Genomic DNA, 373,141 nt, shown 5'->3' on the forward strand with positions numbered 1-373,141 from the left:
CAGCCGCAGCGCCTGCACGAAGTAGCGCTGCGCCATCCCGTGCACGCCCACGTCGTACGCCATCCAGCCGACCAACCGGGTCAGCGTGGCCGCCGCGCCGAACAGCGCGCTGCCGGTGCGCGAGTCGTAGGTCCCGCGCAGTATCGCGGTCACCTCGGTGTCCAGGTAGCGCACCAGCGCCTGCCGGCCGTGCCCCCCGCCGAACGAGTTGTCCAACCGGCGAAACGCCTCGCCGACCGCCCGCACCGCGGCCACGTCGCCCGGCCCGACCCGGTCCCCGTCCTGCCGCGCGGGCCGCTCGTCGCCGGCGCCGATCAGCCAGTCCCGGCTGGGCACCACCAGGGCCCCCGGCGTGAACGCGGCCTCCACCAGGGCGGATCGTTGTGCCGAGTCGGCCTGCCACATGCCGGTGACGATCTCCACCGCCTCCGGTGGCCCGGACGCGTATTCGAGCCCGGCGTAGTCCGGCCGGCATCCGGCCATGCCCAGATCCTCGGCGCTGAGCTTGCGGCCGAGCCGCTGGGTGAAGACCTCGGCAAGCAGTATCGGCACGATCCCGCGCGGATGTTGGCCACGCAGCCAGCGTGCCACGGAGGTCTTGTCGTACCGGAGATCGATGCCCTGTTCCGCACCGAGCTGGTCGACGCGTCGGGCCAGACCGGCGTGTGAGAAGCCGGCTTCCTCGACAAGCGCCGCCAGCCGGTGATTGGGGCGCCGCTCGACCCTGGCTGCCATGGAGATGAACGCCTCCCGCTGGTGCGGTGGTTCGGGGTGGGTGGGTGATCGCGCGAGAATCTAGCGATTTCTGGAGCGCTACAACCCGAACGCTCGCAACTATGACCCTTTCGAGTTACCGCCGACGGCCCGGCGACCGGGTGGCGAATCGGGCCCGATTCCGGCCTGCCCGGCCCGAGTTCGGCAGAACCTGCCGAATCGACGCGGGGAATTTATGGTGCCGTCACCAGCCGCACGCCGCTTGCGGTGCGCGGACCCGTGGTGGAACATGCGCGAGGCAGTTCACCCATAGGGGTGATCGAAATCCGCGTGGCCGAACCGCGTGGGCCGGACCTCGGGGCAGCGGCGCACGGCCCCGGCGACGGCCCCGGCTCGGCGGCGGCGAAGCGAAGGAAGCGCCGCGTGACCCGGCAGCCCGACGACACCGTGCGCGGCATCGTGATCCCCCTGATCGTGGTCGCGGTCGTCTGCGTGCTGCTCACCAGCGGGGTGTTCCTGTTCGCGTTCGCCGGCTCGGACGATGGCAAGGGCCCCGACCGCCCGGTCTCGCTGGACCTGAACGTGCCGCTGCCGGCGTCCGTACCGCCGCCCGGCACCGCCCCGGCGAGCCCGGGCGCGGTCACCGCGAGCGCGACGAAATCGGCGACCCGATCCCCGGCCGCGTCGACGAGCGCGAGCGCGAGTGCGACCGCCGGCACCACGAGCCCCTCGGCGCCGCCCCGCGCGACCACGCCGGCCGCCCCGCCCGCCACACCGCCGCCCGCCACCACCGGCCCGCAGGACATCTCCGTCGACGCCACCACGAGCAACTCCGGCTGGGGCGCCGACGGCACCGTGGTGATCACCAACCGCACCTCGCGCCCGCTGCCGACGTGGGACCTCACGCTCACCACGAGCGGCCGGGGCAACGGCTTCACCATGATGTCCGGCGACGGCGCGCGCACCTCCCTCGATCGCGGCACCGCCATCGCGCGCGGCACCGGTCCGCTCGCGCCGGGAGCGAGCGTGGTGATCGACTTCGGGCTGTACGGGCGCGTCGACACGATCGGGTGCACCTTCACCGGCGTGACCTGCCGGGTACGCGGGTCGGACGCCGGCCACTGGTGACATTTCGGCCCGTCGTACGCTGGTGGACGTGACCAGCTTCTTGCGATTCGTGCACTTGGGTATCGGCGCCGACGCCGTTCCGTACGAGGCCGCCTGGGAGGAGCAGCGCCGCGTCCACGAGCAGGTCGTCGGCGGCGAGTCGGGCGACACCTGTCTGCTGCTCGAACACCCCCCGGTCTACACGGCCGGCCGCCGGACCGATCCCTCCGAACGCCCGATGGACGGCACCCCGGTGGTGGACGTCGATCGCGGCGGCAAGATCACCTGGCACGGTCCGGGTCAGCTGGTCGGCTATCCGATCGTGCGGCTGCCCGAGCCGGTGGACGTGGTCGCGCACGTGCGGCGGATGGAGGAGGCGCTGATCCGGGTCTGCGCGGACCTGGGTCTGCAGACCACCCGGATCGAGGGCCGCAGCGGGGTGTGGGTGCTGGGCGACGCGGTGCCGTCGAGCGCCGGCCCGACCGGCGGGCTCGAGCTGCGCCTGGACAGCCGGTTGGCGGCCACGCCCGACCCGCGCCTGCACCCCGAGTTCGATCCGCGGCTGGCCGGGCCGGAGTACGCGCCCTCCAACGCGGGCCAGCGCGGCGACGACCGCAAGCTGGCGGCGATCGGCGTCCGGGTCTCGCGCAAGGTCACCATGCACGGCTTCGCGATCAACTGCGACGCGGACATGACGTACTACGACCGGATCGTGCCGTGCGGCATCAAGGACGCCGGCGTCACCTCGCTCAGCCGCGAACTCGGCCGCGAGGTCACCGTCGCCGAGGTGTTGCCGCTGGCCGAGAAGCACCTGGCCGACGTATTCGCGCAGGTGCCCGCGTGACGGCTCCGACGCGCCGCGCTTGACGTTCGACGCAACACCCGCACACCCGCGGGCCGCGCTCGCCCGCAACACCGGCGTGACGCACGCCTCGTACCGATTTTGGCGTCCGGGGAATCCACCCGGGTTCGTCCCGGTTGCCACCTGACGGGCCGTCCGGATCGCCGATTCACCCGGCGTACTCTGGACGGACCGCCCCACCAAAGGGCCCGTCCCATCCTGTCGGGCCCACCGCAGTCCGGCCCGCTCCGCCGACTGCTCCGAGCAAAGGGAGTCGCGCGTGTCCGCTGTCGCACCCGACGGCCGCAAGCTGCTTCGTCTGGAAGTCCGCAACGCCGAGACTCCCATCGAGCGCAAGCCTTCGTGGATCAAGACCCGGGCGAAGATGGGCCCCGAGTACACCGAGCTCAAGCAACTCGTGAAGCGCGAGGGGCTGCACACGGTGTGCGAGGAGGCCGGTTGTCCCAACATCTACGAGTGCTGGGAAGACCGCGAGGCGACCTTCCTGATCGGCGGCGACCAGTGCACCCGGCGCTGCGACTTCTGCCAGATCGACACCGGCAAGCCGGCCGAGCTCGACCGTGACGAGCCGCGCCGGGTGGCCGAGTCGGTCCAGGCGATGGGCCTGAAGTACGCGACCGTCACCGGCGTCGCCCGCGACGACCTGCCCGACGGCGGCGCGTGGCTCTACGCGGAGACGGTCCGGCAGATCAAGGAGCTGAACCCGGGCACCGGCGTCGAGCTGCTGATCCCGGACTTCACCGCGCAGCCCGATCAGCTGGCCGAGGTGTTCTCCTCGCGCCCCGAGGTGCTCGCGCACAACGTCGAGACGGTGCCGCGCATCTTCAAGCGGATCCGCCCGGGCTTTCGCTACGAGCGTTCGCTCGACGTGATCACCCAGGCGCGGGCCGCCGGTCTGGTCACCAAGTCCAATCTGATCCTGGGCATGGGCGAGGAACGGGCCGAGATCAGCCAGGCCATGCAGGACCTGTTCGACGCGGGCTGCGAGCTGCTGACCATCACGCAATATCTGCGGCCGAGCGTGCGGCACCACCCCGTCGAGCGCTGGGTGCGTCCCGAGGAGTTCGTCGAGCTGAACGAGGAGGCCGAGGAGATCGGCTTCGCGGGTGTCCTCTCCGGACCCCTGGTCCGCTCGTCGTACCGCGCGGGCCGGCTCTACCGCCAGGCGCTGGAAGTACGCGAGACCCGCGCCGCGGCGGGCGAAGGTGTGCAGCCTTTCACCTCGGTTTGACCCCGGTGTCATCATTTGGTAACACCTTGTTGCGAGAGTCGACCGCAGTGCGGTGAACCTTCGCACCAGGACAGGTAGGGGGACGACGTCATGGCAGACACGCGGCAGGGCAACGCCTCGGTGCTGCGGGACTCGGTACTGCGTCGGGGTTCGGCACTGCACGGTTCGGTGCTGCGCGGCGCCTTCGATCGTGGGGTCGCCGCCCGTCGGGCGACCGTCGGCCGGGTGTTCCGGGCCGTCGAGACCGTCCTGATGTTCGAGGGCGGCCAGCGCACCGCGCGCCGCAACGCGTGGGCGGCGGTCTGCGCGGACCGCAACCGGGCCCGGGCCCGGGCCGAGGCCTCCGACATCCTGGCCCGCCTGGCCCCGGTGGCCGAGCCGACGCCGGGAGCCCGCTCGCACTGACCTTCGTTCGGCCGTCCGGCGGGGCTTTCGTCGCCCGTCGGACGGTCGACGTCTCGTATCTGCGGCGGGAAGGTTCGACGAACCGCCGGCAGCCATTGTCCCCGGTGGATGGGCCGCCAGTATCCTTTTCACATGGCGAGCAAGGAACCATCCGAGAAGAGCGGCCGGCTGAAGCAGATCCGGCTCGCCTACCAGCAGACGAAGAAGGCCGACCCGTGGGTCGGCTTGATTGTGGCGGCCTGGGGCCTGGGCGTATTCGCAGTACTCCTGGCCATCGGCTTCTGGTGGGGACATCCGATCTACCTGGGCATCTTCGGTGCCCTGGTGGGTCTGCTCGCGGCGGCCTTCATCTTCGGACGACGGGCCGAGAAGTCGGTGCTCGGCCAGATGGAGGGCCAGCCCGGCGCCGCGTTGGCGGTCATGCAGTCACTCAAGCGTGGCTGGGTCGTGACCCCCACCGTGGCCATCACCCGCCAGCAGGATGTCGTACACCGCGCCGTGGGTCGCCCCGGCATCATCCTGGTGGGCGAGGGCCAGCCCGGTCGTGTGACGCGACTGCTGGCCGATGAGAAGAAGCGCATGTCCCGCCTGGCGGCGAGCACCACGGTGCACACGATCATCGTCGGCAACGACGAGGGCCAGGTCCCGCTGCGCAAGCTGCAGCGGCACATCATGAAGCTGACCCCGACCATGGCCAAGCCCGAGGTCGCGGTGGTCAACGACCGGCTGCGCGCGGTCGGCGACCTGATGAAGAACATGCCGGTGCCCAAGGGCCCGATGCCCAAGGGCGCGCGCATGCCGCGCGGCCCGCGCGGCTGAGCCCCACCCCGCCGGGCCCGAGCAACACGTACCCGAGCAATACGTACGTGGCACCATCCGTCCCCGCCCGATCAAAGAGCGGCGGCGATCCGAACCCCGGATCGCCGCCGCTCTTTTCCCGTATCGCTTCGGGCCTCGTAACGCTTTGGGTCCCGTATCGCTTCTGGTCCCGTATCGCTTCTGGTCCCGTATCGCTTCGGGTATCGCCCGGTTACATCCGCACGACCGCGGTACCCACGGCCTTGTCGTGGAACCCGCGCCCGTCCCGGTCGTAGATCGCCGCCGGGATCACCAGGCACAGCAGGAACGTGCGTACCACCACCGCGAGCGGCAGCAGCGTGTCCCGGGTGACCGACACCACCCGGATGCCCATGATCCGCTTGCCGAAGGTCCAGCCGAGCGTGCTCACCAGGAGCAGGTTCGCCGCGGCGAACACGCCGAGCGTGCCCCAGCTGGTGCCCGGGGCGTTGAGCCTGCCGCCGCCCAGGAAGGACAGCGCGATGACACAGCAGATGCCCCAGTCGATCGCCAGGGCGGCCAGGCGGCGTCCGGTCGGGGCCAGTGAGTTGGGTCCGTCCTCGGGCAGCCCGAGACGCTTGCCGCGGTAGGCGAATTCGTCGTCCGCCGTCCCGGGAGCCTGGTTCCGCGCTGCGGTCGTGTTCTCGTCCACGCCTCCAAAGTAGACGAGCCGGGCCGATTCACCCGCCCCGGGGTGTGCGTGGACGGGTGGATCACGGGCATGCAACCAGGCAAGACGGGCTAGACCGTACGGGTGGGTGCGTAACATCCCGGAAACACGAGGGACACCGACGGGAAACCGCTCGCGCCTACCTTCGAGGCCTGGTGGCCACCGGGGAGGAGGCCGCTCCCCGAGAATGCAACTACCCGCGCCTGGCGCCGGGTCGAGGAGGATTGATGTTCAACAACGCCGATGAGGTGTCGCGATACATCGCCGACAACGACGTCAAGTTCGTCGACGTTCGTTTTTGCGACCTGCCTGGTGTGATGCAGCACTTCACGGTTCCGGCGAAGACGTTCGACCCGACCGAGACGCTGGCCTTCGACGGATCCTCGATCCGCGGCTTCCAGGCGATCCACGAGTCGGACATGGCACTTCGCCCCGACCTGTCCACGGCGCGCCTCGACCCGTTCCGCAAGGACAAGACGCTCAACATCAACTTCTTCATCCACGACCCGCTGACGGATGAGGAGTACAGCCGCGACCCGCGCAACGTCGCGAAGAAGGCCGAGCGCTACCTCGCCGGCACCGGCATCGCGGACACCGCCTACTTCGGCCCCGAGGCCGAGTTCTACGTGTTCGACAGCGTGCGCTTCGCGACCGGCGCGAACGAGTCCTTCTACCACATCGACTCCGAGGCGGGTGCCTGGAACACCGGTGCGGAGGAGAACAACCGCGGCTACAAGGTCCGTTACAAGGGCGGCTACTTCCCGACCCCGCCGGTCGACCACTTCGCCGACCTGCGCGCGGAGATCTCCCTGGAGCTGGAGGCGTCCGGTCTGCAGATCGAGCGCCAGCACCACGAGGTGGGCACCGCCGGTCAGGCCGAGATCAACTACAAGTTCAACACGCTGCTGGCCGCGGCCGACGACCTGATGTTGTTCAAGTACATCGTCAAGAACGTCGCGTGGCGCAACGGCAAGACCGCAACCTTCATGCCGAAGCCGATCTTCGGCGACAACGGCTCGGGCATGCACTGCCACATGTCGCTGTGGACCGACGGCTCGCCGCTGTTCTACGACGAGCAGGGCTACGCGGGCCTGTCCGACACCGCCCGCTACTTCATCGGCGGCCTGCTCAAGCACGCCCCGTCGCTGCTGGCCTTCACCAACCCGACGGTCAACTCGTACCACCGCCTGGTCCCGGGCTTCGAGGCGCCGGTCAACCTGGTCTACTCGCAGCGCAACCGTTCGGCCTGCATCCGCATCCCGATCACGGGCAACAACCCGAAGGCCAAGCGCGTCGAGTTCCGCGTCCCGGACCCGTCGGCCAACCCGTACCTGGCCTTCGCCGCCCAGCTGATGGCGGGCCTCGACGGCATCAAGAACAAGATCGAGCCCCTCGAGCCGGTCGACAAGGACCTGTACGAACTGGCCCCCGACGAGCACCAGGCCGTCCCCCAGGTCCCCGGCACCCTCTCCGAGGTCCTCGACGCGCTCGAGGCCGACCACGAATACCTGCTCGAGGGCGGCGTCTTCACCCAGGACCTGATCGACACCTGGATCGAATACAAGCGCACCAAGGAAATCGACCCGGTCCGCCTGCGGCCCCACCCGCACGAGTTCGAGCTCTACTTCGACATCTGAGCCGACCCCGGCCGGGCGTGAGCCCTCCGAAGACAAGGCCGTCGACCGCTGCCCACGAGCGCGGTCGACGGCCTTCTTCGTGTTCGCCCGCAGCGGCCTCAGCCGGTCAAGGCTGCGGTGAGGGCCGATTCGATGGTCGGGTGGTTGAAGGTGAAGCCCGAGGCGAGGAGGGTGGCGGGGAGTACACGTTGGCCGGTGAGGAGTTCGGCGGCGAAGGGGCCGACGGCGGCGCGTAGGGCGAAGGGGGGTACGGCCAGGAATGTGGGGCGGTGCAGGGCTCGGCCCATGGCCTTCGTGGCCGCCGCGTTGGTGACCGGGTTGGGGGCGGTCAGGTTGACCGGGCCGGCCAGGTCGGGACGGTCGAGGACGTGGCGGATCGCGGCGATCTCGTCGACCAGCGAGATGAAGCTCCAGTACTGCCGCCCCGAGCCGAGTCGGCCGCCGAGGCCGGCCCTGATCAAGGGGAACATCCGGCCCAGGGCGCCGCCGGAGGGGGAGATCACCAGGCCGGTGCGCAGGTGGGCGACGCGGATGCCGGCCTCCAGGGCGGGGGCCGTGGCGGCCTCCCAATCGGTGCACAGGTCGGCCAGGAAGCCGGTGCCGGGCGGCGCGGACTCGTCCACCACACGGTCGCCGGTGTCGCCGTAGAAGCCGATTCCGGAAGCGGAGAGGAGCACCCTCGGCGCGGGCCGCAGGGCCGCCAGCGCGCGGGCCACGGTCGCGGTGCCCAGTACCCGACTCTCGCGCACCTCGCGCCGGTACGCGGCCGTCCAGCGTTTGTCCCCGATGCCCGCGCCGGCCAGGTGTACGGCCGCGTCCACCGGGCCGAGCGAGGCGGTGTCCACCGTGCCCCCGTGCGGGTCCCAGCGGACCTCGTCGGGGCGGGTCGGGGGGCGGCGAACCAGCCGGACCACCTCGTGGCCGTCGGCGGTCAGCGAACGGACGAGAGCGGAACCCACGAGGCCGGACGAACCGGTGACGGCGATACGCATGCGAACATCCTTGCCCACCCGGGCGCGGATACGCCGAAGGCGGCCCGGACGAGGGTCCGAACCGCCTTCGGCAAACGCCCGCGAAGTGTCCTTACAGGCCGAGGTCGCCCTCGAAGGCGCCTTCCTCGAGGCGGGTCTTCACCGTCTGGAGGAACCGGGCCGCGTCCGCGCCGTCCACCAGGCGGTGGTCGTAGGACAGGGCCAGGTAGACCATCGAGCGGACCGCGATGACCTCGCCGAGCGTCGGGTCGTTGACCACGACCGGGCGCTTGACGACCGCGCCCGTGCCGAGCATCGCGACCTGCGGCTGCGGGAAGATCGGCGTGTCGAACAGTGCGCCGCGCGAACCGGTGTTGGTCAGCGTGAAGGTGCCGCCGGCCAGTTCGTCCGGGCTGACCTTGTTGGTGCGCGTACGCTCCGCCAGGTCGGAGATCTTGCGCGACAGGCCCGCGATGTTCAGGTCACCCGCGTTGTGGATGACCGGGACCATCAGGCCGCGGTCGGTGTCCACCGCGATCACCAGGTGCTCGGCGTCGTGGTAGGTCACCGTGCCGGCCGCCAGGTCCATCGACGCGTTCAGGACCGGGTGGACCTTGAGCGCCTCGACGGCCGCCTTCGCGAAGAACGGCATGAACGACAGCTTGACGCCCTCGCGCGCCACGAAGTCGTTCTTGGCCCGGTCGCGCAGGCGGGCGATGTTGGTGACATCGACCTCCACGACCGTGGTCAGCTGAGCCGAGGTCTGCAGCGACTCGACCATGCGCTTGGCGATCACCGTGCGCATCCGGGAGAGCTTCTCGGTCCGACCGCGCAGCGGCGACGGCTCGATCGGCGCCGGCGCCTTGGCGGCGGGCGCGGCGGCGGCCGGAGCCGAGGCCGAGGCAGCCGCGGCGGCCTGGGCCGCCTGCTGCTTGCGGGCCGTCTCCAGGACGTCCTGCTTGCGGATACGACCACCGATACCGGTGCCCGCGATCGCGCCCAGGTCCACGTTGTGCTCGGCGGCGAGCTTGCGGACCAGCGGCGTGACGTACGCGCCGTCCGCCTCGGCCGGCGGCGCGAGCTGCGGGGCGGCGGCCGGTGCCGGAGCCGGCTTGGGCGCGGGCGGCGCCTGAACCGGGGCCGGAGCGGCGGCGACCGGGGCCGGCGCCACCGGAGCCGGCGCCACGGGGGCCTGCTGCACCGGAGCCGGCGCCGGAGCCGCCGGAGCGGGCGCCGCGGCCGGCGCCGAACCGGGCGCGCCGATGACGGCCAGCTCGGCGCCGACCTCCACCGTCTCGTCCTCGGCCACGGTGATCTTCAGCAGTACGCCGCCGATCGGCGCCGGGATCTCGGTGTCGACCTTGTCGGTCGAGACCTCCAGGAGCGGCTCGTCGGCCTGGACCGTGTCACCCTCCTGCTTGAGCCAGCGGGTGATGGTGCCTTCCTGCACGCTCTCGCCGAGCGCGGGCAGCAGCACCGGGGTGCCCTGCACGGCGCCGGCAGGCGCGGCAGCCTGGACCGGCTCCGGCGCGACGGGCGCGACCGGCGCGGCAGCCACCGGGGCGGGCGCGGCGGGCGCGACCGGAGCCGGAGCGGCCGGGGCCACCGGCGCGGCCTGCGCCGGCGCGGCGGCCGGAGCCGGCGCCGGGGCACCGGTGCCGTCGTCGATCACGGCCAGCTCGGCGCCGACGTCGACGGTGTCGTCTTCCTGGGCCTTGATGGACACCAGAATGCCGGCGGCGGGGGAGGGGATCTCGGTGTCGACCTTGTCGGTCGAGACCTCGAGCAGGGGCTCGTCCAGCTCGACGCGCTCACCCTCCTGCTTGAGCCAGCGGGTGATGGTGCCCTCCTGCACGCTCTCGCCGAGCGCGGGCAGTGTTACGGAGACCGGCATGGGTCAATGACTCCTTCTCAACGCTTCAAGGCGTGTGTCTTGGATGACGGGGCGCGGTTGTGCGGCGCGTCGTCAGTCGTGGACGTGCAGCGGCTTGCCCGCCAAGGCGAGGTGGGCCTCGCCAAGCGCCTCGGACTGCGTCGGGTGCGGGTGGATGAGCTGGGCGACCTCGGCCGGCAGGGCCTCCCAGTTGTAGATCAGCTGGGCCTCCGAGGTCAGTTCGCCCATCCGGGCACCGACCATGTGGATGCCGACGACCGGGCCGTCCTTGACCGAGACGACCTTGACCTGGCCGGTCGTCTTGAGGATCTGGCTCTTGCCGTTGCCGCCGAGGCTGTAGCTGATCGAGGCGAGCTTGTCCGAGCCGTAACGCTCGACCGCCTGCGCCTCGGTGAGGCCGACCGAGGCCACCTCCGGGTCGCAGTAGGTCACGCGCGGCACGCCCGCGTAGTCGATCGGCACCGGGTTCAGCCCGGCGATCCGCTCGGCGACCAGAATGCCCTCGCCGAAACCGACGTGGGCAAGCTGGAGAGTGGGGATGAGGTCGCCCACGGCCGAGATCGTCGGCACGTTGGTGGCGCAGTACTCGTCGACCAGGACGTAGCCGCGGTCCATCGCGACGCCGACCTCTTCGTACCCGAGGCCCGCCGAGACCGGGCCGCGACCGACGGCGACGAGCAGCAGCTCGGCGTCGATTTGCTTGCCGTTCTCCAGCGAGACCCGGACACCCGCGTCGGTGTACTCGACCCCGCTGAAGCGCGCGCCGAGTTCGAACTTGATGCCGCGCCGGCGGAACGCGCGCTCCAGGAGCTTGCTGCTCGCCTCGTCCTCCAGGGCGACCAGGTGCGGCAGCGCCTCGACGATGGTCACATCCACACCGAAGGACTTCCACGCGCTGGCGAACTCGACGCCGATCACGCCGCCGCCCAGGACCACCGCGGACTGCGGGACGCGGTCGAGCACGAGCGCGTGGTCGCTGTTGATCACCCGGTTGCCGTCGACCTCCAGGCCCGGCAGCGACTTGGGCACCGACCCGGTCGCGAGTACCACGTGTCGACCCTCGTAGCGCTGCCCGTTCACCTCGACCGCGGTCGGCGAGACGAGCTGCCCGGCGCCTTCGACGACGGTGATCTTGCGGCTGGCGATCAGTCCGGTCAGGCCCTTGAACAGACGCGAGACAACGCCGTCCTTGTAGGCGTGCACGGCGGCGATGTCGATGCCGTCGAAGGTCGACTTGACGCCGAACTGCTCGCTCTCGCGAGTCTGGTCCGCGACCTCGCCGGCGTGCAGCAGCGCCTTGGTCGGGATGCAGCCGTTGTGCAGACACGTGCCGCCGAGCTTGCCCTTTTCGATGAGGACGACCCGCATACCGAGTTCGGCCGCACGCAGGGCGCACGCATAGCCGCCGCTCCCGCCGCCGAGAATGACTACATCGAAAACGGCTCCGGCGTCGTTCGCCACGTCACGTCCTCCTGTGATTGCGATGCCCTCCCGCGCGCGGCGGGTGGCACCCCCTTCTTGTGGAAGGTCTCAAGTGCCGGTACAACATCCTCCCACTTGTCGAGAGCGACCGAGCACTCCGCCCCGGTGTTGCCTGTCCCACAAGGACGGCGCCGAATCGGCGGATCCGGGGCACAACGTGCCCTTGCGACTCGTTGTCCCGACACGATCCGCAACTTCCGCGTGTCCGAGAGGAAGGAAATCCCCGTGGGGCTGTTCCGTCGCAAACGCGGTGCGGGCGCGACCGCGCCCGATCGTAAGGATGTCGCCGCCACCACCGCGCACCTGACCGAGTTCGCGCACAGCCGCAAGGGCGTGGAGGCGTATATCGAGCCGGTCACCACGTTGAGCGGGACGACGGTGGTGTTCATCGCGGACACCGGGGAGTGGACCCGACGGCGGGTCGCCGACCCCGGGGCCGCCCGCGCGCTCGCCCGCAAGCTGAGCATCCCGGTCTACGAGGCGGCCCTGGTGGGCTACCCCAAGCGGATGCGCGAGTGGACCCGGCGGCAATCCGGCGGCGGTTCCTGACCGTTCCGCCGCGGGATCGCCGCCGGGGGCGTGCGCGCCCCACATGTCGTCGGTCCGTCGGCCCGGCCGGGGCGCCTGCGTGCCCCGGCCGGATCGGACCGGACCGAACCGGAATGGACCGGTGTCGGCTCGGCGAGCGCCGAATCAGATCTTCTCGTCCGCGACGTCCTGGGCGATCCGGAGCAGCGAACGCACCGCCACGCCGGTGCCGCCCTTGGGCCGGTAGCCACCGGCCTCGCCCTCGTGGAACGCCGGACCGGCGATGTCCAGGTGCGCCCACTTGACGCCGTCCGCGACGAACTCCTGGAGGAACAGGCCGGCGATCAGGCCGCCGCCCATCCGCGACGAACCCATGTTCTTCAGGTCCGCGATCGGCGAGTCCATCTGCTTGCGCATGTCGGCCGGCAGCGGCATCGGCCAGGACTGCTCGCCCGCGCGCGTCGCCGCGTCGTGCACGGCGTCGCGGAACGCGTCGTCGTTGGCCATGATCCCGTACATGTCGTTGCCCAGGGCGACCATCATCGCGCCGGTCAGCGTCGCGATGTCGATCAACATCTGCGGCTCTTCCTCGCACGCGCGGGTGATCGCGTCGGCGAGCACGAGGCGACCCTCGGCGTCGGTGTTGAGCACCTCGACCGTGCGCCCGCCGTACATCCGCAGCACGTCGCCGGGCCGGGTCGCGGTGCCGGAGGGCATGTTCTCGGCCAGCGCGAGCCAGCCGGTCACGTTGACCTCCAGGCCGAGGCGGGCCGCCGCGGCGACCGCGCCCAGGACGGCCGCCGCGCCGCCCATGTCCATCTTCATCGTCTCGTTGGCACCGGCCGGCTTGAGCGAGATGCCGCCCGAGTCGTAGGTGATGCCCTTGCCGACGAGCGCGATGGTGCGCTTGGCCTTGGGGTGCGTGTAGCCGAGCCGGACCAGGCGCGGCTTGCTGGCCGAGCCCTGACCGACGCCCAGGATGCCGCCGAAGCCGCCCTTGGCGAGCGCCTTGTCGTCGAGCACCTCGACCTTGAAGCCGGCGTTCTTCCCGGTGTCCACCGCGATCGCGGCGAAGTCCTTCGGGTTCAGGTCGTTCGGCGGGGTGTTGACCAGGTCGCGCGCCTGGTTGACGCTCTGCGCGGTGATCGCGGCCCGCTCGACGGCGGCCTTGGCGGCCTTGTCGCGGCCCTTGATGCCCAGCAGTACGACGTCCTTGACCGCGTCCTTGCGGCCCTCGCGCGACTTCTCCCGGTAGGTCTCGAACGAGTACGCGCCGAGCAGCACGCCCTCCCCGAACGCGCCGACCGCCTCCGCACCGGCGAGCGGCAGGGCCACGCCGGCCTTTTTCACGCCCGCCAGGGCGCGGGCCACGGTGCCGCCGGCGCGCCGCAGCGTCTCGTGCGCGAAGCCGTCGGCGGGCTGCTCGCCCAGGCCGACGACCAGCACGAGCGGGGCCTTGGCCGCGCCGAAGGTCGGCACGCGGTGTAGTTCGCCCTCGGCGCCGGTGGCGTCGAGCGCGGACAGGGTGTCGGTGAGCCGGCCGTCGAACGCCGCGGCGATGGATTCGCTGCCTGCGGCGAGGACGGCGCCGTCCTCGCCCTTGACGGCGCCGATCACGAGCACGTCGGCGCGCAGGGAAAGGGCCGCGGTGGAGCCGATACTCAGTGTGGTCACGAGTGTCCTGTCTCTCATCTCTCGAGGGTGCCGAGTGCCCGCACGATCGGTGGGGCACCGACGCGGCGATCCCTGCCGGGGACGCCGCGCCGAGCGGTGACGAGCCGTATGGAAGATACGTTCGCCGCCAGCATTTCACGCCTTCCCGGCAAGCGTCTCAGCCAGTGGACACGACCACCAGGACGACGCACCCGGTGGTCTCCACGACGGCGCCCAGCACATCGCCGGTGATGCCGCCGAATCGGCGGGTGGTATGCCGCAACAGCAGGGCGCCGGCGGCCAGTCCGGCGAGTGCCGCGCCGAGGGCGCGCGCGCCCTCGGCGGGGCCCTGGACGACCCCGTACAGCGCGGCCGCGGCGAGCAGGAGCAGGGACCACGCGAGGAGTACGCCGCGCCCGACGGTGCCCGCGACCAACGCGCCGAGGCCGTCCGGGCGCGCGGACGGTACGCCCGGGCGGCACGCGATGGACAGCGCGGCCCGGCCGGTCACCGCCGCGAACACCAGTGCGGCGGCGGCCGATCCGCTGCCCTGGTGTTGCAGCCGAAGGAGCGCGCCGGTCTCGATCAGTACCAGGAACAGCAGGCTCAGCACGCCGAACGGGCCGATGTCGGATGCCTTCATGATCCGCAGCGCGTCCGGTGCGGGCTTGGCCGAGCCGAGGCCGTCGGCGGTGTCGGCCAGGCCGTCCAGGTGCAGGCCGCGGGTGAGCAGCGCCAGGGTGGCGACCGCGAGGGCGGCGGCGGTGAGCGCGCCGGTGCCGGACCACGCGGCGAGGGCGAGTACGCCGCCGGCCAGGCCGCCCAGGACCAGGCCGACCAGGGGCGCGCAGGCCATCGCCCGGCCGGCCACCGGGCGGTCCACCCGGTCGACCCGGACCGGGATCACCGACAGGATGCCGAAGGCCAGGCGCAGGCCGGCCGAGGTGGTGCCGTTGCTCACGGGGTGGGGTGCACCCGGGCCACCAGGTCGACCGCCGCGCGCAGTACGGGCAGGGCGAGCAGCGCGCCGAGGCCCTCGCCGCCGCGGACCCGGTAGTCGAGGACCGGCTCCAGGGCGAGTCGGTCCAGCGACTTGACGTGGCCCGGCTCGGGGGTGACGTGGCCGGCCAGCCACCAGTCGGGGGCGCGGTAGGAGATCCGCTGGGCGACCAGGGCGGCGGCCGCGGTGGACACGTCGTCGAGCAGCACCGGGGTCCGGCGGATCGAACACCGGAGCAGGAAGCCGGTCATCGCCGCGAAGTCGGCGCCGCCGGAGACGCCGAGCAGGCGCATCGGGTCGCCCAGTACGGGGCGGGCCCGGCGCAGCGAGTCGCGAATCGCGGCGCACTTGCGGATCCAGGTCGCGTCGTCGATGCCGGAGCCGCGGCCGATCACCGCGGCCGCGTCCATGCCGGTCAGCGCGCCGATCAGGACCGCGGCCGGGGTGGTGGCGGCGGCGCCCACGGAGCCGAGCAGCAGGACGTCGGCGCCCGAGTCGATCTCGGCGTCGGCGGTGTCCATGCCGACCTGGAAGGCCCGTTCGGCCTCGCCGGGGGCGAGTGCGTCGGCGGTGTCGATCGCCGCGGACGCGCGGCGGATCCGGTCCCGGGAGACGTGCTCGGGGAACGCGTCGGGCTCGGCGTCGACGGCGATGTCGACGATCCGGATCGGCGCGTCCAGGGCGGCGGCGAAGGTGGCCGTGGGCGAACCGCCGTCGAGGGTGGCCCGCACCTCGCGCGCGGTCCAGCCGGCGTGCCGGACCGACACGTCGTGCGCGGCGATGCCGTGGTCGGCGGCGAACAGCACGACGCGGGGGGCGGCGATGGGGGCGATGGTGCCGGCCTTGCCGCCCTGGGTGGACGCGAACCAGATCGCGAGGTCTTCGAGTCGGCCGTAGCTGTTCGGCGCGCCGGTCAGGGCGCCGAGGTGTTCGCGCACGCGGCCGCGGGCGTCGTCGTCGGGGCGCTCCACCTGGGCGGCGAGGGAGTCGAGGTCGATGGTCACCGGGTCAGCGTACGACTTGCGCCTGCGGTCGCGTCTCGGCCCGCTCGGCCGGTGTGTGCCCGCCCGCTCCACCCGTTGCCTTCGGCGACGAGGGCTGCGGATTTACTGCGGCGGGGTGGGTCCACCCGGGGCCCTGCGGGCTGGTTCGGCGGGGCGGCGGATGTGGATCGGGGCTGTCGGTTTGTTGCGGTGAGGTGGGTCCGCCGGGGGCCCGGTGGGCTGGTTCGATGGGGTGGCGGATGCGGGCCGGGGCTGCGGGTTTGTTGCGGTGAGGTGGGTCCGCCGGGGGCCCGGTGGGCTGGTTCGGCGGGGCGGCGGATGCGGGCCGGGCTGCGCGTTTACCGCGGCGGGATGGATCCACCGGGGCCCAGCGGGCCGGTTCGGCGGGGCGGCAAATGCGGGCCGGGGCTGCGGGTTTACCGCGGTGGGTCCACCCATCGGGGTCACCCGGGTCGGTCTCGGGTGCGCTTCCGGTCAGCCGGCTGCGTGCCTGGCCTTTCGGGGGAGGGATTTGAGGGTCAGCGCCTGGGCGGCCACCACCAGGAGGACCTCGTCGGATTCGCCGGCGATCCTGGCGTTCAGCAGGCCCAGTTCGTCGCGGAAGCGGCGGCCGCTGGGGGTCGGGGGGACCACGCCGCTGCCCACCTCGTTGCTGACCGCGACCACCGGGACGCGGCAGGAGCGCCAGGCGCCGGCCAGAGTGGTGATCTCGGCGCGGACCGCCGCCCGGGCGCCGGCCGTCCAGCGGGCGTCGTCCCAGGCGTCGTGCGCGTCCATCACCGAGGTCAGCCACAACGACAGGCAGTCCACGAGCAGGGGTTGCCGCGCCTCGGCGAGCAGGCCGGTCAGGTCGGTCGTCTCGATCGTGGTCCAGGTGTCGGGGCGGCGGTCGCGATGCAGGGTGATGCGTTCGGCCCATTCGGCGTCGCCCTCGCGGGTGCCGCCGGTGGCCACGTAGAGCACGTCCGGGCAGGCCGCCAGGCGCCGTTCGGCCTCCGCCGACTTGCCCGAGCGGGCGCCGCCGAGGATCAGTGTGCGGTGCGGGCGCGGGGCCGGCGAGGGATCCGCGCCGACCCGGACCAGGCCGCCGTCCGGGACCGCCCGAGCCCCCCACGCGGCGAGCCGGCGATGCAACTCCTCGCCGGGCGGCGACTCGTGCGACAGGTGGATCGCCAGCACGTCGGTGTCCTCGGTGACCGCACCGTCCCGGCGCAGCGTGGCCAGCCGCTCCGGCCAGGACACCACGTCCAGGAGCACCACGTCGTAGTGCCCGCCCTCGCGCGTCCAGGCCCGGGTCGCCTCGGTCTCCGGCGGCAGCGTCGAGGGCGGCGCGTACAACAACCGGGTGCCGTCGGCGCCGGTCACCTCGTACGCGACCCGCCCGGGTGTCCCCCCGGGAAGCACCCGTATTCGATGGCCGTCCAGCTCGAAAACGTCGCCCTCGGCCACCCGTCGCCAACTCGGCCCGCCCGCCGCCGGCGCCGGCAGCCCGCCCGGCGGCCCGCCCGGCGCGACCACCTCGGCCAGCCCCGCGGCCGGCAGCCAGGCCAGCGGCGCGGACTCGGCCGGCCCGCTCAGCAGCAGTCGCCGCACCCCGGTGAGCGGGTGCCCGGCCCGGGCCGCCGCGTGCGCCGGTTCCGGGCCGCAGTCGAGCAGCAGCGTGCCGTCGAGCAGCACGCACGCGGGACCGCGCACCGCCGGACCGGTGCATCCCAGACAGGAGGCACAGGTGCAGAACGGCTGGGGCCAGCCCCGGGGACCGGCCGTGCCGAGCAGCGTCAGCTCCATGGGTGTCGTCGTGCTCCTGGCTATGAGGTGGGTGGCCTTGATCTACTGTGCAACATCTACCGTGCAGGTCTTTTGCCGGTCCGAGATCCCGAGGTGAGGAGCCCGACATGTCGTGGGTGTGGCGGTACGAGGACGCGGACGGTGCCTCGGTCGAGGGACCGCAGACGGAGGACTTCACGAACCAGTCGGACGCCGAGAGTTGGCTCGGCGAGACCTGGAAGGACCTGCTCGCGGCCGGCATCGAGCAGGTGAGCCTGCTCGAGGACGACGTCGTGGTCTACGAGCACATGAGCCTGCGCGCCGCCGAGGGCTGAGTCCGGGCCGAACACGCGAGGGGGCGCGGCCTCGGCCGCGCCCCCTCGTGCTCTCGGGCTACGGGCGCGTCGCCGGGCTCAGGGTGAGCGCCGGGTCGCGGGTGACCACCGGGTCCAGGATCACGTCGATCCTGGTGAGCAGGCCCTCGTCCAGCTTGACGCCGGCCGCCTTGACGTTCTCGCGCACCTGCTCCGGTCGGGACGCACCGATGATCGCGGCCGACACGTTCGGGTTCTGCAGCACCCAGGCGACCGCGAGTTGGGCGAGCGAGAGCCCGGCCTCGTCGGCCAGCGGGCGCAACTGCTGTACCCGGGTGAGCACATCGTCGGTGAGCATCCGGGAGACGAAGTCCTGGCCGCCCTTGTCGTCGGTGGCGCGCGACCCGGCCGGCGGCGGCTGCCCCGGCAGGTACTTGCCGGTGAGCACGCCCTGCGCGATCGGCGACCAGACGATCTGGCCGAGCCCGAGCTCCGCCGAGGTCGGCACCACCTCGGCCTCGATCACCCGCCAGAGCATCGAGTACTGCGGCTGGTTGGAGATCAGCGGTACCCGCAGCTCGCGGGCCAGTTCGGCGCCGGCGCGGATCTGCTCGGCGGTCCACTCGGACACGCCGATGTAGAGCGCCTTGCCCGCGCGGACCACGTCGGCGAACGCCGACATGGTCTCTTCCAGCGGAGTTTCGTAGTCGAACCGGTGGGCCTGGTAGAGGTCCACGTAATCGGTGCCGAGCCGGCTCAGCGAACCGTCGAGCGATTCGATGATGTGCTTGCGCGACAGGCCCCGGTCGTTGCGACCGGGGCCGGTGGGCCAGTAGAGCTTGGTGAAGATCTCCAGGCCCTCGCGGCGTTCACCCCTGAGCGCGCGTCCGAGTACCGACTCCGCGCGCGTCTCCGCGTACACGTCGGCGGTGTCGAACGTGGTGATCCCGCAGTCGAGCGCCGCCCGTACACACGCGAGCGCGGCGTCCTCTTCCACCTGGGAACCGTGCGTGAGCCAGTTGCCGTAGGCGATCTCGCTGATCACGAGGCCGCTGCGGCCGAGGTGTCGGAAGTCCATGTGAACACCCTATGTCGGGCACCCGCGCCGATCGGCCGCAGCACCGCCACGGTTGCCGACCGAGCCGAGCGCGACCCCGGCCCCCTAGCGCACCGTCTTCTCGCCGATCAGGTGCAGTACCGGTGCGATCAGCCGGTAGGGGTCGCGTCGGGACGCGTCCTCCTCACAGGCCAGCAGGTTGTTCCAGGCCTTCTGGCCGCGCGGCGGTTCGGCGTCGTCCGGCTGGAGGCCGCTGAAGACGCCCACGCCGTACCACGCGAGCACCGGTGCGCCCAGGTCGCCGAGTACGGTGCACAGCCCCTCGACGGTGTCCGCGCGCAACGTGCCGCCGGCCGGGTTGGGGTACGTGGTCGCCGACAGGCCCTTGAGCGTCGCGGTCCACTGCGCCGCCGCCCCCGCGCGCATCGCCAGCGAGCCGGCGTTGCGCGAGGTGACCGAGATCAGGCCGCCCTGGGTCATCATCCGGGCCAGCGCGGCGAGCATGCCGTCCGGCTCGGGCTGGGTCTCCAGCACGTCGTGGCAGATGGCCAGATCGAAGCTGCCCGGCGGGAAGTGCCGGCCCGCCTCCGCGCCGTCGCCCTCGACCAGGCGCATCCGCCCCTGCACGTCGGCCGACTCGTGGGCCAGCTCCTCGTGCAGCGTGGTGAGTACCTCGGTATCGGTGTTCACCGAGGTGACGATGTGTCCCGCGCGGGCGAGCAGAATGCCGGGGGAGGCCGGCCCGCAGCCGACGTCGAGCACCCGCAACGGACCCCGGTCGCGCAGGCTCGTCATGTGCTCGGCCAACTGACGGGCCACCAATTCGCGACGGACCTGCGTGTGCAGGTCGCCGGTCAGCCCGGTGATCGTCGTCATGCCACCTTCTCGCCTCGTTTGACCTGCGGTTTGGGCAGTCGCAGCCGACGCAGCTGGAGACAACGCATCAGCGCGTAGGGCGTGACGCCCTTGAGGTTCTCCTTGGGGAACTTCGCCCGCAGTGCCTTCTTCAGCCCCAGGTTGACCCGGAAGGCATCGAGGATGATCAGCAGGATCACCGCGATCCACAGGAACAGGGAGAAGTTCTTCACCGCCAGGCTGGGCAGGATGCTCAGGATCAGGATGAACACGGCCGAGGGCAGGAAGAACTCGCCGACCGTGTAGCGCGCGTCGACGTAGTCGCGGGCGAACCGGCGCAGCGGCCCCCGGTCGCGGGCCGGCAGGGCCCGCTCGTCACCGGTGAGCAGCGCCTGGCGCTGCGTCTCGCGCTCCTCGCGCATCCGCATCCGGGCCTGCTTGCGGGCCTGCTTGGGGTCCTTGGCGACGGACACCTTCGTCTTGCGGTTGGCCTGGGCATCGCTGCGCTTGGGCGTCGGGCGACCCTTGGGGGCCTGGGGGTCCCGGACGGCCGGCGCACCCTGGAGACGCTCCAGGGACTGCTCGGCGGTCTCGGGCTCTGCGTGGGAACGTCGTCGGAACACGGTCAAAGCCTACGTGTTCGAGGCGCACGACATTTCAAGGCTCCCCGAATCCGGCCCGGGGACGATGCGGAACTCTCCCGGGCGGGAACACGTCAAGTGAGGCAAAGCCCTGCTGCCACAAGGTCGCTTGGGCATTTAGGCTTCAGGGAGCAGCACGGGTTGCCTACGAAGGGGGCACGCGAGGCCCATGAGCGGTGTAATGAAGCGAATGGCGATGATCTTCCGCGCGAAGGCCAACAAGGCCCTCGACAAGGCCGAGGATCCGCGCGAGATGCTCGACTACTCGTACCAGAAACAACTGGAGCTGTTGCAGAAGGTCCGCAGGGGTGTGGCCGATGTGGCGACGTCCCGCAAGCGGCTCGAATTGCAGATGACCGGCCTACAGCAACAGTCGGGCAAGCTCGAGGACCAGGGCCGTAAGGCACTGGCCCTCGGTCGCGAGGATCTGGCCCGCGAGGCGCTGATGCGCCGCTCGGGTGTGCAGCAGCAGATCTCGGACCTCGGTACCCAACACCAGAACCTCCAGGCGGAGGAGGAGAAGCTGGTCCTGGCCTCGCAGCGGTTGCAGGCCAAGGTCGACGCGTTCCGCACCCGCAAGGAGACGATCAAGGCGACCTACACGGCCGCCGAGGCCCAGGCGCGGATCGGCGGCGCGGTCGCCGGCATCTCGGAGGAGATGGGCGACGTCGGGCTCGCGATCCAGCGGGCCGAGGACAAGACCGCGCAGATGCAGGCCCGGGCGGGCGCGATCGACGAGCTGCTCGCCTCGGGCGCGCTCGACGACCCGACCGGGATGGCGAAGGACGACATCACCGCCGAGCTGGAGCGTTTGTCCAGCACGTCGGATGTGGAACTGGAGCTGGAGCGGATGAAGGCCGAGCTCTCCGGGCCCACCCCGCCGCCGGCGATTGGTCCCGGTCAGCCCCGGCCGCGTTTCGACAAGCAGGGAGACGGCACATGATCGTGCGGATCGTGGGTGAGGGCCAGCTCGACGTCGCGGCGGAGCACCTCGAGGTGCTCAACCGGTTGGACGACGAGCTTCAGGTCGCGATCGAGGGCGGCGACGATGCCGGCTTCCGCGCGGGGCTGACAGCGCTCCTGTCCAAGGTCCGCGAGGTCGGCACACCGGTGCCGGATGAGGAGATCGTGCCCTCGGACCTGTTGTTGCCGGCCGAGGACGCGCATGTGGACGAGGTCAGGGAGATGCTCGGCGCGGACGGGCTGGTGCCGGGGCGTCCCGGCACCGGCTGATCCGCATCCGCTCTTCCGTGCTGCGTGTGGGCGGTGTGTCCCGGGGCTTCCCCGGGGCACACCGCCCACTCACGCGTTACGGCAGGGCCAGCATGCGGTCGAGCGCGACCTTGGCGAACTTCTCGGTCTCCGCGTCCACCCGGATCCGGTTGACCACGTTGCCCTCGACCAGCGACTCCAGCGTCCACACCAGGTGCGGCAGGTCGATCCGATTCATCGTCGAGCAGAAGCACACCGTCTTGTCCAGGAAGACGATCTGCTTGTCCGGATGCGCCGCGGCCACCCGGCGGACCAGATTCAGCTCGGTGCCGATCGCCCACGCCGAACCCGGCTCGGCCGCGTCCAGCGTGTTGATGATGTATTCGGTCGAGCCGACGTAGTCCGCCGCGTTGACCACCTCGTGCCGGCACTCCGGGTGGACGAGCACGTTGACCCCGGGGATGCGCTCGCGCACCTCCTCGACGGAGCTCACGTCGAACCGCCCGTGCACCGAGCAGTGGCCGCGCCACAGGATCATCCTGGCGTCGCGCAGCTGTTCGCGGGTCAGGCCGCCGTTCGGCTTGTGCGGGTTGTAGAGCACGCAGTCGTCGAGGGTCAGGCCCAGCTCGAGCACCGCGGTGTTGCGGCCCAGGTGCTGATCGGGCAGGAACAGCACCTTCTCGCCCTGCTCGAAGGCCCAGTCCAGGGCCCGCCTGGCGTTGGAGGACGTGCATATCGTGCCGCCGTTGCGGCCGGTGAACGCCTTGATGTCGGCCGAGGAGTTCATGTACGAGACCGGCACGGTCACGTCCGCGATGCCCGCGTCGGCGAGCACGTCCCAGCACTCCTCGACCTGCTCCGAGGTGGCCATGTCGGCCATCGAGCAGCCCGCGGCCAGGTCGGGCAGGATCACCTGCTGCTCGTCGGAGGTCAGGATGTCCGCGCTCTCGGCCATGAAGTGCACACCGCAGAAGACGATGTACGGCGCGTCCGGCCGGGCCGCCGCCTCGCGCGCGAGCTTGAACGAGTCGCCGGTCACGTCGGCGAACTCGATCACCTCGTCGCGCTGGTAGTGGTGGCCCAGGATGAACACCCGGTCGCCGAGCCGTTCCTTCGCCGCGCGGGCCCGGGCCACCAGGTCCGGGTCGGAGGGGGAGGGCAGGTCGCCCGGACACTCGACGCCCCGTTCGCTGCGCGGGTCGGCGGCACGCCCGAGCATGAGCAGGGCGAGCGGCGTCGGCTGCACCCCCGGTGGCAGGTCCAGATCGTGTGTCGCGGTCACGCGCGCACCTCTTTTCGTCTACTTGACATTAATCATCCTATCCTGTTCGTGTCAGGTTGACGAGAGTGGGGGTGTGCGACCATGAGTAAAACGCGAGGGCCCGAAGCAGGATGTGGGAATAGGGCCGAGCCACCATCGGTTGCCGACGGTGGAAGTGGCGTACGAATCACGAACCACCACGTGGGAGCTTGCAGATGACTGTCCAGGACGAGACCACCAAGACCGGTGGCATCCTCCTCAGCGATGAGGCGGCGGCCAAGGTCAAGACTCTGCTGGAGCAAGAGGGTCGCGACGATCTCGCGCTGCGCGTGGCCGTCCAGCCCGGCGGTTGTTCCGGCATGCGTTACCAGCTGTTTTTCGACGAGCGTTCGCTCGACGGTGACGTCGTCGCCGACTTCGGCGGCGTCTCGGTCGTCACGGACCGGATGAGCTCGCCTTACCTGAGCGGCGCCACGATCGACTTCGTGGACACGATCGAGAAGCAGGGCTTCACGATCGACAACCCGAACGCGGCCGGCTCCTGCGCGTGCGGCGACTCGTTCCACTGATTCGTCGCGACACACCTCGACGCCGCGTCGACCCGGAAGGGTCGGCGCGGCGTCGTCGTTTTCGCCCGGTTCGTGGTGTGGGAAGGGTCACGTTCGGGTGACCCGGGATCAGTCGCCGTATTCGGACATGCCGGCCACGAGGGTCGCGCCGCGAGCCGGGATCTCGGTGGCGGGGGCGTGCGATCCGGCGGGGGTGGCCTTGGTCGGCGTGCGCTCCGGGCCCGGCTTGGTCCACGATGCGTCGATGTGCCGGCAGTCACCACGCAGCTCGTCGAGCGTCTCGGGTTCGGCCCGGGACGGCATCACGGTCATCGGGGACATTTCACGACTCCTCGCGCTGGGGATCCCAGGGTAGATCGCGGGGAACCCGGCGGAACGTTCTACCGATCGGTAGTTTCTCGGCCGTCGTTCGAGCAGGCTGGGTTAACGTGTGCGGGTTTCGCCTTTCGTGCACAGTTCTCTCGTACCGCCCCTACTCCCCGTACTCCACAGGAGACACGCTGCCATGCGTATTGCCGTGACCGGGTCGATCGCCACCGACCATCTGATGACGTTTCCGGGTCGCTTTGCCGACCAGCTCGTCTCGGACAAGCTGCACGTGGTCTCGCTGTCCTTCCTCGTCGACAAACTGGACATCCGGCGTGGCGGGGTGGCACCGAACATCTGCTTCGGCATGGGGTGCCTCGGGCTGTCGCCGATCCTGGTGGGCGCCGCCGGGGCGGACTTCGTCGACTATCGCTCGTGGCTGGACCGGCATCGGGTGGACACCGAGTCGGTGCACATCTCGCCGACGCACCACACCGCGCGGTTCGTGTGCACCACCGATGAGGAGCACAACCAGATCGCGTCCTTCTATACGGGTGCGATGAGCGAGGCCCGGGAGATCGAACTGCGGCCGGTGGCCGACCGGGTCGGCGGGCTCGACCTGGTGGTGATCGGGGCGAACGACCCCGAGGCGATGTTGCGGCACAGCGACGAGTGCCGCGATCGGGGATATGCGTTCGCGGCCGATCCGTCGCAGCAGCTGGCTCGGATGGACGGGGAGGACATCCGTCGGCTGATCGACGGCGCGGCCTATCTGCTCACGAACGAGTACGAGAGCGGGCTGATCGTGCAGAAGACCGGGTGGTCCGAGGCCGACATCCTGAAGAAGGTCGGCGTCCGGGTGATCACCCTCGGGCCGGCCGGGGTTCGGGTGGAGCGGGAGGGCCGGGAGACCATCCTGGTGCCCTGTCCGGCGGAGGACGCGAAGGTGGATCCGACCGGGGTGGGGGACGCGTTCCGGGCCGGGTTCCTGTCCGGGATCTCGTGGGGGCTCTCGTTGGAGCGGTCGGCGCAGGTGGGGAACATGCTGGCGACTCTGGTCATCGAGACGGTCGGTACGCAGGAGTATTCGTTGCGGCGGACGTCGTTCCTGGCGCGGTTCGGTGCGGCGTATGGCGATGTCGCGGCGCTGGAGGTCTCGGCGCACCTTCCGGTGTGACGCTTTTGGCCTCACGCGCCGGCCGGGCTACTTGGCCTCAGGCGCCGGCGGGGCTGGGTGGCCTCAAACGCCGGCCGGGCTGGTTGAGTTCGGCCGGCGTTCGGCGTTGGGCGGGTTGGATTGGCCTCCAGCGCCGATCGGGCTGGATGTGTGAGGTCGGTGTTTGGTGTTGGTTGGGCCGGGTTGGACTCAAGCGCCGGCCGGGCTGGATGTGTGAGGTCGACTTTGGGCGTTGGTTGCGCTCGGTTGGCCTCGCGCGCCGGTCGGGTCGAGTGGGGTCGGTTGGGATGAATAGCCCGGCCGGCGTTTGAGGCCACTCAGCCCCGCCGGCGGTTGAGGCGACCAGCCCGGCCGGCGTTTGAGGCCGAGTAGCCCCGCCGGCGCGTGAGGCCGGTTCGGGGTGGGTCAAGTGCGGCGGCGGACCGTGTAGGCGGTGCCTTGGGCGCGGGGTTTTGTGCTTACGAACTCGTTGCCGGTCATTTCGCACCAGGCCGGGATGTCCAGCGCGGATGCCTCGTCGTCGGACAGGACGGTGACCAGCGTTCCGGGTTCGACGTCGAGGATTCGTTTGGCGAGTTCGATCACCGGGATCGGGCAGCGGCGGCCGAGGGCGTCGACCACGATGCCGGGTTCGGCCGCGACCGGTGCCGGGGTGTGTGCGACCACCGCTCGGAGCTTGGCCACCAACCCGGGGAGTAGGGCCAGGAAGCGCTCGACTTCGGCTGCCGGCACGCCGCGCGGGAGGGATACGCGGATGTTGCCCTGGGACAACACGCCCATGGCTTCCAGGACGTGGCTGGGGGTCAGGGTCGACGAGGTGCAGGAGGAGCCGGAGGAGACGGCGAAGCCGGCTTTGTCGAGTTCGGTGAGGAGCGCTTCGCCGTCGACGTAGAGGCAGGAGAAGGTGACGATGTGGGGGAGGCGGTTGGCTGGGTCGCCGACCACCTCCACATCGGGGACCGTTGCCCGGACTTGCCGGCGGATGCGGTCCACGAGGGCGGACAGGCGGTGGTCTTCGTCGGCGGACTCGGTGCTCGCCGCGCCCAGGGCCACCGCCGCGGCGACGATGGCCGGGACGTTCTCGAAGCCGGGGACCCGACGTGTCTCGCGTTCGTCGTAGGGGAGCGGTGATACATAGCGGGTGCCCTTGCGGACCACCAGGAGTCCGACGCCCGCCGGGCCGCCCCACTTGTGTGCGCTCGCGGTCAGCACCGACCAGCCGTCGGGGACGGACTGCCGGCCGACCGACTGGGCGGCGTCCACGAGCAGTGGTACGCCCGCCGCCTGACACGCCGTCACCACCTCGGCGATCGGCTGCACCGTGCCCACCTCGTGGTTGGCGCTCTGTACGCACGCGAGCGCGGTGTCCGAACGAAGCGCCGAGGCGAACGCCGACACGTCGAGCCGGCCCGTACGGTCCACCCCCGTCCGAGTGATTTCCGCGACCGTTCCGTGCTGCTCCGATCGGGCCGCGTGGGTGTCCGCGGTGTGCAGTACGGAGGAGTGTTCGGCCGCGGACAGGACCAGATGCGAGCCCACTCGACGGCGGCCGGCGAGTACGCCGAGCATGCCCAACTGGACCGCCTGTGTCCCGGATGTGGTGAATGACACTTCATCAGATCGGGTCCCCAGTACGGACGCCACCGTCTCCCGCGCGGCGTCGAGCAGCATGCGGGCCCGCCGACCGTCGTGATAGCCGCGGGCCGGATCGGCCCAGCCCTCGTCGAGGGTGCTCAGGAAGGCCGCTTTCGCGGCCGGGTGCAGTGGTTCGGTGGAGGCCGCGTCGAAATACGCCATGGGTCGGACGGTAGCCAATACCGGAATCGCGGACACGTTCGGGCCGTTCGCCCGAACGGACGCACCGTCACATCTGCCCGTCCCGCGACACCAGACCTCCGCGCGCGACCCGAATAGGGCTGGAGTAGGGTTTGGCCCGCAGAAACATCCATACCTGTCCGCGCAACGGGTCGTCAGGGAAGAAAAGTTCCCCTCCCCGACTCTCTCGCGCGGGCGAGACATTCGGGAAGGCGCTACGTGAGTCCCTACGGCTCCGACCGCTCGCCGCGGCGCTGGATGCGGCGCAGGGTGCCGCAGCTGCTGGCTCTGGGCCTCGTCATTGCGACCGCCACCGGCTGCTCCGTCGATTCCAAGGACCTGCCGAGACTCGGCCTGCCCAACCCTGTCACCGAGCAGGGTCCGCGAGTCCTGTCGCTCTGGCAGGGCGCCTGGATTGCAGCGCTGATCGTCGGGGCCGTGGTGTGGGGGCTCATCCTGTGGAGCGTCGCGTTCCACCGCCGGTCGCGCACCAAGATCGAGATCCCGCCGCAGACGCGGTACAACCTCCCCATCGAGGTTTTGTACACGGTCATCCCCGGCATCATGATCGCGGTCTTCTTCTACTTCACCGCACGTGACGAGACCAAGCTCGAGGAGCTCTCCAAGAACCCCGACAACGTGATCAACGTGGTCGGCGTGCAGTGGAGCTGGTCCTTCAACTACAAGGGCAACCCGGCCGACGGCACGGTCAACGTCTACGAGCAGGGCACGCCCGGCAAGCCGCCGACGTTGTACCTGCCCATTCGCGAGTCGGTCCGGTTCGACCTCACCTCGCCGGACGTCATCCACTCGTTCTGGGTCCCGAACTTCCTGTACAAGAAGGACATCGTCCCGGGTCGGACGAACAAGTTCGAGGTCACCCCGACGAAGAAGGGCACGTACGGCGGCAAGTGCGCCGAGCTGTGCGGCGTGGACCACTCGCGCATGCTCTTCAACGTGAAGATCGTGGACAAGGCCGACTACGTCCAGCACCTGAAGGAGCTGGCCGCGAAGGGCCAGACCGGCGAGCTGCGCAGCAAGATCAACGAGCCTGCCCCCGTTGACGCGCACGGGAAGAAGTGACGAGTGACAATCCTCAGTGAGCCACAGACCGTGGCCCCGGACGGTCCGCCCCCGGTCCGCCGCAAGGAGCCCGGGAACATCGTCATCAAGTGGATGACGACCACGGACCACAAGACGATCGGGTCGATGTACCTGATCACCTCCTTCGTCTTCTTCTGCATCGGTGGTGTGCTCGCGCTGCTCATGCGCGCGGAGCTGGCCCGCCCCGGTACGCAGTTCATGTCGAACGAGCAGTTCAACCAGTCGTTCACGATGCACGGCACGATCATGCTGCTGATGTTCGCGACGCCGCTGTTCGCCGGCTTCACGAACTGGATCATGCCGCTCCAGATCGGCGCGCCCGACGTCGCGTTCCCGCGACTGAACATGTTCGCCTACTGGCTCTACCTGTTCGGCTCGATCATCGCGGTGGCCGGCTTCATCACCCCGCAGGGCGCGGCCGACTTCGGCTGGTTCGCCTACGCCCCGCTGTCCGACGCGGTGCGCTCGCCGGGCATCGGCGGTGACATGTGGATCATGGGTCTGGCGATGTCGGGCTTCGGCACCATCCTCGGTGCCGTCAACTTCATCACCACGATCATCTGCATGCGCGCGCCGGGTCTGACCATGTTCCGCATGTCGATCTTCTGCTGGAACGTCCTGCTGACCTCGGTGCTGGTCCTGATGGCGTTCCCGGTCCTGGCGGCGGCGCTGTTCGCCCTGGAGGCCGACCGCAAGTTCGGTACACACGTCTTCGATCCGGCCAACGGCGGGCCGATCCTGTGGCAGCACCTCTTCTGGTTCTTCGGCCATCCAGAGGTGTACATCATCGCGTTGCCGTTCTTCGGCATCGTCTCGGAGATCATCCCGGTCTTCGCGCGCAAGCCGATGTTCGGTTACAAGAGCCTGATCGCCGCGACGATCTCGATCGCGGGTCTGTCGGTCACCGTGTGGGCGCACCACATGTTCCCGACCGGCGCGGTCATGCTGCCGTTCTTCTCCTTCATGACGTTCCTGATCGCCGTACCGACCGGCGTCAAGTTCTTCAACTGGATCGGCACCATGTGGCGCGGCTCGTTGTCCTTCGAGACACCGATGTTGTGGACCGTCGGCTTCCTGGTGACCTTCGCGTTCGGTGGTCTCACCGGCGTCATCCTGGCCTCGCCGCCGCTGGACTTCCACGTCTCGGACAGCTACTTCGTGGTGGCGCACTTCCACTACGTGGTGTTCGGCACCGTGGTGTTCGCGATGTTCGCGGGCTTCCACTTCTGGTGGCCCAAGTTCACCGGCAAGATGCTCGACGAGCGACTGGGCAAGATCACCTTCTGGACGCTGTTCATCGGCTTCCACACCACGTTCCTGGTGCAGCACTGGCTCGGCGCGGAGGGCATGGCCCGTCGCTACGCGGACTACCTGGACTCGGACGGCTTCACCACGCTGAACACGATCTCGACGCTGGGCTCGTTCCTGCTGGGTCTGTCGATACTGCCGTTCTTCTACAACGTCTGGAAGACGCACAAGTACGGCAAGAAGATCACCGTGGACGACCCGTGGGGCTACGGTCGTTCGCTGGAGTGGGCGACCTCGTGCCCGCCGCCCCGGCACAACTTCGTCAGCATCCCGCGGATCCGGTCCGAGGCCCCCGCGTTCGACCTCCACCACCCGGAGATCGCCGCGCTGGAGTACCTCACCGACGAGCGGGCCGAGTTGTCCACCGCCGCGGAGAAGAAGGAGGCCGGGAAGTGAAGTTCAACGGTGTCCTGTTCGCCGTCCTGGCCGTGTTCCTGCTGCCGGTGACGATCATCTACTGGGTGCTCTCCGAGGACCCGACCGGCACCACCGCGCTGTCGTTGACCTTCGGTCTGGCGCTGATGATCGGGTTCTACCTGATCTTCACCGCACGTCGGATGGACCTGCTCGCGCAGGACAACGAAGAGGGCGAGATCGCCGACGACGCCGGTGAGTTGGGCTTCTTCGCCCCGCACAGCTGGCAGCCGCTGATGCTGGCGACCGGTTCGGCGCTGCTGTTCCTGGGCGTCATCTTCGGTTGGTGGCTGGCCATGTTCGCCGCGCCGATCGTCGCGATCGGCGTCTTCGGTTGGGTCTTCGAGTTCTATCGGGGTGCGGACCAGCGCTACTAGCGCGGGAGTCGATCACCGACGCAATACGGTTCAGCCACAAGGCCGATCATCCGAAAGGGTGATCGGCCTTGTGTGATATTCACAGAGGTACTCCCCGAAGCCCCCGAATGTCACCGATGTGTGACTGTTCGCCGGTTGTAGCAACCCCGACCGGGGGTCGATGCGTCAAATGGACACAAGGGAGTACCAGGAAGAGGGAGGGACACGCGTGCCCCGGATACACGGAGCATCGCGCACGGGGGCGGCAAGCGGCGGTATACGCCTCTTCGCGGGACTCATGGTGGCGCCGCTCATATTCATCGCAGGGTGTTCGTCCGACGGCGCCAAGACCAGCCCGGGGGGCTCGACCGGGGGCAACTCCGGCGGGGCGAGCGGCGGTCCGAACAAGAAGTCCGCGGCGGCGCCCGCGACGATCGCGATCACTCCCGCCGACGGCGCCAAGAGCGTCGAGACCGACGGCGTGCTCAAGGTGGACGCGACCGGCGGCAAGCTCACCTCGGTCGTGGTCACCGACGCCAAGGGCAAGACCGTCGACGGGCAGCTCAGCTCCGACGGGATCGGCTGGAAGCCCACCGTCCCGCTGGCCAACGGCGGTGCCTACACGGTGGCGGCCAAGGCGGCCAACGCGGACGGCGCCGAGGCCACCGCGCAGAGCAAGTTCAACACCAAGGCGGCCGACGACACGTTCGTGGCCGACTTCAACGTCGAGCCGGACAGCACGTGGGGCGTCGGCGCGATCATCTCGCTCAAGTTCAACGCGCCGATCAAGGACAAGGCCGCCATCGAGCGCAATCTCAAGGTGGTCTCCGAACCCGCGGTGCCGGGTGCGTGGTCCTGGCTCAAGGACCTCGACGGCAACGACCGGATCGACTACCGCCCGGAGAAGTACTGGGCCAGTGGTACGAAGGTGAACCTGAAGGCCAACCTGACCGGCGCGAAGGCGGCGCCCGGGGTCTACGGGAAGCAGACCAAGGACATCAAGTTCACCATCGGGCGCTCGCTGGTGACGACCGCCGACCTCAAGACCAAGCACATGTCGGTCAAGAAGGACGGTGCCGAGATCGAGGATCTGCCGATCTCGGCGGGCGGGCCCAGCTTCCCGACCTGGGGCGGCACGATGGTGGTGCTGGACAAGGTCGACGGCATCACGATGGACTCCGAGACGGTCGGCCTCGGCAACGCGTACAACCAGAAGAACGTGCGGCACGCGGTGCACCTGACCGCCTCGGGCACCTACGCGCACGGCGCGCCGTGGAACGACGGCAAGTTCGGCCGGCAAAACGACAGCCACGGCTGCATCGGGTTGGGCTCTTCGGACGCGAAGACCTTCTTCGACCTGGTCATCCAGGGTGACCCGGTCGAGGTGGTGAACAGCACCGACAAGATGGTCAAGCCCGGCAACGGGCTCGGTGGCTGGGGTGTGGACTGGGCGACCTGGCTCAAGGGCAGCGCGCTCGCCGGCAACGGCGGCGCGGCCACCCAGGCCGGGTAGCGGTCGCACACCGCGGTTCGCCGCAGGGTTCGACACCGTAGCGGGCACCGCCCGATCGCGCGATCCGGCCATGGGCTGGGATCACGCGATCGGGCGGTTTGTCATATTGAATGAATGAATCAGGGCTTTCCCGGCCACTCTCGATGCAACAACCGCGCGTACTCCGCGCTCGTTGAGCACGGCTGGAGGTCTTGAGTGATGCGGGACAGAACCGTTCGTCTCCGCTGCGTCGGCTGGGCCCTCGCGTCGACCCTTCCCCTCGTGTTCGCCGCCGGGTGTGGGACGTGGGACAAGCAGCGCGACGCCGAGGTCCGCCGACCCGCCCGGGGAGTCGCCAAGGTCGCGGTCGACGTCCGCCCGGATCGGCCCGCCCAACCGGACCGCCCGATCACCGTCTCGGTGCGCGACGGCCGGCTGTACGCGGTGAACCTGGTGGGCCCCGACGGCAAACCGGTGCCCGGCGGCAACGCGGCCGGCGACACGACCTGGTCCAATTCCCAACCGCTGGCCTACGCCACCACGTACACGCTGACCGCCGCCGCGGTCGACTCGTTCGGGCTGACCTCCACCCACACCGAGTCGTTCACCACCCTCGCCCAGGACGCCGAACTGCGGGTGCACGAGGTGCTTCCCGAGGCCGACTCGACGGTGGGCGTCGGGATGCCGATCAGCGTCACCCTGGAGAAGCCGGTCACCGACCCGGCCCGGCGGGCCGAGGTGGAGAAGCGGCTCGTGGTCTCCGCCTCCACCCCCGTCGAGGGCGCGTGGGGCTGGGTGGACGACACGACGGTGCGATACCGGCCTCGGGACTACTGGCCGGTCGGTACCAAGGTCTCGGTGGCCACCAGCCTGCTCGGCGTCGACTTCGGAAACGGCGTGTTCGGCGCCGGCGGCAAGCAGATCGGCTTCGGCATCGGCGACTCGGTGCTGGCGACGGTGGACTCCGCCGCGCACACGCTGACCGTCAAGCGCAACGGCACCGACGTCAAGACCGTCCCGGTGACCACCGGCAAGTCCGGCTTCACCACCCGCGCGGGTACCAAGGTGGTGCTCGGCAAGGAGCCGCACGTGCTGATGGACGGCACCACCGTGGGCATCTCCGCGAACAGCAGTGACGCCTATCGGCTGGACGTCTACTGGGCCACCCGGGTCACCTGGAGCGGCGAGTTCCTGCACGCCGCGCCGTGGTCGGTGGGCTCGCAGGGCAACGCCAACGTCAGTCACGGCTGCGTGGGGATGAGCACGGACAACGCCAAGTGGTTCTACGACCAGGTCAAGCTCGGCGACGTGGTCATGGTGGTGAACACCGGCGACCCCAAGAGCATGGAGCCGACCGGCAACGGCTACGGCGAGTGGAACCTGTCCTGGTCGGACTGGCTGGCGAAGAGTACGACCGGCGCGGGCGCCGCCCAGCGGCTCTGACGACGGCCTGCCGGGCGCATCGCGAAGGGCCCCACCGGATGGTTCCGGTGGGGCCCTTCGGATGTTCCCGCGCGTCCTACGGGTCGTGCCGATGTGGCGTCAGCAGCCCGGCCCCGGTCGCGTCAGTGGTGACCGTGTCCGCTGGTCAGCTCCTTGTACTCCTCGGCCGTCGGCTTCTCGATCGGCTCGGAGAAGTACCAGTGCGACATCTTCGACCGCAACTTCTGCCCACGCGTGACCTTGCGGGCCACGCCGTTCTCGTCCTCGGCAGGCTCCAACGCGTACGGCTTCGGCTGCTCGTGCGCGGTGAGGGTGTGCCGCATCCCGGCGTCCAGCGGCTCGTGGATCTCCACGAACTCGCCGTGCGGGAGCTTCTTGATGACGCCGGTCTCGCGACCGTGCAGCACCTTGTCCCGGTCGCGCCGTTGCAGACCCTTGCAGATCCGCACCGTGGCCATGTAGGCCAGCACCGGCGCGATGAAGAACGCGAAGCGGCCGATCCAGGTGATCGTGTTGATCGACAGATGGAAGTGGGTGGCGATGATGTCGTTGCCACCGCAGATCCACAACACGCCGTAGGCGACGATCCAGGCCACGCCCAGGCCGGTGCGCACCGGCATGTTGCGCGGCCGGTCGAGCAGGTGGTGCTCACGCTTGTCGCCGGTGATCCAGCCTTCGATCCACGGATACATCGCCATGAACGTGAACAACACGCCGGGCACGATCAGGGACGGGATCAGCACGTTGAAGCTGAGCGTATGGCCCCAGATGTTCCATTCCCAGTTCGGCATGATGCGCAGGGATCCCTCGAGGAACCCGATGTACCAGTCCGGTTGGGAACCCGCCGTGATCTGACCCGGGTTGTATGGGCCGTAGGCCCAGATCGGGTTGATCTGCACCAGGCCGCCGAGCGCGGCGGTGATGCCGAACACGATGAAGAAGAAGCCACCGGCCTTGGCCGCGTAGACCGGCAGCAGCGGCAGGCCCACGACGTTCTTCTCGGTCTTGCCCGGGCCGGGGAACTGGGTGTGCTTCTGGTAGAAGACCAGGATCAGGTGGACGGTGACGAGACCGACCATGATCGCCGGGACCAGCAGCACGTGGATGGTGAACAGGCGCGGCACGATGTCCTCGCCCGGGAACTCCCCACCGAACAGGAAGAACTGCACGTAGGTGCCGACCAGCGGGATCGCCAGGACGACGCCTTCGGCGATGCGCAGACCGGTGCCGGAGAGCAGGTCGTCCGGGAGCGAGTAGCCGGTGAAGCCGTTGACCATGGCCAGCACGAGCAGCAGGAAGCCGAACAGCCAGTTTATTTCGCGCGGCTTGCGGAACGCCCCGGTGAAGAAGATCCGGAACATGTGCACGAACAGCGACGATACGAAGATCAGCGCCGCCCAGTGGTGGATCTGACGCATCGCCAGACCACCGCGGATGTCGAAGCTGATGTCCAGCGTCGACGCGTACGCCTGGGACATGTGGATGCCCTGCAGCGGTACGTAGGAGCCGTCGTAGACGACCTCCTGCATGCTCGGCTTGAAGAACAGCGTCAGGAAGACACCGGTCAGCAGCAGGATGATGAAGCTGTACAGCGCCACTTCACCGAGCATGAAGGACCAGTGGTCCGGAAAGACCTTGCGCAGGTTCTTCTTCGCCGCGCCGTAGATGCCCAGCCGGCTGTCCAGCGCGTCGACCGCGCGAACGGTCGCGTTGTCCGGGATCGGGGCGCTCTTGTTGGCCCCGCCCTTGGGTTGTTCGCTCGACATCAGCCACGCTCCCAGAAGCTCGCGCCGACCGGTTCGGCGAAGTCCTGCGACGCGGCGAGGTTACCCGCCTCGTTCACATGGATCTTCAACTGCGGCAGCGAGCGCGCGGCCGGGCCGAACACGACCTTGCCGTCGTCCGCCAGGTCGAAGGTGGACTGGTGGCACGGGCACAGCAGGTGGTGCGTCTGCTGCTCGTACAGGCCGATCGGGCAACCCACGTGGGTGCAGATCTTCGAGTACGCCACGATGCCCTCGTGGCCCCACGCCAGTTCCTTCTTGGACTTGATGTCCTTGGGCTCGAGCCGGACCAGCAGGATCGCGGACATGCCCGCCTTCTCCAGCCAGCCGTGCGAGAGCTCCTCCTTCTGGCCGGCCGGGCCGTACTTCTCGACCAGGCCGTCGGGCAGCGCCATGGTCAGCGAGCCCTTGACGATGTCGTCCGGCTTGATCGGCAGGCCGGTCGCCTCGTTGATCAGCTCCTTGCCCGGCTTCCACTCGGTGTGCCGCAGCTTGGTGCCGGGCAGCGGACCGAGGTCGCGAAGCAGCACGACACCGGACAGCGGGACCAGCGCCATCGCGCCGATCATCGTGCGCCGGATCAGCGGCCGACGACCGATCACCGAGTCGGCGGCACCCTGGGTGAACTCGCGGATCGCGTACTCGCGGGTCTCCGGGTCCGAGGTGAACTCGTGCCGCTCCTGGACGATCTCCTCGTCCGTCATCAGCGTGCGCGCCCAGTGGATCGCGCCGGCGCCGATGCAGAACAGCGCGAGGCCGAGGAAACCGCCGAGCGCGGCGTTCTGCGCGCCGATCTTCCCGAAGAAGAAGATGTCGATGATGCGGTCTTTGTCGATACCGACGTAAGCCCAGATGAAGCCGATCGTGGACAACATCGAGATCACGAACAGGAACGCGACCTGACGCTCGGCGCGATTGGCCGCCTTCTCGTCGATGTCGGTACGGCGCGGCTCGTGGGCCGGCAGGCCGGGGTCGGCGAACGGGTCGCCTTCCGCCGGAACATGTGCCGAGGTGTGTACCTCGGGCAGGTGCTCTTCAGGCACTTCAGACTTGTCCTGGCTACTCATTTGGTCCTGGCCTTGGGGGTCCGGGCGGCAATCCAGATCGCGCATCCGATGAGCAGACCGAGCGCGATGATCCAGCCGAACAGACCTTCGGAGACCGGGCCGAGTCGGCCGAGACCCAGGCCGCCGGGGTTCGGCTCCTTCTTGGTCGTCTCGCGGACGTAGGTGACGATGTCCTTCTTCTGCTGCTCGGGCATCGTGCTGTCCGGGAACGAAGGCATGTTCTGCGGGCCGGTGAGCATGGCCTCGTAGATGTGCTTCGGGTCCACGTTCTTCAGCGGCGGCGCGAACTTGCCCTCGGTCAGGGCGCCGCCCTCACCGGAGAAGTTGTGGCACTGCGAGCAGTTCGTGCGGAACAGTTCCGCGCCGTTGCTCATGTTGCCGTCGGGGGCGTACATGTTCGCCGTCGGGATCTTGGGCCCGACGCCGAGGGAGGCCACGTACGCGGACAGCTGCTGGATCTGCGCGGCGCTGTACACCTCGGGCTTGCGCGGCGCCTGGGCGCCGGGCTGCTGGAGGGGCATCCGGCCGGTCGACACCTGGAAGTCGACGGCGGCGGCGCCCACGCCGACCAGCGAGGGACCGTCCGAGGAGCCCTGGGCGTCGAGCCCATGGCAGGTCGAACATCCGCTCAGGTAGAGCTTCTTGCCCGCCTCGACGGCGATGGAGGCAGAGTCGTCGGCCTCCGCCTTCTTGGCAGGCGCGAACGCGGCATACAGCCCCCCCGTGGCCGCGAGCGCGAAGATGAGTACGACGATCGCCGCCAAGGGGTGGCGTCGCCGCGCGGAGAGCTTTTTCACGGATAACCCCGGTCCAATGTCGTCTGCGTAGTGAGTGTCGGAACGTCTACCTGATGACGTAGATCGTGAAGAACAGACCGATCCAGACCACGTCGACGAAGTGCCAGTAGTACGAGACGACGATTGCGGCCGTGGCCTGCTCGTGAGTGAATCGCCGGGCCGCGTAGGTGCGTCCGAGGACCAACAGGAAGGCGATCAGGCCACCTGTCACGTGCATGCCGTGGAAGCCGGTGGTCAGGTAGAAGACCGAACCGTATGCCGACGACGAAAGGGTCGTCCCGTCCTTGACCAGGGCTGTGTACTCCATCACCTGACCGCCGACGAAGACGGCGCCCATGATGAAGGTGATGATGAACCACATTCGGAGCTTCTTGACGTCACCGCGTTCGGCCGCGAAGACGCCGAGCTGGCAGGTGAGCGAGGACAGCACGAGGATCGTCGTGTTGCCCGTCGAGAACGGGATGTTCAGCTCACTGGCGTGCTCACGCCATGCGGTGTCGCCGGTGACCGACCGGATCGTGAAATACATCGCGAACAGTGCCGCGAAGAACATCAGCTCGGACGCCAACCAGACGATCGTGCCGATGCTGACCAAGTTGGGACGGTTGATAGTCCCGTGTGTCCCGTGTGAGGGGGGCCCGGTTTCTAGTGAAGTTGCTGTCGCCACGGCGGCCATTATTGCGGTCGCCGGATCTGCCCACACTTCGGGGGGCAACCTTGGTACAACGTGTCCGGGTTAGGCTCTGGTTCCGTGAGTGGCTCTGTAGGCGACGCCGGGGTGTTTCTGGCACATGCGACACCCGGGAACGTACCGCCGGAACTGACCCCCATTCGGCTCCTGACCGGGTGGGTGTTCGAGCCGATCCCGATCCTGGTCGCGATGTTCTTCGGCGGCCTCTATCTGTATGGGGTGCACAAGCTCAGGGCCCGCGGCGACTCGTGGTCGCGGTGGCGGAGCTTCTCGTTCCTGGGACTCGGCCTGGGCACCTTCCTGATCGCCACGGAGTCCGCGCTGGCCGCGTACGACACCGTGTTGTTGAGCGTGCACATGGTCCAGCACATGGTGCTGGCGATGATCACGCCGATCTTCCTGGCGCTCGGCGCCCCGATCACGCTCGCGCTGCGCACGCTGCCGGCCAAGTGGCGTAACCGGCTCAACGCGCTGCTGCACAGCAGATACGCGAAGGTGGTCACCTTCCCGGCGTTCGCGGGCTTCATCTTCGTGCTGAATCCGTTCGCCCTGTACTTCACGCCCTGGTACGAGCTGACGCTGCGGAACACCTTCATGCACGACATGAATCACGTGCACTTCGTGATGATCGGCTGCATGTGGTTCTGGCCACTGCTCGGCCTCGACCCGATGCCGCGCGCGAGCCACCCGATGCGGCTGCTCGCGGTGTTCGCGACGCTGCCGTTCCATGCCTGGCTGGGCATCGCGATCATGAGTTCGTCCAATGTCCTGGCCGGTGACTGGTACGACAACCTCGGTCGGGACTGGGGTGCGAGTCCGCTCTCCGATCAGGGCACCGCGGGCGGCATCCTGTGGGGCAGCGGCGACATCATCGGACTGCTCGTCTTCCTGGTGTTGTTCGTGCAGTGGGCCAAGGCGTCGGAGCGCGAGGCGGTACGCGAGGACCGCCGGCTCGATCGACTCGAACTGATCGAGGCCGGCCGCAAGGCGCGCGAGGAGCGGTTGGCGCGCGAGGCGGCGGAGGCCGAGGCGGCGGGTGCGGACGTGTCGGCGGGTGCGGAAACGGCCGGAAATCCCGTGCCGAAGAGCACTCTTCCGGGTGACTCTGCCCGAACGGAGGAGGCCGACTCGGCCGTCCGGGTGGCCGGTGGGCCCGAACCGAGGCCGACCGGCGCGGCCGAGTAGCGTCGCCGCATGATCCTGGAACGTTTCCTGCGCCGGCGGCGCGCCGAGCCCGAGCCGGAGCTCGTCGACGACGGGACGCTCGTGCTGGTCGGTTCCTGCTTCGATCCGGCGCGGGCCGATTCGGCGGTGGTCGCGGAGCTGCGGGCGGCCGGAGTGGCGGTGGAGATCGGGCCGTTCGTGATGCGGCACGTACTGACCCTGCCGGATCGTGCGGCGGTGGACGAGGCGGCGCGGATCCTGGCGCCGGACGGCTGGGTGGTGGCGGTGGTCGCCGCCGACGAGCGGCCGTTGCGGGTGCGGATCAGCCGACAGCAGGTACTCACCGGGCTCGAGCCGGCTCGGGAGCGGACCCGGATGGCGGGGCTTGCGCAGCGGCTGGGTGGAGATGCCGAGGGGTACGAGGTGCTCGCGCGCGGCTGAGGCGGCTGAGGGCGAGCGGGCTTTCGGCCGGCTTTCGGTGTGCCTCGTGGTCGACTTCGGGGTGCCCGGCGTTCGGCTTCGGTGTGCTTCGGGGTCGGTGGGGGCAGGACGAGGGCGTGACGAGGCACACATTCCGCGCCGGAAAAGCGCTACCATCCGGGTCGGATTCGAGTGTTGTCCGATACCTGGTGACAGGCAGCCCAGACACAGGCAGGTGGACATGACGCGCGGCGAGACCATGACCGTCCTCGTGTACAGCGACGACCGCAACACCCGTCGGAAGGTCACCCTCGCGCTCGGGCGCAGGCCCGCCGTCGATGTGCCGTTCGTCGAATACCTGGAGTGCGCCACCGAACCCGCCGTGATCGAGGCGATGGACAAGGGCGGCGTCGATCTGGTGATCCTGGACGGGGAGACCGCGCCCGCCGGTGGCATGGGCGTGTGCCGTCAGCTCAAGGACGAGATCTACAACTGCCCGCCGGTACTCACCCTGGTCGGTCGGCCGCAGGACGCGTGGCTGGCCACGTGGTGTCGTGCGGACGCCGTGGTCGCGCACCCGCTGGATCCGCGCACGCTCGCGGACGCGGCGGCGGACCTGATGCGAGGACGGTTGGCGGGGCGGCAGCCGGCCTGAGCGGGCGTCGGGTCCTCGGGCCCGATTCCGGGGTGTCGGTTCGACGGGTGGTCGGCTCGGCCGGGTCGTATTGATTCGGTGGGTCGTTCGGTCGTCGGGTCGTCGGGTCGACCGCATCCCGGATAACGGCCCGGTCGGGTGCGGGGTGATCGGTACGCTGTCGCGGACTTATCCGATGACACAGCGGGAGCGGACCATGGGCGCCTCGACCTCTACGAACAAGAGCGGCGGCAACCCGGCGGCCCGTTCCTGGCGGGACATTCTCGCCGCGCTGATGCGGGGCGACGACCTGCCGGCCGACGCGACCGCGTGGGCGATGGACCACATCATGACCGGCGAGGCGACGCCGGTGCAGGTGGCCGGATTCGTGGTCGCGCTGCGGGCCAAGGGCGAGACGGTGGACGAGGTCTCGGGTCTGGTGCGGGCGATGTACGCACACGCCGCCACCATCGAGGTGCCCGGTCGTACGGTGGACATCGTCGGCACGGGCGGCGATCTGGCCCGGACCGTGAACATCTCGACGATGTCGGCGATCGTGGTCGCGGGCGCGGGCGAGACGGTGGTCAAGCACGGCAATCGGGCCGCCTCCTCGTCGAGCGGTGCCGCCGATGTGCTCGAAGCGCTCGGCGTGGTACTGGATCTGACCCCGGATCAGGTGGCCCGGACGGCCGCGGAGGCGGGCATCACGTTGTGCTTCGCGCAGCGCTTCCATCCGTCGCTGCGGCATGCCGCGCAGGCGCGGCGCGAGTTGGGTGTGCCGACCACGTTCAACTTCCTCGGCCCGTTGACCAATCCGGCCCGGGTCCGGCATCACGCGATCGGGGTCGCGGATCTGCGGATGGCGCCGATCGTGGCCGGTGTGCTGGCCGATCGGGGGGCGACCGCGCTGGTCTTCCGGGGCGACGACGGGCTCGACGAGTTGACCGTGACCACCACGTCGCAGGTGTGGATCGTGCGGGACGGCGCGGTGCGGGAGGACCGGGTGGATCCGCGTGACCTGGGCATTCCGCTGAACGGGATCGAGACGCTGCGCGGCGGCGATGCGATGTTCAACGCGGAGGTCGCCCGGAAGTTGTTCGCGGGTGAGCGGGGCGCGGTGCGCGACGCGGTGTTGTTGAACTCGGCGGCGGCGCTGGCCGCGTTGGGCGCGGGAGAGGGGTCGCTGACCCAGCAGTTGGCGGCCGGGATCGACCGGGCCGCGGCGGCGATCGACTCGGGCGCGGCGCAGGCGGCGCTCGATCGGTGGGTGGCCACGACGCGGGTGTTCGCGCGGGAGTGATCCGGGGCCTGGGCGCCGGGTGGGTCGTGGGTGACCTGCCCGGCGTCGGGTTGTTCGGCGGGCGGGCGGGTGGCTTGGTGAGCGGGCGGTCGGGCGGTGGTCGGGCGTTTTGTCGGGTGGCCTGTAGGGCGGCTCGGCGGGCGGCTTCTCGGGCGGCGTGTCGGGCGGCTTCTCGGGTGGCCTGTTGTCCAGCATGTGGAAAAGGTGGGGTCGTCGTTGCGCGAAACGATCCGTCTGGTAATAATTCTGCGCAGGTCACGAGTGACAGTGGAAAGCCCCGGCTTGCTGTCCGGCAACCCTCGCTCCGCGGTGGGGTGCCCCGGGTGATGACACGGTCGGGCGTCGTAAGGCGTCCCGGCAAGCGCGGACCCTCTTGCATGACGGCGGGCGATTGTTCCTGCTCCAGGCGACCCGGGGGTCCTGTATCCGGGGAGCATGTGATGGCGTGAAATCTCTTTTGCGAAACGGGCGAATCGCCCGGTTTGTCTGCGCGCGCTGAGTCTTCGCGCGGCGTTTTCCGATTCCGAGACCACATTTCACCGCGGGTGCAGTCCGGCTTTCGTCATGTCGATTTGACGACATTTGGCGTGGCCCGGCTTGCTCGTGCCTGCCGAGGGGATTCGTCATGACCGTCAACACCGCCGCCGTCGCTCACGAGGGTGACGTCGCGATCGCCGCTCCGCTGCCCGTGGTCGGGCGGGACGTGCTCGTACCGCTGGTCACGGGGGGCGAGGTCGAGTACGCGGCGCTGGACTACGGGGCCAGTGCGCCGTGTCTGCAGCGGGTGTGGGACGACGTGTCCGGCTATCTGCCGTACTACGGCAGCGTGCATCGTGGGGCCGGGTATCTGTCGCAGTTGTCGACGGACCTCTACGAGCAGAGTCGGGCCACGGTCGCCGAATTTCTCGGGCTGCGGGGGGACGACACGTTGTTGTTCACGCGCGGTACGACGGACTCGTTGAACCTGCTGGCGTCCGTACTGCCGCGCGGTACGCGGGTGTTCGTGTTCGAGACCGAGCACCACGCGGCGTTGTTGCCGTGGCGGCGGCGGGCCGGGGTCACCCAGTTGGCGGCGCCGTCCTCGCCGGCGCAGGCGGTCGCGGCGCTTGACGCGGCGCTCGCCGGGTCGGGGGACGGGCCGCGTCTGGTGTGCGTGACGGGTGCCTCGAACGTGACCGGCGAGCTGTTCCCGGTCGCCGAACTGGCCGAGGTGGCGCATCGATACGGGGCGCGGATCGTGCTGGACGCCGCGCAACTGGCGCCGCATCACCCGGTGTCGGTCGCGGACCTGGACGTGGACTGGATCGCACTGTCCGCGCACAAGCTGTACGCGCCGTTCGGCTCGGGGGTGTTGGCCGGGCGCGGCGACTGGTTCGACGCGGCGGAGCCGTATCTGGCGGGTGGCGGGGCGACCAAGGCGGTCTCGCGCGACCACGTGGAGTGGCACCGGGGTGCGGCGCGGCACGAGGCGGGGTCGCCGAACGTGATCGGGGCCTATGCGTTGGCTTCGGCGTGTCGGGCGATCACCGAGGCGGGGCCGGCGGCGCTGGTCGCCCGCGAGGAGGCGCTGTTGGCGCGGTTGCGGGGGCGGTTGGCGGAGATTCCCGAGGTGCGGACGCTGGAGCTGTTCGGGCCCGAGTCGGCGCGGGTGGGGGTGCTCTCGTTCGTGGTCGAGGGGTGGAACAGCTCGCGGTTCGCGGCGGTGTTGTCGGCGGAGTACGGGATCGGGGTGCGGGACGGGTTGTTCTGCGCACATCCGCTGGTGCGGCACCTGTTGGGCGGGCGGGCCGATCAGCCGACCGAGTGTGGGTCCCCGGACGCGCCGGAGGGGGAGCAGAGCCTGAACGCGATCCGGGTCAGCTTCGGGCTGGGCACGCCGGTGGAGCACCTGGACCGGTTCGCGGCGGCGGTGGGGGAGTTGGTTCGGCGGGGCGCGCGGTGGAGCTACACAGTCGACGGGGGCCGGTGCGTTCCGGACGCGGACCCGAGGGTGGCCTCCGGCGGGTTGCGGCGGGGCGCGCGGGGTGGGCGGGCTGAACTCGGCTCCGCGGGCGGGTAGTTGGCTGCGGTGTCGCGTTGGCGGCCTGGCCGGGTTGTCCTCAAGCGCCGGACGGGCTGGGATTGGGTCGCCTGGGTGCGCTTGGTTGCGGTGTCGCGTAGGCAGCCTGGTTGGGTTGTCCTCAGGCGCCGGACGGGCTGGATTTGGGTTGCCCGGGTGTGTTTGGTTGCGGTGTGTTTGGGCCGGCGGTGTCGCGCGGTGGCGTGGCCGGGTTGTCCTCAAGCGCCGGACGGGCTGGGATTGGGTCGCCTGGGTGCGCTTGGTTGGTGTCGCGTAGGCAGCCTGGTTGGGTTGTCCTCAGGCGCCGGACGGGCTGGATTTGGGTTGCCCGGGTGTGTTCGGTTGCGGTGTGTTTGGGCCGGCGGTGTCGCGCGGTGGCGTGGCCGGGTTGTCCTCAAGCGCCGGACGGGCTGGGTTTGCGTTGCCCGGGTGTGTTTGGTTGCGGTGTGTTTGGGCTGGCGGTGTCGCGTCGGTGGCGTGGCCGGGTTGTCCTCAGGCGCCGGACGGGCTGGGTTTGCGTTGCCCGGGTGTGGTTGGTCGCGGCGTGGTCGGTTGCCTGAGTGTGTTTGGGCCGGCGGTGTCGCGTCGGTGGCGTGGCCGGGTTGTTCTCAAGCGCCGGACGGGCTGGGTTTGCGTTGCCCGGGTGTGGTTGGTCGCGGCGTGGTCGGTTGCCTGAGTGCGCTTGGGTTGCGGTGTCGCGTTGGCGGCCTGGCTGGGCTGTTCTCAGGCGCCGGACGGGCTGGGTTTCGGTTGCCCGGGTGTGGTTGGTTGCGGTGTGTTTTGGGCCGGCGGTGTGTTGCCGACGGTGTCGTGATGGTGGCCTGGCCGGGGTGTGCTCAGGTGTCGGATGGGCTCGGTTTGGGGCGCCCGGGTGTGGTGTGGGTGGGGCCGGACGGGCTTGGGGCTCGTCCGGCTTGGGGTTATTCGAGGCCGATGGCGAAGGCGGCTTCGAGGTCGTGTTGGGAGTATGTGCGGAAGGCGATGTGGGTGGTGGTGGCCTCCACGCCGGGGACCTTGTTGAGGCGGCCCGGGATGACGTCGGCCAGGTCGTCGTGGGCGCGGACGCGCACCATGGCGATCAGGTCGAATTCACCGGTCACCGAGTAGACCTCGCTCACGCCCTCGATCGCGGCGATCGCCTCGGCGATTTCCGGGGTCTGGTCCACACGCGTCTTGACCTGCACGATCGCGGTGATCACGGGTAGTCCTCCGGCTCTCGACGACAAGATGCCCGAGCTTAGTCGGCGCGGGTCCTCCGGGAGGCGTCGGTGGCGCAACCACGTGTCCCCGAATTCGGTCCGCCACCGGCCGACACGCCCGGGGGTCAGCCGATGGGCGTGGGTTGGCGTGGGGCCTGGGTCGGGGGGCGGCCCAGGGTCAGCAGGTCGGCCACCTCGTGGCGGCCGGATTCGTGCATTCGAGCGATGAAGGCGCGGAGTATGTGGGCTGTTGCCCGCGCGTCGGCCAGGGCGCGGTGGGTCGGGTCGGTGGGCGCCTCGAAGTAGCGGGCGAGGGTGCCCAGGCGCAGGTTCGGTACGGTCCCCGGCGGGAGCAGCGCGCGGGCCAGGGCGAGGGTGTCCACCACCGGGAGATCCGGCCACGGCCGATCGCACGCGACGCCGGCCGCGCGCAGAAAGCCCACGTCGAAGGGGGCGTTGTGGGCGACCAGGATGGCGTCCTCGGCGAACCGGGTGAACGCGGGCAGCACCAGGCACAGCGGCGGCGCGTCGGCCACCAGGTCGTCGGATATCCCGGTCAGGTCGGTGATGAATTCCGGGATCGGTACGCCGGGCGCGACCAGGGTCGCGAACTCGCCCAGGCGGTCCGCGCCGCGCAGTCGTACCGCGGCGATCTCGGTGATCCGCGCCTCCGCCGGATCCAGCCCGGTGGTCTCCAGGTCGACCACCGTGAACACCTGCCGCTCGACCTCGGCACGGGTGCCTCGCGAACCGCTCATGGTTCGCAACTCGTGGCCCGGGGCGATACTGTCCGGCGGGCGGGAAAGCCGCGGCGGGTCGGCCGCCGGCAAGCCCTGACCCGCCGAACCTCGTGACCGGCAATCCCGGTGCGCGGTGCTGCTCATGTACCGGACGGTACGTTTCCGGCCCGACACGGCCGCGCCCAGGTACCTCTCGCCGCCCGGCATCATGGGTGTACACGAACCGCTCGCGAACCGCGCGCGAACCGGAAATGGCTCGCAGACGCAGACAGAAAGGGAACACGCATGTCGATCCAGGCCCCCACCGAGGACACCCGGTGGCGTTGCTCGCTGTGCGGCAACCTGACCCGGTTCGACGTGACGCGGACCACCAAGGCCGTCGAGTTCACCCACCTCGACCTCGCGGGCGTCGCGCGCGTGGAGGAGCGCGAGATCGTTTCCGACGAGATCGAGTCGGTGCGCTGCCGCTGGTGCAACGCGACCGATTCCGTCGAGCTGGTGGCCCGACCCGACGCGAGCTGAGCGCCGAGACCGTGCGGCGACAATGGGACTGTGCATCGTTTCGGCATCGGGGCGGCCCGGCGCGGCCGTCCGCGGTCCGGGACACGCCATGATCAAGGCGTCGGCGTCCCGGCAGCGGTGACGCGGGGAGGGGCCTCAAGGGAACGGGAAGGACCGGAGGAGCAGTGAGCGGACCGGATACCCGCGCGGACGAGGTCACGCCTGCGCACGCCGCCGACACCGCCGAGGCGGTGGCGGCAGCCGAGCCCGACCTCGACGCGCAGTCCGGGACCGCGGCGGAGACCGACGTGGAGCCCGTCGAACGGGTGGCGCCCGGGTCGGCTTCGGCGACCGCGCCATCGATGGCCCCCGAGACCGACGCGGAGCCCGATGGCCCGGTCGACCACGAGGTGGACCCGGAGCCGGGCGGCCCCGCCGACCCCGTGGGCAACGCACACCCGGCCGGGGACGTGGCGGCCGGGCCGGCGCGGGAGGCCGCGACGGCCGGGCCGGGGGCGGAGCACGGCGACGTGGTGCGGACCGGGCCGATGCCTGTGGAGCCGACCGACGCAGGCTTCGACGCCGAACCGGAGCCGGATGGTGAGCCCGGAAGCGACGGGCCAGGGAGCGATGGGCTCGGGAGCGACGGGTTCGGGTTCGGGCCCGAGGTTGGTGCGGTGCCCGATGCCGATGCCGAGGTTGGGTCCGGTGGTGGGTCGTGGGCCGATGGTGCGTCCCGTGCCGCGGCGGAGACCGGGGCCGGGGTGCGGGTCGCATCGGAGGTCGATGCTCCCGACGGCGGTGACGCCGCGGCCGAGGTCGGAGCGCAGGGGGTCGAGCCCGAGGCGTTGGCCGGGCCGTTGCCGGAGGCGGTTCGGGTTCGGGTGATCTCGGTGGCGGCCGATGCGCTCGGGACGATGACCGCGGACGAGGTGCCGGGGCCGCTGCGGCGGTTCGCCCGGTTCACCCATCAGCGGCGGGCGAAGTTCGCCGCGACGCCCTTGGCCGCCGCGCTGGAGAACGATCCGGTGTTTCGGCAGCGCATAGCTGAGCGCTTTCGCAAGGGGCTCCCGGAGATCTCCGAGGCGCTGGAGGCCGGCAAGGTGCCCGCCGCGGCCGATCCGCTCGATGTGGCCGCCGCCGCGTATCTGCTCCGTCCGCGCGGCTGGGTGCGGCTGATCGAGACCGCCGGCGACGCGGCCAAGGAGGCCGCCGCCGATCGGGCCGAGGCCGAGGCCGCCGAGACGTTGTCCCGCCTGGAGCAGGAGGTCGGCGTACTGCGCGCGGCCTCCAAGACCGAACACGAACGGCTGCGCGCCGAGCTGGAGACGGCCCGCAAGGAGGCCGACCACCTGCGCCGCCAGGTACGCGGCCTGCAGGGCAGCGCCAAGCACGAGGAGAAGGAGGCCCGCCGGGCCCGCTCCGAGCTGGACGCGGTGCGGATCGAGGCGCAGGCCGCAGTGGCCGCCGCGGAGAAGGAGGCCCGCCGGCTGCGCGGGCGGGTCGCCGAGGTCGAATCGGCCCTGGAGGCGAGCCGCCGGGCCGCCCGCGAGGGACGCAGCATGGAGGACACCCGGGTCCGGCTGCTCCTGGACACCGTCCTGGAGGCCGCCCAGGGGCTGCGCCGCGAACTCGCACTGCCCCCGGTGGGCATCCGGCCCGCCGACATGGTGGACGCGGTCGTACCGGGCGCGTCCGGGATAAAGGACATCGCCCAGCGGGCGCTCCAGGGCGACGACCCGGCGCTGCTCGACCAGTTGCTCGCGCTGCCCCAGGCGCATCTGGTGATCGACGGCTACAACGTGACCAAGACCGGCTATCCCACACTTGCCCTGAACAAGCAGCGGGACCGGCTGGTCGGTGGCCTGACCGGGCTCGCCGCGCAGACCGGCTGCGAGGTGACCTGCGTGTTCGACGGCGCGCAACTGGACGCGCCGGTGCTGCTCGCCCCCGCGCGCGGGGTGCGGGTGATGTTCAGCAAGCCGGGCGAGACGGCCGACGAGCTGATCCGCCGCCTGGTTCGGGCCGAGCCGCCGGGCCGGCCGGTCGTGGTGGTCTCCACGGACCGCGAGGTGGCCGAGGGTGTGCGCAAGGCGGGGGCCCGTCCGGTGCCCTCCACGATGTTGCTGCGCAGGCTCACCCGCGGCTGAGCGCACCGGGTGTAGCGGGATTCGGGCGCCCGGCCGACGCCGGTGCGCGGTCGTTGCCCGGGCGTGCCGGGATTTCGTCGCACACCGGGTGTCGGTGTCGCTCCCTACCGTTGACCGGGAAAAGTCGACGAAAGGGGAGAAGCCACATGCGCATCGCCTGTCGTACGCACCGCGGCCGAGAGCGTGCCGGCGCCGGCTGCGCGATACCGGCGTCGATCGGGCCCGCCCTGATCGGCGCCCGGTCGATCGACGCCACCGAGGCGGATGGATCCGGTGAATTAGCCGATATCGGGCGATACGGCGACGCCGGATATGTCGAGCTGGACGAGGAGACGCTCACCGCGCTGCGCCTGTTCGCGGCCGAGGGGATGCTCGCGGCGGCGGTCGGCGCGCAACCGGTCGGGCCCGGGTCGCCGTGACCGAGGCCGACCGGGCCGGCCACACATTTGCCGCAGCCCCGGTCCGGGTTCGGGCCGGGTGTCGGGCGCGGCCACGTTACGATCGACCACGTGGATGACCCGAATCGGGCCGCGCGCCGGATCCGCAGCCTGCTGCCCGTTCTGGTCGTGGTGTGCGCGCTGGCCCAGCTCGGGGCCGTCCTGGGGGTCACCGGCTTCGTCGCGGACACGGTCACCGACGCACCCCCGCGAGCGCACTCCGGCGCATCGGGCGGTCCCGGCCAGGCGGCGGGCGACGGCGGCGAGCAACACGCGAACGCGCGCCGGATAGCGATCGGCGCACTGCTCGAGCGGCGGGCCGGCGCCTTCCTCACCCGCGACCGCGAGGCGCTCGCGAACACCCTCGACCCGCAGAACCCGGCGTTTCGTCAGGCCCAGGCCGGCGTTTTCGACAACATGGCCGAGGTGCCGTTCGCCGGGTGGGAGTACGAGATCGTCACGCCCGACGCGTTCGAACTCCCTGCCACGCGCAAGAGCGCCCTCGGCGCGCCCGTCTTCACCGCGCAGGTCGACCTGCTCTACCGGATCACCGGACACGACGCGGCCCCGGTGCGGGTGCCGCAATACCTGACCTTCGTACTGCGCTCCGGGGCGTGGTACCTGACCGCCGACTCGGACGGTGCCGCGGTCGGGATGCGTACCCCCGCACAGGTGTGGGACCTGGGCCCGGTCACCGTCGTACAGGGCGCGCACAGCACGGTGCTCGGCATCGGTACCCGGACCGCGCTGCACGACTTCGCGGATATCGCGGACAAGGCGGTACCGCAGGTCGGCGCGGTGTGGGGGGATTCCTGGCCGGGGCGGGCGGTGGTCGTGGTGCCCGGCACCGAGGCCCAGATGGCCCGGCTGCTCGGCGCCGAACCGAGCAAGTACACCAAGATCGCCGCGGTCACCACGGGCGAGCGCGGCGCCGCCGCGGACGCGGCCGCCGCCGACCGGGTGATCGTCAATCCGGACGCGTTTCACGAGCTGGGCGATCTGGAGCGGCGCGTGGTGATGGCACACGAGCTGACCCACGTGGCGAGCCGCGCGTTCACCCGGGCCTGGACGCCGACCTGGTTGTCCGAGGGCTTCGCGGACTACATCGGCTATCTGGATTCGGCGCAGACGATGCGCACGGCCGCGCCCGAGCTGCGCCGCGATGTGAAGGCGGGCAAGGTGCCGGCGCAGTTGCCGACGGACGCGAGCTTCGAGACCACGCAGGAGGACCTGCCCCAGGCGTACGAGATGGGGTGGCTGGCCTGCAAGCTGATCGCCGAGCGGTGGGGGCAGGCCGAGCTGGTCGAGCTGTACCGTACGGTCGGCGCCGAACGGCCGCCCGGGGTCGGCGCGCCCGACTCGGCGTCGGCGCTCGCGTCGGCGATGGTGTCCGTCCTGGGCGCCGCGCCGGACGCGTTCACCAAGACCTGGCTCGACTACCTGCGGACGCAGGCCGGATGACGGGGGCACGGCGGGCATGTCGGTCCAACGGCTGTTGCTGATCTGCCTGGTCTGCACGGGTGTGGTGTTGCTGGTGGCGATCGCGGTGACCACGCCGTGGCGTCCGCTGCCGACGCCGCCCGGCGGGTTCACCCACCCGGACGCGGCCCGGGACTTCACCACGGCCGAGATCGCGCGGGGACGTTCGTTGGCCCGGGCCGCGCGTCCGCCGGCGTACCTGTCCATGGCGCTGTCCCTGGTGATCTCGCTCGTGCTCGGGCTCACCCCGGTCGGCGCCCGGATCATCGAGGCGGTGGCCCGGCCGCTGGGTGGTGGGTGGGCGTGGCGGATCCTGCTCGGCGGCCTGGTCCTCGTGCTGATCGGCCGGCTGGCCACCCTGCCGTTCGCGGCGCGGCTGGAGGTGGTCCGGCGGCGGTACGGGTTGTCCGTGCAGACGTGGGGGAGTTGGTGGGCGGACCTGGCCAAGGGCTTCGCGATGTCCACCGGGTTGCTCCTTGTCGTCGTGCTCGGGTTGTACGCGCTGATCCGCGCGCTGCCGCGGGCCGGCTGGCTGCTCGCGGCGGGCGGTGGGGCGCTGCTCGTGGTGGCGATCTCGTTCCTGTATCCGCTGGTGGTCGAGCCGGCGTTCAACAGGTTCCACTCGATGCCGGACGGGCCGCTGCGCACGTCGTTGTTGCAACTGGCCGAGCGGGACGGGGTGCCGGTACAGGACGTCCTGGTCGCGGACGCGTCGCGGCGGACCACGGCGCTCAACGCGTATGTGTCCGGGTTCGGTTCGACTCGGCGGATCGTGGTCTACGACACGACCGTGCGGGACGCGGATCCGCGCGAGGTGGAGCTGATCGCGGCGCACGAGTTGGGGCATGCCAAGCGCAACGACGTACTGCACGGCACGCTGATCGGCGCGGCGGCGCTGGCGGCGGGGGTGTGCGGCCTCGGGTTGCTGATGACGTGGTCGCCGCTGCTGCGCCGGGCCGGTGCGGACGGGGCGGGCGATCCGCGCTCGCTGGCGCTGTTGTTGGCGGTGGTGGCGCTGTTCGGCACGCTCGCCGGGCCCGGCGAGATGCTGATCAGTCGGCGGTTGGAGGCCCGGGCGGACGTGCATGCGCTCGATCTGACGCGCGATCCCGATGCCTTCATCCGGATGCAACACAGTCTCGCGGTGGCCAACCGCTCCAACGTCACCCCGAACCCGATCCTCCAGGCCCTCTTCGCGTCACACCCGTCGGCACCGGAGCGGATCGCGCTTGCCCGGGACTGGGAGCGGTTGCACCCGAAGGGGTAGCGCCGGGGGGCGGTGGGCGCGTTCGGGTGGTCGGGTCGGGGGAGCGGGTGTGGAGGGTGTTGTCCAGCGGGTCGCTCTCGCGCGGGATTGGGAGCGGTTGTACCCGAAGGAGTAGGTCGTGGTGGGCACTTGTCGGGGAGACAGGATGTCCACCGCCGGCGACGAGCCGCTCGCCGGCGGTGATCCGGTGAACGGCGTTACGGGCCGGGTTGGATGCGGACGACGGTCACGAGCAACTGCCTCGCCGACACCTGGTAGACGACGAAGATGCTGCGTCCGAGCGTTGCCTCACGTCGGTCCTGCGAGTAGGTCGCGCTCGATCCGCACCCGTACGGGTTGTTGGCGATGGCCGCCATGCCGGAGTCGAGGTCGGCACGTTGCGCCGGTGTGAGCCGCGAACGGATCTTGTCGCAGTCCGGGGTGTACTCGATGCGATGGCTCATCCCGGCCCGCCTGCCTCGAACTCTCGGCGCTTCTCTTCGACGAACTCCCGTTCGCGGCGCTCCAGCATCTCGAATACGGCGCGGTCCTCCTCCTCGGCCGTGGTGGGCTTGAGTGCCCACTTCGCGAGCAGTGCGAACAGTTCGTTCGCCGGGCAGTCCTCGACCGCCTCGTTGAATTCCTTGTGCCACTCGTCGGGCAACGATTCCCGGATCGTCCGGACGGTCGCGGGCAGTTCGACGACGGCCCCGCCGATGTGTGTCTTGAACGTCGCCGCCATGGGGCGTGCCTCCGTTGTGTGTTGTCCCGGTACACGTCCCAGTGTGGTGTCGATCGCCGACTGCGCACAGGCGCGCGGTCGGCGCGTCGGGGTGCGCTGCGGGCCTGTGGTGGGCGCGTCGCGATGCCGCGCGTGGGTCCGACCGCTATTGCGGGGTGCGGATCCAGACGGCCGGGTCGGGGAGGAAGCGGATTCTCAGGGTGCCGTCGCGGAGGCCGGCGCCTTCGATGGTGCAGCGGCGCAGGGCCGAGGGGAGGGTGAGCAGGCGGCGGTTGGGGCCCACCGTGATCACCAGTTCGTCGCCTCGGCGCAGCAGGTCCAGGTCGTCGCGGTCGGTGCCGGGGAGGGGGAGGAGCAGTATCAGGCGTTCGCCGTCGCGTTCGATCGGGTGCTCGTCGGCCGGCGTGCCGGCTGTGCTCACCGGGCCGAAGTGGGCCGCCACGTCCGCGAGTTCGGCGGCGCCGAGGGGCTCGGTGGGCAGCGTGGGGATTTGTCCGAGGGGGACTCGTGGGAACAGTGCGCACAGCGCGTCCACCGTCTCCCGGGCCACCTCGGCGCGCGAACGCACCGTCGGGTCGGGCGAGTCGGCCGCGCCGACCCCGTTCACGATCACGTCCTCGATCCGGTGCCCGTACAGCGCCAGCGCCGATGCGGCCCGTCGGGTCGCCGCCAGCGCCACCGTCCCGGGCCGGACCACCACCCGGACCGTCGTGGTCGGCGCGCCCAACAGCGCGCGCAGCACCTCCAGTTCGGCGGTCACCCGGCGTGCCGTGTCGTAGACCCAGTCCTCGGGCATCGGCACCCCCGCGACCGCGGCCAGCACCGGCCGCAGCGCCCGGGCCGCCTGCCGCTCGACCGGGAGCAGCCGGCCGAGGTAGCGGGCCAGCCCCTCGGGCAGCGCGAGCATCGGCACCGCGCGTTCGGCGGCGGGCAGGTCGACCACGATCAGGTCGTGGCGCCGCGAGTCCACCGCCCGGGCCAGCACCCGCAGCGCGAGTACGTCCCCCGCGCCGGGCAACACGGTGATCTCCTCGCGGTCCAGTGGATCCACCCCGACCACCCCGAGCGCCGCCCCCAACTGGCCCTGGACCAGCAGGAATTCGCGCTCGAACTCGGATCGCACGGCGACCCGCTGCACGGTGAGCCCGGGCGAGACGTCGAACGGATCGGCGCCCACCGGCACATCGAGCACGGTGTCCACGTCGCGCGTGCCGTCGGCGGCCAGGAGCAGGGTGCGGCGCCCGGCCCGCGCGGCGGCCACCGCCGTCGCCGCCGCGACCGTGGTGCGGCCGGCCCCGGGGAGGCCGGTGACCAGCAGGACCCGGGTCACCGTCGGATCAGCCCTCGACGCGCTTCTTGAGCCCGGTCAGGGCACGGTCGATGATGACCTTCTCGGCCTTGCGCTTGAGCATGCCCAACATCGGGATCTTGACGTCGACGGTCAGCTCGTAGGTGACCTCGGTGCCACCGCCGGTGACTTGGCTCAGCGCGTAGCGCCCGTCGAGCGCCTTGAGCATCTGGCTGGTCACCAGGGTCCAGCGCACCTCGCGGTCGCCGTCCCACGTGTAGCCGAGCACGTGCTCGTCGCTGATCACGCCCGCGTCGAGCTTGAACCGCACGCGCACCGCGCGCCCGATCGTGTCGTCGACCTCGAGGACCTCGGTCTCCTTGACCTCGCCGGTCCACTCGGGATAGGCCTCGAACCCCGCGATGACGGCCATCACCTCGGCCGGCGTGGCGTCGATCGTGATGGTCGAGCTGGTCCGTTCAGCCATCGTGAGGAGTCCTCCGGAAGCTCGCGTAGCCGTGATGAACAAACATGAATACAACGCTTCGCTCGAAGGCTATCGTGCCCGACCTGCGGGTACGCGGCACCGGCTCACCAGGTGAGGACGTACGGTTTCCCGGTGGCCTGGAAATGCCCCACGTTGACGCATTCGGTGCGGCCGATCCGCATCCGGGCCCGCAGCGGCTGGTGCACGTGACCGAACAGCACCAGGTCGGGGCCGGTCTCGTGGATCGCCCGCAACACCGCCTCGCTGCCGCGCTCGAACCGGCGCGCGACCACGTCGTAGGTCAGGTCCGGCACGGCGGGCGGGATGTGGCAGCACAGCACGTCGACCCGACCGACTGCGGCCACCTTGGCCGCGTACTCCTCGTCGGAGATCTCGTACGGCGTGTGCATCGGGGTGCGCAGTCCGCCGCCGACGAAGCCGAAGGTCCGGCCGCCGATCTCGACCACCTGGCCGTCGAGCACGGTGACGCCCTCGCGCGCGTAATCCGGCCACAGGTCGGGCACGTCGACATTGCCGTAGGTGACGTAGGTGGGGGTCGGGAAGGCCGCGAACAGCGCGGCGTACTGCCGGCGGACGGCCGCCTCGATCGCCGCTCGGGCGCCGCCCGGGACCCCCGCCCACAACGAGCCGGAGAACGCCCGGGCCTCGGCGAACCGGCGGGCGTTGCGCAGTGCGAGCAGGGCCCGGGTGTTCTCCACGCCGAACAGGTCGGTGAAGATGCCCCGGTCCAGATCGTGGTAGTCCAGGAAGAGCACCAGGTCGCCCAGGCACACCAGAGCGTCGGCGCCGTCGCCCGCGCGGGCGAGTGCCTCGGCGGCGCCGTGCACGTCGCTCACCACGTGGACCCGCATGCCGGTCACTGTACTGACGGGCTCGAACCGAAACCGACGTCACCGGGGGGTTGTCTCCGTCACACCCGGGTCCACGACGAATCGATACTCTCGACATGCACGGCCGAATCGGGACGGATGTACCGCCGACGTCCGGACGGGAGCCACTCGATCCGGGCCCGGGCTTGCCCGAGGCGTGAGACGGGGCACAGGATCCTCACGACCCCTGTCCCACGGACCTACTTGCCAGTAACGTCTGCCCCCGTCGCCGCACACCGGGCGGCGGCGCCCCGGACGGCGGTCACCCCGACGGCGGACACCCGGACATCGGCGATCCGGACATCGGCAACACGGAAAAGCGGCAACACGCACGAGCGACACCACGGACCACGGCAATACCCACGACGGCAATACCGACGACGGCAATACCGACGACGGCAAGACAGACAGCGGCAAGACAGACAGCGGCAAGACAGACAACGGCAAACGGCAGCGCCGGATCCCGGCGCCGAGACCGCAACGAGGAGCATCAGTGCGCGAGTGCAGCGTCCCGGCCCTGGCCGAGGTTCCCGCCGAGGGCAACCTGACCGACCTCATCAAGCGCAACGCCGCGGAGGCGCCGGACGCCGCGGCGTTCGCCCGCAAGGTGGGCGGACGCTGGACCGATGTGACCTCGACCCGATTCCTGGCCGAGGTCTACGAGGTGGCCAAGGGCCTGATCGCGACGGGCCTGGAGCCGGGCGACCGGATCGCCCTGATGTCGCGCACCCGCTACGAGTGGACCCTGCTCGACTTCGCCATCTGGTGCGCCGGCGGCATCTCGGTGCCGGTCTACGAGACCTCCTCGGCCGAGCAGATCGAGTGGATCCTGTCCGACTCGGGCGCCCGCGCGGTGATCGTGGAGAACGCCGCGCACGAGGGCGCGGTCGACCGGGCACGCGAGCGGCTGCCCGAGCTGAAGTACGTGTGGCGGATCGACGAGGGCGAGGGCGAGGCCGCCGTGCCCGCGCTGGTCGCCGCCGGGCGCGAGGTGGCGGACACCGCAGTCGAGGAGCGCTGCGCGACGCTGCGCGCCGACTCGGTCGCCACCATCATCTACACCTCGGGCACCACCGGGCGGCCCAAGGGCTGCATCCTCACGCACGGCAACTTCCAGGCCGAACTGGGCAACGTGGTCGCGCTCCTGCACCGGCTGTTCATGCCGGAGAAGTCGAGCTGTCTGCTGTTCCTGCCGCTGGCCCACGTGCTCGGCCGAATCCTGGAGATCGGCTGCGTCATGGCGCGCGTGCGGATCGGGCACTGTCCGGACGTCAAGGACCTGACCAAGGAACTCGCGTCCTTCCAGCCGACCTTCGTGCTCGCGGTGCCTCGGGTGTTCGAGAAGGTCTACAACGGGGCCTCGGCGAAGGCGCAGGCCGACGGCAAGGGCAAGATCTTCGACCTGGCCGCGGAGACCGCGATCGCCTACAGCGAGGGCCTGGACGCGGCGAGCATCAGCCTGGGACTCAAGCTCAAGCACAAGCTGTTCGACAGGCTGGTCTACGGCAAACTGCGCGCGGCGCTGGGTGGGCAGGCCACCCACGCGATCTCCGGCGGCGCGCCGCTCGGCACCCGGCTCGGGCACTTCTTCCGCGGCGTCGGCTTCACCGTCCTGGAGGGCTACGGCCTGACCGAGACCTGCGCCGCGCACACGGTCAACCCCGACCAGGGCATCCGGATCGGCACCGTGGGTCGGCCGGTGCCGGGCTCGGCGGTACGGATCGCCGAGGACGGCGAGATCCTGGCCAAGGGCCCGAACGTGTTCACCGGCTACTGGAACAACGACGCGGCCACCGCCGACGCGTTCGAGGACGGCTGGTTCCGGACCGGCGACATCGGCGTCCTGGACGACGACGGCTTCCTGACCGTGACCGGACGCAAGAAGGAGATCCTGGTCACCGCCGGCGGCAAGAACATCGCCCCCGCGGTGATCGAGGACCGGATCCGGGCCCACCCGCTGATCAGCGAGTGCATGGTGGTCGGCGATCGCCGCCCGTTCGTCGGCGCGCTGATCACCATCGACCCGGAGGCCTTCCCGACCTGGAAGGAACAACACGGGAAGCCCGCCGACGCCACCGTGGCCGACCTGGCCGAGGACCCGGACCTGCTGGCCGCCGTCCAGGACGCGGTCGACGAGGGCAACAAGGCCGTCTCGCGCGCCGAGGGGGTGCGCAGGTTCCGGGTGTTGACCATCAACTTCACCGAGGAGAGCGGCCATGTGACGCCGTCCCTCAAGCTCAAGCGCAACCTGGTGCTCAAGGACTTCGAGCAGGACATCGAGAAGATCTACGAGAGCTGAGCGATCGACGACGATCGAGGGCGGCGGCCCGAGCGGACCGCCGCCCTCGATCGTCACCGACCGGCGGCCGGAGCCAACAGCCCGCGCAGCCGCCCCGCCAGCAGGTCCCAGCGCCACTCCCGCTCCACCCAGGCCCGCCCCGCCGCGCCCATCCGGGCGGCCAGGTCCGGATCGGCCAACACCTGCGCCACCCGGTCCGCGACCGCCGCCGGCGAACGACCGTCCACCACGTAGCCCGTCTCGCCGGGCAACACGGCGTCCGGCGCACCGCCCGAGTCGCCCGCCACCACCGGCCGGCCCACCGCGGACGCCTCCAGGTAGACGATCCCCAGGCCCTCCACGTCGAGGCCCTTGCGCCGGGTCCGGCACGGCATCGCGAACACGTCGCCCGCCTCGTGGTGCGCGGGCAACTCGGCCCACGGCACCGCGCCGGTGAACACCACCGAGTCGCGCACCCCGACCCGGTCCACCAGCGCCTCCAGCCGGTCCCGGTACGGTCCGGCGCCGACGATCAGCAGCGCCGCGTCCGGCACCCGGCGGCGGATCCGCGGCAGCGCCTCGATCAGTACGTCCTGGCCCTTGCGCGGCACCAGGCGGGACACGCACACCACCACCGGGCGATCGGCGAGCCCGTGCCGGGCCCGTACCTCGGCGCCGCCGACCCCCGGGCGGAACACCTTCTCGTCCACCCCCGGCGGCAGTTGCACCATCCGTGCGGCGGCCGCCGGGGTCAGCGCGGGGGCGATCCTGGCCCGGGTGTACTCGCCCAGGTAGGTGACGGTGTCCACGCCCTCGCCGATCCGCCGCAGCAGTTGCCGCGCCCCCGGCAGCGCCGCCCAGCCGGCCTCGTGCCCGTGCGTGGTGGCCACCAGGCGCTCGACCCCGACCGCGCGCAACCGCGGCGCCATCAGGCCGAGGGGGGCCGCCGCGCCGAACCAGGCCGTGTCGCAACCCTCGGCGCGGGCGATCTCCCGGGCCCGGCGCACCGCACCGGGCGTGGGCACCAGCATCGGAGTGCGGTCGCGGACCACCGGGAAGGGCTGCGCCGCGTCGAACGCGGCCATCTCCGCCCGGTCCTTCCAGGACGACGTGTAGACCACCACGCCGTCCGCCGGCAGCCGCAGCGCCATCGAGTGCACGAAGGACTGGATGCCGCCGGGCCGGGGCGGGAAGTCGTTGGTGACGATCAAGGTCTTCATCACGATCGAGCATCCCAGACCGGGCGGGGTGGTTTTGGCGTCCCGTGCGTGGGTGTGGTGTGGACGTGGTGTGGGTGTGCTTGGCCCCGTGCGCGTCGACGGCTGGGGGTTCAGGTGCTCGTGAGCGGCCTGCTCCGGTCCGGCAAGCCCACGGCATGGCCGCGCGGGAGCGGGTGGACGGGCTGTGGATCCGAGGCGGGCCTCCGCCGAGAGCCGCACCCCCCGGCACGTCAGCGCCCACGACCCGGCCACGCCGTACCCATGGGGCTGCTGCGCATCCGGTCGCCCGTCGGCGCGTCAGCGCCCACGACTCGATCGTGTGGTGATCGACGAGCGCAGCGAGAAGAGCGGCCGGAGGCCGCCCGGCGGCGCAGCCGCCCCCGCGCGAAGCGCGGCAACAAAGAGTGCCGCGCGGAGCGCGGCTTGGCGGAGCGCGGCTTGGCGGAGCGCGGCTATACGATCCGTCGGTGAGCCATCCGCTGTCGCAACGCCTTCGGAACCCGCTCCGCACCCCGTCCGGTGCGCTGTGGACCATCGTGCTCGGCTGGGTGCTGACCCGGATGGTGCTGTTGCTGATGGTCACCGACGTGCTGCCCGATCCGTGGCCGTACGTGACCGGCGACGCCAGGTTCATCTACCGCGAGTGGTACCACGTGTTGCGCTCCGGGACCTTCCCGGTGGACGACGTGCGCTGGCAGTATCCGCCGGGTGCGGCGGGGGTGTTGCTGCTGCCCGGGTTGTTGCCGTTCGACTACGCGACGTCGGTCTACCTGGCGATGGTCGCGTCCGACGCGATCGTGGTCTGGTTGCTGGCCCGGGGGATCCGGCGCGGCGACTCACCGTACGGCGCGGCCCTGTGGGTGCTGGCGGTGCCGCTGCTCGGGCCGATGATCCTGGCCCGCTACGACCTCGCGGTGACCGCGCCGACGGTGGCCGCGCTGGTGCTGATCGGCGGGCGGCGTACCGACCGGCACCGGCTCGCGGGTCTCCTGGCGGGGGTGGCGGCGGCGATAAAGGTGTGGCCCGTACTGATCTTCGTCGGGGTGCGCGGGTGGAGCCGGCTGGCCCGGGTCTACCTCTGGACGCTGCTCGGCGCCGCCGTCGTGGTGCTCGGCTTCGTGCTCGCGCTGCCGGGGGCGTTCGCCTTCCTCGACTATCAGCGCGAACGCGGGATCGAGGTCGAGTCGGTGTTCGCGCTGCCCTTCCATGTGGCGACCTGGTGCGGCTGGAGCGGGCACGTGCAGGAGAGCTACGGATCGCTGGAGTTCCACGGTCCGTACGTGGGCGTGGTGGGCGGGCTCAGCATGCTCGCCAGCGCGCTCGGCTTCGGATGGCTGCTGCTGTGGCGGATCCGGGTCCGGCGGTTCACCGCCGCGACGGCGTGCGACGCGGCGTTGTGCGCGGTACTGATCTTCGTGGTGACCAGCCGGGTGATCAGCCCGCAATACCTGGTCTGGCTGATCGGCCTGGCCGCGGTGTGCCTGCTGCGTCGGGACACCACCCAGCGGCCGGTGGCGCTGCTGCTGCTCTGCGCGATGCCGCTGACCCTGTGCGAATTCCCGATCTGGTTCGGCGAGGTGCTGCGCAGCCGGCCACACGCGGTGCTCGTGCTCGGGGCCCGCAACGGGCTGCTCGTGGCGGCGACGGTGCTCTCCGCGCGGCGGTTGTGGCGGGCCGGTCGGGCGATCCGGGACGTGCACCTGCCGCCGATGCCCGAGCCGGAGCCGGTGGAGGCCGGGGCGCGGCGGGCGGCCGAGCCCGCCGTATAGGGGATGCCCGGCCGCCGTCGGACCGCGGGGCGCCGGCCCGGTGCCGGGTTCGCTTCGGGCTTCGGGACCGCGCAGAATGCGTCGGATGGATCCAGACGAGCGGGACAGCGGCAAGGGCTCCGACGCGTGGGCAGCCGGTGCGGACGAGGTGCCGACGGCGGGGACGGGCACGGAGGGTGAGCGGACGGAGCGGGGCGATCCGTGGGGGCGGCTCGGCGACGAGGCCCGGCGGCTCGCCGAATCGCTCACCGGGGCCGACCGGGGGGACGACGCGCCGGCCGCGCGGTTGGCGGAGGAGGCGCGGCGGCTGGCCGAGGCGCTGGTCGAGCAGGCGGGCGCGGTGCGCGAGCAGATGGTGCGCCGGCATCCCGAGGTGGCCGCGCATCTGGCCGCCGCGGGCTCCGAGTTCGCTGCCGCCGGCTCCGAGTTGGCCGCCGCCTTCCGAGCCTTCGTCGGCGACCGGGAACGCCGATGGGCCGCCAAGCCGGCCGAGACCGAGCGGATCCGGCTCGACGACGAATAGCGCGCAGGCGGGTGCGGGCGAGCTGTCGGGCTGCTGGTCGTCGGGCGTACGGGTGGGCCGGGCTCGGGAAGGGGACCAGTACGATCCGTTGCGGGCAATGCACGCGAACGAGCTTGGGACGACATGGGACTCACGATCGGTGTCGACATCGGCGGCACCAAAATCCTCGCGGGCGTGGTCGATGCCGACGGGGTGATCCTCGATCGGCTCAAGGTCGCCACCCCCAAGGACGCCGATGGCACCGCGCAGGTGATCGCCGAGGCGGTCAACACCCTGCGGCAGAACCACGTCGTGGAGGCGGTCGGGCTCGGCGCGGCCGGTTTCATCGGGGCGGACCGCTCGACCGTGTTGTTCTCGGCCAACGTCGGCGCGTGGGTCGGTGAGCCGCTGCGGGACCGGATGGAGGCGCTGATCGGCCTCCCGGTCGTGGTCGAGAACGATGCCAACGCGGCGGCGTGGGGCGAGGTCCGGTTCGGCGCGGCGGCGGGGCACACCAACGTGATGTGCGTGACCGTGGGCACCGGGATCGGCGGCGCGATCGTATTCGGCGGTGAGCTCTACCGAGGCGGCGGCGGGATCGCGGGTGAGCCCGGACATATGCGCGCGGTCCCGGGCGGCCTCGCCTGCCCGTGCGGCAACTACGGCTGCTGGGAGCAGTACGCCAGCGGCAGTGCGCTCACCCGCTACGCGCGCGACCGCGCGGCCGGGATGCCCGAGGGGGCGGAGAAGCTGCTCGCGCTCGGCGACGGAACCCCCGACGGCGTCCAGGGTCCGCATGTGACCCAGGCCGCGCTGCTCGGCGACCCGGTCTCGCTGGCCGCCTTCCGCGAAGTGGGCACGTGGCTCGGCCAGGGGCTGGCCGATCTGTCCGCCGTATTGGATCCGGCGGCGTTCGTGATCGGCGGCGGCGTCTCGGACGCGGGCGACCTGCTGCTCGTCCCGGCCCTGGAGACCTACCGCGGCGTGTTGCGCCGCGGCCACCGACTGGGCGCCGAGGTCGTGATGGCCACGCTGGGCAGCGACGCGGGTCTGGTCGGCGCGGCCGACCTGGCCCGGCACTGAACGTACGCACTGCGACGCAGGGCGTGTCTTCCCCCATCCGCTTGGGTGGGCGAAGCCGCGCCCCGGCGCGGATCATCGCCGCCCGGGGGTCGGGTGGGCGGACAAGCAGGTCGATCGTGGTTCGGGCCGGGCGGCTCGAATCGGGCAAGGGGGTCCTGATGCCGGCCGGTACGGGTGAGATCCGGGTCATGTCGTACAACGTGCGCTCGCTGCGCGACGATCGGGACGCGCTGGTGCGGATCGTTCGGCACTGCGCGCCGGACCTGCTGTGCGTCCAAGAGGCGCCGCGGTTCCTGCGTTGGCGGCACGCGGCGGCCGAATTCGCGCGCGAGTGCGGCCTGGTGGTGATCACCGGCGGCGGCACCGCGGCGGGCCAACTGCTGCTCGGCGACCTGCGGGTGCGGGTGCGCCGGACCCACGACGTATTGCTGCCGAGGACACCGGGGCTGCGGCAGCGGGCGATGGTCGCCGCGGTGGTCGAGGTCGGCGGCGCCGAATTCGCGGTGGCCGGGACCCGGTTGGGGCTGGACGCGGCCGAGCGGGCCGGGCATGCCGAGGTGGTGCTTCGCCGGTTGGCCGAACTCGGCCCGGAACACCGGGTGTTGGCGGGGGACTTCGGCGAGCCGGCGGGGCGTCCCGGGTGGGACCGGCTGGCCGGGGAGTTGCGGGACGGGTACGTGGTCGCGCCGCAGGGCTCGGAGTTCACCGCGCCGCGCCGCGATCCGGGCCGCCGGCTCGACGGGGTGTTCGCGTCCGAGGACATCGAGGTGCTCGGCTGCGGGGTCCCGGACGATATCGGCGACGCCGACTACGCGGCCGCCGCCGAGCACCGTCCGGTGCTGGCCACCCTGCGGGTGCCGGTCGCCTGACGGCGGGTCAGGGCTGGAAGCTCGCCTTGAAGCCGGCGAGCAGGTCCTGGGTCGCCGGGTCGTTCCAGACCGCTTCGGGCGTGTCCAGGTAGAGCGAGTAGCCGCGACCCGAGGGGACCGTGAAGCCCAGGTTGAGTACGTGCCGGGTGGTCGTGCTGCCGTAGGTGAACTCCCAGGCGGCGGCCGGGTAATCGCGATAGGTGGCCTTGTCGATGCTCAGCCGCCGGTAGTTCGGGAAGCTGCCGCGCGACTGGGGCTCCAGGTCCCGCCAGTCCTGGACCGGGTCGCCGGGTGACTTGGCGATGGTGTCCACGTTGAGCTTGAGCGTGTGGTCCGCGTTGGTGAAGAACTCCTGGCTGTCCACCGTTTTGGCCTTGGTCCAGCCGGGTGGCAGGGCGAGCCGGTAGCCGGTGGTTCCGCCGGTGTACGAAGTCCAGCCGGTTGGTGGGGTGTTGGGGTCGGCCGGGGGTGTCCCGGTCTGCGGTGTGGTCTGCGCGGGGGGCGTGCCCGGGTCGCGCTGTGCCGGTGGCGTGCTCGGGGGCGGTTGGCTCGGTTCGTTTGTCGTGGGGGTGGTCGCGCCGGTCGAGGCGGTGGGCGGCGGGGGCGGCGGGTCGATGTGCGAGGTGGGGGAGTCGGTGTTGCTCGACTGCTGCGCCGTGGGGGTCTTGTCGTCGTTGGGGGCGATCAGGAAGAGGATCAGGCCGACCGCGACGCCGAAGACCACGAGGGCGGCGAGGGTGACCGGGAGGCGCAGTCGGGGGAAGGCGCGGGTCGGCTTGGTGGGTTTGGTGGGTTTGGCGGGCTTTCCGGGCTTCCCGGGCTTTCCGGGTGGGGGGACGAGCGGGGAGATCAACTCCGCGTCGTCCCGGGGTATTTCGTCTGCGGGCGGCTCGGTGGCCGGCGGTGGCAGCGGCGGCGGTGAGGTCGGCGGCTCCGCCCGGACGGCTGCCTGTTCCGCGCGGATCTCGCGCAGTGCGTCGTGCAGCATCGCCTCGGCCTCGGCGGGGTCGGGCCGCTCCTGCGGGTCCCGGGCCAACAGCGCGCGCAGTACCGGGTCGAGGGCGCCGGCGTGCTTCGCGGGGGCGGCCTCCTCGCTGACGATGGCGGTCAGCGTGGCCAGCGGGGTCGAGCGCTCGAACGGGGCCTTGCCCTCGACCGCGGCGTAGAGCGTCGCGCCGAGTGACCACAGGTCGGAGGCGGCGGTGGGGTTCAGGCCGCGAGCGCGCTCCGGGGGGATGTACGCGGGGGCGCCGAGGACGACGCCGGACTGGGTGAGGGTGACCGAGGAGTCGCCCTCGACCATCGCGATGCCGAAGTCGCTGAGCACGGCGCGGTCGTTCGGGGTGATCAGTACGTTGCCCGGTTTGACGTCGCGATGCAGGATGCCTGCGGCGTGGGCGGTGCGCAGTGCGTCGAGCATGGCCAGGCCGATCTCGGCGACTCGGTCGGCGGCCATCGGGCCGTCCTCGCGGATCACCTCGGCGAGCGAGCGGGAGGGGACCAACTCCATGACGATCCACGGCCGATCGTCCTCCTCGACCACGTCGTAGACGCGCACCACGCAGGGGTGGCTCAGCCGTGCGGCGGCCCTCGCCTCGCGGGCGGCGCGCTCGCGCAGTCGGGCTCGTTCGGCCTCGTCGGAGCCCGGTGGGGGCAACATCTCCTTCACCGCCACCTCACGCCCGAGGACCTGGTCCCGAGCGCGCCAGACCGCGCCCATGCCGCCTCGGCCGAGTCGATCGGCGAGCAGGTAGCGTCCGCCGATCAGGCGTCCCTCGTTATCCGCGTCCACGCAAGGAAGGTACCGGGCCGGTGCGTTCGGAGGTGGCGGGATGTTCCCTCGGTACCGGTCCCGAACTCGGTTCGGCCGACACGGTGTTGCCTGCGGTGTCGTGTCGGTGGCCTGGCCGGGTTGTCCTCAAGCGCCGGACGGGCTGGGTTGGTTGGCCCGGGCGGGTTTGGCTGCGGTGTCGTGTCGGTGGCCTGGCCGGGTTGTCCTCAAGCGCCGGACGGGCTGGGTTGGTTGGCCCGGGCGGGTTTGGCTGCGGTGTCGTGTCGGTGGCCTGGCCGGGTTGTCCTCAAGCGCCGGACGGGCTGGGTTTGGCCGCCCGGGCGGGTTTGGCTGCGGTGTCGTGTCGGCAGCCGGGTTGGGTTGTCCTCAAACGCCGGATCGGCTGGGTTGGTTGCCCCGGGCGGTTCGGCTGCGGCGTCGTGTCGGTGGCCTGGCCGGGTTGTCCTCAAACGCCGGACGGGCTGGGTTTGGCCGCCCCGGGCGGGTTTGGCTGCGGTGTCATGTCGGCGGCCTGGTCGGGTTGTCCTCAAGCGCCGGATCGGCTGGGTTGGTTGCCCCGGGCGGTTCGGTTGCGGTGTCGTGTCGGTGGCCTGTCCGGGTTGTCCTCAGACGCCGGACGGGCTGGGTTTGGCCGCCCCGGGCGGGTTTGGCTGCGGTGTCGTGTCGGCAGCCGGGTTGGGTTGTCCTCAAGCGCCGGACGGGCTGGGTTGGTTGCTCCGAGTGGTTCGGCTGTGGGGTCGGGCTCGGGTGGGTTGGTTGTGGTGGCCTTGTGCGCCGGCTCGGGGGCCGGCGTGGTTGGTGGGCCTGGTGGTGGGTCAGACCACTGCGCCGTCGTCGGGGTCGTCTTCGTCTCGGTCTCGGCGCATTCGGGAGACCAGGGCCACGAAGCCGCCGGTGAAGGCGGCGAAGGCGGCGAAGGAGGTCCAGGGGCCGACCGGGCGGCCGAGGAGTACCGAGACCAGGAGGTAGAGCGGGCCGCCGATCAGTGCGATCCACGCGATCTTGGTGGCCGCGTCGGTCTTGGGCAGCGGGGGCGGCGGAGGCGGTACGAAGTGTTCCTCCGGGTCCTCGGCCAACTCGTCGATCACCGGCGGGCCGGGAGGCGCGAGTGAGTAGTCGCGCGGACCCGCGGCGGCCGGCAGCCCGACCTTGAACGAGCCGTCCACCGGTCCGTCGCCCGCGCCGTCCCGGTCCGGCCGGTCGGCGCCCAGGTCCTCGGCCACCGGCCAGCGCGGTACCGGGTCGGACACCTCGTGGTCGAAGGACGCGACGATCTGCGCCCAGACCTCGTCCTCGCCCGGCTGCTCGGCCGCCGGCCGGGACTCGGTGGGCTCCGCCCGCTCGGCCGGTTCCGAGCGCGCCGGATCCACCGGCGGGATGTCGGCGGGTCCGGTCGCCGTCTCCTTGGCCCGGCTGCGCGGCGCGGACGGTTCGGTCAGCGAGCGCAGGATCGCCCGGGCCCGCGACGTCGCCGCCGCGTCCACCCACAGGCGTTCGATCTCCTCCGGCTCCTCGTTCGGATCCCGGGGCTCCAACGTCGAGACGTATGCCGCGACTCCCGCGTCCCGCAGGGCGACCAGCATCACGTCCGCCGCCTCGGGATCGAGGTCGGTCAGGGGCTTGAAGGACTCCGCGTCGAGTCCGTTGCCACGTCCGCGCACCGTTCGTTCAGTCCCTCTCGGCCGTCTCCGGGGCCCGCGCGTCCGGCGCGAGCCGGCGTACGAACTCCAGGCTGGATGCGAAGATCCGTTCCGCGTCGTGATCGAGCGTCGCCACGTGATAGCTGTCGTTGAGGAGGACGTCGGTGACGTCCGTGGACGAGATTTTGGCCAGCACGGTCTCCGAGTTGGCGGGCGAGACCACGTGGTCGTGCGGGCTGTGCAGGAGCAGTACGGGCTGGGTGACCTGCGGCAGATCGGCCGAGACCACCCGCCAGAACCGGGACAGCGAATAGGCGGCCCGGACCGGCGTGCGCGCGTAGGCCAGCTCGACCGAGCCCTCCTTGCGGATGTCGGAGGCGATCCCCGGCACCGACGGTACGACGTGCCGCAGCACCGGCAGCAGCCGCACCTTCGGGTCGTCGGCCTGCACGGACGGATTGACCAGGACGAGACCGGCCACCTCGTCGCCGTGCTGCTGGGCCAGCCGCAGGGCCAGCCCGCCGCCCATCGACAGGCCCATCACGAACACCGTGTCGCAGCGCTCGCGCAGCCGGTCGAAGGCTCGATCCACCGTCGCGTACCAGTCCTGCCACGTGGTCAGGTTCATGTCCTGCCAACTGGTCCCGTGACCGGGCAGCAGCGGCAACGACACGGTCAACCCGGCCGCGGCCAGATGTCTCGCCCACGGCCGCAACGATTGCGGAGTGCCGGTGAAGCCGTGGCACAGCAGGACGCCCACCGGACCGCCGTCGTGGTGGTCGGGCTCGGCGCCGGGCAGGATCGACACCAACGGGCTCCTTCGGGTGACGGACTGGGCGGGACGAGCCGACCGACGGGCGCCGCCTGGGCTGGCGACCGGTGGACGACGGCGGTGTACAGGTTCCATAACGGGGTCGGGAGGCGAGTGGTTCCGCCTCCTACCCCCTAACACCCGGCCGCTCCGGAATCGTCCCACGGGCGTGCGCGATGCGTACAGCGGCGCGGCCCGCCTCCGCACCGGCCCGCGAGCCCTCTCGGACAACGGTCCGGGCCGGAACGCATGCTCTAGGGTTCGTCCTGTCCCGAGGAGGAGGTCAGGGTTGTTCTACCGGCTGATGAAACTGATCGTCGGCCCCGTATTGAGGCTCTTCTTCCGCCCCTGGGTGGAGGGTCAGGAGCACATCCCGGACCGGGGCCCGGCCATTTTGGCGAGCAACCATCTCTCCTTCTCGGATTCGTTCTTCCTGCCCGTGGTGGTGCCGCGCCGGATCACCTTCCTGGCCAAGTCGGACTACTTCACCGGGCGCGGGGTCAAGGGCCGGCTGACCGCCGCGTTCTTCAAGGGCGTCGGCCAACTCCCGGTGGACCGCAGCGGCGGCCGGGCCAGCGAGGCCGCGCTCAACGCCGGGCTCAAGGTGCTGCGCGAGGACCACCTGTTCGGCATCTACCCCGAGGGCACCCGCTCGCCGGACGGCCGGCTCTACCGGGGCAAGACCGGCATCGCCCGACTCGCCCTGGAGTCGCACGCGCCGGTGATCCCGGTGGCGATGATCGACACCGAGAAGATCCAGCCGCCGGGCAAGGTGGTGCCCAAGGTGATGCGGGTGGGCATCCGGATCGGCGAGCCGCTGGACTTCTCCCGCTACGAGGGCATGGAGGACGACCGCTTCATCCTGCGCGCGATCACCGACGAGATCATGTACGCGCTGATGGAACTCTCCGGCCAGGAATACGTGGACATGTACGCGGCCGACGCCAAGAAGCGCATCGACGAGGCGCGCCGGCAGGCGGCCAAGGCGGCCGAGCAGGCGGCGAACGGCGAGTCGCCCGACGAGCCGGGCGACTTTGGTCGGCCGGCCGGCTGACCGGAGGTCGGTGTGGGGGTCGAGCAGTCGTTGTGGCGGGCGCTGACCGTCTTTCGGATACTCGCGCTGGTCTACGCGATCGCGCGCTACGCCCAGGAGGCATCCGAGTATCGCCATCCGCTCGGCGGCTGGGCGATCATGGCGCTGCTCGTCGGCTGGACGGCGGCGACCGCGTACGGCTTCCGCAACCCCGGGTTTCGCGAACCGCCGTTGCTGGTCGTCGACGTGTGTGTCGCGGTCGGTTGTGTGCTGGCCACCCGCTGGCTGGACCAGCCCGAGCGGGTCGCCCAGGGGATGATGACGCTGCCCACCGTGTGGTCCTCGGCACCGGTGCTCGCCTGCGCGATCAAGGGCGGCTGGAAGACCGGTTCGCTGGCCGCGCTGGCGATCGGCGCGGCCGACATCGCCGAACGCGGCGCGCTCACCGCCGACAACCAGCACAACATCGTGCTGTTGTTGCTCGCGGGCGGCGCGGTCGGCTACGTGGTCGAGATCGCCCGGGTCAGCGAGCAGGCGCTGGCCCGGGCGCTGCAACTGGAGGCGGCCACCCGCGAACGCGAGCGGCTGGCCCGGGACATCCACGACAGCGTGCTCCAGGTGCTCGCCCTGGTGCAGCGCCGAGGCGCGGAGATCGGCGGCGATGCGGCGGGTCTGGGCAGGTTGGCGGGCGAGCAGGAGGTGGCGCTGCGCCAGCTGATCTCGGCCACCCCCGCGCCGGTCGAGTCGGCCGATCTGCCCGGCTCCGGCGCGGACGGCGAACCGGCCCGGCAGGATCTGCGGGTGTTGCTCGGCGGATTCGCCGGCGCGCGCGTGACGGTGTCCGCGCCGGGTACGCCGGTACTGCTGCCCACCCCGGCGGCGCGCGAGGTGACCGCGGTGGTCTCGGCGGCCCTGGACAACGTACGCAGGCACGCCGGCGAGCGGGCCAACGCGTGGATCCTGGTCGAGGACGAGCCGGACGAGATCGTGGTCAGCGTTCGCGACGACGGTCCCGGGATGGCCCCCGGCCGGCTCGAAGCCGCCCGGGCCCAGGGCCGGTTGGGCGTGGCCCAGTCGATCGAGGGCCGGGTGCGCGACATGGGCGGCAGTGTGGTGTGGTCCTCGGTGGCGGGTGAGGGCACCGAGCTGGAGTTCCGGGTACCGAGGCAGCAGGGGAGCGGATGAACGACACGAGCACGGGCACCTCGACGGGCGAGCCCGCGACGCCGCTGAAGGTGCTGGTCGTGGACGACCACCCGATGTGGCGCGAGGCGGTGGCGCGCGACCTGGCCGCGGCCGGCTACCACGTGGTGGCCACCGCCGGGGACGGCCCGGAGGCGGTCCGCCGGGCCCGGGCCACCTCGCCGAACGTGGTGATCCTGGACCTGCACCTGCCGACGTTGCCCGGCGTCGAGGTGGCGCGCGAACTGGTCCGGCACGACCGGGCGGTGCGGATCCTGGTGTTGTCCGCGAGCGGTGAGCAGGAGGACGTGCTCGAGGCGGTCAAGGCGGGCGCGACCGGCTACCTGGTCAAGTCGGCGAGCCGGGAGGAACTGGTCGACGCGGTGCGCCGGACCGCGGTCGGCGATCCGGTGTTCACCCCGGGCCTGGCCGGCCTGGTGCTCGGCGAGTTCCGCCGGATGGCCGGCGACGCGCCGCGCAAGGACGCGGCCGGCGGACCGGCGGCGCCGCGGCTGACCGACCGGGAGACCGAGGTGTTGCGGATGGTCGCCAAGGGGCTGTCCTACAAGCAGATCGCCGAGCGGCTGTTCCTGTCCCACCGCACGGTGCAGAACCACGTCCAGAACACCTTGAACAAGCTGCAACTGCACAACCGGGTGGAACTGGTGCGCTACGCGATCGAGAAGGGTCTGGACGACTAGGCTCTGTCCGGCAGCTCCCAGCCCTTGGCCCGTTCGACGGCTCGGCGCCAGCGGGCGTGCGCCGCGTCGTCGCGGGTGCCGGGGGTGTAGCGCCGGTCCAGTCGCCACGTGGTGGCCAGCTCGGCGGTGGAGGACCAGACGCCGGTGCCCAGGCCGGCCAGGAACGCGGCGCCCAGGGCGGTGGTTTCGCGCACCCGGGGCCGCTCCACCGGGACACCGAGCTGATCCGCCTGGAGCGCGCAGAGCAGCCCGTTCTCCGAGGCGCCGCCGTCGACCTTGAGCACCGGCAGGGCCAATCCCGCCTCGCCGGTCATCGCGTCCACCACGTCGCGGACCTCGAACGCGATCGCCTCCAGGGTGGCCCGGACCAGGTGCGCGCGGGTGCTGCCGCGGGTCAGGCCCAGGATGGTGCCGCGCGCGGTCGGGTCCCAGTCGGGCGCGCCCAGACCGGTCAGCGCCGGGACGAACACCACGCCGCCCGAGTCGGCGACGGTGCGCGCGATCGCCTCGCTCTCCCGGGCCGCGCCGAGGATGCCCAGGCCGTCGCGCAACCACTGGACGGCCGCGCCGGTGACGAACACCGAGCCCTCCAGGGCATAGGTGAGCGAGCCGTCGGGCGCGCCCCACGCGACCGTGGTGAGCAGGCCGGCGGTGGAACGGACCGGCGTGGCGCCGGTGTTGATCAGTACGAACGACCCGGTGCCGTAGGTGCACTTGACCTCGCCGGGGGTGTGGCAGATCTGGCCGAACAGGGCCGCCTGCTGGTCGCCGGCGATTCCGGCGATCGGGATGTCCAGGCCGAGGAAGGTTGCCGGGTCGGTGCGGTCCAGGACCCCGTAGGAGGGCACCACCTCGGGCAACGCGGCCTCGGGCACGCCGAACAGCGCGCACAGCTCGGCCGACCAGCGGCCGGTGGTCAGGTCGAAGAGCAGCGTGCGGGAGGCGTTCGAGGCATCGGTGACGTGCCGGCGGCCCGAGGTCAGCCGGGCGATCAGGTAGGCGTCGACCGTGCCGAGCGCGACCCGGCCCTCGACGACCGCCCGCCAGGTGTGCGGCTCGTGCCGGGCCAGCCAGGCGAACTTGGTCGCGGTGAAGTACGGATCCAGGCGCAGGCCGGTGAGTTCACCCACGCGAGGCCCGTGTCCGGCCGTCTCGAACTCGGCGCAGATCGCCGCCGAGCGCCGGTCCTGCCACACGATCGCACGCCGGGGCGAGGCCAGCGTGCGCCGATCCCACAGACACGCGGTCTCGCGCTGATTGGTGATGCCCAGGCAACTCGGCGGCTCCGGCGCGGCCTCGATCGCCTCCCGGCAGGCCTGGAGGGTGGCCTGCCAGATCTCCTCGGGCGCGTGTTCGACCCAGCCCGGGCGCGGGAAGTGTTGCTGGAACTCCTGGTAGCCGCGCGCGAGCACGCCCCCGTCCCGACCGACCACGAGGGCGGTCACCCCGGTGGTCCCGGCATCGATCGCAAGCACGCTCATATCGCCCGACCCTATTGGCCCGCGCCCGATCCGCGGCCGCACCGGCGCGCCCGGCCGGACCGAACCCGCACGATCAACTCGGGTACCTCGAACGGGTGGTGGGAAGAGTCGAGGTGGCCGCTCGCACCGGTAGCGTGGGCCGCGAATCGTGCCGGACGGAAGAAATCGGAGATTTCGATGCGTGTCGGAGTACTGACCGGCGGCGGCGACTGCCCGGGCCTCAACGCGGTGATCCGGGCGGTGGTCCGCAAGGGCGTCCAGGACTACGGGTACGACTTCATCGGCTTTCGGGACGGCTGGCGCGGGCCGCTCGAAGGCGACACCATGCCGCTGGACATCAAGGCCGTACGGGGGATCCTGCCGCGCGGCGGAACCATCCTGGGCTCGTCCCGGACCAACCCGATCAAGATCGAGCGCGGTATCGAGCGGATCCAGGAGAACCTGAAGAAGCTGGACGTGGACGCGCTCGTGGCGATCGGCGGCGAGGACACCCTCGGCGTGGCGACCCGGCTGCACGAGCACGACGTCAAGGTGGTCGGCGTACCCAAGACCATCGACAACGACCTGAACGCGACCGACTACACGTTCGGCTTCGACACCGCGGTCAACATCGCCACCGAGGCGATCGACCGACTGCACACCACCGCCGAATCGCACCGCCGGGTGCTGATCGTCGAGGTGATGGGCCGGCACGCGGGCTGGATCGCGATCCACTCCGGGATGGCGGGCGGCGCCAATGTGATCCTGATCCCCGAGCAGAACTTCGACGTCGAACAGGTCTGCGCCTGGGTGGACAGCCGGTTCCGGACCAACTACGCGCCGATCATCGTGGTCGCCGAGGGAGCCATCCCGCTGGCCGGCCAGATGGTCGTCAAGGACCAGACGCTGGACGCGTTCGGCCACGTCAAGCTGTCCGGCATCGGCGACTGGCTGGCCTCGGAGATCGAGAAGCGCACGGGGCACGAGGCACGCACCACGGTGCTCGGCCACGTGCAACGCGGCGGCACGCCCACCGCGTTCGACCGCTGGCTGGCCACCCGATTCGGGTTCCACGCGATCGACGCGGTGAACGCGGGCGACTGGGGCAAGATGGTCGCGCTGCGCGGGACGGACGTGGTGACCGTGCCGCTGGAGGCGGCCACGCGCGAGCTGAAGACCGTGCCGCCGGCGCTCTACGAGGAGGCGAAGGTCCTGTTCGGCTGAATGGCCGAGGGCCGGCGCACCGGGCGCGGCATCGGTCAGGCGTCGGGCCCGCGCCGGGTCCCGGCGCCCTGCCGGCGGCTCTTGCGGGCGAAGTAGAACACCGTGCCGCCGAGGCCGGCGAGCGCGACCCAGATCGCCACGGTGGCGAGCGTGAACGTGTCGTTCTTATCCTCCTTGTGCTGCTCGGCCGCCGAGTCCGGCGCGGTCGGCGGCAGTTCCGGACGCAACGTCGGCGGCCGGGTCGGCGCGCCGGGGTTGGGCACGTTGAGCACCTGGAAGTCGCTGCGCGAGGCGAGATCGGGACCCACCCCGGCGGGCGCGGCGGCGCCGGCGAGCACCGCGAGGTCGCCGCCCGCCACCGGCGAGCCGGCCGGGATCGACACCCGGATCGAGACGGTCGCGAACTCGCCGGGCGGGAACTGGCGTTGGCCGTCCCACGGCTTGGGGGTCAGGTCGCCGGCGAGGTGCGCGTCGCGGCCGTTGGCCGGGTCGGTGAGCACCTTGAGCGGCACCGGGTTCCAGGCCCGGTCGTAGGAGTCGTACGCCTCGACCACCAGCTGCTGCGGCGAGATCGGCGACTGGCCGGTGGTGAACACCACTTCCGGGCGCACCCCGGGGATGATCCGACCGGTGTCGTTGCCGAAGGTCAACTTGAACTCGGCCGCACCGCCGCCGGCCCGCAGCCAGCCCGGCACACCGACCAGGTTGAAGGTGGGTCCGTCGGCGCGGCGCGCGGTGGGGAACACCTTCGCGGCGCCCCCGGACCGCTCGGGACCCGCGTCCGGCACGGACGGCGTGCGGGTCTCGCCGGAGCGCGGCGGGCGGGTGGGCATGCCGCCGTCCGGGCCGAGCAGCGCGGTCTCGCCGCCGGCGGTGCCGGCGAAGCGCTCCCCGTCCTCGGCATCCCCGGGCCGGTCGTCGTCCCCGACCAGGATCCGGACGAACTGCGCCGGGACGTTGGCCGCGATGGAGAACCGGAACCGGAACTCGACACTGGCGCCGGGCGCCAGTCGCCCCGAGGTCTCGGTGAGCGCCCCCGGCCCCGGCGGGAACGACAGCGGCGCGCCGGTCCGCGCGTCCAGGGGGGTGAGCACCCAGGTGTCGTGGGCCGGGTCGGGCACCTCCAGGCGGATCTGCTCGACCGGGACTCCGGGCCCCAGCCCGTCGATGCGCACCCGCGGGGCCAGGAGCAGCGGGGTCGCGCCGTTGTTCCGCGCCTTCGCGAGCACCTCGACGGCGCCGGCCGGCCGGATCCGGTCCGGCAACCCGGTGAGCTCGATCGTGCGGTCGACGACCGGCGCCTCGCCCGCGGGCGGGGTGGGCACCGGCGCCGCGTCCGCGATCGGCGAGCCGAACAGCACGAGGAAGGCCGTCGAGGCGAGACAGCGGCGCAGGCGCATGCGGGTACCCGTCGTAGGAATGGGATCGGTCGACCGTGGGGGCGAACGGCCGGAGCCTACCGGGCGGTACGCGCCGGCCCACACCCGATATCCCGGGGTGGGCCGACGTCGGGTCGAGGCCGCGAAGCGCCGCCGGATCGGGCCGCGGTGTCCGGCGCCGGGCAGCGCCACGACGAGCGCGGCGCGCGGCGCGGCGTCTTGCCGCGCCGCGCGGGGGCCGCCGCGCCGCGCCGAGCGCGCCGGGAGCCCGGAAGGCGGCGGCCGGGCGCGTCCGTCGCGGCGCCCGGCCGGGTCAGTCCGCGGTGCGGCGCAGTCGGATCACCGGGATGTCCCGCTCGGTCTTGCGCTGGTAGCCCTCGTAGGGTGGGAACACCTCGACCAGGTGCGGCCACACCCGCTGCTTCTCCTCGGCGGAGAGCGTCCGGGCCTCGGCGGTGAACCGCTCGGTCTCCACCCGGAGTCGGACCTGTGGATGGGCCACGAGGTTCAGGTACCACAGCGGGTGTTTGTCGGAGCCGCCGAGCGAGGCCACGATCAGGTAGTCGTCGCCGTCGCGCCCGTAGATCAGCACACTGCGGTGCCAGACGCCGCTCTTGCGGCCGAGCGTGTCCAGGAGCAGACACGGAGCGCCCTGTATGGTCGTGCCCTTGGTGCCGCCGGACTCCTCGTAGAGTCGGGCCTGGTCGGCAACGTGCTTGGTGGGACTGGGCCTTGCCTCGAGCTCGGACATCCGCACCTCCGGTGGAATCGGGTGACCCGGGTCACTCTAGTGTCGCCCGCCGGCGTGGCCGGGCAGCGCGGACGGGACACGCGCGCCGATGTGCGCCGGCCGCGCGCGCCTCGGCCAACGCGGTCAGTCGGGCGTTCCACGGCGCCGCGTCCGCCGCGCCGATACCGCGCGAGCACTGGTTGGTGGCGGCGAACACGAAGGTTTCCATCGCCTCCCGGGACACCGTCCGCCAGCAGGCGAACCGGTCCGCCCAGGAGGCCGCCTGTTCGGCGGTGTGGCCCTCGTCCATCAGTCGGCTGGCCACCAGGGTGACCTCGATCCAGGCCGGGCCCCGGGCGGGCTGGGCCCAGTCGACCAGGTAGGCCCGCGGCCCACGATCGCCGATCAGCACGTTGTGCGGATGCAGATCGGTGTGTAACAGACTCTCCCCGCGCAGCAGTTCGAGCTGACGGCCGGTGAGCAGGGGGCGCCAGCGCTCCTCGATCCGGGGCAGTGGCAGATCCCGGACGGCGACCCGGCCGAGCCGCCGCAACGCGTCCGCGACCAGCGGCAGATCCGCGGTGCCCGGGGCGAAGTCGGCGTGCCGACCCATGATGTGGTCGAAGCCGAGCAGCACCCAGTCGTCGAGTCGCACCTCCCAGCGCAGCCGCGGCGAGACCGCGCGCACGTGCGGTGCGATCTCGGCCTCCACCCGCTGCTGCGGCATCGCCGGGTGATCGCGCGGGACACCCTTGACGAAGTAGCACGATCGTTCGGTGGTCACCGCCGCGGCGAACTCGCAGTTGAAGCCCGCCCACACGGTGGCCACCGTCAGCACGCGCCCCGCACACCGTTCGACCGCGGCGCGCGCGTCCGTGGGCAACTCGTCCCAGTCGGTGCGCGGCGCGGTATGGAAGTTCGGCGGCGGGAGCGGCGGATCAGCCATCGGCTTCCGGTGGTGACGGTGGCAGCGGGCGCGGCCCGCCGAAGGTCACGCCGCACTTGCGGCAACGTTTGCGACCGCTCCAGTCGACGGGGTCGTGCGGCGGACAATCGGAGCCCACGGGAACCCCCTCCACTGGAATTTCGGTCGACGAACGGGGTCGAGGATCCTCCGTCGCACCGCGGCGAGCAACGCGATTATGGTCGCACGCCGGTACGACGACGGGGCTGCCCCGGACGGTTGCCGACCGGTTCCCGACCCCGCCGCCGACCGCGTTTCCGGGCCCGGCCTCACAGGCCGGCGAGCAGCTCCCGGACGATGCCCAGACCGTTGTGGGTGAGTACCGACTCCGGGTGGAACTGCACGCCGGCGAGCCGCATCCGGCTCGACCGCAACGCGTGCACCTGGCCGTCGTCCGGATCCGCGGCGAACTCCACGTTGGACACCCCGGCGGCCGGTCGGATCGCGGCGAACGTGTTGTAGAAGCCGACCCGCTCCGGCCGGCCGAACAGGTCGATGCCCACCTGCTTGCCCTGGTACGGGCGCGCCTTGCGGACCAGCTCCAGGCCCAGCTCGCGGGCGAGCAGCTGATGGCCCAGGCAGACCGCGAGCAGCGGCCCGCCCGCGTCGAGCCGGGTGCGCAGGAGCGCGCCCATCAACCGCATCTTGCGGTGCGCGGTGTCCCGGGGGTCGCCCGGTCCCGGGCCGAGCACGACCAACTCGGCCGTGCGTACCCGCCGGGAGGTCACATCGTCGTGGGACCTGACCTCGACCCGCAGGCCGAGCGTGCGCAGTATGTGCGCGAGCATCGCGGTGAAGGTGTCCTCGCCGTCCACCACGAGCACCTGGCGGCCGGCCAGCTCCGGGGCGCGCAGCGCGTGCTCGTCGCGCGGGCGCAGCCAGAACGGCGCGAGCGCGCCGTTGCGCGCGGCCAGCAGCGCGGCCACCTCGGGATCGGCCGCGAGCTCGGCACTCGGGCCGGGCCGCGCGGCCGGGACCACGCCGAGCGCGGCCAGCACCCCGGCCGCCTTCGCATGCGTCTCGGCGACCTCGTCGGCGGGCGTGGAGTGCCGGACCAGGGTGGCGCCGGCGGGCACCCGCAGACCGCCGTCGGGAGTGATGTACGCGGTGCGGATCAGGATCGGCGCGTCCAACGTGCGCCGCCCCGCCGCGTCGCGCCCGATCAGCGCGACCACCCCGGAGTAGTAGCCGCGTCCGGTCGGCTCGTGCCGGTGGATCACCCGGCACGCGTTCTCCAGCGGGCTGCCGGTCACGGTCGGCGCGAACATGGTGCCGCGCAACACCGTGCCCACGTCGTGCGAGGTGATCCCGCGCAGCAGGTATTCGGTATGCGTCAGGTGGCCCATCGGCTTGAGGAACGGGCCCTCGACCGCGCCGCCGAGGTCGCACACCTCGCTCATCATCTTGAGTTCCTCGTCGACGACCATGAACAGCTCGTCGATCTCCTTGGCATCGCGCAGGAAGGCCAGCAGCCCCTCGCGGGCGGGTCCCTCGGCGGGATGGCGGTACGTCCCGCTGATCGGGTTCATCACCACCTCGCCGCCCACCGAGCTGACGTGCCGCTCGGGGCTCGCGCCGACCAGGGTCAGCTCGCCGGTGTGGATCAGGTAGGTCCAGTACGCGCCGCTCTCCCGGGTCAGCAGGCGGCGCAGCAGGGTGCCCGCCGAGGCCGGCGTGTAGTCCTCGATGTGGTCGCGGTAGTCGCGCCGGATCACGAAGTTGGCGCCTTCGCCGCGGCCGATCTCCTCCTCGAGCACCCGCTTGACGATCGTGGCGTAGCTCTCGTCGTCCACGTCGAAGCCGCCGCCGCGCAGTTCGACCGGCACCTCGGGGAGCGCGGCGAGCAGCTCGTCGAGGGGCAGTTCGAGGTGTGCGGTGACCTTGAGGCAGCGCAGCGGGGTGCCGTCCTCGCGGCATTCGAAGCCGCGCTCGCGGATCTGCGCGAAGGGCACCAGGGCGAGCAGTTCGGGGCCGGGGCCGCCGTCGGCGGTGGGCAGCGGCAGCTCGGCCAGGCTCGGCGCGTCGACGATCTCGCCGGTGAGCAGTTCGACCACGGTCGAGTGCTCGCGTCGGATCAGCGCGAAGGGCGGCGGGTCGGCGGCGAACAGCGGGGACAGGGCGTCGGCGGTGTGCATCGGTGCTCCTCGGTGGGCGAGGACGCCCTCCCGACCGGGCGATCCGCCGCTCGTCTCCCGCCGCTCCGGGGTGCTGCCACCGGGTCCGGGAAAAACGAAGGCCGCCCTGCCGGGCGGCCGTCGGATCGTTGGGGGGATCGCGAAGTCAGTGGGCCGCCGCAGGGACGGGCCACCAGCAACTCCGATGGAAGCGGATCGCGATCACGGCGTCAGCCTAGCGGGCGGGCCGAGGTCGCGTCTCGCTCTCCGGGCGTTGGGCCCAATCGGGTTGCGGCTCCGCTTAGTCTTGAGCGGTGACCCTGAACGACATCGAATCCTGGCGAACCCTCCCGGCGGCCCAACAGCCCGAGTGGCCGGACAACGAGGCCCTGGGCTCCGCCCTCGCGGACCTCCGCTCCTATCCGCCGCTCGTCTTCGCCGGCGAGTGCGACCAGCTTCGTGCTCGTCTCGCGTCGGTGGCGAAGGGCGAAGCGTTCCTGCTCCAGGGCGGCGACTGTGCCGAGACCTTCGTCGGCAACACCGCCGACGCGATCAAGAACAAGCTCAAGACGCTGCTGCAGATGGCCGTGGTACTGACCTACGCGGCGTCGGTGCCGGTGGTCAAGGTCGGCCGGATGGCCGGCCAGTACTCCAAGCCGCGCTCCAGCGGCATGGAGACCCGCGACGGGGTGACCCTGCCGTCCTACCGGGGCGACGCGGTCAACGAGCTGGCCTTCACCGAGGCCGCCCGCACGCCCGACCCCGAGCGGCTCAAGCGGATGTACCACTCGTCCTCGGCGACGCTGAACCTGGTCCGCGCGTTCACCACGGGTGGCTACGCGGACCTGCGCCAGGTGCACGCCTGGAACCAGGACTTCGTCGCGCTCTCCCCGTCGGGCGAGCGCTACGAGCGGCTGGCGGCGGAGATCGACGGCGCGATGCGGTTCATGCACGCGTGCGGGACCGACCCCGAGGAATTCCGCACCGTGGAGTTCTACGCCAGCCACGAGGCGCTGATCCTGGACTACGAGGACGCGCTGACCCGGGTGGACTCGCGCACCGGTGATCTCTACGACGTGTCCGGCCACATGGTGTGGATCGGCGAGCGCACCCGGCAACTGGACGGCGCGCACGTCGAGTTCGCCTCCCGGATCCGCAACCCGATCGGCGTCAAGCTGGGCCCGACCACGTCCCCGGAGGACGCGCTCGCGCTGATCGACAAGCTGGACCCGAACCGCGACCCGGGGCGGCTGACCTTCATCGTGCGGATGGGCGCGGGCAAGGTCCGGGACAACCTCCCGGCCCTGGTGGAGAAGGTGGCCGCGACCGGCGCCCGGCCGGTGTGGGTGTCCGACCCGATGCACGGCAACACCTTCGAGGCGTCCAGCGGGCACAAGACCCGGCGCTTCGACGACGTGCTCGACGAGGTCAAGGGCTTCTTCGAGGTGCACCGCGCACTCGGCACCCACCCGGGCGGCATCCACATCGAGCTGACCGGGGACGACGTCACCGAGTGTGTGGGCGGCGGCGACGAGATCTTCGTCGACGACCTGCACCAGCGCTACGAGACGGCCTGCGACCCGCGGCTCAACCGCAGCCAGTCGCTCGACCTGGCGTTCCTGGTCGCGGAGATGTACCGCAAGAGCTGAGCGAACGTGGTGTGTCGAAGGGCGGGCCCGACCGGGTCCGCCCTTCGGCGTTCGGCGATACTGCGGCCATGAACCGGACGTACGTGGACCTGCGCAGCGACACCGTCACCAAGCCCGGCCCCGCGATGCGCGCGGCGATGGCGAACGCCGACGTGGGCGACGACGTATACGGCGAGGACCCGACGGTGCGCGCGCTAGAGGACCGGGTCGCCGAGCTCTTCGGGCACTCCTTCGCGCTGTTCGCGCCGACCGGGGTGATGGCCAATCAGATCGCGATTCGGCTCGGCGTACGCCCCGGTGGCGAACTGGTCCTGGACGCGGACGCGCACATCGTCGCGCACGAGGACGCCGCGGCCGCGTGGCACGGCGGCATCCAGACCCGGACCACGCTGAGCCCGCGCGGCCTGCTCGACCCCGCGGACCTCGCGCGGCTGATCCGGGTGGGCAACCCGTACACCGTGGGCACCGACCTGGTCGCGGTCGAGCAGACCCACAATCGCGGCGGTGGTTCGGTGTACCCGCTCGACCGACTCGTGGCGATCCGCGACCTCGTGCACGGCAGCGGCCTGCGGCTGCACTGCGACGGCGCGCGGATCTGGAACGCGCACGCGGCGACCGGGACGCCGCTGCGGGCCTACGGGGAACTGTTCGACACGCTCAGCGTGTGTCTGTCCAAGGGCCTGGGGGCGCCCGCGGGCTCCGTCGTACTGCTCCCGGCGGAGTACGAGGCGGACGCGCGGCGGATGCGGCACCGGATGGGCGGCGGGCTGCGCCAGGCGGGCATCCTCGCGGCCGGCGGCCTGTACGCGCTCGATCACCACATCGAGCGGCTGGTCGAGGACCACGAGCGGGCTCGGGAGTTGTACACCCTGCTGACCGACGCGGGGCTGACCGTGACCGAACCGGAGACCAACATCGTGCTGGTCGAGCTCGGCGCGACCGGGCCCGACACGGCCGAGGTCGTCGCGCGGTGTCATGCCGAGCGGGTATCGGTGTCGGCGTTCGGCCCTCGGCTGTTGCGGCTGGTCACCCACCTGGACGTGGACGCGGCCGGCTGCGCACGCGCCGCGGCGGCGATCGTGCGGGCGGCGAAGGACTGATCAGGCGGCGGCGGGTCGGCGCAGCGGGATGACGTTGTCCGGGGCGGCGGCGGCGACCGCGGGCATCGGCAGGTCGACCGGCTCGGGCGCGGTGGGGACGGTGCCGCAGGGGGTCGCGCAGGTGTCGGCTTCGCCGCACAGCTCGCGGCGCCGGCGCCGGGACTCGTCGCGGGGCAACATCGCGGTGATGCTCTTGACGCAGCGCCCGCAGTCGGTGCCCGCGCCGCCGCAGGACTGGGCGATCTCGCGCATGGTGCGGGCGCCGTCGGCTATCCGGTCGTTCACCTGTTTGTCGGTGACACCGAAGCACATACAGACGTACACGGAGATTTCCCCCCAGCGGCGAGGTCGGTTAGGTAAGGGTAACCTCAGCGCCCGCCGGGGGGAATACCGGGTGATCGGTGACACATGTCCCGATCGGTCGGTCTGCTCCGGATCGGCTCTCGATCAGCTCCCGCTCGGCTGCTCCAGGAGGCCCGCGATGTAGAGCTGCTCGCCCACCTCGGAGAGCAGGCCGAGCTGCGTCTCCAGGTAGTCCACGTGCTCTTCCTCGTCGGCCAGGATGTCCTCGAAGATGTTGGCCGAGGTCACGTCGCCCTTCTCGCGCATCAACGGGATGCCGCGCCGCAACCGCTCGACGGCCTCCATCTCCACCGCCAGGTCGGCGCGGAACATCTCCTCCAGGTTCTGGCCGATCCGCAGCGCGTTCAGCCGCTGGTAGTTCGGCAGCCCCTCCAACATCAGGATGCGGTCGGTCAGCCGCTCCGCGTGCTTCATCTCGTCGATCGACTCGTGGCGGGTCCACGCCGCGAGCTTGATGTAGCCCCGGTGCTCCTGCATCTTCGCGTGCAGGAAGTACTGGTTGATCGCGGTGAGTTCCGCCGTGAGCTGTTCGTTCAGGAGCTCGATGATCTGCGGGTCACTGTGCATCGCGACGCACCTTCCGGTGTGGATGGGCCGTAACAGAGGGACACGGGGGACCTCTGGCACGCATGAGGCGGGAGTGTCTCCCGAATCCTGTCACTTTTGGTAGCACTTCCGCCACGAAGGGCAGCCTTGCCTTCCAATGTCGAACTTGTCCCACCCTCGGGCCCGCCCGGGGCGGGTCGGGGGCGGTCGTGGGTCGGTCGGAGCGTCTGGGACCATGTGGGGTATGGGGCATACGGAAGCGGCACAAGGTGGGACCGAGGCTCCGGACCGCGATCCGCGACTTCCGCCGGGCCAGCGGATCCAGCGTGGCTGGCCCGTTCTGCACTATGGACCGGTCCCTCGGTTCAAGCCCGAGATCTGGGACTTTCGCGTCTTCGGCGCGACCGCCTCGGGGGACAAGCACTGCTGGAACCACGACGAGTTCTCCGCGCTGCCGCACGAGAGCGTGATCGCCGACTTCCACTGTGTGACCAAGTTCAGCATGCTCGGCAACGAGTGGACCGGGCTGACCATCGCCAAGCTCCTGGAGATCGCGCCGCCCGCGCCGGAGGTCACCCACGCGATGGTGTGGGCCGAATACGGCTTCAGCTCGAATCTGCGCATGTTGGACTTCACGAACGACCGGACGATCCTGGCCACCCACCACAACGGTGAGCCGCTGACCGCCGAACACGGCTTCCCGGTCCGGCTGATCGTGCCGCACCTCTACGCCTGGAAGGGCCCCAAGTGGGTGCGCGGGATCGAGTACATGGTGGCCGACAAGCGCGGCTTCTGGGAGGAGCGGGGCTACCACAACATCGGTGACCCGTGGCAGGAGCAGCGCTACTCCTACCAGGAGGAGAGTGGTGAGGGCCCGGCGTTGACCTGAGCCGGCCCACCCGGCGCGCGGCACCAGCCGCCCGGAACACCCGAAGGCCCCGCCCGACGCGCTGTCGCGTCGCAGCGGGGCCTTCGTACGGACCAGGCGCCTCAGAAGTTCGAGATGAAGACCTCGCTGTTGCGCTTGACCATCGAACCGGCCGCCGGGTCCTGCCGCCCGACGTTGGCCGGGATCAGCGGGATCATCCGGTTGTTCACCCGCAGCCCGGCCGCCTGCAGCGCGCGGCCCGCGTCGTCCGGGTTCATCCCGGTCACCGGCGGGACCTGGACCAGGTCCGGGCCCTTGGACAGGACCACGACGATCCGCGTCCCGAACGGGACGGTCGTGTTCGGACCCGGGGTGGTCGTCATGATCCGGCCCGCCGGCACCGTGTCGGAGAACTGCGCGGTCGGATCCGCGTCGACGATGATCCCGGTCCCGGGCTGGAACCTGGCCTTGGCATCGTCCAGGGTCAGCCCGGTCAGGTCCGGCACCGGCGTGTCCGGGCCGCGGCTGACCACCAGGGTCACCACACTGTCCCGGGTGAGCTGCTCGCCGGCGGCCGGCTGACTGCTCACCACGGTGTCCGGCGCCTTGGGACTGGCCACCGTGGTCTCGGTGCCGGGTTTGAGCGCCGCGTCGGCCAGTGCCTTCTTGGCATCCTCCAGCTTGAGGTTGGCCAGCGCCGGCACCACGTGCCGCTCCGGCCCCTTGGACAGCTTGACCTTCACCGTCGAGCCGCTCAGCACGTTCTTGCCCGGGGCCGGGTCGGTGGAGATCACCGAGTCCTTGGCGATGGTCTCGCTGAAGTCCCCGCCACCGTCGTACTCGACCTTCAGGTCGGCCGCCTTCAGCCGCTTCTCGGCGTCGGCCCGCGTCATGTTCAATACGCCGGGCACATCCGAATAGCGACCCGAGCCGTACCACCACGCACCGCCGCCGATCGCGACGGCGAGGAGCAGCACGATCCCGAGCACGATCATCCCGCGCGAGGGCCCGCGTCGGCGCCGCCGCCCGGGCAACCCGGGTTGTTGCGGATAACCGCCGCCGGGGGCGTCGGCCGGCGAGCCCGGCGCGGCCGGCACGTACGCGTGTTGCTCGGTCGGGTAGGGGTCGTCGTACGCGCCGCCGTAGCGCGCCTGTTCGTCCTCCATCGAGTCCACGCTCAGCCCCAGCGGCGCCAGATGCGGCGGCAGCAGCACCTCGCCCGCGCGGAACACGCTGGTCGCGTTGTCGTGGATCGGCTCGGGCGGCGGCGGCAGGCGCAGCGCCGCGCCGAAGTCCAACTCCCCGTCCGGCATCGTGTGTCGGGTCCGGCGGACCAGCCCGAGCAGCGCCTCGGCGTCGGCGGGCCGCTGCTCCGGATCGCGCACGGTGGCCGCGCGCACCAGCGTGTCCAGCGCGGGCGCCAGGCCCGGCACCGCGAGCGAGGGCGGCGGCACGTCGGAGTGCACGTGCTTGTAGATCACCTCGACCGCGGTCGCGCCGTGGTGCGGCTGGCGGCCGGTGAGCATCTCGTAGAGCACCACGCCCGCCGCGTACACGTCCGAGCGCGGCGTGGACTCGCCCCGCTCGACCTGTTCCGGCGCGAGGTAGGCCACCGTGCCGACCAGCACCTTGCCGGTCGCGGCGGTCGCGGTCGTGGTGGTCGCCCGGGCCAGGCCGAAGTCGCCGAGCTTGATCCCGCCGTCGTCGGAGATCAGCACGTTCTCCGGCTTGACGTCGCGGTGCACGAAGCCCGCGCGGTGCGCCGCGGACAGCGCCGCCAGCATCGGCTCCAGCACGCCGAACGCCTCACGCGGCGTCATGTTGCCCAGGTCCTGGAGCAACTCGCGCAGCGTGCGGCCCTCGACGTATTCCATCGCCAGATAGGCGATCGCGCCGTCGGTGCCCTGGTCGAAGACGTTCACCACATTGGGGTGCGACAGCCGGGCCGCGGCCTTCGCCTCCAGGATGAAGCGGCGGGTGGACTCCGGGTCCTGGGCCAACCCGGCATGCATCACCTTGAGGGCGACGGTGCGATCGAGACGGGTGTCGAGAGCCCGATACACCGTGGCCATGCCACCTGCGGCAACTCGGGCATCGACCCGGTATCGACCGTCGAGCAGCCGCCCGACGAGCGGATCGTTCAAGGTCGTGTCCATGTTCAGGAGTGTAGGGTCCACTGACTCGTGGACGCCGACGGTCTTCCCCGCGGTTCCCCGTCGTCGGGCCGGAGTACGGCTCAGAAGGCGGGGTGTTCGGGGCTCGCCTCCAGCATGCCGGCCAGGGGTGACGACGCGTACGCGTGGTGTCGCATCGGGATCCGGCCGGCCCGATACGCCAGCCGGCCACCGGCCACCGCGTGCCGCATCGCCTCCGCCATCAGCACCGGCGACTGCGCCCGGGTGACCGCGGTCGCGAGCAACACCGCGGCGCAGCCCAGTTCCATCGCGAACGCCGCGTCCGACGCGGTGCCCAGGCCCGCGTCCAGCACCACCGGGACGGTGGCCTGTTCGGTGATCAGCCGGATGTTGTGCGGATTGCGGATGCCCAGACCCGAGCCGATCGGCGAGCCGAGCGGCATCACCGCCGCACAGCCCACCTGTTCGAGCCGGTGGGCCAGCACCGGGTCGTCGTTGGTGTACGCCAGCACCCGGAACCCGTCGTCCACCAACCGCTCGGCGGCGTCCACGAGTTCCACCCCGTCCGGGAGCAAGGTGCGCTCGTCGGCCACCACTTCGAGCTTGATCCAGTCGGTCTCCAGCGCCTCGCGGGCCAGCCGCGCGGTGAGCACCGCCTCGCCCGAGGTGAAACATCCGGCGGTGTTCGGCAACACCCGGATCCCCAGTCGGCGCAGCACGTCGAGCACCGAGCCCGCGGTCCCCGGGTCCACCCGGCGCATCGCCACCGTGGTGATCTCGGTGCCCGACGCGATCAGCGCCTGCTCCAGGATCTCCAGGCTCGGCGCCCCGCCGGTCCCGGTGATCAGCCGGGAGGTGAAGACCTCGCCGGCCAGTACCAACTTGTCGTCGTCGGCCATGCCGGTCACCCTCCCTGTACCGCGGTCAGCACCTCGACGCGGCTGCCCGCGCCCAACACCGTCTCGGCCCACACACCGCGCGGCACCACCGCCTCGTCCACCGCGACCGCGACACCCTTGGCCGCGGTGGTCAGCGTGGCCACCAGTTCGGCCACCGTGGTGCCCGCGCGGATCCCGCGCCGGTCGCCGTTGACGCAGACCTCGATGGTCTCGATGTCGGTCATGCCATCACCTTCCGAGCGGCGGGCGCGAAGCGGTCGGGCCCGAAGGGCACGATCAGGTCGGGGGTGGTGCCGCCGGCCAGCACCTCGGCCACGGTGTCCGCGGTGATCGGGGTGAGCAGGATGCCGTGCCGGTAGTGGCCGGTCGCCACGACCAGGCCGGCCAGTGCGGATCGGCCCAGGATCGGCGCGTTGTCCGGGCTGCCCGGACGCAGCCCCGCGAGCGTTTCGAGCAGCGGCAGCTCGGTGATGCCGGGGACCAACTCGTGGGCGTCGCGCAGCAGTTCGTAGACGCCGCCGGCGGTGACCCGGGTGTCGTGCCCGAGTTCGTACTCGGTCGCGCCGATCACCAGTTCGCCGTCCGCGCGCGGGACCAGGTACATGCTGCCGCCCTTGACCACGCCCCGCACATTGCGGGACAGCAGCGGCAACATCGCCGGTGGCACCTTCAGCCGCAGGATCTCGCCCTTGATCGGACGCACCGCCGGCACCACCTCGGGCGGCAATCCCGGGATCAGCGCCGATCGGCAGCCGGCCGCCAACACCACCTGATCGGCGGACAACTCGCGCCCGTTCGCCAGTCGCACGCCGTGCGCGCGCTCGTCGGTGACCAGGATGCGCTCGACTCGTTCGCGCACGAGTCGCACGCCCGCCCGGTCGCAGGCGGCGAGCAGGGCCGCGACCAGTCGGCGGTTGTCGATCTGGTGGTCGTCCTCGACATGCAGGCCGCCGGTGATCGCCGGGGACAACATCGGCTCCAGGCGCCGGCACTCGCGGCTGGTCAGCCACGTCGAGTGCAGGCCGAGCCGCGTTTGGTGGGTGTGCAGGTCCTTGAGTACGGCCCGGTCGTCCGCGTCGAGCGCGACCGCGATCGTGCCGCACGCGCGGTAGCCCGAGGGCAGTCCCGCCGCGTCGGCCAGTTCGGCGGCGAACTCGGGGTAGCGGCGCGCCGATTCGATGCCGAGCCGCAGCAGGCTCTCCTCGCCGTACTGGAGTTCGGAGACGGGGGTGAGCATGCCGGCCGCGGCGTGCGAGGCGCCCCGGCCGGGGCTGGGATCGACGACGGTGACGGTCGGTCCGTAGCGCGTGCGGGCCCGCCATGCGATGGACAGGCCGATCACGCCCGCGCCGACGATCACAATGTCGGTGTTCGGTGCATAGGACATGGTGAGCGGAACTCCCTTCGCCGGTATGACCCGGATCAGGTTCGGACGGTCGGGGGCTCGCAGCCCCCCTCTCAGCCCGGTCTCACCGGGCTCCCGTGACTTCTCCACACTACGACACCGCTTTCCCCGCCTTCCGGGGCGTCCGAGAGGTCCGAAGATGTCCTTGACTGAGTCAAGACCCTGCCCTTCGATCGCCCACGCGCGCGGCATAGGGTGCCGTGCATGGACAACGTGCTCGTCGTGGGTGCCGGCATGGCCGGCCTGCAAACCGTGGTGGCGCTGCGGGACCAGGGGTACGCCGGGCGCGTCACCCTGCTCGGGGCCGAGGCGCACGCGCCGTACGACCGCCCGCCGCTGTCGAAGGAGGTGCTCGGCGGCAAGACCGACGACACCTCGTTCGAGGCGGACTGGGCCGAGTTGCACACCGAGGTGCTGTTCGGCCGGACCGCGACCGGACTGCGCCCGGGGGTCGTGGACACCGACGCGGGACCGCTCGCCTTCGACCGGCTGGTGATCGCCACCGGGTCGCGCGTGATCGAGCTGCCGGGCACGGCCGAGGTGCCCGGCGTACACGTGCTGCGCACCATCGACGACGCCCGCGCACTGCGCGCCGCGCTGGTGCCGGGAGCACACGTGGTGATCGTCGGCGCGGGCTGGATCGGCGCCGAGGTGGCCACCGCCGCCGCCGCGGCCGGCTGCCCGACCACCGTGGTCGAGGCACTGCACACCCCGCTCGCCGGGCCGTTCCCGGACGCGATCGGCGAGCGGTTCGTGCCGTGGTACGCCGAGGCGGGCGTCGAACTCCTGCTCGGCGCGCGGGTGGACCGGCTGGTGGCGGGCGCGGTACAGCTGACCGACGGCCGCCGGCTGCCCGCCGACGCGATCGTGGTCGGCATCGGGGTACGCCCCGCCACCGAGTGGCTCGCGGGCTCCGCCGTGGTCCGCAACGCGCGCGGCTTCGTCGAGGTGGACGAGCACCTGGCCACCTCGGTGCCCGGGGTCTACGCGGTCGGGGACTGCGTGGACTTCCCGTCCGCCCGATACGGCACCCGGATGAACGTCGAACACTGGGACAACGCGCTCCAGGCACCGCGCGTGCTGGTGGCCAACCTGCTCGGCGGGGACCAGGCCTACGACCCGGTCCCGTACTTCTGGTCCGACCAGTTCGGCCGCATGGTGCAGTACGTCGGGCGGCACGCGGCCGGCGACGAACTGGTCTTCCGCGGCGCGGGCGAGGACGGCAAATGGACCGCGGGCTGGTTCGCCGGCGACCGGCTCGTGGCACTGCTCGCGGTGGCCAAACCACGTGATCTGGCCCAGGGGCGCAAGCTCGTACAACTGGGCACCCCGGTCGACCGGGAGCTGTTCGCCGACCCGGAGAACCCACTCAAGTCGGTCACCCGGTGACCGCCGCCGGCGGGGCGGGCCGGGCCCGGAACCTAAACTTGGCCGGGTGAGCGAGATCGATGCCAAAACCGAAGCCCTCGTCCCCGCCTGGGTGACCCTCCCCGACATCGCCGAGATCCTCGGCGTGGACATCCTCAAGGTCCGCCAGCAGCTCAAGGAGCGCAAGTTCCTGGCGGTGCGCCGCGGCGAGCACCGGGCCCTCCAGGTGCCCGCCGACTTCTTCCAGGACGGCAACATCGTCAAGGGCCTGGTCGGCACGCTGACCCTGCTCGCCGACTCGGGCTTCACCGACGCCGAGGCGCTGGAGTGGTTGTTCACCCCGGACGACACGCTGCCGGGCACGCCGGTGCAGGCGCTGCAGGAGAACCGGATGACCGAGGTGCGGCGGCGCGCCCAGGCGCTGGCGATCTGAGGCCGGGTCGATGACGAGTCGTCAGGAACGGTTGGCGGACGCGCGCCTGTACCTGTGCACCGACGCCCGGGAGCGGCAGGGCGACCTGCCCGCGTTCCTGGACGCGGTGCTCGGCGCGGGCGTGGACATCGTGCAGTTGCGGCAGAAGGGGCTGGAGGCCCGGCCCGAGCTGGCATACCTGGAGGTGTTCGCGGACGCGTGCCGCCGACACGGCAAGCTGCTCGCGGTCAACGATCGGGCGGACGTCGCGCACACGATCGGGCCCGACGTGTTGCACCTGGGCCAGGACGACCTGCCGGTCCCGGCGGCCCGGGCGATCATCGGCGGCGATGTGCTGATCGGGCGCTCCACGCACGCCGCGGCCGAGGTGGACGCGGCGCTGGTCGAGCCGGGCGTGGACTACTTCTGCACCGGGCCGGTGTGGCCGACGCCGACCAAGCCGGGCCGCCCGGCACCGGGCCTGGACCTGGTCCGCTACACCGCCGCGCTGCGCCCGACCCGCCCGTGGTTCGCGATCGGCGGCATCGACCTCACCAACCTCGACGAGGTCCTGACGGCGGGCGCGACCCGGGTGGTGGTGGTCCGAGCCATCACGGACGCCCCGGACCCGGCCGCGGCGACGGCCGAATTCGCCGAGCGGCTCGCCCGGAGCTGACCGCCGCGACGCCGTCCGGGCCGGCCCGAGCCGACGTGTCGCGGGCGCGGTGCGTGGGGTGCGCGGTTCGGGTGCGGTTCGGGGCGGGTGGGCCGGCAGTATGCGGGGCATGTTCGGTGCTCGACGGCGCAACCTTGTCGTGGTCACGGTGCTCGCGCTCGTCGCGGTCGCCGTGTTGGTGTTCGCGCTCACCCGTGGCGGTGGCGGCGGGTCGCACTCCGGTGCCAAGTCGAGCCGGGCGCCGTCCGCTTCGGCCGCGGGCGCGCCCGCGACCGCGACCGCGGCCGGGCGGCCCGGGTGGGTGCCCACCGGGATGCGTACCGTCGCCGCCGGGCAACTGCCCGCCGAGGCCCGGGAGACGTTGCGGTTGATCGCGGCCGGTGGGCCGTATCCGTACCCGCGCGACGGCATCGTGTTCGGCAACCGGGAGAAGTTGTTGCCGGGCAAACCCAACGGCTACTACCACGAGTACACGGTCCGTACCCCCGGCGCGGGCGATCGCGGCGCGCGGCGGATCGTCACCGGCAACGGCGCCGAGCGCTTCTACAGCGACGACCACTACGCGAGCTTCGCGGCCGTACTGCCCTGACCAGCCGGCCTCGGCCGGCCCTTCGCGGTCGACCCGCCGGGATCCGCCGGGCAGGTACTAAACGCTGCGCACCGTGGCGGCGTCGGCCAGCTCCCGCAGGACCTCGCGGGCGTCCTCGGCGATCGGCGCGTCGGCGAGGGCGGCCAGGGCCCGCTCGGTCAGCTCGGTGATCATCGTCTCGACGTCGGCGAGCGCGCCGGTGTCCTCGATCACCGTGCGCAGTTCCTTGACGCCGGTGTCGCTCAGCTCGGGGTCCCCGAGCAGCGCGCCCAACACCTCGGTCTGCGCGGCGCCGGCCCGCTCGCCGGCGAGGGCCAGCAGTACGGTCCGCTTGCCCTCGCGCAGGTCGTCCCCGGCCGGCTTCCCGGTCCGCTCGGGATCACCGAAGACACCGAGGACGTCGTCCCGCAGCTGGAACGCCTCACCCAGGGGCAACCCGTAGGCGGAATAGGCGGCCAGCGCGGCGGGATCGGCACCGGCCAGCGCGGCGCCCACGTGCAGGGGGCGTTCGATCGTGTACTTGGCGGACTTGAACCGCATCACGCGCCGTGACCGCGCCACCGAGCCGCCGCCCATCGCCTGCTCCAGCACGTCCAGGTACTGACCCGCCATCACCTCGGTGCGCATCACGTCGAACAGCGGCTTCGCCGCGCGCAGCGCCCGGTCGTCCACCCCGCTCGCCCCGAACATCTCGTCGCACCAGGACAGACACAGGTCGCCGAGCAGGATCGCCGCCGCCGAACCGAAGGACTCGCCCGAGCCGACCCAGCCGCTGTCCGCGTGCAGCCCCTCGAAGCGACGATGCACGGCCGGCTTGCCCCGCCGGGTGTCGCTGCTGTCCATCAGGTCGTCGTGGATCAGCGCGCTGGCCTGGAGCAGTTCGAGCGCGCCGGCCACCCGCACGATCGCCGCGTCCTGCGCCGCCGGACCGGCGATCCCGCGCCAGCCCCAGTAGCAGAAGCCGGGCCGCAGCCGCTTGCCGCCGTCGAGCACGAAGTCGGTCAGCGCCGCGGTGACCGGGACCATGCCCTCGCCCACCTCGGCGAGCACCTCGGCCTGCCGCTGCATGAACTCGCCCAGCGCGGCATTGACACGCTGCCGCAGGCCGTCCCGGTCCAAGGGGTGTACGGGGAAGGAATCGGCAGCCATGGAGTCTTCCGTCGAGGGCGAGGAGAAAGGACGAGGAAATACGGGGCAGCCTAACTTGCGCCCGGTCCGACATCCGGGGTAGCCCGGTCGTCTCGCCACGTGGAAAGCCGTGCTCGCCCGCGCCGCCGGCCGATAACCTGCGTACATGTCTCTCGGTGCCGCGGCCACTCGAATCAATCGAACCCCCGCCATTCGCGATCTCCTCGCGAACGGCACCCGGTCCTTCTCCTTCGAGTTCATGCCACCCAGGAACGAACAGGGCACCCGCACCCTGTGGGAGGCCATCCGTCGGGTCGAGGCCCTCGCGCCGACCTTCGTGTCGGTCACCTACGGTGCGGGCGGCTCCAGCCGGGGGCTGACCGTCGACACGACCGAGCGGATCGCCACCGAGACCACGCTCACCCCCGTGGGACACCTCACCGCGGTCGGCCACTCGCGCGCCGAGCTGCGCAACATCATCGGGCAGTACGCCAACGCCGGGGTGCGCAACGTGCTCGCGCTGCGCGGCGACCCGCCGGGCGACCCGAAGGGCGAGTGGGTGGCCCACCCGGAGGGCTTCAGCTACGCCATCGAACTGGTCGAACTGCTGCGCGCGTCCGGCGACTTCTGCGTGGGCATCGCCGCGTTCCCGGAGATGCACCCGCGCTCGACGAACTGGGACGAGGACATCCGGCACTTCGTGGCCAAGTGCCGCGCGGGCGCCGACTACGCGATCACCCAGATGTTCTTCGACGTCGAGGACTACCTGCGGCTGCGCGACCGGGTCGCGGCGGCCGGGTGCGACATCCCGATCATCCCCGAGGTGATGCCGGTCACCAGCCCGACCACGCTGGTCCGGGCGGACGAGCTGAGCGGCTGCTCGGTGCCCGCCGAACTGGCGGAGGCGGTCGAGGCGGTCAAGGAGGACCGGGCGGCGGTGCGCGCGGTCGGCGTGGCATACGCGACCCGGATGTCCGAGCGGCTGCTCGCCGAGGGCGCGCCGGGCCTGCACTTCATCACGCTCAACCGGTCGACGGCGACCACCGAGATCTACCAGAACCTGGGCCTGGGCGGAGAGTCGCACCCGGCGCCGGTCCAAGCGGGGTGAGCCGGTTCGCCCCCGGCGGCTCGTTGACCCTTTAGGGTGAGGCAACGAGCCGGTAACGGAGGGAACGACGGTGCAGTTCGGCCTGGTGGTGCTCTACGTCCTGTTCGTGCCGATCGGCCTGTGGTTGCTGACCGAGGTGTTGTGGCAGCACGGTGCACCGTTTCGCTACCGCGTACTCGCGTTCGTCGGCTTCGTCGGGGTGGCCACGGGCGTCGGGATCAAGAACCCGGTCGTGGTCGGCATCGGCGTGTTCTGCTTCGCGATCGGCCAGTTCCTGACCACACGCTACGTCCGCAAGGCCTACCACCACGGCTGGACGATCAGCGGCCGCCGCCCCAAGGGCCGCCGAGCCAAGGCCCGCTGAGCCCGCGGACAGCGCCTACGCGCGCCCGATCAGCTCCGCCACCAGGGCCGCCGACATGCCGACTCGGGTCAGGCCGCCGCCGGGGTGGGCGCTTGCGCCGACCGAGAACAGGCCCGGTACGGCGGAGCGGTTCGGCACTCGGCGCGGCGCGTTGCGCGGGCCGTCGGCGCCGGCCCCCGGCACCGCGCCGCCCGGCGCGCCGGTGTGCGCCGCCAGGTCGGCGGGGGTGCGCAGCTCGGACCACAGGACCCGATCGCGCACGTCCAGGCCGCGCCGGGCCAGCAGGTCGAGCACGGTCGCGGGACAGGTGTCCCGGAGCGCGGCCGAGGCCCAGTCCAGGACACCGTGCGGCGGCACCCGCAGCTGTACCGTCCACGCGCTGTGCCCCTCGGGGGCCAGCGTCGGGTCGTCCGGGGCCAGTACGCACAACGTCGGATCGGTCGGCGGTGACGGCCGGCGGGCGAACAGCGCGTCCGGCTCGTGGCCCGGGTCGTCCGCGAACAGGTAGGTGCGGTGCGGCATGCCCTCGGTACGCCCGCGCAGCGCCAGATGCAGTTCGAGCACCGCCGACGCGGCCGGCAGCCGACCCACCCCGCCGGCCCCGGACCCGGATCCGGCCTCGGCGAGCAGCCCGGCGGCGCGCGGATCGGTGGGCAGATTGGTGATCACGATGTCGGCGTCGAGCCGGCCCCCGTCGGCGAGCCGCACCCCGGACACCCGGCCGCCCGCCCGCTCGATCGTGGCCACCTCGGTGTCGGTGCGCACCTTCACCCTGCGCTGTACGCAGCGCGCGTGCAGCGCCTCGGTCATCCGGTGCAGGCCGCCGCGCACCCACCACACCCCGAAGGTCTCCTCCAGGTAGGGCAGCGTGGCCAGCGTCGCGGGCGCCTTGCCCGGATGGCAGCCCGCCTCGGCGGCGAAGCGCTCCAGGTGGGCGCGCAGCCGGGGATCGCCCAGGTGGGTCCGGCCGAGCGAGCGCAACGAGCGCCACGGCGCGGTGGTGCGCAGATCCGCCCGGCCGCCCGCGGCGCGCAGCCGCTCGGTGCGCTCGGCGGGTTCGGCCAGGAGCGGCGCCTCGAAGAACGTCTTGCGGGTGATTCCCCACATCTCGCCGGCCCGGTGCAGCAGCCGCTGCCAGTCCGCGCCCGCGCCCGCCCCGAAACCCGCCTCGAACGCGTCGTGGGTGCCGGAGCGGGAGGCGTTGGGGATGTCGATTACGGTGCGCGGGCCGCTCGCGGCGGCGAACGACTCCCGGGTGGGCGAGGCGATCGGGACCAGGTCCACGACGTCCTCGATCGCGGCGCCGGTCTTGAGGAACAGATCGCGGTAGACGGCCGGCAGGGTGAGCAGCCCGGGGCCGGTGGTGAAGGTGAAGCCGTCCCGGACGATCGAGCCGGACGATCCGCCGGTGGTGGCCGACCGTTCGCAGATCGTCACCTCGTGGCGCAGCGTGGCCAGCCGAGCGGCCACCGCCAATCCACCCATACCTGCGCCGACAACCACGATGCGAGCCACGTCGAGACAGCGTATATGCGGGTGCGGGGGACCAGGCCCGCCCCCCGGGCCTGGTCCCCCGCACCTTCCCGCGACCGCTCCCCACGGTCTACGGGCCCACCCCCCAGTGGGTCACGATTGGTAAGACTCACGACCCGCGCCCAGGGTTGTACGCGTGCGGAAGATTTATTTTTCCGTCGGCGATCCGGTTCGGAAGCCGTGATCAACGCGGAGATGAGCGCCGATACTCGGTCCGCTTTCTGAGTACCTGTACGGATGCCCGCCGGGGTCCCCGCCCGGCAGGGTGGTCGGCACGGGGAGAGCCCAGGGAGAGCCCGGCGGGAGCCTCGGGGGGAGCGCCGTTCGAGGGGGACGGCGCGGGCGGGTGGAACGACATCGGGACCGGCGGCACGGGGCGACGGTACGGATGGGGACGACGGCCGGCACGGGGCGGCGGGTCGTTCGAGGCGGTGGCTCGGTCGTGGGGACGGCGAGCCACCGCTTCTCGTATTCGGGGAACCGACGGACACTCAGCCGGTGATCACCGCGACCAGCCGGGTGCCCGGGGCGAACGTGCCGCGTTCGGCGAGGGCGAACAGGCCGAACAACATCTTGCCGACGTAGATCGGCTCCGGCGCGAAGTCGTGGCGGTGTGCGAAGTCGGCCAGGAAGGTGTCCAGTTCGGGACTGCGGCGGGCGTAGCCGCCGTGGTGGAAGTCGGTCGCCACGTGCCAGTTGTCGGTCGGCGCGCCATAGGTGCGGCGTTGCAGGTCGGCCACCTCGGCGGTGAGGAAGTCGCCCCGCAGCGCCGCGAAGCCGAGCGCGCGCCGCCCGGGCGACAGACCCGCGGCGAGGCCGGCCAGCGTGCCGCCGGTGCCCACCGCGACGCAGACCACGTCGAAGCCGTCGCCCGGCTCGTCGCCCGTCTCGTCGTCCAGTTCGGCGGGCAACTCCGCGCAACCACGCACGGCGGCTTCGTTGCTGCCGCCCTCCGGGAGGACGTATGCGGGCCCGTGCGCCGCGAGCAGCGCGTCGAGCACCGGCGCGGTGTGCTTGGCGCGGTAGGTCGCGCGGTCCACGAACACCAGCCGCATGCCGCGCTCGACCGCGAAGGCCAGTGACGGGTTGAGCGGCCGGTCGGCGAGCTCCTCGCCGCGCACCACGCCCACCGTGGCCAGCCCGAGCGCGTGCCCGGCCGCCGCGGTGGCGCGCAGGTGGTTCGAGTAGGCGCCGCCGAACGTCAACAACGTTCGTTGCCCCTGTTCGCGGGCCGCGACCAGGTTGTACTTCAGCTTGCGCCACTTGTTGCCCGGTACTTCCGGATGGATCAGATCGTCCCGTTTGAGCCACAGCCGCAGGTCGCGGGCGGTCAGTCGGGGATCGGACAGCTCGCGCAGCGGCGAGGGCAGGCGTGGGCGCACCCCGGCAGGGTCGCACGTCGGGCCGGTCCGCTGTCGGAGCCGCCTGTCACGGTGGTTGTGCGGGGGAGTACGGCGGGATCGGCCCCGAAACCGCCGGACTCGAACGTGTTCGAACATCGCTCGAACGCGCCGGTTCGCCCGGGACTGCGGCAATGACGTTGACGTGGGTGGGGGAGCGAGCTTTACTGGCAAACGGGGTCGAACTTTTGTTCGAAGAAGATGTTCGGGAGAAGTTCGACTCGAACGGCACGGGGCAACCGGATGGGCGGCCCGGGTCGGCGGTGCGTGGGGAAGCGCATCGCCGACCCCCGGCAGAGGAGGAGTGACGTGACGCGTCTGCACACCGACCCGGTGGAGGTGCTGCGCAGCGGTGGCGACCCCGCGCGGTTCCTGTGGCACGACCGGCTCTACGTGGTCCGGGAGGTGCTCGGCCACTGGGTCGAGACCGGCGAGTGGTGGCAACACGCGCGCTCGCGGGCCGCCGCGGTCGCGACGGGGGAGCGCGAGGTGTGGCGCGTGGAGGCCGGCGCCGGCCGCAGTGCGCCGCTGGGCGTATACGACCTCAGTCTCGATGCCGGCGCCGGGACCTGGACGCTGGCCCGGACCGCCGACTGAGGAGGTGATCGTGTGACCGCGAGTGCGAGTGCGACCGCGAGTTGGAACCAGTCCGCCTACCTACCCGAGCCGCCGCCGATCCGCCGGGCGCCGGTGCGCTGGTCGTCCGCGCCGCGCGGTGCGCTCGACCTGCTGGCCCAGGCCCGGCGCGGGCTCGCCGAGGCCACCGTCAACCGGGACGCCGCGGAGCGCTACGCCACCGCCCACCTGGCCGCACTGCGAGTGGCCGCGGCCGTGCTCGCCGCCCGGGCCCGGGCCGACGAGGAGCGCCCGGGCCGGCGCCGCCGGGCCCCGCGCAGCGCATGGGAGCTGCTGCCGAAGGTGGCCCCCGAACTGACCGAGTGGGCGGCCTTCTTCGCGTCCGGCGCCCGCAAGCGGGCCGCCGCCGAGGCGGGCCTGCCCGGCGCGGTCACCGGCCGCGAGGCGGACGACCTGATTCGCGACGTGGAGACCTTCTTCCGCCTGGTGGTGCGCCTGCTCGCGCTGCCCCCGATCCCGGCCCCACCCCCTCCCGCCGATTGAACCCTCCTACCGATCGAACCGAATGCACCACCATGAACCGACCGAGCCGCTCGAACCGCCCCTTCGCCCACCTGCACGTCGCGTCGGGGCACTCGATGCGCTACGGCGCCTCGCACGTGGGCACGCTGATCGAGCGGGCGGTCGAACACGGCCTGGACACCCTCGCGCTGACCGACCGGGACGGGGTCTACGGCGCCGTCGCATTCGCCCGCGGCTGCCTGGCGGCGGGCATCCGGCCGATCCTGGGCGCCGAACTCGCGGTGTTGCCCGTCGAACCGGCCGACCCCGCGCCGGACCGGACCCGGCGCACCCCCGCGCGCGGCGGCGCGTTCACCGACCCCGGGCATCCCCGGATCACCGTGCTGGCCCGGGGCAAGCCGGGCTGGGCCGCGCTGTGCCGGCTGATCAGCGACGCGCACCGGCGCGACCGGGCCAACCCGGTGACCACGTGGGACGCGCTCGCCGCCACCGGCGGTGCGCTGGTCGTGCTGGCCGGCCCCGACTCGGAGCTCGGCCGGGCGCTCGCCGCCGACCGGCCGACCCGGGCCGAGCGGCTGCTGCGCCGGGCCCGGGCCGCACTGCCCGCCGACACCCTCCACCTGGAGGCGGTGAGCCATCTGGCGCCGCCGGGGCGGGCCGCGTCCGCCGCCCACGCGGCCCGGACGCTGATCCTCGCCGACACCCACCACGTGCCCGTCGTACTCACCAACGCGGTGCGCTACGCCGACCGCGAGGACGCGGTGGTCGCCGACGTGCTCGACTCGGCCCGGCGCCTGGTCCCGCTCGGCCGACACCACCTGACCCGGACCGGCTCCGAGGCCTACCTCAAGCCCACCCTCGACATGGTCGCCGTCGCCGCCGAGATCACCCTCCTGGCCGGCCGGGGCACCGCCGCCGCGCTGCTGCGCGACACCCGGGCGCTGGCCGACGAACTGGTCCTGGACCCGGCCCGGGACCTGGGCATCGGCGGCGTGTTCTACCCCGAGCCGGAGGTGCTCGGGGTGCCCGCGAGCCGGGCCGGCGCCGAACTGCGCGCCCGCTGCGAGGCGGGTCTGGGCCGGCGCGGCATCGCCCCCACGACCGAGGCACTGGGCCGGCTGGACGACGAACTCGCGCTGATCGGCCGACTCGGGCTGCCGTCCTACTTCCTGACCGTGGCCGGCGTGGTCGATCTGATCCGGGAACTGGGCGTGCGTTGCGCGGCCCGCGGCTCCGGCGCGGGCAGCCTGGTCAACCATCTGCTCGGGATCTCCGGCGTCGACCCGCTGCGGCACGGCCTGCTGATGGAACGCTTCGTCTCGGACCGGCGCACCGCGCTGCCCGACATCGACGTCGACGTGGAATCGGCCCGCCGCACCGACGTCTACCGGCGGATCATGGAGGTCTTCGGCCCCGAGCGCTGCGCGTGTGTGTCGATGGCCGAGACCTATCGGGCCCGGCACGCGATCCGCGACGTCGGCGCGGCGCTCGGCCTGGCCGCCGCCGAGATCGACGAACTGGCCAAGGCGTTCCCGCACATCCGCGCCCGCGACCTCGGCTCGGCCCGGCGCGACCTGCCCGAACTGCGCGCCAACCGGCTCGCCCAGGACGGCGGCTTCGACGGCCTGTTCGCGCTCGCCGCCCGGCTCGACGGCCTGCCCCGACACCTGGCCCTGCACCCGTGCGGCGTACTGCTCTCCAACCCCACCCTGCTGGATCGCACCCCCGTGGAGATCTCCGCGCAGGGCTTCCCGATGAGCCAGTTCGACAAGGAGGACGTGGAACACCTCGGCCTGCTCAAGCTGGACGTGCTCGGCGTGCGGATGCAGTCCGCGATGGCCCACGCGGTGGCCGAGATCGCACGTGTCGACGGCGCCGCCCCCGACCTGGACGCGGTCCCGCACGACGATCCCGCGACCTTCGAGCTGATCCGGTCCAAGCGCACCCTGGGCTGCTTCCAGATCGAATCGCCCGGCCAGCGCGAGCTGATCGGCAAGTTCGCCCCGGAGACGTTCGAGGACATCATCGTGGACATCTCGCTGTTTCGGCCCGGCCCGGTCAAGAGCGACATGGTCACCCCGTTCCTGGCCGCCCGGCAGGGCCGGACCGAGCCCTACTACATCCACGAGAGCCTCCGGAAAACCCTCGCCGAGACCTGCGGTGTGGTGGTCTTCCACGAACAGGTGATCCGGATCATCCACATCGTCACCGGCTGCGACTTGGCCCGGGCCGACGTGGCCCGCCGTGCGCTGGGCAACCACGAACGCAAACCCGCGGTCCGGGACTGGCTCTACGAGCGGGCCGCGCGACGCGGCTACCGGCCGGCGGTGATCGACAAGATCTGGGATGTGCTGGAGGCCTTCGCCTCGTTCGGCTTCTGCAAGGCGCACGCCGCCGCCTTCGCGCTGCCCACCTACCAGTCCGCGTGGCTCAAGACGCACCACACCGCCGCGTTTTTGGCCGGGGTGCTCACCCACGACCCCGGGATGTACCCCAAACGACTGATCCTGGACGACGCGCGCCAGTTCGGCGTGCCGATCCTGGGCGTCGACGTCAATCGTTCGGACGACGTCTACCGGGTCGAACCCGCCGCCGACGGCACCCCCGGCATCCGGATCCCGCTGGCCGAGATCAAGGGCATCGGCGCCGACGAACTCGCCCACGTGCTCGCCCACCGCCCCTACGCCTCCCTGGTCGACTTCCGGGCCCGCGCCGGCGCGTCCCGCCCGACCACCGAACGGCTGATCACCGTCGGCGCGTTCGACGCCGTGCACCCGACCCCGACCACGCGCCGCGACCTGCTGCTCCACCTCGCCGACCTGGACCGGCTCGGCCGCGCCGGCCGCAGGCAGCGCGGCGCCGCCGAACTCGACCTGGGCCTGGCCCCGGACACCCCGCCGCCCACCGGGTTGCCCGAGTTCACCGACGCCGAACGCATCCGCGCCGAGCTGGACATCCTGGGCCTGGACGCCGGGCACCACGTGCTCGACTTCTACGCGCCGTTCCTGGCCGACCTGGGCATCACCCGCGCCCGCGACCTGCTGAATCGGCGCAACCGGGCCGAACTCCTGGTGGCCGGCGTCAAGGTGGCCACCCAGACCCCGCCGATCCGGACCGGCCGCCGGGTGATCTTCCTGACCCTGGACGACGCCACCGGACCGGTGGACACCACCTTCTTCGAGGACGCCCAGGACCCGTACGCGGCCACCCTGTTCCACTCCTGGCTGCTCGTGGTGCGCGGGGTGCTGCGCCGCACCGGACCGCGCGGCGTGTCGGTACGGGCCACCGGCTGCTGGGAGCTGGGCGCGCTGCACGACGCGTGGCGCACCGGCGGGGTCGAGGCGGTGCACGCGCTGATGGCCGGGTCGCGGCCCGGCACCCCCGCGCCCGCCGCCCGCCGGGTCCTGGTGCACGCGAGCGGCTTCAAGGTCTCCCCGTACGCCGACCTGCGCCCGGCCGGCGACCCCACCAAGCAGCCCCCGCGCAAGTTGTGGCACGCCAGTCCCGGGAGCGCGGGATGACTCTCCCCAACGCCCTAAGGTGGGACCCGACCGGTTCCGGAGGAGGGTGTTCGTGTCCGACCAGACGCGCAGGCGCAGCTCGATGCGTACCGCCGTCGTGTGGCAGGTGCTGCGCGAGGCGTTGGACCGACGGGCCGAGGCGGTCGGGCGGGACGTGCTCGACGTGCTCGACACCGGCGGCGGCACCGGCAACCTCGCCGTGCCCATCGCCCGACTCGGCCACCGGGTCACCGTGGTCGACCCCAGCCCGGACGCGCTCGCCGCGTTCGAACGCCGGGCCGCCGAGGCCGGCGTCACCGACCTGGTCCGCGCCTACCAGGGCGACACGCACGGCCTGTTCGACGTGGTCGAGCCGGACGCCGCCGACGTGGTGTTGTGCCACGGCGTGCTCGAGGTGGTGGACGACCCGACGGCCGACCTCGCGCACATCGTCCGCGCGCTGCGCGCCGGCGGCACGCTCAGCCTGCTCGCGGCCAACCGCACCGGCGCGGTGCTCGCGCGCGCCCTGGCCGGCCACTTCGACCAGGCCCGCGACCTGCTCGCCGACCCCGAGGGGCGCTACGGCCCGGCCGACCCGCTGCCGCGCCGGTTCACCGTCGCCGACCTCACCGCGCTGGTCGCCAAGGCCGGCCTCGAGGCGGGCCCCGTGCACGCCATCCGGGTCTTCGCCGACCTGGTCCCGGGTGTCCTGGTCGACGACCCGGCCTCCTTCGACGCCCTCCTGGACCTGGAGCGCGCCGCCGCCGAACAGCCCGAATACCGCGCCCTGGCCACCCAGTTGCACCTGCTCGCGAGCAAGCCGGCGGCGCGCTAGGGCGTTTTTGCCGGCCCCCGTCGGATCGGGCCGCGTCGTTTGCCGCCGTGCCTCGGCGGGCCGGGGAAGCGGCCTGGTGCCACCCGGCTGTTTCCCCGGTGCGGCGAGCGCGGCGAAGAGCCCGAAGGGCGGCGGAGCGCGGCGCGGCCCCGGCGGCGCCCACGCGGCCCGGACGGGCGGTGTCCGATGAGCAGCACACCGACGAGCACCGCACCGGCCGCGCCGCGCGCGATCATGCACGTCGACATGGACGCCTTCTACGCGTCCGTGGAGATCCGCCGCAACCCGGCGCTGCGCGACACCCCCCTCGTGGTGGCCGGCCACGGCCCGCGCGGGGTGGTGCTCTCCGCCACCTACGACGTGCGCGCCCTGGGCGTACACGCCGGCCAGGCCACCTCCCGGGCCCGCCGGCTCGCCCCGCACGCACTGTTCCTGGCGCCGGACCACGACGACTACGGGCGTGTCTCCGGCGGGGTGATGGCGGTGCTGCGCTCGATCACCCCGCGCGTGGAACCGCTGTCCCTGGACGAGGCGTTCCTGGACCTCGCGGGCGTCACCCGCCGACTGGGCCCGCCGGTCGAGGTCGGCGAACTCATCCGCGCCCGGGTCCGCGACGAACAGGGCATCACCTGCTCGGTGGGCATCGCCGACAACAAGTTCACCGCCAAACTGGCCGGCGCCCTGGCCAAGCCGGACGGCCTGCGGGTGGTCCGCCCCGAAGAGGTGGTGGACTTCCTGCACCCGCTCCCGGTGGACCGGCTGTGGGGCGTCGGCGAGCGGACCGGCACGCTGCTGACCGACCTGGGCCTGACCACCATCGGTGATGTCGCCCACACTTCGGTCGAGACCTTGAGCCGCGCGCTCGGCCCGGCGGCGGGTCGCGGGTTGTACGAACTCGCCTGGGGGCGGGACGAGCGGCCGGTGATCCCGTGGGAACCCGAACGCAGCATCGGCGCCGAGGAGACTTTCCCCACGGACGTGGACGACCCGGTGGTGATTAGGCGCACCCTGCTCGACCTCGCGCACCGCACCGCGACCCGGCTGCGCCGGGCGAAGGCGGCCGGGCGGACCGTCACGATCAAGATCCGATTCGCCGACTTCACCACGCTGACCCGGGCCCGGACCCTGCCCGAGCCCACCGACGTGGGCCACGAGATCTACGGCGTGGCCTGCCTGCTGCACGGCGCGCTGGGCCTGGAACGGGCCCGGCTGCGCCTGGTGGGCATCCGGGTGGAGGGCCTGGTGGGCGGCGCCCGGCCGCGCCAACTGGCGCTGGGCGAACGGGTTCTGGGCCGGCGCGACGTGGAGCGCGCGGCCGACGCGGTGCGCGGTCGATTCGGCGATTCGGCGCTCACCGCGGCCACCCTGCTCGGCCACCGATCCAGGTCCCGACCCCGCTCCGGACCCTGACCTCGGACCCGCCCGCCGACGAGTGTGACCCACCCGGCCCGGTGCCTCCGCACGAACTCCCCCCGGCCGCATATCATCGAAGCCCTGACCGGGGGACATGAGCGTGCGCCGGACAGGGCAGGAGTGTCGAAAGGGGCGGGAACCGACGTGGTGACCCATCATCGGGATTCGGGCGGCGAGCCCGTGCCGACGGTGGCTTTCACGACAGCGATTACCTGCCTATCCTGAAAGGGCCGCAAGGTCGCGTCGCGGCCGACGAAGGAGGACGCCGTGCCGCTCTCAGAGCACGAGCAGCGCATGCTTGAGCAGATGGAGCGAGCGCTCTACGCCGAAGATCCCAAATTCGCGACAGCGCTCGAAGCAGCCGGCATGCGCCGGCATACCCGGCGACGCACCGTTCAGGCGATCCTCGGATTCCTGCTCGGCGTCGTCCTGTTGATGACCGGCATGATGGTCCAACAGATCTGGGTCAGCGTGATCGGCTTTCTGGCGATGCTCGGCGGGGCGCTCCTCGCGGTCTCCGGTTGGCGCCGGGGATCGGCGACGGCCAATGCGGGCGAAGGCGGCGGCGCTCCCGGGCGCACCCGTACCCCTCGCCGGCGCAAGGCCAAGGTGATGAACCGCATCGAGGACCGTTGGCGCCGGCGGCGCGAAGAGAACGGCTGACCGTCCGGCGCGACGCACCGCGTCGGGACGGCCGAGGCGGTCGGGGCGACCCGGCCGACACCGGCTGGATGCGGGCGGCGGATCGACGTACCAACGCCGGTGGCGGTGACTTCCGAGGAGTTCGGGAGTCACCGCCACCGGCGTTTTTGTAGGTCGGGCCCGCTCGCCCGCCCCGGCGGACCGCCGCCGCTCAGTCGAGGTCGATCGGCTTCGCCTCCGGGCGCACCGGGCGTCGGCGCGGCAGCCGGATCCGTTGGGTGAGCGCGTACCAGCGCTCCGCCGGCGTGGGCCGGCCGCGGCGGCGCAACGACGGCGGCAACAACCGCGCGCGCAGCCGGCGACCCCGACCGGCCTGGGCGAGCAGGCCCTTGCGGACCGCCCGCACGTCCGCGCCCAGGCCCACCTCGCGCACCGGCGGGGTCGCCGCGTAGAGGAGCCGTTCGGTGGCCAGCGCGAGGCGGGGCAGTGCCTCGCGGGCCGCCCGTACCGCGTCGCCGACCTCGACCGGCTCGCCGTCCGGCGCGGTTTGCTCGGCCAGTACGGCGAGCAGGCGCTCGGCCGCCTGGCGCGGGGTCTCCGCGTCGGGCGCCGGATGGCCCAGGTCGCGGGCGGTGTCCAGGACCTCGGCCCAGCCGCCGAGCACCGGACCGGCGCGGTCCTGCGGATCGACGTCCGCGGCCGTGTCCCGGGTCAGCGCCACCAGTCGGCGGCGCCGGATCCGCACCCGGACCAGCATCGGCGCCACCACGAGCAGCACCACCACCACGATCGCGGCGCCGATCAGCAACACCCGGCCGGAGAGCTTCGGGCCGCTCGCGGAGCCGCCGGCGGTGGTCGGCGCGGTGCTCGTGGAGGCCGACGGCACGGCGCTCGACGAGGTCTGTGGTTGCTTGGTGGGCGCCTCGCCCGCGCTGCCGGCGGAGGCGGAGGGCTGCACCGGCGCCACGTCCTGCTGGGCGTAGGCGGGCGAGGTGCCGCGCGAGGGGGTCGGCTCGAACCGGATCCAGCCCGCGCCCGCGAAGTAGAGCTCGGGCCACGCGTGCGCGTCGTGGCTGCTGACCTTGTAGGTGAGGTCGGTCTGCAAAGTGCCGGGGATGAAGCCGACCGCGACCCGGGCGGGGATGCCCAGCGTGCGGGCCATCACCGCCATCGCGGAGGAGAACTGCTCGCAGTAACCGACCTTCTGCTCCAGGAAGTTCTCCAGGGCGGAGGCGCCGTTGCCCTGCGGGACCTTGGTGTCGTAGCGGAACTGGTTGGACCGGGCGAACCACTCCTCCAGGTTGCGGGCCCGGTCGTAGGCCGTGCCGTTGCCGCCGATTCGCAGCGCTTGTTGGCGGATCCGGTTGACCGCGTCCGGCTGGAGCCCCGCCACCGACACATACGGGGACAGTGCGGGCGGTGGCGGACCGGCGGCCTTGAGCTGGGCGGGGGTCGGCTGGACGTCGAGGCTGGTCACCGTCCAGCCGAGGCCGCGCACGGTCTGCTTGTTGTCGCCGAGCAGCAGCCGACCCTCCGGCTCGTAGCGCCAGTTGCCCTTCACCTGGACCTGCGCCGCGGGGAAGGGCATCGGCACCGAACCCTGGTCGAAGCCGTCGTTGGCCTCGACCCGGGTGACCACCTCGGTGGTCTTGACCGCCGGGTCCAGGCCCGGCGGCTTGGGGAAGTCCTTGGGCACGTCGGTCAGCGGGCGTTCGGAGGGCTGCCAGGTGTGACCGTCGAAGCGGTCGAGGGAGGAGATCCGCAGATACACCGAGCCGGGCATCAGCGCGTTGGTGCGGTAGCGCATCAGCTCGCGGTTGTCCGCCCGGTTCAGTTCGTCGGAGAGCTTGACCACCGGGTTGATCGTGGTCAGCCGATGCGACTGTGGTCCGCTGTCGTTCTTGTCCAGGAGCCGGTTGGCGCTCAGCGGGATCAGCGCCGGGACGGCGACGGCCACCGCGAGCGCGGTCAGTCCGATCCGGCCGCCGCCGCGCGCGGGTGGGCGGTATTGGCGCACCGGCGGATAGCCGGGCGGCGCCGGCGGGGCCAGCGGTCGGCCCCAGCGCAGCAGCCGTTCGCGGCCCTCGGCGAGCAGCAGCAGTACGTAGGCGAGTGCCGCGATCAGGAAGACCGCCCAGCCCAGGCCGGACTGGGACAGCGCGGCGGGGACGCTGTAGAGCGCGAGCAGCGGCAGTCCGGCCGGTGCGGCCTGGGCGTAGGTGACCGCGATCAGGTCCACCAGTACCGCGACGCCGCCCATCACGAGCAGCAGGATCGCGACGATCCCGGCCGAGGCCGGGGCCGGGGTGCTGAACTCGCGGATGTCCCGCCCGCCGACCCGCAGCAGGTCCACGAACGCGTTGATGCTGCTCGGGGTGGGGATCGGGCCGCTGGCGTCGGGGACGCAGACCAGGAGCAGGTAGGGGATCAGCGCGGCGAGTTGGGTCAGGCCCACGATCGGGCGCGGCACCCGGATCCGCCGGGCGCCCTCGCCGACCAGGGCGACCAGCAGGATCGCGCCCAGGCCCTGGGCGATCCAACTGCCCGCGTCGACCAGCGGGAGCAGTGAGGACGAGGTCAGTGCGGTCGCGAGACCCGCGACCAGGGCCAGGCGCAGCCGACCGGTCATGCCCTTCCCCCTTCATCGGTGCCGCCGCCGACCGTGGGCGCGGCCCGAGGGCGCGGCGGCGGGGTCGAGGTGCCGGTGTTCGATCCGGGGGCCGCCGGGGCGATCGTGGTCGAGGTGCCGGCGAAGGACATCGAGCCGCCGGCGGCGGGATCGCCGATCCGGCCGGCCGAGCGCCACAGGTCGGCCAGGCGCGAGCCGGCCCGGGCGGAGAGCACCCGCCAGCCGGCCTGGCGCAGCAGGCCCACCGCGGTGTCGTGCGGGAGGGCTCCGGGGATCCGGCCCCACGTGCTCACGTCCAGGACGACCGCGACGCCGCGGCCGGAGCGGTGTCGGGCCCGGCCCAGGCGTTTCACGTCGTCCTCGGTCAGCGCGCCGAGCACGGCCACGGTCAACCCGCCGCCGTTCGGGTCGCGCAGCGCGGGTTCGGCCCGGTCGAGCGCGGCCACCGGCACGGTCTCCACCACGGCCAGCGCGTCGAGCAGAAAACCCTCCAGGTCGCCGGGCGCGGCCCGGATCCCCTCCAGGTCCCCGGCCAGCGCGTCGCCCTCGGCGTCGAGGAGGCGGGTGGTGTAGCCGCGCCGGCACAGGTGCGCGCCGATCGACGCGGCGGCCGAGACGACCCATTCGAAGGACGAGGCCGGGCCGTCGCCGACGTGCGCGCCGATGCGGGTGTCGATCAGTACGGTGGCCCGGTTCTGCCAGTTCTGTTCCTCGCGGCGCACCATCAACTCGCCGCGGCGGGCGGTGGAGCGCCAGTGCACCCGGCGCACGTCGTCGCCGTGCCGGTACTCGCGCGGGACCACGTCCTCCTCGCCGGAGGCGGACACGTTGCGGGCGTGGCTGTCGCCGTAGCCGGTCCACTCGCCGCCCAGGTCCACCGCGGGCAGCGGGTGCACGGCCGGGGTGACCACGAGCGTGTCGCGCGCGGCGAAGGAACGGGTCAGCTCGCACATCCCGAACGGGTCGGCCATCCGCAGCCGCAGCGGCCCGACCGGGAAACGTCCGCGCAGATCCGAGCGGACCCGGTAGGACACATGCCGATTGCCGTGCGGTTCGATCCGGTCCAGCACGAATCGTGGTCGCGAGCCGAGTACGTAGGGCACGTGGTCCTCGAGCATCAGCAGGCCGGTGGGGATGCGCGAGACGTTGTCCACGCGCAGCCGCACCTGGGATTCGTGGCCGGCCGCGACCCGGGGCGGCTCCAGCGCCCGGGCGCTGGTGACCAGGTGCCGGGTGCGGGCCACGATCAGCACCGACACCAGCGGCAGCGCGGTGAGCAGGAAGCCCACCCGCAGCAGGTCGCGTTGGCCCAGGACCACCGCGCAGATGCTCGCCGCGATCCCCGCCGCGAGGAACGACCGTCCCCGCGTGGTCAGGCCGGACAGTGCGGTACGCACGTCAGCGCGCCGCCCCGGTGCCCGTGCCGCCGAAGCGGCCGTCGGACGGCACCGGCGCGTAGCCCTGGTGCGCGGTGGGGGCCTGGTTCGGATAGGGCCGGCCGCCGTTGTGGTGCGGGGCACCGCCCGGGTGGGGCAGGTGCGCGGGCGGGGCGGGCGGCACGGTCAGCGGTGCGCCGACCCGGCCGGGCGGCGGGACCTGACCGGTGGGGGTGCCCGGGGCGCCGGGGACCGGGACCTGGCGGACGATGTCGAGCACGATCTGCTCGGGGGTACGTCGGGCCATCTGCGCGTCGGCGGTGGGCAGCAGCCGGTGGGCGAGCACCGCGACGGCGAGCGTCTGCAGGTCGTCGGGCAGTACGTAGTCGCGGTTGTCCAGGGCCGCCGCCGCACGCGAGGCGCGGACCAGGTGCAGCGTGGCGCGCGGGGAGGCGCCCAGGCGCAGTTCGGGCGAGCGGCGGGTGGCGTTGACCAGGTCGACCGCGTAGCGCGCGACGGCCGGGGACACATGCACCCTGCGGACCGTGTCGGCGAGGCGGATCAGGTCCTCGGCGTCGGCTACCGGGGTCAGGTCGGCCAGCGGGGAGCCGGCCGAGTGCCCGCCGATCATCCGCAACTCGGCGTCCGCGGCGGGATAGCCCATCGAGACCCGGGCCATGAACCGGTCCCGCTGCGCCTCGGGGAGGGGATACGTTCCCTCCATCTCCACCGGGTTCTGCGTCGCGATCACCATGAACGGCGCCTGCAACTCGTAGGTGGTGCCGTCGACGGTGACCTGCCGCTCGGCCATGCACTCGAGCAGCGCGGACTGGGTCTTGGGCGAGGCGCGGTTGATCTCGTCGCCGACCACGATGTTGGCGAAGATCGCGCCGGGCTTGAACTCGAACTCGCGCTTCTCCTGGTCGAACACGCTGACCCCGGTGATGTCCGACGGCAGCAGGTCGGGGGTGAACTGCACCCGACGCATCCGGCAGTCCACCGAGCGGGCGAGTGCCTTCGCCAGCATCGTCTTGCCGACTCCCGGAACGTCCTCGACCAGCAGGTGGCCCTCGGCCAGCAGCACGGTCAAGGCGAGGCGGACGATCTCGGGCTTGCCCTCGATCACGGTCTCCATGGCCCCGCGGATCCGATCGGTGGTGACCGTCAGATCCCCCAGACCGGCCTGATCGTTGAACGTCGACACCCGTGCCCCTCCCTGGAACCGCGTTGTGCACGCCCTGGGTCAGGGCCACAGGCCGATTCTCCCGGTAGCGTGCGCTGCCGTCACCCCGTTGGACGGCCCGGACAACGCGCGATGCGACTCCGGACAGTAGTCGACGCGTGGTGGGGGCGATCCGGTCGGCAGAGAAGTCTCGGCCGAGACGGGTCTCGTCTCCTCGAAGGTGGCGTGCCGAACCGGAGTTCGATGCGCGGCGATCGAAGCGACGGAGCCTAGGACTGCTCGGGGGCGTCTTCCGGTTGCACGTCGGGGAGGGGGAAAACCTCGCGCAACAGGCCGGTGGTGACGTCGTAGACGAATCCGCGCACGGTGTTCCCGTGCAGCAGGAACGGCGACCTGCGCACCCGGTTCATCGACTGGCGCACGTCGCCGTCGAGATCGACGAACGCCTCCACCGCCCACTGCGGACGCAGCCCGGTGTCGGCCTCGAGTTCGCGGCGGAAGTCCTCGGTGACGGTGAGCATGCCGCACTGGGTGTGGTGGATCAGCACGACCTGTGTGGTGCCCAGGTGTCGCTGGCTGATGGTCAGCGAGCGCACCACGTCGTCGGTGACCACGCCGCCCGCGTTGCGGATCACATGCGTGTCGCCCAGCTCCAGACCGAGCATCGCGTGCACGTCGAGACGGGCGTCCATGCAGGTGACGACCGCGGTGTGGCGGACCGGCATCGCGGACATGCCGGGGTCGCGGTACCCCTGAGCGTAGAGGCGGTTGGCAGCGACAAGACGATCGACCATGGTCAGGACGTTAGCGATCGCGGGCGGCTTGCGCTTCGTGGGGGGAGTCACACTGTCGATGTGGTGGCGACTTGTCACCATTTCGGGGCTTTGGGTGCTAATCCCGAAATGGGAGGTTCGTACCGGGGGCCCAGGGGTGGAGAGGTGGAAACCCGCGCCCGGTGTAGGGGAGTGGCGTGCGGGGGGCGCGCAATCGGGTGGTTCTTCCCGGGTACCCCTGCTGACCTGGGCTTTTGTTGCCGATGGGAACACAGTGACGCGCCCGAAAAGGGTTGACCGTGGGGTTCGGTGGAGTAGAGTGGCGCGAAATGGAGCCGGACGGCTCCTCGGCGGCCGGAGGTGCTCGATGTTCCTGGGCACCTATGAGCCCCGATTGGACGACAAGGGCCGGCTGATCCTGCCGGCGCGATTTCGGGACGAGCTGGCGGAGGGCCTTGTGATCACCAAGGGGCAGGAACGCTGCCTCTATGTGTGGCCCATCGCGGAGTTCACCCGGATCGCCGAGCAACTGGGTCGGGCGCCGGTGACCGCCAAGGCCACCCGCGACTACATGCGCGTGTTCTACGCGGGCGCCTCCGACGCGGTGCCGGACAAGCAGGGGCGCGTACTGGTGCCGCAGCCGCTGCGCGACTACGCGGGCCTGGACCGGGACAGTCGGGACTGTGTCGTCATCGGTACCAACACCCGGGTCGAGTTGTGGGCGGCGCGGACCTGGCACGACTACCTCGCGGAGCAGGAGCAGTCCTTCGCGGAGTTGTCCGAGGAGGTGCTGCCCGGCCTGAACTGACCGAGGCGGCGACGCCCTCCGGGTGCTTTACTTCCCCGAAGCTCCCGACCTTCCCGAACTCTTCCGAACGCGATCTCGCCCGCGGCGCACCTGCGGCGAGGTCTCCACCCGCTCCGAGCTTTCTGGCACTCCTTCCCCGGTGCCAGAGGTCACTTCCCCAGACGAGCGGGCGGGGACCTGGCGGCATGTTCTCCCGGGCGTTCGCACCCCAGCCTCTAGACTGCGGGTTTCCGCACGACGAAGGGCCCGGAGTGAACGCGACGATGGTGGAGGGGCCGTGACGGCGCCCGCCCACATTCCGGTCCTGCTCGAACGGTGCGTCGAACTGCTCGCCCCCGCGCTGCGGGCGCCCGGTGCGGTCGTGGTGGACGCGACGCTCGGGATGGGCGGACACAGCGAGGCGCTGTTGACCGCCTTCCCCGAGGTACGGCTGATCGGCCTGGATCGCGACCCCGAGGCGCTGGCCCGGTCCGGGGCCCGACTGGCCGGCTTCGGCGAGCGGGCGACGCTCGTGCACGCGATCTACGACGAGCTGCCCGAGGTGTTGGCGCGGCTCGGGATCGACCGGATCGACGGCATCCTGTTCGACCTCGGGGTGTCCTCGCTGCAACTGGACCGGGCCGATCGTGGCTTCGCCTACGCGCAGGACGCGCCGTTGGACATGCGGATGGACCCGACGGTGGGGATCACCGCGGCCGACATCCTGAACACCTATACGGCCGGCGATCTGGCCCGGATCCTGCGCGACTTCGGCGAGGAGCGGTTCGCCCGGCGGGTGGCCGACGCGATCGTGCGCGAGCGGGAGAAGGAGCCGTTCACGAACAGCGCCCGACTGGTGGACATCGTGCGCACGGCGATCCCGGCGGCGACGCGGCGCACCGGCGGCAATCCGGCCAAGCGCACGTTCCAGGCGTTGCGGATCGAGGTCAACGGGGAACTCGCGGTGCTGGAGCGGGCCTTGCCGGCCGCAGTGCGGGCGCTGGCGCTGCACGGGCGGATCGTGGTGATGTCCTACCACTCGCTGGAGGACCGGATGACCAAGCGGGTGCTCGCGGCGGGCGCGGAGAGCAAGGCGCCGCCGGACCTGCCGGTGGTGCCGGAGGACCTCCAGCCTCGACTGCGGTTGCTCACGCGCGGGTCGGAGAAGGCGAGCGAGCGGGAGAACGCGGACAACCCGCGCGCGGCCTCGGTGCGGCTGCGGGCGGCGGAACGGGTGCGGGAAGACCTGTGATTCGAGGCGGCGGACGGGGGAGCCGGCGATGAGCGGCGCGGCGAAGACGATGACCCGGATCCGACTGGCCGCGCACCAGGCCAAGGGGTCCACCCGGGCGTCGTTCGTGGTGCTGGTGGTCGGTCTGCTCGGCGGCGGGTTGTTGTCGCTGCTGCTGCTGAACACCGCGCTCAACCAGGGCTCGTTCGAGCTGGGCCGGCTGCAGAAGCGGCACGACCGGTTGACCGACGACCGCGAGGCGCTGCAACGCGAACTCGACGCCAAGGCGGCGCCGGGCGAACTCGCCCGGCGGGCCCAGGAGATGGGCCTGGTCCCCGGCGGCAGTCCGGTCTTCATCGACCCGGCGACGGGAAAGGTGCTGGGCGTCCCCAAGGCCGCGACGTCGAAGCCGCCGCTGGTCCCCGACGCTCCGGCCGCGCCGCCTGCGGGCGGGGCGCCCGCGGGTGCAGCACCGGCGGCGGGTGGCGGGCCGGCGGCGCCGACCCGGGCCGGGGGCGACCCGGCGGGCGGGCCGGCCGCCGCGGCAGCCGCGTCCGCGGCACCTGCGTCGGCCGCGCCGGCCGGTCCGCCGCCGGCCGCCGGCGAGGCATCGGCCGCACCGACTTCGGCGCCGCCGGACGCGGCCCGTTGATCGGATGCGCCCCGATCCGGTGCGCCCACTCCGCTTCCCGGCCCACTGGGCCGGGCGGGTGGGGCGACGGGGCTCGGCCGCACCGAACGGGCAACCGCACGCACCACCGTCCACGTCGAATTCAGGTGAAGGGACCTCGCGTTGAGCGACGGACGCCGTGAACCCCGTGATCCGCGTGATCCCGACGAGCCGCGTTCGGCCGGGCGGAGCCGGCGGGACGGGGGTGTGGACCCGGCCGCGTCCGGGGAGCGGCGGGCTCGGCCCTCGGGCCGGTCCGGGTCGGCCGATCGGGCCGGGGCCGATCCGCGCCGTGCGCGGTCGGGGGATTCGGCCGCGTCGCGGGAGTCGCGCCCGCGTGCGGCCGAGGGTGAGCGGGCCGAGCCCGGCGTGCGGGCCCCGCGTCCCGGGCGGCCGCGGCGACCGCGGGACGAGGACGTCCCGCCGGTGCGCCGGACCGCGCGACCGGCGGGCTCCGACGGGTCTCGGGCGGGTCGTTCGCGGGCCGAGGACGGTGCGCCCGGGACGTCCGACGGGCGGTCGGCGCGCCCGCGTTCGGGGGACGCGGCGGCGGGTCGGCGCCCGGTTCGACCGCGGCCCGAAGCCGGCGCGGCCGGTGACGCGGCGTCCGGTGGGCGGCCGGCCCGGTCGCGTGCCGGGGACGGGTCGGCCGGCCGGCGCCCGGTTCGGCCGCGTCCCGACGATGCCGCGTCGAGGTCGGGGCGGTCCCGTGCCGGGGACGGCTCGGCGGCGCGGCGGCCGGTTCGGCCGCGTCCGGAAGATGGTGCGGGTTCGGGGCGGTCGCGTGCCGGGGACACCTCCGCGGTGCGGCGTTCGGCTCGGTCCCGCGCGGATGATGGTGCGGGTTCGGCTCGGCCGCGTGCCGGGGACGGCTCGGCGGTGCGGCGGTCGGGTCGGCCGCGCCCCGACGCGGTGCGGGCCGGGCGGTCCCGGGACGAGCGTTCGGGGGTGCGCGGGGCTCGGATTCGGGTTCGGGACGCGCATTCCGGCCGGGCCGGCAAGGGGGTTCATCCGCCTCGGCGGCCGGCCCGGATGGGGGATCCGGGCAAACGCCTGAAGATCGGGCTGGTCGGACTCGGGGTGGTATTGACCCTGTTCGCGGGACGGTTGTTGCAGCTCCAGGCGTTGGACGCGCCCGCCTATGCCGCGCAGGCCGCCGCCAAGCGCACGCAGACGATCAACGTCCCCGCCGAGCGTGGCGCGCTCACCGATGCCACCGGGGTCGCGCTGGCCAAGTCGGTGGACGCCTTCGACGTGACCGCCGATCCGACCCAGGTGCAGAAGTACGATCCGCGCGCCACCGCCCTCGCCCTCGCGCCACTCGTGAACGGCGACCCGGTCGCGATCGAGGCGAAGTTGCGTACCCCCAAGTCGCGTTACGTGGTGCTCGCCCCCCAGGTCGATCCGGCGGTGTGGAACACCATCCGCCAGGCCCAGAAGGATCTGGGCAAGGTGCGCCGGAACGACCTGGTCGGCATCTATTCGGACAAGCACAGCAAGCGGGTCTATCCGGCCGGCCCGGTCGGCGCCAACCTGGTCGGCTTCGTCAACGCCACCGGCCACGGCGGCGGCGGCCTGGAGATGACCCTGGACGGCAAGCTGGCCGGCCAGGACGGGCGGACCACCCAGGAGATGGTCTACGGCCGCCGGGTGCCCACCTCCGACCTCACCGGGAAGCAGGCCGTGCCCGGGTCCGATGTGCAGCTGACCGTCTCCCGTGACCTCCAGTGGTACGCCGAGCAGTTGATCGCCGCCAAGGTCGCCGAGACCAAGTCCGAGTCCGGCACCGTGGTGGTCCAGGACGTACGTACCGGGCAGTTGCTCGCGATGGCCACGGCACCCGGCTACGACCCCAACCACATCGGCCCGGGCGACGTGCACAATCTGGGCAACCGGGCGGTCGAGGAGGCCTACGAACCGGGCAGCACCGGCAAGGTGATGACGATGGCCGCGGTGATCCAGGAGGGCAAGGCCACCCCCGCGACACACGTGACCGTACCGAACCGACTGGCCCGCGCCGACCAGCTGTTCAAGGACGAGCACGACCACCCCACCCAGCAGCTCACCCTGGCCGGCGTACTGGCCAAGTCCAGCAACATCGGCACCATCCTGACCTCCGAGACGCTCTCGCCCAACCGCGCCGAGGCCAACGCCAAGCTGTACGACTACCTGACCCGATTCGGCGTCGGGCAGCCCTCCGGGCTGAAGTTCCCGGGCGAGACGCCGGGCATCCTGGCCCAGCCGCAGAAGTGGGACGGCTCGCAGCAGTACACGATTCCCTTCGGCCAGGGCCTGTCGGTCAACTCGGTACAGGCCACCTCGGTCTTCCAGACCATCGCCAACGGCGGCGTGCGGATCGAGCCCAGCCTGGTCAAGGGCAGCACCGACCCGGACGGGAAGTTCAAGCCCGCCGCACCGCCCAAGTCGAACCTGGTGGTCAGCCCGGAGACCGCCCGCCAGGTCACCGACATGCTCGAGACGGTGGTCGCCGACGACGGCGGCACCGGCAAGAACGGCCGGATCCCCGGTTACCGGGTCGCGGGCAAGACCGGCACCGCCAACCGGTTCGACCCCAAGACCGGCCGCTACAACGGCTACACCACCTCCTTCATCGGCTTCGCCCCGGCGGACAACCCGCAGGTCGTGGTGTCCGTGACGCTCCAGGCGCCGGGCATCGACGGCGGCGGCGGCAGCCTGTGCGCACCGGTGTTCCAACAGGTGATGACATTTGCCCTGCAGAGCCGCCGGATCGCCCCCAGCGGCAGCGCGCCGCTCGATCTCCCGATCGAGTGGTGAGGCCGGCGGCGACGAGTCGACCGGCCAAAGCGCGGTAGCCTGCCCGCCGTGCGTTCGTCGGCTTCGCCCCGGCGGATGATCCGTGCGTGGTGGCGTCGGTGGCGCTCCGGGCGCCGGGAATCGACGACGCCGGCAGCCGGTGCGATCGTGCTCGGTGATCCGGTGGTGAGGCCGGCGGCGACGAGTCGACCGGCCAAAGCGCGGTAGCCTGCCCGCCGTGCCCAACCGTGATCTGCGCCGCCCAGCCGAGGTGCGCCCCCAACCGCTGACCGGCCTGGCCGGGTTCGTCCGTGTCCCCCTGACGGGGGCCCCGAGCGACCCGGAGGCGATGCTCACCGGCGTCACCCACGACTCGCGGGCCGTACGCCCGGGGGATCTTTACGCGGGGCTGCTCGGTGAGCACGTACACGGCGCCACGTTCGCGGCGCAGGCCGCGCGCGCGGGCGCGGTGGCGCTGCTGACCGACCCGGCGGGCGCCGAACTGGCCGCGGACAGCGGGCTGCCCACCCTCGTGGTGGACGATCCGCGCGGCCGACTGGGTGAGATCGCCGCGTGGGTCTACGGGCGGCCCGCGAGCGGGTTGTTGATGTTCGGGGTCACCGGCACCAACGGCAAGACCACCACCGCCTACCTGCTCGACGGCGGGCTGCGCGCGCACGGCGACACCACCGGGGTGATCGGCACGGTGGAGACCCGGATCGGCGAGGAGGTGGTGCCCAGCGTGCGCACCACCCCCGAGGCCACCGACGTACAGGCGCTGCTCGCCTCGATGGGCGAGAACGGGGTCACCGCGGCGGTGATGGAGGTCTCCAGCCACGCGCTCGCGCTGGGCCGGGTCGACGGCACCGTGTACGACGTCGCGCTGTTCACCAACCTGTCCCAGGACCACCTGGACTTCCATCCCTCGATGGAGGAGTACTTCGCGACCAAGGCCGACCTGTTCACCCCCGCTCGGTCGCGGGCCGGGGTGATCGACGTGGACGACGCCTACGGCCGCCGGCTGGCCGCGCTGGCGAGCGTGCCGGTGGTCACCGTGTCGGCGGCGGGCGCCGCGGACGCCGACTGGCGGGCGGAGAACGTCGACCTGGGCCCGGACGGCAGCCGGTTCACCGTGGTCGGCCCGGACGGGCTCGAGGCGGACGCGTCGGTGCGCCTGGCCGGCCCGTTCAACGTGTCCAACGCGCTCCTTGCGATCGTCGCGCTGACCGTCGGCGGCATCCCGCTCGCCGACGCGGTCGCGGGTGTGGGTCGCACCCCGGGCGTGCCCGGCCGGATGGAGCGGGTCGACGCCGGCCAGCCGTTCCTGGCCGTGGTCGACTTCGCGCACACCCCGGACGCGGTCGACACGCTGTTGCGCGCGCTGCGCCCGGTGACCACCGGCGCGCTGACCGTGGTGCTCGGCGCGGGTGGCGACCGGGACCGGGCCAAGCGCCCGCTGATGGCCGCCGCCGCGGTCGAGCTGGCCGACCGGGTGGTGCTGACCAGCGACAACCCGCGCTCGGAGGACCCGTTGGCGATCCTGGACGAGATGTTGGTCGGCACCCGCGACCGGGCCGAGCCGCACGGCGAGGTGCTGGTCGAGCCGGACCGGGTCGCGGCGATCGTGCTCGCGGTGGAGCGCGCGCGGCCCGGCGATACGGTCGTGGTCGCGGGCAAGGGCCACGAGCAGGGCCAGGAGTTCGCGAACGGCGTCAAACACCCCTTCGACGACCGGGTCGAACTGCGTACGGCGTTGACCAGAACCATGCGCGGCGGCCCGGCGTCCCCGAAGCAGTCCGACGATGCGAGGATCGTGGCTCCCGCACCATCAACGCACACCCCGACGTCCGAGACCCCGACCCCAGGCGTCCCGGCGACCGGCACCTCGCGTGCCGAGGAGACGAACCAGTGATTTCCACCACTCTTGCCGAGATCGCCAACGCTCTCGGAGGGCGATTGGCGGGCGGCGCGGATCCGGCCGCGCGCATCACCGCCGAGGTGGTCGTGGACTCCCGCAAGGTCGGCCCCGGCACGCTGTTCGCGGCCGTGCGCGGCGAGCGCGTCGACGGGCACGACTACGCGCGCGCCGCGATCGAGGCCGGCGCCGTCGCGGTGCTCGCCGAGCGCGACACCGGCACCCCGGCGATCGTGGTCGACGACGTGATCCGCGGCCTGGGCGCCCTCGCCCGGCTGATCACCGACCGACTGAGCGACACCACGGTGATCGCGCTGACCGGGTCCTGCGGCAAGACGAGCACCAAGGACCTGCTCGGCCAGGTGCTCGCCCACATGGGCCCGACGATCGCGCCGAGCGGCAACTTCAACACCGAGATCGGCCTGCCGCTGACCGTGCTCGGGGTGACCGAGGACACCCGGTACCTGGTCGCCGAGATGGGCGCACGCCACATCGGCGACATCGCCTACCTGTGCACGATCACCCCGCCCCGGATCGGCCTGGTGCTCAACGTCGGCTCCGCGCACGTGGGCGAGTTCGGCGGCCGCGAGGGCATCGCCCGGGCCAAGGGCGAACTGGTCGAGGCGCTGCCCGCGGACGGGGTGGCCGTGCTCAACCAGGACGATCCGCTGGTGCGCGCGATGGCCGAGCGCACCCGGGCCCGGGTGGTCACCTTCGGGGAGAGCGCGAAGGCCGACGTGCGGGCCGAGGACGTGACCCTCGACGCGCAGGGCCGCGCCTCGTTCACGTTGTGCGTACCGGAGGGCAGTGCGCCGGTGATCTTGCGCCTGTACGGTGAGCACCACGTGGCGAACGCTCTCGCGTGTGCCGCGGTGGCACGCGAAGTGGGCATGACCGTGGAGGACATCGCGGCGGCCCTCGGCGCGGCCGGTACGATCTCCCGCTGGCGGATGGAAGTGACCCGCAGGGACGACGGGGTGACCGTCGTCAACGACGCGTACAACGCCAACCCCGAGTCGATGCGAGCCGCCCTCAAGGCGCTCGTCGCGATGGCGGGCGGCAAGCGGACGTTCGCCGTGCTGGGTGAGATGCGGGAGTTGGGCGAGACGTCGCTGACCGAGCACGACGCGATCGGGCGACTCGCGGTACGCCTGAACATCCACAAGCTGGTGGCCGTGGGCGGCAGGGAGGCCGCCTGGATCGACATGGGCGCGAAGAACGAGGGTTCGTGGGGTGAGGAGTCGGTGCTGGTGCCCGACGTAGAGGCGGCCGTCGAACTACTCCGGGGCGAACTGGCCCCGGGCGACGTCGTACTGGTGAAGGCCTCCCGAGGGGTGGCCCTGGAACGGCTCGCGGACGCGCTGTTGGCGGACGCGGCCGGGGACGACGTGAGCAACGCGGAGGTGCACGGGTGAGGGCGATCCTCATCGCCGGCGGCATCGCCCTGGTGTTGTCGCTGATCGGTACGCCGCTCGCGATCCGGATCCTGGTCAAGCGCGGCTACGGCCAGCTGATCCGGGACGACGGTCCGGCCGGACACCACAGCAAGCGCGGTACGCCCACGATGGGCGGCGCGGTGATCATCCTGGCCGCGCTCGTCGGCTACGGTTCGGCCAAGGCGATCACGCTGGAGACCCCGAGCGCGTCCGCGCTGCTCGTGCTCTACCTGATGGCGGGCCTGGGACTGGTCGGCTTCGTGGACGACTTCATCAAGATCGTCAAGCAGCGCAGCCTGGGGCTTCGGGCCAAGGCCAAACTGGCCGGACAGTCCTTCGTGGGCATCTCGTTCGCGCTGCTCGCGATCCAGTTCAAGGACGCGCGCGGGTTCACCCCCGCGTCCACCCACCTGTCCTTCGTGCAGGACACCGCGCTGGACCTGACGCCGGTGTTCTTCGTGATCTGGGCCTACATCCTGATCGCCGGCCACTCCAACGGCGTCAACCTCACCGACGGTCTGGACGGCCTGGCCACCGGCGCCTCGGTGATCGTCTTCGGCGCGTACACCTTCATCGGGGTCTGGCAGTACGGCCAGTCCTGCCTGAACGCCCCCGGCGTGGGCTGTTACGACGTGCGCGATCCGCTGGACCTGGCGATCGTGTCCGCGGCGATGATGGGCTCGTGTTTCGGCTTCCTGTGGTGGAACACCTCGCCGGCCAAGATCTTCATGGGCGACACCGGATCGCTCGCCCTCGGCGGCGCGCTCGCGGGTCTGGCCATCCTGACCCGCACCGAACTGCTGTCCGCGCTCATCGGCGGCCTGTTCCTGATCATCTCGCTCTCGGTGATCATCCAGGTCGGCTACTTCAAGATGACCGGCAAACGGGTGTTCAAAATGGCGCCGCTCCAGCACCATTTCGAACTCAAGGGGTGGACCGAAGTACTCATCGTGGTTCGGTTCTGGATCATCGCCGGCCTGTGCGCCATTCTCGGGATCGGCATCTTCTACGCGGGCTGGGTTACGGGAACGTAAAGAGACGTGAGTACCAAAGACCTGAGCACCTTCACTCATCACGGCGCGCCGTGGGCCGAGTTGTCGTTCTGCGTCGCGGGCACCGGGGTCACCGGCGCGTCCGCCGCGCGGGCGCTGCACGGCCTGGGCGCGCGCGTGGTGGCCATCGACGGCTCCGCCGACGACAACGCCCGGCGGCGCGCCGAGGAGTTGGGCGCGCTCGGCATCGAGGTGCGCCTGGGCGACGACGAGACGCTGCCCGGCGGCGTGGACGTGCTGATCGCCTCGCCCGGACTGCGGCCCACCAAGCCGCTGTTCGCCGCCGCGCGCGCGGCCGGCGTGCCGGTGTGGGGGGACGTGGAGCTGGCCTGGCGGCTGCGCCCGAGGGTGAACCCCGCGCCGTGGCTGGCGATCACCGGGACCAACGGCAAGACCACCACCGTGCGGATGCTCGCCTCGATCCTGGAGGCGTCCGGCAAGCGGGTCGCGGCGGCGGGCAATGTCGGGACACCCGTGGTGGACGCGGTGCTGGCCCGGGACGGGGACGGCGAACCGGCCTACGACGTGCTGGCGTTGGAGTTGTCCAGCTTCCAGCTGCACTGGTTGCCGACCTGGGAGGAAAGCCCCAAGGACGACGCCGGCGCGCCGCGGATGTTGGCCGCCGCGGTGCTCAACATCGCCCCCGACCACCTGGACTGGCACGGCTCGCCGGAGGCCTACGCCGCCGACAAGGGCCGGATCTACGGCGGTTGCCAGATCGCCTGCGTGTACAACCTGGCCGACCCGCAGACCGAACAGCTCGTGCACGAGGCCGAGGTCGAGGAGGGCTGCCGGGCGGTCGGCTTCGGGCTCGGCCCGCCGGGCCTGTCGAACTTCGGCGTGGTCGACGACCTGCTCGCCGACCGGGCGTTCGTGCCCGACCGGCACAGCACGGCCGCCGAACTGGCCACCGTGGGCGAGGTGAACCCGCCCGCGCCGCACAACGTGGCCAACGCGCTGGCCGCCGCCGCGCTGGCCCGCGCCTACGGCGTGGCGCCGGTGGCGGTGCGCGACGGGCTGCGCGCGTTCCGCCCGGACGCGCACCGCATCGCGCACGTGGCCACCGTGGCGGGCGTCGACTACGTGGACGACTCCAAGGCCACCAACGGGCACGCCGCGGCCGCCTCGTTGGCCGCCTACCGGGACATCGTGTGGATCGCCGGCGGCCTGGCCAAGGGGGCCTCCTTCGACGACCTGGTCTCCGGTGCCAAGAACCGGCTGCGCGCGGTGGTGCTGCTCGGCGCCGACCGCGCGGTGATTCGCGACGCGCTCGCGCGACACGCCCCCGATGTCCCCGTGGTGGAGGTCGCCGCGACCGACACTGGGGCGATGGAACTGGTGGTGGCACAGGCCGCGGCGCTGGCCCGGCCGGGGGACACCGTGCTGCTCGCGCCCGCGTGCGCGTCGATGGACATGTACGCCAACTACGGAAAGCGCGGCGACGCGTTCGCCGACGCGGTCCGCGGCCTCGATCCAGCGGCCGGCTGACCGCTCCCGCGATGGCCGCCGGTCCGCACACTCGCGAAGCCCGCCCCGCGCCCCCCGCCGACCAGCGGCGGCCGCGCGGTGGTGCTGCCGTGCGGCCCGCGCCGCGCCCCGCCGCGGCGCGGCGCCCGGTCGGACCGGTGCGCCGCGAACTGCGCCGGGCCCTGGCCAGTCCGCTGACCGCCTACTACCTGCTGCTCGGCTCGGGGCTGCTGCTCACCGTGCTCGGCCTGGTGATGGTGTTGTCCGCGTCGCAGATCACCTCGCGGACCATCTACGGCTCCTTCGACGAGATCTTCAGCAAGCAGCTGATCGCGGTCGCCATAGGGTTCCCGCTGATGTGGATCGCGTCACGTCTGCCGCTGCGCTGGTATCGCCGGCTCGCCTATCCGTTCCTGCTGTGCTGCGTCGTCGCGTTGTGCCTGGTGATGGTGCCCGGCGTGGGGATACAGGTCAACGGCAACCGCAACTGGATCGGCCTCGGCTCGTTCCAACTCCAGCCCTCCGAGTTCGCCAAGCTGGCCCTGGTGTTGTGGGGGGCCGACGTGCTCACCCGCAAGCGCCGGTTGCTGGGCCAGTGGCGGCACATGTTCGTACCGCTGCTGCCCGGCGCGCTGGTCATCCTGTTCCTGGTGCTGGTCGGCGGCGACATGGGCACCGCGATGATCATCACCGTCCTGGTGCTCGCGCTGCTTTGGATCGCCGGTGCGCCGGGCCGATTGTTCGCGCTCGCAATCGCCGTGGTGAGCGTGCTGGCCACCGTGCTGATTGTGCTGAAACCACACCGGGCGGCCCGGTTCGTGGGATTCCTGGACCCGTTCGCCGACCCCAACGGCAGCACGTTGCAGGCGGCCCAGGGCATCTACTCGCTCGCCACGGGTGGTTGGTTCGGCAGCGGTATCGGGACGAGTTATGGCAAATGGGGCACATTGCCCGAGGCGCACACAGACTTCATCTTCGCCGTCATCGGCGAGGAATTGGGTCTGGTGGGGACGCTGTCCGTACTCACCCTCTTCGCGGCCCTAGGCTATGCAGGTATCCGCGTCGCGAGCCGCACGAAAGACCAGTTCGTACGACTCGCCGCGGGAGGCGCGACCGCGTGGATCATGGCCCAGGTCATGATCAACGTCGGGGCGGTGCTCGGCCTGCTGCCGATCGCCGGAGTGCCGTTGCCATTGGTGTCCTACGGAGGTTCCGCCCTGCTTCCGACCATGTTCGCCGTGGGCATGCTGTTGTCCTTCGCCCGAGGTGAACCAAAGGCCGAGGCGGCGCTCGCCGCACGCGGGCCCGGGGCGGTTCGTCGAGCGTTCGCGCGGATCCTGCCGCGCAGGGATGGGTGAATCAGGTGCATGTCGTCCTTGCCGGCGGGGGAACCGCCGGGCACATCGAGCCCGCTCTGGCATTGGCGGACGCGCTGCGCCGCCAGAACCCGAATGTGGGGATCACGGCGCTCGGCACGGCCAAGGGCCTGGAGACCAAGCTCGTTCCCGCTCGCGGCTACGAACTCGCGTTGATCCCGGCCGTGCCGTTGCCGCGCAAGCCCACGCCCGAGCTGATGACCGTGCCCGGCCGGCTGCGCGGCACCATCCGCGAGGCCGCGGCGGTGCTCGAGCGGACCAACGCGTCCTGCCTGGTCGGCTTCGGCGGCTACGTCGCGCTGCCGGGCTACCTGGCGGCCAAGCGCCAGGGCGTGCCGACCGTGGTGCACGAGGCCAACGCCCGGCCGGGCCTGGCCAACAAGATCGGCGCCCGATACACCCGATTCGTCGCGGTGAGCACCCCGGACAGCAAGCTGCGCGGCGCGCGCTACATCGGCATCCCGCTGCGCCGCGCGATCGCCACGCTGGACCGCGACGCGCTGCGCGACGAGGCCCGCGCGATGTTCGGCCTGGACCCGATGCGGCCCACACTGCTGGTGTTCGGCGGCTCGCAGGGCGCGCGGCGGCTGAACGAGACGCTGGCCGCGACCGCCCGGCAACTGCTCGCCGAGGGCGTCCAGGTGCTGCACGCGGCCGGGCCCAACAACGAGCTCAGGATCGACTCGCCGCCCGGCGGCCCGGCCTATGTCGTGGTGCCCTACCTCGACCGGATGGACCTGGCCTACGCGGCGGCCGACATGGTGTTGTGCCGAGCCGGTGCGATGACCTGCGCCGAATTGGCCGCGGTCGGGCTGCCCGCGGCCTACGTACCGCTGCCGATCGGCAACGGCGAGCAGCGGCTGAACGCGCAGCCCGTGGTCAAGGCGGGCGGCGGCCTGCTGGTCGACGACGCCGACCTGACCCCGGACTGGATCCGCTCGTCGGTGCTGCCCGTGCTCACCGACGCACGCCGGCTGCACGACATGGGCAAGGCGGCGGCCGAGTTCGGCCGGCGCGACGCCGACGAGGAACTGGTCCGGATGGTCCACGAGGCGATCGCCGCCGCGCGGTTGCCCCAGTAACCGCCGGTCGAAGGAGCGTCCTTGCCCGACACGAAGGAGCGCGCGCCGGCGCGTCCGGCCCCGGCCGGACGTGGTCCGCGGCGCCGCTGGACCAACCTGCGCCCGCTCCTCGTCCTGGTGGTGCTCGCGGTGCTCGCCGGGGCCGGGTGGGGGATCGTCTACCACTCGTCGCTGCTGGACGCCCGCAAGGTGGCCGTCGGCGGCACCAAGGTGTTGCCCCGGGAGCAGGTCGCGCAGGTCGCGGCGGTGCCGGTGGGCGACCCGCTGGCCGGGATCGACCTCGACGCGATCCGGGCCCGGGTGGCCGCGATCCCGAGGGTGGCCTCGGTCCGGGTGGAGCGGGACTGGCCGCACACGGTGCGCATTTCGGTGCGCGAGCGGGTGACCGCCCTGGTGGTGCCGGACGCGGGCCGGTACGCGGAGATCGACAAGGACGGCGTACGGTTCGGTACGGTGGACGCCGCGCCGCCGGGGGTGCCGATCGTCAAGGTCGACGCCAACACGGTGGGTCGGGACACGCTACGGGGGGTGGTTCAGGTGGTGACGGCACTGCCGCCGCCGATCGCCCAACGTGTGCGGGACATCACCGCCCGCACGCGCGACGACATCGCGCTCGTGCTCGACAAGGGCGAGACCGTCGTGTGGGGCGGCGCCGACGCGTCCGACCGCAAGGCCCTCGTCCTGGCGGTCCTGCTGCAACGGCCCGCGAAGTTCTACGACATCAGCGCGCCCGACGCGCCGGTGACCCGCACCCAACCATTTCCCTCGCTCGCGCCGCCGGCGCCCGCGCAGTCGTTACCTTCGGTCGCATCCGCCACAGCGGTTTCGACCCCGTCCGCGCCGTGACCGGGAGCGAAAGCACCCCGCCACTGCGATAAAACAATAGGGACAGGTTCGGCGTGTTCGTTGAACCGCGTCCGATGGGGACCTAGTGTCGGCCTAGCCCCAGGTTGACAAAGCAGTAATCCGCACCGTTCGGATCGGCGACGTTCGATGCGAACAGGTGTAATTCTATACCTGAGGGTGAGGGTTTTGGTGGCTCGCGGAAATCGCGTCCCGACCTCCCCAAGTCGGCAAATGTCGGCATACCGGAACCACGGCATGCCGACCGGAACTCGAGGCGAGAGGCCTTCGACGTGGCAGCACCCCAGAACTACCTCGCAGTCATCAAGGTGGTCGGTATCGGCGGTGGCGGTGTCAACGCCATCAACCGGATGATCGAGGTCGGTCTCAAGGGCGTCGAGTTCATCGCGATCAACACCGACGCCCAAGCCCTCCTCATGAGCGACGCCGACGTCAAGCTCGACGTCGGCCGGGAATTGACCCGCGGCCTCGGCGCCGGCGCCAACCCCGATGTCGGTCGCAAGGCCGCCGAAGACCACCGCGAGGAGATCGAGGAGGTCCTCAAGGGGGCCGACATGGTCTTCGTCACGGCGGGCGAGGGCGGCGGCACCGGCACCGGCGGCGCGCCCGTGGTGGCCAACATCGCCCGCTCGCTCGGCGCGCTCACCATCGGCGTGGTCACGCGTCCGTTCACCTTCGAGGGACGGCGGCGCGCGAACCAGGCCGAGGACGGCATCGCGCAACTGCGCGACGAGGTCGACACGCTGATCGTGATCCCCAACGACCGACTGCTGTCCATCTCCGACCGGCAGGTCAGCGTCCTGGACGCGTTCCGCTCGGCCGACCAGGTGCTGTTGTCCGGTGTCCAGGGCATCACCGATCTGATCACCACCCCGGGTCTGATCAACCTCGACTTCGCCGACGTCAAGTCGGTGATGTCCGAGGCGGGTTCGGCGCTGATGGGGATCGGCTCGGCGCGCGGCGACGACCGCGCGGTGGCGGCGGCCGAGATGGCCATCTCCAGCCCGCTCCTGGAGGCGTCCATCGACGGCGCCCGGGGTGTGCTGCTGTCCATCTCCGGTGGCTCGGACCTCGGTCTGTTCGAGATCAACGAGGCCGCGCAACTGGTCAGCGAGGCCGCGCACCCCGAGGCGAACATCATCTTCGGCGCGGTGATCGACGACGCGCTCGGCGACGAGGTGCGGGTCACCGTGATCGCGGCCGGCTTCGACGGCGGACAGCCGCCGTCCAAGAGCGAGTTGGGCAAGCCCGCGACGCCGCCGCAGACATCGCGTCCCGAGCCGACCCGGTCGAGCCCGAACCAGGGACCCGGCGTGCTGCACGAGCCGGCCCCGGCGCCGATCTACCAGCCGGCGCCGACCACCCCGGGTCCGCGCACCCCGCTGGTGCCGGAACCGATCAAGGACGATCTGGATCTCGACATCCCGCCGTTCATGAAGTAGAAGAAAAAGGTCTTCCTTCGGCATCCGCCGTCGCGAAAATCTCACACAAGGGGTGGCCCCGACGTGTTCACGCGCAGGGCCGCCGCCGGCGGCGCCCGTTTCGCCTTCACCGATCGGTGGGGTGGCACGGGCGCCGCGCCGTATGACGAACTCAATCTGGGCGACCATGTGGGCGACGACCCGCGCGTGGTCGCCGGCAACCGGGCGCGCACCGCCGAGGCGTTGGGCCTGTCGGCCGAACGGGTGGTCTGGATGAACCAGGTGCACGGCGACACGGTCACCGTCGCGACCGGCCCGAGCGCCGCGCCGCTCCCGGCCACCGACGCCGTGGTCACCGCGACCCGGGGCCTGGCGCTCGCGGTCCTGGTCGCCGACTGCACCCCGGTGTTGCTCGCCGACCCGCAGGCCGGGGTGATCGCCGCCGCGCACGCCGGCCGCCCGGGCCTGGCCGCGGGCGTCGTGCCCGCCGCGATCGAGGCGATGCGCGCGCTCGGTGCGCAGCCCACCCGGATCGTCGCGCACACCGGCCCGGCCGTCTGTGGCGCCTGCTACGAGGTTCCCGAGGCGATGTGCGACGAAGTGTCCACACTCGTCCCCGCGGCCCGCGCGCGCACCCGCGAGGGCACTCCGGGGCTCGATATCCCGACCGGGGTGTGGGCGCAACTCGCCGCGCAGGGGGTCGTGTCGGGTGAGAAATCGCACATCTGCACGCGCGAGTCGGCCGACCATTTCTCCTATCGCCGAGACCGCGCCACGGGTCGGTTCGCCGGCTACGTGTGGCTCGCCGAGCACTGACCCCGCCCGGGCACGGTCGACCCTCGTCGGCGACGATGGGCCCATGGACACGCACGCTTCGACGACCGCAGAGACCGCCCGCCGGCGGGCCGAACTGGCCGCCGGCCTGGCCGCCGTGCACGGCCGGATCGCCGCCGCGTGCACCGCCGCGGGCCGCCCGCGCGAGGACGTCACCCTCGTCGTGGTGACCAAGACCCACCCGGCGAGCGACGTACGACTGCTCGCCGGACTCGGCGTGCGCGACGTCGGCGAGAACCGCGACCAGGAGGCCGCGCCCAAGGCGGCGGCCACCGAGGACCTCGACCTCGTCTGGCACTACGTCGGCCAGTTGCAGACCAACAAGGCCAAATCGGTGGCCCGTTACGCCGATCTGGTGCACTCGATGGACCGGATTCGACTGGCCCACGCGCTGTCCGCCGCAGCCGCCCGCGAACAGCGCACGATCACCGCGTTGTTGCAGGTCAGCCTGGACGAAGACGCCACGCGCGGTGGGGTGTCCCCGGCCGACCTGGCCGAACTCGCCGACACGGTCGCCGAACTGCCGAACCTGACCCTGGGCGGGGTGATGGCGGTGGCCCCGCTCGGCGTCGAACCCGCCCGCGCGTTCGCCCGGTTGCGAGAAATCGCAACCCGCCTACGCGCGGCCCATCCGGCTGCGAACATGGTTTCCGCGGGGATGAGCAACGACCTCGAAGCCGCCGTCGAGGCCGGGGCGACACATGTACGCATCGGTACTGCGGTGCTCGGCGTCCGGCCTTCCCTCCGGTAGCGTCGCCGTGAAGTGGATCGCACGACCCACGGTGACCTCAGCCGATCCACCGTGAGACCGGAGGAAGCGGAACATGGCCGGCGCAATGCGCAAGATGGCGGTCTACCTCGGCCTCGTGGAGGACGATGTCTACGAGTATGACGATTACGATGAGGACGACATCGGCCAGGACGGCCGGCATCCGGCCGGAGTCACCGATCGCCGCGACGAGCGGCGGGACGAGCGTCGTGAGGAGTCACGTGAAGTACGCGATCCGCGTGGGGACTCGCGGGAACGTCGGGAGGATCCCGTTCGTGGAGCTACCGCACTCCGCGAAGCGGTGCCCCTCCGCGACGAGGGCCACCTCGAAGAACACCGCGCAACAGTGTCCGCCATGCCCGAACGCCGTTCCGAGAGCAGCACACCGGTGAACGTACACAAAGTCGTCAGCGAACGTGAGCCCTACCGCATCACGACGCTGCATCCGCGTACCTACAACGAAGCCCGCACGATCGGCGAGCACTTCCGCGAAAGCACGCCCGTCATCATGAACCTGACCGAAATGGAGGACACCGACGCCAAACGCCTGGTGGACTTCGCGGCAGGTCTCGTGTTCGGTCTGCACGGCAGCATCGAACGGGTCACCCAAAAAGTCTTCCTCCTGTCGCCTGCTAACGTCGATGTGACAGCCGAGGACAAGGCCCGCATCGCCGAGGGCGGGTTCTTCAATCAGAGCTGAGGTGTGCGAAAACTGAGGCTAGGTGCGGTCCTGACCAGAAGGACGGCACACGAGGGGGCAGGTAAATGAGCATCGCGCTGGAGATCATCCGCATCGTGCTCTACTGCTTTTTGATCGTGTTGTTCTTCCGCTTGGTGATGGACTACGTGTTCCAGTTCGCGCGGTCGTACGAACCGCGCGGGGTCATGGTGGTATTGCTGGAGGCGACGTACTCCATCACCGATCCACCGTTGAAGTTGCTGCGCAGGTTCATTCCTCCGCTGCGCCTCGGGGGTGTAGCACTCGACCTGTCCTTCTTCGTACTGATGATCATCGTCTACATCCTGATCTCCGTCGTGGGCAGGCTGTAAGCGGTAACGTCTGTCCGATGCCGACGATCACGCTGAGGTGAAGAGATGCCGTTGACCCCCGAAGACGTGCGTAACAAGCAGTTCACGACCGTCCGTCTCCGTGAGGGCTATGACGAGGACGAGGTCGATGCGTTCCTCGATGAGGTCGAGGGCGAACTGACCCGACTTCTCCGGGAAAACGAGGACCTGCGAGCGAAACTCGCGGCGGCGACCAGGGCCGCCGCGCAGAGTCAGCAGCAGGCTCAGCAGCGCAAGGAGCGCGAACGCCCCGACGCACCCGTCCCGGCAGCCATATCCGGGCCGACCCCCGTTCCCCCGCCGCCCCAGATGGGCGGACCGCAGGGGATGCAGGGCGGCCAGCACCAGATGCAGGGCGGCCCGCAGCAGCTCGGTCCCGGTGGACCGCAGCAGCACCCCATGGGAGGACCGCAGCAGCTCGGTCCCGGCATGAGCGGTCAGCACCAGCTCCAGGGCCCGCCGCAGCATCAGCTCCAGGGCGGCCCCGGCATGCAGAGCGGTCAGCACCAGCTGCCCGGTCAGCAGCAGCACCAGCTCCAGGGCGGCCAGCACCAGTTGCCCGGCGGCCCCGGCATGGGCGGTCCGGGACTGGGCAACCCCGGCATGGGCGGCCCCGGAATGGGCAACCCCGGCATGGGTGGTCAGCACCAGCTCCAGGGCCCGCCGCAGCACCAACAGCAGCTTCAGCAGCACCAGTTGCAGGGCGGCCCGCCGCAGCTCGGTCCGGGTGGACCGCAGCAGCAGATGGGCAACCCCGGTGGCGACAGCGCCGCCCGGGTGCTCGCGCTGGCGCAGCAGACGGCGGACCAGGCGATCGCCGAGGCCCGCTCCGAGGCGAACAAGATAGTGGGCGAGGCGCGCACCCGGGCCGAGGGCATGGAGCGCGACGCGCGCTCCAAGGCGGACGCCCTGGAGCGGGACGCGCAGGAGAAGCACCGCGTTGCGATGGGTTCGCTGGAAAGTGCCCGCGCCACGCTCGAACGTAAGGTCGACGACCTGCGCGCGTTCGAGCGTGAGTACCGCACGCGCCTGAAGTCGTACCTGGAGAGCCAGCTGCGCCAGCTGGAATCGCAGGCCGACGACTCGCTCGCGCCGCCGCGCACACCGGCCACGGCCTCGTTGCCGCCGGCCATGTCGTCCGCGCCGGTACCGATGTCCCAGGCGATGTCGCAGCCGATGTCCCAGCCGTCCTCGATGTCGCCGGCGATGCAGCCGTCGATCGGGCAGCAGATGAGCCCGGCGATGACCCAGCAGATGTCGCCGGTGCGTCCGCAGGCGCCGCAGCCGCAGCAGATGCAGCAGCCGTCGCCGATGCGCGGGTTCCTGATCGACGAGGACCCCGACAACTGACCGGCCACTGAGCGTCGGTCGGCCATCCGAGCAGCGCCCGCCCCCTTCGGGGGGACGGGCGCTGCTCGGTTTTCGGAGTGCTTGTTTTCGCGGTGCTCGGTGCTCGGCACGCCGGGCGAGTGGGTGACGGCCGCGCGGCCGTCACCCACTCGGACTCACACCTTGCGCAGCCAGAACCGCAGACCGAGCGCGGGGTCGCCGTGCTCGAACAACTCCTCGTCCTCCGGGGAGCCCTGGGTGAACTGGGTGGCCAACACCTCGTCGGCGACCTGGACTCCGTGCGCGAGCAGCGCCGAGGTGGTCTCCTCCGACTCGTCCGCGGCCCACCACACCAGGATCCGGTCGGACACGTCCAGGCCGCTGTTCTTGCGCGCCTCCTGGATCAGCCGGACCACGTCGCGGGCCAGCCCGGCCAGCCGCAGTTCGGGGGTGATGGTCAGGTCGAGCGCGACGGTGGCGCCGGACTGACTGGCCACCGTCCAGCCCTCGCGCGGGGTTTCCGTGACGATCACCTCGTCGGCCGTCACCTCGACCTCCTCGCCCTCGACCGACACGACCGCGCTGCCGCTCGCGCGCAGCGCCGCGGACAGGGCCGCCGCGTCGGCCGCCGCGATCGCGCCGGCCACCACCGGGGTGCGCTTGGCGAACCGCTTGCCCAGCGCGCGGAAGTTGCCCTTGGCGCGGTACTCGACCAGGTCGCCGCCCGCCTCGGACAGCGCCGCGACCGACACCACGTTGAGCTCCTCGGCGATCTGCTCGCGCAGTTCGGCGGACAACTCGTCCCAGCCCGTCGCGCCGATCAGCGCCCGGCCCAACGGCTGGCGGGTCTTGACCCCCGAGTCCGCGCGGGTGGCCCGGCCCAGCTCGACCAGCCGCCGGACCAGTGCCATGTGCCGGCCCGACTCGGGGTCCACCAGCGTCGGATCCGCCGTCGGCCACGCGGCCATGTGCACCGACTCGGGCGCGTTCGGGGTGACCGGCCGGACCACGTCCTGCCAGACCCGCTCGGTGATGAACGGCACCAGCGGCGCCATCAGCTTCGTCACCGTCTCCAGCGCCTCGTGCAGCGTGGCGAGCGCGGCCGGGTCCGCGTTCCAGAACCGCCGCCGGGACCGGCGCACATACCAGTTCGACAGGTCGTCCACGAACGTGGTGAGCGCCTTGCCCGCGCGCTGCGTGTCGTATGCCTCCAGGGCCGCGTCCACGTCGCCCACCAGGATGTTCAGCTCGGACAACAACCACCGGTCCAGGAGCGGACGCTCGGCGGGCGCCGGATCGTTCGCGCTCGGCGTCCAGTTGCCGGTGCGCGCGTACAGGGCCTGGAAGCTGACCGTGTTCCAGTAGGTCAGCAGCGTCTTGCGGACCACCTCCTGGATGGTGCCGTGCCCGACCCGGCGCGCCGACCACGGCGAACCGCCCGCGGCCATGAACCAGCGCACCGCGTCCGCGCCGTGCCGGTCCATCAGCGGGATCGGCTCCAGGGTGTTGCCCAGGTGCTTGGACATCTTCCGGCCGTCCTCGGCCAGGATGTGCCCCAGGCACACCACGTTCTCGTAGGACGACTTGTCGAACACCAGCGTGCCGATCGCCATCAGCGTGTAGAACCAGCCGCGGGTCTGGTCGATCGCCTCGGAGATGAACTGCGCCGGATACGACTGCTCGAACAACTCGCGGTTGCGGTACGGGTAGCCGAACTGGGCGAACGGCATCGACCCCGAGTCGTACCACGCGTCGATCACCTCGGGCACGCGCGTGGCGCCGCTGCCGCACACCGTGCCGTCGGCGGCCTTGGCCGGGCAGCCGAAGACCACGTCGTCGATGAACGGCCGGTGCGGATCGAGGCCAGCGAGGTCGCGCCCGGTCAACTCGGACAATTCGGCCAACGAGCCGATACAGGTCAGGTGATCCTCGTCGCACCGCCAGATCGGCAGCGGCGTGCCCCAGTAGCGGTTGCGGGACAGCGCCCAGTCGATGTTGTTGTTCAGCCAGTCGCCGTAGCGGCCCCACTTGACCGTGTCCGGATGCCAGTTGGTGCGCTCGTTCTCGCGCAGCAGCGCGTCCTTGACCGCGGTGGTGCGGATGTACCAGGACGGCTGCGCGTAGTAGAGCAGCGCGGTGTGGCAGCGCCAGCAGTGCGGGTAGCTGTGCTCGTACTCCAGATGCCGGAACAGCAGCCCGCGCGCGCGCAGATCGGCGACCAGGGCCTCGTCGGCCTTCTTGAAGAACTGCCCGCCGACCAGCGGCAGGTCGGGCTCGAAGGTGCCGTCCGGGCGGACCGGGTTGAGCACCGGCAGGCCGTAGGCGCGGCAGGTCTTGAGGTCGTCCTCGCCGAACGCGGGCGCCTGGTGCACGACACCCGAGCCGTCCTCGGTGGTGACGTAGTCGGCGAGCACGACGAAGTTGGCGTCCTCCAGCGGCAGCAGGTCGAACGGCCGCCGGTAGGCCCAGCGTTCCATCTCCCGACCGGTGAACCGCTCGCCGGTGGCCACCCAGCCCTCGCCAAGCGCCTTGGCGAGCAGCGGTTCGGCCACCACCAGGCGCTCGTCGCCGTCGGTGGCGACCACGTAGGTCACCTCCGGATGCACGGCGGCGGCGGTGTTGGACACCAGCGTCCACGGCGTGGTCGTCCACACCAGCAACGCCGCCTGCCCGGCCAGCGGCCCGGAGGTGAGCGGGAAACGCACATAGACCGAGGGGTCGACGACCGTCTCGTAGCCCTGCGCGAGCTCGTGGTCGGACAACCCGGTGCCACAGCGCGGACACCACGGCGCGACCCGGTAGTCCTGGGTCAGCAGCCCCTTGTCGAAGATCTGCTTGAGCGACCACCACACCGACTCGACGTATTCGGGATCCATCGTGCGATACGCCTTGGACATGTCGACCCAGTAGCCCATCCGGGTGGTCAGGTCCTCGAACGCGCCCACATGGGTCATCACCGACTCGCGGCACTTCGCGTTGAACTCGGCGATCCCGTAGCGCTCGATGTCCGGCTTGCCGGAGAAGCCGAGCTGCTTCTCCACGGCCAGTTCGACCGGCAGGCCGTGGCAGTCCCACCCGGCCTTGCGCGGCACGTTGAAGCCGCGCATCGTGCGGTAGCGCGGGAACACGTCCTTGAACACGCGCGCCTCGATGTGATGCGCGCCGGGCATGCCGTTGGCCGTCGGGGGGCCTTCGTAGAAGACCCAGCGCGGGCCGTCGGCGTGCTGCTCCAGGGAGCGCTCGAAGATGTCGTTGTCCCGCCAGAACGCGAGGACCTCGTGCTCCATGGCGGGCAGGTCGACCTGCGCCGGTACCGGGCGGTACATGTGGCTTCCTTCCGCGGGCTGTGATGCGTGCCTACCGAAGGGACGAGACCGCCGTGTGCCGGTCCCGCGGTACCACCCTTCTTGGCCGCGCGCCGCACCTGGCGGGCACAACCCTCTCGTCTGCGCGAGGGCCGGTTCTACGGGTCGATCCGGGCTCGGACCGACCTTTCCTCCGGCAGCTCCGGGGTGATCTTCACGTCGCGCACACCCCCGGGCTCACACCGTCCCCGGGTCGCTGTCGGCTGCGTGCGGCGCTACTCGTCCCCATCGACACCGTCTCGCTCTGCGGATTGTACGACCCGCGGCGACCTCGGCGCCGCCGAGTTCACCCGCCCCCAGGTGCATAACGATCCGCTCGGGAACCGGTAACGAACGGGACACGTAGAAGAGGGATAAGCGTGGTTGCGTCTGGGCACAACCGATTTACGTCGCCGCCCCGGCGCAATCCGTGACGGGACGGCGCGTCCGGTTGTCCGGGGCGACTCATCCCTAAGCGAAACAAGGGGGCCGTGAACATGACGGATACAGAGAAGGCGACGGGGCGGACGCGTCGTGCCACCACCACGACCACGCCGCCACGAGCCTCGGTACGGGGAGGAACGGGACGCACCGTGAAGGCACCTGCACACGTGACTGCCGCGACCACGTTGGCGACGCCGCCCGCCGGCTTCCATGAGCCGCCGGCCTACCTGGTCCGGCCCGGCGAGGAGCCGTGGGACCACGCGGAGCTGCGCGAGGTACGCGAGGGGTTGATCGAGACCGCGCACGAGCTGCGCGCGGAGATCGCCGTCTCGGAGAACGGCATCGCCGATCTGCTGCGCGACTCGGGGGAGGGCGCGGGCGACGATCAGGCGGACACCGGGACCAAGAATTTCGAGCGCGAGCACGAGATGTCCCTGACCAACAACGCGCGTGGCATGCTGCTCCAGTCGGAAAAGGCGCTGCGGCGGCTCGCCGACGGCACGTACGGGGCCTGCGAGTCGTGCGGTTCGGCCATCGGCAAGGCCCGCCTCCAGGCGTTCCCGCGTGCGACCCTGTGTGTGACCTGCAAACAGCGCGAAGAGCGCCGGTAGCCGCCGAGGCCGCCGGTGGCGCGCCGAAGGACTGGAGCAAGCCATCGGCACCGGAGCGGAACGACGGGAAGACGCGGAGTCGCAGGCCCTCGCGGGGGAGCCGGACACCGGGGCGACCGAGAGCGGGGCGGACGGCGCCGAGCCGACCGCGCCCGCCGGTTCGCACACCCGTCGATACATCGTCGTGCTGCTCTGCGTCGCGGCGTTCGCCTACGCGCTCGACCTGATCAGCAAGCTGATCGTGGTGGCCAAGCTGGAATACCACGCGCCGATCGACCTCCTCGGCGACTGGCTCCAGTTCCGGGCCACCCGCAACGGGGGCGCGGCGTTCGGGATGGGCCAGGGGCTGACCATCGTGCTGACGGTGATCGCCGCCGCGGTGGTCGTGGTCATCCTGCGGCTGGCCCGCAAGCTGAACAGCCTGCCCTGGGCGATTGCGCTCGGTCTGCTGCTCGGTGGCGCGTTCGGCAACCTCACCGACCGGATCTTCCGGGCGCCCAGCGTGTTCGAGGGCCATGTGGTGGACTTCATCGCGCCCAAGCACTTCGCGATCTTCAACCTGGCCGACTCGGCGATCGTGGTCGGCGGTTGTCTGATCGTGCTGCTGTCCTTCCTGGGCCTGCAGCCCGACGGCACCCGGGAGGGCGACGCGGACCCGGACGCCGAGGCCGAGGCGGGCGCCGACGGCGACGGCAACGCTGACGCCGACGCGAAGGGTGATTCGGACGATTCGGGCGCCGCGTCCGCGAGTGGTGCCGAGGGCGAGTCGGCCGCGCCGGTCGCCGCGCCCGAGCCGGGGCAGCCGGCCGAGCCGGGCGGCCCGGAGCGGTCCGCCGGCGACGTGCCGGCCGGGGCCACCCGAGCCGCGGTCACCACCCCCGACGCGAAGCCCGCACGGCCCGCCGAGGCGGCCGGCGCGGACCACGTCGTCGAGTCCGGCCCGGATGCCGGGCATACTCGTATCTCGTGACTGTCAATCCCGGCTCGCCCGAAATCCGTACTCTTCCCGTTCCCGATGGCCTCGAAGGCGAGCGGGTCGATGCCGCGCTCTCGCGGATGTTCGGCTTCTCGCGCACCAAGGCGGCCGAGCTGGCTGCCGCCGGGAAGGTGCAGCTCGACGGCCGGGCGGCGGGCAAGTCCGACCGGGTCAACGGCGGGGCCTGGATCGAGGTCGAGATGCCCGGCGCGCCGCGGCCGGTGCAACTGGTCGCCGAACCGGTGCCGGGCATGCGGATCGTGCACGACGACGAGCACATCGTGGTGGTCGACAAGCCGATCGGCGTCGCCGCGCACCCCAGCGCCGGCTGGACCGGCACCACCGTGATCGGCGGCCTCGCGGCGGCCGGCTACCGGATCTCCACCTCCGGCTCGTCCGAGCGCCAGGGCGTGGTGCACCGCCTCGACGTGGGCACCTCGGGGCTGATGGTGGTGGCCAAGTCCGAGCGCGCCTACACGCTGCTCAAGCAGCAGTTCCGGGACCGCACCGTGGACAAGCGTTACCACGCGCTGGTCCAGGGCCACCCCGACCCGCACACCGGCACCATCGACGCGCCGATCGACCGGCACCCCACCCACGACTACAAGTGGGCCGTGGTGATGGGCGGCAAGCCCAGCGTCACGCACTACGACACGATCGAGGCGTTCCGCGCCGCGAGCCTGCTGTCGATCAAGCTGGAGACCGGCCGCACCCACCAGATCCGGGTACACATGGCGGCCCTGCGCCACCCGTGCGTGGGCGACCTGACCTACGGCGCGGACCCGACGTTGTCCAAGCGGCTGGGCCTGGAGCGGCAGTGGCTGCACGCGGTGAGCCTGGCCTTCAAGCACCCGGGCGACGGCACGTGGGTGAAGTACGAGAGCGGATATCCGGCCGACCTGACCGCGACCCTGGAACGGGTCACCGACCGCTGACCCCGATGCCTGTCGCGCGGTGATTCGGCGGCGATTCGGGGAACCCTCCAGCGTCGAATCGCGGTCGATCGGTGCGGAGGCGGAGTGGGTCAGCTCACACTGCTGTTCCTGTTGATGTTCGGCACCGTCGTGGTCGTACCGCTCGCCGGGCGACTGCGGCTGCCCTTCCCGGTACTGCTCACCCTCTACGGGGTGCTGCTCGGCTGGTTGCCGTTCGTACCCACCCTGCGGATCGACCCCGACCTGCTGCTGCCGCTGTTGTTGCCGCCGCTGCTCCACGCGGCGGCGCAACGCTCCAGCTGGCGTGAGTTCGCCGCCAACGCCCGGCCGATCATGCTGCTCGCGGTCGCCCTCGTGCTGGTCACCACGGCGGCGGTGGCGGCGGTGGCCGACGCCATGGTGTCCGGCCTGCCCCTGGCCGGCGCGGTCGCGCTCGGCGCGCTGGTCGCGCCGCCCGACCCGGTGGCCGCCACGGCCGTGGCCGGGAGCCTGCGGCTGCCGCGCCGGTTGGTGTCGATCCTGGAGGGCGAGGGGCTCTTCAACGACGTCACCTCGCTGGTGCTCTACCAGGTCGCGGTCGCGGCCGTGGTCGGCGGCACCTTCTCGCCGGCCAGGGCGGTGGGCATGTTCGCGCTGTCCGCGGTGGTCGGGGTCGGGATCGGCTTCGCGGTCGGCCTGGCCGGGCGATTCCTGCTCGCCCGCCTGGAGGAGCCCACGCTCCAGACGCTGCTCACCCTCCTGGTGCCGTTCCTGTCCTACGTGGTCGCCGACGAACTCTCCGGCTCGGGCGTACTCGCGGTGCTGACCACCGCGTTCTACCTCGGCTCGGTGGCCGAGGACGCGGACAACGTGGTCGGCCGGCTGACCGGGCGCTCGTTCTGGGAGGTCGTCGACCTGGTGGTCACCGGCGTTGCGTTCGGGGTGATCGGCCTGGAGATGTGGGAGATCTTCCACGACCTGCACGGCGATCGCGGCCGACTGTTCGCCGAGGCGGGCGCGGTGGTGCTGACCCTGATCGTGGTCCGCGGCCTGTGGTTGTTCCCGGTCGCCGCACTGGCCCGCGGGCTGCACCAGCGGCTGCCCGCCGGCGGCGAGACGCAGACCCCGGACCCGCGCGAGACCGTGGTGGTGTGGTGGGCCGGGATGCGCGGCGTGGTCACCATCGCCCTGGCCCTCGCGCTGCCGCTGACCGTCGACGCGGGCGGGCCGTTCCCCGAACGACAGCGGCTGATCGCCATCGCGTTCTGCGTGATCGTGGTCACCCTGCTGCTCCAGGGGGTGACCCTGCCCTGGCTGGTGCGCCGGCTCGGGGTGTCCGAGGCGGACGACGCGGAGAGCGTCGAGGAGCGCCGGATCGCCGCCGCGGCGACCAAGGCGGCGCTGCGCCGATTGCGCGAGCTGGAGGAGCAGCGCGACCTGCCGGACGAACTGGTGCAACGACTGCGGGCCCGGCAGAAGGCGCTGCTCGCCGAGCTGAGGCCGGAGGGCACGACCGAGGAACTCGCGGACACGATCCTGGAGCGGTCCCGGCGGATCAAGCTGCTGCACGAGATCGAGGCGGAGATGACCGCCGCCGCGCGCCGCGAGGTGATCGCGGCCCGTAGCCGGCGCGGCGTCGACCCGGCCGCGGCCGACCGGGTGCTGCGCCGACTCGACCTGCGCAGCGTGCGCTGAGGCGGGGGCCGGCGGCCGGTACCGTTGAGTCTTTGGCCGGCGCGCCTTCGGCCGCCGAGTCTTTTCGGCTGCTCTCGATCTCCCTGGAAGGACCCCCTCACGTGGCCCGCATCGTGCTGTTCCACTCGGCCTACGGGCTGCGCCCCGCCGTCCACGACGCGGCCGAGCGGCTGCGCGCGGCCGGGCACGAGGTGACCGTGCCCGACCTGTACGACGGGCGCAGCACCGAGTCGATCGAGGAGGGCATGGAGATCAAGGACGAGATCGGCGCGGACGAGCTGATCCGGCGCGCGGTGAAGGTGGCCGCCGGGCTCGGCGAGGGGCTGGTCTACGCGGGCTTCTCGCTGGGCGCCTCGATCGCGCAGAACGCCGCGTTCGCGGACCGTTCGGCGGCCGGGCTGCTGATGTTCCACGGCACCTCGGATCTGCGCGAGGACGCGGCGACCGAGGTGCCGGTGCAGTTGCACGTGGCCGAGCCGGACCCGTTCGAGACCGAGGACTGGCTGGGCACCTGGTACCTGGGCATGCGGCGGGCCGGGGCCGAGGTGGAGATCCACCGCTACCGGGGCGCCGGCCACCTGTTCACCGACCCGGACCTGCCGGACTACGACCGCGAGGCCGCCTCGCGCGCCTGGGCGATCGCCTCGGACTTCCTCAGCGAGATCGACTCGGCGGCGGCCGCCGCGGCGGCCAACGACTGAGGCCGCTTGGCCAGGTCGACGTACTTGCGCGGACCGGCCTGCGCGGGCACCTGCGCGGCCGGGCGGGCCTTGGCGAAGCGGCCGTGGCCGCTGTACGGGCCGACCGCCTCGTTGCCCAGCGGCGCGGGCGCGGTGGCGATCCGGGGCAGTGCGTACGGGTGTTCGCGGCGCAGGTAGTCGAGCAACTTCTCGCGCACCTCGCAGCGCAGCGTCCACAGGTCGTCCGAGTCGCGCGCGGTGACCACCGCGCGGACCAGGATCGTGGTCGGCGTGGTGTCGGTGACGTACAGGCTCCAGCCCTGGCCGTCCCACAGGCCGGTCTCCTTGAGGATGCGCAGCAGTTCCTCGCGCAGGTCGCCGATCGGCGCCGAGTGGTCCAGGTGCAGGAAGACCGTGCCGGTCATCCGGGTGTCGGTGCGCGACCAGTTCTCGAACGGCCGCGAGGTGAAGTAGGACACCGGCATCACCAGCCGGCGCTGGTCCCAGGTGTTCACCACCAGGTAGGTCAGGGTGATCTCCTCGATCGTGCCGATCTCCTTGTTGACCACCACAGAGTCGCCGATCCGGACCATGTCGCTGAACGCGATCTGCAGGCCCGCGAACAGGTTGGCCAGGGCGCTCTGCGCGGCCAGACCGGCCACCACGCCGAGCAGACCGGCGGAGGCGAGCAGGCTGGTACCGATCGTCTTCATGCCCGGGAAGGTCATGATCATCGCGGCGAAGGTGATGATCCCGACGATGGCCACCGCGGTGCGGCGGATCAGCGCGATCTGGGTCTGGATCCGGCGCACTCGGCCGGTGTCCGTCGCGTTTGCCGCGTAGCGCTCGAACGAGGTGTTCACCAGCAGGGTGACCGCGTGCACGATCAGCCACGAGCAGGCCGCGATCACCGAGAGCACCAGGATGTGCCGGATCATCCCGCGACTGCGTTCGGGCAGGCCGGCGGCCGGTTCGGCGAGCAACAGGACGGACGCGCCGAGCGTGGCCACGATCGACGCGCGCCCGCGCCGCATCATCGACCACAGGGGTCCCGTCAGCGGCTTGCGGGTCTGTACTTCGCGGGCCAGGCGCGCCATTCCCCAGGTCACCAGCCCGGTGAAGACGATCACCGAGACGAGCACGATCAGCGGGCGAAGTATGTGCCACACGTCCACGTCGAGAGCCTCCTAGGGGGCTTGTGGTCAAACCCGTACCGTACCGGAGCAACGAGCGGCCACCCCACGCTCGCGGCGTGCGCGGGCGGTGGCGGCGGGCGCGGTGGGTGTGCGCCGAGGAGGCGGGCGGCCGGGTGGGTGGGCGGACCGCGTAGAGTCGTCCCGTCGTGTGTCACCCCACGCACCCCGCCCATCGGACGCGAGGCGCGGGTCGCACGTCACCTCCACCACCTTCAGGACGACGCGCGGGGTCGGATGTACAAGCTGCCCGGAACGGACGAGCGGAGCGTGACCATCCCCGGTGAGCCCACGGCGGCCGACCCGTGCTTCACGGTGCGCGGGCTGACCCGGACGTATCGCACCGGGCGGCGGCGGGACCGAAACGTGGTCACCGCGAACGACGCGATCGACCTCGAGGTGCGCCGCGGCGAGATCTTCGGCCTGCTCGGCCCCAACGGCGCGGGCAAGTCCACGCTGGTGCGCCAACTCACCGGCCTGCTGCGACCCGACGCGGGCAGCATCGACCTGCTCGGCCACGACCTGGTCCGCCGGCCGGACGTGGCGGCCCGCCTGGTCGCCTATCTGGGCCAGGAGTCCGGCGCGTTGGACGAGCTGACCGTCGCGCTCGCGATCGAGACCACCGGCCGACTGCGCGCCCTGGACGCCGGGCGGGCCCGGGCCGAGCGGGACGCGGTGCTGGACGAGCTGGAGTTGGGGCCGATCGCGGACCGGCCGCTGAAGAAGCTCTCCGGCGGCCAGCGCCGGCTCGCCTGCGTGGCCACCGCGCTGGTCGGCGACCGGCCGGTACTGGTCCTGGACGAGCCGACCACCGGGATGGACCCGGTCGCGCGCCGCGCGGTGTGGGCCGCGGTGGATCGCCGCCGGGCCGAACACGGCGCCACGGTGCTGCTGGTGACGCACAACGTGATCGAGGCGGAGACGGTGCTCGACCGGGTCGCGGTGCTCGACGAGGGCCGGGTGATCGCCTGCGACACGCCCGGCGGGCTCAAGGCGATGGTCGGCGACGAGGTCCGGCTCGACCTGGTCTGGCGGGCCGATCCGCCGATGGACGACCCGGCGGTGAGCATGCTCGCGCAGACCGCGGTGCGTACCGGCCGGCGCTGGAGCACCCGGATGGAGCCGGGGGTGGCCCGCGAACTGCTCGCCGGCGTCACCTCGGGGCCCGCGTTCGAGGCGCTCGACGACTTCACGCTGTCCACGCCGAGCCTGGAGGACGTCTACCTCGCGCTCGGCGGGCGCCACCAGGGACTGGTCAAGGGATGAAGGTGTCGACACCGGTGAGTGCAGCGACGAGCATCGAGCCCGCCCCGGGGAGTTTCGCCGAGGCGGTGGTACCGGCGCCCGCCACGGGGTTGGGGGCCGGGTTGCTCACCGTCTACCGCGCGCAGTTGTCCCGGGTACGGGTCTCCCGGGTCCCGCTGCTGTTCGTCGCGGTGTTCCAGTCGGTGGGCATCATGATCCTGATGCGCGGCGTGGTGGACACCGGCAGCGACAGCGCGCGGGAAGCGGTGGTGGCCGGGTCCAGTGTGCTCGTGGTCGCGTTCGTGGCGCTCAATCTGCTCGCCCAGCACTTCGGGAATCTGCGGGCGGCCAACGCGCTGGACTACTACCTGACGCTGCCGGTGCGGCCGGCCGCGGTGGTGCTGGGGATCGCGGCGGCGTACGCGTCGTTCACGCTGCCGGGCACGGTGGTCACCGCGGTGATCGGGGCGCTGATGTTCCAGCTGCCGCTGGCCAACCTGTGGGTGCTGCTGCTGGTCGTACCGCTGTCCGGGGCGGCGCTCGCGGGGGTCGGCGCGGTCTTCGGGCTGCTTGCGCCGCGGCCGGAACTGGCGACGCTGCTGGGGCAGTTGGGTATGTCGGCCGCGTTGTTGCTGGGCGTGCTGCCGGAGGACCGGATGCCGGAGGTGATCGTGCTGGGCCGCGATCTGCTGCCGTCCTCGTACGGGGTGGACGCGTTCATCGCCAGCTACCGGGATCCGGACTGGGCTGCGGTGGGGGGTAATCTCGCGGTCTGCGCGGGGGTCGGCGTGGTGATGTTGTCGTTGGCCACGTGGTCCTTTCGGCGCAGTACGCGGGCGTAGGTGGGGGTCTTTCGGGCTGCGGGACTTTCGGGCTGCGGGATTTTTGGGCTGCTGGGCTTTTGGGCTGCTGGGCTTCTTGGACTGCCGGACCATCGCCGTGCGGGGGCAGGTCGCCGGCTTCGATTCGTACATGGGACGCTGACCAGATGACGTCTGCCGGGGATATCGACCCCTATCCGTCGCCTTCGTCGCCCGAGGGCGGCGCGTCTGCGGCTTTCGGGCACGTGGGCTTCGCGCCCGGGGCCGACGCGGCCCCCTCGCTGTGGGAGCGGTATCGCGCCGACGTGATCGCGTTCGCCGTGGTGGTGGGGGCGTGCCTGGTCGCGGGCACGATCGTGGGGGTGGTCTGGGAGCAGATCGCGCCGCGGGTGCCGTTGATCGCGACCAAGGACGGGGTGTTCCAGACCGCGCCGGAGACCGAGTCCTCGATCGCGCTGGACGGCTGGTTCGCGGTGTGCGGGGTGGTCGCGGGCATCGTGTTGGCGCCGCCGGCGTTCTGGCGGTTTCGGCGGCAGGGTGTGGCGACGGCGCTGGCGCTGACCGTGGGGGGGCTGGCCGGGTCGTATCTGGCGTTCAAGATCGGCGTACAGCTGGGACCGGACGGGATCGCGGAGCAGGTTCGGCGGGTCGGGCTGGGCAAGCGGTTCGATCAGCCGTTGGACATCCAGGCCAAGGGCGTGTTGATGTTGTGGCCGATCGCGTCGATGGTGATTTTCCTCGGGCTGTCGGCGGGGTTTGCTCCGGCGGATCGGGAGCCGGTGGCGGGGCCGGGGTCTGTCGCGGGGCCAGGTCCGGGGCCGGGGTCGGCGTTTGGTGGGTCGGAGGGGTGGCCCTCGGAGCGGGGGGCTCCGCGCGTTGATTTGACCAAGCACGAGGGGTGAGGCGGGGGGTTGGCCTTCGGGGCCGGCGGGCCCACATTGGCCTCAATCGCCGGCCGGGCTGATCTTGGCCTCATGAGCCGGCCGGGCTCGTTCGCCTCATGCGCCGGCGGGGCTGGGTGGCCTCAAGCGCCGGCCGGGCTCGTTCGCCTCAAGCGCCGGCGGGGCTGTTCGCCTCATGCGCCAGCGGGGCTGGGTGGCCTCAAGCGCCGGCCGGGCTCGTTCGCCTCAAGCGCCGGCGGGGCTATTTGCCTCATGCGCCAGCGGGGCTGGGTGGCCTCAAGCGCCGGCCGGGCTCGTTCGCCTCATGCGCCGGCGGGGCTGGGTGGCCTCAAGCGCCGGCCGGGCTGTTCGCCTCAAGCGCCGGCGGGGCTGAGTGGCCTCATGCGCCGGCGGGGCTGGGTGGCCTCAAGCGCGGGCCGGGCTGGGTGGTCTCATGCGCCGGCGGGGCTGGGTGGCCTCAAGCGCGGGCCGGGCTGGGTGGCCTCAAGCGCCAGCCGGGCTTGGTGGCCTCAAGCGCGGGCGGGGCATGAGTGGCCTCAAACGCCGGCCGGGCTGTTCGCCTCAAACGCCGCCGAGGCTGAGTGGCCCCAATCACCGGCCGGGCTGGTGGGGTTCGTCGCGTTGGGCGTTGTTTGGGTTGGCCTCGAACGTCGGCCGGGCCGAGTGGGCTTGTGTGTCGCTCGGCTGTACGCGTCGAGTGCCAGGCCGGTGGGCGGCCTCGTTTGTCGGTGGGGTGTGGGGATTGGAAGTGTCGTCAGGGTCGGGCCAGTTGGGCGGTTTTTGCGTTTGTCAGGGTGATCAGGGCGGTTGGGGGCAGTTCGATTTCCAGGCCCCGTCGGCCGGCTGAGATGTAGATGGTCGGGTGGGATTGGGCCGAGATGTCGATCACCGTTGGGTGGGGGCGTTTTTGGCCCAGTGGGCTGATTCCGCCCAGGACGTAGCCCGTTGCGCGTTCGGCGGCGGCGGGGTCGGCCATGGTGGCTCGTTTGGCGCCGGTTGCGGCTGCCAGGGCCTTCAGGTCGAGTTTTCCGGCTACCGGGACCACCGCGATGGTGAGCTTTCCGTCCACGTCGGCCATCAGGGTCTTGAATACTCGTTCGGGTGGGACGCCCAGTGCCGTTGCGGCTTCCTCGCCGTAGGACGTCGCGTCGGGGGCGTGCGTGTAGGCGTGGATCGTGAACTCGATGCCCTCGCGGGTCAGGGCGACCGTTGCCGGTGTGCCCTGGCCGCCCTTGGCTTTGGCTTTGGCGGTTGCTTTGGCCATTTCGGCGTCCCGTCCGGTGGTTGGTCGGTCAGTTGGGTTCGATGGTTTGGCGGAGGAGTTCGATCGCGGGTAGCGAGGGGAGGTGGTCCAGCAGGGCCGCCTCGCGGCGGAGGAGTTCGACCTCTGCGGTGAGCCTTGTGGTGGCGTCCTCGGCTTCGAGGAGGCGTTGTTTGTCGTGGGGATCCAGGACGACCGCGGCGGCCACCAAGTAGGACAACACCACCGGGTCGTCCGGGAGTTCCGGCAGGCTCATCGGGGTGCGCTGCTGGGCGGAGAGCAGCCGGCGCTGGTATTCGGCGAAGGCCCGGGTCGCGGCCAGGCCGAGGACGTCGGCTCGCTCGCCCGTCGGGTCCGGCAGGTATTCGACCTCGGCGTTCAGGTACGGGCCCGAGTCGTCCACGGACAGCAGCCGGAATCGGGTCGCGCCGGTGGCCACCAGGTCGTAGCGGCCGTCCTCGTGGCTCTTGATCGTGGCGATCTCGGCCGTACACCCCACCGGGTGCAGCACCGCGAGCGGATCGCCCTTGATGTCGCCGACCTCGCGGCCCGTACGCAGCGCCACCACGCCGAACCGCTGCTCCGCCTGGGGCAGCACCTCCAGGTCCCGGACCAGCGCGCGGTACCGCTCCTCGAAGATGTGCAGGGGCAACACCAGACCCGGGTAGAGCACCGAGTTGAGTGGGAAGAGCGGAAGCCGGTCGGTCACGGTGACCAAGAGTAGGCCCTGACCGGCGGACCGCGTCGATCATTGATCGCTCCGGCTCACCCGCGATCCGGCACCCGGGTCGCCACGCGTATTACGGTCTCGGTCGGGTGTCCCGGCGGTGTGCTCATCCCTGCTTCTCGGAGACCGGCATGCGGTCGGCGCCCGATGACGGTGTGTCTCACCCTCCGACACGCGGGGACGTTCGGTTCGGCGGCCTCTCTACACTGGGGCGGGTGATCTCCCGTATCGACCTGCGCGGTCCCGCCTCGCGGGCTGTCCTGGACAGCCCCGCCGCACTGCGCGACGTGTTGCCCCGTGCCGACCTCGACGTCGAGGCGGCCCTGGAGAAGGTGCGTGCGATCTGCGAGGACGTGCGGCATCGCGGCGTCGAGGCGCTGGTCGAGATCACCGAGCGCTTCGACGGGGTGCGGCTGAGCGACATCCGGGTGCCGGCGGCGGCGATCGCGGCGGCGTTGGAGACGCTTGCGCCCAAGGTGCGGGCGGCGTTGGAGGAGTCGATTCGGCGGGCTCGGATCGTGCACCGGGAGCAGCGCCGTACCGATGTCGCGGTACAGGTGGTGCCGGGTGGGACCGTCACCGAGCGGTGGGTGCCGGTCGAGCGGGTCGGGCTGTACGTACCGGGCGGCAATGCCGTCTATCCGTCTTCGGTGATCATGAACGTGGTGCCGGCGCAGGAGGCCGGCGTCGCGTCGATGGCGATCGCCTCGCCGCCGCAGGCCGAGTTCGGCGGGCTGCCGCACCCGACCATCCTGGCGGCCTGCGCCCTGCTCGGCGTGGACGAGGTCTACGCGGTGGGTGGCGCGCAGGCCGTGGCGATGTTCGCGTACGGCGCGGGCTCGTGCGCGCCGGTGCGCCTGGTCACCGGGCCCGGCAACATCTATGTCGCCGCCGCCAAGCGCCTGCTCAAGGGCCGGATCGGGATCGACGCCGAGGCCGGCCCGACCGAGATCGCGGTGCTCGCCGACGACACCGCGGATGCCGCGCACGTCGCGGCCGACCTGATCAGTCAGGCCGAGCACGACACGCTGGCCGCGTCGATCCTGGTCACCGACTCCGAGGCACTCGCCGACGCGGTGGTGGAGCAGTTGAAGGTGCAGGTGGACGCGACCAAGCACGGTGAGCGGGTCACCGAGGCGCTGGCCGGGCGGCAGTCCGGCATCGTGCTGGTCGACTCGGTCGCCGACGGACTGCTCGTGGTGGACGCCTATGGCGCCGAGCACCTGGAGGTCCAGACCGCCGACGCGGCCGAGGTGGCCGCACGGGTGCGCAACGCCGGGGCGATCTTCGTCGGCGCATTCGCACCGGTCTCGCTCGGCGACTACTGCGCCGGGTCCAACCACGTGCTGCCCACGGGTGGTTGTGCGTGCCACTCGTCCGGGCTGTCGGTGCAGTCGTTCCTGCGCGGGATCCACGTCGTGGACTATTCGCGTGCGGCGCTGGCCGACGTGGCCGAGCACGTGAGTGTGCTGGCCGACGCGGAGGATCTGCCCGCGCACGGCGCGGCGGTACGGGTGCGGTTCGCGGCCGGCGAGGTGGCCGGCCTCGCGGCGTGGGAGAGGGAGGAGGAGAGTCGGTGACAAACTTGGACAAGTTGCCCATTCGGGATGAATTGCGCGGCCAATCCCCCTACGGCGCCCCGCAGTTGCACGTACCGGTCCGGCTCAACACGAATGAGAACCCGTACCCGCTCCCGGACGCCCTGGTGGCCCGGATCGCCGAGCGGGTCGCGGTGGCCGCGCGTGACCTCAACCGCTACCCGGACCGGGACGCGGTCGAGCTGCGCACCGCGCTCGCGGCGTACCTGACCCGGACCGGTGGCCACCCGCTCGATCCGACACAGGTGTGGGCGGCCAACGGCTCCAACGAGGTGCTCCAGCAGCTCCTCCAGGCGTTCGGCGGCCCCGGTCGCACCGCCCTCGGCTTCGACCCGTCCTACTCGATGCACGCGCTGATCGCGCGCGGCACCGGCACCGGGTGGATCTCCGGGGCGCGCGACGCCGACTACACGATCGACCTCGACCGGGCCCTGGCGCAGGTCGCCGAGCACCGGCCCAACGTGGTGTTCCTGTGCTCGCCGAACAACCCGACCGGCACCGCGCTGGCCCGCGAGGTGGTGGAGCGGGTCTACGACGCGGCGCAGGCCGCCCGGCCGTCGCTGGTGGTCGTGGACGAGGCCTACGTCGAGTTCGCGCACACCGAATCGTTGTTGCCGCTGCTCGCCGGCCGGCCGCATCTCGTGATCACCCGCACCATGTCCAAGGCGTTCGGCGCGGCCGGCCTGCGACTCGGCTACCTCGCGGCGGACGCCGCCGTGGTGGACGCGGTCCAGCTGGTCCGGCTGCCGTACCACCTCTCGGCGGTCAACCAGGCCACCGCGCTGGCCTGCCTGGAGTTCGAGGACACCCTGCTCGGCTACGTGCGCGAGCTCAAGGAGCAGCGCGACCGGCTGGTGGTCGAACTGCGCGCGCTCGGCTGCGAGGTCACCGACTCGGACGCCAACTTCGTCCAGTTCGGGCGGTTCGCCGACCCGCACGCGGTCTGGGCGAAGATCCTCGAACACGGGGTGCTCGTCCGCGACAACGGGGTCCCGGGCATGCTGCGGGTGACCGCCGGCACGGACGCCGAGAACACGGCCTTCCTGGACGCGATGCGAAGCGTCCTGAAGGACTGAGAGAGAGTCGGAATCACCGTCATGGCAAGAATCGGTCGCGTCGAACGCGCCACCAAGGAAACCTCCGTCGAGGTCGAGATCGACCTCGACGGCACCGGGAGGGTCGAGGTCGCCACCGGCGTCGGCTTCTTCGACCACATGCTCGACCAGCTCGGCAAGCACGGCCTGTTCGACCTGACCGTCAAGACCCGGGGCGACCTGCACATCGACGCGCACCACACGATCGAGGACACCGCACTGGCCCTCGGCGCGGCGTTTCGCCAGGCGCTCGGCGACAAGAAGGGCATCCGCCGCTTCGCCGACGCGTCCGTACCGCTGGACGAGGCCCTCGCGCAGGTCACCGTCGACCTGTCCGGCCGGCCGTACCTGGTGCACACCGAGCCCGAGCGGATCGCGCCGATGATCGGCCCGGACTACGACACCACGATGACCCGGCACATCCTGGAGTCGTTCGTCGCCCAGGCGCAGATCTGCCTGCACGTGCACGTCCCGTACGGGCGCAACGCGCACCACATCGTGGAGGCCCAGTTCAAGGCGCTGGCCCGGGCCCTGTCCGACGCGTGTGTGCTCGACCCGCGCCGGGCCGGCGTGATCCCCTCGACGAAGGGCGCGCTGTGAGCACCGGGGCGATCATCCTGATCGCGTTCGGGCTCTTCCTGGTCGGCGGGTGTGTCTCGTTCGTCAAGCAGGGCCTGCCCAAGAGTGTGATCGCCCTGCTCGCCATCGGCGCGTTCTTCTCGATCGTGGCCGGCATCCTGAAGATCGGATAGGCGCGTGCCCAAGAAGGTCATCGTTCTGGACTACGGCTTCGGCAACGTACGTTCGGCCGAGCGGGCGCTCGCACACGCCGGCGCCGACGTGCAGATCAGCGCCGACCACAAGGCCGCGCTGAATGCGGACGGGCTCCTGGTGCCGGGCGTCGGCGCGTTCGCGGCGTGCATGGCGGGCCTGACCGCGGTCCGCGGCGACACCATCGTGGACAAGCGGCTCGCCGGCGGTCGGCCGGTGCTGGGGATCTGCGTCGGGATGCAGATCCTGTTCGCGCGCGGCGTCGAGCACGGCGTGGCCACCGAGGGCTGCGCGCAGTGGCCCGGCACGGTCGAGCGGCTGGCCGCGCCCGTGGTGCCGCACATGGGGTGGAACACCGTCGAGGCGCCCGCCGACAGCGTGTTGTTCGCCGGTGCCGAGGCCGATACGCGCTACTACTTCGTGCACTCCTACGCGGTGCGCACGTGGGAGATGCCGGTGGTCCAGGACGGCCCGCACATCCCGCCGGACGTCACCTGGAGCACACACGGCACGCCGTTCGTGGCCGCCGTGGAGAACGGCGCGCTCAGCGCCACCCAGTTCCACCCGGAGAAGTCCGGCGAGGCGGGCGCACTGCTGCTGCGCAACTGGCTCGCGACCCTGTAGCCCGGTCGTCCTGTAATCCTGTTCGGGCAGTGCCCATTTGTCGTGTCCCGTACGAACTGTTGAGGATCCGAAGCGCCATGACCCAGACCCACCGCCTCGAACTGTTGCCCGCCGTCGACGTCGCCGACGGCCAGGCCGTCCGCCTGGTCAAGGGCGAGGCCGGGTCGGAGACCTCCTACGGCGACCCGCTGGCCGCCGCCCTGGCCTGGCAGCGGGCCGGCGCCGAGTGGATCCACCTGGTCGACCTGGACGCCGCGTTCGGCACCGGCGGCAACCGCGCGCTGCTCGCCGAGGTGGTCGGCAAGCTGGACGTCAAGGTCGAACTCTCCGGCGGAATCCGCGACGACGCGTCCCTGGAGGCCGCGCTGTCCACCGGCTGCCGGCGGGTCAACCTGGGCACTGCCGCCCTGGAGACGCCGGACTGGGTGCGCTCGGCGATCGCCCGACACGGCGACCGGATCGCGGTCGGCCTGGACGTGCGCGGCACCACGCTCGCCGGGCGCGGCTGGACCCGCGAGGGCGGCGAGCTGTTCGAGACGCTGGCCCGCCTGGACGCGGACGGTTGCGCCCGCTACGTGGTCACCGACGTGAACAAGGACGGCACCCTGACCGGCCCCAATCTGCAACTGCTGCGCGACGTCTGCGCGGCCACCGACCGCCCGGTGGTGGCCTCCGGCGGGGTCTCCTCGCTGGCCGATCTGCGCGCCATCGCCGAGCTGGTGCCGCTGGGTGTGGAAGGCTCGATCGTCGGCAAGGCGCTGTACGCCCAGGCGTTCACCCTCGAAGAGGCGTTGGAGGCGGTGTCCCGGTGACGGGAAGCGACAACTCGGCCGGTTCCGGTAGTTCGGACGGCATCGAGCGGTATTCGTCCGGCGGGCGGTGGGAGGAGGCCTTCGGCTACTCGCGCGCCGTCGCGGTCGGCGACTACGTACACGTGTCGGGCTGTACCGCGATCGTCGAGGGCAACCTCGCGCACGAGGGCGACCCGCACCACCAGACGCTCGCCGCGTTCAAGATCGCGCTGGACGCGCTGGCCCACTTCGGCCTCGGCCCGGCGGACGTGGTGCGTACCCGGATGTTCATCACCCACGCCCGCGACTCGGACGACGTGGGCCGCGCGCACGGCGAGCTGTTCGCCGAGACCCGGCCCGCCGCGACGATGGTCGTGGTGGCCGGGCTGATCGACTCGCGGATGCTGGTCGAGGTCGAGGTGGACGCGTACCGGGGGAGGACCTCGTGACCCTGGCCGTACGGGTGATCCCGTGTCTGGACGTGGATGCCGGCCGGGTGGTCAAGGGCGTCAACTTCCAGAACCTGCGCGACGCCGGCGATCCGGTGGAGATGGCCCGGGTCTACGACGCCGAGGGTGCGGACGAACTGGTGTTCCTGGACATCACCGCCTCCTCCGGCAACCGGGAGACCACCTACGACGTGGTCCGGCGGACCGCCGAACAGGTGTTCATCCCGCTCACCGTGGGCGGCGGGGTGCGGGCCGTGCAGGACGTGGACAAGCTGCTGCGCGCAGGCGCGGACAAGGTGGGCGTGAACACCGCGGCCATCCTGCGCCCGGAGCTGATCGCCGAGATCGCGGACCGGTTCGGCTCGCAGGTCCTGGTGTTGTCGGTGGACGCGCGGCGGCGCCGGGACGGCGGGCCGGGCTTCGAGGTGACCACGCACGGCGGGCGGACCGGGACCGGGATCGACGCGGTGGAGTGGGCGGCGCGGGCGGCCGAGCTGGGCGCGGGCGAGATCCTGCTCAACTCGATGGACGCGGACGGCACGAAGGACGGCTACGACCTGGAACTGATCCGGCTGGTCCGGGCCGAGGTGGGCATCCCGGTGATCGCCTCCGGCGGCGCGGGCGCGCTCGAACACTTCGCCCCGGCGGTGGACGCGGGCGCGGACGCGGTGCTCGCGGCCAGCGTGTTCCACTTCGGCATGTTGCGGATTCCGCAGGTCAAGGACGTATTGCGGGCGGCGGGAAAGCCGGTTCGCTGAGCGCGCGACAGCTGGGCAGAAGAAGCCGACCGCGGGTGCGGTCGGCTTTTTCGCGGGCTGATGCGAAAGGTTTTTTGCGAAAGGCTTATTGCGAAAGACTTCTTTCGGATCTAGCCTCGACCCATGAGCGAACCGCCCCCGCCGCCGCGCCGGATGATCAAGGACGTGCAGACCCTCAAGGTGTTCACGCATCCGCTGCGGATCACCCTGCTGCGGATGTTGCACGCCGCCGGTCCGGCCACCGCCTCGATGCTGGCCAAGCGGGTCGACGAGACCCCGGCCCTGGTCAGCTACCACGTGCGCACGCTGGCCGGGCACGGCTTCGTGGTCGAGGACCCCGAGCATGCCGAGGACGGGCGCGAGCGCTGGTGGCAGGTGGTCGACGATCTCACCTTCTCCTTCCGCGACTTCGCCGAGGACCGGGTCGGCCGGGACCTGTCCGCGAGCATCGCGCGTGTGCTCGGCTCGCAGTCCGAGGACCGCTACCGGAGCTTCCTGGACGAGATGCAGTCGTGGGGGGCGGAATGGGCGGGCGCGGCCTTCAGCGGCGCGCCGACGCTGCGCCTGACCGCCGCCGAACTGAGCGAACTCGCCGGTGCCATCGAGGCGTTGGTGGCCGGCTACCGGGACCGGGAGACGCCCGGCGCGGAGCACGTGGAGATCTACTACCGGGGCTTTCCGTACCGGATCTGACCCCGGCGCCGGCGCCGCATATGGGCGACGCATATGTACGTACGCACCGCACCCACGCACGCACGCCTGGAACGGGGACGACCATGGCCGCCACGAACACCGCCGCCACGAACACCGCCGCCGCGGGCGGCGCGAGCGTCACACCGCGACCCGCGCACCGCGATCCGCGTCTGCTCGCCTGGCTCGGTGCCTACACCGCCTCCCTGATCGGCGATCAGATCTGGTTTCTGGCGCTGTCCTGGACCGCGGTCCGCAGCGGCGACGCCACCCAGACCGGCCTGGTGCTGGCCGCCGGGTCGCTGCCGAGGGCGTTGTTGATGTTGCCCGGCGGGGCGATCGCCGATCGATACGGGCCGCGCCGGATGGTGATCGGCAGCGATCTGGTGCGCTGCGCGGTGATGTCGATCGCGGCCCTGGCGGTGGCGGCGAGCAGCCCGGCGGTCTGGTTCCTGGTCGCCATCGCGCTGGTGTTCGGCGCGGTGGACGCGCTGTTCATGCCCGCCGTCGGTGCGTTGCCGGTGCGGCTGACCACGCGCGATCAGCTGGTCCGGGTGCAGGGGATGCGCTCGTTGTCCCAGCGGGTGGCCACCGTGGTGTCCGCGCCGATCGGCGGCGCGGTGCTGGCCTGGGGGGACGCCGAACTCGCCTTCGGGGTCAATGCGGTGCTCTTCGCGCTCTCCCTCGCGCTGCTGTGGCGGCTGCGTCCGGGGCCCGCGCCGGCGGCCGAACCGGGGGTCGAGGAGCCGGAGTTGGGTCTGCGCGCGGGTCTACGCCATGTGGCCGGACACCCCTTCCTTCGGGTGCTCCTGGTGGTGACCGCGCTGATGGAACTGGGCTTCACCATCCCGATGAACGTCGGCATCGTGCTGCTCGCGGACGACGCCGGCTGGGGGCCGGCCGGCATGGGCCTGGTGCTGGGCGCGTGGGGGACCGGCGCGGCGGTGGGCGCGTTGGCCCTGACGGTGGCCGGCCGGGTGCCGCGGCCGGTGATCGTCCTGCCGGTGGGGATGCTGGTGATGGCGAGCAGCCTGGTCGGCCTGGGCTACGCGCCCGGCGTCGGGATCGCGGTGGCGTGCGGGGCGCTCCTGGGGGTCGGCACCGGCGTGGTGGGTGGGGTCGGCAACGCGCTCGTCCAGACCACCTGCGCGCCCGGTGCGCTGGGTCGGGTGACCGCGCTGCAGATGCTCTTCGGGGTCGGCCTGATCCCGCTGCTCTACCCCGTCGGGGGTTTGCTCGCCGCCAGGTTCGGCCCCTCGACCGTGTTCGCCGGCGGTGGCGCGGCGATGCTCGCGGGGGTGTGCGTGGCGTTGTCGAGTGGAACGTTTCGACGTCGGACGTGAGTTCGGGTCACGGAAGGATTCCGGTCCCACAACGATCATCTGACTGGGAGTCAAGTAGTTGGGCCCGGTCGAGCGGCGGGTTCACCCGATCGGGCAGGCTAGGCACATGACGATGCCGCCATCACCCGGACAGGGTGGCTACCCAGGCTACGGGCAGCAGCCGGGCCAGGGTTATCCGAACAACCCACCGTACCCCGGGCAGCAGTACCCACAGGGCGGGCAGCAGTACCCGCCCCCGCAGAACCCGTACGGCGGCGCTCCGCAATACCCGGGGGCCGGCGGCGGACCGCAGTATCCCGGCAACTACGGCGGCGGGGGCTACGGCGGCGGCATGCCGCCGGGTCCCCCGCAGGGCGGCTCCGGCAAGGGCCCGCTGATCGCCGTGGTGATCGCCGCGATCGTGGTGGTCGGCGGGATCATCGCCACCCTGGTGGTGGTCCTGGGCGGGAACGACAAGAAGGACAACAAGGCGTCGCCGACCACCGGTTCGACCAGCTCGGTCGCGCCCACGACCGGTGCTCCGACGAGCGGGCCGCCGACGACCCGGCCGCCGTTCACCACCCGGCCGACCACGCCGCGCAGCAGCGCGCCGGGCACGGGCGACCCGGACCTGCCCACCGAGGTGCAGTACGTGGACCTGTCCAAGGGCGACTGCGTCAACCTGGACACCACGTCGGGCACCATCGACAAGAAGTCGTGCACCACCTCGCACAACGGCGAGGTCATCATGACCTTCGACCTGACCGGCAGCACCTACCCGGGCGAGGCGTCGATCACCGACACCACCGAGACCAAGTGCACTCCGGCGATGAACACGGCGGTGAGCGGCCGGGCCGACGCGTCGCAGTTCACCTTCACCTACACGTTCCCCAAGCAGCCGGGGTGGGACATCGGTCGCCGCAAGGTGACCTGCATCGCGAAGTACAAGTCGGGGCAGACACTCACCAAGCCACTGCGCTGACGGAGCGCTCGGCCCTTGGGGGAGGGATCGACGGATGAGCACTCCCGACGGATATCCCGGCGGCAACCACGGCGGTGGCGGATATGGCGGAGGGGGGTACGGCGGCGGCTACCCCGGCGGACCGGGAGGTCCGGCAGGCCCACCGCCCACGAACCCGCCGCCCTACGGTGCTCCGGGGGCCGGCGGCGGCACACCCCCGTACGGCGGAGGCGGCCCCTCCTACGGTGGTGGACCCCCGTACGGCCCGCCGCCCTACGGCCCGCCCACCGGTCCGCCCGGCGGCCGAGGCGGCAGCGGGCGCGTGGTCGCGATCGTGGTCGTCGTCGCGCTGCTGGTCGCGGGCGGCGTGATCGCCCTGCTGCTGAGTCTGGGCAAGGACGACAAGAGCAACAAGGCGGGCCCCACCGATAGCGCCGCGGGGCGCACCAGTGCGGCCCCGCCGAGCACCGAGCCGACCACGGACGCCCCGACACCGTCCAGCGAGCCGCCGACGTCGGACACGCCCACGGCCGGCACGACCAGTACCACGGGCAGCGTCGCGGTCAAGAAGGTCCCGCTCAGCCCGGGCGACTGCATCTCGTTCGTCGCGGGCAGCACGGACGTCGACAAGGTCGGCTGCGACACGCCGCACGACGGGCAACACATCCAGAACGTGGCGATGCCGGACGGCACTTGGCCCGGCGAAGCGGCGATGGACGCGCAGGCGTCCGAGCTGTGCAAGCCGATCACCTCGCCGGTGATCGCCCGACAGCCGCAGGCCGATCAGTTGACCTGGCTCTACATCTATCCGAAGGAATCGGGCTGGAACGCGGGCGACCGCGAGGTCCAGTGCCTGGTGTCCTACTCGGCCGACGGCAAGAAGCTGACCGGGCCATTGCAGTAGAGCGGTGTTCGCGGGTGAGAGCGGTGCTCCGGAGTGGGGCGGTGTCCGCAGGCGAGTGCGGTGTTCGCGGGTGAGAGCGGTGCTCCGAAATGGGGCGGTGTCCGCAAGCGGGTGCGGTGTTCGCGGGTGAGAGCGGTGCTCCGAAATGGGGCGGTGTCCGCAGGCGAGTGCGGTGTTCGCGGGTGAGAGCGGTGCTCCGAAATGGGGCGGTGTCCGCAGGCGAGTGCGCTGTTCGCAGGTGAGAGCGGTGCTCTCAAACGCCGGACGGGCTGTTCGAACAGCCCGTCCGGCGTGTGCGGACGAACGGCCGGAGGCCGGCCGCCGCGCCGCGTCAGCGGTGTGCGCGCGGCGTCGTCTTCTGCTGGGCCATCCACGACGCGTGCAGGCGCGCGTAGATGCCGCCTGCCCCGACGAGGGTTTTGTGCGGGCCGCGTTCGACCAGGCGGCCGGCGTCGAAGACCAGTACCTCGTCGGCCGATTCGGCCGTGGACATCCGGTGCGCGATGAACACCGCGGTACGCCCCCGGGTCAACCCGTCCAGGGCCCGCCCGATCCGTACCTCGGTGGCCGGGTCCACCGCCGAGGTCGCCTCGTCCAGCACCAGCAGGTCCGGGTCGGCGATATAGGCCCGCACCAGCGCCACCAACTGCCGCTCGCCCGCCGACAACGACTCGCCGCGCTGGCCCACGGGCGTGTCCAGACCGGCGGGCAGCCCCGCGAGCCAGTCGGCCAGGCCCAGGTCGGTGAACGCGGTGCGGATCGCCGCGTCGTCCGCGTCCGGCCGCCCGTACCGCACGTTCTCCCGCAGCGTGGCGTCGAACAGGAAACCCTCCTGCGGCACCATCACCACCCGTGCGCGCAACGACGAGAAGCGCACCCTGGGCAGTTCGACGCCGTCCAGGAGCACCCGGCCGGCGTCCGGGTCGACCAGGCGGGTGAGCAGTTTGGCGAACGTGGTCTTGCCCGAGCCGGTCTCGCCGACCACCGCGATCCGGGTCCTCGGGGCGAGCGTGACGTCCACGTCGTGCAGGATGCGGGGGCCGCCCGGATACCCGTACGAGACGTGCTCGAAGGCCACCTCGACCGGGCCGCGCGCGAGTTCCTCGCCCGCCTCGCCCGGGTCGGCGATGTCCGGCTCCGCGTCCAGCACTTCGAGCACCCGACGCCACCCGGCCAGCGCGTTCTGCGCCTCGTTGAGGATCTCCACGCCCATCTGCACCGGGCCCACGAACAAGGTGACCAGGAACAGGAACGCGACCAACTCGCCGACGCTGAGTTGCCCGTCGATGCCCAGCAGGACGCCGACCACCACCACCAGGCCGTTGGCCAGGCCGACCACGAACTCGCCCATCGGGAACGTCAACGCGACGAACAACTGGGCCCGGGTCTGCGCGTCGCGGTGCGCGTCCACCGACTCGTCGATCCGCCGCGCGGTGCGCTCCTCGATGCCGTGCGCGCGCACGATCGAGGCGCCGACGACCGGCTCGGCGATCGCGCCGAGCATCCGGCCCATGGCGACCCGCACGTGGCTGTAGGCGGCGGCGATGCGCTTTTGTACCGCGCGCATGAAGAAGTACAGCGGCGCGAAGCACACCCACACGAGCAGCGTCAGCTGCCACGAGTAGACGAACATCAACACCGTCACCAGGGCGATCTGGCCGATGCTGACGATCAGCAACAGCCCGCCGAACTGGATGAATCGGCTGATCGTGTCCACGTCGCCGGTCACCCGGGAGACCAGCGAGCCGCGCTTCTCGGACTGCTGGTGCAGCGTGGACAGATCGTGGATGTGCCGGAACGCGGCCACCCGCAGGGTGGACAGGCCGCGCTCGCTGGTGCGGTAGAGCCGGGCGTTCATCGCGTACGCGGACACCGCGGTGATCACCACGGCCAGGGCCGCGACCGCGGCCATCGTGCGCACCACGGTCAGGTCGGGGCCGGCATCGGCGCGCAGGCCCCGGTCGATGGTCTGCTGGACCGCGAGCGGTACGACGATGCGCCCGGCCGTGCCGACCACGGCAAGCAACATCGTGACGATCAGGCCCTCGGTGAACTCCGGGGTCATCCGCAGGCCGCGGCGCAGCACGCTCAGCCCGGACTCGGTGGGCTTCGTGGATTCGGGGTCGGCGCCTATTCGGGCACCGGGCTTCGGCTCGGGTTCGGCCGGTTTGGGGACGACGGTGGCGATACTCATGAAGCCGTGGCCTCCTCGGCCTCGCTGACGTCGATGTCGAGATCCTCGTCCGCGCCCTCGCGCGCGGCCTGCTCGTAGGCGTTGACCAGTCGGCGATAACCCACCGAGCGGTCGAGCAGTTCGTGGTGCGGGCCGCGGTCGAGCACCCGGCCGTCCTCGAGGTAGACCACCTCGTCGGCCAGCGCGATGGTGGCCTTGCGGTAGGCGACCACGACCACCGTCGCCGGTCCCGCGTCGCGCAGCCCGTGCAGGATGGCCGCCTCCACACGCGGGTCCACCGCCGAGGTCGCGTCGTCCAGGACCAGCAGCCGCGGGCGGCGGACCAGCGCGCGGGCCAGCGCGATGCGCTGCCGCTGGCCGCCGGAGAGCGTGGTGCCGCGCTCGCCCACCTGGGTGTCCAGGCCCTCGGGCAGCGCGGTGACGAAGTCGGCCTGGGCGATCCGCAGCGCCTCGTGCACCGCCGCGTCGTCAAGGTCCAGGCCCAGGGTGATGTTGTCGCGCACGCTGTCGTCGAACAGGAACGCCTGCTGCGGGACCAGCGCGGCGGTGGCCGCGACCCCACCCCGCCGGTAGTCGCGCAGGTCGGTGCCGTCCAGCAGGATCCCGCCGTCGACCGGATCGACCAGGCGGACCAGGAGCGAGACCAGCGTGGACTTGCCGGACCCGGTCGGCCCGACGATCGCGATGGTGCGCCCCGGCTCGACGTCGAAGGCCACGTCGTGCAGCACGTCGGTGCCGTCGGCGTAGCCGAACCGGACCACGCGCGCCTCCAGGCGGGCCGGACCGGCCGCAGCGGCCGGGCCTTCCGTGTCGCCGTAGGTGTGCTCGCCCTCGGTGTCGAGCACGCCGCGGACCCGGTCGTAGCCGACCACCGAACGTGGCATGTCGCCGAGCAGCCAGCCGATCGCCCGGACCGGGAAGGCCAACAGGGTGAACAGGTACGCGACCTGGACCAGGTCGCCCGGGGCCAGGTCGCCGTTCGAGACCCGCACGGTGCCGACCACCAGGACCAGGAGCACGCCGAAGCTGGGCAGCGCCTCCAGGAGCGGATCGAACAGCGCCCGGACCCGGCCCACCGCGATGTTCGCGTCCGCCAACTCGCGTGACGCGGCGGCGAATCGGGTGGTCTCCTCGGTCTCCCGGCCCAGCGTCTTGACCACGAGCGCGCCGTCGAAGCTCTCGTGCGCGATCTCGGCGACGTCGGCGCGCAACTCCTGCGCGCGCATCGCCAGCGGACCCTGTTTGCGCTGGTAGATCACGTTGAGCAGGGCGATCGCCGGGAAGACCACGAAGCCGACCAGAGCCAGCGCCCAGTCGGTGAGAATCATCGAGATCGCCGAGACGAGCAACATCACCACCACGCCGGTGGCCATCGGCAGCGGCGCCACCGGGTTCCAGGCCGCCTCGACGTCGGCGTTCGCGTTGGACAGCAGCGTGCCGGTGGGGTGCCGGTGGTGCCAGGCCAGCGGCAGCCGCAGGTATTGCCGGGTGACCCGGCGCCGGAAGGTGGCCTGGAGGCGGTACTGCATCATCCCCGCCCACAACCGGCGGCCGATCACCCCGAACGCCTTGAGCAACGCGATCCCGAACACCGCGGCGAACGCGCCGACCAGCGCGCCGGTGGTGGTGTGCCCGTCGCGGAACGCCGGGATGATCACGTGGTCGGTGACCCGACCCAGGACCAGCGCCGAGCCGACGGTCATCACCCCGTACACCGCGCTCGCGCTCACCGCGGCGGCGAAGATCCGAGGTTCCTCGCGGATCGCGACGCCGAGTACGCGCAATCCCTGTCGCAGCACGACCTTGTCCGCCACGGGGCTCACTTTCCTGGGGCTCGATTTCCTGGGACTCCGGGGCAGCCGGGCGCGGCCGGGCATGGTCATCCGGCGCGGTTCGGTTGTCCGATCAACGTACAAGGCGCGTCCGCCGGCGCCGATTCCCGCCCGAGGCGTCGATTCGATCAAGATCGGCCGGCCCGACGCGGATTGGATCGGATCTTTCCCACATGTCACGCTGTTTCGATCGCCCCCGCGCCTGCCCTGCCGCACCCCCGCCGGCATGCGCAACCAAACCCGGGTCGGTCTCGTCTCCACCGGCGTGCCCTGACCATGATCCATAGACCGAGGACGCCGCTGTGGGCCTGACCAGCCTCAAATTGATAATCCTGCTGTGCGTTCTGGCCTTCGCGGCGCTCGGGGCGGCCGTGTTCTTCTGGCCCAAACTCTCCCCGCAGAAGGTGCTGCCCATCCTGGGCCGGATCGCCATCCTGGCCACCACGCAGGTGCTGATCCTGGCTTCGGTCGCGGTGATCGGCAACCGCTATTTCGTCTTCTACACGACCTGGGACGACCTGTTCGGGAAGACCGGCAAGCCCGCGATGAACTTCGGCGCCGGCGGCAACGGCGACGTGCCCAAACTGGTCAAGGAGAACGGGACCGAGACCATCGACGTCCCGCAGGGCAACAATCCGCAGGCCGCCGGCCAGATCATGAAGGTCGACGTGGCCGGCCGGCGCAGCGGCCTGGGCACGGCCGCGCTGGTCTATCTGCCACCGCAATACTTCCAGCCGCAGTACAAGGACCGGCGCTTCCCGGTCGTCGTCGCGGTCACCGGCTACCCCGGCAACGAGCGCAACCTGGTCACCCGCCTCGAACTGCCCAAATTCGCCGCCAACGAGATCATCGCCGGCCGAGTCCAGCCCACCATCTACGTGATGATGAAGCCCGGCGTCGGCCTGGACCGCGACACCGAGTGCACCGACGTGCCCGGCGGCCCGCAGGTGGGCATGTTCTTCAGCCAGGACCTGCCCGAGGCGATGAATCAGGCCTACCGGGTCGCCCCGGGCCCGCGCGGCTGGGCCATGTTCGGCGACTCCACCGGCGGCTACTGCGCGGCCAAGACCGCGATGCTCTACTCGGACCGGATCGGCGCGGGCGTTGCGCTGTCCGCCGACTACGGCGCGCCGATGGACGGCGACACCGGCGACCTGTACGGCGGCAGCAAGGCCTACCGCAACCAGAACGACCTGATGTGGCGGCTGAAGAACCTGCCGATGCCGCCGGTGAACCTGCTGCTCACCAGCAGCGAGAGCGGCGAGCCCAACCTGGCCGACACCAAGGAGTTCCAGAAGCTGGCCAAACCGCCGCTGAAGGTGGACACCCTGCTGCTGCCTACCGGCGGGCACAACTTCAAGACCTGGCAGGCCGTGCTCCCGGACGCGCTGCGCTGGCTGAGCACCCAGCAGAAGACCGACCAGCCCAAGGACTCCGCCCCGATCGCCGCCTCCCCGTGACCACGCCGTGATCGTGCCCCCTTGACCGCGCCCGGTGCGGGCCGAAGGATCGGCACATGCCGACATCCCACGCCCGCACCGAACGCGCCGCACTCGCCGAACTGCTGCGCGTACTCGGCCCGGACGCGCCGACCCTGTGCGCGGGCTGGACCACCCGGGACCTCGCGGCCCACCTGGTGGTGCGCGAACACCGCCCCGACTCGGGGCCGGGCATCGTGCTCAAGCCGTTCGCCGGCTGGACCGAGAAGGTCCGCCTGGGGCAGGCCGGCAAACCCTACGAGCAGACCGTACGACTGGTCGCGGACGGCCCGCCCAAATTGTCCGTGTTCGCCATCCCCGGCGTGGACGCCGCCGCCAACACGACGGAGTACTTCATCCACCTGGAGGACGTGCGCCGAGCCCAACCCGGCGGCGCCGAACCACGCGAACTCGACCCGGAACTCACCGAGATCCTGTGGCAGCGGGCCGGGGGCCTGTCCCGACTCGCGCTGCGCGGGGTGGGCGTCGGGGTGGCACTGCGTCGCACCGACACCGCGCCGCCGGCCGAGCGGATCGTCCGCAAGGGCACCCCCACGGTGACCGTGACCGGGCACCCCGCCGAGCTGCTCCTGTACCTGTCCGGCCGCAAGGAGCACGCCCGGGTCGAACTCACCGGCGAGGAGTCAGCGATCGAGACCCTGCGGACGGCGGAGACCGCGCTGTGAACATCCGGCCGGTCGGCCGGTGTCGGTCTGCGACAATGCGCGCATGACCGGTGCCACCCACCCGCCCGCGCGGCCCTCCGACCTCGACCCGAGCATCGCCGCGCGCCTCAAGCGCGATCCGGACGGCCTGATCGCCGCCGTCGCGCAGGCCGCCGACACCGGCGAGGTGCTGATGGTCGGCTGGATGGACGACGAGGCGCTGCACCGCACGCTGACCACCGGCCGCTGCACCTACTGGAGTCGCAGCCGGCAGGAGTACTGGGTCAAGGGCGACACCTCCGGCCATGTGCAGACGGTGGTCTCCGCCGCGCTCGACTGCGACGGCGACGCGGTCCTGGTCCGGGTCGAGCAGACCGGCGCCGCGTGCCACACCGGTGCTCGCACCTGCTTCGACGCGGACGTCCTGCCCGTCACCTCCTGACCACCCGCCGCCGCTCGACTCGTTTTGCCCGACCTCGCTGCCCGGGAGATTGCGCACGCCATGACCACCGGAACCGTCACCCCCGACCTGGACACCTTCCGGGCGCTCGCGCGCGAGCGGCGGGTCATCCCCGTCACCCGGCGCTTCCTGGCCGACGGGGACACCCCCGTGGGGCTCTACCGCAAGCTCGCCGACGAGCGGCCCGGCACGTTCCTGCTCGAATCCGCCGAGAACGGCCGCTCCTGGTCCCGCTATTCGTTCGTGGGCGTGCGCAGCGCGGCGGTGCTCACCGAGGCGGCCGGGCAGGCGCGCTGGCTGGGCACCCCGCCGGTGGGCGTGCCGGTGACCGGCGATCCGCTGGAGGTGCTGCGGGCCACCGTGGCCGCGCTGCACACCCCGCACGGCATCCCGGGCGTGGAACTGCCGCCGCTGACCGGCGGGATGGTCGGCTACCTCGGCTACGACGTGGTCCGCCGGCTGGAGCGGCTGCCCGAGTCGGCCGTGGACGACCTGCGGGTGCCGGAGCTGATGATGTTCCTGGCCACCGACCTGGCGGTGCTCGACCATGTGGACGGCAGCGTGTTGTTGATCGCCAACGCGATCAACCACGACAACCGCGAGTCCGGCGTCGACGAGGCCTACCACGCGGCGGTCGCCCGGCTGGACACGATGACCGCCGACCTGGACCGGCCCACCGGACTTGCCGCCGCCGCGTTCGAGCGCGGCGCGGTGGTCGAGGCGGTCGGCCCGTGGGGCTCGCCCGCCTACCGCGAGGCGGTCGCGGCGGCCAAGGAGGAGATCCGGGCCGGCGAGGCGTTCCAGATCGTGCTCTCCCAGCGGTTCGAGGCCCGTACGGAGGCCGCCGCGCTGGACGTGTACAGGATCCTGCGCGCGACCAACCCCAGCCCGTACATGTACCTCTTCCGGCTGCCCGGCCCGGACGGCGGCGCCGAGGGCGGGTTCGACGTGGTCGGCTCCTCTCCCGAGGCGCTGGTCAAGGTCGAGGACGGGCGGGCGATGTTGCACCCGATCGCGGGCACCCGGCCGCGCGGCGCCACTCCCGCCGAGGACGCCGCGCTGGGCGAGGAGTTGCTCGCCGACCCGAAGGAACGCGCCGAGCATTTGATGCTGGTCGACCTGGGCCGCAACGACCTGGGCCGGGTCTGTGCGCCAGGTACGGTCGAGGTGATCGACTTCATGTCGGTGGAGCGGTACAGCCACGTGATGCACATCGTGTCCACCGTGGTGGGGGAGTTGGCCCCGGGACGCACCGCGCTCGACGTGTTCGCCGCGTGTTTCCCGGCCGGGACGCTCTCGGGCGCGCCCAAGCCGCGGGCGATGGAGATCATCGAGCGGGCCGAGCCGACCCGGCGCGGGTTGTACGGCGGGTGTGTGGGCTACGTCGACTTCGCCGGCGACCTGGACACCGCGATCGCGATCCGCACCGCGCTGATCCGGGACGGGGTGGCGTACGTCCAGGCGGGTGCGGGGGTGGTCGCCGACTCCTCGCCCGAGGCCGAGGACATCGAGTGTCGCAACAAGGCCGCGGCGGTGCTGCGCGCGGTGGCCATCGCGGGCACGCTCGTCCCGGCGCACCGGGTGCCGGTGTCGTGATCGGCGGTGCGCGCGGTCGACCCGCCCCGGGGCAAGGCGGCTTCCGGCGTGGGTCATGCGGGTGACGCCGGGCGGCGCCCGGTCGACCCGCCCGGGGTCAAGGCGGCTCGGGGCGTGGGTCATGCTGGACGTATGACCGACGCGAGGAGCGAGTCCACCGTGGTGCGTGGTGGCGCGGAGACGGACGACGACCGATCCGCTGCGGGGGTGCCGACCGAGGGCGGCGTGCCGGGCGGGGAGGCGGGCCGGGGGCCGGACGACGCGCTCGGTGGTGTGGTCGGCGGTGTGCCCGGTGTGCCCGGTGGGTCGCCGGAGACCGAGGCCGAGACCGAGGTCGCGGTGCGCGAGCGCAAGGCGGCTCGGCGGGAGCTGACCGCTGCGGTGTTGCTCGCGCTGGTGGGCGCGGCGATCGTGCTCTCCGTGGCGGGGCGGACCTGGGCGGAGGGGACCGCGCCGGTACACGGCTCGCATATCGCCGTGGCCGCGAGCGGCAACTCGATCAACAAGGCGGTCTCGGCCTTCGCGCTGCTCGGGCTCGCCGGGGCGCTCGCCGTTCTGGCCACCCGGACGATCGGGCGCGCGGTGGTCGGCGCGCTGGTGCTGCTCGCCGGGATCGGCGTGACTGTGTTGGCGGTGCAGGGGGCGAGCGATACGACCGCGCTGGACTCCGAGGCGGCGAGCAAGGCGGCCGTCGAGGGTGTGCGGGCGGTGGACGTGACCCATGCGATCTGGCCGTGGTTCGCCGCGGTGGGCGGGGTGCTGATCCTGCTCGCGGGATTGTTCGTGCTGATTCGGGGGCGGCGCTGGCCGGGGATGTCCAACCGGTACGAGGCGCCCGCAGGCCAGGCGGCGGCGGTCAAGCGTGGCCCGAGTACGAACGCCGACCTGTGGAACGCGCTCGATCGGGGCGAGGACCCCACGCGCTGAGCACTGCTCCCGACGGGTGACAATAAGAGTTGCGCGGTTGCCATCGACGACCGCGCTTCCGCGTGTGTATGTGCATGTGTATGCGAAGCCGAAGGAGTAAGCGATGTCGTCGCAAGCCGGAAACCACGGCAGCACCCCCGCCGCCTGGACCGTGACCATACTGGCGCTGATCGGCTGCACGATCTCCGGCGTCGCGATGATCGCGGCCAACGTGATGTTGTTCTGGGTGGGGGCGGCGGTGGTGCTGGTCGGGTGCATCGCCGGCGCGGGTATGCGGATGGGTGGGTTGGGGGCTGCGCCTGCTCGTCGTTGACGGGTTGGCCTCATGCGCCGGCCGGGCTCTTTGGCCTCAAGCGCCGGCCGGGCTGGGTGACCTGGCCTTCGGCCTCGGTGGCCTCAAGCGCCGGCCGGGCTACTTGGCCTCAAACGCCGGCCGGGCTGGAATTTGCTCGGCCGGGCTGGGTGACCTGGCCTTCGGCCTCGGTGGCCTCATGCGCCGGCCCGGCTCTTTGGCCTCAAGCGCCGGCCGGGCTGGAATTTGCTTGGCCGGAATGGATTGCGCTCGGCCGGGCCGGATTGACCCGGCCTTCGGCCTGGGTGGCCTCAAGCGCCGGCCGGGCTGGAATTTGCTCGGCCGGAGTGGATTGTGCTCGGCTGGGTGGGACTGACCCGGCCTCCGGCCGAGGTGGCCTCATGCGCCGGCCGGGCTACTTGGCCTCAAACGCCGGCCGGGCTGGATATTGCTTGGCCGGGCTGCATTGTGCTCGGCCGGGCCGGATTGGTTGTCGGTGTTCGGTTTCTCGGTTGGGGCTCCTGGGCTGTTCTAGGGTGGGGGCTCTGGATGGGGTTGCCTAGGGGGGAATGTGGCCTACGGGTATCCGGGGGCTCCCGGGGGTGGTGGGGAGGAGCGGACTCGGGAGTGGAGTGCGCCTGCTCGGCCGTTCGGGCATGCGATGCCGCCCTATGGGCCGCCCACCATGCCGCCGCCTGCGGGGCCGCCGCCCGGGCCGCCGGATAATTACCTGGCCTGGGCCGTGGTGGCCACCATTTTTTGTTGCTTCCTGGCCGGTGTTCCGGCGTTGCTCGCGGCCACCAGTGTCAATGAGCGTTGGCAGCGGGGGGATGTCGCGGGGGCTCGGCTCGCCTCGTTGCGGGCGCGGAATTGGACCATCGGGACCGTGTTGCTCGGGGTCATCTTCTGGACCACCTGGATGGTCGGCGTCTTCCTGCTCGGGTGGAAAGACACGCTGGGTGACCTTTGATGGCGGGATGACGGCGGGATGATGGCGCGGTGAATACCCGCATCAGAGTGCGCGATCTCGGGTTGCCGGCCCTGAGTCTGGCCGGGCTTGCCGCGGCCACGGCCTATGTGGGGCTGGTGGATCCGCGCGCGAGTGGCCACTACCCGCCCTGCCCCTATCTGGTGATCACCGGATTGCCCTGCCCCGGGTGCGGTGGTCTGCGCTGTGTCCATGCGCTCACCCATCTCGACTTCGCCGCGGCGGTGGGTTACAACGCCCTCGCCGTCGCGCTTTTCCCGCTGATCGGGGTGTTGTGGCTGGGGTGGGCGGTGCGTACCGCGCGGGGTGAACCGCGGCGGAGGCTGGCCGATCCCCGGTGGTTTCGGGCCCTGCTCGTGGTCGTCGTGGTCTTTTGGGTGGTGCGCGACCTGCCCTTCGGCGCGGCGCTCGCGCCCTGACGCACAGTGACCGTCGGTGGTTCCGCCGGCCGGCCCGTGCGCACGGCGGCACCGTGCGACGCCGTATGCTGCCCCCACCTCTTCGGCGGTGCGGTGTGGACGGGTCTGTTCGAATCGGCCTATACCATCGAAGGGCCGGGGGAGCAGGTTCTCCGGACAAACGAGGGGATGTAGGGCGTGACTGTGCTCGACGAGATCATCGACGGTGTCAACGCCGACCTCGCCGAACGACAGGCCCGCGTATCCCTTGATGAAATCAAGGAACTCGCGGCCCAGGCGCCGGCGCCCCGCGATGCGGAGAGCCTCCTGCGTGCCGACGGCATCGCCGTCATCGCCGAGGTCAAACGCTCCAGCCCGTCCAAGGGCGCGCTCGCCGCGATCGCCGACCCGGCCGGTCTGGCCGCCGACTACGAGTCCGGCGGCGCCTCGGTGATCAGCGTGCTCACCGAACAGCGCCGCTTCGGCGGCTCGCTCGACGACCTGGACGCGGTCCGCGCCGCGGTCGACATCCCGGTCCTGCGCAAGGACTTCATGGTCACCAGCTACCAGCTGTGGGAGGCCCGCGCGCACGGCGCGGACGTCGCGCTGCTGATCGTCGCGGCCCTGGAGCAGAACGCGCTGATCTCGTTGATCGAGCGCTCCCGCTCGATCGGTCTCACCACGATCGTGGAGGTCCACGACGAGGAGGAGACCGCCCGGGCGCTCGACGCCGGCGCCACCATCATCGGGGTCAACGCGCGCAACCTGAAGACCCTCGAGGTGGACCGCAACAACTTCGCCCGGATCGCCCCGCTGATCCCGGACACCTGCGTACGCATCGCCGAGTCCGGCGTGCGCGGCCCGCACGACCTGATCGCCTACGCCAACAACGGCGCCGACGCCGTCCTGGTGGGCGAGTCCCTGGTCACCGGTCGCGACCCGCGCAGCTCGGTCGCCGACCTGGTCGCCGCGGGCGCGCACCCGGCGATCCGGCACGGGCGCGGCTGAGGACGCGAGCGACGATGAGCCTGGACCCGCGACTGGCCAGGGGCTGCAAGCCCCGGGGCTGCCGCGCGCCCGCCCGCCGGGTGCGTGGTCGCCGGGTCCGCTACGTGATCGGCTGCGAGCCCGGTCAGGTCCCGGGCAGCCGATGGCGCCGACACGTTTCCTGACCCACCGTCAGCAACGTGCCGTCCGCACGGCATGCCACACCGACAAGGACCTCGCATGTCCAGCACTGCCCAACTGCCCGACCCCTCAGGCCACTTCGGCGTCTTCGGCGGGCGTTTCCTGCCCGAGGCGCTGATCGCCGCCCTCGACGAGCTGACCGCCGCCTACGAAAAGGCCAAGGACGACCCGGAGTTCCAGGCCGAGTTCACCGGTCTGCTGCGCGACTACGCCGGGCGCCCGAGCATCATCACCGAGGCCCCCCGCTTCGCGGAACACGCCGGCGGCGCGCGGATCATCCTCAAGCGCGAAGACCTCAACCACACCGGCTCGCACAAGATCAACAACGTCCTCGGCCAGGCGATCCTGACCAAGCGGATGGGCAAGACCCGGGTGATCGCGGAGACCGGCGCCGGCCAACACGGCGTCGCGACCGCCACCGCGTGCGCCCTGCTCGGCCTGGAGTGCATCGTCTACATGGGCGAACTCGACACCCAACGGCAGGCCTTGAACGTGGCCCGGATGCGCGTCCTCGGCGCCGAGGTGATCCCGGTGGCGATCGGCTCGCGCACCCTCAAGGACGCGATCAACGAGGCGCTGCGCGACTGGGTCGCCAACGTCGACAACACCCACTACCTGCTCGGCACCGCCGCCGGCGCGCACCCCTTCCCGGCGATGGTCCGCGACTTCGTCAAGGTGATCTCGGTGGAGGCCCGGCAGCAGGTGCTCGACCTGACCGGCAGGCTGCCCGACGCGGTCTGCGCGTGCGTGGGCGGCGGGTCCAACGCGATCGGCGCCTTCCACGCGTTCATCCCGGACGAGGGCGTACGGCTGTACGGCTTCGAGGCGGGCGGCGACGGTGTGGCGACCGGGCGGCACGCCGCCTCGATCACCGGCGGCTCGATCGGCGTCCTGCACGGCGCGCGCACCTACCTGCTCCAGGACGAATACGGGCAGACCCAGGAATCCCACTCGATCTCGGCCGGCCTGGACTACCCGGCCGTCGGGCCCGAGCACGCCTGGCTGCACCAGACCGGCCGGGCCACCTACCGGCCGATCGACGACGTCCCCGCGATGGAGGCGTTCCGGCTGCTGTGCCGCACCGAGGGCATCATCCCGGCGATCGAATCGGCACACGCCCTGGCCGGCGCGATCGAGGTCGGGCGCGAACTCGGCCCGGACGCCACCATCCTGGTCAACCTCTCCGGGCGCGGCGACAAGGACATGCACACCGCCGCCAAGTACTTCGATCTCCTCGACGCGGAAGCGGAGCAGTCGTGACCGGCACCGACACCACCACCAGGCTCACCGAGGTACTGGCCGCGGCCCGCGCCGAGAACCGCGCCGCGCTCGTCGGCTACCTCCCGGCCGGCTACCCCTCCGTCGCGGGCTCCGCCGCCGCGATGCGCGCGATGGTCGAGGGCGGCTGCGACATCATCGAGGTCGGCCTGCCGTACAGCGACCCGCAGATGGACGGCCCGGTCATCCAACGCGCCGTCGAACACGCGCTCGCCCACGGCACCAACACCCACCACGTCATCGACAACGTACGCGCCGTCGCCGAAACCGGCGCCGCGACGCTGGTGATGTCCTACTGGAACCCGATCGAGCGCTACGGCGTCGAACGTTTCGCAAGCGAACTGGCCGCGGCCGGCGGCAGCGGGGTGATCACCCCCGACCTGATCCCGGACGAGGCCGACGAGTGGATCGCCGCCACCGACCGGCACGGCCTGGACCGGATCTTCCTGGTCGCGCTGTCCTCGTCCGACCAGCGGATCGCCTACACCACCCGCAACTGCGGCGGCTTCGTCTACGCCGCCTCGCTGATGGGCGTCACCGGCACCCGGGCCACCGTCAGCGACCGGGCCGGCGAACTGGTCGCGCGGACCCGCAAGACCACCGACCTGCCGGTCTGCGTCGGCCTGGGCGTCTCCACCGCCGCCCAGGCCGCCGAGGTGGCGGCCTACGCCGACGGCGTCATCGTCGGCTCCGCGTTCGTCCGCGCCCTCCTGGACGCGCCGAACGAACAGGCCGGCCTGGACGCGGTCCGCACCCTGGCCGCCGACCTCGCCCAGGGCGTCCGTACGCGCTGACGCCCCGACGACGTACTTATCCCGTGTAAAAACCTGCCAAAATGTACATCGGCTCACCACGGCCGCCGCAGCATCCCCGCGGCGGCCGTTGCCATGCCGTGCCCCACCCGTACGGAACACACATCGGAGGAACCCGCGTTGAGCGCCAACCCCAGGACCAACCGAACACCCGTCATCCTGGCCGTCGTCGGCGTGCTCGTGGTCGCGGTGGTCGCCGCCGTCCTGGGCTTCGTGCTCACGATGGGCGGCGACGACAAGAAGGACGACGACGCGGGCAAGAGCGGCGCCGGCGCCAAGCGGACCGGCTCGGCGGCCAAGGCCCCGATCCGCACCATCGACCCCGCGACCCTGCCCGCCGCCGCACAACCCGACGGCACCATCCGGGTCGGCAGCGCCGCCGCGCCGGTCACCGTCACCGTCTACGAAGACTTCCGCTGCCCCTTCTGCAAGCGCTTCGAGACCAACTTCGGCCCCCTGCTCGCCGATTACGCCGAGGCCGGGAAGATCAAGGTGGACTACCGCATCGCCTCCTTCCTGGACGGCAAGCTCGGCGGCACCGGCTCGGTCAAGGCGGCCAATGCCGCCCGCTGCTCCGTGGACGCGGGCAAGTTCGCCGCCTACCACGCGGTGTTGTTCAAGAACCAGCCCGACGAATCCGAGGACGGCTTCACCGTCGCGCGCCTGCTCGACCTCGCCGGCCAGGTCCCGGGCCTGCGCGGGGACACCTTCGACGGGTGCGTGAACACCGACGCCAACGCCGCCTGGGTGGCCGCCGGGGAGCGGGCGTTCGAGGGCTCCGGCGTCTCCGCCACGCCCAGCGTCGCGGTCGACGGAAAAATTCTGGACAGCGGGAACTCGGCCATGCGTTCGCCCGACAACCTTCGTGCGCTGCTCGACCAGCGCCTGGACAACCCCGGGAGTGGTAAGGCGGCACTCGGACAGGAACCTCAGGCACCTTCCGCCGGTTAGACAGGACATGTGCCGGTCCGAGGTGCGGGGACCACGGACCGGCTGTCCGCGCACCTCACCCGTCGTGACGGAGGTCAGACCGTGGGAAGCAAGACGAACGAGCCGGCGGCGGCGCGGTGACCGCGACGGCCACCCCGAACGGGGTCCAAGTCGCCGGTCCGCTCGCGAGCCTGCGCCGAGCCGCTCCCTGGATCGGCCTGGCCGTCCGGCTGGGCCTGGCCTTCGTCTGGGCCTACGCCGGCTGGGAGAAGGCAGTCGACCCCGACCGGGCCGCCTACGCGGTCCGCGGCTACGACCTACTGTCCGAAGACCTGGTCAAGCCGGTCGGCTACGCGCTGCCCTACCTCGAACTGGGCCTGGCCGTGCTCCTGGTGGTCGGCCTGGGCACCCGCCTGGTCGCCGCCCTGTCCGCACTGCTCCTGCTCGTGTTCATCGCGGGCATCGCCCAGGCCTGGGCCCGCGGGCTGGCCATCGACTGCGGCTGCTTCGGCGGCGGTGGGCCGGTCGCGCCGGACCGGACCGCGTACCTGGAGGAGATCCTGCGGGACTGCGGCTTCCTGCTCCTGGCCGGCTGGCTGATCGTCTTCCCCCGCACCCGACTCTCCGCCGACGCGTGGCTGTTCCCGGAGGAGCCGCCCTACGTCGACGACGAGTACGACGAGGACGAGGACGACACGGACGCGCCGCACACGGACGCGGCCGAGAACCGCGGGGACGCGAACCGGAACCCCGGAACCCGGGAACTGAAAGGCCCTGAGATCACGTGAGCTCGAAGAATTCGGAAGGCAAGCGCACCGCGCGCGAACGGATGGCCCAGGAACGCGCCCGCCAACAGGCGCTCGCCAAGCGCAGGCGCGTGCTGGTCATCGCCGGCGCCGTGGTCGCCGTCCTTGCGGTCGTCGCCATCATCGGCGTGGTCGTCGGCATGTCCAAGACCAACAAGAAGAAGGGCCCCTGGAAGGACGCGCTCGCCAAACCCTTCAGCGCGCCCGCCAACCTGTCCGCGGACGGTCTGGGCATCACCGTCGGCAGCAACCCCAACGCGCCCTCGCTGATCATGTACGAGGACTTCCGCTGCCCGATCTGCCACGAGGTGGAGAAGTCGCTCGCCCCGACCCTGCGCCAGATGGCCGACGCCGGCACCATCAAGATCGACTACCACATCGCCTCGTTCCTGGACGGCAAGCTCGGCGGCAACGGCTCCAAGTACGCCGCCAACGCCGCCGGTTGCGCGCAGACCGCGGGCAAGTTCGCACCGTTCCACGACCTGCTCTACGCCAACCAGCCCGACGAGCTCAACGACAAGTTCGGCAACCGGGCCTACCTGCTCGACCTCGCGGGCAAGGTCGACGGGCTGCGCTCGCCGGCCTTCGACCAATGCGTCAACGACCTGACCGACGCCGGCTGGGTGAACAAGGTCGAGGACGCGTTCCAGAACGCCAAGATCGGCGACACCCCGGTCACCGGCACCCCGACCGCGGGCATCAACGGCAAGACCATCGACCTGATCGTCAAGGGCCGCGGTCTGGCCACCCCCGACGAGGTGCGCGCGCAGATCCTGGCCGCCATCAAGTAGCCGGCGCCCGCTCCACCCCGCCCGGGCGCGGCACCGAGGATTACCGGTGCCGCGCCCGTTGCCCGTTCGATGCCGGCCGCCGGCGCACATCGACCCCCACACCCGGTAGCGTCGTACCCGCCATGGACCTCGCATTCATTCCCAGCCCCTCACGCGGCCAGATCGACCTCGGTCCGATCCCGCTGCGCGGCTACGCGCTGTGCATCATCATCGGTGTCGTCATCGCGATCTGGCTCGGCGAGCGACGTTGGGTCGCCCGAGGCGGACGCGCCGGCACGGTCGGCGACCTCGCCGTGTGGATGGTGCCCTTCGGCCTCGTCGGCGGCCGTCTCTACCACGTCATCACCACCCCGGGGCCGTACTTCGGCGACGGCGGCGACCCCATGCAGGCGTTCGCCGTCTGGAAGGGCGGCCTGGGCATCTGGGGCGCGATCGCGCTGGGCGCGGTGGGCGCCTGGATCGGCTGCCGCCGCCGGGGCATCCCGCTGCCCGCGATGGCCGACGCGCTCGCCCCGGGCATCGTGCTCGCGCAGGCCGCGGGCCGCTGGGGCAACTGGTTCAACCAGGAGCTCTACGGGCGCGCGACGGACGTGCCGTGGGCGGTGAAGATCGACGGCGACCACAACGTGGTCGACCCCGGCCAGAGCGGCACCTTCCACCCGACGTTCCTGTACGAGTCGTTGTGGTGCATCGGCGTCGCGGTGCTGGTCATCTGGGCGGACCGCCGATTCAAGCTGGGCCACGGCCGCGCGTTCGCGCTCTATGTCGCGGGCTACACGGTGGGCCGGTTCTGGATCGAGTACATGCGCGTCGACGACGCCGAGCACGTCCTGGGCATGCGGCTGAACAACTGGACCGCGATCCTCGTCTTCGCCGGCGCGATCGCCTACATCTGGATCTCGGGCAGGAAGCACCCGGGCCGCGAGGAACCGGCCGAACTGCGGGGTCGCCCGCGGGCGGGCGAGGACGACTCGGCCGAGGACGCGGACGCCGACCCGAGCGATGGCGGCGGGGCGGACCGGGTCGCCCTGGGCAAGGACGGCGACGGGGGAGTCGCGCCGAGCACGGCCGCCGCCGAGGGCTCCGGGGACGAAGGCGCGCCGGGCAAGGCCGCCCTGCGCCCGAGTACCGAGGGCAAGAGCGCGGCGAGCAAGGACCGCGGCGACAAGGCCGCCGTGCGCACCGGTGCCGAGAACGACGTCCCGGTGCGCGACGCCGCCGCGAGCACGGACGTCGCGGACGAGGTCGCCGAGGGCCTGGCCGCCGGGAATGCGGATGCCGAGCAGCGGGCCGGTTCCTCGGTCGCGCGGAAGTCCGCCGACCAGGGCTGAACCCCGCCGCACGCCGACAAAAGGCTGCCCCGACCCGCCTCCACCGGCGGGTTCGGGCAGCCTTTCCTCGCCGGCGGACCGGCGGAGCGAACCGGTAGCGTCGTGGCCCCAGCGTGACGAGAGGCCCACCACCGTGAAGACCACCGACATGGCCCCCGAGGTCCCCGATGCCCCGGCGCTCGGGCACCAGGACGGCATCGACCACACCCACCGCGACATCGGCGGCGGCTGGCTGCGCCCGGCCGTGTTCGGCGCGATGGACGGACTGGTCTCCAACTTCGCGCTGATCGCCGGCGTCGTCGGCAGCGACGCCACCCCGAAGACCGTGGTGGTCACCGGCCTGGCCGGGCTGGCCGGCGGCGCCTTCTCGATGGCGGCGGGGGAATACACCTCGGTCGCCTCGCAGGCCGAACTGGCCCGCGCCGAGCTGGAGATCGAACGCCGCGAACTGGTCCGCAGCCCCGAGGCCGAACAACGCGAACTCGCCGAGCTCTACCTCGCCCGCGGCCTGGACGAGGACCTCGCCGTCGAGGTGGCCCGGCAACTCTCCCGCGACCCGGAACTGGCCCTGGAGATCCACGCCCGCGAGGAACTCGGCGTCGACCCGCACGACCTGCCCTCGCCGTGGCTGGCCGCCGGCTCCTCGTTCGCCTTCTTCGCGATCGGCGCGCTGCTCCCCCTGCTGCCCTACCTGCTCGGCGCCGGCACCCTCACGCCCGCCCTGCTGCTGACCGGGCTCGGCCTGTTCGGCGCCGGCGCCGCGGTCTCCCGGGTGACCGCCCGGCCGTGGTGGTTCAGCGGCACCCGCCAGTTGGTCCTGGGCGCGGCGGCCGGCGGGCTGACCTATCTGCTCGGCCTGCTGATCGGCCAACAGGTGTGACCGGTGAGGCATACGTAACACGGGGGTAGCACTGCGACTCGGTCCGGAAACGATCAATTTCGCGAGGTGCCACAGACTGTTTCGGTGGTGGGATGGTCGGGAATGAGCCACCCGATATGCCAAGGCGACCGGCGCGGCGCAACGTTCGACGACCGGGCCGAATCACCCTGGTGACCACATGGTGAGACGGGTTTGTCCCGGGTTACGGATACTCGTACCGATCGTGTAACCTGCACGAAATCGCAGAGGGCCAACGTCGTCCCTGTTGCGCACCACACGCCACGACGACGACGGGAGCGCCCATGCCTCCTGCCATGCCCGCAACTCCGGGCCCCCTCTTCTCCGCGCTTCCCGCGGCACAGGGGTTGTACGACCCCCGTAACGAGCACGACGCCTGTGGTGTCGGATTCGTGGCCACGCTCACCGGCGAGCCCAGCCACGACATCGTCGACCAGGCGCTCACCGTCCTGCGCAACATGGAACACCGCGGCGCCACCGGCGCCGAACCCGACACCGGCGACGGCGCGGGCATCCTGATCCAGGTCCCGGACGCCTTCCTGCGCGAGAACGTCGGCTTCGCACTGCCCGAGGCGGGCGGCTACGCCGTCGGCATCGCCTTCCTGCCCGACGACGACGTGCACGCCGGGCGCGCCAAGTCCTCCATCGAGCGGATCGCCGCCGAGGAGAACCTGCGCGTCCTGGGCTGGCGCGAGGTACCCACGACATCGGGTCTGGTCGGCGCCACCGCGCGCGAGACCATGCCGCGCTTCGCCCAACTGTTCGTGGCCGGCGTCGACGACACGGTCAGCGGAATCGCCCTCGACCGGCTCGCGTTCGCGCTGCGCAAGCGCGCCGAGCGCGAGGTCGAGGTCTACTTCGCGTCGTTGTCCGCGCGCACCCTGGTCTACAAGGGCATGCTCACCACCGGGCAACTCGAGCCGTTCTTCCCGGACCTGTCCGACCGACGCCTGGCCTCGGCGATCGGGCTCGTCCACTCCCGGTTCTCCACCAACACGTTCCCGGCCTGGCCGCTCGCCCACCCGTACCGCTTCATCGCGCACAACGGCGAGATCAACACGGTCAAGGGCAACCGCAACTGGATGGCCGCGCGCGAGTCGATGCTCGCCACCGACCTGATCCCCGGCGACCCGAGCCGGCTCTACCCGATCTGTACGCCCGACGCGTCCGACTCGGCGTCCTTCGACGAGGTGCTCGAACTGCTCCACCTCGGCGGCCGGCCGCTGCCGCACGCCGTGTTGATGATGATCCCCGAGGCGTGGGAGAACCACGCCACGATGGACGCCGCCCGGCGCGCGTTCTACAAGTTCCACGCCACCGTGATGGAACCGTGGGACGGCCCCGCCTGTGTCACCTTCACCGACGGCAGCCTGATCGGCGCGGTCCTGGACCGCAACGGCCTGCGGCCGTCCCGGTATTGGGTCACCGACGACGGCCTCGTGGTGCTCTCCTCCGAGGTCGGCGTCCTGGACATCGACCCCGGGAGGATCGTCCGCAAGGGCCGGCTGCAGCCCGGCCGGATGTTCCTGGTGGACACCGAGGCCCGGCGGATCGTCGAGGACGACGAGATCAAGGCCGCGCTGGCCGCCGAACACCCCTACCAGGAATGGCTGCACGCGGGCCTGATCAACCTGGAGGACCTGCCCGAGCGCGAGCACGTCGTACACACCCATGCCTCGGTCTCCCGGCGCCAGCAGACCTTCGGGTACACAGAGGAGGAACTGCGCGTCATCCTGGCGCCGATGGCCCGGGCCGGCGGCGAACCGCTCGGCTCGATGGGCACGGACAGCCCGATCGCCGCCCTCTCCGCCAAGCCGCGACTGCTGTTCGACTACTTCGTACAACTGTTCGCCCAGGTCACCAACCCGCCGCTGGACGCGATCCGGGAAGAACTGGTCACCTCCCTCGGCAGCTTCGTCGGCCCCGAGGGCAACCTGCTCGAGCCCAAGGCCGCGGACTGCCGCAACGTCGTGCTGCCCTTCCCGGTGCTCGACAACGACGAACTCGCCAAGCTCATCCACATCAACCTCGACGGCGACCAGCCGGGCCTCAAGGCCGTCACCATCTCCGGGCTCTACCCGGTCGACGGCGGCGGCGCCGCGCTGGCCAGGCGGCTCGAGGAGATCCGCGCCGAGACCACCGGCGCGATCGCCGACGGCGCCCGCATCGTGGTCCTGTCCGACCGCCATTCGGACGCCGAGCACGCGCCGATCCCCTCGCTGCTGCTCACCTCCGCCGTCCACCACCACCTGATCCGGACCAAGACCCGCACCCAGGTCGGGCTGATCGTCGAGGCCGGCGACGTGCGCGAGGTGCACCACGTCGCGCTGCTGATCGGCTACGGCGCCGCCGCGGTCAACCCTTACCTGGCCATGGAATCGGTCGAGGACCTGGTCCGGGACGGTGTCTTCCTCGGCGACATCGAGCCCGAGCAGGCCATCCGCAACCTGATCAAGGCACTCGGCAAGGGCGTGCTCAAGGTGATGTCCAAGATGGGCATCTCCACCGTCGCCTCCTACCGCGGCGCCCAGGTCTTCGAAGCCGTCGGCCTGGCCGAGGACTTCGTCGCCGAATACTTCACCGGCACCACCAGCAAGCTCGGCGGCATCGGCCTCGACATCGTCGCCGAAGAGGTCGCCCGGCGGCACGCCAAGGCATACCCGCCCACCGGGATCGCCCCCTCGCACCGCAGGCTGGAGATCGGCGGCGAGTACCAGTGGCGGCGCGAGGGCGAACCGCACCTGTTCGACCCCGAGACCGTCTTTCGGCTGCAACACGCCACCCGCACCCGGCGCTACGACATCTTCAAGAAGTACACCGAGCGGGTGGACGAACAGTCCAAGCGGCTGATGACGCTGCGCGGCCTGTTCGCCTTCAAGGCCGGCGCGCGAGAGGCCATCTCGATCGACGAGGTCGAACCCGTCTCGGAGATCGTCAAGCGGTTCTCCACGGGCGCGATGTCCTACGGCTCCATCTCGATGGAGGCACACCAGACGCTCGCCATCGCGATGAACCGGCTCGGCGGCAAGTCCAACACCGGCGAGGGCGGCGAGGACCCCGAGCGGCTGTACGACCCCGAGCGGCGCTCGGCGATCAAGCAGGTCGCCTCCGGGCGCTTCGGCGTCACCAGCGAATACCTGGTCAACGCCGACGACATCCAGATCAAGATGGCCCAGGGCGCCAAGCCCGGCGAGGGCGGCCAACTGCCCGGACACAAGGTCTACCCGTGGGTGGCCCGAACCCGGCACTCCACCCCCGGCGTCGGCCTCATCTCACCGCCGCCGCACCACGACATCTACTCGATCGAAGACCTCGCCCAGCTCATCCACGACCTCAAGAACGCCAACCCCGCGGCCCGGGTACACGTCAAGCTGGTCGCCGAGGTCGGCGTCGGCACGGTCGCGGCGGGCGTCTCCAAGGCGCACGCCGACGTGGTGCTCATCTCCGGCCACGACGGCGGCACCGGCGCCTCGCCGCTCACCTCGCTCAAGCACGCGGGCGGCCCCTGGGAACTCGGCCTCGCCGAAACCCAGCAGACGCTGCTGCTCAACGGGCTGCGCGAGCGAATCGTGGTGCAGACCGACGGGCAGCTCAAGACCGGGCGGGACGTGCTGGTCGCGGCCCTGCTCGGCGCCGAGGAATACGGCTTCGCCACCGCGCCGTTGGTGGTCTCCGGCTGCGTGATGATGCGCGTCTGCCACCTGGACACCTGCCCGGTGGGCGTCGCGACGCAAAACCCCGTACTGCGCGAGCGGTACAACGGCAAGGCCGAACACGTGGTCAACTTCTTCGAGTTCATCGCCGAAGAGGTACGCGAACTGCTCGCCGAACTCGGCTTCCGCACGCTCGAGGAGGCCGTCGGGCACGCCGAACTCCTGGACACCGGAGCGGCGATCGAACACTGGAAGGCCGCCGGGCTCGACCTGGCACCGCTGTTCCACGTACCCGCCCTGGCCGACGGTGCCGCACTGCACCACACCGGCCCGCAGGACCACGGGCTGGCCAAGGCACTCGACAACCAGCTGATCCAGCTGGCCGCCGATGCGCTGGAGAACGGCGACAAGGTCGTGATCAACCTGCCGGTGCAAAACACCAACCGCACCGTCGGCACGATGCTCGGACACCAGGTCACCAAGCGCTACCGGGGCGCCGGGCTGCCCGACGACACCATCGACATCACCCTGACCGGCTCGGCCGGACAGTCGTTCGGCGCGTTCGTCCCCAAGGGCATCACCCTGCGGCTCGAAGGTGACGGCAACGACTACGTCGGCAAGGGGCTCTCGGGCGGGCGGATCATCGTCCGCCCGGACCGAGCCGCGACTTTCGCCGCCGAGGACAACATCATCGCCGGCAACGTGATCGGCTACGGCGCCACGAGTGGGGAGATCTACCTGCGCGGCGTCGTCGGCGAACGCTTCTGCGTGCGCAACTCCGGCGCCACGGCAGTGGTCGAAGGCGTCGGCGACCACGGCTGCGAATACATGACCGGCGGCCGGGCCGTGGTACTCGGGCCCACCGGACGCAACTTCGCCGCCGGCATGTCGGGCGGCATCGCATACCTGCTCGACGCCGACCCGAACAACATCAACACCGAACTCGTGGGCGTCGAAAACCTCGACCCCGCCGACCGCGCCGAACTGCACGACGTTGTGCGCCGGCACCACGAGGAGACCGGCTCGGCCGTCGCCGCAGCGCTGCTCTCCGACTGGGACGCCGCCTCCCGGCGCTTCACCAAGATCCTGCCCACGGACTACAAGGCAGTGCTCGCCGCCAAGGACGCCGCCGAGCGAGCCGGTCTCCCCGAGACCGAGATCGTCCAGAAGATGATGGAGGCGGTTCATGGCTGACCCGAAGGGCTTCTTGACCACGCCCCAGGAGTTGGGCAAGCGTCGCCCCGTCGACGTGCGCATCCGGGACTGGAAGGAGGTGTACGAGGAGCGCACGCTGCTCCCGATCATCACCGAACAGGCCGGCCGCTGCATGGACTGCGGCATCCCGTTCTGCCACAACGGCTGCCCGCTCGGGAACATCATCCCCGAGTGGAACGACCTGGTCTGGCGCGACGACTGGCAGACCGCGAGCGAACGACTGCACGCGACCAACAACTTCCCCGAATTCACCGGTCGGCTGTGCCCGGCGCCCTGCGAGACGGCCTGCGTGCTCGGCATCAACCAGGCACCCGTCACCATCAAGAACGTCGAAGTCTCGATCATCGACCGGGCCTGGGACGACAACAACGTCGCCCCCCAGCCGCCCGACCGGCTCTCCGGGAAGACCGTCGCGGTGATCGGCTCCGGACCGGCCGGTCTCGCGGTGGCCCAGCAACTCACCCGGGCCGGACACACGGTCGCCGTGTACGAGCGAGCCGACCGGATCGGCGGACTGCTGCGCTACGGCATCCCCGAATTCAAGATGGAAAAGCGGCACATCAATCGGCGTATCGAACAAATGCGCGCCGAGGGCACCAAGTTCTACACCGGTATGCAGATCGGCACCGATCTGGACGCGGCCAAGCTGCGCCGCCGCTACGACTCGGTGGTGATCGCGGCCGGTGCCACCGCCGCGCGTGATCTGCCGATTCCCGGGCGGGAGTTCGGTGGGATCCATCAGGCGATGGAATACCTGCCGTTCGCCAACAAGGTGCAGGAGGGCGACCTGGTCGCCTCGCCGATCGACGTGGCCGGGAAGCACGTGGTGATCATCGGCGGCGGCGACACCGGCGCGGACTGCCTGGGCACCGCGCACCGCCAGGGCGCGGCCTCGGTCACCCAACTGGAGATCATGCCGCGACCCTCGGAGGAGCGGCCCGCCGCGCAGCCGTGGCCGACCTACCCGATGACCTACCGGGTCGCCAGCGCGCACGAGGAGGGCGGCGAGCGCGTCTACGCGGTCAACACCCAGGAGTTCGTCGGCGGGGCGGACGGGCGGGTGCGGGCGCTGAAGCTGGTCGAGGTGGAGTTCAAGGACGGCCGCTTCGCGCCGGTGCCGGGCACCGAGCGGGAGATCCCGGCGGACTTCGTCTTCCTGGCCATGGGCTTCACCGGGACGGACCGGTCCAACGGGCTGGTCGAGCAGCTCGGCCTCGCCCTGGACGAACGCGGCAATGTGGCCCGGGACGAGGCGTTCGCGACGAATGTCGACGGCGTGTTCGTGGCCGGGGACGCCGGGCGCGGGCAGTCGCTGATCGTCTGGGCGATCGCCGAGGGACGCTCGTGCGCGGCCTCGGTGGACGCGTGGCTGACCGGTGGGAGCAACCTGCCGGCGCCGATCCGGCCGACGGATCGGCCGCTCACGGTGTGACGCGGGGTGACCGGCCGAGCTGAGATTGAATATGTGACGAAAGTCGCGTGAACGAGAAAGGGCGCCGCCGTTGCGGCGCCCTTTCCGCATGCTGGAAAAGCGCCATATACCGGACGCGGGTACGGCTTACCCGGCGGTAGGAACTAGGCTCTATGACCATGCGTCGAGCCAAAATTGTCTGCACCCTGGGTCCTGCCACCAATTCATATGAACAGATCCGCACGCTGGTCGACGCAGGCATGGATGTAGCCCGCTTCAACCTCAGCCACGGCGCCTACGCCGAGCACGAGGAGCGCTATCACCGCGTCCGTCGGGCATCCGACGAATCCGGTCGCAGCGTCGGCATCCTCGTCGACCTCCAGGGTCCCAAGATCCGCCTGGAGACCTTCGCCGAGGGCCCCGTGCTCCTCGAGCGCGGCGACGAGTTCACGATCACGACCGAGGACGTCCCCGGCGACAAGCACGAGGTCGGCACCACCTACAAGGGGCTGACCGCCGACGTCACCAAGGGCGAGCGGATCCTCATCGACGACGGCCGGGTCACCCTGGAGGTCGTCGACGTCGAGGGCCCGCGCGTGCACACGATCGTCATCGAGGGGGGCATGGTCTCCGACCACAAGGGGCTCAACCTGCCCGGCGTGGCCGTGAGTGTGCCCGCGCTGTCCGAGAAGGACATCGAGGACCTCAAGTGGGGTCTCGCCCTCGGCGCGGACATGATCGCGCTGTCCTTCGTGCGCGCCGCGAGGGACATCGAGGATGTCCACAAGATCATGGACGAGGTCGGTGTCCGGCTGCCGGTGATCGCGAAGATCGAGAAGCCGCAGGCGGTGGACAACCTCGAGGAGATCGTCCTCGCCTTCGACGCCATCATGGTCGCCCGCGGCGACCTGGGCGTCGAGATGCCGCTGGAGGCCGTGCCGATCGTGCAGAAGCGCGCGATCACGCTGGCCCGGGCCAACGCCAAGCCCGTCATCGTCGCCACCCAGATGCTCGAATCGATGATCAGCGCCTCGCGCCCCACCCGGGCCGAGGCGTCCGACGTCGCCAACGCCGTCCTGGACGGCGCCGACGCGGTCATGTTGTCGGGCGAGACCTCGGTCGGGAAGTATCCGATCGAGACCGTAAAGACCATGGCGCGGATCGTGGTCGCGGCCGAGGACTCCACCGCGATGCGGGAGGAGATCCGCAGCCTGGCCGGCCCGCGTACGCAGGGCGGCGTGATCGCGAAGGCCGCGATCGAGATCGCCGAGCGACTGGACGCCAAGTATCTGGTGGCGTTCACCCAGAGCGGTGACACGGGGCGCAGGTTGTCCCGGTACCGCTCGATGATCCCGATGCTGGCCTTCACCCCGGAACCCGCGGTGCGCAGCCGGCTGGCGCTCACGTGGGGCCTGGAGACCTTCCTCGGCCCGCTGTGCAGCCACACCGACGAAATGGTCCGCCAGGTCGACGCGGCCCTGCTGGCCATCGGCCGCTGCAAGAAGGGCGACCTGGTGGTCATCACGGCGGGCTCCCCGCCCGGGGTGCCGGGGTCGACCAACCTGATCCGGCTGCACCACATAGGAGATCTGCCGACCGAGTAACGCCTGGCGGTAGCGCCGATGGCCCGTCACCTCCTTCCTTGCGGGGAGGTGGCGGGCTGTCAGTATTTGGGGCCGACGTGTTGGTCCATGAGCGCGACGGAGGCGCGGCGGGCGATCGAGAGGTTGTTGCGGCGGGCGAATTTCCACTCGACACCGAGTTGGTCCAGCGTCGTCGTGAGGATGCGCATGATGTCCATCGACTCGTTGGTGAACAGGTAGCGCGGGTATTCGTAGCGCTTGCGCTCGCCGGCGACGATCTTGGTGGTCCAGTTGACGTTCCGACATCCGTCGGAGTGGATCAGGCCGCGCACGAGGGCCCAGGGCTGGGCTCGGACGATGTCCCGTTGCCAGGACTCGAGGGCGATCGGCCGCTCGTGCTTGCGGCCGGGGCCGTGTTGGGGGAACAGGCAGGGCCAGTGCTTCCAGAGCGACGTGACCATGTGGCAGCCCTGGCGAGGTGCGCGAAAGACGTTGCTTTCGGGGCGAATTGCGCGCATCGCCGCTTCGCATTCGTCCATCAGGCCGGGCCATGCGTCCGCACAGGCGATCCGGAGGCCGTAGACGCTCCGGGCGTAGCTGCTGAGGCAGCCGTCGCCCAGGTACAGGCCGAGTAGGTAGGAGTAGTCCCGCGCGGGTTCGGGATCGGTGGGCAATCCGGTACAGCGCACGCAGTCGGTGGGCCGCACCGGATCGATGCGGGCCTGCCACGAGCGCATGGCGGAGCGCGAGATTCCGGTTTCCTTGCTCACCGAGTTCAGGCTGCGCCCGTCACCGACGAGCCGCAGCGCCACGAGGCGCGTTGTCCTGTCGTACATGCAATAGGCCGTCAGTATTTGGGGCCGACGTGTTGGTCCATGAGCGCGACGGAGGCGCGGCGGGCCACGGAGAGGAGGTTCCGCCGGGGGAACTTCCACTCGACACCGACTTCGTCCAGCGTCGTTGTGAGGATCCGCATGATGTCCATGGATTCGTTGGCGAAGAGGTAGCGCGGGTATTCGTAGCGCTTGCGCTCGCCGGCGACGATCTTGGTGGTCCAGTTGACGTTTCGACAACCGTCGGAGTGGATCAGGTCGCGCGCGAGGGCCCAGGGTTCGGCTCGGACGATGTCCCGTTGCCAGGATTCGAGGACGATCGGCCGCTCGTGCTTGCGGCCGGGGCCGTGTTGGGGGAACAGGCAGGGCCAGTGCTTGGAGTACGACTTCACATCCGTGCAACCGGACCTCGCTACGAACCCAACGGCCGCACAGGGCAGGAGGATTTGCATCGCCTTCGCTGCTTCGTCGATAAGGCCGGGCCAGTTGTCGCAACACGAGACCGTCAAAGTGTGTTGGCGAGGCTTGCTGATGATGTGCCCGTCTCCGAGATAGAGGCCCAGCAAGTAGGAGTACGCGCTCGGAGTGATGACGGAGTGCACCCCTTCACACGTCGGCTGTGGCCGACCACGTACCGTTCCGGGTGCCCGTCGTGTTCCCCGGCGCCAGTGACGCACTGTCCGCACCGAGACCCCGCAAGCGTGGGCAACGGCTGCGTCGGTCAATCCCTGCTTGTGGAGGCGAAGCGCCAGATCCACAGTCTCTTGTGCGTACATACGTACGAGACTCTGTACAACGGTGCGAGATCTCAGCCGAACGCGCTCGGTTCACCCGAATGACCGTTCTAGGTGCCCTGGGTGGGACTCGAACCCACAACATAACGGGTTTGAGCCGTCATTCTCTGCCAATTGGAATACCAGGGCTTATTTCGGACATTTCGTTGTCCTTGTCAGGTCAGGTCGCCCTGCCTGGCAGACACCTTACCGTGTCTCGGTACCCTCGTGTCCGCACCATTTCTCTGATCGAGGGAGCGACGTGACCGCCGCCACGCAGCCGTCTGATGCGGCGCAGGACAGCCAGCGCGCCCGGGTCGTCATCGCCGAGGACGAGGCGCTGATTCGGCTCGATCTGAAAGAGATGTTGGAGGAAGAGGGGTACCACGTCGTCGGGGAGGCGGGGGACGGGCAGCGGGCCGTGGAGCTCGTGCAGGAGTTTCGGCCCGATCTGGTCATCCTCGATGTGAAGATGCCGATATTGGACGGGATTTCGGCGGCCGAGCAGATCGCCCAGGCGCGGCTCGCGCCGGTGTTGATGTTGACCGCGTTCTCCCAGCGCGAGCTGGTCGAGCGGGCTCGGGATGCCGGGGCGATGGCCTACCTGGTGAAGCCGTTCACCAAGGGCGATCTGGTGCCGGCGATCGAGATGGCTGTTTCGCGGTACACCGAACTGGCTGCCCTGGAGCGCGAGGTCGGCGATCTGACCGCCCGCCTGGAGACCCGCAAGCTGGTGGACCGGGCCAAGAGTGTGTTGCAGGAGAAGTACGGGATGTCCGAGCCCGAGGCGTTCCGCTGGATTCAGAAGGCGTCGATGGATCGGCGGATGTCGATGCGCACGGTGGCCGAGGTGGTCGTGTCCGGGGGCGATGTCGCCGACTGAGGCAGCCTTGTCGATTTAATAACGAACCCGTCCGGTTGTAGGCAAACCGGACGGGTTCGTTGTTTTTCCGGCACCTGATGATCATATTTGATCACTTTGCTTCATTGGAATTCGCTATCCGTTTCTTTCGGATTACATCTGGTTACGGGCGCATCACATCTCGGTCGGCGGACTGCCGCTGCCCTTCCGGCCGGACTACATTCCGGGCACCGCATGTTCATCGCGGTTTGTGAAGGCGCCCCGATGCGGGCTCCGAACTTTTTCTACAAGGGGTTGGGGTTTGCTGTGCTCAAGCGACGCGTGATCAAAATCGCGCTGCCCATCGCGGCAGCGGCACTCGTGCTTTCTGCGTGCGGCAGTGATGACGGCGACAAGAAGAAGGACAACGGCGGGAGTACTCCCGGCGCACCCGGCGGCGGCGGAAACAAGCCGAGCTGGACGATAGGTTTCCAAGCGGGGTTGTCGGGGGAGAATGCCCAGCTTGGCATCAACGAAGAGAACGGCGCTCGGCTCGCCGTCGAGCAGGCCAACGCGAAGGGCGATCTTCCCTTCACGGTGAAGTTCAAGACCTCGGACGACGAGGCATCGGAGACCAAGTCGGTCTCCGCGGCGCAGAAGCTGATCGACGACAGCAACGTTGTTGCCGTTATCGGCCCCGCCTTCTCCGGCCCGACCAAGGCCGCTTCGCCGAACTACGCGCAGGCGAAGCTGGCCACGGTTTCCCCGTCGGCGACCAACCCGTCGCTGACGAACAAGGAGAACAATTTCACCGCGTTCCTGCGCGGTGCGCCGAACGACAACGCCCAGGGCGGCGGGATGGCGAAGTATCTCGCGAAGAAGCTCCAGGCCAAGAAGGTCTTCGTCGTGGACGACAAGACCGAGTACGGCGTGGGCCTGTCGAAGGTGGCCAAGGACGAGCTGGCCAAGGCGGGCGTGCAGGTGGTCTCGGACAGCGTGCCCAAGGCCACCCCGGACTACGGCCCGATCTCCACGAAGATCAAGAACTCCGGCGCGGACGCGATGATCTACGCGGGCTACTACCAGGACGGCGCGCCGTTCGCCAAGAAGCTCAAGGAAGCCGGCTTCACCGGCCCCAAGTTCTCCGGTGACGGCACCAACGACGCGCAGTTCGTCTCGCTGGCGGGCGACGCCGCGAACGACTGGTACCTGACCTGCCCGTGTGCGGACGCGAACGTCGAGGCGGCCACGAAGCAGTTCACCGAGGACTACAAGAAGCGGTTCAACACGAACCCGAGCACGTACTCGGCGGAGTCGTTCGACATCGCGAACCTGGTGATCGAGCAGATGAAGACCTACGGCGCGGAGAAGGTCACCCGCGAGGGCATGCTGGGCAAGCTCAAGGGTGCTTCGTACAAGGGTTTGACCAAGACCTTCAAGTTCCTGCCGAATGGTGAATTCGACGGGGCGACGACCTTCATCTACCAGGTCAAGGGCGGAAAGATCGGCTACATGGGCGACATCGACCAGCTCGTGGGCAGCTGACCTCTTCGTCGAGGGCGGCACAACCTGACGATCGGGCCGGGTCTTCCCGGAGTTTTCGGGAAGACCCGGCCCGTCCGGTTTTCTTGAGGAAGCTTTCCTTATGCAACCTGATGAAATCCTGGATTACCTTATTCCAGGGATCATGCTCGGTGCGTTGTACGCGGTGATCGCCATCGGCTACACCCTCGTCTATGGCGTGCTACAGCTCATCAACTTCGCGCACAGCGAAGTCTTCATGGTGGGTGCCTATTCGGCACTCCTCGCGCTGACCTGGATCGACCCGAGCAGCAACCCGACGGCACTGGTGTCGGTGTTGTTGGTCGCGGCCGGTCTCGCCGTTTCCGGAACCGCGGGCGCGGCGACCGCATTCGCATTGGAAAAGGTCGCGTATCGACCGCTCAGACGCCGGAACGCCCCCAGGTTGGCGTTCTTGATCAGCGCGATCGGGGCGTCGTACTTCCTGCAGAACCTGGCGGGGAAGTTGTTCGGTCGCGACTCGCGCGCGTTGCCGACGTTGTTCGAGAACAAGAAGGTCTTCTCGGTCTTCGGCACCCAGGTCACCATCCTGCAGCTGCTCATCGTGTGTGCGGCCGTGTTGATGATGGTGGGTCTGGACTATCTGGTGAATCGCACCAAGCTGGGCTCGGGTATCCGGGCGGTGGCGCAGGACGCCGAGACGGCGGGCCTGATGGGTGTGGACATCGACAAGGTGATCTCGCGGACGTTCATCATCGGCGGGTTCATGGGCGGCATCGCCGGGTTCCTGTTCGGGCTGCATCTGCAACTGTCGTTCACGATGGGCTTTTTGCCGGGTATCACCGCGTTTGCGGCGGCGGTCGTGGGCGGGGTGGGCAACATTCGCGGCGCGATGATGGGCGGGATGTTGCTCGGCATCGTGGAGAGCTTCTCGTCGCCGATCTTCGGTGAGTCGTGGCGTTACGTCAGTGCCTTCGCGGTGCTGGTCCTGGTGCTGATGTTCCGGCCGACCGGCATCCTGGGCGAGCGTCTGGGGAGGTCGGCGTGACCACGACGACGGACATGGATTTTGCGCCGACCGCGTCGGCGCTGGCCAGGTTGCGGCGCAAGCGCTGGTATCAGCATCCGATGTTCGGCCGGCTGGTGGCCATTGTCGCGGCGGCGGTGCTGCTCGATGTGATGAGCGGTCCGCAGGGCAGCCGGGAGGACGTGTTCTTCTCGCTGGACAAGTCCCTGGGTTCGCTGCGGGTGGTGTGGTGGATCCTCGGCGCGGTGGCGCTGTGGGCGGTGCTGGAGTTCGGCAAGCCGCTGTATCGGCGCTTTCTCGGCCCGAAGGTGGGCCCACTACTGGGCCGGTTCGCCGCGCCGGTGGCCGGCCCGGTGAAGGAGGCGCTCGCGCAGACCAGGCAGACCACCGCGAACCTGCGCCGGATCGTCTGGGTCCGGCTCGGCTTCGCCGCCGTGGTGATCGGCCTGCTGATCCTGCTGCCGAACCTGCTGTCCACGTTCTGGAACCAGGTGCTGGTCAACGAGGTGGCGATCTACGTCCTGTTGGCCATCGGGCTGAACGTGGTGATCGGCTGGGCGGGTCTGCTCGACCTGGGCTTCATCGCGTTCTTTGCGATCGGCGCGTACAGCACGGCGTATTGGACCGGCGCGATGCCGGTGGATCCGCCGTTCAAGCTGAACGCGTTCCTGGTGATCCCGGTGGCGGTGTGCACGTGTCTGCTGGCGGGGCTGTTGCTCGGCGCGCCCACGTTGCGGCTTCGCGGTGACTATCTGGCGATCGTCACGCTCGGCTTCCACGAGATCATCTATCTGATCGCGAAGAACGCGGACGGGTTCACCAACGGTCCGCGCGGGGTCCAGGGCATCTCGAACTTCTCGGTGCACATCGGCCCGGTCGACTACGACTGGAAGCTGGATCCGGTGCCGTACTGGTACCTGTTGATCGGCATCGCGACGATCCTGATCATCGCGTTCCTGCGCCTTGAGGACTCCCGGGTGGGGCGGGCCTGGACGGCGATTCGCGAGGACGAGGTGGCCGCGTCGGCGACCGGGGTGCCGACGGTGAAGTTCAAGCTGATGGCGTTCGCGATCGGCGCGTCCACGTCCGGTATCGCCGGTGTCGCGTACGCGTCCAAGGCCCGGTTCATCTCGCCGGAGAGCTTCCTGCTGCTGTTCTCGGTGCTGGTGGTGGCGTACGTGATCTTCGGCGGCATGGGCTCGCTGTGGGGCGTGATCATCGGTACGGCGTTCCTGGCCTGGTTGCCGCAGTACATGAAGGACTGGGTGGATCCGAACGACCGGTTCATGTACCTGGGCGCGCTGTTGATCATCATGATGATCTACCGCCCGCAGGGCCTGATTCCGTCGGTTCGGCGCAAGCGCGAGTTGAGCATGGCCAAGGCGGGTCTCGGCGACGCGGACGCGATGTCGGAGCCGGCCGGCGGGAGGATGACGTGAGCACCACGACCACGCAGGCGGGCGATCGGCCGCGGGTGGATCCGAGCGACCAGGTGATGCGGGTGCGCGGCGTGACGCTGCGCTTCGGCGGCCTGGTGGGGTTGTCCGAGGTGGAGTTGGACCTGCACCGGGGTGAGATTCTCGCGGTGATCGGCCCGAACGGCGCGGGCAAGACGTCGCTGTTCAACTCGCTCACCGGGATGTACGTCCCGCAGGAGGGCAGCATCGTGCTGCGCGATCGGGCGGGCGGCGAACATTCGTTGCTCGGCCGTAAGCCGCATCTGGTCAATCGGCTCGGGGTCGCCCGTACGTTCCAGAACATCCGCCTGTTCGGCGCGTTGACCGCGCTGGAGAATGTGAAGATCGCGGCGGAGACCCGGCAGAAGTCGGGCCCGTTGTCGATCATGTTGGGGTTGCCGAGCGCGCGCCGCGAGGATCGTGAGAGCGACCGGCGGGCCCTGGAACTGCTGCACTTCGTCGGGCTCGACGGGCTGCTCAACGAGTTGGCCGCGTCGTTGTCCTACGGGCAGCAGCGCAGTCTGGAGATCGCCCGGGCGCTGGCCACCGAGCCGCAGGTGTTGCTCCTGGACGAGCCCGCGGCCGGGACCAACCCGACCGAGAAGCTCGATCTCGAGGTGCTGATTCGGCGGATCAACCGCGAACTGGGGATCAGTGTGCTGCTGATCGAGCACGACATGCGGCTGGTGATGTCGGTGGCGGACCGGGTGACGGTGCTCAACTTCGGCAAGGTGATCGCCGCCGGGTCGCCGGCCGAGGTGCAGCGCGATCCCGAGGTGGTCGCGGCGTATCTGGGGGCGGAGATGGCCGCCGAGATGACCGCCGCGTCGGACGCGGCGGACGGTACGGTCCCCGCGCAGCGGGACGGGGAGGAGCAACGATGAGCGCCGCCGAGTCCACGGGCGCGGACCCGGTCGGCCTGGCCGAGTCGGCCGCCGACACCGCGACGACGCCCCGAAGGAAGCTGCTCGAGCTGGACGACCTGCATGTGTTCTACGGCGCGATCCAGGCGCTCAAGGGTGTGCACATCGAGGTGAACGAGGGCGAGATCGTGGCCCTGCTCGGCGCCAACGGCGCGGGCAAGACCACCACGCTGCGGACCATTTCGGGGCTGCTCACGCCGCGCGTGGGCGAGGTGCGCTGGCGGGGCGAGCGGATCGACGGGGTGCCCGCTCATCACGTGGTGGGGCTCGGGATCGGGCACTCTCCGGAGGGTCGCCGGGTGTTCCCGGCGATGACCGTGACGGAGAACCTGAACATGGGCGCGTATCGGTTCAAGACGGTGCCCAGGGACGAGTTGGATCGTGCGTTCGAGCTGTTCCCGCGGCTGGCCGAGCGGCGCACCCAACTGGCGGGCACGTTGTCGGGTGGCGAGCAGCAGATGTTGGCCATCGGGCGGGCGTTGATGGGCAAGCCGAAGTTGTTGCTCCTGGACGAGCCGTCGATGGGGCTGGCGCCGTTGATCGTGGCGCAGATCTTCGAGATCATCCGGGAGATCAACGAGCAGGGCACCACGGTGCTCCTGGTCGAGCAGAACGCCGCGCAGGCGTTGCGGTTGGCGCATCGCGGCTATGCGCTCGAGACCGGCTCGGTGGTGTTGTCCGGCCCGGCCGACCAACTGTTGTCCGACCCGAAGGTGCGCGAGGCGTATCTGGGCGAGGGCGCGTAGGACATCCGTGCGGCGGAGGGGGTCGGCCCTTCCGCCGCGCGGTTCCCGCTCGTCAGGCCCGCTTGATCAGGCAGCTCAGCCGCGCCGTGCAGACGCGCTTGTCGTTTTCGTCGGTGATCACGATCTCGTAGGTGGCCAGGGTCCGGCCCAGGTGTACGGGGGTCGCCACGCCGGTGACCAGGCCGGACTTGGCGGAGCGGTGGTGTGTGGCGTTGATCTCGATGCCGAGCGCGATGCCGTCCCGGCCGGCGTGCAGCGCGGCGCCGACCGAGCCGAGGGTCTCGGCCAGGACACACGAGGCGCCGCCGTGCAGGAGGCCGTACGGCTGGGTGTTGCCCTTGACCGGCATGGTGGCCACCAAACGCTGGGCGGAGGCCTCGACGAATTCGATCCCCATGCGCTCGGCCAGGGTCTCCCGGGTGCCGATGTTCATGGATGCCAGGACCTCGTCGAGGCTGGGCGGGGTGGTCTCGTCCGGCATGGGGCGCTCCTCGGGATACACGGTGCTGTCGGCCTGACAGCCTAGGATCGCGGTCGTGGCAGCTACTCGGACCCCCCAGACCTCCGTTCCCGCCGGTTCCCGGCCGCGACTTCTGCTCCTCGACGGGCATTCGTTGGCATATCGGGCGTTCTACGCGCTCAAGGAAGCGTCGATGAGTACCGCGACGGGCCAACCGACCCAGGCGGTCTACGGGTTCACGTCGATGTTGGTGAACGTGTTGCGGGACGAGGCGCCGACCCACCTCGGCGTGGCGTTCGACGTGTCCCGGAAGTCGTTTCGCACCGAGGAGTTCCCGGACTACAAGGCGAACCGGTCGGAGACTCCGGAGGAGTTCAAGGGCCAGGTCGAGCTGCTCGTCGAGGAGCTGACCGCGATGGGCGTGCCCACGATGCGGGTGGCCGGCTTCGAGGCGGACGACGTGATCGCCACGCTCGCCACCCGGGCCGCCGCCGAGGGCTTCGAGGTGCTCATCCTCACCGGCGACCGGGACGCGTTGCAGCTGGTCACCGACGACGTCACGGTGCTGTATCCGATGATGGGCGTGAGCAAGCTGCACCGGTTCACCCCGGCGGCGGTGGCGGAGAAGTACGGGTTGACCCCGGCGCAGTATCCCGACTTCGCGGCGCTGCGCGGCGACCCGAGCGACAACCTGCCGGGCATCCCGGGGGTGGGCGAGAAGACGGCGGCGAAGTGGATTCGCGAGTTCGGCTCGTTCACCGAGCTGGTCGAGCGCGCGGACGAGGTCAAGGGCAAGGCCGGGCAGAACCTGCGCGACCACCTGGACAACGTGAAGCTGAACCGCCGGTTGACCGAGCTGGTGCGCGAGGTCGAGCTGGAGGTGACGCCGGCCGAGCTGGAGCGCCGGCCGTTCGATCGGGCGGCGGTCGAGGTGGTGCTCGACGCGCTGGAGTTTCGCAACGCGAGCTTCCGTGAGCGGTTGTGGGCGGTGGATCCGGGGCTGGTGGTCGCGGCGGCCGAGGCCGAGCCGGGCTTCGAGCTGGACACCACGGTGGTCGAGCCGGGCGGGCTGACCGGGTGGCTGGCCGAGCACGCGTCGGGCGCGGAGCGTACCGGGCTTGCCGTGGACGGCTCGTGGGGGCGCGGCACGGGCGAGGTCAAGGGGCTGGCGTTCGCCGCGGCGGACGGCGCGGCGGCGTTCGTGGACCCGCTCACGATGGACGAGGACGACGACGCGGCGTTGGCCGGGTGGCTGGCGGATCCGGGGCGGACGAAGGCGGTGCACGACGCGAAGGGGCCGATCCTGGCGTTGGCGGCGCGCGGGTGGTCGTTGTGGGGGGTGACCAGCGACACCGCGCTCGGCGCCTATCTGGTGTTGCCCGGGCAGCGCTCGTTCGCGCTGGAGACGCTGGTCGAGCGGTTCCTGGGCCGCGAGCTGAAGGTGGACCAGGGCGGTTCGGGCGACGGGCAGTTGGCCCTGGACATGTCGGATCAGGACGACGCGGAGCCGGGGGCCGCGCTGATGTTGGCGGCGCGCGCGGTGGTGGACCTGGCCGCGGCGCTGGACACCGAGCTGGCCGCCAAGGGCGGTTTGCCACTGCTCCAGGACATGGAGCTGCCGCTGCTTCCGGTGCTCGCGCGGATGGAGCAGTTGGGCATCGCGGCCGACCTGCCGTATCTGGAGGCGCTCCAGGAGCAGTTCGCGGCGGCGGTCAAGCAGGCCACCGACGAGGCGCACGCCGCGGTCGGGCACGAGTTCAACCTGGGCTCGCCCAAGCAGTTGCAGGAGATCCTGTTCAACGAGCTGGGTCTGCCCAAGACCAAGAAGATCAAGACCGGTTTCACCACCGACGCCGACGCGTTGACCTGGCTGGCCGGCCAGACCGACAACGAGCTGCCGGTGATCCTGCTGCGCCACCGCGACCAGACCCGGCTGCGCACCACCGTCGAGGGCCTGATCAAGACGGTCGCGGACGACGCGCGCATCCACACCACGTTCAATCAGACCGTGGCGGCCACGGGCCGGTTGTCCTCGCAGGACCCGAACCTGCAGAACATCCCGATCCGGACCGAGGAGGGGCGGCTGATCCGGCGCGCGTTCGTGGTCGGCGCGGGCTTCGAGGGGCTGCTGACCGCGGACTACAGCCAGATCGAACTGCGGATCATGGCCCACCTGTCCCAGGACGCGGCGTTGATCGAGGCGTTCACCTCGGGCGAGGACCTGCACTCGACGATGGCCGCGCAGGTGTTCTCGGTGGCGCCGGAGGCGGTGGACCACGCGCTGCGCAGCAAGATCAAGGCGATGTCGTACGGACTGGCGTACGGGCTCTCCGCGTTCGGCCTGTCCCAGCAGTTGGACATCGAACCGGCCGAGGCGCGCGGGCTGATGGAGACCTACTTCGAGCGGTTCGGCGGGGTGCGCGACTATCTGCACAAGGTGGTCGAGGAGGCCCGGCAGACCGGCTACACCGAGACGGTGTTCGGCCGTCGCCGCTACCTGCCGGACCTGACCAGCGACAACCGGCAACGGCGCGAGATGGCCGAGCGGATGGCGCTCAACGCGCCGATCCAGGGTTCGGCGGCGGACATCGTCAAGGTCGCGATGCTGGCGGTGGATCGGGCCATGCGCGAGGAGAAGCTGGCCTCGCGGATACTGCTCCAGGTCCACGACGAACTGGTCCTGGAGGTGGCGCCGGGCGAGCGCGAGCAACTGGAGGCGCTGGTGCGGCGGGAGATGGCGGACGCCTATCCGCTGCGCGCCCCGTTGGACGTCTCGGTCGGTTTCGGGCCGAACTGGGAGGACGCGGGTCACTGATCGTGGATCGGTGCGCGATGGGGGTGGAGACCCGGGCACGGCCGGCATAGGTTCGCACGGGCAGCCGGTGCTCGAGGGCGACCGGCGCGGAGTCGAACGTGCGCACAGAGGGGGGAGCTTCGTGGAAGAGGCCGAGTCGAGGCCCGATCCGCGGGACGCGGTGATGGCGGCGGAGGATGCCGCGGCACCCGCGCCTGGAGGCGATCCCGAGCCCGAGTCGCCGGTCGAACCGGCTGCGGCCGAGGGCGAGGCCGAGCCGGGGCCCGAGTCGTCGGGTGGGGTCGGTGCGGAGCCGATATCCGGTGCGCCCGAGGGCGAACCGGAGTCCGAGTCATCGGGTGGGTCGGTTGTGGTCGGTGCGGAGCCGATATCCGCCGCTGCGCCGATATCCGTGTCCGGGGCGCCTGTCGAGGCGGGCTCGGTCGAGGTGGGGGAACCGATACCCGCCGTGCTTGCGGGCGAGGGTGGCCCTGACGCCGAGGCGTCGAGCAAGTCCGGGGCGGTGACCGAGCGGATATCCGCGGTCGCTGCCGCACCGGAGCCGGCCGCGGCCATCTCCTCGACCGAGCCCGAACCCCCCGAGGCGCCGGCCAAGCGTCGGCGGATCTTGAACCCCTGGCTGGGGAGCGCGGCGGCGATCCTGGTCGTGTTGGCCTGTGGGGCGGCCGTACAGTCGCCGTTCACCATGGTCACCGCGCACCGGGTGCCCACCTCGGATCTGCCGCGGTTGTCCGATCCGGCGCCGGCCGATGGCACCTCGGCCAACGGCGGCGGCCCGGCGCACTTCGAACTCCCGCCGCCGGTGGTGCCGGCCGCACTGCCCGGCGCGCCCGCCTCGTCCGCGCCGCCGACCGCCCCCGGCGCGACCACCCCGGCCGGCACCCGAGGCACCACCGCCACCGGCACCGGCGGCATCCCGCAGACCGTACTCCTGGCCTATCAGCAGGCGGCGTCCAACCTGGCCCGGATGGACCCCGGCTGCAAGCTCCCGTGGACCCTGCTCGCGGGCATCGGCCGGGTCGAGTCGGAGCACGCCTACGGCGGCAATGTGACCGCGGACGGCACGGCGGTGACCCCGATCCTGGGTCCGCGCCTGGACGGCACCGGCGGCTTCGCCCGGATCCCGGACACCGACGGCGGGCGCTACGACTTCGACACCGAGTTCGACCGCGCGGTGGGCCCGATGCAGTTCATCCCGTCCACGTGGAAGGCCTACGCGATGGACGGCAACGGGGACGGCGTGGCCAATCCGCAGAACATCTTCGACGCGACGCTGACCGCGGGCCGCTACCTGTGCGCGGGTGGCCGGGACCTGTCCACCGGCGCGGGGCTGAACGCCGCCATCCTCAGCTACAACCACTCGGACGAATACCTGCGCACCGTCCTGACCTGGATGAACTACTACGCGACCGGCGCCCGTTCGGTGCCGGACAACCGCCAACCGGGCAAACCCCCGGTCACCACGAAGCCGCCGGCCGGCAAGCCGACGCCGACCAAGCCGGCGCCTCCGCCGGTGACCACGAGTACGTCCGCCTCGGCGCCGGTTTCGGGGACACCGTCGACAGCGAACCAGACCGACCCGGCGAGCGCGTCGGCCACCACCTCGGAGAGCGGCGCGGCCCGGTAGCCGGCCGGAATCCGACCCCGGGAAAACGGGAACCCGTTCTCGTTTCTTGCTACCGTGCCCCATCGTCGACGATCGCGGCGGCGGGACAGGAAAGGTGGGACCACCACATGCGTTCCTTCGCGGCCATCGTGATCGGCGCGCTCCTGGCCGTGGCGGCGGCGTTCGTGCTGAACGCGTGCGCCGGCCCCGACTCGGCGACGGTGCACCAGCCGCTCCAGGTCACCAGCCCGCCCGCGCGCCCGTAGTGCCGCGTCGGGCGCGGCCGCGCGACGGCGCGATCTTGTACCCGGTCCATCGTCAAGGGGTCCACCTCGATGCGTCGTAAGTCCAGTCTGATCCTGCTGGTCGCGGCAGTGTTCTGCGTGGCCCTGGCCCCGCTGCTGCGCGAGTTCGTCTTCCCGAAACTGGTCGCCAAGGCGCTCGCCGGCGAGGACGCGTACCGGGTCGTGGTCCTGGACGCGAACAACGCCACCCTCCTGGGCGCGCCCGAGGGGCCGGGCCGGGCCAAGGTCACCGCGATCCAGACGATCCGGCCGAACGCCAAGGACAGCCACGGCGACACCATCGTGTGGGACCTGAACCTGGCCGTCCTGGACAGCACCGGCAAGGTGGTCAGCCAACTCCCCGAGCGTTACGCGTTCGACGCGGCCACCCAGATCCCGAAGAACTGCTGCGGCGAATCGGTCGACGCAGCTCCCGCCGCGCACACCGGACTTGCCTACAAGTGGCCGTTCTACACCGGGAAGCGGGACTACAACTACTACGACGCGCAGGCGCACGCCGCGAACGTGATCGGCTACCAGGGCACCGCGCGGCGCGGCGGGCTGGAGACGTACCGCTTCGAGCAGCAGATCCCGTGGACCAAGATCCCGATGCCCAGGCAACTCCCGGGCGGCCTCGATCCGATCGCGATCGAGAAGGACGGCGCGCAGCTCTGGTACACCGCGACCCGCAAGGTGTGGGTCGAACCGGTGACCGGAATGCCGGTGTATGTCGAGGAATCCCGTACCGAGGAGCTGCGCACCACCGCGCCGGGCGCCGATCCGAACGCGAAGCCGGTGGTGACGCGGGTCTTCGACGGTACGTTCACGCCGCGGGCGGGGTGGTCGGAGCAGCTGATCGCGGACGCGAAGTCGCAGCGCGCGAAGGTGCGGGCGGTTCACGACACGATTCCGCTGGTGTTGGTGGGGCTTGGCGTGGTGCTGTTCCTGGTCGCGCTGGGCCTGCAATTCGTCGCGGACCGCAAGGTGGCCGCGGCGGCCCGGATCGCTCCCGAGCCGGTCCCGACGCCCGTCGAGGTGGGGTAGTCGGTTGCCGGTGCGTCTCGGTTGGGTCGGGTTGTGTACCCGCCCGCTCCACCCGTTGCGTTCGGCCCGAAGGCTGCGGTTTCAGAGGCACCGGCCCGACCCGATCCGGTGCCTGGCGGCCTGCCGTCGGGCGCAGGCGTGTCAGTCGCGTGCGCAGACGAAGATTGCGGTTCCCGGGAGTAGCCGGCCGCGCAGGGGGCTCCAGCCGCCCCACGTGGTGTCCAGGTCGGCGGGCCATTCCGGTTCGACGATGTCGAGCAGGCGGAAGCCGGCGGTGACCACCTCGCGGACCCGGTCGCCGAGGGTGCGGTGTTGTTCGACGTAGGTGGCTCGGCCGGTGTGGTCCTGTTCGACGTATGGGGTGGTGTCGAAGTAGGACGTGACGGCGGTCAGGCCCTCGGGGCCCGGTTCGTCCGGGAAGGCCCAGCGCACCGGGTGGGTGAGCGAGAAGACCCAGCGGCCGCCCGGGCGCAGCACCCGGAAGACCTCGCGCATGATGCCCGCCCCATCCGGGCTGAACGGCAGCGCGCCGTACGCCGAGAAGGCCAGGTCGAAGCTCGCGTCGGCGAACGGCAGCCGGGCCGCGTCGGCCTGCACCACCGGCACCCGGGTGCCGTGCTCGGCGTCCAGCCGCCGGGAGTGCTGGAGCTGGCGCAGCGACAGGTCGAGCGCGGTGGGGAACGCCCCGCGGGCCAGGAGTCGCCGGGAGCACTGGGCCGCGCCCGCGCCCACCTCGAGCACCGTGCGGCCCTCGACCGGGCCGAGCAGCCCGGCGCGGTCCTCGTCCAGGCCCTCGGGGCACCACGTGAAGCGCGCGTCGCCCAGGAAGTCGCCGTGTTCGACCTGGTACTCGTCGGCGTTCGCGTCCCACCAGCCGCGGCCGGCGCGCACACTCTCCGCGAGGCCGACCCGGCGGCGGACCGCGTCGTCCCCGTCGTCGTCGAGCTCGTCGGGGTCGACGTAGCGCGCGACGAGCGAGGACGCGTGCGGGTCGTGGGATGTGGGGCGGTTCACTGGTCTCCAGAAACTGCGGGCGGGCATGGACGCGCGTAGGGTACTCCCTTCGGGACGTCCCGGTTGACCCCATGCATCCCGTGCGCGTTGACCGCACCCGGTCGGCCCCGTATGCTGCAAGTTGCGCCGCGGGCCTGCGTGAACTCAGACGGAGCAGGTCGCGCTCACCTTTGTCGATCCCACGCCATCCTCTTGCATGGACGCGGGCGTCGGGGGCGAAACCGGGTCCACAAGCGTGTTTGAAAACGACTTCTGTCCGTACCCGGAGCCCTTACCCACATGACGAGCAGCACCGAGGCCACGCCCAGCACCACCCCGCAGGTGGCGGTCAACGACATCGGCTCCGAGGAAGACTTCCTCGCAGCGATCGATGAGACGATCAAGTACTTCAACGACGGCGACATCGTGGATGGCGTGATCGTCAAGGTCGACCGGGACGAGGTCCTGCTCGACATCGGTTACAAGACCGAAGGCGTCATCCCGTCCCGCGAGCTTTCCATCAAGCACGACGTGGACCCCCACGAGGTCGTCACTGTCGGTGACCACATCGAGGCCCTGGTTCTCCAGAAGGAGGACAAGGAAGGCCGCCTGATCCTCTCGAAGAAGCGGGCTCAGTACGAGCGCGCTTGGGGCACCATCGAGAAGATCAAGGAAGAAGACGGCATCGTCACCGGTACCGTCATCGAGGTCGTCAAGGGTGGTCTCATCCTGGACATCGGCCTGCGCGGCTTCCTCCCGGCCTCGCTGGTCGAGATGCGTCGTGTGCGTGACCTCCAGCCGTACGTGGGCAAGGAGCTCGAAGCCAAGATCATCGAGCTGGACAAGAACCGCAACAACGTGGTCCTGTCCCGCCGTGCCTGGCTCGAGCAGACCCAGTCCGAGGTGCGTCAGACCTTCCTCACGACCCTGCAGAAGGGTCAGGTCCGCACGGGCGTCGTCTCCTCGATCGTCAACTTCGGTGCGTTCGTGGACCTCGGCGGCGTCGACGGCCTGGTGCACGTCTCCGAGCTGTCCTGGAAGCACATCGACCACCCGTCCGAGGTTGTCGAGGTCGGCCAGGAAGTCACCGTCGAGGTGCTCGACGTGGACATGGACCGCGAGCGTGTCTCCCTGTCGCTGAAGGCGACCCAGGAAGACCCGTGGCAGCAGTTCGCCCGGACGCACCAGATCGGCCAGGTCGTCCCCGGCAAGGTCACCAAGCTCGTTCCGTTCGGTGCCTTCGTCCGGGTGGACGAGGGGATCGAGGGCCTGGTCCACATCTCCGAGCTGGCCGAGCGCCACGTGGAGATCCCGGAGCAGGTCGTCCAGGTCGGCGACGAGATCTTCGTCAAGGTCATCGACATCGACCTCGAGCGTCGCCGGATCAGCCTCTCGCTGAAGCAGGCCAACGAGGCGTTCGGCGCGGACCCGGCCACGGCCGAGTTCGACCCGACCCTCTACGGCATGGCCGCGACCTACGACGACGCGGGCAACTACATCTACCCGGACGGCTTCGACCCCGAGACCAACGACTGGCTCGAGGGCTTCGACAAGCAGCGCGAGGAGTGGGAGAAGCAGTACGCCGACGCCCAGGCGCGCTTCGAGTCGCACCAGCAGCAGGTCGTCAAGGCCCGCGAGGCCGAGGCGGAGGCCGTGGCCGGCGAGGCCGCGGGCGCGTACTCCTCGGGCGGTGACGACGAGGTCGAGGCCGACACCACCGGTGGCGCCCTGGCCTCCGACGAGGCGCTCGCCGCGCTCCGCGAGAAGCTGGCCGGCGGCCAGAGCTGAACTCGTGCACACAGTGCCTTCGGGCACGTGGTGCCTGAGGTAGGTCGCGGGTAGCGATACCCGTCGAACGGCCCCACCTCCCTTCGGGGAGGTGGGGCCTTTCGATTTTCCGGTGCGAGCGCGGGAACGCGACTAGGGTCGGGACCGGTCACACGGCAGCCGGGGGAGGGTGCGGCGTGTACGTCTCGTCCACACGTGCGGAATCGGCGATCGAGCGGCCCGCGTCGGGGCGCGGCGCGGTGGTCACCGGCAATGTGATCGCGCTGGGCATGGTCAGTCTGGTCACCGACATCTCCTCGGAGATGGTCACCGCCGTGCTGCCGGTCTATCTGGTCACCGGGCTTGGCCTGACGATGCTTCAGTTCGGCTTTCTGGACGGGCTGTACTCCGGTGTCACGGTTTTCCTGCGGCTGGTCGGCGGGCATCTCGCCGACCAGTTCGCCGCGCGCAAGCAGGTCGCGGTGGTCGGCTACGGGATCTCCGCCGTCGCCAAGCTCGGGTTGCCGCTGGTCGGTGCCTCGGTGCCGGGGATCGGCGCGGTGCTGGCCGCCGATCGGGCGGGCAAGGGGTTGCGGACCGCGCCGCGCGACGCGCTGATCTCGCTGTCCAGCACGCCGCAGGCGCAGGGGCGCGCGTTCGGCGTGCATCGGGCCCTTGACACGGTCGGGGCGTTCACCGGGCCGCTGGTGGCGTTCACCATCCTGGCCGCGGTGGGCACCGCCTACGACGCGGTGTTCGTGGTGAGTTTCTGTGTGGGGCTGGTCGCGGTGGCGATGCTCGTGCTGTTCGTCCGCGACCACCGCGATCCGGTCGGGCGGCGGCCCGGATGGCGGGACGGCGTACGGCTGTTGCGGGATCGGCCGTATCGCCGGCTGTGCGTGGTCGCCGCGTTGCTCGGCCTGGTCACGGTCAGCGACGCGTTCGTGTATCTGCTGCTCCAGCACCGGCTGGCGATCGAGCCGCACTGGTTCCCACTGCTGCCGCTGGGCACCGCCGGGGTGTATCTGGTGCTCGCGCTGCCGCTGGGGCGGCTGGCCGATCGTATCGGTCGGCGGCGGGTGTTCCTGGCCGGGCACGGCGCGCTGTTCGGCGCGTATCTGCTGCTCGGCGGGCCGCTCGGCGGGGTGCCGCTGCTGCTCGCGGTGCTCGCGCTGCACGGCGTGTTCTACGCGGCGACCGACGGGGTGCTCTCGGCGGCGGTGGGGGCCCGGTTGCCGGCGGCGGGGCGGGCCGGCGGGATGGCGGTGGTGCAGACCGGGCAGGCGGCGGGCCGGTTCGTGTCCTCGATGATCTTCGGCGTGTTGTGGACGGCGTACGGTCCGACCGTGGCCATCCGGCTGCTCGCGGTCGCGCTCGCGGTGGCGCTGGCCGCCTCGGTGCCGGTGCTCGTGGGCCGTCGATCCCACCCGGCGGGGGAGGCGGCCGATGTCCGTTGACACCCCGGAGGCGGCGCCGGTGCGGCCGGCCGTCACCAAGGGCCGGCTGCTCGTCTTCGCGCTGATCCTGGTGCTCCTCGCGGGCGTCGCGATCGTCTATACCCTGCACGCGGTGCGGCGCGAGGACGATCGGCTGCACGGCGGTTCGGGGACCGCGCCGGGCGGGCCGCCGCTGGACCTGGCGGTCGGGGGGCCCAGGTTGTTGTTCCGCAGCACCGAGTCCGGTCCCGGATACGGTCATCTGGCCACGGTCGCCGCGGCCGATCCGGGTGGGCCGCGCACCGTCGACGTGCACTCGTGCGATCGGGTCTACGCGGCCGGTGGCACCGCGGTGTGCCTGGCCGTCGAGGGCGGCCTGACCAAGACCAACGTGGCCCTCGTGCTGGACGCGAACCTGCGCCGGCTGCGCCGGGTCGAGCTGGCGGGGACGCCGAACCGGGCGCGGGTGTCGGCCTCGGGTCGGATGGCCTCGTGGACCGTGTTCGTCTACGGCGACTCGTACGCGTCGACGACCTTCTCCACCCGGACCTCGATCCTGGACACCCGTACCGGTGAACTGGTCGCCGACCTGGAGGACTTCACCACCACCCGGGACGGCAAGGAACTGCGCTCGCCGGACCGCAACTTCTGGGGCGTCACCTTCACCGCCGACGACGACACGTTCTACGCGACGTTGTCCACGAACTCCTCGGGGCGTACCTACCTGGTGCGCGGCGAGCTGCGCGCCCGGACCATGACGGTGTTGCGGGAGAACGTCGAGTGCCCGTCGTTGTCCCCGGACGGCACCCGCCTGGTGTTCAAGAAGAAGGTCTCGCAGAGCACCCGCAACCCGTGGCGGCTGCATGTGCTCGACCTGGCCACGATGCGCGAGACGCCGCTCGCGGAGAGCCGGAGTGTGGACGATCAGGCGGTGTGGTTGGACGAACACACGGTCGGCTACGGGCTGCCCACCGGGTCCGGCGCGGCGGGCGACGTGTGGTCGGTGCCGGCCGACGGGAGCGGTGCGCCGACCCGGCTCGTGGTGGGCGCGTTCTCGCCGGTACCGCTGCGCTGATCCCGCACAGGACGCGCTTGTGCATCGACCCGGCCTCGCGCAGGCTGCGGGTCTGCCACAGTTCCGTCACGAAATCCCGCCCCGGGGCGCGGGTGCGGCCGGCGCTTCGACCAGGTCTGACCTGGCCCGAGGACGCGTCGGATGAGCCCGATCGGCTCGGATCCGGCCCGGTCGGCCGGGGGCAGGCGCGGCGAAATGCCCCCTCGTGGTTCGCGTACTCTGACTCCTTGGTGCCAAGCGCCGGGCTTGCATGGAAGTGGCCCGTGTGGCGGTCGGGACGACTGCCGGAGCACGTAGGCCCCCGGACTTCGGGGCAGGGCGCCCATTCGACGTGCGGTAGGAATGAGGATCTCGATGGCCTTTGGTGGAGCGTTCGCCACGGGGCAGGTAGTCAAGACGGTCGGCGCGTCCGACGTCGCCCTGTACCGCGAAGTGCGCGGGCGTACCGGGCATCCGGTGGTCCAGCGCACGAGCAAGGCGCTGTCCTTCGCCGGGGAGCACGCGGGTGTGTGGCTGGCCGCCGGGTTGGTCGGCGCGGCCGTGGACCGCGACCGTCGGCCCGAGTGGCTGCGCGCCACCGCGACGGTCGCCGGGGCACACGTGGCGAGCATGGTGGTCAAGCGTGTGGTGCGCCGCCCCCGGCCGGCCATGGCGGGCCTGGAGCCGACCGTGCGTACCGCCGGTCGACACAGCTTCCCGTCCTCGCACTCGGTCTCGTCCGCCGCCGCCGCCGTGGCGTTCCACGGCCTGCTGCCCACCGCCGTCACGGGTACGGCCGCCGCCGCGACGTGTTTCTCGCGGCTCGTCGTGGGCGTCCACTATCCGTCCGACGTGGCCGCCGGCGCGACCATGGGTCTGGCCGCCGGTGGCTTGGGTCGAGCGTGGGCCCGTCGCGCACAGCGTCCGAAGGGGTTCTGAAGTCTTGAGTACATCCGAAATCGATTCGTCGCCCCTGCCCGGCGACGCCCCCATGTCACCCGCGGCCAAGGGCACCGCCACCGTGGTCGCCCCGGTCGAGGCGCCGCCGCGCCCCCCGCGCGGTGGGCTCGCGGGCGGCCTGCTGAAGCTGGCCCGGCCCAAGCAGTGGGTCAAGAACGTGTTGGTGTTCGCCGCGCCGCTGGCGGCCGGGCGCCTGGACGAGGGCTACGTACTGGGCCACAGCGCGATCATGTTCGTGCTGTTTTGCCTGGCGGCCTCGGCGATCTACTACATCAACGACGCGTTCGACGTCGAGGCCGACCGCGAGCACCCGACCAAGCGCAACCGCCCGATCGCCTCGGGTGTGGTGCCGGTCAAGCTGGCGTGGGTGCTCGGCCCGATCCTGGGCGTGGCCGCGGTCGTCCTCGGGGTGCTGCTGTGCAACGCCGGGACCGCGCTGGTGCTCGGGCTGTACGTGGTGCTCAACGTCGCGTACTGCTTCTCCTTCAAGCACGTGGTCGTGCTCGACCTGGCCATGGTCGCCTCCGGCTTCCTGTTCCGGGCGATGGCCGGCGGCACCGCCTCCGAACTGCCGCTGTCGCGCTGGTTCCTGCTCACCGCGGGCTTCGGCTCGTTGTTCATGGTGGCCGGCAAGCGCTACTCGGAGATGGTGCTGATGGGCGAGGAGGCGGCCAAGACGCGCGCCTCGCTGGCCAACTACTCGATCACCTACCTGCGTTTCGTGTGGCAGATGGCGGTCTCGGTGACGCTGCTCACCTATTCGCTGTGGGCGTTCCAGATCCCCGAGGGCGATTCGACGCTGGCCTGGCACCAGTTGTCGCTGATTCCGTTCGGCTTCGCGTTCCTGCGCTACGCGGTCTACGTGGACGCCGGAACCGCGGGGTCCCCCGAGGACGTTCTCCTCAAGGACAAGGTCCTCGTCGGCCTTGGCTTCGCCTGGCTTCTCACCTTTGTTCTGGGAGTTTTCCATGTCTGACGGCCCGTCGGCCGACGTAGCGCCCACCGCTCGGCGGGTCGGCCTGAACGGTTGGGGCCGCACCGCGCCCACCTTCGCCGACGTCGTGCGCCCCACCACCCGCGAGCAGGTGGCGACCGCCCTGGGGCGGCGCACCGAGCGCGGGGTGATCGCCCGAGGTCTGGGCCGCTCGTACGGCGATCCCGCGCAGAACGGTGGCGGCACCGTCCTGGACATGACCGGCCTGGACAAGATCCTGGCGGTCGACCTGGAGCGCGGCCTGGTCACCTGCGAGGCCGGGGTGAGCCTGGACCGGCTGATCGAACTGTTCGTGCCGTTCGGCTTCTTCGTGCCGGTCACCCCCGGGACCCGGCAGGTCACCGTGGGCGGCGCGATCGGCGCCGACGTGCACGGCAAGAACCACCACGCGGACGGCAGCTTCGGCAACCACGTGTTGTCCATCGACCTGCTGCTCGCCGACGGCACCGAGCGCACGATCACCCCCGAGAGCGACCCGGAGCTGTTCTGGGCCACCACCGGCGGCATGGGTCTGACCGGCCTGATCCTGTCCGCGACCATCAAGATGACGCCGATCGAGACCTCGCTCGCGTCGGTGGACACCGACCGGACGAAGAACCTCGACGAGGCCATGGCGCTGATGGCCGAGACGGACGAGAAGTACACGTACACCGTCGCCTGGCTGGACTGCCTGGCCAAGGGTGCCAACCTGGGCCGCTGCGTGCTGACCTGCGGCGAGTTCGCCTCGCTCGACGAACTGCCCGCGAAGCAGCGGCGGGATCCGCTGCGATTTCGCTCCGGCTCGCTGCTGACCGTGCCGGACCTGGTGCCGGGGCGGTTGCCGAACAAGCTCACGATGGGCCTGTTCAACGAGTTGTGGTACCGCAAGGCGCCCAAGCACAAGGTGGGCCAACTCCAGTCGATCACCGGCTTCTTCCACCCGCTTGACCTGGTCCAGGAGTGGAACCGGGTCTACGGGCGGACCGGGTTCCTGCAGTACCAGTTCGTGGTGCCGTTCGGCCGCGAGGACGGGCTGGTCGAGGCCGTCGAGACGATCAGCGCGCACGGCGCGCCGTCGTCGCTGACCGTGCTCAAGCGGTTCGGGCCGGGCAACGCGGGCTACCTGTCCTTCCCCAAGCCCGGCTGGACGCTGACCCTGGACTTCCCGACCAACACCCCGGGCCTGGCCCGGCTGTTGCGGCAACTGGACGAGATCGTGCTCACCAACGAGGGCCGGTTCTACCTCGCCAAGGACTCCCGGATGGACCCGGCGCACCTGGCCCGGATGTACCCGCGCCTCGAACAGTTCCGCGAGGTGCGGGCCAAGGTCGACCCGGATGGGGTCTTCGTCTCCGACCAGGCCCGCCGGCTCGGGCTCTGAGCCGTTTCGGGTCGTGTGAGTCTCCGTTGCATTCGTTTTCTTCTGTGAAGGACGCACTGTGAAAGACGCCCTGGGCGCACCGCAGTCCCTGCTCGTTCTCGGCGGCACCTCCGAGATCGCGCTGACCACGGCCCGCGCGATGGTCGCCGAGCGCGTCCGGCGGGTCGTCCTCGCCGGCCGCCCCTCCGCCGCGCTGGACGCCGCCGCCGACGAGCTGCGCGGTCTGGGTGCCTCGGTCGAGGTGGTCGCGTTCGACGCGGCCGAGACCGACGACCACGAGAAGATCGTCGACGAGGTCTTCGCGGCGGGCGACATCGACGTGGTGCTGCTGGCCTTCGGCGTGCTGGGCGACCAGGCCGCGGACGAGAAGTCCCCGGCCGCCGCCGCGCGGATCGCGCAGGTCAACTACGTGGGCGGCGTCTCGGTCGGGCTCGCGGCGGCGAACGCGCTGACCCGGCAGGGCCATGGGGCGCTCGCGGTGATCTCGTCGGTGGCGGGCGAGCGGGCCCGGAAGTCGAACTTCATCTACGGCTCGACCAAGGCCGGCCTGGACACGTTCGCCCAGGGGCTGGGCGACAAGCTGCACGGTACGGGCGTGCACGTGATGGTGGTCCGGCCCGGCTTCGTGAAGACCAGGATGACCGAGGGCCTGCCGGACGCGCCGCTGGCGACCACGCCCGAGGTGGTCGCCGAGGCGATCGTCAAGGGCCTGCGCCGCAAGTCGGCCGTGGTGTGGGTGCCGGGGCAGTTCCGGTTCGTGATGTCGGCGCTGCGGCATGTGCCGAGGCCGATCTTCCGGAAGCTGAACATCTGACCCGGCTGTCGCTTCGCGCGAAGGAGCCCGCCCGGGACGCCGTCCGGGGCGGGCTCCTTCTACGCTGTGTTGCGTTCACCCGGGTATGGACGAGGGGCGTGGCATGGGTAGCAGGGGAAACGTCGGCCTCACCGGTGGCATCGGGGCGGGCAAGAGCGAGGTGGCGCGGCGGCTCGCGGAGCTGGGCGCGGTGGTGATCGACTCGGACCGGATCGCGCGCGAGGTGGTGGCGCCGGGGACGCCGGGGCTCGCGGCGGTGGTGGCGGAGTTCGGCGCGTCGGTGTTGTTGCCGGACGGCTCGCTGGATCGTCCCGGCCTGGGCCGGATCGTGTTCGGGTCGCCGGAGCGGTTGGCGGCGCTGAACGCGATCGTGCACCCGCTGGTGGGGGCGCGGGCGGCGGAGCTGACGGCCGCCGCCGGGGAGGACGCGGTGCTGGTCAACGACGTGCCGCTGTTGGCGGAGAACGACCTGGCGAAGCTGTACGACCTGGTCGTGGTCGTGGACGCCGCGCCCGAGACGCAGCTGGACCGGCTGGTCAGGTTGCGCGGCATGCCGGAGGCGGATGCCCGGGCCCGGATGGCCGCGCAGGCTTCCCGGGAGCAGCGGTTGGCGGTCGCGGACGTGGTCATCGACAACGACGGGCCGCTCTCGGCGCTCGAGCCGCAGGTGCTGGCGCTGTGGGAGCGGCTGACGGGCGCGTGAGGCCGCGGTCGGGCGGTTGGTGGGCTTTGGCGGGTGTTGCCCGCCCGCTCCACCCGTTGCGTTCGGTGCGGAGGCTGCGGGTTTTGGGCGGCGGGGCGGCCTGATCGGGCCTCGTGGGCTTCCGTCGGGATTGGGTGTGGCCGACGGGTGGGGCTGCTGCGGTTCCGGCTGCGCCCCGGCGCGTCAGCGCCCACGACTTGATCGTGTGTGGTGATCGACGAGCTTGCGAGGAGAGCGGCCGGAGGCCGCGGCGGCGGAGCCGCCCTCCGCGCGCAGCGCGGTTTTCAGCGTCGACCTCGTTTGTCGGTGCGGAGCCGTAACGTGTATCCCGTGCGACCCATCTCCGATCTCGAACGCAAAGTGGCGCCCTTCGAGGTCGTCAGTCCCTACCAGCCGTCCGGTGATCAGCCGCAGGCGATCGATCTGCTCGAGCAGCGGGTCGATGCGGGCGACCGGAATGTGGTGCTGCTCGGTGCGACCGGCACCGGGAAGTCGGCGACGACCGCGTGGATGATCGAGCGGCTCCAGCGGCCGACGCTCGTCATGGCGCCCAACAAGACGCTGGCCGCGCAGCTCGCCAACGAGTTTCGCGAGCTGCTGCCCAACAACGCCGTCGAGTACTTCGTCTCGTACTACGACTACTACCAGCCCGAGGCCTACGTCCCGACCACGGACACCTACATCGAGAAGGACTCCTCGATCAACGAGGAGGTCGAGCGGCTGCGGCACTCGACCACCAACTCGCTGCTGACCCGTCGGGATGTGATCGTGGTCGCCTCCGTGTCGTGCATCTACGGCCTGGGCACGCCGCAGGAATACGTGGACCGGATGGTTCGGCTCCGGGTCGGCGAGGAAATCGAGCGGGACGCGCTGCTGCGCCGCTTCGTCGGCAACCAGTACACCCGCAACGACGTCGCGTTCACCCGAGGCACCTTCCGGGTGCGCGGCGACACGATCGAGATCTTCCCGGTCTACGAGGAGCTGGCCGTACGGATCGAGATGTTCGGCGACGAGATCGAGTCGCTGATGACGCTGCACCCGCTCACCGGCGAGGTGGTCAGCGAGGACCAGGAGCTCTACGTCTTCCCCGCCACGCACTACGTGGCCGGCCCCGAGCGGATGGAGCGCGCGGTCGCCGGGATCGAGCGGGAGCTGGAGGAGACGCTCGCCCGGATGGACAAGCAGGGCAAGGTCCTGGAGGCCCAGCGGCTGCGCATGCGCACCACCTACGACATCGAGATGTTGCGCCAGATCGGCACCTGCTCGGGCATCGAGAACTACTCGCGGCACATGGACGGCCGTGAGCCGGGCTCCGCGCCGAACACGCTGCTCGACTACTTCCCCGAGGACTTCCTGCTCGTCCTGGACGAGTCGCACGTGACCGTGCCGCAGATCGGCGCGATGTACGAGGGCGACGCGTCGCGCAAGCGCACCCTGGTCGAGCACGGCTTCCGGTTGCCGTCCGCGATGGACAACCGCCCGCTCAAGTGGGAGGAGTTCCTGGAGCGGATCGGGCAGACCGTCTATCTGTCCGCCACCCCCGGCAAGTACGAGCTGGCCAAGGCGGACGCGGTGGTCGAACAGATCATCCGGCCGACCGGCCTGGTCGACCCCGAGGTGGTGGTCAAGCCGACCGAGGGCCAGATCGACGACCTGCTGCACGAGATCCGGGTGCGCGCGGAGCGGGACGAGCGGGTGCTGGTGACCACGCTCACCAAGAAGATGTCCGAGGACCTCACGGACTACTTCCTGGAGCAGGGGGTGCGGGTGCGCTACCTGCACAGCGACATCGACACGCTGCGCCGCGTGGAACTGCTGCGCGAGCTGCGCCTGGGCGAATACGACGTGCTGGTGGGCATCAACCTGCTGCGCGAGGGCCTGGACCTGCCGGAGGTCTCGCTCGTGTCCATCCTGGACGCGGACAAGGAGGGCTTCCTGCGCTCGGGCACCTCGCTGATCCAGACCATCGGCCGCGCGGCGCGCAACGTGTCCGGCCAGGTGCACATGTACGCGGACCGGATCACCCCGTCGATGGAGAAGGCGATCGACGAGACCAACCGGCGGCGCGAGAAGCAGATCGCGTACAACACCGAGCGCGGCATCGACCCGCAGCCGCTGCGCAAGAAGATCGTGGACATCCTCGACTCGATCTCGCGCGAGGACGCGGACACCGCCGATCTGCTGGCCGGCAACAAGGGTCGGCAGAAGGCGCCGGTGCCCGCGCTGGGCCGGAAGTCGGGGGCGGAGAACCTGCCCGCGACCGACCTCGCGGACATGATCCGGGTGATGACCGAGCAGATGCACGCGGCCGCCTCCGAACTGCAATTCGAACTGGCCGCGCGGTTGCGCGACGAGGTCGGGGAGCTGAAGAAGGAGCTGCGGGGGATGAAGGCCGCGGGCATCGGATAGGCCCGCCGGCCGGGGAGCGATCGCCGGCTGTGGGAACGGCCTGCCGGGCCCGTACGTCTGACCGGTAGGTTCATGGTCCTGAACCGGGACCGAGGGGGCTCGCCGGGACACCGGCGAGCGCCGAGGACTACTCTGCGGCCAGTACGGGGCCGCCCCGTCGTCGGGGTGGGGCTCCGCGAGCCGCGTGACCAAATCTGTGAGGGGAGACGTCGCCAGTGGCCGTCAACATGTCCAAGGGCCAGAGGATTTCACTCGACAAGCCGGGTGGTGGCGAGCTGACCATGGTCCGGATGGGCCTTGGCTGGGACGCCGTCAAGCGTCGTGGGTTGTTCGGCAGCCGGGAGAAGGAGATCGACCTCGACGCGTCGTGCGTGCTCTTCGCGGAGCAGCAGCCGGTCGACGTCTGCTACTTCGGCCAGCTCACCAGCAAGGACGGGTCGGTCCGGCACACCGGCGACAACCTGACCGGGCACGGTGACGGCGACGACGAGTCGATCCTGGTCGACCTGGCCCGGGTGCCGGTGCACGTGGACCAGATCATCTTCACGGTCAGCTCCTTCCAGGGGCAGACCTTCCAGGAGATCGAGAACGCGTTCTGCCGGATCGTGGACGAGACCACGAACACCGAGCTGGCGCGCTACACGCTCTCCGGCGGTGGCAACTACACCGGCCAGATCATGGCCAAGCTCTACCGGCACAACAACGCCTGGAAGATGGCCGCGATCGGCGAGCCCGCGCAGGGGCAGACGCTGCGTGACCTGCTGCCGGCACTGATGGCGCACCTGTAGGACGTACCACCAAGACATGGTGAGCGGGCCGGGACGGGCGGACGACGCCTCCCGGCCCGCTCGCGCGGGGTCCGTCCCGGTGGGGCGGGGGAGGGGACGAACGCACGTGAGCACCGAACTGGTACGGGGTCAGAACCTGGCGCTGCCCGACGCCCGGGTGGAGGTCGAGCTCGCCGCGCAATGCCCGGTCGAGCTGGTGGTGGCCCTGGTGGGGGCCGACGATCGAGTCCGCGGCGACGCGGACGTGGCCCAGCGCGGCGGGGCCGACACCGTCGGGGTGACGATCCGTCAGGCCGGTGCGACGTTCGAGCTGGACCGGCTGCCCGCGGCGATCGAGCGGGTGCTGGTCGGCGCGTCGCTCGACGGGGGCGGCGTGGACCGGTTCGGCGTGGTGGCCGCGCCGGTGGTCACGGTGCGTTCGGGCGGCGAGGACCTGACCACGTTCCGGATCACCGACCTGGGCAGCGAACGGGCGTTGGTCACCGTCGAGCTCTACCGGCGCCAGGGCGCGTGGAAGGTGCGCGCGGTCGGGCAGGGCTACGAGGCGGGGCTGGAGGCGCTGCTCAAGGACGTCGGGGTGGACAACCGCGCACGGGTCGTGGACCGGGCACGCACGGCGCTCGGGGGGCCGGCGGCGCCGCCGTTCAGCGCGGCGAACGCGCCGACGGAGCCGCGTGAGCGTGCCGCCGCGCCGAGGGTGGCCGCGGCCGGCGGGATGGCCTGGGCCGCGGCGCCGCCGGAGGTCGAGCGCGAGGCGGCGCAGCTGGCCGCGCGGCGCGAGGTGGAGAAGTTGTACGAGCAGGTCTGGGGCGTGTTCGAGGACGCGGCACGGTCGGCCGCCGCCTACCGGTCGGCGATCGAGTACGCGGACGGGCGGCTGGACAAGGAGCTGGAGGGTGTCCTGAACGATCCCGCCGCGCGGTTCTCGCCGGCGGGGTTGGCGGCGCAGGACACCGCGCGGGATCGGCATCGCACGCTGGCCGCGCAGGCCAAGGCGGTGCTGGACCGGGACTCGGCGCAACTGGTCGGCGAGGTCGAGCAGTTGGAGCCGAACCTGCCGCCGGTGATGGCGCGTTGGGACAGCACCTCGTGGGCCGGGTGGCAGGCGCCGGAGGACGGCGCGCCGGCGATTCGGCTGGGCGATCTGCATCTGCCGGAGCGGCCGGAGTTGCGGGTGCCGATGGTGTTGCGGCTGCCGATGGAGCGCGGGTTGTGGATCGACACGGGCGCGACGGGGCTCGAGGGCGGCGAGCGGGGCAACGGCGCGGAGCGGGCGGACGAGCTCGCGGTGGCGTTGACCGCGCGGATGTTCGCGGCGTTCCCGGTGGGCGAGTTCAAGGTGCACGTGATCGATCCGGCGGGCAAGGGGACGGCTGCCGCGCCGCTGCAGCCGTTGGCCGCGTCCGGGTTGCTGGTGGGGCCGGTGGCCACCGGTCCGGGTGAGGTGTCCGCGCTGCTGGGGCGGATCGTGGACCGGATCGAACTGGTGCGGATGGCGGTGGCCAACGACGCGGTGGACTCGCTGCCGCCGGAACTGGACCTGGCTCGGCAGTTGTTGCTGGTGCACGATTTCCCGTTCGGGTTCGACGATCGGAGTGCGGCGCAACTGCGGCACATCGTCGAGGAGGGGCCGCGGGTGGGGGTGCACGTGATCGTGGTCGGGAGTCGCGGGGATGCCGAGTCGTTCGGCCCGCTCCTCGACCCGCTGTGGCGCTCGCTGCTGCGCCTCACGGCCATCCCGGAGGACCACATCATGGACCCGTGGGTGGGCCTGCCATGGGTGTACACGGCCGACTTGCCCGCCGGCGGGACGGACGCGACACGACGGCTGTTGTCGTGGGTGGCCTCCGGGCGCTAGGCGCGCGGGATTTGGCCGCCGGCCGAGGGTCCTCAAGCGCCGGACGGGCTGGAGGGGTTGGCTCGGCCGGGTTCGCGCGCGTGCGGTCGAGCGGTTGGTTCGGCCTCCGGCCGGGGTCCTCAAACGCCGGACGGGCTGGAGGGTGACTCGGCCGAGTTCGCGCCTGCGGCTGCGTGGGCCGTTGGCCTCCGGCTGGGGGTCCTCAAACGCCGGACGGGCTGAGGGTGGTGGCTGGGTGTCAGTGTGTGGCTGGGAGTTTGGGTGGGCTCCGGGCAAGAGGCTTGAGCGTGCGACGGGTTGGGGCGGGGTCGATGGGCCCGGCCGCGCAACGGCGTTCGACCCGCCCGAACTCGGCCGGCCCGTCCGGCGTTTGAGGACCCCGGCCGGAGGCCGGTTCCCCGTGCTCGGCTGCCGGTGCGCGTTTGTGGGCCGCGGGTCGGGAGCCGAAGCGCGTGCGTGCACACCTGGCCGGGCCGAAACATCCAGCCTGCCCGGCGCTTGAGGACCCCGGCCGCCGGTGCGTGTTTGTGGGCCCCGAGCCGGGAGCCGAAGCGTGCGTGCACACCTGGCCGGGCCGAATCATCCAGCCCGCCCGGCGCTTGAGGACCCCCGGCCGGAGGCCGACAGCCACGTAGCCGCGCGTGCGCACACGACCGCCCCAACCTCTCCAGCCCGTCCGGCGTTTGAGGACCCCCGGCGGGGCCGAACCCCGCGCGCCCCGTCGCCCGTACGTACGCCGTTTGGGGTGGTTCGGGGGAAGTGGCGGGTGGGGTTGGGGGTTGGGTCGTAGACTCTCGGCCCGTCGGTCGTGATCGAGGCGGCCGGGGGAGAGGGATGTCGCCTTGTTCGCCTATGCCGATCCGGTGCGCTTGCTCGGGGTGCCTGCCGAGGTTGCGGGGACCGAGTTCGCGGTCGTGGATTTGGAGACCACCGGGTTCTCGCCCGCGCGTGGGGACCGGATCGTGGAGATCGGCGTGGTGCGGATGCGCGGTACCGGTGAGGTGTTGCGCGAGTGGACCACGCTGCTCGATCCCGGGCGGTCGGTGGGGGCCAGTCACGTGCATCGGATCACCGCCGCCGACGTGGTGGGCGCGCCTCGGTTCGTGGATGTGGCGACCGAGTTGGCGGGGTTGCTGGCCGGGGCCGTGGTGGTGGCGCACAACGCGTCGTTCGAGCAGCGGTTCCTGGAGGCCGAGTTCGTCGCGGCCGGCCTCGCGCCGCCGACGTTGCCCGCGCTGTGCACGATGCGGCTCGCGAAGGCGTCGGGGTTGCCGCTGGCCGATCACAAGCTCGGGACCTGTTGTGCGCACTTCGGGCTGACCTTCCCCGACGCGCACGCGGCCCTCGCCGACGCCCGGGTGACCGCGCGCCTGCTGCCGCTGTTGCTGGCCGGGCTCGGCACGCGCAGCCTGGGGCTACCCGTACCGCCCGCCCGGGCGCCCGAGATGTCCCCCGCACCCGTGCTCAAGCCGCGTCGGGGGTTTGCGCCGGTGGGCTGAGGGGTGGCCGTGTCACCAGGATTTGGTAAAGGATCACTTGGTGTTTCCTTTACCTTCTGGCATCCTGGAGGCAATCGGAGGGGTACCTACCCCCCTCCGGCGATGACGCGACCCCCCACGTCTGCCGGAGGCGCAGTGGACGTTTCACCCGTTGCCTGGATCCTGACCATCGTCGTGCTGTTGGCACTGGTGGCAGTCGATTTGTTCGTCAATCGCAAGCCGCATGAGGTGACCCTGAAGGAGGCTTCCCTGTGGGGCGTCTTCTGGGTCGGGCTTGCCGTGCTGTTCGGCATCGGCCTTTCGGTCTTTGTCGGGGCCGAACCCGGTGGTGAGTTCTTCGCCGGGTTCATCACCGAGAAGTCGCTGAGCGTCGACAACCTGTTCGTGTTCGTACTGATCATGGGCAAGTTCGCGGTGCCGCCGCAGTATCAGCAGCGGGTGTTGCTCGTCGGTGTGCTGCTGGCGCTGGTGTTGCGTGGCATCTTCATTGCCGCGGGTGCCGCCGTGGTCGCGGCGTTCTCGTGGGTCTTCTTCATCTTCGGGGCGTTCCTGATCTGGACCGCCTGGAAGTTGATCAAGGAGGCGCAGTCGGACGAGGAGGAGGAGTTCGAGGAGAACGCCCTCCTGCGCAAGGTCGAGAAGGTGTTGCCGACCACCGACGGCTACCGGGACATGAAGCTGGTGGTCCGGGAGAACGGCAAACGGTTCGTCACGCCGATGTTGATCGTGATGATCGCGGTCGGGACCACCGATGTGTTGTTCGCCCTGGATTCGATTCCGGCGATCTTCGGGCTGACCAAGGAGCCGTACATCGTCTTCACCGCGAACGCCTTCGCGCTGATGGGCCTGCGGCAGCTCTACTTCCTGATCGGCGGGCTGCTGAAGAAGCTGGTCTACCTGTCGTACGGGCTGTCGGTGATCCTGGGCTTCATCGGGGTCAAGCTGGTCCTGGAGGCGCTGCACGGTCAGGGCGTACACGTGCCGGAGATCGGTATTCCGCTCTCGCTCGGCGTGATCGTGGCGACTCTGGCGGTGACCACGGTGCTGAGTCTGCGCAAGACCAGGAAGGACGAGCAGGCGGCGGCACGGGCCGCGCAGCGGGACGCGAACGTCTAGTTCGGCAGCGGTACGGCCGGCGGCCCCTGGGCGAGGAGGATCTCGTGCGGGGGCCGCGTCGCGTCCGGACCCGGCAGCAGCCGTACGCCCACGCTGCCGCACAGGCAGCGGGTGTAGCGGATCTCGCCCTGGGATGTGGCGTGCCGGGACAGTACGGTCATGCGCGGATCCTCGATCCGTCCGCAGGCGTCGCACCGGGAAGACATCGTGTTGCCTCCGGGTTGGCAGTAGGTGGTAATAGGTGTATCGGTGTAGCTCCTTACATACTCGGCAGCCTAGGTAAGGGTTCAATGGAAGTCAACGGTTACCGCAGTGACGGGGTCGGCGCCGCCGTCGCGATGGTCAACGCGTGGACCGGCGAGCAGGGCTCGACGCCGGACGTGCCGGGCGCGCGGGACGTGCTGCGCCCGTTCTCGTTCCTGGTGGAGGACGTGGACGAGGGGGCGCTGGGGCCGTTGGTGCAGTGGGCCGGCGAGTTGCGCGCGTTCTTCGTGCTCGACGAGCTGGAGGCCGCGGTCGAGTACGTCAACGGGTTGTTGGCGCGGGTCGAGGTGCGGCCTCGGCTGGTGGATCACGGCTATGGGCTGCACCTGCACCACGCGCCCTCGGGGGTGCCGTTCGTGCAGCGCATGCGGATCAACACCGCGATGGGGCTGGCCCACCTGGTGGCCGACTACGGGCTCGGCCGGTCCGGGGTGTGTGCGGCCGGCGACTGTGATCGGGTGTTCGCGGACACCTCGCGCAACGGGCGCAAGCGCTACTGCTCGGATGCGTGTGCGAACCGGGCCAACGTGGCCGCGCACCGGGCCCGCCGCAGGGCCGCCGCGCCGGGCGCCGGGCGGGGCTGAACCGCCCGCCCGGCCCCGGCCTTCGCCACTACCAGCGGCGTTCGCGCCACTCGGCCAGGTTCGGGCGCTCGGCGCCCAGCGTGGTGTCGTTGCCGTGGCCCGGGTAGACCCAGGTCTCGTCGGGGAGTACGTCGAACAACTTGTGCTCGACGTCGTCGATCAGGTGGTCGAAGGCGGCCGGGTCGCCGAACGTGTTGCCCACCCCGCCGGGGAAGAGGCAGTCGCCGGTGAACAGGTGCGGGTGGCCCTTGGGGTCGTCGTAGAGCAACGCGACGCTGCCCTCGGTGTGGCCCACCAGGTGGATCGCCCGCAGTTCGATCGCGCCGAAGGCGATCGTGTCGCCGTCGTCCACGAGCACGTCGGTGGGCACCGGGACGGCCTCGGCGTCGGCGCGCCCGGCCAGGGTGGTCGCGCCGGTGTGCGCAACCACCTCGGCCAGTGCCTGCCAGTGGTCCTGGTGCCGGTGGGTGGTGACCACCTTGGCCAGACCACCGTCACCCACCAGGGTGATCAGCGTGCCCGCGTCGTTGGCCGCGTCGATCAGCAGCTGCTCGTCGGTGGCGCGACAGCGCAGCAGGTAGGCGTCGTTGTCGTAGGGCCCCACCGCCACCTTGGTGATCATCAGATTGGCCAGCTCGCGCACGGCCGGGGCGCCGCCGACCTTCACGGATCCGTGATACGTCATGCGGGCCATCCTCCCCGGCCGCACGCCCTCCCGGCTACATCCACGCGGGCAGCGGGGGCAGTTGGCCGGCCGGCTCGACGGTCAGCCCGTCGCCGTTGGTCCGCCCGATCAGCCACCCCAGCAGCGACTGGCGACGGCCGGAGACGACCGCGGCCGGGGCCACCCCCTCCGGGCCGATCAGCAGTTCGCGGTGGGTGATGTCGTCGCGCAGCAGCAGCGGCGGGCAGTCCGGCCGGCCGCGGAAGGACGCGGCCACCTCGTTGAGCTCGCGCTCGGTGTACTCGGTCGGCCAGTGCGCCGGCGTCCAGCCCGCGTCCAGGTCGACGTGGTGGATGTAGAGCTCGCGCAGCCGCTTGCCGGGCAGTGTGGTCGCGGCGATCTCGCCTGCGTTGCGCGCGGTGACCTTGGCGCCCCACGCGGTCGGTGTCATCGCCTCGAACGCCTGGGCGAATCGGGCGGAGGCGTCGCGCAGATCGGCGAGCTGCTCCTGCGGTCCGCGTCCGGCGCCCTCGTCGATGGCCCGGTCCCGGGCGTCGCCCGGCGGGTACATCGGGGTCGGGATCCCGGTGCGGGCCCAGTTCAGCAGGTTGGTCAGCGCGTCCGCGTTGCGGGCCAGATGGGTCAGCACATGGCCGCGGCTCCACCCGGGCAGCAGCGACGGGCCGGCCAGATGTTCGGGCGACAGCCGCTCCGCGGTGGCCAGGACCTGAGCGGTCGCGTCGTTGATCTCCGCGAGCAGTGTGGCGGGGTCGAACCCGTCCGTGGTCACGTATACCTCCCCCGGATCGCCCTCGCCGCCGACCTGCGGGACGAGACGCGGCCCGCTGCGACGAGGTCTTGGGGTTGCAGCTTAGTGGCGCGAACGCCCGGGTCAGACCTTCACACGATCGAGTGAAGAAGTGGTGGAAGAAGTTTTGTTCGAATGAATGTGCGATAGCCTGGCGGCTCAAAGGGGAACAAACACCTGCCCGCGGCTGCTTACGATGGCGCGAGGACACAACGATCCGGGGCCGCAGTGCGTCACCACGTCGTGACGCGCACTGCGACCGACACCCGGCTCGGCATCCTCGATCCGCACTGTCGACGCGTACCGATCAGCTCGACACCATTCAGCCGCAGCGGCATGTCGTCGAAGGGTTTCGATTCTCAAGTGGCCGACCGTCTCATCGTCCGTGGCGCGCGCGAGCACAACCTCAAGGACGTCTCCCTCGACCTGCCGCGCGACTCGCTCATCGTCTTCACCGGCCTGTCCGGCTCCGGCAAGTCCTCGCTCGCGTTCGACACGATCTTCGCGGAGGGACAGCGCCGCTACGTCGAGTCGCTGTCCTCCTACGCGCGCCAGTTCCTCGGGCAGATGGACAAGCCCGACGTCGACTTCATCGAGGGCCTGTCGCCCGCGGTCTCGATCGACCAGAAGTCGACCAACCGCAACCCGCGCTCCACGGTCGGCACGATCACCGAGGTCTACGACTACCTGCGCCTGCTCTACGCCCGGATCGGCCACCCGCACTGTCCCGTGTGCGCGCGCCCGATCGCCCGGCAGAGCCCGCAGCAGGTGGTCGACCGGGTGCTCGAGCTGGCCGAGGGCACCCGCTTCCAGGTGCTCTCGCCGATCGTGCGCGAGCGCAAGGGCGAGTTCGTCGACCTGTTCGCCGAACTCCAGTCCAAGGGCTACAGCCGGGCCCGGGTGGACGGCGCGGTGATCCAGCTCACCGACCCGCCCAAGCTCAAGAAGCAGGAGAAGCACACCATCGAGGTGGTCATCGACCGCCTCACGGTCAAGTCCTCGGCCAAGCGCCGGTTGACCGACTCGGTGGAGACCGCGCTCTCGCTCGGCTCGGGCATGGTCATCCTGGACTTCGTCGACCTGCCCGAGGACGACGAGGGCCGCGAGCGGATGTTCTCCGAGCACCTCTACTGCCCCTACGACGACCTCTCGTTCGAGGAACTGGAACCGCGCTCGTTCTCGTTCAACTCGCCGTTCGGCGCCTGTCCGGACTGCACCGGCATCGGCACCCGGATGGAGGTCGACCCCGAACTGGTGGTGCCCGACGGGCAGAAGTCGCTGGACGAGGGCGCGCTCGCGCCGTGGTCGAGCGGACACGCGTCGGAATACTTCGGCCGACTGGTCTCCGCGCTCGCCGACGAGATGGGCTTCCGCACCGACATCGCCTGGGACGGGCTGCCGCAGCGGGCCCGCAAAGCACTGCTCAACGGCCACAAGACGCAGATCCACGTCAAGTACAAGAACCGCTACGGGCGCGAGCGCTCCTACTACACCTCGTTCGAGGGCGCGCTGCCCTACATCGTGCGCCGGCACTCCGAGGCGGAGACCGACACCAGTCGCGAGCGCTTCGAGGGCTACATGCGCGAGGTGCCGTGTGCCACCTGCCACGGCGCCCGGCTCAAGCCGATCGTGCTCGCGGTGACCATCGCGGACAAGTCGATCGCCGACGTCGCGGCCATGTCGATCAGCGACTGCGCCGACTTCCTCGGCCGGATCAAGCTGGTGGCGCGGGAGAAGAAGATCGCCGAGCGGGTGCTCAAGGAGGTCAACGAGCGGCTGAGGTTCCTGATCGACGTCGGCCTGGACTACCTCTCGCTCAGCCGCGCCGCAGGCACCCTGTCCGGCGGCGAGGCGCAGCGCATCCGGCTGGCCACCCAGATCGGCTCCGGCCTGGTCGGCGTGCTCTACGTGCTCGACGAGCCGTCCATCGGCCTGCACCAGCGGGACAACCACCGGCTGATCGAGACCCTGGTCCGGCTGCGCGACATGGGCAACACGCTGATCGTGGTCGAGCACGACGAGGACACCATCCGGATCGCCGACTGGGTCGTGGACATCGGTCCCGGCGCGGGCGAGCACGGCGGCGAGGTGGTACACTCGGGCAGCTACAAGGAACTGCTCAAGAACAAGCGCTCGGCCACCGGCGACTACCTCTCCGGCCGCAAGTCGATCCCCACCCCCACCGAGCGCCGGGTGCCGGACGACAAGCGCCGCCTGGTCGTGCACGGCGCCCGGGAGAACAACCTGCAGGACGTCAGCGTGGCGTTCCCGCTGGGCGTGTTCACCGCGGTCACCGGGGTGTCCGGCTCGGGCAAGTCGACCCTGGTCAACGACATCCTCTACACCCACCTGGCCCGCGAGCTCAACGGCGCGCGACTGGTGCCGGGTCGGCATACCCGGATCACCGGGACCGACCTGGTGGACAAGGTCGTACACGTGGACCAGGGGCCGATCGGGCGCACCCCGCGCTCCAACCCGGCCACCTACACCGGTGTGTTCGACCACGTGCGCAAGTTGTTCGCGGAGACCACCGAGGCCAAGGTGCGCGGCTACCTGCCGGGCCGGTTCTCGTTCAACGTCAAGGGCGGTCGCTGCGAGAACTGCTCGGGCGACGGCACCATCAAGATCGAGATGAACTTCCTGCCGGACGTCTACGTCCCGTGCGAGGTGTGTCACGGCGCGCGCTACAACCGCGAGACGCTGGAGGTGCACTTCAAGGGCAAGAACATCTCCGAGGTGCTCGACATGCCGATCGAGGAGGGCCTGGCCTTCTTCGAGGCGGTCCCGGCGATCGCCCGGCACCTGCGCACGCTCAACGACGTCGGGCTCGGCTACGTCCGGCTCGGCCAGCCGGCGACCACGCTCTCCGGCGGCGAGGCGCAGCGGGTCAAGCTCGCCTCCGAACTCCAGCGCCGGTCCACCGGGAAGACCGTCTACGTACTCGACGAGCCGACCACGGGCCTGCACTTCGAGGACATCCGCCGGCTGCTCGGCGTGCTGACCAGCCTGGTCGACAAGGGCAACACGGTGATCGTGATCGAGCACAACCTCGACGTGATCAAGACCGCGGACTGGGTGGTCGACCTGGGCCCGGAGGGGGGCAGCGGCGGCGGCCTGGTCGTGGCCGAGGGCACCCCCGAGGAAGTCGCCGAGGTGGCCGGCAGCCACACCGGCAAGTTCCTCCAGGACGTGCTCTACGACCGACGGTGACGTAATCGGCGGGTGGGCCGGATGCGAGGATTGACCGGCCTCCCATCAGTCACCGTTCACGAGGAGATACCGCATGACCCCGCAGCAGCAGCCCCGGCCCGAGAGCGCGTCCGACGCCGGGAGCGAGTTCGGGCCGGATCGGCGCACGTTGCTGCGGGGCGCCGCGGTGGTCGGCGCGGTGGCCGCCGCCGGCGCGGCGCTGACCGCCTGCGCGGCGGACAACCAGCCCGCGTCGCCGCACGAGAAGAAGCTGCTCGACGGCCCGGTGACGGTCGGCAAGGCCGAGGACGTGGTGCTCGGCAAGGGCAAGGTCTACACCGACACCTCGATCGTGGTGACGCAGCCCGCGAAGGACGATTACAAAGCGTTCGACGCCCGTTGTCCGCACCAGGGTTGTCTGGTCACCAAGGTCGACCAGGGTGTCATCCAGTGCCAGTGCCACGGCAGCCAGTTCTCGATGAACGACGGTTCCGTCGTACGCCGACCCGCCAAACGCGGCCTCACGCCGCTGCCGGTCACGGTCGCGAACGGCGAGATCGTGGTGGGTTGACCGCGAATATCTGTCGGAGCCAGCACATAGGGTGGAGAAATGGACCCGTCGTCGTACCGGCCCGCGCCCGGCCAGATCCCGACGTCGCCCGGTGTGTACCGGTTTCGCGACGAGCACGGGCGCGTGGTCTACGTCGGCAAGGCGAAGAACCTGCGCGCCCGGCTCTCGTCCTACTTCCAGGACCTGGCGGGCCTGCACCCGCGCACCCAGAGCATGGTCACCACCGCCGCCGCGGTGGACTGGACCGTGGTCGGCACCGAGGTCGAGGCGCTCCAGCTCGAATACTCCTGGATCAAGGAGTTCGACCCGCGCTTCAACGTCAAGTACCGCGACGACAAGAGCTATCCCTCGCTCGCGGTGACGCTCGATGAGGAGTTCCCCCGCGCGCAGGTGATGCGCGGGCCGCATCGCAAGGGTGTGCGCTACTTCGGGCCGTACGGGCACGCCTGGGCCATCCGCGAGACGCTCGACCTGCTCCTTCGGGTGTTCCCCGTGCGTACCTGCTCGGCCGGGGTGTTCAAGAACGCCCGCCAGGTCGGCCGGCCGTGTCTGCTGGGCTACATCGGCAAGTGCGCGGCGCCGTGCACGGGCAAGATCTCCGCCGAGGACCACCGTGCGCTCGCCGAGGACTTCTGCGAGTTCATGGCCGGCCGCACCGGCCCCTACATCAAGCGCGTCGAGCGCGAGATGAAGCAGGCCGCGCAGGCGATGGAATACGAGAAGGCGGCCCGACTCCGGGACGACATAACCGCGCTCACCCGGGCCCTGGAGAAGAACGCGATCGTGTTCGGCGACGGTACCGACGCGGATGTGATCGCGCTGGCCGAGGACGAACTCGAGGTCGCCGTCCAGATCTTCCACGTGCGCGGCGGCCGGGTGCGCGGGCAACGCGGCTGGGTCACCGAGCGGGTCGAGGACGTGGACACCGCCGATCTGGTCGAACACTTCCTCCAGCAGCTCTACGGCGAGCAGCGCGGCGAGGCGGTGCCGCGCGAGGTGCTGGTCCCCGCGCTGCCCGCGGACACCGCCGCGCTGACCGCGTGGTTGTGCGAACTGCGCGGCGCCAAGGTCGAGTTGCGGGTGCCGCAGCGCGGCGACAAGAAGTCGCTCCAGGAGACCGTCCAGCGCAACGCCGCCCAGGCGCTCAACCTGCACAAGCTGCGCCGGGCCGGCGACCTGACCGCCCGCTCGCTGGCCCTGCAACAACTCGCCGAGGCACTGGAGATGGAGACCGCGCCGCTGCGCATCGAGTGCTATGACATCTCGCACCTGCAGGGCACCGAGGTGGTCGCCTCGATGGTCGTCTTCGAGGACGGCCTGCCGCGCAAGAGCGAGTACCGGCGCTTCGCGATCAAGACCTTCGAGGGCCAGGACGACCCGCGCGCGATGCACGAGGTGCTCACCCGGAGGTTCCGGCGGTACAAGAGCGACCTGGCGCGCGACGCGGTCACGGACGAGGCCGAGGGCGACGGCGTCGAGAACTCCGGCCCGATCGACCCCGAGACCGGCAAGCCCAGGCGGTTCGCCTACCCGCCGCAGCTGATCGTGGTGGACGGCGCGCAACCCCAGGTGGCCGCCGCGGTGCGGGCCCTGGAGGAGGCCGGCGTGGTCGATGTGACCGTGTGCGGCCTGGCCAAGCGGCTCGAAGAGGTCTGGGTGCCCGGTGAGGACGACCCCGTCGTACTCCCGCGCAGCAGCGGCGAGGCGCTGCTGATGCTCCAGCGCATCCGGGACGAGGCGCACCGCTTCGCGATCACCTACCACCGGGCCAAACGGTCCAAGGCGATGACGGCGAGCGCCCTGGACGACATCCCGGGCCTGGGCGAGACCCGGCGCAAGGCGGTGCTCGCGCACTTCGGCTCGCTCAAGCGGCTGCGCGCGGCTCGCCTGGAACAGATCACCGAGGTGCCGGGCATCGGCCGGGCCACCGCCGAGGCGATCGTCGCGGCGCTCGCCACCCGGGCCGCGGCGCCGGCGGTGAATACCGCCACGGGCGAGATCATGGAGGACGACGACACGGTGGCAGTCGTCGGGGTCGGCGAAACCGACGAGGCGGTCCCGGTGGTACCCCCGAGGCAGGAACCAGCAGGAGGAAGCGTTGAACTCGCCCAGCCGTAGGTGCGGCACGCACCGGGGGGACACATGAGTACCGAGACCACGAGCGCCGATGTGGAGGGCACTCCGGAGCTGGTGATCATCTCCGGGATGTCCGGCGCCGGCCGCAGTACCGCCGCCAAGGGCATGGAGGACCTCGGCTGGTTCGTCGTGGACAACCTGCCGCCGTCGCTGATCCCGGCGATGGTCGACCTGGGTGCCCGCACGCAGGGGGCCGTCGCGCGGATAGCGGTCGTCGTGGACGTGCGCGGCCGGACCTTCTTCGACGACCTGCGCTCGGCGCTGAGCGAGCTGGACGCGGCCGGCGTGGTGCGCCGGATCGTCTTCCTGGAGGCGTCCGACGACGTGTTGGTGCGCCGCTTCGAGGGGGTGCGCCGCCCGCATCCGCTCCAGGGCGACGGCCGCATCCCGGACGGCATCGGGCGCGAGCGCGAACTGCTGCGCGAATTGCGCGGCGAGGCCGACCTGGTGATCGACACCTCCGACATAAACGTGCACCAGCTGCGGGCGCGGATGGACGACCGGTTCGCCGGCTCCGGCGAGCCGCAACTGCGCGCCACGGTGATGTCGTTCGGCTTCAAGTACGGCCTGCCGGTGGACGCCGACCTGGTGGTGGACTGCCGCTTCCTGCCCAACCCGCACTGGATCCCGGAGCTGCGCCCGTACACCGGCATGGACGAGGCGGTCAGCCGCTACGTGTTCGACCAGCCCGGCGCCAAGGAGTTCCTGGACCGCTACGCCGAACTGCTGCACATCGTCACCGAGGGCTACCGCCGTGAGGGCAAGCGTTATGTGACGCTCGCGGTGGGCTGCACCGGCGGCAAGCACCGCAGCGTCGCGATGGCCGAGCGGCTGGCCCGCCGGCTCACCGAGGACGGCCTCGACACCGTGTTGGTGCACCGCGACATGGGCAGGGAATGAGCGGCCCGAAGGTGGTCGCCCTGGGCGGCGGACACGGGCTCTCCGCCTCGCTGGCGGCACTGCGCCGGCTCACCGACGACCTGACGGCGATCGTCACGGTCGCCGACGACGGCGGCTCCAGCGGGCGGTTGCGCAAGGACCTGGGCGTGCTGCCGCCGGGCGATCTGCGGATGGCGCTGGCCGCACTGTGTGGGGACGACGAGTGGGGGGTGACCTGGAGCCGGGTCATCCAGCACCGGTTCCGCAGCGACGGCGAGCTGAACGGGCACGCGGTGGGCAACCTGCTCCTGGTCGGCCTGTGGGAACTGATGGACGACCCGATCGCGGCCCTGGACTGGATGGGCCGCCTGCTCGGCGCGCACGGGCGGGTGTTGCCGATGTCGGCGGTGCCGCTGGACATCGAGGCGGACGTGGCCGGGCACGACCCGGCCCGGCCGGAAGAGTTGTCCGTGGTGCGCGGGCAGGCCCAGGTCGCGGTGACCCCGGGCGACGTGCGCGGGATTCGGCTGCTCCCGGCCGATCCGCCCGCCGTGCCGGAGGCGGTCGCGGCGGTGCGTGACGCCGATTGGGTGGTTGTCGGACCCGGATCCTGGTTCACCTCGGTGCTGCCCCACCTGCTCGTTCCCGAGCTGGCGGCGGCGCTCGTGGAGACCAAGGCCAGGCGGTTGTTGGCGCTGAATCTGGCCCCGCAACCGGGCGAGACGGCGGGTTTCTCGCCGCAGCAGCACCTGGAGGTGCTGGCTGCGCACGCCCCCGGGCTGACCTTTGACATCGTCCTCGGCGACCGCGACCGTGTGGAGGACGTACCGGGCCTGGAACGGGCCACGGCGGCGCTCGGTGGGCACATCCATCTGGCTCCCGTGTCGGCGGTCGACGGCTCCCCGCGACACGACCCCGAACGGTTGGCCGCAGCCTACGGCCGGATCTTCGTCGATCGTGAAAGGATCGCTCCATGGCGATGACGGCAGCAGTGAAGGACGAGCTCAGCCGCCTCCCGGTCACCCGGTCGTGCTGTCGCAAGGCGGAGGTCTCCGCGCTTTTGCGCTTCGCGGGCGGACTGCACATCGTGGGCGGGCGAATCGTCATCGAGGCGGAACTGGACACGGCGATGGCCGCACGCCGGCTGCGCAAGGACATCCTCGAGGTCTACGGGCACAGCTCGGACCTGGTCGTGGTGGCCCCCGGCGGGCTGCGCCGGGGCAGCCGCTATGTGGTCCGGGTCGCCGTCGGCGGTGACCAACTGGCCCGGCAGACCGGTCTGCTCGACGCGCGCGGGCGACCGGTGCGCGGGCTGCCGCCGCAGGTCGTCTCCGGCGCCACGTGCGACGCGGAGGCCGCCTGGCGCGGCGCGTTCCTGGCCCACGGCTCGCTCACCGAGCCCGGCCGCTCCTCGGCCCTGGAGGTGACCTGCCCCGGATCGGAGGCGGCCCTCGCGCTGGTCGGCGCGGCCCGGCGGCTGGGCCTGGCGGCCAAGTCGCGCGAGGTGCGCGGGGTGGACCGGGTGGTGGTCCGCGACGGCGACGCGATCGGCGCGCTGCTCACCCGACTCGGCGCGCACGAGAGCGTGCTGGCCTGGGAGGAGCGCCGGATGCGCCGCGAGGTGCGGGCCACGGCGAACCGGCTGGCCAACTTCGACGACGCGAACCTGCGCCGCTCGGCCCGCGCGGCGGTGGCCGCCGGGGCGCGCGTGCAGCGGGCGTTGGAGATTCTCGGCGAGGAGGTCCCGGAGCATCTGGCCGCGGCCGGCAAGCTGCGCCTCGACCACAAGCAGGCCTCGCTCGAAGAGCTGGGCGGGCTGGCCGAGCCGCCGCTGACCAAGGACGCGGTGGCCGGGCGGATCCGCCGGTTGCTCGCGATGGCCGACAAGCGTGCGGGTGAGCTGGGCATGCCGGGCACCGATGCGGGGCTTTCGGTGGACATACTCGTTTCCTGATCGTCCGCTCCCGATCGTCCGCACCCCACCTGGGCAGCGAAAACCATTCGAAGGCGTCGAACCGCGAGACATAGGGTCTCCGGGTCGGCGCCTTCGTCCGTACTCGCGGAGGGAAGGCCGCGTACGCGAGGAAGGGACCCACCACAGTGGACATCCGCACCATCGGCGAGGACGACATCATCCCGTGGACCACCGCCGTCGGGGTCGGTTTTCTCCGTATCCCGGACGAGTCCAAGGAGGGCCGGGAGAAGCGAATAGCGCACTGGCGCAGGCGGGCCGACCTGGCCCGGACGCGCGGTGCCTTCGACGGTGATCGGTGTGTCGGCACCTTCCGCAGCTTCGCCACCGGGCTGACCGTGCCCGGCGGCGCGATCGTGCCGGTGTCGGCGATCACCAACGTGACGGTCACCGCGACCCACCGCCGACAGGGCCTGCTCACCAGGTTGATGCACCTGGACCTGGCCGACGCCGCCGCGCGCGGCGAGCAGTTGGCCATCCTGATCGCCGCCGAGTATCGGATCTACGGCCGGTTCGGCTTCGGCGCGGCCACCGAGTACCAGAAGCTGACCCTGGACACGTTGCGCACCGACTTCGTGCCGGACGCGCCGGTCGAGCCCGGGGCCCGGATCGAGCTGCTCACCCCCGACGAGGTGCGCGAGGTCGGCCCGCCGCTGCACGAGGAGTTCCGCGGCCTGCGCGCGGGCGTGATCGGCCGCAACGACCTGTGGTGGGACGTCTACACCGGCCGGGTGTCCGCGCCGAGCGGCCCGGCGCCGGATCGTTTCCACGCGGTCTACCGCGATCCGGCCGGCAAGGTCACCGGATTGGTGACCTACCGCGCGGACGACCACTGGGACGAGTTCGTGCCCAAGGTGACGCTGACCGTGGACGCGCTGCTGGCCCTCACCCCGGCGGCCGAGATCGCGCTGTGGCGCTACTGCGCGAACGTCGACTACGTGAACAAGGTGGAGGCGGCCGACCGCAGTCCCGACGAGTTGTTGCCGCTGTTCGTCGGCGACCCCCGGGCGATCACCACGCAGACCCGCCGCGACTTCGTCTGGACGCGGCTGTTGGACGTGCCCGGCGCGTTCTCGGCCCGCACCTTCGGCGTGCGGGACCGGTTGGTGGTCGAGGTGGCGGACGAGCTGGGCTACGCGGCCGGGCGGTTCGCGATCGACGGCGGACCCGAGGGCGGGGTGTGCGCACCGACCGGGGAGCCGGCCGATCTGGCCCTGGACGTGGCCGCGTTGGGCGGGTTGTACCTGGGTTCGGGTTCGCCGGTGCGGTTGGCCGCGGCCGGGCGGATCACCGAGTTCACGGCGGGTGCGGCCGAGCGGGCCGAGGCGTTGTTGCGGACCCCGCGCGAGCCATGGTGCCCCGACTGGTTCTGACCATTATCTGGAATCTCTGCGCGTAGCCTTGACCGAATATGACCGTGCGTTAGGTCTCGTTTATCACAGGGTAGTTGCCGTAGCATGCGCAACACCCGGGCGCAGGAGTCACGTTTCGTCCCTCGAAGCCGTGCTTTTGCGCCGTCCCTATGCACGCCGAACCCACGACTGGGGGGTCGATGAGGCGTCATCGTTCCAGGGGCACCACCAAACGAGTCCGGATCGCCACGACGGGAATCGCGGCGCTGTCGCTGGCGCTCGGTCTGCTGACCGCGGCGCCGGCGAGTACCGCGGCTCCCGCGGACAATCCGGCCGGCAAGTCCTTCTCCTATCCCGAAGTGACCACCGCGCCGCCGGAAGCGAAACTTCCTCCGGCGGGCGAACCCGGTCCCCAGGCCTACTCGGTCACGGCCGACGCCGCGCAGTTGAAGCAGATCTTCGACTCCGGCGTGGATCGATCGGAAACGCAGGTCACCAGGGCCGCGGACGGCAAGGTCAGGGCCGAGGTCATCCTCACCCAGGGCCAGGCCGCCAAGCTGAAGGCCGCCGGCCTCGTGCTCGACCAGAAGGTCCAGGCGCAGGATCGTGCCCTCGCTCCCGGCGGGGGCGTGTTCCGCAAGTACAGCGGCCCGGGCAACCTCGGTGCCGAGATGGTGCAGATCGCCAAGGACCACCCCGACATCGCCAAGACCGTCAGCATCGGGAAGTCCGTGCTCGGGCAGGACATCCTCGCGGTCAAGGTGACGAAGAACGTGCGCACCGCCGTCGACGGCGCCAAGCCCGGCGTGCTCTACATCTCCAACCAGCACGCTCGCGAGTGGATCACGCCGGAGATGACCCGGCGGCTGCTGCACCACTTCGTGGACGGCTACGGCAAGGACGACGAGACCACCAAGCTGGTCACCGACAACGAGCTGTGGTTCGTACTCTCGGCCAACCCCGACGGCTACGACTGGACCTTCCAGCCCGGCCAGCGGTTGTGGCGCAAGAATCTGCGGGACAACAACGGCGACGGGGTGATCACCGCCGGCGACGGCGTCGACCCCAACCGCAACTTCTCCTTCAAGTGGGGCTACGACAACGAGGGTTCCTCGCCCGACCCGCTGAACGAGACCTACCGCGGCACCGGTCCCTCCTCCGAGCCGGAGACCCGGGCGATGGAGGGCCTCGCCGCGCACGTCAAGGCGAAGTTCATCGTCAACTACCACTCCGCCGCGCAACTGATCCTGTACGGGGTCGGCTCCCAGGTGGCCACGCCCAGCCCCGACGACCAGCTGATGACGGCGCTCGCGGGCGACTTCGCCAATCCGGCGGTGCCGGGCTATGTACCGGAGCTGTCCGCCGCGCTGTACACGACCAACGGCGACACCGACGGCCAGATGAACAACGTCTACCACACGATGTCGTTCACTCCGGAGATGTCCACCTGCGCCACGGCGGCCGGCTATCTGCCGGACGACCCGTGGAAGCCGGAGGACTGTCCGGGCATCTTCAACTTCCCGGACGACGAGACGTTGATCCAGATGGAGTACAGCAAGAACCTGCCGTTCGCGCTGTCCGTGGCCAAGTCGGCGGCGAATCCGGCGGATCCGGTCTCCTCGCTCGGTCGCAAGGCGCCCGATCTGGTGGCCGACAAGTTCGAGCACTCCTTCGCCGAGGACCACGACGACCAGCCGGTCGCGGTGATCGCCAAGCGCGAGCTCAAGGACCGCAAGGTCAACTACCGCGTCAACGGCGGCTCGACGAAGACCGCCGGGGTCAAGGAGTGGAAGGGCGGCAAGCGGTACGGCGACGAGGGCACCACGTACTTCGCCGAGTATCGCGGGGACATCAAGAACGTCCGCACCGGCGACCGGGTCGAGGTCTGGTTCACCGGCGACAAGCCCGGCACCGGCAAGGTGGCCAGCGAACACTTCACCTTCACGGTGGAGAGCGGCATTCCGGAGAAGACCGAGACGCTGGTCCTGTCCAACGAGGACTACAAGGGCGTCAACCCGCCGCACCCGCCGAACCAGGTCGGCCCCAAGTACGCCCAACAGTACGTGGACGCGCTGGCCGCCAACGGCGTCAAGTCGGCGGTCTACGACGTGACGAAGTTCGGCGCCCCGCACCACCTGGGCGTGCTCTCGCACTTCAAGGGGGTGTTCTGGTATCTCGGCGACAACCGACTGACCCAGGACGCGGCCCGGGCGAACACCGACTTCCTCGGCGAGCAGGTCAAGGACGCCCAGGTCACGCCGCTGGTCCAGGACCTGACCATGAATGTGCGCGACTACCTCAACGAGGGCGGCAAGCTGGCCTACCTCGGCGAGACCGCGGGCTACTACGGTCCCCTGCGCAGCGCGGCGGGCGGTGGCATCTACTACGGCCTCAACGGGCACCCGGACCAGCCGTGCAAGGTCACCGTCGACCCGACCAGCGACTGTCTGATCGTCTCCGACGACTTCACCCAGTACTGGCTGGGCGCGTGGGACCGGTCGGCGACGAACGGGGCCACCGGGGTGGTCGGTTCGGCCGGCGGGCCGCTGCAGGGGATCAGCAAGCCGGTTCCCGGTACGGACTCCAACCCGCTGAACGAGGCGGGCGGCTTCCTGCCCACCAGCGCGATCCTGACGCCGGACAAGTTCCCGATGTTCGACAGCCGTTCGGTGGCGACCTACGCGGGCAACACGTCCGGGCCGTACGCGCCGCCGGAGGGCTCGTGGTACATCAACGGGATGCACACGGACAACGCGTACAAACGTCTGATGCGCACGATCGACCTGACCAATGTGACGGCGGCGGACGCGGCCAAGCTCACCGCGCAGTTCTCCTACGACACCGAGCGCGGCTGGGACCACGTGCTCGTGGAGGCGCACACGGTCGGCGCCGACGACTGGACCACGCTGCCCGACCTGAACGGGCTGAGCAGCAACAAGCCGTCCACCCAGTGTGAGGGCGGCGACCTGGTCAACACCCACCCGCAGTTGAAGCACTACGTGACGGTGACCACCCCCAAGTGCCTGAACACCGGCACCACCGGCGCGTGGAACTCGTTCACCGGCAACTCGGGTGGCTGGAAGCCGGTCGCCTTCGACCTGTCCGCCTACGCGGGCAAGAAGGTCGAGGTCTCGATCGCCTACGTGAGCGACGCGAACACCGGCGGGGCCGGCCTGTTCGTCGACGACACCAAGGTGGTCACCAAGGCGGGGGTCGTGGACGCCGAGGGCTTCGAGACCGGACTGGGCCCGTGGGTCCTGGCCGGCCCGCCGCCCGGTGACCTCGCGCTCGTCGGCTTCACCCGCAGTCAGGCCGTGTTCGGTTCGTCGGTGATCGCCACCGACGACACGATGCTCTTCGGCTTCGGCCTGGAGCAGTTGGCCACGGCGGACGACCGCAAGGTGGTCGTGGACGCGATCCTGCGCGAGCTGTACAAGTAACGCGTCAACGGGCCAACGCGCTTGCGCGTGAGTGGTGTTGGTCCGACCGGGTAAAACCGGTGGCCGAATGGGTGGCCCCCGGCGGAGACTTCTCCGCCGGGGGCCATTAACGTCTCTGCGCACATACGAGTTCCCGTATGTCGTGCTTCTTTCGGGGGGATTTCTTCGTGAGCAACAACGCACCGGGGTCGTGGGGGCCGCCACCGCAGGGTCCCGGCCAGTGGGGGCACCTGCCGGGCCCGTCCGGACCGCCGGCTTCGGGGCCGTACGGCGGGCCGCCGCCGCAGCCGCCGCGCCGGCCGGACAACACCGGTCTGGGGATCGCCCTCGGCGTGGTCGCGATGGTCGTCGCGGCCGTCGTCTACGCCCTCATCCTGAAGGCGTCCGAGCACCAGATCGGCTACATGGCGCTCGGCGTCGCGGCGCTGGTCGCGGTCGCCCTCGGCAAGGTCGGCGGGCGTAATCCCGTGCTGCCCGTGCTCGGCGTCGTACTGAGTGTGCTCGGCATCTTCCTGGGTCAGTACGTCGGACTCGCCATGTGGTTGCAGAGCCACACCGACCTGTCGTTGTGGGACCTGCTGACCGACTCGCGGATGTTCGACTCCTGGAAGGAGTTCCTGGAGCCGATCGACGCGCTGTTCTATCTGATCGCGGCCTTCGAGGGTTTCGTGCTCACCAAGAAGGTGGCCGGCTGATTCCGGTCGGTACGTATACCTGATGATCCGTCCCGTCCTGGGCCCCTTGCGCAGCAAGCCTGCGTGGAGGTGCCCGGGGCGTCACGGTAGGGTCGGACATGGCCGGGGATATCGCAGATTCCACTGACCATCTCCTCGGCCATTCACCATCAGGGCATTCGGCGTTCGACAGAGGAGATCGGTTCGTGACGATCCGGGTAGGCATCAACGGATTCGGCCGTATCGGCCGCAACTTCTTCCGCGCGGCGCTGGCCTCGGGCGCGGACTTCGAGATCGTCGGGGTCAACGACCTCACGAACATCGCGACCCTGGCCCACCTGCTGAAGTACGACAGCATCCTCGGCCGCCTCGGCCAGGAGGTCACCTACACCGACGACGCGATCACCGTCGGCGACAAGACCTTCAAGGTCATCGCCGAGCGTGACCCGGCCGCGCTGCCCTGGGCCGAGCTGGGTGCGGACATCGTGATCGAGTCCACCGGCATCTTCACGGACGCCGAGAAGGCCAAGAAGCACATCGAGGCCGGCGCCAAAAAGGTCATCATCTCGGCTCCGGCCAAGAATGAGGACGTCACCATCGTGATGGGCGTCAACCACGAGAAGTACGACGCCGCCGCGCACACGATCATCTCCAACGCCTCCTGCACGACCAACTGCGTCGCGCCGATGGCCAAGGTGCTCCTGGAGAACTTCGGCGTGGTCAAGGGCATGATGACCACCGTCCATGCGTACACGAACGACCAGGTCATCCTGGACTTCCCGCACTCGGACCTGCGTCGCGCCCGCGCCGCGGCGACCAACATCATCCCGACCTCGACCGGTGCCGCCAAGGCCACCGCGCTGGTCATCCCCGAGCTCAAGGGCAAGCTGGACGGCATCGCGATGCGCGTCCCGGTCCCCACCGGCTCGGTCACCGACCTGGTCGTCGAGCTGGAGCGCGAGGTCACCCGCGACGAGGTCAACGCCGCCTTCCAGAAGGCCGCCGAGGGTTCGCTCAAGGGCTACCTGACCTACACCGAGGACCCGATCGTCTCCTCCGACATCGTGACCGACCCGTCCTCGTGCACCTTCGACTCGGGCCTGACCATGGCCCAGGGCAAGCAGGTCAAGGTCGTCGGCTGGTACGACAACGAGTGGGGCTACAGCAACCGCCTGGTCGACCTGGTCGGCTACATCGGTGGTCAGCTCTGACGGTCGGCAAACGCGCCGACAGGTGACGCTCGACGATGCGGGCCCGGGTGACACGCCGTCACCCGGGCCCGTTTCTTCGACGCCGCCCACCCGTTACCCCCCACCCGTTTCTTCGACATCCGAGGACGAGTCGAACTTGAAGACCATCGACGACATCGACGTATCCGGGAAGCGCGTGCTGGTCCGCGCCGACCTCAACGTCCCGCTCGACGGCGGACGCATCACCGACGACGGCCGGATCCGGGCGAGCGTGCCGACCATCGCGGCGCTGGTCGGCCGCGGTGCCAAGGTGATCGTGTGCGCGCACCTGGGCCGGCCCAAGGGTGCGCCCGACCCCGCGTTCTCGCTTGCGCCGGTGGCCGCGCGCCTGGGCGAACTGCTGGGCGCCGACGTGGCGTTCGCGAGCGACACGGTCGGCGAGAGCGCCCGCGCCACGGTCGCGAAACTGGCCGACGGCCAGGTCGCGCTCCTGGAGAACCTGCGCTTCAACGCGGGCGAGACGGCCAAGGACGACGCCGAGCGCGGCGCGTTCGCCGACCGGCTCGCCGAACTCGCCGACGTCTACGTGGGCGACGGCTTCGGCGCGGTGCACCGCAAGCACGCGTCCGTCTACGACGTGCCGGCACGGTTGCCGCACGCGGTCGGCGCCCTGATCGCCACCGAGCTGGACGTGCTCAAGCGGCTCACCGACGACGTACAGCGCCCGTACGTGGTGATCCTGGGCGGCTCGAAGGTCTCCGACAAGCTCGGTGTGATCGACAGCCTGCTCGGCAAGGCGGACCGGATCCTGGTCGGCGGCGGCATGGTGTTCACCTTCCTGGCCGCGCAGGGCCACGAGGTGGGCAAGTCGCTCCTGGAGAAGGACCAGTTGGACCGGGTTCGCGAATACCTCGCGCGGGCCGAGGCCAACGGCGTCGAGTTCGTCCTGCCCGTCGATGTGATCGCGGCCACCGCGTTTGCCGCGGACGCGGACCACGCGGTGGTCTCCGCCGACGCGATCCCGGCCGACCGGCTCGGCCTGGACATCGGCCCGGCGTCCGGCGAGCTGTTCGCGGACAAGCTGGCCGACGCGGGCACGGTGTTCTGGAACGGCCCGATGGGCGTGTTCGAGATGGAGCCGTACAGCCACGGCACCCGCGCGGTGGCCCAGGGGCTGATCGACTCCGACGCGTTCACCGTGGTCGGCGGCGGCGACTCGGCCGCCGCGGTGCGTACCCTCGGCTTCGACGAGAACGCCTTCGGACACATCTCCACCGGCGGCGGCGCGAGCCTGGAGTATCTCGAAGGCAAGTCCCTGCCCGGCCTCGAAGCCCTGGAGGGCTGAACCCGATGTCTGCCGTGAAGCACAACTCCGGTCGCGTTCCGCTGATGGCGGGCAACTGGAAGATGAACCTCAACCACCTCGAGGCCATCGCCCTGGTGCAAAAGCTCGCGTTCACCCTGAACGACAAGGACTTCGACCGGGTCGAGGTCGCGGTGTTGCCGCCGTTCACCGACCTGCGCTCGGTGCAGACCATGGTCGAGGCGGACAAGCTCCGTTTCGCCTACGGCGCGCAGGACATCTCGCAGCACGCGGGCGGCGCGTACACCGGGGAGATCGCCGGGTCGATGCTGGCCAAGCTCAAGTGCACCTACGCGCTGGTCGGCCACTCCGAGCGGCGCCAGTACCACCACGAGGACGACACGCTGGTCAACGCCAAGGCGCACGCGGCCTACGCGAGCGGCCTGGTGCCGATCGTGTGTGTGGGCGAGGGGCTGGACGTACGCCGGGCGGGCGAGCATGTCCCGTACACGCTCGCCCAGGTCGAGGGTGCCCTGAAGGGGATCACCGCCGAGCAGGCCGAGTCCGTGGTGATCGCGTACGAGCCGGTCTGGGCGATCGGTACCGGCGAGGTGGCCACCCCCGAGAACGCGCAGGAGGTGTGCTCGGCGATCCGGGCCAAGCTCGCCGAGCTCTACTCGGCGGACCTGGCGGACCGGGTGCGGGTGTTGTACGGCGGTTCGATGAAGCCCGGCAACGTGGCCGGGCTGATGGCCCAGCCGGACGTGGACGGCGGCCTGGTCGGCGGCGCGTGTCTGGTGGCCGAGGACTTCGCGCGGATCGTTCGTTACCAGGAGCAGAAGGCCGCGTAGCGCGGGTGGTTGGGTGCTCGGGCCCGGGGGTGTGTGGACCGCCCCCGGGCCCGACGCATGTCCGGCGGGGGTTCGGCGGGGGGTCGGCGGGGGGTCGGCGACGGTCCCGTGGCCGGAATCGTTCGTTCCTCTTAAACCGACGGAAGTATGGGCAATTCGCTTGCCCCTCCGACAACCCGTACCTGACGATAGGTCATCGCCAAGTGGCCGGTAGTCGCCCCTCGAAGGCGACGGTGGCCGGCCGACCCAGGGGGTCCGGGTGTCGATTCCAGACATGTCCACGACCGGGGATACCGGTGCCACGCGATATCTGTGTACGGGCGCGGAGATCGACGAGCGGTTCGGCGCGCGGGTGATCGAGGAACTGTGGGAGAACGCGCACCGGGATCGGGCGCCCTCCTACGGCTACAACGAACAGGCGGTCCTGGAGCACGCGTTGGCCGCCCGGCGGCGGCGGATCCTGCGGGACGTGATCGTCTTTTTGGTGCCGGCGGTGATGTTCCTGATCGGCTTCGGCCCGGCGCTGGGGTTGTTCTGGCTCGCGCTCGTGGTGATGGCCGGTCTGTTGCGGGTGCGCGGCGGGGTCGCCGGAGGTGGTGGTGTGCACGATTTTCGGTCCCGGACGGCGGCCCTGCTGTCCTGGTTCGCGGCCTTGTTCGTCGCGCTGATGTCGTATACGGCGGCCGGGCGGGGCGAGGCCCCCTCGATCCACACCTTCGCGGTGGCCGTGGTGCCCACCTTCGCGGTGGTGGTGTTCGTGGTGTGGATCGAGCGTATGCAACAACGCGCCACGGTGGTCACGGATCTGGGTCCCGGGCGGACCTGGGTGCCGAGCGGGCCGACGGTCGCGGCGCCGACCACCCTCCAGGGCGCACTGGCCCAGGTGTTGCCGGCGCAGCCCACGCACGCGCCGGTCGGCGCGGAGGGGACGAGCGTGCCGCCGCCGATACCGTCCACCGTGCGCTACAGCGGCTATGTGCCGTTCGTCGGCGCGGGCGAGCTGGTGGAGAGCTGGACCTTCCCGGTCGAACTGCGCGCTGCCGAGCGCTCGGTGCTGGACAAGCCGCGGGCGGACCGGGGCCCGGACGGCTTCACCCCGTTCACCGTGGACGAGCTGACCGGCGCGGTGTCCGCGGCGTTCGAGACGCTGGCCCGGTCCGGGGACGACCGGCACCGGCTGGCCGGGCTCAGTGTGCAGATGCACGAGTTCAAAAGCGGGCTGACCGGCGGCGCGATGCCGCCGCCGGCCGAGGCGACCCGGCGCTACCTGTGCGTACGGGTGGGCACCTGGTCGCAGGAGGTGGTGGTCTCGGTACTGATCCGCTTCACCATGGACGGCCGGTTGTTGTACACCGAGCTGCACGAGCTGGTGCTGCCGCCGATCCGGCCGGACTTCCACGTCGCGGACGAGTGGTTGCACACCGCGGACGCGGCGACGTTGTGGGCCGCGTTCGGACACGCGCTGGTCGATTCGCCGGCGCTGATGCTCTCCTCGGCCGGCCGGTTGATCCGGGTGTGGACCTCGTGGTGGCGCCGGTCGGGCAATCTGCGCGCGGCGGCCGAGCGTACCCAGCGCAATCTGCCGGTGGACCGGGGTGCGCGGGCCTCGGTGCGCCAGTTGGGCGCGTCGGCGAACTACGCGACGTTCTTCCAGAATTCGGACGCGGAGAAATACCTCAAGCTGATCGAGCGCAAGTTCACCGTGTTCGTGCTGGACTTCCTGCAGAGCCGGAACGTGGATGTGACCGAGTATCGCCAACGCAACGAGCTGGTCCTCAACAACGGGATCATCCAGCACGTCGCGGGTGATCTGCACAACAGCGGCGCGATCGTCGCGGGCCGCGGCAACCAGGCGTCCGTGCGCGGTTCCGGTGGGACCGGGGTGGGTGCGCTGTCGACAACGGGAGGTACCACGTGAGCGCCATCGACCCGCCCGCCGCCGATGCGGGCCGAGCCGAGACCGAGGACGAGTTCGAGTCGGGCGGGAACGACGGGATCAGCCTGTCCGGCGGCCCGGTGACCAACACCGGCGCGATCGTCGCGGGCGGGGACAACCGGGTCACCGTGCGCCGCACGGGGTCGGTGCGCGGCGCCCGGGCCACGGGTCCGGGACATCCGCTGACCAGTACGGGTGCCCTGGTCAGCGGCTCGGGGCACGAGCTGGAGGTGGAGGACACCGGCGATGTGGTGCCGGGCGCGCCGGACCCGGGCGCGGAACCGGCCCCGGGCCGGGACCCGGACCCGGACGTCGAGCCCGGTCGGGGGCCCGGGGGAGCGGGGTCGCCGGGGTAGCGGACGGAGCCCGCTCGACGGTAATAGTACGATCTGCCGGATTAGCCGAAGAGCCGCACGGCTCCCACTCCCGGGGCGCGGCAGCGTACTCTGTCCGTTGGCCGGGAATCCCCGGCCCCCGCGTTCCGCCAGAAGGAGTTGGGCCCGGCCGTGGTCACCGGTTTCTCGATCGCCCTGATCGTCTTCAGCGTGCTCATGGTGCTGTTGGTGCTGTTGCACAAGGGCAAGGGCGGCGGCCTGTCCGACCTGTTCGGCGGCGGCATGTCCTCCTCGCTCGGCGGCTCGTCCGTCGTGGAGAAGAACCTCGACCGGATGACGATCATCGTCGGCACATGCTGGTTCGTGACGATCGTCGTACTCGGTCTGCTGCTCAAGCACGGCTGACCGCGCGGCTTCGGCCGCTGTTTCCACCCGCGCGGTGGCCTTTCTGACGGACTGTCGGAAACAGTCGGAAAAGGCCCACCGCTCGGTTCAACCCTGCGCGAGGCGCACGTACACTGGGACGCCAAGCCGCGCAACGGGGGCGCGACCTCAAGGACCAAGGGGAGTTTTTACCGTGGCAAGTGGCAACGCCATCCGTGGGAGTCGGGTCGGCGCCGGCCCGATGGGGGAGGCAGAGCGCGGCGAAGCAGCCCCACGTCTCCGTATTTCTTTCTGGTGCGCGAACAAGCACGAGACGCAGCCGAGCTTCGCGACCGACGCTCAGGTCCCCGAGACGTGGGATTGCCCCCGCTGCGGCCTGCCCGCCGGGCAGGACCAGCACAATCCGCCGGACGCCCCGCGTACCGAGCCCTACAAGACGCACCTCGCCTACGTACGCGAGCGGCGCAGCGACGCGGACGGCGAGGCGATCCTCGCCGAGGCGCTGGCCAAACTCCGCGGCGAGCTCTGAGCTTTGCTTCTCCGGCCCGCGCGGCCGGTGGGCCGCCGGGAGCCACGGCACACCTTCGGGTGTTGCCGTCGGCTCCCGGCGGCCTTTTTCGTGCCCCCCGACGGGTGATCAGTCCCGGGCGGGCAGGGCTTCCCGGCGTTCCGGGATGGGCATCCGGCGGCGGTCGCTCTGGTGCGGCAGCGGGCGCCGGCCGTGCTCGATCCAGGCGGGCAACTCCGCGCCGGTGGCCGCCAGCCAGCGGTTGCGGACCGCGTCCGGGTCGGCCCGGTGGGCCCGCACCAGGGTGTCCCCGGCCAGGTCGGAGACCCGCTCCAGGTTGAGCGCGGTGCCCACGCCCAGGGCCGCGGCGAGCGGCGGGACGGCGTCGGCGGGGCGGCCCGCGGCGACCAGGACTATGCCGTAGAGCGCGTAGGTGACCGGGACTTCGGGGCGGCGGGCCAACACCGGGTCGGCCCGCACCCGTCTGGCCCGCAGCCGGACCGCCTCCTCCAGCGCGTCCACCGCCTGGTCGTGCGCGCCGGCCGCGCTGTGCAGCAGACCCAGGCTCTGCAACGAGGCGGCCAGTTCGTCCTCGCGGCGACCGGCGGGCGCGTGCTCGGCGCTCGCGTGACCGCGCCGTACCTCGACCGCGTCGGCGGCCAGCGCGATCGCCTCGGGGCCGCGGCCGAGGCGGGCGAGCAGGGTGGCGTGCCGGAGCAACACGGCGGCCTGGCGGGCCTCGGGCGGGCCGATCCCGAGCAGCCGTTCGGCCTCGCTGAACGCGGCGAGCGCGGATTCGGCCGCGCCGGTCGCGGCGAGTCGGCCGGCGAGTTCGTCCAGGGACAACGCGAGTTCGGCGCGGTGGCGTTCGGGGGCCTGGGCGGCCAGGGTGCGAAAGAGCTGCACCGACTCGCGCAGTGCGCCCAGCGCCGCCGCCTCCTCGCCGTGATCGCCAAGCCGGGCGCCCGATTCGCGCAGCGCCACCGCCAGCAGCGGGCGGTGCGCGCGGTGGTCGAGCGTGGCCAACCGGCGGGCATGGTCGGCGGCGCTCGCGGCCACCTTGACCGCGTCCTCGGTGCGCCCGTCGGCGGCCAGCACGGCGGCGAACGCGCGCAACCCGCCGACCAGTGCGGGTCCGTGCCGGCGGTGGTCCCGGGCGGCCAGCGTGCCCAACATCCGCACCGCCGCGCGCGCCGGCGCCGCCGCGTCCGCGTGCCGCCCGGCCCGGGTCAGCTGCTGCGCCTTCTCGGTGAGCATCGCCGCCCGGGTGGCCTCGGCGTCGTCGGCCTCGCCCGGCAGACCGGCCCCGATGCCGAGACCTGCGGCCGGGCCGGTGCCGGTGCCGGCGTCGAGGCCGAACCCGCCAGATGCGGCTGCGCCTGCGCCGATGTCCGTGCCTGCGCCCCGGCCCATGCCGAGGTCGAACCCGCCACCTGCGGCGGCGCCCGGGTCGATGCCCGTGCCCGGGCCGAGGCCGAACCCGCCCCCCGGGCCCGCGCCGCTGCCTGCGCCCGGGTCCGTGCCGCCGCCGTACCGGCCTCCCGCGCCCGTGCCGTCCGGTGGATACGATTCCGGTTCGGCCGGATCGTGCCCCTGGGGCCGGTCGAAGTCGGCGAAGGCGGGCGGCGGTTCGGGCGTGGCGCGGCCCGGACACGGCGCCTGTTGCTCGCGCCGGTGCCGGTATTCCTCCAGGTGACGCTCATGGCGCCGCAGCCATCCGAACCGCACGGGTCCCCACCTCGCCTCTGGTCCCGAAGACCTCCGCGTGACGCTACCGCGAGCGGGCCGCCGACGGGGCCGAACGGGTATGGATCCGGCCACGAACGGATGGTGTGCGCACCGACGACATGTCCGCCCCGTGCCGTTTTGCCCGGTCCGGTGCACACCTTGATGCATGCTTTGCCGCACTCGCGACAGGGCCGACGCCGACGACGAAGGGGCGGGACGGGAACCGTGGTTCCCGTCCCGCCCCTCACACGTCCGGCGATCCGCTACGTGTCCGACGATCCGCTACTTCTGGGTGCCGCCCAGTTGCAGGCCGGCCATCCGGGACCACTCGTATTCGGTGGTGCGCACCTTCGCCGCCAGCTCGTTGGGGAACTCCTCGTGCAGCGTCACCCCCGCCCGGGTGACCGCCAGGCGGGCGATCTCCCGGTTGCGCACGACCTGATCGCCCCACGCGCCGTCGGTGCCGACGACCACGATCCGGGTCGCGTCGCGCCCGACGTATTCGACGACCGCGTCGCCCCCGCCGCCGTGCGCGGCGGTGAAGCGCTCGATGTGTTTGGCGATCCTGCGCACCTGTCGCTCGACCCGCGCGTCCGGTGCACCCGGGTCCGGCGTGGCCGTCGTGGTCTCGGTGTCCGTCATGGCGCCCACATTACCGACGGCGCGCCGCCGGATCCCCGGAGCGCGCGCGTGGTGCGGGTCACGTCAGAACAGCAGCGGGTCCACGGCCACCGCGACGAACAGCAGCGTCAGGTAGGTGATCGACCAGTGGAACAGCCGCATCTCCTTGAGCTTGCCGCCGACCACCTCGGCCTTGGCCCGGCGCTGCAGGCCGTGCGCCTCCCACAACCACGCGATGCCGAGCACCGCCGCGGCGATCGGGTAGAGCGGGCCGGTGTCCGCGGCCGGCCACAGCAGCATCGACACGCCGACCATGACCCAGCTGTAGACCACGATCTGATTCGCCACGACCTTGTTGCCCGCCACCACCGGCAACATCGGTACACCGGCATTGGTGTAGTCGTCGGTGAACTTCATCGACAGCGGCCAATAATGCGGCGGCGTCCAGAAGAAGATCACCGCGAAGAGCACCACCGGCGCCCAGTCCAGCGAATCGGTAACCGCCGTCCAGCCGATCAACACCTGCATGCAGCCGGCGATACCGCCCCACACGATGTTCTGCGGCGTGCGCCGCTTGAGCAACATCGTGTAGACGACCACGTAATAGAAGATCGCGAAGACGGAAAGCGCCGCGGACAGCGGATTGACCAGGAACGAGAACCACGCGGTGGACACCACCCCGAGCACGCTCGCGAACACGATCGACTCGCGCGGCGACACCATCCCGGTGACCAGCGGCCGCCGTTCGGTGCGGTGCATCAACCGGTCGATGTCCCGGTCGAGGTACATGTTGAAGGCATTGGCGCTGCCCGCCGAGAGATAACCGCCGAACACGACCAGCAACACCAGACCCAGGTCCGGCAGGCCGTGCGCCGCCAGGAACATCACCGGAATCGTGCTGATCAGCAGCAGTTCGATGATGCGCGGCTTGGTGAGGGCCACGAATGCGAGAACCCGGGCCATCGGCGGGCGCGCGCCGGCGGGCGCATTTCCCACCAGCCCGGCCGGTCGGGATTCGACGGCTGTCACGAACACCCCATCAGCAGCGTTTTCGGCCGGGCCCGGGTGCCGCCCGGAAGCCGGTTTGCTCGTCAATATGTAAGCGGTATGCAAGCGGCGTCGGGATGTCGAGGCCCGGACCCACTAGCAGGAAACTGTAGTCCCTCACCAGGGGCGCAAAGCCTCCGGGGCATGCCCGCCGCACCGCCGCCCGGCCGAGCCGAACGCCGCCGCGCGTCCGCCCCCTGTTCCCGCCGGGCACCGCCTCCGGTCGCCGCGATGGCCGGCCGATGTACACACGACGAACGTCACCACCCGGCCGGCCGTCCTCCGAGCGAGGGAGCACGGCGCCCCCGGTAGGCTCGGCCACGTGCCTGAGGCGCCGGGGCGAAGGTCCCGAGCCGGCCGCTTTCATTCGGCCTATCCCGGAAGACCCCGGAAGGAGCCCTGACCAGGGTGAGCACCAAGCCGACCCCCGACAACAGCTCTCTCGACTGGAGCGACCTCGACAAGCGAGCCGTCGACACCGCTCGCGTGCTGGCGATGGACGCCGTTCAGAAGGTCGGTAACGGCCACCCCGGAACGGCCATGAGCCTGGCCCCCGCGGCCTACCTCATCTGGCAGAAGTTCCTGCGCCACGACCCGACCGACCCGGACTGGGCCGGCCGCGACCGCTTCGTGTTGTCCCCGGGCCACACCAGCCTGACCCTCTACACCCAGCTCTACCTGTCCGGCTACGGCCTGACCCTGGACGACCTCAAGTCGTTCCGTACCTGGGGCAGCCGTACCCCCGGTCACCCCGAGCACGGCCACACCACCGGCGTCGAGACCACCACCGGGCCGCTCGGCCAGGGTGTGGGCAACGCGGTCGGCATGGCGATGGCGGCCCGCTACGAGCGCGGCCTGTTCGACCCGGAGGCGGCCCCCGGCACCTCCCCGTTCGACCACACCATCTGGGTGATCGCCTCGGACGGCGACCTGGAAGAGGGCATCTCCGCCGAGGCCAGCTCGCTTGCCGGGCACCAGAAGCTGGGCAACCTCGTGGTGGTCTACGACGACAACCACATCTCGATCGAGGGCGACACCGAGACCGCGTTCAGCGAGGACGTGCTCGCCCGCTACGCGGCCTACGGCTGGCACACCATCCGGGTCGAGCCCAAGGCCGACGGCGACATCGACGTGCCCGCGCTCGCCGCGGCCCTGGACGCGGGCAAGGCGGAGACCGGCCGGCCGACCATGATCGGCCTGCGCACGATCATCGCGTGGCCCGCGCCGAACGCGCAGAACACCGGCAAGGCGCACGGCTCCGCGCTCGGCGCCGCCGAGGTCGCGGCCACCAAGCAGGTACTCGGCTTCGACCCCGAGCACACCTTCGAGGTCGCCGACGACGTGCTCACGCACGCCCGCAAGGTGGTCGACCGGGGCCGCGCCGCGCACGACGAGTGGAAGCGCGCCTACGCCAAGTGGGCCGAGGTCAACCCCGAGCGCGCCGCCGAGCACGCCCGGATCGCCGCCCGCCGACTGCCCGACGGCTGGGAGAAGGCGCTGCCGGAGTTCGAGGCCGGCAAGGCGATGGCCACCCGCAAGGCGTCGGGCAATGTGCTCGCCGCGCTCGGTGCGGTCATCCCCGAGCTGTGGGGCGGCTCGGCCGACCTGGCCGAGTCCAACAACACCACCATCGACGCGGGCAGTTCGTTCCTGCCCGAGGGCAACCCGCTCAAGGGTGCGAACCCTTACGGGCGCACCGTGCACTGGGGCATCCGCGAGCACGCCATGGGCTCGACGATGAACGGCATCGCGCTGCACGGCGGGACGCGCATCTACGGCGGCACGTTCCTGGTGTTCAGCGACTACATGCGCCCGGCGGTGCGACTCGCCGCGCTGATGAAGTTGCCCACCACCTACGTGTGGACGCACGACTCGATCGGCCTGGGCGAGGACGGCCCCACCCACCAGCCGATCGAGCACATCGCCGCGCTGCGCGCGATCCCCGGCCTGGACGTGGTCCGCCCGGCGGACGCCAACGAGGTCGCGGTGGCCTGGGGCAAGATCCTGGAGTCCACCGACCGCCCGGCCGGCCTGCTGCTCACCCGCCAGGACGTACCCACCTGGGACCGCACCGAGTTCGGCCCGGCCGAGGGCGCCGCGCGCGGCGGCTACGTGCTGGCCGAGGCGTCCAGCGGCACCCCGCACGTGATCCTGATCGGCACCGGTTCCGAGGTGCAGCTCGCGGTCGCGGCGCGCGAGGTACTCGAGGCCGAGGGGGTGCCCACCCGGGTCGTCTCGCTGCCCTGCCTGGAGTGGTTCAACGAGCAGGACCAGGCCTACCGCGAGCAGGTGCTGCCGCCGTCGGTCAAGGCGCGCGTCTCGGTCGAGGCGGGCATCGCGCAGGGCTGGCGCGAGCTGGTCGGCGACAACGGCCGGATCGTCTCGCTCGAGCACTTCGGCGCCTCCGCCGACTACAAGAAGTTGTTCGCCGAGTTCGGGCTGACCCCCGAGGCGGTCGTTTCCGCCGCTCGGGAATCCCTGGCGCACGCCGGTAGCTGAAGATCACGTAACCCGGTGCGCGGCGTCGGGTGGGAACACCCGCCCGACGCCGCCCACCACGGGCGTACCGATCGGCCGCCCACGAGGCAGCCGGACCCGGCCGCCGACTCGATAAGGAGCAAAGTGTCATGACGGAACCCCTGCGTCGCCTGTCCGCCGAGGGCGTGGCCGTATGGCTCGACGACCTGAGCCGGACGCGGCTGGAGTCCGGCAACCTGCACGAACTCGTGCGCGACCGCGAGGTCGTGGGCGTGACCACCAACCCGGCGATCTTCCAGAAGGCGATCACCGGGAACGACGTCTACGACGCCCAGCTGCGCGACCTCGCGACGCGCGGCGTCACCGTCGAAGAGGCCGTGCGGATGATCACCGCCGCCGACGTGCGCCAGGCGTGCGACGTGCTGCGCCCGGTCTACGACGCGACCAACGGCCTGGACGGCCGGGTGTCGATCGAGGTCGACCCGCGCCTGGCGCACAAGACCGCGCCGACCATCGCCGAGGCCCGCCAGCTGTGGTGGCTCGTCGACCGGCCGAACCTGTTCATCAAGATCCCGGCCACCAAGGCCGGCCTGCCCGCCATCGCGCAGACCCTCGCCGAGGGGATCAGCGTCAACGTCACGCTGATCTTCTCGCTGGCCCGCTACCGCGAGGTGATGGAGGCCTACGTCGAGGGCATCGAGCGCGCCCGCGCCGCCGGTCTGGACATCTCCAGGATCGAGTCGGTCGCGTCCTTCTTCGTCTCCCGCGTGGACACCGAGATCGACAAGCGGCTCAAGGCGCTCGGTACGGACGAGGCCAAGGCCGCCGCCGGCAAGGCCGCCGTGGCGAACGCGCGACTGGCCTACCAGGCGTACGAAGAGGTCTTCGGCACCGACCGGTGGCAGGCCCTCGCCGCCGCCGGCGCCCGGCCGCAGCGCCCGCTGTGGGCCTCCACCGGCGTCAAGGACCCGGCGTACCGCGCCACGATGTACGTGGACGACCTGGTCGTCAAGGGCGTCGTGAACACGATGCCCGAGGCCACCTTGAACGCCGTCGCCGCGCAGGGCGAGATCACCGGGGACACCGTGCACGGCAACTACGTCTCGGCGCAGGCCGATCTGGACGCGATCGCCAAGCTGGGCATCTCCTACGACGAGGTCGTGGACCTGCTCGAGGAGGAGGGCGTCGAGAAGTTCGAGACCTCCTGGAACGAGCTGCTCGCGTCCGTGCAGGGCGAGCTGGACCGGCTCGCCAAGGGCTGACGCCCACCGGACCGAGGCCCGCAACACCCGGTCGGCCTCCCTCGCCGACCGGCGCAGCACCCCTTCGTCGGATCGCCGCCGAACGTGACCCGTTCGGCGGCGACACGACGGATACTCCACGTAATCAGGGCATGATTTCAGCACACTCCCACCCCATTCATAGGAGGGCTGACCGCCCGTGGTACACGCAAACGACGAACGCGTGACCGCCGGCGGCGTGGACGTCACCGTTTCCGGTGACCTGATCCACGCTGCCGCAGTCGCCGAAGTCATCACCGCCTGCGTCGTGGACAAGGTGCCCGCGCGCCTGGTCGCCTCCGACGCCACCCTGTGGGGTCCGGAGGCCGAGTCGCTGGCCGCGATCCGCCTGGGTTGGGTGGACCTGCCCGCGTCCTCGCGCGCGCTGCTGCCCCAGCTCGCCGAACTGCGCGAACGACTCGCCGCCGAGGGCCTGGACCACGTGGTCCTGGCCGGTATGGGCGGCTCCTCGCTCGCCCCCGAGGTGATCACCGCCACCTACGGCACGCAGCTCACCGTCCTGGACACCACCGACCCCGCCCAGGTCCGCCGCGCGCTCGGCGCGGACCTGGAGCGCACCGTCGTGGTCGTCTCCAGCAAGAGCGGCGGCACGGTGGAGACCGACAGCCACCGCCGCGCCTTCGAACAGGCCTTCCTGGACGAGGGGTTGACCAACGACCAGCTGGCCGGCCGGATCGTGGTCGTCACCGACCCGGGCTCGCCGCTGGAGAACACCGCGCGCAACGCCGGCTACACGATCGTGCTCGCCGACCCCAACGTGGGCGGGCGCTACTCCGCGCTGACCGCGTTCGGCCTGGTGCCCAGCGCGCTCGCGGGCGTGGACGTCGAGCAACTCCTCGACGACGCCGCCACACTCGCCCCGACCCTGGCCGGCGACCGGGACAACCCGGGTCTGCTGCTCGGCGCGGTGCTCGGCGCCGCGGCCAACCACGGCCGGGACAAGCTGGTGTTGGCCGATGCCGGCAACATCGTCGGCTTCGGCGACTGGGCCGAGCAGTTGATCGCCGAATCCACCGGCAAGCAGGGCCGGGGCATCCTGCCGGTCGTGGTCGAGGGGGTGACCGCCCCCGGTTTCGCCCAGCCGGTGGGCGCGGACGCCGTACGTACCGTGATCGGCGCCGAGGCGCTCGACCACCCCGACGTCGACCTGCGGGTCTCCGGGCCGCTGGGCGCGCAGTTGTTGCTGTGGGAATACGCCACCGCGGTGGCCGGGCGGGTCATCGGGATCGACCCGTTCGACCAGCCCAACGTGCAGGAGTCCAAGGACAACACCGGCGCGCTGCTGACCCGCGCGGGCGACGACGGCCCGCTCCCGGTGGGCACGCCCGCCTTCGTCGACGGCGCGGTCGAGGTGCACGGCGATGCCGCGCTGCTCGGCGGCGCGAGCGACCTGGCCGGTGCGCTGCGCGTGTTGGTCGACGCGGTGCCGGACTGCGGCTACCTCGCGGTGATGGCCTACCTGGACCGACTCGGCGACACCGACGCGCCGAAGTTGCGCCCGCTGCTCGCCGAGGCACTGGACGGGGAGCAGGTCACCTTCGGCTGGGCGCCGCGTTTCCTGCACTCCACCGGCCAGTTCCACAAGGGCGGCCCGGCGGTCGGCGTCTTCCTGCAGATCACCGGCGCCAATGCCGAGGACCTGGAGGTGCCCGCCAAGCCGTACAGCTTCGGCCGCCTGCAACTGGCCCAGGCCCTCGGCGACCTCGGCGCGATCACCTCGCGCGAGCGCCCGGTCCTGCGCCTGCACCTGACCGACCGCGCGGCCGGCCTCGGGCAACTGCTCGACGCGGCCCGCGCCCTCGTGGACGGAGCGGCTCGATGAGCCCCAAGGCCACCAAGTCCAAGCCGGCCGTGTGGCCGGAGAACCCGCTGCGCGACCCGCAAGACCGCCGACTCCCGCGCATCGCGGGCCCGTCGGGCCTGGTCATCTTCGGCGTCACCGGCGACCTGTCCCGCAAGAAGCTGATGCCGGCCATCTACGACCTGGCCAACCGCGGCCTGCTGCCGCCGGGTTTCGCGCTCACCGGCTTCGCCCGCCGCGACTGGGAGAACCAGGACTTCGCCCAGGTGGTCTACGAGGCGGTCAAGGAACACGCCCGGACCCCCTTCCGGGAGGAGGTCTGGCAGCAGCTGTCCGAGGGATTCCGGTTCGTCCAGGGCGAGTTCGACGACGGCAAGGCGTTCGACCAGCTGCGCCAGACGATCGACGAACTGGACGAGCAGCAGGGCACCCAGGGCAATCACGCGTTCTACCTGTCGGTACCGCCGAAGGCCTTCCCCGAGGTGGTCCGCCAGCTCAAGGAGCACGGACTGGCCGATCCGAAGGCCGACTCGTGGCGCCGCGTGGTGATCGAGAAGCCGTTCGGGCACGACCTCAAGAGCGCCCGCGAGCTGAACAAGGTCGTCGACGAGGTCTTCCCGCCCGAGGCGGTCTTCCGGATCGACCACTACCTGGGCAAGGAAACCGTCCAGAACATCATGGCGTTGCGCTTCGCCAACACCATGTTCGAGCCGCTGTGGAACCGGTCCTACGTGGACCACGTACAGATCACCATGGCCGAGGACATCGGCATCGGCGGCCGGGCCGGCTACTACGACGGCATCGGCGCCGCGCGCGACGTGATCCAGAACCACCTGCTGCAACTGCTCGCGCTGACCGCGATGGAGGAGCCGGTCTCCTTCGACGCGGACTCCCTGGTCGCCGAGAAGCTCAAGGTGCTCAGCTCGGTCAAGTTGCCCGACGACCTCTCGCGCGGCACGGTCCGGGCCCAGTACACCCGCGGCTGGCAGGGCGGCGAGCTGGCCAAGGGCTACCTCGAAGAGGACGGCATCCCGCCGGACTCGCGCACCGATACCTACGCCGCGATCAAGCTGGAGATCGCCAACCGCCGCTGGGCGGGCGTGCCGTTCTACCTGCGGGCGGGCAAGCGGCTCGGCCGCCGGGTCACCGAGATCGCCGTCGTCTTCCAACGCGCCCCGCACCTGCCCTTCGACGCCACCGCGACCGAGGAGCTGGGGCAGAACGCGCTGGTCATCCGGGTGCAGCCGGACGAGGGCATGACGGTTCGATTCGGTTCCAAGGTGCCGGGCACCGCGATGGAGGTGCGCGACGTCAACATGGACTTCGCGTACGGCGAATCGTTCACCGAGTCGAGCCCGGAGGCGTACGAGCGCCTCCTGCTCGACGTCCTGCTCGGCGACGCGCCGCTGTTCCCGCGGCACGAGGAGGTCGAGCTGTCCTGGAAGATCCTCGACCCGATCGAGGAGCACTGGGCGCAGCACGGCAAGCCCGAACCCTACGTGTCCGGGACCTGGGGTCCCGACGCGGCCGACGAGATGCTCGCACGTGACGGACGGAGCTGGCGCCGCCCATGATGATCGATCTGACGGACACCAAGTCGAGCAAGATCAATGCCGCGCTGGTCGAGGCCCGCCGAGGAATGGGCAGCCCCACCCTCGGCATGGTGCTCACCCTGGTCATCGTCACCGACGAGGCCAACCAGTACGACGCGATGAAGGCCGCGGGCGAGGCCGCCCGCGAGCACCCGTCGCGGATCCTGGTGGTGATCGGCCGCCCCGGGCAGGAGATCGCGCCGCGCCTGGACGCCGAGGTCCGGGTCGGCGACTCGGGCGTGGGCGAGACCGTACTGCTGCGCCTGCACGGCGAGTTGGCCGATCACGCCGAGTCGGTGGTGTTGCCGCTGCTGCTGCCGGACGCGCCGGTCGTGGTGTGGTGGCCGGGGCGCGCGCCGGAGGTGCCGAGCAAGGATCCGCTGGGCGCACTGGCCACCCGGCGGGTCACCGACGCCGCCGCGCCGCCGCGCCGGGCGGATGTACTGCGGCTGCGGGCGAGCGCCTACACGCCGGGGGACACCGACCTGGCCTGGACCCGGACCACCCCGTGGCGCAGCCTGCTCGCTGCCGCGCTGGACCAGAAGTACAGCCGGATCCTGGGTGCGAAGGTCGGCGCGAAGGCGGGCAACCCGAGTGCGGAACTGCTCGCGTTGTGGATCACCGACCGCCTCGACGTCGACGTGGAGCGGGTGGAGACCGGCGGTCCCGGCATCACCTCGGTGACGTTGGTGACCAAGGACGGCGAGATCGTGATCGACCGTCCGGACGGGATGATGGCGTCGTTGTCCTCGCCCGGCCAGCCGGACCGGGTGGTCGCGCTCAAGCGGCGCGAGGCATCCGACCTGGTCGCCGAGGAACTGCGCCGGTTGGACCCGGACGACGTGTACGCGGCGACGCTGGCCCGGGCCGCGCTCGAGGCGGCGCGGGTGCCGTCGGCGGCCTCGTTCACCGAGCCGGCGGTGTCCCAGACACCGGTGCTGGACGTGGAACTGGCCGAGGAGGGCGAGGCGCCGCGACCTCGGCCGACCAAGGAGATCGGTACGGCTCCGCCGCTGAAGCGCACGTCGAGCGCGGCTGCGTCGGCCAAGCGGGTGGCGACGAAGAAGGCGGTGCCGGGGACGCCGCGCCCGGCCCGGGCGCCTCGGAAGAAGAAGGGCGACGACGCGTGACGGCGCACGGCCCGGTGCGCGTGCATGCGGACACCGCGCTCCTTGCCAAGGCGGCGGCGACCGGGCTGATCCAGCGGGTCGCCGACGCCCAGGCCGAGTTCGACGTGGCACACCTGGTGCTCACGGGCGGGCGCAACGGCAACGCGCTGCTGCACGAGCTGTCGCTCACCCCGACGTTGGGCGCGATCGACTTCGACCGCCTGCACATCTGGTGGGGCGACGAGCGCTTCCTGCCGTCGGGCCACCCGGACCGGAACGAAACCCAGGCCCGCGAGGCACTGTTGGACACGGTGCCGGTCCGGGAGGAACTGGTCCACGCGATGCCGGCCAGCGACGGCCCGGACGGGGACGATGTGGAGGCGGCGGCGGCGCGATATGCGGCGGAGCTGGCGGGCGCCGCTCCGGCGGGCGCGTCGGTACCGGCCTTCACGTTGGCCATGTTCGGAGTGGGCCCCGACACGCATGTGGCCTCGCTCTTCCCGGGCTTCGCGGCGACGGAGGAGACGGTGCGCACGGTGGTGGCGGTACGGGAGGCCCCGAAGCCACCGCCGACTCGGATCACGTTGACCTTCCCGGCGATCCGGGCGGCGCACGAGGTGTGGCTGCTGGCGGCGGGCGAGGACAAAGCGGAGGCGGTCGCGACGGCACGGGCTTCTTCGGACGCGACGAAGACCCCGGCAGCGGGGGCCTATGGGTCGGCGGCGACGTTGTGGCTGGTGGATAGGGCTGCGGCGGCGAAGTTGCCGGAGCAGTAGGACCGGGTTGTACGCACAGGGCGGGGCCGGAGCCGAGCGGCTCCGGCCCCGCCCTCCGCATCCGGACGGCACCGGATCGTGCGTGCGTCGACGGTCACAGGTCAAGCCACTGCGGAGCGTCCTCCGGCGCGTGCTTCGTCGGGCTCGGGGCCGTCGTGTGCGGTGAAAACGAAAGCCGAGGTATCGCCATCCAGGTCGATGGTCAGCGCCGCATCCAGAGCCTTGGCGAGACGCCTGAGCAGCGCCAGCGTGGGCACGGAGTCACCGCCCTCGATGTTGGAGATCTGCGGTTGGGTCATGTCCGCGCGCTCCGCCAGCTCGGTCTGGGACAGCCCGAGTTGGCTACGGCGGTCGTAGACGGCCTGGCCAAGTGCGAACGCATACCCGGCTTCTTGGTAGGCCGGGGACTCCTCGACCGACTCTCCCAGGAACTCCCTGGTCCGCCGGGTCTTCCATTGGGAGTGATTCACGGACTCTCCTCCTTGATCCGGTCGTAGCTGTGCTCCGCGGGACTGTGGTCCGCCTCGCACGCCTTCTGCATTTGGAGAGCACGCTCGACCTCGGTCGCCTCGTGCTGTCTGGTCTTACGGAACACCGTCAGCAGCACGATGCGCCGGTTGGGGCCCAGCCAGTACGTGATGCGCACCGCGTTGCCATCTATCGTGAAACGCAGCTCGCGTACTTTGCCGCCCAGATGGCGAGAGTAGGGCTCCCCCAGGGTGGTTGGCTGGGCGGCGAGCATGTCGGCCGCTCGCTCAACCTTGTCGTACTGGGCGTCCGAAAGGAGTTCCGGCCACTGCCGGACTTCCGGCTCAATCTCGATCTGCCAGGGACCGCTCACGAGAACGACTATACAGAAATTTATATGACCCCGCGGTGCGGCCCAGGCAGCCCGCAGGAGCGCGTCGGCTCAGCCTCCGGCGCCACGCCCCTCAACACTCGGCCACCGTCGAGGCCGGCGATTACCCCGGCGATTTTCCAGGTCGGTCCGACGCGCGTCAGGGGGTCCGCAGCGCGGCGATCAGGGCGGACCAGGAAGCCGGCGCGAAGGCGATGCAACCCACGTTTGGCTCCTTCGCGTCGCGAACCGGGACAACCGCGAAGCTCGTGGCCTCCTGGACACAGTTACCGCCTTGGCCGTTGCTGTAGCTGCTCTTGCGCCACCGAACGGCCTTCGCTCTATGGGCAGTTCGCATTGGGAATCCTTCCCCGACAGGACGAGATCAGGAGATACGCAGCGTTGTGATCAGCGCAACCCACGCATGCGGGCCCACCGCGAGGTGTCCGACCTCCGGAACCTTCGAGTCGCGGACGGGGACGACCGCGAAGCCGGTGGCTACCTCCACGCAGGCGCCGCCTTGGCCGTTGCTGTAGCTGCTCATGCGCCACGAGGCAGCCTTCGTCTCATTGACAGTTCGCACCCCTGAGGCTCCTTCCCCGGTCAGGCCCGCGCATGGCCACTACCAGCGAAGCCCACGCTTGTGGGGCCAGTGCGAGGTGGCCGATGCTCGGGTCTTTCGAATCTCGCACTGGGACAACGTGGAAAGCGGACGCAACTTCTACGCACGCGCCCCCTTGGCATTGCTGAAGCTGCTCTTGCGCCAGTGAACAGCGGTCGTCATGGCCACGGTTCGCCCGCCCGGTGGTCAGGCCGCCCGAAGCGCCGTCGTCAGGGCGGACCACGCAGCCGGGGCGACGGTGATGTGGCCGACGCCCGGGTCCTTCGAATCACGTACCGGAACTACTGCGAGGCCGGGGGCGATTTCGACACAGTCGCCGCCCTGGCCGTTGCTGTAGCTGCTTTTGCGCCACTGGGCGGCGGTCAACTCGGAGGCAGTTCGCATTTCTGGTTCTCCTTCATCGCCGCCTCGATCATCGCTGCCGATTCCCGAGGCGAAAGGGCGTGTGTGCGCAGGTGATCGTATGACAGCTCGTAGGCATCGACGACGCTCGACTCCTCGAATAATTGCCCGGTATGGCTGCTCTCCATGTATGCGCAACGTGCTCCGTCCGGCTGGGTCAGCAAGGTCAACGACCCGCCGATGAAGGCGTGTGCACCACTGATGAACGGCAGCACTTCCAGCACCACATTGGGCCGCTCGGTGACGGTCAGTAGGTGCTGCAGTTGCTCACTCATGACGGTGCGCGACCCGACGGTCCGCCGCAGAACCGCCTCGTCCAAGACCACCCACAGATGTGGTGGATCCTGCTTGTCGAGCAACGACTGGCGATTCATCCGTGCGTCGACGGCAGCCTCGATCTCTTCGGTCGTATCCCGTGGACGACCCGCCCGAATCACAGCGAGGGCGTAGGCCCTCGTCTGGAGTAGTCCCGGGACCATGGAGGCGCTGTACTTCCGCATGCGAGCTGCAAGCGCTTCACGCTTCACGAACTCCTGTACCCAGTCGGGGAAAATATCGTCGCGGATCGTTTCGTACAGCGCTACGAAGAGCCCATGCGTGCCGAATACCACGTCCAGTAGTGGAGCGAGCTCCTCCGGGACCGGGCGTTCCGCCGTCTCGAAGCGGGACAGCATCGTGCGGTCGTAGCCGACCTTTGCCCCCAAGTCGGCGAGTGACATCCCGGCACCTTCGCGCATCGCTCGAATCCCCGCTCCGTACGCGTGCCTTGGTCCGGCTCCCGGGTCCAGCGGCCTGCCGCGAAACACCATCGGGTCCACCTTCCTGTTGCTACCCAATTGACAACATTCGCCCCCTCGTCAAGCTAGCCATGTCGGCGCATCATTGTGCACGGATCGTGATGAAGCGATTACGAAAGATGAGGAGTGCGTCGACATGTACGACCCTCTTTGGCACCTCCGAACCACCGATCACGGCCCCGACCTGGCCCCCGTTCCCCCGGGCAGCCACATCAGCATCGCCGTCTACCGGATCGACGCGACGGTGTCCGCGTGGTCAAGGCGCCCCAGGTGCACCGGGGCTTCACCCGTGCCTGGCCGCAGCCCGATCCCCCGTGCGCCTGTCCGCTCGCGTGTCCGCTGAAAAGCGGCAACTCCTAGAACTCCTCCCCGCGTTCCGGTGAGCCCACCACCGGACCGGCCACGCGGGGAGCGCCCCGCGGCCGACCTCCGCCGTGTCGGCCGCGGCGGGAAAGAGGATGCCGGGCCGCACCGTCGTCGGCGACCCGGCATCCATCCTCGCTGCGCTGCCCGGCTCACCTGACATCACGTCAGCAAGCGGGCCACACAAGGCTGTTCCATCAATCACAAGGAACCCGAGAAGTACCCATGGCAACCAAAGGCACCGTTCGCTTCACCGCCCCGGCGCCCGCCCCCATCCGACCAACCGCACGAACACCGCCCAGAACAACGGCCCGTGGCGCCGAAGCGCCCGTCGTAATGCCCACATTCACCACCGGCGACCGAGTGTGCCGTCCGCGAACCGGCCGACGAGACAGCGGCCCGATCGTCGGCCTCCGCACCACCGAAGCCGGCCTCGTATTCACCATCCGCCGCTGGTGCGACCGAACCCTCTACGACGCCACGGCCACCGACCTGACCCCGGACCCGTTGGCATCGTCCGGCCGCGCCGGGGAATGTCACGCTGTTGAGCCCCCGAAGAAGTGAGGTCGCGTGAGTATGCAGGAGCGACTCGTCCAGATGCTGGATGCCAAGGGGGTCTTGTCGCCGGAATGGCGCGATGCCGTTGCGTCGGTGGATCGAGGGTTGTTCATTCCGAGTAGCGCTGATTCCGACGGTGGGCGACTCGTGTACGACGACGTGCCCATCGTGACGCAGGTCAATGATGGGAAGCCGGTCGAGGATGGTGCCTTTCGCCTTGCCACGTCCTCGTCTTCGATGCCGTCGATCATGCTTGCGATGCTCGGGCTGCTCGATGTACGCGCGGGGGATCGGGTGTTGGAACTCGGCACCGGCACCGGGTATCACGCGGCCTGGCTGTCGCACCGGCTCGGCGACGCCAACGTGACCACGGTGGAACTGGATTCGGTGCTTCTGGCCACGGCGGTGAACAACCTTGCGGCGGCCGGGTATTGCCCGACCGCGACGGTTGGGGATGGTCGGGACGGATATCGGCCGGGTGCGCCGTACCAGCGGATCATCTGCACGTTCAGCATGCGCGAAATTCCGCGAGCATGGCTGGCGCAATGTCCCGATGGGCGGATCGTGACCCCGTGGGGCAGCAGCTTCTTCAATGGTTCCTTCGCCACATTGGTGGTGGCATCGGGCCGGGCCCAGGGCTCGTTCTCCGGTGACCCCGCCTTCATGTGGGATCGAACGTGTCGAGCGGGGAGCGGGCGGATCGGCGAGCAGCATCGTGCGGCACACGGGGACCGGCGTCGGACCGATGTTCCGCCGCAGAACGTCGTGCAGGACGATCCGGCGTTCTTCGTCGGGCTCCACCTCACCGACGCGTGGTATCGCTGGGTGGAGGCGGACGACGGCAGCGGCGGTGCCACGCTGTGGGTGATTGCCGACGATGGGAGGTCATGGGCCTCGGTGGGGTACGTCCCGGGCGAAGACACCTATGGAGTAAAGCAGTTCGGGCCTCGGGCGTTGTGGGACGAGGCGGAGGCGGCCTTTCTGCGGTGGCATGAACTCGGTACGCCGGAGCGGGCGCGTTTTGGGATCTCCGTGGGTGCGGATGGGCAGTGGGTGTGGCTGGACGATCCGAGTTGCGTTGTCGTGCAGCGGACGTCGACGTCGACGTAGGTGTGGGCGGAAGGTCAATCGTCCGGTTCGGCGAGGAGGGCGTCGAGGGCTGCTTTTGCTTCCGTGATGGGGGCTCCGGTGGCCTGGCGCCAGGTGGTGATGGCCTGGATGCGGTTGCCGGCCAGGGCTTGGGCTACGGCGAGCTTGGCGTACGGCGGTTGGCTCGGGAGGTTTGCCGGGATGGGGCGGGGGCGTGCGGCGCCGTGTCGGGCGGTGGGGTCGAAGTCGTCGAGGGAGGCGTGGAGGCCGGCCAAGGGGGTGTTGGTCTCCTTGGCGACCAGGTGCCATTCGGTGGGCGGGTCGAGGTCCAACAGCCCTGGGTCGTCCAGGAGTTGGCAGATGTTGTAGGCGAGTTCGTGTTGCATCCGGCGGACTACGTCGGTCAGGTCGTCCGGGTCGACGCCGGAGGAGAGGACACGGTGTAGGGCCGCTGCGGCAGGGTCCTCGGGCGGGGTGCCCGGTTCCGTGCCGCGCAGCCAGGATTCGATCCAGGACGGGGCGCCGGCGGTCTTGGCGTCCTCGTCGATGATCAGGCTCCACAGGGCGGTGAGGAATGCCTGGTGGGGGTCGGGGGCGTTCGGGGGGTCATTGGTCATGTGGGAACACTGGCATGGGTGGCCGTCAGGCTAGGAACCTGGTCAGTTCGGTGATGACGGCGGCCGGTTGTTCCTCCGGGATGTAGTGGCCGCAGGACGGGATGTTGACGACCTGCACATCGGTGCCCTTGGTGGGCATCAGGTCGCGGAGGTGGGCGTAGTTGCTCTTGTCGCCACCCAGGGCCAGGAGCGGGGTTTCCAGCTTCGGGTAGGTTCGGGCGTCGGTGATGTCCTGGTTGAAGGCGCGGTACCAGGCGTTGCCCGCGCGGATCGCGTCGGCGGAGGAGTAGGCGTGTGTGTATATCTCCCGCGCCCGGGCGTCGATGGTGGTCGGGTCCTCGGCCTGGCGGTCGAAGAGCCAGTCGAGCAGGAGCCGGGTGCGGCCGGCGAGCAGTTGCTCCGGGAGGCCCTGTACCTGGTTGAAGGCGAACCACCACAGGTACGACCGCGCACCGGCCTCGATGACCGAGTCGACGTGTTGGTCCGGCTGGGGCAGCAGGCGCATGTCGGACCAGCCGTCGTCGGGGTGCGGTACGTCGAGCATGGCGATGCGGCCGGTGGCCTCGGGGTGGTTGGCGGCGAAGGCGTAGGCGACCATGGCGCCGATGTCGTGGCCGGCGACGTGTACCGGTCCCAGGTCCAGGTGCCGGACCAGTTCGTACACATCGCGCGCCATCGTCTTCTTGTCGTAGCCGTCGGCGGGCTTCGACGAGCCGCCCATGCCGCGTAGGTCCACCGCGATCACCCGGTGCCGGCGGGCCAGTTCGGGCATCACCTTGTGCCACTGCCACCACGTCTGCGGCCAACCGCCGAGCAGGAGCAGCGGCGGGCCGTCGACGGGGCCGCCGACGACGTAGTGCAGCCGGATGCCGTTGACGTCCGCGTGGCGACTGGAGAAGTCGCCTTCGAGGGAGCGGGCCAGGGCTTCGTCGTCGGGCGGGAGATTGGGTGTGGGCATGGCTCTTCTCCTCGCAAGTTGCATGGGGTGGCGGGTTGTTCGACTATACGAAATGTTCGTACGATCGACTGTACGAGACTCTCGTACATGGGGATCGACGCCGTCAACCCCGGCGGATCGATTCGTACGAGAAGTTCGTACAATGGCCGCATGGCCGTTGTTCTTCTTCATCCCGACACCGATCGCATCGAGCTCGTCGACGTGCTGGCCGCGCTCGGTCACCCGCTCCGGCTCGCGATCGTGCGGGCGTTGGCGTCCGGGGAGGAGATGTTCTGCGGCGCGATCCTGCCGGAGGTGCCGCGATCGAGCCTGACCCATCACTGGCGCGCGCTGCGGGAGAGCGGCGTGATCCGGCAGCGCCCGGCCGGCCGGAAGCTCTATCTCACGCTGCGTCGGGACGACCTGGAGGCCCGATTCCCCGGCCTGCTCGCCCTGGTCCTCGGCGAGGCCGAATCGCGGGCGTAGCGACGCGGACGGGAGTCGGTGATTATTGCCTACCGTCCGGAGCACCGGGACGCGTGCTCGCCCTCGTCGAGGCCGATCGGCCGATCGTCTCGTCGGCCAACCGTCGGTACCCGAGGCGATGTTGTCCGACCGCCGCCCGGCTGAGCAGCCGGCGGCACTTCATCACATGCAATGCGGAAAGCCCGAGCCATTCGATACATACGTCCCATACAACATGACCAGCTCATACGGAACAGCCGCCACATTCAGCCATGCGCCCACGACCGCGACCACGCCGACCGGCACCTGAACGAGCGTGAACCCGCAGCGAGCACGGACCCGGCGGGCGGCCACGACAGACATGAACACGGCCGCTATGCCCAGGGTGACCCCGCCCCACGCGGCGGCATGTTGCGTCCAAGGCATCGGCAACCACCCACACGCCCGCCGCTCGCGTTCGGTCCGATCATTCGCGATCCATCCGACGGCCCAGGCACCGAACACCCCCGCGACCGTGAGTACGGGAATCAGGACGGACACCGCGAACCATGGCGTCGGCAATCGGCGTGCCGCATCGACCGGCAGGGACCGGGAGTTCATCAGTACCAATTCGGCTGGGGTCGGACGATCCGGATTTTTTGCTCGCCCTCGTGCTTTTCTGCCGAATGAACCCGCTGATCCAGGCTCACATTCTGGTACGAGTGCGAGTGTTGGTTGACCCTGATGTCACGGCCGTGACCATCGCCGCATGACGTGTGTTACCCGTTAGCCGTCGCGCAGCGGCGTAAGGCGGCGGCGGAGGACCAGCCGACGTGGTTGCCCGCGACGGCGTCACTCGATGCCAAGGACGTGCGCAGGTCGGCGACCGTGGCGCCGGCAGTCGCAGCCACGCGGGTGGCACTCGTCCGCACTTCGCCCGTATCGATATCAATTTCCATGTCGTCCCCCTCAAGAATGGAAGCGCTCTGCGGGCAGCGTGTCAGGCCACCTGATGATCACTTTGGGAGAGGTGAATATTTTTTAGGTCATCGGAAGGCGGCCTTGGCTCGTTCTTTAATCTTTCGGCTGGATCGACCGTCGGCGAATTCGCGCTGCGGCGGCGGGCGAGCCTCCGCTCGGTCTCCCTGCTGCCGAGAACCGGGGTGGTGGCAACCGGGTGGTCTCGTGTGAGGGTCACTTTGGTGTGGCTGGGGGTTCAGGGGGATGCGGGTGTTCCGGTTCGGTTCGACGGGTACAGCAGAGCGGGAACGTGGGGTGCGGGGGCAGGATGGGGGCCACGAGTGGGCCCGCTCCGGGACCGCGCGATGGACCGAAGGAGTGAAGGGCGAATGGCTACCGCTCTGAAGGAGGACGACGCTCAAGCCCATGTGCATGGGGTGTGCTTCAAGACCGGGCCGCCTGCACGAGTGGGGATCGAGCTGGAATGGATCGTGCACGACGGCGCCGACGCCCGCCGGGTGGTGGCGCCGGAGCGGCTGGACGAGGCCCTTGCCCCGTTGGAGGCGAAGGGGCTGCCGTTCGGCAGCAGGTTGACCCGCGAGCCGGGTGGGCAGGTCGAGTTGAGTTCGCCGCCCGCCGACACGCTCGCCGGATGCGCCGAGGACCTCCGGGCCGACATGGTCGCCCTGGAGCAGGCGCTGGCCGCGAGTGGACTCGTTCTCGCCGGCCACGGCCTCGAGCCGTATCAGAACCCGCCACGGATCGTGGACCATCCCCGCTACCGGGCCATGGAGGCATACTTCGACCGGGCCGGCTCGTGGGGCCGGATGATGATGCGCGGCACCGCGTCTGTGCAGGTCAACCTGGACGCGGGCGACGAGGGCAGTGGCCCGCAGGGCTATCGCTCGCGCTGGGAGCTGGCCCACCGGCTCGGCCCCGTCCTGGTCGCCGCGTTTGCCAACTCGCCGCTGTGGCAGGGCAAACCGACCGGCTGGCGGTCGACCCGGCAACTGGTCTGGGCCCGAATGGACCCCGGCCGGACCCGACCGCCGGACTCGCTGCCCGGCTCGGACGGCGATCCGCGCGCCGCGTGGGCGTGCTACGCGTTGGACGCTCCGTTGTTGTGCCTGCGCGGTGCGACGGCGGACGGTTGGAACGCCCCCGAGGGGCTGACCTTCCGGTCCTGGTTGCGCGGCGCGCCCGGAGTGCGGCCACCCACCCTGGAGGACCTCGACTACCACCTGACCACGCTCTTCCCGCCGGTCCGCCCGCGCGGCTGGTTGGAACTGCGGATGATCGACGCGCAGCGCGGCGGCGACTGGATCGTCCCCGCCACGCTGGCCGCCACCCTCCTGGACGACCCGGTCGCGGCCGAGGCCGCGTGGGTGGCCACCGAGCCGCTGTGCGCGGCCGGTGCCACCGTGCCGGCCGACGCGATATGGACCCGGGCCGCGCGGCTCGGGCCCGCCGATCCGGTGCTCGGCAAGGCCGTTCGCGCCTGCTTCGGGGCCACCGAGCAGGCCCTGGCGGACCGCGACGCCCCCGGACCGCTGCGCGCGGCGGTGGCCAACTTCACCCGCCGCTACGCCGAACGGGGCCGATGTCCCGCCGACGACCTGTTGGAAAGGAGCTGTCGATGAAGTCGCCGAAGTCGCCGAAGTCGCCGAAGTCGCCGAAGTCGATGAAGACGATGAAGACGATGAAGTCGCCGAAGTCGCCGAAGTCGCCCAAACCATCGCAACCGTCGAGGCCGGACCGGGTGACTCCGACCCCGCCCCCGGTGGATCTCCGCGAGATAGCCGCTGCCGCGCTTGCCCGCGCCCGGCGACGCACGCTCGCCCTCACGGGCTGTCTGGGTGACGACGAACTGACGGCCCAGCACTCCCCGTTGATGTCGCCGCTGGTCTGGGACCTGGCGCACATCGGCAATCAGGAAGAGTTGTGGCTGGTCCGCCGGGCCGGCGGCCGACCCGCGCTGCGGCCGGAGCTGGATCCGCTGTACGACGCCTTCCGGCACCCGCGCGCGGACCGCCCCGCACTGCCGCTGCTCGGGCCCGACGCGGCCCGGGAGTATGTCGGCGATGTCCGCAAGCAGACCCTGGACGTGTTGGCGTCGGCCGATTTCGGGGCGGACGGTGATCCGCTCCTGGCCGGAGGCTTTGTGTTCGGGATGCTCGCCCAGCACGAGCAGCAGCACGACGAGACCATGCTGGCCACCCACCAACTGCGCGCCGGGCCAGCCGTCCTGGACGCCCCCGCGCCACCCGCCGCCGGCCCGGACGCGGCCCAGCTGCCGCGCGAAGTCCCGGTCCCCGGCGGGCCGTTCGAGATGGGCACCAGTACCGACCCGTGGGCCCTGGACAACGAACGACCCGCGCACGTCGTGGACGTGTCGGCGTTCTGGCTGGACACCGTGCCGGTGACCAACGCGGCCTATCTGGACTTCGTCGCGGACGGGGGATACGCCGACGAACGCTGGTGGACGCCGGAGGGTTGGCGGCACCGGCAACAGGCCGAGTTGACCGCGCCGCTGTTCTGGCGGCGCGATGGTGACACGTGGCTGCGCCGGCGGTTCGGGCGCATCGAGCCGGTGCCGCTCGACGAGCCGGTCCTGCATGTGTGCTGGTACGAGGCCGACGCCTACGCCCGCTGGGCCGGCCGCCGGCTGCCGACCGAGGCCGAGTGGGAGAAGGCGGCCCGGCACGACCCGACCGAGGGCCGCTCCCGGCGCCACCCGTGGGGCGATGCCGACGCCACCCCCGAGCACGCCAACCTGGGTCAACGGCATCTGCGTCCGGCGCCGGCCGGCGCCTATCCGGCGGGTGCCGCACCGTGTGGGGCGCGGCAACTGCTCGGCGACGTCTGGGAATGGACCGCGTCCGACTTCACGCCCTATCCGGGATTCGCCGCGTTTCCCTACCGGGAGTACTCCGAGGTGTTCTTCGGCCCCGAGTACAAGGTGCTGCGCGGCGGTGCGTTCGGCGTGGACGAGGTGGTCGCGCGCGGCACGTTCCGCAACTGGGACCTGCCGATCCGCCGGCAGATCTTCGCCGGGTTCCGCACCGCTCGGGACGCGGCGCCCGGGGAGGTGGGCTGATGTGCCGTCACCTGGCCTACCTGGGGCCGGAGATCACGCTCGCCGAGGTACTGGTCGGGCCGCCGCACGGCCTGTACGAACAATCCTGGGCGCCGCGCCGGCAACGGCACGGGACGGTCAACGCGGACGGCTTCGGCTTCGGCTGGTATCCGCCCGGCGAGGACGCGGAGGCAGCCGGCGAACCCGCCCGCTATCGCCGCGCCGTGCCGATCTGGGCCGATCCCAACCTGCCCGACCTGGCCCGGACCATCCGCGGCGGCGCGTTCCTGGCCGCCGTCCGCAGTGCCACCGCGGGCACCAGCCAGGACGAGGCCGCCGCCGCGCCGTTTTGCGACGGTGCCTGGCTGTTCAGCCACAACGGCGCGATCCCGGACTGGACCAGGCTGCCGATCGGGCCCGCCCTCGACCTCGCCGACCTGCTCGACCTGGAGGCGCGCTGCGACTCGGCGCTGCTGTGGGCCCTGCTCGCCCGCCGCATCCGGCAGCGGGAACCGGTCGGCGGCGCGCTGGTCGCCCTGGTCCGCCGGATCGCCGAGGTGCGCCCGACCGCCCGGCTGAACCTGCTGCTCACCGACGGCCGCACGATCTTCGCCACCCGATACGGCGACACCCTCTGGTATCGCACGGCTCCCGGGCGGGTCCTGGTCGCCTCCGAGCCCGACGAGAACACGGCGGACACCTGGGGCGAGTGGCGGGAAGTACCCGACCACTCCCTCCTGATCGCCACCCGCGACGGCGTGCGAATCGCCGCGATCCGTCCCGTACGCACGGCTGCCGAACGTCCGTCGGCCGCACGTCCGTCCGTCGCACGTCCGTCATCCGCCCCACAGGAACGGCGCACCATGAACAGCCACGTTTCGAACAACGGCAGCACGAACAACGGCAGCGCGAACGGCCGCTTCACCCTCGAACACCGCCTGCCGGCCGACTACTTCGACACCACGCTGCGTGCCGACGTACTCGCCGGACTGACCGCACCGACCAAATCGCTCCCGCCCAAGTGGTTCTACGACGCGCGCGGGAGCGAGTTGTTCGAGCAGATCACCCGGCTGCCCGAGTACTACCCGACCCGCGCCGAACAGGAGATCCTCACCCGGCGTGCCCCCGAGATCGCCGCCGCCACCCGGGCCCACTCGCTGATCGAACTGGGCTCGGGCTCGTCGCGGAAGACCCGGCTGCTCCTGGACGCGCTCACCGCCGCCGGCACGTTGGAGCGTTATGTGCCGCTGGACGTCAGCGACTCGGCGCTGATCCAGGCCGGCGAGGCGCTGTGTCGCGACTATCCGGGTCTGCGGGTCGCGGCCACCGTCACCGACTTCGAACACGATCTGGCCCTGGCCGACGAGCCGGGTCCGCGTACGCTCGGCTTCCTGGGCAGCACCCTCGGCAATCTCGACCCGGCTCAGCGCGCCGACTTCTACGGCATTCTGCGCCGCGCGTTGAGCGCCGACGACACCCTGTTGCTCGGCGTCGACCTGGTCAAGGACCCGGATGTGCTGGTCGCGGCGTATGACGACAGCCAAGGCATCACCGCCGCCTTCAACAAGAACGTGCTGTACGTGCTCAACCGCGAGCTCGACGCCGACTTCGACCCCGACGCCTACGACCACGTCGCGCTGTGGAACGCCGAGGCCGAACGTATCGAGATGCATCTGCGCTCGCGCGTCGATCAGACGGTCAAGATCCCGACCCTGGACCTCTCCGTCGACTTCACCGAGGGGGAACTCCTGCGGACCGAGATCTCCACCAAGTTCCGCCGCGAGTCCCTGGTCGCCGAACTGGCCGCCGCGGGCTTCACGGTGCGTACCTGGTGGACCGACCCGCAGAATCGCTTCGCGCTGCTCCTGGCGGTGCCGAGCCGCTGACCCGGCGGGGCGGCGCTCAGTAGCTGGTCGCCACCGGTTCGCGGGTCTCGAGCCGCGCCTCGGTGGCGACCTCCTGCGCCTGGTCCTCGCGCACGCGCAGGGCGAACAACACCCGGGTGGCGGTGACCACGGTGAGGGCGGCGCCGCACATGTGGGTGAGGACCATCCACTCGGGGAGGCCGTTGAAGTATTGGATGTAGCCGATCAGACCCTGCGGGATCAGTACGCCGAGCAACCACCAGACCCGATGCTGGGCGACCAGAGGGGCGTCGGTGACGCGCAGCGCCAGGGCCAGTGCGACGGCCGCGCCGAGGAGCAGGAAGGCCAGGTCGGCGTGCAGCCAGGCCATCTGGTCGATGTTGACGTCGAAGCGCTTGGCCTTGAGGTCGCCCGCGTGCGGCCCCGACCCGGTGACCACGGTGCCGGCCGCGATCAGCGCGCCGGCGACGGCCACGGTGGCGTAGCCGAACCAGCGGATCTCCGGGCGGACCAGGAGCCGGGCCGGCGCGTCGCCCTCGCCGGAGCGTTCGTACAGCGCCACCGCCGAGCCGATCAGCAGCATGGAAAGCAGCAGGTGGCTGGCCACCGCCATCGGGTGCAGGTCGGTCAGTACGGTGATGCCGCCCAGGAGCGCCTGGCCGGCCACCGTGCCGATCTGGATCCAGGCCAGCGTGGTGATGTCCTTGCGGCGCGGGAGCATGCGGTACGCGACGAGCACGCAGGCCACCGCGATCGCGCCGACCACGTAGGTCAACATCCGGTTGCCGAACTCGATGTAGGCGTGGTGGCTGACCGCCTGATGCGGTGTCCAGTCGCTGGTGTTGCTGTCGCACCTGGGCCAGGTGTCGCAACCCAGGCCCGAGTCGGTGAGTCGGACGAGACCGCCCGTGACGACGATGCCGATCTGCGCCACCAGGTTCATCAGGAACACACGGCGGGCGGACGGGAGGAAGGCCGGCAAGCTCATGCGCGACATCGTACGTCGTGAATGAATTCACAAGCGCACCAGGGTCGCTGACCCCGCGTCACCCCGGCCGTCACTCCGGGCGTCACCCCGGCCGTCACCCCGGGCGTCACTCCCAGCGGAAGAAGCGCGCCGCCGCGCCCAGACCCAAAACCGCCCAGACCGCCAGAATCGCCAAGTCGCCGAGCGGCAGCCCCGATCCGCCCCGGAGCACGTCGCGCAGCCCGTCGGACAGCGCCGAGATCGGCAGCAGCGCCAGGGCGTGCTCGACCCCGGAGGGGAACTTGTCCAGCGGCACGATCACCCCGCCGCCGAGCAGCAGCAGGACGAACACCAGGTTCGCGCCCGCCAGCGTGGCCTCGGCGCGCAGCGTGCCGGCCATCAGCAGGCCGAGCCCGGAGAACGCGGCCGTGCCGAGCACCAGGAGCAGGATCACCCACACGGGGTTCCCGTGCGGCGACCAACCGAGGGACAACGCGATCACCGCGAGCAGCGCCACCTGCATGATCTCGACCACGAGCACACACGCCGTCTTGGCCACCATCAGCCCCCACCGGGGCAGCGGCGTCGAGCCGAGCAGTTTGAGTACGCCGTAGCGGCGTTCGAACCCGGTCGCGATCGCCTGCCCGGTGAACGCCGTGGACAACACCGCGAGGGCCAGCAGCCCCGGCGCCAGGAAGTCCACCCGCTTGCCGCCGCCGGTGTCCACGATGTCCGCCGAGCTGAACACCACCAGAAGCAGCGTCGGGATGATCACCGTCAGCAGCAACTGCTCGCCGTTGCGCAGCAACATCCGGGTTTCCAGGGCGGTCTGCGCCGCGATCATCCGAGGCAGCGGCGCCGCCCCGGGCGCGGGCGTGAACGTACCCCGCGGCTGCTCGTTCCCCCGCGGTTGCTCGTTCGCCAGCGTGCTCAACTGCGTAGCTCCCGTCCGGTCAGCTCCATGAACACGTCCTCCAGGCTGCGCCGTTCCACGGTCAGCCGCTCCGGCATCACCCCGTGCTGCGCGCACCACGAGGTGACCGTGGCCAGCAGTTGGGGGTCGATGTCGCCCTCGATCCGGTACGCGCCGCGGGATACCTCGAACGCCTTGGCACCTTCGGGCAGGGCGTTCAGCAGCGAGCCCAGGTCCAGGCCCGCCGGTCCGGCGAAGCGCAGCGAGTTCTCCGCGCCGTCGTGGCACAGCGCCTCCGGCGAGCCGGACGCGATCACCCGGCCCCGGTCCACGATGGCCACCTCGTCGGCGAGCTTCTCCGCCTCGTCCATCAGGTGTGTGGTGAGTACCACGGTCACCCCGTCGGCGCGCAGCTCGCGGACCAGGTCCCAGGTCGCATGCCGGGCGTGCGGGTCGAGGCCGGCGGTGGGCTCGTCCAGGAAGACCAGTTCGGGCCGGCCGACCACGGCCAGCGCGAGGGCCAGGCGCTGCTGTTGGCCGCCGGACAGGCGGCGGTAGGTGGTCCGGCCGCACGAGCCCAGGCCGAGCCGGTCGATCAGCATCGATACGTCCAGGGGGTCCGCGTGCAGCTTGGCGACGTGGCGCAACATCTCCTCGGCGCGGGCGCCCGAGTACACGCCGCCCGACTGCAACATCACCCCGATCCGCGGGCGCAGCGCCGCCGCGTCGCGGACCGGGTCCAGGCCGAGCACGCGTGCCTCGCCCGCGTCGGCGCGCCGGTAGCCCTCGCAGATCTCGATCGTGCTGGTCTTGCCCGCGCCGTTGGGGCCGAGTACGGCGGTCACCGTGCCGCGGTCGACGGTGAGGGTGAGTGCGTCCACGGCGGTCTTGTCGCCGTAGCGCTTGACCAGGCCGGTGAGCGCGACTGCCGGCGGCGAGGAGTCCATGACGAGTCAGTCTAGAAAGCTCCGGGCACCCCTCGTGTCGGGGTCGTCGAGATCGATGGATCTGATGGAGCGTCAGGCATCGGCGCGGGTCGACCGGGCTTGCTCACGAAAGTGTGATGTTAGGTACACCTAAGTGATGGACTCCACGTGGATGCCGTTTGGCCTGGGGGCCGATTAACGCAACAATGGTGTTGTGGAATACAGCCGGACGAGCGAAGAGGCACCGAGGCGGGCGACCGTCGCGGGTGTCGGCACGCCCGAGCACGACGGTCACGAGGGCACCCGGCACCGGGTCACCCGCTCCATTGTCGACCACGGCCCGTCCACCGCGGCGGACCTGGCCGAGCGCCTGGAGCTGACCCCGGCGGGGGTGCGTCGCCACCTGGACGCACTGGTCGCCGAGGGTGTCGTCGAGGCCACCGAGCAGCGCGTCTACGGGCGCCGAGGTCGGGGTCGCCCGGCCAAGGTGTTCGCGCTGACCGACGTCGGCCGCTCCGGCTTCCATCAGGAATACGACGAGCTGGCGGCCGAGGCGTTGCGCTTCGTGGCCGAGCAGCTCGGCACCGAGGCGGTGGCGAAATTCGCCCGCGAGCGGCTTGCCGCCCGCGAGGAGAGGTATCGTCCCTCGGTCGAGTCCGCGCCCCCCGGGGAGCGGGCCCGAGCGCTGGCCGAGGCGCTGTCCGCCGACGGGTATGCCGCGAGTGCGCGGCCCGCACCCGGCGGAGAGCAGCTCTGCCAGCACCACTGTCCGGTGGCACACGTCGCCGAGCGGTTTCCACAGCTCTGCGAGGCCGAGGCCGAGGTGTTCGCGCGCCTTCTCGGTACGCACGTGCAACGGCTGGCGACCATCGCCCACGGCGACGGCGTCTGCACCACGCACGTTCCTGCTGTACAGGCTGAATCGGCCGGTTCGACGACCGGCCGCAGGACCGGTTCGCCCGGGCCGCAGAACACCGATATGAATCCGCCGCGCCGGGGCCCTTCCCGTTCGCGGGAATCGACCGACGCCACCCCGGCTTCCGGGAGGACTACTTCATGACCACCGACGCTCGCCCCGAGCTCGAGGGCCTGGGCACCTACGAGTACGGCTGGGCCGACTCGGACACCGCCGGCGCCTCCGCGCGCCGGGGCATCTCCGAAGAGGTCGTCGCGGACATCTCGGCGAAGAAGTCCGAGCCCGAGTGGATGTTGAAGCAGCGCATGAAGGGCCTTCGGCTCTTCTCGAAGAAGCCGATGCCGACGTGGGGCTCCGACCTCTCCGGGATCGACTTCGACAACATCAAGTACTTCGTGCGCTCGACCGAGAAGCAGGCCGCCTCGTGGGAGGACCTGCCCGAGGACATCAAGAACACCTACGACCGGCTCGGCATCCCGGAGGCGGAGAAGCAGCGCCTGGTCGCCGGCGTCGCCGCGCAGTACGAGTCCGAGGTCGTCTACCACCAGATCCGCGAGGACCTGGAGGAGCAGGGCGTCATCTTCCTGGACACCGACACCGGCCTGCGTGAGCACCCGGAGCTGTTCAAGGAATACTTCGGCTCGGTCATCCCGACCGGCGACAACAAGTTCTCCGCGCTGAACACCGCGGTGTGGTCGGGCGGTTCGTTCATCTACGTCCCGCCGGGCGTGCACGTGGAGATCCCGCTCCAGGCCTACTTCCGGATCAACACGGAAAACATGGGCCAGTTCGAGCGCACGCTGATCATCGCCGACGAGGGCTCCCACGTGCACTACGTCGAGGGCTGCACGGCGCCGATCTACAAGTCGGACTCGCTGCACTCGGCCGTGGTCGAGATCATCGTCAAGAAGAACGCCCGGGTGCGTTACACGACCATCCAGAACTGGTCGAACAACGTCTACAACCTGGTGACCAAGCGCGCGGTGGCCCACGAGGGCGCCACGATGGAGTGGATCGACGGCAACATCGGTTCCAAGGTCACCATGAAGTACCCGGCCGTGTGGCTGCTCGGCGAGCACGCCAAGGGCGAGACGTTGTCGATCGCCTTCGCGGGCGAGGGCCAGCACCAGGACGCCGGTTCGAAGATGGTGCACTGCGCCCCGAACACGTCGTCCAACATCGTGTCCAAGTCGGTGGCGCGCGGCGGTGGCCGCACCTCCTACCGCGGTCTGGTGCAGATCGAGGAGGGCGCGCACGGCTCGACCTCGTCGGTCAAGTGCGACGCGCTGCTCGTGGACACGATCAGCCGCTCGGACACCTACCCGTATGTCGACGTCCGCGAGGACGACGTGTCGATGGGGCACGAGGCGACCGTCTCGAAGATCTCCGCCGACCAGCTGTTCTACCTCATGAGTCGTGGCCTGACCGAGGACGAGGCCATGGCGATGATCGTGCGCGGGTTCGTCGAGCCCATCGCGCGCGAACTCCCCATGGAATACGCCCTCGAATTGAACCGCCTGATCGAGCTTCAGATGGAAGGGGCTGTGGGCTAGTCCATGGCTGCGAACACCAACACTCCCGGTAGCACCACCGCCGGATCGATCGCCGTGCGCGAGGCCGGGGCCGAGAACGTGCTCGCCGGCCCCGGCACCGGCCGCTCGGTCGCCCAGCCCGCGGACGCCCGTCAGGTCGCGGCCGCGTCCTACGACGTGGCCGACTTCGCGGTGCCCACCGGTCGCGAGGAGGACTGGCGGTTCACCCCGCTGGCCCGCCTTCGCGGCCTGCACGACGGCACCGCCGCGAGCGGCGACCGCGGCGAGGTCACCGTCTCGGTGACCGCGCCCGAGGGCGTCACCGTCGAGACGGTGGACCGTACCGACGCGCGGATCGGCCGGGCCGGCGCGCCCGTCGACCGGGTCGCGGCCCAGGCGTACAGCTCGTTCGAGAAGGCCACGCTCGTCGTGGTCGGCAAGGACACCCAGCTCGCCGAACCGGTCGTGATCGACCTGCGCGGCGCCGGTGGCACCGCGTTCGGGCACATCGCGATCGAGGTCGAGCGGTTCGCCGAGGCGACCGTCGTGCTCGACCACAGCGGCTCGGCCGTCTATGCGCAAAACGTCGAGTTCATCGTCGGCGACGGCGCGAAGCTCAAGGTCGTCTCGATCCAGGACTGGGACGCCGACTCGGTGCACGTGGGCGGACACCTGGCCCGGGTGGGCCGGGACGCGTCCTTCACCTCCGTGGTCGTCACCCTGGGCGGCGACCTGGTCCGGTTGTTCCCGCGCGTGGTCTACGACGCCCCGGGCGGTGACGCCGAGCTCTACGGCGTCTACTTCGCCGACGCCGGCCAGCACCTCGAACACCGGCTGTTCATCGACCACGACGTGCCGCAGTGCCGCAGCCTGGTCACCTACAAGGGCGCGCTGCAGGGCGCGGACGCGCACACCGTGTGGATCGGCGACGTGCTCATCCGGGCCGCCGCCGAGGGCACCGACACCTACGAGCTCAACCGCAACCTGGTGCTCACCGACGGCGCGCGCGCCGACTCGGTGCCCAACCTGGAGATCGAGACCGGCGAGATCGCCGGCGCCGGGCACGCCAGTGCCACCGGGCGCTTCGACGACGAGCAGCTCTTCTACCTCCAGTCCCGCGGCATCCCCGCCGACGAGGCCCGCCGCCTGGTGGTGCGCGGCTTCTTCGCCGAGGTGATCGCCCGGGTCGGCATCGCCGAGCTGCAGGAACGCCTGATGACGCAGATCGAGGCCCGCCTCGAAGGCGGCGCCCGATGAGCTACCTCAAGGCCTGTGCGGAGAGCGACCTGCGCGAGGACATCCCGCTGCGCGTGGTGCTCGACGACGTGCCGGTGACCCTCGTGCGTACCGAGGGCGACGTATACGCGATCAACGACGTGTGCTCGCACGCCAACGTCTCGCTCTCCGAGGGCGAGGTCGACGACTGCGCGATCGAGTGCTGGCTGCACGGTTCGCGCTTCGATCTGCGTACCGGCCGCCCCTCGGGCCCCCCGGCCAACCTGCCGGTCCCCGTATACCCCGTGAAGATCGACGGCGGCGCCGTCTTCGTCGAAGTGAACCAGGAGTCCTGAGTCCGTTATGGCAACGCTTGAGATCCGCGACCTGCACGTCAGTGTGGACGCCGAGAACGGTCCGCGCGAGATCCTGCGCGGCGTCGACCTGACCGTGAAGCAGGGCGAGACCCACGCCATCATGGGCCCCAACGGCTCCGGCAAGTCCACGCTCGCCTACTCGGTCGCGGGTCACCCGAAGTACCAGGTCACCGGCGGCAGTGTGCTGCTCGACGGCGCGGACGTACTGTCCATGAGCGTCGACGAGCGGGCCCGCGCCGGCCTGTTCCTGGCCATGCAGTACCCGGTCGAGGTGGCCGGCGTCTCGGTGTCCAACTTCCTGCGCACCGCCGCCACCGCCACCCGCGGCGAGGCGCCCAAGCTGCGGCTGTGGATCAAGGAGGTCAAGGAGGCCATGGAGCGCCTCCAGATGGACCCCGCCTTCGCCGAGCGCAACGTCAACGAGGGCTTCTCCGGCGGTGAGAAGAAGCGGCACGAGATCCTTCAGCTCGAGCTGCTCCGGCCGAAGATCGCGATCCTCGACGAGACCGACTCCGGCCTGGACGTCGACGCGCTGCGCGTGGTCTCCGAGGGCGTCAACCGGGTACACGCGTCCGGGCAGATCGGCACGCTGCTGATCACCCACTACACGCGCATCCTGCGCTACATCAAGCCCGACCACGTGCACGTCTTCGCGGGCGGTCGGATCGTCGAGTCCGGCGGCGCCGAACTCGCGGACAAGCTCGAGGACGAAGGCTACGAGGCGTACACCGGCAAGGGGGAGTCTGCATGACACTGCACCTGCCGGGGCTGCTCGACACGGACACGATCCGCAAGGATTTCCCGATTCTCGAACGGCTCCTGCACGACGAGCGACCGCTTGTGTACCTGGACAACGCGGCGACGTCGCAGACCCCGCGTCAGGTGATCGATGCCATGACGCACTACTACGCGAACAGCAACGCGAACGTGCACCGCGGCGTGCACGTGCTGGCCGAAGAGGCCACCGCGCTGTACGAAGGCGCCCGGGACAAGGTCGCGACGTTCATCAACGCGCCCAGCCGGGACGAGGTGATCTTCACCAAGAACTCCTCCGAGGCGATCAACCTCGTGGCGAACATGCTGACCTGGGCGGACGAGCCGTTCAAGGTCGGGGTGGGCGCCGACGTGGTGATCACCGAGATGGAGCACCACTCGAACATCGTCCCGTGGCAGCTGCTCGCGCAGCGCACCGGTACCCAGCTCAAGTGGTTCGGGCTCACCGACGACGGCCGGCTCGACCTGTCGAATATCGAGCAGGTGATCACCGAGGAGACCAAGGTCGTCTCGGTCGTGCACACCTCGAACATCCTCGGCACGGTCAACGACCTGGAGCCGATCGTGCGCCGCGCGCACGACGTCGGCGCGCTGGTCGTGGTCGACGCGTCGCAGGCCGCGCCGCACACGGTGCTCGACGTCCAGGCCCTCGGCGCCGACTTCGTCGCGTTCACCGGCCACAAGATGTGCGGGCCGACCGGGATCGGCGTGTTGTGGGGCCGGCTGGGTCTGCTGGAGGAGCTGCCGCCGTTCCTGGGCGGCGGCGAGATGATCGAGACCGTGACGATGAGCGCGTCCACGTACGCGCCCGCGCCGCACAAGTTCGAGGCCGGCACGCCGCCGATCGCGGAGGCGGTCGGGCTTGGTGCGGCGATCGACTACCTGTCGGCGATCGGGATGGATCGGGTCGCCGCGCACGAGCACGCGCTCACCGGTTACGCGATCGACGCCTTGGCGGGCGTCGAGGGGCTGAAGATCATCGGCCCGGCCAACAATGTGGCGCGCGGGGCGGCGATCTCCTTCACCTTCGGCGACATCCACCCGCACGACGTGGGCCAGGTGCTCGACGAGCAGGGCATCGCGGTACGGGTCGGGCACCACTGCGCCCGGCCGGTGTGCCTGCGCTACGGCGTGCCGGCCACCACGCGGGCCTCGTTCTACCTCTACTCCACGCCGGGTGAGGTCGACGCGCTCGTGGCGGGGCTGGAACATGTTCGTCGGTTCTTCGGCTGAACAGGGGTGGGAGGCGAATCGATGAAGCTTGACGGGATGTACCAGGAGATCATCCTGGACCACTACCGACACCCGCATAACAAGGGACTGCGCGACCCGTTCGACACCCAGGTCCACCACGTCAACCCGACCTGCGGGGACGAGGTCACGCTGCGGGTGAAGCTGGACTCGGACGGCGTGAAGGTGCTCGACGTCAGCTACGAGGGCCAGGGCTGTTCGATCAGCCAGGCGAGTGCCTCGGTGATGACCGATCTGGTGATCGGGCACACCATCGAGGACGCGTTGCACGCGGGCGACGAGTTCCTGGCGCTGATGCAGTCCAAGGGGCAGGGTGAGCCGGACGAGGACGTGCTGGAGGACGCGGTGGCGTTCGTCGGCGTCAGCAAGTATCCGGCGCGGGTGAAGTGCGCACTGCTGGGCTGGATGGCCTTCAAGGACGCGACGGCGCAGGCGCTGCAGACGACGGAAGGGCAGAAATGACCGAGACTCAGGCCAAGGCGGCGCAGGCCACGCCCGAGGACGTCACCGAGGCGATGTACGACGTCGTCGACCCGGAACTCGGGATCAACGTCGTGGACTTGGGCCTGGTGTACGGCGTGCATGTCGACGACGCGAACATCGCCACGATCGACATGACGCTGACGAGCGCGGCGTGTCCGTTGACGGACGTGATCGAGGACCAGACGCGGACGGCGACGGAAGGCATCGTCGCGGACATGCGGATCAACTGGGTCTGGATGCCGCCGTGGGGGCCGGACAAGATCACCGACGACGGGCGTGAGCAGTTGCGGGCGCTGGGGTTCAACCTGTAGCGGCTCCTGGGCCGCGCTTGGCTGGGCTGGGTTTGCCTGGCCTGCGGCCTAGGCGGCCTCAGACGCCGGCCGGGCTGGTTTGGCCTCAGACGCCGGCCGGGCTGGTTTGGCCGGCCTCAAGCGCCGGCCGGGCTGGTCGCCTCAAGCGCCGGCGGGGCTGGTTTGGCCTCAAGCGCCGGCCTGGCTAGGTGGCCTCAAGCGCCGGCCGGGCTGAGTGGCCTCAGACGCCGGCCGGGCTGGATGGTTTGCCGCCCGGGTTGGGTTGGCTGCGGTTCCGGCCGGGCTGGATGGTTTGCCGCCCGGGTTGGGTTGGCTGCGGTTCCGGCCGGGCTGGAGGGATTGCCGGCTAGGCTGAGTTGGGCTGCGGCTGGTGGTTGGCCGGGCTGATGTGGACTCAAACGCCGGCCGGCCTGAGGGCTCGGCCGGCGTTTGGTGTTGGTTGGGTGGGGTTGCCTCAGGTGCCGGCGGGGCTGGGTTGGGTGATTTGCCGGGCCGGGTCTATGGGCGGGGTTGGGTTACGCCGAGGAGTTCCAGGACGTCTGTGTCGCCGCGTTGTTGTAGGCGGTGCAGGACGGCTTTGAGGTCTATGCCGGGGTCGAGGCCGATTCGGGTGCCCAGGAGTTCGGGCAGGTTGACCTGTTCCGGGACCGGGTCTACGCCGGTGTGGCGTAGGGCCCTTGCCCAGCGGGGGAGGCGGACCGTGGCGTCGCCGCGGACCAGGCGGGCTTCCAGGCGGCCCTGGTGGATCGAGGAGATGAAGACCATGTCGCCCTCGTGGGCGGACAGGCCGGCCAGGATGGCGCGCAGGGACACCAGGTAGGGCGTGTCCGACCAGCGCAGCGCGGCCGGGCCGTGGCCGTGGTGGAGGCGGACCTGGCCGCCCGGGGTGACGCCGAGGGACTGGGCGAAGGCGGCGGGGAGTTTGACCGGCTCGCCTTCGAGCATCGCGGTTGATACGTCTACTCGGAATGCCCAGGCGCCGGTGTCCTCGCGGAAGCAGCCGGCGGTCCAGGACGGGTCGCCGATCGGGGCGGCAGCGGCCGCAGCAGTCGCTGGTGGTTGTTGTTGCTGCTGTTGTTGCTTTTGGGCCGGGCGCTCGAGGGTGTCGGCGGAGCGGGAGAGTACCTGGCCGTTTTCCACCTGGAAGCCCTCCAGGCGGGCGATCCAGGTGGTTTGCAGGGGCTTGCGGATGCCCATCGCGGTCAAGTCTCGCTCCAGCGCGGCCAGGGGGACCGGGCCGCGGGCGCAGGCCGCGTCGAGGGTGCTCTGGGTGCGGTCGGAGAGTTCGCCGAGCGGGGCGGCGGAGAGCCAGCCGTCCACGGACGTGTGCAGGCCGAGCAGGCCGCGCAGTACCTGCCAGACCTGGACCTCCAGGCCGGGCACGGTCTCGGTGTGCTTGGGGTGCAGCGCGCGCAGTTCGGACACCGTGGTCAAGACTCCGAGTCGGTCCCGGACGAAGCTCAGGTGGACCCGGACCGGCGCGCCCTCGGAGCGGGCGATGCGTTCGTCGAGATTGCGCCGCAGATCCCGCTCCAGGATCTTGACCTCGGCCGGCGAGGTGCCGAACTCGGCGGCCAGCGACTCCAGTTCGCGCGGGGTATCGGTGAACAGGCGGTCTCGGGCAAGGACCCGGCGGCGCGGTTCGCCGGCCAGGAACCAGGACGCCAGGACCAACACCAGGTCGCCGCCGCCGGGTTCGCCGGCGCGCGGCTGCGGCCGGTCGACGAGCATCGTGACGTCCTCGGCGACGGCGGGCAACGAACCGGGCACCATCTCGACGGTGGCCTCGGGGTCGGCGGCGGTCGTCTTCGTACCGCGGTTGGTGTGCGGTACGGCCGAGGGGTCCGGCGGAGCAGGTACGGACGGTACCTCCGCGGCGGGGCCGGCGGGCGTGGGCGCGGGGGCGCTGCGCGGCGGGTGGCTGGGGCGGGGCGGGATGCGTAGGCCCTCGGGGGTGCGGGGCACGTTCGACTCGGCGCCGGCCGATGCCTCGCCGGCGGCTTCGGCCACGGGCTCCGCGGCGGACGGGTCGGCCTGCCCGCGGTCGCGCAGGGCGCGGATCGGGAGGTCGGCGACGGTCACCGGGGGCGTCTCGCCGAACGCGTCGAGGCCGCCGGGGGTTGCGCCGGCGGTCGCGGGCTCGGCGGCGGCGACCGGGTGGGGGGTGCGGTCCTCGGAGGTGTCCTCGGTGCGGATCTTCGGTGCGCGTTTGGCGGCGGATCGGGGTTCGGGCTCCGGCTCGATGACGGGCTCGGGGGCGGGCGCGGCCGGCTGCACCGCGGGGACGCCGGCGCTGGTGGTCGGCGGGACCTCGCCGTACGCGTCCCGGCCCGCCTCGTCGGCCGCGTCGTCCTCCGGCTCGGCGGCGATCGGCGCGGGCGGCAGGGTCAGGGATGCGCGCAGGCCGGCCGGCACCTGGGTGAGCAGCGCGGTCAGCGCCGCCCGTACCTCGTCCGAGGCATCCTCCAGGCCGACCACCGCGGCGGTCTCCAGGGTGACCTGGGCGAGCTGCGCCATCAGCGGTACGTCCGGCGCCTGGATGGCCAACCAGCGCACCACGGTGCCCAGTTCGGCGGTCAGCGGCTCGGGCAGCTGGACCGGGTACAGCCCGTCCTCGTCCAGGTCGCCCCAGTCGTCCGGGGTGTCCCAGTCGCCGTCGGCCGGCGGGGGCGGAGGCGGGATTACGGTCGGGGTGGCCGCGATCGGTTCGGCTTCGGGCTCGGGTTCCGGCTCGGGCTCCGGCTCCGGTGCGGGTTCCGGCGCCGCGGTGGGTTGGCTCGCCGCGGTGTCCGGGACGGCGAACACGTCGTCGATGTCGACGGCTTCGTCGTCCTGGGGGAGCAGGCCGAGGACCTCCTCGAACAGGCGGGCCACCAGCGGGCGGACCGTGGAGGTACCGATCTGGGTCCAGTCGCCGACCTCACGCACGGTGGTGGTCAGCAGGTCCGCCCAGTCCGGCGTGCGCACCATCACGTTCGTCCGCGCGCCGTCGGGCCACTGGGACAGCCGGAAGCCGTTGCGGGCCAACCAGGCCCCGGGCAGCAGATCGCCCAGACGCAGGTGCCGAAGTTCGGTGTAGGCGAGATCGGCGAGCCGCCCGGGCAGTTCGTCCCGGCCGAAGGTGTCGGCGGCACGCACCACGGGGACGCTCATCCACCATGCCGCGGGCAGATCGTCGTGTTCGAGGTAGTCGGCGACGAGTTCGGGCGCGACGAAGCGCAGGGCCGGTACAAAATCGGCCAGAGTGGCCTGGAGCCGGGGCTGCATGCAGGTCCTCCGTGACGCGGTCGGTAACCCCGACGTTAGTACGCCGGCCGGAACGGCGGGTGGCGAGCCGGCACCGGGGGTCCCGGGACGTTGCCGTCTGCTTTCGGGACGAAGCGGCGGATCGGTTGGTTCCCCGAACCCGGGTCCGAGCCGTGCGGCGCGGGTCACGTGGCGGCTCCGAGCCGTGCTGCGGAGCGGTTGTCGTCGGGGATCGCTACCTCGTCGTACCGGGCGGGAACCGTGTCCCGGGCGCCCGACGGCGCATTCGAGGGGGGCGTGCGCCCATCGAGCGCCGTTCGCGCGTCCAGCGCCGGCCCGCGCCATGTTTCACCAGGGGGAAAGAAGTCGATCTCACCAACAGCGGAGACAACGACGGCTAGTTTGGACAAAGGTCGCCGATTGCCTCCGGCCGCCTCATCTGCGCCGACATCTGCGCCAACAGGGGAGACAGGGGGAGACGTGGGCGAAATCGCATCATCGCCGCGATCCGAGGAGTCCCCGGCCGGCCCGCTGCTGCTGTCACTGCGTCTGCCGGCCACGGTGGAGGCGGTGCCGCGGGCTCGGCACGCGCTGCGTCGGGTCTTGGCGGAGCGGGTGCCGAGGGCGCCGGTGGACACCCTGGAATTGTTGCTGTCGGAGCTGGTGACGAACGCGGTCCAGCACTCGGAGCGGGGGCGGACCGTCGCCGTCGCGGTGTTGCGCCGGGAAACGTCGATTCGGCTCGCGGTGGTGGACAACGACGGGGCGCTTCCCTTGCCCGGGGGCGGGTTGGATTTGTTGGCCGAGCATGGGCGGGGGTTGTTGCTGGTCGATGCGATGGCGGAGGAGTGGGGGAGTTATCCGGTGCCGGACGGCAAGGTGGTCTGGTGCGATGTGAAGACCGTGGCGTGAATTTGGCTTTCGCCTGGTGTAGTTGGCTGCGGTTGGTTGGTTGGCCTCAAACGCCGGCCGGGCTGGATTTGCCTGGCCTGCGGCCTAGGCGGCCTCAAGCGCGCTCAGCCGGGCTGGATTTGCCTGGCCTGCGGCCTAGGCGGCCTCAAGCGCCGGCCGGGCTACTTGGCCTCAAGCGCCGGCCAGGCTGGATTTGGCCTCAAGCGCCGGCCGGGCTACTTGGCCTCAAACGCCGGCCAGGCTGGATTTGGCCTCAAGCGCCGGCCGGGCTACTTGGCCTCAAACGCCGGCCAGGCTGGATTTGGCCTCAAACGCCGGCCAGGCTGGAAATTTGGCCGGCGTTGGGAGTTGGCTCGGCTGCCATGGCCTCAAACGCCGATCGGCCTGGGGTCGGTCGGCCGTTAGATGCGGGCCGTGAAGGTGTCGCATTTGGTCATGTCGCCGGTGGTGTAGCCCTGGCGGAACCACTGTTGGCGTTGGGCGGCTGAGCCGTGGGTCCAGCTTTCCGGGTTTACTCGGCCCTGGAATTCCTTTTGGATGCGGTCGTCGCCGACCGCAGCTGCGGCGTCCAGGCCGTCGGCGATGTCCTGGTCGGTCAGCTTTGCGATCAGTGGTTGGCCGTTGGGCATCGGGGTGGTCGTGGCGTGTTGGGCCCAGACGCCGGCGTAGCAGTCGGCTTGGAGTTCGAGGCGGACGGAGCCGCTCTGCGGGCCCTGGCGGTCGTTGCCGATCTTCGCCATCTGGCCGGTCAGGTCCTGGATGTGGTGGCCGTATTCGTGGGCCAGTACGTACGCCTCGGCGAACGGGCCGCCCTTGGCGCCGAACTTGGTGCGCAGCTCGTTGAAGAAGCCCAGGTCGATGTAGACCTTGCGGTCGCCGGGGCAGTAGAAGGGGCCCACCGCCGAGGTCGCGCCGCCGCACGCGGTCGAGGTGCTGCCCGTGAAGAACTTGGTCGGCGCCGGCTTGTAGGTCTTGTTCTGCCGCTTGTACTCGCTCGCCCAATACGCCTGCACGCTGTTGACCACTCCGACGATCCGGCAGTCGTCGCGCGCGTTGGCATCGGTGCCCTTGCGGCACGAGTCCGAGAGTGCGCGGTTGTCCGCCGGGGCCGACTTGCCTCCGCCGCCGCTGCTCAGGCCGAGATGGTTGGGGCTGAGGCCGAAGATCAGGCCGAGGACCACGACGATCAGGCCCACCGCCCCGCCGCCCATCGCCATGCCTCCCGGTAGGCCCGAGCCGCCGCCCGAGCCGCGGGCGTCCTCGATCTGTGACGTGTCCAGATCCGCGTCGTCGTTGAACTGCATCGCGCACCACCTGCGGGGTCGGGGGACGGGGATGTCGGGGTGACGGATATCCCTTATCAGGTTTTATCTGGTCTGCGCCGTCGCCGTGCGCGGAGACGCCCGGAAAGTCGGGGCGAGGGCTCCCGTAGACTCGTGGGCATGGTCGGTTTCTCTGGATATCCCCGCGAGCGGCCCTAGAGCGGTGCGGCTTCCCCGCGAGCCCCGCGACCGTCCGTCTTCGTCAGTCCCCGACCGGGAGTCCAGTCCTTCATGATCAACGCAACCAACGTCGAACTACGCGCCGGCGCCCGCATCCTGCTCGAGCCGGCTTCCTTCCGAGTCGCGGCCGGCGACCGGATCGGCCTGGTCGGCCGCAACGGCGCCGGCAAGACCACGCTGACCAAGACGCTGGCCGGGGAGACCCAACCCGCGGCCGGCACCATCACCCGCACCGGCGAGGTCGGCTACCTGCCGCAGGACCCGCGCACCGGCGACTTGGACGTGCTCGCCCGGGACCGCATCCTGTCCGCGCGCGGCCTGGATGTCGCGCTGTCCGGGATGCGCGAGGCGGAGGGCCTGATGGCCAGCGCCAGCGGCGAGACCGCGGCGAAAGCGATGCGCAAGTATTCGCGCCTGGAGACCGAGTTCCTGACCAAGGGCGGCTACGCGGCGGAGGCCGAGGCGGCCACCATCGCGGCCAGCCTGGGGTTGCCGGACCGGATCCTGGGCCAGGAGCTGCACACCCTCTCCGGTGGTCAGCGGCGCCGGGTCGAGCTGGCCCGGATCCTGTTCTCGGACGCCGACACGCTGCTCCTGGACGAGCCGACCAACCACCTCGACGCCGACTCGATCGGCTGGCTGCGCGACTTCCTCAAGACCTACAAGGGCGGCTTCATCGTGATCAGTCACGATGTGGGCCTGATGGAGGCGTGCGTCAACAAGGTGTTCTACCTGGACGCCAACCGCACCACCATCGACATCTACAACGTCGGGTGGAATGCCTACAAGCTGCAGCGCGAGACCGACGAGCGGCGCCGCAAGCGCGAGCGGGCCAACGCGGAGAAGAAGGCCGACCAACTCTTCTCGCAGGCCGACAAGATGCGGGCCAAGGCGACCAAGACGGTGGCCGCGCAGAACATGGCCCGGCGCGCCGAGAAGTTGCTCTCCGGCCTGGAGAGCGAGCGCAAGTCGGACAAGGTGGCCAAGCTGCGCTTCCCGAAGCCGGCCCCGTGCGGGAAGACCCCGCTGATGGCGACCGGGTTGTCCAAGTCCTATGGCTCTCTTGAGATCTTCACCGATGTCGACCTCGCCATCGACAAGGGCTCGCGCGTGGTCATCCTGGGCCTGAACGGCGCGGGCAAGACCACGCTGCTCCGGCTGCTGGGCGGCGTCGAGGATCCGGACACCGGCAAGATCGAACCGGGGCATGGTCTGCAACTGGGCTACTACGCACAGGAACACGAGACGCTGGACCCGGAGCGTACGGTCCTGGAGAACATGCGGTCGTCTTCGCCGGATCTGGACCTGGTCGAAGTACGCAAGGTGCTGGGGTCGTTCCTGTTCTCCGGGGACGACGTGGACAAGCCGGCCGGGGTGCTCTCGGGCGGTGAGAAGACCCGGCTCGCGCTGGCCACCCTCGTGGTGTCGAAGGCCAATGTGCTGCTCCTGGACGAGCCGACCAACAACCTCGACCCGGCCAGCCGCGCCGAGGTGTTGGACGCGCTGCGCACCTACGAGGGCGCGGTCGTGCTCGTCACCCACGACGAGGGCGCGGTGGAGGCGCTCCAGCCGGAGCGGATCATCCTGCTCCCGGACGGCGTCGAGGACCTGTGGAACGAGGACTACGCCGACCTGGTCGCGCTCGCCTGATCGCCAGGATCCGCCGGACAGGGCCCGGGCTTCGCGCCCGGGAAATCGCCCGAACCACCGACACCCCGTCGGGTCGCCGTCGCCGGCAACCCGGCGGGGTGATCGCTTTCGTCCCCCCGACGGGTTTTCGCCACGAAACCCTCACAAGAGGAAGCCGTCGTTCCGGTCTGCACGTGATGCCGGTCACGAGCACTGCCGGCGACTCAGAGCAAGGTCGCGAATCTCATGGGTGACCAGCGCCTTTGTCGGCGGACACAGGATTCGGTCAAGCATTCGGCACGGGAAGGCGTGATTCCGCTCGGGTGATCTTTGTGTGCATGAGGCCACGCGCCGCGATGATCAAGCCATCGGGCCTGGTGGAATCACTGGTCTTGTCATGTCCCAGGGGTGATCATGGGATTCCAGAGCGCACTTCCTATGAGGAGGCACGTGTGGCCGAGACTCTGAAGAAGGGCAGCCGGGTGACCGGTGCCGCGCGCGAGCAGCTCGCGGCTGACCTCAAGAAGAAGTACGACTCCGGTGCCAGCATCCGCGCCCTCGCGGAGGAGACGGGCCGTTCCTACGGTTTCGTGCACCGGATGCTCAGCGAGTCCGGAGTGACCCTCCGCGGCAGGGGCGGGGCAACGCGGGGCAAGGCCAAGACCGCCGCGTCGGCCTCGGCCTGAGGCCGGGTTCCGGAGGATCGGCACCACCGCACCGTCCGTCGAACGACCATGTGACCGACCGGTAACGTCGGGCGCGTGGTCGTTTGCCGGAAGCGACCCGAACACGGGAGGGACCGTGGCCGAGGTGGCGAAGCAGTCGGACGGTACACAGCACGACACGCAGTACGAGACACAGCACGAGAACGGTGACGACGGCGGGGTCGGCGGTGCCGACCGTGCCGCACGGCAGGGCCTTTCGGTCGTGATCGAAGGTTCGTTCGCGGTGGTGAGCCTCACCAACCCCGATCGGCGCAACGCGCAGACTCCCGCGCTCTGGCGCGCGCTCGCCGCCGTCGGCCGCGAACTGCCCGGTGACGTCCGGGCCGTGCTGTTGCGCGCGGAGGGCACCTCGTTCTCCGCGGGTCTGGATCGGCGGATGTTCCCGGGCGGCGGGGGCATCCCGGGGGAGTCGGATCTCGTCACGCTCGCGGGTGCGAGCGATGACGAACTCGACGCCACGATCGCCTCGTTCCAGGAGGCGTTCACGTGGTGGCGGCGCCCGGATCTGCTCACGGTCGCCGCCGTGCAGGGGCATGCCGTGGGCGCCGGGTTCCAGCTGGCGCTGGCCTGCGATCTGCGGGTGTGCGCGGACGATGCGCGGTTCTCGATGCGCGAGACCGCGCTCGGCCTGGTTCCGGACCTGGCCGGCACCAAGCCGTTGGTCGATCTGGTCGGCTACGCCCGGGCCCTGGAGATCTGTGTCACCGGGCGCTGGGTCGGCGCGCAGGAGGCCGTGGCGATGGGGCTCGCCACTCTCGCGGTGCCGGGCGAGGAACTCGACGGCGCCGCGCGCGACCTGCTGGCCGCCCTGCTGGCCGCGCCGCGCGACGCGGTGATCGAGACGAAGGCGCTGCTCGCGGGCGCCGCCGGGCGTACGTACGACGAACAGCGCGCCGCCGAACGTGCCGCGCAGGCCCGCCGGCTGCGCGATCTGGCCGGCCTCGGCGAGTAGGGCCGATCCGGCGGACCGGCCGGCGGGACATGGGACCTGCGTCACATCGGGCCGCCGGGGTCCGGCGGTCGGCCGTGGTGGGCCCGGGAGTAAGCGGGCCCATCGCGGTGTTCCTGTACAACGAAGTGCTGAGGTTGACTCAGGATATTTTCGTTGGAGCATGCGTATGTACAGGAGCGGGACTTGATGAGTGGTGGCGGCCCGATGGGGATGAACCTGCGGTCCTACACGCGCGACGCGTCCGTGGTCGAGCGCCGGCTCGCCCCCGGCACGGTGCGCCGGGTGGGCGAGTTCGCGCGGCCGTTCGCCCGGCAGATCGGCGCGTATCTGATCCTGGTGGTGATCGGCGCGGTGCTCACCGTCGTGCCGCCGCTGCTCGCGCAGCGGATCGTGGACGAGGGTGTGCTCAAGGGCGACGGCCATCTGGTGACCGTGCTTGCCATGGTGGTGGCGGGCATCGCGCTGCTCGCGGCCGGGTTCGGGCTTGCCGAGCGGTGGTATTCGGCGCGGATCGGCGAGGGCTCGATCTACGAACTGCGCAGTCGGGTGTTCGCGCACGTCCAGCGCCAGCCGATCGCGTTCTTCACCCGGACCCAGACCGGCGCGCTGATCTCCCGGCTGAACAACGACGTGCTCTCCGCGCAGCGCGCGTTCACCTCGACGCTCGCCGGGGTCGTGTCCAACCTGGTCAGTCTGGTCCTGGTGGCCGGCACGATGTTCTACCTGGCCTGGCAGATCACCCTGGTCGCGTTGATCCTGCTGCCGCTGTTCCTGCTCCCGGCCAAGTGGATCGGCCGCCGGTTGCAGACCATGACGCGTGAGCAGATGCAGCTCAACGCCGAGATGTCGACGGTGATGACCGAGCGGTTCAACGTCTCGGGCGCGATGCTCGCCAAGATCTTCGGCCGGCCCGAGGAGGAGGACGCGCTGTTCTCCGGGCGGGCCGCGCGAGTTCGCGACATCGGCATCCGGATCGCGCTGGTGAACCGGGTGTTCGCGACCGCGCTGACCCTGGTCGCGTCGCTGGCCACCGCGCTGGTCTACCTGATCGGCGGACACCTGGCGGTGGACGGGCGGTTGACCGTGGGTACGCTGGTCGCGCTCACCGTGCTGCTCGGGCGGTTGTACGGTCCGCTGACCGCGCTGGCCAACGTCCGGGTGGACGTGATGACCGCGCTGGTCAGCTTCGAGCGGGTGTTCGAGGTGTTCGACCTGCCCGCGATGATCGCCGACAAGCCCGACGCGAAGCCGCTGCCGGCAGACGCCGCGGCGGTGGAGTTCGCCGGCGTCGGGTTCGCCTACCCCGGCGCGGACGAGGTGTCCCTGGCCTCGCTGGAGAGCGTCGCGGTGCTCGATCGGCGGCGCGAGGCACCGGTGTTGCACGACGTGTCGTTTCGCGCGGAGCCCGGTCAGGTGATCGCCCTGGTGGGTCCCTCGGGCGCGGGCAAGACCACGATCACCTCGCTGGTGGGCCGGCTCTACGACGCCACCGAGGGCGCGGTGCGGATCGGCGGGCACGACGTGCGCGATGTCACGCTCGACTCGCTGCGCGACGCGGTGGGCGTGGTCACCCAGGACTCGCACATGTTCCACGACACGATTCGCGGCAATCTGCGCTACGCCAAGCCCGATGCGAGCGACGAGCAGTTGTGGGCGGCGCTGCACGCGGCGAACATCGGCGAGTTGGTCGAGGCGCTGCCGGATCGGCTGGAGACGGTGGTCGGCGAGCGTGGACACCGCCTCTCCGGCGGCGAGAAGCAGCGGCTCGCGATCGCCCGGCTGCTGCTCAAGTCGCCGCGCGTGGTGGTGCTCGACGAGGCGACCGCGCACCTGGACTCGGAGTCGGAGGCGGCCGTACAGCGCGCGTTCGCCACCGCGCTTGCCGGCCGTACCGCGCTGGTGATCGCCCACCGGTTGTCCACCGTGCGGGACGCGGATCTGATCCTGGTGGTGGACGGCGGCCGGATCGCGGAGCGCGGCACACACGCCGAGTTGCTGGCCCGGAACGGTCTGTACGCGGATCTGTATCACCGTCAGTTCCGCGGCGGGGAAGCGGATTCGATCGAGGCGCAGGCGCTGGCGAGTTGACCGACCGCAGCCCGGAACGGCGGGTAGTGTGTCGGTATTCCGGATGGTTGGCAAGAGGGGCTTCCACGTGCGTGTTCTCGTCGCCGGTGGCGGCATAGGCGGACTGGCCGCGGCACTGAGCCTGCACGACGCGGGCATCACCGAAGTGACGGTGATCGACGCGGCGCTGCGAATCCGGCCGCTGGGCCTCGGCATCAGTCTCCTGCCCCACGCGGTGCGCGAACTCGCCGAACTCGACCTCTACCATCCGATCGCCAACCTCGGCGTGCCGCTGTCCGGGGTGGCCTATCCCGACCGGACGGCCAAGCGGGTGGTGCTCGAACCGAGGGGTCAGCGGGCCGGGTTCCTGTGGCCGCATCTGTCGGTACACCGGGGTGAGTTGCAGGTGGCCCTGCTGCGCGCGGTCTACCAGCGGCTCGGTCGACCGGCGGTGCGGACCGGGTCGCGGCTGACCGGGTTCGATCAGGACGACGACGGGGTGACCGCGTACTTCGTGGACGGCGACGGGCGGGCCTGGCAGGAGCGGGCCGACGTGCTGATCGGCGCGGACGGGATCAACTCGGCGACGCGCGCCACGTTGTTGCCGGACGAGGGCTCGCCGATGGCCCAGCCGCGAATATTGATGCGCGGCACCACACGCTGTGCGCCGTTCGCGGACGGCCATACGATGATCATGACGGCACACGGCGAGGCGCGATTCATGGCGCACCCGATCAAGCCGATCGATCCGCGGGACGGAACCACGCTCACCAACTGGCTGGCCGAGCTGCCCGATCGGCAGTCGGCCGGCGAACTCGGCGACACCGGCTGGAACGGCCCGGCCGATCTGCGTCGGCTCACCCGGGTCTTTCGCGGCTGGAGCATCGCCGGGGCCGATGTCGGGGCGATGGTGAAGACGCCGACCGAGGCGTCCGGCTACCCGCTGGTGACCCGACCGCCGCTGGACCAGTGGTCGTTCGGCCGGGTCACCCTGCTGGGCGACGCGGCCCACCCGATGTATCCCTACGTGCTCGGCGGCGCGTCCGAGTCGATCGTCGACGCGCGCGTGTTGGCCCGGTCGTTGGCCTCGTACCGGGATCCGAGCGAGGCGCTGGAGCGGTACGAGCGGGCCCGGCTGCCGCTCAACAAGTGGCTGCAACTGATCGGCCACGGACGGGTCCCGCGCGCCGCCGACGCGACCGGGCCACTGACCGCCACCGAGGAGATCGGCGGCATCATCGGCGCGTACGGCCACCTGCCCGGCCACGACCCGGCCGGCCTGAACGAGCGGCCCTCGTACAGCCTCGCGCAGGTCTGAGCGCGGCGACCCGCCCCGACGTCACACGCCCGCGTCGGTGACCAGGACGTGCACCACCACGTTCTTGAGGCCGGTGCGGCTTCGGACCTCGGCGGTGACCGCCGTGCGGACCGCTCGGGCCACATCCAGCACCCGGCGGTCGGCCGCCGCGCGGAACTGCACGTCCACGTGCAGGACTCCGTCCACCACGCGTGAGGTCACCCCCGGGACCCGGCCCGGGAGCAGGCCGCCGGAGACCTGGGCGACCGCGTCGAGCAGGCCCGGTTGCAGGTCCACGACACCCGGCACGGCCAGCGCCGCGCCGCCGGCGGTGGTCCGGGCCAGGACGGAGATCTCGCGCGGGGTACGCGTCGCCGGCTGTCTCATCGGTCCGCCCTCCGGTCCCCGGTGGCCGGTTCCAGGCCCACCACGTCCACATCCACCCTGGCCACGTCAAGGCCCAGCCGCTCGGCCGCGGTGCGGCGCACCCGTTCGCGCAGCCGATCGGCCAGCGCGTGGATCGGCTCGCCGTACGGCACCCCGACCGACAGCCGCACGGTGACCGGACCCGGCACCGCGGCGCCCGCCCGGTTCTCGAACGGCCGGATCCGGCAACTGCGGGCCTGCACGCCCGGTTCGGCGTCCACCGCCGCGCGCAGCGCCCGGGCCGCGGCGGTCTCGGTCAGCATGAGCTGCTCGTCCGGCTCGCCCAGCGGCAGCAGCCGACCGGTGTGCAACTCGGCCCGTACCAGGCGCATCACGCGCGAGCCGAGATCGTCCGGCACCGGGACCGGCAACTCGGCCCATTCCCGGGTGACCTGGTCGAGCACCGAGTGGTCGCGCAGCAGCGCCTGACACTCCGGACACGAACGTTCGTGCTCGTCCGACTCGCCGGCCGCGGCGTGTTCGAGCACCGCCTCCGGGTCGCGGCCGCAGGCCAACAGCTCCGGATCGGGCCCGGTGTCGGTCGGCTCGGGATTTGCCGCCGCCCCCGGCGCCTGCCGGGTCGTCGCGAGCAACTCGGCTGCCGACGGCAGTCGCAGCGCGTCGCCCGCCTCGTTCGTCACGTCCACGGCCGCATCGCCTCCGCCAGGGTCTGTCGTGCTCGGAAGATCCTGCCTCGCACCGCGTTCGCCCCGATGCCCACGGCCGCCGCGATCTCGTCGTAGCTCTGCCCGTGCAACTCGCGCAGCACCCAGCAGGCCCGCTGCTCCTCGGTGAGCGTGGTCATCGCCTCCTGTAGCGCCTTGAGTGCCGCCGATCCCTCCGCCCGTCTCTCCGGATTGTCCGCCATCTGCTCGATCGCCCGGTCGGGTACCTGGTCCAGACCGACCGTGGGCCGTCTGGTCCGGGCGATGTTCAACGCGCGGTTGGTGACGATGCGATACATCCAGGTCAGGAACGACGATTCGGCGCGAAAGCCCGGCAGTCGGCGCCACGCGCTGATGAACGCCTCCTGGACCGCGTCCTCCGCGTCCGAGGGGCGGCCGAGAATGCGCAGCGCGAGCGTGTACAGGGATCGCCCGTGTCGACGCATCAGCACCTCGAATGCTTCGGCGTCGCCCTCTCGAGCCCGCACCACCAGGGTGCCCTCGTCGAGCTCGGCCTCGTCGGCCATCGGCTTTCCCTCCTCGTCCCAACCCGGCGACGGTACTGCGCCCGGGGACACAACACGAGAACCGGCTCCCTCGCGGCGAGGCGCGGGGGGTGGGTGCGTGCCCGAACCCGCCCGGCGGGATAGCGTCGGATTCCGCGAAACATCCTCCGATCGACGCGTGACGTTCGCCGGGTGTGTGTGTCGTACAGGTGTGGTGAACCCGGCAAGGGGCACCGATGACAGGCGGGACCGAGTGTGGTTCCGGTCGGATGGTTCGGGCAGTCGAGGAAGGAAGTGCGCCCATGGCGGACACAACGACCCAGAGCAAGGCCGGTACGCAGGCGCTCCAGAAGGACGACGAGCGCGCGGTGACCGGCAATGCTCGGTCGACCGAAGTGGTCAAGTTGGCCACGGACAGGGGCCGCACGTCCATCGCGGACGGCGTGGTCGCCAAGATCGCGGGCATCGCGGCCCGTGAGATCCCGGGCGTGTACGCGCTCGGTGGTGGTGCAGCCCGGGCGTTCGGCGCGGTGCGTCAGCGCATTCCGGGGGGCAAGCCCAACGTTGCGCAGGGAGTCAGTGTCGAGGTCGGCGAGCGGCAGTGTGCCGTGGATCTCAACATCGTCGTGGATTACGGCGTGCCCATCGCCGAATTGGCGCAGGCGGTCCGGGAGAATGTGATCGACTCCGTCGAGCGGATGACCGCGCTCGAGGTGGTCGAGGTCAACATCGCGGTGGACGACATCCACATCGACTACGACGGCGACGACTCCAAGGAACGCCAGCTTCAGTGACGCCCGGGTCCGGCGACGACGAGCGGCGGCAATTGCTGCGCGAGTACCGGGAGTTCATCCGCGCGAGTCATCCCGATCGTGGCGGCGACCCGGAAGAGTTCGTGGCCGGGCTCGAGCGTTTCCGAGCGCTGATCGACGCGGCGGGACCGCCCGCGCCGTTTCGTTCGGGGGCCGCGGCGGAGACTACGGTCTACCGCCGCGGTCGCCTGCCGGGTCGGCTCTGGCGGCAGCTGACGGAACGTCGTCGACGGCGCAACAATCCGCGCGTCGAATAGTGGGCGGGCCGAGGCCGCCGCGAATTCCGGATCGTTTCCGGACAGTTACCGGACAACCCTGCGGAACCCGACCCGACGGGGTCGACAACAAGCAATGGCCGGTTCACGGTTCACGGTTCAGTGAGGAGTCGTTCGCCAATGACTACACCCATGGTCGGCCTGCTGGTCGGCATGGCCCTCGGCCTGGCCGCCGCGCTGGGCGGCTTCGGGGCCTTTCTGCTGGTTGCCGCGCTCGGGGTGGTCGGCTTCCTGGTCGGCCGCTTCCTGGACGGCGACCTCGACCTCGGCGAGCTGTTCAGCTCGCGCAACCGGCGGCGCTGATGCGCGCGGTACCGGCGGAGGGCCTGGCGCCGGCCGCGCACCGCGGGGAATTGCGGATCGGCGGGCGGGTGGTGGAGAAGATCGCCGCCCGCGCGGCGCGTGAGGCCACCGCCGAGGCCGCCCCGGACACCGTGCTGCGCGCGCCGCGGGCCGGCGCCACGATGCATCACGACCACGCGACGGTCGACCTCGACGTGGACGTGCCCTATCCCGGCCCGGTGGTGGCGATCTCTCGGACCATCCGCCAGCGGGTGCGCGCCGATGTGGAGTATCTGACCGGGATGCCGGTGGTCCGCGTGGATGTCACGGTCGGCCGGTTGACCCGTGGGGGGCACGGCAAGAGGAGAGTGGAGTGAGCCTGGAGGCTTCGCCCGAGGCGCCCGCGGGCGCCTCGTCGGCCGAGACCCCGGCGGGTGTGCTCGACGACTGGGGCGACGGCGCGAAGGTACGCCGGGCCTGGGCCACCCGCGGCCTGCCGGCCGGCCTGGTGGCGCTGCTCGCGGTCGGCCTCGCGGGCACCGCGCTGTACATCGGGGCGACCGCCAAGATCGACCGGGCCCCGCGCTGGTCGCGCGACCTCCTGGAGCGCGCCCAGACGCACGTGTGGCGGGACGACTGGACGATCGCCGCCGGGCTGATCGCCGCGGTGCTCGGCCTGTGGCTGATCGTGCTCGCGGTCACCCCCGGGCGGCGCAACCTGCTGCGGCTGCGCTCGCCGGGCGACGCGATGACCGTCTACATGACCCGGCGTACCGCCGCCTCGTTTCTGCGACACACCGCGCTGGCCTCCTCCGGGGTGCTGGACGCGCGGGTGCGGATGGGCCGACGCAAGGCGGTACTGCGGGTGGACTACCACTTCCGCGATCCGGACGAGTTGCACGACGAGTTGCTGGAGCGACTGGAGGAACGTGCGATGGCGCTCACGCTGGCCCGGGTGCCGCGCGTGGATCTGCGCCTTCAGCCCGTGAGCGGGAGGTGAGGCGGGCATGCGTACGGTCTGCAATCGGATCCTGTTGTTCCTGGTCGGACTCGGCCTGATCGGCGGCGGCCTGGCGGTCGCCGCGCGCGGCCGGGGCTGGTATCCCGACCGGCTGCACTCGGCGGACCACCCGTTCCTCAGCGTGCGGCAGGCCGCGCGGCTGACCGACCACGGCTGGTGGTGGTGGGTCGCGTTCGGCGTGCCGGGGCTGCTCCTGGTGCTCGCGTTGTGGTGGCTGCTCGCCCAGTTCGGCCGGCGCGCGGTGCGATCGTTGCGGGTGCAGGACACCACCGCCGAGGCCGGCGACGGGCCGTCGGGGCTCGGCACCGGGTTCGGCATGGTCGGCGACGAGGCGGACACGCTGACCGTGTCCGGCAATGCGCTCGCCGACGCGATCGAGGACGATCTGGCCGCCGTGTCCGGCATCGAGCAGGTCACCGCGCATCTGGTCCGCCGCCGCCGGGGCCCGACGTTGCGGGTGACGGTACGGGCCGAACCGGGCGCCGAGCCGCGCGTGTTGCTGGGCGCGGTGCGCGATCGGGTGTTGCCCAACGCGCGTGAGGCGGTCGGCCTTGGCACGTTGCCCACGATGTTGACGCTGCGGACCAGTCGAGGGTTGCCGAAGCGGCATCTGGACTGAATCCGGACGGAATCCGGAGGTGTGGGGTGGGCCCGGGAGGTTTCCCGGGCCCACGCGCGTTCCTGGCTCAGAGGGTGCGGGCCAGGCCGCCGTCGATCGGGATCATCACGCCGGTCAGGTAGGACGCGGCCGGGGAGAGGGTGAAGGCGGCCACTCGGCCGAACTCCTCCGGGGTGCCGTAGCGGGCCAGCGGGATCGCCTGGGCCTGCCGGGCCCGGGTGGCGTCCGCGTCGCCGCTCAGCTCGTCCAGCTCGCGCACCCGGTCGGTGTCGATCCGGCCCGGCAGCAGCCCGAACACCCGTACGCCGCGCGGCCCCAGCTCGTCGGCGAGGGTCTTGGCCACCATCGCCAGACCCGGCCGCAGCCCGTTGGACACGCCCAGGCCCGGGATCGGCTGACGCACCGACGAGGACAACACGAAGCCGATCGAGCCGCCCGCGGGCAACGCGGCGGCGGTCGCCCGGGCCAGCCGGACCGCGCCCAGGAAGACCGACTCGAACGCGTCCCGCCACTGGTCGTCCTCGACCGCGGTGATCGCCCCCGGCGGCGGCCCACCCACGCTCACCAGCGCGCCGTCCAGCCGCTCGAAGCGGGCCAGCGCGGCGGCCACCAGGCGCTCCGCGGTCCCGCTGTCCCCGTTGTCCGCGGCGATCCCGAGCGCCTGCTCGGGGCCGCCGAGCGCGGCGACGGCCTCCGCCGCGCGCTTTTCGTCCCGCCCGGTGACCACCACCCGGGCGCCGTCGTCCACCAGCGCGCGGGCCGTCGCGAAGCCGAGTCCGCGGGTGCCGCCGGTGACCAGATACACACGATCGCGCAGTCCAAGATCCATGCCGCCCATCCTGCCCGGTACCGACGTGGGCCCGAGGAAAATGACAGGTCGTCAGGTCGGCCGGTCGCTACCCTCGGTGGCATGACCGAACAGATCGACGTCATCCGGGAGTGGATCCGGGCGGCCGACGACGGCGTGACCGTGCTCACCGGGGCGGGCATCTCCACCGATTCCGGCATCCCCGACTACCGGGGACCGCAGGGTGTGTGGACCAAGGACCCCGACGCCGAGAAGCTGGTCACCTACGGCTACTACATGGGCGACGAGGACATCCGGCGGCGCTCGTGGTTGTTGCGCCGGGACAACCCCGCGCGCCTGGCCGGGCCCAACGCCGGCCACCGGGCACTGGTCGAGCTGGAACGGGCCGGTCGGCTCAACGCGTTGATCACCCAGAATGTGGACGGCCTGCACCGCCGGGCGGGCACCAGCCCGGAGAAGATCATCGAGCTGCACGGCACGATGTTCTACGTGGTGTGCACCGAGTGCGACGCGCGCACCACGCTGGACGCGGCCCTGGAGCGGGTGGCGATGGGCGAGGACGACCCGCGCTGCGTGCGCTGCGGCGGGATCCAGAAGACCGCGACGATCATGTTCGGCCAGGGCCTGGACCACGGCGTCCTGGAACGTGCCGCGATCGCCGCGCAGATCGGTGACCTGTTCCTGGCGATCGGCAGCTCGCTTCAGGTCGAGCCCGCCGCGTCGTTGTGCCGGGTGGCGCGGGACTCGGGGGCTCGGCTGGTGATCGTCAACGCGGGCGAGACGCCCTACGACCGGATGGCCGACGCGGTCGTCCGCGAGCCGATCGGCGACGTGTTGCCGGAGCTGGTCAAGGGGTTGTGACCGGGCTGAATAAACGGGCTGGTGAGCACGGCGGGCGGGCTCAGACCTTCGCGGGTTCCTCGTGCTCGTCCGCCTCGGCCGCGTCCAGGGCGGCCAACTCGGCCTCCAGCTCCCGGGCCTCGCCGCGCACCAGTTTGACGAACATCGCGAGCAACGCGAACGCGAAGATCCACCACTGCACCGCGTAGGCCAGATGCGGGCCCAGGTCCTCGTCGTCCGGCTTCGGGACGAGCGCCGGCGCCTTGGCCGATGTCGGGGCCTGCTCGGTGAGTTCGACGAAACCGCCGAACACCGGATGCGGCAGCTTGGGGCCCAGCTCGAAGCCGGAGATGCGCATCACCTGGCCCTCGGGCACGCCGACGTCGCGGATCCCGGAGTCCTTGCGGGTCTCGTCCGGGCGCAGCCGCCCGGTCACCGTCACCTGACCGGCCGGCGCCGGCGGCACGTCGGGCCGGTCGGTGGCCTCGGCCGGATTGCGCACCCACCCGCGATTGACCAGGAGCGTACGGCCGTCGGCGGCGACCAGCGGGGTGATCACGTAGTAGCCGACGACGCCGTCCTGGGTGCGCATGCGGGCGAGCACCTCGTGTTCGGCGTCGTACTTGCCGGTCAGTGTGACCCGACGCCATTGCAGATCGCCGGGCAGCTTGCGGCCGACGGCCAGCAGCTCCTCGGCGGGCACCGGCTTGCGCTTGATGTTGGTACTGATCAGGTCGTTGTGCGCGACCTTGTTCTCGTGCCGGTGGAGCTGCCAGAAGCCGAGCTCGACCATGATCGGGATCAGCACGACCACGAGCAGCGCCATCACGATCCAGCGCGGGGTCAGCAGGAAGCGGTACACCCGAGCACGGTACCCCTCGCGGTACCCCACTCCCGCCGCCGGGTCGCGGTGTCGGCATCCGGGTGCGCGCGGGCGCGGGTGGCCATGCTGCGGCAGCACTTCGCGCGGATCCACGGTGCGAGTGGATACCGGCGCCGCCGAGCGGACCCGCCCGCGTCGGTGACTGCCGCGAGCGCGCATTTTCTGCCACTGGGCACAGCCGCCCTCTTCCTCCACGGGCCGTTATGGGCGACCGTGGAGACATCGACGCGCGCGGAGGGGTGACGTGGCGATGGAGCTGCCCGAGGTGTCCCTGCCCTGGTTTGTACTCGGTGTCGCCGGCGCGGTGTTGTCCCTGACCCTGCCGTGGTGTCAGACCCGGACCTATCGCCGGGCGCGCGCGCTCGACTTCGACGAGGCGCGCTACGCGAGCACGCCGGACACGGTCTTCCGGGTGCCGATCACGCCGCTGAAGGTCTACGCCGAACCGATCGCGGCCCGCGCGGTGGGCCTGCCGTTGGGCGTGGCGGGCGCGGTGTTGTACCTGGTCTTCGGCCTGTGGCCGTCGATGCTCACCTGGTCGGTCTGCGGAGGCGTGACGATTTTGCTCACCCCGCTGCGCCGGGCCCTCGGCCTGCGGGTGACCCATCGGATCGCGCGTGACGTGCGCTTTCGCAACGGGCCGCTGCGCGACCGGGACGGGACGGTGCTCGCCGAGCAGACCTGGGCCCAGGTGGTGCGCACGTGGTATCGGCACGAGTACCGCGACCGGCCGCCGGGCGAGGACGACCTCTCGGTGGCCGTGCTCGGCAAGTTCTGGTGGCTGGCCGGCCATCTGCTGTGCTGGCCGGTGACGTTGCCCGGCACCCAGGTCGTGCAGACCGCGATGTGCCAGAACCCGGCCTGGGCACTGGGCCACGTGGGCGACGACGCGGGGGCACCGTGGCTGGCGGACCTGGGCGACGCGTACACCCCCGGGCGGAGCGACTCGCCGGGATCGGCCCGGCAGGCCGCCACGGACGGCTGACGTCCACCCGAGTGACCGGACACCGACTCGATCGTTGGGCCGGGTGTGACGCGAAATGTCTCCATGGTCCGGATCGCGGCGGCGTCCTTCGCGGGCACCGCGATCGAGTTCTACGATTTCTTCGTCTACGGCACGGCCGCGGCCCTGGTGCTCGGGCCGCTGTTCTTTCCCGGATTCTCGGCGCTCTCCGCAACCCTCGCGGCGTTCGCGACCTACGCGGTCGGCTTCATCGCCCGCCCCCTGGGCTCGGTGTTGTTCGGCCGGTTGGGCGATCGGCGCGGCCGACGGCCGGTGTTGTTCCGGTCGTTGCTGTTGACCGGGGTGGCCACCGTCCTGGTCGGGCTGTTGCCCACCTACGACCGGATCGGGCCGGCCGCGCCGATCCTGCTGGTACTGCTGCGTTTCGGCCAGGGGTTGGGCGTGGGCGGTGAGTGGGGTGGCGCGGTGTTGTTGGCCTCGGAGCACGCGCCGCCGGGACGGCGTGCGTTGTGGGCGAGCTTTCCGCAGGTGGGTCCCGCGATCGGGTTTCTGCTCGCCAACGGCCTGATGCTGACCCTGTCCGGGACGCTGACGGATGATCAGTTCCAGGCTTGGGGTTGGCGGGTGCCGTTCCTGTTCGCCGGGTTGCTCGCGGGTGTCGGCCTGTTGCTTCGGGCCTCGATCGAGGAGACGCCGGCGTTTCGCGCGCTCGCCGAGGGCGCCGAACTGGCGGCGAGTCCGGTCAAGGAGGTGATGCGCGAGCACTGGCGGCTGATCCTGCTCGTGGCCGGCGCGCTGACCTGCGGCTATGTGGGCTTCTACCTGATCACCACGTGGTCCCTGCACTACGCCACCACCCGGTTGTCGGTGGGCCGCACCACGATGCTCGCGTGCATCATGATCGCGGTCGCGGGCAAGGCCGCGGCCACCCCGCTGTTCGCGGTCATCGGCGATCGGTACGGGCGCAAGCCGCTGTGTGTGGCGGGCTGCACCGGGATGGGCCTGTGGGCCTTCCCGATGTTGCGCCTGCTGGCCACCGGTGAGCCGGTGTGGATGACGCTGGCGTGTCTGGGCGCGCTGCTCCCGTTCATCGCCATGTTCTCGGTGGTCGGGGCGTACCTGGCCGAGCTGTTCGAGCCGCGTGTGCGCTGTACGGGCGCCTCCACCGCGTACAACCTCGGCGGCGTGCTCGGCGGCGCGCTGACCCCGATCGTGGCCACCGAACTGGCCCGGGGCGACGGTACGCCGTGGGGTGTGGCGGCCTATCTGGCGGGCGCGGCGGCGTTGAGTGTGGCCTGCTTCTCCGCGCTCCCGGAGACTCGGGGGGTGCCGGCGCCGGCGGCCCGACCGGCCACCGCGTGAGCGTCGTTCCGGCCCTCCTGCCGGCCTTCCTGCGGGCCTTCCTTCCGCAGCCGTTCTGCGCCACCCTGCGGCCATGGAAGCACCCGAACAAGACCGGGCCCAAGCGCGCCGAGCGCAGCACGTCCGGATCGCCGAACGCCTCCTCGCCGCCGTGACCGCCGGCGACCGGGCCGCCCAGGTGGCCTGCTACCACCCCGACGTGGTGCTCGAATTCCCGTACGCCGCGCCGCCGGTGCGCGTCGAGGGCAAGGCCGCCGTGGACGCCTATCTGGCCGTCGCGCTCGGCGTGTTCGAGCTGCGCCTGACGGTGACCCGGGTCCACGACTGCGTGGACCCGGACACCGTGATCGTCGAGTTCACCGGGACCGGCCGGGCCCGGACCACCGATCGGCCGTACGCCAACACCTACCTCGCGGTCCTGGCCTTCCGGGACGGTCTGGTGGTCGGGCAGCGCGAGTTCTACAACCCGGTGCCGGCCGTTCAGGCCTTGACCGCGACGCCCGCCAGCTGAGGCAACTTCAGCGCCGGGTCGCCGAGCGGACCCGCCGGGCCCCAGACGTCGACCGGGACCAGCCGGGCCGGGAGCAGCTCCAGGCCGCCGAAGACGGCCAGGATGTCGTCGTGCGAACGGGCGTGCATCTTCTGCACGTTGGACGAGTACTCGCTGAGCGCGCGGTCCATCCCGGCCGGGCGCTCCTCGCTGCGGTGCGCGTGCGACAGGACCAGGTGGCTGCCCGGGACGGTCGCGTCCATGTACTGGCGGACCACGCCGACCGGGTCTGCGGAGTCCGGCAGGAAGTGCAGCACCGACACGATCAACACGCCCACCGGCTGGGAGAAGTCGATCAGCTCGCGCACCTCGGGTGCGTCGATCACCTTGGCCGGATCGGTCAGGTCGGCGCCCAGCACGGTGGCGTTCGGGTTGTCGGCGAGCAGGGCTTGGCTGTGCGCGACCGCGACCGGGTCGTTGTCCACGTAGACCACCCGGGCCGCCGGATCGGCCTTCTGCGCGATCTCGTGCACGTTGCCCACCGTCGGGATGCCCGAGCCCAGGTCGAGGAACTGCCGGATGCCCAGGTCGAGCAGGTGGTGCACGGCGCGGGTGAGGAAGACCCGGTTGGCGCGCAGCACGTCGCGCAGTTCGGGCATCGCCTGGGTGACCAGTTCGGCGGCCTCGCGGTCGACGGCGAAGTTGTGCGCGCCGCCGAGCGCGTAGTCGTAGACGCGGGCGACACTGGCGCGCGTGATGTCGATGTGCTCTGGGGCCCAGTCCGGTCGAGTCATGGCTCGGACTCTAAAGCGTGTCGACACGATGCACCGGAAAAATCGCCGGCCGATCGGTTGGAACCCCTGTGCGAGGCATCACACCGGGTTGCCGGGCTGCCGGGCTGCCGGGCTGCACCACGATGCTGCACGCCGACGCGGCTGCCGCGACGATCCCGGGGCAAACTGATCCGGAGGGAACAATTCCGCTCCGGATCGGGACCGGGATCGCCGCGGCCCGCCCGCGACTACGGCTTGACGCCCGCCACCCCCACGAACGCCGGGCACTTGTCCGCGCCCACCGGGATGTCCTCGGCCGCGAGCGGTACCCACACCTGCTCGACCCGCGGCCCGACCCGCGCCGCGATCGGGGCCAGCGCCGCGAGGTCGAAGCCGTACAACTTCGCCGCGTTGCCGCCGACCATGGCCGCCACCTCGACCGGGTCGATCCCGTTGTAGGTCAGCTGGAGCGCCTCACGGCTGAACGGATGGCTGGCCTCCTTGTGCGGGTAGTCGCTGCCCCACATGATCCGGTCCACGCCCACCTGATACCGCAGCTTGGCCTCGGCCGGCCGCTGGAAGCTGGCCCCGACGTGGCACTGCCGGGCCCAGTACTCGCTCGGCTTGAGCGCCATCCGCCCGACCAGCGCGCTGCCCCACTCGTACTCCTGCGAGCCGACCGCGGTGCTCATCCGGTGCCAGTAGTAGTCGAGCCGCCGGGTCTCCTCCGGGATCCACGCGGTGCCCTGCTCGGTGAAGACGAACTGGAGTTCGGGGTGCCGGTCCATCGCGCCGGAGACCACCAGGTGTGTGAACGCGCGGTGCGCCCACCAGGACACCTCGGTCAGGAACACCACCTTGTCCACGTCGGTGTCCCCGGCCGGCGGTGCGGCCGAGCCGGTGTGGTGGTTGACCGGCATGCCCAACTCCTCGCACACCCGCCACAGCGGCTCGTAGTGCGCGTAGTCGAACATCGGCACGAGACCCGAGCCGGGTGGCGTGCCGGGCAGCAGCACGCCCCCGGTCAGCCCGGCGTCCTTGGCCCAGCGGATCTCCGCCACCGCTGCCGGGATGTCGTGCAGCATGATCTGCACGATGCCCGCCCGGCGCCCGGGGGTGGCCGCGCAGAAGTCGACCATCCACCGGTTGTGCGCCTTCAGCCCCTCCCAACGCAGCGCCAGATCACCGGCGTTGGCGGCGGGCGGCTGGTCGGTCAGCGAGGGCTTCGGGAAGAACGGCGGCACCGTGTTCGGGAAGATCACCTCCGCGACCACGCCGTCCGCCTCCAGGTCGCGCATGCGCCGATCGGAGTCCCAGTTGCGCGGGCCCAGGTCGCCCTTGAGGTCCTCGTACGGGATCTCGTAGCCGGCCACCCACGTGTCGAACGCGGCGTGGCAACGGGCGGGCAGGTAGTCGCGGTAGCCGTGGATCTCGCCGCCGCCGTGGCAGTCGGCGGAGATCACCGTGTACCGCTCGGGCAGGTCGGTGAACGGGGGGCCGCCCGGGACGGTGGGCGGGGTGGTGCCGTCGGTCATGGGGATCAGACCTCCAGGGCGGGCGCGTTGGGGTTGAGCGCGACGCCCGTGTCGTGTCCGGTGAGCCAGTGCCGGCCGATCTCGGCGGCGGCGGCCCACTTGGTGGTCAGGTCCTTCGCCGAACCGTCCTCGTGCACCTGGCCGAGGGTCGCGGGGGTGACCCCGACCCGTTCGGCGTGCGGTGCCAGGGCGGCCAGGTCGAAGCCGTACACGTCGGCGACCGCCTCGCCGAGCATCACGCGCGTCTCGGCGATCGGTACGTCGGAGAACGTCTTGCGCAAGATGTTGAGCGTCTCCGGCCAGGTGCCCTCGGGGTGCGGGAAATCGTTGCCCCAGCAGATGTTGCCGATACCGATCTCGTAGCGCATGCCGATCTCGCGGCGTTTGGTGTTGGACGCGCCGATGAAGCAGTTCCGGTCGAAGTACTCGCTGGGCAGCAGCTTGATCTCCTCGAACCCGGCCAGCTTGGCCGCGCCGCGCGAGCCGAGCAGCAGCCGGTCGGTGAACCACAGCAGGTTGCCCACCCACCAGCAACCCGCCTCGGTCACCCCGAACTTCAACCTCGGGAAACGCTCGAACACGCCGGACCAGAGCAGGAACCACAACGGTCGGGACGGCCACCAGGTGACCTCGGTGACATAGATGCCCAGGTGGTTCCCGTACGACTCGCGGTCGGCCGGACCCGAGTGGGTGACCACCGGCAGCTCCAGCTCCTCGCACAACGCCCAGACCGGGTCGTACCGGCGGTCGTGGTAAGGCGTCTGGTTCATCCACATCGCCGGGATCATCACCGCGCCCAGCCCGTCCGCCTTGATCCGGCGGATCTCCTTGAGCACGTCGTCGAGCGCGGCGGTGATCGGGATCAGCGCGACCCCGCGCCGCCGTTCCGGGCTGGTCTTGCACAACTCGGCCAGCCAGCGGTTGTGCGCCTGCGCGCCGGCCAGGCCCAACTCGGGATCCAGGTCCCCGGACAGGCCCAGGCCCGCGCCGAACGGGACACACGTGCGCGACTCGACCGCGTCGGCGTCCGGGAAGATCACCTCGCCGACCACGCCGTCCTTGTCCAGCTCCAGATCGCGCCGGTCCACCTCCCAACCGCTGCGCAGCACCTCCTCGTTGGTCTCGAACCAGTTCGCCGCGAAGTCCTCGTTGCGCACGCCGAGGTCGGTGATCGCCTTGAGCTGCGCCTCGCGCTCGGACAGGAATTGGTCGAACGCGGCGTGGTGCCGGGTGGCCAGGTAGTCGCGGTAGAGCTCGGTCGGCAGGCCGGCGTGGGTGTCGGAGGAGATGATCGTGTAGGGGGTGGTGAGTTCGCTGTTCTTCGGCTCTTGCTTGGCGTCTTCAGGCATCGGCGCTCACTTGTCCAGGACGAAGGTTTCGAGGTACGCGGGGTTGCTGCGGGTGAGCATGCTCTGCGAGCGGGCCGTGATCTGGTCGTCGCTGTGCTCACTGGCGGGCAGGATCCAGAACCGGTTCGCCCGGATGCCGTCGAGCACGTCGGCCGCGACCGACTCGACCGGGGTGAACTCGATCTCCCGGCCCGCGTCCCGCATCGCCTTCTCCCACGCGTCGAGCGTGTTGTACGGCGTCTTGCGCGGCACCGACTTGGCGAACCGCTCGGGCCGGTTGCGGTACGACTCCCACAGGCCGGTGCGCAGCATCTTGGGGCCGGGGAAGAGTACGGACGTGCCCAATTGGGCCTTGACCTGGCCGAGTTGCGCGTACAACGCCTCGGTCATCGTGACCACGGCGGCCTTGGTGGTCGCGTACACCGACGCGTTCGGCAGCGGGGCGATGCCGCCGTCGCCGGAGGAGGTGTTCACGATGTGCCCGGGGGTGTCCTGCGCGAGCATCCTCGGGACGAACGCCTGGATGCCGTTGAAGACGCCGAAGACGTTGACCGCGAAGCACCAGTCCCAGTCCTTGGGGTCGTGCTCCCACATCCTGCCCTCGGAACCGGAGCCGATCCCGGCGTTGTTGCACAACACGTCCACCGCACCGAAACGGTCGAACGCGGCGTCGGCCAACCCGAACACGGACTCGCGCACCGATACGTCCACGACGTGCCCGAACGCCTGGCCGCCCGCCTCGGTGATCCGCGCGACCGCCCGGTCCAGCGCGCCCTGTTCGATGTCGCCGAGCACCACCTTCATGCCCTCGGCGCTGAACCGCTCGGCCATCGCGAGCCCGATGCCGCTCGCGGCGCCGGTGACGACGGCCACTCTGCCGTCGAATTCCTGGAGCATGTGTCTCGCTTCCTCGCTGTCCGGTCGTTGTTGGGTCGTTGTCGGGAGGTGGGCTATTTCGCGGGCGCCGGCGGGTCGTCGGTGATCTGCTGTACGTCGTCGTAGCGCTGGTGGATGTAGGGCAGCATCAGGTCGGCCTTGACCCGTTCGGCGACGAAACCCTGCTGGTCGGACGTACGTTCGCTGAGCGTGATGGACAGCAACTTGCGTACCGGCAGGTCGGCGACCGGGTCGAAGTCCGAGTCGCGCAGGATCACCTCGCCGTCGACGCGGTGCGCGCTGCGGGTGCGCTCGTTGCGGGTGACGTGGACGAGCAGCGGGTCGGCGTCGAAGCCGTCGCCGTCCACGGCGGGCAGGAACTTGTAGTAGAAGCTGAGCGTCTGGCGGGGCTCGGGCACCGGCAGTTCCTCGACAACCGTGCCGCGCACCTCGACGTAGGTGACGCCCATCCGGTTCACCGTGGCCACCACGGTGTCGCCGTCCCGCTCGACCCTGACATCGGCCAGCTTCTTCGGCTCGCCGAACACCTCGCGCCCGCCGATCACCGCGCGCTCCGTGGTCATCGGCATGGTCAGCGTGTAGTCGCCCTCGATGTCGCCGTGCTTGCAGCGCACCGCGACCGCGCCCGCGCCGAGCGGGAAGCCGTTGATGTCGCAGGCGGAGATGTTCACCCGGACCAGCGGCCGGCCGGCGGGGACCAGCGGCGGCGGCAGGATCGCCGCGATCACCTCGGGGTCGGTCTCCCAGATCGCCATCACGCCGGTGGACCAGATCTCCGGCAGGCTGGACCGGTCCTGGGCCGACTTGCGCAGGGTCGCCGCCGGTCGGGCTGCGTATCGGATGCGTGCCACGTACCTCACCTCTTCCGCTCGTGCTCGTGCGGGGGCTGCGCGCGGGCGGGGCGGGACGGGGCGTCGGCCGATGGCCGTTGGGCCACGTTTTGCCGATGGTCCGCGTTTTTGTCGTTCGCGCGCAGTGGTGCCGGTTGCTCTGTAACACTGTTACACCGGTGGGTCGGCGAGGTAAAGGCCTGCGGCTCGGTTGTGTGTGCGGTTGCCGGTGTGTCGGGTGACCCCGGTCGGACGCGAGAATGGGACGTGATGGACAGAATCACGCGAGACACCGTGCTCGACACCGCCATGCGTCTGGTCATGGAATCCGGTATCGAGAACCTCAGCATGCGCAAACTGGCCGCCGAGTTGGGCGTCGCCGTCACCTCGATCTACTGGCACGTGGGCAACCGCGACGTGCTGGTGGATCAACTGGTGGACCGGGTGATCGCGGACATGGGCGCGATCTCCGTGGACGGGAGCACGCCGGTCGAGCGGGTGGTGTCGATCGCGAGCTCGTGCCGGCGACTGATCCTGGAGCGCCCGCACCTGGTCGGCCTGGTCCGGGAGCGCGGCCTGGAGTCGCTGATGATGCTGCCGGCCCGCAAGGCGCTGGTGCGCGAGATGACGGCGGCCGGGCTGCGGGGGGCGCGGGCGGGCCGGGCGGTGCAGGCGGTGCAGTATCAGGTCGCCGGCTTCGTGATGCTGGAGCGGGCCCTGGAGAACAGCGCGGTCGAACCGCCGGCGGTGGACGAATGGCGGGCCGAACTGGCGCTGGCGGACCCGGAACTGGCGGCGAGCCTGAGCACCGTGGCGGACGGGGACCGGTTGTTCGTACTGTCCGTGCGGGCGCTGGTGGAGTCGTTGTTGGGGTGAGCCACGGCCACGAGGGCGGGCCGGGGGAGTCTGCCTACGCGGACGTGGCCGCCCACCGTGCGGAAGCGAATCCGCTGGAGTGGTGGGCGGCCACGGTGAGGTTCAGCCTGGTCGGTGTGTGCGGCACACCGTCTCAGTTGTAGATGTAAAGCGTGTACAGGTATTGCTTGGTGGGCTCGAACCACTCATAGCGGCATTGGTACGGGAAGCCTTCCCGCTCATATTGCCGGCCGTCCGCCACGCAGCTGGATTTGGCGGCGTAATAGGTTCCGGTCCATGACCATTGACCTGCGGTGGCGGTGGCGGTGGCGGTGGCGGCGGTGGCGGCCGTGGCGATGGTCGGACGATCCTGAGCGTAAGCGGGAGCTGTGGTGATGGCTGCGGTGGTCATGACGGCGCCGGAAACAAGAACTGCCGCGACGGCGGCGGAAATCTTCTTCAACGTTTCTCCTGTAGGGATGGTCGTAGGGATGGTGCGGTATTGCACAAGCCGATTGCCTTGCTGCACACCACGACGGTTTTGCGGACGCCGATGTGACTCGATCGCGATGTGACGCGCGCCATAACGCGACCGTTGATCGGGCCGTGATCGAACGTGGTGGTGTCGGGTCGGGTTGACGAGCGCGGCCGAGTTGCGGATCCCTGAAGGGTGCGACGTCAACTGGCCGCCGGATATGAGTGATTGGCACGGACCGCCCACCGACTGCGCGCCCGGTCGGGGGCCCGGCCGGGTCCTGCGATGGCCGTTCCGTGCCTGGGTGGTTCGTCGGTCGGGGGGCGACCGGGTCCGGGTCGGTGGTGGAGGGAGGCCGGATCCCGGTCCTTCCATCCTGGTCCCGTGCGGGCGGCTGGTGTTCGGCGTGGAGATCGGGCAGGCTCGCCCGCATGGTTTCGGTATTGCAGAACGTGGCGATCGACTGCGCGGATGCCTACGAGTTGGCTCGGTTCTGGAGCAGCGTGACAGGCCATTCGCTGGATCCGGACGCCCGGCCGGGTGACCGGGAGACTCAGGTACTGATGGCGGAGGGCCCGGTGTTGTACTTCAACCAGGTGCCCGAGGCCAAGACGGTCAAGAACCGGATCCACCTGTGTCTACGCCCCGAGACCACGCGCGACGAGGAGGTGGACCGGCTGCTGGGGCTCGGTGCCACCTTGGTCGCCGATCGCCGGAAGCCGGATGGTGCGGGCTGGGCGGTCCTCGCCGATCCCGAAGGCAACGAATTCTGCGTGCTGCGCAGCAAGTCGGACCGAGCGGCGATGAATTCCTGACGGCAGGTGCGCGCGCTGCCGGGCCGCCGCCGATCCCGGCCAACGAGCGGCGGCGGCACGGCTGTTCGGCTGGGGTGGGTCGGCGGCCGGAGGCTGGAGTCTCTACCCGGCCACCCTCGCTACGCCACCGGCCCGCCCTCGTGTCAAGGCGTCTCGTCCGGGAACGGGGGATCCGCCCAATCCGCCACGGGACCCAATGGGCAGTCGACCGTCACAAGGTCCGCCAACAACGCGAACCACGCGCGGCGGCCCGCCGGTTGGACGATTGCCAACGTTCCGTCGTCCACCGCCCACATCTCCATGAGCATGCCGTTCGGCCGCTTCGTGGCGTCTTCCCGCCCGACGTACGCGACGTGCCGGTACAGCACCGGAGCGGGCGGCCGGAGAATCACCAAGTCCGGTAGCCGGCAGGCGAATTCGATCCCATTCCGCAGCCGCAGATGGACCTGTCGCCCCTGTACGTCCATCAACACGCCCTCGCGGCCGGAATACGCGTCACGACACCACGCGTGTCGATACCGCTCGAAGAACGCGTGGCCTTTGTCGAGGTCCTCCTGCGTACTCCCCGAAATCCGCTGCGGCGCACTCATCGCGAACTCCGGCCACGGGGTCGCTGCGTCGGAAACCGCAGCGACCGCCGCCAAGCTCGCAAACGCAGCCCGAGCCGCACCCGCAGAGGCCGAATCGGCTTCGAGGGCACGGAAATCGGGGGAGTGGCCATCGGAGGAGTGGCAATCGGGGAAGAGGCGACGACGTACGGCTCCTCGACCCACTCCCGAGCCGGCGTGCGAAGTTGCGCGATCTGCCGGTTGCGTACCACAGCCGCCGCCTGCACCGGGCCGCGTTGGGTCCATCCGATTCGATCTGTCATCGTGGTGACGTGTCCTTTCGCTGATTGGGGCACGTAGGGGGCGAGTTGCTGTCCAGGCATGTCCTCGCCCCCTACCTCCCATCTCCCACCGCATCGCCGTTCGACCAAGGAACGGCAGCGCGTTCGCCCTCCCGCTCGTGACGGCAGGGGGACGTGGCCGAGTTGCCGGTTGCCGTGAGTAGGGATTCGGCCACTCTGTGGTTCATCATCGGCCAATCGGTCTAGCCTTTGGAGTGACCCACGGTTGCGGATCCAATTGGAACGGGAAGGGGTACGCGCGTGCGATACCAGGAGCGTCGAACCGATCCGACAATCGGATCACCTCGCCAACGCGTGGCCTCTCAGATCCGGGAGCACCGAACGCGGGCGGGCATGTCCGTAACGGAGTTGGCGGATGTCGTGGGCTACAGCAAGGCATCGATGAGCCGCTTCGAAACTTGCGACAGTCCGGTCCCCGAAGAACTGTGCCCGAAGCTCGACGCGGCATTCGGCACGAGCGGTTTGTTCACGGCCATGTTCGAGTTGCTGCGCGATGTACGGTTCCCGGATCGCTACTTGGAATACATGGGTCTTGAGAAGGAAGCGCTGGGCTTGAGGGAATGGGCAGGCTTCCGCATTCCGGGACTGCTTCAGACGCCGGCGTACGCGCGGGCGGTCTTCCGGGAGGCCGACCGCGGAGCTACTGAAGAAGAGATCGAAGCGCGCGTTGCCGCCCGGCTGGACCGCCGAGCGATCTTCGAGCGAAGCCCAAGTCCCCACTTCGCGGCGATTCTTGACGAGTCGGTCCTACGGCGTTGGGTCGGTGGGTCCGCAGTGATGGCCGAACAACTCGCTGCACTTTTGCCGCTGGTGGACCACGAGAACTGCACCATCCGAGTACTGCCCTTCTGCCGTGGCGAGTTCGGCCTGACTGAGGCGACTCAGATTCTGATCGAGCTGGAGGATGGCACATCGTTGGCTTACGTCGAAGGCCACGCGCACGGCCGGATCCTTGAGGACCCGGACGTCGTCACGACGCGTAAACGGGCCTACGATCGGGTGAGTGCCTATGCCCTGACTCCAAGGGAATCGGCAGCCATGATCCGCGCGGCAATCAAGGAGTACGAGGCATGTACACAACCCCCGACCTGAGCGCCGCTGCCTGGCGTAAGTCGAGCTACAGCAACGACGATCAAGGCGCCTGCGTCGAAGTGGCCGACGATTTCCCCGGCATCGTCCCCGTCCGTGACAGCAAGGACCCGAGCGTGGGACACCTGACTGTGCCTGCGGCCTCGTGGGCAGCCCTTACGGCAACACTGAGCGTCTGATGAACGTCGATGCCCCGCTGCCGAATTCCGCGGGTGGTGGGGCATCGCGTTGGCGACGATGAAGCCGGGTCGGCCCCGGGCGCTGTCGGTGGCTGACAATCGCCTGACGCTTCGTCGTCTGGCCTAGGGGTGGCGGCGCGCGTGCTGTCGTACGGTGGGCGGCGGAACCCTGAGTCCGTACTTTTTGGTGATATGGCCGGCAAACGGGCCTACCATCGGGTGAGTGCCCATGCCCTGATCCTGAGGGAATCGGCAGCCATGCACGGCAGCCAAGGAGTACGAGGCGTGTACACAACCCCCGACCTGAGCGCCACTGCCTGGCGTAAGTCGAGCTACAGCAACTCGGATCAAGGCGCGTGCGTCGAAGTGGCCGACGATTTCCCCGGCATTGTCCCCGTCCGTGACAGCAAGGACCCGAGTTTGGGGTACCTGACGGTGCCTGCGGCCTCGTGGGCGGCCCTTACGGCAGCCCTGATCGTCTAAGGAACGGCGGTGCCCCGCAGCCGAGTTCTGCAGGTGGCGGGGCATCTCGCGTCCTTGTCCACGAGGGCGTCTGGAATCCACTGTCGAGTGCCCATCACGTGTCCGGCCCATCCGATCGCAGCGTGCGGAACCAAACGCGGTCTCGGGCGCTGAATCGGCGTCGGGGGCACGGCCATTCGCGCAGTTGCGACGACCGGTCCCTCGACCAAATCCCTGACGGACGTGCTTGACCGTTCGTACCTGCTGGTTGCGAACCACGGCCGATGCGCGCGCGGGGCCGCGTCGTGTCCAGCACGGTGAGATCGTGATGCGTGCCTTGCCCGGTTCCGGAGAACGTGCGTCGTCGTGGCGGTGTTCAAGTCCGGGGAGTGATGTTGACGTCGCCGGCGTCGATGCCCTGACCTGCGGCGGGGACGTTGGCGGAAGTCTCGGCGCTTGGCGCGTCCAGGACGCACGCGTTCGGACCCGAGGCGACCGGGTGTTCAACGGAGCAGTGGCGATTGCGGGTGAACCCTCGGGGTAGCTCGACTGTTCACCGTTGGCACCACGGGACGGTGCGGCGGTTTGCCGAACCGGGGCCTTCGGTTGTGGCGGGGAATCTGTCTGGTTTCCCTGTGGTTGCGGAGCGCATGAAATACTTCAATTAAGCCTGCAATGCTGTCAGTTCAGCAATCAATTGGAGTACTAAGCATGCGATTTCGTGCAAGGATCGCCGTTCCGCTGCTCTCCGCGCTCGCGCTCTTCGGAATGGCTCCAGCGGCTCAGGCGGTCGAGACATCCGCTCCCGCGACGAGCGAGGTGGTCACGGTCGGCAAGCTGACCCCGGAACAGGCCCAGAAGGTGGACGCGGCGGGCGCGAAGCGAACCGGGTTGCGCACCCAGGGCCGGGCCCTGTGCTACCAGGCACACGTGCGGGGCAGTGACCAATGGTCCGCAAAGCTGTGTACCGACGGCGCCGCCGGTTACACCGGAACGGTGGGCCAGAATAAGCCGATCGACGAGATCTACTTCGAGGTCGGCACGACCGGCGCCCTGAACTTCAACGTACAGGCGCACTGGGCGGAGGACGGCACCGGTTCCGAGAACAACGTGCCGCCCGGCACCTGGATCCGGATAGGCAACATCCATGGTCAGCCGCTCCAGGCGATCCACCTGCGGAGCACCAACGAGACCCTGAAGGCTGCCGCCCACGTGCAGGACGTGGGCTGGAAGAGCACGGATCAATGGTTGTACGACCAGTGGATCGGAAGCATCGGCGAGAACCGCTGGATGGAAGCGTTCTGGGTGGCCATCTGAGCCGACTCCCCGGGTGAGCGGTGCCCGGGGCCCGGTGAGCCACCCACCGTCCGCCTTCGAGACATCGAGGGCGGACGGTCGGCGGCATCCGGCCTGGTCACTGTCGGGGCGACGGCGGGGGTCGGCGGTGGGTGGTGCGCCCGGGCGGGGGCGCGGTGTCAACGCTCGGGCTTGGGGGGCCGGTTCATCAGGGCGGTGGCGGCCTGGCCGAGGGTGATCTTCTCGTGGAGCAGTGCGGCGACTACGTCGGTGATGGGCATGTCGACGTGGTGGGCGCGGGCGAGGGCGAGGATGGCGTCGGTGGACTTGACGCCTTCGGTGGTTTGTCGGGTGGCGGTGGCGGCTTCGTCGAGGGTGAGGCCGTGGCCGAGGTGGGTGCCGAATGTGCGGTTGCGGGAGAGTGGTGAGTTGCAGGTGGCGACGAGGTCGCCGATGCCGGAGAGTCCGGCGAGGGTTGCCGGGTGGGCGCCGAGGGCGGTGGCCAGGCGGGTGGTTTCGGCCAGGCCCCGGGTGATGAGTACGGCGGTGACGTTGTCTCCCAGGCCCATTCCGGTGGCGACGCCGACCGCGAGGGCGATGACGTTCTTGATCGCGCCGCCGAGTTCGCAGCCGATCACGTCGGTGCTGGTGTAGGGGCGGAAGTAGGCCGTGTGGCAGGCGGATTGGAAGCGGCGGGCGGCTTCCTCGTCAGGGCAGGCGATGGTGGCTGCGGCGGGTTGGCCGGCCATGATCTCCCACGTCGGGGAAGTACGCCGGGTTGTGGTGGTGGGTCCGGTGTCCCGTCGGCCAATCCAACTGGTGACGGGGCGTCTCGTGGGACACGGGACGCCCGGTGTGCGTGTTCTCAGCGACAGACGGTGCGGGTGTCGAGGCTGTCGGCGGCCTCGTGAGCGCGATTCCGGTCCGGGACCGTAACGCCCAATAGCGAAGTGCGGGCCGCCCCCGGCGTGGGAGGGGCGGCCCGCGCCGGGCGAACGGGCCGGGTCAGCTTTCGAGTTGGGCGAGTCGCTGCCGTGCCTGGTCCAGTTTCGGGCCGTACGTGGCCGGGTCGGTCCCGTTGAGCACCGCGCAGAGGTCGATCGCTGTCCGCACCCACGCGATCGCGCTCGTCTTGTCACCGGTCTCGACGAGGAACACGACGGTGGGCGACATGATCCAGTCGGCCAATTGCGGTCGATAGGCCGGGTTCCGGACCGCATTGGGACGCAGCGTCTGCATGGCCACCGCGGCCATGGCGGCGGCCCGAGGCCGGAACTCCGGCTTGCCCCATAGCCGCGTGGCGATCTCGATCGAATCCGCGACGAACACATAGCCGAGTTCGTCGTCGGTGGGGTTCTCCTCGACGAGCACCTGGTAGGTCCCGATGGCTTCGTCGCTGACCGCGACGGCCTCGTCCCAGCGGCCGGTGTCGGCGAGGAAGGCGGTGGTGGGGGAGGCGGCCCAGTGCGCGAGTTGCCGCCGATGGCTCGGGTTCCTCCCGGCGAGTGTGCGCAGGTTGTCGATGGCCTGTACGGCGAGGTTGGTGGCCTTGGTGTGCAACTCCGCGTTGGCCCATAGGTGGGTGGCGATGTCGATGGACGCCGACGAGATGCCATAGGCGAGTTCGTCGTCGGCGGAGTTCTCACCCGCGAGCTTTCGGTAGAGGGCGATGGATTCGTCGCCGAGCGCGACCGCCTGGTCCCACCGGCCGATGCCGGCGAGGAACGCGGTGGCGGGGGAGGCGGCCCATTGCGCGAATTGCCGCCGATAGCCCGGGCTCCTCCCGGCGAGTGCGCGTAGGTTGTCGACGGCCTCTACGGCGAGGTCGGCGGCCTTGACGGTCAACTTCGGGTTGGCCCACAGGTGGTGGGCGACGTCGATCGACGCCCAGGAGATCCGGTAGACGAACTCGTCGTTGCCCGGGTGCTCCGCAGCGAGCGTCCGGTACAGGGCGACGGCTTCCTCGCCCGTGGCGATCGTCTCGTCCCAGCGCTCGGCTCCCGCCAGGTACGTCGTCAGGGCCACCAGCGCCTCGCCGAGCCGGGGCCGATGGCCGGCGTCCAGCGTGGCCAGCCGGCGCAGCAACACACACGCGGCCGACTGCGGTTGCACCGATTCCGGCGCACGTACCGCCCCGTACAACTGCCTGGCCCGGGTGTCCAGGGCGAGCACGAGCCGCTCCGCACCGGGCCGTTCATCGGTGGTCAGGACGTGGTCGGGGGCGGCCCAGTGATACGCAGCCGGCGGACCGCCCGCCCAGGCGCGGGCGAACAACTTGCCGGTGGCCGGCCGGTACACCGCCACCTCGTCGTGGCCGTCGCCGTCGTAGTCGGCCGGTACCGGAAGGTCGCCGACCTGGCCCAGGATCACGACCCGGGTACCACCGCCCGACGTGGGAGTCACCCGCCAACTGCCGTCGGCCGGATCCCAGATCACCTCGTCCTGCCGGCCGTCACCGTCGAAGTCGGCGGTCAACGCCATCCGCGCGGCGGCCGGCCCCGAGGGCGTCACACCGCGGTGCCAGTACCAGAGCGTGAGGAACACGTCGTTCAGGCCGCCGAGGTCGAGCTTGGCCTGCTCGGCCGCGGACTTCTCGATGGTGATCCGCCAGGTCGCGGCCGGGCTGCGGGCCCAGAACGCCTGCCGGACCGACGGCGCGCCGGGGTCGTGCTTGTCGAAGGTCGCCTGCACGGTGCCGGCCAGCGGACCCGTCCGGGCGTCCTCGGGTGTGCCGTTCTCGGCGCGGTTGGTGGACAGACCCCCGTGCTCGATCACGACGGTCATCCGCGGCGTCTCGGCGCGGGCGCCGAGCAGACCGACGTGTACGTACGCCACCTTCATCGCGAAGCGATTCGGGAAGGCGTCGAGCGGGAGGGTGAAGGTGGCGGTGCCCTTGGTCCGCAGCGCGTCGAGCAGTTCGGGGGTATTCAGGTCGAAATAGTGCAGATCCTGGTCCAACGGGTAGCGGTCGTGGATCCGGTGCAGATCGGCGAGTTGGGGCAGCCGCTGCCACGAGGACTGGTACTGCTGGAGCAGGCCCTGGACGCGCTTGTCGTCACCTCGGGGAAGTGGACGATAGGCGTTCTCGATGTCGTCCGGGTGCAGATAGCCCATGTCGAAGGTGTATGCGGGGGTGAGATTGCTCAGCGTCCACAGGTCCAGTGCCCGGTGGGCGTAGAAGCAGTACTCGATCAGCAGATCCATGTAGTGCTGGTTCTGGTCGATCAGTCGACGGGCGATGTCCACCAACTGCCCGATGTCGCCCGCCCAGTCGCCTCGCAGATTGGTCAGCCGGGCGATGTCGTTCGCGTTGACGGCCATCTTCCCGTCGGCCGCGGCCAACGTGAGCTGCTTCTGGTTGACCTCCAGGATCTGTAGCGCACGCTCGCGGAGCAACTCCACCTGCCGGATCAACAGGTCCTTCTCCGCATTCTGGAGCTTTCCGTCCACCTTGGCGTTGAGCAGGTCGGCGACCGTGCCCGCAGCCTGGATGAACTTCGTGGCCTGATCGCCCAGTTTCTCCAACTTGCCGGTGTCGATCTTCAGATCGGAACGCAGCTTGGGGACCTTGCCGCTCCAGTCGAACCAGTTGACCAGATAGCTGCCGTCGCCGTATTTCCCGGTGTCGACGTTGAACCCGTCCAGGACGTCGGCGTTCTTGGCGAGCATGTCCCCGGCGGCGAGCAGGGCCACGAGCGAGGCGCCTCCCGTGTACACGGCAGTGGCGAGGGCGACGACCGCGACGGCGGCACCGATCACCGGGCCCAGGTCGTTGCCCGGTGGAAATTCGAGTCGTTCCAAGGTCATCTTCTCGCGTACGGCGGCGAGTTGGGCGTTCACCTCGCGCATCTGCGTGTCGATGACGTCGGCGCGCCCCTTGGCGTGGTCCAGGCCCACCTTGGCGGCGTCCCGCTCCAGCTTGAGTACGGGTTGCAGGTCGGTGAGATGAGCCACCTGCGTGGCGACCAGTTGGACCTTGTCCGCTTTGCCGATGGCGAACAGCAGCAGGTCGCGCGCGGCGATCAGCGAGGCCTGCACCAGGGGGCCGTAGATGTCGACGAACTTCTCCTGGGCGGGAAAGTCCGGCATCAGGTCGATGTCGTAGGGCACCCCGATCGGGGTGAGGTTGTGCGCGAGGTGACGGGACAGCTCGGCCGCGTGGGCGAGTTGCGGCCACAACACCAAGGCCTGGCCGAACTCGTGCCCGGCGGCCACCCGGGCCTCGGCCCGCCGGGGCAGCCCCGGCGCGTAGGTGCGGAACAGGAACTCGCCGACCCGGGTGCGGTATTCGGCCCACGCCTGGGTGTAGGTGCCGCCCAATTCCGCGCGCACCGCGGCCCACCAGGAATCGGCGGTGTGGACACGGTAGTCCGGCGGCACGCTCGGGCCGGCCGCCGAGCCGGGCAGGCCGTTCCCGCCGTCGGGGCCGGTCACGCCGGGCCCGTTCCAGCCGCCACCGCCCGACCCACCGCTGCCCCCCTGGCCGGCGTCGCCGGGGTCACCGCCGCTGCCGTCGGCGCGCACCCCGGAGCGGGTGACCGCCTCGACCCGGATCTGCGCGCCGGCGCCGCCGACCGCCGCGTTGCCGCCGTTGCCGCCACGTCCTCCCGAGCCGGGATCGCGGCCGTCGCCGCCCCTGGGCGGTTTGACGCCGTCCTTGCCCGATCCGCCCCGGCCGCCGTTGCCGCCGTGTCCGCCGAGGCCGCCGCGCGCGCTAAGGGTCAGGTCGGTCAGCGTCGCCGCGAACAGCGTGATCGGGGTGGCCGTACCCCCGGGCGCACCGTTGCCGCCGAGTTGGCCCGGCGTGCCGTTGACGTTGTCGGGACCGGAGCCGCCGGTACGGCCGGAGGCGCCCGGGCTGCCGCTCGCACCGGCCGGCCCGGTGGTGGCGACCCCTCCGCCGTTTCCCCGATAGGTCTCGGCCACCAGCAGCACCGGGAAGCCGATGAGCGGGAACACGAATCCCGGGTCGTGGACGATTTCCCGGGCGATCAGCACCAACCGGGTGCCCGGGGCGGGTTGCTCCGCCTGTAACTCGGCCAGTAGTGCGCCGTTTACCCGGATGGTGTCCCGCAGGTAGACCCAATCCGCCGAGGCCGCGCCGGTGGCCGTACCGGTAGCCGCGATCGAGGCCGCCTCGAGGCCGGACGTGGGGCCGGACGTGGGGCCGGACACGGGATCCACGCCCGCGCTGCCGTCGGTGCTGGAGATCATCGATGGTTCCTCTCGATCGGATCGCTCACCGAGCGCGGGCCTGGATCGCAGGCGGCGCGCCGTGCCGAGATGGTGACGCCGGCGGTAGGGCGGCGTCCACCGCTTTGATTTTGGGAGTGGACACCGTTACGCGACGTCGCCGATGCCGGCCGGTACGACTCGCGCTCCGGCGGAGATCACCGACCCGGCCGACACCGTGTCCCCCGGCGGATCCGGGCGCGGGGCTCGCCGCCGCGCTGCGTCGGACGGTGGCCTTCGACGGTTGGTACCTGCCGGCCATCGCACCCACGAGCGCGGTCAATTCCTGCCACCTCAGCGGGAACGGCCACGAGGACTGTCGCCGGTTGACCGAGAACGATCCCTACGAGAACGATCCCTACGAGAACGACCTCTACCGATTCCAGGTCCTGAACCGCGCGCCGATCCGGGCGGGCGTACTCGACGGCTGGGCGCTCGACGGAGGCCGAGCGCCCGGCGAATGGCCCCATCAACGAGGGCAGTCGTCGGTAGTGGCAGGGCAGGGCGGGGCGACGGACGGCTACCTCGTTGTTCCGCCGGTGTGGCTCACAGGTGTTCGGCGAACCAGTCGGCGATCAACTGCCGCGCGGGATCGGGGTCGTCGGCGTTGCAGTGCTCCTCGCCGCCGTCCACACCGTCGAAGACGCGCAGTTCCTTGTCGACCGAGCCCGCGGCCTCGATCGCCTGCTGTGCGTCGGACAGCGGGATGCCCTTGTCGGCCGCGCCGTGCACGATCAGCAGCGGCTGGGTCAGATGCGGGATCGCCTCGGCGAGCGTGAACTGCCGGACTCGCTCCAGGGCCTGCGCCATCGTCGCGGTACCCATGACCCACGGCAGCTGCCAGAACGGCACCGGGGTGTGCTTGGACCGGGTGTCCCAGCGGTGCTGCCACACCGCGCCGTAGTCCCAGACCCCGCCCCACGCGGCGACGGCCTTGACGCGGGGCTCGAAGGAGGCGCCGCGAGGGGCGTAGTAGCCACCCAGGCTGATGCCGAGCAGGCCGATCCGGACGGGGTCGAGGTCCGGGCGGGTGAGCAGGTGGTCCACGATCGCGGTGGTGGGCACCTCGTAGTCGGGGCGGGACGGGACACCGCGCAGCCGCAGGGGTTCCCCGGTGCCGGGCGTGTCGATCACCAGGCAGGCGATGCCGCGGTCGGCGAACTCGTCGCGGATGAACCCGTACAGCAGCTCCTTGGTGACGTCGAAGCCGTTGTAGAAGATCACCACGGGGGCCGGGCCGTCGACGTCACGGGCGGGGATGAGAAGGCCGGGCAGGATGCCGTCGGGGGATTCGACCTCCACACGCTCCAGCGGGCGGTCCATCAGCTCGGCGGCCCTCGTGAACGCCGCACGCGCTCGCTCGTAGCTGTTCATCTTGGCCGGGCCCGGCGGGGTCTGCCGCTCACCGGTCAGGTAGTAGTTCGACGCCCGCAGGAACCGGTTGACGGCACTGCGCCGCAAGCCGCGGCGAAGGTCCTCCTCGGCGAACTCCGCCTGCTCGGCGCCGGCGCCGTCCCAGGCCTTCGTCCACGCGTCGGTATCCGCTTCCTCGGTCTCGCGCAGCGGGACCAGATGGCGGTCGATCTGCCCCAGGTCACCACCGGCCATGATCGACAACATCAACGCCGACGACCACATGTAGTTCTTCGGGAAGTAGTTGAACACGAATGCTCCCTGATCCGGTCGACCCCCGGATCAGGCGTATCCGCGACTCAGTGGATCAAAACAAGTCAAACGTCGTGAACATCGTGAACATCGTCAACGTGGTGAACGAGGTGTACGTGGTGATGGTGGTGCCAGTCGCGCCACCGGGCGGGATCCTCACCGAGATCGAACTCGGCCTGCACTCTCACGAGCGTGCGCTGGGTTGCCCGTCATGACCGGACTCGGACCCGTCGCCTGGCCACCTTTGGAGCGGTTCGAGGAGTTCGGCGCCGAGCGGTGGTTCGGCGTGTGGTCCTTGGCCACGCCGGCCGGGCCGCACTGAACGGCGTTGGGGTCAGGGCTTGAAGACATGCCCTAGGGCACACGTGGTGGGGCGCCGGCCTGGATGCGGCGCCAGGTGGCGGGGGACATCGCGGCGGTTGCCTGTTGGGCGTCGATTCGGGCCAGGGTGCGGGTGGGGGCGGTGAGCAGGGTCGCCGTCAGGAGCAACGAGCCGCCGATGCGCTGGGGTTCGTGGCGCAGGCTCAGGGTTTCCTCGGTGGTGTCGCGGTACGGCGTTGCCCGCAGCGCGATTCGGGCCAGTTCGTGGGCGGCCCGGCGGCGGCCGGTGCGGGCGGCGGTGGCCAGGCCGGCGTGGGCCTGGCGGGTGCGTACGTCGGCGCGGCCCCACGGGAGTGAGGCCGGCGTTTCGCCTCGGGATACCGCGATCAGCGCGGCGACCAGGTCCGTGCCGCTCGCGGCGGCGTTGCCCGGTTCGGCGAGGTAGGGGCGCACGTCGAGCCAGGCCGGACCGGAACGCGCGGTGCGTACCGCGTCCAGGGACAGGCCGCCGTGCCAGCCCAGATGGCCGCCGAGCATGGCGACCTGCTCGCGTACCTCGGGCACCACCACGCTGCGTTTGACCGCCGGGCCGTGCAGGTGTTCGTACGCGTGCACCGCGATCAACCGACCGTGCTCGAACACCGCCTGCGCGGACAGGACCGGGCCCTCGGCGGGCTCCTGGACCAGTACGCCGGCGCCGTCCACGAACGCACCGCCCTGATCCAACTCATCGGCCAGCCGTAGGAGTTGCTCGCGTCGCTCGACCCGGTGCGAGCCCAGCAGGGTCTTGACGAACAGCGGCGGATCGGCGACCTGGCGCAACTCCTCGGCGCTGCGCACAACCACGGTGCCGGCGGGCTGCGGCATGCCGATCTCGGTCAGCGTGCTCGCCGCTGCGGCCCGATCCGCGACTCGGCGCAACGCCGCGAAGGGCGGCACGGCAAGTCCGGTGCCGTGCGCGGTGATTCGCTCCGGCTCGCGGGTGAGCGCGGCGACGTGGTCGTGGGTGGCGAGCAGTACATCGAACGGCTCGGCCCGCAACACCGCCTCGACGGCGGCCAGCCAGGCCCACGGATCCGCCCCGAAGGCAGGCACATCGAACGCGGCCCCAACCGACCGAGGACGCCCGAGCAGCGGCCGACCGGGCGCGGCAAGCACCGCCGGGGCGTGCCCGGATCGCCCGACCGCCACCGCGACCTGACGCGACGTCACCCCAAACCCGTCCCCAAGCAGCACCCGCACGGGGGTCATCCTGGCACGAACACGCGTGCGTGCTCACCCCTCGGCCGGTGCGGTTCGGATCGGGCAAGCGTGAAGCCTGACGAGGAGGACGCCAACCATGCACGGCTCGAAGTCCGCCGACGCTCCGACGCCGCCGATTGTGTCCGGCGTCACCTGCTTGTGCGGGTCGCGTTGTCCCGAGGTGTGTTCGGGTTGCTCACTGCGGGCTGTCGGTTCGGGCGAGGTCGCGGACCATCACCGCGTACAACGGGGCGTCGCGGAACGGTCGTTGGTTGCCGATGCGCCGATACCCCCACGACTCGTACAGGGCCAGGACCTTCGGGTGGGTGTCCTCGACCAGCAATGTCGCGCGTTCCTCTGGGCGGGCCGTCACCAGCTCCTCGTGGACCCGCTCGGCCAGGCCCGTACCGCGCCACCCCTCGCGCACCATGACCTCGAACACGGCGACGGTGCGCGAACCGGTTTCGTGCGCGTCCTCGGGGGACAGCGCCGGCGCCGTCTTGCGCCACCAGCCGGTGCTCGCCGGCAGCGTTGCCCCGTACGCGTACCCGGCGACCTGCTCGCCGTCCCAGGCCACCACGCACTCCCACCCACCGACCGACACCTGACCGGCCAACCGCCGTTCGAAGCCGGCCACGCTGAAGAACGGGTCGTCGAGCTGCTCCGCATAGATCTCGGCATACACCTGCGACAACACCCCGCGGATTTCCGGGAGTACGGCTTCGCCGTAGCGCTCGAACCTCACGGTGACTCCTTCGGTCGGGTCGGGATCTCACGCAGTCGCGCCATCAGTTCACGCGCTTCGCACGCGTCCGGGGCGGACCGGGTCAGTTCGGTGTGGAACTTCGCCAGACTCTTGCGGGTCCGCGCGGGCATGGGCATGCCGTCCATCATGACCGTGCTCGCTGTCGCGCAGCCTTGCCCGACGTCGCCCTGTGCGAGCTGAGCGCGGGCGAGGGCAAGTGTGTAGTACACCCGGTTTCGCTCGAACTCCGGGCGTAGTAGGGCCAGTGCCCGATGCGCGTATGCCTCGGCGCGTTCGCCGTCGCCGAGGTTCAGGTGCGCCAGGCCCGACAGCCCGGACAACTCGGCTGGGTCATAGAACGCCAACCAGGCCGGACGAGGCTCTCGCGGGTCACAACGTTCCAGCGCCGCCCACGCGTGCCCCAGCGCACGCAGCGCGGCGTTACGCTCGCCGATCCTGGCGTACACCCCCGCGACCCGGGCGTGCGTCAGGGAGGCCCGTAGCTGGTCGCGCCGCGTGATCGTGCACCCGCGCGCGGCCTCGGCGGCGGCGAGGGCTTCCGGGTGGTGGCCGAGCTGCACCGAGGCCATCGAACCCTGGTTCCAGGCTCGCCACATGATCGCGCTGTCACCGGACATCCCGGCCAAGGTCACGCCGCGGTCCATGTGCGCCTGCGCGCGTTCGGGCTGCCGTTCGTCGATCGCCGCCCACAACGCCCATGTGGCGAACTCCGAGGCGACGGCGTACAGATGGCCCCGGACCCGCTGCGTCGCCGAACCGGCGCGTTGAAGGTCCAGCGTGTACTTCGCCATGGCAACTGCCCGGCATTCCAGGGAACTTCCGCTGCCGCGCCGGTTGTCCTCATCGGCCAGTGCGTCGAGCCGGGTGCGAAGTCGGGCCACGTCGCTCATGCCAAGGGTCTTGACGGTCCTCCCGGCAGCGTAGTCCGCCGTGACGGCGGCGCTGCCGGCGACGAATGTGCGGCGGTGCACGGGGACTTGATCCTCCGAATTCTCCGAATCCTCCGGGGGCGAGGCGGTGCGCGGGATGAACCCGAGGCTGCGAGCGGATCGTTCGAAAACTGTCTCCAGGGCCCGCCGCTGACGTTCCTGCGGCCAGGTCGATTGGCCGGAGAGCCATCGGCGTACATGCCGGTCCGAGAGCGTTCCGACCCGACCGGTGAACCCGACCATGGCATTGTTCAGCACGTCGGCCAACTCCGCCTGGTCCAAGCCGTATTCACCCATTGCTTCGGCGAGAAGCCGATTGTCCGCCATGACCCGACGGTAGCCGAGCGCTCCCGCTGGGTCACCTTGCTCGATTCAACCCTCGGAAGAATGTCCGGTCTCTTGCGAGCAGTCGGAGTGTGGATTGACCTGTCCGTCGAGCCCGACGGCTCGTTGACTGGTGGTGGGGACGCGCTGCCGAGGAGCCCGAAGGCACGCTCCATCCCCTGATCGTGCCGCCCCGGAACCGGGGAGCGGCACTGCGCCATCGACGTACGATCGGATGAACAGGAGAACAGCATGACCACGCCGGTCCAGACCCATACCCATCCCGTGCCCTTCGGGATGCGGCACCTGACCCCGCCTCGCGCGGGTCGCCCGTCGCCGGACGGCGGGTATGACACGGCCCTTCAACTCAACGTGACCACGACCGGCAACCCGTGGCACGCCCTGGCCGCCGGCGAGACCAAGACCGAGACCGATGGGGGCGACGGCAAGGCCGGCAACACCGACGGCGACGGGACGGACCTGTTCTGATGGCCGATTGCCGCATCCTGATCATCACCAACCGCGACGACGTGACGGCCGACGCGGTGGTGGGCGAGCTGACGCGGCGGGCCGCCGGGGAGGTCGTCCGGTTGGATACGGCCGACTTCCCCGGCATGCTCACCTTGGATGCCCGCCTCACCCCCGAGGGATGGGCGGGAAACCTCGGCGGTGTCGCACAGTTGAACCTGGAAGCGGTCGGATCCGTGTGGTGGCGCCGTCCCGGGGAGTTTCACCTGCCTCCGGAATGGCCGGACGACGCCCGCGCGTTCGGCGCTTCGGAGGCCCGCGCCGGCCTGTTGGGAGTCATCGGGTCGCTGCCGGTCCGATGGATCAACCACCCGGCCGCCGACGCGGCCGCGAACTACAAGCCACGACAGTTGGCCGAGGCCGCCCGATGTGGACTGGCCGTCCCCGACACCGTCATCACCACCGACCCCGACCGGGCGAGGGAGTTCGCCGCCCGACACGGACGGGTGGTGTACAAGGCATTGGGCGGCGGCGTTGCCCGCGAGGACGGGCGGCGCCATGGCGTTCCCACGACCCTGGTCGGGTGCGACGACATCGACGAGGCTGTGGCGTCCACTGCGACGCTGCTTCAGCAGTACGTACCCAAGGCGTTCGAGGTGCGATTGACCGTCGTCGGGGACCGGATGTTCCCCGTATGCATCCATGCCGGTACGGACGCGACCCGGCTGGATTGGCGCACGGACTATTCGGCCCTGACATACCGTACCGACGAGGCGACACCGCCGTTTGTTGCCCGAGGGGTGCGCGAGTTCATGGCTCGCATGGGACTGTTCTTCGGCGCGTTCGACTTCGCCGTTACACCCGGTGGTGAGTGGGTGTTCTTCGAGGTGAACCCGTCGGGCCAATGGTATTGGCTGGTTCGGCGTACCGGGGTGCCGCTGGTGCAGGCGATGGCCGATGCGCTACAGGAGGGGATCGGCGGATGAGCGTGTCGGAGCGGGAGTGGGCCGAGGCCGCGGGGGTGTTGGCCGAGGAGGTTGCCACGCCTGGGTGGGCCGACGCGGTGGCCGGGACGCCTCGGCATTTGTTGGTGCCGGCCTGGTGGGCGTATCGGCCGCCGACGCACTGGGAGCGGGTGGATGCGTACGGGGATCCCGGCCGGTGGCGTGTGGCGTATACGGACGCCACGCTTGTGACACGGGTTGGCGCGCGGCACGCCGATGATGTGGGCGCCGGTGACACGGTTACCGGGTCGCCCACTTCCTCCTCCACCCTGCCGTCGTTGGTGGTTGCGATGTTCGAGCATGCGGAGGTTGCCGAGGGGGATCGGGTGATCGATGTGGGGACCGGGTCCGGGTATTCGGCTGCGCTGTTGGCGCATCGGCTCGGGGGCGATGCGGTGACCAGTGTCGATGTTGATCCCTACCTGGTGCGGGTTGCCCGGGAGCGGGTCGGACGGCTCGGGCGGCGGCCCGAGTTCGGGTGTGTGGATGCGGATCGGGCGTTGCCGGGCCAGGGGTACGACGCGCTCGTGGCGATGGTGTCGGTTCGGCCCGTTCCGGCGGCGTGGCTTGCGGCGGTGCGGTCCGGTGGGCGGATCGTGGCCACGATTGCGGGTACGTCGCTGCTGATTCGGGCGCGGGTGCGGGACGACGGCACCGCGTGCGGGCGTGTACTGGCCGACTCGGCGGGCTTTATGCGTACTCGCGTTGGGGACGACTATCCCTCGATGGATGATGTGTTTCGGGCGGGGCGTGATGCCGAGGGCGACAGTGTCACGACCGATGAGGGTGAGCCTTACGACTTGGCGCCGGGTGGCGATGTGCGCACGCTGGTCACGCTTGCGACCGGGGCGACGGATTTTCGCGGCTATCGGCGGGAGGATGGCGCGGAGTTGGCGTGGATTCTTCATTCCGACGGGTCGTGGGCGCGGATCGAGCGCTGCCGTGCTGCTGGTGGTGGTGGTCGGTCCCGGTCGGTGCATCAGGGTGGGCCGCGGGCGTTGTGGGATGAGGCTCGGGTTGCGCTCGGTGTTTGGGAGGAGCGGGGGCGGCCTTCGGTTCGGGACTTTGCGGTGACGGTTACCCCGGACGCGACGACGTTGGTGTGGGACGGGCCTGCGGAGTGGCGGATCACGCTGTAGTTCGCGGGCTTGGACGGTTTGGAGGGATTACCATGCCGGTTATGGATCGCTCCCGGGCCGGCCTTGCTTCGACGTCGTTGGTGGCGGCGTTGTTGGTACTGGTCGGTTGTGGGCTGTTCGTGGATGGGGCTTTGCCCGGGCTGGTTGCCGTTGCGTTGACCGCGGTGCTTGCGTTGGCCGGGGCCGTGGTGTGTCGGGCGCCGTCCGGGGAGTGGGCTCGGGTGCGTGGGGCGGTGTTGCGGAAGCGGGCCGATCGGCTGGCGTTTCTGCCCGCTCGTGATCCCGATGGGCCCGGGCGATCGCGACCTCGGGCGCCGGGGGCGGGCCTGGCGGCTCGCTGATCCCCGGTTGGGGCGGGGTGTTTTTTGGCTTTGCCGCCTGACGCGTCCTTGATTCCTGCGTCATGGAAGGCCCTTCCTCTCATGTTTGTTGTTGTGCTTGGTGTCGCGCACGACGTTTTGCTCACCCTCGCCGATGCGCTTGCGCCGCTGCTTGGTACCGGTTCGGTGGCCGGTGCCGTGGTCGTGTTCACGGCGTGTGTACGGCTCGCGTTGGTTCCGCTTGGTTACGCGCAGGCTCGGGCCGAGGTGGTTCGGGCGCGGATTGCTCCGCAGGTGTCCCGGGTTCGAGCCAGGTATGCGAAGGATCCGCAGCGGATGGCGCGCGAACTGGCGGCGTTGCATCGGGAGTCCGGTATCTCGATGTTTGCCGGGGTGCTGCCGGCTCTGGCCGGCGTGCCGTTTTTGTTTTTGACGTACCGGCTGTTCAGTGGTGATCAGGATCTGCTCGGGCACACGTTGGCCGGTGCGCCGCTCGGTTTGCACCCGGTGGCGGGGCTCGGTGGGCCGCATGTGCTGGTGTTGGTGGGACTGTTGGCACTGATCGCGGGCGTTGCGTATCGGCAGTATCGGGTGGCCGCCGCGGTTGCGGACGCGCCGAAATTGGTGCGGTGGTTGCCGTTCGGCACGGTGGTGACCGCGGCGTTCGTGCCGCTTGCGGCTGGGGTGTATTTGCTGACGAGTACCGCGTGGACCACCGTTGAGCGGCCGTTGTTGCGGCGGATTGCCATCGCTCGGGTCTAGTGCGCGGCACTGGCGTCGGTGGTGCCGCGGCCGGGCACGTCGTACCCGAGGGCTAGCGTTTCGAGCAGTGACGACGTGAATCTGATCCGCGATCGGAAAAGGGCACCCCCATGGCTACGAACAAGTTCGGCGCGACCTGTGCCACGTGCACGACCTATGTCAAGGCAGGCGACGGCCTGTTGGTCCGTGATGGCAACAAGTGGGTTACCTACTGCGCGAATTGCGGCGAGCCCAGGCCCGTCGCGCCGCCGCGTGGCGACCACGACGGCTGGCATCGCGGGCCGATGGCCGCGTTCGACGTGGAGACCTCCGGGGTGGATCCGCACACGGACTTCGTGGTCACCGCCGCCCTGGTCGACTCGGCGGGCACCCGGCGGTCCTGGCTGCTCCACCCGGGTGACCGGGAGATCCCGGCCGGGGCCACCGCGATCCACGGGATCGACACCGCGCGGGCCCGCGCCGAGGGACGTCAACCCGCCGTGTGCCTGGCCGAGATCGGTGCGGCGATGGCCGAGTACCTGGCGGCCGGCACGCCGATCGCGATCTACAACGCGCCGTTCGACCTGACCATCCTGCAGACCGAGCTGCGCCGCCACGGCCTGCCGCAACTCTCGTACACCGCCCCGATCATCGACCCGCTGGTGATCGACAAGCAGCTCGACCGTTATCGCAAGGGCAAGCGCACGCTGGCGGCGACCAGCGCGTTCTACGAGGTGGTGCTGACCGATGCGCATACGGCGGACGGGGACGCGTTGGCGTGTCTGCTGCTGGCGCAGGAATTGGGCGCGCGGTTCCCGGAGTTGGCGGCCGACTCGCTGCGTACGCTGCATGGGAAGCAGGCGGGGTGGTATGCCGAGCAGGCCGCCTCGCTGCAGGCGTACTTCACCCGTCGCAACCCGGACGGCGGCGAGGTGGTCGACGCGAACTGGCCGGTGATTCCGGATGGGGACGGTTCCGGCGGAGCGGCGGCGCCGAGTCTGCCGGGTCCGGCGACCGGTTCGAGCGCCTGGCAACCGGCGGCCGAGCCGGTGCGGACCGGGTCGACGGCTTGGCGGCCGGCGGGGGCGGGGGAGGCGGGGGAGTAGGCACGGGCAGCATAAGCGGCAGGCGGCAGGCGGCAGGCGGCAGTCGGTAAGCGGCAGGCGGTAAGCGGTAAACGACATGCGGCAGTCGGCAGGCGGCCACCGGCTAGTGCCCCTCGTCGAGCGTGCGCACTCGCCCGTCGATCAGCTCCAACGACCGCTCGGCGTGGGTCAGATGGCGGCGGTCGTGGGTGACCAGGACGGTGGCCGCGCCGGCCGTACGGGTCAGTTCGGCGAGCAACGCCACGATGGCCGCGCCGCGTTCGTGGTCGAGTGCGCTGGTGGGCTCGTCGACAAGGAGCACGCGCGGCTCGTTCATCAATGCCCGTGCGATGTTGACCCGTTGCCGCTGGCCGCCGGACAGGCGGTGTGGGCGGTGTTCGGCGCGATCGGCGAGGCCGACCCGGTCGAGCAGGTCCAACGCACGGGCGCGGGCCTTGCGCGGGTTGCGGCCGGCCAGGTGCGCCATCACCTGGAGTTGCTCGACGCACGTCAACGATGCGAGCAGGTTGGGCTGTTGGAACACGATGCCGATCGTGGTCCGGCGCAGCCTGGCACGTTCGGCCGCGCCGAGGGTCGACGCGTCCCGCCCGGCGATCGACACCAGGCCGGCGTCTGGTCTGGTCAGCGTCGCGGCGACGGCCAGCAGGCTGGACTTGCCGGACCCGGACGGGCCGACCACGGCGGTCACCGTGCCGGGCGGGACCACCAACGAGACCCGGTCGAGGGCGGTCAGCCGGCTGTCGCCGTCGGGGTAGGTGAGCGTTACATCGGCGAGTTCGAGACCGGAGGACATCGGGTTGCGCCTTTCGGGATCGGCGGGCGGCGTGCTCATCGCGTACGGCAGCGTTCTCATCGCGTACCACTTCGCGTACCACTCATCGCGTACCACTCATCGCGTACCGCTCAGCGCCGTGTGCGGATCGACGGAGGTCACCCGGCGGATCGCCAGACCCGCGCCGACCATGCCGAGCAGGATCAGTACGAGGGCCGGAAACACTGTGGTCGACACGTCCACCACGAATGGCACACCCGCCGGCGCGATCACCCCGAACAGCGCGGCGATCGCAGTGCCGAGCCCGGTCCCCACCAGCAACACCACGAACGCCTGGCCGAGCGCGTCGCGCAGCAGATAGCCGGTGGGTGCGCCGAGCGCCTTGAGTACCGCGATGTCGCCGGCTCGCTGGATCGTCCAGACCGTGAAGAACGCGCCGACCACGAGCGCCGAGATGGCGAACAGGAAGCCGCGCATCAGCTGGAGCGAGCCGTTCTCGGCGCGGTACGAGCCGATCGCGGCCCGGGCGTCGCCGAGCGAGAGAGTGCGCGTCCCGATCGCACGATCCGCCGGTCCGGTATGCGCGCCGGCCAGGTCGAGCACGATCACCGTCGCATGCGTCCCGCCGTGCTGCGGCCCGGAACGCAGCGGTTGCCAGTCGGCGAGCGTGGTCCAGGCGACGGGTGCGTGGCTGTACGAGGACCCGGACACCACGGCGGCCACGGTCAGCGTCGTGTCCGCCCCGGCGGTGACCCGGTCGCCGACCCGTACGTGCAGGTCCTCGGCCAGCGGCCGGGACAGTACGACGCTGCCGGGCGTGAGCGCGCCCGGCGCCAACGGCCCGCCGGGCTCGACGCCGAACGCGGCGGCGGCAGCGGTACGCGGGCCGACCCCGAACCGGGTGAGCGAGATCCCGAGCGGCGCGGCGGAGCGTACGCCCGGCTGCTCGGCCCAGCGCCGCCACTGCGCCTCGTCCACGGTCGAGTCGGCGAACGACACCTTCTGCCCGGACGCGGACGCCGGCGCCGCGAATGCCAACCGATCGGCCGGCAGCGCGTCGATCGCGGACGTATTGGCCCGCCCGAGCCCGACGGTCAACCCGGACACCAGCCCGACCAGCGCGGTCACCAGCACGACGGTGACGATCATCAGGGCGAACCGCCCTCGGGCGAACACGAGATCTCGCAGCGCGACGAACACGGTGGGTCGGGGTCTCCTCGGATGACGTGATCCGGATGACGTGATCCGTCGGAATGGATCGACTGTCCGAATGGATCGACTGTCGGAATGGATCGACTACCTCCACCCTGGTTGCCGCCACCCGCCACGGCATCGATCGAGCTAGGTGTTCCCGGTCAACCTTTTGATCGATGGTCGCCGAATCCGCCCGGTCTACCCTTGACCCGATATGTACCTCACGCCGACCTCGACTCCCGTACCCCGCGTCCTCCGGGCCTGTATGCACGGCCTGGTGGCGCTGCTCCTCGGCCTGATCGCGCTGCGCGCCCTGCTCGGCGCCCAGGTCTCGGCCGGGCGGGCCGCGCTGCTCCTGGGCTGTGTGGCGGTCGCGGCCGGGGTGTACGCGGCGGGCAATCTGCTGCCGTCGGTGGGCGTCGTGCGGCGGGCCTCGGTGTTGTGGTTGGGCGCGCTGACGTTGTCCTGGTGTGGATTGTTGGCGCTGACGGCGGAGGGGATCTGGTTTGCCTTCCCGCTGTTCTTCCTGGTGCCGCACCTGCTGCCGGTGCGGATCGCGCTGCCGGCGGTGGGCGGGCTGACCGGGCTGGCGATAGCGGGATACGCGGCGCATCGTGGTGGGCTGACGGCGGGCATGGTGCTCGGGCCGGCGCTGGGCGCGGCGGTGGCGGTGGCGACCGTACTGGGCTATCAGGCGCTGCATCGGGAGAGCGAGCAGCGGCGTCGGCTGGTGGAGGACGTGATCGCGGCGCGGGCATCGCTGGCGGCGGCGGAGCGGCGGGCGGGGGTGCTGGCCGAGCGGGAGCGGTTGGCCCGGGAGATCCACGACACGCTTGCCCAGGGGTTCAGCAGCATCCAACTGCTGCTGCGGGCGGCGGAGCGGGCGCTGCCGGGTGCGCCGATGGTCGCGGATCGGCATGTCCGGCTCGCCCGGGAGACCGCGACGGACAGCCTGGCCGAGGCACGGCGGTTCGTACGCGCGTTGGCGCCGCCGGAGCTGGACGGGTCGTCGTTGCCGGCCGCGCTGGCGCGGTTGTGCGCGCGGACGGCGGACGAGGCGTCGCTGGATGTGCGCTTCCACAACACGGGTGACGCGGTGGGGGTGCTGCCGACGGCGGTCGAGGTGGCGCTGCTGCGGATCGCCCAGTCGGCGCTGGGCAATACGGTGCGGCACGCGGGCGCGTCCCGGGCCGAGGTGACGCTCAGCCACATGGACACGTCGGTGACGTTGGACGTGGTGGACGACGGGTGCGGGTTCGACCCGGCGGTGCGGCCGGGTCGAGCGGGGTTGTCGGGGTCGTCGGGCTCTTCCGGCTCTTCCGGCTCTTCTGGCTCTTCCGGCTCTTCTGGGTCTTCCGGGTCTTCTGGGCTTTCCGGGTCTTCCGGGACCGGCTTCGGGCTGGCGGCGATGCGGACTCGGGCTGCCGAGCTGGGTGGCGTGCTGACGGTGGAGTCGGGGCCCGCGCAGGGGGCGGCGATCGTGGTGACGTTCCCGGTGGGGGCGGCGTCGTGATCCGGTTGTTGCTGGCCGACGACCACCCGATCGTCCGGGCCGGGCTGCGCGCGGTGTTGGCGGCGGAGCCGGACTTCGTGGTGGTGGGGGAGGCGGAAACGGCGGAGCGCGCGGTCGAGTTGGCCCGTTCGCTGACGCCGGACGTGGTGCTGATGGACCTGCGGTTCGGGCCGGGGGCGATGCACGGGAACGCGGCCACGGCGGCGATCGCGGCACTGCCGGACGCGCCGCACGTACTGGTGCTGACGACTTACGACACGGACGCGGACATCCTGGCGGCGGTCGAATCGGGCGCGCTGGGCTACCTGTTGAAGGATGCTCCGCCGGAGGAGCTGGCCGCCGCGGTACGCACGGCCGCCGCCGGTGAGTCGGCCCTGGCGCCGCGGATCGCCGGTCGGCTGCTGAACCGGTTGCGCGACCCGCTGCCGACGCTGAGCCGCCGGGAGACCGAGGTACTGGGGCTGGTCGCGGACGGGTTGTCCAACCTGGCGATCAGCAAGGCGCTGTTCCTGAGCCAGGCCACGGTCAAGTCCCACCTGGTGCACATCTACGCGAAGCTCGGCGTGGACTCGCGCACTTCGGCAGTGGCGGCGGCGGTGCAGCGGGGGTTGTTGCGGCGGGGGTGAACACGGGCACATGGTGCGCCCGGGCACGTGGTGCGCGGGGTGGAGGGGCGGAGCCGGCGCGGCGGGACGACCGCGCATCCGGGCCGGCGCGGGTGTTTCGGGCGGCGTGGTCGTAGGGTCTGCGCATGACCGTGTTGCACGTGAAGGGTCGCGTACTGGTCGGCCCGGACGAGGTTCGTGACGAGTTGTGGGTGGTCGACGGGCGGATCACCTTCGATCGGCCGACGTCGCTCGCCGTGGACGGGACGTTGGCAGGTTGGGTACTGCCCGGCCTGGTCGACGCGCACTGCCACGTCGGGATCGACGAGCACGGCGCGGTCGACGCGGCGACCTCCGAACGCCAGGCGCGTACCGACCGGGACGCGGGCGCATTGTTGCTGCGCGACGCCGGATCGGCCGCCGACACCCGCTGGATCGACGGCCGCGAGGACCTGCCCCGGCTGATCCGCGCGGGTCGCCATCTGGCCCGGCCCAGGCGGTACATCCGCAACTACGCGCACGAGATCGAGCCGGGCGACCTGACCGCGTACGTGGTCCAGGAGGCCCGGCGCGGCGACGGCTGGGTCAAGCTGGTCGGCGACTGGATCGACCGGGACACCGGCGACCTGTCCCCGCTGTGGCCACTGGACGCGCTCAAGGAGGCGATCGCCGCCGCGCACGCCGAGGGCGCCCGGGTCACCGCGCACTGCTTCGCCGAGAACTCCCTCCCGGACCTGGTCGAGGCGGGCATCGACTGCGTCGAACACGCGACGGGGTTGACGCAGGAGCTGATCCCGATGTTCGCCGAGCGGGGTGTGGCGATCGTGCCGACCCTGGTCAACATCGCCACCTTCCCCGGCATCGCGGACCAGGCGGGCGCCAAGTTCCCGACCTACGCAGCCCACATGCGCGCGCTGCACGCCAACCGCTATGCCACGGTCCGGGCCGCCTACGACGCTGGCATCCCGATCTACGTCGGCACCGACGCGGGCGGCTCCCTGCCACACGGCCTGGTCGCCGACGAGGTCGCGGAACTGGTCACCGCCGGCATCCCGGCGAGGGACGCCCTGGCCGCCGCGTGCTGGTCGGCCCGAAAGTGGCTCGGCCGGGAAGCCATCGCCGAGGGCACCTCCGCCGACCTGGTCGTCTACGCCGCCGACCCCCGCGAAGACGTCGCCGTCCTGGCCGACCCGAAAGCGGTGGTGCTGCGGGGTCGGGTGATGCCTCGTTGACGCGGAGCGCGCGTCACGGGCCGATCAGGCCCAGCGGGCGCAGCGGGCCCATCAGGCGTCGAAGTCGTACTCCAGGACGTAGGAGCCGGCGTCCAGGACCATGCTGTTGACCTCGACGGCCCGGCGGTCGGCGGCGAAGGCCGTACGACAGATCAGCACCACCGGCATACCGGCCGCGAGGGCGAGGTGGTCGGCCTCGTCCTTGGTGGGCATCCGAGCCCGCACCTGTTCCTGGAAGTGCACCGGCGCCGCGCCGAGTTCGGCCAATCGCGCGTAGGTGCCGCCGGGCCCGGTGTCCGGCTGCGTGATGCGCGAGCCGGCGACCAGGTCGGCCGGCAGGTAGGACGTGGAGGCCAACACCGGCTTGCCGTCGAGGACGAACCTGCGGCGGCGTACCCAGACGGGCGTACCGGGTTCCAGGCCGAGCAGCGGCGCGACCGGGTCCGGAACGGGTGCCTCAGCCACGGCGATCCGGTCGACCACGAGTTCGCGGTTGTCGATCTCCGTCGCCCAGATGGACAGCCCGGATCCCCAACGCTGCCGTGACAACCGCTGGATGCCGCGCCGACGGATCGGCCGGAACTCCCGTACGAACACCCCGGCACCCTTGCGCGCCTCGGCGATGCCCTCGCTTTGCAGCAGGCCGAGCGCCTGGCGGGCGGTCATCCGGGCGACCTGGTGGGTCTCCATCAGGTCGTTCTCACCGGGCAGCCGATCGCCGGGGCGGTACGTGCCCGACTCGATCGCCGCCCTGAGTACATCGGCGATCCGCTGGTACTTGGGCTGCTGATCGTGGGCTTTGCCGGCCATTGTCGAGTGGTTCCCCTTCTTCCTCTCTAGACATCCTAGAGGCGGGAGTGGATCAAGGACGGTTGACCGGTTCCTCGGCGCGTCCCGACGAAGCGGTTGACATCTCTAGAGAGATCGGCTTGTCTAGAGATGTATAGATCTCTAGAGATGCTGGGGTTGGTCGGAGCTTCGGCCGGCCACACCGGGAGACTTACGTGCGGTGGGGCGATCCAGGGTGGGACCGGTACTCGGTGGGGTCGCCTCGGAAGGTGATGGTGCCTCGGCTCAGGGCGTAGACGACTTCGGCTCGGGATAGGGCTTCCGCGGTGTGTTGTTCGACGAGGATCACCGTGCGGTCGGCGGTGGCCAGGGTGCTCACCACCTCGTAGAGGTGGGCGGCGATTCTGGGGGCCAGGCCCTGGCTCAGTTCGTCGAGTAGGAGGAGTTTGGCGGGGGACAGGAGGGCTCGGCTCACCGCGAGCATTTGTTGCTCGCCGCCGGACAGGGTGGCGGCGCGTTGGCTCAGGCGGTCGGCGAGGATTGGGAACGCGGTCAGGGCGGGGTCGATGGTGCCGCCGTTGGCGAAGAGCTTCAGGTTGTCGGCGACGGTGAGGCCGGTGAATACGCCGCCGCGTTCGGGGATCAGGGTCAGGCCGGCTCGGGCTCGGCGGTCGGCGGGCCAGGTGGTGATGTCGGTGCCGTTCCAGGTGATCGTGCCGGCGGTGGGGCGGACCAGGCCGGCCAGCGTGTTGAGCAGCGTGGTGCGGCCCGAGCCGTTGCGGCCGACCAGGGCGGTGACCGCGCCGGCCGGGAAGTCCAGGTCGACGCCGTGCAGCGCCTCGATCGGGCCGTGTCGGACCCGCAAGCCGCTGACCGACAGGGTGATCGGCATCAGAGGTACACCTCCCGGGCCCGGGCGTCGCGGCGGATCTCGGCGGGCGGGCCCGAGGCCACGATCCGGCCCGCGGCCATCACATGCACGGTGTCGGCGACGCCGAAGACCAGGTCCATGTCGTGCTCGACCAGCAGGATCGCCAGTCCGTCGGCGGCCAACGCGCGCAGTTCGCGGCGCAGCCGGTCGGTCTGCGCGTCGTCGAGTCCGCTGGCCGGCTCGTCCAGGAGCAGTACGGACGGGGACGACGCGAGCGCGCGGGCCAGTTCGACCATCCGCAGTATCCCGGCCGGGAGTTCGCCCGCCGGGGTGTACGCATGTTCGGTCAGCGCGAGCCGGTCCAGCGCGGCCTCCACGGCGAACCTGGTCCGCCCGTGCGCCGGATCGGGCAGGCCGAGCAGTCGGGCCAGGGCGGATGCGCCCGTCCGGTTCTCCGCGGCCACCCGCAGGTTGTCCACCACGGTCAGGCTCGGGAACACCGACACCACCTGGAACGTACGCGCCACCCCCAGTCGGGCCCGCCGATGCGCCGGCAGCCGGGTGACGTCGCGCGCCCCCACGTACACCCGCCCGGCGTCGACCCGGCCACCCGCGAGGCAGTCGAACAGGGTGCTCTTCCCGGCCCCGTTCGGCCCGATCACCGCCGTCACGACACCCGCCGGCACCACCAGATCCACCCCGTCCACGGCCCGCAACCCCCCGAACCGCCGCACGATCCCCTCGGCCCGCAGCGCGGTCATCGGCGTACCTCCATGCTGCTCCGGCTCCGGCTTCGGCTCCGGTCGTGGACCGGGACGGGCGTCACGGGCGGGCGGGCGCCGGAACGGCTCGGCGCCGAGCACCGCTTCCGCGTCCCGCTCCGGCTTCGGTCGCGGACCGGGACGGGCGTCACGGGCGAGCAGGCGCCGGAACGGCTCGGCGCCGAGCACCGCTTCCGCGTCCCGCTCCGGCTTCGGTCGTGGACCGGGACGGGCGTCACGGGCGGGCGGGCGCCGGAACGGCTCGGCGCCGAGCACCGCTTCCGCGTCATCTCCGCACTGCGGAACGCGTGTTCCGCCCGGGTCGGTTTCGGGGCCTTGAGGGTGGCCGGACCGGCCGCGCGGCCGTCGCCCGCAGCGCGGATGCCTGTTCGGGCGGGCGCGCGGCTCGCGTTCGTACCTGCCGGTGTGGCGCCGCGCGTCGCGCGCGTGACGTCCGCCCGGCCTCGGCTCGGCGCCGTCGGTGGCGGTGCGGCGTGGGTGTCGGCCACGATCGCGCCCGCCCGGACCGGTTCACCGCCGGCGCGTACCGTGCCCGCCGGCGCGCCGTTCATGGCCGCACCCGCACCCGCACCCGCCCGCGCTTGCTCGCTGCTTAGGGCCGCGCCTGCGCCCGCCGGTCCTTTGTCCGTGCGTACCGCACCCGCCCGCACGCCGCTCATGGCCGCACCCGCGCGCGCAAGGTCTGGCCGAGAGGGGTAAGGCGTACCGGAGTTGGCGGCTTCCCGGCCGGGGCCGGGCTGCGGAGCACCCGCAGGAGCGTCGCCGGCGCGCCGCCTGGCATTCGGGACAGGAGGACCGCCAGGGCGCCGATCACGATCGTGGACATTCCGGCCGTGGTGGCCGCGTCCAGGGCGACCACCAACCCCGCCGCCAATACCGCGCCCGCCGCGCTGTCGACGCCGAAGACGACCACCGCAGCGAACCAGACCAGGCCGAGCACCGGGTCGAAGGCCGCCGCGTCGAAGGCTCGGCCGCCCATGCCGAGGAGTGCGCCGCCGAGCGCGGCGACGCCGGCGCTGACCGCGAAGACGAAGACCTTGGCCGAGGAGACGTCCACGCCTGCCGCCGCCGCGCCCGACTCGTGATCGCGCACCGCGACCAGCATCCGACCGAGCCGGCTCACATGCAGTCGGCGGACCACCAGCAGGACCAACCCCAGGCAGGCCAACTCCAGTGCGTAGAACGAGCGTTCGCCGTCGAACGGCCACGGGTGGTCGAGCGCCAGGTCGGTGGTGAAGCGGGGCTGGGCGAAGACGAACCGGCTGACCACCGCCGCCACCGCGAAGGTGGTCAGCGCAAGGGTCAAGCCGCGCCGCCGAATCGCCGGCCACCCGGTCAACAGGCCGACCGGCACCACAAGGAGCGCGGCCAGGAACAGCGCGACCAGGCCCGGGACCTGACGGCTCATCAGCTGCGCCGCGAAGAGTGCGCCGAGCCCGGCGAAACCGGCCTGGCCGAGCGAGATCTGGCCCGCGTAGCCGGTGAGCATCACCAACGACACGAATACGATCGCCATCGCCGGCACCTGCTGGGCCACCCGCAGATGGTCCGCGCCCAGCGCCAGCGGCGCCGCCGCGACCGCGACGAACGGCACCCACCAGCCCGCCGGCGCGCTCTCCCCGTGCCCCGTCCCTATCCGGGTCGCCGCCGCCCGAGCCGGATCCGGGCCGCCCACCTCGATCATCCGGGGCAGGACCAGGAGCGCGACCAGCATCACCACCACGAACAGGTTCGCCTGAAGGGCCTGGATCACCCCCCACGAGTCCAGCCGGAGTCGGGACAGTTCGCTCTGCCCCACCCCGATGGCAAGCGCCGCCAGGATCGCCACCGGCAGACTGGCCAGCCGGGCCACCACCGCGACGCCGATCGTCTCGAGCACGAGCAGGGTCAGTCCGTACGGATCGAGCCGTAGGTGCGGAGCCAGCAGTACGCCGGTCAACCCGGCCAGCATCGACCCGAACGCCCACCCGATCGCGGCCACCCGATCGGCCGCCACACCGGCCAACTCGGCCAGCGGACGACGGTCCACCACCGCGCGCAGCCGCACCCCGAAGCGGGTGTAGCGGGTGACGGCGGCGACGAGCACGGCGACCGCGATCACCACGCCCAGTTCGACCAGCGTGCCGGTGGGCACCGACGTGTCGCCGGGCAGCCCGACCGAGCCGGCCGGGACGATCGACGGCGGGTCGAGGCGGGCCTGGGTGCCCCACGTCAACGTCGCGACGCCGACCAGGAGCACGAATACGCCGAGCGAGGCGACCAACATCCGGGCCGGTCCGGCCCCTTCGCGATGCAGGCCGCGGAAGACGAAGCGCTCCAGGACCAGGCCGAGGGCCGGTGCCACCACGCCGACGTCGAGCAGCACGGCTGCCCACAGCGGCCAGCCCCAGACCCGGACCTGCTGCCAGACCAGGTAGGCGACGATCATCGCGAGCGCGCCGAAGGACAGGTTGAATACGCCGGTGGCCCGGTAGGAGGTGATCATCCCGACCGCCGCGAGCGCCGCGATGGCGCCCACGCCCAGGCCGGCCAGCGCCAGTTCGACGGTAAGCACGCCGCTCAGCCGCCGACGCCGGGCCCGACACCGCCACGCGAGCCGCCCGCGCCGCCGGACTGCGTACCGTCACCCGCGCTGCCCGCACCGCCGGACTGCGCACCGCCGCCCGCACCGCCCGCGCCACCGACCCGACCCGCGTCACCGGACCCGGGCCCCGACTCCGACCCAGGCCCCGACCCCAACTCCGACCCGGACCCCGGATCGCACACCCGGCAAGCCCGCAGATCCCGATCCCGCGCCAGCCCCTCGTCCACCGGGAACACCCCGTTCTTCCCGCGCACCAGCGAGCAGTCCGGCCGGTGATACCGCGCCCCACCCGGCACCGCGACCCACCGCGCATCGCCCGGCGGCGGTGCCGCGGCGCCGTCGGCCGCCGGTACCGGCTCGACCAGCAACCGGTACAGCTGACCCACCATCAGCCGCAGTTCCGGGTCCGCCGATTCCCCGTCGCCCGCCGTGCCGCGCCGCGTGCCGACCACCAATACCGCGCCCGCGACGATCAGCGCCGCGCCGGGGATGGTCGCCGACGCCAGGTAGGGCAATTGCCGTGCCTCGTACTTTTCACCCGACACGCCGTACCAGCCCAGCGCGCACAGCAGCGCGCCGCACAGTCCCACCAGCCAGCCGCCGCGCGTGCGCAACAACCGGCGCAAACCCTCGACGGTGGCCGTCGGGCCGGCCGTACGCTGTCCTGCGACAAGGGAGTCATGGGAGTCAAGGGAGTCGCGGGAGTTCGCTTCTCCCGTGGCACCTGTCGAGTCCGTCGAACCTGCCATATGGTCCACCCGTCGAGTTCGCCCGATCGCGTATCCGTGCCTCAGCGTAGTTCGCCGGGATCTGGTCAACCGGGCCAGAACACGATTGGATACCGAGTCGCGCATGGCAACATGACTTGCCGGTAACCCAGGTACTACCTGGCTACATCAACTGCAACAGGACGCCGGGCGACCGGCGGAACGGGTGGTGAACGCACGTGAGCGTGGACATGATCAACGAACGGGCGAAAACGGGCTCCGGCGTGGGTCGTCGCAGGGGCGCGCGTCGGGCGTGGCTGGCGCTGCCGGTGGCGGCGGTGATGGTGCTGTCCGCGTGTAGCAGCAGCGACGACAAGAAGGACAAGTCGGCACCCTCGGCGACCGCACCGGCCGCCGGGGCGTCCAACCCCGTCGCGAGCACGCCGTCCACTCCCGGGACTTCCGCGTCCGCACCGGCGCCCGGCGGCGCCTCCAGCGCGCCGCCCGCGGGCGCCGGGTCGACCACGCTGACCGGCGAGGAGAAGAAGGTCGCCGACAACTGGGACAAGTTGTTCGACGCCAACGCGCCGCTGGACGCCCGCAAGGCGGTCCTGGAGAACGCGGACAAGGTCGGCTCCCTGGTCGACACGCTCGCGAACTCCCCGGTGGCCAAGTCGGTCAGCGCCAAGACCACCGCGGTGAAGATCAACGGGGACAGCGCGGACGTCACCTTCGACATCCTGCTCGCCGGCGCCCCGGCGCTGCCCGCCCAGAACGGCAAGGCGGTCAAGCAGGACGGCACCTGGAAGGTCAGCCTGGTCACCGTCTGCACGCTGGTCAGCCTGCTCCAGCCGGGCAGCGCCGTCCCGGGCTGCCCCACGGCCTGAGCCGGCACCCGAACGGGCGGGACGTCCGCCACACCAGGGCCACCGAGGAGCACCCATGCATCGTCGTCGCACCCACGGACGGCGGGTGCCGTGCGCCTCGGTGGCCCTGGTGCTGGCCGCCCTGCTGTGCGCGCTGAGCGCGTGCGGATCGCGGTTGCCGGAGCGCGATTTCCACGATCGCGGGCCGGCCCCGAGTGCCGCCGGCCCGGCGCCCAATGGGGTCGACGGCGCCAACACCGCGTCCGATGTGGGCGTCACCCCGACCGAGATCACCGTCGGGATGATCGACACCGTCCAGGGGCTCCTGGGCAACGAGACCTTCTCCGGGCCGATGTACGGCGCGCAGGCCTACTTCAAGGCGCTCAACGATCGTGGCGGGGTGAACGGTCGCCGGGTGAAGGTGTCCGCGTGCGACGACACCGGCTACGGCGTGGCCAACCAGCGCTGCGCGCGCAAACTGGTCGAGGACGACAAGGTGTTCGCCTTCGCGGGGAACAGCATCTACAGCTACAACGCCGCGCAGTACGTCAGCGACAAGGCCGTCCCCGACATCGGCGGCCAGCCGATCGGGACCGCGTACGAGACCTACCCGCACCTCTACTCGATCTACGGCTCACGGGCGCCGCGCGACGGCAAGGTGGGTTGGAACGGCGAGTTGTACGCGAGCACCGAGGTCTACCGCTACTTCAAGGACAAGCTCGGCGCGCGCACCGCCGCCGTGGTGTCGTACAACCAGGCCGACTCGGCGCGCTACGCGCAGACCGTGGCCGACGGCCTGCGCGCCGAGGGCTACACCGTCCTGGACAAGCAGGTCGACTTCGCGCTGCCGAACTTCGCCGCCGCCGTGGTGGACATGCGCGCCAAGGGCGTCGACATCGTCTTCGACGCGGTGGACACGCGCGGCAACGTCGAGTTGTGCAAGGCGATGGACGGCGCCGGGTTGCGGGTGACCGCCAAGGTGACCAACGTACAGAACTGGAACGCCCGGGTCGGCGCGGACTTCAAGGCCTCGCCGACCTGCCGGAACAGCATCTACGCGACCGGCAACAGCCGCAGCTACGCGGACACCGCGCACCCCGCGGTGGCCGACTTCCGGGCGGCGATGAAGAAGTACTACCCCGACCGCGAGGACAAGCTGTCCCAATGGGAACTGGAGGGCTGGGCGTCCGCGATGTGGCTGACCGACGCGGTCGCCTCGTGCGGTGCCCAGGTCACCCGGGCCTGCGTGGAGCGGTTCGTCACCCGGCCCGAGGGCTACGACGCGCACGGGCTGCTGATCCCGGTGGACTTCAAGCCCGAACCGGTGAGCCGGGTCGCCGCGCCCGCCCGGACCTGCTTCGACGTGGCCCGCTGGCAGGACGACGCGCCGGCCGGCTGGGTCACCCAGGTGCCGGAGATGACCACGAACTGCTTCGACGTGCCGTCGCTGCCGTACCGGCCGTGAACCGACGCGCCGGGTGGTCTCAGCGCCGGTCGGTGCCGGACCGGGGCCGCGGTTCGCCCGCCTTCGGCGCGGGGTGCGTCGGCTCCGGCGCCGGCCGCGTCACGGCGGAGACCGGGTAGGGCAGTCGCACCATGCCGAACGGGCGGCGGTGCCCGGGATCCGGGTTGGGGGCGATCAGGGCCGAACCTCGCACGGGGGAGCCTCTCCGCTACGACGGCCCCGAAGTCCCACGCCCCGACGCCGTGTCCGCCCGGACGCGCCGGCGGACACGGCGTACAACGAGCGGGCCGGCACGAGGTGTCGCGGGGTCACTCCCCTGGCGGTGCGCCCCCGGCCCGGACCCGGTGCCGCGCCCGGCGACGTGCACCCCGTCACGGCGCCGGGCGCGGTACTAGTCGGTCGCGCTGTCGAGTGCGCTGGGCAGGCGCTTCGGGCAGCCGGAGGTGTACGAGGCGTTGTACTCGAAGTGCCATTCCTCGTTGTCGTACATCCGGCACCAGCCGTACTTGCTGCCCTTGGCCTGGAGCCAGGCCTGCGCGTTGGCCGGGTAGATGTCCACCGCCACGCCCTGCACGTGCATCGACTTCTCCGGCGGCAGCACCCAGTGCAGCGCCGCCTCGCGCGAGCCGACCTCGGCGATCTTGTCGTCCAGGATCTTCTGCTGGTGTGCCCAACCCCGTTTCCCGGAGTTGAGGTTGAGCGTGATGCCCTCGGCGGCCATCGCCGTGTTGATCTTCTTCCACGCGGTGTAGGCGGCCGGCTTGAGCGCGCTGGGGTCCTTGGGCGCGTCCACGTCGTTGGCCGGTGGCTTGGCCGTGGAGGACGGGCTCGGCGGCTTGGTGCCCGGCCCCTTGCTGCCCACCGGAGCGGTGGAGGGCGGCGCGGTCGTGGGCGCCTGTTGGCCGGAGGGGGCCGCGGTGGGCCCCGGGGTCAGGTTCGCGCCGACCGAACTCGCCTTGTCCTTCTTGTCGTCGCCACCGCCGAGGAACAACACCGCGCCGACCCCGACCGCGCCGAGGACCAGCGCGCCCGCGAGGCTCCAGACCACCATCGCCTTGCGGCTGCGCCGAGGCGGGGCGGGCTCGTCGGAGCGGGCGGGCCGCTCGGGCGCGGCCGGCGACTCGGCCGCGGCGGGCGCCGGTTGCTCCCGCTGGTACCAGTCGGCCGGGACCGGCTTGGTCGCCACGTCGAAGGTGCCGGGCGGGGCGGGTGTGCCGGGAGTGGCCGATGCGCCGGGTGCGGCGGGCGTGCCCATGCTGTGCTGTTCCCACGAGGTGTCCAGGAAGTGCGCTCCGTCGGGTGTACCCCCTTCGTCGGGCCGAGCACCGCTGCCCGCTGCGTGTCTCACCGGTGAAGCCTCCTCGTAGTGAGCCTGGATCCTCTCGCGGATCACGCGCCCCGCACGACCTGCGGTTGTCCGGGAGCGTGTGGGATACGCCACTGCAACCGATCCCGGTGTCCGACGTGCAACCCGGGAACCTGCCGCTCCGGTCCACCCGCGTAGCCTGGGAAGCTGCCCGGCAAGGAGAAGGGGGTCGAAGGTGAGCACGCACCACCGCACCGGAGGACTCGTCGACGGTTTCGGTCGGGTGGCGACCGACCTGCGGGTGTCGCTGACCGACCGCTGCAATCTGCGCTGCACCTACTGCATGCCCGAGGAGGGCCTGGACTGGCTGGCCAAGCCGGAACTGCTCACCGCCGAGGAGATCTCCCGCCTGGTCCGGATCGCGGTCACCCGACTGGGGGTGCGCGAGGTGCGGTTCACCGGCGGCGAACCGTTGTTGCGCCGTGAGCTGGTCGACATCGTGCGGGCCGCGGCGGCCCTGGAGCCGCGCCCCACGCTGTCGGTGACCACCAACGGGATCGGCCTGGCCCGCCTGGCGGGTACGTTGCGAGAGGTCGGCCTGGACCGGGTGAACGTCTCGCTCGACACCCTGGACCCGGCCCGCTTCATGACGATGACCCGCCGCGACCGGCACGCGGACGTGGTCGCCGGACTGGCCGCCGCGGCGGACGCGGGCCTGGGGCCGGTCAAGATCAACACTGTGCTGATGCGCGGGGTCAACGACGACGAGGCGCCGGCGCTGCTCGGGTGGTGTCTCGAGCGCGGCTACGAGCTGCGCTTCATCGAGCAGATGCCGCTGGACGCGCAGCACGGCTGGAATCGGGACGAGATGATCACCGCCGGCGAGATCCTCGCCGCGCTGCGGACCACGTTCCGGCTCGACCCCGAGGACGCGCGGGGCAGCAATCCCGCGGAGCGTTGGCTGGTGGACGGCGGGCCGGGCACGGTGGGCGTGATCGGTTCGGTGACGCGTCCGTTCTGCGGGGCGTGCGATCGGACCCGGCTGACCGCCGACGGGCAGATCCGCAATTGTCTGTTCGCGCGCGAGGAGTCCGACCTGCGGGCCGCGTTGCGCGGCGGCGCCGACGACGCGGAGATCGCCGAGCGGTGGCGGGCCGCGATGTGGACGAAGAAGGCCGGCGCGGGGATCGACGACCCGCAGTTCCTCCAGCCGGACCGGCCGATGTCGGCCATCGGCGGCTGAGCGCGAGTCGGGCGCGGGCGCGACTGGGGGGCCGGCGCGGGCGTGCCGAGTCGGTCGACTCCCGTCCCGGTCAACTCCCGTCGGGCGCGGTCCAGTCGGCGAATGCCACGGTGTCCTTGAGGAAGCCGCGAATCGCCAGGAACTGGGCCAGATGCTCACGATGCTCGTCGCACGCGAGCCAGGTCTTGCGCCGCTCCGGCGTATGCAACTTCGGGTTGTTCCAAGCCAGTACCCACCGGGCGTCGGCACGACAACCCTTCGCCGAACAGATCGGCCGGTCGGGATCGGCGGGGGTGGGGAACATGCCCACCAGTGTCGCAGACGGGGTCGGCCGCCCGGACGCGGAGCGTCGGACGAGCAGCTGACCCGGCGTCAGCCACCAACCGGAGCGCTGCTCTCAGTAAGCAACAGGCTGGTCTAGAACCCGTGCGCGTGTCGACATGCCGGCAGGCGAAACGACCCGGACACGGGCGATGCCGGGCAGCCACGGGGGGAGCCGCCCGGCATCGCGTCGGTCGCTCCGACGGGGGATACGGAGCACGTTTCGAAGTATGGCACGTCCGGCGAGCGGTTGAAGCACCAACCCGCGTAGCGCTTACCGCTAATTTTTGACGCTGTGCGAGGGGGCGCCCATAGGGTCGCCCACATGGCCCCGATCGGCACCCCCGGGGTCACCGTGCGTATCCGAATTCATGTGCGACGAAAGGTCGGTGGGTGCCGGACCGGTCGGCGCGGACGAATCGGCGGGCATTGTCCAGGAGTCTTCCGAATGCGCGTGCAACGTCTCCCGCTCGGCACTGGTGAGTACCGCGCCGGGCGGCGGCTCCAGCGCCTTGGGCGGGAGCGGTGGCACGAACTGCGCCTCCACCGGCGCGTTCGAGGTGGGCTCACGACCGGCGTTGGCCAGCACCACCGCGATGTAGGGCAGGAACAGCGCGCCGGCGACCAATATCCACCGCCACGGCGACGGGGTGAACACCGCCGCGACGAAACACACGGTGCGGATCGACATCGAGATCACATAGCGGCGCTGTCGCCCGGCCACGTCCTCGGTGAGCCCCTTGCGCGCACCGCTGATCTGGTACACCGCGCCTTTGGTGTTCTTCACGACCCCACCGTTTCCGACCACGCACCCACACTCGTCCGGTGTCTTCACGGTACGCCCGTGCGCGTGTCGCACCGAGACCGGGGCCGGGACCTTTGCCGCAATCTGACCCGAGTGGGGGAGCGGCGGGCACGGTCAGCCGAGCCGCTCCAGAAACTCCGGCGGTACGGCGGGGACCAGCCAGACCCCGTTGTCCGAACGCCGGAACACATGCCCCGCCGCGACCATCCGCTCCGCGCGCACCACGAACACCACGGGCCGCCCACGCCGCGCCCCCACCCGGCGGGCCGTCTCGGTATCGGCCGACAGATGCACGTCGTGCCGATCCATCGCGCGCAGCCCCTCGACCAGGATCGCGGCCACGCTCGCCGGGCTGGTCCCGTGGTAGAGCACCACCGGCGGCACGGCCTCCACGAGCCCCAGATCCACCGCGACGGTATGCCCCTGACTGGCCCGAATCCGCGTCCCATCCGCCGAAAACGCAAACCGCCGCTTGTCGTTCTCCGCGACCACCCGCTCCAGCTGGGCCCGAGTCAGCACCACCCCACGCGAGTTACACGCGGCCAGCAGCACCTCGACCTCGACCCAACCCCCCTCATCCAACACAATCCCCAGCCGCTCCGGCTGATGCCGAAGATGCCGAGACAGATACTTCGAAACTTTGACGATGTTCATAACACCCCCAACAAACCACGAACCCGCGCCCCGGCAAACCGATTTACTTCCAGCCCACGGCCCGAGAACAAGCCCTCCGCAGCCGATGCGGGCGAGGAAGCCGACAATCGGCCTGCCCGGCGCCCGAGGCCAATCCCCAGGCCGTCCGGCGTTTGAGGGCATGAGCGGGCCGCGCCCGGTCTGCGACGCGCCGAGGCGTTCCGCAGCCGATGTGGGCAAGGGAGCCAACATTCAGCTCGTCCGGCGCTTGAGGACAGCGCGGGCCGCAGGCCGGTCTGCGACTCGCCAAGGCGTTCCGCAGGCCATGCGGGCGAGGGAGCCGACAATCGGCCTGTCCGGCGCCCGAGGACATGCGGCCCGCGGCCCGCGCTGTCCACGGAGCCAATCCCCAGCCTGTCCGGCGCTTGAGGACAAAGCGGGGCACGCCCGGTCTGCGACGAGCCGAGGCGTTCCGTAGCCGATGCTGGCGAGGGAACCGCCATTCAGCCCGTCCGGCGTTTGAGGACAAGCGGGCCGCAGCCTGCGCCGTCCACGGAGCCAATCCCAAGCCGGTCCGGCGCTTGAGGACAGAGCGGGCCGCAGGCCGGTCTGCGACGAGCCGAGGCGTTCCGTAGCCGATGCTGGCGAGGGAACCGCCATTCAGCCCGTCCGGCGTTTGAGGACAAGCGGGCCGCAGGCCGGTGCGCACCGCCCGGCGGTCCGCAGCCTGCGCCAGCCACGGAGCCAATCCCAAGCCGGTCCGGCGCTTGAGGACAGAGCGGGCCGCAGCCCGGTCTGCGACGAGCCAAGGCGTTCCGCAGCCGATGCGGGCAAGGAGCCAACAATCAGCCCGTCCGGCGTTTGAGGACAATGCGGGCCGCAGCCAAGACCGCGACCCGCCAAAGGCATCCGCAGCCGACGCGCGCAAGAGGAGCCAAAATCAGCCCGTCCGGCGCCTGAGGACAAGGCGGGCCAAGCCCCGGGCCGACCGCAAGGTCACTGCGCCCGACTCGCCGACGACATGTTGAAGTCCCGCACCCGCAAAGGCGGCATCGCCGCCCGCGTGAACCAGTCCCCCCACTCGCGCGGATACGTCCGCTCGGTCCGCCCCACCTCGACGGCCCGCCCCAACACGTCCACCGGCGACTCGTTGAACCGATAGTTGTTCACCGCGCCCACCACCTCGCCACCCTCGACGAGATACACCCCGTCCCGGGTCAGCCCGGTCAGCAGCAGCGTCTGCGGATCCACCTCGCGGATGTACCAAAGACACGTCAGCAACAACCCCCGCGACGTCGACGCGACCATGTCCGCCAGACTCGGCCCGTCGGCCGGCCCGTCCAGGATCAGGTTGTCGATCTCCGGCGCCACCGGCAGCCCCGTCAGCTCGGCGGTGTGCCGATTCGTCAGCAGCGACGAGAGCACGCCGTCGGTGACCCAGTTCGTCCGGGCCAGGCCGAGCCCGTTGTCGAACACCGACGACGAGTCGCCGGACGCGTGCGCGATGGTGAACGGCGCGGACTCCAGGCCCGGGTAGGCCGGGTCGCTGTACAGCGTCAGCGGCAACTCGCTGAGCCGATCCCCGATCCGGGTACCGCCGCCCGGCTTGCTGAACACCGTCCGGCCCTCGTGTGCGTCCCGGGCACCCGCCTGCCAGTACAGATAGACCATCAGGTCCGCGACCGCCGTCGGCGGCAGCAGCGTCTCGTAGCGGCCCGCCGGCAGGTCGATCGTGCGGCTCGCCCAGGCCAGCCGCCGGCCGAGGTCCGCGTCGATCGCCGCCAGGTCCACGTCCCGGAAGTCGCGGGTGGATACCCCGCCCCACGCCGACCGGCTCAGGTCGGCCGACTTCGCATTCAACTCGACGTGTCCCGTGGGCTGGTCGTGCCGTCGCCGCAGCCCGGCCGAGGTGCCCACGTAGGTCGAGGTCAGCTGATGCGAGGCGAACCCGTACAGCAGCCGCTCGCCCTCCCGGGCCCGCCCGAACGCCGCGCCCAGCTCCGGCGCGAAGTCCGCGAACACCCCGATCGAGGTCTGCGCCGGTGCCTCGGTGAAGCCGCCGTCCGGGCCGCCGCCGGCCCCCAGGAGCGGTCGCGCGTCCTCGGCCGGACCGGCGTCCCGGGCCGCCGCCTCGGCGGCCCGGACCAGCCCCTCCAGCTGATCCACCGTCACCCCGCTGCGCGAGACCGTCCCCGACGCGGTGCCCTCGGTGCCCGCGACGGTGGCCACCACCGTCACCCGGCGGCCCCGCGTCTCGCCGTTGGTGGTCAGCGTGTTGCCCGCCCAGCGCAGGTTCGCCGCCGACGTCTCCTCGGCGATCACCACGCAGCCGTCCGACTTGGCCAGTGCCAGCGCTCGCTCGACCGTCTCGTCCGGCCGCGTCACCACGGTCTGCCCGCTGCTCATCGACCCGCCTCCTGAACCGTGTTGAGGACCCGCACACCGCGAAACAGCGCCGACGGACACCCGTGGCTGACCGCCGCGACCTGTCCGGGTTGCGCCTTGCCGCAGTTGAAGGCGCCGCCGAGGACGTAGGTGCCCGGGCCGCCGACGGCCTCCATCGAGCCCCAGAAGTCGGTGGTGGTCGCCTGGTAGGCGAAGTCCTTGACCTGCCCGACGATTCGCCCGTCCTCGATCAGGTAGGCACGCTGGCCGGTGAACTGGAAGTTGTACCGCTGCATGTCGATCGACCACGACTTGTCGCCGACGATGTAGAGCCCGCGATGCACCCGGCCGATCAGCTCGGCCGTGGACAGGTTGTCCTCGCCCGGCTGGAGCGAGACGTTGGCCATCCGCTGCACCGGGACGTGCCCGGGGGAGTCCGCGTACGCGCACCCGTTCGACCGCCCCAGACCCTGCATCAGCGCCATCCGCCGATCCAGCTGATAGCCGGTCAGGACGCCGTCGGTGACCAGGTCCCAGCTCTGCGTCGCCACCCCCTCGTCGTCGAAGCCGATGGTGGCCAGGCCGTGTTGCACGGTGCGGTCGCCGGTGACGTGCATCACCGGCGAGCCGTACCGGAGCTTGTCGAGCTGGTCGAAGGTGGCGAACGAGGTGCCCGCGTAGGCGGCCTCGTAGCCCAGCGCGCGGTCCAGCTCGGTGGCGTGCCCGATCGACTCGTGGATGGTCAGCCACAGGTTGCTCGGATCGATCACCAGGTCGTATTCGCCGGCTTCGACGCTCGGCGCCTTCAGGCGCTCGGCGAGCAGCCCCGGCAGCGAGGCCAACTCCTCGTCCCAGTCCCAGCCCTCGCCCTTGACGTATTCCCAACCCCGGCCGACCGGCGGTGCGATGGTGCGCATCGTCTCGTAGGCGCCGGACTCGCGGTCCACCGCGATCACGGTCAGCTGCGGGTGTATCCGCACCCGCTGCTGCGTCGTGGTGGTGCCCGCGGAGTCCGCGTAGAACTTGTTCTCCTGGACCACCATGCAGGTCGCGTCCACGTGGTCCACACCGTCGGCGGCCAGCAGTTCGCGACTCCACCGGGCGAGCAGCGCGATCCGCTCCGCCTCGGGCACGTCGAACGGGTTGATCTTGTACGCCGAGATCCAGGTCGCGTCGGCGTGCACCGGCTCCTCGGCCAGCGCGACCGTCTCGCCCGCACCGGCCGCCTCGCGCACCGACCGGGACACGCGCGCGACCGCGACGGCCTGCTCGGCGACGTACGCCGCGGCCTCCGGGGTCAGGTCCACGCCCGCCGCGAAGCCCCACGCCCCCTCGTGCACCACCCGCACCGCGAAGCCCACGTCGGTGGTGTCCACGGACGAGTCGGTCCGCCCGTCGCGCAGCCGGAAGGACGCGTCTCGTACCCGCTCGAAGCGGAAGTCCGCGTGTTCGGCGCCCAGTTCCCCGGCTCGGGACAGGGCCGCGGCGGCCAGCTCCCGAAGGGGATAGGCGAGGAACGTCGGATCGATCTCGTTGGGCACCCATTCCTCCATACGTTCGGCCTGTCGGCTCGCGTCGTTCAGTCAACCAGACACGATGTCGCCGGCATTCCGGCTTTTCGGCTCGGACCGCTCCTCGGTCGGACGGGTCTTGCGCCGGGCCAAGCGGAACCAAACCTGCCGGAGGCAGGCCGGCCGGATTTGGCGGGTGGAGCGATCGGCTCCGCTGCCGAGGGTCGTTGTCGGGTTCCCACAACGATCGGCCGGCGGACGCTGTCCCGGACCGGATTCCCGTTACCCCGGGGTAGCCCGATAGCGTCATCGTGACGCATGCCGACGGCCTGCGCGCTGCCGAGGACAAACAGGACGAAGGAGTGATCCGTTGAGCCGGTCCGTACTGGTCACGGGAGGAAACCGGGGCATCGGCCTGGCCATCGCCCGGGCCTTCGCCGCCGACGGCGACAAGGTCGCGATCACCTATCGCTCCGGCGAGCCCCCGGAGGGCCTGCTCGGGGTGCGTTGCGACATCACCGACGGCGAGCAGGTCGAGCAGGCGTTCAAGGAGATCGAGGCCGCGCACGGCCCGGTCGAGGTATTGGTGGCCAACGCCGGGATCACCAAGGACACCCTCCTGCTGCGGATGAGCGAAGAGGACTTCACCAGCGTCATCGACACCAACCTGACCGGCACGTTCCGCGTGGTCAAGCGCGCCAGCAAGGGCATGTTGCGGGCGCGCAAGGGCCGGATCGTGCTGATCTCGTCGGTGGTCGGGCTGCTCGGCTCGCCCGGGCAGGCCAACTACGCGGCCTCCAAGGCCGGTCTGGTCGGCTTCGCCCGCTCGATCGCGCGCGAGCTGGGCTCGCGCAACATCACCACGAACGTGGTCGCGCCGGGCTTCGTGGACACCGCGATGACCGAGGTGCTGGGCGAGGAGCGCAAGGCGCAGATCCTCAAGGAGATCCCGCTGGCGCGCTACGCGCACGTGGACGAGGTCGCCGGCGTGGTCAAGTTCCTGACCTCGGACGCCGCGTCGTACATCACCGGAGCCGTCATCCCTGTGGACGGCGGACTTGGAATGGGGCACTGAACTCATGGGCGACCTGCTTGCGGGCAAGCGCATTCTCGTCACCGGCGTCATCACCGACGCCTCGATCGGCTTCCACGTCGCGAAGCGGGCCCAGGAGGAGGGTGCCGAGGTCGTACTGACCGGATTCGGGCGACTCTCCCTGGTCAACCGGATCGCGAACCGGCTGCCGAAGCCGGCCCCGGTGATCGAGCTGGACGCAACGAACCCCGAACACCTCGCGGCGCTGGCCGACAACGTGCGCGCGCACGTGCCCGCGCTCGACGGCGTCGTGCACTCGATCGCGTTCGGCCCCAAGGACGCGCTCGGCGGCAACTTCCTGAACACCGAGTGGGCCGACGTGGCCACCGCGGTGCAGGTGTCGGCGTACTCGCTGAAGTCGCTGACCATGGCCTGCCTGCCGCTGATCGGCGAGGAGGGCGGCTCGGTGGTCGGCCTGGACTTCGACGCGCAGGTGGCGTGGCCGGGCTACGACTGGATGGGCGTGGCCAAGGGCGCGCTCGAGTCGACCTCGCGCTACCTGGCCAAGTACCTGGGCGAGAAGAACATCCGGGTCAACCTGATCTCCTCGGGCCCGGTCAAGACGATGGCCGCCAACAGCATCCCCGGCTTCGAGAAGTTCGAAGGCGTCTGGAACGAAAAGGCCCCCCTGGGCTGGGACCTCCGCGACGCGGACCCGGCCGCGAGGGGCGTGGTGGCACTGCTCTCCGACTGGTTCCCCAAGACCACGGGCGAGATCATCCACGTGGACGGCGGTTTGCACGCGATCGGCGCGTAGTACGCGCATTTGGCCCGACCACCCGACCACCAAGGTCCGGCGGTCGGGCCATACGCGTATGTGGGCCGCGAGGCCGGATCAGCGGAGCCGCAGCTACTAAAACCGCAGCCTGATTCGTCAGGGCAACGGGTGGGCGGGTGGGCGAAAAACCCCTACCCGGTCCACGCCGCGATCGTCGCCGCGATCGAGATCAGCACGGTGATCACCAGCATGATCCCCAGGATCTGCCCGAGTTGCCGAGCCGACGACTTCGTCGGATCCGGCGGCGCCATCACCGTCTGCCGAATCGAGTCGTCCGCACCCGACTCCGCGGCCTTCCGGGCCAGGATCTCGTTCCGCGCGTTGACCCGCGCGACCTCCTCCGCGTGCGTACGTTCCTCGCGGGCCTTGCGAGCGGCCATGGCCCGCTCGTACCGCGCCTTGGCGGAGTCGCCAGATGTAGCAGCCATGGCGACGAGTTTCGCAGACCGCGCCCGGCGACCCGACCGGCGGGTGTCCGCCCCCGCCCGATCGCAGGGGAACTCCGTATCCCCCGCTCGGCGTTGTGCACACGTGTAGACCCCCCATCCGACCGATGCCTCCCCTGACCCTGCCCGGAGGCATCGTCGCAGGTCACGACCATGATCGAAAAACGTTTCCCTTACACGTATCCGGTTATGCCCCGACTGATCCCCTTCGGACTCCTTCTCAAGGGTGGGGCCAGCCCTACTACGCAGGGGTGCCTGACCCCCCGATCGAGACACCGGTCCGCAGGATGTGGCCGCCCGCCGCCCGCCAATACCTTCTTCCCTGTCGAGGAAAACCTTCGGCAAGCGGAGCACACAGGAGCGGGGACCAATGGCATCCAGGCGCAATTTCGCCGCCTCGATCGGTGGCTGGAGTGCACAGCATCGCAAGACGGCGGTATTCGGGTGGCTGCTGTTCGTGGTCCTGGCCGTGGTGATCGGGGGCATGAGCGGTACCGAGAAGATCGGCAAGGCCGAGCGCGGGGTGGGGGACTCCGGGCGCGCCGCGCGGATGCTCGACGACGCGGGCATCAAGGAGGCCGCCGGCGAGATGGTCCTGGTGCGCAGCGACAAGCTGGTGGCGCAGGATCCGAAGTTCATCGCCGCGGTGGACGACGTGATAGCCCGCGTCAGCGCCACGCAGATCAAGGACAACAAGGGCCCCGCCACCACGCACCTGCGCTCTCCCTACGCGGGGAAGGGCGGGGTCTCCTCGGACAACCACTCGGCGCTGATCCAGTTCGACATGACCGGTGACAGCGAGAAGGCCGCCGACAACATCCAGCCGGTGCTGGACGCGGTGGCCGCCGCCCGCGCCGCGCATCCGGACGTGGTGGTCGAGCAGTTCGGCAGTGCCAGTGGCGACAAGTGGTTCAAGGACACCATCGCCAAGGACTTCACCCGCGCCGAATGGACCGCCGTCCCGCTCGCGCTCGGCATCCTGCTGGTCGCCTTCGGCGCCGTGGTCGCCGCACTGCTCCCGGTGGCCCTCGCGCTCACCGCGTTCATCGCCGCCGGTGGCCTGCTCGCCCTCAGCAGCCGGTTGATGCCGGTCGGGGACAACGCCCAGTCGATCATGCTGCTGATCGGCCTGGCGGTCGGTGTCGACTACTGCATGTTCTACCTGCGCCGCGAGCGCGAGGAGCGGGCCAAGGGCCGCGATGCGGACACCGCGCTGCGGATCGCCGCGGCCACCTCCGGCCGGTCGGTGCTCATCTCCGGCATCACCGTGATCGTCGCGATGGCCGGCCTGCTGCTCTCCGGGCTCACCGAGTTCGAGTCGATGGCCTCCGCGACCATCCTGGTGGTGCTCACCGCGGTGCTCGGTTCGCTCACCGTGCTGCCCGCGCTGCTGTCGATGCTCGGCGACAAGGTCGACCTCGGCAAGATCCCCGGCCTGGCCAAGATGCGTCGCCCCACCGGCGGCAGCAGGGCGTGGGGCAAGATCCTGGGTGTGGTGCTGGCCCGGCCCAGGGCCACCGCGGTGCTCGCCGGCGGCCTGCTGATCGCGCTGACCATCCCGGCGATCGGGATGAAGACCGCGCAACTTCCGCTGGACAAGGAACTGCCCACCGACCTGTCCATCGTGCAGACCTACCAGCACATCGACAAGGCGTTCCCCGGCGGCCCGTCGCCCGCCCAGGTCGTGGCCAAGGTGAAGAACCCGGACGACCCCAAGCTGCCCGCGATCTTCGAGAACTTCCGCAAGGCGGCGATCGCCACCGGTCAGATGCACGAGCCGATCGAGGTCGAGCGGCAGGGCAAGACCAACCTCTACAAGATCTCCGTACCGCTCGCCGGCTCCGGCACCGACTCGACCAGCAACAAGGCCCTGGCCACCCTGCGGGACACGGTGATCCCGGACACCCTGGGCAAGATCGACAACGTCCAGGACTCCCCGGTCACCGGCGGCACCGCGGGCAACAAGGACTTCAACGACAAGCTCGACTCGGCCCAGCTGCCGATCTTCGCCTTCGTACTCGGCTTCGCGTTCCTGCTGATGCTGGTGTCGTTCCGGTCGATCGCCATCGCGGTCACCGCGATCGTGCTCAACCTGCTGTCGGTGGGCGCCGCGTACGGCGTGATGACGCTGGTCTTCCAGCACGGCTACGGCGACACCCTGGTCGGCACCACCGCGCCGGGGGCGGTCGTCTCCTGGATCCCGATGTTCCTGTTCGTGATCCTGTTCGGCCTGTCGATGGACTACCACGTGTTCGTGGTCTCGCGAATCCGTGAGGCGTACGACAAGGGCATGGACACCAAGTCGGCGGTCTCGCACGGCATCCGGACCACCGCCGGCGTCGTCACCAGCGCGGCGACGATCATGGTCGCGGTGTTCGCGGTCTTCGGCACCCTGTCGATGCAGTCGATGAAGCAGTTCGGTGTCGGTCTGGCGGTCGCGGTCCTGCTGGACGCGACGATCATCCGCGGTCTGCTGCTGCCGGCCGTGATGAGCCTGCTCGGCGACCACAACTGGTACCTGCCGCGCTGGCTGGGCTGGCTGCCGCAGATGGACCACGGCGACGAGGCGAGCGAGGCGCCGGCCCCGGTCGGCGAGCCGGTCCCCGCGTACGCCGGTGCGAACGGCTACGCCGGTGGGCACGGCTACGCGACGCCGGGCTACGAGCCGACCTACCCGGGTACGGCCGGCCACGACGAGAGCGTCTCCCGCTCGCGGCGGATTCCGCGCCCGCCGGCCGGCTGACGCGACACCCCAGTTGGTTACTTGGCTGCAACGGGCGGGTCGGGACCGGATACTCGGTCCCGACCCGCTGTGCGTGTCGGACGGGCACCCGCCCGATCCGGCCGGCGCGGGAAAGTTTCGGCCGCCGACGCGCAGTGCACAACGGCCGATGTCTGAGAGGCTGAACCCATGGCATCCCACCGACAGCGCAACCTTGTGGTGATGAGGCACGCGAAGGCCGAGTGGCCCGACGGGCCGGACCACGAGCGACCCCTCGCCGAACGCGGGCGCAAGGACGCCGCCGAGACCGGGCATCGACTGCTCGACAGCGGCATCACCCCGGATCTGGTGGTGTGCTCGCCGGCGGTGCGCACGCGCGAGACCTGGCGTCTGCTGGGCAAGGTCTACGACCACAAGCCGCACACCGTCTACGACGAGCGGGTCTACGAGGCGAGCGCGCAGGCGCTGCTCTACCTCGTCCAGGAGACTCCCGACGAAGTGGACACGCTGCTGCTGATCGGGCACAACCCGGGGGTGGCCACGCTGGTCAACGCACTGGCCGGCAGCGGCGAGGACGACACCCTGGTCCGGCTCCGGGAGAAGTACCCGACGTCGGCGGTGGCGATCCTGAGCCTGCACACCCCGTGGTCCGACCTCCAGGAACGCTCCGCCCACCTGTCCAGATTCACCACCCCGGCGTCCTGACCGACCCGGAACAAACGTCGAGCGCCGGCGCGCCCCCCACGGCCCGCCAGGCGCTCTTCGCCGTCCGGGGGCAGGCCGCTCCGGCCCGTGGGGTGACGGAGGGTCGGCCCCGGTTGGTTGATTGGGCGGGCCGGCCGCGAGCCTGGCCGGTCCGTGCGGGGTGGGGGATCGGCGCAGGTTCGTCCGGTGGCCGGGGCTCGCTTCTTGAGCTTGCCCGGCGTCCGAGACCAGGCCCCTTCGGCCCGTGCAGGGTGGGCGGGTTGGCCCTGGTTCGTTCGACAGCCGGGCCCGGCCCCTTCGCGCTGCCCGGCGTCCGAGACCAGGCCCCTTCGGCCCGTGCAGTGTCGGCGGGTGCGCCTGGTTCGTCCGCGACCGGGGCCAACCCCCTCAGCCCGTCCGGCGTTTGAGGACAAGCCTTTCAGCCCGTCCGGCGCTTGAGGGCGCCCGACGGGGTGTCGGGTCGGTCGATCGATCCGGTGGGCCGTACGGCGCCACGCCCCACCGGCCAGGTGCATGGACCGGTCGGCCGTACGGCGCTATGCGTCGGCCGCGTCCGCCGCTTCGATTTCGTCTCGGGTGACGCCGAGGAGGAAGAGGACCGTGTCCAGGAACGGGACGTTGACCGCCGTGTCGGCGGCCTCGCGGACCACCGGCTTGGCGTTGAAGGCCACGCCGAGGCCCGCCGCGTTCAACATGTCCAGGTCGTTCGCGCCGTCGCCGATCGCCACCGTGGCGGTGAGCGGCACACCCGCCTCCGCCGCGAAGCCCCGCAACATCCTGGCCTTGCCCGCCCGGTCGACGATCTCGCCGATCACCCGCCCGGTGAGCTTGCCGTCCACCACCTCGAGGGTGTTGGCCGCGCTGTAGTCCAGGCCGAGCTTCTCCACCAACGCGTCGGTGACCTGGGTGAAGCCGCCGGAGACGATGCCGACCTGGTAGCCCAGCCGCTTGAGCGTACGGACCAACGTGCGCGCCCCGCGAGTGAGCACCACCTGCTCGCGGACCTTGCCGATCGCGTCCTCGTCCAACCCCGCGAGCAATGCCACCCGCGCCCGCAGCGACTCGGCGAAGTCCAGTTCGCCGCGCATCGCGGCGGCCGTCACCTCGGCCACCTCGTCGAGGCAGCCCGCGTGCTCGGCGAGCAGTTCGATCACCTCGCCCTGGATCAGGGTCGAGTCGACGTCCATCACGATCAGCCGCTTGGCCCGCCGGCGCAGCCCGGACGGTTGCACCGCGATGTCCACGCCGCGCTCGGCCGCCTCGGTGGCCAGTTCCAGCCGGAGCTTGTCCGTCTCGACGCCGGAGACCTGGAGCTCGATCGCGGTCACCGGATACTTGGCCAGGCGGAAGATCCGGTCGATGTTGGCGCCGGTGCCCGCGATCCGGCGCGCTATCCCGGCGAAAGCTTCCGCCTCCAGCGGGTGGCCGAGCACGGTCACATGCGAGCGACCCTCGCCACGCGGGCGGTTGTCGCCGACGCCGGAGAGGATCTCCGCCTCGAGACGCTCCCCGTCCGCCCAGCGATGCACGCCCGCGCGCAGCCGGCCCTCGTCGGTCGGTGTGGTGATCAGGACGCACAGCGTGAGCCGGCCCCGGGTGACGGTCTGCTCGACGTCGACGACCTCGACGGCGTGCCCGGCCAGGATCTCGAAGAGGCTCGCGGTCACCCCCGGCCGGTCCTTGCCGAAGATCTTGACGAGAAGAGTGCGCGGCGCATTCATGATGCTTCACGGTACCGGCCGTTCGACGGCACACGCGTCACAGGTCCACGGTACGAACACCACGCCAACCGTCGCGCCGGCCGAATCTACCCAGGCCAGGGCCCCGCCTGGGGCGGCCCCTGCGGATCGTGCGGCGGCGGTGGACGGTACGCCTGCCCGGGTCTGTTCGAATACGGCGGCCCAGGCGGCCAAGCCGGCGCAGGCGGCCCAGGCGGCGCGGGCGGATGCGGCGGCCCACCCGGCGGCACCCCCGTCCGACCCGGCGGCGGGTATCCGACCGCCGGCTGCCGCAGCGCCGCCGGCGTCGCGTGCGGCGCCCCCGACACCGGCAGCGCGGCGCCCGCGTCGCCCTGCCGATACCGCACCCAATCCGCCACCGCGCCGCCGATGAACCCGGCACACCCACCCCACAGCAGCCCGAGCAGCAGGGTCCACAGATAGTCCGCGTGCAACGACACCGAAGCGCCGGGCGCGACCACCCCGCCGAAAACCGACACCGCGACCTTGAGCTGAAGCTGCATCAGATAGGCGACCACGAGCAGTCCGCCGGCCAGCACCACCGCGAACCGCCACGCATGCTGCACCGGCCGCACCGTCGCCGGCGCGCGCAGCGCCATCAACGTCCCGCCCAGCAGCAGGAGCAGCGCGGAGAACACCGGTACGAACCACGCGCGCGAGTCCAACTCGGCCAGCCGGTCGATCCGGATGGGCAGCCCGTCCCCGGCGGAGGCCTTGACCAACTTGCCCAGCGGGCCGGGCAGACCGAACGAGAACCCGCCCCCGGTCGGCGTGGTCGTGCCGGCCTTCCACGGGATGCCCAGACCGAGTGAGGCCAGTAACCACACCGCGTTGGGCAGCGCGAACAACATGCCGCCGATCATCCGCTTGGGCGCCGGCGCCGAGGCGGCCACGAACGGTGTACCCACCACGCCGGTCACCACCGCCGCCAGCAGCACCGCGAACAGCCCGGCCACCGGCGCCCGGAGCACCGGCCGATGGCGCAACCACCTCAGCGGCAGCGGTCCGCGCACCGACACCGCGACGGCACCGACCAGGGTGATCAGCAGCCACAACGCGCCGAACGCGAGCGTGCCGCCGACCCGGGTCTCGAACCGCCCCGCCGCACCGAGGTTGAAGATCCCCATCACGTCCTGGGCCTGCGCGCCGCCGAGCTTCGAGACGAATCTGTCCACCGGCAGCGAATGTTTGCCCAGCGACCCGACCACGCCGAGCGCGGCCATCGTGAACACCAGCACCCGCACACCGTGCACGATCAGGTCGAGCGCGCCGATCACCAGCCGGTGTCGCAGCGGGCGCAGAAACAACCACCCGAGCACCAGCGCGCCGATCAGCCCGATGCCGAGCAGCATGATGTCGACCCGACCGGTGCCCTGCGCGAGCGAGACGTCCCCGGTGAGCTGACTGAGGAAGTCGTTGCCCGCGCTGCCCTGTTCGGCCCCCTTCAGGTCGACCGTGCCGCCCACCGCCAGGGCCAGCACCGCCGCGACCAGGGCGGGCATCGTGCCCGATCCCAGGTCGTTCGCGCCCAGCAACCACAGCGCCGACCACGCCGCGACGGCCATCGCGCCGAACGCGGCGACCACCGCGCCGAGCGCGTGCAGCCACGGTGCGACGCCGCCCCAATGGGCGGGGACGGCCGGAGGCGGATCGTGCTGTGGCGCGTGGTGCTGTTGGTTCCAGGACACGACCGCTCCTGTCACATGCGACCCGGCTGCCGGATGAGCGGGACAAACTCGACTATCGAGCGCACCGGGTCCCGCGTCAACGGATTCGACCGGACTGGGGATCGGACACTATCGCCCGGAATCATCCTTCGGAGTGGTTCCCCGCGGTTCCGGTTGCGAAAGCCTGCCCGCAGGGCCCCCGCGTCCCTACACTCTCGAAGAGTGGGGGACAGCTACGCGCCAGAAGGACCGGCAGTGCCGCACCTGACCGTCGGCACCAGCGCCGGTACACCCGTGATCCTGGATCCCGGCCGCGAACACGTCGTCGGTCGCGATCCGTCCTGCGCGATCGTGCTCGACGATCGCCGCGTATCCCGCCGACACGCGATCCTGCGGGTGGGTCCCGACGGCTGGGAGTACGTCGACGGGAACAGCGTCAACGGCTCGTGGGTGCGCGGCAATCGGGTCCATCGAGTGGTCGTCGGCCAGGGCTGCGAGGTGCTGCTCGGCGATCCCGACGACGGCGATCCGCTGCGCCTCGCGCCCGAGACGTCGGTGACCGAGGTGGTGCCGCCCCGGGTGGCGCGGCCCGAGCAGGTATCGATCCCCGAACCGCCGCGGCGCAGCGAACCGCCGCCACGCCGCGCCGAACCGCCGCCCGCGGCGCAGCCGCCGTACCGCGCCGAGCCACCCCGGGCCGCCGAGCCGGCCGACCAAGTCCCGGAACCGGCGGGCCTGTCGGGCCGGCCGGCGCACGACGACGGACCGGCGGTGGATCCGCGCCCGAGCGTGGACCGCCAGCCCTGCCTGGTCATCCCGCTCCCGGTGCGCACCCTGCGGATCGGCCGCGCCCTGGACAACGACCTGGTCCTCACCGACCTGATGGTCTCCCGCCACCACGCCGAGCTGCGCACCACTCCCGGCGGCCGGCGCGAGATCGTCGACCTGGGCAGCCACAACGGCACCTTCCTCAACGGGCAGCCGATCGAACGTGCCCTGCTCGGCGAACAGGACCTGGTCGGCATCGGACACGCCACCTTCCGGCTCGACGGCCAGGAGTTGCGCGAGTTCATCGACACCGGCGAGGTGTCCCTGGAGGTACAGAACCTCACCGTCAAGGCGGGCAAGCGGGTCCTGCTCGACAACGTCTCCTTCCCGCTCGCCGAGCGCAACCTGCTGGCCATCGTCGGCGGTTCCGGCGCGGGCAAGTCCACCCTGCTCGGCGCGCTCACCGGCAGCCGGCGCGCGGCCAGCGGGAAGATCCTCTACGACGGCCGCGACCTGTACGCGAACAACGCCGAACTGCGCCAGCGGATCGGCCTGGTGCCGCAGGACGACATCCTGCACGCCCAGCTCACCGCGCGTACCGCGCTGCGCTACGCGGCCCAACTGCGCTTCCCCGAGGACACCGAGGCGGCCGAGCGCGAGCGCCGGGTCGAGGAGGTGATCGGCGAGCTGAGCCTGGACAAGGTGCCGCGCGGCGCCGGTTCGCCGTACGCCGACACGAAGGTCAGCAGCCTCTCCGGCGGCCAGCGCAAGCGGGTCAGCGTGGCCGTCGAGTTGCTCACCAAGCCGTCCGTACTGTTCCTGGACGAGCCGACCTCCGGCCTGGACGAGGGCCTGGAACGTTCGGTGATGGAGAAGCTGCGCGAACTCGCCGACGACGGCCGCACGGTCATCGTGGTCACGCACAGCACCCGCAGTCTGAATGTCTGCGACCGGGTGCTCGTGCTCGCCCCCGGCGGGCGGATCGCCTACTTCGGACCGCCGGCCGAGGCGCTGCCGTTCTTCGGCCGGGACGACTGGCCCGAAGTCTTCACGATGTTCGACGACGAGCCCGACCGCGACTACGAGGGACCGTTCCGCCGTTCGGAGTTGTTCGGCAGGTACATAGAGGTCGGTCGCGACCGCGCGCACGCCGAGCAGGGCGAACGGCCGCAGACGAAGCCGCCGAAACCGCAGGGCTGGTTCTCCCAACTGACCACGCTGTCCCGGCGCTACCTCGCGGTGATCTCCTCGGACCGGAAGTACCTGGCGCTGTTGGCGATAGCGCCGCTGTTCCTGGGTCTGCTGGTCCGGGTGATCCCGGGCAAGCTGGTCAGCCCGGAGGGATCGCCGCCGGGCTCGAACCAGGAGGCGACCACCAAGCTGCTGGTCCTGTTCGTGATCAGCGGCCTGATGGGCACCGCGACCGCGGTCAACGAGCTGATCAAGGAGCGGGCGATCTACCGGCGCGAGCGCAGCGCCGGACTGTCGGTGTCCGCCTACCTCGGCTCGAAGATCCTGGTCCTGGGGATGATCTCCTCGCTCCAGGGCGCGGTGCTCACCGCCGTCGCGCTGGTCGGCCTGAAGTTGCCCGCCAAGGGTGTGGTGCTCGGCCCGCCGATCGTCGAGATCGGCATCGCGGTGGTGTTGTCGGCGATAGCGGCGATGACGGTGGGCCTGGTGGTCTCCGCGTCGATCGGCAGCGCCGAGTTGGCCATGCCGCTGCTCGTGGTGATCGCGATCGTGCAGGTGGTGCTGTGCGGCGGGCTGTTCCCGCTGAACGACAAGGCCGGCATCGAGCAGATCTCCTGGCTGGCGCCGGCCCGCTGGGCGTTCGCCGCGGCGGGCAGCACGATAGATCTGGCCACCCAACTGCCGCGCAAACCCGACGAGTCGCCGGATCCGCTGTGGAAGCACGATCCGCACGTCTGGTATCGCAACATCGGCATCCTGATCGGTCAGATCGCGGTCTACGGCCTGATCGCGCTGCTGATGTTGCGCCGGCTGGACCCGAGGACGAAGCGGCGGCGGGGGGAGTAGGGCGACGGCGACGGGTCCGGTCCCGCTCAGGCCCGCTCAGGCCCGCTCAGGCCCGGTCCGGCTCCAGGGCCGCGCCGTACGCCGCCACCATCGCGCGCCGGCAGGCCCGTTCCAGCGGGGCCAGGGCGGTCAGCCGGGCGGATATCTCGGCCGCGCTGACCGCCGCGCCGTCCTCGCGCGTGGCCACGGCCAGCACCGCGTGGATCCGGCGCGCCTGGTCGAGCACCCGACCGGCCCGGCCCGGATGGCCCGGCGCGATCCGGGTGTCCGAATCCTTGCGGTACAGCCCGGCAAGGGCCCGTTGCCCGGCCGGCCCCCCGCCCGCCACGTCGAGCCGGGTCAGCTCGTCGATCGTGTCGCGCATCGCCTCGGCCAACTCGCGCTCGGCCTCGGCCAGGAACGGCCCCGGGGCGGGCCGGTCGACCACCTCGAACATGGTCCAGGCCACCCGTACCGCCGCATCCGCGTCCGTACCGTGCCGGGTCACCTCGGGCACCAGGCCGAACGCGGTGCCCGGCGCGCCGACCGTGATCGCCGCCTCGCCCGCGACCAGGGCGAGGTCGTTGAACGTGGGCGGCCCGGGCAGCGCGAGCGGATCGCCGGCCACCGGCAGCGCCAACCGCAGCCCGCGCACGCCGAGCGCGCGCAGCCGGCCGAGCCCGAGCGACAGGCCGACCGGGCCGCTCTCCCCGGGCACGCCGGTCACCCGATGCGGTTCGTCCGTACCGACGATCTCGGACACCGCGTCGTCCGGCGGGACGCGCCCGGCCAGCAGGGCATTGCCCCATGCGACGAGAAGTCCGGAGCGGGGTTCGGCAAGCATGCGGACAAGGGTAAGGGGCGTCACAACGCTCCCGGACACGACCGGAGGCGGCTCGGTGTCATAGGTTTCTCCCGGACCGGGTGCAACAACGCGGACCACGGAGCGAGGCGGTGATCCCACACAAGGGGATGCCGTCCGGCGGCGTAGCGCACGATGGGGAGCTGGCAGGCGATGAGCGACGTTCTCGAACTGGTTGACGTATCGGTGGTGCGCGACGGACGCCCTCTGGTGGACCAGGTCACCTGGTCGGTCGCGGAAGGCGAACGCTGGATCGTCGTCGGACCCAACGGCGCGGGCAAGACCACACTGTTGCAACTGGCCTCCACCTACCTGTTCCCCACCACCGGCACGGTCGCCGTGCTCGGCGAAAAGCTGGGCACGGTCGACGTGTTCGAGCTGCGCCCCCGGGTCGGCATGGCCTCCGCGGCGCTCACCGACAAGCTGCCGCGCCGTGAGCGGGTGCTGGACATCGTGCTCACCGCCGCGTACGGGATGACCGCCAAGTGGCACGAGCGCTACGACACCGAGGACGAGCAGCGCGCCCGCCGACTGCTCGACCAGCTCGGCATGGCCGACTACGTCGAGCGCCGGTTCGGCACGCTGTCCGAGGGCGAGCGCAAGCGGGTACAGATCGCCCGCGCGCTGATGACCGACCCCGAGCTGCTCCTGCTCGACGAGCCGGCCGCCGGGCTCGACCTGGGCGGGCGCGAGGACCTGGTCCGCCGGCTCGGCGCACTGGCCGGCGACCCGTACGCGCCGTCGATGATCCTGGTGAGCCACCACGTCGAGGAGATCCCGCCGGGCTTCACCCACATTCTGATGATCCGTCAGGGCCAGGTGCTTGCGGCCGGTCCGATCGCCGACACGCTCAACTCGCGCAATCTGTCGCACTGTTTCGGGCTGCCGCTGATCGTCGAGCAGCAGTACGGGCGTTGGTCCGCGCGCGGCCTGCCGATGCCGGAGCTGCCGGAGGCGTACGAGACGCAGGGCTGACCGTCCGGACGGCCCGCGTACTGATCATTCGGCCGAGAACCCCCTCCTGATCCGTGCGTCCACGATCTACGATGAACACGTGGACGCATGGATGTGGTGGCTCATCGCGGTCGGGGCGTTCGGCATCATCGGCGTGCTCACGTCCTTCGTGGAACTGGGCATGCTCGCCGTCGGCGCCGCCGCGGCCGCCGCCACGGCCGGCGCGGGGGCCAACTTCCTGATCCAGTGCGTCGTGTTCGCGGTCGTGTCGATCGCGCTGCTCGTGTTCGTCCGACCGATCGTGGTCCGACACAACAACACGCCCGGGACGCGGACCGGGATCGAGGCGCTCAAGGGCACCAGTGCCGTGGTCCTGGAGCGCGTGGACGAGCACGGCGGCCGGATCAAGCTGGCCGGCGAGGTCTGGTCGGCCCGCACGCTGGACGCCACCGCCGTGTTCGAACCCGGTGATCGGGTGGACGTCGCGGACATCGTGGGCGCCACCGCCGTGGTGATGTGACGATCCGATCGATTACGTCCGTTACGCCGACCGTGTTGACGTCCCACGTCGGCCCACGAAGCTCTAGGCTCGATAGAGCCTTGGTTTTCAAAGGCAGCCGCAGGCAAGCAGGACCTCGGGAGAGATCGTGAAGGCCACCGCCGTCATCGTCCTGGTCGTACTCGTACTGCTGGTGGTCGTCGCCCTGGTCAAGACGGTCAAGGTGATCCCCCAGGCGAGTGCCGCCATCGTCGAGCGATTCGGGCGCTACACCCGCACGCTGCACGCCGGACTCAACATCCTCGTGCCGTTCATAGACCGTATTCGGCAGATGATCGACCTGCGTGAACAGGTCGTGCCGTTCCCGCCACAACCGGTGATCACCGAGGACAACCTCGTCGTCCAGATCGACACCGTCATCTACTTCCAGGTCACCGACCCGCGCGCGGCCACCTACGAGATCGCCAACTACATCCAGGCGATCGAGCAGCTGACCATCACCACGCTGCGCAACATCATCGGTGGCATGGACCTCGAGCAGACGCTCACCTCGCGCGAGGAGATCAACGCGGGGCTGCGCGGCGTGCTCGACGAGGCGACCGGGCGCTGGGGGATCCGGGTCAACCGGGTCGAGCTCAAGGCGATCGAACCGCCGCCCTCCATCCAGGACTCGATGGAGAAGCAGATGCGCGCCGAGCGGGACAAGCGCGCGGCGATCCTGACCGCCGAGGGCCACCAGCGCTCGCAGGTACTCACCGCCGAAGGTGACAAGGAAGCCGCCGTGCTGAGGGCCGAGGGTGAGCGGCAGGCCGCGGTGATCCGGGCCGAGGGTGAGGCGAGCGCGATCGCCACCGTCTTCGAGGCGATCCACACCGGCGAGGTCGACAACAAGCTGCTCGCCTACCAATACCTCCAGATGTTGCCCAAGATCGCCGAGGGCAGCTCGAACAAGTTGTGGATCCTCCCCAGCGAGGTCACCCGCGCGCTGGAGGGCATCGGCGAGGCGGTCGGCAACCTGTCCCCCAACGGCTCCGGCCCGACCCACCGACTCCCCCAGATCCCGGTCGAGGAAGAACCGGCCTGGCCCGGCTCGGCCACCCAGGCCCCGCCCCCCGCCACCCCCCTGCGCAAAGCGGGCCTCGGCAACGGCGCCTCGTCGACCGCCCCGGCCACACCCCCGCCGGCCGACCCGCCCCGCCGGATCACGCCGCCGGCCGGCGGCGTGGAGCCACCCCACATCGAACGGGGTCACCGGCCGCCGCGCTGAGGGTCGATCGCGGGTTGTGCGGCCGTGCCGTGGGCCGACGGGGTGCAGCCGCCGCCGTGCATCGGCCGGGAGCACCGCCCGCCGGGTCGGGGGTGGGTCGGGGGTTCGCGCGTTTGTGCGCGGTGCGCTGGGCGTCGTGCGCGCGCGCCGCTTCGGTCCTTCGCCGATCCGCCGATCCGCCGGTGTCCCCGGTCGAGCCGTCGCGGCGTGGTGTGCCGTCGGTGGGCGGTGCCGCCGTCGGCACGCGAGCGCCGGCACTGCCCGCCGCGTCGAGCTCGCGTACCCGGCTGCGATGATCTGTGGCGTTACGGCCACGGGGGACACCCGAAGTCCTCCCGACGCCAGGATCATCGCGGCGAAGCGGGGCGGGCATGAGCTGGTTGGAAGCGTTGGCGATCTTCGCCGCAGGCATCGCGGCCGGCGGGATCAACGCCGTCGTCGGATCCGGGACGCTGATCACCTTCCCCGTACTGCTCGCGTTCGGCTACTCGCCGGTTACCGCGAACGTCTCGAACACGATCGGCCTGGTCCCCGGCTCGATCAGCGGCGCGATCGGCTACCGCCGCGAACTGGCGGGCCAGCGGCCACGGTTGATCCGCCTGGGGGTGGCCTCGCTGCTCGGCGGCATCACCGGCGCGATCCTGCTGCTGACCCTGCCGGCGGGCGCGTTCAAGGCGATCGTGCCGGTCCTGATCGTGGTCGCCCTGGTACTCGTGGTGCTGCAACCGCGCCTGGCCCGACGCCTGGCCGCCCGACGGGCCGGGAACGGTTCGGCCGAGGCGGTGCCCCGGCACGGCGGCCCGCTGCTGTGGGTGGCGGTGTTCGGTACCGGCATCTACGGCGGCTACTTCGGCGCGGCCCAAGGGGTCCTGCTGCTCGCGCTGTTCGGCGTGTTCATCGCGGAGAACCTGCAGCGGATGAACGCGGTCAAGAATGTGCTCGCGGCCGTGGTCAACGGCGTCGCCGCGATCCTGTTCATGATCGTCGCCGATGTCGCGTGGTGGGTGGTCCTGCTGATCGCGCTCGGCTCGGTGATAGGCGGCCAACTCGGCGCCAAGATCGGCCGCAAGCTGCCGCCGACGGCCTTGCGTGCGGTGATCGTGGTCGTCGGCCTGGTCGCGGTAGTCCGGCTGTTGCTCTGAGCGAGCCCCTCGCGGAACTCCCGGGCCACCGCGTCGACGGCCGGGGGCCCGTGAAACGATGCCGGGATGCCCGCGACCGCCACCCATACCGCTCTCGGCCTCGCCGCGGGTTTTGCCCTCGATGCCGCCTTCGGCGACCCCCGCCGGGGCCATCCCGTGGCCGGGTTCGGCACGTTGGCCGGCCGGCTGGAGCGGGCCATGCACCGGGACAGCCGCGCGCGGGGCGTTGCCTACACCGGACTGTGCGTCGGCGCGACCACCGCGCTCGGCCTCGGGCTCCGTCGGGTCGTGGCCGGCCGCCCCCTGGCCGCCGTCGCGGCCACCGCCGGGTGTACCTGGGCCGTCCTCGGCGGCACCACGCTGCGCCGCGAAGCCCGCACGATCGCCGCCCCGTTGGTGGCCGGCGACCTGGCCGCCGCCCGGGCCGCGTTGCCCCGACTGGTCGGCCGTGACCCCGCCCGCCTCGACGACAAGGGCATCGCCCGGGCCGTGGTCGAATCGGTCGCCGAGAACACCTCGGACGCCGTCGTCGCCCCGCTGTTCTGGGGCGCGGTGGCCGGCATCCCGGGCCTGCTCGCCTACCGCGCGATCAACACGCTGGACGCGATGGTCGGCCACCACACCCCGCGCCACGAGAACTTCGGCTGGGCCTCGGCCCGCCTCGACGACGCCGCCAACTGGCTCCCGGCCCGCCTCACCGGCCTGCTCACCGTCGCCGCCGCCCCGGTGGTCGGCGGCGACCCGGCCCGCACCTGGGCCGTACTGCGCCGAGACGGCGGCAGCCACCCCAGCCCCAACGCGGGCCGCTGCGAAGCGTCCGCCGCCGGCGCCCTCGACATCACCCTCGGCGGCCGCAACGTCTACGCCGGCCGCACCGAATACCGCCCCCACCTCGGCGACGGCCCACCCCCGGGCCCCACCGACATAGCCCGCGCGAACCGCCTCTCGGCCGGCGTCGCCCTGACCGCCGCCGCCTTGGCCGTCACATACACCGCCACCCGCACCGCCCACCACCCTCGACGGCGGGCCCGGTGACCGGCGCCCTCCCACTCGCCGGCTCTACCCCCGGCTCGGATCGCGCGTCGGGCCCGAGCGGCGGCACGGCGCCCCGGGCCCTCCCGCTCGTCGGCTCTCCGATGCGGGCAACACTCGTGCCGTCCCCGTGCCGGGTCGCGCCCGAAGGCCGCCTCGACGACCCGCCTCGCTCTCTTGCCCGCCGCCCCCTCGACGCGGACCGCGTGTCGGGCCCGAGTGGCGGCCGGGCGACCGGTGCCGGCAGGGTCATCGGCCCGCAGATTCGGCCGACGACCGTGCCGCCCGCGCGGCGGTCCGTACTCGAAGGCCGCCTCGGTGACCGGCCTTTCCGCTGGCCGGCCCCGCTCGCCGGTTCGGGTCGCGCGTTGGGCCGGAGCGGCGGCTCGGTGGCTCATGTCCACCCGCTCGCGGGCCTGCGGGCCCGGTCGGCGCCCGTGCCGTGCGTGCGGTGGTGCGTACTCGAAGGCCGCTTCGATGACCGGCCCTTCCCACTCTCCGGCCCACCCTCGACGCCTGCCGGCACGCGGGTCCCACCCACGACGCGCGCACTGTGTCGCACCCATGCAGCGGCTCGACGACCGCCGCGCACCCATCCGTTGCCCCCGCCTCCGGCCCCCCGCCTCCGGCCCCCCCGACACCTCCGGCCCCCGCCCCCGAGCGGCAGCGCCGCCAACCCCGTCGCTCGCCGAGCCCGTCGTTCGCCCACCCCGTCGCCCGCCCAGCCCGTCGCACCCGAAAGGCATCCCCATGAACGGCGCCCTCCTCGTGGCCGGCACCACCTCCGATGCCGGGAAGAGTGTCGTGGTCGCCGGGCTCTGTCGGCGGCTGGCCCGGGAAGGCGTCAAGGTCGCGCCGTTCAAGGCGCAGAACATGTCGCTCAACTCGATGGTCACCGCCGACGGTGCGGAGATCGGCCGGGCGCAGGCGATGCAGGCCGCCGCCGCGGGCGTGCCGGCCGAGGCGGTGATGAATCCCGTACTGCTCAAGCCGGGTGGGCTGATGAGTAGTCAGGTCGTGCTCCTCGGCAAGCCGATCGCCGAGGTCGGGGCGTTGAACTATCGCGAGCTGAAGCCGCAACTGTTCGAGGCCGTCCTGGCCTCCCTCGCCGATCTGCGCGCCCGCTACGACGTGGTCGTCTGCGAGGGCGCGGGCAGCCCCACCGAGATCAATCTGCGCGATCGCGACATCACCAACATGGGCCTGGCCCGCGCCGCGAACCTGCCCGTGCTCGTGGTCGGCGACATCGACCGAGGCGGCATCTTCGCGTCGTTCTTCGGCACCCTCGCGCTGCTCTCGCGCGAGGACCAGGAACTGGTCTGCGGCTTCGTGATCAACAAGTTCCGCGGCGACGCCCGCCTGCTCGACCCGGCGCTGACCCGGATGCGCGAACTCACCGGCCGCCCGGTCCTGGGCGTACTCCCATACCTGGGCGGTCTGTGGCTGGACGTCGAGGACTCGCTCGCCCTGGACGCCGATCGCGGCACGCCCGAACCGCCGCTCGGCCCGGACATCCTGCGCGTCGCCGTGCTCCGGCTGCCCCGGATCAGCAACTTCACCGACATCGACGCGCTCTCCGTCGAACCGGGCGTGGTGGTGCGGTTCGTGAGTACGCCCGGCGAGATCGCCGACGCCGACCTGGTCGTACTCCCCGGCACCCGGGCCACCGTCGCCGACCTGGCCTGGCTGCGCGAGCGCGGGCTGGACACCGCGCTGGCCCGGCGCGCCGCCGAGGGTCGGCCGATCCTCGGTATCTGCGGCGGCTACCAGATGCTCGGCCGGGAGATCCACGACGACGTGGAGAGCCGGGCGGGTGTCGTCCCGGGACTCGGGCTGCTGCCGATCCGGGTCCGCTTCGCCGCCGACAAGACGCTGGCCCGCCCGTCCGGCCGGGCCGACGGCGAGCCGGTGAGCGCCTACGAGATCCACCACGGCGTCGTCGAAGTCGAGGCGGGCGAGCCGCTGTTCACCTCCGCCGACGGCCGCGCGCTGGACGGCTGCCGGGTCGGCGCGGTGACGGGTACGTTGTGGCACGGCGCGCTGGAGAACGACGGATTCCGCCGCGCGTTCCTGGCCCGGACCGCCGCCCGATCCGGCCGGCGCTTCGTCGGCTCGCCGGACACCTCCTTCGAGGCGGCCCGACAACACCGCCTCGACGCGCTCGGCGACCTGGTCGCCGACCACCTCGACAACGCGGCGGTCGACCGACTGATCGCCCACGGCGCTACCCCGGGCCTACCGTTCGTGCCACCCGGCGCCTGAAGCCCGAGGCGAGGCCCGCGAAGACTCGGGACGCCCGAAGCCCCGGGGAAAACCCCCACACCGCAAGCCGCCGGATCACCGATGATGGGCAGCGGGGGCGTACGCGCACCTGCCATCGGGGCTGGGGGAGGAACGGGGGCTCAACGATGCGGATTTTGCTGGCCGGTGACACGCACGGCAACACCCGGCACATGCGGCTCGTGCTGGATGCCGCCGCCGAGGCGGACGTCGATCGGGTCTTCCAACTCGGCGACTTCGGCTACTGGGAGCACGAGGCGTCCGGCGTCCGCTACCTGGACGAGGTCGACCGCGCGGCCCACGCGCGCGGCGTCGACGTCTACTTCCTGGACGGGAACCACGACAAATCCGGGCTGTTGCTGGCGTCCTACGGCGACAACCGGGACGACCAGGGCTTCGTGATCGTGCGCCCGCGCGTGCGGTACGCGCCCCGCGGGCACCGCTGGACCTGGCACGGGACGAACCTCCTCGCCTTCGGCGGCGCGCTGTCGATGGACCGGGAGCAGCGCCTGGCCGAGGAACGCCGGCGGTACGAAAAGGCGCTCCGCAAGGAGTCGTTCCGGGCGGCGGCGGGCCGACCGCCGGCCGACGTACCGGACTTCGCGGGCAGCCTGTGGTTCCCCGAGGAGGAGGCCGCGGACACCGACGTGGACGCCGTACTGCTCGACCGCTCGCCGGTGGACATCCTGCTCACCCACGACAAACCGGTACGCACGACGCCCGCGATCAACCGCAAGGCCGACCCACGCTGCCTCCCCAACCAGCAACGGATCCAGCGCCTGGTGGACGCCTACCGACCCACCCTCGCCGCACACGGCCACCTGCACTACCGATACACCGAGCAACTGCCCCACCCCGACGGCTCGTCCACCAGGGTCGAGGGGCTGGCCGCGGACCGGACGGCGTCCTACGACATCCCCGGCTACCACGTACCCCAGTCCTGGCTACCGATCGACCTGGCCGCCCCCACCTTCGCCGCCGACACCGACCCGGTCGAGGCGGGGACGGGCTCCTGACCCGGGATCGGCCCACGTACAAAGCCGCTCGACGCCGTGCAGGCGGCCGGATAACCTCGGCGCACACATGATCGAATCGCCGAATCGGGGCCGGTGCGGGCGGGCCTGCGGACAGGTGATCCAGGAGAGGGACCACGTGTCCGAGATACCCACCAGCGACGCGTCCACCGCCGACCCCACGGCGGGGACCCGGCCCACGAGGCGACGGCGGACCACGATTCTGGCACTGAGCGGAATCGTTACGGCAGCCCTGGTGGCCGGCGCCCTCACCCTCGGCGGCGCCTTCGACGGGGACGCGCCCAAGGCAACGGCGGCCGCAGCCGAACAACCGGCCGCACCGACGCCCGAACCCCCGGCCACCGTCACCCGAATCACCCACGCCGACGTCAAGGCCCTCACCGACGCTCGCACGAAGGCCGTCAAGAACGGCGACGCGACGGCGTTCGTGTCGGGGATCGACCCGGCGAACGCGGAACTGATGGCCGGGCAACAGACGTTGCTCGCCAACCTGCGGTTGTTCCCGTTCGCCAGGGCCGAGTTTCGACCGCCGGCGACCTTGGACGTGGTCCAGGCGGCCGACGCCGGGCCGTACTCGTACGACTTCGTGATCGCGTTCGTACACCAACTCGACGGCGTCGACAGCGCGGAGGCGGTGGAGACCTACACCTGGACGATGGAGCGAGCCTCGATCGAGGCACCGCTGCGGATCACGAAGATCGTCGGCGGCGCGACGACGGGCACGCTCGACAGCGTCAAATATCCGGCTCCGTGGGACGGCGACGAACTCGCGGTGCTTCAGCGTGAGCATGTGCTCCTCGCGGTCGAGGTGGAGGACCGGTCACGGGCCGAGGCATGGGCCGATCAGGCCGAGACGGCGGCGAAGCGCAACGCGGAGGCGTGGCACGGCCCCGCGATCACCCCACGCCGCTTCATGGTCTTCGTGCCCACGACCGGGGCGACCATCAAGCCTCTCCTCGGCAAGGGCAATGTGACCGGTGCCTGTGAACTGGTCGCACCCGCCCGGCCCGACGGGAGGAATATGCCGCCGATCGGCTCCCGGGTCACCTTCGACGGTACGGGGTCGGTGCTCGGTTATGGTGACGCGAACGCCCGGATCGGTCTGATGCGGGGGCCGTTGGCCCAGGCCATGGTGGGGCAGTTCGCGCACTCGTCACAGGCGGGGGCGGCCGCCCGCTCCCGCTGGGTGTCGGAGGGGTTCGCGCAATACCTCGCCGGGGACGGGCGTACGCCGGCCGTGAACTACGAGGCATCGGCCCGGGCGCAGCTACGGGCCGGCCGGTTCACCGGCAAACTCCCGGTCGACGACGACCTGCTTACGTTCGGCAAGAACGATCAGGCCGCCGGAGCGAGCTACCACCTCAGTTTCCTGACGATCCGTTACCTCGCGGAGAAGTACGGGGTGGCCAAGGTCGACGAGTTCGTCGTCGCCATGTACTCCCGGCCCGTGTTGCTCGACGATGCGATCAGGGCCGCAACCGGCCTGGACCGGGCCCGGTTCGAGGCGGAATGGGCCGAGTACGTACGGGCCGAGTTGGGCGGCTGAGCGGCGGGGGCGATTGTGGCGAGCACACTCGGGCCCCACTGCCGAAGGGGTCCGGGGGCGTGGATAACCTCGGCGAACACATGATCGGATCGCCGATTCGGGGCCGGGGGCGGAATCACCGGGCCGGCGGTCCAGGGGAGGACTGGCATGTCCGACATGCCCAATACCGCTGCCGGCGACGCCACGCGCGCGTCGGCCGGCGAATCGACCGACGGACCCACCGGGTCCGAGGCACGATCCGAACAACGGCCCGAGAGCCGGAACATGGGGACGGGCGAAAGCCTGCCGGGGGACACCACCGACGACACCACGCACACACCCGCGCACCCGCGCACGCTCGCCGAGCCGGAGCCCGCCACGTCCACGACGCCCGGCCCGCACGGCGAGCCAATCGCCGCCGCCGCGATGTCCGCCGGTGCCAACTCCGCAGCGGAGCCCACCGGATCCGAGCCGGCCGCCTCCGCACGCCCGGAGCGCGAGCCCGCCGAGCGCGCCGGCATGGCGCCGGCCACCTGCACGCCGGCCGAGCCGGAGTTCGCCGCCCCGGAGCCCGCCACGTCCACGACGCCCGGCCCGCACCGTGAGGCGATATCGGGTGGCGCCGCGATGCTCGGCGAAACCAACTCCGAGCGGCAGCCCGCCGGATCCGCGCCCAGCGCGCCCGCCGCGCCCGCACCGGTCGCGTCCGCGTCCACCGGATCCGCGCCGGTCGCGCCCGAGCCCGCCGCGCCCGCACCCGCCGCCTCCGCTACGCCCGAGTCGCGAGCCGAAGCGATACCCGGCGTCGCCGATCTCGCCGCGACCCCCGGGCCCACCGCGCCCGAGCCGGTCGCGCCCGCCGGATCCGAGACCGCCTTGCCCGAGCCCGCCGCGTCCGCGCCCGCCGCCTCTGCTACGCCCGAGTCGCGAGCCGAAGCGATTCCCGGCGTCGCCGACCTCGCCGCCGACCTCGCCGCGACCCCCGAGCCCACCGGGCCCGAGCCGACCGCATCCGCGCCCGCCGCCTCCGCTACGCCCGAGTCGCGAGCCGAAGCGATACCCGGCGCCGCCGATCTCGCCGCCGACCTCGCCGCGACCCCCGAGCCGGCTTCGCCAGGCGTACCGACCGCCCACCCGCTCGCCGCGCCGTCCCACGCCGCCGAGCCCACCCCGCCAGGCGTACCGAGCCCACCGGCCGAGCCCGCCGAGGGCCTCGACGTGACACGCGCCCAGCCCGCCAAGGGCCCCGACGCGGCCCACGCCGAACCCACCGAAGGCCCCGACGCGGCCCGCACCCACCCCGCCGAAGGCCCAGCCGCGGCCCACGCCGAACCCGCCGAACCCGCCGAAAGCCCCGACGCACCCCCCACCGAACCCCCCGCCCAACCAGGCCCCTACGGCCCCCTCCCCTTCATCCCGCCGCCCGAGCAGCAGCGTCGGGACTCCCGGCGGCGCCTGCTCGCCGTCGCCGGTGGGGTGCTGGCGATCCTGGTGCTGCTCGGGTCCCTTGCCGCCGGCGGCGTGTTCGAGGCGCCCACCACCCGTACCGCCGCGCCGATCGCCGAGGACACCGAAGCCGAGGCATCGACCCGGGCGCGGCCCCAGGTCACCCGGATCGCGCCGGCCGACGTAACGTCCCTGACCGGCACCCGGACCGAGGCCCTCAAGGCCGGCAACGCGGACGCCTTCGTCACCGGCATCGACCCGGCCGCCACCGAACTGCTCGCCGCGCAGCGCCGGTTGTTCGCCAATCTGCGGCTGTTCCCGTTCACCAGCGTCGAATTCCGGCCATCGACCGCCGCCATCGACCCCGGCACCGACGACGGCCCGCTCACCCGCGATGTCAACGTCGTCTTCGCCCACCAGATCACCGGCGTCGACAGCGAGCCGATCGCCGAGCGCTACACCTGGACCCTCTCCCGCGCGACCCCCACCGCCCCGCCGCTGATCACCAAGATCGTCGGCGGCTCGACCCGAGGCGGCGGCAACGCCTACCCGGCGCCGTGGGACGAGGACGAACTGGCGCTGATCGAGCGGCCACACGTACTGCTCGCCGTACCCGCCAAGAACAAGAGCAAGGCCGCCGCGTGGGCCGACCGCGCCGAGAGCGCGCTCAAGAAGAACCTGGCGGTCTGGCAGGGCCCGAGCATCACGCCGCAGCGTTTCGTCATCTACGTCACGCCCGACCACGACACCTTCACCCGCGCGCTGTCCGGCAACGACCTGCCCAACGTCACCGGCGTATGCCGCACCATGCCACCGGCCCGCCCGACCACCCGCGACCAACCGATGGCCGGCAGCAGGATCACCCTGGACGGCTCGGATTCGATGTTCGCCAAGAACGAGGGCGAGCAGCAGACCCACCTGATGCGCCACGAACTCGGCCACGCGATGGTCGCCGAGTTCGAGCGCGGCACCGAGGGGCCGCCGCTGTGGGTCTCCGAGGGCTTCGCCGAATACCTCGCCTGGACCGACCTCTCGCTCGCCGAGTGGTTCCAGCCGGACGCCCGCGAGCAGGTCCGCTCCGGCAAGTTCGCGGGCAAGCTGCCCACCGACGCCGAGATCAACTCGCCCGACGCCAAGACCGGGACCGTCAACTACCACTACAGCATGCTGACGATCCGCTACATCGCGGAGAAGTACGGCACCGCCAAGGCCGACCAGTTCGTGGTCTCGGTGTACAAGGACGCGACCCCCGCCGCCGTGGACGCCGCGCTCAAGGAGGCGACCGGCCTGGACCGGGACACCTTCGAGAGCAACTGGGCCAAGTACGTCAAGACCAAGGTGGGCAACTGACGTGCCGGCCGAGGATCCGCACGCCCGGTGGCCGAACGCCGTCGAGCCGCGCCGCTCGCGCCCGTGGGCGATCTGCGTCGCACTGCTCGGCGGCCTGCTCTCGCTCGCGTTCCTGGCCGGTACGTTCGGCCGGTTGGACGGGTTGGACACGGCCGATCGGCTGCTCGGCCACGATCGACCCACGATCGGTCCGAACCCCGAGCGCGCCGCGTCCCGGCCGCCCGGACCGGGTGAGCGGGCCGGGGGTGGGCCGATCCCGGCTGCGGACCGGATCAGCTCGCGCGTACTCGCCCGCCTCGACGCCCTCGCCGGCACCCGCTCCGCCGCCCTCGAACAGGGCGACGAAGCCGCCTTCCTGGCCCGCGTCGACCCGCAGGACACGGCCTTCGTCGACGGGCAGCGCCGGCTGTTCGGCAATCTGCGCAAGGTGCCGTTCGACACCGCCCGCTGGCGTACCCGGGGCAATGTCAAGACGGTCACCGCCGACGGCTCCGACCCGGAGCGGGCCGGTACCGCCGCCGCCTGGCCGGTCACGGTCAACGTCGACGTGGCCTTCGAACACGCCATCACCGGCGTCGATGTGGGCCCCGTACCGGAGACCTACGTCTGGAAGGCCCGCTGCGCCGACCCGGTCGACCCATGCACGCTGATCGGCGCGGACGGCGCCGCCGACGCGGACACCGCGTCCGGCTTCGCCGGCTTCCCCGCCGCGTGGGACCTGTGGGACCTGGCGGTGGAACGCCGCCCACACGTCGTACTGATGGGGCGGAGCCAGGACGCCGCGACCCTGCGCCGCAACGCCGAACAGGCCGAACAGGCCGCCGGATACACCCTCGGCGCTTGGCGCGGCGGCCCCGGCACCTCGCCCGGCTTCGCCCTCGTACTCACCTCGTCGCGTACCTCCTTCGGCAAGCTGTACAACAGCGACAAGGTGCAGGACTGGGCGGCCGGTTACGCGTTGTCCATGCCCGGCACGGATCGACCGGTCGGCGGCGTGCGGATGGTGGTCGACAACGACCAGTTGACCGGCGACACGACCTTCGCGCCGATCCTGCTCCGGCACGAGATGACCCACGCGCTGGTGGCCCCGCTGGCCGGTCCGGGCCAGGGGAGCGAGGCGCCGACGTGGCTGGCCGAGGGGTTCGCCGACTGGCAGGCGGAGGCCGACCGGCCGCTCACGCGCACGATCACCGACAACATCCGGGCGCTGGTCGCCGGGGGCAAGTTCGCCGGCGAACCGCCCGCCGACACCGAGTTCGAGACCGGCGACGAGGCCCGGGTCGAACACGCCTACAACCTGGCCCACCTGATGGTGCGTTACCTCGCCGAGCGCTACGGCGCCGAGCGGGTGTGCACGTTCTTCGCGAACACCTACGCCGGCAAATACCGCACCATCGACGAGGCCCTCACCGCGTCCTTCGACACCGACCCGGACCGCCTGCGCACCGACTGGGCAGCCTGGGTCCGCAAGACCGTCTGACCCGTACGCACGAAACACGAAAGACGAAACGCGAAGCACGAAAGACGAAGCGCGAAAGACGACGAAGCACGGAGCACGAAGGCCGCCGGGGGAACGAACCAACCCCGGCGGCCCCACCCTCATCGTGCCGCGCAGCCCGCGACCGGCCCGCCGTCCCCGCTCAGGCCCCCATCGCCAGCACCGGCGGCCGGATCGGCTCGGCCAGCCACTGGGCGCCCTCGACACCGGCCACCCCGAATGCCAGCACCAACGCCCGCGTCGCCGACGGCTCGTACGGCTGGAACAACAACCGCATCCCCGCCTCGGCCGGCGTCCGGGCCGCCTTGCGCTGGTTGTCGCTCCCGCACGCGGCGACCGTATTCAGCCACGAGTCCGCCCCACCGCGCGACTTCGGCAACACGTGATCCACCGTGGTGGCCCGCCCACCGCAGTAGGCGCAGCGCCGGTTGTCCCGGAGCAATACCCCCCGGCGCGACCACGCGGCCTGTTGTCGAAACGGCACCCGGACGAACTTGAGCAACCGGATCACCCTCGGCAGCGGAAACTCCAGCGTCGCCGCCCGCACCACCCGGCCGGGATCGACATGCTCGACGACCGCCTTCTCCTGAAGCACCAACACCAGCGCGCGCTTGAACGACACCGTCGCCAGCGGCTGATACGTCGCGTTCAGCACCAACGTCTCCCGCATGCGACCTCCCCTCACCTGGTCGACGAGGGGACGAGCGAGCACACCCGGACGCGCACCGAACCGACCGGGCGCGACCACGCGCGCTCAGCTTTGGGGCGGTGCCACGACGCTCATGCGCACCCTTCGACTCGACGAACCGTCAGTACGGACAACTCGACCACTGTGCCTTTTGGGCGATCACCGGGACAACGCAATTACCGGACGGGAATTCGCCCCTGGCCGGCCGATTGTGATCATCGCGGCGCCCGCCGACCCGATCGGCGCGCGGCTCAGCGCTCGTACGTGGACACCAGCACCGCGCGCGCGAGGGTGTGCGCGAACAGGTTGAACCCGACGTACGCGGGCGTCGCCGTGTCGTCCACGCCCAGCCGCTCCACGTCCAACGCATGCACGGTGAATACGTACCGGTGCGGGTAGTGCCCCTCCGGCGGTGCCGCGCCGACATAGCCCGGACCGCCCGTGTCGTTGCGGACATGGAACGCCCCCGCCGGCAACGACTTGCCGTCGACCGCACCCGCACCGCTCGCCAACTCGGTGACCTCGGCCGGCACATCCACCACGACCCAGTGCCAGAAGCCGCTGTGCGTGGGCGCGTCCGGGTCGAAGCAGGTCACCGCGAAGCTCTTGGTACCGGCCGGGAACCCGGACCAGGACAACTGCGGCGACAGATCCTCGCCGCCCGCCCCCAGCACACCGCTGACCTGCGCGGTCGGCAGGGTTTGACCATCCGTCAGATCCTGGCTGGTGACCGTGAAGACGGGCTTCTCGGGCAGGTAGTCGTAGGGCAGCGGCGGCTTCTTGGGCTCGCTCACGACGGACTCCGATCGCGCTCGGCGGCACCCGGCCGGCTGCCGAGCGCCCTGTCCCGACGAGCCTATTCTCACCATCCGGGAAACCGGCGAAGATCGCGTAGGTATCCTCGCGCCAACGAGGGGGAGGCAGCCGGCGTGACCGAGCCGACGCACGACACCGGCGGTGCCGCCGACGACGGCTCGACCGGCATACCCGCCGAGCCCGCCGCGATACCCGAGGACACGATCACCGCCGGCGCGACCGCCGAGGCCGGGATCGCGGAGGCCGGGATCGCGGAGGCCGGGACGGCCGGGGCCGAGACTGCCGGGGCCGAGACTGCCGAGGCCGGGATCGCGGAGGCCGGGATCGCGGAGGCCGGGACCGCGGAGGCCGGGACCGCCGAGGCCGGGACCGCCGACGGCGCGATACCCGAGGGTGCGCCGGCCGACGGCGCGATATCCGACGACACGACGGCCCAGGACCCGACCCCCACCCGCCCCCGCTCCGCCGTCCGCCGCCTCGCCGCGCCGCTGATCGCGCTCGCCCTTGCGCTCGCCGCGCTGATCGTGTTCGGTGTCACGCTCAGCGGCCCCGGCAACGCCAGGCCCCGCGCCGCCGACGGCGCACCCGGCGGGCCGCGCCCCGGCACCGCGACCCCGATGGCACCGGCACACGGCCCGACCATCGCCACCGCCGACATCCAGACCCTGGCCGACCGTCGCGCACGGGCCCTGATCGGCCGGGACGAACCCGCGTTCACCGTCGATCTCGACCCGGACGTCCCCGAGTTGCTCCCCGGCCAGCTTCGACTGTTCCGCAACCTGGGCCGAATCACCTTCGACCAGCTCGGCTACCGGGTCGAGACCGTACAGACGATGCCCACCGCCGACGACCGGACCGTGGCCTACGTGGACGTCTCCTTCGACCACCGCGTCTCCGGCGCGGACACCGCCACCGTCGGCGAGGGTTACCGCTGGACCGTGGTCCGCGCCGGCCCCGGTGCCCCGCTGCGGATCACCGCCGTCGACGGCACCCCCTACGACGGAGCCGGCTACGCGTACGCCCGCGACTACCCCGCCCCCTGGGACCACGCCGACCTGACCGTGGTCCGCCGCGACCACGTGGTGGTGCTCGCCGACCCGGCCACCGCACCGGGCGCCGACCGACTCGCCGACGACGCCGAACAGGCCGCGCGCGCCGACCTCGACACGTGGGCCGACGGCGGCCCACCCGGTACCGCCCCCGGCTTCGTGATCGTCCCGGTCGCCGACCGCGACACCTTCTACCGGCTGTACGGCGGACGCACCGGCGACCACGGCGAGGAATCCGGCCTCACCTACGCACTGCGGACCGTCGGCGCCGGCGGCAAGGGCCGCTTCGGCGGCTCGCGGATCGTGCTGGACACCACGTCCGGCTGGTTCACCTCGCCCAACCCGCGCCGACTCGGCGAACTCCTGCGCCACGAGATGGCCCACGCGCTGGTCACCCCACTGCGCAACGAGGTGCCCAACCAGGACCAACCCGTCTGGGTCGTCGAGGGTTTCGCCGACTGGCTGGCCCTGCGCGGCCGGACCCTGCTCGGTACGGACGAGCTGTACGAGGCCCGCACCTACCTCGCCGCCAACCGGTTCACCGGCAAATTGCCCACCGACAACGAGCTGTACCAGGCCGACACGGTCGGCAACGCCGCCGCCTACGAACTCGCCCACCTGGCCATCCGCCGGATCGAGGAACTCGGCGGCACCGCGGCCGTCTACGACTTCGTCACCGCCGTCTACGCCGACCCGGCCCCCGCCGCCGTCGACACCGCGCTCGGCCGGGCGACCGGGCTGCCCCGGGCCAGGTTCGAGGCCGACTGGGCGACCCGGGTCCACGCCCTCCTGGACGCGTGAGCCCGCCGCCCACGCCCCGCCCGTAAGCTGACTGCCCATGGGTGCTCCCACCGCCGGCCCGACCGATCCGCTGCCGCGCTCGTTCTTCGACCGCCCGGTCCTGGCCGTCGCCGCCGACCTGCTCGGCCGAACCGTGGTCCACGAGACCGAGGCCGGCCCGGTCGAGCTGCGGCTGACCGAGGTCGAGGCCTACGACGGCGCCAACGACCCCGGCTCGCACGCCTTTCGGGGCCGGACCTCCCGCAACGCGCCGATGTTCGGCCCACCGGGACACCTGTACGTCTACTTCACCTACGGCATGCACCACTGCGCCAACCTGGTCTGCGGCCCGCCGGGCCGGGCGTCCGGTGTCCTCATGCGCGGCGGCGAGATCACCGCCGGTACGGCCCTGGCCCGGGCCCGCCGCCCGACCACCCGCAGGGACACCGACCTGGCCAGCGGCCCGGCCCGGCTCGCCGTGGCGCTGGCCCTGGACCGCACCCAGGACGGCACCGACGTCTGCGACCCGACCGGCCCGGTCCGCGTCCTGTACGGCACGCCCCCACCCCGAACCGCCATCCGCACCGGCCCCCGTACCGGCGTCGGCGGCGGTGGTGCCACCCAACCGTGGCGCTTCCACATCGCGGACGACCCGACGGTCAGCCGGTACCGCCCCCACCAGCCCCGCAAGCGCACCGACAGAGCGGCAGCCGTGGATACCCGGCAAAGCGGTTAGCGCCGAGACGGGGGAGTCGGGCACCCTGTAACGGCCGCAACAGCGGCAGCACACCCAGATCATCCGGACCATTCATCCGGATCATCCGGACCATCCGGATCATCGATCGAGGAGACCAGGCACTGTGACGGACATCGTCGACGAGTTGCGGTGGCGGGGCCTGCTGGCCCAGACCACCGACGAGGACGCGCTCAAGAAGGCGTTCACGGACGGTCCCGTCACGGCCTATTGCGGGTTCGATCCGACCGCGGCCAGCCTGCACGTCGGCCACCTCACCCAGGTACTGACGCTGCGCCGACTCCAGCTCTTCGGGCACCGCCCGATCGCCCTGGTCGGCGGCGCCACCGGCCTGATCGGCGACCCCAAGCCGGCCGCCGAGCGCGCGATGAACGAGGTCGCCACCGTCGAGGCCTGGACGGACCGGATCCGCGAGCAACTCTCCGCGTTCCTCGACTTCGAGGGCACGGCGCCGAACACCGCGGTGATGGCGAACAACCACGACTGGATCTCGCAGCTGAGCATCGTCGAGTACCTGCGCGACGTGGGCAAGCACTTCAGCGTCAACCAGATGCTCGCGCGCGAGACGGTCAAGTCCCGCCTCGCCGGCGAGGGGATGAGCTACACCGAGTTCAGCTACGTGCTGCTCCAGTCCTACGACTTCGTCGAGCTGTACCGGCGGCACGGCTGCACGCTCCAGATCGGTGGCAGCGATCAGTGGGGCAACATCACCGCCGGCCTCGACCTGATCCGCCGGATCACCGGCAACGAGCCGCACGGCCCGGCACACGCCCTGACCACGAACCTGCTGACCAAGGCCGACGGCACCAAGTTCGGCAAGACCGAGGGCGGCACGGTCTGGCTCGACCCCGAACTGACCACGCCGTACGCCTTCTACCAGTTCTGGCTCGGCGCCGACGATCGCGACGTGTCCCGCTACCTGCGTACCTTCAGCTTCCGCTCGCACGAGGAGATCGAGACCCTCGAACGAGACAGCGAGGAACGCCCCGCCGCCCGCGTCGGGCAACGGGCCCTCGCCGAGGAACTGACCACGCTGGTACACGGCGCCGACCAGTGCGCCGCGGTCGTCGAGGCGAGCAAGGCACTGTTCGGCCAGGGCGACCTGACCGCACTCGACGAGCCCACGCTGCGTGCGGCGGTCGCCGAACTCCCCGGCGCCCGGCTCCCGGAGGGCCCCACCGTGGTGGACGCCCTGGTCGCCACCGGCCTCGCCCCGAGCAAGGGCGGCGCCCGGCGCACCATCAGGGAGGGCGGCGCCTACCTCAACAACGCCAAGGTGACCGACGAGGACGCGGTGATCGCCGCGACCGACCTGCTGCACGGCCGCTGGGCCCTGCTGCGCCGCGGCAAGCGCAACCTCGCCGCGGCGGAGATCACTGCCTGAGGAACGGCGGACGAGGGTTCACCAGCTGTTCCCTCGGATGACGCGTCAAGCCGGTTCCCGACCCGATCCGCTGGGTATAGGGGCCGGCTTGACTCACCCAAGAGGGTGGTTTAAGCTCGTACGAGTTGCTACTTCGGGAGATCCGGACAGGCGCGCCCTCAACACCGGCGCGATGGCCGATCCCACCGCGACTCACACCCCAACGATCCATCCGGAAACGGACGGCCTTCGGCCGCGCCGTGCCTGTGGTGTCTCCATGGGTGTGAACCAGTTGCACCAGTGATCGATACAACCCTTGTGAAGCACGCGGAATTTGATCATCCAAATTCCGAGGGTTTTATTTGTGTTGCCATTTATTGCTGTGAATCGCATTCCCAGAATGTGGTTCGGAAATACCGCGGAGACCTGCTAAGGTTGATGCATCGAGCGCCGGAGAGATCCGGAGCAAGACGCGCGGCTCGCAAGCCGCCGGCACCGCCGGAATGATCAAGCGGAGCTGGTGGAGGCGGGAAAACGGGTCTGCTAAGCTCGGCCGGCCGGAAGCCAAGGAAACGAAAGTTTCGGAGGCCGAAAGCAACGGACGAAAAGCGGGTCGGAAGATCTGCTAGAGTCCGGGAGGCGGAAAACGCGGAAACGCGGTGGAAGCCGAAAGCGAGGAAAGCGAAGCGGCCGAAACGGTGTGCTAAGCTGGAAACGCGAAAGCGAAACGAAAGAATCGCTGAAACACAAGAGCAAAGAACGAAACGAAACGCCCGGAGGGCGCGGTTGATTCCGCACCGAAGGAAGCGTCCGTTCCTTGAGAACTCAACAGCGTGCCAAAAGTCAACGCCAAAGAAACACTCCCGGCGCTGGACGCCTCCCCACTCGGGGAGCAACGGTCGGCGTTGGTGGTTCCTTTGAAGAAAATCCCGGGTCCTGTCAGTGGGCCCGGGTCACAGCAAGGACGCGGGCGGCATACCCGGATTATTCC

Annotated in this window: 334 protein-coding genes, 1 tRNA gene, 4 pseudogenes and 2 riboswitches (1 of these 341 only partly in view); of the genes and pseudogenes, 221 read left to right on the forward strand and 118 right to left on the reverse strand. The window is 71.0% G+C overall.

Translation table 11 applies throughout. From position 1 onward, the window contains the following. Positions 1-735, reverse strand: the 5' portion of a protein-coding gene (locus tag ABIA38_RS01165) for a regulator (protein WP_424636434.1). The gene continues 636 nt to the left of window position 1, outside the view; 735 of the gene's 1,371 nt are visible here — the first part of the coding sequence; it begins with the start codon at positions 733-735; its stop codon lies off the left edge, out of view. Between the two features lie 402 nt (positions 736-1,137). On the opposite strand from ABIA38_RS01165, the gene ABIA38_RS01170 reads away from it, so the two are divergent. From ABIA38_RS01170 to ABIA38_RS01190, 5 genes are all read left to right on the forward strand, one after another. After that, positions 1,138-1,842 carry a hypothetical protein gene (locus tag ABIA38_RS01170; protein ID WP_424636435.1) on the forward strand — a complete coding sequence of 235 codons (705 nt, stop codon included), beginning with the start codon at positions 1,138-1,140 and terminating at the stop codon, positions 1,840-1,842. 28 nt (positions 1,843-1,870) lie between these two features. Further along, positions 1,871-2,665 (forward strand): lipoyl(octanoyl) transferase LipB, encoded by a 795-nt coding sequence (lipB, locus tag ABIA38_RS01175; protein WP_424636436.1) that lies wholly within the window; start codon positions 1,871-1,873, stop codon positions 2,663-2,665. A 277-nt stretch (positions 2,666-2,942) separates the two neighbouring features. Then, positions 2,943-3,914 carry a lipoyl synthase gene (gene lipA, locus ABIA38_RS01180; protein ID WP_424636437.1) on the forward strand — a complete coding sequence of 324 codons (972 nt, stop codon included), beginning with the start codon at positions 2,943-2,945 and terminating at the stop codon, positions 3,912-3,914. Positions 3,915-4,085: 171 nt separating this feature from the next. Further along, positions 4,086-4,319, forward strand: coding sequence for a hypothetical protein (locus ABIA38_RS01185; RefSeq protein WP_424636751.1), 234 nt, complete (start codon positions 4,086-4,088; stop codon positions 4,317-4,319). A gap of 132 nt (positions 4,320-4,451) precedes the next feature. After that, positions 4,452-5,138, forward strand: a complete 687-nt coding sequence (locus ABIA38_RS01190) for a DUF4191 domain-containing protein (RefSeq protein WP_424636438.1) — start codon at positions 4,452-4,454, stop codon at positions 5,136-5,138. A gap of 211 nt (positions 5,139-5,349) precedes the next feature. Here the strand turns inward: ABIA38_RS01190 and ABIA38_RS01195 are convergent, their stop codons facing one another. Beyond that, positions 5,350-5,808 carry an RDD family protein gene (locus ABIA38_RS01195; protein WP_424636439.1) on the reverse strand — a complete coding sequence of 153 codons (459 nt, stop codon included), beginning with the start codon at positions 5,806-5,808 and terminating at the stop codon, positions 5,350-5,352. A gap of 245 nt (positions 5,809-6,053) precedes the next feature. Here ABIA38_RS01195 and glnA point away from each other — a divergent pair, with 245 nt between their 5' ends. Then, positions 6,054-7,463, forward strand: coding sequence for a type I glutamate--ammonia ligase (glnA, locus tag ABIA38_RS01200; protein WP_424636440.1), 1,410 nt, complete (start codon positions 6,054-6,056; stop codon positions 7,461-7,463). 98 nt (positions 7,464-7,561) lie between these two features. On the opposite strand, the gene ABIA38_RS01205 is transcribed toward glnA, so the two are convergent. The 3 genes from ABIA38_RS01205 to lpdA form a co-directional block, all read right to left on the reverse strand. Further along, positions 7,562-8,455: a TIGR01777 family oxidoreductase gene (locus tag ABIA38_RS01205; RefSeq protein ID WP_424636441.1), complete on the reverse strand. Its 894-nt coding sequence runs from the start codon at positions 8,453-8,455 to the stop codon at positions 7,562-7,564. 91 nt (positions 8,456-8,546) lie between these two features. Beyond that, the gene (gene sucB / locus ABIA38_RS01210; RefSeq protein WP_424636442.1) at positions 8,547-10,328 is read right to left on the reverse strand and encodes a 2-oxoglutarate dehydrogenase, E2 component, dihydrolipoamide succinyltransferase; all 1,782 of its coding nucleotides are present in this window, start codon (positions 10,326-10,328) and stop codon (positions 8,547-8,549) included. Between the two features lie 72 nt (positions 10,329-10,400). Then, a complete protein-coding gene (gene lpdA, locus ABIA38_RS01215; RefSeq protein WP_424636443.1) occupies positions 10,401-11,789 on the reverse strand; it encodes a dihydrolipoyl dehydrogenase in 1,389 nt (462 codons plus the stop codon). 246 nt (positions 11,790-12,035) lie between these two features. On the opposite strand from lpdA, the gene ABIA38_RS01220 reads away from it, so the two are divergent. Next, complete coding sequence (locus ABIA38_RS01220; RefSeq protein WP_424636444.1) at positions 12,036-12,359, forward strand: hypothetical protein; 324 nt, start codon at positions 12,036-12,038, stop codon at positions 12,357-12,359. A gap of 144 nt (positions 12,360-12,503) precedes the next feature. Here the strand turns inward: ABIA38_RS01220 and ABIA38_RS01225 are convergent, their stop codons facing one another. The 4 genes from ABIA38_RS01225 to ABIA38_RS01240 all read right to left on the reverse strand — a co-directional run bounded on the left by ABIA38_RS01225 (position 12,504) and on the right by ABIA38_RS01240 (position 17,783). Continuing rightward, a complete protein-coding gene (locus ABIA38_RS01225; protein WP_424636445.1) occupies positions 12,504-14,012 on the reverse strand; it encodes a leucyl aminopeptidase in 1,509 nt (502 codons plus the stop codon). Positions 14,013-14,169: 157 nt separating this feature from the next. Beyond that, positions 14,170-14,952, reverse strand: coding sequence for an adenosylcobinamide-GDP ribazoletransferase (locus ABIA38_RS01230; protein ID WP_424636446.1), 783 nt, complete (start codon positions 14,950-14,952; stop codon positions 14,170-14,172). Beyond that, positions 14,949-15,995, reverse strand: coding sequence for a nicotinate-nucleotide--dimethylbenzimidazole phosphoribosyltransferase (locus ABIA38_RS01235; protein WP_424636447.1), 1,047 nt, complete (start codon positions 15,993-15,995; stop codon positions 14,949-14,951). The genes ABIA38_RS01230 and ABIA38_RS01235 overlap by 4 nt, the downstream gene beginning before the upstream one ends. A 474-nt stretch (positions 15,996-16,469) precedes the next feature. Continuing rightward, positions 16,470-17,783, reverse strand: a complete 1,314-nt coding sequence (locus ABIA38_RS01240) for a bifunctional adenosylcobinamide kinase/adenosylcobinamide-phosphate guanylyltransferase (protein ID WP_424636448.1) — start codon at positions 17,781-17,783, stop codon at positions 16,470-16,472. 107 nt (positions 17,784-17,890) lie between these two features. Between ABIA38_RS01240 and ABIA38_RS01245 the strand changes: the two genes are divergently transcribed. Further along, entirely contained in the window at positions 17,891-18,097 is a 207-nt protein-coding gene (locus tag ABIA38_RS01245; RefSeq protein WP_424636449.1) for a hypothetical protein, read from the forward strand. Positions 18,098-18,155: 58 nt separating this feature from the next. On the opposite strand, the gene ABIA38_RS01250 is transcribed toward ABIA38_RS01245, so the two are convergent. From ABIA38_RS01250 to ABIA38_RS01260, 3 genes are all read right to left on the reverse strand, one after another. Continuing rightward, positions 18,156-19,154 carry an aldo/keto reductase family protein gene (locus ABIA38_RS01250; RefSeq protein ID WP_424636450.1) on the reverse strand — a complete coding sequence of 333 codons (999 nt, stop codon included), beginning with the start codon at positions 19,152-19,154 and terminating at the stop codon, positions 18,156-18,158. Between the two features lie 84 nt (positions 19,155-19,238). Further along, complete coding sequence (locus ABIA38_RS01255) at positions 19,239-20,009, reverse strand: class I SAM-dependent methyltransferase (protein ID WP_424636451.1); 771 nt, start codon at positions 20,007-20,009, stop codon at positions 19,239-19,241. Beyond that, complete coding sequence (locus ABIA38_RS01260) at positions 20,006-20,611, reverse strand: DUF3043 domain-containing protein (protein ID WP_424636452.1); 606 nt, start codon at positions 20,609-20,611, stop codon at positions 20,006-20,008. The genes ABIA38_RS01255 and ABIA38_RS01260 overlap by 4 nt, the downstream gene beginning before the upstream one ends. Before the next feature lie 187 nt (positions 20,612-20,798). Between ABIA38_RS01260 and ABIA38_RS01265 the strand changes: the two genes are divergently transcribed. Both ABIA38_RS01265 and pspAA read left to right on the forward strand, forming a co-directional pair. Further along, positions 20,799-21,572, forward strand: a complete 774-nt coding sequence (locus ABIA38_RS01265) for a PspA/IM30 family protein (protein WP_424636453.1) — start codon at positions 20,799-20,801, stop codon at positions 21,570-21,572. Then, positions 21,569-21,862 (forward strand): PspA-associated protein PspAA, encoded by a 294-nt coding sequence (pspAA, locus tag ABIA38_RS01270; RefSeq protein ID WP_424636454.1) that lies wholly within the window; start codon positions 21,569-21,571, stop codon positions 21,860-21,862. The genes ABIA38_RS01265 and pspAA overlap by 4 nt, the downstream gene beginning before the upstream one ends. Positions 21,863-21,938: 76 nt before the next feature. Here the strand turns inward: pspAA and nadA are convergent, their stop codons facing one another. Further along, a complete protein-coding gene (gene nadA, locus ABIA38_RS01275) occupies positions 21,939-23,123 on the reverse strand; it encodes a quinolinate synthase NadA (RefSeq protein WP_424636455.1) in 1,185 nt (394 codons plus the stop codon). Between the two features lie 194 nt (positions 23,124-23,317). Between nadA and ABIA38_RS01280 the strand changes: the two genes are divergently transcribed. Continuing rightward, entirely contained in the window at positions 23,318-23,671 is a 354-nt protein-coding gene (locus ABIA38_RS01280; protein ID WP_395862290.1) for a HesB/IscA family protein, read from the forward strand. A gap of 108 nt (positions 23,672-23,779) precedes the next feature. Here the strand turns inward: ABIA38_RS01280 and ABIA38_RS01285 are convergent, their stop codons facing one another. Beyond that, on the reverse strand, positions 23,780-23,992 hold the full coding sequence (locus ABIA38_RS01285; RefSeq protein WP_424636456.1) for a hypothetical protein: 213 nt from the start codon (positions 23,990-23,992) through the stop codon (positions 23,780-23,782). Between the two features lie 184 nt (positions 23,993-24,176). On the opposite strand from ABIA38_RS01285, the gene ABIA38_RS01290 reads away from it, so the two are divergent. After that, a complete protein-coding gene (locus ABIA38_RS01290; protein ID WP_424636457.1) occupies positions 24,177-25,154 on the forward strand; it encodes a carbohydrate kinase family protein in 978 nt (325 codons plus the stop codon). A 405-nt stretch (positions 25,155-25,559) separates the two neighbouring features. Here the strand turns inward: ABIA38_RS01290 and ABIA38_RS01295 are convergent, their stop codons facing one another. Continuing rightward, on the reverse strand, positions 25,560-26,951 hold the full coding sequence (locus ABIA38_RS01295; RefSeq protein WP_424636458.1) for a cysteine desulfurase/sulfurtransferase TusA family protein: 1,392 nt from the start codon (positions 26,949-26,951) through the stop codon (positions 25,560-25,562). Between the two features lie 237 nt (positions 26,952-27,188). Here ABIA38_RS01295 and coxB point away from each other — a divergent pair, with 237 nt between their 5' ends. From coxB to ABIA38_RS01320, 5 genes are all read left to right on the forward strand, one after another. Beyond that, positions 27,189-28,052 carry a cytochrome c oxidase subunit II gene (coxB, locus tag ABIA38_RS01300; RefSeq protein WP_424636459.1) on the forward strand — a complete coding sequence of 288 codons (864 nt, stop codon included), beginning with the start codon at positions 27,189-27,191 and terminating at the stop codon, positions 28,050-28,052. A gap of 3 nt (positions 28,053-28,055) precedes the next feature. Then, the gene (ctaD, locus tag ABIA38_RS01305) at positions 28,056-29,777 is read left to right on the forward strand and encodes a cytochrome c oxidase subunit I (protein ID WP_424636460.1); all 1,722 of its coding nucleotides are present in this window, start codon (positions 28,056-28,058) and stop codon (positions 29,775-29,777) included. Next, positions 29,774-30,172 (forward strand): cytochrome c oxidase subunit 4, encoded by a 399-nt coding sequence (locus ABIA38_RS01310; protein ID WP_424636461.1) that lies wholly within the window; start codon positions 29,774-29,776, stop codon positions 30,170-30,172. The genes ctaD and ABIA38_RS01310 overlap by 4 nt, the downstream gene beginning before the upstream one ends. A gap of 280 nt (positions 30,173-30,452) precedes the next feature. Beyond that, entirely contained in the window at positions 30,453-31,664 is a 1,212-nt protein-coding gene (locus ABIA38_RS01315) for an Ig-like domain-containing protein (protein ID WP_424636462.1), read from the forward strand. A 261-nt stretch (positions 31,665-31,925) separates the two neighbouring features. Next, positions 31,926-33,086 carry an Ig-like domain-containing protein gene (locus ABIA38_RS01320; protein ID WP_424636463.1) on the forward strand — a complete coding sequence of 387 codons (1,161 nt, stop codon included), beginning with the start codon at positions 31,926-31,928 and terminating at the stop codon, positions 33,084-33,086. 122 nt (positions 33,087-33,208) lie between these two features. Here the strand turns inward: ABIA38_RS01320 and ABIA38_RS01325 are convergent, their stop codons facing one another. Genes ABIA38_RS01325 through ABIA38_RS01340 form a run of 4 tightly spaced genes read right to left on the reverse strand, consistent with a single transcriptional unit; the run spans position 33,209 to position 37,410 of the window. After that, the gene (locus tag ABIA38_RS01325; RefSeq protein WP_424636464.1) at positions 33,209-34,852 is read right to left on the reverse strand and encodes a cytochrome b; all 1,644 of its coding nucleotides are present in this window, start codon (positions 34,850-34,852) and stop codon (positions 33,209-33,211) included. After that, complete coding sequence (locus ABIA38_RS01330) at positions 34,852-35,937, reverse strand: Rieske 2Fe-2S domain-containing protein (RefSeq protein ID WP_424636465.1); 1,086 nt, start codon at positions 35,935-35,937, stop codon at positions 34,852-34,854. The genes ABIA38_RS01325 and ABIA38_RS01330 overlap by 1 nt, the downstream gene beginning before the upstream one ends. Beyond that, positions 35,934-36,734: a c-type cytochrome gene (locus tag ABIA38_RS01335; RefSeq protein WP_424636466.1), complete on the reverse strand. Its 801-nt coding sequence runs from the start codon at positions 36,732-36,734 to the stop codon at positions 35,934-35,936. Before ABIA38_RS01335 ends, ABIA38_RS01330 begins: the two co-directional genes overlap by 4 nt. Before the next feature lie 46 nt (positions 36,735-36,780). Then, the gene (locus ABIA38_RS01340) at positions 36,781-37,410 is read right to left on the reverse strand and encodes a cytochrome c oxidase subunit 3 (RefSeq protein WP_424636752.1); all 630 of its coding nucleotides are present in this window, start codon (positions 37,408-37,410) and stop codon (positions 36,781-36,783) included. A gap of 75 nt (positions 37,411-37,485) precedes the next feature. Here ABIA38_RS01340 and ABIA38_RS01345 point away from each other — a divergent pair, with 75 nt between their 5' ends. From ABIA38_RS01345 to ABIA38_RS01365, 5 genes are all read left to right on the forward strand, one after another. Beyond that, on the forward strand, positions 37,486-38,610 hold the full coding sequence (locus tag ABIA38_RS01345; protein ID WP_424636467.1) for a cytochrome c oxidase assembly protein: 1,125 nt from the start codon (positions 37,486-37,488) through the stop codon (positions 38,608-38,610). 9 nt (positions 38,611-38,619) lie between these two features. Continuing rightward, positions 38,620-39,030: a hypothetical protein gene (locus ABIA38_RS01350; protein ID WP_424636468.1), complete on the forward strand. Its 411-nt coding sequence runs from the start codon at positions 38,620-38,622 to the stop codon at positions 39,028-39,030. A gap of 220 nt (positions 39,031-39,250) precedes the next feature. Next, a complete protein-coding gene (locus ABIA38_RS01355) occupies positions 39,251-39,664 on the forward strand; it encodes a hypothetical protein (RefSeq protein ID WP_424636469.1) in 414 nt (137 codons plus the stop codon). A 196-nt stretch (positions 39,665-39,860) separates the two neighbouring features. Next, positions 39,861-40,943 (forward strand): anthranilate phosphoribosyltransferase, encoded by a 1,083-nt coding sequence (gene trpD, locus ABIA38_RS01360; protein ID WP_424636753.1) that lies wholly within the window; start codon positions 39,861-39,863, stop codon positions 40,941-40,943. Between the two features lie 253 nt (positions 40,944-41,196). Beyond that, a riboswitch (SAM riboswitch) is annotated at positions 41,197-41,313 on the forward strand. A gap of 255 nt (positions 41,314-41,568) precedes the next feature. After that, positions 41,569-43,002 (forward strand): aminotransferase class V-fold PLP-dependent enzyme, encoded by a 1,434-nt coding sequence (locus tag ABIA38_RS01365; RefSeq protein ID WP_424636470.1) that lies wholly within the window; start codon positions 41,569-41,571, stop codon positions 43,000-43,002. 920 nt (positions 43,003-43,922) lie between these two features. On the opposite strand, the gene ABIA38_RS01370 is transcribed toward ABIA38_RS01365, so the two are convergent. Together ABIA38_RS01370 and ABIA38_RS01375 are read right to left on the reverse strand one after the other, a co-directional pair. Further along, positions 43,923-44,201, reverse strand: coding sequence for an Lrp/AsnC ligand binding domain-containing protein (locus tag ABIA38_RS01370; RefSeq protein WP_078977541.1), 279 nt, complete (start codon positions 44,199-44,201; stop codon positions 43,923-43,925). Between the two features lie 125 nt (positions 44,202-44,326). Continuing rightward, positions 44,327-44,959: an exonuclease domain-containing protein gene (locus tag ABIA38_RS01375; protein WP_424636471.1), complete on the reverse strand. Its 633-nt coding sequence runs from the start codon at positions 44,957-44,959 to the stop codon at positions 44,327-44,329. Between the two features lie 267 nt (positions 44,960-45,226). On the opposite strand from ABIA38_RS01375, the gene ABIA38_RS01380 reads away from it, so the two are divergent. The 5 genes from ABIA38_RS01380 to ABIA38_RS01400 all read left to right on the forward strand — a co-directional run bounded on the left by ABIA38_RS01380 (position 45,227) and on the right by ABIA38_RS01400 (position 50,775). Then, positions 45,227-45,463 carry a hypothetical protein gene (locus tag ABIA38_RS01380; protein ID WP_020552989.1) on the forward strand — a complete coding sequence of 79 codons (237 nt, stop codon included), beginning with the start codon at positions 45,227-45,229 and terminating at the stop codon, positions 45,461-45,463. 743 nt (positions 45,464-46,206) lie between these two features. Further along, the gene (locus ABIA38_RS01385) at positions 46,207-47,592 is read left to right on the forward strand and encodes an NYN domain-containing protein (RefSeq protein ID WP_424636754.1); all 1,386 of its coding nucleotides are present in this window, start codon (positions 46,207-46,209) and stop codon (positions 47,590-47,592) included. 146 nt (positions 47,593-47,738) lie between these two features. Continuing rightward, on the forward strand, positions 47,739-48,011 hold the full coding sequence (locus tag ABIA38_RS01390) for a hypothetical protein (RefSeq protein ID WP_424636472.1): 273 nt from the start codon (positions 47,739-47,741) through the stop codon (positions 48,009-48,011). 90 nt (positions 48,012-48,101) lie between these two features. Next, on the forward strand, positions 48,102-49,490 hold the full coding sequence (locus ABIA38_RS01395) for a hypothetical protein (protein WP_424636473.1): 1,389 nt from the start codon (positions 48,102-48,104) through the stop codon (positions 49,488-49,490). A 16-nt stretch (positions 49,491-49,506) separates the two neighbouring features. Then, positions 49,507-50,775, forward strand: a complete 1,269-nt coding sequence (locus ABIA38_RS01400; protein ID WP_424636474.1) for a M48 family metallopeptidase — start codon at positions 49,507-49,509, stop codon at positions 50,773-50,775. A gap of 197 nt (positions 50,776-50,972) precedes the next feature. Here ABIA38_RS01400 and ABIA38_RS01405 read toward each other — a convergent pair whose 3' ends face one another. From ABIA38_RS01405 to ABIA38_RS01425, 5 genes are all read right to left on the reverse strand, one after another. Beyond that, positions 50,973-51,218 (reverse strand): hypothetical protein, encoded by a 246-nt coding sequence (locus tag ABIA38_RS01405; protein ID WP_424636475.1) that lies wholly within the window; start codon positions 51,216-51,218, stop codon positions 50,973-50,975. Further along, a complete protein-coding gene (locus ABIA38_RS01410) occupies positions 51,215-51,496 on the reverse strand; it encodes a hypothetical protein (protein ID WP_424636476.1) in 282 nt (93 codons plus the stop codon). The genes ABIA38_RS01405 and ABIA38_RS01410 overlap by 4 nt, the downstream gene beginning before the upstream one ends. A 145-nt stretch (positions 51,497-51,641) precedes the next feature. Then, the gene (locus ABIA38_RS01415; protein ID WP_424636477.1) at positions 51,642-52,826 is read right to left on the reverse strand and encodes an ArsA family ATPase; all 1,185 of its coding nucleotides are present in this window, start codon (positions 52,824-52,826) and stop codon (positions 51,642-51,644) included. Between the two features lie 7 nt (positions 52,827-52,833). Then, the gene (locus ABIA38_RS01420) at positions 52,834-53,271 is read right to left on the reverse strand and encodes an SRPBCC family protein (RefSeq protein ID WP_424636478.1); all 438 of its coding nucleotides are present in this window, start codon (positions 53,269-53,271) and stop codon (positions 52,834-52,836) included. A gap of 104 nt (positions 53,272-53,375) precedes the next feature. Further along, a complete protein-coding gene (locus tag ABIA38_RS01425; RefSeq protein WP_424636479.1) occupies positions 53,376-54,143 on the reverse strand; it encodes a metallophosphoesterase family protein in 768 nt (255 codons plus the stop codon). Between the two features lie 511 nt (positions 54,144-54,654). Here ABIA38_RS01425 and ABIA38_RS01430 point away from each other — a divergent pair. Beyond that, entirely contained in the window at positions 54,655-56,460 is a 1,806-nt protein-coding gene (locus tag ABIA38_RS01430; RefSeq protein WP_424636480.1) for an AMP-dependent synthetase/ligase, read from the forward strand. A gap of 53 nt (positions 56,461-56,513) precedes the next feature. Here the strand turns inward: ABIA38_RS01430 and ABIA38_RS01435 are convergent, their stop codons facing one another. Further along, positions 56,514-57,659, reverse strand: coding sequence for a glycosyltransferase family 4 protein (locus ABIA38_RS01435; protein ID WP_424636481.1), 1,146 nt, complete (start codon positions 57,657-57,659; stop codon positions 56,514-56,516). 467 nt (positions 57,660-58,126) lie between these two features. Here ABIA38_RS01435 and ABIA38_RS01440 point away from each other — a divergent pair, with 467 nt between their 5' ends. From ABIA38_RS01440 to ABIA38_RS01455, 4 genes are all read left to right on the forward strand, one after another. After that, a complete protein-coding gene (locus ABIA38_RS01440) occupies positions 58,127-59,428 on the forward strand; it encodes a glycosyltransferase 87 family protein (protein WP_424636482.1) in 1,302 nt (433 codons plus the stop codon). Between the two features lie 85 nt (positions 59,429-59,513). Continuing rightward, on the forward strand, positions 59,514-59,951 hold the full coding sequence (locus ABIA38_RS01445; protein WP_424636483.1) for a DUF5304 family protein: 438 nt from the start codon (positions 59,514-59,516) through the stop codon (positions 59,949-59,951). A 123-nt stretch (positions 59,952-60,074) separates the two neighbouring features. After that, entirely contained in the window at positions 60,075-61,013 is a 939-nt protein-coding gene (locus ABIA38_RS01450) for an ROK family glucokinase (RefSeq protein WP_424636484.1), read from the forward strand. A 158-nt stretch (positions 61,014-61,171) separates the two neighbouring features. Next, positions 61,172-61,882 (forward strand): endonuclease/exonuclease/phosphatase family protein, encoded by a 711-nt coding sequence (locus ABIA38_RS01455; RefSeq protein ID WP_424636485.1) that lies wholly within the window; start codon positions 61,172-61,174, stop codon positions 61,880-61,882. A gap of 7 nt (positions 61,883-61,889) precedes the next feature. Here ABIA38_RS01455 and ABIA38_RS01460 read toward each other — a convergent pair whose 3' ends face one another. The 3 genes from ABIA38_RS01460 to ABIA38_RS01470 all read right to left on the reverse strand — a co-directional run bounded on the left by ABIA38_RS01460 (position 61,890) and on the right by ABIA38_RS01470 (position 66,122). After that, the gene (locus ABIA38_RS01460; RefSeq protein ID WP_424636486.1) at positions 61,890-63,674 is read right to left on the reverse strand and encodes a serine/threonine-protein kinase; all 1,785 of its coding nucleotides are present in this window, start codon (positions 63,672-63,674) and stop codon (positions 61,890-61,892) included. An 815-nt stretch (positions 63,675-64,489) separates the two neighbouring features. Next, positions 64,490-65,335 carry a hypothetical protein gene (locus ABIA38_RS01465; RefSeq protein ID WP_424636487.1) on the reverse strand — a complete coding sequence of 282 codons (846 nt, stop codon included), beginning with the start codon at positions 65,333-65,335 and terminating at the stop codon, positions 64,490-64,492. A 7-nt stretch (positions 65,336-65,342) separates the two neighbouring features. After that, positions 65,343-66,122: an alpha/beta hydrolase gene (locus tag ABIA38_RS01470; RefSeq protein ID WP_424636488.1), complete on the reverse strand. Its 780-nt coding sequence runs from the start codon at positions 66,120-66,122 to the stop codon at positions 65,343-65,345. A 292-nt stretch (positions 66,123-66,414) separates the two neighbouring features. Here ABIA38_RS01470 and ABIA38_RS01475 point away from each other — a divergent pair, with 292 nt between their 5' ends. From ABIA38_RS01475 to ABIA38_RS01485, 3 genes are read left to right on the forward strand one after another with little or no spacing between them, the layout of a single operon-like run. Next, complete coding sequence (locus ABIA38_RS01475; protein WP_424636489.1) at positions 66,415-67,179, forward strand: lysophospholipid acyltransferase family protein; 765 nt, start codon at positions 66,415-66,417, stop codon at positions 67,177-67,179. A 12-nt stretch (positions 67,180-67,191) separates the two neighbouring features. Continuing rightward, positions 67,192-68,343 (forward strand): MacS family sensor histidine kinase, encoded by a 1,152-nt coding sequence (macS, locus tag ABIA38_RS01480; protein WP_424636490.1) that lies wholly within the window; start codon positions 67,192-67,194, stop codon positions 68,341-68,343. Further along, the gene (locus ABIA38_RS01485; protein WP_424636491.1) at positions 68,340-69,041 is read left to right on the forward strand and encodes a response regulator; all 702 of its coding nucleotides are present in this window, start codon (positions 68,340-68,342) and stop codon (positions 69,039-69,041) included. The genes macS and ABIA38_RS01485 overlap by 4 nt, the downstream gene beginning before the upstream one ends. On the opposite strand, the gene glpK is transcribed toward ABIA38_RS01485, so the two are convergent. Then, entirely contained in the window at positions 69,038-70,522 is a 1,485-nt protein-coding gene (gene glpK, locus ABIA38_RS01490; RefSeq protein ID WP_424636492.1) for a glycerol kinase GlpK, read from the reverse strand. The genes ABIA38_RS01485 and glpK overlap by 4 nt on opposite strands. Positions 70,523-70,699: 177 nt before the next feature. Here glpK and ABIA38_RS01495 point away from each other — a divergent pair, with 177 nt between their 5' ends. Then, positions 70,700-71,725 (forward strand): 6-phosphofructokinase, encoded by a 1,026-nt coding sequence (locus ABIA38_RS01495; RefSeq protein WP_424636493.1) that lies wholly within the window; start codon positions 70,700-70,702, stop codon positions 71,723-71,725. 35 nt (positions 71,726-71,760) lie between these two features. Here the strand turns inward: ABIA38_RS01495 and ABIA38_RS01500 are convergent, their stop codons facing one another. The 4 genes from ABIA38_RS01500 to ABIA38_RS01515 all read right to left on the reverse strand — a co-directional run bounded on the left by ABIA38_RS01500 (position 71,761) and on the right by ABIA38_RS01515 (position 76,933). Beyond that, entirely contained in the window at positions 71,761-73,125 is a 1,365-nt protein-coding gene (locus tag ABIA38_RS01500; RefSeq protein ID WP_424636494.1) for a hypothetical protein, read from the reverse strand. A gap of 292 nt (positions 73,126-73,417) precedes the next feature. Then, complete coding sequence (locus ABIA38_RS01505) at positions 73,418-73,855, reverse strand: nitroreductase family deazaflavin-dependent oxidoreductase (RefSeq protein ID WP_424636495.1); 438 nt, start codon at positions 73,853-73,855, stop codon at positions 73,418-73,420. Positions 73,856-73,886: 31 nt separating this feature from the next. Further along, a complete protein-coding gene (locus tag ABIA38_RS01510) occupies positions 73,887-74,780 on the reverse strand; it encodes a phosphotransferase (protein WP_424636496.1) in 894 nt (297 codons plus the stop codon). A gap of 287 nt (positions 74,781-75,067) precedes the next feature. Continuing rightward, positions 75,068-76,933, reverse strand: a complete 1,866-nt coding sequence (locus tag ABIA38_RS01515; RefSeq protein WP_424636497.1) for an anthranilate synthase family protein — start codon at positions 76,931-76,933, stop codon at positions 75,068-75,070. Between the two features lie 293 nt (positions 76,934-77,226). Between ABIA38_RS01515 and ABIA38_RS01520 the strand changes: the two genes are divergently transcribed. Both ABIA38_RS01520 and ABIA38_RS01525 read left to right on the forward strand, forming a co-directional pair. Beyond that, positions 77,227-78,561 carry a class II 3-deoxy-7-phosphoheptulonate synthase gene (locus ABIA38_RS01520; RefSeq protein ID WP_424636498.1) on the forward strand — a complete coding sequence of 445 codons (1,335 nt, stop codon included), beginning with the start codon at positions 77,227-77,229 and terminating at the stop codon, positions 78,559-78,561. A gap of 68 nt (positions 78,562-78,629) precedes the next feature. Next, positions 78,630-79,661, forward strand: coding sequence for a threonine aldolase family protein (locus ABIA38_RS01525; protein WP_424636499.1), 1,032 nt, complete (start codon positions 78,630-78,632; stop codon positions 79,659-79,661). Here ABIA38_RS01525 and ABIA38_RS01530 read toward each other — a convergent pair whose 3' ends face one another. Together ABIA38_RS01530 and bfr are read right to left on the reverse strand one after the other, a co-directional pair. Then, on the reverse strand, positions 79,662-79,973 hold the full coding sequence (locus ABIA38_RS01530; RefSeq protein WP_424636755.1) for a (2Fe-2S)-binding protein: 312 nt from the start codon (positions 79,971-79,973) through the stop codon (positions 79,662-79,664). A 135-nt stretch (positions 79,974-80,108) separates the two neighbouring features. Continuing rightward, entirely contained in the window at positions 80,109-80,591 is a 483-nt protein-coding gene (bfr, locus tag ABIA38_RS01535; protein WP_424636500.1) for a bacterioferritin, read from the reverse strand. Positions 80,592-80,814: 223 nt separating this feature from the next. Between bfr and ABIA38_RS01540 the strand changes: the two genes are divergently transcribed. After that, entirely contained in the window at positions 80,815-81,459 is a 645-nt protein-coding gene (locus ABIA38_RS01540) for a sulfite oxidase-like oxidoreductase (protein WP_424636501.1), read from the forward strand. Between the two features lie 101 nt (positions 81,460-81,560). On the opposite strand, the gene pknB is transcribed toward ABIA38_RS01540, so the two are convergent. The 4 genes from pknB to thiO form a co-directional block, all read right to left on the reverse strand. Beyond that, on the reverse strand, positions 81,561-83,594 hold the full coding sequence (gene pknB / locus ABIA38_RS01545; RefSeq protein WP_424636502.1) for a Stk1 family PASTA domain-containing Ser/Thr kinase: 2,034 nt from the start codon (positions 83,592-83,594) through the stop codon (positions 81,561-81,563). An 80-nt stretch (positions 83,595-83,674) separates the two neighbouring features. Further along, entirely contained in the window at positions 83,675-84,472 is a 798-nt protein-coding gene (locus ABIA38_RS01550) for a thiazole synthase (protein ID WP_424636503.1), read from the reverse strand. 5 nt (positions 84,473-84,477) lie between these two features. Beyond that, the gene (thiS, locus tag ABIA38_RS01555; RefSeq protein WP_424636504.1) at positions 84,478-84,696 is read right to left on the reverse strand and encodes a sulfur carrier protein ThiS; all 219 of its coding nucleotides are present in this window, start codon (positions 84,694-84,696) and stop codon (positions 84,478-84,480) included. Continuing rightward, on the reverse strand, positions 84,693-85,859 hold the full coding sequence (gene thiO, locus ABIA38_RS01560) for a glycine oxidase ThiO (RefSeq protein WP_424636505.1): 1,167 nt from the start codon (positions 85,857-85,859) through the stop codon (positions 84,693-84,695). Before thiO ends, thiS begins: the two co-directional genes overlap by 4 nt. Beyond that, positions 85,855-85,966: riboswitch (TPP riboswitch) on the reverse strand. (Overlaps the previous gene by 5 nt.) A gap of 115 nt (positions 85,967-86,081) precedes the next feature. On the opposite strand from thiO, the gene ABIA38_RS01565 reads away from it, so the two are divergent. The 4 genes from ABIA38_RS01565 (at position 86,082) to ABIA38_RS01580 (ending at position 88,922) form a co-directional block, all read left to right on the forward strand. Beyond that, a complete protein-coding gene (locus ABIA38_RS01565) occupies positions 86,082-87,266 on the forward strand; it encodes an NAD(P)/FAD-dependent oxidoreductase (RefSeq protein WP_424636506.1) in 1,185 nt (394 codons plus the stop codon). 46 nt (positions 87,267-87,312) lie between these two features. After that, positions 87,313-87,678, forward strand: coding sequence for an Rv2175c family DNA-binding protein (locus ABIA38_RS01570; protein WP_424636507.1), 366 nt, complete (start codon positions 87,313-87,315; stop codon positions 87,676-87,678). A 10-nt stretch (positions 87,679-87,688) separates the two neighbouring features. Next, a complete protein-coding gene (gene thiE / locus ABIA38_RS01575; RefSeq protein ID WP_424636508.1) occupies positions 87,689-88,333 on the forward strand; it encodes a thiamine phosphate synthase in 645 nt (214 codons plus the stop codon). A 109-nt stretch (positions 88,334-88,442) separates the two neighbouring features. Continuing rightward, positions 88,443-88,922: a ribonuclease domain-containing protein gene (locus ABIA38_RS01580; protein WP_424636509.1), complete on the forward strand. Its 480-nt coding sequence runs from the start codon at positions 88,443-88,445 to the stop codon at positions 88,920-88,922. Between the two features lie 57 nt (positions 88,923-88,979). Here ABIA38_RS01580 and ABIA38_RS01585 read toward each other — a convergent pair whose 3' ends face one another. Next, the gene (locus tag ABIA38_RS01585; protein WP_424636510.1) at positions 88,980-90,071 is read right to left on the reverse strand and encodes a polyprenyl synthetase family protein; all 1,092 of its coding nucleotides are present in this window, start codon (positions 90,069-90,071) and stop codon (positions 88,980-88,982) included. Positions 90,072-90,216: 145 nt separating this feature from the next. Here ABIA38_RS01585 and metF point away from each other — a divergent pair, with 145 nt between their 5' ends. Continuing rightward, positions 90,217-91,158 carry a methylenetetrahydrofolate reductase [NAD(P)H] gene (gene metF / locus ABIA38_RS01590; protein WP_424636511.1) on the forward strand — a complete coding sequence of 314 codons (942 nt, stop codon included), beginning with the start codon at positions 90,217-90,219 and terminating at the stop codon, positions 91,156-91,158. A gap of 70 nt (positions 91,159-91,228) precedes the next feature. After that, entirely contained in the window at positions 91,229-91,522 is a 294-nt protein-coding gene (locus ABIA38_RS01595; protein ID WP_424636512.1) for a hypothetical protein, read from the forward strand. A 15-nt stretch (positions 91,523-91,537) separates the two neighbouring features. On the opposite strand, the gene ABIA38_RS01600 is transcribed toward ABIA38_RS01595, so the two are convergent. After that, positions 91,538-93,037, reverse strand: coding sequence for a phytoene desaturase family protein (locus ABIA38_RS01600; protein ID WP_424636513.1), 1,500 nt, complete (start codon positions 93,035-93,037; stop codon positions 91,538-91,540). A gap of 509 nt (positions 93,038-93,546) precedes the next feature. Then, on the reverse strand, positions 93,547-94,437 hold the full coding sequence (locus ABIA38_RS01605; protein WP_424636514.1) for a 1-aminocyclopropane-1-carboxylate deaminase/D-cysteine desulfhydrase: 891 nt from the start codon (positions 94,435-94,437) through the stop codon (positions 93,547-93,549). Between the two features lie 327 nt (positions 94,438-94,764). Here ABIA38_RS01605 and ABIA38_RS01610 point away from each other — a divergent pair, with 327 nt between their 5' ends. From ABIA38_RS01610 to ABIA38_RS01635, 6 genes are all read left to right on the forward strand, one after another. Beyond that, positions 94,765-95,052 (forward strand): DUF6504 family protein, encoded by a 288-nt coding sequence (locus ABIA38_RS01610; protein WP_424636515.1) that lies wholly within the window; start codon positions 94,765-94,767, stop codon positions 95,050-95,052. A 12-nt stretch (positions 95,053-95,064) separates the two neighbouring features. Then, positions 95,065-95,574, forward strand: coding sequence for an SAV_6107 family HEPN domain-containing protein (locus ABIA38_RS01615; RefSeq protein ID WP_424636516.1), 510 nt, complete (start codon positions 95,065-95,067; stop codon positions 95,572-95,574). A 32-nt stretch (positions 95,575-95,606) separates the two neighbouring features. Beyond that, the gene (locus tag ABIA38_RS01620) at positions 95,607-99,074 is read left to right on the forward strand and encodes a DNA polymerase III subunit alpha (RefSeq protein WP_424636517.1); all 3,468 of its coding nucleotides are present in this window, start codon (positions 95,607-95,609) and stop codon (positions 99,072-99,074) included. Between the two features lie 52 nt (positions 99,075-99,126). Further along, positions 99,127-99,888, forward strand: coding sequence for a methyltransferase (locus tag ABIA38_RS01625; protein WP_424636518.1), 762 nt, complete (start codon positions 99,127-99,129; stop codon positions 99,886-99,888). Between the two features lie 186 nt (positions 99,889-100,074). After that, positions 100,075-101,298 carry a DNA polymerase IV gene (gene dinB / locus ABIA38_RS01630; protein WP_424636519.1) on the forward strand — a complete coding sequence of 408 codons (1,224 nt, stop codon included), beginning with the start codon at positions 100,075-100,077 and terminating at the stop codon, positions 101,296-101,298. Positions 101,299-101,568: 270 nt separating this feature from the next. Continuing rightward, complete coding sequence (locus ABIA38_RS01635) at positions 101,569-101,964, forward strand: DUF3040 domain-containing protein (RefSeq protein ID WP_424636520.1); 396 nt, start codon at positions 101,569-101,571, stop codon at positions 101,962-101,964. 190 nt (positions 101,965-102,154) lie between these two features. On the opposite strand, the gene ABIA38_RS01640 is transcribed toward ABIA38_RS01635, so the two are convergent. The 4 genes from ABIA38_RS01640 to ABIA38_RS01655 form a co-directional block, all read right to left on the reverse strand. Next, complete coding sequence (locus ABIA38_RS01640; protein WP_424636521.1) at positions 102,155-104,572, reverse strand: transglutaminaseTgpA domain-containing protein; 2,418 nt, start codon at positions 104,570-104,572, stop codon at positions 102,155-102,157. After that, positions 104,569-105,969: a DUF58 domain-containing protein gene (locus ABIA38_RS01645; RefSeq protein ID WP_424636522.1), complete on the reverse strand. Its 1,401-nt coding sequence runs from the start codon at positions 105,967-105,969 to the stop codon at positions 104,569-104,571. The genes ABIA38_RS01640 and ABIA38_RS01645 overlap by 4 nt, the downstream gene beginning before the upstream one ends. 1 nt (position 105,970) lies before the next feature. Beyond that, positions 105,971-107,152 carry an AAA family ATPase gene (locus tag ABIA38_RS01650; RefSeq protein ID WP_424636523.1) on the reverse strand — a complete coding sequence of 394 codons (1,182 nt, stop codon included), beginning with the start codon at positions 107,150-107,152 and terminating at the stop codon, positions 105,971-105,973. A 248-nt stretch (positions 107,153-107,400) separates the two neighbouring features. After that, the gene (locus ABIA38_RS01655) at positions 107,401-107,925 is read right to left on the reverse strand and encodes a beta-class carbonic anhydrase (RefSeq protein ID WP_424636524.1); all 525 of its coding nucleotides are present in this window, start codon (positions 107,923-107,925) and stop codon (positions 107,401-107,403) included. A 346-nt stretch (positions 107,926-108,271) separates the two neighbouring features. Here ABIA38_RS01655 and mraZ point away from each other — a divergent pair, with 346 nt between their 5' ends. The 17 genes from mraZ (at position 108,272) to ABIA38_RS01740 (ending at position 128,001) form a co-directional block, all read left to right on the forward strand. Continuing rightward, positions 108,272-108,712 carry a division/cell wall cluster transcriptional repressor MraZ gene (gene mraZ, locus ABIA38_RS01660; RefSeq protein ID WP_424636525.1) on the forward strand — a complete coding sequence of 147 codons (441 nt, stop codon included), beginning with the start codon at positions 108,272-108,274 and terminating at the stop codon, positions 108,710-108,712. Positions 108,713-108,989: 277 nt separating this feature from the next. Beyond that, positions 108,990-109,943 (forward strand): 16S rRNA (cytosine(1402)-N(4))-methyltransferase RsmH, encoded by a 954-nt coding sequence (gene rsmH, locus ABIA38_RS01665; RefSeq protein ID WP_424636526.1) that lies wholly within the window; start codon positions 108,990-108,992, stop codon positions 109,941-109,943. 28 nt (positions 109,944-109,971) lie between these two features. Next, positions 109,972-110,574, forward strand: a complete 603-nt coding sequence (locus tag ABIA38_RS01670; RefSeq protein ID WP_424636527.1) for a hypothetical protein — start codon at positions 109,972-109,974, stop codon at positions 110,572-110,574. Positions 110,575-111,540: 966 nt separating this feature from the next. Further along, on the forward strand, positions 111,541-113,388 hold the full coding sequence (locus ABIA38_RS01675) for a peptidoglycan D,D-transpeptidase FtsI family protein (RefSeq protein ID WP_424636528.1): 1,848 nt from the start codon (positions 111,541-111,543) through the stop codon (positions 113,386-113,388). A gap of 217 nt (positions 113,389-113,605) precedes the next feature. Further along, on the forward strand, positions 113,606-115,279 hold the full coding sequence (locus ABIA38_RS01680; protein WP_424636529.1) for a UDP-N-acetylmuramoyl-L-alanyl-D-glutamate--2,6-diaminopimelate ligase: 1,674 nt from the start codon (positions 113,606-113,608) through the stop codon (positions 115,277-115,279). Then, complete coding sequence (locus ABIA38_RS01685) at positions 115,276-116,697, forward strand: UDP-N-acetylmuramoyl-tripeptide--D-alanyl-D-alanine ligase (RefSeq protein WP_424636530.1); 1,422 nt, start codon at positions 115,276-115,278, stop codon at positions 116,695-116,697. The genes ABIA38_RS01680 and ABIA38_RS01685 overlap by 4 nt, the downstream gene beginning before the upstream one ends. After that, positions 116,694-117,752, forward strand: a complete 1,059-nt coding sequence (gene mraY, locus ABIA38_RS01690; protein WP_424636531.1) for a phospho-N-acetylmuramoyl-pentapeptide-transferase — start codon at positions 116,694-116,696, stop codon at positions 117,750-117,752. The genes ABIA38_RS01685 and mraY overlap by 4 nt, the downstream gene beginning before the upstream one ends. 6 nt (positions 117,753-117,758) lie before the next feature. Beyond that, positions 117,759-119,258 carry a UDP-N-acetylmuramoyl-L-alanine--D-glutamate ligase gene (gene murD / locus ABIA38_RS01695; protein WP_424636532.1) on the forward strand — a complete coding sequence of 500 codons (1,500 nt, stop codon included), beginning with the start codon at positions 117,759-117,761 and terminating at the stop codon, positions 119,256-119,258. Between the two features lie 11 nt (positions 119,259-119,269). Continuing rightward, entirely contained in the window at positions 119,270-120,595 is a 1,326-nt protein-coding gene (gene ftsW / locus ABIA38_RS01700) for a putative lipid II flippase FtsW (RefSeq protein WP_424636533.1), read from the forward strand. Positions 120,596-120,600: 5 nt separating this feature from the next. Then, on the forward strand, positions 120,601-121,695 hold the full coding sequence (murG, locus tag ABIA38_RS01705; protein WP_424636534.1) for an undecaprenyldiphospho-muramoylpentapeptide beta-N-acetylglucosaminyltransferase: 1,095 nt from the start codon (positions 120,601-120,603) through the stop codon (positions 121,693-121,695). Positions 121,696-121,716: 21 nt separating this feature from the next. Further along, entirely contained in the window at positions 121,717-122,541 is an 825-nt protein-coding gene (locus ABIA38_RS01710) for a cell division protein FtsQ/DivIB (RefSeq protein WP_424636535.1), read from the forward strand. A gap of 290 nt (positions 122,542-122,831) precedes the next feature. Beyond that, entirely contained in the window at positions 122,832-124,001 is a 1,170-nt protein-coding gene (gene ftsZ / locus ABIA38_RS01715) for a cell division protein FtsZ (RefSeq protein WP_424636536.1), read from the forward strand. Positions 124,002-124,064: 63 nt separating this feature from the next. After that, positions 124,065-124,796 (forward strand): peptidoglycan editing factor PgeF, encoded by a 732-nt coding sequence (gene pgeF / locus ABIA38_RS01720; protein ID WP_424636537.1) that lies wholly within the window; start codon positions 124,065-124,067, stop codon positions 124,794-124,796. Positions 124,797-124,839: 43 nt separating this feature from the next. After that, positions 124,840-125,565 carry a YggS family pyridoxal phosphate-dependent enzyme gene (locus tag ABIA38_RS01725; protein ID WP_424636538.1) on the forward strand — a complete coding sequence of 242 codons (726 nt, stop codon included), beginning with the start codon at positions 124,840-124,842 and terminating at the stop codon, positions 125,563-125,565. A gap of 73 nt (positions 125,566-125,638) precedes the next feature. Beyond that, positions 125,639-126,283: a cell division protein SepF gene (locus ABIA38_RS01730; RefSeq protein ID WP_424636539.1), complete on the forward strand. Its 645-nt coding sequence runs from the start codon at positions 125,639-125,641 to the stop codon at positions 126,281-126,283. A gap of 65 nt (positions 126,284-126,348) precedes the next feature. Next, entirely contained in the window at positions 126,349-126,633 is a 285-nt protein-coding gene (locus tag ABIA38_RS01735) for a YggT family protein (protein ID WP_424636540.1), read from the forward strand. A 45-nt stretch (positions 126,634-126,678) separates the two neighbouring features. Further along, complete coding sequence (locus ABIA38_RS01740; protein ID WP_424636541.1) at positions 126,679-128,001, forward strand: DivIVA domain-containing protein; 1,323 nt, start codon at positions 126,679-126,681, stop codon at positions 127,999-128,001. A gap of 155 nt (positions 128,002-128,156) precedes the next feature. Here ABIA38_RS01740 and ileS read toward each other — a convergent pair whose 3' ends face one another. Next, a complete protein-coding gene (gene ileS, locus ABIA38_RS01745; RefSeq protein WP_424636542.1) occupies positions 128,157-131,306 on the reverse strand; it encodes an isoleucine--tRNA ligase in 3,150 nt (1,049 codons plus the stop codon). A gap of 611 nt (positions 131,307-131,917) precedes the next feature. On the opposite strand from ileS, the gene ABIA38_RS01750 reads away from it, so the two are divergent. The 5 genes and pseudogenes from ABIA38_RS01750 to ABIA38_RS01770 all read left to right on the forward strand — a co-directional run bounded on the left by ABIA38_RS01750 (position 131,918) and on the right by ABIA38_RS01770 (position 136,665). Then, positions 131,918-132,379 carry a TraR/DksA family transcriptional regulator gene (locus tag ABIA38_RS01750; RefSeq protein ID WP_424636543.1) on the forward strand — a complete coding sequence of 154 codons (462 nt, stop codon included), beginning with the start codon at positions 131,918-131,920 and terminating at the stop codon, positions 132,377-132,379. A 43-nt stretch (positions 132,380-132,422) separates the two neighbouring features. Further along, positions 132,423-133,028 (forward strand): annotated as a pseudogene (lspA, locus tag ABIA38_RS01755) (signal peptidase II); the annotation flags it as partial. A gap of 317 nt (positions 133,029-133,345) precedes the next feature. Beyond that, complete coding sequence (locus tag ABIA38_RS01760; protein ID WP_424636544.1) at positions 133,346-134,290, forward strand: RluA family pseudouridine synthase; 945 nt, start codon at positions 133,346-133,348, stop codon at positions 134,288-134,290. 84 nt (positions 134,291-134,374) lie between these two features. Then, on the forward strand, positions 134,375-135,964 hold the full coding sequence (locus ABIA38_RS01765; RefSeq protein ID WP_424636545.1) for a Na+/H+ antiporter: 1,590 nt from the start codon (positions 134,375-134,377) through the stop codon (positions 135,962-135,964). 101 nt (positions 135,965-136,065) lie between these two features. Continuing rightward, on the forward strand, positions 136,066-136,665 hold the full coding sequence (locus ABIA38_RS01770; protein ID WP_424636546.1) for a dienelactone hydrolase family protein: 600 nt from the start codon (positions 136,066-136,068) through the stop codon (positions 136,663-136,665). On the opposite strand, the gene ABIA38_RS01775 is transcribed toward ABIA38_RS01770, so the two are convergent. Continuing rightward, positions 136,569-137,813, reverse strand: coding sequence for a mechanosensitive ion channel family protein (locus ABIA38_RS01775; RefSeq protein ID WP_424636756.1), 1,245 nt, complete (start codon positions 137,811-137,813; stop codon positions 136,569-136,571). The two genes, ABIA38_RS01770 and ABIA38_RS01775, sit on opposite strands and share 97 nt — an antisense overlap. A 261-nt stretch (positions 137,814-138,074) precedes the next feature. Between ABIA38_RS01775 and ABIA38_RS01780 the strand changes: the two genes are divergently transcribed. The 3 genes from ABIA38_RS01780 to ABIA38_RS01790 all read left to right on the forward strand — a co-directional run bounded on the left by ABIA38_RS01780 (position 138,075) and on the right by ABIA38_RS01790 (position 140,805). Beyond that, complete coding sequence (locus tag ABIA38_RS01780; RefSeq protein WP_424636547.1) at positions 138,075-139,103, forward strand: ABC transporter ATP-binding protein; 1,029 nt, start codon at positions 138,075-138,077, stop codon at positions 139,101-139,103. Next, positions 139,100-139,924, forward strand: coding sequence for an ABC transporter permease (locus ABIA38_RS01785; RefSeq protein WP_424636548.1), 825 nt, complete (start codon positions 139,100-139,102; stop codon positions 139,922-139,924). The genes ABIA38_RS01780 and ABIA38_RS01785 overlap by 4 nt, the downstream gene beginning before the upstream one ends. 146 nt (positions 139,925-140,070) lie before the next feature. Next, positions 140,071-140,805: an AAA family ATPase gene (locus tag ABIA38_RS01790; RefSeq protein ID WP_424636549.1), complete on the forward strand. Its 735-nt coding sequence runs from the start codon at positions 140,071-140,073 to the stop codon at positions 140,803-140,805. Positions 140,806-141,559: 754 nt separating this feature from the next. On the opposite strand, the gene ybaK is transcribed toward ABIA38_RS01790, so the two are convergent. Beyond that, positions 141,560-142,069, reverse strand: coding sequence for a Cys-tRNA(Pro) deacylase (gene ybaK / locus ABIA38_RS01795; RefSeq protein WP_424636550.1), 510 nt, complete (start codon positions 142,067-142,069; stop codon positions 141,560-141,562). Between the two features lie 28 nt (positions 142,070-142,097). Then, positions 142,098-142,784, reverse strand: a complete 687-nt coding sequence (locus tag ABIA38_RS01800; RefSeq protein ID WP_424636551.1) for an LON peptidase substrate-binding domain-containing protein — start codon at positions 142,782-142,784, stop codon at positions 142,098-142,100. A 224-nt stretch (positions 142,785-143,008) separates the two neighbouring features. Here ABIA38_RS01800 and hisD point away from each other — a divergent pair, with 224 nt between their 5' ends. From hisD to ABIA38_RS01860, 12 genes are all read left to right on the forward strand, one after another. Beyond that, on the forward strand, positions 143,009-144,373 hold the full coding sequence (gene hisD, locus ABIA38_RS01805) for a histidinol dehydrogenase (RefSeq protein ID WP_424636552.1): 1,365 nt from the start codon (positions 143,009-143,011) through the stop codon (positions 144,371-144,373). Further along, positions 144,370-145,467 carry a histidinol-phosphate transaminase gene (locus tag ABIA38_RS01810; protein WP_424636553.1) on the forward strand — a complete coding sequence of 366 codons (1,098 nt, stop codon included), beginning with the start codon at positions 144,370-144,372 and terminating at the stop codon, positions 145,465-145,467. Before hisD ends, ABIA38_RS01810 begins: the two co-directional genes overlap by 4 nt. A 21-nt stretch (positions 145,468-145,488) precedes the next feature. Next, positions 145,489-146,085, forward strand: a complete 597-nt coding sequence (gene hisB / locus ABIA38_RS01815; RefSeq protein ID WP_424636554.1) for an imidazoleglycerol-phosphate dehydratase HisB — start codon at positions 145,489-145,491, stop codon at positions 146,083-146,085. Continuing rightward, complete coding sequence (locus tag ABIA38_RS01820; protein WP_424636555.1) at positions 146,082-146,237, forward strand: hypothetical protein; 156 nt, start codon at positions 146,082-146,084, stop codon at positions 146,235-146,237. The genes hisB and ABIA38_RS01820 overlap by 4 nt, the downstream gene beginning before the upstream one ends. A gap of 4 nt (positions 146,238-146,241) precedes the next feature. Beyond that, complete coding sequence (hisH, locus tag ABIA38_RS01825) at positions 146,242-146,880, forward strand: imidazole glycerol phosphate synthase subunit HisH (protein ID WP_424636556.1); 639 nt, start codon at positions 146,242-146,244, stop codon at positions 146,878-146,880. A gap of 77 nt (positions 146,881-146,957) precedes the next feature. After that, entirely contained in the window at positions 146,958-147,692 is a 735-nt protein-coding gene (priA, locus tag ABIA38_RS01830; protein ID WP_424636557.1) for a bifunctional 1-(5-phosphoribosyl)-5-((5-phosphoribosylamino)methylideneamino)imidazole-4-carboxamide isomerase/phosphoribosylanthranilate isomerase PriA, read from the forward strand. Further along, positions 147,689-148,120, forward strand: coding sequence for a RidA family protein (locus tag ABIA38_RS01835; RefSeq protein ID WP_424636558.1), 432 nt, complete (start codon positions 147,689-147,691; stop codon positions 148,118-148,120). Before priA ends, ABIA38_RS01835 begins: the two co-directional genes overlap by 4 nt. Then, positions 148,117-148,878 (forward strand): imidazole glycerol phosphate synthase subunit HisF, encoded by a 762-nt coding sequence (hisF, locus tag ABIA38_RS01840; RefSeq protein WP_424636559.1) that lies wholly within the window; start codon positions 148,117-148,119, stop codon positions 148,876-148,878. The genes ABIA38_RS01835 and hisF overlap by 4 nt, the downstream gene beginning before the upstream one ends. A 123-nt stretch (positions 148,879-149,001) precedes the next feature. After that, a complete protein-coding gene (locus tag ABIA38_RS01845) occupies positions 149,002-149,571 on the forward strand; it encodes a helix-turn-helix domain-containing protein (RefSeq protein WP_424636560.1) in 570 nt (189 codons plus the stop codon). 83 nt (positions 149,572-149,654) lie between these two features. After that, positions 149,655-150,911: an MFS transporter gene (locus tag ABIA38_RS01850; RefSeq protein ID WP_424636561.1), complete on the forward strand. Its 1,257-nt coding sequence runs from the start codon at positions 149,655-149,657 to the stop codon at positions 150,909-150,911. A gap of 106 nt (positions 150,912-151,017) precedes the next feature. Further along, positions 151,018-151,872, forward strand: coding sequence for a septum formation family protein (locus ABIA38_RS01855; protein ID WP_424636562.1), 855 nt, complete (start codon positions 151,018-151,020; stop codon positions 151,870-151,872). A 34-nt stretch (positions 151,873-151,906) separates the two neighbouring features. Beyond that, positions 151,907-152,755, forward strand: coding sequence for a septum formation family protein (locus ABIA38_RS01860; RefSeq protein ID WP_424636563.1), 849 nt, complete (start codon positions 151,907-151,909; stop codon positions 152,753-152,755). A gap of 331 nt (positions 152,756-153,086) precedes the next feature. Here the strand turns inward: ABIA38_RS01860 and ABIA38_RS01865 are convergent, their stop codons facing one another. Together ABIA38_RS01865 and ABIA38_RS01870 are read right to left on the reverse strand one after the other, a co-directional pair. After that, positions 153,087-154,949: an ABC transporter ATP-binding protein gene (locus ABIA38_RS01865; protein WP_424636564.1), complete on the reverse strand. Its 1,863-nt coding sequence runs from the start codon at positions 154,947-154,949 to the stop codon at positions 153,087-153,089. Continuing rightward, on the reverse strand, positions 154,946-156,763 hold the full coding sequence (locus ABIA38_RS01870) for an ABC transporter ATP-binding protein (protein WP_424636565.1): 1,818 nt from the start codon (positions 156,761-156,763) through the stop codon (positions 154,946-154,948). The genes ABIA38_RS01865 and ABIA38_RS01870 overlap by 4 nt, the downstream gene beginning before the upstream one ends. 320 nt (positions 156,764-157,083) lie before the next feature. Here ABIA38_RS01870 and ABIA38_RS01875 point away from each other — a divergent pair, with 320 nt between their 5' ends. The 20 genes from ABIA38_RS01875 to pyk all read left to right on the forward strand — a co-directional run bounded on the left by ABIA38_RS01875 (position 157,084) and on the right by pyk (position 179,502). Further along, positions 157,084-158,241 (forward strand): alpha/beta hydrolase, encoded by a 1,158-nt coding sequence (locus ABIA38_RS01875; RefSeq protein ID WP_424636566.1) that lies wholly within the window; start codon positions 157,084-157,086, stop codon positions 158,239-158,241. Positions 158,242-158,297: 56 nt separating this feature from the next. After that, positions 158,298-158,945, forward strand: coding sequence for a TIGR03085 family metal-binding protein (locus tag ABIA38_RS01880; RefSeq protein ID WP_424636567.1), 648 nt, complete (start codon positions 158,298-158,300; stop codon positions 158,943-158,945). 43 nt (positions 158,946-158,988) lie between these two features. Then, entirely contained in the window at positions 158,989-159,366 is a 378-nt protein-coding gene (hisI, locus tag ABIA38_RS01885; RefSeq protein WP_424636568.1) for a phosphoribosyl-AMP cyclohydrolase, read from the forward strand. Positions 159,367-159,426: 60 nt separating this feature from the next. Next, entirely contained in the window at positions 159,427-160,980 is a 1,554-nt protein-coding gene (locus ABIA38_RS01890; RefSeq protein ID WP_424636569.1) for an anthranilate synthase component I, read from the forward strand. Positions 160,981-161,112: 132 nt separating this feature from the next. Continuing rightward, positions 161,113-161,907 (forward strand): TIGR02234 family membrane protein, encoded by a 795-nt coding sequence (locus tag ABIA38_RS01895; protein WP_424636570.1) that lies wholly within the window; start codon positions 161,113-161,115, stop codon positions 161,905-161,907. A gap of 103 nt (positions 161,908-162,010) precedes the next feature. Continuing rightward, positions 162,011-162,220: an HGxxPAAW family protein gene (locus ABIA38_RS01900; protein WP_424636571.1), complete on the forward strand. Its 210-nt coding sequence runs from the start codon at positions 162,011-162,013 to the stop codon at positions 162,218-162,220. Between the two features lie 550 nt (positions 162,221-162,770). Beyond that, a complete protein-coding gene (locus tag ABIA38_RS01905) occupies positions 162,771-163,169 on the forward strand; it encodes a CD225/dispanin family protein (protein WP_424636572.1) in 399 nt (132 codons plus the stop codon). Positions 163,170-163,198: 29 nt separating this feature from the next. Continuing rightward, positions 163,199-163,606 (forward strand): DUF2752 domain-containing protein, encoded by a 408-nt coding sequence (locus ABIA38_RS01910; protein WP_424636573.1) that lies wholly within the window; start codon positions 163,199-163,201, stop codon positions 163,604-163,606. Between the two features lie 177 nt (positions 163,607-163,783). After that, the gene (gene trpC / locus ABIA38_RS01915) at positions 163,784-164,593 is read left to right on the forward strand and encodes an indole-3-glycerol phosphate synthase TrpC (protein WP_424636574.1); all 810 of its coding nucleotides are present in this window, start codon (positions 163,784-163,786) and stop codon (positions 164,591-164,593) included. 14 nt (positions 164,594-164,607) lie between these two features. Next, on the forward strand, positions 164,608-164,757 hold the full coding sequence (gene trpM, locus ABIA38_RS01920; protein WP_424636575.1) for a tryptophan biosynthesis modulator TrpM: 150 nt from the start codon (positions 164,608-164,610) through the stop codon (positions 164,755-164,757). Between the two features lie 55 nt (positions 164,758-164,812). Further along, entirely contained in the window at positions 164,813-166,033 is a 1,221-nt protein-coding gene (gene trpB / locus ABIA38_RS01925; protein ID WP_424636576.1) for a tryptophan synthase subunit beta, read from the forward strand. Beyond that, the gene (trpA, locus tag ABIA38_RS01930) at positions 166,030-166,845 is read left to right on the forward strand and encodes a tryptophan synthase subunit alpha (protein ID WP_424636577.1); all 816 of its coding nucleotides are present in this window, start codon (positions 166,030-166,032) and stop codon (positions 166,843-166,845) included. The genes trpB and trpA overlap by 4 nt, the downstream gene beginning before the upstream one ends. A 138-nt stretch (positions 166,846-166,983) precedes the next feature. Next, positions 166,984-167,814, forward strand: coding sequence for a DsbA family protein (locus ABIA38_RS01935; protein WP_424636578.1), 831 nt, complete (start codon positions 166,984-166,986; stop codon positions 167,812-167,814). A gap of 116 nt (positions 167,815-167,930) precedes the next feature. Further along, positions 167,931-168,581 carry a MauE/DoxX family redox-associated membrane protein gene (locus tag ABIA38_RS01940; RefSeq protein ID WP_424636579.1) on the forward strand — a complete coding sequence of 217 codons (651 nt, stop codon included), beginning with the start codon at positions 167,931-167,933 and terminating at the stop codon, positions 168,579-168,581. Beyond that, positions 168,578-169,390 (forward strand): DsbA family protein, encoded by an 813-nt coding sequence (locus ABIA38_RS01945; protein ID WP_424636580.1) that lies wholly within the window; start codon positions 168,578-168,580, stop codon positions 169,388-169,390. The genes ABIA38_RS01940 and ABIA38_RS01945 overlap by 4 nt, the downstream gene beginning before the upstream one ends. 122 nt (positions 169,391-169,512) lie before the next feature. Next, entirely contained in the window at positions 169,513-170,721 is a 1,209-nt protein-coding gene (gene lgt / locus ABIA38_RS01950; RefSeq protein WP_424636581.1) for a prolipoprotein diacylglyceryl transferase, read from the forward strand. A gap of 148 nt (positions 170,722-170,869) precedes the next feature. After that, a complete protein-coding gene (locus ABIA38_RS01955) occupies positions 170,870-171,601 on the forward strand; it encodes a VIT1/CCC1 transporter family protein (RefSeq protein ID WP_424636757.1) in 732 nt (243 codons plus the stop codon). Between the two features lie 314 nt (positions 171,602-171,915). Beyond that, complete coding sequence (gene gltB, locus ABIA38_RS01960; protein WP_424636758.1) at positions 171,916-176,466, forward strand: glutamate synthase large subunit; 4,551 nt, start codon at positions 171,916-171,918, stop codon at positions 176,464-176,466. Then, on the forward strand, positions 176,459-177,919 hold the full coding sequence (locus tag ABIA38_RS01965; protein WP_424636582.1) for a glutamate synthase subunit beta: 1,461 nt from the start codon (positions 176,459-176,461) through the stop codon (positions 177,917-177,919). Before gltB ends, ABIA38_RS01965 begins: the two co-directional genes overlap by 8 nt. Before the next feature lie 158 nt (positions 177,920-178,077). Next, entirely contained in the window at positions 178,078-179,502 is a 1,425-nt protein-coding gene (gene pyk, locus ABIA38_RS01970; protein WP_424636759.1) for a pyruvate kinase, read from the forward strand. 59 nt (positions 179,503-179,561) lie between these two features. Here pyk and ABIA38_RS01975 read toward each other — a convergent pair whose 3' ends face one another. From ABIA38_RS01975 to ABIA38_RS01990, 4 genes and pseudogenes are all read right to left on the reverse strand, one after another. After that, positions 179,562-180,317, reverse strand: coding sequence for a transcriptional regulator (locus ABIA38_RS01975; RefSeq protein ID WP_424636583.1), 756 nt, complete (start codon positions 180,315-180,317; stop codon positions 179,562-179,564). 11 nt (positions 180,318-180,328) lie between these two features. Further along, positions 180,329-180,706 (reverse strand): hypothetical protein, encoded by a 378-nt coding sequence (locus ABIA38_RS01980; RefSeq protein WP_424636773.1) that lies wholly within the window; start codon positions 180,704-180,706, stop codon positions 180,329-180,331. 276 nt (positions 180,707-180,982) lie between these two features. Then, positions 180,983-181,090 (reverse strand): annotated as a pseudogene (locus ABIA38_RS01985) (helix-turn-helix domain-containing protein); the annotation flags it as partial. Between the two features lie 73 nt (positions 181,091-181,163). After that, positions 181,164-181,237: transfer RNA gene (locus ABIA38_RS01990), tRNA-Leu, on the reverse strand. Between the two features lie 112 nt (positions 181,238-181,349). Here ABIA38_RS01990 and ABIA38_RS01995 point away from each other — a divergent pair. From ABIA38_RS01995 to ABIA38_RS02020, 6 genes are all read left to right on the forward strand, one after another. Further along, positions 181,350-181,970 carry an ANTAR domain-containing response regulator gene (locus tag ABIA38_RS01995; RefSeq protein ID WP_424636584.1) on the forward strand — a complete coding sequence of 207 codons (621 nt, stop codon included), beginning with the start codon at positions 181,350-181,352 and terminating at the stop codon, positions 181,968-181,970. Positions 181,971-182,213: 243 nt separating this feature from the next. Next, on the forward strand, positions 182,214-183,473 hold the full coding sequence (locus ABIA38_RS02000; RefSeq protein WP_424636585.1) for a branched-chain amino acid ABC transporter substrate-binding protein: 1,260 nt from the start codon (positions 182,214-182,216) through the stop codon (positions 183,471-183,473). 142 nt (positions 183,474-183,615) lie between these two features. Beyond that, the gene (locus ABIA38_RS02005) at positions 183,616-184,497 is read left to right on the forward strand and encodes a branched-chain amino acid ABC transporter permease (protein WP_424636586.1); all 882 of its coding nucleotides are present in this window, start codon (positions 183,616-183,618) and stop codon (positions 184,495-184,497) included. Next, on the forward strand, positions 184,494-185,915 hold the full coding sequence (locus ABIA38_RS02010) for a branched-chain amino acid ABC transporter permease (RefSeq protein ID WP_424636587.1): 1,422 nt from the start codon (positions 184,494-184,496) through the stop codon (positions 185,913-185,915). Before ABIA38_RS02005 ends, ABIA38_RS02010 begins: the two co-directional genes overlap by 4 nt. Then, positions 185,912-186,817, forward strand: coding sequence for an ABC transporter ATP-binding protein (locus ABIA38_RS02015; RefSeq protein WP_424636588.1), 906 nt, complete (start codon positions 185,912-185,914; stop codon positions 186,815-186,817). The genes ABIA38_RS02010 and ABIA38_RS02015 overlap by 4 nt, the downstream gene beginning before the upstream one ends. Continuing rightward, positions 186,814-187,602: an ABC transporter ATP-binding protein gene (locus ABIA38_RS02020; protein ID WP_424636589.1), complete on the forward strand. Its 789-nt coding sequence runs from the start codon at positions 186,814-186,816 to the stop codon at positions 187,600-187,602. Before ABIA38_RS02015 ends, ABIA38_RS02020 begins: the two co-directional genes overlap by 4 nt. A gap of 52 nt (positions 187,603-187,654) precedes the next feature. Here the strand turns inward: ABIA38_RS02020 and ABIA38_RS02025 are convergent, their stop codons facing one another. Then, positions 187,655-188,035, reverse strand: coding sequence for a hotdog fold thioesterase (locus tag ABIA38_RS02025; RefSeq protein WP_424636760.1), 381 nt, complete (start codon positions 188,033-188,035; stop codon positions 187,655-187,657). A gap of 103 nt (positions 188,036-188,138) precedes the next feature. Between ABIA38_RS02025 and polA the strand changes: the two genes are divergently transcribed. From polA to ABIA38_RS02045, 4 genes are all read left to right on the forward strand, one after another. Then, positions 188,139-190,877: a DNA polymerase I gene (gene polA, locus ABIA38_RS02030; protein ID WP_424636590.1), complete on the forward strand. Its 2,739-nt coding sequence runs from the start codon at positions 188,139-188,141 to the stop codon at positions 190,875-190,877. Between the two features lie 121 nt (positions 190,878-190,998). Beyond that, on the forward strand, positions 190,999-192,504 hold the full coding sequence (locus ABIA38_RS02035; protein ID WP_424636591.1) for a lytic transglycosylase domain-containing protein: 1,506 nt from the start codon (positions 190,999-191,001) through the stop codon (positions 192,502-192,504). Positions 192,505-192,611: 107 nt separating this feature from the next. After that, a complete protein-coding gene (locus tag ABIA38_RS02040; RefSeq protein ID WP_424636592.1) occupies positions 192,612-192,749 on the forward strand; it encodes a hypothetical protein in 138 nt (45 codons plus the stop codon). A gap of 69 nt (positions 192,750-192,818) precedes the next feature. Beyond that, entirely contained in the window at positions 192,819-193,811 is a 993-nt protein-coding gene (locus ABIA38_RS02045; protein WP_424636593.1) for a DUF3068 domain-containing protein, read from the forward strand. A 141-nt stretch (positions 193,812-193,952) separates the two neighbouring features. On the opposite strand, the gene ABIA38_RS02050 is transcribed toward ABIA38_RS02045, so the two are convergent. Then, positions 193,953-194,825, reverse strand: a complete 873-nt coding sequence (locus tag ABIA38_RS02050; RefSeq protein WP_424636594.1) for a class I SAM-dependent methyltransferase — start codon at positions 194,823-194,825, stop codon at positions 193,953-193,955. 279 nt (positions 194,826-195,104) lie between these two features. On the opposite strand from ABIA38_RS02050, the gene rpsA reads away from it, so the two are divergent. From rpsA to ABIA38_RS02115, 13 genes are all read left to right on the forward strand, one after another. After that, complete coding sequence (rpsA, locus tag ABIA38_RS02055; RefSeq protein ID WP_078977653.1) at positions 195,105-196,592, forward strand: 30S ribosomal protein S1; 1,488 nt, start codon at positions 195,105-195,107, stop codon at positions 196,590-196,592. A gap of 176 nt (positions 196,593-196,768) precedes the next feature. Further along, on the forward strand, positions 196,769-198,028 hold the full coding sequence (locus ABIA38_RS02060; RefSeq protein WP_424636595.1) for an MFS transporter: 1,260 nt from the start codon (positions 196,769-196,771) through the stop codon (positions 198,026-198,028). Further along, entirely contained in the window at positions 198,018-199,082 is a 1,065-nt protein-coding gene (locus ABIA38_RS02065; RefSeq protein ID WP_424636596.1) for a hypothetical protein, read from the forward strand. Before ABIA38_RS02060 ends, ABIA38_RS02065 begins: the two co-directional genes overlap by 11 nt. Positions 199,083-199,436: 354 nt before the next feature. Beyond that, positions 199,437-200,000 (forward strand): phosphatase PAP2 family protein, encoded by a 564-nt coding sequence (locus tag ABIA38_RS02070; protein WP_424636597.1) that lies wholly within the window; start codon positions 199,437-199,439, stop codon positions 199,998-200,000. Positions 200,001-200,004: 4 nt separating this feature from the next. Beyond that, positions 200,005-200,997 carry a decaprenyl-phosphate phosphoribosyltransferase gene (locus ABIA38_RS02075; protein WP_424636598.1) on the forward strand — a complete coding sequence of 331 codons (993 nt, stop codon included), beginning with the start codon at positions 200,005-200,007 and terminating at the stop codon, positions 200,995-200,997. Beyond that, entirely contained in the window at positions 200,990-202,375 is a 1,386-nt protein-coding gene (locus ABIA38_RS02080) for an FAD-binding protein (protein ID WP_424636599.1), read from the forward strand. Before ABIA38_RS02075 ends, ABIA38_RS02080 begins: the two co-directional genes overlap by 8 nt. A gap of 58 nt (positions 202,376-202,433) precedes the next feature. Next, entirely contained in the window at positions 202,434-203,189 is a 756-nt protein-coding gene (locus tag ABIA38_RS02085; RefSeq protein WP_424636600.1) for a decaprenylphospho-beta-D-erythro-pentofuranosid-2-ulose 2-reductase, read from the forward strand. Between the two features lie 103 nt (positions 203,190-203,292). Continuing rightward, a complete protein-coding gene (coaE, locus tag ABIA38_RS02090) occupies positions 203,293-203,892 on the forward strand; it encodes a dephospho-CoA kinase (protein ID WP_424636601.1) in 600 nt (199 codons plus the stop codon). A 330-nt stretch (positions 203,893-204,222) separates the two neighbouring features. After that, the gene (gene uvrB, locus ABIA38_RS02095) at positions 204,223-206,301 is read left to right on the forward strand and encodes an excinuclease ABC subunit UvrB (protein ID WP_424636602.1); all 2,079 of its coding nucleotides are present in this window, start codon (positions 204,223-204,225) and stop codon (positions 206,299-206,301) included. Positions 206,302-206,516: 215 nt separating this feature from the next. Beyond that, on the forward strand, positions 206,517-207,089 hold the full coding sequence (locus tag ABIA38_RS02100; protein ID WP_424636603.1) for a TerD family protein: 573 nt from the start codon (positions 206,517-206,519) through the stop codon (positions 207,087-207,089). 106 nt (positions 207,090-207,195) lie between these two features. After that, positions 207,196-208,947: a TerD family protein gene (locus tag ABIA38_RS02105; RefSeq protein WP_424636604.1), complete on the forward strand. Its 1,752-nt coding sequence runs from the start codon at positions 207,196-207,198 to the stop codon at positions 208,945-208,947. Positions 208,948-209,789: 842 nt separating this feature from the next. Next, entirely contained in the window at positions 209,790-210,446 is a 657-nt protein-coding gene (locus ABIA38_RS02110; RefSeq protein WP_424636605.1) for an exonuclease domain-containing protein, read from the forward strand. Positions 210,447-210,581: 135 nt separating this feature from the next. Continuing rightward, positions 210,582-211,562, forward strand: a complete 981-nt coding sequence (locus ABIA38_RS02115) for a TerC family protein (RefSeq protein ID WP_424636606.1) — start codon at positions 210,582-210,584, stop codon at positions 211,560-211,562. Here ABIA38_RS02115 and ABIA38_RS02120 read toward each other — a convergent pair. Then, the gene (locus tag ABIA38_RS02120; protein WP_424636607.1) at positions 211,559-211,723 is read right to left on the reverse strand and encodes a hypothetical protein; all 165 of its coding nucleotides are present in this window, start codon (positions 211,721-211,723) and stop codon (positions 211,559-211,561) included. The two genes, ABIA38_RS02115 and ABIA38_RS02120, sit on opposite strands and share 4 nt — an antisense overlap. A gap of 129 nt (positions 211,724-211,852) precedes the next feature. Here ABIA38_RS02120 and ABIA38_RS02125 point away from each other — a divergent pair, with 129 nt between their 5' ends. Continuing rightward, positions 211,853-212,410: a CGNR zinc finger domain-containing protein gene (locus tag ABIA38_RS02125; protein WP_424636608.1), complete on the forward strand. Its 558-nt coding sequence runs from the start codon at positions 211,853-211,855 to the stop codon at positions 212,408-212,410. Between the two features lie 28 nt (positions 212,411-212,438). Here ABIA38_RS02125 and ABIA38_RS02130 read toward each other — a convergent pair whose 3' ends face one another. Together ABIA38_RS02130 and ABIA38_RS02135 are read right to left on the reverse strand one after the other, a co-directional pair. Beyond that, complete coding sequence (locus ABIA38_RS02130) at positions 212,439-213,095, reverse strand: MBL fold metallo-hydrolase (RefSeq protein ID WP_424636609.1); 657 nt, start codon at positions 213,093-213,095, stop codon at positions 212,439-212,441. A 34-nt stretch (positions 213,096-213,129) separates the two neighbouring features. Beyond that, the gene (locus tag ABIA38_RS02135) at positions 213,130-213,864 is read right to left on the reverse strand and encodes a maleylpyruvate isomerase family mycothiol-dependent enzyme (RefSeq protein ID WP_424636610.1); all 735 of its coding nucleotides are present in this window, start codon (positions 213,862-213,864) and stop codon (positions 213,130-213,132) included. Between the two features lie 381 nt (positions 213,865-214,245). On the opposite strand from ABIA38_RS02135, the gene uvrA reads away from it, so the two are divergent. From uvrA to ABIA38_RS02215, 16 genes are all read left to right on the forward strand, one after another. Beyond that, positions 214,246-217,092 (forward strand): excinuclease ABC subunit UvrA, encoded by a 2,847-nt coding sequence (uvrA, locus tag ABIA38_RS02140; RefSeq protein ID WP_424636611.1) that lies wholly within the window; start codon positions 214,246-214,248, stop codon positions 217,090-217,092. Positions 217,093-217,165: 73 nt separating this feature from the next. Continuing rightward, positions 217,166-217,642 carry a Rieske (2Fe-2S) protein gene (locus ABIA38_RS02145; protein ID WP_424636612.1) on the forward strand — a complete coding sequence of 159 codons (477 nt, stop codon included), beginning with the start codon at positions 217,166-217,168 and terminating at the stop codon, positions 217,640-217,642. Between the two features lie 39 nt (positions 217,643-217,681). After that, a complete protein-coding gene (gene uvrC / locus ABIA38_RS02150) occupies positions 217,682-219,760 on the forward strand; it encodes an excinuclease ABC subunit UvrC (protein WP_424636613.1) in 2,079 nt (692 codons plus the stop codon). Positions 219,761-219,784: 24 nt separating this feature from the next. Continuing rightward, positions 219,785-220,678 carry an RNase adapter RapZ gene (gene rapZ, locus ABIA38_RS02155; RefSeq protein ID WP_424636614.1) on the forward strand — a complete coding sequence of 298 codons (894 nt, stop codon included), beginning with the start codon at positions 219,785-219,787 and terminating at the stop codon, positions 220,676-220,678. Further along, the gene (locus ABIA38_RS02160) at positions 220,675-221,640 is read left to right on the forward strand and encodes a gluconeogenesis factor YvcK family protein (RefSeq protein ID WP_424636615.1); all 966 of its coding nucleotides are present in this window, start codon (positions 220,675-220,677) and stop codon (positions 221,638-221,640) included. Before rapZ ends, ABIA38_RS02160 begins: the two co-directional genes overlap by 4 nt. Continuing rightward, positions 221,631-222,611 carry a DNA-binding protein WhiA gene (gene whiA, locus ABIA38_RS02165; RefSeq protein ID WP_020553580.1) on the forward strand — a complete coding sequence of 327 codons (981 nt, stop codon included), beginning with the start codon at positions 221,631-221,633 and terminating at the stop codon, positions 222,609-222,611. Before ABIA38_RS02160 ends, whiA begins: the two co-directional genes overlap by 10 nt. A gap of 146 nt (positions 222,612-222,757) precedes the next feature. Further along, positions 222,758-224,002: a GNAT family N-acetyltransferase gene (locus tag ABIA38_RS02170; RefSeq protein WP_424636616.1), complete on the forward strand. Its 1,245-nt coding sequence runs from the start codon at positions 222,758-222,760 to the stop codon at positions 224,000-224,002. A gap of 179 nt (positions 224,003-224,181) precedes the next feature. Then, complete coding sequence (locus tag ABIA38_RS02175; RefSeq protein ID WP_424636617.1) at positions 224,182-227,421, forward strand: M14 family zinc carboxypeptidase; 3,240 nt, start codon at positions 224,182-224,184, stop codon at positions 227,419-227,421. A 167-nt stretch (positions 227,422-227,588) separates the two neighbouring features. After that, complete coding sequence (locus tag ABIA38_RS02180) at positions 227,589-228,116, forward strand: hypothetical protein (RefSeq protein ID WP_424636618.1); 528 nt, start codon at positions 227,589-227,591, stop codon at positions 228,114-228,116. Positions 228,117-228,301: 185 nt separating this feature from the next. Beyond that, positions 228,302-229,306 carry a type I glyceraldehyde-3-phosphate dehydrogenase gene (gap, locus tag ABIA38_RS02185; protein ID WP_424636619.1) on the forward strand — a complete coding sequence of 335 codons (1,005 nt, stop codon included), beginning with the start codon at positions 228,302-228,304 and terminating at the stop codon, positions 229,304-229,306. Positions 229,307-229,442: 136 nt separating this feature from the next. Further along, entirely contained in the window at positions 229,443-230,630 is a 1,188-nt protein-coding gene (locus ABIA38_RS02190) for a phosphoglycerate kinase (RefSeq protein ID WP_424636620.1), read from the forward strand. Between the two features lie 5 nt (positions 230,631-230,635). Further along, positions 230,636-231,439 (forward strand): triose-phosphate isomerase, encoded by an 804-nt coding sequence (tpiA, locus tag ABIA38_RS02195; RefSeq protein ID WP_424636621.1) that lies wholly within the window; start codon positions 230,636-230,638, stop codon positions 231,437-231,439. 274 nt (positions 231,440-231,713) lie between these two features. Next, positions 231,714-233,357 carry a hypothetical protein gene (locus ABIA38_RS02200; protein WP_424636622.1) on the forward strand — a complete coding sequence of 548 codons (1,644 nt, stop codon included), beginning with the start codon at positions 231,714-231,716 and terminating at the stop codon, positions 233,355-233,357. Further along, complete coding sequence (locus tag ABIA38_RS02205; protein ID WP_424636623.1) at positions 233,354-233,731, forward strand: hypothetical protein; 378 nt, start codon at positions 233,354-233,356, stop codon at positions 233,729-233,731. The genes ABIA38_RS02200 and ABIA38_RS02205 overlap by 4 nt, the downstream gene beginning before the upstream one ends. Positions 233,732-233,881: 150 nt before the next feature. Then, positions 233,882-234,115 (forward strand): preprotein translocase subunit SecG, encoded by a 234-nt coding sequence (gene secG / locus ABIA38_RS02210; RefSeq protein ID WP_424636624.1) that lies wholly within the window; start codon positions 233,882-233,884, stop codon positions 234,113-234,115. Between the two features lie 172 nt (positions 234,116-234,287). Beyond that, positions 234,288-234,623, forward strand: a complete 336-nt coding sequence (locus ABIA38_RS02215; RefSeq protein WP_040877318.1) for an RNA polymerase-binding protein RbpA — start codon at positions 234,288-234,290, stop codon at positions 234,621-234,623. 108 nt (positions 234,624-234,731) lie between these two features. Here the strand turns inward: ABIA38_RS02215 and ABIA38_RS02220 are convergent, their stop codons facing one another. The 3 genes from ABIA38_RS02220 to ABIA38_RS02230 form a co-directional block, all read right to left on the reverse strand. Beyond that, the gene (locus tag ABIA38_RS02220; RefSeq protein WP_424636625.1) at positions 234,732-236,330 is read right to left on the reverse strand and encodes a hypothetical protein; all 1,599 of its coding nucleotides are present in this window, start codon (positions 236,328-236,330) and stop codon (positions 234,732-234,734) included. Positions 236,331-236,612: 282 nt separating this feature from the next. Further along, positions 236,613-236,972, reverse strand: a complete 360-nt coding sequence (locus tag ABIA38_RS02225; RefSeq protein ID WP_424636626.1) for a hypothetical protein — start codon at positions 236,970-236,972, stop codon at positions 236,613-236,615. A 63-nt stretch (positions 236,973-237,035) separates the two neighbouring features. Next, complete coding sequence (locus tag ABIA38_RS02230; protein WP_424636627.1) at positions 237,036-237,980, reverse strand: heme o synthase; 945 nt, start codon at positions 237,978-237,980, stop codon at positions 237,036-237,038. 426 nt (positions 237,981-238,406) lie between these two features. Between ABIA38_RS02230 and tkt the strand changes: the two genes are divergently transcribed. The 6 genes from tkt to pgl all read left to right on the forward strand — a co-directional run bounded on the left by tkt (position 238,407) and on the right by pgl (position 247,055). After that, positions 238,407-240,497, forward strand: coding sequence for a transketolase (gene tkt, locus ABIA38_RS02235; RefSeq protein WP_424636628.1), 2,091 nt, complete (start codon positions 238,407-238,409; stop codon positions 240,495-240,497). A 128-nt stretch (positions 240,498-240,625) separates the two neighbouring features. Then, a complete protein-coding gene (gene tal / locus ABIA38_RS02240; RefSeq protein ID WP_424636629.1) occupies positions 240,626-241,738 on the forward strand; it encodes a transaldolase in 1,113 nt (370 codons plus the stop codon). Positions 241,739-241,916: 178 nt separating this feature from the next. After that, positions 241,917-243,599, forward strand: a complete 1,683-nt coding sequence (locus ABIA38_RS02245) for a glucose-6-phosphate isomerase (RefSeq protein WP_424636630.1) — start codon at positions 241,917-241,919, stop codon at positions 243,597-243,599. Continuing rightward, positions 243,596-245,152, forward strand: coding sequence for a glucose-6-phosphate dehydrogenase (zwf, locus tag ABIA38_RS02250; protein ID WP_424636631.1), 1,557 nt, complete (start codon positions 243,596-243,598; stop codon positions 245,150-245,152). Before ABIA38_RS02245 ends, zwf begins: the two co-directional genes overlap by 4 nt. Then, positions 245,149-246,300: a glucose-6-phosphate dehydrogenase assembly protein OpcA gene (opcA, locus tag ABIA38_RS02255; protein ID WP_424636632.1), complete on the forward strand. Its 1,152-nt coding sequence runs from the start codon at positions 245,149-245,151 to the stop codon at positions 246,298-246,300. Before zwf ends, opcA begins: the two co-directional genes overlap by 4 nt. Continuing rightward, positions 246,297-247,055, forward strand: coding sequence for a 6-phosphogluconolactonase (gene pgl, locus ABIA38_RS02260; RefSeq protein ID WP_424636633.1), 759 nt, complete (start codon positions 246,297-246,299; stop codon positions 247,053-247,055). Before opcA ends, pgl begins: the two co-directional genes overlap by 4 nt. A gap of 101 nt (positions 247,056-247,156) precedes the next feature. Here the strand turns inward: pgl and ABIA38_RS02265 are convergent, their stop codons facing one another. The 7 genes from ABIA38_RS02265 to ABIA38_RS02295 form a co-directional block, all read right to left on the reverse strand. Continuing rightward, positions 247,157-247,525 carry a helix-turn-helix domain-containing protein gene (locus ABIA38_RS02265; RefSeq protein ID WP_424636634.1) on the reverse strand — a complete coding sequence of 123 codons (369 nt, stop codon included), beginning with the start codon at positions 247,523-247,525 and terminating at the stop codon, positions 247,157-247,159. Continuing rightward, positions 247,522-247,896 carry a type II toxin-antitoxin system RelE/ParE family toxin gene (locus tag ABIA38_RS02270; protein ID WP_424636635.1) on the reverse strand — a complete coding sequence of 125 codons (375 nt, stop codon included), beginning with the start codon at positions 247,894-247,896 and terminating at the stop codon, positions 247,522-247,524. The genes ABIA38_RS02265 and ABIA38_RS02270 overlap by 4 nt, the downstream gene beginning before the upstream one ends. 157 nt (positions 247,897-248,053) lie before the next feature. Continuing rightward, positions 248,054-248,251, reverse strand: coding sequence for a DUF397 domain-containing protein (locus tag ABIA38_RS02275; RefSeq protein WP_424636636.1), 198 nt, complete (start codon positions 248,249-248,251; stop codon positions 248,054-248,056). A 27-nt stretch (positions 248,252-248,278) separates the two neighbouring features. Continuing rightward, positions 248,279-248,476 carry a DUF397 domain-containing protein gene (locus tag ABIA38_RS02280; RefSeq protein ID WP_424636637.1) on the reverse strand — a complete coding sequence of 66 codons (198 nt, stop codon included), beginning with the start codon at positions 248,474-248,476 and terminating at the stop codon, positions 248,279-248,281. Next, on the reverse strand, positions 248,460-248,738 hold the full coding sequence (locus tag ABIA38_RS02285) for a DUF397 domain-containing protein (protein WP_424636638.1): 279 nt from the start codon (positions 248,736-248,738) through the stop codon (positions 248,460-248,462). The genes ABIA38_RS02280 and ABIA38_RS02285 overlap by 17 nt, the downstream gene beginning before the upstream one ends. Beyond that, a complete protein-coding gene (locus ABIA38_RS02290; RefSeq protein ID WP_424636639.1) occupies positions 248,702-248,899 on the reverse strand; it encodes a DUF397 domain-containing protein in 198 nt (65 codons plus the stop codon). The genes ABIA38_RS02285 and ABIA38_RS02290 overlap by 37 nt, the downstream gene beginning before the upstream one ends. Next, positions 248,878-249,726 carry a helix-turn-helix domain-containing protein gene (locus tag ABIA38_RS02295; RefSeq protein WP_424636761.1) on the reverse strand — a complete coding sequence of 283 codons (849 nt, stop codon included), beginning with the start codon at positions 249,724-249,726 and terminating at the stop codon, positions 248,878-248,880. The genes ABIA38_RS02290 and ABIA38_RS02295 overlap by 22 nt, the downstream gene beginning before the upstream one ends. Before the next feature lie 927 nt (positions 249,727-250,653). On the opposite strand from ABIA38_RS02295, the gene ABIA38_RS02300 reads away from it, so the two are divergent. Further along, complete coding sequence (locus tag ABIA38_RS02300; RefSeq protein WP_424636762.1) at positions 250,654-251,745, forward strand: methyltransferase domain-containing protein; 1,092 nt, start codon at positions 250,654-250,656, stop codon at positions 251,743-251,745. 14 nt (positions 251,746-251,759) lie between these two features. Here the strand turns inward: ABIA38_RS02300 and ABIA38_RS02305 are convergent, their stop codons facing one another. Together ABIA38_RS02305 and ABIA38_RS02310 are read right to left on the reverse strand one after the other, a co-directional pair. After that, the gene (locus ABIA38_RS02305) at positions 251,760-252,341 is read right to left on the reverse strand and encodes a hypothetical protein (RefSeq protein WP_424636640.1); all 582 of its coding nucleotides are present in this window, start codon (positions 252,339-252,341) and stop codon (positions 251,760-251,762) included. 25 nt (positions 252,342-252,366) lie between these two features. Continuing rightward, positions 252,367-253,299 (reverse strand): alpha/beta fold hydrolase, encoded by a 933-nt coding sequence (locus ABIA38_RS02310; RefSeq protein ID WP_424636641.1) that lies wholly within the window; start codon positions 253,297-253,299, stop codon positions 252,367-252,369. Positions 253,300-253,449: 150 nt separating this feature from the next. On the opposite strand from ABIA38_RS02310, the gene ABIA38_RS02315 reads away from it, so the two are divergent. Next, positions 253,450-253,764, forward strand: coding sequence for an ArsR/SmtB family transcription factor (locus ABIA38_RS02315; protein ID WP_424636642.1), 315 nt, complete (start codon positions 253,450-253,452; stop codon positions 253,762-253,764). A gap of 162 nt (positions 253,765-253,926) precedes the next feature. Here the strand turns inward: ABIA38_RS02315 and ABIA38_RS02320 are convergent, their stop codons facing one another. After that, the gene (locus ABIA38_RS02320; protein WP_424636643.1) at positions 253,927-254,283 is read right to left on the reverse strand and encodes a hypothetical protein; all 357 of its coding nucleotides are present in this window, start codon (positions 254,281-254,283) and stop codon (positions 253,927-253,929) included. A 788-nt stretch (positions 254,284-255,071) separates the two neighbouring features. Between ABIA38_RS02320 and egtA the strand changes: the two genes are divergently transcribed. The 4 genes and pseudogenes from egtA to egtD all read left to right on the forward strand — a co-directional run bounded on the left by egtA (position 255,072) and on the right by egtD (position 259,644). Then, positions 255,072-256,322: an ergothioneine biosynthesis glutamate--cysteine ligase EgtA gene (egtA, locus tag ABIA38_RS02325; protein WP_424636644.1), complete on the forward strand. Its 1,251-nt coding sequence runs from the start codon at positions 255,072-255,074 to the stop codon at positions 256,320-256,322. A 59-nt stretch (positions 256,323-256,381) separates the two neighbouring features. Then, positions 256,382-257,779 (forward strand): ergothioneine biosynthesis protein EgtB, encoded by a 1,398-nt coding sequence (gene egtB / locus ABIA38_RS02330; RefSeq protein ID WP_424636763.1) that lies wholly within the window; start codon positions 256,382-256,384, stop codon positions 257,777-257,779. Next, positions 257,779-258,471: pseudogene (gene egtC / locus ABIA38_RS02335) on the forward strand (ergothioneine biosynthesis protein EgtC); the annotation flags it as partial. The gene egtB and the pseudogene egtC, both read left to right, overlap by 1 nt. 150 nt (positions 258,472-258,621) lie before the next feature. Beyond that, positions 258,622-259,644 carry an L-histidine N(alpha)-methyltransferase gene (gene egtD, locus ABIA38_RS02340; protein WP_424636764.1) on the forward strand — a complete coding sequence of 341 codons (1,023 nt, stop codon included), beginning with the start codon at positions 258,622-258,624 and terminating at the stop codon, positions 259,642-259,644. A gap of 16 nt (positions 259,645-259,660) precedes the next feature. Here egtD and ABIA38_RS02345 read toward each other — a convergent pair whose 3' ends face one another. From ABIA38_RS02345 to ABIA38_RS02355, 3 genes are all read right to left on the reverse strand, one after another. Beyond that, the gene (locus ABIA38_RS02345; protein WP_424636645.1) at positions 259,661-260,611 is read right to left on the reverse strand and encodes a COX15/CtaA family protein; all 951 of its coding nucleotides are present in this window, start codon (positions 260,609-260,611) and stop codon (positions 259,661-259,663) included. Positions 260,612-260,717: 106 nt separating this feature from the next. Further along, the gene (locus ABIA38_RS02350) at positions 260,718-261,434 is read right to left on the reverse strand and encodes an ABC transporter permease (protein WP_424636765.1); all 717 of its coding nucleotides are present in this window, start codon (positions 261,432-261,434) and stop codon (positions 260,718-260,720) included. A gap of 86 nt (positions 261,435-261,520) precedes the next feature. Next, positions 261,521-262,450, reverse strand: a complete 930-nt coding sequence (locus ABIA38_RS02355) for an ABC transporter ATP-binding protein (protein ID WP_424636646.1) — start codon at positions 262,448-262,450, stop codon at positions 261,521-261,523. Between the two features lie 193 nt (positions 262,451-262,643). Here ABIA38_RS02355 and ABIA38_RS02360 point away from each other — a divergent pair, with 193 nt between their 5' ends. From ABIA38_RS02360 to ABIA38_RS02395, 8 genes are read left to right on the forward strand one after another with little or no spacing between them, the layout of a single operon-like run. Then, positions 262,644-263,489 (forward strand): helix-turn-helix transcriptional regulator, encoded by an 846-nt coding sequence (locus tag ABIA38_RS02360; RefSeq protein ID WP_424636647.1) that lies wholly within the window; start codon positions 262,644-262,646, stop codon positions 263,487-263,489. Beyond that, positions 263,486-264,898, forward strand: coding sequence for a Fe-S cluster assembly protein SufB (gene sufB, locus ABIA38_RS02365; protein ID WP_424636648.1), 1,413 nt, complete (start codon positions 263,486-263,488; stop codon positions 264,896-264,898). The genes ABIA38_RS02360 and sufB overlap by 4 nt, the downstream gene beginning before the upstream one ends. A 3-nt stretch (positions 264,899-264,901) precedes the next feature. Further along, positions 264,902-266,134, forward strand: coding sequence for a Fe-S cluster assembly protein SufD (sufD, locus tag ABIA38_RS02370; RefSeq protein WP_424636649.1), 1,233 nt, complete (start codon positions 264,902-264,904; stop codon positions 266,132-266,134). Then, entirely contained in the window at positions 266,131-266,448 is a 318-nt protein-coding gene (locus ABIA38_RS02375; protein WP_424636650.1) for a non-heme iron oxygenase ferredoxin subunit, read from the forward strand. Before sufD ends, ABIA38_RS02375 begins: the two co-directional genes overlap by 4 nt. A 7-nt stretch (positions 266,449-266,455) precedes the next feature. Continuing rightward, on the forward strand, positions 266,456-267,220 hold the full coding sequence (sufC, locus tag ABIA38_RS02380; RefSeq protein ID WP_424636651.1) for a Fe-S cluster assembly ATPase SufC: 765 nt from the start codon (positions 266,456-266,458) through the stop codon (positions 267,218-267,220). Then, positions 267,217-268,476 (forward strand): cysteine desulfurase, encoded by a 1,260-nt coding sequence (locus tag ABIA38_RS02385; RefSeq protein WP_424636652.1) that lies wholly within the window; start codon positions 267,217-267,219, stop codon positions 268,474-268,476. Before sufC ends, ABIA38_RS02385 begins: the two co-directional genes overlap by 4 nt. A gap of 21 nt (positions 268,477-268,497) precedes the next feature. After that, positions 268,498-268,956, forward strand: a complete 459-nt coding sequence (sufU, locus tag ABIA38_RS02390) for a Fe-S cluster assembly sulfur transfer protein SufU (protein WP_424636653.1) — start codon at positions 268,498-268,500, stop codon at positions 268,954-268,956. After that, positions 268,953-269,288 (forward strand): metal-sulfur cluster assembly factor, encoded by a 336-nt coding sequence (locus tag ABIA38_RS02395; protein ID WP_424636654.1) that lies wholly within the window; start codon positions 268,953-268,955, stop codon positions 269,286-269,288. The genes sufU and ABIA38_RS02395 overlap by 4 nt, the downstream gene beginning before the upstream one ends. Positions 269,289-269,786: 498 nt before the next feature. On the opposite strand, the gene ABIA38_RS02400 is transcribed toward ABIA38_RS02395, so the two are convergent. Then, complete coding sequence (locus ABIA38_RS02400) at positions 269,787-272,555, reverse strand: hypothetical protein (protein WP_424636655.1); 2,769 nt, start codon at positions 272,553-272,555, stop codon at positions 269,787-269,789. Positions 272,556-273,014: 459 nt separating this feature from the next. On the opposite strand from ABIA38_RS02400, the gene ABIA38_RS02405 reads away from it, so the two are divergent. Then, positions 273,015-273,446 (forward strand): ATP-binding protein, encoded by a 432-nt coding sequence (locus ABIA38_RS02405; RefSeq protein WP_424636656.1) that lies wholly within the window; start codon positions 273,015-273,017, stop codon positions 273,444-273,446. Positions 273,447-273,847: 401 nt separating this feature from the next. Here ABIA38_RS02405 and ypfJ read toward each other — a convergent pair whose 3' ends face one another. Further along, positions 273,848-274,750, reverse strand: coding sequence for a KPN_02809 family neutral zinc metallopeptidase (gene ypfJ / locus ABIA38_RS02410; protein WP_424636657.1), 903 nt, complete (start codon positions 274,748-274,750; stop codon positions 273,848-273,850). A 249-nt stretch (positions 274,751-274,999) separates the two neighbouring features. On the opposite strand from ypfJ, the gene ABIA38_RS02415 reads away from it, so the two are divergent. The 5 genes from ABIA38_RS02415 (at position 275,000) to ABIA38_RS02435 (ending at position 281,639) form a co-directional block, all read left to right on the forward strand. Beyond that, positions 275,000-276,598, forward strand: coding sequence for an ABC-F family ATP-binding cassette domain-containing protein (locus tag ABIA38_RS02415; protein WP_424636658.1), 1,599 nt, complete (start codon positions 275,000-275,002; stop codon positions 276,596-276,598). Positions 276,599-277,029: 431 nt separating this feature from the next. Next, positions 277,030-277,263 carry a helix-turn-helix domain-containing protein gene (locus ABIA38_RS02420; protein ID WP_406287670.1) on the forward strand — a complete coding sequence of 78 codons (234 nt, stop codon included), beginning with the start codon at positions 277,030-277,032 and terminating at the stop codon, positions 277,261-277,263. A gap of 241 nt (positions 277,264-277,504) precedes the next feature. Then, positions 277,505-278,254 carry an enoyl-CoA hydratase/isomerase family protein gene (locus ABIA38_RS02425; protein WP_424636766.1) on the forward strand — a complete coding sequence of 250 codons (750 nt, stop codon included), beginning with the start codon at positions 277,505-277,507 and terminating at the stop codon, positions 278,252-278,254. Positions 278,255-278,458: 204 nt separating this feature from the next. After that, the gene (locus ABIA38_RS02430) at positions 278,459-280,342 is read left to right on the forward strand and encodes an ABC transporter ATP-binding protein (protein WP_424636767.1); all 1,884 of its coding nucleotides are present in this window, start codon (positions 278,459-278,461) and stop codon (positions 280,340-280,342) included. Between the two features lie 67 nt (positions 280,343-280,409). After that, positions 280,410-281,639, forward strand: a complete 1,230-nt coding sequence (locus ABIA38_RS02435; protein WP_424636659.1) for an FAD-dependent monooxygenase — start codon at positions 280,410-280,412, stop codon at positions 281,637-281,639. A gap of 21 nt (positions 281,640-281,660) precedes the next feature. Here ABIA38_RS02435 and ABIA38_RS02440 read toward each other — a convergent pair whose 3' ends face one another. The 3 genes from ABIA38_RS02440 to ABIA38_RS02450 are packed head-to-tail and all read right to left on the reverse strand — an operon-like array spanning position 281,661 to position 283,236. Further along, entirely contained in the window at positions 281,661-282,005 is a 345-nt protein-coding gene (locus ABIA38_RS02440; RefSeq protein WP_424636660.1) for an Asp23/Gls24 family envelope stress response protein, read from the reverse strand. Then, entirely contained in the window at positions 282,002-282,691 is a 690-nt protein-coding gene (locus tag ABIA38_RS02445; RefSeq protein ID WP_424636661.1) for an Asp23/Gls24 family envelope stress response protein, read from the reverse strand. The genes ABIA38_RS02440 and ABIA38_RS02445 overlap by 4 nt, the downstream gene beginning before the upstream one ends. Beyond that, the gene (locus ABIA38_RS02450) at positions 282,682-283,236 is read right to left on the reverse strand and encodes an RNA polymerase sigma factor (protein ID WP_424636662.1); all 555 of its coding nucleotides are present in this window, start codon (positions 283,234-283,236) and stop codon (positions 282,682-282,684) included. Before ABIA38_RS02450 ends, ABIA38_RS02445 begins: the two co-directional genes overlap by 10 nt. Before the next feature lie 281 nt (positions 283,237-283,517). Here ABIA38_RS02450 and ABIA38_RS02455 point away from each other — a divergent pair, with 281 nt between their 5' ends. The 6 genes from ABIA38_RS02455 to ABIA38_RS02480 all read left to right on the forward strand — a co-directional run bounded on the left by ABIA38_RS02455 (position 283,518) and on the right by ABIA38_RS02480 (position 286,224). Then, positions 283,518-284,009 (forward strand): Asp23/Gls24 family envelope stress response protein, encoded by a 492-nt coding sequence (locus tag ABIA38_RS02455; protein WP_424636663.1) that lies wholly within the window; start codon positions 283,518-283,520, stop codon positions 284,007-284,009. Beyond that, complete coding sequence (locus ABIA38_RS02460) at positions 284,006-284,284, forward strand: hypothetical protein (protein WP_424636664.1); 279 nt, start codon at positions 284,006-284,008, stop codon at positions 284,282-284,284. The genes ABIA38_RS02455 and ABIA38_RS02460 overlap by 4 nt, the downstream gene beginning before the upstream one ends. A gap of 138 nt (positions 284,285-284,422) precedes the next feature. Then, positions 284,423-284,605 carry a hypothetical protein gene (locus ABIA38_RS02465; RefSeq protein WP_078977717.1) on the forward strand — a complete coding sequence of 61 codons (183 nt, stop codon included), beginning with the start codon at positions 284,423-284,425 and terminating at the stop codon, positions 284,603-284,605. After that, a complete protein-coding gene (locus tag ABIA38_RS02470) occupies positions 284,605-284,961 on the forward strand; it encodes an Asp23/Gls24 family envelope stress response protein (RefSeq protein WP_424636665.1) in 357 nt (118 codons plus the stop codon). The genes ABIA38_RS02465 and ABIA38_RS02470 overlap by 1 nt, the downstream gene beginning before the upstream one ends. Next, positions 284,958-285,584 (forward strand): DUF6286 domain-containing protein, encoded by a 627-nt coding sequence (locus ABIA38_RS02475; RefSeq protein WP_424636666.1) that lies wholly within the window; start codon positions 284,958-284,960, stop codon positions 285,582-285,584. Before ABIA38_RS02470 ends, ABIA38_RS02475 begins: the two co-directional genes overlap by 4 nt. A gap of 7 nt (positions 285,585-285,591) precedes the next feature. Further along, positions 285,592-286,224, forward strand: coding sequence for a hypothetical protein (locus ABIA38_RS02480; RefSeq protein WP_424636667.1), 633 nt, complete (start codon positions 285,592-285,594; stop codon positions 286,222-286,224). Between the two features lie 67 nt (positions 286,225-286,291). Here ABIA38_RS02480 and ABIA38_RS02485 read toward each other — a convergent pair whose 3' ends face one another. Continuing rightward, positions 286,292-287,053: an SDR family oxidoreductase gene (locus ABIA38_RS02485; protein WP_424636668.1), complete on the reverse strand. Its 762-nt coding sequence runs from the start codon at positions 287,051-287,053 to the stop codon at positions 286,292-286,294. Positions 287,054-287,134: 81 nt separating this feature from the next. On the opposite strand from ABIA38_RS02485, the gene ABIA38_RS02490 reads away from it, so the two are divergent. Beyond that, entirely contained in the window at positions 287,135-287,893 is a 759-nt protein-coding gene (locus tag ABIA38_RS02490) for an SIR2 family NAD-dependent protein deacylase (RefSeq protein WP_424636669.1), read from the forward strand. Between the two features lie 40 nt (positions 287,894-287,933). Here ABIA38_RS02490 and ABIA38_RS02495 read toward each other — a convergent pair whose 3' ends face one another. Continuing rightward, positions 287,934-288,734, reverse strand: coding sequence for an SURF1 family protein (locus ABIA38_RS02495; RefSeq protein ID WP_424636670.1), 801 nt, complete (start codon positions 288,732-288,734; stop codon positions 287,934-287,936). Between the two features lie 265 nt (positions 288,735-288,999). Here ABIA38_RS02495 and ABIA38_RS02500 point away from each other — a divergent pair, with 265 nt between their 5' ends. From ABIA38_RS02500 to ABIA38_RS02510, 3 genes are all read left to right on the forward strand, one after another. Next, positions 289,000-289,740 (forward strand): hypothetical protein, encoded by a 741-nt coding sequence (locus ABIA38_RS02500; protein ID WP_424636671.1) that lies wholly within the window; start codon positions 289,000-289,002, stop codon positions 289,738-289,740. 63 nt (positions 289,741-289,803) lie between these two features. Next, positions 289,804-291,081, forward strand: a complete 1,278-nt coding sequence (locus tag ABIA38_RS02505; protein ID WP_424636768.1) for an MFS transporter — start codon at positions 289,804-289,806, stop codon at positions 291,079-291,081. 73 nt (positions 291,082-291,154) lie between these two features. Further along, entirely contained in the window at positions 291,155-291,592 is a 438-nt protein-coding gene (locus ABIA38_RS02510; RefSeq protein ID WP_424636672.1) for a nuclear transport factor 2 family protein, read from the forward strand. On the opposite strand, the gene ABIA38_RS02515 is transcribed toward ABIA38_RS02510, so the two are convergent. From ABIA38_RS02515 to ABIA38_RS02535, 5 genes are all read right to left on the reverse strand, one after another. Next, the gene (locus ABIA38_RS02515; protein WP_424636673.1) at positions 291,562-292,365 is read right to left on the reverse strand and encodes an SAM-dependent methyltransferase; all 804 of its coding nucleotides are present in this window, start codon (positions 292,363-292,365) and stop codon (positions 291,562-291,564) included. The genes ABIA38_RS02510 and ABIA38_RS02515 overlap by 31 nt on opposite strands. Before the next feature lie 227 nt (positions 292,366-292,592). Next, positions 292,593-293,879 carry an amidohydrolase family protein gene (locus ABIA38_RS02520; protein ID WP_424636674.1) on the reverse strand — a complete coding sequence of 429 codons (1,287 nt, stop codon included), beginning with the start codon at positions 293,877-293,879 and terminating at the stop codon, positions 292,593-292,595. A 5-nt stretch (positions 293,880-293,884) separates the two neighbouring features. Continuing rightward, positions 293,885-295,228, reverse strand: a complete 1,344-nt coding sequence (locus tag ABIA38_RS02525; protein WP_424636675.1) for an amidohydrolase family protein — start codon at positions 295,226-295,228, stop codon at positions 293,885-293,887. A gap of 6 nt (positions 295,229-295,234) precedes the next feature. Next, positions 295,235-296,125, reverse strand: a complete 891-nt coding sequence (locus ABIA38_RS02530) for an SDR family NAD(P)-dependent oxidoreductase (protein WP_424636676.1) — start codon at positions 296,123-296,125, stop codon at positions 295,235-295,237. Positions 296,126-296,178: 53 nt separating this feature from the next. Beyond that, positions 296,179-296,976 carry an acetoacetate decarboxylase family protein gene (locus ABIA38_RS02535; protein WP_424636677.1) on the reverse strand — a complete coding sequence of 266 codons (798 nt, stop codon included), beginning with the start codon at positions 296,974-296,976 and terminating at the stop codon, positions 296,179-296,181. Between the two features lie 249 nt (positions 296,977-297,225). Between ABIA38_RS02535 and ABIA38_RS02540 the strand changes: the two genes are divergently transcribed. Beyond that, on the forward strand, positions 297,226-297,831 hold the full coding sequence (locus tag ABIA38_RS02540) for a TetR/AcrR family transcriptional regulator (RefSeq protein WP_424636678.1): 606 nt from the start codon (positions 297,226-297,228) through the stop codon (positions 297,829-297,831). Positions 297,832-297,964: 133 nt separating this feature from the next. Here ABIA38_RS02540 and ABIA38_RS02545 read toward each other — a convergent pair whose 3' ends face one another. Further along, positions 297,965-298,273 carry a hypothetical protein gene (locus tag ABIA38_RS02545; protein ID WP_424636679.1) on the reverse strand — a complete coding sequence of 103 codons (309 nt, stop codon included), beginning with the start codon at positions 298,271-298,273 and terminating at the stop codon, positions 297,965-297,967. Positions 298,274-298,716: 443 nt separating this feature from the next. Between ABIA38_RS02545 and ABIA38_RS02550 the strand changes: the two genes are divergently transcribed. Further along, the gene (locus tag ABIA38_RS02550) at positions 298,717-299,100 is read left to right on the forward strand and encodes a VOC family protein (protein WP_424636680.1); all 384 of its coding nucleotides are present in this window, start codon (positions 298,717-298,719) and stop codon (positions 299,098-299,100) included. A 143-nt stretch (positions 299,101-299,243) separates the two neighbouring features. Here ABIA38_RS02550 and ABIA38_RS02555 read toward each other — a convergent pair whose 3' ends face one another. Further along, the gene (locus ABIA38_RS02555; RefSeq protein ID WP_424636681.1) at positions 299,244-299,690 is read right to left on the reverse strand and encodes a hypothetical protein; all 447 of its coding nucleotides are present in this window, start codon (positions 299,688-299,690) and stop codon (positions 299,244-299,246) included. A gap of 614 nt (positions 299,691-300,304) precedes the next feature. Between ABIA38_RS02555 and ABIA38_RS02560 the strand changes: the two genes are divergently transcribed. From ABIA38_RS02560 to ABIA38_RS02575, 4 genes are all read left to right on the forward strand, one after another. Continuing rightward, positions 300,305-301,102: a helix-turn-helix domain-containing protein gene (locus ABIA38_RS02560; RefSeq protein ID WP_424636682.1), complete on the forward strand. Its 798-nt coding sequence runs from the start codon at positions 300,305-300,307 to the stop codon at positions 301,100-301,102. Continuing rightward, positions 301,081-301,278, forward strand: coding sequence for a DUF397 domain-containing protein (locus ABIA38_RS02565; protein WP_424636683.1), 198 nt, complete (start codon positions 301,081-301,083; stop codon positions 301,276-301,278). Before ABIA38_RS02560 ends, ABIA38_RS02565 begins: the two co-directional genes overlap by 22 nt. Before the next feature lie 285 nt (positions 301,279-301,563). After that, the gene (locus tag ABIA38_RS02570; protein WP_424636684.1) at positions 301,564-301,761 is read left to right on the forward strand and encodes a DUF397 domain-containing protein; all 198 of its coding nucleotides are present in this window, start codon (positions 301,564-301,566) and stop codon (positions 301,759-301,761) included. 690 nt (positions 301,762-302,451) lie between these two features. Next, positions 302,452-303,057 (forward strand): UrcA family protein, encoded by a 606-nt coding sequence (locus ABIA38_RS02575; protein ID WP_424636685.1) that lies wholly within the window; start codon positions 302,452-302,454, stop codon positions 303,055-303,057. A gap of 158 nt (positions 303,058-303,215) precedes the next feature. On the opposite strand, the pseudogene ABIA38_RS02580 reads toward ABIA38_RS02575, so the two are convergent. The 3 genes and pseudogenes from ABIA38_RS02580 to ABIA38_RS02590 form a co-directional block, all read right to left on the reverse strand. Further along, positions 303,216-303,791 (reverse strand): annotated as a pseudogene (locus ABIA38_RS02580) (NAD(P)H-dependent glycerol-3-phosphate dehydrogenase); the annotation flags it as partial. Positions 303,792-304,041: 250 nt separating this feature from the next. Then, complete coding sequence (locus tag ABIA38_RS02585) at positions 304,042-308,250, reverse strand: hypothetical protein (protein WP_424636686.1); 4,209 nt, start codon at positions 308,248-308,250, stop codon at positions 304,042-304,044. A 564-nt stretch (positions 308,251-308,814) separates the two neighbouring features. Further along, positions 308,815-309,933 (reverse strand): alpha/beta hydrolase, encoded by a 1,119-nt coding sequence (locus ABIA38_RS02590; RefSeq protein WP_424636687.1) that lies wholly within the window; start codon positions 309,931-309,933, stop codon positions 308,815-308,817. A gap of 50 nt (positions 309,934-309,983) precedes the next feature. Here ABIA38_RS02590 and ABIA38_RS02595 point away from each other — a divergent pair, with 50 nt between their 5' ends. Then, entirely contained in the window at positions 309,984-310,148 is a 165-nt protein-coding gene (locus ABIA38_RS02595) for a hypothetical protein (RefSeq protein WP_424636688.1), read from the forward strand. Positions 310,149-310,287: 139 nt separating this feature from the next. Here the strand turns inward: ABIA38_RS02595 and ABIA38_RS02600 are convergent, their stop codons facing one another. The 3 genes from ABIA38_RS02600 to ABIA38_RS02610 all read right to left on the reverse strand — a co-directional run bounded on the left by ABIA38_RS02600 (position 310,288) and on the right by ABIA38_RS02610 (position 313,518). Beyond that, positions 310,288-311,466: a hypothetical protein gene (locus ABIA38_RS02600; protein ID WP_424636689.1), complete on the reverse strand. Its 1,179-nt coding sequence runs from the start codon at positions 311,464-311,466 to the stop codon at positions 310,288-310,290. A gap of 226 nt (positions 311,467-311,692) precedes the next feature. Continuing rightward, positions 311,693-312,241, reverse strand: a complete 549-nt coding sequence (locus ABIA38_RS02605) for an N-acetyltransferase family protein (RefSeq protein WP_424636690.1) — start codon at positions 312,239-312,241, stop codon at positions 311,693-311,695. Next, positions 312,238-313,518, reverse strand: a complete 1,281-nt coding sequence (locus tag ABIA38_RS02610; protein WP_424636691.1) for a hypothetical protein — start codon at positions 313,516-313,518, stop codon at positions 312,238-312,240. Before ABIA38_RS02610 ends, ABIA38_RS02605 begins: the two co-directional genes overlap by 4 nt. A 249-nt stretch (positions 313,519-313,767) precedes the next feature. Between ABIA38_RS02610 and tgmA the strand changes: the two genes are divergently transcribed. From tgmA to ABIA38_RS02640, 6 genes are all read left to right on the forward strand, one after another. Then, entirely contained in the window at positions 313,768-314,004 is a 237-nt protein-coding gene (tgmA, locus tag ABIA38_RS02615) for a putative ATP-grasp-modified RiPP (RefSeq protein ID WP_424636692.1), read from the forward strand. Further along, positions 314,004-314,969 carry an ATP-grasp ribosomal peptide maturase gene (gene tgmB, locus ABIA38_RS02620; protein ID WP_424636693.1) on the forward strand — a complete coding sequence of 322 codons (966 nt, stop codon included), beginning with the start codon at positions 314,004-314,006 and terminating at the stop codon, positions 314,967-314,969. Before tgmA ends, tgmB begins: the two co-directional genes overlap by 1 nt. Next, complete coding sequence (locus ABIA38_RS02625) at positions 314,966-316,126, forward strand: methyltransferase domain-containing protein (protein WP_424636769.1); 1,161 nt, start codon at positions 314,966-314,968, stop codon at positions 316,124-316,126. The genes tgmB and ABIA38_RS02625 overlap by 4 nt, the downstream gene beginning before the upstream one ends. A gap of 41 nt (positions 316,127-316,167) precedes the next feature. Beyond that, complete coding sequence (locus ABIA38_RS02630; RefSeq protein ID WP_424636694.1) at positions 316,168-316,467, forward strand: DUF6412 domain-containing protein; 300 nt, start codon at positions 316,168-316,170, stop codon at positions 316,465-316,467. A gap of 24 nt (positions 316,468-316,491) precedes the next feature. Continuing rightward, a complete protein-coding gene (locus ABIA38_RS02635) occupies positions 316,492-317,208 on the forward strand; it encodes a YidC/Oxa1 family membrane protein insertase (protein WP_424636695.1) in 717 nt (238 codons plus the stop codon). A 110-nt stretch (positions 317,209-317,318) separates the two neighbouring features. Then, a complete protein-coding gene (locus tag ABIA38_RS02640; protein ID WP_424636696.1) occupies positions 317,319-318,293 on the forward strand; it encodes an exonuclease domain-containing protein in 975 nt (324 codons plus the stop codon). Between the two features lie 103 nt (positions 318,294-318,396). Here the strand turns inward: ABIA38_RS02640 and ABIA38_RS02645 are convergent, their stop codons facing one another. Next, positions 318,397-319,086, reverse strand: coding sequence for an ABC transporter ATP-binding protein (locus ABIA38_RS02645; RefSeq protein ID WP_424636770.1), 690 nt, complete (start codon positions 319,084-319,086; stop codon positions 318,397-318,399). Positions 319,087-319,182: 96 nt separating this feature from the next. Then, positions 319,183-320,265, reverse strand: a complete 1,083-nt coding sequence (locus ABIA38_RS02650) for an ABC transporter permease (protein WP_424636697.1) — start codon at positions 320,263-320,265, stop codon at positions 319,183-319,185. Positions 320,266-320,473: 208 nt separating this feature from the next. On the opposite strand from ABIA38_RS02650, the gene ABIA38_RS02655 reads away from it, so the two are divergent. From ABIA38_RS02655 to ABIA38_RS02665, 3 genes are all read left to right on the forward strand, one after another. Further along, positions 320,474-321,772: a sensor histidine kinase gene (locus ABIA38_RS02655; protein ID WP_424636698.1), complete on the forward strand. Its 1,299-nt coding sequence runs from the start codon at positions 320,474-320,476 to the stop codon at positions 321,770-321,772. Further along, positions 321,769-322,398, forward strand: a complete 630-nt coding sequence (locus tag ABIA38_RS02660) for a response regulator (RefSeq protein ID WP_424636699.1) — start codon at positions 321,769-321,771, stop codon at positions 322,396-322,398. Before ABIA38_RS02655 ends, ABIA38_RS02660 begins: the two co-directional genes overlap by 4 nt. Positions 322,399-322,523: 125 nt before the next feature. Further along, complete coding sequence (locus ABIA38_RS02665) at positions 322,524-323,609, forward strand: amidohydrolase family protein (RefSeq protein ID WP_424636700.1); 1,086 nt, start codon at positions 322,524-322,526, stop codon at positions 323,607-323,609. Positions 323,610-323,660: 51 nt separating this feature from the next. Here ABIA38_RS02665 and ABIA38_RS02670 read toward each other — a convergent pair whose 3' ends face one another. The 5 genes from ABIA38_RS02670 to ABIA38_RS02690 all read right to left on the reverse strand — a co-directional run bounded on the left by ABIA38_RS02670 (position 323,661) and on the right by ABIA38_RS02690 (position 329,252). Beyond that, positions 323,661-324,419, reverse strand: coding sequence for a GntR family transcriptional regulator (locus tag ABIA38_RS02670; RefSeq protein ID WP_424636701.1), 759 nt, complete (start codon positions 324,417-324,419; stop codon positions 323,661-323,663). A 190-nt stretch (positions 324,420-324,609) separates the two neighbouring features. Then, positions 324,610-325,290: an ABC transporter ATP-binding protein gene (locus ABIA38_RS02675; RefSeq protein WP_424636702.1), complete on the reverse strand. Its 681-nt coding sequence runs from the start codon at positions 325,288-325,290 to the stop codon at positions 324,610-324,612. Continuing rightward, positions 325,290-326,030, reverse strand: coding sequence for an ABC transporter ATP-binding protein (locus ABIA38_RS02680; protein WP_424636703.1), 741 nt, complete (start codon positions 326,028-326,030; stop codon positions 325,290-325,292). The genes ABIA38_RS02675 and ABIA38_RS02680 overlap by 1 nt, the downstream gene beginning before the upstream one ends. 676 nt (positions 326,031-326,706) lie before the next feature. Then, positions 326,707-328,605 carry an ABC transporter permease subunit gene (locus ABIA38_RS02685; RefSeq protein ID WP_424636704.1) on the reverse strand — a complete coding sequence of 633 codons (1,899 nt, stop codon included), beginning with the start codon at positions 328,603-328,605 and terminating at the stop codon, positions 326,707-326,709. Positions 328,606-328,610: 5 nt separating this feature from the next. Further along, positions 328,611-329,252 carry a hypothetical protein gene (locus ABIA38_RS02690; RefSeq protein WP_424636705.1) on the reverse strand — a complete coding sequence of 214 codons (642 nt, stop codon included), beginning with the start codon at positions 329,250-329,252 and terminating at the stop codon, positions 328,611-328,613. A 329-nt stretch (positions 329,253-329,581) separates the two neighbouring features. Between ABIA38_RS02690 and ABIA38_RS02695 the strand changes: the two genes are divergently transcribed. Further along, a complete protein-coding gene (locus ABIA38_RS02695; RefSeq protein ID WP_424636706.1) occupies positions 329,582-330,229 on the forward strand; it encodes a hypothetical protein in 648 nt (215 codons plus the stop codon). 55 nt (positions 330,230-330,284) lie between these two features. Beyond that, positions 330,285-331,673: an ABC transporter substrate-binding protein gene (locus ABIA38_RS02700; protein ID WP_424636707.1), complete on the forward strand. Its 1,389-nt coding sequence runs from the start codon at positions 330,285-330,287 to the stop codon at positions 331,671-331,673. Positions 331,674-332,064: 391 nt separating this feature from the next. Here the strand turns inward: ABIA38_RS02700 and ABIA38_RS02705 are convergent, their stop codons facing one another. Beyond that, the gene (locus ABIA38_RS02705; protein ID WP_424636708.1) at positions 332,065-333,021 is read right to left on the reverse strand and encodes a D-alanyl-D-alanine carboxypeptidase family protein; all 957 of its coding nucleotides are present in this window, start codon (positions 333,019-333,021) and stop codon (positions 332,065-332,067) included. A 193-nt stretch (positions 333,022-333,214) separates the two neighbouring features. Here ABIA38_RS02705 and moaA point away from each other — a divergent pair, with 193 nt between their 5' ends. Next, complete coding sequence (gene moaA / locus ABIA38_RS02710; RefSeq protein ID WP_424636709.1) at positions 333,215-334,222, forward strand: GTP 3',8-cyclase MoaA; 1,008 nt, start codon at positions 333,215-333,217, stop codon at positions 334,220-334,222. Positions 334,223-334,292: 70 nt separating this feature from the next. Here moaA and ABIA38_RS02715 read toward each other — a convergent pair whose 3' ends face one another. From ABIA38_RS02715 to ABIA38_RS02735, 5 genes are all read right to left on the reverse strand, one after another. After that, on the reverse strand, positions 334,293-334,526 hold the full coding sequence (locus ABIA38_RS02715) for a hypothetical protein (protein ID WP_424636710.1): 234 nt from the start codon (positions 334,524-334,526) through the stop codon (positions 334,293-334,295). Between the two features lie 297 nt (positions 334,527-334,823). Further along, the gene (locus ABIA38_RS02720) at positions 334,824-335,330 is read right to left on the reverse strand and encodes a DUF3099 domain-containing protein (protein WP_424636711.1); all 507 of its coding nucleotides are present in this window, start codon (positions 335,328-335,330) and stop codon (positions 334,824-334,826) included. A 132-nt stretch (positions 335,331-335,462) separates the two neighbouring features. Further along, positions 335,463-336,002, reverse strand: coding sequence for an RNA 2'-phosphotransferase (locus ABIA38_RS02725; protein WP_424636712.1), 540 nt, complete (start codon positions 336,000-336,002; stop codon positions 335,463-335,465). Positions 336,003-336,977: 975 nt separating this feature from the next. After that, positions 336,978-338,387, reverse strand: coding sequence for a metallopeptidase TldD-related protein (locus ABIA38_RS02730; RefSeq protein ID WP_424636713.1), 1,410 nt, complete (start codon positions 338,385-338,387; stop codon positions 336,978-336,980). Further along, positions 338,384-339,907, reverse strand: coding sequence for a TldD/PmbA family protein (locus ABIA38_RS02735; protein ID WP_424636714.1), 1,524 nt, complete (start codon positions 339,905-339,907; stop codon positions 338,384-338,386). Before ABIA38_RS02735 ends, ABIA38_RS02730 begins: the two co-directional genes overlap by 4 nt. Before the next feature lie 340 nt (positions 339,908-340,247). Here ABIA38_RS02735 and fabG point away from each other — a divergent pair, with 340 nt between their 5' ends. Together fabG and fabI are read left to right on the forward strand one after the other, a co-directional pair. Continuing rightward, positions 340,248-340,952, forward strand: a complete 705-nt coding sequence (gene fabG, locus ABIA38_RS02740; RefSeq protein ID WP_424636715.1) for a 3-oxoacyl-[acyl-carrier-protein] reductase — start codon at positions 340,248-340,250, stop codon at positions 340,950-340,952. 4 nt (positions 340,953-340,956) lie between these two features. Beyond that, complete coding sequence (gene fabI / locus ABIA38_RS02745) at positions 340,957-341,727, forward strand: enoyl-ACP reductase FabI (RefSeq protein ID WP_424636771.1); 771 nt, start codon at positions 340,957-340,959, stop codon at positions 341,725-341,727. A gap of 152 nt (positions 341,728-341,879) precedes the next feature. Here the strand turns inward: fabI and ABIA38_RS02750 are convergent, their stop codons facing one another. Then, positions 341,880-342,176 carry a hypothetical protein gene (locus ABIA38_RS02750; protein WP_424636716.1) on the reverse strand — a complete coding sequence of 99 codons (297 nt, stop codon included), beginning with the start codon at positions 342,174-342,176 and terminating at the stop codon, positions 341,880-341,882. A 388-nt stretch (positions 342,177-342,564) separates the two neighbouring features. On the opposite strand from ABIA38_RS02750, the gene ABIA38_RS02755 reads away from it, so the two are divergent. Both ABIA38_RS02755 and ABIA38_RS02760 read left to right on the forward strand, forming a co-directional pair. Then, entirely contained in the window at positions 342,565-344,937 is a 2,373-nt protein-coding gene (locus ABIA38_RS02755) for an MMPL family transporter (protein WP_424636717.1), read from the forward strand. Positions 344,938-345,105: 168 nt separating this feature from the next. Further along, positions 345,106-345,621 carry a SixA phosphatase family protein gene (locus tag ABIA38_RS02760; RefSeq protein WP_424636718.1) on the forward strand — a complete coding sequence of 172 codons (516 nt, stop codon included), beginning with the start codon at positions 345,106-345,108 and terminating at the stop codon, positions 345,619-345,621. 536 nt (positions 345,622-346,157) lie between these two features. Here the strand turns inward: ABIA38_RS02760 and serB are convergent. Further along, positions 346,158-347,342 carry a phosphoserine phosphatase SerB gene (gene serB / locus ABIA38_RS02765; protein WP_424636719.1) on the reverse strand — a complete coding sequence of 395 codons (1,185 nt, stop codon included), beginning with the start codon at positions 347,340-347,342 and terminating at the stop codon, positions 346,158-346,160. A gap of 86 nt (positions 347,343-347,428) precedes the next feature. Further along, positions 347,429-349,048, reverse strand: a complete 1,620-nt coding sequence (locus ABIA38_RS02770) for a streptophobe family protein (protein ID WP_424636720.1) — start codon at positions 349,046-349,048, stop codon at positions 347,429-347,431. A gap of 234 nt (positions 349,049-349,282) precedes the next feature. On the opposite strand from ABIA38_RS02770, the gene ABIA38_RS02775 reads away from it, so the two are divergent. After that, a complete protein-coding gene (locus tag ABIA38_RS02775) occupies positions 349,283-351,832 on the forward strand; it encodes an FHA domain-containing protein (protein ID WP_424636721.1) in 2,550 nt (849 codons plus the stop codon). Between the two features lie 46 nt (positions 351,833-351,878). Here the strand turns inward: ABIA38_RS02775 and ABIA38_RS02780 are convergent, their stop codons facing one another. Next, entirely contained in the window at positions 351,879-352,655 is a 777-nt protein-coding gene (locus ABIA38_RS02780) for a hypothetical protein (protein WP_424636722.1), read from the reverse strand. Between the two features lie 171 nt (positions 352,656-352,826). Here ABIA38_RS02780 and ABIA38_RS02785 point away from each other — a divergent pair, with 171 nt between their 5' ends. The 10 genes from ABIA38_RS02785 to ABIA38_RS02830 all read left to right on the forward strand — a co-directional run bounded on the left by ABIA38_RS02785 (position 352,827) and on the right by ABIA38_RS02830 (position 366,682). Then, positions 352,827-353,648 (forward strand): ABC transporter ATP-binding protein, encoded by an 822-nt coding sequence (locus ABIA38_RS02785; RefSeq protein ID WP_424636723.1) that lies wholly within the window; start codon positions 352,827-352,829, stop codon positions 353,646-353,648. Between the two features lie 91 nt (positions 353,649-353,739). After that, positions 353,740-354,147 carry an NfeD family protein gene (locus tag ABIA38_RS02790; RefSeq protein ID WP_424636772.1) on the forward strand — a complete coding sequence of 136 codons (408 nt, stop codon included), beginning with the start codon at positions 353,740-353,742 and terminating at the stop codon, positions 354,145-354,147. A 127-nt stretch (positions 354,148-354,274) separates the two neighbouring features. Continuing rightward, positions 354,275-355,393: an SPFH domain-containing protein gene (locus ABIA38_RS02795; RefSeq protein WP_424636724.1), complete on the forward strand. Its 1,119-nt coding sequence runs from the start codon at positions 354,275-354,277 to the stop codon at positions 355,391-355,393. A gap of 371 nt (positions 355,394-355,764) precedes the next feature. Continuing rightward, a complete protein-coding gene (locus tag ABIA38_RS02800) occupies positions 355,765-356,535 on the forward strand; it encodes a sulfite exporter TauE/SafE family protein (RefSeq protein ID WP_424636725.1) in 771 nt (256 codons plus the stop codon). 66 nt (positions 356,536-356,601) lie between these two features. Further along, positions 356,602-357,570 (forward strand): cobalamin biosynthesis protein, encoded by a 969-nt coding sequence (locus ABIA38_RS02805; RefSeq protein ID WP_424636726.1) that lies wholly within the window; start codon positions 356,602-356,604, stop codon positions 357,568-357,570. Positions 357,571-358,317: 747 nt separating this feature from the next. Next, positions 358,318-359,829, forward strand: coding sequence for a cobyric acid synthase (locus ABIA38_RS02810; RefSeq protein ID WP_424636727.1), 1,512 nt, complete (start codon positions 358,318-358,320; stop codon positions 359,827-359,829). Positions 359,830-359,975: 146 nt separating this feature from the next. After that, positions 359,976-360,863 carry a metallophosphoesterase family protein gene (locus tag ABIA38_RS02815; RefSeq protein WP_424636728.1) on the forward strand — a complete coding sequence of 296 codons (888 nt, stop codon included), beginning with the start codon at positions 359,976-359,978 and terminating at the stop codon, positions 360,861-360,863. A 136-nt stretch (positions 360,864-360,999) separates the two neighbouring features. Next, a complete protein-coding gene (locus ABIA38_RS02820; protein ID WP_424636729.1) occupies positions 361,000-362,427 on the forward strand; it encodes a hypothetical protein in 1,428 nt (475 codons plus the stop codon). 147 nt (positions 362,428-362,574) lie between these two features. Beyond that, a complete protein-coding gene (locus tag ABIA38_RS02825; protein WP_424636730.1) occupies positions 362,575-365,202 on the forward strand; it encodes a hypothetical protein in 2,628 nt (875 codons plus the stop codon). Between the two features lies 1 nt (position 365,203). Next, positions 365,204-366,682: a peptidase MA family metallohydrolase gene (locus tag ABIA38_RS02830; RefSeq protein WP_424636731.1), complete on the forward strand. Its 1,479-nt coding sequence runs from the start codon at positions 365,204-365,206 to the stop codon at positions 366,680-366,682. Between the two features lie 160 nt (positions 366,683-366,842). On the opposite strand, the gene ABIA38_RS02835 is transcribed toward ABIA38_RS02830, so the two are convergent. Continuing rightward, on the reverse strand, positions 366,843-367,370 hold the full coding sequence (locus tag ABIA38_RS02835) for an HNH endonuclease (protein WP_424636732.1): 528 nt from the start codon (positions 367,368-367,370) through the stop codon (positions 366,843-366,845). Between the two features lie 269 nt (positions 367,371-367,639). Next, entirely contained in the window at positions 367,640-368,182 is a 543-nt protein-coding gene (locus tag ABIA38_RS02840) for a YbhB/YbcL family Raf kinase inhibitor-like protein (protein WP_424636733.1), read from the reverse strand. Between the two features lie 135 nt (positions 368,183-368,317). Here ABIA38_RS02840 and ABIA38_RS02845 point away from each other — a divergent pair, with 135 nt between their 5' ends. From ABIA38_RS02845 to tyrS, 3 genes are all read left to right on the forward strand, one after another. Next, positions 368,318-370,054 carry a hypothetical protein gene (locus ABIA38_RS02845; protein WP_424636734.1) on the forward strand — a complete coding sequence of 579 codons (1,737 nt, stop codon included), beginning with the start codon at positions 368,318-368,320 and terminating at the stop codon, positions 370,052-370,054. Positions 370,055-370,091: 37 nt separating this feature from the next. Continuing rightward, the gene (locus tag ABIA38_RS02850) at positions 370,092-370,769 is read left to right on the forward strand and encodes a DNA-3-methyladenine glycosylase (RefSeq protein WP_424636735.1); all 678 of its coding nucleotides are present in this window, start codon (positions 370,092-370,094) and stop codon (positions 370,767-370,769) included. Between the two features lie 124 nt (positions 370,770-370,893). Next, positions 370,894-372,171 carry a tyrosine--tRNA ligase gene (gene tyrS / locus ABIA38_RS02855; protein WP_424636736.1) on the forward strand — a complete coding sequence of 426 codons (1,278 nt, stop codon included), beginning with the start codon at positions 370,894-370,896 and terminating at the stop codon, positions 372,169-372,171. Positions 372,172-373,141 lie beyond the last annotated feature (970 nt).

Source organism: Embleya sp. AB8, assembly GCF_049739465.1.
Lineage (GTDB): Bacteria > Actinomycetota > Actinomycetes > Streptomycetales > Streptomycetaceae > Embleya.

Coding starts and splice junctions, on each gene's coding strand:
- ABIA38_RS01190 (WP_424636438.1), top strand. CDS start 4,452: ATGGCGAGCAAGGAACCATCCGAGAAGAGCGGCCGGCTGAAGCAGATC.
- glnA (WP_424636440.1), top strand. CDS start 6,054: ATGTTCAACAACGCCGATGAGGTGTCGCGATACATCGCCGACAACGAC.
- ABIA38_RS01205 (WP_424636441.1), bottom strand. CDS start 8,455: ATGCGTATCGCCGTCACCGGTTCGTCCGGCCTCGTGGGTTCCGCTCTC.
- sucB (WP_424636442.1), bottom strand. CDS start 10,328: ATGCCGGTCTCCGTAACACTGCCCGCGCTCGGCGAGAGCGTGCAGGAG.
- ABIA38_RS01240 (WP_424636448.1), bottom strand. CDS start 17,783: ATGGAGCTGACGCTGCTCGGCACGGCCGGTCCCCGGGGCTGGCCCCAG.
- ABIA38_RS01245 (WP_424636449.1), top strand. CDS start 17,891: ATGTCGTGGGTGTGGCGGTACGAGGACGCGGACGGTGCCTCGGTCGAG.
- ABIA38_RS01250 (WP_424636450.1), bottom strand. CDS start 19,154: ATGGACTTCCGACACCTCGGCCGCAGCGGCCTCGTGATCAGCGAGATC.
- ABIA38_RS01255 (WP_424636451.1), bottom strand. CDS start 20,009: ATGACGACGATCACCGGGCTGACCGGCGACCTGCACACGCAGGTCCGT.
- ABIA38_RS01265 (WP_424636453.1), top strand. CDS start 20,799: ATGAGCGGTGTAATGAAGCGAATGGCGATGATCTTCCGCGCGAAGGCC.
- pspAA (WP_424636454.1), top strand. CDS start 21,569: ATGATCGTGCGGATCGTGGGTGAGGGCCAGCTCGACGTCGCGGCGGAG.
- ABIA38_RS01280 (WP_395862290.1), top strand. CDS start 23,318: ATGACTGTCCAGGACGAGACCACCAAGACCGGTGGCATCCTCCTCAGC.
- ABIA38_RS01285 (WP_424636456.1), bottom strand. CDS start 23,992: ATGTCCCCGATGACCGTGATGCCGTCCCGGGCCGAACCCGAGACGCTC.
- ABIA38_RS01290 (WP_424636457.1), top strand. CDS start 24,177: ATGCGTATTGCCGTGACCGGGTCGATCGCCACCGACCATCTGATGACG.
- ABIA38_RS01295 (WP_424636458.1), bottom strand. CDS start 26,951: ATGGCGTATTTCGACGCGGCCTCCACCGAACCACTGCACCCGGCCGCG.
- ABIA38_RS01325 (WP_424636464.1), bottom strand. CDS start 34,852: ATGTCGAGCGAACAACCCAAGGGCGGGGCCAACAAGAGCGCCCCGATC.
- ABIA38_RS01330 (WP_424636465.1), bottom strand. CDS start 35,937: ATGAGTAGCCAGGACAAGTCTGAAGTGCCTGAAGAGCACCTGCCCGAG.
- ABIA38_RS01340 (WP_424636752.1), bottom strand. CDS start 37,410: ATGGCCGCCGTGGCGACAGCAACTTCACTAGAAACCGGGCCCCCCTCA.
- ABIA38_RS01350 (WP_424636468.1), top strand. CDS start 38,620: ATGATCCTGGAACGTTTCCTGCGCCGGCGGCGCGCCGAGCCCGAGCCG.
- ABIA38_RS01355 (WP_424636469.1), top strand. CDS start 39,251: ATGACGCGCGGCGAGACCATGACCGTCCTCGTGTACAGCGACGACCGC.
- trpD (WP_424636753.1), top strand. CDS start 39,861: ATGGGCGCCTCGACCTCTACGAACAAGAGCGGCGGCAACCCGGCGGCC.
- ABIA38_RS01365 (WP_424636470.1), top strand. CDS start 41,569: ATGACCGTCAACACCGCCGCCGTCGCTCACGAGGGTGACGTCGCGATC.
- ABIA38_RS01375 (WP_424636471.1), bottom strand. CDS start 44,959: ATGAGCGGTTCGCGAGGCACCCGTGCCGAGGTCGAGCGGCAGGTGTTC.
- ABIA38_RS01380 (WP_020552989.1), top strand. CDS start 45,227: ATGTCGATCCAGGCCCCCACCGAGGACACCCGGTGGCGTTGCTCGCTG.
- ABIA38_RS01390 (WP_424636472.1), top strand. CDS start 47,739: ATGCGCATCGCCTGTCGTACGCACCGCGGCCGAGAGCGTGCCGGCGCC.
- ABIA38_RS01400 (WP_424636474.1), top strand. CDS start 49,507: ATGTCGGTCCAACGGCTGTTGCTGATCTGCCTGGTCTGCACGGGTGTG.
- ABIA38_RS01405 (WP_424636475.1), bottom strand. CDS start 51,218: ATGAGCCATCGCATCGAGTACACCCCGGACTGCGACAAGATCCGTTCG.
- ABIA38_RS01410 (WP_424636476.1), bottom strand. CDS start 51,496: ATGGCGGCGACGTTCAAGACACACATCGGCGGGGCCGTCGTCGAACTG.
- ABIA38_RS01420 (WP_424636478.1), bottom strand. CDS start 53,271: ATGGCTGAACGGACCAGCTCGACCATCACGATCGACGCCACGCCGGCC.
- ABIA38_RS01425 (WP_424636479.1), bottom strand. CDS start 54,143: ATGCGGGTCCACGTGGTGAGCGACGTGCACGGCGCCGCCGAGGCACTC.
- ABIA38_RS01435 (WP_424636481.1), bottom strand. CDS start 57,659: ATGAAGACCTTGATCGTCACCAACGACTTCCCGCCCCGGCCCGGCGGC.
- ABIA38_RS01445 (WP_424636483.1), top strand. CDS start 59,514: ATGGATCCAGACGAGCGGGACAGCGGCAAGGGCTCCGACGCGTGGGCA.
- ABIA38_RS01450 (WP_424636484.1), top strand. CDS start 60,075: ATGGGACTCACGATCGGTGTCGACATCGGCGGCACCAAAATCCTCGCG.
- ABIA38_RS01455 (WP_424636485.1), top strand. CDS start 61,172: ATGCCGGCCGGTACGGGTGAGATCCGGGTCATGTCGTACAACGTGCGC.
- ABIA38_RS01485 (WP_424636491.1), top strand. CDS start 68,340: ATGAACGACACGAGCACGGGCACCTCGACGGGCGAGCCCGCGACGCCG.
- glpK (WP_424636492.1), bottom strand. CDS start 70,522: ATGAGCGTGCTTGCGATCGATGCCGGGACCACCGGGGTGACCGCCCTC.
- ABIA38_RS01495 (WP_424636493.1), top strand. CDS start 70,700: ATGCGTGTCGGAGTACTGACCGGCGGCGGCGACTGCCCGGGCCTCAAC.
- ABIA38_RS01500 (WP_424636494.1), bottom strand. CDS start 73,125: ATGCGCCTGCGCCGCTGTCTCGCCTCGACGGCCTTCCTCGTGCTGTTC.
- ABIA38_RS01505 (WP_424636495.1), bottom strand. CDS start 73,855: ATGTCCGAGCTCGAGGCAAGGCCCAGTCCCACCAAGCACGTTGCCGAC.
- ABIA38_RS01510 (WP_424636496.1), bottom strand. CDS start 74,780: ATGGCTGATCCGCCGCTCCCGCCGCCGAACTTCCATACCGCGCCGCGC.
- ABIA38_RS01515 (WP_424636497.1), bottom strand. CDS start 76,933: ATGCACACCGCCGACGCCCTGTCCCCGCTGTTCGCCGCCGACCCGCCG.
- ABIA38_RS01525 (WP_424636499.1), top strand. CDS start 78,630: ATGAACCGGACGTACGTGGACCTGCGCAGCGACACCGTCACCAAGCCC.
- ABIA38_RS01530 (WP_424636755.1), bottom strand. CDS start 79,973: ATGTGCTTCGGTGTCACCGACAAACAGGTGAACGACCGGATAGCCGAC.
- bfr (WP_424636500.1), bottom strand. CDS start 80,591: ATGCACAGTGACCCGCAGATCATCGAGCTCCTGAACGAACAGCTCACG.
- ABIA38_RS01540 (WP_424636501.1), top strand. CDS start 80,815: ATGGGGCATACGGAAGCGGCACAAGGTGGGACCGAGGCTCCGGACCGC.
- pknB (WP_424636502.1), bottom strand. CDS start 83,594: ATGGACACGACCTTGAACGATCCGCTCGTCGGGCGGCTGCTCGACGGT.
- ABIA38_RS01550 (WP_424636503.1), bottom strand. CDS start 84,472: ATGGCCGACGACGACAAGTTGGTACTGGCCGGCGAGGTCTTCACCTCC.
- thiS (WP_424636504.1), bottom strand. CDS start 84,696: ATGACCGACATCGAGACCATCGAGGTCTGCGTCAACGGCGACCGGCGC.
- thiO (WP_424636505.1), bottom strand. CDS start 85,859: ATGTCCTATGCACCGAACACCGACATTGTGATCGTCGGCGCGGGCGTG.
- ABIA38_RS01565 (WP_424636506.1), top strand. CDS start 86,082: ATGGACAACGTGCTCGTCGTGGGTGCCGGCATGGCCGGCCTGCAAACC.
- thiE (WP_424636508.1), top strand. CDS start 87,689: ATGACGAGTCGTCAGGAACGGTTGGCGGACGCGCGCCTGTACCTGTGC.
- ABIA38_RS01580 (WP_424636509.1), top strand. CDS start 88,443: ATGTTCGGTGCTCGACGGCGCAACCTTGTCGTGGTCACGGTGCTCGCG.
- ABIA38_RS01585 (WP_424636510.1), bottom strand. CDS start 90,071: ATGGCTGCCGATTCCTTCCCCGTACACCCCTTGGACCGGGACGGCCTG.
- metF (WP_424636511.1), top strand. CDS start 90,217: ATGTCTCTCGGTGCCGCGGCCACTCGAATCAATCGAACCCCCGCCATT.
- ABIA38_RS01620 (WP_424636517.1), top strand. CDS start 95,607: ATGAACCGACCGAGCCGCTCGAACCGCCCCTTCGCCCACCTGCACGTC.
- dinB (WP_424636519.1), top strand. CDS start 100,075: ATGAGCAGCACACCGACGAGCACCGCACCGGCCGCGCCGCGCGCGATC.
- ABIA38_RS01640 (WP_424636521.1), bottom strand. CDS start 104,572: ATGACCGGTCGGCTGCGCCTGGCCCTGGTCGCGGGTCTCGCGACCGCA.
- ABIA38_RS01655 (WP_424636524.1), bottom strand. CDS start 107,925: ATGGTCGATCGTCTTGTCGCTGCCAACCGCCTCTACGCTCAGGGGTAC.
- mraZ (WP_424636525.1), top strand. CDS start 108,272: ATGTTCCTGGGCACCTATGAGCCCCGATTGGACGACAAGGGCCGGCTG.
- ABIA38_RS01670 (WP_424636527.1), top strand. CDS start 109,972: ATGAGCGGCGCGGCGAAGACGATGACCCGGATCCGACTGGCCGCGCAC.
- ftsW (WP_424636533.1), top strand. CDS start 119,270: ATGGCCGCCGGTCCGCACACTCGCGAAGCCCGCCCCGCGCCCCCCGCC.
- ABIA38_RS01725 (WP_424636538.1), top strand. CDS start 124,840: ATGGACACGCACGCTTCGACGACCGCAGAGACCGCCCGCCGGCGGGCC.
- ABIA38_RS01730 (WP_424636539.1), top strand. CDS start 125,639: ATGGCCGGCGCAATGCGCAAGATGGCGGTCTACCTCGGCCTCGTGGAG.
- ABIA38_RS01735 (WP_424636540.1), top strand. CDS start 126,349: ATGAGCATCGCGCTGGAGATCATCCGCATCGTGCTCTACTGCTTTTTG.
- ABIA38_RS01740 (WP_424636541.1), top strand. CDS start 126,679: ATGCCGTTGACCCCCGAAGACGTGCGTAACAAGCAGTTCACGACCGTC.
- ileS (WP_424636542.1), bottom strand. CDS start 131,306: ATGTACCGCCCGGTACCGGCGCAGGTCGACCTGCCCGCCATGGAGCAC.
- ABIA38_RS01780 (WP_424636547.1), top strand. CDS start 138,075: ATGTACAAGCTGCCCGGAACGGACGAGCGGAGCGTGACCATCCCCGGT.
- ABIA38_RS01785 (WP_424636548.1), top strand. CDS start 139,100: ATGAAGGTGTCGACACCGGTGAGTGCAGCGACGAGCATCGAGCCCGCC.
- ABIA38_RS01790 (WP_424636549.1), top strand. CDS start 140,071: ATGACGTCTGCCGGGGATATCGACCCCTATCCGTCGCCTTCGTCGCCC.
- ybaK (WP_424636550.1), bottom strand. CDS start 142,069: ATGGCCAAAGCAACCGCCAAAGCCAAAGCCAAGGGCGGCCAGGGCACA.
- hisB (WP_424636554.1), top strand. CDS start 145,489: ATGGCAAGAATCGGTCGCGTCGAACGCGCCACCAAGGAAACCTCCGTC.
- priA (WP_424636557.1), top strand. CDS start 146,958: ATGACCCAGACCCACCGCCTCGAACTGTTGCCCGCCGTCGACGTCGCC.
- ABIA38_RS01845 (WP_424636560.1), top strand. CDS start 149,002: ATGAGCGAACCGCCCCCGCCGCCGCGCCGGATGATCAAGGACGTGCAG.
- ABIA38_RS01850 (WP_424636561.1), top strand. CDS start 149,655: ATGGCCGCCACGAACACCGCCGCCACGAACACCGCCGCCGCGGGCGGC.
- ABIA38_RS01855 (WP_424636562.1), top strand. CDS start 151,018: ATGACGATGCCGCCATCACCCGGACAGGGTGGCTACCCAGGCTACGGG.
- ABIA38_RS01860 (WP_424636563.1), top strand. CDS start 151,907: ATGAGCACTCCCGACGGATATCCCGGCGGCAACCACGGCGGTGGCGGA.
- ABIA38_RS01865 (WP_424636564.1), bottom strand. CDS start 154,949: ATGAGTATCGCCACCGTCGTCCCCAAACCGGCCGAACCCGAGCCGAAG.
- ABIA38_RS01880 (WP_424636567.1), top strand. CDS start 158,298: ATGCCGACATCCCACGCCCGCACCGAACGCGCCGCACTCGCCGAACTG.
- hisI (WP_424636568.1), top strand. CDS start 158,989: ATGACCGGTGCCACCCACCCGCCCGCGCGGCCCTCCGACCTCGACCCG.
- ABIA38_RS01890 (WP_424636569.1), top strand. CDS start 159,427: ATGACCACCGGAACCGTCACCCCCGACCTGGACACCTTCCGGGCGCTC.
- ABIA38_RS01895 (WP_424636570.1), top strand. CDS start 161,113: ATGACCGACGCGAGGAGCGAGTCCACCGTGGTGCGTGGTGGCGCGGAG.
- ABIA38_RS01900 (WP_424636571.1), top strand. CDS start 162,011: ATGTCGTCGCAAGCCGGAAACCACGGCAGCACCCCCGCCGCCTGGACC.
- trpM (WP_424636575.1), top strand. CDS start 164,608: ATGAGCCTGGACCCGCGACTGGCCAGGGGCTGCAAGCCCCGGGGCTGC.
- trpB (WP_424636576.1), top strand. CDS start 164,813: ATGTCCAGCACTGCCCAACTGCCCGACCCCTCAGGCCACTTCGGCGTC.
- lgt (WP_424636581.1), top strand. CDS start 169,513: ATGGACCTCGCATTCATTCCCAGCCCCTCACGCGGCCAGATCGACCTC.
- ABIA38_RS01955 (WP_424636757.1), top strand. CDS start 170,870: ATGGCCCCCGAGGTCCCCGATGCCCCGGCGCTCGGGCACCAGGACGGC.
- gltB (WP_424636758.1), top strand. CDS start 171,916: ATGCCCGCAACTCCGGGCCCCCTCTTCTCCGCGCTTCCCGCGGCACAG.
- ABIA38_RS01965 (WP_424636582.1), top strand. CDS start 176,459: ATGGCTGACCCGAAGGGCTTCTTGACCACGCCCCAGGAGTTGGGCAAG.
- pyk (WP_424636759.1), top strand. CDS start 178,078: ATGCGTCGAGCCAAAATTGTCTGCACCCTGGGTCCTGCCACCAATTCA.
- ABIA38_RS01975 (WP_424636583.1), bottom strand. CDS start 180,317: ATGTACGACAGGACAACGCGCCTCGTGGCGCTGCGGCTCGTCGGTGAC.
- ABIA38_RS02000 (WP_424636585.1), top strand. CDS start 182,214: ATGCGGGCTCCGAACTTTTTCTACAAGGGGTTGGGGTTTGCTGTGCTC.
- ABIA38_RS02005 (WP_424636586.1), top strand. CDS start 183,616: ATGCTCGGTGCGTTGTACGCGGTGATCGCCATCGGCTACACCCTCGTC.
- ABIA38_RS02020 (WP_424636589.1), top strand. CDS start 186,814: ATGAGCGCCGCCGAGTCCACGGGCGCGGACCCGGTCGGCCTGGCCGAG.
- ABIA38_RS02025 (WP_424636760.1), bottom strand. CDS start 188,035: ATGAACATCGGCACCCGGGAGACCCTGGCCGAGCGCATGGGGATCGAA.
- ABIA38_RS02040 (WP_424636592.1), top strand. CDS start 192,612: ATGCGTTCCTTCGCGGCCATCGTGATCGGCGCGCTCCTGGCCGTGGCG.
- ABIA38_RS02045 (WP_424636593.1), top strand. CDS start 192,819: ATGCGTCGTAAGTCCAGTCTGATCCTGCTGGTCGCGGCAGTGTTCTGC.
- rpsA (WP_078977653.1), top strand. CDS start 195,105: ATGACGAGCAGCACCGAGGCCACGCCCAGCACCACCCCGCAGGTGGCG.
- ABIA38_RS02065 (WP_424636596.1), top strand. CDS start 198,018: ATGTCCGTTGACACCCCGGAGGCGGCGCCGGTGCGGCCGGCCGTCACC.
- ABIA38_RS02070 (WP_424636597.1), top strand. CDS start 199,437: ATGGCCTTTGGTGGAGCGTTCGCCACGGGGCAGGTAGTCAAGACGGTC.
- ABIA38_RS02080 (WP_424636599.1), top strand. CDS start 200,990: ATGTCTGACGGCCCGTCGGCCGACGTAGCGCCCACCGCTCGGCGGGTC.
- coaE (WP_424636601.1), top strand. CDS start 203,293: ATGGGTAGCAGGGGAAACGTCGGCCTCACCGGTGGCATCGGGGCGGGC.
- ABIA38_RS02120 (WP_424636607.1), bottom strand. CDS start 211,723: ATGACCGTACTGTCCCGGCACGCCACATCCCAGGGCGAGATCCGCTAC.
- ABIA38_RS02125 (WP_424636608.1), top strand. CDS start 211,853: ATGGAAGTCAACGGTTACCGCAGTGACGGGGTCGGCGCCGCCGTCGCG.
- ABIA38_RS02130 (WP_424636609.1), bottom strand. CDS start 213,095: ATGACGTATCACGGATCCGTGAAGGTCGGCGGCGCCCCGGCCGTGCGC.
- ABIA38_RS02145 (WP_424636612.1), top strand. CDS start 217,166: ATGACCCCGCAGCAGCAGCCCCGGCCCGAGAGCGCGTCCGACGCCGGG.
- uvrC (WP_424636613.1), top strand. CDS start 217,682: ATGGACCCGTCGTCGTACCGGCCCGCGCCCGGCCAGATCCCGACGTCG.
- rapZ (WP_424636614.1), top strand. CDS start 219,785: ATGAGTACCGAGACCACGAGCGCCGATGTGGAGGGCACTCCGGAGCTG.
- ABIA38_RS02160 (WP_424636615.1), top strand. CDS start 220,675: ATGAGCGGCCCGAAGGTGGTCGCCCTGGGCGGCGGACACGGGCTCTCC.
- whiA (WP_020553580.1), top strand. CDS start 221,631: ATGGCGATGACGGCAGCAGTGAAGGACGAGCTCAGCCGCCTCCCGGTC.
- ABIA38_RS02175 (WP_424636617.1), top strand. CDS start 224,182: ATGAGGCGTCATCGTTCCAGGGGCACCACCAAACGAGTCCGGATCGCC.
- tpiA (WP_424636621.1), top strand. CDS start 230,636: ATGTCTGCCGTGAAGCACAACTCCGGTCGCGTTCCGCTGATGGCGGGC.
- ABIA38_RS02200 (WP_424636622.1), top strand. CDS start 231,714: ATGTCCACGACCGGGGATACCGGTGCCACGCGATATCTGTGTACGGGC.
- ABIA38_RS02225 (WP_424636626.1), bottom strand. CDS start 236,972: ATGACGGACACCGAGACCACGACGGCCACGCCGGACCCGGGTGCACCG.
- tal (WP_424636629.1), top strand. CDS start 240,626: ATGACGGAACCCCTGCGTCGCCTGTCCGCCGAGGGCGTGGCCGTATGG.
- zwf (WP_424636631.1), top strand. CDS start 243,596: ATGAGCCCCAAGGCCACCAAGTCCAAGCCGGCCGTGTGGCCGGAGAAC.
- opcA (WP_424636632.1), top strand. CDS start 245,149: ATGATGATCGATCTGACGGACACCAAGTCGAGCAAGATCAATGCCGCG.
- ABIA38_RS02275 (WP_424636636.1), bottom strand. CDS start 248,251: ATGCGAACTGCCCATAGAGCGAAGGCCGTTCGGTGGCGCAAGAGCAGC.
- ABIA38_RS02290 (WP_424636639.1), bottom strand. CDS start 248,899: ATGCGAACTGCCTCCGAGTTGACCGCCGCCCAGTGGCGCAAAAGCAGC.
- ABIA38_RS02295 (WP_424636761.1), bottom strand. CDS start 249,726: ATGGTGTTTCGCGGCAGGCCGCTGGACCCGGGAGCCGGACCAAGGCAC.
- ABIA38_RS02300 (WP_424636762.1), top strand. CDS start 250,654: ATGCAGGAGCGACTCGTCCAGATGCTGGATGCCAAGGGGGTCTTGTCG.
- ABIA38_RS02305 (WP_424636640.1), bottom strand. CDS start 252,341: ATGACCAATGACCCCCCGAACGCCCCCGACCCCCACCAGGCATTCCTC.
- ABIA38_RS02310 (WP_424636641.1), bottom strand. CDS start 253,299: ATGCCCACACCCAATCTCCCGCCCGACGACGAAGCCCTGGCCCGCTCC.
- ABIA38_RS02315 (WP_424636642.1), top strand. CDS start 253,450: ATGGCCGTTGTTCTTCTTCATCCCGACACCGATCGCATCGAGCTCGTC.
- egtA (WP_424636644.1), top strand. CDS start 255,072: ATGGCTACCGCTCTGAAGGAGGACGACGCTCAAGCCCATGTGCATGGG.
- egtB (WP_424636763.1), top strand. CDS start 256,382: ATGAAGTCGCCGAAGTCGCCGAAGTCGCCCAAACCATCGCAACCGTCG.
- egtD (WP_424636764.1), top strand. CDS start 258,622: ATGAACAGCCACGTTTCGAACAACGGCAGCACGAACAACGGCAGCGCG.
- ABIA38_RS02345 (WP_424636645.1), bottom strand. CDS start 260,611: ATGAGCTTGCCGGCCTTCCTCCCGTCCGCCCGCCGTGTGTTCCTGATG.
- ABIA38_RS02350 (WP_424636765.1), bottom strand. CDS start 261,434: ATGATCGCGGCGCAGACCGCCCTGGAAACCCGGATGTTGCTGCGCAAC.
- ABIA38_RS02355 (WP_424636646.1), bottom strand. CDS start 262,450: ATGGACTCCTCGCCGCCGGCAGTCGCGCTCACCGGCCTGGTCAAGCGC.
- sufB (WP_424636648.1), top strand. CDS start 263,486: ATGACCACCGACGCTCGCCCCGAGCTCGAGGGCCTGGGCACCTACGAG.
- sufD (WP_424636649.1), top strand. CDS start 264,902: ATGGCTGCGAACACCAACACTCCCGGTAGCACCACCGCCGGATCGATC.
- ABIA38_RS02375 (WP_424636650.1), top strand. CDS start 266,131: ATGAGCTACCTCAAGGCCTGTGCGGAGAGCGACCTGCGCGAGGACATC.
- sufC (WP_424636651.1), top strand. CDS start 266,456: ATGGCAACGCTTGAGATCCGCGACCTGCACGTCAGTGTGGACGCCGAG.
- ABIA38_RS02385 (WP_424636652.1), top strand. CDS start 267,217: ATGACACTGCACCTGCCGGGGCTGCTCGACACGGACACGATCCGCAAG.
- sufU (WP_424636653.1), top strand. CDS start 268,498: ATGAAGCTTGACGGGATGTACCAGGAGATCATCCTGGACCACTACCGA.
- ABIA38_RS02395 (WP_424636654.1), top strand. CDS start 268,953: ATGACCGAGACTCAGGCCAAGGCGGCGCAGGCCACGCCCGAGGACGTC.
- ABIA38_RS02400 (WP_424636655.1), bottom strand. CDS start 272,555: ATGCAGCCCCGGCTCCAGGCCACTCTGGCCGATTTTGTACCGGCCCTG.
- ypfJ (WP_424636657.1), bottom strand. CDS start 274,750: ATGCAGTTCAACGACGACGCGGATCTGGACACGTCACAGATCGAGGAC.
- ABIA38_RS02415 (WP_424636658.1), top strand. CDS start 275,000: ATGATCAACGCAACCAACGTCGAACTACGCGCCGGCGCCCGCATCCTG.
- ABIA38_RS02430 (WP_424636767.1), top strand. CDS start 278,459: ATGGGGATGAACCTGCGGTCCTACACGCGCGACGCGTCCGTGGTCGAG.
- ABIA38_RS02440 (WP_424636660.1), bottom strand. CDS start 282,005: ATGAGACAGCCGGCGACGCGTACCCCGCGCGAGATCTCCGTCCTGGCC.
- ABIA38_RS02450 (WP_424636662.1), bottom strand. CDS start 283,236: ATGGCCGACGAGGCCGAGCTCGACGAGGGCACCCTGGTGGTGCGGGCT.
- ABIA38_RS02455 (WP_424636663.1), top strand. CDS start 283,518: ATGGCGGACACAACGACCCAGAGCAAGGCCGGTACGCAGGCGCTCCAG.
- ABIA38_RS02465 (WP_078977717.1), top strand. CDS start 284,423: ATGACTACACCCATGGTCGGCCTGCTGGTCGGCATGGCCCTCGGCCTG.
- ABIA38_RS02470 (WP_424636665.1), top strand. CDS start 284,605: ATGCGCGCGGTACCGGCGGAGGGCCTGGCGCCGGCCGCGCACCGCGGG.
- ABIA38_RS02480 (WP_424636667.1), top strand. CDS start 285,592: ATGCGTACGGTCTGCAATCGGATCCTGTTGTTCCTGGTCGGACTCGGC.
- ABIA38_RS02485 (WP_424636668.1), bottom strand. CDS start 287,053: ATGGATCTTGGACTGCGCGATCGTGTGTATCTGGTCACCGGCGGCACC.
- ABIA38_RS02490 (WP_424636669.1), top strand. CDS start 287,135: ATGACCGAACAGATCGACGTCATCCGGGAGTGGATCCGGGCGGCCGAC.
- ABIA38_RS02505 (WP_424636768.1), top strand. CDS start 289,804: ATGGTCCGGATCGCGGCGGCGTCCTTCGCGGGCACCGCGATCGAGTTC.
- ABIA38_RS02510 (WP_424636672.1), top strand. CDS start 291,155: ATGGAAGCACCCGAACAAGACCGGGCCCAAGCGCGCCGAGCGCAGCAC.
- ABIA38_RS02515 (WP_424636673.1), bottom strand. CDS start 292,365: ATGACTCGACCGGACTGGGCCCCAGAGCACATCGACATCACGCGCGCC.
- ABIA38_RS02520 (WP_424636674.1), bottom strand. CDS start 293,879: ATGACCGACGGCACCACCCCGCCCACCGTCCCGGGCGGCCCCCCGTTC.
- ABIA38_RS02525 (WP_424636675.1), bottom strand. CDS start 295,228: ATGCCTGAAGACGCCAAGCAAGAGCCGAAGAACAGCGAACTCACCACC.
- ABIA38_RS02530 (WP_424636676.1), bottom strand. CDS start 296,125: ATGCTCCAGGAATTCGACGGCAGAGTGGCCGTCGTCACCGGCGCCGCG.
- ABIA38_RS02540 (WP_424636678.1), top strand. CDS start 297,226: ATGGACAGAATCACGCGAGACACCGTGCTCGACACCGCCATGCGTCTG.
- ABIA38_RS02550 (WP_424636680.1), top strand. CDS start 298,717: ATGGTTTCGGTATTGCAGAACGTGGCGATCGACTGCGCGGATGCCTAC.
- ABIA38_RS02555 (WP_424636681.1), bottom strand. CDS start 299,690: ATGAGTGCGCCGCAGCGGATTTCGGGGAGTACGCAGGAGGACCTCGAC.
- ABIA38_RS02565 (WP_424636683.1), top strand. CDS start 301,081: ATGTACACAACCCCCGACCTGAGCGCCGCTGCCTGGCGTAAGTCGAGC.
- ABIA38_RS02575 (WP_424636685.1), top strand. CDS start 302,452: ATGCGATTTCGTGCAAGGATCGCCGTTCCGCTGCTCTCCGCGCTCGCG.
- ABIA38_RS02585 (WP_424636686.1), bottom strand. CDS start 308,250: ATGATCTCCAGCACCGACGGCAGCGCGGGCGTGGATCCCGTGTCCGGC.
- ABIA38_RS02610 (WP_424636691.1), bottom strand. CDS start 313,518: ATGGCGGACAATCGGCTTCTCGCCGAAGCAATGGGTGAATACGGCTTG.
- tgmA (WP_424636692.1), top strand. CDS start 313,768: ATGACCACGCCGGTCCAGACCCATACCCATCCCGTGCCCTTCGGGATG.
- tgmB (WP_424636693.1), top strand. CDS start 314,004: ATGGCCGATTGCCGCATCCTGATCATCACCAACCGCGACGACGTGACG.
- ABIA38_RS02625 (WP_424636769.1), top strand. CDS start 314,966: ATGAGCGTGTCGGAGCGGGAGTGGGCCGAGGCCGCGGGGGTGTTGGCC.
- ABIA38_RS02630 (WP_424636694.1), top strand. CDS start 316,168: ATGGATCGCTCCCGGGCCGGCCTTGCTTCGACGTCGTTGGTGGCGGCG.
- ABIA38_RS02640 (WP_424636696.1), top strand. CDS start 317,319: ATGGCTACGAACAAGTTCGGCGCGACCTGTGCCACGTGCACGACCTAT.
- ABIA38_RS02645 (WP_424636770.1), bottom strand. CDS start 319,086: ATGTCCTCCGGTCTCGAACTCGCCGATGTAACGCTCACCTACCCCGAC.
- ABIA38_RS02655 (WP_424636698.1), top strand. CDS start 320,474: ATGTACCTCACGCCGACCTCGACTCCCGTACCCCGCGTCCTCCGGGCC.
- ABIA38_RS02665 (WP_424636700.1), top strand. CDS start 322,524: ATGACCGTGTTGCACGTGAAGGGTCGCGTACTGGTCGGCCCGGACGAG.
- ABIA38_RS02670 (WP_424636701.1), bottom strand. CDS start 324,419: ATGGCCGGCAAAGCCCACGATCAGCAGCCCAAGTACCAGCGGATCGCC.
- ABIA38_RS02675 (WP_424636702.1), bottom strand. CDS start 325,290: ATGCCGATCACCCTGTCGGTCAGCGGCTTGCGGGTCCGACACGGCCCG.
- ABIA38_RS02680 (WP_424636703.1), bottom strand. CDS start 326,030: ATGACCGCGCTGCGGGCCGAGGGGATCGTGCGGCGGTTCGGGGGGTTG.
- ABIA38_RS02700 (WP_424636707.1), top strand. CDS start 330,285: ATGCATCGTCGTCGCACCCACGGACGGCGGGTGCCGTGCGCCTCGGTG.
- ABIA38_RS02715 (WP_424636710.1), bottom strand. CDS start 334,526: ATGTTCCCCACCCCCGCCGATCCCGACCGGCCGATCTGTTCGGCGAAG.
- ABIA38_RS02725 (WP_424636712.1), bottom strand. CDS start 336,002: ATGAACATCGTCAAAGTTTCGAAGTATCTGTCTCGGCATCTTCGGCAT.
- ABIA38_RS02730 (WP_424636713.1), bottom strand. CDS start 338,387: ATGAGCAGCGGGCAGACCGTGGTGACGCGGCCGGACGAGACGGTCGAG.
- fabI (WP_424636771.1), top strand. CDS start 340,957: ATGGGCGACCTGCTTGCGGGCAAGCGCATTCTCGTCACCGGCGTCATC.
- ABIA38_RS02750 (WP_424636716.1), bottom strand. CDS start 342,176: ATGGCTGCTACATCTGGCGACTCCGCCAAGGCGCGGTACGAGCGGGCC.
- ABIA38_RS02755 (WP_424636717.1), top strand. CDS start 342,565: ATGGCATCCAGGCGCAATTTCGCCGCCTCGATCGGTGGCTGGAGTGCA.
- ABIA38_RS02760 (WP_424636718.1), top strand. CDS start 345,106: ATGGCATCCCACCGACAGCGCAACCTTGTGGTGATGAGGCACGCGAAG.
- serB (WP_424636719.1), bottom strand. CDS start 347,342: ATGAATGCGCCGCGCACTCTTCTCGTCAAGATCTTCGGCAAGGACCGG.
- ABIA38_RS02780 (WP_424636722.1), bottom strand. CDS start 352,655: ATGCTTGCCGAACCCCGCTCCGGACTTCTCGTCGCATGGGGCAATGCC.
- ABIA38_RS02785 (WP_424636723.1), top strand. CDS start 352,827: ATGAGCGACGTTCTCGAACTGGTTGACGTATCGGTGGTGCGCGACGGA.
- ABIA38_RS02790 (WP_424636772.1), top strand. CDS start 353,740: ATGTGGTGGCTCATCGCGGTCGGGGCGTTCGGCATCATCGGCGTGCTC.
- ABIA38_RS02800 (WP_424636725.1), top strand. CDS start 355,765: ATGAGCTGGTTGGAAGCGTTGGCGATCTTCGCCGCAGGCATCGCGGCC.
- ABIA38_RS02805 (WP_424636726.1), top strand. CDS start 356,602: ATGCCCGCGACCGCCACCCATACCGCTCTCGGCCTCGCCGCGGGTTTT.
- ABIA38_RS02810 (WP_424636727.1), top strand. CDS start 358,318: ATGAACGGCGCCCTCCTCGTGGCCGGCACCACCTCCGATGCCGGGAAG.
- ABIA38_RS02815 (WP_424636728.1), top strand. CDS start 359,976: ATGCGGATTTTGCTGGCCGGTGACACGCACGGCAACACCCGGCACATG.
- ABIA38_RS02825 (WP_424636730.1), top strand. CDS start 362,575: ATGTCCGACATGCCCAATACCGCTGCCGGCGACGCCACGCGCGCGTCG.
- ABIA38_RS02835 (WP_424636732.1), bottom strand. CDS start 367,370: ATGCGGGAGACGTTGGTGCTGAACGCGACGTATCAGCCGCTGGCGACG.
- ABIA38_RS02850 (WP_424636735.1), top strand. CDS start 370,092: ATGGGTGCTCCCACCGCCGGCCCGACCGATCCGCTGCCGCGCTCGTTC.